424 protein-coding genes, 6 tRNA genes, 1 other RNA gene, 3 pseudogenes and 1 riboswitch (1 of these 435 only partly in view) are annotated in these 452,073 nt (G+C 63.9%); of the genes and pseudogenes, 209 read left to right on the plus strand and 225 right to left on the minus strand.

Annotated features, from left to right (window positions below):
* Window positions 1-352, minus strand: partial view of a serine hydrolase domain-containing protein gene (locus tag ACVWWQ_RS02900; RefSeq protein WP_166669741.1) — the 5' portion only. 686 nt of this gene lie to the left of the window's left edge; 352 of the gene's 1,038 nt are visible here — the first part of the coding sequence; it begins with the start codon at window positions 350-352; its stop codon lies off the left edge, out of view.
* A gap of 543 nt (window positions 353-895) precedes the next feature.
* Here ACVWWQ_RS02900 and ACVWWQ_RS02905 point away from each other — a divergent pair.
* On the plus strand, window positions 896-1,684 hold the full coding sequence (locus ACVWWQ_RS02905) for an alpha/beta hydrolase-fold protein (protein ID WP_133950112.1): 789 nt from the start codon (window positions 896-898) through the stop codon (window positions 1,682-1,684).
* Window positions 1,685-1,781: 97 nt separating this feature from the next.
* On the opposite strand, the gene ACVWWQ_RS02910 is transcribed toward ACVWWQ_RS02905, so the two are convergent.
* Complete coding sequence (locus ACVWWQ_RS02910; protein WP_133950110.1) at window positions 1,782-2,000, minus strand: hypothetical protein; 219 nt, start codon at window positions 1,998-2,000, stop codon at window positions 1,782-1,784.
* A gap of 159 nt (window positions 2,001-2,159) precedes the next feature.
* Here ACVWWQ_RS02910 and ACVWWQ_RS02915 point away from each other — a divergent pair, with 159 nt between their 5' ends.
* From ACVWWQ_RS02915 to ACVWWQ_RS02940, 6 genes are all read left to right on the plus strand, one after another.
* Window positions 2,160-2,516: a DUF1428 domain-containing protein gene (locus ACVWWQ_RS02915; RefSeq protein WP_133950936.1), complete on the plus strand. Its 357-nt coding sequence runs from the start codon at window positions 2,160-2,162 to the stop codon at window positions 2,514-2,516.
* 302 nt (window positions 2,517-2,818) lie between these two features.
* Entirely contained in the window at window positions 2,819-3,667 is an 849-nt protein-coding gene (locus ACVWWQ_RS02920) for a sensor domain-containing diguanylate cyclase (protein WP_133950108.1), read from the plus strand.
* Window positions 3,668-3,694: 27 nt separating this feature from the next.
* Complete coding sequence (locus tag ACVWWQ_RS02925; RefSeq protein ID WP_133950106.1) at window positions 3,695-4,225, plus strand: carboxypeptidase-like regulatory domain-containing protein; 531 nt, start codon at window positions 3,695-3,697, stop codon at window positions 4,223-4,225.
* A 326-nt stretch (window positions 4,226-4,551) separates the two neighbouring features.
* Window positions 4,552-5,040: a pyridoxamine 5'-phosphate oxidase family protein gene (locus ACVWWQ_RS02930; protein WP_133950104.1), complete on the plus strand. Its 489-nt coding sequence runs from the start codon at window positions 4,552-4,554 to the stop codon at window positions 5,038-5,040.
* A 111-nt stretch (window positions 5,041-5,151) separates the two neighbouring features.
* Window positions 5,152-5,478: a hypothetical protein gene (locus ACVWWQ_RS02935; RefSeq protein ID WP_133950102.1), complete on the plus strand. Its 327-nt coding sequence runs from the start codon at window positions 5,152-5,154 to the stop codon at window positions 5,476-5,478.
* A gap of 340 nt (window positions 5,479-5,818) precedes the next feature.
* Window positions 5,819-6,298 (plus strand): VOC family protein, encoded by a 480-nt coding sequence (locus ACVWWQ_RS02940; RefSeq protein ID WP_133950100.1) that lies wholly within the window; start codon window positions 5,819-5,821, stop codon window positions 6,296-6,298.
* Between the two features lie 123 nt (window positions 6,299-6,421).
* Here ACVWWQ_RS02940 and ACVWWQ_RS02945 read toward each other — a convergent pair whose 3' ends face one another.
* The 3 genes from ACVWWQ_RS02945 to ACVWWQ_RS02955 all read right to left on the minus strand — a co-directional run bounded on the left by ACVWWQ_RS02945 (window position 6,422) and on the right by ACVWWQ_RS02955 (window position 8,897).
* Window positions 6,422-6,919, minus strand: coding sequence for a type II secretion system protein (locus ACVWWQ_RS02945; protein ID WP_133950098.1), 498 nt, complete (start codon window positions 6,917-6,919; stop codon window positions 6,422-6,424).
* A 219-nt stretch (window positions 6,920-7,138) separates the two neighbouring features.
* Window positions 7,139-8,461 carry a PQQ-dependent sugar dehydrogenase gene (locus ACVWWQ_RS02950; protein ID WP_099651985.1) on the minus strand — a complete coding sequence of 441 codons (1,323 nt, stop codon included), beginning with the start codon at window positions 8,459-8,461 and terminating at the stop codon, window positions 7,139-7,141.
* The gene (locus ACVWWQ_RS02955) at window positions 8,454-8,897 is read right to left on the minus strand and encodes a hypothetical protein (protein WP_133950096.1); all 444 of its coding nucleotides are present in this window, start codon (window positions 8,895-8,897) and stop codon (window positions 8,454-8,456) included. The genes ACVWWQ_RS02950 and ACVWWQ_RS02955 overlap by 8 nt, the downstream gene beginning before the upstream one ends.
* 301 nt (window positions 8,898-9,198) lie before the next feature.
* Here ACVWWQ_RS02955 and ACVWWQ_RS02960 point away from each other — a divergent pair, with 301 nt between their 5' ends.
* Window positions 9,199-9,825, plus strand: coding sequence for a DUF1203 domain-containing protein (locus tag ACVWWQ_RS02960; protein ID WP_133950094.1), 627 nt, complete (start codon window positions 9,199-9,201; stop codon window positions 9,823-9,825).
* On the opposite strand, the gene ACVWWQ_RS02965 is transcribed toward ACVWWQ_RS02960, so the two are convergent.
* Window positions 9,772-11,118: a cation:proton antiporter gene (locus ACVWWQ_RS02965; protein WP_133950092.1), complete on the minus strand. Its 1,347-nt coding sequence runs from the start codon at window positions 11,116-11,118 to the stop codon at window positions 9,772-9,774. The two genes, ACVWWQ_RS02960 and ACVWWQ_RS02965, sit on opposite strands and share 54 nt — an antisense overlap.
* A gap of 279 nt (window positions 11,119-11,397) precedes the next feature.
* On the opposite strand from ACVWWQ_RS02965, the gene ACVWWQ_RS02970 reads away from it, so the two are divergent.
* From ACVWWQ_RS02970 to ACVWWQ_RS02985, 4 genes are all read left to right on the plus strand, one after another.
* Window positions 11,398-13,950 (plus strand): membrane-bound PQQ-dependent dehydrogenase, glucose/quinate/shikimate family, encoded by a 2,553-nt coding sequence (locus tag ACVWWQ_RS02970; RefSeq protein WP_133950090.1) that lies wholly within the window; start codon window positions 11,398-11,400, stop codon window positions 13,948-13,950.
* Between the two features lie 235 nt (window positions 13,951-14,185).
* Window positions 14,186-14,623 (plus strand): HhH-GDP family DNA glycosylase, encoded by a 438-nt coding sequence (locus ACVWWQ_RS02975; RefSeq protein ID WP_133950088.1) that lies wholly within the window; start codon window positions 14,186-14,188, stop codon window positions 14,621-14,623.
* Between the two features lie 415 nt (window positions 14,624-15,038).
* The gene (locus ACVWWQ_RS02980; protein ID WP_133950086.1) at window positions 15,039-15,758 is read left to right on the plus strand and encodes a hypothetical protein; all 720 of its coding nucleotides are present in this window, start codon (window positions 15,039-15,041) and stop codon (window positions 15,756-15,758) included.
* 232 nt (window positions 15,759-15,990) lie between these two features.
* The gene (locus ACVWWQ_RS02985) at window positions 15,991-17,220 is read left to right on the plus strand and encodes a heparan-alpha-glucosaminide N-acetyltransferase domain-containing protein (protein WP_133950084.1); all 1,230 of its coding nucleotides are present in this window, start codon (window positions 15,991-15,993) and stop codon (window positions 17,218-17,220) included.
* Between the two features lie 260 nt (window positions 17,221-17,480).
* Here the strand turns inward: ACVWWQ_RS02985 and ACVWWQ_RS02990 are convergent, their stop codons facing one another.
* The 3 genes from ACVWWQ_RS02990 to ACVWWQ_RS03000 form a co-directional block, all read right to left on the minus strand.
* Window positions 17,481-18,068 (minus strand): YceI family protein, encoded by a 588-nt coding sequence (locus ACVWWQ_RS02990; RefSeq protein WP_457383293.1) that lies wholly within the window; start codon window positions 18,066-18,068, stop codon window positions 17,481-17,483.
* 296 nt (window positions 18,069-18,364) lie between these two features.
* Window positions 18,365-18,682, minus strand: a complete 318-nt coding sequence (locus tag ACVWWQ_RS02995) for a hypothetical protein (protein WP_133950082.1) — start codon at window positions 18,680-18,682, stop codon at window positions 18,365-18,367.
* Between the two features lie 116 nt (window positions 18,683-18,798).
* Window positions 18,799-19,698, minus strand: a complete 900-nt coding sequence (locus ACVWWQ_RS03000) for a c-type cytochrome (protein WP_133950080.1) — start codon at window positions 19,696-19,698, stop codon at window positions 18,799-18,801.
* 278 nt (window positions 19,699-19,976) lie between these two features.
* On the opposite strand from ACVWWQ_RS03000, the gene ACVWWQ_RS03005 reads away from it, so the two are divergent.
* Window positions 19,977-20,321, plus strand: coding sequence for a YciI family protein (locus tag ACVWWQ_RS03005; protein WP_133950078.1), 345 nt, complete (start codon window positions 19,977-19,979; stop codon window positions 20,319-20,321).
* A 238-nt stretch (window positions 20,322-20,559) separates the two neighbouring features.
* Here ACVWWQ_RS03005 and ACVWWQ_RS03010 read toward each other — a convergent pair whose 3' ends face one another.
* The 3 genes from ACVWWQ_RS03010 to hutU form a co-directional block, all read right to left on the minus strand.
* Window positions 20,560-21,537, minus strand: a complete 978-nt coding sequence (locus ACVWWQ_RS03010) for an SOS response-associated peptidase family protein (RefSeq protein WP_133950076.1) — start codon at window positions 21,535-21,537, stop codon at window positions 20,560-20,562.
* A gap of 559 nt (window positions 21,538-22,096) precedes the next feature.
* Window positions 22,097-23,779 carry a hypothetical protein gene (locus tag ACVWWQ_RS03015; protein ID WP_133950074.1) on the minus strand — a complete coding sequence of 561 codons (1,683 nt, stop codon included), beginning with the start codon at window positions 23,777-23,779 and terminating at the stop codon, window positions 22,097-22,099.
* Window positions 23,780-23,973: 194 nt separating this feature from the next.
* A complete protein-coding gene (gene hutU, locus ACVWWQ_RS03020) occupies window positions 23,974-25,644 on the minus strand; it encodes a urocanate hydratase (RefSeq protein WP_133950072.1) in 1,671 nt (556 codons plus the stop codon).
* 466 nt (window positions 25,645-26,110) lie between these two features.
* Between hutU and ACVWWQ_RS03025 the strand changes: the two genes are divergently transcribed.
* The 3 genes from ACVWWQ_RS03025 (at window position 26,111) to ACVWWQ_RS03035 (ending at window position 28,617) form a co-directional block, all read left to right on the plus strand.
* Entirely contained in the window at window positions 26,111-26,488 is a 378-nt protein-coding gene (locus ACVWWQ_RS03025; RefSeq protein ID WP_133950070.1) for a response regulator, read from the plus strand.
* Between the two features lie 96 nt (window positions 26,489-26,584).
* Window positions 26,585-28,090: a DNA-3-methyladenine glycosylase 2 gene (locus ACVWWQ_RS03030; RefSeq protein WP_133950068.1), complete on the plus strand. Its 1,506-nt coding sequence runs from the start codon at window positions 26,585-26,587 to the stop codon at window positions 28,088-28,090.
* Window positions 28,087-28,617, plus strand: coding sequence for a methylated-DNA--[protein]-cysteine S-methyltransferase (locus ACVWWQ_RS03035; protein WP_133950066.1), 531 nt, complete (start codon window positions 28,087-28,089; stop codon window positions 28,615-28,617). Before ACVWWQ_RS03030 ends, ACVWWQ_RS03035 begins: the two co-directional genes overlap by 4 nt.
* Before the next feature lie 35 nt (window positions 28,618-28,652).
* Here the strand turns inward: ACVWWQ_RS03035 and ACVWWQ_RS03040 are convergent, their stop codons facing one another.
* Window positions 28,653-29,060: a hypothetical protein gene (locus tag ACVWWQ_RS03040; RefSeq protein WP_133950064.1), complete on the minus strand. Its 408-nt coding sequence runs from the start codon at window positions 29,058-29,060 to the stop codon at window positions 28,653-28,655.
* Between the two features lie 52 nt (window positions 29,061-29,112).
* Between ACVWWQ_RS03040 and ACVWWQ_RS03045 the strand changes: the two genes are divergently transcribed.
* The gene (locus tag ACVWWQ_RS03045) at window positions 29,113-30,396 is read left to right on the plus strand and encodes an alkaline phosphatase family protein (protein ID WP_133950062.1); all 1,284 of its coding nucleotides are present in this window, start codon (window positions 29,113-29,115) and stop codon (window positions 30,394-30,396) included.
* 132 nt (window positions 30,397-30,528) lie between these two features.
* Here the strand turns inward: ACVWWQ_RS03045 and ACVWWQ_RS03050 are convergent, their stop codons facing one another.
* From ACVWWQ_RS03050 to ACVWWQ_RS03070, 5 genes are all read right to left on the minus strand, one after another.
* Window positions 30,529-31,815 (minus strand): MFS transporter, encoded by a 1,287-nt coding sequence (locus ACVWWQ_RS03050; protein WP_457383294.1) that lies wholly within the window; start codon window positions 31,813-31,815, stop codon window positions 30,529-30,531.
* 155 nt (window positions 31,816-31,970) lie between these two features.
* Entirely contained in the window at window positions 31,971-34,994 is a 3,024-nt protein-coding gene (locus tag ACVWWQ_RS03055; RefSeq protein WP_133950060.1) for a glycoside hydrolase domain-containing protein, read from the minus strand.
* Window positions 34,995-35,093: 99 nt separating this feature from the next.
* Window positions 35,094-36,080, minus strand: coding sequence for a DMT family transporter (locus ACVWWQ_RS03060; RefSeq protein WP_133950058.1), 987 nt, complete (start codon window positions 36,078-36,080; stop codon window positions 35,094-35,096).
* A 159-nt stretch (window positions 36,081-36,239) separates the two neighbouring features.
* On the minus strand, window positions 36,240-36,428 hold the full coding sequence (locus ACVWWQ_RS03065) for a hypothetical protein (protein WP_133950056.1): 189 nt from the start codon (window positions 36,426-36,428) through the stop codon (window positions 36,240-36,242).
* A 99-nt stretch (window positions 36,429-36,527) separates the two neighbouring features.
* On the minus strand, window positions 36,528-37,898 hold the full coding sequence (locus tag ACVWWQ_RS03070; protein ID WP_133950054.1) for a formimidoylglutamate deiminase: 1,371 nt from the start codon (window positions 37,896-37,898) through the stop codon (window positions 36,528-36,530).
* An 89-nt stretch (window positions 37,899-37,987) separates the two neighbouring features.
* On the opposite strand from ACVWWQ_RS03070, the gene ACVWWQ_RS03075 reads away from it, so the two are divergent.
* Genes ACVWWQ_RS03075 through hutI form a run of 3 tightly spaced genes read left to right on the plus strand, consistent with a single transcriptional unit; the run spans window position 37,988 to window position 42,333 of the window.
* Window positions 37,988-39,547 (plus strand): bifunctional GNAT family N-acetyltransferase/carbon-nitrogen hydrolase family protein, encoded by a 1,560-nt coding sequence (locus ACVWWQ_RS03075; protein ID WP_133950052.1) that lies wholly within the window; start codon window positions 37,988-37,990, stop codon window positions 39,545-39,547.
* Between the two features lie 40 nt (window positions 39,548-39,587).
* Window positions 39,588-41,081 carry a chloride channel protein gene (locus tag ACVWWQ_RS03080; RefSeq protein WP_133950051.1) on the plus strand — a complete coding sequence of 498 codons (1,494 nt, stop codon included), beginning with the start codon at window positions 39,588-39,590 and terminating at the stop codon, window positions 41,079-41,081.
* A 22-nt stretch (window positions 41,082-41,103) separates the two neighbouring features.
* Window positions 41,104-42,333, plus strand: a complete 1,230-nt coding sequence (gene hutI, locus ACVWWQ_RS03085; protein WP_133950049.1) for an imidazolonepropionase — start codon at window positions 41,104-41,106, stop codon at window positions 42,331-42,333.
* On the opposite strand, the gene lpxK is transcribed toward hutI, so the two are convergent.
* The 14 genes from lpxK to ACVWWQ_RS03155 all read right to left on the minus strand — a co-directional run bounded on the left by lpxK (window position 42,319) and on the right by ACVWWQ_RS03155 (window position 55,302).
* Window positions 42,319-43,305, minus strand: coding sequence for a tetraacyldisaccharide 4'-kinase (gene lpxK / locus ACVWWQ_RS03090; RefSeq protein ID WP_133950047.1), 987 nt, complete (start codon window positions 43,303-43,305; stop codon window positions 42,319-42,321). The genes hutI and lpxK overlap by 15 nt on opposite strands.
* Before the next feature lie 9 nt (window positions 43,306-43,314).
* Entirely contained in the window at window positions 43,315-45,099 is a 1,785-nt protein-coding gene (gene msbA / locus ACVWWQ_RS03095; protein ID WP_133950045.1) for a lipid A export permease/ATP-binding protein MsbA, read from the minus strand.
* Complete coding sequence (locus ACVWWQ_RS03100) at window positions 45,096-45,527, minus strand: ExbD/TolR family protein (protein WP_099651959.1); 432 nt, start codon at window positions 45,525-45,527, stop codon at window positions 45,096-45,098. The genes msbA and ACVWWQ_RS03100 overlap by 4 nt, the downstream gene beginning before the upstream one ends.
* 9 nt (window positions 45,528-45,536) lie before the next feature.
* Window positions 45,537-46,220, minus strand: a complete 684-nt coding sequence (locus tag ACVWWQ_RS03105; protein ID WP_133950043.1) for a MotA/TolQ/ExbB proton channel family protein — start codon at window positions 46,218-46,220, stop codon at window positions 45,537-45,539.
* Window positions 46,221-46,318: 98 nt separating this feature from the next.
* The gene (locus ACVWWQ_RS03110; protein WP_133950041.1) at window positions 46,319-48,631 is read right to left on the minus strand and encodes a DNA internalization-related competence protein ComEC/Rec2; all 2,313 of its coding nucleotides are present in this window, start codon (window positions 48,629-48,631) and stop codon (window positions 46,319-46,321) included.
* A gap of 126 nt (window positions 48,632-48,757) precedes the next feature.
* Complete coding sequence (lolD, locus tag ACVWWQ_RS03115; RefSeq protein WP_457383295.1) at window positions 48,758-49,471, minus strand: lipoprotein-releasing ABC transporter ATP-binding protein LolD; 714 nt, start codon at window positions 49,469-49,471, stop codon at window positions 48,758-48,760.
* Window positions 49,464-50,705, minus strand: coding sequence for a lipoprotein-releasing ABC transporter permease subunit (locus tag ACVWWQ_RS03120; RefSeq protein WP_133950039.1), 1,242 nt, complete (start codon window positions 50,703-50,705; stop codon window positions 49,464-49,466). Before ACVWWQ_RS03120 ends, lolD begins: the two co-directional genes overlap by 8 nt.
* Window positions 50,706-50,801: 96 nt before the next feature.
* Window positions 50,802-51,239 carry a protein YgfX gene (locus ACVWWQ_RS03125; protein ID WP_133950037.1) on the minus strand — a complete coding sequence of 146 codons (438 nt, stop codon included), beginning with the start codon at window positions 51,237-51,239 and terminating at the stop codon, window positions 50,802-50,804.
* Entirely contained in the window at window positions 51,211-51,459 is a 249-nt protein-coding gene (locus ACVWWQ_RS03130) for an FAD assembly factor SdhE (RefSeq protein WP_133950035.1), read from the minus strand. Before ACVWWQ_RS03130 ends, ACVWWQ_RS03125 begins: the two co-directional genes overlap by 29 nt.
* A gap of 101 nt (window positions 51,460-51,560) precedes the next feature.
* Window positions 51,561-52,343 carry a succinate dehydrogenase iron-sulfur subunit gene (locus ACVWWQ_RS03135; RefSeq protein WP_099651952.1) on the minus strand — a complete coding sequence of 261 codons (783 nt, stop codon included), beginning with the start codon at window positions 52,341-52,343 and terminating at the stop codon, window positions 51,561-51,563.
* Window positions 52,344-52,440: 97 nt separating this feature from the next.
* A complete protein-coding gene (gene sdhA / locus ACVWWQ_RS03140) occupies window positions 52,441-54,228 on the minus strand; it encodes a succinate dehydrogenase flavoprotein subunit (RefSeq protein WP_133950033.1) in 1,788 nt (595 codons plus the stop codon).
* Between the two features lie 23 nt (window positions 54,229-54,251).
* Window positions 54,252-54,656 (minus strand): succinate dehydrogenase, hydrophobic membrane anchor protein, encoded by a 405-nt coding sequence (gene sdhD / locus ACVWWQ_RS03145; protein ID WP_133950031.1) that lies wholly within the window; start codon window positions 54,654-54,656, stop codon window positions 54,252-54,254.
* Window positions 54,653-55,048: a succinate dehydrogenase, cytochrome b556 subunit gene (sdhC, locus tag ACVWWQ_RS03150; RefSeq protein ID WP_099651949.1), complete on the minus strand. Its 396-nt coding sequence runs from the start codon at window positions 55,046-55,048 to the stop codon at window positions 54,653-54,655. Before sdhC ends, sdhD begins: the two co-directional genes overlap by 4 nt.
* 86 nt (window positions 55,049-55,134) lie before the next feature.
* Window positions 55,135-55,302, minus strand: coding sequence for a DUF1674 domain-containing protein (locus ACVWWQ_RS03155; RefSeq protein ID WP_099651948.1), 168 nt, complete (start codon window positions 55,300-55,302; stop codon window positions 55,135-55,137).
* 274 nt (window positions 55,303-55,576) lie between these two features.
* Between ACVWWQ_RS03155 and ygfZ the strand changes: the two genes are divergently transcribed.
* Together ygfZ and ACVWWQ_RS03165 are read left to right on the plus strand one after the other, a co-directional pair.
* A complete protein-coding gene (ygfZ, locus tag ACVWWQ_RS03160; protein ID WP_457383296.1) occupies window positions 55,577-56,251 on the plus strand; it encodes a CAF17-like 4Fe-4S cluster assembly/insertion protein YgfZ in 675 nt (224 codons plus the stop codon).
* 472 nt (window positions 56,252-56,723) lie between these two features.
* Window positions 56,724-57,158: a cell wall hydrolase gene (locus tag ACVWWQ_RS03165; protein WP_457383297.1), complete on the plus strand. Its 435-nt coding sequence runs from the start codon at window positions 56,724-56,726 to the stop codon at window positions 57,156-57,158.
* A 96-nt stretch (window positions 57,159-57,254) separates the two neighbouring features.
* Here the strand turns inward: ACVWWQ_RS03165 and ACVWWQ_RS03170 are convergent, their stop codons facing one another.
* Window positions 57,255-57,749 (minus strand): glycine zipper 2TM domain-containing protein, encoded by a 495-nt coding sequence (locus tag ACVWWQ_RS03170; RefSeq protein WP_133950029.1) that lies wholly within the window; start codon window positions 57,747-57,749, stop codon window positions 57,255-57,257.
* 33 nt (window positions 57,750-57,782) lie between these two features.
* Window positions 57,783-58,373, minus strand: a complete 591-nt coding sequence (locus ACVWWQ_RS03175; RefSeq protein WP_133950924.1) for a glycine zipper 2TM domain-containing protein — start codon at window positions 58,371-58,373, stop codon at window positions 57,783-57,785.
* A 167-nt stretch (window positions 58,374-58,540) separates the two neighbouring features.
* On the opposite strand from ACVWWQ_RS03175, the gene ACVWWQ_RS03180 reads away from it, so the two are divergent.
* The 23 genes from ACVWWQ_RS03180 (at window position 58,541) to ACVWWQ_RS03290 (ending at window position 77,128) form a co-directional block, all read left to right on the plus strand.
* Window positions 58,541-59,311: a TatD family hydrolase gene (locus ACVWWQ_RS03180; RefSeq protein ID WP_133950027.1), complete on the plus strand. Its 771-nt coding sequence runs from the start codon at window positions 58,541-58,543 to the stop codon at window positions 59,309-59,311.
* Window positions 59,312-59,390: 79 nt separating this feature from the next.
* Window positions 59,391-59,915, plus strand: a complete 525-nt coding sequence (locus tag ACVWWQ_RS03185) for a MarR family transcriptional regulator (protein ID WP_133950025.1) — start codon at window positions 59,391-59,393, stop codon at window positions 59,913-59,915.
* A gap of 11 nt (window positions 59,916-59,926) precedes the next feature.
* Window positions 59,927-61,405: an efflux transporter outer membrane subunit gene (locus ACVWWQ_RS03190; protein WP_133950023.1), complete on the plus strand. Its 1,479-nt coding sequence runs from the start codon at window positions 59,927-59,929 to the stop codon at window positions 61,403-61,405.
* On the plus strand, window positions 61,392-62,591 hold the full coding sequence (locus ACVWWQ_RS03195) for an HlyD family secretion protein (protein WP_099651941.1): 1,200 nt from the start codon (window positions 61,392-61,394) through the stop codon (window positions 62,589-62,591). Before ACVWWQ_RS03190 ends, ACVWWQ_RS03195 begins: the two co-directional genes overlap by 14 nt.
* Window positions 62,592-62,605: 14 nt before the next feature.
* Window positions 62,606-64,159, plus strand: coding sequence for a DHA2 family efflux MFS transporter permease subunit (locus ACVWWQ_RS03200; protein ID WP_099651940.1), 1,554 nt, complete (start codon window positions 62,606-62,608; stop codon window positions 64,157-64,159).
* Between the two features lie 88 nt (window positions 64,160-64,247).
* Window positions 64,248-64,745 carry a polyhydroxyalkanoate synthesis repressor PhaR gene (gene phaR, locus ACVWWQ_RS03205; protein WP_099651939.1) on the plus strand — a complete coding sequence of 166 codons (498 nt, stop codon included), beginning with the start codon at window positions 64,248-64,250 and terminating at the stop codon, window positions 64,743-64,745.
* A 127-nt stretch (window positions 64,746-64,872) separates the two neighbouring features.
* On the plus strand, window positions 64,873-65,634 hold the full coding sequence (gene phbB, locus ACVWWQ_RS03210; protein ID WP_133950021.1) for an acetoacetyl-CoA reductase: 762 nt from the start codon (window positions 64,873-64,875) through the stop codon (window positions 65,632-65,634).
* 76 nt (window positions 65,635-65,710) lie between these two features.
* The gene (locus tag ACVWWQ_RS03215) at window positions 65,711-67,117 is read left to right on the plus strand and encodes an FAD-dependent oxidoreductase (RefSeq protein WP_133950019.1); all 1,407 of its coding nucleotides are present in this window, start codon (window positions 65,711-65,713) and stop codon (window positions 67,115-67,117) included.
* Window positions 67,110-67,517: a DUF3293 domain-containing protein gene (locus ACVWWQ_RS03220; RefSeq protein ID WP_133950016.1), complete on the plus strand. Its 408-nt coding sequence runs from the start codon at window positions 67,110-67,112 to the stop codon at window positions 67,515-67,517. The genes ACVWWQ_RS03215 and ACVWWQ_RS03220 overlap by 8 nt, the downstream gene beginning before the upstream one ends.
* A gap of 61 nt (window positions 67,518-67,578) precedes the next feature.
* Window positions 67,579-68,214 (plus strand): cytochrome c biogenesis heme-transporting ATPase CcmA, encoded by a 636-nt coding sequence (gene ccmA, locus ACVWWQ_RS03225; protein WP_099651935.1) that lies wholly within the window; start codon window positions 67,579-67,581, stop codon window positions 68,212-68,214.
* Entirely contained in the window at window positions 68,207-68,899 is a 693-nt protein-coding gene (gene ccmB, locus ACVWWQ_RS03230; protein ID WP_133950014.1) for a heme exporter protein CcmB, read from the plus strand. Before ccmA ends, ccmB begins: the two co-directional genes overlap by 8 nt.
* Window positions 68,900-68,908: 9 nt before the next feature.
* Entirely contained in the window at window positions 68,909-69,667 is a 759-nt protein-coding gene (locus ACVWWQ_RS03235; RefSeq protein WP_133950012.1) for a heme ABC transporter permease, read from the plus strand.
* Between the two features lie 5 nt (window positions 69,668-69,672).
* Window positions 69,673-69,870 carry a heme exporter protein CcmD gene (gene ccmD / locus ACVWWQ_RS03240; protein ID WP_199107255.1) on the plus strand — a complete coding sequence of 66 codons (198 nt, stop codon included), beginning with the start codon at window positions 69,673-69,675 and terminating at the stop codon, window positions 69,868-69,870.
* 24 nt (window positions 69,871-69,894) lie between these two features.
* Entirely contained in the window at window positions 69,895-70,365 is a 471-nt protein-coding gene (ccmE, locus tag ACVWWQ_RS03245; RefSeq protein WP_199107190.1) for a cytochrome c maturation protein CcmE, read from the plus strand.
* The gene (locus ACVWWQ_RS03250; RefSeq protein WP_133950010.1) at window positions 70,362-72,347 is read left to right on the plus strand and encodes a heme lyase CcmF/NrfE family subunit; all 1,986 of its coding nucleotides are present in this window, start codon (window positions 70,362-70,364) and stop codon (window positions 72,345-72,347) included. Before ccmE ends, ACVWWQ_RS03250 begins: the two co-directional genes overlap by 4 nt.
* Window positions 72,344-72,886, plus strand: a complete 543-nt coding sequence (locus ACVWWQ_RS03255) for a DsbE family thiol:disulfide interchange protein (RefSeq protein WP_099651929.1) — start codon at window positions 72,344-72,346, stop codon at window positions 72,884-72,886. Before ACVWWQ_RS03250 ends, ACVWWQ_RS03255 begins: the two co-directional genes overlap by 4 nt.
* Window positions 72,886-73,332: a cytochrome c-type biogenesis protein gene (locus tag ACVWWQ_RS03260; RefSeq protein ID WP_457383298.1), complete on the plus strand. Its 447-nt coding sequence runs from the start codon at window positions 72,886-72,888 to the stop codon at window positions 73,330-73,332. Before ACVWWQ_RS03255 ends, ACVWWQ_RS03260 begins: the two co-directional genes overlap by 1 nt.
* A complete protein-coding gene (locus ACVWWQ_RS03265; protein ID WP_133950008.1) occupies window positions 73,329-74,378 on the plus strand; it encodes a c-type cytochrome biogenesis protein CcmI/CycH in 1,050 nt (349 codons plus the stop codon). Before ACVWWQ_RS03260 ends, ACVWWQ_RS03265 begins: the two co-directional genes overlap by 4 nt.
* A gap of 2 nt (window positions 74,379-74,380) precedes the next feature.
* Complete coding sequence (gene metX / locus ACVWWQ_RS03270; protein WP_133950006.1) at window positions 74,381-75,511, plus strand: homoserine O-acetyltransferase MetX; 1,131 nt, start codon at window positions 74,381-74,383, stop codon at window positions 75,509-75,511.
* A 42-nt stretch (window positions 75,512-75,553) separates the two neighbouring features.
* A complete protein-coding gene (locus ACVWWQ_RS03275; protein ID WP_133950004.1) occupies window positions 75,554-76,135 on the plus strand; it encodes a cysteine dioxygenase in 582 nt (193 codons plus the stop codon).
* A gap of 27 nt (window positions 76,136-76,162) precedes the next feature.
* A tRNA-Leu gene (locus ACVWWQ_RS03280) sits at window positions 76,163-76,248 on the plus strand.
* Between the two features lie 221 nt (window positions 76,249-76,469).
* The gene (locus tag ACVWWQ_RS03285; protein WP_133950002.1) at window positions 76,470-76,901 is read left to right on the plus strand and encodes a hypothetical protein; all 432 of its coding nucleotides are present in this window, start codon (window positions 76,470-76,472) and stop codon (window positions 76,899-76,901) included.
* Window positions 76,902-76,903: 2 nt separating this feature from the next.
* The gene (locus ACVWWQ_RS03290) at window positions 76,904-77,128 is read left to right on the plus strand and encodes a helix-turn-helix domain-containing protein (RefSeq protein ID WP_099651924.1); all 225 of its coding nucleotides are present in this window, start codon (window positions 76,904-76,906) and stop codon (window positions 77,126-77,128) included.
* 88 nt (window positions 77,129-77,216) lie between these two features.
* Here the strand turns inward: ACVWWQ_RS03290 and gyrA are convergent, their stop codons facing one another.
* The 42 genes from gyrA to ACVWWQ_RS03500 form a co-directional block, all read right to left on the minus strand.
* Window positions 77,217-79,844, minus strand: a complete 2,628-nt coding sequence (gene gyrA / locus ACVWWQ_RS03295; RefSeq protein WP_099651923.1) for a DNA gyrase subunit A — start codon at window positions 79,842-79,844, stop codon at window positions 77,217-77,219.
* Between the two features lie 310 nt (window positions 79,845-80,154).
* Complete coding sequence (gene mtnA, locus ACVWWQ_RS03300) at window positions 80,155-81,168, minus strand: S-methyl-5-thioribose-1-phosphate isomerase (RefSeq protein ID WP_133950000.1); 1,014 nt, start codon at window positions 81,166-81,168, stop codon at window positions 80,155-80,157.
* Window positions 81,169-81,424: 256 nt separating this feature from the next.
* Entirely contained in the window at window positions 81,425-81,616 is a 192-nt protein-coding gene (locus ACVWWQ_RS03305; protein WP_099651921.1) for a PspC domain-containing protein, read from the minus strand.
* Window positions 81,617-81,632: 16 nt separating this feature from the next.
* Window positions 81,633-82,700: a class III poly(R)-hydroxyalkanoic acid synthase subunit PhaC gene (locus ACVWWQ_RS03310; RefSeq protein WP_133949998.1), complete on the minus strand. Its 1,068-nt coding sequence runs from the start codon at window positions 82,698-82,700 to the stop codon at window positions 81,633-81,635.
* A gap of 13 nt (window positions 82,701-82,713) precedes the next feature.
* The gene (locus ACVWWQ_RS03315) at window positions 82,714-83,826 is read right to left on the minus strand and encodes a poly(R)-hydroxyalkanoic acid synthase subunit PhaE (RefSeq protein ID WP_457383299.1); all 1,113 of its coding nucleotides are present in this window, start codon (window positions 83,824-83,826) and stop codon (window positions 82,714-82,716) included.
* Between the two features lie 103 nt (window positions 83,827-83,929).
* The gene (gene pnp, locus ACVWWQ_RS03320) at window positions 83,930-86,044 is read right to left on the minus strand and encodes a polyribonucleotide nucleotidyltransferase (protein ID WP_133949996.1); all 2,115 of its coding nucleotides are present in this window, start codon (window positions 86,042-86,044) and stop codon (window positions 83,930-83,932) included.
* 84 nt (window positions 86,045-86,128) lie between these two features.
* Window positions 86,129-86,398 (minus strand): 30S ribosomal protein S15, encoded by a 270-nt coding sequence (gene rpsO / locus ACVWWQ_RS03325; RefSeq protein WP_007513234.1) that lies wholly within the window; start codon window positions 86,396-86,398, stop codon window positions 86,129-86,131.
* 167 nt (window positions 86,399-86,565) lie between these two features.
* Window positions 86,566-87,492, minus strand: a complete 927-nt coding sequence (gene truB, locus ACVWWQ_RS03330; protein ID WP_133949994.1) for a tRNA pseudouridine(55) synthase TruB — start codon at window positions 87,490-87,492, stop codon at window positions 86,566-86,568.
* A 26-nt stretch (window positions 87,493-87,518) separates the two neighbouring features.
* Window positions 87,519-87,902 carry a 30S ribosome-binding factor RbfA gene (gene rbfA, locus ACVWWQ_RS03335; protein WP_099651917.1) on the minus strand — a complete coding sequence of 128 codons (384 nt, stop codon included), beginning with the start codon at window positions 87,900-87,902 and terminating at the stop codon, window positions 87,519-87,521.
* Between the two features lie 80 nt (window positions 87,903-87,982).
* Entirely contained in the window at window positions 87,983-90,820 is a 2,838-nt protein-coding gene (gene infB / locus ACVWWQ_RS03340) for a translation initiation factor IF-2 (RefSeq protein ID WP_133949992.1), read from the minus strand.
* 132 nt (window positions 90,821-90,952) lie between these two features.
* A complete protein-coding gene (gene nusA / locus ACVWWQ_RS03345; protein WP_099651915.1) occupies window positions 90,953-92,458 on the minus strand; it encodes a transcription termination factor NusA in 1,506 nt (501 codons plus the stop codon).
* Window positions 92,459-92,559: 101 nt separating this feature from the next.
* Complete coding sequence (locus ACVWWQ_RS03350; RefSeq protein WP_133949990.1) at window positions 92,560-93,099, minus strand: ribosome maturation factor RimP; 540 nt, start codon at window positions 93,097-93,099, stop codon at window positions 92,560-92,562.
* Window positions 93,100-93,295: 196 nt separating this feature from the next.
* Window positions 93,296-93,372 (minus strand) — tRNA-Met (locus ACVWWQ_RS03355).
* Window positions 93,373-93,449: 77 nt separating this feature from the next.
* Entirely contained in the window at window positions 93,450-94,904 is a 1,455-nt protein-coding gene (gene nuoN, locus ACVWWQ_RS03360; RefSeq protein ID WP_133949988.1) for an NADH-quinone oxidoreductase subunit NuoN, read from the minus strand.
* A gap of 12 nt (window positions 94,905-94,916) precedes the next feature.
* Window positions 94,917-96,425, minus strand: coding sequence for an NADH-quinone oxidoreductase subunit M (locus ACVWWQ_RS03365; protein WP_099651912.1), 1,509 nt, complete (start codon window positions 96,423-96,425; stop codon window positions 94,917-94,919).
* A gap of 13 nt (window positions 96,426-96,438) precedes the next feature.
* On the minus strand, window positions 96,439-98,481 hold the full coding sequence (gene nuoL, locus ACVWWQ_RS03370; protein WP_133949986.1) for an NADH-quinone oxidoreductase subunit L: 2,043 nt from the start codon (window positions 98,479-98,481) through the stop codon (window positions 96,439-96,441).
* Window positions 98,482-98,485: 4 nt separating this feature from the next.
* A complete protein-coding gene (gene nuoK, locus ACVWWQ_RS03375) occupies window positions 98,486-98,791 on the minus strand; it encodes an NADH-quinone oxidoreductase subunit NuoK (RefSeq protein WP_007805214.1) in 306 nt (101 codons plus the stop codon).
* On the minus strand, window positions 98,788-99,432 hold the full coding sequence (locus ACVWWQ_RS03380) for an NADH-quinone oxidoreductase subunit J (RefSeq protein ID WP_099651910.1): 645 nt from the start codon (window positions 99,430-99,432) through the stop codon (window positions 98,788-98,790). Before ACVWWQ_RS03380 ends, nuoK begins: the two co-directional genes overlap by 4 nt.
* Before the next feature lie 9 nt (window positions 99,433-99,441).
* Window positions 99,442-99,933, minus strand: a complete 492-nt coding sequence (gene nuoI, locus ACVWWQ_RS03385) for an NADH-quinone oxidoreductase subunit NuoI (protein WP_099651909.1) — start codon at window positions 99,931-99,933, stop codon at window positions 99,442-99,444.
* Between the two features lie 7 nt (window positions 99,934-99,940).
* Window positions 99,941-100,969: an NADH-quinone oxidoreductase subunit NuoH gene (nuoH, locus tag ACVWWQ_RS03390; protein WP_099651908.1), complete on the minus strand. Its 1,029-nt coding sequence runs from the start codon at window positions 100,967-100,969 to the stop codon at window positions 99,941-99,943.
* 4 nt (window positions 100,970-100,973) lie between these two features.
* The gene (gene nuoG / locus ACVWWQ_RS03395; RefSeq protein WP_133949984.1) at window positions 100,974-103,298 is read right to left on the minus strand and encodes an NADH-quinone oxidoreductase subunit NuoG; all 2,325 of its coding nucleotides are present in this window, start codon (window positions 103,296-103,298) and stop codon (window positions 100,974-100,976) included.
* Entirely contained in the window at window positions 103,295-104,620 is a 1,326-nt protein-coding gene (nuoF, locus tag ACVWWQ_RS03400) for an NADH-quinone oxidoreductase subunit NuoF (protein ID WP_133949981.1), read from the minus strand. Before nuoF ends, nuoG begins: the two co-directional genes overlap by 4 nt.
* Window positions 104,620-105,189 carry an NADH-quinone oxidoreductase subunit NuoE gene (nuoE, locus tag ACVWWQ_RS03405; RefSeq protein WP_133949979.1) on the minus strand — a complete coding sequence of 190 codons (570 nt, stop codon included), beginning with the start codon at window positions 105,187-105,189 and terminating at the stop codon, window positions 104,620-104,622. The genes nuoF and nuoE overlap by 1 nt, the downstream gene beginning before the upstream one ends.
* Before the next feature lie 21 nt (window positions 105,190-105,210).
* Window positions 105,211-106,464, minus strand: a complete 1,254-nt coding sequence (locus ACVWWQ_RS03410; RefSeq protein WP_099651904.1) for an NADH-quinone oxidoreductase subunit D — start codon at window positions 106,462-106,464, stop codon at window positions 105,211-105,213.
* Window positions 106,465-106,466: 2 nt separating this feature from the next.
* The gene (locus ACVWWQ_RS03415; protein WP_133949977.1) at window positions 106,467-107,201 is read right to left on the minus strand and encodes an NADH-quinone oxidoreductase subunit C; all 735 of its coding nucleotides are present in this window, start codon (window positions 107,199-107,201) and stop codon (window positions 106,467-106,469) included.
* A 10-nt stretch (window positions 107,202-107,211) separates the two neighbouring features.
* Window positions 107,212-107,769: a NuoB/complex I 20 kDa subunit family protein gene (locus tag ACVWWQ_RS03420; RefSeq protein WP_007805204.1), complete on the minus strand. Its 558-nt coding sequence runs from the start codon at window positions 107,767-107,769 to the stop codon at window positions 107,212-107,214.
* Window positions 107,760-108,116, minus strand: a complete 357-nt coding sequence (locus tag ACVWWQ_RS03425) for an NADH-quinone oxidoreductase subunit A (RefSeq protein WP_007805203.1) — start codon at window positions 108,114-108,116, stop codon at window positions 107,760-107,762. Before ACVWWQ_RS03425 ends, ACVWWQ_RS03420 begins: the two co-directional genes overlap by 10 nt.
* A 283-nt stretch (window positions 108,117-108,399) precedes the next feature.
* Window positions 108,400-108,753 (minus strand): PilZ domain-containing protein, encoded by a 354-nt coding sequence (locus ACVWWQ_RS03430; RefSeq protein ID WP_007805201.1) that lies wholly within the window; start codon window positions 108,751-108,753, stop codon window positions 108,400-108,402.
* A 116-nt stretch (window positions 108,754-108,869) separates the two neighbouring features.
* Window positions 108,870-111,743: an EAL domain-containing protein gene (locus tag ACVWWQ_RS03435; RefSeq protein WP_133949975.1), complete on the minus strand. Its 2,874-nt coding sequence runs from the start codon at window positions 111,741-111,743 to the stop codon at window positions 108,870-108,872.
* 144 nt (window positions 111,744-111,887) lie between these two features.
* Entirely contained in the window at window positions 111,888-112,895 is a 1,008-nt protein-coding gene (locus ACVWWQ_RS03440) for a PIG-L family deacetylase (RefSeq protein WP_099651900.1), read from the minus strand.
* Window positions 112,892-113,827, minus strand: a complete 936-nt coding sequence (gene holB / locus ACVWWQ_RS03445) for a DNA polymerase III subunit delta' (RefSeq protein ID WP_133949973.1) — start codon at window positions 113,825-113,827, stop codon at window positions 112,892-112,894. Before holB ends, ACVWWQ_RS03440 begins: the two co-directional genes overlap by 4 nt.
* Window positions 113,824-114,462 (minus strand): dTMP kinase, encoded by a 639-nt coding sequence (gene tmk / locus ACVWWQ_RS03450; RefSeq protein ID WP_133949971.1) that lies wholly within the window; start codon window positions 114,460-114,462, stop codon window positions 113,824-113,826. Before tmk ends, holB begins: the two co-directional genes overlap by 4 nt.
* Window positions 114,459-115,493 (minus strand): endolytic transglycosylase MltG, encoded by a 1,035-nt coding sequence (gene mltG / locus ACVWWQ_RS03455; protein ID WP_133949969.1) that lies wholly within the window; start codon window positions 115,491-115,493, stop codon window positions 114,459-114,461. The genes tmk and mltG overlap by 4 nt, the downstream gene beginning before the upstream one ends.
* A complete protein-coding gene (gene pabC, locus ACVWWQ_RS03460; RefSeq protein ID WP_133949967.1) occupies window positions 115,490-116,317 on the minus strand; it encodes an aminodeoxychorismate lyase in 828 nt (275 codons plus the stop codon). The genes mltG and pabC overlap by 4 nt, the downstream gene beginning before the upstream one ends.
* Entirely contained in the window at window positions 116,317-117,663 is a 1,347-nt protein-coding gene (locus ACVWWQ_RS03465; RefSeq protein ID WP_133949965.1) for an aminodeoxychorismate synthase component I, read from the minus strand. The genes pabC and ACVWWQ_RS03465 overlap by 1 nt, the downstream gene beginning before the upstream one ends.
* A 9-nt stretch (window positions 117,664-117,672) precedes the next feature.
* Entirely contained in the window at window positions 117,673-118,911 is a 1,239-nt protein-coding gene (gene fabF / locus ACVWWQ_RS03470; protein WP_133949963.1) for a beta-ketoacyl-ACP synthase II, read from the minus strand.
* A 254-nt stretch (window positions 118,912-119,165) separates the two neighbouring features.
* Entirely contained in the window at window positions 119,166-119,405 is a 240-nt protein-coding gene (acpP, locus tag ACVWWQ_RS03475; RefSeq protein ID WP_007805185.1) for an acyl carrier protein, read from the minus strand.
* Between the two features lie 196 nt (window positions 119,406-119,601).
* Entirely contained in the window at window positions 119,602-120,345 is a 744-nt protein-coding gene (fabG, locus tag ACVWWQ_RS03480; RefSeq protein ID WP_133949961.1) for a 3-oxoacyl-ACP reductase FabG, read from the minus strand.
* A gap of 38 nt (window positions 120,346-120,383) precedes the next feature.
* Window positions 120,384-121,331, minus strand: coding sequence for an ACP S-malonyltransferase (gene fabD, locus ACVWWQ_RS03485; protein ID WP_133949959.1), 948 nt, complete (start codon window positions 121,329-121,331; stop codon window positions 120,384-120,386).
* A gap of 143 nt (window positions 121,332-121,474) precedes the next feature.
* On the minus strand, window positions 121,475-122,449 hold the full coding sequence (locus ACVWWQ_RS03490) for a beta-ketoacyl-ACP synthase III (protein ID WP_099651892.1): 975 nt from the start codon (window positions 122,447-122,449) through the stop codon (window positions 121,475-121,477).
* A 159-nt stretch (window positions 122,450-122,608) separates the two neighbouring features.
* Window positions 122,609-122,803 (minus strand): 50S ribosomal protein L32, encoded by a 195-nt coding sequence (gene rpmF / locus ACVWWQ_RS03495; RefSeq protein WP_007081784.1) that lies wholly within the window; start codon window positions 122,801-122,803, stop codon window positions 122,609-122,611.
* A 69-nt stretch (window positions 122,804-122,872) separates the two neighbouring features.
* Window positions 122,873-123,346, minus strand: a complete 474-nt coding sequence (locus tag ACVWWQ_RS03500) for a YceD family protein (protein WP_133950920.1) — start codon at window positions 123,344-123,346, stop codon at window positions 122,873-122,875.
* A gap of 182 nt (window positions 123,347-123,528) precedes the next feature.
* Here ACVWWQ_RS03500 and ACVWWQ_RS03505 point away from each other — a divergent pair, with 182 nt between their 5' ends.
* The 6 genes from ACVWWQ_RS03505 to ACVWWQ_RS03530 all read left to right on the plus strand — a co-directional run bounded on the left by ACVWWQ_RS03505 (window position 123,529) and on the right by ACVWWQ_RS03530 (window position 129,138).
* Entirely contained in the window at window positions 123,529-123,984 is a 456-nt protein-coding gene (locus ACVWWQ_RS03505) for a hypothetical protein (RefSeq protein ID WP_099651891.1), read from the plus strand.
* Window positions 123,981-124,577, plus strand: a complete 597-nt coding sequence (locus ACVWWQ_RS03510) for a Maf family nucleotide pyrophosphatase (RefSeq protein ID WP_099651890.1) — start codon at window positions 123,981-123,983, stop codon at window positions 124,575-124,577. Before ACVWWQ_RS03505 ends, ACVWWQ_RS03510 begins: the two co-directional genes overlap by 4 nt.
* A gap of 69 nt (window positions 124,578-124,646) precedes the next feature.
* A complete protein-coding gene (locus ACVWWQ_RS03515; protein WP_133949957.1) occupies window positions 124,647-125,588 on the plus strand; it encodes an AAA family ATPase in 942 nt (313 codons plus the stop codon).
* Window positions 125,588-126,541 (plus strand): DUF58 domain-containing protein, encoded by a 954-nt coding sequence (locus ACVWWQ_RS03520; protein ID WP_133949955.1) that lies wholly within the window; start codon window positions 125,588-125,590, stop codon window positions 126,539-126,541. The genes ACVWWQ_RS03515 and ACVWWQ_RS03520 overlap by 1 nt, the downstream gene beginning before the upstream one ends.
* The gene (locus ACVWWQ_RS03525) at window positions 126,538-128,499 is read left to right on the plus strand and encodes a DUF3488 and transglutaminase-like domain-containing protein (protein WP_133949953.1); all 1,962 of its coding nucleotides are present in this window, start codon (window positions 126,538-126,540) and stop codon (window positions 128,497-128,499) included. Before ACVWWQ_RS03520 ends, ACVWWQ_RS03525 begins: the two co-directional genes overlap by 4 nt.
* A gap of 48 nt (window positions 128,500-128,547) precedes the next feature.
* On the plus strand, window positions 128,548-129,138 hold the full coding sequence (locus tag ACVWWQ_RS03530) for a Slp family lipoprotein (protein WP_099651886.1): 591 nt from the start codon (window positions 128,548-128,550) through the stop codon (window positions 129,136-129,138).
* A 69-nt stretch (window positions 129,139-129,207) separates the two neighbouring features.
* Here the strand turns inward: ACVWWQ_RS03530 and ACVWWQ_RS03535 are convergent, their stop codons facing one another.
* The 8 genes from ACVWWQ_RS03535 to ACVWWQ_RS03570 form a co-directional block, all read right to left on the minus strand.
* Window positions 129,208-129,552, minus strand: a complete 345-nt coding sequence (locus ACVWWQ_RS03535; protein ID WP_133949951.1) for a histidine triad nucleotide-binding protein — start codon at window positions 129,550-129,552, stop codon at window positions 129,208-129,210.
* A gap of 24 nt (window positions 129,553-129,576) precedes the next feature.
* Window positions 129,577-130,176 (minus strand): recombination mediator RecR, encoded by a 600-nt coding sequence (gene recR / locus ACVWWQ_RS03540; protein WP_133949949.1) that lies wholly within the window; start codon window positions 130,174-130,176, stop codon window positions 129,577-129,579.
* Between the two features lie 48 nt (window positions 130,177-130,224).
* Window positions 130,225-130,548: a YbaB/EbfC family nucleoid-associated protein gene (locus ACVWWQ_RS03545; protein WP_099651883.1), complete on the minus strand. Its 324-nt coding sequence runs from the start codon at window positions 130,546-130,548 to the stop codon at window positions 130,225-130,227.
* Window positions 130,548-132,242: a DNA polymerase III subunit gamma/tau gene (gene dnaX, locus ACVWWQ_RS03550; RefSeq protein ID WP_133949947.1), complete on the minus strand. Its 1,695-nt coding sequence runs from the start codon at window positions 132,240-132,242 to the stop codon at window positions 130,548-130,550. The genes ACVWWQ_RS03545 and dnaX overlap by 1 nt, the downstream gene beginning before the upstream one ends.
* 83 nt (window positions 132,243-132,325) lie before the next feature.
* An RNA gene (gene ffs, locus ACVWWQ_RS03555) (signal recognition particle sRNA small type) lies at window positions 132,326-132,422 on the minus strand.
* A gap of 80 nt (window positions 132,423-132,502) precedes the next feature.
* Window positions 132,503-132,592, minus strand: a tRNA-Ser gene (locus ACVWWQ_RS03560).
* Window positions 132,593-132,874: 282 nt separating this feature from the next.
* Window positions 132,875-133,633 (minus strand): MBL fold metallo-hydrolase, encoded by a 759-nt coding sequence (locus tag ACVWWQ_RS03565; RefSeq protein ID WP_099651881.1) that lies wholly within the window; start codon window positions 133,631-133,633, stop codon window positions 132,875-132,877.
* Window positions 133,630-134,361: a 3-deoxy-D-manno-octulosonic acid kinase gene (locus ACVWWQ_RS03570; RefSeq protein ID WP_099651880.1), complete on the minus strand. Its 732-nt coding sequence runs from the start codon at window positions 134,359-134,361 to the stop codon at window positions 133,630-133,632. The genes ACVWWQ_RS03565 and ACVWWQ_RS03570 overlap by 4 nt, the downstream gene beginning before the upstream one ends.
* 34 nt (window positions 134,362-134,395) lie before the next feature.
* Between ACVWWQ_RS03570 and ACVWWQ_RS03575 the strand changes: the two genes are divergently transcribed.
* Complete coding sequence (locus tag ACVWWQ_RS03575) at window positions 134,396-135,448, plus strand: glycosyltransferase family 9 protein (RefSeq protein ID WP_133949945.1); 1,053 nt, start codon at window positions 134,396-134,398, stop codon at window positions 135,446-135,448.
* A gap of 79 nt (window positions 135,449-135,527) precedes the next feature.
* On the opposite strand, the gene ACVWWQ_RS03580 is transcribed toward ACVWWQ_RS03575, so the two are convergent.
* The 3 genes from ACVWWQ_RS03580 to hisS form a co-directional block, all read right to left on the minus strand.
* Window positions 135,528-135,926, minus strand: coding sequence for a DUF6165 family protein (locus tag ACVWWQ_RS03580; protein WP_099651878.1), 399 nt, complete (start codon window positions 135,924-135,926; stop codon window positions 135,528-135,530).
* Between the two features lie 26 nt (window positions 135,927-135,952).
* Complete coding sequence (locus ACVWWQ_RS03585) at window positions 135,953-137,851, minus strand: HAL/PAL/TAL family ammonia-lyase (protein ID WP_457383300.1); 1,899 nt, start codon at window positions 137,849-137,851, stop codon at window positions 135,953-135,955.
* Between the two features lie 85 nt (window positions 137,852-137,936).
* The gene (hisS, locus tag ACVWWQ_RS03590; RefSeq protein WP_133949941.1) at window positions 137,937-139,325 is read right to left on the minus strand and encodes a histidine--tRNA ligase; all 1,389 of its coding nucleotides are present in this window, start codon (window positions 139,323-139,325) and stop codon (window positions 137,937-137,939) included.
* A 167-nt stretch (window positions 139,326-139,492) separates the two neighbouring features.
* On the opposite strand from hisS, the gene ACVWWQ_RS03595 reads away from it, so the two are divergent.
* The 8 genes from ACVWWQ_RS03595 (at window position 139,493) to ACVWWQ_RS03630 (ending at window position 155,880) form a co-directional block, all read left to right on the plus strand.
* Window positions 139,493-139,569, plus strand: a tRNA-Pro gene (locus tag ACVWWQ_RS03595).
* A 687-nt stretch (window positions 139,570-140,256) separates the two neighbouring features.
* The gene (locus tag ACVWWQ_RS03600; RefSeq protein WP_133949939.1) at window positions 140,257-143,445 is read left to right on the plus strand and encodes a TonB-dependent receptor; all 3,189 of its coding nucleotides are present in this window, start codon (window positions 140,257-140,259) and stop codon (window positions 143,443-143,445) included.
* An 83-nt stretch (window positions 143,446-143,528) separates the two neighbouring features.
* Complete coding sequence (locus ACVWWQ_RS03605; protein WP_133949937.1) at window positions 143,529-145,928, plus strand: GH92 family glycosyl hydrolase; 2,400 nt, start codon at window positions 143,529-143,531, stop codon at window positions 145,926-145,928.
* Between the two features lie 160 nt (window positions 145,929-146,088).
* Entirely contained in the window at window positions 146,089-146,976 is an 888-nt protein-coding gene (locus ACVWWQ_RS03610) for an endonuclease/exonuclease/phosphatase family protein (protein WP_133949935.1), read from the plus strand.
* Between the two features lie 63 nt (window positions 146,977-147,039).
* On the plus strand, window positions 147,040-148,908 hold the full coding sequence (locus ACVWWQ_RS03615; RefSeq protein WP_133949933.1) for a sugar-binding domain-containing protein: 1,869 nt from the start codon (window positions 147,040-147,042) through the stop codon (window positions 148,906-148,908).
* A 6-nt stretch (window positions 148,909-148,914) separates the two neighbouring features.
* Window positions 148,915-151,677, plus strand: a complete 2,763-nt coding sequence (locus tag ACVWWQ_RS03620) for a glycosyl hydrolase 2 galactose-binding domain-containing protein (protein WP_133949931.1) — start codon at window positions 148,915-148,917, stop codon at window positions 151,675-151,677.
* Between the two features lie 248 nt (window positions 151,678-151,925).
* Window positions 151,926-153,383, plus strand: a complete 1,458-nt coding sequence (locus ACVWWQ_RS03625; RefSeq protein WP_133949929.1) for a glycoside hydrolase family 125 protein — start codon at window positions 151,926-151,928, stop codon at window positions 153,381-153,383.
* 40 nt (window positions 153,384-153,423) lie between these two features.
* A complete protein-coding gene (locus tag ACVWWQ_RS03630; RefSeq protein ID WP_133949927.1) occupies window positions 153,424-155,880 on the plus strand; it encodes a GH92 family glycosyl hydrolase in 2,457 nt (818 codons plus the stop codon).
* Between the two features lie 2 nt (window positions 155,881-155,882).
* Here the strand turns inward: ACVWWQ_RS03630 and ACVWWQ_RS03635 are convergent, their stop codons facing one another.
* From ACVWWQ_RS03635 to ACVWWQ_RS03670, 8 genes are all read right to left on the minus strand, one after another.
* A complete protein-coding gene (locus ACVWWQ_RS03635; RefSeq protein ID WP_133949925.1) occupies window positions 155,883-156,722 on the minus strand; it encodes a ferritin-like domain-containing protein in 840 nt (279 codons plus the stop codon).
* Window positions 156,723-156,814: 92 nt separating this feature from the next.
* Window positions 156,815-158,290, minus strand: a complete 1,476-nt coding sequence (purF, locus tag ACVWWQ_RS03640; protein WP_133949923.1) for an amidophosphoribosyltransferase — start codon at window positions 158,288-158,290, stop codon at window positions 156,815-156,817.
* Window positions 158,291-158,317: 27 nt separating this feature from the next.
* Entirely contained in the window at window positions 158,318-158,947 is a 630-nt protein-coding gene (locus ACVWWQ_RS03645; RefSeq protein ID WP_133949921.1) for a CvpA family protein, read from the minus strand.
* Window positions 158,948-158,983: 36 nt separating this feature from the next.
* Window positions 158,984-160,009 (minus strand): SPOR domain-containing protein, encoded by a 1,026-nt coding sequence (locus ACVWWQ_RS03650; RefSeq protein ID WP_133949919.1) that lies wholly within the window; start codon window positions 160,007-160,009, stop codon window positions 158,984-158,986.
* An 88-nt stretch (window positions 160,010-160,097) separates the two neighbouring features.
* Window positions 160,098-161,387 (minus strand): bifunctional tetrahydrofolate synthase/dihydrofolate synthase, encoded by a 1,290-nt coding sequence (gene folC, locus ACVWWQ_RS03655; RefSeq protein WP_133949917.1) that lies wholly within the window; start codon window positions 161,385-161,387, stop codon window positions 160,098-160,100.
* 77 nt (window positions 161,388-161,464) lie between these two features.
* Window positions 161,465-161,629 (minus strand): hypothetical protein, encoded by a 165-nt coding sequence (locus ACVWWQ_RS03660; RefSeq protein WP_166669740.1) that lies wholly within the window; start codon window positions 161,627-161,629, stop codon window positions 161,465-161,467.
* Window positions 161,630-161,725: 96 nt separating this feature from the next.
* Window positions 161,726-164,278, minus strand: coding sequence for a heavy metal translocating P-type ATPase (locus tag ACVWWQ_RS03665; RefSeq protein WP_133949915.1), 2,553 nt, complete (start codon window positions 164,276-164,278; stop codon window positions 161,726-161,728).
* Window positions 164,275-164,700 (minus strand): heavy metal-responsive transcriptional regulator, encoded by a 426-nt coding sequence (locus tag ACVWWQ_RS03670; protein ID WP_133949913.1) that lies wholly within the window; start codon window positions 164,698-164,700, stop codon window positions 164,275-164,277. Before ACVWWQ_RS03670 ends, ACVWWQ_RS03665 begins: the two co-directional genes overlap by 4 nt.
* A gap of 198 nt (window positions 164,701-164,898) precedes the next feature.
* Between ACVWWQ_RS03670 and ACVWWQ_RS03675 the strand changes: the two genes are divergently transcribed.
* Window positions 164,899-165,351, plus strand: coding sequence for a PA2169 family four-helix-bundle protein (locus tag ACVWWQ_RS03675; protein ID WP_099651862.1), 453 nt, complete (start codon window positions 164,899-164,901; stop codon window positions 165,349-165,351).
* Window positions 165,352-165,550: 199 nt separating this feature from the next.
* On the plus strand, window positions 165,551-166,816 hold the full coding sequence (locus tag ACVWWQ_RS03680) for a phospholipase D-like domain-containing protein (protein ID WP_133949907.1): 1,266 nt from the start codon (window positions 165,551-165,553) through the stop codon (window positions 166,814-166,816).
* Window positions 166,817-166,932: 116 nt separating this feature from the next.
* On the opposite strand, the gene ACVWWQ_RS03685 is transcribed toward ACVWWQ_RS03680, so the two are convergent.
* The gene (locus tag ACVWWQ_RS03685) at window positions 166,933-168,774 is read right to left on the minus strand and encodes an ABC transporter ATP-binding protein (RefSeq protein WP_166669765.1); all 1,842 of its coding nucleotides are present in this window, start codon (window positions 168,772-168,774) and stop codon (window positions 166,933-166,935) included.
* A gap of 170 nt (window positions 168,775-168,944) precedes the next feature.
* On the opposite strand from ACVWWQ_RS03685, the gene ACVWWQ_RS03690 reads away from it, so the two are divergent.
* Both ACVWWQ_RS03690 and ACVWWQ_RS03695 read left to right on the plus strand, forming a co-directional pair.
* Window positions 168,945-171,356 carry a DUF3772 domain-containing protein gene (locus tag ACVWWQ_RS03690; protein WP_133949903.1) on the plus strand — a complete coding sequence of 804 codons (2,412 nt, stop codon included), beginning with the start codon at window positions 168,945-168,947 and terminating at the stop codon, window positions 171,354-171,356.
* 73 nt (window positions 171,357-171,429) lie between these two features.
* A complete protein-coding gene (locus ACVWWQ_RS03695; protein WP_133949901.1) occupies window positions 171,430-171,864 on the plus strand; it encodes a VOC family protein in 435 nt (144 codons plus the stop codon).
* Between the two features lie 52 nt (window positions 171,865-171,916).
* Here the strand turns inward: ACVWWQ_RS03695 and ACVWWQ_RS03700 are convergent, their stop codons facing one another.
* The 3 genes from ACVWWQ_RS03700 to ACVWWQ_RS03710 all read right to left on the minus strand — a co-directional run bounded on the left by ACVWWQ_RS03700 (window position 171,917) and on the right by ACVWWQ_RS03710 (window position 176,018).
* The gene (locus ACVWWQ_RS03700) at window positions 171,917-172,429 is read right to left on the minus strand and encodes a DUF3761 domain-containing protein (RefSeq protein ID WP_133949899.1); all 513 of its coding nucleotides are present in this window, start codon (window positions 172,427-172,429) and stop codon (window positions 171,917-171,919) included.
* A 226-nt stretch (window positions 172,430-172,655) separates the two neighbouring features.
* Entirely contained in the window at window positions 172,656-174,218 is a 1,563-nt protein-coding gene (locus ACVWWQ_RS03705) for an alpha/beta hydrolase (protein WP_457383334.1), read from the minus strand.
* Between the two features lie 123 nt (window positions 174,219-174,341).
* A complete protein-coding gene (locus tag ACVWWQ_RS03710; RefSeq protein ID WP_133949895.1) occupies window positions 174,342-176,018 on the minus strand; it encodes a serine hydrolase in 1,677 nt (558 codons plus the stop codon).
* Between the two features lie 153 nt (window positions 176,019-176,171).
* Between ACVWWQ_RS03710 and ACVWWQ_RS03715 the strand changes: the two genes are divergently transcribed.
* Window positions 176,172-176,963 carry a phosphatase PAP2 family protein gene (locus ACVWWQ_RS03715; RefSeq protein ID WP_133949893.1) on the plus strand — a complete coding sequence of 264 codons (792 nt, stop codon included), beginning with the start codon at window positions 176,172-176,174 and terminating at the stop codon, window positions 176,961-176,963.
* The gene (locus ACVWWQ_RS03720) at window positions 176,960-177,787 is read left to right on the plus strand and encodes a DUF72 domain-containing protein (protein WP_133949891.1); all 828 of its coding nucleotides are present in this window, start codon (window positions 176,960-176,962) and stop codon (window positions 177,785-177,787) included. Before ACVWWQ_RS03715 ends, ACVWWQ_RS03720 begins: the two co-directional genes overlap by 4 nt.
* A gap of 153 nt (window positions 177,788-177,940) precedes the next feature.
* Here the strand turns inward: ACVWWQ_RS03720 and ACVWWQ_RS03725 are convergent, their stop codons facing one another.
* Window positions 177,941-179,494, minus strand: coding sequence for a POT-type proton-dependent oligopeptide transporter (locus ACVWWQ_RS03725; RefSeq protein ID WP_133949889.1), 1,554 nt, complete (start codon window positions 179,492-179,494; stop codon window positions 177,941-177,943).
* A 160-nt stretch (window positions 179,495-179,654) separates the two neighbouring features.
* Between ACVWWQ_RS03725 and ACVWWQ_RS03730 the strand changes: the two genes are divergently transcribed.
* From ACVWWQ_RS03730 to ACVWWQ_RS03740, 3 genes are read left to right on the plus strand one after another with little or no spacing between them, the layout of a single operon-like run.
* Window positions 179,655-180,080: a ribonuclease domain-containing protein gene (locus ACVWWQ_RS03730; protein ID WP_133949887.1), complete on the plus strand. Its 426-nt coding sequence runs from the start codon at window positions 179,655-179,657 to the stop codon at window positions 180,078-180,080.
* Window positions 180,077-180,520 (plus strand): barstar family protein, encoded by a 444-nt coding sequence (locus ACVWWQ_RS03735; protein WP_133949885.1) that lies wholly within the window; start codon window positions 180,077-180,079, stop codon window positions 180,518-180,520. Before ACVWWQ_RS03730 ends, ACVWWQ_RS03735 begins: the two co-directional genes overlap by 4 nt.
* A gap of 31 nt (window positions 180,521-180,551) precedes the next feature.
* Window positions 180,552-180,815 (plus strand): RNA-binding S4 domain-containing protein, encoded by a 264-nt coding sequence (locus ACVWWQ_RS03740; protein ID WP_133949883.1) that lies wholly within the window; start codon window positions 180,552-180,554, stop codon window positions 180,813-180,815.
* Window position 180,816: 1 nt separating this feature from the next.
* Here the strand turns inward: ACVWWQ_RS03740 and ACVWWQ_RS03745 are convergent, their stop codons facing one another.
* Window positions 180,817-181,635, minus strand: a complete 819-nt coding sequence (locus ACVWWQ_RS03745) for an arylamine N-acetyltransferase family protein (protein ID WP_133949881.1) — start codon at window positions 181,633-181,635, stop codon at window positions 180,817-180,819.
* 183 nt (window positions 181,636-181,818) lie between these two features.
* On the opposite strand from ACVWWQ_RS03745, the gene msrA reads away from it, so the two are divergent.
* The 5 genes from msrA to ACVWWQ_RS03770 all read left to right on the plus strand — a co-directional run bounded on the left by msrA (window position 181,819) and on the right by ACVWWQ_RS03770 (window position 187,818).
* Window positions 181,819-182,505, plus strand: a complete 687-nt coding sequence (gene msrA, locus ACVWWQ_RS03750; protein WP_133949879.1) for a peptide-methionine (S)-S-oxide reductase MsrA — start codon at window positions 181,819-181,821, stop codon at window positions 182,503-182,505.
* A 151-nt stretch (window positions 182,506-182,656) separates the two neighbouring features.
* Window positions 182,657-184,501, plus strand: a complete 1,845-nt coding sequence (locus ACVWWQ_RS03755) for an ABC transporter ATP-binding protein (protein WP_457383301.1) — start codon at window positions 182,657-182,659, stop codon at window positions 184,499-184,501.
* A 75-nt stretch (window positions 184,502-184,576) separates the two neighbouring features.
* On the plus strand, window positions 184,577-186,469 hold the full coding sequence (parE, locus tag ACVWWQ_RS03760) for a DNA topoisomerase IV subunit B (RefSeq protein ID WP_099651847.1): 1,893 nt from the start codon (window positions 184,577-184,579) through the stop codon (window positions 186,467-186,469).
* Window positions 186,470-186,596: 127 nt separating this feature from the next.
* Window positions 186,597-187,190 (plus strand): fasciclin domain-containing protein, encoded by a 594-nt coding sequence (locus ACVWWQ_RS03765; protein WP_133949877.1) that lies wholly within the window; start codon window positions 186,597-186,599, stop codon window positions 187,188-187,190.
* Between the two features lie 106 nt (window positions 187,191-187,296).
* Window positions 187,297-187,818, plus strand: coding sequence for a 3-hydroxyanthranilate 3,4-dioxygenase (locus tag ACVWWQ_RS03770; RefSeq protein WP_099651845.1), 522 nt, complete (start codon window positions 187,297-187,299; stop codon window positions 187,816-187,818).
* A gap of 58 nt (window positions 187,819-187,876) precedes the next feature.
* Here ACVWWQ_RS03770 and ACVWWQ_RS03775 read toward each other — a convergent pair whose 3' ends face one another.
* Window positions 187,877-188,425, minus strand: a complete 549-nt coding sequence (locus ACVWWQ_RS03775; RefSeq protein WP_133949875.1) for an NUDIX hydrolase — start codon at window positions 188,423-188,425, stop codon at window positions 187,877-187,879.
* Window positions 188,426-188,601: 176 nt separating this feature from the next.
* Between ACVWWQ_RS03775 and ACVWWQ_RS03780 the strand changes: the two genes are divergently transcribed.
* Together ACVWWQ_RS03780 and ACVWWQ_RS03785 are read left to right on the plus strand one after the other, a co-directional pair.
* Window positions 188,602-190,131 carry an amino acid permease gene (locus tag ACVWWQ_RS03780; RefSeq protein WP_099651843.1) on the plus strand — a complete coding sequence of 510 codons (1,530 nt, stop codon included), beginning with the start codon at window positions 188,602-188,604 and terminating at the stop codon, window positions 190,129-190,131.
* 89 nt (window positions 190,132-190,220) lie between these two features.
* Window positions 190,221-191,681, plus strand: a complete 1,461-nt coding sequence (locus ACVWWQ_RS03785) for an amino acid permease (protein WP_133949873.1) — start codon at window positions 190,221-190,223, stop codon at window positions 191,679-191,681.
* A 400-nt stretch (window positions 191,682-192,081) separates the two neighbouring features.
* Here the strand turns inward: ACVWWQ_RS03785 and ACVWWQ_RS03790 are convergent, their stop codons facing one another.
* Window positions 192,082-192,414: a high-potential iron-sulfur protein gene (locus ACVWWQ_RS03790; RefSeq protein WP_099651841.1), complete on the minus strand. Its 333-nt coding sequence runs from the start codon at window positions 192,412-192,414 to the stop codon at window positions 192,082-192,084.
* 164 nt (window positions 192,415-192,578) lie between these two features.
* On the opposite strand from ACVWWQ_RS03790, the gene ACVWWQ_RS03795 reads away from it, so the two are divergent.
* Genes ACVWWQ_RS03795 through ACVWWQ_RS03810 form a run of 4 tightly spaced genes read left to right on the plus strand, consistent with a single transcriptional unit; the run spans window position 192,579 to window position 195,564 of the window.
* Window positions 192,579-193,229, plus strand: coding sequence for a methylthioribulose 1-phosphate dehydratase (locus ACVWWQ_RS03795; RefSeq protein ID WP_133949871.1), 651 nt, complete (start codon window positions 192,579-192,581; stop codon window positions 193,227-193,229).
* Window positions 193,226-193,777, plus strand: coding sequence for a 1,2-dihydroxy-3-keto-5-methylthiopentene dioxygenase (locus ACVWWQ_RS03800; RefSeq protein ID WP_133949869.1), 552 nt, complete (start codon window positions 193,226-193,228; stop codon window positions 193,775-193,777). Before ACVWWQ_RS03795 ends, ACVWWQ_RS03800 begins: the two co-directional genes overlap by 4 nt.
* 59 nt (window positions 193,778-193,836) lie before the next feature.
* Complete coding sequence (mtnC, locus tag ACVWWQ_RS03805) at window positions 193,837-194,523, plus strand: acireductone synthase (RefSeq protein ID WP_133949867.1); 687 nt, start codon at window positions 193,837-193,839, stop codon at window positions 194,521-194,523.
* Between the two features lie 18 nt (window positions 194,524-194,541).
* The gene (locus ACVWWQ_RS03810; protein WP_133949865.1) at window positions 194,542-195,564 is read left to right on the plus strand and encodes a C13 family peptidase; all 1,023 of its coding nucleotides are present in this window, start codon (window positions 194,542-194,544) and stop codon (window positions 195,562-195,564) included.
* A 12-nt stretch (window positions 195,565-195,576) separates the two neighbouring features.
* Here ACVWWQ_RS03810 and ACVWWQ_RS03815 read toward each other — a convergent pair whose 3' ends face one another.
* Both ACVWWQ_RS03815 and ACVWWQ_RS03820 read right to left on the minus strand, forming a co-directional pair.
* Window positions 195,577-195,984 carry a DUF6326 family protein gene (locus ACVWWQ_RS03815; protein WP_133949863.1) on the minus strand — a complete coding sequence of 136 codons (408 nt, stop codon included), beginning with the start codon at window positions 195,982-195,984 and terminating at the stop codon, window positions 195,577-195,579.
* Window positions 195,981-196,703: a DUF4386 domain-containing protein gene (locus ACVWWQ_RS03820; protein WP_133949861.1), complete on the minus strand. Its 723-nt coding sequence runs from the start codon at window positions 196,701-196,703 to the stop codon at window positions 195,981-195,983. Before ACVWWQ_RS03820 ends, ACVWWQ_RS03815 begins: the two co-directional genes overlap by 4 nt.
* Before the next feature lie 250 nt (window positions 196,704-196,953).
* Between ACVWWQ_RS03820 and ACVWWQ_RS03825 the strand changes: the two genes are divergently transcribed.
* The gene (locus tag ACVWWQ_RS03825; RefSeq protein WP_166669739.1) at window positions 196,954-197,751 is read left to right on the plus strand and encodes an MliC family protein; all 798 of its coding nucleotides are present in this window, start codon (window positions 196,954-196,956) and stop codon (window positions 197,749-197,751) included.
* A gap of 114 nt (window positions 197,752-197,865) precedes the next feature.
* Here ACVWWQ_RS03825 and ACVWWQ_RS03830 read toward each other — a convergent pair whose 3' ends face one another.
* Window positions 197,866-198,285: an Lrp/AsnC family transcriptional regulator gene (locus ACVWWQ_RS03830; RefSeq protein WP_133949858.1), complete on the minus strand. Its 420-nt coding sequence runs from the start codon at window positions 198,283-198,285 to the stop codon at window positions 197,866-197,868.
* 136 nt (window positions 198,286-198,421) lie between these two features.
* On the opposite strand from ACVWWQ_RS03830, the gene ACVWWQ_RS03835 reads away from it, so the two are divergent.
* A complete protein-coding gene (locus ACVWWQ_RS03835; RefSeq protein ID WP_133949856.1) occupies window positions 198,422-199,477 on the plus strand; it encodes an ornithine cyclodeaminase in 1,056 nt (351 codons plus the stop codon).
* 88 nt (window positions 199,478-199,565) lie between these two features.
* Here the strand turns inward: ACVWWQ_RS03835 and ACVWWQ_RS03840 are convergent, their stop codons facing one another.
* The 5 genes from ACVWWQ_RS03840 to ACVWWQ_RS03860 form a co-directional block, all read right to left on the minus strand.
* Window positions 199,566-201,104 (minus strand): glycoside hydrolase family 30 beta sandwich domain-containing protein, encoded by a 1,539-nt coding sequence (locus ACVWWQ_RS03840; RefSeq protein ID WP_133949855.1) that lies wholly within the window; start codon window positions 201,102-201,104, stop codon window positions 199,566-199,568.
* Window positions 201,105-201,161: 57 nt separating this feature from the next.
* Window positions 201,162-203,708, minus strand: a complete 2,547-nt coding sequence (locus ACVWWQ_RS03845; protein WP_133949853.1) for a glycoside hydrolase family 3 N-terminal domain-containing protein — start codon at window positions 203,706-203,708, stop codon at window positions 201,162-201,164.
* A 119-nt stretch (window positions 203,709-203,827) separates the two neighbouring features.
* The gene (locus ACVWWQ_RS03850) at window positions 203,828-206,788 is read right to left on the minus strand and encodes a TonB-dependent receptor (RefSeq protein ID WP_133949851.1); all 2,961 of its coding nucleotides are present in this window, start codon (window positions 206,786-206,788) and stop codon (window positions 203,828-203,830) included.
* Window positions 206,789-207,000: 212 nt separating this feature from the next.
* Window positions 207,001-207,840, minus strand: coding sequence for an endonuclease/exonuclease/phosphatase family protein (locus tag ACVWWQ_RS03855; protein ID WP_133949849.1), 840 nt, complete (start codon window positions 207,838-207,840; stop codon window positions 207,001-207,003).
* A 45-nt stretch (window positions 207,841-207,885) separates the two neighbouring features.
* Window positions 207,886-208,098, minus strand: coding sequence for a hypothetical protein (locus tag ACVWWQ_RS03860; protein ID WP_133949847.1), 213 nt, complete (start codon window positions 208,096-208,098; stop codon window positions 207,886-207,888).
* Window positions 208,099-208,499: 401 nt separating this feature from the next.
* Between ACVWWQ_RS03860 and ACVWWQ_RS03865 the strand changes: the two genes are divergently transcribed.
* The 6 genes from ACVWWQ_RS03865 (at window position 208,500) to ACVWWQ_RS03890 (ending at window position 214,464) form a co-directional block, all read left to right on the plus strand.
* The gene (locus tag ACVWWQ_RS03865) at window positions 208,500-209,042 is read left to right on the plus strand and encodes a cytochrome b (protein ID WP_133949845.1); all 543 of its coding nucleotides are present in this window, start codon (window positions 208,500-208,502) and stop codon (window positions 209,040-209,042) included.
* A 98-nt stretch (window positions 209,043-209,140) separates the two neighbouring features.
* On the plus strand, window positions 209,141-209,797 hold the full coding sequence (locus ACVWWQ_RS03870) for a VIT1/CCC1 transporter family protein (protein ID WP_208321621.1): 657 nt from the start codon (window positions 209,141-209,143) through the stop codon (window positions 209,795-209,797).
* Between the two features lie 354 nt (window positions 209,798-210,151).
* The gene (locus tag ACVWWQ_RS03875; protein WP_133949841.1) at window positions 210,152-211,051 is read left to right on the plus strand and encodes a hypothetical protein; all 900 of its coding nucleotides are present in this window, start codon (window positions 210,152-210,154) and stop codon (window positions 211,049-211,051) included.
* Window positions 211,052-211,342: 291 nt separating this feature from the next.
* Entirely contained in the window at window positions 211,343-212,497 is a 1,155-nt protein-coding gene (locus tag ACVWWQ_RS03880; protein WP_133949839.1) for an alpha/beta fold hydrolase, read from the plus strand.
* A 187-nt stretch (window positions 212,498-212,684) separates the two neighbouring features.
* Window positions 212,685-213,440, plus strand: a complete 756-nt coding sequence (locus ACVWWQ_RS03885; protein WP_133949837.1) for a M90 family metallopeptidase — start codon at window positions 212,685-212,687, stop codon at window positions 213,438-213,440.
* Between the two features lie 313 nt (window positions 213,441-213,753).
* Window positions 213,754-214,464 carry a TIGR04325 family methyltransferase gene (locus ACVWWQ_RS03890; protein WP_166669738.1) on the plus strand — a complete coding sequence of 237 codons (711 nt, stop codon included), beginning with the start codon at window positions 213,754-213,756 and terminating at the stop codon, window positions 214,462-214,464.
* Window positions 214,465-214,637: 173 nt separating this feature from the next.
* On the opposite strand, the gene ACVWWQ_RS03895 is transcribed toward ACVWWQ_RS03890, so the two are convergent.
* On the minus strand, window positions 214,638-217,166 hold the full coding sequence (locus ACVWWQ_RS03895) for a TonB-dependent receptor (protein ID WP_208321608.1): 2,529 nt from the start codon (window positions 217,164-217,166) through the stop codon (window positions 214,638-214,640).
* Window positions 217,167-217,819: 653 nt separating this feature from the next.
* On the opposite strand from ACVWWQ_RS03895, the gene ACVWWQ_RS03900 reads away from it, so the two are divergent.
* The 5 genes from ACVWWQ_RS03900 (at window position 217,820) to ACVWWQ_RS03920 (ending at window position 222,957) form a co-directional block, all read left to right on the plus strand.
* A complete protein-coding gene (locus ACVWWQ_RS03900; RefSeq protein WP_133949833.1) occupies window positions 217,820-218,557 on the plus strand; it encodes a SpoIIAA family protein in 738 nt (245 codons plus the stop codon).
* Window positions 218,558-218,767: 210 nt separating this feature from the next.
* Window positions 218,768-219,550, plus strand: a complete 783-nt coding sequence (locus ACVWWQ_RS03905) for a hypothetical protein (protein WP_457383302.1) — start codon at window positions 218,768-218,770, stop codon at window positions 219,548-219,550.
* A 144-nt stretch (window positions 219,551-219,694) separates the two neighbouring features.
* The gene (locus ACVWWQ_RS03910) at window positions 219,695-220,090 is read left to right on the plus strand and encodes a YciI family protein (RefSeq protein ID WP_133949831.1); all 396 of its coding nucleotides are present in this window, start codon (window positions 219,695-219,697) and stop codon (window positions 220,088-220,090) included.
* Window positions 220,078-220,659 carry a dihydrofolate reductase family protein gene (locus ACVWWQ_RS03915; protein WP_133949829.1) on the plus strand — a complete coding sequence of 194 codons (582 nt, stop codon included), beginning with the start codon at window positions 220,078-220,080 and terminating at the stop codon, window positions 220,657-220,659. The genes ACVWWQ_RS03910 and ACVWWQ_RS03915 overlap by 13 nt, the downstream gene beginning before the upstream one ends.
* A 369-nt stretch (window positions 220,660-221,028) precedes the next feature.
* A complete protein-coding gene (locus ACVWWQ_RS03920; RefSeq protein WP_208321607.1) occupies window positions 221,029-222,957 on the plus strand; it encodes a DUF3300 domain-containing protein in 1,929 nt (642 codons plus the stop codon).
* Between the two features lie 56 nt (window positions 222,958-223,013).
* Here ACVWWQ_RS03920 and ACVWWQ_RS03925 read toward each other — a convergent pair whose 3' ends face one another.
* Window positions 223,014-223,319: a hypothetical protein gene (locus ACVWWQ_RS03925; RefSeq protein WP_133949827.1), complete on the minus strand. Its 306-nt coding sequence runs from the start codon at window positions 223,317-223,319 to the stop codon at window positions 223,014-223,016.
* Between the two features lie 6 nt (window positions 223,320-223,325).
* Here ACVWWQ_RS03925 and ACVWWQ_RS03930 point away from each other — a divergent pair, with 6 nt between their 5' ends.
* Window positions 223,326-224,018, plus strand: coding sequence for a hypothetical protein (locus tag ACVWWQ_RS03930; protein WP_133949825.1), 693 nt, complete (start codon window positions 223,326-223,328; stop codon window positions 224,016-224,018).
* A gap of 185 nt (window positions 224,019-224,203) precedes the next feature.
* Here ACVWWQ_RS03930 and ACVWWQ_RS03935 read toward each other — a convergent pair whose 3' ends face one another.
* Together ACVWWQ_RS03935 and ACVWWQ_RS03940 are read right to left on the minus strand one after the other, a co-directional pair.
* Entirely contained in the window at window positions 224,204-224,566 is a 363-nt protein-coding gene (locus ACVWWQ_RS03935) for a DUF6164 family protein (RefSeq protein WP_133949823.1), read from the minus strand.
* Window positions 224,567-224,650: 84 nt separating this feature from the next.
* Window positions 224,651-224,875: a hypothetical protein gene (locus ACVWWQ_RS03940; RefSeq protein ID WP_133949821.1), complete on the minus strand. Its 225-nt coding sequence runs from the start codon at window positions 224,873-224,875 to the stop codon at window positions 224,651-224,653.
* A gap of 751 nt (window positions 224,876-225,626) precedes the next feature.
* Between ACVWWQ_RS03940 and ACVWWQ_RS03945 the strand changes: the two genes are divergently transcribed.
* From ACVWWQ_RS03945 to ACVWWQ_RS03955, 3 genes are all read left to right on the plus strand, one after another.
* Entirely contained in the window at window positions 225,627-226,442 is an 816-nt protein-coding gene (locus ACVWWQ_RS03945) for an aminoglycoside phosphotransferase family protein (RefSeq protein WP_166669737.1), read from the plus strand.
* Window positions 226,443-226,714: 272 nt separating this feature from the next.
* Window positions 226,715-227,548 carry a plasmid replication/partition related protein gene (locus tag ACVWWQ_RS03950; protein WP_133949817.1) on the plus strand — a complete coding sequence of 278 codons (834 nt, stop codon included), beginning with the start codon at window positions 226,715-226,717 and terminating at the stop codon, window positions 227,546-227,548.
* A 308-nt stretch (window positions 227,549-227,856) separates the two neighbouring features.
* On the plus strand, window positions 227,857-228,735 hold the full coding sequence (locus ACVWWQ_RS03955; RefSeq protein ID WP_457383303.1) for a hypothetical protein: 879 nt from the start codon (window positions 227,857-227,859) through the stop codon (window positions 228,733-228,735).
* A 101-nt stretch (window positions 228,736-228,836) separates the two neighbouring features.
* Here ACVWWQ_RS03955 and ACVWWQ_RS03960 read toward each other — a convergent pair whose 3' ends face one another.
* Entirely contained in the window at window positions 228,837-229,037 is a 201-nt protein-coding gene (locus ACVWWQ_RS03960) for a hypothetical protein (protein ID WP_133949815.1), read from the minus strand.
* Here ACVWWQ_RS03960 and ACVWWQ_RS03965 point away from each other — a divergent pair.
* Window positions 229,036-229,527 (plus strand): hypothetical protein, encoded by a 492-nt coding sequence (locus tag ACVWWQ_RS03965; protein WP_133949813.1) that lies wholly within the window; start codon window positions 229,036-229,038, stop codon window positions 229,525-229,527. The two genes, ACVWWQ_RS03960 and ACVWWQ_RS03965, sit on opposite strands and share 2 nt — an antisense overlap.
* Before the next feature lie 370 nt (window positions 229,528-229,897).
* Here the strand turns inward: ACVWWQ_RS03965 and ACVWWQ_RS03970 are convergent, their stop codons facing one another.
* The 3 genes from ACVWWQ_RS03970 to ACVWWQ_RS03980 all read right to left on the minus strand — a co-directional run bounded on the left by ACVWWQ_RS03970 (window position 229,898) and on the right by ACVWWQ_RS03980 (window position 232,160).
* Complete coding sequence (locus tag ACVWWQ_RS03970; RefSeq protein WP_133949811.1) at window positions 229,898-230,656, minus strand: oxidoreductase; 759 nt, start codon at window positions 230,654-230,656, stop codon at window positions 229,898-229,900.
* Between the two features lie 91 nt (window positions 230,657-230,747).
* Window positions 230,748-231,350 (minus strand): NADPH-dependent F420 reductase, encoded by a 603-nt coding sequence (locus tag ACVWWQ_RS03975; protein WP_133949809.1) that lies wholly within the window; start codon window positions 231,348-231,350, stop codon window positions 230,748-230,750.
* A 75-nt stretch (window positions 231,351-231,425) separates the two neighbouring features.
* On the minus strand, window positions 231,426-232,160 hold the full coding sequence (locus ACVWWQ_RS03980) for an SDR family oxidoreductase (RefSeq protein ID WP_133949807.1): 735 nt from the start codon (window positions 232,158-232,160) through the stop codon (window positions 231,426-231,428).
* A gap of 107 nt (window positions 232,161-232,267) precedes the next feature.
* Between ACVWWQ_RS03980 and ACVWWQ_RS03985 the strand changes: the two genes are divergently transcribed.
* Entirely contained in the window at window positions 232,268-233,209 is a 942-nt protein-coding gene (locus ACVWWQ_RS03985) for a LysR family transcriptional regulator (protein WP_133949805.1), read from the plus strand.
* Between the two features lie 359 nt (window positions 233,210-233,568).
* Here the strand turns inward: ACVWWQ_RS03985 and ACVWWQ_RS03990 are convergent, their stop codons facing one another.
* The gene (locus ACVWWQ_RS03990; protein ID WP_133949801.1) at window positions 233,569-234,093 is read right to left on the minus strand and encodes an SRPBCC family protein; all 525 of its coding nucleotides are present in this window, start codon (window positions 234,091-234,093) and stop codon (window positions 233,569-233,571) included.
* A 25-nt stretch (window positions 234,094-234,118) separates the two neighbouring features.
* Entirely contained in the window at window positions 234,119-234,988 is an 870-nt protein-coding gene (locus ACVWWQ_RS03995; protein ID WP_133949799.1) for an NmrA/HSCARG family protein, read from the minus strand.
* A gap of 103 nt (window positions 234,989-235,091) precedes the next feature.
* Here ACVWWQ_RS03995 and ACVWWQ_RS04000 point away from each other — a divergent pair, with 103 nt between their 5' ends.
* Window positions 235,092-235,991: a LysR family transcriptional regulator gene (locus tag ACVWWQ_RS04000; protein ID WP_133950909.1), complete on the plus strand. Its 900-nt coding sequence runs from the start codon at window positions 235,092-235,094 to the stop codon at window positions 235,989-235,991.
* 213 nt (window positions 235,992-236,204) lie between these two features.
* Here the strand turns inward: ACVWWQ_RS04000 and ACVWWQ_RS04005 are convergent, their stop codons facing one another.
* On the minus strand, window positions 236,205-237,827 hold the full coding sequence (locus tag ACVWWQ_RS04005; RefSeq protein WP_133949797.1) for a PAS domain-containing protein: 1,623 nt from the start codon (window positions 237,825-237,827) through the stop codon (window positions 236,205-236,207).
* Between the two features lie 410 nt (window positions 237,828-238,237).
* Between ACVWWQ_RS04005 and ACVWWQ_RS04010 the strand changes: the two genes are divergently transcribed.
* The 8 genes from ACVWWQ_RS04010 to ACVWWQ_RS04045 all read left to right on the plus strand — a co-directional run bounded on the left by ACVWWQ_RS04010 (window position 238,238) and on the right by ACVWWQ_RS04045 (window position 245,349).
* Entirely contained in the window at window positions 238,238-238,693 is a 456-nt protein-coding gene (locus tag ACVWWQ_RS04010; RefSeq protein WP_099651798.1) for a MarR family winged helix-turn-helix transcriptional regulator, read from the plus strand.
* A gap of 57 nt (window positions 238,694-238,750) precedes the next feature.
* Window positions 238,751-239,374, plus strand: a complete 624-nt coding sequence (locus ACVWWQ_RS04015) for a glutathione S-transferase family protein (protein ID WP_133949795.1) — start codon at window positions 238,751-238,753, stop codon at window positions 239,372-239,374.
* A gap of 66 nt (window positions 239,375-239,440) precedes the next feature.
* Entirely contained in the window at window positions 239,441-239,875 is a 435-nt protein-coding gene (locus tag ACVWWQ_RS04020; protein WP_133949793.1) for a VOC family protein, read from the plus strand.
* On the plus strand, window positions 239,872-240,576 hold the full coding sequence (locus tag ACVWWQ_RS04025) for a DUF899 domain-containing protein (RefSeq protein ID WP_133949791.1): 705 nt from the start codon (window positions 239,872-239,874) through the stop codon (window positions 240,574-240,576). Before ACVWWQ_RS04020 ends, ACVWWQ_RS04025 begins: the two co-directional genes overlap by 4 nt.
* 22 nt (window positions 240,577-240,598) lie before the next feature.
* Window positions 240,599-240,832 (plus strand): ArsR/SmtB family transcription factor, encoded by a 234-nt coding sequence (locus tag ACVWWQ_RS04030; protein ID WP_457383304.1) that lies wholly within the window; start codon window positions 240,599-240,601, stop codon window positions 240,830-240,832.
* 54 nt (window positions 240,833-240,886) lie between these two features.
* The gene (locus tag ACVWWQ_RS04035) at window positions 240,887-241,396 is read left to right on the plus strand and encodes an SRPBCC family protein (RefSeq protein WP_133949790.1); all 510 of its coding nucleotides are present in this window, start codon (window positions 240,887-240,889) and stop codon (window positions 241,394-241,396) included.
* A 512-nt stretch (window positions 241,397-241,908) separates the two neighbouring features.
* Entirely contained in the window at window positions 241,909-242,205 is a 297-nt protein-coding gene (locus ACVWWQ_RS04040) for a hypothetical protein (RefSeq protein WP_133949789.1), read from the plus strand.
* A 180-nt stretch (window positions 242,206-242,385) separates the two neighbouring features.
* The gene (locus ACVWWQ_RS04045; protein WP_133949788.1) at window positions 242,386-245,349 is read left to right on the plus strand and encodes an EAL domain-containing protein; all 2,964 of its coding nucleotides are present in this window, start codon (window positions 242,386-242,388) and stop codon (window positions 245,347-245,349) included.
* A 65-nt stretch (window positions 245,350-245,414) separates the two neighbouring features.
* On the opposite strand, the pseudogene ACVWWQ_RS04050 reads toward ACVWWQ_RS04045, so the two are convergent.
* Window positions 245,415-245,648 (minus strand): annotated as a pseudogene (locus tag ACVWWQ_RS04050) (HigA family addiction module antitoxin); the annotation flags it as partial.
* Between the two features lie 114 nt (window positions 245,649-245,762).
* Here ACVWWQ_RS04050 and ACVWWQ_RS04055 point away from each other — a divergent pair.
* On the plus strand, window positions 245,763-246,479 hold the full coding sequence (locus tag ACVWWQ_RS04055; RefSeq protein WP_133949784.1) for a transposase: 717 nt from the start codon (window positions 245,763-245,765) through the stop codon (window positions 246,477-246,479).
* Between the two features lie 8 nt (window positions 246,480-246,487).
* Here the strand turns inward: ACVWWQ_RS04055 and ACVWWQ_RS04060 are convergent.
* A pseudogene (locus ACVWWQ_RS04060) lies at window positions 246,488-247,050 on the minus strand (transposase); the annotation flags it as partial.
* A 136-nt stretch (window positions 247,051-247,186) separates the two neighbouring features.
* Between ACVWWQ_RS04060 and ACVWWQ_RS04065 the strand changes: the two are divergent.
* Both ACVWWQ_RS04065 and ACVWWQ_RS04070 read left to right on the plus strand, forming a co-directional pair.
* Complete coding sequence (locus tag ACVWWQ_RS04065; protein WP_133949782.1) at window positions 247,187-247,882, plus strand: transposase; 696 nt, start codon at window positions 247,187-247,189, stop codon at window positions 247,880-247,882.
* Window positions 247,791-248,489, plus strand: coding sequence for a transposase (locus tag ACVWWQ_RS04070; protein ID WP_457383305.1), 699 nt, complete (start codon window positions 247,791-247,793; stop codon window positions 248,487-248,489). The genes ACVWWQ_RS04065 and ACVWWQ_RS04070 overlap by 92 nt, the downstream gene beginning before the upstream one ends.
* A 110-nt stretch (window positions 248,490-248,599) precedes the next feature.
* Here the strand turns inward: ACVWWQ_RS04070 and ACVWWQ_RS04075 are convergent, their stop codons facing one another.
* The 6 genes from ACVWWQ_RS04075 to ACVWWQ_RS04100 form a co-directional block, all read right to left on the minus strand.
* On the minus strand, window positions 248,600-249,412 hold the full coding sequence (locus ACVWWQ_RS04075; RefSeq protein WP_457383306.1) for a hypothetical protein: 813 nt from the start codon (window positions 249,410-249,412) through the stop codon (window positions 248,600-248,602).
* Window positions 249,372-249,872, minus strand: coding sequence for a hypothetical protein (locus ACVWWQ_RS04080; RefSeq protein ID WP_133949778.1), 501 nt, complete (start codon window positions 249,870-249,872; stop codon window positions 249,372-249,374). The genes ACVWWQ_RS04075 and ACVWWQ_RS04080 overlap by 41 nt, the downstream gene beginning before the upstream one ends.
* A gap of 202 nt (window positions 249,873-250,074) precedes the next feature.
* The gene (locus tag ACVWWQ_RS04085) at window positions 250,075-251,004 is read right to left on the minus strand and encodes an RES family NAD+ phosphorylase (protein ID WP_166669736.1); all 930 of its coding nucleotides are present in this window, start codon (window positions 251,002-251,004) and stop codon (window positions 250,075-250,077) included.
* A gap of 91 nt (window positions 251,005-251,095) precedes the next feature.
* Window positions 251,096-252,022, minus strand: a complete 927-nt coding sequence (locus ACVWWQ_RS04090; protein ID WP_133949774.1) for a sce7725 family protein — start codon at window positions 252,020-252,022, stop codon at window positions 251,096-251,098.
* Entirely contained in the window at window positions 252,019-252,792 is a 774-nt protein-coding gene (locus ACVWWQ_RS04095) for a sce7726 family protein (protein ID WP_133949773.1), read from the minus strand. The genes ACVWWQ_RS04090 and ACVWWQ_RS04095 overlap by 4 nt, the downstream gene beginning before the upstream one ends.
* 155 nt (window positions 252,793-252,947) lie before the next feature.
* A complete protein-coding gene (locus ACVWWQ_RS04100; RefSeq protein WP_133949771.1) occupies window positions 252,948-256,487 on the minus strand; it encodes a methylmalonyl-CoA mutase family protein in 3,540 nt (1,179 codons plus the stop codon).
* Between the two features lie 326 nt (window positions 256,488-256,813).
* Between ACVWWQ_RS04100 and ACVWWQ_RS04105 the strand changes: the two genes are divergently transcribed.
* The 6 genes from ACVWWQ_RS04105 to ACVWWQ_RS04130 all read left to right on the plus strand — a co-directional run bounded on the left by ACVWWQ_RS04105 (window position 256,814) and on the right by ACVWWQ_RS04130 (window position 263,437).
* Complete coding sequence (locus ACVWWQ_RS04105) at window positions 256,814-257,653, plus strand: energy transducer TonB (RefSeq protein WP_133949769.1); 840 nt, start codon at window positions 256,814-256,816, stop codon at window positions 257,651-257,653.
* Window positions 257,654-257,815: 162 nt separating this feature from the next.
* Complete coding sequence (locus ACVWWQ_RS04110) at window positions 257,816-258,613, plus strand: M48 family metallopeptidase (RefSeq protein ID WP_133949767.1); 798 nt, start codon at window positions 257,816-257,818, stop codon at window positions 258,611-258,613.
* 116 nt (window positions 258,614-258,729) lie between these two features.
* Entirely contained in the window at window positions 258,730-259,065 is a 336-nt protein-coding gene (locus ACVWWQ_RS04115) for a YXWGXW repeat-containing protein (protein WP_099651782.1), read from the plus strand.
* Window positions 259,066-259,279: 214 nt separating this feature from the next.
* On the plus strand, window positions 259,280-260,383 hold the full coding sequence (locus ACVWWQ_RS04120) for a Glu/Leu/Phe/Val dehydrogenase dimerization domain-containing protein (protein ID WP_099651781.1): 1,104 nt from the start codon (window positions 259,280-259,282) through the stop codon (window positions 260,381-260,383).
* 126 nt (window positions 260,384-260,509) lie between these two features.
* Window positions 260,510-262,066, plus strand: a complete 1,557-nt coding sequence (locus ACVWWQ_RS04125) for a phospholipase D family protein (RefSeq protein WP_133949765.1) — start codon at window positions 260,510-260,512, stop codon at window positions 262,064-262,066.
* A 213-nt stretch (window positions 262,067-262,279) separates the two neighbouring features.
* Entirely contained in the window at window positions 262,280-263,437 is a 1,158-nt protein-coding gene (locus ACVWWQ_RS04130) for an isovaleryl-CoA dehydrogenase (protein WP_099652459.1), read from the plus strand.
* A gap of 66 nt (window positions 263,438-263,503) precedes the next feature.
* On the opposite strand, the gene ACVWWQ_RS04135 is transcribed toward ACVWWQ_RS04130, so the two are convergent.
* The 5 genes from ACVWWQ_RS04135 to ACVWWQ_RS04155 form a co-directional block, all read right to left on the minus strand.
* Window positions 263,504-265,495, minus strand: a complete 1,992-nt coding sequence (locus ACVWWQ_RS04135) for an enterotoxin (RefSeq protein WP_457383307.1) — start codon at window positions 265,493-265,495, stop codon at window positions 263,504-263,506.
* A 235-nt stretch (window positions 265,496-265,730) separates the two neighbouring features.
* Window positions 265,731-268,784: a TonB-dependent receptor gene (locus ACVWWQ_RS04140; protein ID WP_457383308.1), complete on the minus strand. Its 3,054-nt coding sequence runs from the start codon at window positions 268,782-268,784 to the stop codon at window positions 265,731-265,733.
* Window positions 268,785-268,970: 186 nt separating this feature from the next.
* A complete protein-coding gene (locus ACVWWQ_RS04145) occupies window positions 268,971-269,900 on the minus strand; it encodes a 1-phosphofructokinase (protein WP_133949763.1) in 930 nt (309 codons plus the stop codon).
* Window positions 269,897-270,820 (minus strand): carbohydrate kinase family protein, encoded by a 924-nt coding sequence (locus tag ACVWWQ_RS04150; RefSeq protein ID WP_133949761.1) that lies wholly within the window; start codon window positions 270,818-270,820, stop codon window positions 269,897-269,899. Before ACVWWQ_RS04150 ends, ACVWWQ_RS04145 begins: the two co-directional genes overlap by 4 nt.
* Window positions 270,817-272,004 (minus strand): SIS domain-containing protein, encoded by a 1,188-nt coding sequence (locus ACVWWQ_RS04155; protein WP_457383309.1) that lies wholly within the window; start codon window positions 272,002-272,004, stop codon window positions 270,817-270,819. Before ACVWWQ_RS04155 ends, ACVWWQ_RS04150 begins: the two co-directional genes overlap by 4 nt.
* Before the next feature lie 57 nt (window positions 272,005-272,061).
* Between ACVWWQ_RS04155 and ACVWWQ_RS04160 the strand changes: the two genes are divergently transcribed.
* The 3 genes from ACVWWQ_RS04160 (at window position 272,062) to agaR (ending at window position 275,039) form a co-directional block, all read left to right on the plus strand.
* Window positions 272,062-272,979, plus strand: a complete 918-nt coding sequence (locus ACVWWQ_RS04160) for a beta/alpha barrel domain-containing protein (RefSeq protein WP_133949759.1) — start codon at window positions 272,062-272,064, stop codon at window positions 272,977-272,979.
* Window positions 272,980-273,088: 109 nt separating this feature from the next.
* The gene (locus tag ACVWWQ_RS04165) at window positions 273,089-274,249 is read left to right on the plus strand and encodes an amidohydrolase family protein (RefSeq protein ID WP_457383310.1); all 1,161 of its coding nucleotides are present in this window, start codon (window positions 273,089-273,091) and stop codon (window positions 274,247-274,249) included.
* On the plus strand, window positions 274,242-275,039 hold the full coding sequence (agaR, locus tag ACVWWQ_RS04170) for a transcriptional repressor AgaR (RefSeq protein WP_099651779.1): 798 nt from the start codon (window positions 274,242-274,244) through the stop codon (window positions 275,037-275,039). The genes ACVWWQ_RS04165 and agaR overlap by 8 nt, the downstream gene beginning before the upstream one ends.
* A gap of 19 nt (window positions 275,040-275,058) precedes the next feature.
* On the opposite strand, the gene ACVWWQ_RS04175 is transcribed toward agaR, so the two are convergent.
* Window positions 275,059-277,893, minus strand: coding sequence for a S8 family serine peptidase (locus ACVWWQ_RS04175; RefSeq protein WP_133949756.1), 2,835 nt, complete (start codon window positions 277,891-277,893; stop codon window positions 275,059-275,061).
* A 228-nt stretch (window positions 277,894-278,121) separates the two neighbouring features.
* Between ACVWWQ_RS04175 and ACVWWQ_RS04180 the strand changes: the two genes are divergently transcribed.
* The 5 genes from ACVWWQ_RS04180 (at window position 278,122) to ACVWWQ_RS04200 (ending at window position 284,796) form a co-directional block, all read left to right on the plus strand.
* Window positions 278,122-279,306, plus strand: a complete 1,185-nt coding sequence (locus tag ACVWWQ_RS04180) for an acetyl-CoA C-acyltransferase (RefSeq protein WP_133949754.1) — start codon at window positions 278,122-278,124, stop codon at window positions 279,304-279,306.
* 161 nt (window positions 279,307-279,467) lie between these two features.
* A complete protein-coding gene (locus ACVWWQ_RS04185; protein WP_099651777.1) occupies window positions 279,468-279,893 on the plus strand; it encodes a hypothetical protein in 426 nt (141 codons plus the stop codon).
* Window positions 279,894-280,049: 156 nt separating this feature from the next.
* A complete protein-coding gene (locus tag ACVWWQ_RS04190; protein WP_133949752.1) occupies window positions 280,050-281,657 on the plus strand; it encodes a carboxyl transferase domain-containing protein in 1,608 nt (535 codons plus the stop codon).
* A gap of 41 nt (window positions 281,658-281,698) precedes the next feature.
* Window positions 281,699-283,387: a molecular chaperone HscC gene (locus ACVWWQ_RS04195; RefSeq protein ID WP_133949750.1), complete on the plus strand. Its 1,689-nt coding sequence runs from the start codon at window positions 281,699-281,701 to the stop codon at window positions 283,385-283,387.
* Window positions 283,387-284,796: a J domain-containing protein gene (locus ACVWWQ_RS04200; protein ID WP_133949748.1), complete on the plus strand. Its 1,410-nt coding sequence runs from the start codon at window positions 283,387-283,389 to the stop codon at window positions 284,794-284,796. The genes ACVWWQ_RS04195 and ACVWWQ_RS04200 overlap by 1 nt, the downstream gene beginning before the upstream one ends.
* Window positions 284,797-284,815: 19 nt before the next feature.
* On the opposite strand, the gene ACVWWQ_RS04205 is transcribed toward ACVWWQ_RS04200, so the two are convergent.
* The 6 genes from ACVWWQ_RS04205 to ACVWWQ_RS04230 form a co-directional block, all read right to left on the minus strand.
* On the minus strand, window positions 284,816-285,655 hold the full coding sequence (locus ACVWWQ_RS04205; protein WP_133949746.1) for an FTR1 family protein: 840 nt from the start codon (window positions 285,653-285,655) through the stop codon (window positions 284,816-284,818).
* Between the two features lie 4 nt (window positions 285,656-285,659).
* A complete protein-coding gene (locus ACVWWQ_RS04210) occupies window positions 285,660-285,986 on the minus strand; it encodes a cupredoxin domain-containing protein (RefSeq protein WP_133949744.1) in 327 nt (108 codons plus the stop codon).
* 216 nt (window positions 285,987-286,202) lie between these two features.
* Window positions 286,203-287,282 (minus strand): Obg family GTPase CgtA, encoded by a 1,080-nt coding sequence (gene cgtA / locus ACVWWQ_RS04215; protein WP_133949742.1) that lies wholly within the window; start codon window positions 287,280-287,282, stop codon window positions 286,203-286,205.
* 168 nt (window positions 287,283-287,450) lie between these two features.
* The gene (gene rpmA / locus ACVWWQ_RS04220; protein ID WP_133949740.1) at window positions 287,451-287,708 is read right to left on the minus strand and encodes a 50S ribosomal protein L27; all 258 of its coding nucleotides are present in this window, start codon (window positions 287,706-287,708) and stop codon (window positions 287,451-287,453) included.
* 19 nt (window positions 287,709-287,727) lie between these two features.
* Complete coding sequence (gene rplU, locus ACVWWQ_RS04225) at window positions 287,728-288,042, minus strand: 50S ribosomal protein L21 (RefSeq protein ID WP_099651769.1); 315 nt, start codon at window positions 288,040-288,042, stop codon at window positions 287,728-287,730.
* Between the two features lie 160 nt (window positions 288,043-288,202).
* Complete coding sequence (locus ACVWWQ_RS04230) at window positions 288,203-288,715, minus strand: DUF2059 domain-containing protein (RefSeq protein WP_099651768.1); 513 nt, start codon at window positions 288,713-288,715, stop codon at window positions 288,203-288,205.
* 140 nt (window positions 288,716-288,855) lie between these two features.
* Between ACVWWQ_RS04230 and uvrA the strand changes: the two genes are divergently transcribed.
* From uvrA to ACVWWQ_RS04280, 10 genes are all read left to right on the plus strand, one after another.
* Window positions 288,856-291,798 carry an excinuclease ABC subunit UvrA gene (gene uvrA / locus ACVWWQ_RS04235; protein WP_133949738.1) on the plus strand — a complete coding sequence of 981 codons (2,943 nt, stop codon included), beginning with the start codon at window positions 288,856-288,858 and terminating at the stop codon, window positions 291,796-291,798.
* Complete coding sequence (locus tag ACVWWQ_RS04240) at window positions 291,795-292,286, plus strand: acyl-CoA thioesterase (RefSeq protein WP_133949736.1); 492 nt, start codon at window positions 291,795-291,797, stop codon at window positions 292,284-292,286. Before uvrA ends, ACVWWQ_RS04240 begins: the two co-directional genes overlap by 4 nt.
* Before the next feature lie 81 nt (window positions 292,287-292,367).
* Window positions 292,368-293,834, plus strand: a complete 1,467-nt coding sequence (locus ACVWWQ_RS04245; RefSeq protein ID WP_133949733.1) for a DUF4139 domain-containing protein — start codon at window positions 292,368-292,370, stop codon at window positions 293,832-293,834.
* Between the two features lie 19 nt (window positions 293,835-293,853).
* A complete protein-coding gene (locus ACVWWQ_RS04250; RefSeq protein WP_133949731.1) occupies window positions 293,854-294,612 on the plus strand; it encodes an enoyl-CoA hydratase/isomerase family protein in 759 nt (252 codons plus the stop codon).
* 243 nt (window positions 294,613-294,855) lie between these two features.
* Complete coding sequence (locus ACVWWQ_RS04255; RefSeq protein WP_133949729.1) at window positions 294,856-297,951, plus strand: type I restriction endonuclease; 3,096 nt, start codon at window positions 294,856-294,858, stop codon at window positions 297,949-297,951.
* A 73-nt stretch (window positions 297,952-298,024) separates the two neighbouring features.
* Window positions 298,025-298,294: a YlcI/YnfO family protein gene (locus tag ACVWWQ_RS04260; protein WP_133949727.1), complete on the plus strand. Its 270-nt coding sequence runs from the start codon at window positions 298,025-298,027 to the stop codon at window positions 298,292-298,294.
* Complete coding sequence (locus tag ACVWWQ_RS04265) at window positions 298,291-298,590, plus strand: type II toxin-antitoxin system RelE/ParE family toxin (protein ID WP_008213279.1); 300 nt, start codon at window positions 298,291-298,293, stop codon at window positions 298,588-298,590. The genes ACVWWQ_RS04260 and ACVWWQ_RS04265 overlap by 4 nt, the downstream gene beginning before the upstream one ends.
* 41 nt (window positions 298,591-298,631) lie before the next feature.
* Window positions 298,632-300,269, plus strand: a complete 1,638-nt coding sequence (locus ACVWWQ_RS04270) for an HsdM family class I SAM-dependent methyltransferase (RefSeq protein ID WP_457383311.1) — start codon at window positions 298,632-298,634, stop codon at window positions 300,267-300,269.
* Window positions 300,270-300,273: 4 nt separating this feature from the next.
* The gene (locus ACVWWQ_RS04275; RefSeq protein ID WP_133949723.1) at window positions 300,274-301,545 is read left to right on the plus strand and encodes a restriction endonuclease subunit S; all 1,272 of its coding nucleotides are present in this window, start codon (window positions 300,274-300,276) and stop codon (window positions 301,543-301,545) included.
* Window positions 301,542-302,114, plus strand: coding sequence for a DUF6933 domain-containing protein (locus tag ACVWWQ_RS04280; protein WP_133949721.1), 573 nt, complete (start codon window positions 301,542-301,544; stop codon window positions 302,112-302,114). Before ACVWWQ_RS04275 ends, ACVWWQ_RS04280 begins: the two co-directional genes overlap by 4 nt.
* 15 nt (window positions 302,115-302,129) lie before the next feature.
* On the opposite strand, the gene ACVWWQ_RS04285 is transcribed toward ACVWWQ_RS04280, so the two are convergent.
* The 3 genes and pseudogenes from ACVWWQ_RS04285 to ACVWWQ_RS04295 all read right to left on the minus strand — a co-directional run bounded on the left by ACVWWQ_RS04285 (window position 302,130) and on the right by ACVWWQ_RS04295 (window position 304,532).
* Window positions 302,130-302,984, minus strand: a complete 855-nt coding sequence (locus ACVWWQ_RS04285) for a sulfurtransferase (RefSeq protein WP_133949719.1) — start codon at window positions 302,982-302,984, stop codon at window positions 302,130-302,132.
* Window positions 302,981-303,786, minus strand: a pseudogene (locus tag ACVWWQ_RS04290) (NUDIX hydrolase). The gene ACVWWQ_RS04285 and the pseudogene ACVWWQ_RS04290 overlap by 4 nt, the downstream one beginning before the upstream one ends.
* Before the next feature lie 26 nt (window positions 303,787-303,812).
* Window positions 303,813-304,532 (minus strand): FKBP-type peptidyl-prolyl cis-trans isomerase, encoded by a 720-nt coding sequence (locus ACVWWQ_RS04295; protein ID WP_133949715.1) that lies wholly within the window; start codon window positions 304,530-304,532, stop codon window positions 303,813-303,815.
* 165 nt (window positions 304,533-304,697) lie between these two features.
* Between ACVWWQ_RS04295 and ACVWWQ_RS04300 the strand changes: the two genes are divergently transcribed.
* The gene (locus ACVWWQ_RS04300; RefSeq protein ID WP_133949713.1) at window positions 304,698-305,480 is read left to right on the plus strand and encodes an enoyl-CoA hydratase-related protein; all 783 of its coding nucleotides are present in this window, start codon (window positions 304,698-304,700) and stop codon (window positions 305,478-305,480) included.
* Between the two features lie 3 nt (window positions 305,481-305,483).
* Here ACVWWQ_RS04300 and ACVWWQ_RS04305 read toward each other — a convergent pair whose 3' ends face one another.
* The 6 genes from ACVWWQ_RS04305 to ACVWWQ_RS04330 form a co-directional block, all read right to left on the minus strand.
* Window positions 305,484-306,410: a DUF1684 domain-containing protein gene (locus tag ACVWWQ_RS04305; RefSeq protein ID WP_133949711.1), complete on the minus strand. Its 927-nt coding sequence runs from the start codon at window positions 306,408-306,410 to the stop codon at window positions 305,484-305,486.
* Window positions 306,394-307,302: a DUF1684 domain-containing protein gene (locus ACVWWQ_RS04310; protein ID WP_133949709.1), complete on the minus strand. Its 909-nt coding sequence runs from the start codon at window positions 307,300-307,302 to the stop codon at window positions 306,394-306,396. Before ACVWWQ_RS04310 ends, ACVWWQ_RS04305 begins: the two co-directional genes overlap by 17 nt.
* 34 nt (window positions 307,303-307,336) lie before the next feature.
* Entirely contained in the window at window positions 307,337-309,154 is a 1,818-nt protein-coding gene (gene mutL, locus ACVWWQ_RS04315) for a DNA mismatch repair endonuclease MutL (RefSeq protein ID WP_133949707.1), read from the minus strand.
* A gap of 43 nt (window positions 309,155-309,197) precedes the next feature.
* A complete protein-coding gene (locus tag ACVWWQ_RS04320) occupies window positions 309,198-310,700 on the minus strand; it encodes an N-acetylmuramoyl-L-alanine amidase (protein ID WP_133949704.1) in 1,503 nt (500 codons plus the stop codon).
* 169 nt (window positions 310,701-310,869) lie between these two features.
* Window positions 310,870-311,352, minus strand: coding sequence for a tRNA (adenosine(37)-N6)-threonylcarbamoyltransferase complex ATPase subunit type 1 TsaE (gene tsaE, locus ACVWWQ_RS04325; protein WP_133949702.1), 483 nt, complete (start codon window positions 311,350-311,352; stop codon window positions 310,870-310,872).
* The gene (locus ACVWWQ_RS04330) at window positions 311,339-312,838 is read right to left on the minus strand and encodes an NAD(P)H-hydrate dehydratase (RefSeq protein WP_133949700.1); all 1,500 of its coding nucleotides are present in this window, start codon (window positions 312,836-312,838) and stop codon (window positions 311,339-311,341) included. The genes tsaE and ACVWWQ_RS04330 overlap by 14 nt, the downstream gene beginning before the upstream one ends.
* 15 nt (window positions 312,839-312,853) lie before the next feature.
* Between ACVWWQ_RS04330 and queG the strand changes: the two genes are divergently transcribed.
* On the plus strand, window positions 312,854-313,951 hold the full coding sequence (gene queG / locus ACVWWQ_RS04335) for a tRNA epoxyqueuosine(34) reductase QueG (protein WP_133949698.1): 1,098 nt from the start codon (window positions 312,854-312,856) through the stop codon (window positions 313,949-313,951).
* A gap of 3 nt (window positions 313,952-313,954) precedes the next feature.
* On the opposite strand, the gene panD is transcribed toward queG, so the two are convergent.
* From panD to pcnB, 5 genes are all read right to left on the minus strand, one after another.
* Window positions 313,955-314,347: an aspartate 1-decarboxylase gene (gene panD / locus ACVWWQ_RS04340; RefSeq protein ID WP_099652455.1), complete on the minus strand. Its 393-nt coding sequence runs from the start codon at window positions 314,345-314,347 to the stop codon at window positions 313,955-313,957.
* Window positions 314,348-314,450: 103 nt separating this feature from the next.
* On the minus strand, window positions 314,451-315,296 hold the full coding sequence (panC, locus tag ACVWWQ_RS04345; RefSeq protein WP_133949696.1) for a pantoate--beta-alanine ligase: 846 nt from the start codon (window positions 315,294-315,296) through the stop codon (window positions 314,451-314,453).
* A gap of 34 nt (window positions 315,297-315,330) precedes the next feature.
* The gene (gene panB, locus ACVWWQ_RS04350) at window positions 315,331-316,161 is read right to left on the minus strand and encodes a 3-methyl-2-oxobutanoate hydroxymethyltransferase (RefSeq protein ID WP_133949694.1); all 831 of its coding nucleotides are present in this window, start codon (window positions 316,159-316,161) and stop codon (window positions 315,331-315,333) included.
* Between the two features lie 55 nt (window positions 316,162-316,216).
* Entirely contained in the window at window positions 316,217-316,696 is a 480-nt protein-coding gene (gene folK / locus ACVWWQ_RS04355; protein ID WP_133949692.1) for a 2-amino-4-hydroxy-6-hydroxymethyldihydropteridine diphosphokinase, read from the minus strand.
* Window positions 316,693-318,045 (minus strand): polynucleotide adenylyltransferase PcnB, encoded by a 1,353-nt coding sequence (gene pcnB, locus ACVWWQ_RS04360; protein WP_133949690.1) that lies wholly within the window; start codon window positions 318,043-318,045, stop codon window positions 316,693-316,695. Before pcnB ends, folK begins: the two co-directional genes overlap by 4 nt.
* Before the next feature lie 192 nt (window positions 318,046-318,237).
* Here pcnB and ACVWWQ_RS04365 point away from each other — a divergent pair.
* Together ACVWWQ_RS04365 and fdxA are read left to right on the plus strand one after the other, a co-directional pair.
* A tRNA-Glu gene (locus ACVWWQ_RS04365) sits at window positions 318,238-318,313 on the plus strand.
* A 145-nt stretch (window positions 318,314-318,458) separates the two neighbouring features.
* On the plus strand, window positions 318,459-318,782 hold the full coding sequence (gene fdxA / locus ACVWWQ_RS04370) for a ferredoxin FdxA (protein ID WP_099651743.1): 324 nt from the start codon (window positions 318,459-318,461) through the stop codon (window positions 318,780-318,782).
* Window positions 318,783-318,852: 70 nt separating this feature from the next.
* Here fdxA and ACVWWQ_RS04375 read toward each other — a convergent pair whose 3' ends face one another.
* Complete coding sequence (locus ACVWWQ_RS04375; protein WP_133949688.1) at window positions 318,853-319,443, minus strand: hypothetical protein; 591 nt, start codon at window positions 319,441-319,443, stop codon at window positions 318,853-318,855.
* 34 nt (window positions 319,444-319,477) lie between these two features.
* Window positions 319,478-320,374 (minus strand): 4-hydroxy-tetrahydrodipicolinate synthase, encoded by an 897-nt coding sequence (gene dapA, locus ACVWWQ_RS04380; RefSeq protein ID WP_133949686.1) that lies wholly within the window; start codon window positions 320,372-320,374, stop codon window positions 319,478-319,480.
* Between the two features lie 126 nt (window positions 320,375-320,500).
* Here dapA and ACVWWQ_RS04385 point away from each other — a divergent pair, with 126 nt between their 5' ends.
* The 6 genes from ACVWWQ_RS04385 to ACVWWQ_RS04410 all read left to right on the plus strand — a co-directional run bounded on the left by ACVWWQ_RS04385 (window position 320,501) and on the right by ACVWWQ_RS04410 (window position 325,922).
* A complete protein-coding gene (locus ACVWWQ_RS04385) occupies window positions 320,501-321,064 on the plus strand; it encodes a glycine cleavage system protein R (RefSeq protein WP_208321605.1) in 564 nt (187 codons plus the stop codon).
* 250 nt (window positions 321,065-321,314) lie between these two features.
* Window positions 321,315-321,776: a peroxiredoxin family protein gene (locus ACVWWQ_RS04390; RefSeq protein ID WP_133949684.1), complete on the plus strand. Its 462-nt coding sequence runs from the start codon at window positions 321,315-321,317 to the stop codon at window positions 321,774-321,776.
* 55 nt (window positions 321,777-321,831) lie between these two features.
* On the plus strand, window positions 321,832-323,214 hold the full coding sequence (locus ACVWWQ_RS04395; RefSeq protein WP_133949682.1) for a PhoH family protein: 1,383 nt from the start codon (window positions 321,832-321,834) through the stop codon (window positions 323,212-323,214).
* Window positions 323,215-323,513: 299 nt separating this feature from the next.
* Window positions 323,514-324,467 carry an aspartyl/asparaginyl beta-hydroxylase domain-containing protein gene (locus ACVWWQ_RS04400; protein ID WP_133949680.1) on the plus strand — a complete coding sequence of 318 codons (954 nt, stop codon included), beginning with the start codon at window positions 323,514-323,516 and terminating at the stop codon, window positions 324,465-324,467.
* Window positions 324,468-324,526: 59 nt separating this feature from the next.
* Window positions 324,527-325,429 (plus strand): sigma-70 family RNA polymerase sigma factor, encoded by a 903-nt coding sequence (locus tag ACVWWQ_RS04405; RefSeq protein ID WP_133949678.1) that lies wholly within the window; start codon window positions 324,527-324,529, stop codon window positions 325,427-325,429.
* A gap of 34 nt (window positions 325,430-325,463) precedes the next feature.
* On the plus strand, window positions 325,464-325,922 hold the full coding sequence (locus ACVWWQ_RS04410; protein WP_133949676.1) for a carboxymuconolactone decarboxylase family protein: 459 nt from the start codon (window positions 325,464-325,466) through the stop codon (window positions 325,920-325,922).
* A 66-nt stretch (window positions 325,923-325,988) separates the two neighbouring features.
* On the opposite strand, the gene ACVWWQ_RS04415 is transcribed toward ACVWWQ_RS04410, so the two are convergent.
* The 3 genes from ACVWWQ_RS04415 to grxC all read right to left on the minus strand — a co-directional run bounded on the left by ACVWWQ_RS04415 (window position 325,989) and on the right by grxC (window position 327,808).
* Complete coding sequence (locus ACVWWQ_RS04415) at window positions 325,989-327,002, minus strand: isocitrate dehydrogenase (RefSeq protein ID WP_133949674.1); 1,014 nt, start codon at window positions 327,000-327,002, stop codon at window positions 325,989-325,991.
* Window positions 327,003-327,167: 165 nt separating this feature from the next.
* Window positions 327,168-327,548: a carboxymuconolactone decarboxylase family protein gene (locus tag ACVWWQ_RS04420; RefSeq protein ID WP_133949672.1), complete on the minus strand. Its 381-nt coding sequence runs from the start codon at window positions 327,546-327,548 to the stop codon at window positions 327,168-327,170.
* Complete coding sequence (gene grxC / locus ACVWWQ_RS04425) at window positions 327,545-327,808, minus strand: glutaredoxin 3 (protein WP_099651732.1); 264 nt, start codon at window positions 327,806-327,808, stop codon at window positions 327,545-327,547. Before grxC ends, ACVWWQ_RS04420 begins: the two co-directional genes overlap by 4 nt.
* 122 nt (window positions 327,809-327,930) lie before the next feature.
* Here grxC and ACVWWQ_RS04430 point away from each other — a divergent pair, with 122 nt between their 5' ends.
* From ACVWWQ_RS04430 to ACVWWQ_RS04460, 7 genes are all read left to right on the plus strand, one after another.
* Complete coding sequence (locus tag ACVWWQ_RS04430; protein ID WP_133949670.1) at window positions 327,931-329,550, plus strand: M48 family metalloprotease; 1,620 nt, start codon at window positions 327,931-327,933, stop codon at window positions 329,548-329,550.
* Window positions 329,551-329,622: 72 nt separating this feature from the next.
* The gene (gene phoB / locus ACVWWQ_RS04435; protein WP_133949668.1) at window positions 329,623-330,312 is read left to right on the plus strand and encodes a phosphate regulon transcriptional regulator PhoB; all 690 of its coding nucleotides are present in this window, start codon (window positions 329,623-329,625) and stop codon (window positions 330,310-330,312) included.
* A gap of 74 nt (window positions 330,313-330,386) precedes the next feature.
* Entirely contained in the window at window positions 330,387-331,649 is a 1,263-nt protein-coding gene (gene phoR, locus ACVWWQ_RS04440; RefSeq protein ID WP_133949666.1) for a phosphate regulon sensor histidine kinase PhoR, read from the plus strand.
* A gap of 53 nt (window positions 331,650-331,702) precedes the next feature.
* Window positions 331,703-333,796, plus strand: coding sequence for a polyphosphate kinase 1 (ppk1, locus tag ACVWWQ_RS04445; protein ID WP_133949664.1), 2,094 nt, complete (start codon window positions 331,703-331,705; stop codon window positions 333,794-333,796).
* A gap of 81 nt (window positions 333,797-333,877) precedes the next feature.
* The gene (locus tag ACVWWQ_RS04450; RefSeq protein ID WP_133949662.1) at window positions 333,878-335,395 is read left to right on the plus strand and encodes a Ppx/GppA phosphatase family protein; all 1,518 of its coding nucleotides are present in this window, start codon (window positions 333,878-333,880) and stop codon (window positions 335,393-335,395) included.
* 64 nt (window positions 335,396-335,459) lie between these two features.
* A complete protein-coding gene (locus tag ACVWWQ_RS04455; protein ID WP_133949660.1) occupies window positions 335,460-336,176 on the plus strand; it encodes a peptidylprolyl isomerase in 717 nt (238 codons plus the stop codon).
* A gap of 9 nt (window positions 336,177-336,185) precedes the next feature.
* A complete protein-coding gene (locus ACVWWQ_RS04460; protein ID WP_133949658.1) occupies window positions 336,186-336,917 on the plus strand; it encodes a UDP-2,3-diacylglucosamine diphosphatase in 732 nt (243 codons plus the stop codon).
* A 526-nt stretch (window positions 336,918-337,443) separates the two neighbouring features.
* On the opposite strand, the gene ACVWWQ_RS04465 is transcribed toward ACVWWQ_RS04460, so the two are convergent.
* The 6 genes from ACVWWQ_RS04465 to ACVWWQ_RS04490 all read right to left on the minus strand — a co-directional run bounded on the left by ACVWWQ_RS04465 (window position 337,444) and on the right by ACVWWQ_RS04490 (window position 343,239).
* Window positions 337,444-337,536 (minus strand) — tRNA-Ser (locus tag ACVWWQ_RS04465).
* Window positions 337,537-337,614: 78 nt separating this feature from the next.
* Window positions 337,615-337,818, minus strand: coding sequence for a carbon storage regulator CsrA (csrA, locus tag ACVWWQ_RS04470; RefSeq protein WP_099651726.1), 204 nt, complete (start codon window positions 337,816-337,818; stop codon window positions 337,615-337,617).
* 272 nt (window positions 337,819-338,090) lie between these two features.
* Window positions 338,091-340,718: an alanine--tRNA ligase gene (alaS, locus tag ACVWWQ_RS04475; RefSeq protein WP_133949656.1), complete on the minus strand. Its 2,628-nt coding sequence runs from the start codon at window positions 340,716-340,718 to the stop codon at window positions 338,091-338,093.
* Window positions 340,719-340,802: 84 nt separating this feature from the next.
* A complete protein-coding gene (locus ACVWWQ_RS04480; protein ID WP_208321604.1) occupies window positions 340,803-341,306 on the minus strand; it encodes a regulatory protein RecX in 504 nt (167 codons plus the stop codon).
* A 248-nt stretch (window positions 341,307-341,554) separates the two neighbouring features.
* Window positions 341,555-342,592: a recombinase RecA gene (gene recA / locus ACVWWQ_RS04485; RefSeq protein WP_099651723.1), complete on the minus strand. Its 1,038-nt coding sequence runs from the start codon at window positions 342,590-342,592 to the stop codon at window positions 341,555-341,557.
* A gap of 137 nt (window positions 342,593-342,729) precedes the next feature.
* Complete coding sequence (locus ACVWWQ_RS04490) at window positions 342,730-343,239, minus strand: CinA family protein (RefSeq protein ID WP_099651722.1); 510 nt, start codon at window positions 343,237-343,239, stop codon at window positions 342,730-342,732.
* Between the two features lie 89 nt (window positions 343,240-343,328).
* Here ACVWWQ_RS04490 and mutS point away from each other — a divergent pair, with 89 nt between their 5' ends.
* The gene (gene mutS, locus ACVWWQ_RS04495) at window positions 343,329-345,950 is read left to right on the plus strand and encodes a DNA mismatch repair protein MutS (RefSeq protein WP_133949651.1); all 2,622 of its coding nucleotides are present in this window, start codon (window positions 343,329-343,331) and stop codon (window positions 345,948-345,950) included.
* A 163-nt stretch (window positions 345,951-346,113) separates the two neighbouring features.
* On the opposite strand, the gene ACVWWQ_RS04500 is transcribed toward mutS, so the two are convergent.
* Window positions 346,114-347,298 carry an aminotransferase class I/II-fold pyridoxal phosphate-dependent enzyme gene (locus tag ACVWWQ_RS04500; RefSeq protein WP_133949649.1) on the minus strand — a complete coding sequence of 395 codons (1,185 nt, stop codon included), beginning with the start codon at window positions 347,296-347,298 and terminating at the stop codon, window positions 346,114-346,116.
* A gap of 94 nt (window positions 347,299-347,392) precedes the next feature.
* Here ACVWWQ_RS04500 and ACVWWQ_RS04505 point away from each other — a divergent pair, with 94 nt between their 5' ends.
* Window positions 347,393-347,869: an Lrp/AsnC family transcriptional regulator gene (locus ACVWWQ_RS04505; protein ID WP_133949647.1), complete on the plus strand. Its 477-nt coding sequence runs from the start codon at window positions 347,393-347,395 to the stop codon at window positions 347,867-347,869.
* Between the two features lie 21 nt (window positions 347,870-347,890).
* Here the strand turns inward: ACVWWQ_RS04505 and ACVWWQ_RS04510 are convergent, their stop codons facing one another.
* The 4 genes from ACVWWQ_RS04510 to ACVWWQ_RS04525 form a co-directional block, all read right to left on the minus strand.
* Window positions 347,891-348,520 carry a response regulator gene (locus ACVWWQ_RS04510; RefSeq protein WP_099651718.1) on the minus strand — a complete coding sequence of 210 codons (630 nt, stop codon included), beginning with the start codon at window positions 348,518-348,520 and terminating at the stop codon, window positions 347,891-347,893.
* A gap of 229 nt (window positions 348,521-348,749) precedes the next feature.
* A complete protein-coding gene (locus tag ACVWWQ_RS04515; RefSeq protein ID WP_133949645.1) occupies window positions 348,750-349,148 on the minus strand; it encodes an RNA-binding S4 domain-containing protein in 399 nt (132 codons plus the stop codon).
* Window positions 349,149-349,177: 29 nt separating this feature from the next.
* Window positions 349,178-349,768: a response regulator gene (locus ACVWWQ_RS04520; RefSeq protein WP_099651716.1), complete on the minus strand. Its 591-nt coding sequence runs from the start codon at window positions 349,766-349,768 to the stop codon at window positions 349,178-349,180.
* Between the two features lie 67 nt (window positions 349,769-349,835).
* Window positions 349,836-350,729 (minus strand): AEC family transporter, encoded by an 894-nt coding sequence (locus ACVWWQ_RS04525; RefSeq protein ID WP_133950900.1) that lies wholly within the window; start codon window positions 350,727-350,729, stop codon window positions 349,836-349,838.
* Between the two features lie 352 nt (window positions 350,730-351,081).
* Here ACVWWQ_RS04525 and ACVWWQ_RS04530 point away from each other — a divergent pair, with 352 nt between their 5' ends.
* From ACVWWQ_RS04530 to ACVWWQ_RS04545, 4 genes are all read left to right on the plus strand, one after another.
* Window positions 351,082-352,218 (plus strand): phosphotransferase, encoded by a 1,137-nt coding sequence (locus ACVWWQ_RS04530; protein ID WP_133949643.1) that lies wholly within the window; start codon window positions 351,082-351,084, stop codon window positions 352,216-352,218.
* Window positions 352,219-352,250: 32 nt separating this feature from the next.
* Window positions 352,251-352,346: riboswitch (TPP riboswitch) on the plus strand.
* 56 nt (window positions 352,347-352,402) lie between these two features.
* Entirely contained in the window at window positions 352,403-354,586 is a 2,184-nt protein-coding gene (locus ACVWWQ_RS04535) for a TonB-dependent siderophore receptor (RefSeq protein ID WP_133949641.1), read from the plus strand.
* Window position 354,587: 1 nt separating this feature from the next.
* A complete protein-coding gene (pnuC, locus tag ACVWWQ_RS04540) occupies window positions 354,588-355,181 on the plus strand; it encodes a nicotinamide riboside transporter PnuC (protein ID WP_133949639.1) in 594 nt (197 codons plus the stop codon).
* A 105-nt stretch (window positions 355,182-355,286) separates the two neighbouring features.
* Window positions 355,287-355,934, plus strand: a complete 648-nt coding sequence (locus tag ACVWWQ_RS04545; protein ID WP_208321603.1) for a DUF4124 domain-containing protein — start codon at window positions 355,287-355,289, stop codon at window positions 355,932-355,934.
* A 60-nt stretch (window positions 355,935-355,994) separates the two neighbouring features.
* Here ACVWWQ_RS04545 and ACVWWQ_RS04550 read toward each other — a convergent pair whose 3' ends face one another.
* Together ACVWWQ_RS04550 and ACVWWQ_RS04555 are read right to left on the minus strand one after the other, a co-directional pair.
* The gene (locus tag ACVWWQ_RS04550) at window positions 355,995-356,687 is read right to left on the minus strand and encodes a histidine phosphatase family protein (protein ID WP_133949637.1); all 693 of its coding nucleotides are present in this window, start codon (window positions 356,685-356,687) and stop codon (window positions 355,995-355,997) included.
* A 68-nt stretch (window positions 356,688-356,755) separates the two neighbouring features.
* The gene (locus tag ACVWWQ_RS04555; RefSeq protein WP_133949635.1) at window positions 356,756-357,388 is read right to left on the minus strand and encodes a DUF3471 domain-containing protein; all 633 of its coding nucleotides are present in this window, start codon (window positions 357,386-357,388) and stop codon (window positions 356,756-356,758) included.
* A gap of 310 nt (window positions 357,389-357,698) precedes the next feature.
* On the opposite strand from ACVWWQ_RS04555, the gene ACVWWQ_RS04560 reads away from it, so the two are divergent.
* From ACVWWQ_RS04560 to ACVWWQ_RS04575, 4 genes are all read left to right on the plus strand, one after another.
* Window positions 357,699-358,625, plus strand: a complete 927-nt coding sequence (locus ACVWWQ_RS04560; protein ID WP_133949633.1) for an alpha/beta hydrolase — start codon at window positions 357,699-357,701, stop codon at window positions 358,623-358,625.
* 206 nt (window positions 358,626-358,831) lie between these two features.
* Window positions 358,832-359,386 (plus strand): hypothetical protein, encoded by a 555-nt coding sequence (locus tag ACVWWQ_RS04565; RefSeq protein WP_133949631.1) that lies wholly within the window; start codon window positions 358,832-358,834, stop codon window positions 359,384-359,386.
* A 195-nt stretch (window positions 359,387-359,581) separates the two neighbouring features.
* Window positions 359,582-361,039 carry a serine hydrolase domain-containing protein gene (locus tag ACVWWQ_RS04570; RefSeq protein WP_457383312.1) on the plus strand — a complete coding sequence of 486 codons (1,458 nt, stop codon included), beginning with the start codon at window positions 359,582-359,584 and terminating at the stop codon, window positions 361,037-361,039.
* A gap of 72 nt (window positions 361,040-361,111) precedes the next feature.
* The gene (locus tag ACVWWQ_RS04575) at window positions 361,112-361,423 is read left to right on the plus strand and encodes a hypothetical protein (RefSeq protein ID WP_133949629.1); all 312 of its coding nucleotides are present in this window, start codon (window positions 361,112-361,114) and stop codon (window positions 361,421-361,423) included.
* A gap of 12 nt (window positions 361,424-361,435) precedes the next feature.
* On the opposite strand, the gene ACVWWQ_RS04580 is transcribed toward ACVWWQ_RS04575, so the two are convergent.
* Complete coding sequence (locus ACVWWQ_RS04580) at window positions 361,436-362,308, minus strand: aldo/keto reductase family oxidoreductase (RefSeq protein WP_133949627.1); 873 nt, start codon at window positions 362,306-362,308, stop codon at window positions 361,436-361,438.
* A gap of 108 nt (window positions 362,309-362,416) precedes the next feature.
* On the opposite strand from ACVWWQ_RS04580, the gene ACVWWQ_RS04585 reads away from it, so the two are divergent.
* Complete coding sequence (locus ACVWWQ_RS04585) at window positions 362,417-363,313, plus strand: LysR family transcriptional regulator (RefSeq protein ID WP_133949625.1); 897 nt, start codon at window positions 362,417-362,419, stop codon at window positions 363,311-363,313.
* A gap of 94 nt (window positions 363,314-363,407) precedes the next feature.
* Here the strand turns inward: ACVWWQ_RS04585 and ACVWWQ_RS04590 are convergent, their stop codons facing one another.
* From ACVWWQ_RS04590 to htpX, 6 genes are all read right to left on the minus strand, one after another.
* The gene (locus ACVWWQ_RS04590) at window positions 363,408-366,545 is read right to left on the minus strand and encodes a DEAD/DEAH box helicase (protein ID WP_133949622.1); all 3,138 of its coding nucleotides are present in this window, start codon (window positions 366,543-366,545) and stop codon (window positions 363,408-363,410) included.
* 48 nt (window positions 366,546-366,593) lie between these two features.
* Complete coding sequence (locus tag ACVWWQ_RS04595) at window positions 366,594-366,962, minus strand: hypothetical protein (RefSeq protein ID WP_133949620.1); 369 nt, start codon at window positions 366,960-366,962, stop codon at window positions 366,594-366,596.
* A 565-nt stretch (window positions 366,963-367,527) separates the two neighbouring features.
* The gene (locus ACVWWQ_RS04600; RefSeq protein WP_099652449.1) at window positions 367,528-369,171 is read right to left on the minus strand and encodes a Na+/H+ antiporter; all 1,644 of its coding nucleotides are present in this window, start codon (window positions 369,169-369,171) and stop codon (window positions 367,528-367,530) included.
* A gap of 329 nt (window positions 369,172-369,500) precedes the next feature.
* Window positions 369,501-369,695, minus strand: coding sequence for a hypothetical protein (locus ACVWWQ_RS04605; RefSeq protein ID WP_133949617.1), 195 nt, complete (start codon window positions 369,693-369,695; stop codon window positions 369,501-369,503).
* A 168-nt stretch (window positions 369,696-369,863) separates the two neighbouring features.
* Window positions 369,864-371,732 (minus strand): molecular chaperone HtpG, encoded by a 1,869-nt coding sequence (gene htpG / locus ACVWWQ_RS04610; protein WP_133949615.1) that lies wholly within the window; start codon window positions 371,730-371,732, stop codon window positions 369,864-369,866.
* A gap of 76 nt (window positions 371,733-371,808) precedes the next feature.
* Window positions 371,809-372,711, minus strand: a complete 903-nt coding sequence (gene htpX, locus ACVWWQ_RS04615) for a protease HtpX (RefSeq protein WP_133949613.1) — start codon at window positions 372,709-372,711, stop codon at window positions 371,809-371,811.
* A 107-nt stretch (window positions 372,712-372,818) separates the two neighbouring features.
* Between htpX and gluQRS the strand changes: the two genes are divergently transcribed.
* Both gluQRS and phbB (ACVWWQ_RS04625) read left to right on the plus strand, forming a co-directional pair.
* Window positions 372,819-373,685 carry a tRNA glutamyl-Q(34) synthetase GluQRS gene (gene gluQRS / locus ACVWWQ_RS04620; protein ID WP_133950894.1) on the plus strand — a complete coding sequence of 289 codons (867 nt, stop codon included), beginning with the start codon at window positions 372,819-372,821 and terminating at the stop codon, window positions 373,683-373,685.
* Window positions 373,686-373,797: 112 nt separating this feature from the next.
* On the plus strand, window positions 373,798-374,538 hold the full coding sequence (gene phbB / locus ACVWWQ_RS04625) for a beta-ketoacyl-ACP reductase (RefSeq protein ID WP_099651693.1): 741 nt from the start codon (window positions 373,798-373,800) through the stop codon (window positions 374,536-374,538).
* A gap of 79 nt (window positions 374,539-374,617) precedes the next feature.
* Here phbB (ACVWWQ_RS04625) and ACVWWQ_RS04630 read toward each other — a convergent pair whose 3' ends face one another.
* On the minus strand, window positions 374,618-375,403 hold the full coding sequence (locus tag ACVWWQ_RS04630) for a tRNA threonylcarbamoyladenosine dehydratase (RefSeq protein ID WP_133949611.1): 786 nt from the start codon (window positions 375,401-375,403) through the stop codon (window positions 374,618-374,620).
* Window positions 375,404-375,550: 147 nt separating this feature from the next.
* Here ACVWWQ_RS04630 and ACVWWQ_RS04635 point away from each other — a divergent pair, with 147 nt between their 5' ends.
* Window positions 375,551-375,940 carry a cytochrome c gene (locus tag ACVWWQ_RS04635; protein ID WP_099652448.1) on the plus strand — a complete coding sequence of 130 codons (390 nt, stop codon included), beginning with the start codon at window positions 375,551-375,553 and terminating at the stop codon, window positions 375,938-375,940.
* Between the two features lie 9 nt (window positions 375,941-375,949).
* On the opposite strand, the gene ACVWWQ_RS04640 is transcribed toward ACVWWQ_RS04635, so the two are convergent.
* From ACVWWQ_RS04640 to ACVWWQ_RS04660, 5 genes are all read right to left on the minus strand, one after another.
* On the minus strand, window positions 375,950-376,252 hold the full coding sequence (locus tag ACVWWQ_RS04640; protein WP_133949609.1) for a DUF962 domain-containing protein: 303 nt from the start codon (window positions 376,250-376,252) through the stop codon (window positions 375,950-375,952).
* Window positions 376,253-376,454: 202 nt separating this feature from the next.
* On the minus strand, window positions 376,455-377,330 hold the full coding sequence (locus ACVWWQ_RS04645; protein ID WP_133949607.1) for a pirin family protein: 876 nt from the start codon (window positions 377,328-377,330) through the stop codon (window positions 376,455-376,457).
* 10 nt (window positions 377,331-377,340) lie between these two features.
* Window positions 377,341-378,411: an NADH:flavin oxidoreductase/NADH oxidase gene (locus ACVWWQ_RS04650; protein WP_133949605.1), complete on the minus strand. Its 1,071-nt coding sequence runs from the start codon at window positions 378,409-378,411 to the stop codon at window positions 377,341-377,343.
* A 60-nt stretch (window positions 378,412-378,471) separates the two neighbouring features.
* Window positions 378,472-379,374, minus strand: a complete 903-nt coding sequence (locus ACVWWQ_RS04655) for an alpha/beta fold hydrolase (protein ID WP_133949603.1) — start codon at window positions 379,372-379,374, stop codon at window positions 378,472-378,474.
* 84 nt (window positions 379,375-379,458) lie between these two features.
* Entirely contained in the window at window positions 379,459-379,668 is a 210-nt protein-coding gene (locus ACVWWQ_RS04660; protein WP_099651687.1) for a cold-shock protein, read from the minus strand.
* Between the two features lie 684 nt (window positions 379,669-380,352).
* On the opposite strand from ACVWWQ_RS04660, the gene ACVWWQ_RS04665 reads away from it, so the two are divergent.
* On the plus strand, window positions 380,353-380,808 hold the full coding sequence (locus tag ACVWWQ_RS04665; RefSeq protein WP_133949601.1) for a hypothetical protein: 456 nt from the start codon (window positions 380,353-380,355) through the stop codon (window positions 380,806-380,808).
* Between the two features lie 41 nt (window positions 380,809-380,849).
* Here the strand turns inward: ACVWWQ_RS04665 and ACVWWQ_RS04670 are convergent, their stop codons facing one another.
* Entirely contained in the window at window positions 380,850-382,082 is a 1,233-nt protein-coding gene (locus ACVWWQ_RS04670) for a DNA glycosylase AlkZ-like family protein (protein WP_133949599.1), read from the minus strand.
* 198 nt (window positions 382,083-382,280) lie between these two features.
* Here ACVWWQ_RS04670 and ACVWWQ_RS04675 point away from each other — a divergent pair, with 198 nt between their 5' ends.
* Window positions 382,281-382,628, plus strand: coding sequence for a hypothetical protein (locus ACVWWQ_RS04675; RefSeq protein WP_133949597.1), 348 nt, complete (start codon window positions 382,281-382,283; stop codon window positions 382,626-382,628).
* Window positions 382,629-382,748: 120 nt separating this feature from the next.
* Entirely contained in the window at window positions 382,749-383,843 is a 1,095-nt protein-coding gene (locus ACVWWQ_RS04680) for a phospholipase A (protein WP_133949595.1), read from the plus strand.
* Between the two features lie 77 nt (window positions 383,844-383,920).
* Here the strand turns inward: ACVWWQ_RS04680 and ACVWWQ_RS04685 are convergent, their stop codons facing one another.
* A complete protein-coding gene (locus tag ACVWWQ_RS04685) occupies window positions 383,921-384,403 on the minus strand; it encodes an FKBP-type peptidyl-prolyl cis-trans isomerase (RefSeq protein ID WP_133949593.1) in 483 nt (160 codons plus the stop codon).
* 115 nt (window positions 384,404-384,518) lie between these two features.
* On the opposite strand from ACVWWQ_RS04685, the gene dacB reads away from it, so the two are divergent.
* Window positions 384,519-386,051 (plus strand): D-alanyl-D-alanine carboxypeptidase/D-alanyl-D-alanine endopeptidase, encoded by a 1,533-nt coding sequence (dacB, locus tag ACVWWQ_RS04690; protein WP_133949591.1) that lies wholly within the window; start codon window positions 384,519-384,521, stop codon window positions 386,049-386,051.
* 42 nt (window positions 386,052-386,093) lie between these two features.
* On the opposite strand, the gene ACVWWQ_RS04695 is transcribed toward dacB, so the two are convergent.
* Both ACVWWQ_RS04695 and pncB read right to left on the minus strand, forming a co-directional pair.
* The gene (locus ACVWWQ_RS04695) at window positions 386,094-386,579 is read right to left on the minus strand and encodes a glutathione peroxidase (protein ID WP_133949589.1); all 486 of its coding nucleotides are present in this window, start codon (window positions 386,577-386,579) and stop codon (window positions 386,094-386,096) included.
* A gap of 230 nt (window positions 386,580-386,809) precedes the next feature.
* Window positions 386,810-387,994, minus strand: coding sequence for a nicotinate phosphoribosyltransferase (pncB, locus tag ACVWWQ_RS04700; protein ID WP_133949587.1), 1,185 nt, complete (start codon window positions 387,992-387,994; stop codon window positions 386,810-386,812).
* 348 nt (window positions 387,995-388,342) lie between these two features.
* Here pncB and ACVWWQ_RS04705 point away from each other — a divergent pair, with 348 nt between their 5' ends.
* Window positions 388,343-389,149: a c-type cytochrome gene (locus ACVWWQ_RS04705; RefSeq protein ID WP_133949585.1), complete on the plus strand. Its 807-nt coding sequence runs from the start codon at window positions 388,343-388,345 to the stop codon at window positions 389,147-389,149.
* A 15-nt stretch (window positions 389,150-389,164) separates the two neighbouring features.
* Here ACVWWQ_RS04705 and ACVWWQ_RS04710 read toward each other — a convergent pair whose 3' ends face one another.
* From ACVWWQ_RS04710 to ACVWWQ_RS04730, 5 genes are all read right to left on the minus strand, one after another.
* A complete protein-coding gene (locus tag ACVWWQ_RS04710; protein WP_133949583.1) occupies window positions 389,165-389,548 on the minus strand; it encodes a nuclear transport factor 2 family protein in 384 nt (127 codons plus the stop codon).
* Window positions 389,549-389,573: 25 nt separating this feature from the next.
* Entirely contained in the window at window positions 389,574-390,659 is a 1,086-nt protein-coding gene (locus tag ACVWWQ_RS04715) for an aminopeptidase (protein ID WP_457383313.1), read from the minus strand.
* Window positions 390,660-390,681: 22 nt separating this feature from the next.
* Window positions 390,682-391,167, minus strand: coding sequence for a hypothetical protein (locus tag ACVWWQ_RS04720; protein ID WP_133949581.1), 486 nt, complete (start codon window positions 391,165-391,167; stop codon window positions 390,682-390,684).
* 157 nt (window positions 391,168-391,324) lie between these two features.
* Window positions 391,325-392,197, minus strand: coding sequence for a histone H1-like repetitive region-containing protein (locus tag ACVWWQ_RS04725; RefSeq protein WP_133949579.1), 873 nt, complete (start codon window positions 392,195-392,197; stop codon window positions 391,325-391,327).
* A gap of 88 nt (window positions 392,198-392,285) precedes the next feature.
* On the minus strand, window positions 392,286-392,897 hold the full coding sequence (locus tag ACVWWQ_RS04730; RefSeq protein WP_133949577.1) for a rhomboid family intramembrane serine protease: 612 nt from the start codon (window positions 392,895-392,897) through the stop codon (window positions 392,286-392,288).
* A gap of 238 nt (window positions 392,898-393,135) precedes the next feature.
* Between ACVWWQ_RS04730 and ACVWWQ_RS04735 the strand changes: the two genes are divergently transcribed.
* Window positions 393,136-394,014 carry a PhzF family phenazine biosynthesis protein gene (locus tag ACVWWQ_RS04735; protein ID WP_133949575.1) on the plus strand — a complete coding sequence of 293 codons (879 nt, stop codon included), beginning with the start codon at window positions 393,136-393,138 and terminating at the stop codon, window positions 394,012-394,014.
* A 40-nt stretch (window positions 394,015-394,054) separates the two neighbouring features.
* Here ACVWWQ_RS04735 and ACVWWQ_RS04740 read toward each other — a convergent pair whose 3' ends face one another.
* Together ACVWWQ_RS04740 and ACVWWQ_RS04745 are read right to left on the minus strand one after the other, a co-directional pair.
* Window positions 394,055-394,939 (minus strand): NAD(P)-dependent oxidoreductase, encoded by an 885-nt coding sequence (locus ACVWWQ_RS04740; protein ID WP_133949573.1) that lies wholly within the window; start codon window positions 394,937-394,939, stop codon window positions 394,055-394,057.
* A gap of 140 nt (window positions 394,940-395,079) precedes the next feature.
* On the minus strand, window positions 395,080-396,258 hold the full coding sequence (locus ACVWWQ_RS04745; protein WP_133949571.1) for a BaiN/RdsA family NAD(P)/FAD-dependent oxidoreductase: 1,179 nt from the start codon (window positions 396,256-396,258) through the stop codon (window positions 395,080-395,082).
* 86 nt (window positions 396,259-396,344) lie between these two features.
* Here ACVWWQ_RS04745 and ACVWWQ_RS04750 point away from each other — a divergent pair, with 86 nt between their 5' ends.
* Window positions 396,345-396,827: a YajQ family cyclic di-GMP-binding protein gene (locus ACVWWQ_RS04750; protein WP_133949569.1), complete on the plus strand. Its 483-nt coding sequence runs from the start codon at window positions 396,345-396,347 to the stop codon at window positions 396,825-396,827.
* 81 nt (window positions 396,828-396,908) lie between these two features.
* On the opposite strand, the gene ACVWWQ_RS04755 is transcribed toward ACVWWQ_RS04750, so the two are convergent.
* Both ACVWWQ_RS04755 and ACVWWQ_RS04760 read right to left on the minus strand, forming a co-directional pair.
* Window positions 396,909-397,562: an NrsF family protein gene (locus ACVWWQ_RS04755; RefSeq protein ID WP_099651671.1), complete on the minus strand. Its 654-nt coding sequence runs from the start codon at window positions 397,560-397,562 to the stop codon at window positions 396,909-396,911.
* A 4-nt stretch (window positions 397,563-397,566) separates the two neighbouring features.
* Complete coding sequence (locus ACVWWQ_RS04760) at window positions 397,567-398,091, minus strand: sigma-70 family RNA polymerase sigma factor (protein WP_099651670.1); 525 nt, start codon at window positions 398,089-398,091, stop codon at window positions 397,567-397,569.
* A gap of 269 nt (window positions 398,092-398,360) precedes the next feature.
* Between ACVWWQ_RS04760 and ACVWWQ_RS04765 the strand changes: the two genes are divergently transcribed.
* The 5 genes from ACVWWQ_RS04765 (at window position 398,361) to ACVWWQ_RS04785 (ending at window position 403,006) form a co-directional block, all read left to right on the plus strand.
* Entirely contained in the window at window positions 398,361-400,082 is a 1,722-nt protein-coding gene (locus ACVWWQ_RS04765) for a cytochrome c biogenesis protein DipZ (RefSeq protein WP_133949567.1), read from the plus strand.
* 28 nt (window positions 400,083-400,110) lie between these two features.
* Window positions 400,111-400,713, plus strand: a complete 603-nt coding sequence (msrB, locus tag ACVWWQ_RS04770) for a peptide-methionine (R)-S-oxide reductase MsrB (protein ID WP_166669735.1) — start codon at window positions 400,111-400,113, stop codon at window positions 400,711-400,713.
* A 103-nt stretch (window positions 400,714-400,816) separates the two neighbouring features.
* Entirely contained in the window at window positions 400,817-401,629 is an 813-nt protein-coding gene (locus ACVWWQ_RS04775) for an SH3 domain-containing protein (protein WP_166669734.1), read from the plus strand.
* A gap of 212 nt (window positions 401,630-401,841) precedes the next feature.
* Window positions 401,842-401,982 (plus strand): hypothetical protein, encoded by a 141-nt coding sequence (locus ACVWWQ_RS04780; RefSeq protein WP_166669733.1) that lies wholly within the window; start codon window positions 401,842-401,844, stop codon window positions 401,980-401,982.
* A gap of 70 nt (window positions 401,983-402,052) precedes the next feature.
* Window positions 402,053-403,006, plus strand: coding sequence for a hypothetical protein (locus tag ACVWWQ_RS04785; protein ID WP_133949563.1), 954 nt, complete (start codon window positions 402,053-402,055; stop codon window positions 403,004-403,006).
* 7 nt (window positions 403,007-403,013) lie between these two features.
* On the opposite strand, the gene ACVWWQ_RS04790 is transcribed toward ACVWWQ_RS04785, so the two are convergent.
* The gene (locus tag ACVWWQ_RS04790; RefSeq protein ID WP_133950888.1) at window positions 403,014-403,433 is read right to left on the minus strand and encodes a hypothetical protein; all 420 of its coding nucleotides are present in this window, start codon (window positions 403,431-403,433) and stop codon (window positions 403,014-403,016) included.
* A 132-nt stretch (window positions 403,434-403,565) separates the two neighbouring features.
* On the opposite strand from ACVWWQ_RS04790, the gene trxC reads away from it, so the two are divergent.
* Together trxC and ACVWWQ_RS04800 are read left to right on the plus strand one after the other, a co-directional pair.
* Window positions 403,566-404,009 carry a thioredoxin TrxC gene (gene trxC / locus ACVWWQ_RS04795; protein ID WP_133949561.1) on the plus strand — a complete coding sequence of 148 codons (444 nt, stop codon included), beginning with the start codon at window positions 403,566-403,568 and terminating at the stop codon, window positions 404,007-404,009.
* A 130-nt stretch (window positions 404,010-404,139) separates the two neighbouring features.
* Window positions 404,140-405,645 (plus strand): S10 family serine carboxypeptidase-like protein, encoded by a 1,506-nt coding sequence (locus ACVWWQ_RS04800; protein ID WP_133949559.1) that lies wholly within the window; start codon window positions 404,140-404,142, stop codon window positions 405,643-405,645.
* A 39-nt stretch (window positions 405,646-405,684) separates the two neighbouring features.
* Here ACVWWQ_RS04800 and egtD read toward each other — a convergent pair whose 3' ends face one another.
* Both egtD and egtB read right to left on the minus strand, forming a co-directional pair.
* A complete protein-coding gene (gene egtD / locus ACVWWQ_RS04805) occupies window positions 405,685-406,674 on the minus strand; it encodes an L-histidine N(alpha)-methyltransferase (protein ID WP_133949557.1) in 990 nt (329 codons plus the stop codon).
* Complete coding sequence (gene egtB, locus ACVWWQ_RS04810; RefSeq protein ID WP_133949555.1) at window positions 406,671-407,918, minus strand: ergothioneine biosynthesis protein EgtB; 1,248 nt, start codon at window positions 407,916-407,918, stop codon at window positions 406,671-406,673. The genes egtD and egtB overlap by 4 nt, the downstream gene beginning before the upstream one ends.
* 254 nt (window positions 407,919-408,172) lie before the next feature.
* Between egtB and ACVWWQ_RS04815 the strand changes: the two genes are divergently transcribed.
* Entirely contained in the window at window positions 408,173-408,625 is a 453-nt protein-coding gene (locus tag ACVWWQ_RS04815) for a DUF6491 family protein (RefSeq protein WP_133949553.1), read from the plus strand.
* 76 nt (window positions 408,626-408,701) lie between these two features.
* Here ACVWWQ_RS04815 and ACVWWQ_RS04820 read toward each other — a convergent pair whose 3' ends face one another.
* From ACVWWQ_RS04820 to ACVWWQ_RS04830, 3 genes are all read right to left on the minus strand, one after another.
* Window positions 408,702-409,145: a hypothetical protein gene (locus ACVWWQ_RS04820; protein ID WP_133949551.1), complete on the minus strand. Its 444-nt coding sequence runs from the start codon at window positions 409,143-409,145 to the stop codon at window positions 408,702-408,704.
* Between the two features lie 62 nt (window positions 409,146-409,207).
* A complete protein-coding gene (gene rlmKL / locus ACVWWQ_RS04825; protein ID WP_133949549.1) occupies window positions 409,208-411,409 on the minus strand; it encodes a bifunctional 23S rRNA (guanine(2069)-N(7))-methyltransferase RlmK/23S rRNA (guanine(2445)-N(2))-methyltransferase RlmL in 2,202 nt (733 codons plus the stop codon).
* On the minus strand, window positions 411,406-411,930 hold the full coding sequence (locus ACVWWQ_RS04830; RefSeq protein WP_133949547.1) for an alpha/beta family hydrolase: 525 nt from the start codon (window positions 411,928-411,930) through the stop codon (window positions 411,406-411,408). Before ACVWWQ_RS04830 ends, rlmKL begins: the two co-directional genes overlap by 4 nt.
* A 91-nt stretch (window positions 411,931-412,021) precedes the next feature.
* Between ACVWWQ_RS04830 and ACVWWQ_RS04835 the strand changes: the two genes are divergently transcribed.
* From ACVWWQ_RS04835 to ACVWWQ_RS04850, 4 genes are read left to right on the plus strand one after another with little or no spacing between them, the layout of a single operon-like run.
* The gene (locus ACVWWQ_RS04835) at window positions 412,022-412,582 is read left to right on the plus strand and encodes an N-acetylmuramoyl-L-alanine amidase (protein ID WP_133949545.1); all 561 of its coding nucleotides are present in this window, start codon (window positions 412,022-412,024) and stop codon (window positions 412,580-412,582) included.
* A 53-nt stretch (window positions 412,583-412,635) separates the two neighbouring features.
* On the plus strand, window positions 412,636-413,502 hold the full coding sequence (locus tag ACVWWQ_RS04840) for an acyl-CoA thioesterase (protein WP_099651658.1): 867 nt from the start codon (window positions 412,636-412,638) through the stop codon (window positions 413,500-413,502).
* Window positions 413,503-413,520: 18 nt separating this feature from the next.
* A complete protein-coding gene (locus tag ACVWWQ_RS04845; RefSeq protein ID WP_133949543.1) occupies window positions 413,521-413,913 on the plus strand; it encodes a hypothetical protein in 393 nt (130 codons plus the stop codon).
* 44 nt (window positions 413,914-413,957) lie between these two features.
* Complete coding sequence (locus ACVWWQ_RS04850) at window positions 413,958-414,665, plus strand: arginyltransferase (protein ID WP_099651656.1); 708 nt, start codon at window positions 413,958-413,960, stop codon at window positions 414,663-414,665.
* Between the two features lie 32 nt (window positions 414,666-414,697).
* Here the strand turns inward: ACVWWQ_RS04850 and ACVWWQ_RS04855 are convergent, their stop codons facing one another.
* From ACVWWQ_RS04855 to purT, 3 genes are all read right to left on the minus strand, one after another.
* On the minus strand, window positions 414,698-415,372 hold the full coding sequence (locus ACVWWQ_RS04855) for a methyltransferase domain-containing protein (RefSeq protein WP_166669732.1): 675 nt from the start codon (window positions 415,370-415,372) through the stop codon (window positions 414,698-414,700).
* The gene (locus ACVWWQ_RS04860; protein ID WP_133949539.1) at window positions 415,369-416,886 is read right to left on the minus strand and encodes an FMN-binding glutamate synthase family protein; all 1,518 of its coding nucleotides are present in this window, start codon (window positions 416,884-416,886) and stop codon (window positions 415,369-415,371) included. Before ACVWWQ_RS04860 ends, ACVWWQ_RS04855 begins: the two co-directional genes overlap by 4 nt.
* Window positions 416,887-416,993: 107 nt before the next feature.
* Window positions 416,994-418,175 carry a formate-dependent phosphoribosylglycinamide formyltransferase gene (gene purT / locus ACVWWQ_RS04865; RefSeq protein ID WP_133949537.1) on the minus strand — a complete coding sequence of 394 codons (1,182 nt, stop codon included), beginning with the start codon at window positions 418,173-418,175 and terminating at the stop codon, window positions 416,994-416,996.
* 140 nt (window positions 418,176-418,315) lie between these two features.
* On the opposite strand from purT, the gene ACVWWQ_RS04870 reads away from it, so the two are divergent.
* The 4 genes from ACVWWQ_RS04870 to ACVWWQ_RS04885 are packed head-to-tail and all read left to right on the plus strand — an operon-like array spanning window position 418,316 to window position 420,577.
* Window positions 418,316-419,191 carry an SPFH domain-containing protein gene (locus tag ACVWWQ_RS04870; RefSeq protein WP_099651652.1) on the plus strand — a complete coding sequence of 292 codons (876 nt, stop codon included), beginning with the start codon at window positions 418,316-418,318 and terminating at the stop codon, window positions 419,189-419,191.
* 9 nt (window positions 419,192-419,200) lie between these two features.
* Window positions 419,201-419,392 (plus strand): Arc family DNA binding domain-containing protein, encoded by a 192-nt coding sequence (locus tag ACVWWQ_RS04875; RefSeq protein WP_133949535.1) that lies wholly within the window; start codon window positions 419,201-419,203, stop codon window positions 419,390-419,392.
* 21 nt (window positions 419,393-419,413) lie between these two features.
* A complete protein-coding gene (locus ACVWWQ_RS04880) occupies window positions 419,414-419,791 on the plus strand; it encodes a DUF3887 domain-containing protein (protein ID WP_099651650.1) in 378 nt (125 codons plus the stop codon).
* A gap of 3 nt (window positions 419,792-419,794) precedes the next feature.
* Window positions 419,795-420,577: a CPBP family glutamic-type intramembrane protease gene (locus ACVWWQ_RS04885; RefSeq protein WP_133949533.1), complete on the plus strand. Its 783-nt coding sequence runs from the start codon at window positions 419,795-419,797 to the stop codon at window positions 420,575-420,577.
* On the opposite strand, the gene ACVWWQ_RS04890 is transcribed toward ACVWWQ_RS04885, so the two are convergent.
* The gene (locus tag ACVWWQ_RS04890) at window positions 420,574-420,828 is read right to left on the minus strand and encodes a hypothetical protein (protein WP_457383314.1); all 255 of its coding nucleotides are present in this window, start codon (window positions 420,826-420,828) and stop codon (window positions 420,574-420,576) included. The genes ACVWWQ_RS04885 and ACVWWQ_RS04890 overlap by 4 nt on opposite strands.
* 211 nt (window positions 420,829-421,039) lie before the next feature.
* Entirely contained in the window at window positions 421,040-421,417 is a 378-nt protein-coding gene (locus ACVWWQ_RS04895) for a DUF423 domain-containing protein (RefSeq protein WP_133949531.1), read from the minus strand.
* An 83-nt stretch (window positions 421,418-421,500) separates the two neighbouring features.
* On the opposite strand from ACVWWQ_RS04895, the gene ACVWWQ_RS04900 reads away from it, so the two are divergent.
* Window positions 421,501-422,115: an SCO family protein gene (locus ACVWWQ_RS04900; protein ID WP_099651647.1), complete on the plus strand. Its 615-nt coding sequence runs from the start codon at window positions 421,501-421,503 to the stop codon at window positions 422,113-422,115.
* Complete coding sequence (locus ACVWWQ_RS04905; RefSeq protein ID WP_133949529.1) at window positions 422,112-422,615, plus strand: copper chaperone PCu(A)C; 504 nt, start codon at window positions 422,112-422,114, stop codon at window positions 422,613-422,615. Before ACVWWQ_RS04900 ends, ACVWWQ_RS04905 begins: the two co-directional genes overlap by 4 nt.
* A gap of 75 nt (window positions 422,616-422,690) precedes the next feature.
* On the opposite strand, the gene ACVWWQ_RS04910 is transcribed toward ACVWWQ_RS04905, so the two are convergent.
* From ACVWWQ_RS04910 to ACVWWQ_RS04940, 7 genes are all read right to left on the minus strand, one after another.
* Window positions 422,691-423,572 (minus strand): cytochrome c oxidase assembly protein, encoded by an 882-nt coding sequence (locus tag ACVWWQ_RS04910; protein WP_133949527.1) that lies wholly within the window; start codon window positions 423,570-423,572, stop codon window positions 422,691-422,693.
* Window positions 423,573-423,684: 112 nt separating this feature from the next.
* Window positions 423,685-425,601 carry a Gldg family protein gene (locus tag ACVWWQ_RS04915; RefSeq protein ID WP_133949525.1) on the minus strand — a complete coding sequence of 639 codons (1,917 nt, stop codon included), beginning with the start codon at window positions 425,599-425,601 and terminating at the stop codon, window positions 423,685-423,687.
* Between the two features lie 4 nt (window positions 425,602-425,605).
* Complete coding sequence (locus ACVWWQ_RS04920; RefSeq protein WP_099651643.1) at window positions 425,606-426,340, minus strand: ABC transporter permease subunit; 735 nt, start codon at window positions 426,338-426,340, stop codon at window positions 425,606-425,608.
* Entirely contained in the window at window positions 426,337-427,278 is a 942-nt protein-coding gene (locus ACVWWQ_RS04925; RefSeq protein ID WP_099651642.1) for an ABC transporter ATP-binding protein, read from the minus strand. Before ACVWWQ_RS04925 ends, ACVWWQ_RS04920 begins: the two co-directional genes overlap by 4 nt.
* A gap of 165 nt (window positions 427,279-427,443) precedes the next feature.
* Window positions 427,444-428,814, minus strand: a complete 1,371-nt coding sequence (locus ACVWWQ_RS04930) for a polyketide cyclase (RefSeq protein WP_099651641.1) — start codon at window positions 428,812-428,814, stop codon at window positions 427,444-427,446.
* A gap of 244 nt (window positions 428,815-429,058) precedes the next feature.
* Entirely contained in the window at window positions 429,059-429,700 is a 642-nt protein-coding gene (locus ACVWWQ_RS04935) for a response regulator (RefSeq protein ID WP_007806385.1), read from the minus strand.
* A 107-nt stretch (window positions 429,701-429,807) separates the two neighbouring features.
* On the minus strand, window positions 429,808-431,034 hold the full coding sequence (locus ACVWWQ_RS04940) for a sensor histidine kinase (protein WP_133949523.1): 1,227 nt from the start codon (window positions 431,032-431,034) through the stop codon (window positions 429,808-429,810).
* A 196-nt stretch (window positions 431,035-431,230) separates the two neighbouring features.
* Between ACVWWQ_RS04940 and ACVWWQ_RS04945 the strand changes: the two genes are divergently transcribed.
* From ACVWWQ_RS04945 to ACVWWQ_RS04965, 5 genes are all read left to right on the plus strand, one after another.
* Entirely contained in the window at window positions 431,231-431,851 is a 621-nt protein-coding gene (locus ACVWWQ_RS04945) for a GNAT family N-acetyltransferase (protein ID WP_133949521.1), read from the plus strand.
* Window positions 431,848-432,618 (plus strand): septum site-determining protein MinC, encoded by a 771-nt coding sequence (gene minC, locus ACVWWQ_RS04950; protein ID WP_133949519.1) that lies wholly within the window; start codon window positions 431,848-431,850, stop codon window positions 432,616-432,618. The genes ACVWWQ_RS04945 and minC overlap by 4 nt, the downstream gene beginning before the upstream one ends.
* A 37-nt stretch (window positions 432,619-432,655) precedes the next feature.
* Window positions 432,656-433,471, plus strand: coding sequence for a septum site-determining protein MinD (gene minD / locus ACVWWQ_RS04955; RefSeq protein WP_133949517.1), 816 nt, complete (start codon window positions 432,656-432,658; stop codon window positions 433,469-433,471).
* A gap of 5 nt (window positions 433,472-433,476) precedes the next feature.
* Window positions 433,477-433,761, plus strand: coding sequence for a cell division topological specificity factor MinE (gene minE, locus ACVWWQ_RS04960; protein ID WP_099651636.1), 285 nt, complete (start codon window positions 433,477-433,479; stop codon window positions 433,759-433,761).
* Between the two features lie 83 nt (window positions 433,762-433,844).
* Window positions 433,845-434,339 (plus strand): hypothetical protein, encoded by a 495-nt coding sequence (locus ACVWWQ_RS04965; RefSeq protein ID WP_099651635.1) that lies wholly within the window; start codon window positions 433,845-433,847, stop codon window positions 434,337-434,339.
* A 42-nt stretch (window positions 434,340-434,381) separates the two neighbouring features.
* Here ACVWWQ_RS04965 and chaB read toward each other — a convergent pair whose 3' ends face one another.
* Window positions 434,382-434,609 carry a putative cation transport regulator ChaB gene (chaB, locus tag ACVWWQ_RS04970; RefSeq protein ID WP_133949515.1) on the minus strand — a complete coding sequence of 76 codons (228 nt, stop codon included), beginning with the start codon at window positions 434,607-434,609 and terminating at the stop codon, window positions 434,382-434,384.
* A 98-nt stretch (window positions 434,610-434,707) separates the two neighbouring features.
* Window positions 434,708-435,550, minus strand: a complete 843-nt coding sequence (locus tag ACVWWQ_RS04975) for an isocitrate lyase/PEP mutase family protein (protein WP_133949513.1) — start codon at window positions 435,548-435,550, stop codon at window positions 434,708-434,710.
* A 149-nt stretch (window positions 435,551-435,699) separates the two neighbouring features.
* On the opposite strand from ACVWWQ_RS04975, the gene ACVWWQ_RS04980 reads away from it, so the two are divergent.
* Window positions 435,700-436,833 (plus strand): T6SS phospholipase effector Tle1-like catalytic domain-containing protein, encoded by a 1,134-nt coding sequence (locus ACVWWQ_RS04980; protein WP_133949511.1) that lies wholly within the window; start codon window positions 435,700-435,702, stop codon window positions 436,831-436,833.
* 14 nt (window positions 436,834-436,847) lie between these two features.
* Here the strand turns inward: ACVWWQ_RS04980 and ACVWWQ_RS04985 are convergent, their stop codons facing one another.
* A complete protein-coding gene (locus tag ACVWWQ_RS04985; RefSeq protein ID WP_133949509.1) occupies window positions 436,848-438,110 on the minus strand; it encodes a multidrug effflux MFS transporter in 1,263 nt (420 codons plus the stop codon).
* 249 nt (window positions 438,111-438,359) lie between these two features.
* Between ACVWWQ_RS04985 and crcB the strand changes: the two genes are divergently transcribed.
* From crcB to ACVWWQ_RS05035, 10 genes are all read left to right on the plus strand, one after another.
* Window positions 438,360-438,746 carry a fluoride efflux transporter CrcB gene (crcB, locus tag ACVWWQ_RS04990; RefSeq protein WP_099651630.1) on the plus strand — a complete coding sequence of 129 codons (387 nt, stop codon included), beginning with the start codon at window positions 438,360-438,362 and terminating at the stop codon, window positions 438,744-438,746.
* 13 nt (window positions 438,747-438,759) lie between these two features.
* Window positions 438,760-439,098, plus strand: a complete 339-nt coding sequence (locus tag ACVWWQ_RS04995) for a DUF190 domain-containing protein (RefSeq protein ID WP_133949507.1) — start codon at window positions 438,760-438,762, stop codon at window positions 439,096-439,098.
* 31 nt (window positions 439,099-439,129) lie between these two features.
* Window positions 439,130-440,248, plus strand: a complete 1,119-nt coding sequence (gene cfa / locus ACVWWQ_RS05000) for a cyclopropane fatty acyl phospholipid synthase (RefSeq protein ID WP_099651629.1) — start codon at window positions 439,130-439,132, stop codon at window positions 440,246-440,248.
* Window positions 440,245-440,388 carry a hypothetical protein gene (locus ACVWWQ_RS05005; protein ID WP_166669731.1) on the plus strand — a complete coding sequence of 48 codons (144 nt, stop codon included), beginning with the start codon at window positions 440,245-440,247 and terminating at the stop codon, window positions 440,386-440,388. Before cfa ends, ACVWWQ_RS05005 begins: the two co-directional genes overlap by 4 nt.
* 11 nt (window positions 440,389-440,399) lie before the next feature.
* A complete protein-coding gene (locus tag ACVWWQ_RS05010) occupies window positions 440,400-440,948 on the plus strand; it encodes a YdeI/OmpD-associated family protein (protein WP_133949505.1) in 549 nt (182 codons plus the stop codon).
* Window positions 440,949-441,023: 75 nt separating this feature from the next.
* The gene (locus tag ACVWWQ_RS05015; protein ID WP_133949503.1) at window positions 441,024-441,890 is read left to right on the plus strand and encodes a TraB/GumN family protein; all 867 of its coding nucleotides are present in this window, start codon (window positions 441,024-441,026) and stop codon (window positions 441,888-441,890) included.
* 160 nt (window positions 441,891-442,050) lie between these two features.
* Window positions 442,051-444,291, plus strand: coding sequence for a DNA topoisomerase IV subunit A (gene parC, locus ACVWWQ_RS05020; protein WP_133949501.1), 2,241 nt, complete (start codon window positions 442,051-442,053; stop codon window positions 444,289-444,291).
* Window positions 444,292-444,557: 266 nt separating this feature from the next.
* A complete protein-coding gene (locus tag ACVWWQ_RS05025; protein ID WP_133949499.1) occupies window positions 444,558-444,995 on the plus strand; it encodes a hypothetical protein in 438 nt (145 codons plus the stop codon).
* Window positions 444,996-445,035: 40 nt separating this feature from the next.
* Complete coding sequence (locus ACVWWQ_RS05030; protein ID WP_133949497.1) at window positions 445,036-445,326, plus strand: biotin--protein ligase; 291 nt, start codon at window positions 445,036-445,038, stop codon at window positions 445,324-445,326.
* On the plus strand, window positions 445,323-446,099 hold the full coding sequence (locus ACVWWQ_RS05035; protein WP_133949495.1) for a lipoate--protein ligase family protein: 777 nt from the start codon (window positions 445,323-445,325) through the stop codon (window positions 446,097-446,099). The genes ACVWWQ_RS05030 and ACVWWQ_RS05035 overlap by 4 nt, the downstream gene beginning before the upstream one ends.
* Window positions 446,100-446,164: 65 nt before the next feature.
* Here the strand turns inward: ACVWWQ_RS05035 and ACVWWQ_RS05040 are convergent, their stop codons facing one another.
* Both ACVWWQ_RS05040 and ACVWWQ_RS05045 read right to left on the minus strand, forming a co-directional pair.
* On the minus strand, window positions 446,165-446,566 hold the full coding sequence (locus ACVWWQ_RS05040) for an NUDIX hydrolase (protein WP_133950887.1): 402 nt from the start codon (window positions 446,564-446,566) through the stop codon (window positions 446,165-446,167).
* Complete coding sequence (locus tag ACVWWQ_RS05045) at window positions 446,563-447,048, minus strand: 8-oxo-dGTP diphosphatase (RefSeq protein WP_133949493.1); 486 nt, start codon at window positions 447,046-447,048, stop codon at window positions 446,563-446,565. The genes ACVWWQ_RS05040 and ACVWWQ_RS05045 overlap by 4 nt, the downstream gene beginning before the upstream one ends.
* Before the next feature lie 171 nt (window positions 447,049-447,219).
* Between ACVWWQ_RS05045 and ACVWWQ_RS05050 the strand changes: the two genes are divergently transcribed.
* Both ACVWWQ_RS05050 and ACVWWQ_RS05055 read left to right on the plus strand, forming a co-directional pair.
* Window positions 447,220-447,966 carry a phosphodiester glycosidase family protein gene (locus ACVWWQ_RS05050; protein WP_457383335.1) on the plus strand — a complete coding sequence of 249 codons (747 nt, stop codon included), beginning with the start codon at window positions 447,220-447,222 and terminating at the stop codon, window positions 447,964-447,966.
* Window positions 447,963-450,431 carry a penicillin acylase family protein gene (locus ACVWWQ_RS05055; RefSeq protein ID WP_133949490.1) on the plus strand — a complete coding sequence of 823 codons (2,469 nt, stop codon included), beginning with the start codon at window positions 447,963-447,965 and terminating at the stop codon, window positions 450,429-450,431. Before ACVWWQ_RS05050 ends, ACVWWQ_RS05055 begins: the two co-directional genes overlap by 4 nt.
* Here ACVWWQ_RS05055 and ACVWWQ_RS05060 read toward each other — a convergent pair.
* Both ACVWWQ_RS05060 and ACVWWQ_RS05065 read right to left on the minus strand, forming a co-directional pair.
* Window positions 450,403-451,467 (minus strand): hypothetical protein, encoded by a 1,065-nt coding sequence (locus ACVWWQ_RS05060; protein WP_133949488.1) that lies wholly within the window; start codon window positions 451,465-451,467, stop codon window positions 450,403-450,405. The two genes, ACVWWQ_RS05055 and ACVWWQ_RS05060, sit on opposite strands and share 29 nt — an antisense overlap.
* The gene (locus ACVWWQ_RS05065; RefSeq protein WP_133949486.1) at window positions 451,464-452,063 is read right to left on the minus strand and encodes a cupredoxin domain-containing protein; all 600 of its coding nucleotides are present in this window, start codon (window positions 452,061-452,063) and stop codon (window positions 451,464-451,466) included. The genes ACVWWQ_RS05060 and ACVWWQ_RS05065 overlap by 4 nt, the downstream gene beginning before the upstream one ends.
* Window positions 452,064-452,073 lie beyond the last annotated feature (10 nt).

Consider the following 452,073-nt stretch of genomic DNA (forward strand, 5'->3'; position numbering starts at 1 on the left):
TGTCGTGCCGCGGGTCCGCGGGATCCTGCCAGGCTGCGACGGGCGCACGCAGCGCCATGTCCAGCCGTCCTTGCCGCACCAGGATACCGAGCAGCGCATTCACCACCGACTTGCTCATCGAGTAGCCCAGTTGCGGCGTCTGCGGACCAAAGCCGTCGGCATAGCGTTCGGCGATGACCGTGCCCCCATGCATCACCACAATGGCGTGCACGTGACGACGCGGGCCGCTGGCCGGCTCGGCAAACGCGCGTGCCAGCGCGGCGCTGATGGCCCGGTTCGGGCTAACCAGCCGGGGAGCTTCCGCCACCAATGGCGCCGATGCCGCAGCATGCGCCGCCTGCAGGGTGGCCACGTCGGGCGTGGTGGTGGGCAGTGCGCAACCGTAGTCCGGATACCAGGACGCCTCGGTGACAAAGCGGCCGCGCCAGCTGGCGGTGCTTTCCGCCGAGCAGTGTCGACTGTGTAATGCAGGTGCGGGAGCAGGATATGCATCCCGCGCAGCGGCGCGATGTTTTCGGCAAACGCCTGCGCAGGCGTCTGGCCTGAAACGAACACGTAAGCGCAAAGGGTCTGTGCCACATTTGCCGTGGCTACCCGCAAGGCACGATCCGGCCGCTTCCGCGCGACCAGCACGACAACCAGCAGCACGAGCAGCAGCGCCGCCGCCAGCACGACGCGGGCGGTCTTCTTGATGAGTGTCGACATGGACCTCCCTTGTGCGCGCACCATCCCGGACGGCGCCAGCCCCATGAAGTGCGCAGGCGCCTGATCACGATTGTGGCATCACCACAGGCACCTTCGGGCACCTGGCACGAGCATTGCGAACGCATTCCATTGCGAACACAGTGGGCACATCATCAGCCTTGTCCACCAGCATTCACCGAGCAGGTGCCGCATGCCGACCTTTCGACGAGCCCTCGTTCCGATGCTGCTTGCCAGCCTGTTGTCGCTGGTCGGCTGTGCCGCTGGCGGCGATGTCACCAAGCCGATACCCACCACGTTCATTGCCGCGCCGCAGTCCGCCCATCGATTGGTGGTGATGCTGCCCGGACGGGGCGACAGCCTGCAGTCGCTGACCAGCACCGGCATTGCCGGGATCATCCAGCAAAGCTGGCCCGATGCTGACGTGATTCTCACAGGGTTGACCATGCCGTTCTACCGGCAAGGCCGCGTGGCCCAAAGGCTGCACGACGAAGTGATCGCGCCCGCCCGGCGACCGGCGTATCGGCAGGTGTGGCTGGCCGGCATATCGCTGGGGGGCATGGGCGTGCTGTTGTATGACCGGGAGTACCCCGACCAGATCGACGGCTTGCTGCTTCTCTCGCCGTATCTCGGCGAAAAGGCCATTCACCAGCAGATCCGCGAAGCCGGCAGCCTCGCCGCCTGGCAAGCAGGGCCGGCCCAGCCGATCGGACCGGACACGTTCCAGCATGAGTTGTGGCGTTCCCTGCAGGGTTGGTCGCAACGTCCGCAGCGCTCACAATCGACCTGGCTTGCCTATGGCAGCGACGAACCATTCCGCCAGCCGATCGAACTGATGACACCGCTGCTGCCCGCCAGCCACGTCATCATGTTGCCGGGCAAACACAACTGGACCCTGTGGAAGCCGGCGATGCATGCGTTGCTGGAGCGCGCGGGATCACAAAGCCCGCTTGATGCCGTGCGCCGGGGCTCGGGCAAGTAGGTGGCGACGCTGGCCGCCGGCACTCACCGCGACGGGAATGGTGATGACCCGCCACGGCGACCCGCAGCTGGCTCAGGCAACTCACGCGACGCGGGGGCTACTCCCACGGGACCGACTGCACCAACAGCTCGCGCAGCTGCGACTCATCCATCTCGGCCAGTTGCTGCTCCGCCAGCCGCACGTTTTCGGCGGCCATGGTGGTCTTGAATACCCGCCCGTCACCGGCGTGCGAAAAGACCAGCAGCATGCTGCCGTAGGAAGCATCCAGTACCGCGGCTTGCCACGGCCCACCTTGGGGATCGTCGAAACTGCGCATGAAGTCGTCTGCCGGAAAAGCGGTCAGTCCATTATATCGGCGCGCTGAAACAGCGGTGGTGAGACAACTTGTGCGGATCGACGTCGATCACCACGCCGCCCGTTCGTCGATCAAGTGAAGGCGGCCGTGTCGGCCCGCCATTCCCGCAGAGAGGCCGCCATGTCGTATGTCGATGGTTTCGTGATCGCCGTCCCCCAGGCCAACCGTGCCCGGTTCATTGAACATGCCCAAACCCTCGACGGCATTTTCCTGGAATGTGGTGCCACCCAAGTGACGGAATGCTGGGGCGAGGATGTGCCCGAGGGCAAGCTCACCGACTTTCGCCGCGCCGTGCAGGCGCACGCCGATGAGGCCGTGGTGTTCTCCTGGGTGACATGGCCCGACAAGGTCACGCGCGATGCCGGGATGGAGAAGTTCATGAACGACCCACGCCTGGACAAAGCCGGCGCCATGCCTTTTGACGGCAAGCGCATGATCTTCGGCGGCTTCGTACCCGTGGTCAGCCTGCCCGCCTGATCATCTGCCCGAACGCACTGCGTCGGCGAACATCGCGTCGGGGACACACCGACATCTGGCCATCGCCGGCGCACCCTGGGATCGCTGCTGCCGCATCCGGATACGGCAGCAGACCGCGCGGCCGGGCGCCACATCTGAGCGTCGACCTCGCTGCACCGAGCTTCCAGCACAGGCACTCAGCCCGTATCGGAGGTCGTCCTTCACCCGCGGGCGGAGTGATTCTGATAGCTTTCCTCAGGACAGCTCGTGTGATGACAGCCTTTCTGCGCACTACGGCTCGATCAGGAACCACCGCAGAAAAGATGATCCCGACCTTACCGCCCCTTGCCGACGTGCTTGACCTGATGCCCGATGCCGTGTGCATGGTCGATGTCGAAGGTCACCTCCTTTTCGTCAACGCGAGCTTCCAGCGCATCTTTGGTTATGCCGCGGAGGAAGTGATCGGCAGGCGCATATTCGAGCTGGTTCATCCCGACGATCGCGAAGCCACGGCAGCCCAGGCCGAACAGGTGATGGCCGGCGAACTGCAACGTCACTTCCGCAATCGCTACGTGCACAAGAACGGCCAGACGCTGGACATTCAATGGTCGGCGCGCTGGCTACCCGAGCATCGTGTACGCATCGGCGTGGGCCGCGAGGTGACCGAGTTGCGCCGTCTCGAACGCGAACTGGAGCACCGCGCCAACCACGACTCGCTGACCGGGCTGGCCAACCGCGAATGCCTTCGCCGGGAACTGCAAGCCACCATCCATCATGCCCGGCAAGCCGGCCATGGCGTGGCTTTGCTTTATCTGGATCTGGACGGGTTCAAGGTGGTCAACGACCAGGGCGGCCATGATGCCGGTGACCGTCTGTTGCGCGAGGTTGCCCAACGCCTGAAGCAAGGCGTTCGCGAGAATGACCTGGTCGCCCGGGTCGGTGGCGACGAGTTTGTCGTGCTTTTGCCCGGCTGCCGGGATGTCAGAGCCGCCCAGGCACTGGCCGACACCCTGCGCGCCCGCATCACCCCGCCCTTCAAGCTCGAGGATGGCGTGATCCGGCTTGATGCCAGCATCGGCATCGCCTGTTTTCCGGACGACGGCGCCAATGCGGAAGCCCTGTTGGCGCAGGCCGATCGGGCGATGTACGCGGTCAAGCGCCAGCGCTCGTGACCGCCAGCGACGGCCTCGCAACCCGACATGGGCGGAGACCGCCGAAAGATTCGATCGCTGCCGGAATCCGGCGGTAAAAGCACGCCCGCGCCGGGTTACCATCAGTGCCGGTCCGATGGCCCAGTCGGCTTTCACGGCGTGGCTTGGGTGGCCGATAACCACACGAAAGGGGAGCTCTACGTGAAAAGTTGGAAGCATTTGGAAACCAGCGGGCGCAAGGCCCTGTTCGGCGGGCTGTTTGTTGCCGCAACATCGTTGTTCCTCTTTGCCGCCGTCCCGCCGAACACGGCCAACGCACAGTCGACGTCCGGGCGAATCTTTGGCCAGGCGCCTGCTGGTGAGACCGTGATCGCGCAGAGCTCGACCGGCTTGCGGCGGCATGTGACAGTGAAGGACAGCGGACATTACGTCATCACGTCGTTGCCGCCTGGCACGTATGCCGTGACGCTGGAAAAGGACGGAACCACGGTCGACACCCGCAAGAACATTCCGCTGGGCGCCAGCCGGGGAAGCGAGGTCGATTTTGCCTGCCCGCAGGATAAATGCGACGCCTCCTGAACAATCGTGCAGCAGCGCTGGGGCAGACAACGGAACCACGTCGTTGCCAGGCAATCCGGCTCTTGTGAAGCCCGCGTCTCCTATCACTGGTGACGGTGGAACTCGATGCAGATGGACGTCATGATCGTCTGTCTGCATTGAGTCGACACCACGGCCGCAGTGGCGGGACATCCGCGCCAATGCGATGCGCCTTCGGCGTCCGCACGGCTCCTGCAAATTCCGTGGGGTGCAAGGCCGTCACCCGAAAGCCCACTGCACGGATTTCACGCACCTTCCGCTACAAGCGGGTCTCCTTCGCCTGTTGGCGATCATTGACGGGAGACCTGATGAATACCGACACCGATCGAAAACTCCAGGAAAAACTGTGGAAGGCGCTTTCCTCCGATCGCACCGTGATGCTCGGCCTCGACGGAGTGGAAGATGGTCATTCGCGTCCCATGACCGCGATGATCGAGAACGAAAGCGGACCAGTCTGGTTTTTCACCGGCACACCGAATGCCGTGGTCGACAATCTCGCCAAGAGCCATCGGGCGATTGCCGCATTCAGTTCCAAGGGCCATGATTTATTCGCAAGCATCCATGGCAACCTCGTGGTGGATCAGGACCGGGCAGTGATCGACCGCCTCTGGAACCCGTTCATCGCCGCCTGGTTTGACGGCAAGGATGATCCAAAGCTGGTCTTGTTGCGTTTCGATGTGGAACACGCCGAAGTGTGGCTCAACGAATCCAACCTGTTGGCAGGCGTAAAGATGCTTTTCGGCGCTGATCCTAAAAAGGATTACAAGGACAAGGCAGGCGATGTCGACCTTCGTTGACTCATGTCCTGAGGTGTGTGGCGACCGAATGACTGTGGTCTCCTTGGGACATGATGCGGCGGGCACCATCACTGGTGCTCGCACCTGTTCATTTGACGTACGGAGGTGCGCGTGAAACCGACTCTTTTCGTCTTTGTTCTTGCCTCGATTCTCGGCCTTGCAGCCTGCCATGCCAGCCGCGACGCTCCCACCCCCAGCGCTTCCGGAGATCCACGGGCCGCGGGCGCGGACAAGAAAATCGAGAAGTCACGCAACGCCATGCTGGAGAAAGGCATGGACGTCAAGAACGAGCACTGGACGGCTAACCCTGCTTCGGCAGCATCGACCGCGGCGACATCCTCAACAATGACGCCAGCTATCGAACCGGCCCCTGCGGCGTCAGGCTCGTCAAGTGCTGTCCCCGCGCCTGCGGGAGCCGCGGGGACGAAAAAACCTTGAGGACGCTCCCAAAATCGGTGGCCAGTGGCCGAACAGCCGCTTGAGCTGACCCCGAACGCTGCGCGCTTCAGCTACCGCCGCCCCGCCCGCTGCCGATTCACGAGTGGCTGATATGCATTCCACGAGCGGCATCTGTGTGGGGAGCGTGCTTCAAGCAACCGATGCCGCAGTCTTTGCATGGAACTTGCGCTTCAGAGAAGCCGCGCGAGAACCATAACCTGCCCTTGCTCCAGCTCTTGTCTGGCGGATGACATCTGTCCCCGGGCGACGTCGATCTGCAGGTTCTTCGATCGTCGACAAAAAGATGGAGATACTCGCCTTCCCGAACCAGGAGCACGCCATGTCCAGCAAGAACACGATTTGTCTTTGGTATGACGGCACCGCCCTGGACGCCGCGACGTTCTATGCCGAAACGTTTCCGGACAGCGCCGTTACCGCCACCCACCGTGCGCCGGGGGACTACCCCGCAGGCAAGCAGGGCAATGTGCTGACGGTCGAGTTCACCGTGATGGGTATTCCGTGCCTGGGCTTGAACGGCGGACCCGCGTTCTCGCACAGCGAGGCGTTCTCGTTCCAGGTGGCGACCGACGATCAGGCCGAAGCCGACCGTCTGTGGCACGCCATCATCCGCAACGGCGGTCAAGCGGGCGAGTGCGGATGGTGCAAGGACAAGTGGGGCTTGTCGTGGCAGATCACCCCGCGCGCCCTGATCGCAGCAATCACCGATTCTGATCCCGCCGCCGCCAAACGCGCATTCGACGCGATGATGGGGATGACCAGGATCGACATCGCCGCGATCGAGGCGGCCCGGCGCGGCTGATCAGACGAGTTCCGGGCCTTCTCCGCGGACTTCGCCTGCGACGCAGCCGCCTCGATCAAGCACACCTTCGACAGCCGACTGACCGTCTTCAATGACAGGCGGATGTCCCGCCTCGCCCCTTTGTCAGCGTGTGCTGGGTTCCGCCGGCGCCAGGACGGTCGAGGCCGGCGCCGATGTCGGGCTCAACCGGGCTTCGGCGCACTCACGTGGTGCCGCCGATTGGGTGCCGACCACCATGGTGCAGCTCCAGTTGATCGGCCGGGTGGCATCTTTGCCGGTTTCTTCCGGCAGGAAGACCAGGACCGGGTCGGGCTGGAGGCCCGTATTTCGCGTGGTCAGCGTGATCTTGCCGCCCTCACCCAGTTCCAGCTTGCTCACATAGTCGTTGGGTGCACCGGCGTTGTACGCGAGATCGCTCTTGCTGACATGGGCCAGTCCGCCATGTGTTGTCGCCGCTTCCATGACAACCAGCTTGGGCGCATCGACGGCCTTCATGGCTTCCTCGATGTGGTCGCGGGCGACGCGGTCGTGCCAGGCGGGAATGGCAAAGGCAGCCACTACCGCCAGAATCGCCAAAACCACCAGGATCGTGATCAGGGAAATGCCTCGGTTCAATTGCATGGAGTTGCTCCCTTGAATGTCATGTTGGCTGGCGTCGCAACGCTCCCACCGAAGACTGCTGGGAAAGGCGTGTGCGCGCCATGAAGGCCAAGTGCCGCAAACGCCGCCTGTTTAAACAACGGCCCGTTGAACAGCGCTTGCGAACCACGGCAGTGTGCACTGTATACGAGTGCGAGGCCCGGCCAGCACCCCGCCCCTCGAGCCCTCTTGGTCGCGCGCTTACCGGCTGCCCGCCGAGGTCACCCGCCAGACGGAGTTGCCCACGTCATCGGCGACAATCAGCGCGCCCTCCCTGTCTTGCACCAGCCCGACCGGCGCTCCGTAAAGGTGCTTCTGATCGTCCGAATGGAACCCGGTAACCACCGGCTCGGGCGCGCCCACCGGCTTGCCCTGCTGGAACGCGACAAACACGACCTGATAGCCGCTCAGCGGTGATCGATCCCAACTGCCGTGTTCGCTGATGAAGGCACCGTTGTGATACTTCGCCGGCAAGGCATTGTCGCTGGTCATCAGCAAACCCAGCGGCGCCACATGGGAGCCCAGCGAGTAGTCCGGCTTGATCGCCCGCGCGACCAGGTCCGGGCGCTGCGGCTGCACCCGGGTGTCCACATGTTGTCCGTAGTAGCTGTACGGCCAGCCATAGAAACCACCGTCCTGCACCGAGGTCAGGTAGTCCGGCACCAAATCGGGGCCGATCTCGTCACGTTCGTTCGCCACCACCCACAGCTTGCCGGTGGTTGGTTCCCACTGCAGCCCGGTGGGATTGCGCAGGCCCGACGCGTAGATGCGACTGCCGCGGGTGGCGACGTCCACTTCCAGCACATCCGCCCGGCGGTATTCCACCGCGAGGCCGTTCTCGGTGATGTTGCTGTTGGAGCCCACGCCGACATACAGCTTCGTGCCATCGGGGCTGGCCAGCAGCGGCTTGGTCCAGTGATGGTTGATGGTGTCGGGCAGATCCGCGAACTCGACGCCCGGCGCCGTGATCTGCGTTTCGCCGTTGACGTAGGGGAATTTCAGGATGCGATCGGTATCGGCCACGTAGAGTGAATCACCGATCAGTTGCACGCCGAACGGGGAGTTCAGGTTCTGGATGAAGACATGCTTCTCCCATTCCCCACCCTTGCCGGCATTCCTGCGCAGCAGCGTGATGCGATTGCCGCCCTTCGCACTCTTGCCCGAACGGGCGGTAACCATGCTGGCCACCAGTTGCTTGGGCGTGGTCACCGGCTCGGCATGCGGGCTGTTGGCCTCCACCACCAGCACGTCGTCGTTCGGCAGCACGTAGAGCTGGCGCGGATGCTTGAGGCCGCTGGCGATCCTTTCGATCTGCAGGCCGGCGGCCACCTTGGGTGTCTGGCCCTCCTTCCAGTCGGCCTTTTCGGGCACCTGCATCGGTGGCTTGAGGAAACGCTGAGGCGCCGGGAGCGACGGGTCAGCGCCGGCCTGCTGCGCGGGCGTCAACGAAGCCTTCTGGTTGCAGCCACTCAACCCAGCCAGCAAAGCCATTGCCAGCACGCCATGGACGATGAGCTTACTCATGGACATAACTCCCGGTGGCGCGTGGCCGAGTGGCCATGAGGATGTGCGCGATTGACAGCAGGATGACCGTGCATAGCGACAACCACACACTGGTCGGCACCACCTCATAGGCATCGCGCGTATGCACGAAGGCATTGAAAATCGCCACGATGATGGCCACCAGGTTGAGCCAGAAATCGAGCCGGTCCGCACCCGTGGCGAATCGTCGTGAGGTGATCCAGACCTGCACCAGATTGATCAGGCGCGGGATCACTGCAAACAGCAGCCCCAGCGTAATCAACCAGTCCGCACCTTTGCCCCACAGCACCACCGCCGTGTTGGCATAGGTAATGTCGAAGATCAGCGCAGCGACGAAGAAGCCGAAAGGTATCGGGTTGAGCAAGCCATAGATGGCGTTGGCCACCACGGAGCGATGCGGTGCAATGACGGTACTCATCAGTGATGGTCTCCGTGGGGAATCAAGACGGTGGGCAACCGGCCCATCGACCGGTATTTCGACAAGACGTGGCTGGTCAGGCTTGTTGCCTAAGCTGGAGGATGTGATGTCTAGGCGGTGTCACGACAGACGGGGCTAGGCTCAATGGGGAACCGCCGCGGAAAGAACGCCGGAGCCGCGGCAATGGCCGGGTCGGGCCGCGCCGGCATGCCGCACCGTCTGCCGAATGACGCGTCCGAATCCGGCGCGTACCCGACGCGGGCTCGCGCTACCGTCTGGGCTCCACGATCCGGAGCAAGACATGCAGGCATTTCGACTGTCAGGTATTGACCACCACCCGTTCGAAGCGCTGTTTCTGCTGTCGGACGACCAACTGGTCCAACACGGCGCGATGCGCCGCATCGCCAATGAGGCCAACGCGTTTCCCTGCCGCGTCAGCCTGGAGGATGCACGCGTGGGCGAGGAACTGTTGCTGCTCCCCTATCGTCACCAGGACGTCGCGTCACCCTACCGCGCTTCGGGCCCCATCTTCATTCGGCGCGGCGCCACGCGACGGGTGCTTGCCGTGAATGAGGTACCTTCGTACGTCACGCGGCGCCTGATCTCGCTTCGTGCCTACGACCAGACCGACATGATGATCGGCGCGTCCGTTTGCGAAGGCCACGCGACTGCCGTCGAGCTGCAGCAATGTTTCGACAACCCCGCGGTGGCCTACGTCCACCTCCACAACGCAAGGCAGGGATGCTTCTCGTGCATCGCCGAGCGAGCCGACACCAGCGCAGCCCGCTCCTCCTTGTCCAGCCAGACCTTCGCCGCGTCGCCAGGCGCCGGACACGGCAGCGAAGGTCGAAGCCTGCGATGTCCGGACGGCCCTTCATTCAGTGGAAGTCGAAGAAGTGCGCTTGTTCAAAGCATTGCGACGCCATGACATGAGCGATGGCGTGGTCATGCCGTGCACGAGAATGCTCATGGCCACCACGGTGATCACCAGGCCCGCGGCTCGATCGGTCTGCACGGCCGTCAAGCCGTGGGTGGCTGCGTAAGCCAGATAGTTGAGACTGCCGATGCCACGGATTCCGAGCCAGCCGATCAGCAGCCGCCGCGGGATCGGGGTGGGCGAGCCGATCATGCTCAGACCTACGGCGACGGGCCGCACGATCACGAACAATATCAACGCAAGCAGCAAACCTGCGGGTTGCCAATAGGTCGCGAAAGCCGCGCCCAGAAGGATCACCAGCGCGCCGGCAATCAACTGCTCAAGCGTGTCGCCGAACGACAGCGCGTCCGATACCACCATGCCCACGGACGCCGCGGGATCGTCGGCAGTCTCGCGCTCATTCGGATTGACCAGCTCTTCCGCAGGGGGATGCGGTCGTGTCCGGCCCTCGACCTGCGGATGCGGATGATGGCCGACAACGAAAAGCTCGACGTGCCGCAGGCCGAGCCCCGCGGCGAATGCTGCGAGAAACCCCGAGGCCGACAGTGCCATGGCCCCCGCGTACGACAGCGCAACAATGGCCAGCGCCAGGAAATCGTTTGGTGCGCGGCTCTGCGTCCTCGCCCGCAGACTGACACCTACCCATCCGAGCACCCAGCCCAGCGCGAATCCGATGCACAGACCGCCAAGCAGTGACCACACAAAGTCCTCGCTGAACCACGCCAGGACCGCGGGTCCCGACAGCGGTTCCTCCATGGCCGCCAGCGCCAGCAGTACCAGCGGCAATGCGGTGCCGTCGTTGAGGCCGGCCTCGCCGGAGAGCGCGACTCGCAGGCGGTCGTGATCGCTGGCATCGGTCACCGCGACCATGCTGGCCAGCACCGGGTCCGTGGGCGCGACGATCGCGCCGACCAGGAAGGCCAGTGGCCAGGGCAGTGCGAATGCTCCGTGCAAGATCAACCCGGTGACTGCCACCGTGATGGCCATCGCGGGAACAGCCAGGCGCCATGCGGTGCGCCATACCGGATCGTTGAAGCGCGCCCGCAACTTCAGTCCCCCAAGGAACAAAGAAGCGACCAGCGCCATTTCGGTTATCCGGGCCATCCAGACCGCATGCCCGGCGAGATCGACATGGAGAAAATTGAATACCCACGGACCGGCGACAACGCCGCCGGCCAGGTACAGGCTGAACGCGGACAACGGCAACCGGCGGATCCATCCCGAAGTCAGGGACACCAGCAGCAGCAAGCCGCCAACCGACGCGATCCAAACAAGGTTGTCCATCGAATCATCCATTCGCCGTTTGCCGACGACGAAGTTGAGTTGGTCAAAGCCGCGGCAAGCCCAGTGGCATATGCAGACGTCTCTCGAGACGGATGATGTAACAGAGTGGTGTCAAGGAAATGGTGTAGGCGACGAATGAGCCTCCACTCAGGGAGGAGCCATTCCCGGCCGTTCGCGCCATGCCCGGGACCTCGCCGGTTCGAGCGTCGCGCAAATTTCACGCGGCATGCGCAGAGCGAGTTTCACCCTTTCGAGCTCACCTGCGGAGGATTTCAGCACATGCACGAGCGTACCCACCGCGTTCATTGGCGCCCTGTCATTACAGGTGGCTTCACCGGCTTGCTCGGATTGGGCATGTTGCTCGGCGGCGTCGGGCTGATCTTCCTCGGAGGTTCCTGGTACTACGCGCTGGCCGGCCTCGGCTTGCTGGTGTCGGCGATACAGTTGATCCGGGGCCGGCGCTCCGGTGCGTGGTGGTACTTCGCCGTGCTGATCGCAACCATCATCTGGACGCTGTGGGAGAGCGGCCTGGATTACTGGGGATGGGTGCCACGAGACGGGCTGCTCGTCGTGCTGGGTATCGCCGTGGCCGCCTGCATGCCGGTGCTTTTTCCCGTCACGCCCCGGCGCGGCTGGCTTGGCATCGGGGCGGTGCTGTGCCTGGCCTTCGTCACGGCCGCCGGACTGGCCTTCGTCCCCCACAACGTGACAGGGCCCGACAAGGCAGTCGCAGCCGCACTGGCCGGCGTTCCTTCCCCGGCCACTGAAGCGGCAGACCCGACGGCCCAGGCGGCCAACGATCCCGCGCCATCGGACTGGGCCGCTTACGGACGCAGCCAGGCTGGCACGCGCTATTCGCCACTGAGCCAGATCACGCCCGACAATGTCGGCCAGTTGAAAAAGGCATGGCAGTTCCACACGGGTGATTTGCCGAAGAAACTCTGGGGCGCGGAAACGACACCACTGAAGATAGGCGATCGCATCTACCTGTGCTCCGCCCGCAACGTGCTGATGGCGTTGAACGCACGCACGGGTGAACAGCTTTGGCGCTACGACCCGAAAGTGGACGACAAAGCCATTCCCTACACGGCGGCTTGTCGCGGCGTGGCCTTCTACGATACGTCCAGGCCCGCGCCTGCAAACGCCGACGCGCTGGCCGGAACGTCCTCACCCGTCGCAGCCACACCGACCTCGGCAAGCAGCACGCCAACCGCCGTCACACCCGGCGATGCCTTCAGCCATGTCGCGGCGGCACCGGGCCCGGCCGGTGCCTGCACGCGACGCATTGTCGAAGGCACGCTGGACGCGCGCCTGATCGCGGTCGACGCCGACACCGGCAAACCGTGTGCGGATTTCGGTCACAACGGCCAGGTCGACATCACGCAAGGCATGGGCGAGGTTCCGCCCGGATACGTATCGATCAACTCCGTTCCGGTGATCATCCGCGGCGTGATTGTCACCGGCCATCAGGTACTGGACGGACAGCGCCGCTGGGCTCCGTCAGGCGTGATCCTTGGCTACGACGTGATCAGCGGCAAGCTTCGCTGGGCCTGGGACATGGTGCATCCGGATCGCCAGGGCCTGCCGCCCGCCGGCGAGACGTTCGCACGCGGCACGCCGGACATGTGGACCAATGGCAGCGGTGACGAGAAGCTCGGATTGGTATACGTGCCGCTGGGTGCACCCGCCGGTCAATATCTCAGCCAGAGTCGACGTCCCGCCGAGAACACCTACTCCGATTCACTGGTGGCGCTGGACGTGAGAACCGGCAAACCGGCCTGGCATTTCCAGTCGCAAACCCGTGGTGTGTGGGATTACGACCTTGGCTCCCAACCGAGCCTCGTGGACTTCCCGACCGATCACGGCAGCGTTCCTGCCCTGATCCTGCCCACCAAACAGGGCGATCTGTATGTGCTGGATCGACGCACGGGCAAACCGCTGACGGGCATCGAACAACGCGCGGTGCCGGGCGGCGGCGTCGAGCCTTCGCAGCGGTCCCCCACGCAGCCCTTCTCCACTTATCACACGCTGCGCAAGCCCAACCTCACCGCCAGCAACATGTGGGGACTCACACCGCTTGATCAGCTCGCCTGCCGCATCCAGTTCCGCCAGGCCAGCTACGGCGGCGTCTACACGCCACCCAGCGCGAAGCGTCCGTGGATCGAATACCCCGGCTACAACGGTGGCCCCGACTGGGGCAGCGTGGCGGTTGATACGCAACGAGGCATCATTGTTTCCAACTACAACGACATCCCCAATTACGACCGGATGGTGCCCCGCTCCGTCGCACAAGCCAAAGGATGGAAGCCGCGCGATCAGGGTGACTCCGACAACAAGGCTGGCCAGGAAACCACCGGCTTTCCGCAACTGGACACACCGTGGGCGTATACCATCAACGCCGGTTGGCGATTGCCGTTCACGCAGATGCCGTGCAAGGAACCACCGTACGGCGGCATTCGCGCCATCAGCCTCGAATCCGGCAAGACCTTGTGGGACCGCCCGCTTGGAACGGCCCGCCGCAATGGCCCGTTCGGTCTGAGCTCGCATATGCCGATCAACATCGGAACGCCGAACAATGGCGGTTCGGTGGTCACTGCCGGGGGCCTGATCTTCATCGCCGCGGCGACGGATGATCTGATTCGCGCGATCGACCTGAAAACGGGCAAGACCCTCTGGCACGCTGCCCTGCCCGCCGGCGGTCAGGCGACGCCCATCGTGTATTCCGTCGATGGCCACCAGTACGTGCTGATCGTGGCCGCAGGCCATCATTTCATGGAGACACCCGAAGGCGACTCGGTCATTGCCTATGCGCTGCCCGATGCGAAGCAATGAGGTTCTGCAGGCGCCCGCAGCATCCCTGCAGCGGGCGGGTTGAGGTTGTGGCGGGAGCCTGCGGCCAACCCTGAAACCCGACTCGGCAACGTGGCGTTCGGGTCGCGTTCCGGAATATCGACCTCGAGGAAACGCCAATGCGCTCGTCTCGTGCGGTTTCGACGCCAAGGTTTGAACGCGCCATCGCGGGATCACTGTTGCAGCTCGGAGCTGCCCACGCTGCAGGAGCCTCGTCATGACCGGCTATCTTTCCGCCGCCGATCTGGGTGTCAAAGTGACCCGAAGTGACGAGTCCAGCCTGTTCCAATGGCTGGTCGCCAGTTTCCTGTTCGGCAAACGTATCAAGCAGGCGATCGCCGCCGCGACATGGCGTGCGCTGGTGCAAACCCACGGCCGCGACACCCCGCGAAAGATCGTCCATTGCACCCATCGCGAACTGGTGAAGATCCTCGGCGAAGGAGGCTATGCGCGCTACGACGAATCCACCGCAACGCGCCTGCACCTGCTGTGCCGCACCCTGCTCGATGAGTACGAAGGAAGCGTCACCGGCATGGTCCACGCATCAGAAAATCGAACCGACTTCGAACGGCGACTGCTCCAGCTGAAAGGCGTGGGCCCGGTCACGCTGCGTATTTTCATGCGCGAAGCGGCCCCGGCGTTGTATCCATCCTGAGTGTCGCAAATCAGCGCGGCGTCACTGCAATCCACAGGCGTAGAGGACCCGCCCGTGTTCGCCGGGCTTGTCGAAAAGTTGCGTAAGCGACAGCGATCAATCGACAAACAGCCGCAACCGATGCAGTCATCGAGGGCGTCGCGCAACTTCACGAGCTGTGCCAAGCGCTCGTCAGATCGGCCCGCCAGCCGGCAGACCAAAACCGGGGTCAGAGTCGGCTTTCTGAATCGGCTTTCTACAGTAAGGCCTCAAGAAAGCGGACTCTGACCCCTGTTTTGCTCTGTCGTTCCCGTTCCTTTGACCAGCCTGGCGACACGTCAGAAACTACCCCTCGCACATGGGCCTTTCGCATGTTTCGCGCATGCGGCCTGTGCAACCACGAAAGGTCATTCCCGCCAGCATCGAGGAGCCTCCCATGAAACCCATCGGTCAACGTTTCCTGATGATCTACGCCGGCGTGCTCACGACGGTATTCGCAGTCACGGTGCTGAGCGGCTTTGTGCAGACACCCAGGAAGCTCTCGCTCGACCAGTTGGATGTCCAGCGCATCAACGTGCGCGAGCCCGACGGCACGCTGCGACTGGTGATCTCCGATGCTGCCAGCGCGCCGGGCATCTACATCAAGGGCAAGGAATATCCCCATCCCAATCGCAAGGTTGCCGGCATGACCTTCTACAACGATGAGGGCAGCGAGAATGGCGGGTTGATCTTCGGCGGCGAAAAGGACAAGGACGGTACCAAGGAATCCCATGGACACCTGTCCTTCGACGCCTACGAACAGGACCAGACCATGGCGTTGGATTCCCATCAGGAAAAGGACGGCCGCTACACCAAACTGCAGTTCAACGACTACCCCGACTATTCGATCCTCGAGGAAATCCAGCTCATGACCTCCATCAAGGATCTGCCGATGGATCAGCAGAAGGCCCGGCTGAAAGCGTTCTTCGACAAGCACGGCGGCCCGACGCGGCGCATGCTGCTCGGCCGCAACACCGATGGCAGCGTGCAACTGGCGATGAACGACTTGCAAGGCCGTCCGCGCATCGTGATGAAGGTCGCCCGGGACGGTTCGCCATCACTGCAGATGATGGATGGCAATGGCAAGGTGACCAGCGAGCTGGTGGCCGGGCACTGAATCAACGGAAAATGCCGGCACGCCCCAATCCGGTCCCGTTTTTGCGGGGCCAAAGGTGTCCGCCCCAAACCGGACCATCTCTCCCCGTTCTGGACTTCCTCTCTTCTATCCCGGAAAACGGCAAAAGCGGCAGGGGTCAGGGGCAATCTGAGAGAAGTCGAAGTGGCAGCCGACAAGAACAGTACCTGACATACCTGACACCTTTTCTGACACGAGCAAGGAACGGCCTGGCATGACTGCGAACAATGCATCGATCCTGCTTTCCCAGTCGCGGCCAACGACCGGGGCCGGCTCCTCCGGCCGAGCCCGCATCGAGTCGGTCGATCTGCTGCGCGGGATCATCATCGTCATCATGGCGCTGGACCATGTGCACGATTTCTTCGGTGCGCTCGACGCCAACCCGACCAACCTGGCCACTACCACCGCAGGGCTGTTCCTTACCCGCTGGATCACCCATTTTTGCGCGCCGGTGTTCTTCCTGCTCACCGGGACCGGCGCCCGGCTCGCTCTGCAACGGCTGTCACGAAGCGAACTGTCCCGATTCCTGCTCACGCGCGGCGTGTGGCTGTTGTTCCTCGAAGTGGTCGTCATGCGTTTCGCGCTGCAGTTCAACCTCGACTACCAGGTGACCATCATCACCGTGCTGTGGGCGCTGGGCTGGTCGATGATCGTGCTGGCCGCACTGATCCACCTGCCTGACTGGGCGATCGCCGCGTTCGGCATCGTTCTGGTAGCCGGCCACAACCTGCTGGATGGCGTACCGGCGAGCACCTTCGGCAGCCTCGCGCCGTTGTGGTCGGTGCTGCATGCGCCCGGCTTCCTCATCAACACGCCGCAGCACGTCGTCTTCATCGCCTACCCGTTGATCCCCTGGCTGGGCGTGACCGCGCTGGGCTACACGCTGGGGCAAGCCTGGCGCTGGAGTGAAGCACGCCGCCGTCCATTGCTGCTGCTACTCGGCCTCGGGCTCAGCGTGGCCTTCGTGCTGCTGCGGTTGCTGAACGTGTATGGCGATCCGGTCGCGTGGTCGGTGCAGAAATCACCGCTTTGGACGCTGCTGTCGTTCCTCAACACCAACAAGTACCCACCGTCGCTGTTGTTCCTGTTGATGACGCTCGGGCCGGCGTTGCTGTTGTTGCGCGTGTTCGACAGCGGTGTGCCACGCTGGCTGAAGCCCGCACTGGTCATCGGCAAGGTGCCGCTGTTCTTCTATATCCTGCATTTCTACCTGATCCACCTGCTGGCGGTGGCGGCCTGCTACATCCGCTTCGGCAGCGTGGGCGGCATGTTCCAGTCGCCGGATCTGAGCCATTTCCCGTTCACCGCGCCGCCGGGATGGGCCGCGAGTCTCCCGGTCATCTACCTCTTGTGGGCGTTAGTGGTGCTCGCGCTGTATCCGCTATGCCGCTGGTATGCCGGCGTGAAACGGCGACGGAAGGACTGGTGGCTCAGCTATCTGTGACCTCCCCGCCCCACCACCGTTGACGCGTATCGGCAACCAAGTCGGCAGACGGATTAGCCAAAGCGACTTGCCTGCGCCCCTGACTGACACGTCTCAGGAAGTGCGAGTACTTCACGGGTTCTCGAACAGAACGTGGTCAGGTCCAGTTGCCAGCCCAGCTCACAAAAATTCAAACGACTGCAAGTGAACCCGAGATGGCCCGGGTTTGCCCTTTCCGAACGCCTTTCCACGGCTGACTTTCTCCGTCCCGGTTCCCACTGTCATTTGTCCTGGACGGCTTCCACCTGAATGCGGAGGGTGACCTTCATGTCCATCCCGAACGATTTGCCACCATCAAGTCCGAAGTCGTCTCGCTCGAACGTTCCGAGCGCATCGGCGCCGCAACGCAGTCGCGGCTTGAGCATGAAATCAGGGACACATTTGAACCTGTCGATGGTGAGTGTCAGCGGCCTGGTCACCCCGCGCATCGTCAACATGCCGACGGCTTTGGTCGGCGCGCCGTCCACAAAGTCCGTGAGCTTGCCGCGATAGCGCGCGGTCGGATACTTCTCCACGAAAAACGTGCCGCACTCGGTCTGGCACATCGGTGCGGTGGCCCCGAGCATCACTTTGTTCAACGCCGGATTGCCGAAGTCGATGCTGGCGATGTCCACGGTCACATCCAGCGTGCCGGTCTTGCCAACCGTATCAAGCGTGGCCGTGCCCGTGCTGCGATCAAACTTGCCGCGCCAGATCGACAGACCCATGTGATCCGCTTCAAAGCTGGGGTAAGTGTGGTCCGGATCGAGGGTGTAATGCACCGGCGTGGACGCGGCGGCGACCGTGGTGGCAGTCAGCAGCAACAGCATGGTGAACATGAGACGGCGCATCGTGGTTTCTCCGTGACGTTGACGTGGTTGAGCGAATCTCGGCGTTCCGGGTTGCGACGAACCGCAACGCCGTCGATCGACATATCGTTGCAAGACGGTTCGCGCATGCAAAGACTCCCATATCGCCTCGCCCTGTTCCGGCATCGACCTCAGAGTCGACTTGTTCAGACGACGGCGGGTGAAAGTCCACTCCTGGCCCGGTTTTCGCTGCCTTGTTTGCCCTACCGCACCCGGTTCGACGCCGACTTTCCGAAACCGGGGTCAGAGTCGACTTTCTACAGTGAGGCCTCAAGAAAGTGCACTCTGACCCCTGTCTTGTTGTTCAGGGCGCGCGTGAATTTGTTCCGGATGTTGGACGGGAATTTTCGATACACGTCCCACAATTCACTGGACACCTGCTCAAGGGCGTTCTCGACCAGCTGGGTGTTGCACAGGAACGTGGCGACCGTCGCGTACCCTGTGAGGTATTGATCAAGTGCCTGGAAGGTGACGGGTTTGGCGCCTTCCCCGGTAACCCGCTCGGTGTAGACGAACTTGTTGCTTTTCAGACTTTGCTCGGCCTGATCGACCGCGGTGAATATCGTGTTCGGCATCGTTCGGACTCCTGTCGGTGAAATTTGGCTCCCTGCTTCAAACAGTCGCCATGGTCGGGAAATGCTGTTCTTGCTTTCCGTTGTCCCCGAATCGCGGCGATCGACTCTGCGGGGGCTCAGCGCTGATCCGCCGGCATGGGCGGCACGCTGCGCAGATAGGCCCAGAGCGCATCGAGTTCCGTGTCGCTGGACAGACCGATGGTCTTCCACGGCATGAAAGGATCCAGCGCCCTGCCGTCGGGCCTCTGCCCTTCGCGCAGCGCGCGATAGAAATCGGCCTTGCTCCACTTGCCCAATCCGGTACCCGGGTCGGGCGTGAGGTTGGCCGCCTTGGGCGTTTGTGGCGGCATGCCAGGGATGCGGCCACCCGACAGACGCGCACCATGACAACCGATGCAGTTGTGCGCCAGATAGGCGCCGTAGGCGGCGTTGGCCATCGGGACGATCGATGTCTGGTGCACGGCATGTTGATCGATGCGGCTGGCGGCCGTCAAAGGCAGTTGCCCGAATGCCATCAGCACGCGCCCCAATGGCGCCACATAACTGGGTGGGGTCGCTCGATCCACGGGCGGAACCTGCCGCAACCACGCGATCAGGTCGGCAGTATCGGAGTCGGTCAGCGCTGCCATTTCATCCGAAGGCATCAACAGCAAGGCGCGGCCATCAGGGCGAAGCCCATGGCGGATCGCGTGCTCCCAGTCGTTGACGCTCAACGATGCACCCACGCCGCCCTTGCCGCGCGTGAGGTTCGGAGCGGCCAGCTGCCCGATCGGCGAATTGGCGACCACGACGCGCCCGCCCATGTCGGCGGCGTGGCAATCCGTGCAGCCGCGCGTCACCCCCAGATGATGCCCCCGCTGGATCGCCGTCGCGTCGTTCGGCACCACCAGCGGAGATTCATTGACCTGCCAGGCACGCTGCAACAAGGAGGCGCTGCGCACCCAGGCGAAGACGCCAAGCCCCACCAGCAGCACGACCATCACACTTGAAGTGCGCAGCAACCAACGCTTAATCATTTCACCCCCCGTGAAGAGCTAATGTCGCGATTGATCCCCGCGCGGCAGTATCCGCCTCGCCGCAAGCCGACTCAAGATGAGCTGTGCCTGCACGGATGAGAAGAACGTTCACGGCGGCAGGCAACTGGGGAGCCCGGGGAGCCACTGGCAGACCACCGGGCTCCCGCGCCTATGGGGTCGGCAAAATCCCTTCGCACCCTGCTCAAATGTCGAATCGCCAGGCCCCCGTTCGTCGCAAGCGGAATGGCAGCCGTTCGGCTGCGCACCCGGAGGATGACATGAGCAAGTACCTGATCTACTTCAATCAGGCGTGGGTTGGCGATCACACCGAGGCCTGGTTCGCTGGCCGTGGGCCGTTGGCCCGCGCGGTCGTGGACGAAATGAGAGCGGCCGGTGTCTACGTGTTTGGCGGCGGCCTGGAAGAAGACCCCGAGCACGCCTTCAGCGCAGACCCCACCAGCGGCACGCTGGCCTTCGTCGACGGACCGTATGTCCGCAACCCGCAGTTTCTGGGCGGATTTGCCGTGATCGACGTGGCCGACGCGCAGGCGGCAAGACTATGGGCCGGCAAGATGGCCGAAGCCTGCGGCTGGCCCCAGGAAGTCCGCAGGTTCAAGTCGTAGCAGGTTCGTGCGGGAGCCCAGGCCGCAAGGCCCAGGCCGCAAGAACGAGAAAAGCGCTACCTGCTTCATTCGGCAACAAACGTGCTACCGAACGGGCTGGGCATCACGGCGTCGATCGGTGCTGCACAGTGTGGGGTGACGTCCGAGCCAACGCTCTAAGCGGCGGCAACCGCGAAAGTGCGTTCCGGTTCTGCTCCCCGCAGCATGAGGGTGATCCGCTGGATTCCGCGTGCCTCCATCACTCGACCAACGCATGCTCGTAGTGCGGCCTCACCCGGCGATCGAGGATCGCGAACTGGGTTGGCAGGTCATCGGGATCCGGGCTGAGCCACGTTTCGATGTCCGCCTGGTGAATCGGCACCGGGCATCGATCATGGCCGGCCTGGGCGACCTCCAGCGGTGGATCGTCGGTGATGGCGGCAAAGGTGTAGAAGCCCGGGTCGTCGCCGGAAGCTTCGACGTAGGTCCACAGACAAGCGACGTACAGCGCTTCGCCCGTCGACGGCGTGAACAGAATCTCGACGCTCTGCTCGCGCTCCCCCGGCACCAGCGGTCGCTGTTGCAGGTCGTGCAGGAACACTCTCTCGTAGAATCGATCCACGACCATGATGCCGTGGTGGTAGCCGAACACCTTGCGCCAGACGGTCGACAGCTTGTCGCGTCGCGCGTTGTACGTTCCGGGCTTATCGACCTCGTCCGCTTCGCTCCACCCGGGCAACCGGCAGCGGTAGCGCATCGGCACCACAACGCGCTCTCCAGTCGCCGGGTCGCGAATCATCACCGGGGCAAAATGGCCGGGCCAGATGCGATCAATGCCATCCGCCGGGGCCGGCGATGCCAGGTCATCGAGCTTCCTTTTGCCGGCCTCGATCTTGTTGGTGGCGACGCGGCGATCGTTCTCGGCCTTCTTGGTCGGCCTGGCCGAAGCGAGCTTCGCGTTCGCCTCCAGCAGACGGGACTCCTGAAAACCGATCTCCAAAGCGATCACCTCTGCCGCCTCGACCTCCGCCGCTCGCGCCAGTGCGACCATGGCGGCATCCAGCGAACCGTCCGTGTCGTCCGCCATCGCGCGACGCATCGCCTTCGGCACCACTTTCACCCAGTTGCCCTTCTGCTTCGTCCAGCCAGCGAGCTTGGTGAACTCCTTGATGTCCAAAGCACCGCCCAGGCGCGTGTACTTGCGGAAGTCAGCCAGGATTTGCGCGCTGTAGCACATGGGGTTCCGCCGCTGGTGGGACGCTCAGGATAGTGGAGGAACGCCGATCAGGAAGCTTCAGGCCGAAGCGGGCTTGACTGTCCCTGACATCTGCTTTCGCTTTAGGGTCAGAGCCGACTTTCTACAGCAGCGCTTCAAGAAAATGCACTCTGACCCCTGTTTTGACCCCTGTTTTGGCCGAAAATGAACCTGACCCCTTATTCATTATCGCGTCGATGCTGCCGGGCTATGGCATCGAGCGACGCAGCCCGACGATTGCGATTGCGGGTCTGATTCGCACGACGACCATATCTGTCTGTTGGGTAGGATTGATGCTGGCTTAGAGGAAGGCTTCATCGTTGCGGACTCGCCGAGGGTCTATCTGCAACAGGGGGTAATCCGAGAGTCCGATGCTGCGGTCATTCGTGAGTTCTCGGAAACTCACGACTCCGGGAGTTAACGTCGGGAGCGACGGAAAGTCCCTCGCTCCGAGGCCGATAATCTAAACAAAGGGTCAGTTTCATTTAGCGCGCCTTTGAGTTAAATGAACCTGACCCCATATTTCGTTTTTAATGCATCTCTACACATCGGTGGTAGGAGTGACATCTCCAAAACCATTAAGCGGATCATCCGAGTGCATCCGGGTCTCTAAAAGATCCAGACCTATTGAGAAGGAATCAAACAAATCACTAATCGTAACGGCCCCACCGCGAGTCACTTCGGATGCAACGTGCACGGCTTGGAGCGAATTAATCACATAATCGTACAGATGGGTAATTAGTTGCGGCCTCACATTACCATAATATCCGGTGTGTGTAATCTTATTCCTCAGAACATAAATTCTGCGCAACTGACGCTCAACATCTGTCGCTGAGTCGCGAAACCTTTTATTAATTCTAGATTTCGACTTGAAAATATCGTGGATCTGCAAAATTTTGAACTTAAGATGCTCTTTATCTTGAATTGAAAAGAACAAATCTTTAGAGAGCGATTCCGAGTTAAATAGCACAAACAAATCACTCAACGTGGCGCGTTCAGAGAAAATACCATCCGAAAGTGAATGCAAGACCCTTGCCGATTCAGGTACTTCAATAGAATTGTCGACGAGAATTTTTCGAAGGTATTGCATGCGTCGCGTCAAAGAAAACGCAGCGTAAGTTCGCGGAATATATCGCAAAATGTTATCAATGATTGATCCCTGGCCAAATGAATATAACGACTCCAAGGCAATCCACATGTTGAGGAGCTTTTCTTCAGTAAACTCAGACTCTCTAGACAATCGGATATGGCGAAAACATCGCCTAAGTTGGCCCTTTCCATTAATATCCAGCGACCCTTCAAGTTTTTGGAAATTAATTCTTTGGGAGCCAAAATACGAACCGCCCTCTGAAGTCAGGAACTTCTGGAGCAAGCCAATATTGATGGGCTTAATGTCAAATCCCGTTGGCCCGTTCCAGCCAACCGCCGCGAATGCGGAAATTTTGCAAATTGCATCCCTCTCGAATGTCAGCGCGTAATCCAGAGATGACTCAATTAGTTCTTTGGCTTTCCAAGCCGCACTAACATGATCGGTACTAGTAATGGAAGTTTTTACGAAAATATTGGGTGACGTATTCCTTTCCAATTTATCCCGAACCGCAGCAAATCTCTCATCGATAACCTCTGCAGCTTGAAGCTGCCCACCTCTTAGATACTGAGACACCACCTCTGGTGAATGCACTTCAATTGCATATACGACCTCGTAATTGATTTTGCCGGCGCGCAATTTTCCAATAACATGATCATACTGCTCAATGAAGTTGCGCTTCCCATAATTATTATGGCGAGTAAACATCTCAGCTCTGTTGAAGAGATGGGTTGGGGAGTAATCCCTGTTCAAAAGATCCGTTATAAAATTTCCGGTTAATAAGTCGATTTTTAAGAGATTTGTTTCTATCTTTCCCAGATCTACACTGCCGGTCACCGCTTTTTTCAGCGCGCCGTCCAAATTTTCCGAGTATTTATCAGCCTTACCGCGACAGTGTTTAACGTAAAGCGCCATCTGAGCGATTGTTTGTCGTCCAAAGTCACCGCCTTTTATCTTCTTGTAGAGCGACTTTCTGATTGACTCATAGGACTTTATTAGGTCAAGCGCAAGATCATCTTTAGCGATACAATCCTCAAGCTCATCTAGAGTTGCGATCAAATAGCTTTTGACACGATCATCATCTCCAACATCTTCCAATTGCGATGAGATCTCCGCAAAAATACTGAAGACGCTCATTAATCTTGCTTGCGCAAAGTGCGGACTGTATAAGGAAAGTTTCTCTCTATAACATTCGACGAAGAAACGTGCCCTATAGTCGTGAGTGGGCAATGATTCCCACAGAGAATCTCGCAAATATTTGGTCACGCCAACTCCCCTTAAACCTTGTGCAAAAAGAAGGCAGTTCAATTACCTGCCATCGTTTTTTATGCTCAAACCATCGGCAACTTCAACCCCTGCTCTTTGGCGCACTCGATAGCCTCCTCATACCCCGCATCCGCATGCCGCATCACCCCAGTACCCGGATCGTTCCACAACACCCGCGCAATCCGCTTGTCCGCCTCCGCCGTGCCATCGCACACGATCACCACGCCGGAATGCTGCGAATACCCCATCCCCACCCCGCCGCCATGATGCAGCGACACCCACGTCGCGCCACCGGCCACGTTGAGCATCGCGTTGAGCAACGGCCAGTCGGACACCGCATCGCTGCCATCCTTCATTGCCTCGGTCTCCCGATTCGGTGACGCCACCGACCCCGAATCCAGGTGATCCCGCCCAATCACCACCGGCGCCTTCAACTCCCCATTCCGCACCATCTCGTTGAACGCCAGCCCCAGCTTGTCGCGCAACCCCAGCCCCACCCAGCAGATCCGCGCCGGCAACCCCTGGAAGCTGATGCGCTCTTTGGCCATGTCCAGCCAGTTGTGCAGGTGCTCGTCGTCGGGGATCAGTTCCTTCACTTTCTGGTCGGTCTTGTAGATGTCTTCCGGATCACCCGACAGCGCCACCCAGCGAAACGGTCCGATGCCACGACAGAACAGCGGTCGCACATAGGCGGGCACGAAGCCGGGGAACGCGAATGCGTTTTCGCAGCCGACGTCCTGCGCCATCTGGCGGATGTTGTTGCCGTAGTCGAAGGTGGGGATGCCTTGCGCGTTGAACGCGAGCATCGCTTCGACGTGGGTGCGCATGGAGTGCTTGGCGGCGTCGCGGGTGCCTTCGGGATCGCTCTGGCGACGCTCGAACCACTGCTCCACCGTCCAGCCCTGCGGCAGGTAGCCGTTGACCGGATCGTGTGCGCTGGTCTGGTCGGTGACGGCGTCGGGGCGCACACCGCGCTTGACCAGTTCGGGCAGGATGTCGGCGGCGTTGCCGAGCAGCGCGATGGATTTCGCCTCGCCTGCTTCGGTGTACTTCTTGATGCGGGCCAGCGCGTCGTCGAGATCCGTGGCCTGCTCGTCGACGTAGCGGGTCTTCAGGCGGAAGTCGATGCGGCTCTGCTGGCATTCGATGTTGAGGCTGCACATGCCGGCCAGCGAGGCGGCCAGCGGCTGCGCCGCGCCCATGCCGCCGAGGCCGGCGGTGAGCAGCCACTTGCCTTTGAGGTTGCCGCCGTAGTGCTGGCGGCCCATCTCGACGAAGGTTTCGTAGGTGCCTTGGATGATGCCCTGCGAGCCAATGTAGATCCACGAGCCGGCGGTCATCTGGCCGTACATCATCAGGCCCTTCTTATCGAGCTCGTTGAAGTGCTCCCAGGTGGCCCAATGCGGCACCAGGTTGGAATTGGCGATCAGCACGCGCGGCGCGTCGGCATGGGTGCGGAACACGCCGACCGGCTTGCCGGACTGCACCAGCAGGGTTTCGTCATCTTCAAGCGAGCGCAGCGCAAGCAGGATCGCGTCGAAGCATTCCCAGTTGCGCGCGGCGCGCCCGATGCCGCCGTACACCACCAGCTCGGCGGGGTTTTCCGCCACTTCCGGATCGAGATTGTTCTGCAGCATGCGGAACGGCGCCTCGCTGAGCCAGCTCTTGCAGCTGAGCTCGGTGCCGCGTGGCGCGCGGATGGTGCGGGTGGTGTCGATGCGGGTGGGTGCGGTCATGGGCGGAAGAACTCGGCGGAATGAATTTCCTGAGTATAGACCGAGCCCCGATGGCGGCTGGAGGGCATTTTGTCGGCCACATTCCGGTGTGTTCTGCGGAAGCGTCCCTGCCAGACTTCCCAACGCATAGGGCCACGCGCGCTGCCGGAAAACCGTTTTCATTCAGCAACTGATGACACCCCTGGAATTGCTCACCACGCGCCGGGCCCCCGTCACTCGGGTCGCTTCCCGCACCTGCAGGCAACGTTGCTCGCTTCGAGAACGGCTCGGTTGATGTCGGATTGCAATTCCCATCGGCCCCGTATCGCATGCATGCCTGCCGAGACTGGCCTTCCGCACCGTTGTCGGCAGGCATCTTTGCGAGCTGCGCCGCGGCCGGAATGTCGCCTGAGACTTCGTTTTCTCCTCACCGGGAATGCACGCCTGACGACCCATCCTTAGCCATCCCTTGCCAAGTCCAATGCCCATGACACATGCGCACAACCAGACCATTTTGTTGGCTGAAGACGACGGCAATGCCCGCGAGATCACAGCCATGGTGCTCGAAGCCGAGGGTTACCGCGTGCTGACCAGCAGCAACGGCAGCGCAGCGCTGGATATCCTGTTGCACGACGTCTCCATCGACCTGCTGCTGAGCGACATCAACATGCCTGGCGGCATCGACGGGATCGAGTTGGCTCAGCGCGCCCGGAAGCACCGGCCGATGCCGATCATGCTGATCTCCGGCAATCCGCGTGCCAGCTTCGAGCATTTCCCCGACGACGTGACGTTCCTGCCGAAGCCCTACGACCGTCGCGGTCTGTTGGGGGCGGTCAACGGTGCGTTGCACACTACCGCGATGTGATGATGCTCGCACCGCGTTGAGGCAGGGCATTCGTCATTTTGCATTGATGTCCGAAAACGGCGAGTGATGGCGGGGCGACGGTGCTAGCCTGCATCCATGAGCCACCCGTCTTCCCTGCCCGCCCCTGCTGTCTGCGAACAAGCACGACGCAGCCGTGACGCCCGTTTCGACGGACTGTTCTTCACCGCCGTCAGCAGCACGGGCATCTACTGTCGCCCGGTTTGCCCGGCACCTGCGGCGAAGCGGGAGAACGTGCGCTATTTCGCGAACGCGGCGGCGGCCGAAGTGGCGGGCTACAGGCCGTGCCTGCGCTGCCGGCCCGAATTGGCACCCGGCAGTGACGAATGGCAGCGAGGCAACCGGGTGGTTGCCGGTGCCCTGAAACTGATCGAGGCTGGTGCGTTGGCGGAGCAGTCGCTGGATGAACTGGCGGCACGCCTCGGCGTCGGCGCGCGACAGTTGCGTCGGCTGTTTGTCGAACACATCGGCGCACCACCGATCAGCGTGCACACCACGCGCCGTCTGTTGTTCGCCAAACAACTGCTGACGGAAACGGCGCTGCCGGTGACGGAAGTGGCGCTGGCATCCGGCTTCCGCAGCTTGCGCCGGTTCAACGCGGCATTTGCCCAGGCGAACCGGATCGAGCCGCGCGAACTGCGCCGTCATCCGCGCGCCGCAGCTGGCGCACCGCTGGTGTTGCGGCTGGGCTATCGACCACCGTACGCGTTTGATGCGCTGCTGGCATTTCTGCGCACGCGCGCGCTGCCTGGCGTCGAACAGGTCGACGAACTCGGCTATGCGCGGGTATTCGGCCTGGCCAGCGCGCCAGGCTGGCTGCGCGTCAGTGCCTGGCCGGACGACGGGCATGCGCTGCAACTGGAACTGCTTTGCCCGCAGCCGACGCAGATCCTCGGCGTGGTGACCACGCTGCGCCGGATGTTCGACCTCGATGCGAACCCGCAGATGATCACCGACACGTTCAGCAGCGATCCGGTGCTCGGACCGCTGCGCCAGCACGAACCCGGCCTGCGCCTGCCCGGCGGCTGGGACGGTTTCGAGATCGCGGTGCGTGCCGTGCTCGGTCAGCAGATCAGCGTGGCGGCGGCGCGCACGCTGGCTGGCCGCATCGTGCAACGCTGGGGCGAACCGGTGGCCGGCTTGCCCGCGGGACTGGAGCGCCTGTTCCCCACGCCAGCCGCGCTTGCCGATGCCGACCTGCGAGCGATCGGCCTGACCACCTCACGCGCCGCTACCGTGCGCGGCATGGCGCGGGCCCTGCTGGATGGGCGTGTGGATTTTCGCACCGAACAGTCGCTGGATGAATTTGTCGCGCGTTGGGTCGCGCTGCCCGGTATCGGCGAATGGACCGCGCACTACATGGGCATGCGGGCGCTTGGCCATCCCGATGCGTTTCCCGCGGCCGATCTGATCCTGCGTCGCGCCGCCAACCCGGACGGCGATGCGTTGACCACCAGCGAACTGAGCCGCGTGGCCGAAGCGTGGCGACCCTGGCGCGCCTACGCGGTGATGCACTTGTGGCGCAGCAGTGCCAGCGTCACCCCCACGCCGCGTACCTCACTCAAACGGAAGCCCCGTCCATGAACCAGCCTCAAGCCAACGTCATTCAATACAGCCACATCCCCAGTCCGGTAGGCACGCTGCGCCTGATTGCGGACAACCACGGCCTGCGCGAAATATGGTTCGAGCGCGAGGACCACCCTGAGCTGATGCCGCCCGACTGGATTCCCGCTGACGACACGCGGCTGCCCGCACCGCTGGCGGCCACGCGGCAGCAATTGCAGGAATACTTTGCCGGCGACCGCCAGCACTTTGACCTTCCGTTGCATCCGGTGGGCACGCCGTTCCAACTGGGTGTGTGGCAACAACTGCGGCTGATCCCCTACGGCAGCACCATCAGCTACGGCGAACTGGCGCGTCGCGTCGGCAATACTGCCGCCTCGCGCGCGGTAGGTTCCGCGAACGGACGCAATCCCTTGCCGATCGTGGTGCCCTGTCATCGCGTGATCGGCAGCAACGGAAGTCTCACCGGTTTCAGCGGCGGCTTGCCGATCAAGCAGAAGCTGCTGGCACTGGAACAGTGCCATGCAGGCGGCGATCTGTTTGTCTGATTCCGGATTGACCGGATCAACGGGGATGAAAAAGATCAGCCGCCGCTTTGCGCGGATTGCGGCAGTTCCTTCGGAACCACGCGCGGCAAACTGGACGCATCGCGCTCACGATTGAGCAGGTCCTGCTGCGCTGCCCGGTCACGCTCGCGCTGTGCCTGCTGGGCCTTGTCGAGTTGGTCGATCGTCCGTGGATCGGTGGCCGAGGGCCGCTTCGCGGTGTCCGACACAGACTGATGCAATTGCTGCTGCAGCTGGCTCTGCTGCAGATCGGCTTGCGCTTTCTGCTGCTGCGCGGCCTGCTGGAACTGCACGCTGGGCGACACCGGGCGAATCACCGGCTGCGTGCCGGACTGCCATGCGCACGCGACCCCGACTGGCGCAAGCGCCAAGCTCAACCACAGGTATTTCATCGGAGTGTGTCGAATAAGACGTGTCTTGGTCATGAGGGTGCGCGATCATGGGCGGCTGGTTTCCATGAATCGTAAGGTTGTTTGTATGAAAATCCTGTTTCGCGCGCTGATTTGCTCACTGGCAGCATTCAGCTTCGGTTGTGCCACGCAACGCCCCGTGCCACCCGCGGCCACGACAGTCCAGGCCGGCAAGCCCACCCCGCTGCTGCTGATCTCGATCGACGGTTACCGTCATGACTACCTGGAGCGCGGCCTCAGTCCCACCCTCGCCAAGCTGGCCAGCGAGGGCGTACGGGCGACGTCGATGCAGCCCTCGTTCCCGTCACTGACCTTTCCCAACCACTACACGCTGGTCACCGGCCGCACCCCCGACCACCATGGTGTGGTCAACAACACGATGCTTGATCCGCAATTGGGCAAGTTTTCGTTGAGCAGCCGCAAGGCGGTCAGCGATGGCCGCTGGTGGGCCGAAGGCACCCCGATCTGGGAAACCGCCGACCAGCACGGGCTGCGCACCGCCACGATGTTCTGGCCCGGTTCGGAAGCCGACATCCACGGTCATCATCCGGATTACTGGCAGGCCTACGACGGCAAGGTGACCCCCGCGCAGCGGGTGGACCAGGTGCTGGCATGGCTGGACCTTCCGGCTGCCGAGCGGCCCAGCTTCCTTACCTTGTATTTCGACGCGGTGGATCACGCGGGGCATCTCCACGGCCCGGACACGCCGCAGGTGAACGATGCTCTGCGTGAAACCGACACGGCGTTGACCCGGCTTGTCGACGGACTGAAGCGGCGTGGTGTGTTCGACAAGATCAACCTGATCGTGGTGTCCGATCACGGCATGGCCGGCGTACCGGAAGCGAACAGCGTGATGATCGATAAGCTGATCCCGCTGGACCAGGTACAGACCGCGAGCCTGGGCATCCTGGCCGGTTTCAACCCGAAGTCGGACAGCAGCGCGGATCGCGCCGAGTTCAGCAAGGTCGAGCAGACGCTGGAGCAGCCCCAGGCGCACATGCAGTGCTGGGACAAGACCCGCGTGCCGGCGCGACTGGCCTACGGAAAGAACCCGCGCGTGCCGCAATTGCTGTGTCTGGCAAACGTGCACTGGCGCATCACCACCAGCGAGTACGCCGCCAAGCGCAAGGGTCGGATGAGCCTGGGTGACCACGGCTTCGACAATGCATCGCCGCTGATGCAGGCGATCTTCGTGGCGCATGGCCCGGCGTTCCGCGTAGGTGCCAAGGTGCCCGCATTTCCGAACGTGGACGTCTATCCACTCATGACCCACCTGCTCGGCCTGCCGCCCGTCGCGAACGACGGTGACTATAACGCGGTGAAAGACATGCTGAAGCCGGCGGCACGTTGAGATCGGGGGAACGGGGAACGGAGGCGCGGGGGATTCAGGACGGCGTACGGTATCGCGGCCCTTCGTGGCGAGTCGGGAGGAAACACGACTTCCACGAACCTGAAAGCCCGGCGATCCTCCCCGTTCCCCGCACTACGGCATCGCTCCCTTGCTCATCGGCGTCGGCGGTGTCGCCACGTTGACCAGCGGAGCCAGGCGGAACAGCCACAGCGAGATCAGCAGCCCGGCCAGCACCAGCGCGCCGACGAACAGCGCGACGCCAGTCCAGCCATGGGATGCATAGAACAGCCCGCCGCTGGCGCCGGCGATGCTGGAGCCCATGTAGTAGCAAAACAGGTAGACCGAGGCCGCCTGTGCCTTCGCCGCGCCAGCACGCCGCCCCACCCAGCTGCTGACGATGGAATGGCCGCCGAAGAAGCCGAACGTGATCGCCACGATGCCGCCCATCACCAACCACAGCGGCTGCATCATCGTCAGTGCCACGCCGACCAGCATCAGCGCCAGGGCCGTCCACAACACCTTGCGTCGACCCAGCTTGCCGGCCAGGTGCCCCATCCATGCCGAACTGAACGTGCCGATCAGGTAGATCCCGAAGATCAGTCCGACCACGGTCTGGCTCAGGTTGTACGGCGGCGCCAGCAGGCGATAGCCGAGATAGTTGTAGACGGTGACGAACGCACCGAGCAGCAGGAAACCCTCGACGAACAGCCACGGCAGGCCGCGGTCATGGAAGATGCCGCCGAAGCGCCCGAGGAAGCTGCGCCAGCGCAGCGGTTGCATCACGAAATGGCGCGATGCCGGCAACGCCCGCCAGAAGATCAATGCGGCCAGCACGCCAATCACACCGACTGTGGCCACCCCGATGCGCCAGCCGAAAAAATCGGCCAGCACGCCGGAAATCAGCCGCCCGCCCATGCCACCCACCGCGCTGCCACTGATGTACAAACCCATGCCAAGGCCGATCGATTCGGGATGCATTTCCTCGCTGACGTAGGTCATCGCCACGGCTGGCAAGCCACTGAGGGTCAAGCCCAACAGGCTGCGCACCACCAGCAGGGCGGTCCAGCTCGGCATCACCGCCGTCACCAGCACCAGCACCGCCGACGCCAGCAGCGAAGCCACCATGATCGACTTGCGCCCCCACGCGTCGGACAAGCCGCCGGCGAACAACATCGCCACCGCCAGCACGCCGGTAGTCAATGACAGCGACATCGCCGCGCCCGCCTCGCTTACGCCATAGTGCCGACTGAACTCCGGCATCAGCGGTTGCACGCAGTACAGCAGGCCGAACGTGGCAAAGCCCGCGGCGAACAGGGCGAGATTGGTTTGTCGAAACGCCGGGGTGCCATGGTGGATGTAGGTATTCGAGGCACCGTTCACCGACCCGGTGGCGTCGGTGGATTCCAGAGTTTGTTGCATGGAATTTGCCAGCTTCGAATGTTTCGTTGGCGCCAAGGATAGGCCTCTCGGCGTCCGGCGTCATTGGTGCGGAAGCCGCCGGCAGCCGGACGGGAAGTCGCGGACCGCTGCACGATGGCTGCAGCGGTCCGCGGAATGTCGACCCGGTGTTCGCCCTACTCCAGGATCAGCAACCAGCCCTTGCCGGGCTCGATCGGAATCGCTTCGTCCGGCGTGAACTCCGCTGCCGGCTGGAAACCGGCGACGGCCGGTGCCTTCAGCATCACCTTGCCGGGCCGCAGGCCGAGTGCCTTCCAGTCGATGCGCAGCTTCACCGTGGTGCTCCGCGGTGCCCATGAGGCCAGCGCGATCAGGGTCTTGCCGTGGCGCACGTAACTGGTCGCCAGCACGTCGTCGCGGCCGGTCTTCACCGGCGCATCGTGTACCCACCAGCCGACCATGTCCGCCTGCTCGATGCCGAAACCGTCCCACAGTTTCCACAGCGGACGCGGATCACTGCCCTTGGACCACCCCAGCCGGCTGGTCATGCCGAACAGCATGCCGCGCCACGGATTGCCGTCGTTCTGCAGCATCTCGCCCATCAGTCCGTACGGAATGCCGGAGATCTCGGTGAGCCAGTAACTGGGCGAGGTTTTCTCGTAATCGAACTCCTCGCCGAACCACAGCCGGTCGATATACGGGAACAGCTCCATGTAAAGCAGTGCACTGTTGATATGGCCGTCGCTCGGGTTGAACTGGCTGGCCGAGTGCAGGTCGATCAGCGGATGCGGTCGACGCGACTGCAGCACTTTGCGCACGCGCTTCATGGTGGTGCGGTCGTAGGCGACGTCGTCGAGATAGAGGCCGTCGATGCCCACGTTGCGGGCGAGCCAGTCCAGCCCCTCGATGTAGTAGTTGTTCCAGCGGCTCTGGCCGGAATCGATCACCGCGGCATCGCGGTTTTCCGGCACATGCCAGGCGGCGATGTAGTCGCCATCGAGGTGCTCCTGCAGCCACGAGAAGCCACCGCCCTTGCCGGCGCTGATGATCTCGTGTCCGAGCGACTCGAGCATCGGCAGCTCCGGCGCGCGGTCGGACAGTTCGCGAATGGTGTCGTAGATCTTCACTTGCATGCCGCGCTGGTGCGCCGCGTCCACATAGGCGCGCATGGCGGGCACGGCGAGGAACGGATAATTGATCCACGGGTTGATCGGCGTGGCGTGATGGATGTTGACCACGTTCGCGCCATCGGCCTTGATCGTGTCCAGGTCGGCATACTTGTGGAAGTAGCGTTCGGCGAAATGCTCGGCCGGCTTGATCGTCTTGAACGGCGTGACGCGCATGACCACGTCGTAGCGCAACACCTGCCCCGCCGCCATCGTGCGCGGGCCGCTGAAGGCGTTGACCAGATAACGCGCGCCGTCACGCTTGAACGTGATGCCACCCTGCCCGGCGTTGTCCCACGAGGTGGGCATGCGCAGGGGCTGCTGATGATAGAAGTTGGTGTTGAGCGGACGCACGTAGTTTTCATCACGCAGATGGAATTCCAGGCCCGCATTCACCGCGCCGATCCAGGCGCCGTCCTGGTTGTTCTCGACATGCCACCTCCAGCTGAAATCCGCCGGTGCGTGATCACCCGTGCGGCCAAGGCCCAACTCGTACTGCGCGGTGTCGTCGCGCAGCGGGATCTCCAGGCGGATGTCCTTCAGCGCGACCGCCCGGGTGGCTTTCAGGGCAATCGCATAGGTGAGCGTGCCATCCGCTTCGAGACTGGCCGTGACGTCGCTCTGCAACGGGCCGACCTGCCCGGCGACGCGCCAATGCACCTTGGCCGGGCCATCAATCTGCACGCTGGGTGCGGTGCTCGTACTCAAAGCGTGGCTGCCGTTCGCATCCTGCACCAGCAACTGCATCGGCGCGGCGAGCAGGTTGCGCGGCTGCTTTGCGAAACCGGTCATCCGCTCGTTGAAACGGCTGCTCATCTGGCGCGGCAGGCCATTCGCATCCAGGGTGATCTGCCGACCGAGAATGCCGAGTTGCGTGCCGTTCACGGTGATCGCGGTGAACGGCTTCACCAGCGCATCGTTCTGTGCCAGCGTCGAATTGAGCCAGCGCAGGCGCGTGAGTTTTGCCGGGTCGTCGTCGCCATGCGCCACGGCCTTGGCCGCGCCCACTGTAATCGCCAATGGCACGGTCTGAGGCGGCACGCCCTCGGCGCTGATCGTCAGCATGCCGCGATACACGCCCGGTTTCGCCTGGGCGGGAATATCCAGCCCCATCCACAGTGGCTGCACGCGGCCCCTGGCCACGTCCAAAGTGGCAGTGAACGGCTGGCCGGTGTAGCCGATGCCGCCCAGATTGAAACAGGTCAGCGCGCCAGCCGGCAGGATCGCGCCGTCCGGGCCATGCAGATCCGCAAACGCCACCTGCACGTGTTCGACTGCGACACGCGGGGCCCACAGCCCGACCTGGAAACCCAGATATGCGCCGCGCAGCGCGGTGTCCGCCAACTCGCCGCCCGGGCCGCGCTGCACCCAGCGCTGCGGCAGCTGATCGAACATCCGTACCGGGTGGGCCCGCGTTTCGGGAAACAGCCAAAGCCGCCGGGTTGCGTGCGCGGCGAGCATTTGCTGCACATCCGCCGGCGTGGCGACCCGCTCCATCGCCGTGTACGCGTCGAAATCGCTGACGCCCTCGTAGCGAAGCACGCTGGCCGCGGGCAGCTTGCGCCAGTGCGCGGCATCGTGGCCGATCTTGCCGGCCCAGCCGGCCACGGCGGTGTCCTTCGGTACGGCGTAAGTCACTGTCGGGTAATTGCTGTGGCCAGTGCTGAGGTATGGCTGGTAGTACACCGCATAGATGCCGGCCTGGCGCGCCTCGAAGACCAGCTCGCCACTGGCCTGGTCGATCGCCCCGCGCAAAACGTTCGCCACCACCTTGCCGTCCGGCGCGGTGACGATCACCGCGACCTGTTGCGGATGAAGATCGCGACGGCGCCACGGGATGACGACATGCACGGCTTCGGCCGGTGTGGCCACTTGCACCAGATAACGATGATTGCCGTAGGTGGACGCGTCCCAGCGCAACGGACTGCCACCGTCAAAAGTCTGCGGCTGTGCCTGCAGTACGGTGCTGGCACCCAGCAGTGCACAGGCCAGCAGGCCGGGCGCCCACAGGCTCGGGAATCGTCGTTTGCTCATGGCTGGTGGAAACTCTTGCGGTCTTGATCGAAATCAATATGTAACTTGATTGAACGCAATTCGCAAGCAAAGGAATGAAATAGAAATGAATTGAAGAATTCAGGCGCTGCGGTCGCCCTTCAAGACGCGTACCGCGCGTTGATGTCCTGCCGCACCGCGACCGGTCACCCAGCCGAACAGCGCGATGCCGACGATGATCGCCAGCGCGCCGAGCGCCTCGTAACCGCGCGGCCATGCCTCGCCGAGGAACAACACGCCGAGCAAACTGGCAAACAGCAGCTCGGCGGCCTGCATCGCCTCCACCGCAGCCAGCGCGGTGGGTTCGCTGCGCACCATGTCGGTGGCGCGGAAGAACAGGATGGTCGCAATCGTGCCCGAAGACAGCGCCACCCCGCCGGCAAACAAGGCCTCACGCAACGTCGGCGGCCCCAACGTGCACCAGGCGACCGCGGCAAACACCAGCCACAACGGCCAACTGCACAAGGTCATGCCGAACACCCGTTGCACCGCATTGATCCGGATACCGCCGTGCTCCAGATGCAACAGCAGCTTGCGATTGCCCAGCGGATAGGCAAACGCCGCCAGCACCACCGCACCCATGGCCAGCCAGTCGCCCGAACTCAGCCGGCCGTGCGCGTGCCCCCATTGCAAGGCGAATACGCCGGTCACGATCAAGCCACCCAGCGCCAGCGTGCGCCAGGCCAGCCGGCGCCGCTCATCCCGATAAATCCATGGCGCCAGCAGCGGTCCGGCCAGCACGGTGGTCTGGAAGCTGCCGGCGATCAGCCATGACGGCCCGCTGTTCGCCGCCCAGGTCAGCGGCACGCCGAACAGCACGAAGCCCACGCTGCTCCACAACAGCCACGGCCGCGCATGCCGACGCAACTCGGCGGGCAATTCCCCCAGACCGCCCTGGAACGGCAGCACGGTGGCAAGCAGGGGCAAGGTAAACAGATAGCGCAGGATCACCGCCCACGCCCAATGACCGCCGCCAGCCACCAGGCTTCGGTTGAGGACATAGGTAAACGTGAAGAACAGCGCCGAGGCCAGCGCCAGTCCCACCGCGAGCAGAGCGTTCGAACGCATGGGGGCGAATCGGCCAAAGAATGAAGTGTGGCAAATCGCGCCCGGCTTGCGTAGGCCTTGCAGCCACGCACTAGGCCGCGTTGTGCACGTGGTCGGGCTCGTCGGCGGGCGCGGGTTGCAAGGCCATGCGCCCGCTTGGGTTCAAGCGGGTTTGTCCGGCTAGCGCCAGTAACCACCCACCCAGACGCGACGCGGCCCCCAGTAGCCGGGAATCCAGACTCGCGCGGGAGCCGGCGCCACCACCCTGGCGCGGGCAACGTGGCGCGGTGCGACAACGATGCAGCCGCCCAGCGAGATGCTGCCAGCCAGCAGCACCCCGGCGGCAAGACAGGAGGTGATTCGATGCATGGGACACTCCGTTCGTGGCAAGTGTCCTCAAAAACGCCACGCTGCCAGCGGCGATGACGCCGCCGCGTGCGTCCTGATGGCAGCCATTCAGGTTTCCGCTCAGCGCGCGGCCAGTGCGTCCACCGCAGCGCGATAGCGGGCAGCGATGCCTTTCTCGTCGCGATGCCTGAAATCGCGCACTTGCCAACGGCCGCCGACCATCACGTCGCGCACCAGCGGCGTGTTGCCGGAGAACAGGAAGCTGTCGATCAGTGATCGCGTGTCGCGCGCGGCCAACAACGGCGAGTGGTCGTCCAGCACGAGCAGATCGGCGCGTGCATCGGCGCGCAATTCGCCGATGGGCATGTCGCTGGCCAGGCTGCCGCCGGACAGTGCGGCACGCCACAAGGTTTCGCCCACGCTGCCGCCTTGCTGCCGTGCCGCGATGTTGCGATGACGACTGAGCAGACGCTGGCCGTACTCGAGCCAGCGCAGTTCTTCCACCGGCGAAATCGAGATATGCGAATCCGAGCCGATGCCCAGCCGGCCGCCGGCGTCGAGAAATGCGGCCAGCGGAAACAGCCCGTCACCCAGATTGGCCTCGGTGGTGGGACACAGGCCGGCCACCGCGCCACTGCGCGCCAGCTGAGCGGCTTCCGCCTCGGTCAGATGGGTGGCATGCACCAGACACCAACGATGGTCGACTTGCGCATGGTCGAACAACCACTCCACCGGACGGGCGCCGCGAGTGGCCAGGCAATCCTGCACTTCGCCGATCTGCTCGGCAATGTGGATGTGAATCGGTCCGCGCTGCGCCAGCGGACTGGCCAGTACCTCGCGCATGGCCGGTTCGGGTACGGCCCGCAGCGAGTGCAACGCGATGCCCACGCGCACATCGTCGCTTTCATGCGCACGCAGCACGTCAAGCAGGCGCAGATAGCTCTCCACCGAATGACCGAAGCGGCGCTGCCGGGCGGTGAGCGCGCGGCCATCGAAACCACCGCTCATGTAAAGCACGGGTAGCAGGGTCAGGCCGATGCCAGCCTCGCGCGCTGCCTCGATCAGCGCCAGCGACATCGCTTCCGGCTGCGCGTATGGCGTGCCGTCGGGCTGATGGTGCAGATAATGAAACTCGCAGACCTGGGTGTAGCCGGCCTTGAGCATCTCGACGTATAGCTGGGTCGCGATTGCCTGCAACTGCTCCGGCGTGATCGCGGCAGCGAACGTGTACATCGTTTCGCGCCAGCTCCAGAAGCTGTCGTCCGCCTTGCTGCGACGCTCGGCCAACCCCGCCATGGCGCGCTGGAACGCATGGGAATGCAGGTTGGGCATGCCCGGCAATACCCAGTTTCCGATCGACTCGGAAGGTTCGTTCGAGCTGGCCAGCAGCGTACCGGCAGCGGACAAGCCGAAGCCGGCCTCGGCGCGCCAACCGTCGCCAAGCCAAAGCTGGCTGGCCTTGAATGCCGATGGACTCTGCCACTCACTCATCACGCTCGCTCCGCATCGAATGACCCAGTGTACCCGGCACCCCGTGGGGTCTTCACCCGAGCGCAAAGTGGACTGTGCATAATCATTCCATGACCAAGAAAATCAGCGAAAACACCCCGAAACTTTTGCTGCGCCAGGCGCGGCTGAACGACGTGCCGCAGCTCGCCGAGCTGACTGGACGCGTGTACACCCCCGAATGGGGGCATTCCCAGGAAATGCTGCGCTCCCAGCAGACGCACTTTCCGGAAGGCCAGTTCGTGGTCGAGTACGAAGGTCGGATCGTCGGCTATTGCGCCACCTTCCGCATCGACGAGGAAACCGCGCTGGCACCGCACACCTGGTCGCAGATCACCGGCGGCGGCATGGGTTCGCGCCACAAGCCCGACGGCAGCTGGCTGTACGGCATGGAAGTGGTGGTGCACCCGGACTACCGCGGCATGCGCATCGGCCAGCGGCTGTACCAGGCACGAAAGCGCCTGTGCACCGATCTGAAGCTGCGCGGCATCGTGTTCGGCGGACGCATTCCCGGGCTGGCCAAGAACCTCCAGCGCTATGGCAGCCCGGAGGCTTACGTGCAGGCCGTGGTGGATGGCAAGCGCCGCGATCTCACCCTGAGCTTTCAGCTGAACAATGACTTCGAGGTGCTCGGCCTGCTGCGCGGATACGTGCCGTCGGACCATGATTCGCTGGGCTACGCGGTGCACCTGGCGTGGCGAAATCCGCGCCTGCACGACCAGCCGGACATGCCACCGATCTCGTCGCCCCGGCACCTGCCGGACTCGGTGCGCGTGGCTTCGGTGCAATATCAGCAGCGCAAGATCAAGTCCTTCGAGGAGTTCGCCACCCAGGTCGAATACTTCACCGACATCGCCGCCGACTACAACGCGGACTTTGTCACCTTCCCCGAACTGATCACGTTGCAGCTGCTGTCGATCGAGAACACCGAGCTGTCGCCGTTCGAGTCGATCCGCAAGCTGAGCCAGTACACGCCGCAGGTGAAGGAGCTCTTCAGCCGCCTGGCGGTGCACTACAACATCAACATCATTGCCGGCACCCACCCGACCGAGCAGGCCAACGGCGACATCCACAATGTCTGCTACGTGTGCCTGCGCGACGGCTCGCTGCACGAGCGCGAAAAGCTGCATCCCACGCCCAGCGAACGCAACGTGTGGAACATCACCGGCGGCGAAAGTGCGGCGACCATCCTCACCGACTGCGGCCCGATCGGGGTGATGATCTGCTACGACTCGGAATTCCCCGAGGTGGCCCGCCATCTCACCGACCAGGGGGCGCTGATCCTGTTCGTGCCGTTCTGCACCGATGTGCGCGAAGGCTACCTGCGCGTGCGTTACTGCTCGCAGGCGCGAGCGATCGAAAACCAGTGCTACGTCGTGTTGTCCGGCAACGTGGGCAACCTGCCCGGCGTCAACAATTTCGACATCCAGTATGGCCAGAGCTGCATCCTCACGCCCAGCGACTTCGGCTTCGCCCGCGACGGCATCGCGGCCGACTCCACGCCGAACATCGAAACCGTGCTGTTTGCCGACCTGCGGCTGGAAGGCCTGGCCAAGGCGCGCAATGCCGGCGCGGTGACCAATCTGAAGGATCGCCGCTTCGATCTGTACGAAACCCGGTGGCGGCCACGTTGAAAACGCCGGATGAAGAGGACGGTCTGCGATAATCAGCGCCATGTCCGAACCCCAGCAGCCTCCATCAAAGTCGTCCAATCCGCGCTTGCAGGCGCTGCTGGGGCATGAATTCTTCGCGCCACATCAGTGGAAGCGCCGGCTGGTTCTGTGGTTCGGCGCGGTGCTGGTGGCGCTTGCGGCGATCCTGTTCGCCAAGGCCAGCGTATGGTCGTACGACTTGTTCAAGGACATTCTAGGCTACGGCATCTGGATTCCGCTGATCCTGACGCCAATCGTGTTCGCCCTGCTCGCCTGGGTCACCGAAGGCAAATTCCGCGCTACGCGCGGCAGCGGCATCCCGCAGGTGATCGGCACCTTGCACATCGAGGACGAAGGATTTCGGACGCGCATGCTGGCGTTGCCGATCGCCGCCGGCAAGATGCTGCTGACCTTGATCGCGCTGGCCGTCGGTGCCTCGATCGGCCGCGAAGGTCCGACCGTGCATGTGGGCGCGGGGCTGTTTCACTGGCTTGGCCGGCGCTTCGGGTTCACTGACCCGAAAGCCGCCTCGCGATTCATCCTGGCCGGCGGCGCCGCCGGCATCGCGGCAGCGTTCAACACGCCACTGGCCGGTGTGGTGTTCGCGATCGAGGAACTGGCCGGCACCTTCGAGCACCGTTTCAGCGGCTTGCTGCTGACCGCCGTCATCATCGGCGGTGTCGTTTCGCTCGGCATCATGGGCAATTACTCGTATTTCGGCGAGGTCGAGGCGAGCCTGCCGCTCGGCCACGCCTGGCTGGCGGTGCTGTTGACCGGCGTGATCTGCGGCCTGTTGGGCGGATTGTTCGCGCGCCTCATCCTGCTCAGCAAAACGGGGCCATTGGCCCAGGTGGGTCGCCTGCGCGCACGCTGGCCGGTGATTTTTGCCGGCGGCTGCGGCCTGGCGCTCGCCGTGATTGGCGTATGCACGCACAACACCGTTTACGGCACCGGCTACGACCAGGCGCGGGCCATCGTGCAGGGCGCGGCAACCATGCCGGACCAGGGGTTCGGCATCGCCAAGCTGCTGGCGAACGTGGTGTCGTACTGGGCCGGCATCCCCGGTGGCATCTTCTCGCCGGCGCTGGCCGTCGGTGCCGGTCTGGGCCAGAACATCGCCCACTTCCTGCCGGATACACCAGTAGCTGCCGTAGTGTTGCTGGGCATGAGCGCCTACCTCGCCGGCGTCACGGGCGCACCGCTGACCTCCGCGGTGATCGCCATGGAACTGACCGACAACCAGGACATGGTGATCCCGATCATGGCGGCCTGCCTGCTCGCCCGTGCCGCGGCGTCGCTGTTCTGCCCTACGCCGGTGTATCGCGATTTCGCCGAACGCATGGTGCAGGACTTTGAACGCCAGCAAGCCAGCCAGCACCCCAGTCAGGATGTGGTGTACGAGTTGAATGAAGATGCGCTCGACGAGTCGGCGGAAACCATTCCCCCGGCAGTCCGCACCACCGCGTTCGAAGAACCGTCTGCACCGGCTGACCCGTCGCCTCCATCGCAGCCCTGAAATTCGCCGGAAGAGTGCCGTCATGAGTCACCCCCACTGGGACACCTTGCTGATCAACGCGACGCTCGCGACATTCGCGGGTAATGCGCCGTACGGCTTGATTGAACACGCCGCGCTCGCGATGCAGAACGGTCGCATCGCCTGGCTTGGACGCATGAACGACCTGCCCGGTGAGCCCACCTTGCTGGCCGAGACGGTGCATTCGCTCGATGGTGCGCTGGTGACGCCCGGCTTGATCGATTGCCACACCCATCTGGTGTTCGGTGGCGATCGCGCCCACGAATTCGACCTGCGCCTGAATGGTGTCAGTTACGAGGAGATTGCCCGCGCCGGCGGCGGCATCGCGTCCAGCGTCAAGGCGACTCGGGCTGCCAGCGAAGAGCAACTGCTCGCCCAGTCACTCCCCCGCGCCCGTGCGCTGCGGGCCGACGGCGTGACCACGATGGAGATCAAGTCCGGCTACGGGCTCGAACTGGACAGCGAACGACGCATGCTGCGCGTTGCTCGCAGGATCGGCCGCGAACTGGGCATCAACGTACGCACCACCTTTCTCGGCTTGCACGCGTTGCCACCGGAATACCGGGAGCGACGCGACGAGTATGTGGCCCTGGTTTGTGACGACATGCTCCCGGCGCTGGCGGCCGAAGGCCTGGTGGATGCTGTCGACGCGTTCTGCGAGGGTATCGGTTTCAGCCGCGAGGAAACCCGCCGGGTGTTCGAGCGCGCAAGGCAACTCGGCCTGCCGGCAAAGCTGCACGCCGAGCAACTGTCCGATCTGGACGGGGCCGCACTGGTGGCGGAATACGGTGGACTGTCCGCGGATCATCTGGAGTACCTCAGCGACGCTGGCGTGCGTGCGATGGCCGCCGCCGGCACGGTCGCCGTGCTGCTGCCCGGCGCGTTCTATGCCCTGCGCGAAACGAAGCTGCCGCCGCTGACAGCACTGCGTGATCATCGCGTACCGATTGCCATTGCCACCGATTGCAACCCGGGTACGTCGCCCTTGCTGTCGCTGCGCATGGCCGCCGGCATGGCTTGCACCTTGTTCCGCATGACCCCGGAAGAAGCGCTACGCGGCGTCACCGTGAACGCGGCGCGCGCGCTCGGACTGCATGACCGAGGCACGCTTGCGCCAGGTCAGCGCGCCGACTTGGCGGTGTGGCATGCGAAGCAGCCGGCGGAACTTTGTTACTGGATCAGTGGACAGCTGCTGCGCGAACTGTGGATAGCCGGCGAATCAATGCCGGTGTAGCGCTGCCTCGACCCGTGCGGTAAGCGTGTCAAAGAACGCTGCCGGCAACTGACCGCGTACCGGCACACGGAACCAGCCCGGCCGGGCAAATCCGGTGCATTTGACGGCGTCCTTGTCGGTCATCAGTACCGGCAAAGCGTCAGCGAATGCCAGGTCCTCCGGAAGGAAAGCGTGGTGATCGGCAAACGGGTGCTCAAGCACCTCGATTCCCGCCTCGCGCAAGCTGTCGAAGAATCGCCGCGGATGGCCGATCGCCGCCACGGCATGGACGCGCTGACCACGAAATGCCGCCAGCGGCTGGCGATGTCCGTCCCGCAAGCCGACCACCTCGCCACCGTGCAGCTGCATCGGATACTCACCGGGCTCGACGGTACCGCCATTGCACACGCGCAAGTCAACGCGCTGCAGCCGCTCGATCGGTTCGCGCAATGGGCCGGCGGGCAGCAAACGTCGATTGCCGAAACGACGCACGCCATCGATCACGCAGATTTCCACATCGCGCGCCAGTCGATAGTGCTGCAGCCCGTCGTCGGCGATCACGACATTGCAGCCGGCATCAAGCAACAGCCGGGCCGCGGCGGGTCGATCCCGCCCCACCGCGACCGGCACGCCGCCGGCATGGATCAGGCAGGGCTCGTCGCCCACCCGGGCCGGATCGGGCGCATCACCAAGCAGGATCGGCTCGCGCTGCGTGCCGCCATAGCCGCGGCTGACCACACCCGGGCGAAGTCCCCGCTCACGCAGTGCCTCGACCACAGCCATCGTCAGCGGCGTCTTGCCCGTCCCGCCGACCGTCAGGTTGCCGATCACCACGACGGGCGCGGGCAGTCGCACGCTGCGCAACATACCGCGTCGAAACAGTAATGCCCGCAGCCGCATGGCAGCCCCGTACAAACCAGCCAGCGGGGCCGCCCACCACGGTGCGCGACCGTTGCCGTACCAGGCTGATTCGAGCGTATCGATCAGCGCCATGCCCGCTCCTCAGTCGCCAGCCTGTTCGACCGCATGGTCGTGGAACTGCATGCGATGCAGCGCCGCGTATTGGCCGTTGAGCTCGATCAGCTCGGCATGCTTGCCACGCTCGATGATGCGTCCCTGATCCATCACCGCGATCTGGTCCGCGCCTTCGACGGTGGACAGACGATGGGCGATCACCAGGGTGGTGCGATCGCGCATCAGCCGCTGCAGAGCCTGCTGGATCAGCTGCTCCGATTCGGTATCGAGCGCGCTGGTGGCTTCGTCCAGCACCAGGATCGGCGCGTTCTTGAGAATGGCGCGGGCAATCGCGATGCGCTGGCGCTGGCCGCCGGAAAGCGTGTTGCCACTCTGCCCGATGCGGGTGTGGATGCCCTGCGGCAGGCGCGCGATGAATTCCATCGCATTGGCTGCTTCCGCGGCGGCGACAATGTCGGCCTCGCTGGCACCGGCCAGTTCGCCATAGGCGATGTTGTTGGCCACGGTATCGTCGAACAACACCACGCTCTGGCCGACCCAGGCGATCTGCCGACGCAACGAGGCCAGTGTGTATTCCTCGTAGTTCGCACCATCAAGCACGATGCGCCCGCTGCTGGGTTCGTAGAACCTCGGCAGCAGACTGACCAGGCTGCTCTTGCCACTACCGGAACGGCCGACCAGGGCCGTTACCGTGCCTGGTGCACACACCAGGTCGACCCCACGCAGCGCCTCGTCATCGCTGCCTGGATAGGTGAGGCGCACGCCATCGAAATGCAGGTCGCCGCGGGTGCGTGCCAACTCGCGCTTGCCCTGGTCCACTTCCGGCGGCAGGTCGATGACTTTGAACAGGTCTTCGGCGGCCGACACGCCGCGCTGGATGTTTGCCTGCACCTGGGTCAGACGCTTCAGTGACGGCATCATCGCGCCCATCGCGGTCAGTACCGCAATGAACACACCCGAGCTGATCTGGTCGATCACGCCCGGCCGGGTGCCCAGAAACACCAGTGCCGCCAGCGCAAAGGCGGCGACGGTCTGGATCGCGGTGCTGGACAACGCGCTGGTCGCGGCGATCTTCAGGTTCAATCGGCGCGCGCTGTGGGTCACTGCGTCGAAGCGCCCGGCCTCATGTTGCTGGCCACCGTAGATGCGCACTTCCCGATGCGCGCCTACTGATTCCTCCACCGTACCGGTCACTGAGCCCATCATGCCCTGGATGCGCCGGCTGATCAGGCGATAGCGCTTGCTGACCACGGTAGCGATCAGCACGATCGGCGGAATCATGACCAACAAGGTCAACGTGAGATAAGCGCTGTTGTGCAGCATCACGTAGAACATGCCGATCACGGTGACGCCCTCGGTCACCGCCACTTTCACCGCGTCGGTCGAGGCCGAAGCCACTTGTTCGCTGGTATAGGTGATTCGCGAAATCTGCTGGCCCGACGGTTCGCGGCCGAAGAAGGTCGCCGGCAGGCGCAGGTACGACGCGAACACGTCGTGCTGGATCGACTGCACGATGTTGCGCCCGATGTAGGCAATGCCATAGTTGCTGACGAACGTACCGATGCCACGCAGGCCGAAGATCGCGATGATCCAGATCGGCATCCAGAAGATCAGATACGGGTCCTGGTGGAGAAACAGATCGTCAAACATCGGTCGCAGCAAATTGGTGAACACGGCCAAGCCGCCACCGTCCACTGCCATGCCGACCAGGGCCACCAGGCCCACCGCCCAATAGCGCCGCGTGTAGCCAAGCAGTCGACCATAGACGCGCCGGCTTTCAGCGTCCCACAAGCTGACCTTGCCCTTGCTCACCGCGCTGCGGCCGGCTTGGTCGGCGTGGTCGCGATCGACAGCCGGGTAAAGCCGAGCTGGCCCAGCGCATCCATCGCGGTGACCACGTTCTGGTTCGGCGTCATCGCGTCGGCGCGGATCGTCACCGGCCGGTCGCGGTCGTTGCCGGCATTGCGCGCAATGGTCTGCTTCAGCGCCTCAATGCCTTCGCCCATCACTTCATCGCTGCCCACGAAGAAACGTCCATCGTGGTCGATCATGATCGTCAGCGCCTGGGTGTTCAGGTCGCGATCCTGCGTGCTCGCCTGCGGCAAGGTGACCTGCAGGCGGGAATGCTGGATGAAGGTGCTGGTGAGCACGAAGAACATCAGCAGGGTCAGCAACACGTCGATCAACGGAATCACGTTGATCTCGAAGTCGTCACCCCGGCGGTCGTTACTGATACGCATCGGTAGGGCTCAGCCCACGCCGGGCGCGGTCGGCGCCGGCGCGCGGCGCGGTCGTGCGGGCACGCTGGCCGCGCTGGCCGCGCTGGCGGCGTTGGCGGCGTTGGCCGGCGTGAGCGTCAGCTCGTCGAGCAAGGCGGTCGCCTGCTTTTCCATGTCCACGCAATAACCGGCCACGCGTGAACGGAAGTAACGGTGCAACACGTACGCCGGAATGGCCACGGTGAGGCCCGAGGCCGTGCAGATCAATGCCTCGCCGATGCCACCAGCCATCTTGGCCGGGTCGCCAATGCCGCCGGCCATCACTTCCATGAACATGCGGATCAGGCCGATCACGGTGCCAAACAGACCCAGCAGCGGCCCGATCAGCGCGATCGTGCCCAGCGTATTGAGGTAACGCTCCATCCGGTGCACGACATGTCGCCCGGTGTCCTCGATGCGCTCCTTGATGATCTCGCGCGGCTGCCGGCGCACGGCCAGCGCTGCGGCCAGCAGTTCGCCCAGCGGCGAGCCGCTGGCCAGCGTGTCGAGATGCTTCGGGTCGAGCTGCCCCGCGCGCGCCCACTGGCGCACTTCCTCACCCAGGCCGGGCGGCAGCACGGATTTGCGGCGCAGCGTCCAGCAACGTTCCAGCACGATCGCCAGAGCGACCGCCGAGCAGATCAGGATGGGCACCATCGCCCAACCGCCAGCCATCAGAATTTCCAGCACTTTTCGACCCCAATATGCGACCTGACAGGAAGCGCGCATGATAGCAGTCTGACCCGGTCGTACTGCGGCAAGCGTGGCATTCCTCACTCGCGCCAGTAACGCGAGTGTTGCAGACGCCAGCCCGGCTGGCGGCGTGGCGCGGCGTTCTCCGGAAAATCCAGCGCCATGGCACCTTCCACCGCCGTGTTGAGCAACGGCACGTTGGCGGCGGCGTATCGCGCGACAATCTCCGGCTTCGGATGACCGAAACGGTTGTGCCAACCCGCCGAAACGATAGCGATGGAAGGCCTTGTGGCAGCAATGAAGTCGGCGCTGGATGAGGTCTTGCTGCCGTGATGCGGCACCAGCAGCACTGTTGGCGGACCGCTGCCCAGCGCTGCTGCCACCCGCGGCTCCACCGCGGAACTGATGTCACCGGTCAGCAGCAGCCGGCCGGACCTGCCCTCCACCAGCAGCACACAGGAGCTGTCGTTGTCGCGGCCGCCTCCGTCCCGGGTCGGACTCAACACGCGAAAATGCACACCGTTCCAGGTCCATGCCTGACCGACCGCACATTGCTGCATCGGCACGCGCATGCGCGTCGGCTCGCCCGCGTAGCGAGTGGCTTGCGGGAACGCCTCCGCAACCGTCTGGGCACCGCCGGCGTGGTCATTGTCGCCATGACTGATCATCAGCATATCCAGTCTGGTAATGCCAAGTGCATGCATTGAGGGCAATACGGCCGCCTCGCCCAGGTCGAACCCCGACGGATAACGGGCACCCGCGTCGTAGACCAGCACGTGATCGCGCGTACGCAGCAAAACCGACAGACCCTGCCCGACATCCAGCGCCCACATCTGGAACGCGCCTTCCGCCGGCGACGACAACGGTGGCCGCAGCAACGGCAGGAACAACAACAGACCCAACCAGCGCAATGGCACGCCACGGGGCATGAACAACCACAGCGCGCCCAGCACCGCCAGCAGCAAGGCGTACGGCTGCACCGCCGGCAGGTACCAGTGCGCGCCCGGCCAGGTCGCCATTTGTTCCAGCAGCCACCACTGCGCATGCGCGATTCGCGCAGCCAGCCACAACACCGGTGCGGCCAGCGGCGGGCACAGTGCCAACATCAGCATGCCGAACAATGCACCCGGCACGATCACGAAACTGACCAGAGGCACCGCGACCAGATTCGACAGTGCACCAACCAGCGAGGCCTGGCCAAAGAACCACATGGTCAGCGGCAGCAAGGCCACCGTCATCACCAACTGGCCCGCCGACAGTTCGTGCAGAAACGCTCGCAGGCCACGTCCTCGCGCTTGCAGGCACAGCATCAAAAAGCCCACGCCGACGAAGGACAACCAGAAGCCGGCCGCCAGTACCGCCAGCGGATCAACCAGCAGGATGGCGATCATTGCCAGCGCCAGGGACTGCGCACCACTGCTGCCTCGCCGGCTGCACCGAGCCAATGCCACCACCGCAATCATCAGCAAGGTGCGCACCGTCGGCAGGCCGAAGCCGGCCAATGCGCTGTAGATTCCCGCCACCAGCAGAGCCGCCGCAGCCTGCGCTTGCGGGCGCGGCACATGCAGGCCCAGGCCCGGCCAGAGCGCATAGAGCAAGAGCGCCAGCCAGATGCCGAACACCGCAGCCACGCCGACATGGAAACCGGAGATCGCGATCAAGTGCGATACGCCATTGGCGCGTGCCACCGCCCAGTCCTGCTGCCGCAAGCCGCGCGTATCGCCCACCGCGAAGGCCTGCAGCAACGTGGCATCGTGGTGGTCATCGACCCGCTCGGCGATGCCGCGCGCGACTGCATCGCGAACCACATTGATACACCAGCGCCGGCCTACTTGTGGGCCGTCCAGCAACTTGTTGTCCGGATCATCGCGCACGTAACCGGTCGCCACGATGCGTCGCTCCAGGGCGGAACGCTCGCTGTCGGCAGCTCCGGGATCCATCAATCCACGCGGCCGCTTCAGGCGCAGGGTGAGCCGCCAGCGCGAACACGGCCGCAGCGGCGGCGCATCGTCATACCAGGACACGGTAACCCGGCCACGCAACGCGACCGGCTGGCCATCCAGCGTGGTGCGCTCGACGCGCAAGGTGAAACGGCTGGCATCGGGATGGGCCAGTGGCAGGTCCGCTATCGTGCCGGTCACCGCAAGGTCGACGCCCTCGAGCGCCCGAGGCAGGCGCGCCTCCATCGCCATGCCGCCATGCCAGGCGGCCCATGTCATGCCGAACAGCAGGCAGGCCAGCCAGCGCCAGCGCGGACAACGCCAGGCCAGCACGATCAACATTGGCAGCGAAAGCGCCAACCACCCGCGCGACGGAAGTTGCGGCAGCCATTGCACCACCAGCACGCCAAGCAACAAGGCCAGCGCCGCGCTGATCGCCGTGAGTCGCCCCATGCCCCGCCCCGTTCCTTCCTGGAAGGATTCGAGCCTAGCGCGGAGAGCTCGGCGGCGAAGATGAAAAACGTGTAGGCGCGCGCCGGAAAAGACTGCCCCAACGCGCGCCCTGCAGCAAGGGCAGGCTCAACCGCGCGGAGCTTCCTGCAGGCTGCCGTTGTGCAACACGAGGGTGCGGTCCATCTTCGCGGCGAGGCGCGGGTCGTGGGTGACCAGCACGAAACTGGTGCCGATCTCGCGGTTGAGCTCCAGCATCAGCTCGTAGACTTGCGCCGCATTGGCCTCGTCCAGGTTGCCGGTGGGCTCATCGCCCAGCACGCAGGCAGGCTTCGTGACCAGCGCACGCGCTACCGCGCACCGCTGGCGCTCGCCGCCGGACAGTTCGGACGGCTTGTGGTGCGCGCGCCCGCCCAAGCCAACGCGATCGAGCAGCACCGCTGCCTCACGCTCGGCCTGCGCGATCGCCGTGCCCCGGATCAGCAGCGGCATGCACACGTTTTCCAGCGCCGTGAATTCCGGTAGCAAATGATGGAACTGGTAGATGAAACCGAGCGAGCGATTGCGCACGCGGCCGCGTTCGGCGTCGGACAGTGTCGACAGCACCCGGCCATCGACCTCCACCTCGCCGGCGGTCAGCGTGTCCAGCCCGCCGATGATGTGCAGCAGCGTGCTCTTGCCCGAGCCCGAGGCACCCACGATCGCCATGGTCTGGCCGCGCTTCAGGGTGAAGCTGACGTCGCCGAGCACGTCGGTACGCAAGCCGCCTTCGGCATAAATCTTGGCTACGCCAGTGGCGCGCAGCACGTTTTCGCTCTTGTCGTTCATGACGGTCTTATTCATAACGCAGCGCCTGTGCCGGCTGCGTGCGCGAAGCGCGCCACGCGGGGTAAAGGGTAGCCAGCAGCGAAAAGGCGAACGTCAACAAGGCCGTCCAGCCCACGTCATGCCAGTCCAGCCGGCTTGGCACTTCGCTGATGTAGTAGACGTCCGGCGACAGGAACGTCACATGGAAAGTATGTTCGATCCACTTGATGATGCCGGGCAGCTTCCACGACAGCAGTGAGCCGAAGCCGACGCCGAAAGCGATACCGACGAAGCCCACCAGCACGCCCTGCACCATGAACATGCCCATGATGCTGCGCGGCGTCGCGCCGAGCGTGCGCAGGATGGCGATGTCGGCCTGCTTGTCGGTGACCAGCATCATCAGCATCGAAACCAGGTTGATCACCGCCACCAGGATGATCAGCGACAGGATGATGAACATCACCATCTTTTCCATCGACAGCGCGGCGAACAGATTTGCGTTGGTGTCCATCCAGGTTTGCACACGGTACACCTGGCCCAACTGGTCGGCCAGTTCGCGCGCGACCGGACGCGCGTTGAAGAGATCGTCGAGCTTCAGGCGGATGCCGGTCGGGCCGCTCAGGTCGTTGAGCTTCTCGGCATCGCCCATGTTGACCAGCGCCAGGCCTGAGTCGAATTGCTCCATGCCCAGCGCGAACGTACCGACCACATGGAAACTGCGCATGCGCGGCACGCTGCCCATCGGCGTGGCGCGCAACTGCTGCACTGCCATGGTGACGCGATCACCGACCCCGACGCCCAGGGTCATCGCCAGCTCGCGTCCCAGCACGATGTTCCAGCTTCCCGGCGTCAGCTCACTGAGCTTGCCTTCGAGCATGTGCTTGCCGATATCGACCACTTTCGATTCCTGCGCCGGATCAATGCCGCGCACCACTGCGCCGCTGGAGCGCCGCGCCAGGAGCATGGCCTCGCTTTCGACATAGGGTGCCGCGCCGAGTACATGCGGGTTGGCTTCCGCGACCTTCAGCGCGCGAGGCAGGTCCTGCACGCTTTCGCCAATGCCGGAGACGGTGGCATGCGACACCGCACCCAGAATGCGCGAACGCATCTGATAGTCGAATCCGTTCATCACCGACATCACCGTGATCAGCGCGATCACGCTGACCGCGATGCACACGATTGATACGGTGGAGATGAACGAGATGAACTGGTTGCGCCGCTTGGCGCGGGTGTAACGCAGGCCGATGAAAAGTTCTAACGGTCGGAACATGGGCGGGTCGCTTGTGGGATCGCTGGGCAGGCCGCCCGGTCGTTCATTATCAGGTATTCGATCAGACCCTGCTGACCGCCGGAAGTTGCCGCACTGTCAGAGTCGCGGCACTGCCTCGCCCGGCTGGATCGTGGCCAGCCGCATGCGCAGGCGGCGGCGAATGTCCGCATCGCTGTTGTCCGGACCCAGCACCAGTACCTGGACGCCCTGCTCGTCGGTGCACAGCCGCAGCAGGATGAAACCGCCGAGCACCCGAAACGAGCCCAGCGTCGCGGGAACATCTTCGTGATTGCGCAGCCGCAAGGTCCAGGCCTGGTCCGCGCTCCACCCAGCCGCCGCGACGGCTCCGGCGGCCAGACGGCGCAGCGCCATCGATGTCGCCGACAGCACCAACGCGCCCAGCAACACTTTCGACCACCACGGGATCATGCTCGACAGAGTCGCCAGCAAGGCCAGCGCGGCAAGCAGGATCAGCGCGCCGCGCAGGAACGGCGATGGCCGGTATTCAAAGCCGATGGCGGGCGCGGATGTCATCGATGATCACCTGCCAGTCCGCCCGCCCAGGCCGCGCGTGGCCCATCACCCAGTCCCACAGGTCCGGGTCCTGCACATCGAGCAGTTCATCGAAAGCCTGTTGCTGCGCTTCGTTGGCATCGGCAAAACGTTCGTCCAGCCAGCCGCCGAACAGGGCGTCGAGCTCGCGGGTGCCGCGGCGGGTGCGCCAGCGCAGACGCTTGAGACGGGATTCATCCATCATTGACTCGACCGTAGCCTTGACCGTGAAAGTGTAACTTGTGCGCCTAAACGCGACAGGCCGCACATGGCGGCCTGTCGCGGCAAAACGATGTCGGCGCATCAGGCCGAACGCCGCTCCACCATCAGCTTCTTGATCTCCGCGATCGCCTTGGCCGGATTCAGACCCTTCGGGCAGGTGCGCGTGCAGTTCATGATGGTGTGGCAGCGATACAGTTTGAACGGGTCTTCCAGATCGTCCAGGCGTTCGCCGGTGGCTTCGTCACGGCTGTCGACGATCCAGCGATAGGCCTGCAGCAGGATCGCCGGGCCGAGATATTTGTCACCATTCCACCAGTAGCTCGGGCAACTGGTGGAGCAGCAAGCGCACAGAATGCACTCGTACAGGCCGTCGAGCTTCTTGCGCTCTTCCGGCGATTGCAGCCGCTCGCGATCCGGAGCTGTGCTTTGCGTGCGGATCCACGGCTTGATCGACGCGAATTGCGCGTAGAAGTGCGTCAGGTCGGGAATCAGATCCTTCACCACCGGCATGTGCGGCAGCGGGTAGATCTTCACGTCGCCCGTGGCAACGCTGTCGACCGCGCAGATGCAGGCCAGCGTATTGGTGCCGTCGATGTTCATCGCGCAGGAACCGCAGATGCCCTCGCGACAGGAGCGACGCAACGTCAGCGTGGGATCGATCTCGTTCTTGATCTTCAGCAGTGCGTCCAGAACCATCGGCCCGCACGACGCCATGTCGACCTCGTAGGTGTCGATGCGCGGATTCTGCCCGTCATCGGGTGACCAGCGATAGATGCGGAAGGTACGGGGCTTCTTCGCATCCTTGGCCGGATAGTGCTTGCCCGGCTGGATCTTGGAATTCTTGGGGAGCGAAAACTCTGCCATGTGCTGAACCCTTCGACTTTCTGCACGGGGGCTTGCGCCCCGACCGTGCAACTTGATGATGTCCATGCCGCGATGCGACCGAAGCCGCCTCGCGGAATCAGTAAACGCGCTTCGCCGGCGGTACGGCCTTGACCTCGTCGGTCATCGGATTCATGTGCACGGGACGGTAATCGAAGCGCGGCTTGCCCGCCTCGTCGACCCACGCCAGGGTGTGCTTCATCCAGTTGACGTCGTCGCGCTCGGGGAAATCCTCGCGTGCATGGCCACCTCGGCTTTCCTGGCGCTGCTCGGCGCCGTACATGGTGGCAACCGCCTGATCCAGCAGGTTGGCCAGCTCCAGCGTCTCGATCAGGTCGGAGTTCCACACCAGCGAACGGTCGCTGACGCGCACATCCTTGAACGAGTCACGCACGGCGGAGATCTTCTCGCAGCCTTCCTTCAAGGTCTTGCCGGTGCGGAACACCGCCGCATCGCTCTGCATGGTGCGCTGCATTTCCAGTCGGATCTGCGCGGTCGGCTTGCTGCCGTTGGCGTTGCGCAGACCATCGAAGCGCGCCAGCGCCTTGTCCAGCACATTGGCCGGCAGGTCCCTGTGCGGCGTCTCCGGCTTGATCAGCTCGGCGCAGCGATGCGCCACGGCGCGACCGAAGACCACCAGATCGAGCAGCGAGTTGGAGCCCAGACGATTGGCGCCATGCACGGACACGCAAGCTGCCTCGCCGATCGCGAACAGCCCCGGTACCACCGCATCGACGTCATCACCACGCTTCTGCACAACTTCGCCGTGGTAGTTGGTGGGAATGCCGCCCATGTTGTAGTGCACGGTCGGAATGACCGGGATCGGCTGCTTGGTCACGTCCACGCCAGCGAAGATGCGCGCCGACTCGGCGATGCCCGGCAGACGCTCGTGAATCACGTCCGGACCCAGGTGCATCAGGTTGATGAAGATGTGGTCCTTATGCTCGCCGACGCCGCGACCTTCGCGGATCTCCAGCGTCATCGCGCGGCTGACCACGTCACGCGAGGCGAGGTCCTTCGCGCTGGGCGCATAGCGCTCCATGAAGCGCTCGCCCTCGGAGTTGGTGAGATAACCACCTTCGCCGCGCACGCCTTCGGTGATCAGGCAGCCGGCACCGTAGATGCCGGTGGGATGGAACTGCACGAACTCCATGTCCTGCAACGCCAGGCCGGCGCGCAACACCATGCCGCCGCCGTCGCCGGTGCACGTATGCGCCGAAGTGGCGCTGAAATAGGCGCGACCGTAGCCACCAGTGGCCATCACCACCGCGTGACCGCGGAAGAAATGCAGGGTGCCCTCGTTCATGTCCAGGGCGAGCACGCCGCGGCAGTTGCCCTCGGCGTCGAAGATCAGGTCGATCGCGAAATATTCGATGAAGAACGTGGCGTCATGCGCCAGCGCCTGCTGGTAGAGCGTGTGCAGGATCGCGTGACCCGTACGGTCGGCCGCGGCGCAGGTACGCTGCGCGGTGCCCTTGCCGTAATGCGTGGTCATGCCGCCGAACGGACGCTGATAGATCTTGCCTTCCTCGGTGCGCGAGAACGGCACGCCGTAATGTTCCAGCTCGATGATCGAAGGGATCGCCTCGCGGCACATGTACTCGATCGCGTCCTGGTCACCGAGCCAGTCGGAACCCTTTACGGTGTCGTAGAAATGGAAGCGCCAGTCATCCTCGCCCATGTTGCCGAGCGCGGCTGAGATGCCGCCCTGCGCAGCCACGGTATGCGAACGCGTCGGGAAGACCTTGGTGATGCACGCGGCCTTGAGGCCCTTTTCGGCCAGACCGAAGGTGGCCCGCAGCCCGGCACCGCCAGCGCCGACCACGATCACGTCATACAGGTGTTGCTGAATCTTGTAGCTTTCCATGAACTCTGGCCTCGCGTCTTGTCTTATGGGGTCAGCGCAATGCGCAACACGGTCAGTACACCAGCCAGAGCGCCCAGCACCGCGAGGAACTTGATCGCCACCATCAGGATGACTTCCTTCCAGCGGGTATGCACGTAATCCTCGATGACCACCTGCAGGCCAAGCACGGCATGCCAGAACATGGTGACCACGAAGGCGATCAGCAGCAGCGCGTTCCACGGTTTGGCCACGGTGGCGCGAGCGGTGGCGTAGTCCGCATGCAGCAGACACAGCACGGTGACCACAAACCAGATGCCGAGCAGCACCAGTGCGGCGGCGGTGACGCGCTGTGTCCACCAGTGCTCGACGCCAGACTGCGCCGAGCCAAGGCCGCGGGCGATCTTCAACGGGTTGCGTCGATCCTTCACGACGACATTCTTGGCGCTCATGCCGCACCTCCGGCCGTCAATACATAAGCCCACACGATCACCGTCAGCACCAGGCTGCCGATGATCGACAGCCAGCTGGAACGCACGAACTGGGGAATCGAGTAGCCCACGCCGGCGTCCTGCACCAGATGCCGGATGCCGTTGCACAGATGATAGAAAAGCGCCCAGCTCCAACCCAGCATCAGAATCATGCCGATCGGGCTGCCGATGATGCTCTTGAAATGGTTGAAGCTCTCCTCACCCGTGGCCAGATGCATCAGGCCACAAACCACCACCAGGGTGCCCACCGCCAGCGCGATGCCGGTGGCACGGTGGGTGATGGAGGTCATCATCTGCACCTGTCTCTTGTAGATGCCCAGGTGGGGTGAGAGCGGTCGTTGCGTGTCTGCCATGGCGGCTATCCTGTGTGGAATCGCTGATGTCCATGCCGCCTCTGCCCTGACCCTTGCACGACGGCGACGAGCGCCGGCGCGAACGTTCAGAAGTCGATGCAGCGTCCATTCTTTTCCCAGTCACCGTAACGCGTGGGATCGGGGGCCGCTCGTTCCGACGAATCCTTTTCCGATGGCGTAGCCGCAGGCACGTCAGAGGCCTCCGTCGGAACGGATGCAGGATGGGTTTCGGCGTGAGAAGTGGTATTGGACATGGTTTTGGTAAGCCGATAAAGGTTAATACTTGCGGCAGTGCAGTACAACCATGCGAGCCCGCGTGGAGCGGGTGCATCCTTGATCCATGTACTTGTGTCCCGACACCTTCACCCCCATTCATGCTGCCTCATGACGATATCACTTCCCGCCGAAACCCTGCTGATCGAAGGCCCTGATGCCTCGGCCTTTGCACACGCACAATTCAGCAGCGCGGCCTCCTCGCTTGCGGTTCGCCAATGGCAATTCAGTGCATGGCTGGATCCCAAGGGACGCGTGCTGGCGCTGTTCCATCTTGCGCGACTCGCGGAGGACCGTTATCTGCTGCTGCTGCGTGGCGGCAGCGCCGCATCGATCGTCGAGGCGCTGCGTCGCTTCGTGTTTCGCTCAAAAGTACGGATCAACGCCCTTCCCCCGCGCGGCCTGGCTACCGGGCCCGCGCTTCCATTCGGAGCAGTGACGACAGAGGTGCCTGATGCCAGGGACGACGACACGCTGCTACTGGGCTGCGAATCGCACAGCCTGCTTGTCACGCGCGGGTCCGTTGACGACGCGTGGCGCACGCCAGAACTGTGCAATGGCTGGCCATGGCTGGCGGACGCGTGCCTCGGCGAATTCTTGCCGCCTGCCTTGTCTCTGCAACGCCTGCAGGCAGTGGTTGTCGACAAGGGTTGCTATCCCGGTCAGGAAATCGTCGCACGCATGCATTTCCGCAACGGACACAAGCGACATTTGCATCGCGTCACATTGTCGCAACCCGCCCAAGCTGGCGACGCACTGCGCACCCATGATGAAGAGGCTGGTTGCGTGCTCGACGTGCTCATCACGAACGCGTCCGTCGAAGCTCTGGTCATATTGCGTGATGATGTGGCGACAGCCGCAAAGGAAGGTTCCATGGTGTTGTTCAACGACAACATCGCCCTGAGCATCATCTCGTCCTGGCCCGCTTGAAACATCAGTCCATCCCTTCACGATTTTCAGAATGGTACGTGTCGACCAAATGTGAGCGTCGGCTAAACTTGAACCCCCCGGCACTTGCCAGCGGCCCGTTCGGCCACTAGGCTCCGCCGATCGAATATCGCGGCGCCCGGAACACGAGGGTGTCGATTTACGCGACGAACCGGATGAATTCCGAATCGGCGCGACCCGGCAGCCATACCGCCGGATGAAACAACGCCTCGCAACCAACGAGTGCGCCCAGTCGCAGGCAATACGGCCAAGAACGCCGCGCAAGGCCCGACCAGAACCAAATCCCCCGAACGACCTGACGGTCGCTCGACCGCCACAATCCCGTGGCAAAGCGCCATGTCCACAAGTTTCGGCCATGACGACAGATCCAGGTGGAACGGCCTGCCCGCCCGTCCACCGCAACGGCACATGAAGCTGCTTCTGCTTCCTGTGTACAGCACGCTGGAGGCAGAACATGAAACTTTCCATGCTGTTGTGGCTGACTACCTTGATGCCGCAACCCGTCGCCGACCAGGCTTGCCTGGCCACCACGGTGTATCTCGAAGCACGCAGTGAACCCGTCAACGGCCAGCTTGCCGTGGCGGAAGTGGCCTTGCGTCGCCGCGATCGCGGACGCTGGGGCGAAACCGTCTGCAAGGTCGTGACGTCCCCTCACCAGTTCGCCACCACCACCACGCCCGGATCGTTCGAGATCACCAACCTCGAAGCTTTCAGCAAGGCATGGAAGGTGGCGGGTACGTCGCTTCACAATTGGCAATTGCCGGTTGCGCAACGTCGCATGCTGGTACCTCGCGCAGATCATTTCGCAACAACCGCCATCTCGCCCACCTGGTCGCACAACCGACCCAGCGTCACGATCGGCGAACACTCGTTCTACGCCGTGAACTGAGCGCAGAAACGTCAACAACAACAAGATAGCAAAAAAGGCCCTCTTTCGAGGGCCTTTTCATTTGGACGTCCGGACGTCCATTCAAAACATGACCGATCAGCGAGCGTAGACGTGATCGCCTCGGACTTCGACATAGTCGCCATTGCGCACACCAGGATTTTCCCGCTGCGTCACAGTGGCGTACTGTCCGTTGTCCAGCCGAACGACGATGCGGAAAGCCACATCACTGCCTCCATTGCGCTTGCCGACCTGGTTACCCACCACGCCACCAGCGACGGCACCTGCCACCGTGGCAGCCTTGCGGCCATCACCCTTGCCCACCTGATTGCCAAGCACGCCGCCGGCAACAGCGCCGATGATGGCACCCAGGGTGCCACCATTGCCGCTACTGCCGTCGGTGTAGACCTGCTGCACTTCCTGCACCACGCCACAAGACTGGCAACGAGCATTGCTGCCGTAATTGCCCTGCTGCGACTGATAGCCACCGTTGTATCCGCCGTTGTTGCCATACGGTCCCGTGGCGCAACCGGCCAAGGCGAGGCCGCTGGTAAGTGCCGCGGCCAATGCAAGTTTGCTGGTCAGTGCATTCATTGAGTCAGTTCCTTTTTCGGGGGATAGGGGATTTCAGCGAGCGTCGGATACAGCGGTGACGCCTTCCTGAACCTGCACGCGATCGCCAGGGTCGTGATCCATGCGCACGGTACGAGTGACGCCGTTGTATTCATAACGCACGTCGTAACCCACGATTTTCGTGCTGCTGTTGTTGACGGTTTCGCACTTGCGCTCGACCGTTGAAGTCACTTGACCATGCTGCCTGCTGGCCTGGATGCGGTTGCCGGCATAGCCACCACCGACGGCACCCGCCACCGTCGCAAGAGTCTTGCCTTTGCCACCGCCAACCTGATTGCCTACCAGACCGCCGACCACCGCACCAATGGCGGTGCCGGCAATGCGATGCTCATCCTTCGGCGGCGCAGTGTGAGTGACGGTCTCGTCGTGACAGACCTGCTTGGGATTGTTCACGCTGGAACGAACCGGGTTGACGCTGACCACCCTTGCGTACTTCACGCCGGCGTCCGTGTTGGCGGCCGCGGCGCCCGCGTCAGCGGCGACATTCGAAACGCCCGCGTCAGCGTTGCGGTTGCATGCGGAAACGCCTGTCGCCAATACCGCAGCAATGGCTATATTGAGAACATTGATCGTCAACCTTTTCATAACAACCTCTCCTCTGTTTTGTTTCGATGACTGTGCCAGCGGGTGTATACGCAATAACATGCGCGTTCATTGAACCTTGCTTCAACTGAATCGCAGTTAGCTCACTCCCGATGCATTATCTTCACGTCGACTTCGCAGATCTCTCGGCTACGACACGAAAATCAACCATGCCCAAAGTCGCCGACAGCCACGTACATCTCAATGACCCCGCCTTCGATGTCGATCGTGACCAAGTCATTGCCCTTGCCCTGGCAGCCGGCGTGGATACCATGGTCGTGCCATCGGTCGATGCCGCCAGCTGGCCCATCATTGACTTGTTGTGCAAACGCCATTCGGCCTTGCATCCGGCATGGGGGCTCCATCCGGTTTTCCTGAGCCATCATGAGCCTGCGAATGTGCAGGCACTGTCTTCATTGCTGATCAGCCAAAGACCGGTGGCGATCGGGGAGATCGGACTCGACTTCCACCGAGATGACCTGGACGCCGAGGTGCAACGCCAATACTTTGCACGCCAACTGGAGCTGGCCCGTGAACATGACCTGCCGGTGATCGTGCATGCTCGCAAGGCGCTGGAGGAAGTGATTCACACCCTGCGCCGCCACGCCGGATTGCGCGGCGTCGTACACAGCTTTTCCGGTAGCGAACAGCAGGCCCGCCAGCTTTGGGAAATGGGCTTCCATCTCGGCATCGGGGGACCGGTGACCTACGAGCGAGCACAGCGGCTGCGTCGCATCGTGGCGGGCATGCCGCTGGAATTCCTGCTGCTGGAAAGCGACGCGCCCGACCAGCCCGACTCAGCCCACCGCGGCGAACGCAACGAACCCGTTCGAGTGCTGCTGGACATCCTGCCGTGTGTGGCTTCGCTGCGCGGCGAGTCCATCGAACATGTCGCCCGCGAAACACGAGGCAACACCCGCAGGCTGTTTGCCATCACCTGATTCTGAGCGGCATGAAAGACTTGCGCCCGTCCGCAGCCTGCTGATATTTTACTTCACTGGTGAAATATGAGTCAGTGAAATGGCGCCGCTGAAGCAGTGCATCCTGATGATGGACGAAGGCATCGAACGGGTAAGCGGAATCATTCCGCAGATGCCCGCAGTCGAGGCGCGCCTGTGCCGCTTGATGCTGATGCTGGGCAGGGACATCGAGGAAGAGCTCGAGTCGGAATTGAAGCCCAACAAGCTGAATCACAGCGAATTCCTCACGCTGATGATTCTTTACAGCCGCCCCGACGGCACCTCGACTCCCGGCGAACTCTGCGAATACACCAATCAGGGCGCGACCAACATGACTCGCATCGGCAACGCGCTGGTCAAACGCGGACTGATCGTTCGTGCCGCCAACGCGAGCGATCGCCGCCAGGTGTTGATACGCATCACGCCCAGCGGGCGACGCATGGTGCAGAAAATGCTGCCGCCGATGTTCCCGCGCCTCACCAGCTTGTTTGCCGGCTTCAGCAACACTGACAAACGCCATCTCGACCGTCTGTTGCGCAAACTGGCAGGCAATCTCGACCAGTTGAACGAAAGCCGCCCGTCATGAAGGAAACCCTGATGAAGCATGCCCCGCGCTGCCGTCACGCCGTGCTTGCCGCCGCGATCGTGTTGATACTCGCCGGCTGTGCACGCGCACCGGCCAAGATGGATGCACCAACGCTGCGCGATGAGGCGCCACTGGCCGGACTCCAAACACCCGTCCGCGCCGGCTGGCCCAGCAGCGACTGGTGGCGCCAGTACGACGATCCGCAGCTGAACAATCTGATCGATCGCGCGATGCAGAAGTCGCCCGATCTCGCCTTGGCACAAAGTCGCGTGCAGAACGCCGAGCAGTCAGCCCGGTTGGCGGCGGCCCAACTCGGCTTGTCCGTGAACGGCAGCGCGCAGGTTGCACGTACGCGGATGAGTGACCACGGCTTGATCCCCAGCAAGTTTCTGGGCTTCAGCTGGTACAACCAGGCCGACCTCGGGGTCCAACTGGAATACGACTTCGACTGGTGGGGCAAGAAGCGGGCCACCATGGAGGCGGCACTGGATCAGGCCCGCGCTGCCCAGGCGCAGCGCAGCGCAGCGGCATTGGCCATCCAGTACGCCATCGCCGACACCTACTTCGGCTGGCAGGCGGACCAGGCGCGTTTGCAACTGGCTGATCGTCTGCTAGCCACCCAGCAGCAATTCACGAAGATCGCCGAGCTGCGGGTGCGCCAGGGCGTGGACTTGCCCGACGACGCACAAAAGGCACGTGCGCAACTTGCCGGAGTTCGCGAGATGCGGGTGGCGCTGGATGGCTCGGCCAAGATCCGTCGAGTCGCGCTGGCTTCCCTGCTGGGCGTCGCGCCCGCCGATCTGCCCGAACTGCAGGTACGGCCGCTACCTGCCGTCGCTGGCGGCGTTCCGGAGAACGCCGGCCTCGACCTGATCGCCCGCCGACCCGACATCGCTGCCAGCCGCTGGCAGGTCGAAGCGGCGCTGAAGCAGACCGACGCGGCACGCGCCGAATTCTTTCCCGACCTGAGCATCAAGGCTCTGGCCGGGCTGTCCAGCATCGACATGGGCAAGTTGCTTACCGCCGGCAGCCGCACATTCGCGCTGACACCGGCACTGCACCTGCCGATCTTCAATGGCGGCGCGCTCCAGGCCAATTACGGCGTAAGCAAGGCTCAGCTTGACGCGGCGGTGGCGCAGTACAACAGCACCGTGCTCACTGCGGCGCGCGAGGTGGCGACTCAATCACTTGGCGCCGAACAAATCGCCGCTCGCCAGCGTGAACAACAACGCCAGCTTGATGCCGACCAGATATTGCTGGCCAACGCGAAGGCGCGCGCTCGCCAGGGCGTTCGGGACCTGCGTGAAAGCCTGGGTGCACAAGCCACGCTGTTGCAGCAGGCCGACGCCGCAGCCCAATTGCAAGCCCAGGCAGTCAGCTCGGACCTTGCCTTGATCAAGGCCCTCGGCGGCGGCTATCGCACTGCCGATGAAACCATCCCTTCCACTTCTTCTCACCCTTCCGGAGCTGCCGACCATGAGCGCCACTGAATCCGAAACCTCGGTCGACACCAACGACAGCGGCATGGCCGCGAAGAATCCGGCAAAGCGTCGCCGTGCGCTGCTGATCGTCGGCGCCGTCTTCGTGCTCGCCGGCCTGGCCTGGTTCCTCCTGTGGCTGTTTGTCTTTTCCACGCGTGAGAAGACCGACAACGCCTACGTGGGTGGCAATCAGGTGGCGATCTCCGCGCAGGTTCCGGGTACCGTGGTGGCGATCCTCGCTGACGACACGCAGCGAGTCGAGGCAGGTCAGGTGCTGGTGAAGCTCGACGGTACCGATGGCGAGACACGACTGGAGCAAGCCCGCAGCGCTTTGGCGCAAGCCGTGCGCGGCGTCAGTCAACAGACCAGCTCGGCCACCGGCGCTGACGCCCAGGTGACGGCGGCCCGACTCGACCTCAAGAAGGCCCAGGCCGACCTGAAGCGCCGTGTGCCGCTGATCGCCGCCCAGGCGGAGTCACCGGAGATCGTGCAGCACCTGCGCGATGGCGTGCAGCAGGCCCAGGCGGCGGTGGATGCCGCCGAGGCCCAGGCCGCTGCCGCCCACGCAGCGATCGAAGGCACCGATGTGGCACAGAATCCGTCGGTGCTGCAGGCCCGCGCGAATTTCCGGGCGGCCTGGGTAGCCGCCCAGCGCAATGCCATCTATGCGCCGGTTTCCGGATATGTGGCGCAGCGCAGCGTGCAGCTTGGCAACAGCGTGGGCGCTGGCCAGCAGCTGATGACCGTGGTGCCCCTGCACGACCTGTGGGTGGATGCGAACTTCAAGGAAAGCCAGTTGCGGCATATCCGCATCGGCCAGCCAGTGAAGGTGGTCTCGGATGTGTATGGCGATGATGCCGAGTTCCACGGCAAGGTGATCGGTCTGGGCGCCGGCACGGGCAGCGCGTTCTCGCTGCTGCCGGCACAGAACGCCACCGGCAACTGGATCAAGGTGGTCCAGCGCGTGCCGGTGCGCATTTCGCTGGACAACAAGGAACTGGACAAGCACCCGCTGCGGATCGGGCTTTCCACCGAAGCCACCGTCGACATCACCGATGACAAGGGCAATGTGCTGGCCACCGCGCCGACCACCCAGCCGGTGGCACAGACCGATGTGTACGAGCAGATGGCCAGCAAGGCGGATGCGGAAGCCGAGCAGATCATCAACGCCAACCTGCCCCGCACGGCTCACTGAGCCGGGTCCCGCCGATGTCCGCCACCCCGAATGACGCCACGCCACTGAAGCCGCTGCAAGGCGGCGCGCTGGTCCTGCTGACCATCGCGGTCGCCTTCAGCACCTTCATGGAAGTGCTGGACATGACCATCGTCAATGTGTCGGTGCCGCACATTGCCGGCAGTCTCGGCGTCAGCCCCAGCGAAGGCACCTGGACGATCAGCTCCTACGCGCTGGCCAGCGCAATCATGCAACCGCTGACAGGCTGGCTGGCACGCCGCTTCGGCGAGGTGCGCACCTTCATCGCGTCGGTCGGGCTGTTCGTGTTGTTCTCGATGTTGTGCGGTCTGGCCACCAGCATGCCGATGCTGGTGATCTGTCGATTGCTGCAGGGCGCCGGCTCGGGCCCGATGGTGGCGTTGTCGCTGGCACTGCTGCTGTCCAGCTATCCGAAGGCGAAGCAAGGCATTGCGCTGGCGCTGTGGGCGATGACCGTGGTGGTGGCACCGATCTTCGGTCCGATCCTCGGCGGCTGGCTGACCGACAACCTGTCCTGGCCGTGGATCTTCTACATCAACGTGCCGGTGGGGTTGCTGGCGGCAATCATCACCTGGGCGCTGCTGCGCAAACGGGAAACGAAGACCTTCAAGGCGCCGATCGACCTCATCGGCCTGACCCTGCTGGTGGTCGGCGTGGGCGCGCTGCAGTTCATGCTGGACAACGGCAACGACAACGACTGGTTCTCCTCGCCGATGATCCTGACGCTGGGACTGATCGCGCTGATCTGTCTGACCTTCCTGATCGTGTGGGAGCTGCACGCCAAGCATCCGGTGGTCGACCTGTCGCTGTTCAAGCGACGAAACTTCACCGTGGCGGTGGTGGCCTTGTCGCTGGGCATGATGGCGTTCTTCGGCATCAACGTGGTATTTCCGCTGTGGCTGCAGATCACGCTGGGCTATACCGCCACCTGGGCCGGGCTGGCCAGCGCGCCGGTGGGTGTTCTGGCGTTCCTGATGGCACCCATCATCGGCGCCAACATCCAGCGTCTGGAACTGCGCGCAGTGGTGACGTTTGCCTTCATCGTGTTCGCGGTCACGTCATTCTGGTTTGCCGGTTTTGACAGCCAGGCTTCGTTCGGCACGCTGGTGCTGCCGCGCTTCGTGATGGGCATCGGCATTGCCTGCTTCTTCATTCCGCTCAACCAGATGTACCTGTCGGGGCTGCCCGCGGATCAGGTGGCGAGCGCCTCGGGCCTGGCCAACTTCTGCCGGACGCTGGGCTCGAGCATCTCCACCGCGGCCACGGTGACCTTGTGGCAGCACCGCGGCGATTACCATCACGCGGTACTGACCGAGCACATCACTCCGGCAACGCCGGCAGCCACCAGCTTTCTGCAACGACTGCAGCATGGCGGCTTTTCGCCAACGCAGAGTCTGGGCATGGTCGACAACCTGATCACGCGCGAAGCGTTGACCCTTGCAGTCAACGATGTGTACCTCGTCTGCGCGGTGATGTTCCTCGCGTTGATTCCGCTGTTGTGGTTTGCCAGGCCACCCTTTGGCAATGCAGGGGGTGCCGTCGGGCACTGAGTCATCGGAAATGCTGCAGTCTTGCGCTGCAGCATGGGCGCGGTCCGGCGACTGGTGCGGCGCAATATCTTCTGCTAGCTTGTGTCGCATGGCACAAACCAAGCGCACCATCAAGAAGTACCCGAACCGTCGTCTCTATGACACGGAAATCTCCAGTTACATCACGCTGGAGGAAGTCCGTCAGCTGGTGCTCGACAACGAGAATTTCGAAGTCCGCGACGCCAAGAGCGGCGAGGACCTGACCCGCTCGGTCCTGCTGCAGATCATCTCCGAGCACGAGGACAAGGGGCAGCCGATGCTGTCACCCCAGTTGCTCAGCCAGATCATCCGCTTCTATGGTGATTCGCTGCAGGGCTTCATGGGTCCTTACCTGGAGCGCAGCCTGCAGGTGTTTCTTGATCAGCAGACCCAGTTTCGCAGCCAGCTCAACAGCCTGATGGGGCAAACCCCCTGGAACACGCTGAACGACCTGACCGAGCGCAACATGGCGGCCTTCCAGGCGATGCAGCGTGGCCTGATCGACACCGCGGCCCAAGTGATCCCCACGCCGGCTGCCGGTACCCGCAGCGGCAAGAAGTCCGGCTGATTCCCACCCGGCCAACGGCGCGCATCGACGCGCCGTTTGTTTGTTCACTGCTGCTTTCCCTGATCAGCTCGCTGCAATACAGCACGTGTTGCCATGCCGCATGATCATGCCCATGGATTGATAACCGATGAGCCAGCCCGCCCTTCCCCAACGCGTTGCACTGGTCACCGGCGGCATCGGCGGCCTGGGCACGGAAATCTGCCGTCAACTGGCCCAGGCCGGTCGTCGGGTGGTCGCGCTGGATCTGGCCTCGCGCAGTGAGCGCGTGGCCGCATTCCATGCTGAAGTGTCCGACTTCAACGGCGACATCACCTTCGAGCCGGCCGACGTCAGCGACTTCGACCGGTGCCAGCAACTCGTCTCGCGCCTGGAACAGCAGCACGGCAACGTGGACATCGTAGTCAACGCCGCCGGCATCACCCGCGATGCCAGCCTGCGCAAGATGACCCCGCAGCAATGGCACGAGTTGATGCATGTGAACCTCGACGGCGTGTTCAACCTGTGTCGAAACGTGGTCGAAGGCATGACGGCACGCGGTTTTGGCCGCATCGTGAACATCAGCTCGGTCAACGGCCAGACCGGCCAGTTCGGGCAGACCAACTACTCCGCCGCCAAGGCCGGCGTGCACGGCTTCAGCATGGCGCTGGCACGCGAGACGGCGCGCAAGGGCGTCACCGTCAACACCGTGTCGCCCGGCTATTGCGACACGCCGATGGTGGCAGCGGTGTCCGAGGACATCCGGGCGCAGATCATTGCCGGCATTCCGGTCGGCCGGCTCGGCTCGCCGGCCGACATCGCCCGCGCGGTGGCCTTCCTCAGCGCTGATGACGCCGGCTACATCACCGGCGCCAACCTGCCGGTCAACGGCGGCTATTTCATGAGCTTCTGAGCCCCTGCACCTCCGCGAGATTGCAGTCGCGGGCCGCTTCGGGAACAGTGGGCAGACTCCCTCCACGGATCGCAGCATGGCGCAGCAACAATCCATCACCCTCATCGGCGGCGGTCTGGTCGGCGCGCTGCTGGCCCAGCAACTGGCGAATCGCGGCTTTGCCGTCGACGTGTACGAGAAGCGACCCGATCCGCGGCTGGCCGGATTCCTTGGTGGCCGATCGATCAACCTTGCGCTGGCCGAACGCGGCCTGCAGGCTTTGCGCATGGCCGGACTGGCCGACGACGTGTTGCAACGGGCGGTGATGATGCGCGGCCGCATGGTGCACGATCGCGACGGCCACAGCGGCCTGCAACGCTACGGCGTGGATGACAGCGAGGTGATCTGGTCGGTCTCCCGCGGCGCCCTGAACATGCTGCTGCTGGATGCGGCCGAGGCGGCCGGGGCGACCTTCCATTTCGGGCAGGCGCTGGTCAGCGCCGATTTCGATCGGCGTCGCACCCGGCTGGCCGATGCCGACGGCGTCGAACGCGAAATCGACGTGGGCCTGCTGATCGGCGCTGACGGCGCCGGCTCCGCCCTGCGCGCCGCCATGAACACGCATGCACTACTGGGCGAGCGGATCGAGTCGCTGGGCCATGGCTACAAGGAGCTGGAGATTCCTCCGGCAGGCGAGCTGCCACAGGCGGTGCTGCAACTCAGCGGTGGTCGCGATCAGTACGCACTGGAGCCCCACGCGCTGCATATCTGGCCGCGCGGCGGCTATATGTGCATCGCGCTGCCGAATACCGAAGGCAGTTTCACCGTGACCTTGTTCCTGCCCGGCCAGGGTCCCGCACCCAGCTTCGCCACCTTGCCCGACGCGGACGCCGCGGCGACGCTCTTCAGCCGGCAATTCCCCGGACTGCTGTCGCTGATTCCGCGCTTTGCGGAGGACTTCGAACAGAATCCGGTCGGTACCTTGTCGACGCTGTATCTGGAGCGCTGGCACCTCGATGGCCGGGCTCTGCTGCTGGGCGACGCCGCCCACGCCATCGTGCCGTTCCACGGCCAGGGGATGAACTGCGGCTTCGAGGACACCGTGGTGCTGGCGAACCTGCTGGCCGAGGCGCCCGGCGACAGTGCCGAGGTGTTCGCCAAGTTCCAGCGCGTACGCCAGCCGGACGCCGACGCGATCGCACAGATGGCCCTGGAAAATTACGTCGAGATGCGCGATTCGGTGGCCGACCCGCACTACCTGGCCAAGCGCGAACTCGGCGCGCTGCTGGCCGCCCGCATTCCCACGCATTACATGGCGCGCTACCGCATGGTCACCTTCACCCATGTGCCGTATGCCTACGCGCTTGAACGGGGCCGCGCGCAGGATCGTCTGCTGGAACAACTGTTGCGCGAAAACCCCAGCGTGAGCGCGATCGACATGGACGCCGCCGCACAACTCTTCGTCGCCTCGCTGGATCCGTTGCCGGCGCTGCGTCATGGATGAGGCCCTGCTCGAAGCGTTCCGCTCGACCGCCTACCACGTGTGCATCGACACGGTGAGCTGGACGACGATACGCGTCGACCTGCCCCTGCCCGCCCCGCTGGCCGACGTGGTCGGCCCACGGCCGTGGGCCTTCATCACTGCCTGGAACCCCCAGGCCCGGCGCCGCGCGCCCGCGGAGAACCTCGCCGCCCAACATGACCTGCTGGCCGCACTGAAAGCCCTGCCCGGCACCATCGTGATGCCGGCGATCGGCGTGGGCAGCAGCGGCTGGAGCGAGCCCAGCCTGTTCGTCATCGGCCTGGACATCGCCGCGCTGGACCCGCTGGCCAAAGCCCACGGGCAATTGGCGTACGTGCAGGGCGAAGCCGCCGGAGCCGCGCTGCTGCGCAGGCTGGATTGAGGGCTTCAGCGGCAGTGCGCCGCATGGACAAGCACCCACGCCATTGCGGACAATCGCGGGGATGACTGCCGCCAGTACCGCCGTGCCCCTGCTTGAAGCCCGGGCCTTGAGTTTCCATCGCCAGGACGAGCCGGTGTTCGCGCCGCTGGATTTCCAGTTGCACGCGGGCGAACTGGCGCTGGTCGAGGGCGACAACGGCAGCGGCAAGACGACGTTGCTGCGCATGCTGGCCGGCCTGCTCCATCGGGACGCCGGCGAGCTGTTCTGGCGCGGCGAACCCCTGCAGCGCGACCACTGCGCCGGCGACATCCTGTTCCTCGGTCATCAGCTCGGCCTGAAGGCGGACCTGAGCCCGCGCGAGAACTTGCGCATTGCCGCAGGCCTGCATGGCGCGCGCGAAGGCTTGGGTGTGGCTTCCGTACTCGCGGACATCGGCCTGCGCGGCTATGAGGACGAGCCGGTGCGTCGCCTTTCGGCAGGCCAGAAGAAGCGCGCCGCACTGGCCCGCCTGGTGTTGTTGCCGGCCACGCTGTGGCTGCTCGATGAACCCTACGCAAACCTCGACCGGATCGGCATCGCCTTGGTGAACGAACTGCTTGAGCGGCATACCGATGTCGGCGGCGCAGCGATGGTCACCAGCCACGGCACGGTCAGCTTCCACGGCGGCGAGCCGCGACGGATTCGCATGCATGGATAAGCCCTTGCCCGGCCTTGCCACGGCTTGCGCGGCGATGCTGCGGCGCGACCTCACGCTCGCCTGGCGCCGGCGCGGCGACATCGCCATGCCGGTGCTTTACGCACTGATCGTCACCATGCTGTTCCCGTTCGCGCTGGGGCCGGAGGACACCCTGCTCCAGCGGATCGCCGGCGGCGTGGTGCTGGTCACCGTGCTGCTGGCCATGCTGCTGGCGCTGGATGCGATGTTCTCCAGCGACATCGAGGATGGCTCGCTGGAACAACTGGTGCTGGCGCCGCAGCCGCTGGCGCTGATGCTGGGCATGAAAATTCTTGCGCACTGGATCACCACTGCGCTGCCGCTGATCGTGATCGCGCCGCTGATGGCCGCGATGCTGCACTTGCCGGGCGCAGTGATTCCGGTGTTGTTGCTGGCGCTGCTGCTGGCCACGCCGCTGCTCAGTCTGCTCGGTGCGGTACTGGTCGCGCTGACGGCCGGCACCCGGCGCTCTGGTATGCTGCTTGCCTTGATGTTGCTGCCTTTGTGCGTGCCAGCAGTGATCTTCGCGGCCGGCGCGGTAGCAGCAGCCCAACAGGGTTTGCCGTGGCTCGCGCCGATCAGCTGGCTGGCCGCATCCTTGGTGCTTGCCTTGGTACTGGCACCACTGGCCTGCGCGGCCGCCCTTCGTATTGCCCTGGACGCATGACGGTTCACCATGTCTAACTGGATCCCGCTCTGGTTGCACCGGCTGAGTTCGCCGCCAACCTTCTACCGCTTCGCGGGAACGCTGCAGCCGTGGGCCATGACGCTTGCGCTGCTGCTCGGTGCCATTGCGCTGTACGGCGGCCTGGTGCTGGCGCCGGCCGACTATCAGCAGGGCGATGCCTACCGGATCATCTTCATCCATGTGCCCAGCGCCTGGATGAGCATGTTCATCTACGCCGTGATGGGTGTGGCCGGCTTCATCGCGCTGGTCTGGCGGATCAAGCTGGCCGAAGTGGTGGCGATGGAATCGGCGCCGATCGGCGCGGCCTTCACCTTCATCACCCTGGTCACCGGTTCGTTGTGGGGCAAGCCGATGTGGGGCACCTGGTGGACGTGGGATGCGCGACTCACCTCCGAACTGGTGCTGCTGTTCCTGTTCCTGGGCGTGATCGGCCTGTACCACGCGTTCGAGGATCGCCGCCAGGGCGCACGCGCCGCGGCTTTCCTGGCCATCATCGGCATCATCAACGTGCCGATCGTGCATTTCTCGGTGAACTGGTGGAACACCTTGCACCAGGGCAGCACGGTGAACGTGTTCGGCAAGTCGACCATGTCCTGGGACATGCTGTGGCCGTTGCTGACGATGACCCTGGCCACCAAGTTCTATTACGCCGCCAGCCTGTTCCGGCGCGTGCGCACCGACCTGCTTGATCTCGAAGGCGGCAAGGATTGGGTGCGCAAGATCGCCGAAGACGAGGCCGACCGATGAGCGGCTTGCAAGCATTCCTCGCGATGGGCGGTTACGCCGCCTATGTCTGGCCGGCCTTCGCGCTGTTCTTTCTCGTGCTGATCGCCGACACCATTTCGCCGATCCTGCGTCGTCGTCGCGTGCTTCGTGAACTTCGCGCCCGCCTGACACGTCAGAGTGCACGTCGGGAACGCCACCCCATTCCACCTCCACCATCCCCCTGACCGGGGCGGTCGATCACCATGCCCATGAATCCAACCCGCAAGCGCCGACTCACCATCGTGCTGTCGATCCTCGCCGCGACCGCCGTCGCCGCCGTACTGGTGGTGCTGGCGTTGCAGAACAACATGAACTACCTGCTCACGCCGAGCCAGGTCCAGTCCGGCGAGGCGGCCGGCTACAAGACCTTCCGCCTCGGCGGCATGGTCAAGTCCGGCTCGATCCAGCGCTCCAGCGACTCGCTCAAGGTCACCTTCACCGTGGTCGATGCCGGCGGCGCCATGCCGGTGGAATACACGGGCATCCTGCCCGACCTGTTTCGCGACAACCAGTCGGTGATCGCCACCGGCCACATGGACAACGCCCGTTTCGTGGCCACCGAAGTGCTGGCCAAGCATGACGAAACCTACATGCCGAAAGAGCTGAAGGACGCGATGGCCAAGGCGCACGAAGGCAAGCAAGTCGAAGAAGGCGCCGCTGCGCAGGACAAAATGCCATGACCCCCGAACTCGGCCAACTCGCGTTGATTCTCGCCCTGCTGCTGGCGCTGGCGCAGAGCGTTCTGCCGCTGATCGGCGCCTGGCGTGGCAACCGGGCGCTGATGGCGGTGGCGCGTCCGGCGGCCGCCGGTCAGGCAGTTTTCGTCGCCATGGCGTTCGGCATCCTGGCATGGGCGTTCCTGCGCTTCGATTTCTCGGTGCAATACGTGGCCGACAATTCGAACCTGGCGCTGCCGTGGTACTACCGCATCGCCGCCGTGTGGGGCGCGCATGAAGGGTCGCTGCTGCTGTGGATCCTGATCCTCAACGTGTGGACGATCGCGCTGGTCGCGCTGAGCCAGAAGTTGCCCGAAGTGTTCGCTTCCCGCGTGATCGCGGTGATGGGTCTGATCGCGGTGGGCTTCCTCGCCTTCATCCTCTTCACCTCCGACCCGTTCGGCCGTCTGTTGCCCATGCCCGGCGACGGCGCGGATCTCAATCCGGTGCTGCAGGATCCGGGGATGACCTTCCATCCACCGATGCTGTACATGGGCTACGTCGGCTTCTCGGTGGCGTTCGCGTTCTCTATCGCCGCGCTGCTCGGCGGTGAACTGGAACAGGCCTGGGTGCGCTGGGCGCGACCGTGGACCAACATGGCCTGGGCCTTCCTGACCTGCGGAATCGTGGCCGGCAGCTGGTGGGCGTATGCCGAACTGGGCTGGGGCGGCTGGTGGTTCTGGGACCCGGTGGAGAACGCGAGTTTCATGCCGTGGCTGGTCGGTGCTGCGCTGATTCATGCGCAGGCGGTGACCGAGAAGCGCGGCTCGCTGCGTGCGTGGACCATCCTGCTGTCGATCTTCGCCTTTTCGCTGTCCCTGCTCGGTACCTTCCTGGTGCGCTCGGGCGTGCTCACCTCGGTGCACGCGTTTGCTTCCGATCCGCGCCGCGGCGTGTTCATCCTGATCTTCCTGACCATCGTGGTTGGCGGCTCGCTGCTGTTGTATGCGCTACGGGCGCCGAAGGTGCTCGGCGGCAAGGCGTTCAACGTGGTGTCGCGCGAGACAGTGCTGCTGATCGGCAACCTGATGTTCGCGGTGGCTGCCGCGATGGTGCTGCTCGGCACGCTGTTTCCGCTGATCGGCGACGCGTTGAACCTGGGCCGGATCTCGGTCGGGCCGCCCTACTTCGGATTCCTGTTCCCGCTGCTGATGGCGCCGGTGGTGGTGCTGCTGCCGTTCGGTCCGTTCCTGCGCTGGGGCAAGGGTGACGGCCCCGTGCTCAAGAGCCTGCTGCTGCGCGTATTCACCGCCGCACTGGCCTGCGCCATCATCGCAGCCTTCCTGGTCGACGGGAACCTGAAGGCGATCGTCGGCGTCGCCGCCGGCGTGTGGGTGGTGGTCGGCGTGCTGCTGTATGCGTACAAGCGCTGGCGGGAAATGCCACGCGGCCGGCGCTACCCGGGCGAACTGGCCGGCATGCTGCTGGCGCATCTGGGCGTGGGCATCTTCGTGATCGGCGTGCTGCTGTCCGAGTCGCTCAGCGTGTCACGCGATGTACGCATGGCACCCGGCGAGAGTCAGCACATCGGCAGCTACGATTTCCGTTTCGAAGGCGTGCACCACACCACCGGACCCAACTGGACCGCCGACCAGGGTGTGGTCACGGTGACCCGCGGCGACAAGCCGATTGCCGTGATGCATCCGCAGAAGCGCACTTACCCACGTGGCCAGGTGCAGACCGAATCGGCCGTCAACGCCGGCGTCACCCGTGACCTGTATGTCGCACTGGGTGAACCCATGGATGCCAACAACCTCGAGGGCGCATGGGCATTGCGCCTGTACTACAAGCCATTTATCCGCTGGATCTGGGGCGGTGGTCTGCTGATGATGCTTGGCGGCATTGTTTGCGCGACGGACAAGCGCTTTCGTCTCAAGCGTGCAGTGAAGGCCGAGGATGGCATCGACGCCGGCGCCATGTTGCAGGTCCGGGAAAACCACGCATGAACCGCCTGCTTCCCTTCATCGGCTTCATGCTGCTGGTCGGCCTGTTCGGCTTCGGCATCTGGTGGAACACGCAGCACGATCCGAACGCGATCCCCACGCCGCTGCTGAACAAGCCGGCGCCCGAGTTCAACCTGCCCAAGCTGTATCAACCCGAGCAAAAGGTCAGCAAGGCCGACCTGCTGGGCAAGCCCTACCTGCTCAACGTATTCGCCAGCTGGTGCATTGAATGCGGCGTGGAGCACCCGGTACTGAGCGCCGAAGCGCCGACCCTGGGCGTGACCCTGGTCGGCTACAACTACAAGGATGCACCCGCCGACGCCAGGAACTGGCTGGGCCGACATGGCAATCCCTATGCCTTGCTGATCGCGGACGAGTCGGGCAACACCGCGATCGACTTTGGCGTGTACGGCGCGCCGGAAAGCTTCCTGATCGATGCCAGGGGCGTGATCCGCTACAAGCACATCGGCCCGATCACGCCGGACGTGGTGACGAAGGAACTGAAGCCGGCCATCGCGGCAATGCTGAAGGAGACCCCGTAATGCGTCGGTTGCTGCGGATGTTTTTCGTCGTTTCTCTGCTGCTGGGCGGCGTCGCCCATGCGCAGGCGATCGAGCCGATGCCGTTCAAGAATCATGCGCAGGAACTGCGTTTCCAGCACCTCACCCATCAGCTGCGCTGCCCGATGTGCCAGAACGAGACCCTGGCCGACTCGAATGCACCGATCGCACGCGACTTGCGCAACCAGATCTTCCGCATGATGCAGGCCGGCAAGAGTGATGACGAGATCAAGCAATACCTGGTCGCGCGCTACTCCGATTTCGTGCTGTACGACCCACCGCTGACCTCGAGCACCTGGCTGCTCTGGTTTGGCCCGCTGCTGATTCTGCTCGGCGGTGCCGGCGTGGTGCTGGCGGTCATTCGCCAACGCAGCCGCGCAGCCCGTACCGTGGTTGAAACACCTACCGATTCCGGGGACGACTGGTGAAGATCGTTTTTCTTGTAATCGCTGCTGCGATGGTTGCAGTGGCGCTGGCCTTGTTGTTGCTGCCGCTGCTGCGCCAAGGGCGCGAAGCAGGCCGTTCGCGCAGCGTGTTTGTGGTTGCCCTGCTGATTGCCCTTGTGTTGCCGTTGGGCACCGGTGCGCTCTACATGTTGGTGGGCACGCCGGCCGCGTTGAACGAGGCCAGCAAGCAGGCTGCGCCGTCGCTGACCATGGAGCAGGCGCTTACGGAACTGCGCGCGCACCTGCAGCAGCAGCCGGACGACCTGCAGGGCTGGATGCTGCTGGCCCAGACCAGCAGCATGCTGCACCAACCGGCGGATGCGCGCGACGCATTCGACCATGCGTTGAAGCTGTCGCCGAACAGTGCCGAAGCGATGATCGGCTGGGCCGAGAACGACTCGATGACCCGCGCCGACCATCGCATCGACGGCCGCGCACGCGAGTTGTTGCAGCGTGCAGTGAAATTGCAACCGGACAGCCAGCGCGGCCTGTGGCTGCTCGGCATCAGCGATTTCCAGAACGGCGACTATCGCGACGCCGCCGCCACCTGGCGCTTGTTGCAACCACAGCTGGAGCCCGGATCATCCGTGGCCCAGTCCGTGGCCGAGCAGATCGCCGTGGCGGATGCCCGGGCCGGCGGTGCGCCCGCCAGTGCCGCGAGCACGTCCGGCATCACTTCGCGGGGCGCTTCGCTGCAGGTGCAGGTGGCATTGGCGCCGGCGCTGAAAGCCAAGGTCGCTGCGGGCGACGTATTGTTCGTTTACGCCCGTTCGGCGGACGGCCCACCGATGCCGTTGGCGGTGGCGAAACTTGATCCTGCCAGGCTGCCTGCCAGCGTCACGCTGAACGACGCCATGGCGATGACACCCGCGTTCAAGCTGTCCTCGGTCAAGCAGGTTTTCGTCGGCGCACGGATCAGCCACAGTGGTCAGCCGGTCGCCCAGCCTGGCGACCTCGAAGGCGACGCCGGCGTGGTTGCGGTGGACACCAAGACACCGATCAAGATCAGCATCGACAAGGTGCATTGACGATGGGCGACGCGCGCCGCTATCTCGCCCTGCCCTCACCGTTCGCGATGAAGCGCGGCGGCGAACTCGAGGGCGCGCATGTCGCTTACGAAACCTGGGGAACACTGAACGCCGCGCGCAACAACGCCGTGCTGGTGCTCACCGGCCTGTCGCCCAGCGCGCACATGACCTCGTGCGACGAAGACCCGACGCCGGGCTGGTGGCAGGACATGGCCGGCGCCGGCAAGGCGATTGATACCGCTCGCTGGTTCGTGATCTGCGTGAATTCGCTGGGCAGTGACAAGGGTTCGACCTGTCCGGCCTCGATCGACCCATCCACCGCTGAACCCTACCGCCTGGCCTTTCCGGAACTGGCACTGGAAGACGTCGCGAACGCGGCCCACGCCGTCGTCGACAGCCTCGGCATCGAGCAGCTTGCCTGCCTGATCGGCTGTTCAATGGGTGGCATGAGCGCCTTGGCCTACATGCTGCTGCACCCGGGCAGCGTGCGCGCGCACATCAGCGTGGATACCGCACCGCAGGCGCAACCGTTCGCGATCGCGATCCGTTCGCTGCAACGCGAGGCCATCCGGCTCGACCCGCAGTTCCGCGACGGCCACTACGACATTCATGCCGCGGTAGGCGGCAGCTACCCCGACCTGGGCATGAGCATCGCGCGCAAGCTCGGCGTGATTACCTACCGCTCGGCCATGGAATGGAACGGGCGCTTCGCACGCATCCGCCTGGATCCCGAACAGCGCGAGGACGAACCGTTCGGCCGCGAGTTCCAGGTGGAGTCCTATCTGGAAGGCCACGCCCAGCGTTTCGTGCGCAACTTCGACCCGAACTGCTATTTGTACCTGTCCCGCGCCAGCGACTGGTTCGACATCGCCGAGTACGGCCACGGCAGCGTGCACGAAGGTCTTCAGCGCATCTGCATCGAGCAGGCGATGGTGATTGGTGTCAGCACCGACATCCTGTTCCCGCTGCAGCAGCAGGAGCAGATCGCCGAGGGCCTGCAGGCCGCTGGTGCCCGCGTCGAATTCGTGGCGCTGGATTCTCCGCAAGGCCACGACGCCTTCCTGGTCGATATCGAGAATTACAGCCGTGCCATCGGCGGTTTCCTGAACCGGCTTTCGGTCTCGCCCCCTTGACGCTGGTAAGCTAGTGAGCTTCCTGCACCACCCGAGACCGCCATGCTTACCCTGGATTTCCCCGGCAGCCGCACCCTGATCGACGCGATCGACGCCGCCGTGGCCAAGCCGACTACCCACCAACTCACCGACAGCCTGCGCAACAGCCTGTGCAAGATGATCCGCGACAAGTCGGTGATCCTGCCCGAATGCGTGTTCGAGGCAAATGCCGAGCATTACGCCCGCCGTGAGTTGTATCGAAGCGAGGAACACGGCTACTGCGTGGTCGCCATGACCTGGGGACCTGGCCAGGGCACGCCGATCCACGACCATGACGGCATGTGGTGTGTCGAAGGGGTATGGAGCGGTGCGCTGGAAATCGTGCAGTACGAGTTGCTGGAACACGACGAATCGCGCTACTGCTTCCAGCCGGTCGGCTCGATCCAGGCCGGTGCCGGTTCGGCCGGCAGCCTGATCCCGCCGCACGAGTACCACAGCATCCGCAACCCCAACGACAACGCCGTGACCGTGAGCCTGCACATTTATTCCGGTCCGATGGTCCGCTGCGCGGTGTTCCAGCCGCTGCCCGAGGATCGTTGGTACGATCGCGACGTTCGGCAATTGGGGCTCGACCGCGTCCACTGAACCCGGCATAATTGCGCGCTGACACATGCCGGTGTGGCGGAATGGTAGACGCGGCGGACTCAAAATCCGCTTGTGGTGACACAGTGGAGGTTCGAGTCCTCTCACCGGTACCAATAAAGGGTTTCAGGCCGCCTGGCCGAGATCCATGAAACATCAAAGCCCGCATGAAGCGGGCTTTTTTGTGTCTGCGACGTTTCGGGCAAGTGACGATGACGCCACTGGTGCCATCAGCTCGGAACAACGAGCGTCCCGCAAGGCTGCCGCTCTCCTAGTAACTAGGTAACCTATAGGTTCCATTCTCGCCCACCGTCACGACCCATAGCCGGGCGCAACCATGCAAGAGATATCTGAGCGGAAAGACCGTTTGGCGAAGAACGAGAGGCGCGGGATCTGGCTGGCTCTGGCGATCGTGCTCGCCCTGGCGTCGACCCTGCTGATGGGCGGCGAGGCTCGGCAAGCAGTACTGCGAATGCTCCCCGTCGGCTTGGTACTCGTCATCGCAGGGCTGGTGCAGCAACGCACGCGGGCAACACGGCTTGCGCTCCGCCATGACCGTCAGGCGCTGGCTCGTGATGAGTGGCGACAGATGGGGATGGGCCGCGCCAGTCGGTGGACACTCGCCTTGTTACTGGGAACGCTGGCGGTATTTTGCCTGCTGAGCACCCTCTTCGATTTCAATATATCCGGCCAGGTGGTGGCAGTGCTTGCGGTTGCACTGGGCGCCACGGTCTTCCTTGCCTTGTTTCTGCTGTTCGACCGGGATTGACGATGCCGGAAGAACGACTGGCCAATCGGCTCAAGGTTCTGCGTGCCGCGAAAGCCCTGACCCAGGGCGCACTGGCCGAACTGATCGGGACCACGCGCAAGTCAGTCAATGCGATCGAAATGGAACGGATGGTTCCGTCCACCCTGCTGGCGCTCAAACTGGCCCGTGCGCTGGATGCACCGCTCGAACACCTGTTCCAGTTGGCGGAGTCAGGCACCGGGGATTGAAAATCCCCGATGTCTGACGAAGCCGCTGGCGTCCACAAAAAAAGAGCCCCGGCATGCCGGGGCTCTTTTCTCTCACAGGGCCGCGAACTTACTCGTCGGCTGCCGTCTCGTCGGTTGCTGCGGGTTCGACCTCGGTACCAGCGCCATCGGATGGACCGGCGGACTCAACCGGCACCGCATCCTCGCCGTTGTCGTCTTCCGCATCCAGACGCATCACGCTGACCAGGGTCTCGTCCGCAGGCAGCTTGATCAGGGTGACACCCTGGGTATTGCGGCTGAGCTGGGAAACTTCGGCCACGCGGGTACGTACCAAGGTGCCCTGATCCGAAATCAGCATCAGTTCGTGCGCCTCGGTGACCTGCACCGCGCCCACCAGCGGACCGTTGCGTTCGGAGCACTGGATACCGATGACGCCCTGCGTGCCACGGCCCTTCTTGGTGAACTCGACCAACTCCGTGCGCTTGCCATAACCACGCGCGGTGGCGGTGAGGATGTCACCCTCGGCGGCGACAATCAGCGACACCACCTCGGCACCACCGATCAGCTTCATGCCGCGCACGCCCGCGGCGGTGCGACCCATCGAGCGCACGGTGTTCTCGTCGAAGCGATTGACCTTGCCGTTCGAGGCGAACAGTAGGACGTCGCTGTTGCCATCAGTCAGCTCGACATTGACCAGCGCATCGTCGTCATGCAGCTTGATCGCCAGCTTGCCCTTCTGCAGCTGGAAGGCGAATTCGGTCAACGGCGTTTTCTTGACCGTGCCGTGCTTGGTCGCGAAGAACACGAAGCGGTCTTCGGCATAGTCGCGAATCGGCAACACCGCCTGCACTTTCTCGCCCTCGCCCAGCGGCAGCAGGTTGATGATCGGCTTGCCGCGCGCGCCGGGGCCGGATTCGGGGATCTGGTAGACCTTCTGCCAATACACCCGACCGGTACTGGTGAAAGCCAGCAATGTGTCATGCGTATTGACCACCCACAGCTGCTCGACGAAATCCTCGTCCTTCAGTGCCGAGGCCGACCGGCCCTTGCCACCACGCTTCTGCGCGCGATACGTGCTGGCCGGCTGGCGCTTGATGTACCCGGTGTGCGACAGCGTGACCACCACGTCCTCCGGCGTGATCAGGTCGAGCACGTTGAGATCTTCCTGCGAATGCTGGATCTCGGTGCGACGTGCATCGCCAAACTCGGCCTTGATCGCCTGCAGCTCCTCGCGAATCACTTCGAGCAGACGCGCCGGGTTCTCGAGGATCTCGATCAGGGCACGGATGGCCTCCAGGATCATCCGGTATTCGTCGGAAAGTTTCTCCTGCTCCAGACCGGTCAGGCGATGCAGCCGCATCGCCAGAATTTCCTGGGCCTGGACTTCGGACAACTGATAGCCGTCGGCCTTGAGGCCTTCGCGCGGATCCATGTCCTCGGGGCGCGAGGCATCGGCGCCCGCGGCGGAAAGCAAGGCGCCCACCATGCCGGGCTGCCACTTGCGCGCCAGCATCCGTTCGCGCGCCTCGGCCGGCGAGGACGAGGTCTTGATCAACTCGATCATCTCGTCGATGTTGGCCAATGCAACGGTGAGGCCTTCAAGGATGTGCGCGCGCGCCCGTGCCTTGCGCAGTTCAAAGATGGTGCGGCGGGTGACCACCTCGCGACGATGGCGGATGAATGCCTCGAGGATGTCCTTGAGGTTCAGCAGCTTCGGCTGGCCATCGAGCAGGGCCACCATGTTGATGCCGAAGGTGACCTGCATCTGGGTCTGCTGGAACAGGTTGTTCAGCACCACGTCGCCCATCGCATCCTTGCGGATCTCGATGACGATGCGCATGCCGTCCTTGTCGGACTCGTCGCGCAGTTCGCTGATGCCTTCGAGCTTCTTTTCCTTGACCAGCTCGGCGATCTTCTCGATCAGCCGCGCCTTGTTCACCTGATACGGCAACTCATGGACGAGGATCGTCTCGCGGCCATTGGCCTCGGTCTCGATTTCGGCCTTGGCGCGAACCAGGATGCGGCCGCGGCCGGTGCGGTAGGCCTCGATGATGCCGGACGAACCGTTGATGATGCCGTAGGTCGGGAAGTCCGGGCCCGGGATGTACTGCATCAACTCGTCGATGCCCAACGAGGGCTCGTCGATCAACGCCATCGTCGCGGCAATGACCTCATTGAGGTTGTGCGGCGGAATGTTGGTGGCCATGCCGACCGCAATGCCGGCCGAGCCGTTCACCAGCAGGGTCGGCACGCGCGAGGGCAGCACCAGCGGTTCGCGCTCGCTCTCGTCGTAGTTGAACCCGAAGTCGACGGTATCCTTGTCGATATCCGCGAGCAGCTCGTGGGTGAGCCGCGACATGCGCACCTCGGTGTAACGCATGGCCGCGGCGTTGTCGCCGTCCACCGAACCGAAGTTGCCTTGACCGTCAACCAGCATGTAGCGCAGCGAGAACGGCTGGGCCATGCGCACGATCGCGTCATAGACCGATTGATCGCCATGCGGATGGTATTTACCGATCACGTCACCAACCACGCGGGCCGACTTCTTGTACGGCTTGTTCCAGACGTTGCCCAGCTCGTTCATCGCGAACAACACGCGGCGATGCACGGGTTTCAGACCATCGCGCACATCCGGAAGCGCACGCCCCACGATCACGCTCATGGCGTAATCGAGGTAGCTCTGGCGCATCTCGTCTTCGATGTTGACGCGAATGATTTCTTTGGCGAGTTCTGCCATGAATCGGCTTCCTTGATGACAAAAAAAGGACGCTGGCGCCGCGCCTCCAGCGCATGCGCAAGTGACCCGAAATCAACCCATCGATTATAGCACGAGAGGCTCCAAAACGACAGGATTTAACTCTTTATAATCAATAACTTGAAGCGACGCCGACGCCTCCGGACAAAGCCCCTCGGGAACTGCTCAGAAATTGATCAGCCGAGCGCACGCCGAAACGTCCGGCGACACGGCGCGGGAGCGGGGTTTCCTGTTCCGGATTTCCAGGACCGAGCGCCGGCAGAGCGGTTCACGGACGCACGCGTCAACGCCGCTAGCCGCCGAATATCGCCTGCATGGAGATGCTGTTCGGTCGTTCGATCACACCACGCTCGGTAACGATCGCGTCGATGAGTTCCGCCGGCGCCACGTCAAACACCGGGTTCCACGCCTGGGCGCCCTCAATCACCGTGCGCCTGCCCGCCGTGCTCAACAGCTCGGCTGCATCGCGCAACTCGATCTCGATTTCCTCGCCGGTACCGGTGGCCATGTCGACCGTCGAGTACGGCGCCACCACCATGAACTTCACGCCGTGGTACTTCGCGGCGATCGCCAGCTGATAGGTGCCGATCTTGTTGGCGGTGTCGCCATTGGCGGCGATGCGGTCGGCGCCGACGATGACCCATTGCACTGCGCCGGACTTCATCAGGTGCGCTGCCGCGGAATCAGCGATCAGCTGGGCCGGGATGCCGTCACGCACCAGCTCCCACATGGTCAGTCGCGCACCTTGCTGCCATGGACGCGTTTCACCGGCATAGACTCTGGAAATCCGCTCCGCAGCGACGCCAGCACGGATCACGCCAAGCGCGGTGCCATAGCCGGCGGTGGCCAGTGAGCCGGTGTTGCAATGGGTCAGTACGCCGGAGCCCGGTGCAATCAACGAGGCACCCAGTTCGCCCATGTGGCGATTGGCGGCCAGGTCCTCATCCTGAATCGCCTGTGCTTCCTGCAAAAGCCGGTCGGCGTCAGCACCCGCGTTGATCCGCTTTTTCATGCGGTCCAGCGCCCACATCAGGTTCACGGCGGTGGGTCGTGCGGCGCGCAAGGTGGCCAGCACGGATTCCAGCGGCTCACCCTGTTGCGCAGCCATCGCGACACCCCATGCGGCCGCGATGCCGATCGCCGGAGCGCCCCGCACAGCGAGATCGCGGATGGCTGCCGTGACCTGCGCCGCGTCACGACAATCCATCCAGACCTCCTCGGCCGGCAGTCGTCGCTGGTCCAGCAGACGAAGATGGTCATCGTGCCATTGCACGGCACGGATGCGGTCGTAGCGGTCGTAATCCATCGCTTGGTTCTACTCGGCAAACAAAAAGTCGGGGGCGTGGTGGCGTGACGGGACGGTTCGGATGGAACCGGCTCTGGGTTGATGAAGGGCCATCGTGCCCTTCATCAATCCGCCAAGTCCGGTGCGTGCCCGGACTCGGCTTCGACGCATCTGCCACCTCTGTGGTGATGATGCGCGGGCGATCCGGCCTCGGCTTGCCACAGCTGAATGCGTTCAACCGGCCCATCAGGCGGGCCGGATCGGGGCGACCGCTGAGTCATGACGCCTCGGGCATCACCAGCCACATGATCAAGTACAGCAGGATACCGGATCCCCCCATCAGGGTAAGCACGACCCAGCCGGCTCTCACCAGGGTGGGATCCCAGCCAAAGTATTCCGCAATGCCGCCACATACCCCCGCCAGCTTGCGGTCATGGTTAGATCTTTGGAGGCGCTTTCCCGTCGTCATCGTCTCTCCTGAATCGTCAGCTGCGTGCGCGGAGCCACTGGTGGATGGCCGGCGGCACTTCGCGTTGCGCGCGACCGGACACGTAGATGCCGATATGTCCGCCCTTGAATGCGAGCTGGGTGTAATCGGTCGTACCCACGTATTTGCCCAACGCACGCGAAGCGTCCGGCGGCACCAGATGATCCTGCTCGGCAAAGATGTTCAGAACCGGCTGGGTGATCATGCCCAGGTCCACGCTCTGGCCGCCGATCTCGAGCGTGCCCTTGACCAGCTTGTTGCCCTGGTAGAAGTCCTTGATGAACTGACGGAATGCTTCGCCAGCCTGATCGGGCGAATCGAAAATCCAGCGCTCCATGCGCAGAAAGTTCTCCAGCTCGCTCGGATTGTCGAGGATGTCGACCATGCCGATGTATTTCTGCTGGTTCAACCGCACCGGCTTCAGCGTGAGGTACACATAATTCATCAGCGCGGCGGGGATATTGCCCATGGTGTCGACGAACAGATCGACGTCCATGTTGCGGCACCAGCTCGACAGCATGTTGTCCGGCGTGTGGAAATCCACCGGCGTGACCATGGTGATCAGGTTCTTCACCTTGTCCGGATGCAGCGCGGTATAGCACAGCGAGAACGCCCCGCCCTGGCAGATGCCGAGCAGGTTGATCGCATCCAGCTCGTGGCGCCGGCGCACCGCATCGACACAGCGATCGAGATAGCCGTTGATGTAGTCGTCCAGGGTCAGCCAGCGGTCGGCGCCGTCGGGATAGCCCCAATCGATCAGGTAGACATCCTCGCCCTGCTCCAGCAGGTTGCGCACCATCGAGCGGTCGGCCTGCAGATCGGTCATCCACACCGTGTTGACCAGTGCGTAGACGATCAGCAACGGTGTCTTCGAGTTGGTCTTGCCGTGGCCGGTGAAGTGCCAGACCTTCAGCTTGTCCTCGCTGTAGACCAGTTCACGCGGGGTATTGGCGTATTCCGGTTCGCGCATGCCGCGCAGGTTGGCCATGCCCGCGGCCAGCTTGCGCTGGAAAGTGGCGATGTCGCCCAGGGCCTTGGTCGGGTCGATGCGCAAGGGTGTGTACATGGCTTATGTCTCCTTACTTGCGCTTGCGCGAACTGGGGCGGGTCTTGGATGCGGCAGCAGGCTTGGCCTTTTCGACCGCCTTTGTGCGCGCCGCCTTCGTCGGGGCTTTCGAAACGGACTTCTTTACTGCCGAAGTCGCACGCCTGGCCGGAGCAGCCTTCTTCGCTGCGGGTGCTGCCTTGGAGCTGCCGGCAACCTGACGCTTCAGCGCGGACAGCTCGCGGCGCAGCGCCATGATCTCGTCCGCATGATCGTCGCTGGCTGGCGCCTTGGCAGCACGGAATTCGCGACGCAGGGCCTGCAGTCGTTCGCCGAGACTCGACACCTCGCTGCGCGTGGGCACACCCAGTTGCTGACAGAACTGCTCGGTCTGCTGCTGCTGCATCTGACGCACTTGCATCTGCGTGTTGACCATCTCGCCATAAACTTCGCGAAATTCGTCGGTCAGCGCGATCTCGGCGTAAGCCTCTTCGGCGGCATCCACCCACAAATCGTAGAGCGCCTTCAGCGAATCAATCTGGCGTCCCGGCTCGGCACGCTCCGCCAGCTTGTCCTGCAGTCGCTGCATCGCCTGCGCGTTGGAGCGCTGGATCAATGCCTGATAGCGCGCGGAAGCCTGCAACGAGGCCAACATGGCGGCAGCCATGGCCTGTTGCTTCATCTGTTGCTCGCGATCCTGACCAAACGCCGGCGTCGGCCCCTGTGCGCCTGGCAGATCGCCAAAGCCGCCTTGCTGCGCTGCCTGCATCCAGGATTGCCATTGCCGCGCAAAACCCTCGGCACCGGCACTGTCGATGCCGCCGAAGGCTTGCGCAAACGGCTGGTTGGAGCCCGCGAAAAGTTGCTGCAATTGCTGACGCCAGTCGACCGGCTGGGCACCGGCACCGCTGGCTGCGGCACCCTGCATCCAGTCGAAATATCCCTTCAGACCCGCCAATGTGCGCTCCAGCGTGTCGTTGCCGGAAGCTGGCGTTGGCGCCGTGAAAAACGGATGGGCTGCAGGCTGGGACGGTTGCTGTTGCTGCTGCAACTGACGTGTCCACGCCTCCCAGGATTGCTGCGCCAGGGTCTGATAATCCCTGATGAAATCATTCGCCGGGTCGGCCATCGGTGCGTCCTCATGCATGGTCCCTGCATCCTAGCAAAAACGTGTTGCACAAAATCATCGACGCCAGAATGCACAAGGCCCGGCATGAGCCGGGCCTTGTGAAATCGCTTGACGGAGAAGCTCAGGCGGTCGGACCACCCGCGCGCTCTTCCTCGGTCACGGCCTTCATCGACAGGCGGATGCGACCCTGCTTGTCCACTTCGAGCACTTTGACCTTGACGATGTCGCCTTCCTTCAGCTTGTCGGAAACCTTCTCGACGCGCTCGTCGGAGATCTGCGACACGTGCACCAGACCATCCTTGCCCGGCATGATCGTCACGAAGGCACCGAAGTCCATCAGCTTGGCGACCTTGCCCTCGTAGATGCGGCCCGGCTCGACGTCCGAGGTGATCTGCTCGATGCGCTTCTTCGCCGCTTCACCCGCCTCGCGATTGACCGAGCCGACGATGATGGTGCCGTCGTCGCTGATGTCGATCGTGGTGCCGGTTTCTTCGGTGATCGAGCGGATCGTGGCGCCGCCCTTGCCGATCACTTCGCGGATCTTGTCCGGGTGGATCTTGATGGTGATCAGGCGCGGAGCAAACTCGCTCATTTCCGTACGAGCGGTGGTGAGCGCCTTGCTCATCTCGCCGAGGATATGCAGGCGACCCTGCTTGGCCTGGGCCAGCGCGACCTTCATGATCTCTTCGGTGATGCCATCGATCTTGATGTCCATCTGCAGCGCGGAGATGCCTTCGGCGCTACCGGCCACCTTGAAGTCCATGTCGCCGAGGTGATCTTCATCACCCAGGATGTCGGACAGCACCACGAAGTCGCTGCCTTCCTTGACCAGACCCATGGCGATACCGGCCACCGGCGCCTTCAGCGGCACGCCGGCATCCATCATCGCCAGCGAGGAACCGCACACCGAGGCCATCGACGAGGAGCCGTTGGACTCGGTGATTTCCGAGACCACGCGCACCACGTACGGGAATTCCTCGATCGACGGCTTGACCGCCTGCACGCCGCGCTTGGCGAGACGGCCGTGGCCGATCTCGCGACGCTTCGGCGCGCCGAAGCGACCCGCCTCACCCACCGAGAACGGGGGGAAGTTGTAATGGAACAGGAACGGATCCTTCGACTCGCCACCGGGCGCGTCGATGATCTGTGCGTCGCGCGTGGTGCCCAGCGTGATCACGACCAGCGCCTGGGTTTCGCCGCGGGTGAACAGCGCCGAGCCGTGGGTACGCGGCAGCACGCCGACACGGGCGGTGATCGCGCGCACGTCGTCGAGCTGACGACCGTCGATGCGAACCTTGGTCTTCAGCACGCTGTCGCGCATGGTGTGGTATTCGAGTTCCTCGAACTCCTTGGCCATCGCGCCGGTGGACCAGCCATTCTCTTCGGCCTGCGCCTTGAGACCGGCCAGCACGTCGGACTTGATCGCGGAGATCGCGTCGCGACGCTCCAGCTTGTCACGTACCTGGAACGCGGCAGTCAGCTGATCGCCGACCGCGCCCTTGACGGCGGCGACCAGCGACTCATTGCGTGCCGGTGCCTTCCAGTCCCACGACGGCTTGCCGGCTTCGGTGGCCAGCTCGGCGATCGCGCGGATGGCGGTCTGCATCTGCTGGTGACCGAACATCACCGCGCCGAGCATCACGTCCTCGGACAGCAGCTTCGCTTCGGATTCGACCATCAGCACGGCGCCGGCGGTACCGGCGACGACCAGATCCAGCTCGGAGGTCTTCAGCTCGGTGGCCGACGGATTCAGCAGGTATTTTCCATTGGCGTAACCGACCCGGGCGGCGCCGATCGGACCCTTGAACGGGATGCCGGCCAGACTCAGCGCGGCGGACGCGCCCAGCAACGCGACGATGTCGCCGTCGACTTCCGGGTTCAGCGAGACGACCTGGGCGATGACCTGCACTTCATTCTTGAAGTCTTCCGGGAACAGCGGACGCACCGGACGATCGATCAGACGCGAGGTCAGCGTCTCTTTCTCGGTCGGGCGACCTTCACGCTTGAAGAAGCCACCGGGGATGCGACCGGCGGAGTAGAACTTCTCCACGTAGTCGACGGTGAGCGGGAAGAAATCCTGGCCTTCCTTCTGCTTGGTCGCAGCGACCGCAGTGACCAGCACCACGGTGCCGCCCATGCTGGCCATGACCGCACCGGATGCCTGGCGGGCAATTTCGCCCGTCTCCAGCGTGACTTCGTGATTACCGTACTGGAATGACTTGGTTACTTTTGCCACGTGATTGATTCCTGATCTGATTGAGAAGTGCGCCCAGCGACGGGCGCTTCTTGATCTTTGCGTTCACGAAGGAACGCAGGCGAATCAGCGGCGCAGGCCGAGACGCTCGATCAGGGTCTGATAGCGCGCGAGATCGCGATCTTTCAGGTAGCTGAGAAGACGCTTGCGCTGATTGACCAGCTTCAGCAGGCCACGGCGGGAATGGTGATCCTGCTTGTGCTCCTTGAAGTGGCCGGTGAGATGGTCGATGCGGGCGGACAGGAGCGCCACCTGGACTTCGGTCGAACCGGTATCGTTCGGCACGCGGCCGAAGTCAGCAATGATCTTGCCGGTCTGTTCTGCGGTAAGGGACATGGAGTACGTTTCCTTGATAAGGCGATGCGAAGCTTGCGCTTGCATCATCGGCGATGACGCAAGCGCAAGCTTCGCCTAGTTGAATGAAAGCGTTGAAATAACTTGTCTATTCTACTGACCGGAGACCTGTTACAACAAGTGCGCGAGGCCTGTTCAGCGCAAATCAGTCAACCGGGTGGCAGATTGAACCCGCGAATGACACGGGCGCGCCCCTCCTCATCCGGCTCCAGCAAGGCCAGCAGTGCGCCATCGCAGGCATAAGCCGCGCAGCGCCCCGATTCCTGCAAGCCCGGCAAAATGATCTGCTGGCCGCGTGAGATGGCCATGCTTTGCGCTTCGTCCAGCTGCAGGACCGGAAGATCCGACAGACCGGCGGATACCGGCTGCAACCACGACAGCAGAGCCTCGTCGCCCTGCGCCGCCGCGCTTTCGAGCTGGGCGATGGTCACCATCCGGGGCTCGCGAAACGGCTCGACCCAGATCCTGCGCAGCGCGGTCAGGTGTGCGCCACAGCCAAGATCCTCACCAAGGTCCACCGCCAGCGAGCGGATATAGGTACCCGAGCCGCATTCCACGAGCAGACGCAAGGTGTCGCCCTCACGAGACAGCAGTTCGAAACGATGCACGTCCACCTCGCGGGCCGGCACGTCCACCATTTCCCCGCGACGCGCCTTCACATAAAGCCGTTCGCCATCCTGCTTCAGCGCCGAATACATCGGCGGCACCTGCAAGATGTGACCCCGCAATTTGTTCAGGGCCGCGTCGATCGTGGCTTCGTCCAGTCGCGGCACCGGTCGCTGCCCGGTGATCTCGCCTTCGCTGTCGGCCGTGTCGGTGGTGATGCCCAGTCGGCACTCGGCAAGATACGCCTTGCGCGCGCCCAGCAGACTGCCAGCCAGCTTGGTGGCCTCGCCAAAACACAGGGGCAACAAACCGGTCGCCAACGGATCGAGCGCCCCGGTATGACCACCCTTGGACGCACGCAGCAAACGACGAACCGACTGCAATGCCTGGTTCGAGCTCAGGCCCAGTGGCTTGTCGAGCAAGACGATGCCGTGCAGATCACGGAACTGGATGCGGGACTGGCGACTCATCGATTCAGCAAGGATCCGGACAACGGTCAGTCCTGCGAATCGGTGTCCGACGCAGGGAGGGTGCGTGCCTGCTCGCGCAGCAACGACTCGATCCGCTCGCCCTTGTCGACGGAATCGTCGTACTTGAACTTCAGTTCCGGCACCCGGCGCATGCGCATGCCGCTGTGTGCCAGCGAATGACGAATTTCGTGGCCCATCTCGTTCAACGCCTTGACTGCAGGCAGTCCCTGCTCAGGCATCAAGGCGGTGACCCATACCGTGGCCCAGTCCAGGTCGCGCGTGATCTCCACATCCGAGACACTGACCGACGGCAAGCCATGGTCACGCACGGCGGCGTGCACCAGCAAGCCGAGTTCACGACGCAATTCGGCGCCGATGCGGTCAGTACGTTTGAAATCGCGGGAGGGCATGAGACGGGGAACCGGTTGAAGATGGGGAACGGGGAACGGGGAAGCCTCGCAGCTTTGTTCCCCGTTCCCGACTTGCGCTGTTACAGCGTGCGTGCCACTTCGGTGCGTTCGAAGCACTCGATCTGGTCGCCCTTTTTGACGTCGTTGTACTGCTTCACGGCGATACCGCATTCCATGCCGTTACGCACCTCCTCGACCAGTTCCTTGAAGCGGCGCAGCGATTCCAGCTCACCTTCGAAGATCACCACGTTGTCGCGCAACACGCGGATCGGCTTGCTGCGCTTGACCGTACCTTCGGTGACCATGCAACCGGCCACGGCACCAAACTTCGAACTGCGGAAGACATCGCGCACTTCGGCCAGGCCGATGATGTCCTCGCGGACTTCCATGCCCAGCAGACCGGTGGCCGCCTGGGTCACCTGATCGATCACGTCATAGATGATCGAGAAATAGCGCACGTCGAGGCCGCTGGTCTCGATGACCTTGCGCGCAGACGCGTCAGCGCGGACGTTGAAGCCGATGACGAGCGCCTTCGATGCCGCCGCCAGTGTGGCGTCGGACTCGGTGATGCCACCGACACCGGAGGCGACCACGTTGACGCGAACCCGGTCGTTGCCGATCTGGGTCAGCGACTCACGCAACGCTTCAACAGAGCCCTGCACGTCGCCCTTGACCAGGATGTTGAGGGTCTGCTGCTCCACGCCCTGACCCATCTTCGCGATGATGTCTTCAAGCCGGTTGCTCTTGCTGACCATACGGGTTTCGCGACGCTTGAGCTCACGCTCCTGTGCCACTTCGCGGGCCAGACGCTCGTCTTCGACGCAGACAAAGTCATCGCCGGTTTCCGGCACGCCGGACAGACCAAGCACCTGCACCGGGATCGACGGGCCGGCTTCCTGCACCTGCTTGCCGGTTTCATCGATCAGTGCGCGCATGCGGCCGTATTCAATGCCGCACACCACGAAGTCGCCCTTCTTCAGCGTACCCTGCTGCACCAGTACGGTAGCCACCGGGCCACGACCGCGATCCAGGCTGGATTCGATCACCACGCCGGAGGCACGGCCATCGGCCACTGCCCTCAACTCCATCACTTCGGCCTGGATCGAGATCGCATCAAGCAGATCCTCGACGCCCATGCCGGTCTTGGCTGATACCGGCACGAACTGCACGTCGCCGCCCCAGTCTTCCGGCACCACTTCCTGCGCGACCAGACCCTGCTTGACGTTGTCCGGATTGGCACCGTCCTTGTCCATCTTGTTGACCGCCACGATGATCGGCACCTTGGCGGCACGTGCATGCTTGACCGCCTCGATGGTCTGCGGCTTCACGCCATCGTCGGCAGCCACCACCAGAATCACGATGTCGGTCGACTGCGCGCCACGGGCGCGCATCGAGGTAAACGCGGCATGGCCGGGAGTGTCCAGGAACGTGATCACGCCCTTGGACGTTTCCACGTGGTACGCGCCGATATGCTGGGTGATGCCGCCGGCTTCGCCGGAGGCGACCTTGGCGCGGCGGATGTAGTCGAGCAACGAAGTCTTGCCGTGATCAACATGGCCCATGATCGTGACCACCGGCGGACGGGTGACCTTGTCCCCTTCCAGCTCGATGTTTTGGGTATGCGCCGCCAGCGTTTCCTCGGCGTTGTTCTGATTGTCCGCCACCGGCGTATGACCGAGCTCCTCGACCACCAGCACGGCGGTGTCGTGATCGATCGTCTGGTTGATGGTGGCCATGACGCCCATCTTGAACAGGGCCTTGACCACCTCCGAACCCTTGACCGCCATCTTCTGTGCAAGCTCGGCGACGACATTGGTATCGCCCACTACCACTTCACGCACCACCGGCGCGGTCGGGCGGGAGAAACCGTGCGGACCGCTCGGCGCAGCAGAACTGCCACGCATGGAGTCACGCGAGTTGCCACGGCCGGGCTTGCCGCGCTTGCCACTGGAGGACGAACGACGGGCGCGATCGGCTTCGCTCAGATGCATCTGGCCACCGGCAAAGCGTTTTCCGGCCTCTCGATTTTCCTTGTTGCCCGGCGATTCGGCGCGTTCGCGCGAATGCTTGGGCTTGCCGCGAGCATCGGTACCCGTCGCTGCGGCGGCCGTGGTCGTCGTGGCGGCGGCTGCCGCTGCCGGACGGACGGGCGCTGCTGGAGCAGCAGGGGGCGCGACCGGCTTGACCAGCTTCTCGCGTTTGCGCGGCTCATGGATGCGCGGCAGGATCATGCCCAGCTCGCGCTGATCGATGCGCTGCACCGTGGAGGCGTCATCTGCTGCCGCAGTCGGAGCCGGAGTCGGGACTTCGGCTGCCTGCTCGGGCTCCGGAGTCGCCACCTCGGCCTTCTCGGGCGCAGCCGACGGCGCTACCGCGGTCGCGGCAGCTTCGGCTTCGCGCCGCTTCTGTTCCTGCTCTGCCTTGTGCTGTTCGTCCAGCGCGTGCTGCCGTGCCTCTGCCTGACGGCGCTCCTCGGCCTCGCTGCGCTCCCGATCTTCCTGCTCGCGCTGCTGCTGCGATTCCTGCAGCTTTCGCACGGCGTCTTCGCGCTCGGGCTCGGCGCTGGCCTCTTCGGCAATCACGCTGCGCTTGACGTAGGTGCGCTTGGCACGCACCTCGACGTTGACGGTCTTGGCCGAGGCCGCCGCACCGCGCCCACCCGGCGTGGCAACCTTCAGTTCGCCGACCGTACGTCGCCTCAGAGTGATCTGGCGAGGCGCACTGTCATCGACCTCGGCCGCAGCCTCGCTCTTGCCATGCGTGCGGCGCAGGAAGCCAAGCAGCTTCACCTTCTCGGTGCTGCTGATGACCTGTTCCTGGTCGGAAAATTTCATGCCCGCCTCGCCAAGCTGCGTCAGCAACTTGTCGACCGGCATGCCCAGAACCTGGGCCAATTGTTTGATCGTGACGTCCGACATCGTGTTCTTTGCTCCGCCGTTCCCGCGCTTATCATCTGTGCGGCATTATCACTACCGCCACCTCCATCCGTGGTGAAAGGCTTGCTGGGAAGCCTTTCGCGACACACCCATCCCGGGTGTTGCCGTCCGCGGTTAGCCGCCTTTCTCCAGTTGCGCGATCATCGGCGCTCGTGCAGCCATGATCAGCGCCGCAGCGCGCTCCTCGTCCATGCCTTCGATATCGATCAGGTCATCCACCGCCAGATCGGCCAGGTCGTCGACCGTTGTCACTTCGCGCGATGCCAGCGCGTAAGCGGTGGCCTCATCCATGCCTTCGAGCGCCAGCAGCTCGTCGGAAGGCTGATGTTCGTCCACGCCCTCTTCCACCGCCAGTGCCTCGGTCAGCAGCGCGTCGCGGGCGCGGGCACGCAGTTCCTCGACGATGTCTTCGTCGAAACCCTCCACGGCCAGCAGTTCGGCGCTGGGCACGTAGGCGATCTCTTCGATGCTGGAGAAACCTTCCTGCACCAGAATGACCGCGATCTCCTGATCCACTTCGAGCTTGTCCATGAACAACTGGCGCGCGGCCTCCTGCTCGGACTCGCTCTTGGCGGTGACCTGATCCTGGGTCATCACATTCAGCTGCCAACCGGTCAGCTTGCTGGCCAAGCGCACGTTTTGGCCGCCACGGCCAATAGCCTGGGACAGCTTGTCTTCGGCTACCGCGATGTCCATCGAGTGCTTTTCCTCATCCATGATGATGGACTGCACTTCGGCCGGCGCCATCGCATTGATGACGAATTGCGCCTGGTTCTCGTGCCACAGGATGATATCGACACGTTCGCCGTTCAGATCGTTCGACACCGCCTGCACACGCGAACCACGCATGCCGATGCATGCACCGATCGGATCGGTGCGGCTGTCGTGGGCCAGCACGGCGATCTTGGCGCGGTCACCCGGATCACGGGCGCAGCCCTTGATCTCGACCAGACCCTGGCCGACTTCCGGCACTTCCAGCTTGAACAGCTCGATCATGAATTCGGGCGCAGCGCGCGACACAAACAGCTGCGGGCCGCGTGCTTCGGATTTCACTTCATAGAGATAACCGCGCACGCGGTCGCCGACGCGGGCCGACTCGCGCGGAATCGTCTTGTCGCGCGGAATGAAGGCTTCAGCATTGCTGCCCAGATCGAGGTAGATATTGCCGCGCTCGACGCGCTTGACGATACCGGTGACGAGCTCGCCCACACGATCGGCGAACGCATCGACCACCTGCTGGCGCTCGGCTTCGCGCACGCGCTGCACGATCACCTGTTTGGCGGCCTGCGCTGCGATACGGCCGAACTCGGCGTTCTCGACCTGCTGTTCGATGTATTCACCGACCTCGGCATCCGCACGTTCGTCCAGCGCATCCATCAGGCGCAGCTGGTACGAGGGATCTTCCATCTCGCCGTCATCGGCAATGATCTCCCAGCGACGGAAAGTCTCGTACTCGCCGGTGTCGTGATTGATCGAGACACGAACGTCGGGCTCCTCGTCGGGATAGCGCTTCTTCGCGGCCGAAGCCAGCGCGGCCTCCATCGCCTCGAAAATCACTTCTTCCGGCACGCCCTTTTCATTGGCGACCGCGTCGACGACCAGCAAAAGTTCTTTGCTCATTGCTGCAACTCCGTGGGTATCCGGTCCGGATACCGATGGTTAAATTGTTGTGTTCATCATCCCGGAACACAAAACCTGGAACGCGGCCACGGATGGCCGCATCAAATGACTTTCTTGCCCGGAGCCTTGCCGCCGGGCTTGGGCTGCGGCGCATAACCCAGCGCCACCCAGTCCGGCACAACCCGCGCACTTTCCACCAGCGAATGATCGAACTCGAAGGCTTTTCCTTCGGCTTCCAGAACGATGTGCTCGCCATTCACCGAAACCAGCTTGCCACGCAGGCGACGGCGTCCTTCGAGCGGCGATTTCAGCAACACTTTCACTTCCTGCCCATCGACCCGCGCAAATTGTTCGGCAGTGAACAGGGGGCGATCAAGACCAGGCGAAGAAACCTCCAGCACGTAATTGCCCGGAATCGGGTCTTCCACGTCCAGCAGGGCGGACAATTCGCGACTGGCTGTCTCGCAATCCTCGATGCCCACCTCGCGACGCTCGCCGTCACCGGCATCCTTGTTCAACAAGTCCAGGTAAACGCGAAGGGTACTCTGCCCGTGCGAAGGATTGAATTCCACCCCAAGGCATTCCAGACCCAGATCGGTCAGTACCTCGGTGAAGCGCTGTGCCAGTGCCTGTGTATCCATGATCGTCTTCCCGACTCACTCCGTCAGAACGGCAGAAACAAAAAATGGGCTCCAACGGCCCATTTCCTTATCACGCCGATGTTCCTCCTCGTGCAGCTCTTTCCGGTGCGCTTGGCTGCCAAGGCCGCCAGGCACGACGCATCCGTGCGCCCAACAAAAAAGCCTCCGAGGAGGCTTTCTTGCAACAAGAAAGATCTGGTAGCGGGGGCAGGATTCGAACCTGCGACCTTCGGGTTATGAGCCCGACGAGCTGCCAGACTGCTCCACCCCGCATCAGAGTCCAGAGAGTTTACCGAGGTGGCCGGATTCTTGCAAGCCTCAATCCACCCCAATTCCCTTCAATCCACGATTCAAAGACCGAACGCGCGGCGACACCAGCCCAGCAACGGTCCCCAATACAAGCCCAGAGCCAGCAGCGACAGTGCATTGATCGACAACACCACGCGCAGCGGCTTGTCGGCCTGCGCCTGCAACTGGCTGCCTTCAGCCGGCTTGTCGAAGTACATCACCTTCACCACGTGCAGGTAGTAGTACAGACCGATGATCGCAAACACGACACCGACGATCGCAAGCCACAGCATGTCGGCGTGGATGGCCGCTTCCAGCACCAGCACCTTGGCCCAGAAACCGAACAGCGGCGGCACGCCGGCCAGCGAGAACATCGCCAGCAGCATCAGGAAAGCCATCCACGGTGATTTCTGGTTGAGGCCCTTCAGGTCGGCGATTTCCTCGCACTCGAACCCTGCCCGGCTCATCGCCAGCATCACGCCAAACGCCGCCACACCCATCAGTGCGTAGCAGATCGCGTAGAACATCGCTGCCGCATAGCCTTCCGGTCCGGCGGCCGCGAGGCCGAGCAGCAGATAGCCCATGTGCGAAATGGTCGAATACGCCAGCATGCGCTTGAGGTTGGTCTGCACGATCGCGACCAGGTTGCCGATCGCCAGCGAAAGCACTGCCAGCACGGCCAGCATCAGTTGCCATTGATGCGCCAGATCGCCCATGCCTCCGTCGAGCAGGCGCCAGGCCATGCCGAATGCAGCCAGCTTTGAACCCGAGGCGATGAAGGTGGTCACCGGCGTGGGCGCACCCTGATAGACGTCCGGGATCCACATGTGGAAAGGTGCCGCACCCAGTTTGAAACCGATGCCGACGATCATGAAGATCAGGCCGAACAGCAGCAACGTCGGTGCCGTGGTGTAGCTCATGACATCGTGCAATTGCGCCAACTCCAGGGTCGGAGTGCCGCCCATGCCGGAAGCGCCGTAGACCATCGACATGCCATACAGCAGCATGCCCGAGGCCAGCGCACCCAGCACGAAGTACTTGATCGCCGCCTCCGGCGGCAGCTTCGCATCGCGATTCAGAGCCACCAGCGCATAGGAAGACAGCGACAACAGTTCCAGCCCCAGATACACCGTCACCAGGTTGCCGGCCGAAACCAGCAGCATGATGCCGATCACCGCGAAGATCATCAGGGTGTAGAACTCGCCGCCGAGCAGCTTGCGATCGATCAGGTACGGACGCGCATAGACAAAGACCATTGCAGTCGTGCCCAGCACGAACACCTTGAGGATCTCGGCCACGTCGTCGCGCAGGAACATGCCGCCGAATGCGCTTACCGCCTGCGGCGGTTGACCGGCGATCACCAGATAGATCGCCACCAGCAGAACCGCGATCGAAATCCAGTGCAGCAGCGGACGCTGCTCGGGCTTCATGAAAGCGTCCAGCAACAACAGCAGGCACACCGCTGCCACCAGGTAGAACTCCGGCAACAGGATCAGGATGTCATTCAGTGTTGGCATGTCTTGTCCCGATCAAATCTTGTGAATGGCGAGCTGTTGCACCAAATGCGCCACCGAACCGTCCATCAAATGGACCAGTGGCTGCGGCCAGATACCCAGCGCCAGCACGGCGGCGGCAAAGGCCGCCAGTACGAAGGTCTCACGACCGTTGATTTCCTTCATCTCGGCCACGTGCGGATTGGTGATGTCACCCCACAGCACGCGCTTGACCAGCCACAGCGTGTAGGCCGCGCCGATGATCAGAGTGAACGCGGCGAACAGCGCAATCCACGGATTTGCTGCGAAACTGGCCAGGATCACCATGAATTCGCCGACGAAACCGCTGGTACCCGGCAGGCCGCAGTTGGCCATCGCGAACAGCACGTAGAAGAACCCGAACCACGGCATCACGTTGATGACGCCGCCGTAATCCTTGATTGCACGGGTATGCAGACGGTCATACATGACGCCGATGCAGGTGAACATCGCGCCGGAGACGAAGCCGTGCGAAATCATCTGGATCATCGCACCCTGCATGCCGAGCTGGGCCATGTCGGTATTGCCCTGCTCGCGCACCAGCGCAAATGCGATGAAGATGCCCAGCGTGACGAAGCCCATGTGGGCCACCGACGAATACGCCACCAGCTTCTTCATGTCCTCCTGCACCAGCGCGACGTAGCCGATGTAGACGACCGCAACCAGACTCAGTGCGATGATGATCCACGCGAAGTGCGCACCGGCATCCGGCACGATCGGCAGGATGAAGCGCAGCATGCCGTAGGTACCGACCTTCAGCATCACCGCCGCCAGCACCACTGAACCACCGGTTGGCGCCTCCACGTGCGCGTCCGGCAGCCAGGTGTGCACCGGCACCATCGGCACCTTGATCGCGAAGGCGATCAGGAACGCGAAAAAGATCCAGGTCTGCTCTTTCATCGTCAGCGGCAATGCCGCCAGCGTGGCCAGGTCGAACGTGTGCGCCTTCTGGTACAGGTACAACAGCGCGATCAGCATGAAGACCGAGCCGAAGAACGTGTAGATGAAGAACTTCAGCGTCGCATACACGCGGCGCGGCCCACCCCAGATGCCGATCAGGATGAACATCGGGATCAGGATCGCCTCGAACAGCGCGTAGAACAGCAGCGCGTCGGTGGCGCAGAACACGCCGATCAGCAGGCCTTCCAGCATCAGCATCGCGGCCATGTACTGGTGCGGCTTGTCCTGGATGACTTCCCAGGCACCGGCAATCACCAGAATGCCGACGAAGGTGGTCATCACGATCAGGGCCACCGAGATGCCGTCAACCGCCAACCCGTAATGGACGCCCCATGAGGCAATCCACAGATGGCTTTCCACCAATTGCATGGTGCTGCCAGCGGGGTCGTACTGCACCAGCAGGAACAGGCTGACCACGAAAGTCAGCACCGCGACCAGCAGCGACAGCCAGCGCGCCAGGTTGGGACGGGCCGTGCCGGCAAGCAGCACCGGGATCGCACCGAGAACAGGAAGCCAGATCAGCAGGCTGAGCAAATGATTGAACATGGATCTGTTTCCCTTATTGCCCGACCGGCATGGAACCGAGGAACCAATACCCGCCAAGCAGCAGGATCAGGCCGAGAATCATCGCGAAAGCGTAGTGATAGAGGTAACCCGACTGCAGCCGGCGCGCGGTCGCGGCAACGCGATGCACCAGGCTCACCGAGCCATTGACCATCGCGCCATCGATCACCGCGGTCTCGCTAGCCTTCCAGAACAGGCGACCGAGCATCACGCCGCCACGGGCAAACACCGCAAAATACAGATTGTCGACCCAGTACTTCCGGTCAAGCACCGTCCACAGAGGCTTCAGCGCGGACTTGATGCGGCCGGCCAGCGCCGGGTTGAACAGGTAGATGTAGGTGCAAGTGACAAAGGCTATCAGCACCAGCAGGAACGGAAGCTGGGTGAATCCGTGCAGCGCCATCGCGGTCGCGCCGTGGAATTCCTGGCCCAGTTCGGCCAGCACGTTGTTCGCCTCATCCACGTGAATCGCGCTGCCGAACCAGTTGCCGAACAGCATCGGACCGACCGTGAAGAAGCCCACCAGCAGCGACGGAATGGCCAGCAGCACCAGCGGCAGGGTCACCACCCACGGCGACTCCTTTGGCGCATGCGCCAGGACGCCCGGCTCGTGGTGACCGTGATCGTCATGCCCGTCATGGCCATGACCATGCTGCTCGACCACGGTGAAACGCTCCTTGCCGTGGAAGGTCAGGTACATCTGGCGGAACGTGTACAGACCCGTCACCAGCGCGCCGGCCATCACGCAGAAGTAGGCGTAATGCGCACCCCAGCGATGCGACTCGCCGACGGCTTCGATGATCGCGTCCTTCGAGTAGAAGCCCGAGGTGAACGGGATCGCCACCAGCGCCAGCGAACCGATCCACATGGTGATCCAGGTGATCGGCATGTACTTGCGCAGGCCGCCCATGTAGCGCATGTCCTGCTCGTGGTGCATCGCGATGATCACCGAGCCCGCGCCGAGGAACAGCAGCGCCTTGAAGAACGCATGCGTCATAAGGTGGAACACCGCACCCGAATACATCGACACGCCCAGCGCCACCGTCATGTAACCCAGCTGCGACAGGGTGGAGTAAGCAATCACCCGCTTGATGTCATTTTGGACGATGCCAATCAAACCGGTGAACAGCGCCGTGGTCGCGCCGATTACCAGCACGAAGCTCAGCGCGGTCGACGACAACTCGAACAGCGGCGACATGCGCGCCACCATGAAGATGCCGGCGGTGACCATGGTCGCCGCGTGGATCAGGGCGGAGATCGGGGTCGGGCCTTCCATCGAGTCGGGCAGCCACACGTGCAACGGCACCTGCGCCGACTTGCCCATCGCGCCGATGAACAGGCAGATGCAGATCACCGTGGCCGCGTCCCACTGCGTGTGCGCCGTGATCTGCAAGGTCTTGCCGACCAGGCCGGGTGCCGCGTTGAACGCGGTGGCGTAGTCCAGCGTGCCCAGGAAGTACAACACTGCCGCAATGCCGAGCAGGAAACCGAAGTCGCCCACGCGGTTGACCAGGAACGCCTTCAGGTTCGCGAAGATCGCGGTCGGCCGCTTGTACCAGAAGCCGATCAGCAGGTACGACACCAGACCCACGGCTTCCCAGCCAAAGAACAGCTGCATGAAGTTGTTGCTCATGACCAGCATGAACATCGAGAAGGTGAACAGCGAGATGTAGCTGAAGAAACGGGTATAGCCCGGGTCATCGCGCATGTAGCCGATGGTGTACACATGCACCAGCAGCGACACGAAACTCACCACCACCAGCATCATCGCGGTGAGACGATCGACCATGAACCCGACGCTGGCGTTGAACGGACCGATCTGGAACCAGGTATAGAGGTTCTGGTTGTATTCCGCGGCGCCTCCCAAGGTCAGTTGGTAAAGCACGTAGAACGACAGCGCACAGGAAATAAGCAGGCCGAGAATGGTCACGCTGTGCGAGCCGGCACGCCCGATTAACTTGGCGAAGAACCCGGCAAGCAGGCAACCGACCAGCGGCGCCAGCGCGATCGTCAGCAGGATGGATGTCGAAAGCTGCATCGGTTCAACCCTTCATGCTGTCGATGTCGGCGATATTGATCGTGCTGCGCGTACGGAACAGCAGCACCAGGATCGCCAGGCCGATGGCAGCTTCAGCCGCGGCCACGGTGAGAATGAAGAACACGAACACCTGCCCCGACACGTCGCCGAGGAAGCGTGAGAACGCCACGAAGTTCATGTTCACGGCCAGCAGCATCAACTCGATCGACATCAACAGCACGATCACGTTCTTGCGGTTGATGAACAGGCCGGCGACGGCGATGCAGAACAGCACCGCGCCAAGCACGATGTAGTGCGCTAGCGTGATCATGGCTGCGACTCCTGGGATTCGGTCGATTCGTCGGGACGGACAGCCGCCATCTTCACGATGCGCACGCGGCGGGTCGGATCCGCCTTGACCTGCTGGCTGGCCGACTCGTAACGGGCGTCACGGCGCTCGCGCAAAGTCAGTGCCACCGCGGCGACGATACCCACGGTAAGGATGAGCGCCGCAATTTCGAACGGCAGCAGGAACCGCGTATACAGTGCGCGACCCAGCCACGCGGTATTGGACACGCCGGCGGCCGTCGCCGGATCTGCACCCATCAAATGCGACTGCAGCGCACGCACACCGATCAGACCAAGCATTTCGGCCAGCATCACCACCGCCACGAACAAGCCGATCGGCAGGAACTTGACGAAGCCCTCGCGCATCTTTTCCTGGTCGATGTCGAGCATCATCACCACGAACAGGAACAGCACCATGACCGCGCCGACGTAGACCACGATCAGTGCCAGTGCAAGGAACTCAGCCTCGAGCAGCAGCCACAGACAGGCGGCGCTGAAGAACGTGAGCACCAGTGCCAGCACCGCGTGCACCGAGTTCTTCAGGGTGATCACCGACAAGGCTGCCGCCACGGTGACAAAACTGAAGGCATAAAAACAAATGAGTTGGAGCAGTTGGGGATTCATCGATAGGCCTCAGCGGTACGCCGCATCTTGCGCGCGGTCGGCAGCGATCTGCTGTTCAAAGCGGTCGCCGATGGCCAGCAGCTTCTGCTTGTCCACCACGTTCTCGCCACGGTTCTCGAAGTGATACTCGTGGATCGAGGTCTCGACGATGGAGTCCACCGGGCAGCTCTCCTCGCAGAAGCCGCAGAAGATGCACTTGAACAGGTCGATGTCGTAGCGGGTGGTGCGACGCTGGCCGTCGCTTTCACGGGGCGCGGAATCGATGGTGATTGCCAATGCCGGGCACACTGCCTCGCACAGCTTGCACGCGATGCAGCGCTCCTCGCCGTTCGCGTAGCGACGCAGCGCGTGCAATCCACGGAAGCGGTTGGATTTGGGGATGTGCTCCATCGGGTAGCGCATCGTGTACTTCGGCTTGAACATGTAACGCATGGTCAAACCCATGCCCTGGAACAGCTCTACCAGCAGCAGGCTCTTGAAATAGTGGGTAATGCGATTCATTGGATGCTCAGGCCCCCGCGCCGATGCTGACCAGGCCGTAGTACTTCATCAGGCCCGCCACGAAAACCCACGCAATGGCGATGGGGATGAACACCTTCCAGCCCAGCCGCATGATCTGGTCATAGCGATAGCGCGGAAAGGTGGCGCGGAACCACAGGAACATGAAGGAGAACAGGAAGGCCTTGATCAGCAGCCAGGGGAAGCCACCAAGACCGATGAAACCCCACGATGTCGGGAACGGCGACAACCAGCCGCCCATGAACAGGATGGCGGCGAGGAAGCTGACCAGGATCATGCTGGCGTATTCAGCCAGGAAGAACAGCGCGAACGCCGACCCGGAATATTCCACGTGGAAGCCGGCGACGATTTCCGATTCACCCTCGGCGACGTCGAACGGCGCACGGTTGGTTTCGGCCACGCCGGAGATGAAATAGATCACGAACACCGGCAGCAGCGGCAACCAGAACCAGTCGAAAATACCCTTGCTGCCGGCCTGTGCGTTGACGATGTCGGTGAGGTTGAGCGAGCCGGCGAGCACCAGCACGCAAACCAGACACAAGCCCATGGCCAGTTCGTAGGAGATCACCTGCGCCGCCGAACGCATCGCGCCGAGCAGCGCGTAGCGCGAGTTCGACGCCCAGCCGGCGATGATGATGCCGTACACGCCCATCGACGTCATTGCCAGCAGATACAACACGCCGGCGTTGGCATTGGACAACACCATCGAGCTGCTGAACGGGACGACCGCCCACACCGCCAGCGCAGGAACCAGCGCGATCATCGGTGCCAGGTAGTACAGGAAGCGGTTCGCCTTGGTCGGCAGAATCACCTCCTTGATCAGCAGCTTCACCACGTCGGCAAAGGCCTGCAGCAAGCCCCATGGGCCCACTTTGTTCGGCCCCATGCGCGAGTGCATCCAGCCGAGGACCTTGCGCTCCCAGTAGACGAACATCGCCACCGCAATGACCAGCGGCAACACGATCGCCAGGATATACAGGACCGGCACGACGAGCTGATGGATGAGTTGATCAAGCATCTGCTTAAGCCTTGCTCAGGGTGATGGACGCGCCATACGGCGGCAGCGTGGCAGTGAGATCATGCGCGGCCTCGATCCAGACCGCGCCATCGGGCACGGAAGCATCAATCACCGCGGACAGCGTCGTCGCGGCGACACGCACCGGACTACCGGCGGCCAGCCCTTGGCGCGCCGCCTCTTCCGCGTTCAGGCGTACAGCCGGCGCACGATTGAGCGGATGCGCGTTGAGCGCCGTGGCACGACGCAACACGGCGTCCGTTCGGTAGATCGGCCAGGTAGCGAGGCGGCGGAGACCGCTACTGGGGGTGCGCTCTGCCAACCCGCTGCGATCGGATACCGCCCGGGCGCTGATGCCGTCACGCAAGCCGGCCAGATCGTCGAATTCAAAACCGGCCAGCTGCAGTGCGCCGCCCAGCGCGCGCAACACCTTCCAGCCCGGCCGGGCTTGACCCGGGGCCTTGGCACCAGCGACCACGCCCTGGGCCAACCCGTCGACGTTGACCAGGGTGGCCTCGGTTTCCGGCAACAAGGCGATCGGCAGAATGACATCTGCCACCTCGCGCAGCGCGGGACCGGCGTAGGCGCTGAACGCCACCACCTGCTCCGCTGCACCGAGCGCCTTCAAGGCGGCGGCACCGTCGGCAAAATCATGCGGCGGCTCGACGCCGTACAACACGTAGCTCTTGCGTGGCTGGGCCAGCATGGCCTGCGCATCGAGACCGCCGTTGCCCGGCGTCACGCCAAGTTGCGCCAGGCCAATGGCATTCGCGCCGACCGGCAACTCGTCGTAGCCGGCACCGGTGGCTTCGGCAATGAAACGGGCAATCGCACGCAACCAGGAGGCTTGCGGATGAGTTACCGCGGCCTCGCCGAGGATCACCACCGCATGGCCGGACTTCAGCGCCGCGATCGTGTCGTTGTCACCGTCATTGGCCTGCACCGCGCCGATCGCATCGGCCAGCGCTGTGGGCGCCGAGGCACCCGCGACAACTGCCGCCTTGGCCAGTGCAAGCAACGCGTCAACCAACGCCAACGGGGCAACGATCGCCTCACTGGCCAGTTTGTAATTGAAGTCGAAATGCACCGGATTGACCGCGTAGACCTTGGCGCCCTTCTTGGTCGCCTGGTGCACGCGATGATTCAGCAAAGGCATTTCGTGGCGCAGGTCGGAACCGACCAGCAAGGCCGCGCGGATCTGCCCGACTTCGGCAACCGGCAAGCCAAACGGGCGGGCCACCGCGTTGTCGGAAAAATCGAGCTGGCGCAGGCGATGGTCGACGTGGGCACTGCCCAGCCCACGGGCCAGGCGCATCAGCAGATCACCCTCCTCGTTCGAGGTGGCCGGATGCAGCAGAATGCCCAGCTCGCTGCCCGGCGCCTTCTTCAAGGCTTCGCCGGCAAACTGCAAGGCTTCTTCCCAACCCACCACCTGCCACTGGCCGTTGCGCTTGATCTCGGGCGCCGCGATGCGGTCTTGCGCGTACATGCCTTGATGGCTGTAACGGTCGCGATCGGACAACCAGCACTCGTTGACGGACTCGTTGTCGCGCGGCACGGTACGCAACACTTCACCACGGCGCGTGTGCAGCCAGAGGTTGGAACCGAGTGCATCGTGGTAGCCGATGGACGGCTTGGCGACCAGTTCCCAGGCGCGCGCCTTGAACTGGAATGGCTTGTTGGTCAGTGCGCCCACCGGGCAGACATCGATGATGTTGCCGGACAACTCGGTTTCCACCGTCTTGCCGATATACGTTCCAATCTGCAGGTTCTCACCGCGATTCATGCCGCCCAGTTCATGGGTACCGGCGATCTCGCTGGTGAAGCGCACACAACGGGTGCACTGGATGCAACGGGTCATCTCGGTGGCAACCAGCGGTCCGATGTTCTCGTCGGCCACGGTGCGCTTGCGCTCGGTGTAGCGTGACACGCTGCGACCATAACCCAGCGCCACGTCCTGCAGCTCGCACTCGCCGCCCTGGTCGCAGATCGGACAATCCAGCGGGTGGTTGATCAGCAGGAATTCCATCACGTCTTTCTGGAATTTCAGCGCCTTGTCCGAGCGCGTCATCACCTTCATGCCTTCGGCCACGGGCGTGGCGCAAGCCGGCTGCGGCTTGGGCATGAGCTTGCCGCCCATCTCCACATCGACCAGGCACATGCGGCAGTTTGCGGCAATCGGCAGCTTGCGGTGGTAGCAGAAACGCGGGATCGACACGCCGATCGCATCGGCGGCCTCGATGATCATCGCGCCCTTGCGGATCTGCGTCGGCTTGCCGTCGACCTCGATGTTGATCAGATCCGGCGCGGCGCCGGTCGGCTGCGCACTCATGCAGCAACTCCAGAGTTGGCTTGTGCAAGCCTGTCCTCGACCATCGAGCGACCGTGCTGCACGAAGTATTCGAATTCATTCCAGAAGCGGGCCAGGAAACCCTGCACCGGCCACGCGGCGGCTTCGCCAAACGCGCAGATGGTGTGGCCTTCGATCTGACCGGCGATCGCCTTGAGGCGATGCAGGTCTTCCTCGGTGCCCCGCCCCTCGACGATGCGGGTCAACACGCGGTGCATCCAGCCGGTGCCTTCACGGCACGGCGTGCACTGGCCGCAGGATTCCGCCATGTAGAAGCGCGAGATGCGGTGGCAGACCTTGACCATGCAAGTGGTCTCGTCCATCACGATGACGGCGCCCGAACCCAGGCCCGAACCCGCCTTCTGCAGGCAGTCGTAATCCATCGTGCTTTCCAGCATCACGTCAGCCGGCAACACCTTCATCGACGAACCGCCCGGGATCACCGCCTTGAGCTTGTGCCCGTTACGCACGCCACCGGCCATCTCCAGCAGTTCGGAGAACGGTGTGCCGAGACGGATTTCGAAGTTGCCCGGATTGTTCACGTGACCGGAGACCGAGAAGATCTTCGGGCCGCCATTGTTCGGCTTGCCGATATTGAGGAACCAGTCTGCGCCGTTGCGCAGGATCGCCGGCACCGAGGCGTAGGTCTCGGTGTTGTTGATCGTGGTCGGCTTGCCGTAGAGGCCGAAACCAGCCGGGAACGGCGGCTTGAAGCGCGGCTGCCCCTTCTTGCCTTCCAGCGATTCCATCAGCGCGGTTTCCTCACCGCAGATGTAGGCACCTGCGCCGAGCGCGTTGTAGATGTCGACGTCGATCCCGCTGCCCTGCACGTTCTTGCCGAGCAGGCCGGCCGCGTAGGCTTCCTTCAGCGCCTCTTCGATGTGCTCGTAGGGCTCGTGATGGAACTCGCCACGCAGATAGTTGTAAGCCACGGTGGAACCCGTGCAGTAACACGCGATGGCCAGGCCCTCGAGCACCGCATGCGGGTTGTAGCGCAGGATGTCACGATCCTTTGCCGTGCCGGGCTCGGATTCATCCGAGTTGCACAGGATGTACTTCTGCATGTCGCCCTTCGGCATGAAGGACCACTTCAGGCCGGTCGGGAAACCCGCGCCGCCACGGCCGCGCAGGCTGCTCTTCTTGATTTCGTCGATCAGCGACGCCGGGTCCGGCTTCTCGGCGAGGATCTTGCGCCATGCCTTGTAACCATCGACCTTCTCGTAGCTTTCCATCGCCCACGGCTTGTCGAAATGCAGCGTGGTGTAGACGACCTGGTGGTCCTGGGGTGCGGGTCCGACGGCCATCAGTGCTTCTCCTCGGCGTCGTGGCCGTGCGCGGGGCCATCCATGCTCAAGCCGTCGAGGATCGCGTCGATCTTCTCGGTGGTCAGGCGCTCATGGTAATGACCGTTCACCGTCATCGCCGGTGCGTACACGCACGCCGCGATGCATTCTTCTTCCAGCTTCAGGTACACGCGACCATCGGGCGTGCTTTCGCCAGCCTTGATGCCGAGCTTCGCCTCACAATGGCGCAACAGCTCTTCCGCGCCGTTGAGCCAGCACGAGATATTGGTGCAGATCGCCACGTTGTTGCGGCCGACCGGCCTCGTCTCCAGCATCGAGTAGAAGCTGGCCACCTCGTACGCCCAGATCGACGGCAGATCGAGATACTTCGCGACCGCGGTGATCAGTTCGTCGGTGAGAAACCCGTTGTTCTGTTCCTGCGCGCCAAACAGCGCCTGGATCAGCGCCGACCGCTTGCGGTCTGGCGGGAACTTCGCCGCCCAGGCATCAATGTGATGGCGGGTGTGCTCGGTAAGCAGGGCGAGAGGGTCAACGTTTCTGACCTGCTCGAAATGTCCGGTGGCTTTCATGGGTTTCTCCGTCGTGCCGGCTCAGCGATCCACTTCGCCGAACACGAGGTCATAGGTACCGATCATGGCGACCACGTCGGCGAGCATGTGGCCGCGCACGATGGTGTCCATGGATGACAGATGGGCGAAGCCCGGTGCGCGCAGATGCACGCGAAACGGCTTGTTGGCGCCGTCGGAAACCAGGTAGCAGCCGAATTCGCCCTTCGGCGCCTCGACCGCGCAATAGGTTTCTCCGGCCGGTACGCAATAGCCTTCGGTGAAGAGTTTGAAGTGATGGATCATGGCTTCCATGTCCTCCTTCATCTCGACCCGCGAGGGCGGCGCGACCTTGAAATTCTTGACCATCACCGGACCGGGGTTGGCCTTCAGCCATTTCACGCACTGCTGGATGATCCGGTTCGACTGGCGCATTTCTTCCACGCGCACCAGGTAGCGGTCATAGCAGTCGCCGTTGACGCCGACCGGAATGTCGAAATCCATCTCCGCGTACTTTGCGTAGGGCTGCTTCTTGCGCAGATCCCACTCGACGCCGGAGCCGCGCAGCATCGCGCCGGTCATGCCCCACTGCTGGGCCAGTTCCGGGCTGATTACGCCGATGCCGACGGTGCGCTGCTTCCAGATGCGATTGGTGGTGAGCAGTTCCTCGTACTCGTCCACCTTGGTCGGGAAGTCCGCGGTGAACGCCTCGAGGTAGTCGAGCATCGAACCTTCGCGCCAGCTGTTGATACGCTTCAGGTCGGCACCTTTGTGCCAGGGCGACTCGCGGTACTTCGACATCTGCTCCGGCAGATCGCGATAGACGCCGCCCGGACGGTAGTACGTGGCATGCATGCGCGCACCCGACACCGCCTCGTAGACGTCCATCAATTCTTCGCGTTCGCGGAACGCGTACAGGATCACCGCCATCGCGCCGAGGTCGAGCGCGTTCGAGCCGATCCACATCAGGTGGTTCAGGATGCGGGTGATCTCGTCGAACATGGTACGGATGTACTGCGCACGCTCCGGCGCCTCGATCCCCAGCAGGGTCTCGATCGAGCGCACATACGCATGCTCGTTGCACATCATCGACACGTAGTCGAGCCGATCCATGTAACCGATCGACTGGTTGAACGGCTTGGACTCAGCCAGCTTCTCGGTACCACGATGCAGCAGGCCCACGTGCGGATCGGCGCGGACGATGGTCTCGCCGTCCATCTCCATGATCAGGCGCAGCACGCCATGGGCGGCCGGATGCTGCGGGCCGAAGTTCATCGTGTAGTTGCGGATCTCTTGCATGCTCAGTTCTCCCGCCAGTGATCGGCGGCTTCGGCCTTGGCCTGCACCAGGTCGGCATCGTCACGAATGGTGCGCGGAACCAGCACACGCGGCTCGATCGACACCGGCTCATAGATCACCCGCTTCTGCTGCGGGTCGTAGCGCACTTCGACGTTGCCGATGAGCGGGAAGTCCTTGCGGAACGGATGACCGACGAAACCGTAATCGGTGAGGATGCGGCGCAGGTCCGGGTGTCCGTCGAAAATGATGCCGAACAGATCGAAGGCCTCGCGCTCGAACCAGTTCACGCCCGGCCACACCAGAGTCAGCGAAGGCACCATCGGCAAGGAATCGTCCGCGCAGAATACGCGCAGGCACAGGCGACGGTTGTGTTCAATCGAGAGCAGCTGGATCACGGCGGCAAAGCGGCGCGGCTGGTTCTCGCCGTCGCCGCGAGGGCGATCGGCCCAGTTGAACCGACCCATGGCCTCGCCTTCCACACCGCGCGAGAAACCCGTGCCGGAAACGGTCTCGGTATCCCATTCGGTCTGGCCGTAACCGAGATAATCGATGCCGCACAGGTCGATCAATTCGCTGAAGCGAAACGCGGGCTCGTCGCGCAGCGCAGTGGCCACGGCGATCAGGTCGGCGGCAGCCAGCTCGGCAACGGTCTCGTTGCGATTCTTGCTGATGGTCAGCGTGTCACCGAACCGCGCAGAGAGCTGCCCGGCCAGCGAGGTCTTTGGAGTATCAGTCATGACTGCGCCTTCAGGAACGCGCGATGGTGCTGGTGCGGCGGATCTTCTTCTGCAACTGCAGAATGCCGTGGATCAGCGCTTCGGCCGTGGGCGGGCAGCCCGGCACGTAGATGTCCACGGGCACAATGCGATCGCAACCGCGCACCACGGAATAGGAATAATGGTAGTAACCGCCACCGTTGGCGCAACTGCCCATCGAGATCACCCACTTCGGCTCGGGCATCTGGTCGTAGACCTTGCGCAGCGCCGGCGCCATCTTGTTGACCAGGGTGCCGGCCACGATCATCACGTCGGACTGGCGCGGACTGGGACGGAAGATCACGCCGTAGCGATCCAGGTCCAGGCGCGACATGCCGGCGTGCATCATCTCGACCGCGCAGCAGGCCAGACCGAAGGTCATCGGCCACATTGAGCCGGTGCGCGCCCAGTTCATCAGCGCATCGATGCTGGTGGTGGCGAAGCCACGCTGCACCACCGGATTGTCGCCGGCGGGCAGCAGGATGTCGTCGACCAGGTTCAACGGCTCCGGGTTGTGCATCACCCGGCTGACGGAATCCATCACTCCCATTCGAGTGCTCCCTTCTTCCACACGTAGGCGAAACCGATGACCAGCAACAGCAGGAACAGGCCCATCTCGATCAGCGCGATCACGCCGAGCTGCTGGAAGACCACCGCCCACGGAAACAGGAAGGCGATTTCCAGATCGAAGATGATGAACAGGATGGCAAGCAGGTAGTAGCGCACGTCGAAGCGCATGCGGGCGTCCTCGAACGCCTCGAAGCCGCACTCATACGGCGCCAGCTTCTCCGCCTCGGGACGACGCGGGCCTGCCAGCAGGCCAATGGCCAGCAGCACCACGCCAAGGCCGGCAGCAACGCCGATGAACAACAGGACAGGCCAGTATTCGGCAAGCACGATGCAACTTACCTCCGCGCCCTGGGCGCATCAGTGACCGTGGGATGTGATCGAACAACTCACGGTCCGGGGATTTCGACTCGGCCGGCCGTCAAGACCGCAGGCTATCCAGCCTCGTCCGCAGCGATTTGCCAGGGACGTCCGACGTTCCGCGAAAGGGGTTCGCGAATCCCGCCATTGTATCAGTGCGAAGGGGTACAACAAGCCTTGACGACCAATCGCCCGCCAATTAGCTGCACGAAACAGGCGTGTCGCGAACAAAACAGGCCGTGATGAGCGTGCATCACATCGTGTGCGTGGGTCGCTCCGAGTTGAGCGTGCCGGCCAGGATGTTCTCGATCCGGCTTCGGGCGGCCTCCGCATCGCCGGATTCGTTGAAATGAATGCCGATGCCGGCGGTGCGGTTGCCCTGGGCGCCGACCGGGCTGACCCACACCACCTTGCCGACCACCGAGATGCGTTCCGTCTCTTCGGCCAGGGTCACCAGCAGAACCACCTCGTCGCCCAGCGAATAGGATTGCGCCGTGGCGGCAAACAGGCCACCGTGCTTGAGGAACGGCATGTACGCGTTGTACAGCGATGCCGCGTCCTTGATTTTCAACGAGATGATGCCCTGGCGGGCGCCCATGGGTTTCATGCTTGGCTCCTGCCGGGCGCGCGAAACACCCGGTCGATGAGACGAATCTTAGAGGCTGTCCGCCATGCGTACCACCGCCGATCCATCGGCTGGCGCACACCTGGCGCATAAAGATGTCATTCCGGACCACCCTGCTGTTGCGCCAGCAGCGATTGCCGCTCGTTGACCAGACTGTCCCACGACGCCGGTGGAATCCAGCCGGCAACCCAGGCCGGTACGCGCTCAGCGCTCATCGGACGCGAGATCGAAAAGCCCTGCAATTGATGGCACCCCAACGAGGCAAGCAGATCACCCTGGTCGGAAGTTTCCACGCCTTCGGCAATCACGACCTTGGCGAGCATCCGCGCCGTGGTGATAACCCCTGCCGCGATCGCCACATTGCGCTCTTCGCTGAGAATGTCACGCACGAAACTCTGGTCCAGCTTGATGTGTTCGATATCGAGCTTCTGGATATGGCTCAACGACGCACTGCCGGTACCGAAATCGTCCAGACCGACACGAATGCCGCGACGACGGCATTCCTCGATCACGTCCTTGGCCCGCGCATGATCCATGCTGGGTCCGGTTTCGGTCACTTCAATGCCGAAACCGACGTTTGCCACGTCGGGGTAACTCTCGAGCACCGCATCGATATCGTTGAAAAAAGCCGGATGCAGCAGGTGGCGGGTACTGATATTGACTGACACCGGAATCGACACGCCGGCGCGCATCCACGACTGGCAGCAGCGCAGCGCCTCCCCCAGTACGTAGCGGCCGATCGGTCGGGCCAGTTGCGGATCATCCAGCACGTGCATGAAGTTGCTTGGTTCGACCAGTTGGTCGGTATCACTCAGACGCAGCAGGGCCTCCATGCCCGCCACGCCATGCAGACCGGGCAAACCGTCGATGTAGACAATCGGCTGGAACAGCAATTGCAGCCTGCCCTGCTGCAACGCCTGCGCAAACCGATCGCGCATGGCTTGCAGCCGAACCTGCTCCAGCTCCATGGCCGGCTGATACAGCAAGCCACGGTCCTTGCCTTCGTCCTTGGCCTGGTACATCGCCAGATCGGCGTGTCGCACCAGGCCTTCTGCATCCGACTCATCCAGCGGAAAAAGCGTCCAGCCAATGCTGGCGGACAGGTGCAGTTGCTCGCCCATCAGGTTGAACGGCGCACGCAGCGCCTGAAGGATGCAGCGACTGATCGCGTCGAGCTGCTCGCGACTGTCCAGGCCGGATATGACCAGGGCGAACTCGTCCCCGCCAAATCGCGCCAGCACGTCGGCTTCGCGCAACATGTCCACGATCCGCGCGGAGGCCTCCGCCAATACATGGTCGCCACCACCATGACCAATCGTGTCATTCACACTCTTGAAACGATCAAGATCGAGCACGCCCACCGCCAGCAATGTGCCCTGGGCCCTGGCGCTGCTGCGCGCCTGCTCCAGCAATTCAAACAGCAGCCGGCGATTCGGCAGGCCGGTGACCACGTCGTAGAATGCCAGCCGCTCCACCCGGGCTTCGTGCAGCTTCTGTTGCGTGACGTCGCGGTGGTGCCAAAGGCGGCCGCTGGGAACACCGCCGATGCTTACCGGCGTGAAGTCCCTGAGAAAAGTGCGCCCGTCACTCATGGCCACTTCCTCGCCCTTGACCGGCAGCTGCTCCTGCAGAATCTCGCGGATGCGTTGCTCGCCTGCGACCGGATCGTCATGCGCCGAACGCAATCTCGTATAAAGCCAATCGGCATGCCGGCCTTCCAGCGCTGCCGGGGATTCGCTCAATCCGAACAGACTGCAGAATGCCTCATTGGCAAATTCCACCCGGTCTTCCTCGGAAACCAGCACGATGCCGGCATGCTGGTTGGAAAGCACGGTGCGGAAATACTGCAGGTTGAATCGCAGTTCCTGCTCAGCGGCAAGCCGGGCCGCGTGCGCACGCTGCATCTGGATACCCAACCCCAGCTCCACTGCCATTTCCGTGAACGCCTGGATTTCGATCTCGCCAAATGCGTCGTCCCTATCGGACCCGATCAACAGGCAACCGGCGAGCGTCCCGCCGACGTGCAGCGGCAAGGCCAGCAGACATCGCACACCCGCGCCGTCGCGCCAGACCGGATGACCGGGATTGTTGTGCGCAGGCAAATGGGTCGATTGCGGCAGGCCGGCAGCCAGCGCCTTGACGACCAGGGAGGCAGCGGGCTCGTCATGGCATGGGTCCAGCTGAAGATCCAGCAGGGCCGGATCATCCAGCCCTTGCTGGGCCTGCTGCCGCAACCGCCCCGGGTTCCCCGCCTCCAGCAACCCGACCCCGGCAGCGCGATAGCCACCCACCGCACGAACCACCTGACAGGCACCATGCAACAGCGACAATTCGCTTTCGCTATGGGTGACCAGCTTGATCATCTCGCTGAGCAGGCGCAGCGAGCGGCGCTGCCGGGCTTCGTCCTGCACCGACAACAGCAGCCGCCGGCGCTGATCGTGCGCCTCGAGCCCAAAACCGATACTGATCGCCGCCTGCTGCAGAAGCTCGATCATTCGCGTCGTAAAGAAGTCGGCGTGTACCGCGCGTATCGTCAACGCCGCACATACCTCACCAAACTTCAGCACCGGCACCGCGAGCGCCGCTTGCACTCCGTGCCGAACATAAGCCTCCCGGAACATCCGCAACGCATCGCTACGGCGGATATCGGCCTCCAGTTGCGGCTCGCCACGCCAGAAAGAAGGTTGTGCCGCCGAAAACGGAATCCGGTCAGGATAGATATCGGCCATCTCGGCACTCACGTCCGCCGGTGCAATCCGTCGCAGGCACTGGTCACTGCGATCCAAGTCACCCACCATCACCAGAAGCGCACCGATCCGGCGCTGCAATACCTCGATCACCGCCTCATACAAGACAGCAGGCTCCAGCGATCGCACCAGTAGCTGCCCGATCTCGGACAGCGCAGCGTGAAAACTCTCGCCTGACACAGCCTCGACTGCCTCATGGTTGGAGTTTTGCCCCGATAGCTGCATTCGGATATCCGCCAGATGGACAGCTGCGGTGAAGTCTGCCTTGTCAGGCAGTGGCTGGATTCACTGGAATTGCCGTCACCATCAAAACTGGATGGCACGACGTGATGACAGACCAAGCCCCGTCATCTTCCCCCTTCCGTCACGCTAGCCCGGTCCCTCAGTCAGCGCAAGAGCCGGTAACAGCGACGTGTCGGCGATGGCCAGCTCGCACCATCCCCAGTGGTCGAAAATCCACGGCGTGGGCAAAATCAGCGCCAGCCGGACGAAAACGGGGCCGCAACTCGGCTGGTTGGACGGCAGCAATTGCCAGGCGCCCGTTGGATCGCGCCGCAGCGGAGCTTCGCCCCATCGCCAGCTGGTGACGCCCGCGGGACTGACCACACTGATGCGCAACCACGGAAGCAGGCAGGCGGCGGGCCGCCAAGGCAGGGCAGCCAGCGCCTTTGCCGGCCACGCACAAATCTCTGGTCGTCCCGCCAGATGCCGCATGCGCTTGCCGCTCAACGCCATCTGGCTGCGATGCTCATCAAGTGCGGCAAGCTTGCAAGCCAGTTGCGCCGTGCTGCCAACCACCTCAAAACCGCGACCATCACCATCATGGCCGTGTACCAGATAGGTCAGCAACGGCAACGGCTCGTCCATCCCGGCGATGGCCAGACGCACCAGCACATGCGCCGCACCATGATCGGGATGATCGTCCGACAGCGCCGGCGCCACGACCAGGCTGGGACTGAACTGGCCGATCGCGGCGGCCAGCGTCGATACCGACTCGTGAGCTTTCCGCAGCAGCCGATCGGTCACCGCCATGTCCGGCCACCCCAGCGATTGCAGGCTCGAGTCCCGCAGACCCAACCGCTGCAATGCCTGCAACATTTCGCCATGACGGCGCGCGCCCCAGCGCTTGCGGGCGCTGGCACCAATGAAAATCCGCCGTTCCAGCCAGCGTTGCGGCCAGGGATTGTTGTCGCCGCCGGTGAGCAGCAGGACGCGTACCTCGCCACCGGCTTCGAGTACCCGCTGGATCAGCAGACCCGTGGCGATGGTTTCATCATCCGGATGGGGCGCCACCACCAACAATCGGGTCTGCGCGGAAAACTCCGGCAGCCCCTGCATCACGACCGCCGTCCGTGAAAAGTCGCGGGGCTGGGTCATCGCCACTGCGAGAGCAGCTCCAGCAGCAGCAGATCAGCGCGTAACGGTCCGCGCAATGCCTCGCGGGTGCGATTGACCGCGGAGTACCACTGCCCGAGTGCCTCGACATCCATCGCGCTCGCCAGTGGGCCGGCAGCCGAGGTCGAACGTGCCCGGACCTCATCCGCGGTGGCTTGCGCGGCGAACCACAATCGTTGCGTCGGCTCGCTATCCAGCCAGCGCTTGACCACCTCGGTCGGTTGACCCCGCCCCGCAGCGAGCGCCGCCAGGTCCTTGCGCACTTCGTGACGGCGTTCCAGCGCGCCCTCGCGGGCCCATGCCTGCGCCAGACCGGGATTGCCAGCGGCGGCGGCGAGCGCCTCCGCCGGATGGCGCACACCTTCAGCTTGCAGCCAGGCCAACGCGTCGGCTTCGGCGGGCAGCTGGAACTCGACCCGCTGACAGCGGCTGCGAATGGTCTGCGGCAGGCGCCAGGGCGCGTCGGCCAGCAGAATCAGCATGGTCTGCGCGGCCGGTTCCTCCAGCGTCTTCAGCAGCGCGTTCGCCGCGGCCGGGTTCATCGCATCGGCCGGATCGATGGTCGCTACCTGCCAGCCACCAAACTGGCTGTTCATCGCCAGCCGCGCCGACAATTCCCGAATCTGGTCGACCACGATCTCGCTGCGCTGGACCCCATCCTTGCGCAGGCCGAAGGTCAGCGAAACGACGTCCGGATGGGATCCGGCCGCTATCAGCAGGCAACTGCGGCAATGGCGGCAAGGCTCTCCCCCTGCCGGAGCGCTGCATAACAGACCCTGCACGAACTGTTGGGCGAACGCGCGCTTGTCCAGCCCGGCAGCGCCGCACAACAGCAAGGCATGCGCCAGCGCGCCACGCTGGCGACTCGCCTGAAGGCGGTCCCAGTGGGCGACTTGCCAAGGCAGGATGCTCATGCCTGCGCCTCATCCAGCAGGTTCTGCACCGCGAGGGTGGCCGCCTGCAGCACCTGCGCAGGCGACTGACTGGCGTCCAGCACGCGGAACCGCCGCGGTTCGGCCTCCGCACGCTCTCGATAAGTGGCACGCACCCGCTCGAAAAACGCATCCGCCTCGGCCTCTATCCGGTCGGCCTCACCCCGACCCGCGGCACGCGCGCGACCCGTGGCCACCGGCAGGTCGAGCAGCAAGGTCAGCTCGGGGGTCAAGCCTTTGCAGGCCCAGCGCTCGAGCTCGGCGATGCGCTCTGTCGGCTGTCCACGTCCGCCCCCCTGATAGGCATGACTGGCATCGGCGTACCGATCACACAACACCCAGTGACCGGCAGCCAGCGCGGGCTCGATGACCTCGCGCACCAGTTGCGCGCGCGATGCGAACATCAGCAAGAGCTCGGTTTCCGCGGCCATGCCGCGCTGGGCCGGGTCAAGCACGATGGCCCGGACCGCCTCACCAACCCCCGTTCCGCCCGGCTCCCGGGTCTGCACCAGCGAAATGCCTTGTCCTTCGATGCACGCGCGCAAGCCGGCCAGCAAGGTGCTCTTGCCCGCTCCCTCGCCACCTTCGAGGCTGATGAATTTTCCGCGCGCAGTCATCGGCAACGTTTCCGCTGATAGCAATCGACATTGCGATTGTGTTCCTCCAGCGTACGCGCGAAGACATGACCGCCATCGCCGCGCGCCACGAAATAAAGCACGTCGCCAGCGGCCGGATGCAGCGCGGCCACCAGCGCCGGCTTGCCCGGCAACGCGATCGGTGTCGGCGGCAAGCCGGCCCGGGTATAGGTATTGAATGGCGTGTCGGTGGTCAGGTCGCTCTTGCGGATGTTGCCGGCGTAGTTCGCGCCCATCCCGTAGATCACGCTGGGATCGGTCTGCAGCAGCATGTGGTCCTGCAGACGCCGCACGAACACCCCGGCGATCTGTGCCCGCTCATCGGCGCGCCCGGTTTCCTTCTCCACGATCGAGGCCAGGATCAGGGCGTCGTAAGGCGTGGCCAACGGCAGGTCCGGAGCGCGAGCCGCCCACAACTCGGCCAGCGTCTTGACCATGGCCGCATGCGCGCGGCGCAGGATGTCCAGCTCACTGTCGCCTTTCACATAGGCGTAGGTCTCGGGCAGGAAGCGTCCTTCCGGTGCCTCGCCGCCCGCCCCGATTTTTTGCATCAGGGCGGCGTTGTCCAGGTTCGTGCTGTCGTGTTGCAGCTTCTCGGCCTTCGCCAGCGCCTGGCGCAGTTCGGCGAAGGTCCAGCCATCGACGATGGTGAAATTGCGTTGCAACACCCTGCCCGCCGCCATGTTGGCCAGCAGCTGGCGTGGCGTGATCCCGGGTTCGAGGGCATATTCGCCGGCATGCAGTTTGCCGGCCACTTGCATCTGCGTCGCCAGCGCACGCCAGTAGATCGGATTGGCCGTGCTCAGCCGGTGCTGTCGCAGTTCGGCAACGATGCTCCGGAAACTGCTGCCGCGACTGATGTCGATGCTGTCGCCACTGGCTGCCACATTCAGCGGCGTCGAGCTGAATCGGGTGTACGCATTCCCGAAATAGAACACGGTGCCGGCTGCCACCAGAAACAGGAGCAACAGCAGCGTGGGCCATGCGCGTCCGCGCACCAGTTTGTCACTCATCCAGCCTGCTCCATCGTAAAACCCAGATTCCGCCAATGCTGCTGCAATGCCCGCGTGGTTGCACCGGGCACATAATGGCGCCTCTCCAGCGCACGCACTGGCACGATGCCGCGTACGCTCGAGCTGAGAAACAGTTCACTGGCCGCATGCAGCGTCGCCATGGTCATGTCACTCGGCCGGGCATCGGGGTAACGAGCCAGCACCTCGGCCCGCGCCACCCCGGCAACACCACAGCGTTCCAGCGACGGCGTCAGCAATTTGCCGTCGACCATCGCAAACAGATTGGCCATGGTCGCCGAAATCACCCGCTCGTGGCTATCTAGCAGCACGCCCTCGGCGATCGCCGGATCATCCCACTCGGCCCGGGCCAGGACCTGTTCCAGCCGGTTCAGATGCTTGAGGCCCGCCAGCAGCGGCTGCTCCGCCAGGCGGATATCGCAAACGCGCAATTGCAGGCCCGGTCCGTACGCTTGTTCGTCCACTTGCGGCGGCACAAAGGCCGCCACGATGCGGGTGGGACTCGGCTTCGCCGGCAACGCGTATCCCCGCTCACCCTGGCCGCGACTGAGGGTGAGGCGTACCACGGACTGCGCCATGCCCTCACTGACCTGCAGCGCCTCATGCCAAAGTTGCTGCACATCGGGCACGGGAATTCGCAAACGGGCACAGCCCTCGGCCAGTCGCTGCATGTGGCGCGACCACAGCGGCGCGATCGTTCCGACCAGGCGAATGCTTTCAAACAGGCCATCGCCGTAAGCCATGCCACGGTCCAGCACGGAAACCTGTCCCGTCGACACGCCGTTGACCAGGACACGGGACGACATCATTCCGGCACGCCCAGTGCACGCAACAGGCCCCGCGCCTTGGCGCGGGTTTCGTCCAGTTCGCCCGCCGCCACCGAATCGACCACGATGCCTGCGCCCGCGCGCAGACTCACTTCGTTGCCCACTTGGGTCAGCGTGCGAATCAGGATGTTCAAGTCGAGCTCACCGTTGCGATCGAGATAGCCCAGTGCGCCGGTATAGGCGCCGCGTGGCGCGTCTTCCAGCGCCGAAATGATTTCCATGCAGCGCACCTTCGGACAGCCGGTGATCGTCCCCCCGGGAAAGGTGGCGGCGATCACTTCGCCCGGAGTCACGTCGGCGCGCAGGCGTCCGCGTACATTGGACACGATGTGGTGAACGTGGGCGTAACTCTCCACCACCATCAGCTCGTCGACCTCGACCGTTCCCGGCACGCAAACCCGGCCAAGGTCATTGCGTTCCAGGTCGATCAACATCACGTGCTCGGCACGCTCCTTCGGATGCGCGGTCAACTCGCGGATCCGGGCCAGCTCGTCGTCGCCCGGCAAGCGCGGGCGCGTGCCGGCAATCGGTCGGGTCTGCGCCACGCCGCCGCGCACCTCGACCAGCCGTTCCGGCGATGAGCTGACCACCGCCCAGGCCGGCTGTTGCAGCAGACCGGCGAACGGCGCGGGGTTGGCGCGACGCAAGACCGCATACAGCGACGCCGGTGCGGGGGGCTGCACATAGCGTGCGCGCCACGCACGCGACAGGTTCACCTGGAAGATGTCGCCGGCGTAAAGATGTTCATGGATTCGCTCCACGCCGTCGAGAAACCGCTGCGGCTCGTCCTCATCCCAATCGGACAGTTCGGCCAGTGGAGCGACCGACGACATCACGGTAAGGTCGGACTCAAGCTGATCCAGAAGATCCCCGCATCCCGACTCGGCCACCAGGATGGTGCGACTTTGCGCATGATCGACGATCACCGCTGCAGGGCAACGTATGGCCAACGCCACCGGCAACTCCGCGGACGAACGCAGGCGCAGGCCTGGCTCGATCTCGCCCGCCAGCTCATACGCCAGAAACAGTACCCAGCCACCATGAAACGGCAACCCGTCGTCGGAGGCCGGCAGGCGCCCGGCCCGCCACGCCGCGTCAAGTTCATCGAGAAACTTACCCTGACGAACCCGGCCCTCGCCGTCGCGCAGGCCGCCATCGGCATGAAGGCTCCACTGATCTTCGGGAAAGGCGAACAGGATGTCGTAACGCGATTGTGCGGTGCCATGCACCACGCTTTCCAGCAGGCACGGATAGCGCCCGGGAAATGAAGCGGCCGGCGCGAGCAGATCACGCCGGCCGTGCAGGATACGACGATGGCAGGTCACGCCTGGCGATCAGACGCGACGGAAAGCCAGCGTACCGTTGGTGCCGCCAAAGCCGAAGGAGTTGGAAATGGCCACATCGAACTTCGCCTCGCGCGCGGTGTTCGGCACAAAATCCAGGTCGCAACCTTCGCCTGGATTTTCGAGGTTGATCGTCGGCGGGAGCACCTGGTCGCGCAGCGCAAGCACGGTGAAGATCGCCTCGACGCCGCCCGCCGCACCCAGCAGGTGGCCGGTGGTCGACTTGGTCGAACTCATCGCCAGCTTGTGGGCGTGATCGCCGAAGACCTTCTTCGCAGCCATCACTTCGCCCAGATCACCCAGCGGCGTGGAAGTGCCATGTGCGTTGACGTACTGCACATCGGCGGGGTTGAGTCCGGCGTCATTCAATGCCGTCTGCATGCAGCGCGCGGCACCTTCACCGCCCTCGCTCGGCGCCGTCATGTGGAATGCGTCGCCGCTCATGCCGAAACCGACCAGCTCGGCATAGATCCGCGCACCACGTGCCTTGGCGTGCTCGTACTCTTCCAGCATCAATACCCCGGAGCCGTCGGACAGCACGAAGCCATCGCGGTCCTTGTCCCATGGCCGGCTGGCCTTGGTCGGCTCGTCGTTGCGGGTGGACATCGCCTTGGCCGAACAGAAACCGGCCATCGCGGTACCGGTAGTGGCGAACTCGGCGCCACCGGCGATCATCGCGTCGGCATCGCCGTACTGGATCATTCGCGCGGCGAGGCCGATGTTGTGAGTGCCCGTGGTACAGGCCGTCACGCAGGCGATGTTCGGTCCTTTCAGGCCGAACATGATCGACAGCTGGCCCGACACCATGTTGATGATCGAACTGGGCACGTAGAACGGCGAGACGCGACGCGGCCCCTTCGCGGCAAGCTCCAGCGCCGTCGCCTCGATGGTGTACAAACCGCCGATGCCGGCACCGACCGCCACACCGATGCGCGGCGCATTGGCTTCGGTCACTTCCAGACCGGAGTCGCGCAGCGCCTGGGTGCCCGCCGCCACGCCATAGTGGATGAACGGATCCATCTTCTTGACGTCTTTCGCCGGCATCCAGTCGGCCGGATCGAAATCCGCGACCTGGCCCGCAATGCGCGTGGAATAAGCGGAGGTGTCGAAATGAGTGACCGGACCGATGCCGCTGACGCCCTGGACGACGCGATCCCAGGCACTGGCGATATCGTTGCCGACCGGCGAGATGATGCCCATGCCGGTCACTACCACACGTCGCTTGCTCATGCTGATTTCCTTACGTGATTGCGTGGATCTGCCACTGCCGGCAGTCCGCCTGCGCAGGTGATGCCATGTAACCCGTCCTGGCCCGGCGCTTACCCTGGACACCGGTATTTCCCGGCGACCATACGGGGTCGGACGTTACAAAATCCAGAAACGAAAACTGCGCCAAGATGGCGCAGCTTTCGGTGCCGACACGTGAACGAACCGGCCCGCGCGGGGCGAGCCCATCCGCTCAACGGCGGTCAATTCCCTGCCGATCAATCCTTGGAGTGGGCCTTGATGTAGTCGACGGCCTGCTGCACGGTGGTGATCTTCTCGGCGTCTTCGTCGGGAATCTCGGTCTCGAATTCTTCCTCGAGGGCCATAACCAGTTCCACCGTGTCCAGCGAATCTGCGCCCAGGTCGTCAACGAACGAAGCGTTCGCCGTGACTTCATCTTCCTTCACGCCCAACTGCTCGATGACGATTTTCTTGACGCGCTCTTCGATGGTGCTCATGTTGCCCATACCTCTCAAGGAGTAAATGATTTGTCTGTGCCGGCTCTATGCCTGCAAAAGGCCGGCGCATTGTAGTGGCTAAACCGCAAGGCTGCCACGATGAGCCGGCGGCCCGGGGTTCAAACCCCGCTGACCGGCACGAAAGTGCAATTGTCGCCTAAAACGAGCCCGCTGGCGACAACTGTGTCCACACACGTTACGCCATGTACATGCCACCGTTGACGTGCAGTGTTTCTCCGGTGATGTAGGCGGCCGCCGGCGAGGCCAGAAAGCCGACCGCATTGGCGATGTCCTTCGCCTCACCCAGACAGCCCAGCGCGATCTGTCCCAGCATCGCCTGCCTGGCGTCTTCGGGCAGCGCACGGGTCATGTCGGTATCAATGAAACCGGGCGCCACCACGTTGACCGTGATGCCGCGGCTGCCGATCTCGCGCGCCAGGGACTTCGAGAACGCGATGATGCCCGCCTTGGCGGCCGCGTAATTGGATTGCCCCGGATTGCCGGTAAGGCCAATCACCGAGGCAATGGAGATGATGCGACCCTTCTTCGCCTTCATCATGCCGCGCATCACGGCTTTGGACGTGCGGTAGACCGAGGTCAGGTTGGTGTCGATGATCGCCTGCCAGTCATCTTCCTTCATGCGCAGCAGCAGCTGGTCACGGGTGATGCCGGCGTTGTTGACCAGGATCGACACCGCGCCGAACTCTTTCGCGATCGCATCGACCAGGCCATCGACCGCAGCGCTGTCCGTGACGTTCAGTACCCGGCCGTGCCCACCGAGGGACGCCATGCGTTCGCCGATGGCGGAGGCACCGCCTTCACTGGTGGCGGTACCGATGACGGTGGCGCCCATCGCGGCGAGCTCGTCGGCGATCGCCGCACCGATGCCGCGGCTGGCACCGGTGACCAGTGCGATTTCACCCTGCAGGGGTTTGCTCATCTGAATCGTTCCTTCGGAAGTCGGTTGATGATGTGTCGTCATGCCCATTCGGCAAGCGCGGTATCCAGATCCGCCGGCGCGCCGATGGCGCGCGCCTCGAGGCCCTTGTCGATGCGCTTGATCAGACCGGTCAATACCTTGCCGGGACCGCACTCGGCGACGCGCATGGCGCCACCGGCGACCAGCGCCTGCACGCATTCGGTCCAGCGCACAGGCATGTAAAGCTGGCGCTGCAGCGCGCCGTGGATCTCCTCGACACTGGCGTAGCTGCACGCCTCTGCGTTCTGGATCACCGGCACCGCGGGGAGCTTCCAGTCGATCGTCGCCATGCGCTCGCCCAGCTTGTCGGCTGCCCCGCGCATCAAGGCGCAGTGTGAGGGCACCGACACTGCCAGCTTGATCGCCTTCTTCACGCCCAGCTCGGCAAGCCGGGCAAGCACGCGATCCACCGCCTCGGCATTGCCGGCAATCACCAGCTGGCCGGGCGAGTTGAAGTTCGCCGGCGCCACGACCTGGCCCTGCGCCATCTCTTCGCACACGCCGGCGATCTGTGCATCGTCGCCACCAAGGATCGCTGCCATCGCGCCAACCCCGGCCGGCACCGCCGCCTGCATCAGGCGACCGCGCTCGGCAACCAGCGCCGCCGCGTCGTGCAGCGAGAGCGCGCCGGCACACACCAGGGCGCTGTACTCGCCGAGGCTGTGGCCAGACAGACGGGCCGGCTGCGCGCCACCCAGTTTCTGCCAGACCCGCCACACCGCCACGCTGGCCGCGAGCAGCGCCGGCTGGGTATTTTCGGTGCGGTTGAGTTGATCCTCGGGACCCTGGGCAACCAGATTCCACAAATCCAGAGCGGCACCCTGAGAGGCCTCGTCAAACGTGGCCCTGACTTCGCTGTGCGCGGCCGCCAGCTCGGCCAGCATGCCGACAGATTGCGAACCCTGTCCGGGAAAGACGAAAGCGAGCGAGGAAGCAACTGAACTCATGGAAGGGCGAATCCCGTCGACGAAAGCGAACATGGTGCCATGCATCGACCGCCATACGCAGCTGTATTCAGTGATTCGCGCCTTCAAAAAGCGCGATGCCGCCCGAAGGCGGCATCGCAGCACGCGTCGCGCGCCTCATTCCATCAGTAACGCAGCAGCGCGGAGGCCCAGGTGAAGCCGCCGCCAAAAGCTTCCAGCAACAGATTCTGGCCGCGCTGCACCTTGCCGGAGCTGACCGCGTAATCGAGCGCCAGCGGCACTGAACCCGACGACGTGTTCGCATGCTTGTCGACCGTCACGATGACGCGCTCCATCGACATGTTTAGGCGCTTGGCCGTTGCCTCGATGATGCGCAGATTGGCCTGATGCGGAATCAGCCAGTCGATCTGCGATTCATCCATGCCGGCGGCGGCGAGCGTTTCCTCGACCAGCGAATCCAGCGTCTTCACCGCGACCTTGAACACCTCGCGCCCGGCCATGCGAATGCGCACGCCGTGGTTGGGCTCGTCCTTGAAACCGACGGAGACGCCAACCGGGTTGTACAGCAGCTCCTTGTGCCCACCATCGGCATGCAGACAGGTGGCGTAGATGCCCGGCTCACTCGACGCTTCAAGCACCACCGCACCCGCGCCATCGCCGAACAATACGCATGTCTCGCGCTCGGTCCAGTCCACCATGCGGGTCAGTGTTTCCGCGCCGATCACCAACACCTTTTTCGACTGCCCGCTCTTGATGAACTTGTCGGCGATGCCCAACGCGTAAACAAAACCCGAGCACGCCGCATTGACGTCGAACGCAGCACACCCGTTGGCGCCGAGGCGATGCTGCACCAGGCAAGCGGTGGACGGAAAGATGATGTCGGGCGTGGTGGTGCCCAGGATGATCAGATCCAGTTCGGACGCCTTGACGCCCGCAGCCTCGAGTGCCCGCTGTGCAGCGCGAAATGCCAGATCGCCGGTGGTCTCGCCATCGGCGGCAATGTGGCGCTGCTGGATGCCGGTGCGGCTGCGGATCCACTCGTCACTCGTTTCGACGATCTTTTCCAGATCGGCGTTGGTTACCACTCGCTCCGGCAGTGCGCTGCCGGTGGCAATGATGCGGGAGTAAATCTGGGCCATTCAAACCGTCCATCAAGGTAAACAAGGGATTGAACGCCCTGGACGGCGCCAGTGCAACCGCCCACCACGACATTCACGTGTCCAACAACGCAAAACGGCGCGTCGCCGCGCCGTTTTCGTGATCTCGCCCGGACATCCCTGGGGATGCCCCGGTGACGATCAATCCTCGACCGACACCGCACCCTTGGTCTCGATCACTTTCTTGCCACGGTAGTAACCGTCTTTCGTGACGTGATGGCGCAGATGGACCTCACCGCTGGTCGGATCGGTCGACAGCTGCACGGTCTTCAACGAGTCGTGCGAACGGCGCATGCCGCGGGTGGACGGGGTACGGCGGCTCTTGGCAACTGCCATGGTAGTTCTCCAACTGAAACTAGATGATCTGTGGCTTGATGACCCGCGCCGGATGACTCGGGTCGGCGTTTACTTCTTCAGTTCGCGCAACACCGCGAACGGATTTTCTCGCTGCCCTTCACCGGACGCTTCCGGTTCCTGGCTGATCACTTCGTCGGGCAGCCTGCTATCCGGGTTGATCGGGATCAGCGGCAGCGCCAACAGCAATTCGTCTTCTATCACATCCACCGGCTTCAACCGGCCATCCTCGGCCACCAGCAGCGGTTCGCAATCAGGCGGCAAACCCGCCTCCTCGCGCTCCTCCCTGATCAGGCCGAGCCGCGTATCCACCGTCACCGGCAGTTCGAACGGCTCCAGCGTACGCTGGCAAGTCACGCTCAAGGTTCCGTTGACGCGAACATCGACGTAGCTGATACCCAACTGGTCGCGTCCGAAATCCAGCTCGAAATGCACCGATCCCTCGGTACCGGCCAACGCCTCGCACAGGCGTGACATGGACGCTACGGGAAGCGTTCCCTCGAACGAACGCCGCGCCGAAACCATGCGCCAAGCGTCCACGGACTCTGGCAGTGTCACGGACATAATCGCGGAATGTTAGGTTCCGGGCCGCCTCAAGTCAACTGGCGAAACTCCGAAGCGTCATAAAAGCATTCGGCGAGCGCGTATTTTGCCTGATTTGCCCCTGATGCGGCAGACTGAATCTCTTTGACCGCTGAGTCACCGCCTTGAATTCCTATATCACGCTGGCCCTTGCCACCCTCTTGGTGCTGCTGATTGTCCTTGGCGCAGCCGCGCTGCTGCTGAGACGACGCCAGAACCAACGCGGCAGCAGCCTGACGGCTCTGCTCGACCTGGCGGACCGCCTCGAGGCCGACCTGAAGACCTGCCGGGCCGGCCTGCAACAAGCCCATGCAGTGATGTCGCTGAATCCTGACCTGCCTGCCGCCAGCGAACAGGAAGCGCAACATGCCGTGGACGCCGGCCTGCGCGCCCTGCTGCAGCAGCGCTTGTGGATCCGCGACCGATCACCGCAAGCGAGCCAGCAGGAACTGGACGAGGCAGCCGCCTCCATGCGCGACACGCGCAGCCGCCTGCAACCGTTGCTGAAAGCGCTCGACCAGGCACAGACCGATCTTGACAGCGCCATGCGTGAGCACATCCGGCGCGAGTCCGATACATGACGGGTCCGACGCCAGCTCCCCGCATCGTGCTGGGTTCCACCTCACGCTATCGCGCCGATCTGCTGCGTCGATTGGTTCCGGCCTTCGACCAGGCTGCGCCAGGAACCGATGAGGCCGCACTGGAAGGCGAGGCGCCAGCGGCGCGTGCCCTGCGCCTGGCTGTCGCCAAGGCCGAGGCCGTTGCCCGGAATTATCCGGACGCCCTGGTGATCGGCTCCGACCAGGTCGCAGCACTCGGCGAGCGGGTTCTGGACAAACCCGGTGACGCGCAACGCGCCCGCGATCAGCTGACCGCCAGTTCCGGCCGCAGCGTCGACTTCCATACCGCGCTGTGCGTCATCGACACCCGCCATCAACGGCAATACACCCATGTCGACTTGACCCGGGTGCACTTCCGTTCACTGCAACCGGACGAGATCGCGCGTTATGTGGAACATGAACAACCGCTGGACTGTGCCGGCAGTTTCAAATGCGAAGGGCTGGGCATCAGCCTGTTCGAAACCATCGAAAACAGTGATCCGAGCGCCTTGATCGGATTGCCGCTGATCGCGCTGGCGCGCCTGTTGCGCGAGGCCGGCATCGCGGTGCCCTGACACCCTGCCGGAACCGTCCCGCGGGACGGCTACACTGGAATCCGTCCAGTCTGCGAAGAATCCCGAACGATGTCCGTCATCAGCCAGCCTCACGAGCCCACCCTGCAGCAGCGACTGGATGCCGCCATGGCACAGGTCAATCTGGTGCTGCTGGGCAAGCCACGCCAGGTGAAACTTGCCTTTGCCTGCCTGATCGCTGGCGGCCATCTGCTGCTTGAGGATGTTCCCGGGGTAGGCAAGACCACCCTGGCGCATGCCCTGGCCGCCACGTTCGCGCTGGAATTCCAGCGCGTGCAGTTCACCAGCGACCTGCTGCCTTCGGACATCATCGGCGTCAGCGTCTACGAGCGCGAAACCGCGCAGTTCCGCTTTCATCCGGGCCCGATCTTCACCGGCCTGCTGTTGGCCGACGAGATCAACCGCGCCAGTCCGAAAACGCAAAGCGCCCTGCTTGAGGCCATGGCCGAGGGACAGGTCACCGTCGATGGCCAGACCCACAGGCTGGCGCAGCCCTTCTTCGTGGTCGCCACGCAGAACCCGCTGGATCTCAATGGCACTTTCCCACTGCCCGACTCCCAGCTCGACCGCTTCATGCTGCGCTTGACGCTGGACTACCCCGACGCGGCGGCGGAGCGCGCCCTGCTCGGCGGAGCCGACCGGCGCCACGTGCTTGCACAGCTCGCTCCGAAACTGGATGCCGTCGCCCTGCTGGACCTGCATCGCCAATCGCAGTCGATCACCGCCAGCGGCGCGCTGCTCGACTACCTGCAGGCCTTGCTGAGCGCAAGCCGCCGGCATGCCGACATTCGCGTGGGCCTGTCGCCCCGGGCCGGCCTTGCCCTGCTGGGTGCCGCGCGCGCATGGGCGTTGCTCCATCACCGTAACCACGTGCTGCCGGAGGACATCCAGGCATTGTTCGTTCCACTGGCTGCGCACCGTCTGTTGCCGGCCCGTGGCACCAATGGCGACACGCTGGCTCGCCAATTGCTGGCCGAGGTGGCGGTCGATTGATGCGCAGCCTGCTGCACCACTTGCAGCGTCGGGCGGAGGCACGGCTACCTGCATTGACCCGCCATCGCCGTCCGGAAAGCCTGCCGATCGAACTGCACCGGCGCCGCATCTATATCGTGCCCACCGGTTTCGGCGCGGGCTTCTCCGTGCTCCTGCTGGTGATGCTGACGGGCGCCCTGAACTACAGCAACAATGCCGCCCTGCTGCTGACCTGCCTGCTCGGCGCAGCCAGCGCCGCAAGCATGCTGGTGGCGTTTCGCAATCTTGACGGACTGCGCCTCGGTCATATTCGCGCCGGTCACGCGGTTGCCGGCGAACCGCTCACTCTCACGCTGGCATTCGACTCCACCCGGCCACGCCAGGCCCTGCGCCTGGATCTTGCCGATGACACGACCGCGTTCGCGCTCGATGGCCGGGCCGCGACCCTCGTGCAACTCTCGCTGCCCACCGAAAAGCGCGGCTGGCTTGCGCTGCCGCGCATGCGGATATGGAGCAGTTGGTCCCTGGGCATGTTCCGCGCATGGAGCTGGCTGCGGCCGGAGCAGGCCGTGCTGGTCTGGCCACGCGCGGAAGCTGCCGGCCCGCCACCCCGCGCGCCGGCGGGGGATGCCCGTCAGGTGCGCCTGTACCACGGCGACGAATTGGTCACGCTGCGCGATTACCGCGTCGGCGATCCGCGGCGTCACATCGCGTGGAAGGCAAGTGCCCGTCACGAAAACCTGCTGGTCAAGGATTTCGAGCAGCCGCAAAGCCGGCCCCAATGGCAACTCGACTGGCGCCAGTTGGGTGGCATGGAAAACGAGGCGCGCATCGCCCGCCTTGCTCGCTGGCTGCACGAGGCCGAGGCGCAACGCTGCAACTACAGCCTGTGGCTGCCCGGCGACGACATCACCGGCAGTAGCGGCCCGCTGCACTACGCACGCTGCATGAACGCACTGGCCCGGTTGCCATGAGTCGCGCACGCGTCGCCTCCGCAGGACCGATCAGTGCCCGCGCATTCGATCTGCTGAGCCTGACCCTGGCGCTGGTGCTCGGCCTCCACGCGGCGCACATGCCATGGTGGCTCGTCGTGATCCTTGGAATGGTGCTTGGATGGCGCTGGTGGCAACGGCGACAGCGACCCGGCCGCGTGCCACGCTGGCTGAAGCTGCCGATGCTGGCCCTGCTCACGCTGGCCGTGGTGCTGCAATACGGCAACATTTTCGGTCGCGAACCGGGTACCGCGCTTGCCGTCGGCCTGCTCATTCTGAAACTGCTGGAAACCGAAACCGTCCGCGATGTCCGCGTCGGCATCAGTTTTGCCTGCTTTGCACTGATGGCGGCGTTGCTGTTCGACCAGGGCATGGTGGTCACCTTCATCGTCGCACTCGGCCTGTTGCCGGCGCTGGCCACCTTGCAGGCACTCGAGCCGGCGCAGACAACCGACAGCCTGCCTCGCTCACTGTTGCCCGGCCTGAAGTTGACCGCTGCGGCGCTTCCGCTGGCGTTGCTGGCCTTCCTGCTGGTGCCGCGCCTTGACTCGCCGCTGTGGGGCGCGCCGACGCCCAACGAGGCCATTACCGGTCTGGCTGACAGCATGTCGCCGGGCAAGTTTGCCGAGCTGCTGCTGGACGACAGCCCGGCGATGCGGGTCAGCTTTGACGGCGCCCCACCCGCTAGCGGCCAGCGCTACTTCCGTGGGTATGTCATGAGCGACTACGACGGATTTGCCTGGAAGTTTCGCGATCTCGTGGCGGGGACGCCGTCAACGCTGGAGGTGGCGGGGTCCGCCCGCTATCACGTCAGTCTCCTGCCAACCCACCAGCATGTGCTGCCGACTCTTGATGTACCGATCGCCGCGCCGATGGGTGCCCAACTGCGCGCCAATCGGGTGGTGATTTCGGACAAGCCCGTCAACGACGCGATCAGCTACAGCCTGAGTTCGGCCACCCGTTACCGGCTCGAACCGGATCTCGGCAACCACCGGCGCCGATGGCTGCAGTTGCCTGCCGGCTTCAACCCGCAAGCGCTCGCGCTAGGCCGGGAATGGCGCCAGAGTCACGGCAACGACGACGGTGCCATCGTGCGTGCTGCGCTCTCCCTGTTTCACGACGGTGGCTTTCGTTACACGCTGGCGCCTGCCCCGCTGGGTCGCAATGCGATGGACGACTTCCTGTTCGATACCCGCGAGGGCTTCTGCGAACACTATTCCTCGGCATTCACCGTACTGATGCGGGCCGCCGGCATACCTGCCAGGGTAGTCACCGGCTACCAGGGCGGCTACTGGAACAAGCTGGGCAATTACCTGCTGGTGCGCAATTCCGATGCCCATGCGTGGAGCGAAGTGTGGCTGTACGGGCGCGGCTGGGTGCGTGTCGATCCCACCGCCGCCGTGCGCCCTGAGCGAGTGTCCCAGGGCGCCGCTGCCGCAGCAGGAGATCAACTGGCGTGGTACCGCACCGACTGGATGCAGGGACTTCGCAACCACTGGGATATTGTCAACCGCTGGTGGGACAAGGGCGTTATAGGTTTCGATGCCTTGCGTCAGCGCAGCCTGCTGACCCCGTTCGGCATTCGCGACGTGGACACGGCGATGCTTGGCTGGCTGCTCGCCATCAGCGGCACGCTGTTCATCGCGATAGGCTTGGGCTGGGCATTGAGGCAGCGGCAAGCGCGCGATCCACTGCGCGATGCGCTGCGTGAACTCGAGCGCAAGCTGGCGCGCAAGGGCATCGTGCGCCGCATTGGCGAAGGGCCGCAGCACTACTTGCGCCGCGCCGCCCGCACACTGCCGGCGCAACGCGACGAGATTGCGGCGCTGATGAGGAGTTATCTTGAGTTGCGTTATGCCCATATGGAACCGCCAACTGAACCACTACGCAGCTTCGTTCGCTCGGTGCAGGATTTCCGCATCGTCCGCGTGGTCAAATAACCGTCGAATCAACGGCACCGACCGTTGCCCATGTATGGAGAGATCCCCATGTCCCTGTACCGCCCACTGACCCTCGCCACAGCCATCGCCTTGCTGGCTGGCTGCGCGACGATTCCCAAACCGCTGGAAGGCACCTATACCGACGTGTCCACCGCGAGCGCGCAACAGGGCGGCGCTGGCGGCACCCACGTTCGCTGGGGTGGCGAGATCATCAAGACCGAGCCGGGCCCCCAGCAGACCTGCTTCTATCTGATGTCCCGCCCGCTCGACAGCCAGGCACGCCCGAAGGCGGGCAACAACGGCGAAAACCTGGGACGGTTCGTCGCATGCCGCAACGGCTTCTATGACCCGGAAGTGTTTGTACGTGGCCGCGAGGTGACCATCACCGGCACCCTGCACGGCACGATTTCGCAGAAGGTTGGCGATTACGACTATGCGTACCCGCGTGTGGAAGCCGATGTCGTCTACCTGTGGCCGAAACGGCCGGTGATCACGAATTATCCGCCGGGCTTTTACGACCCGTTCTGGGGACCGGGCTTCGGTCCGTACTGGGGTGGCTACCCATACGGTGGTTACGGCGGCTATTACCGCCCTCGGGTGATCGTGGTGCGTCCGCCGCCCCCGCCGCCGAAGAAGTAATCTCGGCTCATGAAAAACGCCGGCCTCGGGCCGGCGTTTTTCATCGCGTGAACACGCCTTTGGCGGCACTCAACCCGGAGGCCAATGGAGGCGCCGCCCGGCCAGCAGGTGGACATGCAGATGGAACACGGTCTGACCACCGTCTTCATTGCAGTTGATCACGGCGCGATAGCCCTGTTCGGCAAAGCCCTCCGCCCTGGCATAGCTGGCCGCGGCCAGCAAGAGCTTGCCAAGCAATTCCGCATCCGTGGCCAGCGCGTCGTTGAGCGTGGCGATCGGCTTCTTCGGAATGAACAGCACATGCACGGCGGCCTGTGGGTTGAGGTCGCGAAACGCCAGCACATCCTCGTCCTCGTAGACGATGTCGGCGGGAATTTCACGCCGGATGATCTTGCTGAAAATCGTGTCGCTCATGTCGGATCCCCTTGGGTCAAGACGTCAGTCCAGCAATTGCCGACCGCCGAACGCATGAGCCAGCGTGCTGCGATCAACGTATTCCAGTTCACCACCCAGCGGCACGCCATGCGCCAGCCGTGTGGGCCGCACGCCGCCCGCACGTGCCAGCTGGGCCAGGTAATGCGCGGTGGCTTCGCCTTCGACCGTGGGATTGGTGGCAATGATCAACTCCTCGATCTCGCCCTCGCTCAGGCGTTGGCTCAGCTGAGGCAGACCCAACTCCTCGGGTCCCAGACCATCGAGAGGCGACAGCCGCCCCATCAGCACGAAGTACTGACCACGATATCCGGTGGCCTGCTCGATCGCCGCCAGGTCCGTCGGTGACTCCACCACGCAAAGCACCTGATGATCACGGCTCGAACTGGCGCACAGCACGCACAGCGGATCCTCGCTGAAGTTGCGGCAGCGTTCGCAATGGCCGATGCGCTGCATCGCCTGTTCCAGCACGGCGGCAAGCTTCAAACCGCGATCACGCTCGCGCTCCAGCAGGTGGAACGCCATGCGCTGCGCACTTTTGCCGCCCACGCCGGGCAGGCAGCGGAGTGCTTCAATCAGTTCGGCAAGTAGTGGTGAGCCGCTCATGCTTGTCTCGATAGCGTGCGGGAACCCGTTGGCGGGCTCCCGCGTGTGTCAAAACGGCATCTTGAAGCCGGCCGGAAGGTTCATGCCGGAGGTAACGCCACCGAGTTTGTCCTTGCTGAGCTCAGCCACCTTGTTCACCGCGTCGTTGATCGCTGCGGCCACCAGATCCTCGGCCATTTCGGGATCGTCGGCGAAGGTTTGCCGGTCGATCTGCACACGACGCACTTCGTGCGCACCCGTCATCACCACGCTCACCAGACCGCCACCGGCACTGCCGGTGACTTCCAGCCTGGCGATCTCTTCCTGGGCGCGCTTCATGTCTTCCTGCATGCGCTGCGCCTGCTGCATCAGCTGACCGATCTGTCCTCTCATCACGTTGCTCCGGATTCGTTGTCAAAGGGCTTTATGGATTGCGGTACCACGCGCGCGCCAAAATCACGCTTCAGCGTCTGCACCAACGGGTCGTCCTCGATGGCCTGCTCGGCAGCCGCCTGCGCATTGCTGCGCGCCTGCGCGGCCCGAGCGGCCGGCGTTTGTGTCGCGGCTGCCTGATTCTGGCTGACAAAACGCAGACGAATGCGCTCATCCATCGCCTTGCTGATGCGCTCTTCCATCTGGCTGACCATCGGCTCGACCGCCATACCCATGTGCGCCGGCTGCAGGGCCAGCACGAGAGTCTGGCCATCGCGCTCACGCAACACCGCATTTTGTGCAAGTACGCCAAAGGGTCCACGCAAACCGGCGCGCTCGATCAGCGCATCCCAATCTGGCAGTCCGTTGGCATCGCTTGCCACCGGCGCAACCGGGGCAGCCGCAGCGGGCGGCGCGGGCGTAGGCGTGGCTGTCGAACGTGGGGCGGGAGCATCGGCCACGCGCGGCGGCGCGGCCGCCGGGCGGGTCGGCGCACTTGCGGAAGGACGTGCTGCGGGCGGCTGGCTGCCTGCCGGTGCCCGCTCGACGCGAGGCGCCGACGCATCGTCACCGGGCCGAAACGCCAGCATGCGCAGCAAGGCCATTTCGAAGCCCGTGCGCGCATCCGGCGCCAAAGCGATATCGCGGCGACCCGAGGTTGCAATCTGGTAGTACAGCTGCACGTCTTCCGGTGTGATCCGCCCGGCCAGCGACGACAAGGAGTTGTCATCCTCGCTTTCCTCGTCGGGGCGATATCCGGGAATCAGCTGGATCAACTGCAAGCGATGCAGCACGCTGGCGATGTCGTCCAGCACGCCGCCGAAATCCGGTGAATACGAAGCAATCTGTCGACACTCGACCAGCAGCCGCTCGCCATCGCCGGCTGCCAGCGCATCCAGTACACCAAGCACCTGGCCACGCGCCACGCTGCCCAGCATGGTGCGCACGTCATCTGCATGCAGCGCACCGCCGCCGTAGGCGATCGCCTGGTCCAGCAGTGACAACCCGTCGCGCAGCGAGCCGTCAGCAGCCCTCGCCAGTTCACCGATCGCGCTGTCTTCGTAGGCAATGTTTTCGGCACCAAGAATGTGCCGCATCTGGCCGGAGATCTGCTCCGGAAGCAACCGCTTCAGGTTGAACTTCAGGCACCGCGACAACACCGTCACCGGCAACTTTTGCGGGTCGGTGGTGGCGAGCAGGAATTTCACGTGCGGCGGTGGTTCTTCGAGGGTCTTCAGCAACGCGTTGAACGCGTTCTTCGACAGCATGTGCACCTCGTCGACCAGGTAGACCTTGAAGCGTCCCCGTGACGGTGCGTACTGCGCGTTCTCGATCACCTCGCGCACGTCGTCCACGCCGGTATTGCTGGCCGCGTCGATTTCCAGCAGATCGACGAAGCGCCCTTCATCCACCGCGACGCATACCGAACACTCGCCGCAAGGGTCGGCCGACTGGCCGCGCTCGCAGTTCAGCGACTTGGCGAAGATGCGGGCGATGGTGGTCTTGCCGACGCCGCGGGTGCCGGTGAAGAGGTAGGCGTGGTGCATGCGACCGGTATCAAGCGCATTGGTCAGCGCGCGAACCACATGCTCCTGCCCGACCAGCTCGGCGAACTTGCGCGGCCGCCATTTGCGGGCGAGTACTTGATAGGACATGGCTACCAACGTGGGGGCAAAGACCGATTGTGCCAAGTCGGGGCGGCCAAGTCAGTAACGCGGCACGTCCGAAATGGCGGCGGCCCCGCCAGCCACACCCCGGCACCCGAATCATTCGCTACCGTTGCTTCCTTCCGGACCTGGCGGAGTTTGCGAACTATCGTCGCGGGGGGACCGACGGGGCCACCATGGACGTCAAGCGATCACGCTTGCTGATTTGCTTCTGCGCCAGCTTCCGGCTGTCGCACTTGTCAGGAAACTGGCGGAGAGAGCGGGATTCGAACCCGCGATAGGTTTTACCCTATACACACTTTCCAGGCGTGCTCCTTCAACCACTCGGACACCTCTCCGCATATGCCATCCCGCCGCTTTCACGGCGGAATTGTTCGGCTCATCCTGAGCCTCACCTCTCACTGGGGTTCGGGGCTAGCCTGCGGCTGTCCCATTTCGTTCCAGACGAAACGGTTGAACCGGCGACAGGTTTACCCTGCACACAACTCCGGACCACCCCGAATCAACCACCCGGACACCTCTCCGCATGGCTGAAAACGCCTCTGCCGGGAATGACGCCACCCGACAAAGAAGCGGAAGGATAGCTGCAGGCCCGGATACAGGCAAGCGACGACGTCAATTCAGCCGGCATCGTCGCGGGGTGCCGAAGGTAGGGCGAGCGCCACGCGCTCACCGGTGCGGGCCACGCGGTAGCCACGTGCCGTCAGGGCTGCGCCATCGGCAGCGCTGCCGTAATGGTAGAGAACCATTTTCCGGCGCAGCGCTTCGGGATATTCCCGCTCGATGTCGTCGATGCCCGTATGCGAGGGATTGCCGACAAGGCTGCAGTCGTGGGCAATCAGGGCCGGACTCTCGGCATGGCGAACCAGCACCTCGGGGATCGGACGGGTGTCGCCGGTGTAGGCGAAGCTGCCGTCGAGCGCGAGACCATAGGAAGTTCCCGGCACGTGATGGCGGGTCGCGAACACGTCAAACCACAGTCCGTCCAGCCAGAAGCCACGCGTGCATGGAACCAGTCGAAACGCTTCCCAGAAGTTCACCCCACCCTCGGCCAGGGCGCCGGGATAGTCCGCCACCCGTGCCTGCAACCACGACATCAGGCCGGCATGAACGAACACGCGCGTGGTGCCACGCAGGCGCTCGTCGAACCAAAGCTTGATGAACAGGCGCTCCAGTCCGGCAACGTGATCCATGTGCGTATGGGTGATGAATATCGCCGATGGCAACGCGTCATACGCGGCCATGTAGCGATCCAGCGTGTCCGGACCGCAATCGATCAGCAGAAAGGGAAGGCCGTCGCGCTCGATCACTGCCGACGACGAACCCAGTTCCACCGCATGCGCCGCGCCGACGCCGAGAAAATTCAAATGCCAGTTCATGGATTGAGCGTACGCCGATAGCGATCCAGCAGGGGTTGCCAGACATCCTTTTCGAACACCGCTTCACCGCGATCCGCCGCACCAAGCTTCACCAGGGAACGCCGCAGACGCTGCAGGTTGGCCTGCTGCCAGGCTTCGGCTGGAGTCCGCATGCGTCCGCGATCGAAATCGATCAGATACAGCTGCGCCGATGTCACCAGGATATTGTGGGCATTGAGGTCGGCGTGCCACACGCCGGCTTGATGGAATCGCGCCACCAGTGCGCCAACCTTCCCGGCCAGTCCACCATCCAGTTGACCGGCGGCAAGGCACTCGGCCAGGGTCTGCGCACCGCCAATCCGGCGCGTGATCAGATCAGCGCGATATAGCAGGCCCCGTCGGCGATAGCGCGCCGCGACCGCCTCGGGCCCGGGCAAGCCCATGCGGGCAATCTCGGCGAGCAGACGAAATTCCTCGAACGGCCGGGTGCGTCGAGCGCCCATCCATACATAACGGTCGCCCATCAGCGCCGCGACCAGGCCGCCGCGCCGGTAATGACGCAATACGCATTCACCCGTCGACGTGGAAACGATCGCCACACCACCGCGACCTCCCGGCTGCGTCCGCAGTGCACCCTGCCCACGCCAATGATCGGGATCAAACCACTCGTGTCCGACTTGTGGTGACAGCGCCGCGTCGAACAAAATCGCGCCGGTGGCGTCGTTGTAGGTTCTTTCCTGCATCATCATGCCCGGTGACCGTACTCGATTCTAACCCAGGCCCATGACCCCGAACCCGACGACCACCTCGATCTGCCTGTTGCGCACCTCCGCCATCGGCGACGTCACCCATGTGGTGCCGCTGCTGCGCACCTTGCAGCGAACGGTGCCGGATGCCGCGATCACCTGGATCGTCGGCAAACTCGAACGCAAGCTGGTCGGTGATTTGGCGGGGGTGGATTTCGTCACGTTCGACAAATCTGCGGGCTGGTCCGGCATGCGCTCAGTCCACGCCGCGTTGCGCGGACGGCGGTTCGATGCGCTGCTGCAGATGCAGGTGGCCATGCGCTCCAACCTGCTGAGCCTGGGCATCAAGGCCGAGCGCCGCATCGGCTACGACCGTGCGCGCTCAAAAGACCTGCACGGACTGGTGATCAACGAACGCATCCCGGCGCGCCGCGGCGAACACGTACTGGATGCCATCGGCAGTTTCTGCGAACCCCTGGGAATGAAACAGACCGAGGTGCGTTGGGACATCCCGATTCCCGAGGAGGCCCACGCATGGGCCGCCGAACAATTGCCCGACGGTAACCCCATCCTGCTGGTCAGCCCCAGCTCCAGTCATGCGCTGCGCAACTGGCGGCCAGAGCGCTATGCCGCGGTGATGGACCACGCCGCCGCGCGCGGCTGGCGCGTGGTGCTGATCGGCGGTCCTTCGGCTGGCGAACGGGCGATGGCCGATGCCGTGCTGGCCGCCTGCCGGCGCACGCCGCTGGACCTGACCGGCAAGGACACCCTGAAGAAATTGCTGGCGATGTGCAGCCGGGCCCAGCTGCTGCTGACGCCCGACTCAGGCCCGATGCACATGGCCAACGCGGTAGGCACCAGGGTGCTGGGGCTGCATGCGGCGAGCAATCCCGATCGCTCCGGCCCCTACTCCGACCGCCGCTGGTGCGTGAACAAGTACGACGAGGCGTCGCGCAAATACCTTGGAAAACCCGCCAGCGACATTCCCTGGGGCAGCAAGATCGAGCAGCCGGGCGTGATGGACCTGATCGGCGTGGATGATGTGATCGAGCGGTTCGAGGCTGCTGCCCTGGACCTCAGGCTCTTGTAGGAGCCCGCTGGCGGGCGATGCTCTTGTCCTGGTCTCGCAAAAAGAGCATCGCCCGCTGGCGGGCTCCTACGGACAGCTGTCACACGGCGCGGTAATCCTGGTACGACTTTTCCTCGACCAACTGCGAACCCAGCTTGAGGTTGATCTCGCGCTTGAACGCGGCGCGTTCGTCGTTGCGGAAATAGACCGCGCGCGCCAGCTCGATGAACTCCTGATCGAACGCCTGCGCGCGCTCCTTCAGCCGGATCTTGTCCTCGATGTCCCACAGCAGTTCGTTGACCGCGAGCAGGCGGCCGCGCTCGTCGGAAATATCCGTCTGCGAAGCGGTGTCGTTGGCCCAAGTCGCGCTGAGCAGGTCCAGCTCGTTGCGCACATTGGCCAGCTTGGCGTCGTCGGTGATCCGCCGCGACTTGATTTCGAGGATGGTGATCTTGTCGATCAGTTCACCGTAGGACACCGGGGTCTGGATCAGGCTCATGGAATGCACTCTCTTGGAAGATTGAGTCAATGGGCGGCGCGGAACGCGCCCTGCTGCACGAGTGCACACACGGCACGCACATCACCGTCCATCGCGCGATCCCTGTGCATGAAGCCGATGTGCTCACGCACCACCGCATGCGCATTGCGCACGCTGACGCCGGCATGAAAGTCCCCGGCACCGGCCAATGCTGCGGCGAGTTGCTGCACTTCGGCCACGAATTGCTCGTAATGCGGCTGGCCTTCACGCGGCGCGTTGGCAACCTTCGCGGCCAGCGCCTGCCAGCCTCCGCGCGTGGCGAGGCGGCGTGCCGCGTTGAGCATTTCCTGGCGGTAGTCCAGTGCCTGCGCCGCGGTGTACAGCTCCAGCGCCAGCACGTGGCTGAGGTCGTCCATCATCTCCAGCACGTGGCGCGCCTCGTTCGCACCCATCGACACGTGGTCTTCGGCATTCGCGCTGGTCGGCACCGAATACACGCTGGCCGGATGCGCACGCGTGGCCAGGTCATTGACCAAGGCAGCGGCGGTGTACTGCACGATCATGAAGCCGGAATCGGTGCCGTCCTCGTTGCCGGTGAGGAAGGCCGGCAGCCCGTCGTTGGTGGCCGGGTCGACCAGCTTGTTGAGGCGGCGCTCGGAGATCGACGCCAGCACCGGGATCGCCGCCTTGACGTAACTCATTGCCAGAGCCAGCGGCATGCCGTGGAAGTGGCCGGCGGAGATCACCTGCTCCTCGATGAACTGCGCGTCCTGGTTGTCCGGAAAGATCAGCGGGTTGTCGGTGACCGAGTTCAACTCGATGTCGAACACGCGGCAGGCCTGCGCCCACGCGTCACGCACCGCGCCATGCACTTGCGGCATGCAACGCAGGCTGTAGGCATCCTGCGGCTGGTGCTTCTTGCCGCCCTTGAACGGCAGGAATCGTTGGTAGAACGCCTCGCGGCCATGGCGCTGGTTCGCCGGTACCCAGTCCCAGCCGATGTCAAAGCTGAGCGCCTGGTCGTCCGGTTCGCTCCACGCCTCGGCCGTCCAGGATTTGAAACGCGGCACCAGGTGGTACGGAATATCGAGCAGGGTGGATCCGGCCAGCCGTTCGCGCACGCGCTCGGCCACTTCCACCTGTCCGGGATGTGGTCGCAGGGCGTGCACTTCGGCGCGCAACGCGCCGCTGCGCCCGGCGAATGCGTCCAGCGTCATCGCCGCCGCCAGATCGGCGGTGTCCAGCAGATGCTCCAGCGTATCCAGCGCCAGCGTACCCGTCGCCAGCATCTGCGCGGTGCCATTGTTCAGCGCCAGGCCTTCCTTGAACGACAGCCGGATCGGGCTCAGCCCGGCGCGCTTCAGCGCTTCGGCACCGCTCATCCGTTCGCCGCGATAAAACGCCTCACCCCCACCGAGCAACACGATGGCCAGATGCGACAACGGCGCCAGGTCGCCGCTGGCGCCCACCGAGCCCTTCTCCGGCACCACCGGCACCACGCCGGCATTGAGCATCGCCGCCAACGCTTCCAGCGTGCTGACGCGAATGCCGGAGTGCCCGCGCATCAGGGTGTTGATGCGGATCACCAGCATCGCGCGCACCACGTCCTCGCCAAACGGTTTGCCCACGCATACCGCGTGGGTGATGATCAGGTTGTGCTGCAGTTCCTCCATCAACGTGCCTTCCGGCGCGTTGGCGGGATGGCTTCCCGGCAGCTCGTCGCGCACGCGATGCGCGCCGAGCAGCTTGTCGGCATTGCTGCCGAAGCCGGTGGTCACGCCATACGTGGGTTCACCGCAACTGACCTTCTCCGCCAGGAAATCCGCGGCGCGCTGCACCCGCCTGAGCTGGGTCTGATCCAGCGCCACCGGCGCCGCATGGCGGGCCACGGACACCAGTTGCGCCCGGGTCAGGCTGCTGCCGTCGAGAAGAATGGGTTCGCTCACCAAGGTTGCTCCAGAGATGTTCCAGCATCGGCCACCGGCGGCGTCCTTGCGGCAGGGCCGGTGGATAACAAAGCGTCGATGGCGCTCAACCCATCGCGGCGGCCTGTTCCAGCTCCACCCGCAAGGTCTTGATCAATTCGCCACGCGCCACCTCGAACTGGTCCTCGCGGCGCAAGTCTTTCACCGTCACCACATTCTTGGCGATCTCATCCTCGCCCAGCACGATCACGAAGCGGATACCGGCGCGGTCGGCGTACTTGAACTGCTTGCCCAGCTTGCCGCCTTCCAGCACCACCTCGGTAGCGATCCCGGCACCGCGCAACTCGCTGGCCAAGGCCAGATACGCCGGCAGTTGCGCTTCGTCCATCTGGGTCACCAGCACGTCAACCGTGCTCTTGGCGGTATCGATCAGGCCGGCATCGCGCAACTGCCAGTACAACCGGGTCAGCCCGATGGAAATGCCCACGCCGGGCAGGTGCGATTTGGTGTACTGGCCGGCGAGGTTCTCGTAGCGGCCGCCGGAACAGATCGAGCCGATCTGCGGATGGTCATTCAAGGTGGTCTCGTAGACCGTGCCGGTGTAGTAGTCCAGCCCGCGCGCGATCGACAGGTTCAGCGCGTACGCGGTTTCCGGTACGCCAAACGCATGAATCAGGTTGAGCACCTCTTTCAGCTCGGCGCGCCCCTGCTCCATCGCCTCCGGGCCGGGCCCCAACGCATCGAGCTTGTCCAGCGCATCCTGCAACGAGCTTGAGCGCACCTGCACGAAGGCGAGGATCTTCGCCGTCACGTCGGCACTGAGACCAAAGGTGTCGCCGGTGAGCGTGTCGCGCACGTAGTCGGCGCCGCGCTTGTCGAGCTTGTCCACTTCGCGCAGCACCAGCATCTGCTGTTCGGCATCGACCACGCCCAGGCTCTCGAAATAGCCGCGCATCAGCTTGCGATTGTTGAGGTGGATGGTGAACGGGCCGATGGCCAATTCACGAAACACACTGTGGATCACGGCCGGAATCTCGGCGTCGTAACGCACCGACAGCGCGTCCTTGCCGATCACGTCGATGTCGCACTGGTAGAACTCGCGGAAGCGTCCGCGCTGGGCGCGCTCGCCCCGATAGACCTTCTGCATCTGGTAGCGGCGGAACGGAAAGCTCAATCCGCGCTCGTGCTCGGCCACGTAACGCGCCAGCGGCACCGTGAGGTCAAAGCGCAGCGCCAGCTCGGGCATGCCTTCATCGACCTTGCCGGCCGCGTTCAACGCACCGGTGGATTGCACGAAATAAACCTGGCGCTCGGTCTCGCCACCGCTCTTGGTCAGCAGCACGTCGGAGTATTCGATCACCGGCGTCTCGATGGCCAGGAAGCCAAAACGCTCGTAATTGCGACGGATCACGTCGAGCATGCGCTGGAACGCGATCTGGTCGAGCGGCAACAGCTCGAGCACGCCGGGCATGGTGCGGGCCGGGGTAAGCGCCATGGAATCCTCTACTGACGATGGGGGGCATTCCATCGCGCGGCAGGCCGCACGACGGCAGCCGTCAAGATTAACAGAACGCCTGCCAGCTTCCCCAGCCATCCGATCGATCGTCTGACGCAAACCTGTTGCCAAGCTGTCGATCGACGATTAAGATACGCGGCTTCCCACGGGGTGTAGCTCAGCCTGGTAGAGCGCTACGTTCGGGACGTAGAAGTCGCAGGTTCGAATCCTGTCACCCCGACCAAGAAAAGTAACGACTTAGGCCACTCTCACCGAGTGGCCTTTTTCGTTTGTTCTGCAACCGCCCTGCACAAGCCTGCGGACATCGGAATCGCCCCGAATTGCGTGGAGGCTGTTTGCCAGGCCATCGTCGTGACGGCGCGACTGGCGAGTTGCCGTTAGTCATTTGCTTCAGCCTGCGCCGAAGGGATATGGCCGACGGATTCGGGCAGCCTGTGGTGAATCAGGCCGTCCAGTCCACCGTGGCAAGTTCCATGGTCTCCCTGAATTTTCCGTGGGCTGGGCAGCGGATCACTTCGGCTTTTTCCAGCAGACCTCGTTGAGTCTCTCTGCGGGCGTTCGGCACGGAACTGCCGGCTGGCCCCGATCCAGTGGAAAGCCCCCTCAAATCCCGGGGTGACTCGGGTCGCCAACAGCGCACGGTGCGTCGACACACGCATATCGGCCCTGCATCCGGTTATTTCCGGATGCACGTTTGCCACGTGATTATTTTTTGCGCCGCAGCGTGACATATCTCGGCTTCGGCGTTACTAATTCGCCACAGGGGGTTTAGATCGATCTAAACCAAATAATGCATCAGGTCGTGCCGTGGTTTCCGAAGGATGGATCCCGGCGTCAGGACTCGTTGGATACCGAAAATTTAGATCGATTCGGTTCTCAAGAACGCACACCATGATGGGGAGCACGGGATATGAGTTACCTGCCACACGTCTTTGCCCGCAAGCCGCTGTATGCCGCACTCGCCATGGCGACCATGTCGCTTGGAGCTTCTCTTGGGGTACCCGGCGTTGCCCTTGCGGCGCCGGCTGTCCCGCAAACTGCCTCCGCGACCAACTCGCCGCCGCCAGAACAAGCCTCCGACAGCGCGCAGGCGAAGCAGGTCGACAAAGACAAGAAGAAGGATGGACACCCCGCCAGGACCACCGAACTGCAGGCGGTTCAGGTCACCAGCTATCGCCAGTCGATCGACCAGAACGTGCAGGACAAGCGCGACGCCAATTCCATCGTCGAGGTCATCAACGCGCAGAACATCGCGCAGTTTCCGGCCAAGAACATCGCCGACGCGCTGGCACACGTGCCGGGCGTGGTCATCAGCCGCGAATCCGGCGAGGGCAAGACGGTCAGCATCCGCGGCCTCTCCCCCGAGCTGACGCTGACCGAGTTGAACGGCAACTACGTGGCCTCGGCCGATACCTCGGCCGGCCTGACGCGATCGTTCAACTACACGCTGATGCCCGCCAACATGTTCTCGGACATCAAGCTCTACAAGAGTCTGGAAGCACGCCTCGACGAAGGCGGCATCGGCGGCAACGTGGACCTGCGCACGCGTCGCCCGCTGGAAATGAAAGCGAATGACGGCTTCATTTCCCTCAACGGGGCCGGCTCGGACAACAGCAGCAGGATCACGCCGCAGGTGTCGGCGTTGTGGTCGTGGAAGAACAAGGACGACACCTTCGGTTTCCTGCTTGGCGGCTCGTACCAGAAACGCCGCGACGTCAGTTACACGGCCAATGCCTCGAGCTGGCACTGGTGGGACAACAACTGTACCGACAGCGCCACCTGCACCTCACCGGCAACCGACGTGCATGGCAACCCCTACAGTGCCGACGTGGCGCCCAATATCGCGCTGTGGTCCGGCGGCGGCGTGGTCGATCAGGCCGGCAAACAATATTCGGGCTACTGGATGCCCCAGCAGTTTTCCACCAGCCGCAATCAGCTGGATCTGAAAACCAAGGGCCTCCAGGCGACCATGCAGTTCAAGCCGACCGATCATCTGTTGTTGACCGGCAACTATTTCCGCTTCCAGCGCCAGCAGACACAGATCACCAATACCCTGGAAGTGCCCGAGTGGGGCCTGCCCAGCAACAACAATTTCGCCGATCAGCAGGGCCGACTGCTCGCCCCCAACGGCCTCACCTTCGACCCGTCGGGCACCGTGGTCACCGGTGCCAACTATGTGCTTCCGCCTGCTGGCCAGGGTTGCAACTCGACCGTTAATCCCAGCACCGGCGCGACACGTCAGGCGGTCGACGTGTGCTCAACCGAAATCCCGTGGTTGAACGGCAACTACTCTGTGGAAAAGGCCACCTCGCAGACCCTCAATATCGAGGGTGAATGGGATAACGGTGGCAACCTCAGCGGCGCGTTCAACGTCGGCCGCACCTGGGCGACCGGCGGTCCCTCCATCGAACTGGGCATGGCGGCCAAGCCGCGCAACTTCGTCAATGGCCAGTGGGTGGACGGCAGCAACGGGGCCGCATGGACGCTGAACGGCAGGCCGACCATCACGGCCTCGCCGGATGTGCTGCAGAACATGCTCGCCGGCGCGGGACAGGTGGACCTGGGCTCCACCGGCTCCAACATGGTCAACACCAGCAACTCGCAGAATTTCGCCCAAGCGGATTTCACCTGGGCATTCGATTCCGGCTGGATGCAGTCGCTGCAGTTCGGTGTGAAGTACCGCGACAACCATGCCCAGCAGCAGAACAACGAGCTGCGCTGGTACTGCAAGGGCACCACATCGAAATTCCAGACCTGCGACCCGTACGCCGGGCAGCTGCCGGCCGGCTTCCTGCAGGCCAACCCGCTCGACGGCAGCAACCATGCCTACAGCGACAACACCTTCCCGGCGATCAATTTCCCGGCCTACTACAACTATCTCAACTCGACCTACGACCGGGTGCTTTTCCAGCACCCCGAGGACAAGTCCTCGGTCCGGGAGAAAATCGCCGCGGCCTATGTGCAGGCGAATTTCGACACCGGCACGCTGCGCGGCAACGTGGGCCTGCGCTTTGTCAGCACCCAGCAGAACCTCACGGTCGCCGACCAGATCACCACCAACAACGCGGTGTATTACCACGATGGCAGCGGCAACATCCTGATCTGCCCGGCCTCCGGCAAGAACCTGGCCGGCGGCGCCTGTGCGCCGGGTGACTTCCAGTACCGGCCGAACGAAGAGGCCGTGGTGCAGACGTACTCCAACGCGTCCACTTCCAAGCGGTACAACAAGCTGCTGCCCAGCTTCAATATCGCGTGGAACCTGTCGGACAGTTTCGTGTTGCGCGCCGCCGGCTCGCAGGCGCTGGCCCGGGCCAACTACACCGATCTGGCCCAGCTTGGCAGCCTGACCTACAACAGCCAGGACTATTACAACGACCGCAAGCAGTTCGGCGCGCCCCTGCCCGGCTGGTACGGCAGCGGTGCCAACGCCGACCTGAAACCGTTCACCGCCACCCAGTTCGACCTGGCGGGCGAGTGGTATTACGGGCCCCATTCGGTGCTGGGTGTCGACCTGTTCCAGAAGAAAGTGAAGAACTTCGTGGTGCCGGTCACCGTCAACAACATCACGGTGAACGTCGGCGGCACGGAGGAGAACTTCCTGCAGTACAGCACCAATGCCAACGGCCGCTCGGGCACGTCCAAGGGTGTGGAGCTTTACGCACAGCACACCTGGAACTCGGGCTTCGGTTACATCGCCAACTACACGCTCAACAAGACCAACGAGACCCCGGTCTCGCTGGGTGACACACAGGTCGGCAAGTCGGAGCTGATCGGCAGCGCCAAATACGCGGCCAACGTATCGCTGTTCTACGAAAAGAATGGCCTGCTGCTTCGCGCCAGCGACAACTGGACCGGCCGCACCATGCTGGGCTTGTCGTCGGGCCTTCCCGTCTACGCACAGCCGTATCACCAGATCGATCTGAACGGTGACTACGAGTTCAACAAGCACTTCATGGTGACCGCATCGATCATCAACCTCACCAAGTCCACCCCGCATTCGTACCTGGGTGCGGACACACGGGCACGGTTGAACTCGCTGGAGTACTCCGGTCGCCAGTACTACCTCGGCATCACCTACAAATTCGGTGACGGCGGTTGAGCAAGCACTGACGGGGCCGGGCAAAACGCCCGGTCCCGTCACCGCCCGTGGATACACCCCCCGCTCCGCTGCAGGAAGATGTCATGACGTCCCCGTTCGCACGGCGTCCCCGCCGTGCCTTTTTTATCCTCGACCGGCGCCTCGCTCTCGGTGCGGCGCTGTCGATTCTCGCAACCGGATTCATCGGCACGAGCCTTGCGAAAGATTCCCAACCCACGGGTGCCGCGACCTCGGCGGTCGATGCAGCCAACCCGCTCGTCGGCACCGCGCCGCTGGATCAGCGGGCACTGATCGGCAACGCACCACCGCCAGGCGAACCGCTGTATTCGGGCATGACTTCACCAGGCGCAAGCCTGCCGCAAAGCTCCACTGAAGCGGCGCCGGTAAACATCAATGCCGACCTGAGCTTTGCCACCGGCGTGCCGGTGTCCTACGTCTACGACCGCCCGACCCTGTTCGGATTTACCGGCGGTGGCTCGACCTACGGGGCACGCGGCGCCCCGATGATCATGCCCGTGGTAGGCAACTGGAGCGTGCCGCCGGACTACACGCCGTCGTATTACGACAAGGCCAGCGAGAAGGCATCGCCCGGCTACTACGCGGTCGATCTTGCCGCTTTCCACACCCGTGTCGAGCTGACCGCGACGCAGTGGACCAGCCTGATGCGGTTTACCTTTCCCGCCAGCCACCGCTCGAACGTGGTGGTGAATCTGCGTCGTCCCGGTGGCGACGTGGAGGTGGTCGGTGACCGCACCGTTCGCGGCGTCGCCACCGACGGCAGCCGCAACGACGATGCCGACGGCCCCTTCTTCATCGCCGAGTTCTCGCGTCCGTTCGCCCGCTTCGGCACCTTCCACGCGAACCTCAGCGACAAGGGCGAAGGCCTCGGGGGCGAGGACGTGCAGGCCGAACGCCGCACGGTCTCCGGCAGCTATGCCGGTGCCTACGTCACCTTCGATACGCACGCTGGCGAGCAGGTGCTGGTCAGAGTGGCCCACGGCCACAGTGCAGCGGAAGCGGAACAGCGCCTGCATGCCGCCGACAAGAATTTCGACCAGGTGCATGCCAAGGCGCGCACGGCGTGGGCCCAGTTGTTCGACCGCGTCGACGTGAGCGGCGGCACGCCGAAGCAGCGTGCACTGTTCTACTCCACGCTCTATCACGCCTTCGCCAGCCCACGCCTGATCGCGCGCAAGGGCGAGCATTACACCGACGCGGAGGGTCACGTCCAACTCGCCGACTATGACCACTACGGCCCGGTGCCGTTCTGGGATACCGGCCGCAACCAGATCACCCTGCTGATGTTGCTGGAACCGAAGGTGGTGCAGGACATCATGCGTTCGGAGCTGGACCGGGCGCACGAGCGCGGCTACATGAACACCTCGTTCCACGGCGACCACGCGGTGTTTCTCTACGACGGCGCGTGGCAGCGCGGCATCAAGTTCGACTATGCCGCCGCGTATGAATCGCTGCGCAAGAACGCGATGGATCCGAAGGGGCCGCGCGGCTACCTGGCCGAGTACATCAAGAACGGCTGGATCGCCGACATCGTGCCGCCAGGCAACCCCAGCCCGCCCTACGCCGGCGGCAAGGCAGGCGTCGCCACCACGCTCGAGTACGCCTGGGACGATCATGCCCTCGCCGACATCGCGCGCCGGCTCGGCAAGAGCGACGACGCGGCGATGTTCGAACGCCGCGCCGCAAACTACCGCCACGTGTTCGATCCGTCGGTCGGCTTCATGCGCGGCAAGACCGCGGACGCTCAGTGGATCTCGCCGTTCGACCCGGCCGAGCCGTACTACAACTTCATGATGAAGGAAGCTTCGGGCTGGTCGACGCTGTGGCTGGTACCGCATGACGTAAAGGGCCTGATGACGCTGCTCGGCGGGCGCGACAAGTTCAACGCCAAACTCGACACCTTCTTTTCCACGCCCTACCAACCCAAGGGCATCTGCCGCGACTGCACCGGCGTGATCGGCCAGTACGTGCAAGGCAACCAGCCGGACCAGCAGGCGGCCTATCTCTACGCCTGGAGCGGGCAGCCGTGGAAGACGCAGGCGCTGACCCGCCGCATCCTCGCCGATTTGTACGGCAGCGACGCCACCGGTTACGGCTACCCCGGCATGGACGACCAGGGCTCCACCTCGTCGTGGTACGTGCTCAGCGCGATGGGTTTCTATCCGGTCGATCCGGCCAGCCCGGACTACATCATCGGCAGCCCGATCTTCGACAAGGTGCGCCTGCGCCTGGGCAACGGCAAGATCTTCGAGATCGTCGCGCGCAACAACTCGACCGCGAACAAATACATCCAGTCCGCGACGCTCAACGGCAAGTCGTGGACCAAGCCCTGGTTCAGCCATGCCGACATCGCCAACGGCGCCACGCTGATGCTCACGATGGGGCCAAAACCAAACACGGCCTGGGGCGCAGACCCGACTGCTGCGCCGCCTTCGATGTCAGACCATGACCAGGATTCCCGGTGACTGCTCGATGGATCGGGAGCATGCGAGGGACACCCCTGATCATGGGATGGAGACGACCCGCGTCCACCGTGGGGGTGAGGCGGCGCGGCGAAACATCGGCGTGGTGTTGACACCCGGCAAGACATCCGATCATCCCTCCACTTCCCCAAGGAGTTGCACCATGCACCTGCTGGCACGCCTACTTCTGATTTCAGGGCTCGCGCTCGTCGCCGGCACGGTCAACGCCGCCTCGCCGCCCAGCGCCAGCGCACATGACCTTCGCGTCATGACCTTCAACGTGCGTTACAGCGAGGCAAACGACGGTATCAATGCGTGGCCGCATCGGCGCGACCTGATGGTGCAGGTCATCCGCAAGGAACACCCCGATATCCTGGGGACGCAGGAGTTGCTCTTGCCACAGGCCGACTACCTGCAACAGCACCTGCTCGACTACACCTGGTTCGGCATGGGCCGCAATGGCAACGAGACCAACGAGAACGACAACGAGCACATGGGCGTCTTCTACGACAAGGCGCGCCTGAAGATACTCAAGTCCGGCAACTTCTGGTTCTCCGATACGCCGGACAAGCCAGGCAGCATGAGTTTCGGCCAACCGCTGCCGCGCATGGTCACCTGGGCGGCATTCCAGGATCGTCGCAGTGGCAGGCAGTTCTACTACTACGACACCCACTTTCCTTATCAGGATGGCAAAGAAGCCGAAGCGATCCGTGAGCGCTGTGCCACGGAAATCCTGCGGCGTCTGGCCCGGCTGCCCGCGTCGGTGCCGTTCATCCTCACCGGCGATTTCAACACCCGTCCTGAAAGCATGACGCATGCCGCCCTGACCAAGGTCCTGCACGACGCACGCATGTCGGCTCCGCGGCAGGAGGGTCCGGCGTCCACCTTTCACGGGTTCACCGGCCATGCGACCGACCGCATCGACTGGATCCTTTACCGCGGCATGACGGCCGACAGCGTTCGCACGATCACGATGCACGAGGGCAAGGTCTATCCGTCCGATCATTTCCCCGTGGTCGCCGATTTGAGTTGGGAGAGGACGCAGCCCTGACCACCCGGCAGCGAACCGCTGGCGGGAAAAGGCATCGGACCCACCTGTTTTGAGGAATACCGAATGACGTGCAACACCAAGCTGCCGCGCACCATCGTCTGGATGGCCATGACCATGGCGTTGGGAATGGGGCCGATGGCAATGGCCACCGCGACCAAGGCCGATGTCTGGGACGGCAAGGTCGCGCCCTTGGCCACGCCGTGGACGGCCGAGGTATCGCCCGACAATGCCTTGCCCGAATACCCGCGCCCGCAACTGGCTCGCCCGTCGCTGGAACATCCGCAGTGGATGAGCCTGAACGGCTTGTGGCAGTACACGGCCACCGATGGAGCATCCATCCCACTGTTCGGCCAGAAACTGAAAGGGCAGGTGCTGGTGCCCTACCCGATCGAATCGGTGCTTTCGGGCGTGCAGAAGCATGCCGATTTCATGATCTACCGCCGGCTGGTGGACGTTCCCGCGACCTTCACCGCCCATGGCCAGCACGTGCGGTTGAACTTCGGCGCGGTGGCGCAGGATGCCACGGTGTACGTCAACGGCAAGAAAGTGGCGAGTCATTTGGGCGGCTATACGTCGTTCAGCGCGGACATCACGCCGGCGCTTCGCCCGCATGGCGCGCAGGAAATCATCGTTGCCGTACACGCGCCGGTGGATGGCGCCAACGTGATGGTCGGCAAGCAACGACTGAAGCCCGAGGGCATCTTCTACACCGCCGCGTCCGGCATCTGGCAGTCGGTGTGGCTGGAACCCGTACCGGCCACCAGCCTGGCGCAACTGAGCTTCACGCCGACGCCCAGTCTCGATGCCTTCACCGTGACGTCGACAGTGCACGGCAGCGCCGCCCACGCCATGTTGCATGTCACCGCCTATGCCGGCGCCAAGTCCGTCGGCGACGCCGAGGGGCCAGCCGACAAACCCCTGCATCTGGCCATTGCGAATCCGCGTCCATGGAGTCCGCAGGATCCGTTCCTGTACACCTTCAAGGCCACCCTCACGCAAGGTGATCAACATGACGCGGTAACCAGCTATGCGGGCCTGCGCACGATCGGCATCAGGAAAGCGGGCGGGCTCAACCGTATCGTGCTGAACGGCAAGACGACCTTCCTGCTGGCCACACTGGACCAGGGCTACTGGCCCGACGGCGTCTACACCGCCCCCACCGACGCGGCGCTGAAGTTCGACATTCAGAAGACGAAGGACCTCGGCTTCAACACCATCCGCAAGCACATCAAGGTGGAACCGGCGCGCTGGTACTACTGGGCCGACCGCATCGGCCTGATGGTCTGGCAGGACATGCCGGCGCTGCCGACCGGGAGCAACGACAAGCTCAACGGTGCCGACAAGGCTCGATTCCGCGCCGACGTCACGGCCATCGTCGAGCAACTGAAGGGCGACACCTCGATCATCGGCTGGATCCCGTTCAACGAGGGCTGGGGCCAGTGGAGCATTCCAGCCGCCGCCGAGCTGGCGACGCAGATCAAGCAACTCGACCCCTCACGCCTGGTCGATGCGCGCAGCGGCGCCAACTGCTGCGACACCAAGGGCGATCCGCATGCCGGAGACATCATCGACGTGCACGACTATCAGGGCCCCGGCCTGCCCCATCCGGATGCCACGCGCGCCTCGATGGATGGCGAGCACGGCGGCCTGACGCTGGGCGTTCCCGGGCACGTATGGCCCAACACACCGATCAACCCGTACGGCGACGTGAAAGACAAGGCCGCGCTCAACGCCGGCTACGTCGCCAACACCGCTGTACTGCGCGACAAGGGCCCGGCCATTGGCGTGTCCGGCAGCGTCTACACCCAGATCACCGATGTCGAGGGCGAGCACAACGGGCTGTACACCTACGACCGCAAGGTCGAAAAAGTGGACGAAGCCCGAGTGCGCGCGATCAACGAGGCAACAATACGCGCCGGAGGGCAACCCTGAGGCTCCATGAACCCGACATCGAAGCACTTCTTCGCGGCGCATGATCGCCCGTCGGCCCGGGCACAACGAATCCGCGCCTGGGCGCGGGTGCTGCTCGTGGGCACATGTCTGATCGGCACTACGTGTGCTTCGGCCACTGAATCGCGCACACTGGATCAAGGCTGGCAGGTACGTCTTGCGGCGAATGCCACCGCGTCTCGGAAGAAACACCCGGAAGCCACACGCTGGATCGCGGCGACGGTGCCCGGCAGCGTCCAGCTGGATCTGCTGCATGCCGGATTGATCCCCGACCCGTATCGGCGCGACAACGAAGCGAGCCTGCAATGGATCGGCCTGGCTGACTGGGACTACCGCCTCACGTTCAAGGTGGATGCGGCCACGCTGGCGAGCGATCACGTCGATCTCGTGTTCAACGGCCTGGATACGTTCGCCGAAGTACGCCTCAACGGGAAGAAGCTGCTCGTCACGGACAACATGTTTCGGCGCCGGCGGATTCCGGCGAAGAACACGCTGCATGTCGGCGACAACACACTCACCGTCTCACTGCACTCGCCAATCACCAAGCTGCAGCCGTGGCTGCTGAAACAGCCGTACGCGTTGCCTGGCGAGTTCGATTCGGCGTTTGGCGACGAACCGACGGGAAAACAGACGTCCAATTACGTGCGCAAGGCGAACTATCAATACGGCTGGGACTGGGGTCCCCGCTTCATCACCGAGGGCATCTGGCAACCCGTGGCGCTGGAGAGCTGGGACACGCTTCGCCTCACCGACCTGCATATCGCCCAGCAACACGTCGATGCGGACAGCGCAAGGCTGCTGGCGCAGTTGGCGGTCTCGGCCGACCATGCCGGCAAGGCCACACTGCGGTTACGCTGGCGCGCGCCGGACGGTCGCCGCGGTGAAACTTCCGCCGATGTCGCGCTGCAGTCAGGCGAGAATGCGTTGTCGGTACCGCTGACCATCGAGCACCCGCAACGCTGGTGGCCGGTCGGTTACGGCAAGCCCGACCTCTACACGTTCCATGCCGACGTGCTGCTGGGCGGCCGGGTGCTGGCCAAAGCCGACCGCGAGACCGGCCTGCGCAGCGTCGAACTGCGTCGCGAAAAGGACCGCTGGGGCCGCAGCTTCGCGTTCGTGGTGAACGACGTGCCGATCTTCGCCAAGGGCGCCAACCTGATTCCGTTCGACAGCTTCCCATCGCGTGTCACCGACGCACAGATGCGCCAGGTGCTCGGCTCCGCCCGCGACGCCAACATGAACATGCTGCGCGTGTGGGGCGGCGGCACCTACCTGCCCGACGCCTTCTACGCGATGGCCGACCGGATGGGTTTGATGGTCTGGCAGGACTTCATGTTCGGCGGCGCGATCCCGCCCTACGACGCTGCCTTCCGCGACAACGTGAAACAGGAGGCGATCGAACAGGTGACGCGCCTGCGCGACCATCCGTCGATCGTGCTCTGGTGCGGCAACAACGAGGTGCAGACCGGCTGGGAGTCGTGGCCGGATCGGGCTGCCTTCCGCAAGCAGGCCGGCGCGGTCGAGACGGCGAAAGTGGAACAGGGCATGCGCGAGCTGTTCGACCACACCTTGCGCGAGGTGGTGCAGCGCGAACAGCCTGACGTGCCGTACTGGGCCACCACGCCCGGCACCGACATGCAGGGACCGGCCAACATTCCCGACGATGGCGACATGCATTACTGGGACGTGTGGTCGGGCGAGGCCAAGCCGGCCGAGGCCTACCTAGACGTCACGCCGCGCTTCCAGTCCGAGTACGGATTGCAGTCGATGCCGGTGATGCAGACGATCCGCGCGTTCGCCGACCCGGGCGACCTGTCGGTAGATTCGAAAGTGATGCGCGCGCATCAGAAATACGACAAGGGCAACGGCAACGATCGCCTGCTCAAGTACATCCGTCGCGGCTATGGCGAGCCGAAGGACTTCGCCAGCTTTGTCTACCTGAGCCAGCTGATGCAGGCCGACGGCATCGAGCTGGCGGTGGATCACCTGCGCAGCCAGCGTCCGCGCACGATGGGTTCGCTGTACTGGCAGCTCAACGACGTATGGCCCGGCGCCTCGTGGTCGAGCATCGACTGGTACGGCCGCTGGAAGGCGCTGCAGTTTCACGCGCGGCGCTTCTATGCGCCGGTGCGGGTGGCACCGATCCGCCAGCATGGGAGCACCGCGGTATATCTGATTTCCGACCGCACCCAGCCCATCGACGCACAACTGCGCGTTCGGGTGATGTCGATGGACGGCATCGTTCGCTACGACCACACCAGTGCGACGACGTTGGTCCCGCTGGCCAGCACCCGCGTGATGGATGTGGCGGATGCCGCGCTGCTGCACGGTGGCAACCCCGCTGACACCATCGCCGTGTTCGAACTGCTGCATGACGGCCAGCCGCTGTCGCGACACTTGCTGTACTTCGCACTCCCGCCCGAACTGCACCTGCCGGATCCCGAGCTCAGCGGGCGCCTGGCCACCCACGGTGACGGTTACCGACTGACGATCGAGGCGAAACGGTTTGCGCGAGGTGTCTGGATCGACTTCGGCGACCTCGATGCCACGCTCTCGGACAACGCCTTCGACCTGCTGCCGGGCCAGTCGATGACGCTGGACGTGCACAGCGATGCGTCCATCGATGCGCTGCGTACCGCCCTGCACCTTCACTCGCTCGTCAACGCCATTTCGAGTCCCGCCGACCGGGGTCAGGCAGACCCTCGGCCGGATCAGGCTGCTTCGTCACGGATCGCCGCCGGGCGAAAGTGATCTTTGATGCATCGCAGCATGTGCCGGACTGCGCAAGATTTAGATCGATTCAAATTTAACGCTGAAAAATGCCGCGGCGCAACGACACGCACCATGGAAATGCTTTAGCTTCAACGTATTGACCCAGTCGAGGCGAAGGCAAACATGCAAGCCTGCGCCTCGAAATGCCGCACTGCACGGAAACCCCGTCAACCGCTCTTCCGCCACCACCGCCCCAGATTCCCCCCGACGCCACACGAGAGCCGCCGATGCCGATCCAGACCAGCCGACGCGACCTGCTGAAGATGTTTGCCGTTGCCTCGGGCAGCGCGATGTTCGGTGCGCTGCCCGCGATGTCACGCGCCGTACCCGCCTCTTCCGGACGATTCACCAGCCGACGCCCGCCACTCGCCCAGCGCAAGTTCACGAGCGCCGCGGTGGAAGCGCAGATCATCCGCACCAAGGCGGCCATCGGTGACCCCGAGCTCGCATGGCTGTTCGAGAATTGCTACCCGAACACGCTCGACACCACGGTCAACATCGGCACGCTCGACGGCAAGCCGGATACCTTCATCGTCACCGGCGACATCGACGCGATGTGGATGCGCGATTCCTCCGCGCAAGTGTGGCCGTATCTGCCGCTGGCGCCGAAGGATCCGGCACTGCAGAAACTGTTCGTCGGCCTGATCCACCGCCATGCGCGCTGCATCGCCATCGATCCCTACGCCAACGCTTTCATGCCTGATCCCACGGCACGCACGAATCTGGACTGGTCGCAAAGCGATATCACCGACATGCGTCCCGGCGTGGCAGAGCGCAAATGGGAAATCGATTCGCTGTGCTATCCGATCCGCCTCGCGCATGGCTACTGGAAGACCACCGGCGACACCACGCCGTTCGACAACGACTGGCGCGCCGCCATGCACACGGTGCTGACGACCTTCCGCGTGCAGCAGCGCAAGGACGGTCCCGGCCCGTACCATTTTCAGCGCAACTCGCCCCGTGCCAGCGAGAATCCGCCGCTGGACGGCTACGGCAATCCCGCCAAGCCGGTCGGGATGATCTTCTCGATGTTCCGTCCGTCCGACGATGCCTGCCTGTATCCGCTGTTCGTGCCGGCGAACTTCTTCGCGGTGACCTCCCTGCGCCAGCTGGCCGAGATGTCGCAGGCGATCCATCACGACAAGGCGTTCGCCGATGACTGCCGCGCGCTGGCCGATGAAGTGGAGGCTGCGCTGAAAAAATATGCCGTGATGCACGACGACCATGGCAAGGATATCTGGGCCTACGAGGTCGACGGGTTCGGCAATCAGCTGTTCATGGACGATGCCAACGCACCGAGCCTGTCGAGCATGGCGTATCTGGGCGCGATGCCGATGGACGATCCGACCTACCGCCGCACCCGCGCGCTGGCATGGAGCCCTCGCAATCCGTATTTCTTCAGCGGCAGCGCCGCCGAAGGCATCGGCGGACCGCACGAGGGCTTGCGCATGATCTGGCCGATGTCGCTCACCATGCGTGCACTCACCACGCACGATGCCGGCGAGATCCGCCAAAGCCTGCACTGGTTGAAAACCACCCACGCCGGCACCGGTTTCATGCATGAAGCCTTCGATCAGGACGACCCGAAGAAATTCACACGCGCGTGGTTCGCCTGGGCCAACACGCTGTTCGGCGAACTGATCGTCGAGCTGTCCCAGCGTCAACCCGAACTTCTGCGTGCCTGAGCCGACCACTTCACCGTTTTACTGAAAGGAACTTTTCCGCATGGTTTCCCGCCGACGTTTTCTCCAGGGTTCTGCCACCGCACTGGCCCTGCTCGGTACACGCTTTGCTGCACCCTCCGCGTTTGCCAGCGGACTGGCCGGCACCGGCAAGACGGGCGCCAACGGCATGGCCGGCAGCGCCGGACTCACTCGCTACGTCGATGTGTTCATCGGCACCGGCGGCCACGGCCACACCTTCCCCGGCGCCACGCTGCCCTTCGGCATGGTCCAGCTCAGCCCCGACACCAACGACAGTGGCTGGGATGCCAGCTCCGGTTACCACATCGGTGACGGCTCGATCATGGGTTTCTCGCACACGCATCTCAGCGGCACCGGCGCCGCCGACCTGCTCGACGTGCTGGTGATGCCGGCGCAGGGCGCCGTGCAGCTGCAGCCCGGCACGCGCGGCCGGCCCGATATCAACTACACCTCCCAGTACGACATGAAACATCCGGCGGGTACGCCGAAGCAGCTGCCGGTGGGTGCGGTGATCACGCCCGGTCCGGGTTACCGCTCGCGCTTCGATCGCAGCACCGAAAGCGCGCGGCCCGGGTATTACCGTGTCACCCTGAAAGACCACGACATCCTCGCCGAACTCACCGCCACCGAGCGCACCGGCCTGCACCGCTACACCTTCAACAAGAAAGGCGACGGGCATCTGGTGATCGATTTCGCCCACGGCTTCCACGACTCGCTGGAGCAGCCGTGCAAGGTCTCGGACGCCAGCCTGAAACTGATCGGCAACGACACCCTGGTCGGCTCGCGTCGCGTGCATCAATGGGCCAATGGCCGGCACATCCATTTCGCGATGAAGCTGTCACGGCCGATCGCCAAGGGCGTGCTGTACAGCGACGACCACGCGCTGCCGACCGGCACCTCCGATGCGAAAGGCAACAAGCTCAAGGCCGCGTTGCACATCAAGGATGCATCCAGCGCACCGCTGCTGGTCAAGGTAGGCATCTCCGGCGTGGACATCGAGGGCGCGCTGCGCAATCTCGATCAGGAAATGCCCGGCTGGGATTTCGACCAGGTCAGCGAAGCGGCCAACGACGCCTGGAACAAGGAACTGGCACGCATCGCCATCGATGCGCCGTCCGATGACATGCGCCGGATTTTCTACACCTCGCTTTATCACACGATGATGGCGCCTACGCTTTTCAGTGACGTCGATGGTCGCTACCGCGGCATGGATCTGGCCGTCCATCAGCTGCCGAGCGGCGCGCACAACTACAGCACCTATTCGCTGTGGGATACCTATCGCGCACTGCATCCGCTGTTCACCCTGTACCAGCCCGAGCGCGTGCCGGATCTGGTCAACGGCCTGATCCGCATGGCCGCGGAAAGTCCCGAAGGCCCGCCGGTATGGCCGCTGCAGGGCGTGGAAACCGGCTGCATGATCGGCTACCACTCCGCCTCGGTGATCGCCGAAGCGCAGGCCAAGGGTTTCAAGGGCATCGACAGCGACAAGGCCTGGCCGCTGTATCGCAAGCGCGCGATGGACGACGATTACCGCGGCCTGCCCTACTACCGCACGCTCGGCTACATCCCCAGCGACAAGGAAGGCGAAGCGGTCAGCAAGACCCTGGAATACTGCTACGACGACTGGGCCGTGGCGCACATGGCCGATGTCGCCGGCGCCACCGCCGATGCAAAAGCCCTGCGCGCACGCTCGCGCAACTATCGCCACGTGTTCGACAAGAGCGTGACGTTCGTGCGTCCGCGTGACAGCCAGGGCAAGTGGCTGGAACATCCGTTCGATCCCGCTGCCATCGGCCACTCGGACCAGTGGCGCGATTTCACCGAATCCAACGCGTGGCAGGCGACATTCCTCAACCAGCACGATCTGTACGAATACATGCAGTTGTTCGGTGGCGAGGCGGGGTTCGAAAAGAAGCTCGATGGTCTGTTCAGCGCGCACCCCGGTCTGCCCGGCAACGCGCCGCCGGATATCGCCGGCCTGGTCGGCCAGTACGCTCACGGCAACGAACCAAGCCATCACATCGCCTACCTCTACGCCTACACCGGCAACCACCACAAGACCCAGGCGCGCGTACGCTCGCTGCTGGACACCATGTACCGCGCCGAGCCCGACGGTCTGGCCGGCAACGAGGACTGCGGCCAGATGAGCGCGTGGTACGTGATGGGCGCGATGGGGCTGTATGCGGTGGATCCGGTCAGCACCAACTACGTGTTCGGCAGCCCGCTTCTGAATCGCGCCGAGATCGCCTTGGGCAACCAGCGCAAGCTGGTGGTGAAGACCGTCGACAACGGGCCGAAGACGCCCTACATCCAGTCAGTCACCTTCAACGGCAAGCCGTGGACGCGCAGCTGGATAAGCCATGCCGATCTGGTCGCCGGTGGGGAGCTGGTTTTCCACATGGGCGCCACGCCCAACCTGAAGTTCGGCAGCGCCCGCGAGGACAGGCCACCGTCGTTCGGCAGTTCGATGCCCGCCTGAGCTCAGCCGGCAGCCTGCCCCTTGCGGGCGGGCTGTCCTTCCACCGCCAGCGCCGCCAGTCGATCCAGTTCTTCTTCCACGAATCCCGCCTCGCGTCGTGCCGGCAGGTTAAACGGACCACGCAGGCTGACGCCCATGTAGTCGCGCAGAAAGCCGAAAAAGCTGTCGATCGGATCGATGCCGTCGCGTTCGCAACAATGCCGATACCAGCGCGTGCCGGCGGCAACATGGGCCACCTCTTCGCGCAGGATCACTTCGAGAATGGCGACCGTCGCCTCGTCACCGAGGTGGCGGAGCCGATCGATCATGCCGGGCGTGACATCCAGCCCGCGCGCTTCCAGCACCCGCGGCACCAGCGCCATGCGCGCGGTGTCGTGATGAGCCGTCTTTTCCGCCATCGCCCACAAGCCGTCGTGGGCATCGAAGTCGCCGTAGGCATGACCCAACTCGGTCAGCCGTCCGGCCAGCAGTTCGAAATGACGGGCTTCGTCATGGGCGCAACTGGCCCAGTCCCGATAGTAGTCATCGGGCTTGCCGCGATAGCGGTACACCGCGTCCCAGGCCAGGTTGATCGCATTGAACTCGATATGCGCCACCGCGTGTACCAGCGCCGCGCGCCCTTCCGGGCTGCCCAGCCCGCGTTGTGGTACCTGCCGCGCATTGACCAGCAGCGGCCGCGCGGGCCGACCGGGTGCACCGATCGGCGATGGCGCTGGTGACGACGGATCGGGATGCAACTCCCCGGCAAGAAACGCCTGCCAGGTCGCATGCGTCAGGCGCAGCTTTTCTGCCGGATCCGTGGCATCGAGACAGCGCTTGGCGGCGGCGTGGAGATCGGTCATAACGTGCTTCCTGCAGGAGCGCACCCTGTGCGCGATGCCTTTCGTTACGTGACGAAGGGCTCGCGCACAGGGTGCGCTCCTGCATTTCTGTCTCAGACCACGCGGCGTGACGCCTTGGCGTCATCCGAGCGCAGCATCTGGATCTGCTTCAGATACTGCTGATCGAGGCCGGTGACGTATTCGCCGGAGAAGCAGGAGGTATCGAACTGGGCAAGATCCTCGTTGCCGTCCTGCACGGCCCAGATCAGGTCCTGCAGGTCCTGGTAGACCAGCCAGTCCGCACCCAGCACCGTCTCCACTTCCTTTTCGGTATGACCGGAGGCGACCAGCTCCGAGCTGGACGGCATGTCGATGCCATAGACGTTGGGATAGCGTACCGGCGGTGCCGCCGAAGCAAAGTAGACGTTCTTCGCGCCGGCCTCGCGCGCCATCTGGATGATCTGCTTCGAGGTGGTGCCACGCACGATCGAGTCGTCCACCAGCAACACGTTCTTGTTGCGAAACTCCAGACCCACCGGATTGAGCTTGCGGCGCACGGATTTCACCCGCTCGCCCTGCCCCGGCATGATGAAGGTGCGGCCGATGTAGCGATTCTTGACGAAGCCTTCGCGGAACGGCACGCCCAGTGCGCTGGCCAGCGCACTGGCAGCGGTGCGGGCCGTGTCGGGGATCGGAATCACCGCGTCGATGTCATGGTCCGGTCGCAGACGCAGGATCTTCTCGGCCAGCTTTTCGCCCATCCGCAGCCGCGCCTTGTACACCGACACATCCTCGATCATCGAATCCGGCCGGGCCAGGTAGACGTATTCAAAGATGCACGGGGTATGCACGCTGCGTTCGGCGCAATGGCGGCTGTGCAACTGGCCGTCGTCGGTGATGATCACCGCCTCGCCTGGCGCGATATCGCGCACCAGCTTGAAGCCGAGCACGTCGAACGCCACCGACTCGGACGCCACCGCGTATTCATGCCCTTCGGCGGTCACTCGCTCGCCCAGCACCAGCGGGCGGATGCCGTTGGGGTCGCGGAAGACGACCAGGCCATAGCCGAGCACCAGCGCCACGCAGGCGTAACCGCCGCGGGCACGGGCATGCACACCCGCCACGGCCTTGAAGATGTGATCGGGGGTCAGCGCCATCCGATCCTGGATCTGCAACTCGTGCGCCAGCACGTTCAGCAGCACTTCGGAATCGGAATCGGTATTGATGTGGCGACGATCGCCCTCGAACATCTCGCGGCGCAACTGCTCGGTATTGACCAGGTTGCCGTTGTGCGCAAACGCGATTCCGTACGGCGAATTGACATACAGCGGCTGCGCTTCGGCCGAACCTTCCGAACCGGCCGTGGGGTAACGGCAATGACCGATGCCGATGCGCCCGCGCAAGCCGCTCATCGAACTCTGGTTGAAGACGTCGCGAACCAGGCCATTGCCTTTGTGCAGGCGCAGCTTGGAGCCATCCACGGTAGCGATGCCGGCGGCGTCCTGGCCGCGATGCTGCAGTACCGTCAGTCCGTCATAAAGCGCCGACGCCACTTCCGTGGTACCGACAATGCCGATGATTCCGCACATGTTTGTTGCCTGCTTCTGGAGGTGTGTTCAGAATTTCCGGGGCGGCGCAGCGGAACCCGCTGCTGCCGGCAACGCCGGAGGAATGGTGGTGGATGCCGGCGCGGGTGTCGGGCCTGATATGGAGGCAGGAAGCCCCGTCGGCAAGCCGGACAATCGGTCGAGCACCGCCGGCGGATGAAGATGGTCGCGCACGCTGGGTGGTACCTGCTGGCCCAGCCACGCCGCCACGTGCTGGAACTGCGGCAGCAACACGGACTGCTGCCACCACCGGTCACGCGTGAAAGCCGTGAAGCCCACCAGGAACACGATCAGCGTCACCAGCAGCACGCCACGCACGAAACCGAAAATCATGCCCAGCAGGCGGTCGGTACCCGACAGCCCGGTGCCCTCGACCAGTTTGCTGATCACGAAGCGCAGCAAGGCGCCCAGAATCAGCACGGCGACGAAGCACAAACCGTAGCCCACGATGATCCGGGCCGACGGCAGTTCGATCAGATGATCGAAATGCTGTGCCACCGCCGGACCGAAGGTCCAGGCGACCCAGAATGCGGCGACCCATATCACCAGCGCCAGCACTTCGGAAATCAGCCCGCGCCACAGTCCCACCAGCACGGACAGGGCCAGCACGCCGAGGATGATGTAGTCAGTCCAGTTCATGGATGCGTTCAGGCTCGGGCGCGGTCGCTGTCGAACTCAGGGAACCGGGACGACGTTGCCGTCGAGACCCAGCTTCGCCTTGATCTGGTCGTGCACGCGTTGCGCGTCGCTGCGCTGCGTCTGCGGCCCGGCGCGCACACGCCACAACTGCTTGCCGCCGGCCTGCACCGAATCCACGAAGCCGTCAAAACCGTTGGCGCGAAGCTTGTCGCGCAACGCATTCGCATCCGCCTGGCTGCTCACGGCCGCCAGCTGGACGGCCCAGCCACCGGCCTTGCCTGCGCTGCGGGCTGCCGGCGCCGTCGCCGCTGGCGCGCTTTCGTGACTGGCGTCCTGCTCCAGGCGCGCGGGCACGCCCGGAATGGCCTGGGTGATCTTCAGACGCGCCGCCTCGGCCGCGGTGCGGGTCTCGAACGGACCCGCAGTGACCAGGGTGCGCGGCTTGCCGGCCTGGCTGATTGCCTGGGCATGAACCGGATAACCCAGCGCGCGCACACGGCGTTCCAGGTTTGCCGCGCCGGCGGCGCTGGCGTAGGCGCTGAGGTTCAGCGTGTAATTGCCGCGAGCGGCGACCTCAGTCGAGGTCGGCTGGGGTGGAGCAGCGACCGGCCTGGGCGGCTCGGCTTTCGCCACCGGCTTGGTCGCGACCGGCGCGGTGGCCGTCTTGCTGGTGACCTCCGGCTTGGTTTGCTGCGGAATCACCGGCTGGCTCGGCGACGCGCCCGAGCCGGTGGTCACCGTGGTGGGCTGCGGCGGCTGGCCGGCCTTGGGGTCGGTTTCCACGTCGCGCGGCCGGTTGGAACCGATGTTCACCGTGGCAAGCTTCTCGCCCGAGCCCGGCGTCACCGTGTCCGTCGGCGCGCTGGCCGCGCTCGATGCAGCGGCGGCATCCGGCGTCAGGCTCATGGTGCGGGTCTGCAGGTCACGATCCGGCGCCGGCGGAATGGCCAGGTTGACGGCTTGGTCGCCACCCGGGGCGGGCGGAGTACTGGAAAAGAACATCGGCACGAACAGAACCGCCAAGGCAATCAGGACGGCGGCTCCCAGCAGGCGTGTTTTCAAGTTATCGCTCCAGGACGGCAAAGGCAGTGCACACCGCGCCGATTATACCTGCCATGGGCAGGCGCCATTCGTCGCGGCGTGCAGCCGGCTACGCAGCGTGTTCAGCAAGCACGGCGCTGGCCACGAAAAAGGAACCGAACGCCAGGATGCGCCCGCCGGATGCAACACTGCCGCGGGCAGCCCGCAGAGCAGCCGTCACATTGGCGTGTGCCGTCCAGGAAGCCGCTGGAAGCGTCTGCCGAAGGATGCCGGCCAGCACCTCCACGCTCATCCCCCGCGGGGTGTCCCGATCCAGTCCGGCCAGGTGCCAATGGTCGACACGCTCACCGAGCGCGGCGATCACGCCTGCCGCATCCTTGTCGGCCAGCGCGCCGTACACCGCATGCACCCGTGTCGGCGGCTGCGCGTCCAGCCACTCGGCCAGCGCGCGCGCCGCTTGCGGGTTATGGCCGACATCCACCACCACCGGCGTGTCACCCCCGATCATCTGCAACCGCGCCGGCGCGCGCACTTCGTGCAGACCCGCACTGATCGCGGCAAAGAACGCGCTGGGCGTGAGCCCGCCGTCATCCAGCGCATGCAGGGCGGCAATCGCCGCGGCCGCATTGGCATATTGCACCGGGGCCGACAACGCCGGAGCGGGCAGTTCCATCGCACTGCCATCGCGATGCCGCCAGCGCCAGCCATCCGCATGGCGCTCCACACTGAAATCGACGCCGGCCCGCTCGACCCGCGCAGCGCAGGCGTCCAGGGCGGCCAGCAGCCCCGCCGGCGGATCCGACTCGCCCACGATGGCCGGCCGTCCGGCCCGCGCAATGCCCGCCTTTTCGCGACCGATGCTGTCGCGGTCCGGGCCAAGCCAGTCCATGTGGTCAAGATCGACGGTGGTGATGATCGCCACGTCCGCGTCGATGATGTTGACCGCGTCCAGGCGTCCGCCCAGTCCCACTTCCAGCACGGCCACGTCGATGTCGGCGCGCGCAAAAAGATCCAGTGCCGCCAGCGTGCCGAACTCGAAATAGGTCAGCGGAACGGCCTCGCCGAAGGCCGTTCCGCGCGCCGTCTCGATGCGCTCGAACGATGCGACCAGTGCCGCATCATCGACATTCGCCCCGTCGATCCGCACCCGTTCGTTGTACGCCAGCAGGTGCGGCGAAGTGAACGCGCCCACGCGGGTGCCGGCGGCGCGCAACATGGCCTCCAGCAAGGCCACGGTGGAGCCCTTGCCGTTGGTGCCGGCCACCGTGATCACCTGCCGCGCCGGGGGCGGCGCGCCCATCCGGCGCCAAACTTCGCGCACCCGATCGAGGCCCAGCTCGATGCTGTGGATGTTGATGCGTTCCTGGTACGCCAGCCATTCGGCGAGAGTGCGGCTCATGCGGGGACTTTGTGCTGGGAGTTCGAACGACGCCTGCGCAACGCGCGGACGGCAAGCACGAAGTCTAAGGCATCGGCTCAGCTGAACGGATGAATGCCGCTGTAGTGCAGCGCCATGTACATCGCGAACGCGCTCCACAGGGTTTTCTTCAAGGCTTTGCCGACAAACAGCGCGGCCAGCAGGCCCAGTAGAAGCGGCAGGTATTTGTCGAGGGTGCTGCGGGTATCCGGACTGACATTCATGGTGATTCTCCTGCCCCGTGATGGGTGCAGGAGAATGATCGTCGACCAGCGCCGTCGCTGGCAGAAGCTGTCGTCAACCTTCGCCGATGACAAACGTCACAACGCCGCCTTGCGCAGTCGCAGCGCGTTGGTCACCACGGACACCGAACTCAGGCTCATCGCCAGTGCGGCAATCATCGGCGACAGCACGATGCCGAACCACGGATACAGCACGCCAGCGGCCAGCGGCACGCCGACCGCGTTGTAGACGAAGGCGAAAAACAGGTTCTGGTGGATGTTGCGCACGGTGGCTTGGGACAGTTTGCGTGCACGCAGGATCGCGCCCAGTTCACCCTTGACCAGGGTCACCTGCGCGCTTTCCATCGCCACGTCGGTGCCGCCACCCATCGCGATGCCGATATCGGCAGCGGCCAGCGCGGGGGCGTCGTTGATGCCGTCGCCGGCCATCGCCACACGACGACCCTCGGTGCGCAGTGCATTCACGACCGCGGCCTTGTCCGCCGGCGACACGTCGGCGTGCACCTGGTCGATGCCCAGCGTGCGCGCCACCGTTTGCGCGGTGGTGGCGTTGTCGCCGGTCAGCATCACGATGCGCAGGCCGGCAGCATGAAGCGCCTTGATGGCCGCCGGGGTGTCCGGCTTGATCTGGTCGGCTACCGCCAGCAGGGCCGCGAGCACGCCGTCGACGGCGAGGAACATCAGCGTGGCACCCTGCCCGCGCAACTGTTCGGCGCGGGCTTTGGCGTCATCGCCCATGGCCACCTGCAGCTCGTTCATCAGCTTCGCATTGCCCAGCGCAACTGCACGGCCGTCCACGCTCGCGCTGACGCCGCGCCCGGTCAGCGAACGGAAGTCGGCTGCCGCGGGCGTTGCCACGCCTTCAGCGTCAGCCGCCGTGACGATCGCCCGGGCCAGCGGGTGTTCGCTCGGCCGTTCCAGCGCGGCGGCCAAGGCCAACAGCTGTTCGCGCGACTGGCTGCCCAAGATCACCAGCTCGGTCAGCGCCGGCTTGCCCATGGTCAGCGTGCCGGTCTTGTCCACTACCAGGGTGTCGATGTCACGCAGTCCTTCAATCGCGCTGGCGTCCTTGAACAGCACGCCGTGCTGCGCACCGCGGCCGCTGGCGACCATGATCGATATCGGCGTGGCCAGACCCAGTGCACACGGACAGGCGATGATCAGTACCGACACCGCCGCAATCAGCGCATGCGCAAGTCGCGGCTCGGGCCCAACCAGGGCCCATGCCGCGAATGCCAGCAACGCGAATGCCACCACGCCAGGCACGAACCACACCGCGACCTTGTCGGCCACGCGCTGCAACGGTGCCTTGCTGCGCTGCGCCTTCGCCACCAGCGCCACGATCTGCGCCAGCATCGTCTCGCCACCAACCTTCTGCGCGCGCATGGTCAGTGCACCATCCTGATTCACTGTGCCGCCGGTGAGCGTATCGTCTTTCGCCTTGGTCGCAGGCATCGGCTCGCCGGTCAGCATCGATTCGTCGACATGGCTCTCGCCGTCCAGCACCACGCCATCGACCGGCACTTTTTCGCCCGGCCGGACGCGCAGCGTGTCGCCCGCATGCACGTCGTCCAGCGGCACGTCGCTCTCGCTGCCGTCGGCGGCAATCCGCCGCGCGGTTTTCGGGGCCAGGCCGAGCAGCGCCTTCAACGCCGCCCCGGTACGCCGACGCGCACGCAGTTCCAGGAAGTCGCCCAGCGTGACCAGGGTGACGATCACCGCTGCCGATTCGAAATACACCGCGACGCGACCATGCATGTCGCGAAAACCGGCCGGGAAGATCTCGGGCAACAGGAACGCCACCGCGCTGTAGACCCATGCCACGCCGGTGCCCAACGCAATCAACGTGTACATGTTCGGATGCCATGGCTTCAGCGAGCGCCAGCCACGGACGAAGAACGGCGCCCCGCCCCACAGCACCACCACGCTGGCCAGCACCGCCTCGATCCATCCGGCGATGCCAGCCCATGGCGCGGGAAGATGCCAGCCGAACAGATGCGGGCCCATCGCCAGCACGAACACCGGCAAGGTCAACGCCAGCAACGTCCAGAAACGCCGCGTCATGCTCGCCAGTTCGCCGCCGTCGTCCTCGTCAGCGGTGGGCATCATCGGCTCCAGTGCCATGCCGCACTTCGGGCAATTGCCGGGGCCGACCTGCTGCACTTCCGGATGCATCGGACAGGTATGGATCGCACCAGGCGCCGCCGGGGCTGGTGCTGCGCGAGCCACCAGATACGCCGCCGGATCGGCCACGAATTTCTCGTGGCAACGCCCGGAGCAGAAGTGGTACATGCGGCCAGCGTGTTCGGCTTGGTATTTGGCCGTACGCGGATCCACCGTCATGCCACAGACCGGATCCTTCTCTGCAGGCGCGTGGTCGTGGTGCATGTGATCGTGCGTCGCCGGCTTGCCGGCGCAACAGCCACCTGCAGCGGCGCGCTCGCCCGCGTCCAGATACGTCGCGGGCGAAGCGTCGAACTTTGTCTTGCAGCCGGCGCAGCAGAAGTGGAACGTTTGTCCTTCGTGCACGGACTGATGCTTGGATGTTGCCGGGTCCACCGACATGCCGCAGACCGGATCGGTCGCCGTGGCGGGCTTGTCTTGATTGGGGGTGCATGCGTGCGTGTTCATGCCGTCACCTCCCCGTCGCTCAGCGCACGCAGGATCGGGCAGTCCTCCGGCTTGCCATGGCCCGGGCACGACTCGACCAGTTGCGCCAGCCCGTCACGCACGCGCTGCAAATCGACGATGCGCTGTTCAATCGCGGCAAGCCGCTTTTGTGCGCGCTGCTTCACGGCCTTCACCCCACGCTGGCGATCGGTCGACAAGGTCAGCAACTCGCGAATTTCTTCCAGCGTGAAGCCGAGGTCCTTGGCGCGGCGAATGAAGCGCAGCTGCGACACCGTGCCCTCGCCGTAACTGCGATAGCCGGAGGCGCGCCGTTGCGGCTCGGGCAATAGCCCTTCGCGCTCGTAGTAACGGATCGTGTCGATCGCCACGCCGACGCGCTTGGCGACGGCACCGATGGTCAGGGAGAGCGTTGGTGTATTCATGGCTGCAGTCTAGAGCCTTGATCAAGGTCAAGAGTCAAGCGCCGCCGATACCACGGCAAAACATGAACGCCCGCCACGGCATTGAACAAGCTCGTGCCGTCTTCATCACCTGCACTCCCCTTTACTTGATCACGGCGATTCCCCTGCCAACCCCGGCTTCATCGGAATTCCCATCGGAATCAGCAAGGAGAGATATCCATGAACAACGACCATGACATCAAGACCCTCAACAGCCTGATCGAAACCACCCTGGACAGTGCGGACGGTTATGCCGAAGCAGCCAAGGATGCGAAGACCGAACCGCTGATTTCGCTGTTCCGCTCGCGCTCCGGTGAACGTCGTACCGCGGCGGCCACCTTGCAGAACTGCGTGCGTTCGCTGGGCGGCAAGCCCGAAGACGACGGCACGGTGCTGGCCTCGGCCCATCGCATGTTCGTGAACCTGCGCACCAGCCTCACCTCGGCCGACAACAAGGCGGTGGTGGATGAGGTCGAGCGCGGCGAGGATCACATCAAGTCGAAGTTCGAAAGCGCCATGAAGGATGACAAGGTCTCGCCGAACACCATGAGCGTCATCGCGGACGTGTATACGTCTGTCCGCAGCGGTCATGATCAGATGCGTGACATCAAGCAGGCGTTCCACGCAAGCTGAGCCCCTTCGTCTGTCTGACCTGTCAAGGCTGGCGCTTCCGGGCGCCGGCCTTTTCACTGGAGCTCCGCGCGGGCGCTGGATACCTGAATCAGGTAGCGGGGTCGGGACGAAACGAACGCGACACGCCATTCACCCGGTCGTGACCGCCAACACGCATGATGGCGACTGAGAACCCCCTGGGCACAAGGCCAACCGCGTGATGTGGACCGTGATACTCGCCACCATCGTGATCACGGCATTCATCGTCGTGGTGATGATGAATTTCCATCGCCCGGAGAAATCCGTGCGCCACGCGATCAAGCACTGCCACCCGATCGATGACCCGCAGTTCATCCACCAGATGGACGCGATGCTCGGGCCCGCCCTGCTTGGCGGCAATACCATCACGGCCTTGCAGAACGGTGACGAGATTTTCCCCGCCATGCTGCAGGCGATTCGCGGCGCGCGGAAAAGCATCACCTTCGAAACCTACATCTATTGGTCCGGCGAGATCGGTCAACAGTTCGCCGACGCGCTGAAGGAGCGTTGTCAGGCGGGCGTGGCGGTCCACGTGATGCTGGACTGGGCCGGCAGCGCAAAGATGGAAGATCGCCTGATCGACGAGCTCACCGACGCCGGCGTCGAGGTGGAGCGTTACCACCCGCTGCGCTGGTACAGCATCGCGCGTTTGAACAATCGCACCCATCGCAAGCTGCTGGTGGTGGATGGCCGCATCGGCTTCACCGGCGGCGTCGGCATTGCCGACCAGTGGGGCGGCCACGCCCAGGATCCGGACCATTGGCGCGACCTCCACTTCCGTGTGGAAGGACCGGTAGTGGCGCAATTGCAGGCCGGTTTCATGGACAACTGGATCAAGACCACCGGCCGCGTGCTGCACAGCGACGCCTATTACCCCGCGCTGGAGAAGACGGGCAGCCAGGGCATGCACCTGTTCGTCAGTTCGCCGGCCGGCGGCAGCGCCAGCATGCGCCTGATGTACCTGCTTGCCATCGCCGCCAGCACCCGCTCGATCGACCTGCAGGCGGCCTACTTCATCCCCGATCGCCTGGTCGTCGATGCCCTGGTGGCCGCGCGCGATCGCGGGGTCCGGATTCGGCTGCTCGTGCCGGGTCGCTACATCGATTCAGCCCTGGTGCGCATCGCCAGCCGCCGTCGCTGGGGCCGGCTGCTGCGCGCCGGCGTGGAGATCCACGAATATCAGCCGACGATGATGCACAACAAGATGCTGATCCTCGACGGCGAGCTCGTCTCGGTCGGCTCCACCAACTTCGACATGCGCTCGTTCGACTTGAACGACGAAGCCAGCCTCAACATCTATTCCCGCGAGTTCGGCCAGCAAATGACGGCCGTCATGAACGCCGACCTGCAACACGCCAAGCCGTACACGCTGGCGAAGTGGCATCAACGCCCGTGGCGGCAGAAGCTCGGCGAACTGCTGGTGCGGCCGGTGGAGTCGCAGTTGTAGACGGCCTCCTCAACCTGCCTGCCACACCGTCGCGGCAGGAGCCCGCTCGCGGGCGATGCTCCTGCCTCGATGTCTGTCCGCGAGTCCCGATTCAAGACGCGCCCGCGAGCGGGCTGCTACGACAGTGCATCCTCCGCAGCCACGAAGCCGCCGGTCTGGCGTTGCCACAACCGCGCGTACAACCCGCCATGGGCGATCAGCTCGGCATGCGTGCCGGACTCGACGATCACACCCTTGTCCAGCACCACCAGCCGGTCCATCCGCGCAATGGTGGACAGTCGATGGGCGATGGCGATGACCGTCTTGCCCTGCATCAGGATGTCGAGGCTGTCCTGGATCGCCGCTTCCGCTTCGGAGTCAAGCGCCGAGGTGGCTTCGTCGAGTACAAGGATCGGCGCGTCCTTCAGCAGCACGCGGGCGATCGCGATGCGCTGGCGCTGACCGCCGGACAGCTTCACGCCGCGCTCGCCGACCAGCGCGTCGTAGCCGCGACGTCCTTCGCCGTCGCTGAGTGCGGGAATGAACTCGTCGGCACGCGCCTTGCGCACGGCGTCGGCGATTTGCGCCTCGCTGGCGTCAGGCCGGCCATACATCAGGTTGTCCCGGATCGAGCGGTGCAGCAGCGAGGTGTCCTGGGTCACCACGCCAATCTGCGAGCGCAGGCTTTCCTGGTCGACATTGGCGATATTCTGGCCGTCGATCAGGATGCGGCCGGATTCGAGGTCGTACAGCCGCAGCAGCACGTTGACCAGGGTGGATTTGCCGGCGCCGGACGGGCCGACCACGCCGATCTTCTCGCCCGCACGCACCACCAGATCGAGTCCCGCGATCACGCCGCCCTGCTTGCCGTAATGGAAGTGGATGGATTCGAAATGCACCGCACCGTTGGTCACTTCCAGCGGCATCGCGCCGTCGCGATCCTGTACCGTGCGCGGCTGCGAAATCGTGGTGATGCCGTCCTGCACGGTGCCGACATCCTCGAAGATCCCGTTGACCACCCACATGATCCAGCCGGACATGTTGTTGATGCGGATCACCAGCCCGGTCGACAGCGCGATCGCACCCACGGTCACCCGGCCTTCGCTCCACAGCCACAGTGCCAGTGCCGAGGTGCCGACGATCAGGAAACCGTTGAGCGTGGTGATGCTGGCGTCCATCGCGGTGGTGACGCGGGTCATCCGGCGCAACTTGTCGGTCTGCTCCTGCATCGCCTCGGCAACGTAGGCTTCTTCGCGCCGGGTGTGCGCAAACAGCTTCAGCGTGAGCACGTTGCTGTAGCCGTCGACGATGCGGCCCATCAGTTTCGAGCGTGCCTCCGACGCCTTCCACGAGCGCTGCTTGATCCGCGGAATGAAAAACCAGAGCAACCCAACGTACAGGAACACCCACGCAAACAACGGCAGCGCCAGCCACACGTCTGCCTGCGCGAACAGCACGATCGCGCTGCCGGTGTAGATCGCGACGTACCAGATCGCGTCGACGATCTGCACCGCCGACGCACGCAGCGCGCCACCGGTCTGCATGATGCGGTTGGCGATGCGCCCGGCGAAGTCGTTCTGGAAAAAGCCCAGGCTCTGGCGAATCACATAGCGATGGTTCTGCCAGCGGATGCGGTTGGTCAGGCTGGGCACGATGGCCTGGTTCACCAGCAGGTCGTGCAGGCTCATGAACAGCGGCCGCAGGATCAGGGCCACCAAGCCCATCCACAACAGTTCGCGGCCGTGCTGCCGGAAAAAGTCCGCCGCCGGCGCCCCCTTGGTCATGTCCACGATGCTGCCGATGAAGCCGAACAGCGAAACCTCGACGATGGCCACGATGAAGCCGACCACGATCGTCACCGCGAATACCGGCCACACCTGGCGCAGGTAGAACGCGTAGAAACGCCACACCGAGCTGGGCGGCATGCCGTCGGACGGTTCCTTGAACGCGTCGATGAGGGACTCGAACCAGCGGAAGATCATGGAAAGCTCGGTGCGGGTGTCAGCGTATTGTGCGGGAACTCGGGTTCGAGCTCATCTGTGGCGTAACGATGGCGGCCGCGACGCCAATCTGAACGCCAGCCTCCGAAACGGGCGCCATGATGATCGCCACGATTGACCGCCTGCCAACGCCCTCCGATCATGCGCGGATGCCCAGACTGCCTTGCCTGCTGCTATTCCTCCTGCTGTTGTTCGGCGGCGTCACCCTGCACGCCCAGGACAATAGCCTGCCGGCCACGCCCGCGGCATCGCCGGCGCAGACGCTGGACCAGCTCGGCAGCCAGCTCGATGCGGTCAAGGCCGCGCTGAAGGACAGCAAGTCCAACCCGCCACTGGCTGACCTGCGCGGCACCGCGCTGGCCGTGCAGGACCAGGCACGCCAACTCACCGCCAGTCTTGCGCCGCAAATGACGGCCTTGCAGGCGCAACTTGCCGTGCTCGGCCCCACACCCGTCAAAGGCGCGCCGGCCGAAGCCCCGGAGGTGGTCGCCCAACGGCGCAAGCTGGACAAGGCCCAGGCCGACCTGGACGCGCAGATCAAGCAATCGCAACTGCTCAACCAGAACGCGATGCAGCTGGCCGCGCAGATCACCGGCTTGCGCAACGACCAGTTCCAGGCGCAACTGGCGTCGCGCACGCCGACACCGTTCAGCCGTGCGTTCTGGGCCGATCCGGCGAGAACCCTGCCGGATGATCTGGTGCGGCTGAAACGCCTGGGTACGCGTTTTGCCGACGACGTCAGCCAGGCATGGCAACCACCGAACCGGCAGCCGCTGCTGTGGTGCCTTGCCGCTGCCGTGGTGCTGCTCGCCGGTGGGCGCTGGGCGCTGGAGCGCTTGCTGCTGATGCTGGCGGCGCGTCACGTGCCGGACGGTCATTTGCGGCGCAGCGCGATGGCCAGCGCCGTGGCGCTGACCGCGGTGCTGACGACCGGACTGGCGGCGCAACTGGTCTATCTGGGGCTGAACTGGAACGACATTCTCGACGATGACATCAAGGATCTGGCCACGGCGATCGTGCGCCTGGTTTGCCTGGCGGCCTTCATCACCGGCCTGGGTCGCGCCCTGCTGTCCGCACGGCGGCCTTCCTGGCGCCTGCCTGCGCTGTCGGACCTGACCGCTCGCAGCCTGCGCCCATTCCCCTGGCTGGTTGCCGCTGCCGCACTGCTGGCCGGCATGATCGAACGCATCACCCGCACGATCGGCACCAGCCTGCCCGCCACCGTAGCCACGCGAGGGCTGTTCGCGCTGCTCATCAGCGGGTTGATCGGTGCCGCGCTGTGGCGCCTGCACCGCAGCCGGCGTGCACTGGGCGAAGGTGACGCGGACCACACTGGCCCGGCACACCGACCGGTGTGGGTCAGCCTGCTGATCGTCGCGGCGACGCTGTGCGTGGTGACCAGCTGGCTGGGCGTGGCTACCGGATTCATCGCGCTGGCGTTCTTTCTCGCCGGGCAGACCTTGTGGATCGGGCTGATCGTCGCGACCACCTACCTGCTGATTCATCTGCTGACCGACCTGATCGATACGCTGCTGTCTCCGCGTGGCGCCCACGGTCAACGCCTGCAGGCCGCCTTCAGCCTGCCGGAACACAAGCTGGAACAGGCCAGTGTGCTGCTCGCCGGCATTGTGCGCGTGGTGCTGATCGTGCTGGCTCTGGCGACGGTGCTGACCCCGTTCGGCGCCGGCCCGTCCGACCTGCTGGCCAGCGCCCAGCAGACACTGGGCAGCCGGAAACTGGGTGAACTGGCGATCAACCCGACCAGCATCATCACCGCCGCGCTGGTCCTGCTGGTCGGCATGCTCGCGCTGCGCGCACTCAAGCGCTGGCTGCGCGAGCAACTGCTGCCGAAGTCCGCCATGGATCGCGGCATGCAGGAATCCATCACCACCCTGCTCGGTTACGTCGGCGGTCTGCTGGTGGTGGTGCTGACCCTGGCGGCGTTGCAGGTCGATCTGAAAAGCATCACCTGGATCGTCAGCGCGTTGTCGGTGGGTATCGGTTTCGGCCTGCAGGCGATCGTGCAGAACTTCATCTCCGGGCTGATCCTGCTGGTCGAACGGCCGGTGAAGGTCGGCGACTGGGTCAGTCTGAGCAGCGATGTCGAGGGTGACATCCGCCGCATCAACGTGCGCGCCACCGAAATCCAGATGGGCGACCGCTCCACCGTGATCGTGCCGAACTCGCAGCTGATCACCCAGAACGTACGCAACGTCACCCTGGCCAACGCCCAGGGCCGGGTGCAGATCAAGTTGCCCATGCCGCTGAACAGCGATGCCGGCAAGGTGCGCGAATTGGTGCTCGACGTGCTGCGTGCCCACGATGCCACGCTGGATGCGCCCGCGCCGTTCGTGCAACTGGAAAGCGTGATTACCGGTGCGATGACCTTCAACTGCATCGCCTACGTCAGCAGTCCGCGAGTGGTCAGCGGAGTCAGAAGCGACCTGTTGTTCGAAATCCTGGCGCGCCTGCGCAGTGCCAACATGCCGATGACCACCCCGCAGAGCATGCTGGTGCGCACGCTGCCGCCCCTCTCCGAAGGTGACGATCACACCGGTTAGATGCAGAGCGCAGCGACATGACGCGGCCCGGGTGCGCCAGCCTGTGCACGCCTTCCGTCGATGGAGCCCCATCATGAACGCAAGCAACCCTCATGGCAGCAGCATCGTCCCCTGTCTGCGCTACCACGATGCCCATGCCGCGATCGACTGGCTGTGCAAGGCATTCGGTTTCAGCAGGCACGTGGTCTACCAGAACGAGCAAGGCGGCGTGGAGCATGCCCAGCTGAGCTACGGCCACGGCATGATCATGCTCGGCGAGGTGCGCGACAACGCGTTCGGCCGGCATATCGCGCAGCCCGATGAAATTGGCGGGCGCGAGACGCAATGCGCCTGCGTGACCGTGGTCGACTGCAAGGCGCACTACCTGCAGGCAAAGTCCGCCGGCGCCGTGATCGTGGACGACTACGCCGAGAAGGAATACGGCGGCGGTGGCTACAGCTGCCACGACCCGGAGGGTCATCTGTGGTACTTCGGCAGCTACGATCCGTGGCAGACCGAGCCGGCCTGACAGCAAGAGGCCGCCTTGCGCCGGCCCCTGCGTTGATCGCACGAAAGGACGATTACGCCGAACAGGACTTGCCATGTTCGGGATGGTCACCCTTGGCCTTGGCGGCCGCCTCACTCATGTATTCGCCGTGCTTGGTCTTGCCGTACCACTTGTCGGTCGGGCAGTGATAGACCTTGCTGCTGGAGTTGACCCAGACCATGCCCGGGCCACCGCCCGGTGCGGCGTTTGCAGCCGGTGCGGGCATGGCGTGGTTCATTTTCATGGACGTGTTCTTCATCGGAGTGGCAGCCGGCGTCGGGGCTGCCATGGGTGCTGCAGCGACAGCCGGTGCGGCCGGTGCAACAGCGGGGGCTGCCGGGGCCGTCTTGGCGGCCGGTGCGCTGGCGTACCAAGCCTGGACACCCTTGTGTCCTCGGCAGGCACCGCGCTTGCTGGCGGCCTGGGAATAACTGCCATCCTTGCACTGCCCGGTCGACCCGGCCGGTGCGGATGCCTGTTGTGCATACACGGCCGGACCGGCCAGCAAACAGGCGAATGCGACGGCAAACATACTTGACGATTTCATTTCGAATCCCTCTCACGTGAAGTCGCGATGACACACCCAAGCAGCCGAGAGCGGCGGCGCCTGCACCGAGACTATGGCGGAAAAATGGCGGCGCAAAACCCGTTCTTGCGGGGGCCGTTTAGCGGGCAGACGGCCGATTCGAATGAACTTGCGAAACGGCTTTCGTCATCGGTCCTCTGCCCGCCGCGGCAACATCCACGCAAGCGGGGCCGAAGGCACTTCCGCCCTACGGTGCGGCAGCCGGCTTCAGCTTCGACGCTGGCCGCGCGATGGCATACATCTCCCAGCTGATCTGTTTGAGCAAGGCACTGCGATCGTTGCCTTGGGCATACAAGTCGAAATGGGTTTTCCCGGGCAGGAAGCGGATGTCCGATGTTGCGCCCAGACCGTCCAGCACGGCCTTGAGCTTGTGCGCGGCGCCGTCCAGATAGAACGTATCGGCGGTACCCACGATCAGGTGGATCTTGCCATCCAGGTCAGGCTTCAGGCTCGGCCAATTCGCCTGCACCCGATGGGCGATGTCGTAATGGTCATGCCAGTACGCCACTACGGCAGGATCCACCGCGCCGGTATCGCGATCGAACATCGGCATCGGCCGGCCGTCCGCACCGCGCGGCGAGAACACCCAGTCAAACGACGCCATCTGCCCGCCGTATTCGCCCAATACCCGTTCCAGCTTGGCGAACGCCTCGAAGCTGGCCAGCACCTTGCCCTTGTCACGCACCAGCGGATACGCCGAGCCATCCGGCCGCCGATAGACATTCGCATTTGGCGCGTACAGATCCACCCCGGTGAAGTCGTGGAAATCGCTCGAATCAGGCGAGGTCGACCAGGTGCCGCCGAAGATGGCCGGGTAACGCGTCTGCAACCACAGCGTGGCCCAGCCGCCGGAGGAGTGCCCGTTGAGGAAGCGACCGTTCGACTTGGCGTCCATCCGATAGCCTGCTTCCAGATGCGGGATCAGCTCGGTGGTGAGCGCGTGGCCCCACGGGCCGTTGTTCACCGAGTCGGCGAATTCGTGGGTGCCGGTGGCGCTGGATTCGTCCAGGAACACCCAGATCATCGGCGGCATCTGGCCGCTGCTCATGTTCTGCCACACGCTCGCGATGCTGCCGGTGAAGCGATCCACGTTGCCGCCGAAACCGTGCGTGCTGTAGACCACCGGATAGCGCGTTGCCGCCTTCGCGTCGTAACCGGGTGGCAACACCACCCAGCCGCGCATGTGGATCGGCCGACCCCAGAACGCGCTGAGCGACGGGCTGACGAAATCGATCGACCGGCTGTGGCTGCGCGCGGCGGGAAGCGCGTTGCGCACGACCTCAGGCGTTTTCGGCGACAGCGTCCACGCCGCCCGCGCTGGCAGCACACGAGTCAGCTGCAGGGTCGGCGTACGGCTGGCCGGAAGATGCATGCGCACCACGTCGCTGACCAGATCGCCCGCGCCGCGCCCGCTGTAGTTGTAGTTGTGATCGACATCCAGCACCGCCTGGACCAGGTAGTCACCCGGCGGCAATCGCGACCAACCTGCGGGGAAAGCCAGTGCATCCGTGTCGATGTCCACGCCCTGCCCCGGCGACAACCGGCTCGACTCACGCGCCGCTACCGAAGCCTGCGTGGCGCCGAACGGGCTGGCATCGACTTCCTCGACCTTGCCGTTCTCAGCTTCGGCCATCGCTGCCTTGGCCTCCACGGCAAACAGCAGCAGCCGGCCCGAGGCAGGCTGGGTCAATGTTTCACCCAACTCGACATGGAACTGGCTGTGCGCCACCGGCGCCTCGGTGCGCGCCATCGCCACGCTGGCGAACAGGCCACAACCCAACACGATCGCTGCAACAGCACGCACGTCACGCATGTCGATGTTCCCCAGGTCAGTCAACGAAGGCCGGGGCGTGCATGCCCCGGCCGTGGATCATTACTCGTCGGCGCCGGTCTTTTCAGCGACCGGCACCAGGCGCAGATCCTGGAAGTCGAAGCTGAAATCGGTCAGCGGCGACATCGGCTGCATGCGCATCTCGGTGATATGGCCGTCCACATCCAGGTTGAAGTTGACGAACGCGTCGGCGTTCAACGCGCGGTCGTCCCAGCGCACCACGAAGGTGTCGTGCTGCCATGGCGTCATCGTGCCGACCAGCTGCGCGGTCTTGGAGAAGCGCAGGCGCAGCTTGCCGTTCTGATTGCTGATGATGACGTCGCCGTACCACGGGTCGCGATAGGTGCCGGCGTACTTCGCCAGTGCCAGCGAGGGCTTGCTGCCCTTGTCGCGCGCCGCCTCATGCTTGGCCACGCTCTCATCAGCCCTGGCCTCGGACTTCTTCACGGCCTTGTCGTAGGCAGCAACCCAGTCGGTCTTCTTGTCCGGATTCAGGTAAGCATCCAGCACGCGGTAGGTCACCGCGTTGAACGCGGCACCGGACTCGGCATTGGTCAGCACCACCACGCCCAGGTTCTGTCCCGGCACCATGGTCACGCGTGACACCATGCCCGGCCAGCCACCGGTATGCCAGACCAGTTTCTGGCCGCGATAGTCGGACAGGAACCAGCTCTCGCCGTAACCGGAGAAGTTCGGCACCAGCGGCGCCAGCTCCGGAATCGACGGCTTGCCGATCTTGATCGGCGTCAGCATGCTCCACATTTCCTGGTGACCCTTTTCGGAGAACAGGCGCTGCGGCTTGCCATCGCTGCCCGTGGTCGGCAGCACGCCGCCAGCCAGCTGCACGTTCATCCACTTGGCCATGTCGTGCACGCTGGAATAGATGCCGCCAGCGCCCGGATCATTCAGCCACGCCATCGGCGGCACCGGCTTGAGATCCTTGAAATCCAGCTTGGCGTGGCCCATCGCCACATCCATGCCCGGCTTGAGCCCGGTCATGTCGATCAACGACTGGTCCATGCCGACCGGCTTGAACAGGTGCTCGCGCACGTAGTCGGCATAGCTCTGGCCGGAAGCCTCCTCGATCACCAGCGTGGCCACCGCGAACAGGATGTTGTCGTAGGCGTAGCCACTGCGAAAGCCGTTCTTGATCGGCACGTTGGCCAGGCGCTGCACCACCTGCTTGGTGCTGTACGACGTCGGCGGCCAGTACAGCAAGTCACCGGCGCCCAGGCTCAGGCCGCTGCGATGCGCCAGCAGGTCGCGGATGCGCATCTCGTTGGTCACGTAAGCATCGGACATGCGGAACCACGGCAGGTGATCGATCACCCGGTCGTCCATCTTCAGCTTGCCCTCGCCGGCCAGTTGCTGCAGCGCGGCGGCGGTGAAGGCTTTGGTGTTGGAGGCAATCGCGAACAGCGTGTTCGCATCGACCTTTTCCGGCTTGCCGATCTCGCGCAGGCCAAAGCCCTGCTCCATCACCACATGGCCGTCCTTGACGATCGCCACCGCGATGCCCGGCACGTCGAAGGTCTTGCGGGCGCTGTCGACATAGGCGCCAAAGTCCTGCAGCTGCTGCGGCAGCATCGGTCTCGCGGAGTCGCCCGTGGATACCGGCGGCGGCGACGTGGCAACGGCCGTCTGGGCGGAGGCGGCCGAGGCGGAAACGAGCAGCGCGCAGCAAAGCGCCAGACGCAGGGAAAGGGGTCGCTGGGACATCGAGGGCTCCACGGGTGGTGATCGCCCAACTATCGCGGCAAACCCGGCGCAAGGCCAGCGCTGGAAGTCATGCCCGGCCCGGCCCGGGTCGACGTCGCGCCCGACAGCGCCGATGATGGCGTTCTCGAAGACCATCCCGGTGGAAGCAGCACAATGGAACCAATGGCGGAATGGGTCGCGGCCCACACGCTGTGGCTGTGGGCGCTGCTGCTGTTGCTAGCCCTGCTGGCCGGCGACCAGGCCTGGCAATACAACGTTCGCTGGAATCAACGTGCCACCAATCGCGGCGAACCAGCCGTGCTCTTGCGTTGGCCAGTGGGGCTGGTCCTCAGCGTGGCCCTGGTGCTGCTGTTTGCCACCATCGCCGTTGACGTTACCGCGCGCCCGCCGGGCAAGCTGCCGACCTTCGACACCGATCTGGCCGAACAACTGCGCGCGCAATTGCCAACGTCGGTGCTGCGCGTGCTCGCGCTGGTGACCCATCTGGGTGACGTGCTCTGGATAGCGCCCGTGTCCGTCGTGGTGGCCGTCGCTCTGCTGCTGCGCAAGCATGGTCGACTGGCCGCCGCATGGAGCGTCGCCCTGTTCGGCATCCTGCCGATCAACGGCAGCCTCAAGGCGCTGTTCCATCGTGCTCGCCCGCTGCACGATCATGGCTTCACCATCGAGCCGGGCTGGAGTTTCCCCAGCGGCCACGCGTTCGGCGCCATGGTGTTCTACGGCATGCTCGCCTATGTGCTGCTGCGGCTGTCGCGGCGTTTTCATCGGGCCATCATTGCCGCCGCCGTAGCGTTGATCGGCGTGGTCGGCATCAGCCGCATCATGCTGCAGGTGCACTACTTCAGCGACGTGTTCGCCGGTTTCAGCGCGGGTGCGACGTGGCTGGTCCTGTGCATCACCGCTGCGGAATACCTGCGCCAATCCATGTCGGAGTCGTCACCGTGAATGATCTCTTTTCTGCCCGGCCTCACGACGGTCCGGCCATCCGCGTCGGCATCGGCGGCTGGACCTATGCACCGTGGCGCAACAACTTCTATCCACCGAAGCTGGTGCAGCGGCGCGAACTGGAATACGCCAGCCGCCAGCTGCGGGCCATCGAGATCAACGGCACCTATTACGGTGCGCAGAAGCCGGCGACCTACGCGAAGTGGGCAGCGGAAACACCCGCAGGATTCGTGTTTTCGCTGAAGGCGCCACGCTACGTCGTCGAAACCCGGCGACTGGCCGATGCCGACAAGGGCGCCAGTGGATTCATTCATGGCGGCCTGGCCGAAATGGGCGGCCGGCTGGGCCCGATCCTGTGGCAGCTGGCACCGTCCCGACCGTTCGATGCGGACGATCTCGGCGCCTTTCTCGACGCGCTGCCGCGTGAGTTGAACGGCCTGCCGCTGCGCCATGTGCTGGAGGTACGGCATCCCAGCTTCCTTGACGAAGCCTACGTGGCGCTGGCGCGCAGCCATCGCGTACCCACCGTGTTCACCGACTCGCCAGACTATCCGTCCCTGGCCGACCTCACCGGCGACTTCAGCTACGCCCGACTCATGTGCAGCGCCGACAAGATCGTGACCGGCTACGCCACGGCCGAGCTGGATCGCTGGGCTGGATACGCCCGCGACTGGGCCGCCGGCAAGGACGTGGCCGCCCTGCCGCACGTTGCCACGACGCAGGCGAAAACGGCCCCGCGCGACGTCTTCGTGTTCTTCATCAGCGCCGCCAAACACCGTAATCCCGCCGCCGCGATGGCGCTGCAAGCACGCATCGATGCGTAGGGCGGGCACTGCCCGCCGCTGTTGCCGGTAGGTGGAAAAGCCGGCGGACAGTGTCCGCCCTACCTCGGAATTGCAGGAGCGCACGCTGCGCGCGATGCCTTTCGTGACGTGACGAAAAGCATCGCGCACAGGGTGCGCTCCTACAGGCAGTCCTCAAGCCGATCGGTAGTAATCCACCTCGCGATAGCGCCGCGCATACAGACCGAACGCCAATGCAGCCAGCAGGGCGAACGCAGCGAAGAAGAACATCTGGAATGCGTTGACGCTCAGCCCGCTGCTGGCGATCGAGCCGGTCACCGTCTCGTTGCGCACCGCCGCGTTGGCCAGCAGCACCCACAGGTTGCCGACCGTGGTGGTGAGGTTCCAGAAACTCATCACCACACCCTTCATCGAGGTCGGCGCCTGGCTGTAGGCGAACTCCAGTCCGGTCGCCGAGACCAGTACCTCGCCGAAGGTCAGCAACGCATACGGCAAGACCTGCCAAACGATCGACAACGGATCGCCGCCATCGATCACCACCTGCAGGCCGCCGACCACGATCCACGCCAACCCGCTGAAGGCGATGCCGGCGGTCATCCGGCGCAGCGCGGTCGGCTCGTAACCGAGCCTGCGCAACAGCGGGTACAGCACCAGGTTGTTGAACGGAATCAAGACCATCACCAGCAAGGGGTTCAGCGCCTGCATCTGTGCCGGCTGGAACCACGACGGCATGGTCATCTCGGAGCCCTGCACCACCCACGTCGAAGCCTTTTGGTCAAACAGCGAAAAGAACGGCGTGGTCAACGCGAAGATCACCAGCACGCGCAGCACATTGCGCGCGCCATCGACGGCATGATCCGGATGCACGCCGCGTGCGCGATCCATCTGTATCCACGCGCCGCCACCGACGCCACCGATCAGCAGCACCAGCGCGATACAGGCGCAGATCACGAAACCCAGCGATGGCATCAGCGCAAATTGGGCCACGGCCACCGCCACTCCCGCCGACGCCAGCCACAAACCGGGTCGCGCCTGGCCCGGTCGACAAGTCAGCAAGGCCGTGCGGATCACCCGCGAAAAGGCATGCTGGTCGGGCGGCCCCGGCGGCACCATCACGTATTGCTTGCGCCCGAGCCAGAACACCACCGTGGCGATGAACATCAGGCCGCCAGGGATGCCGAACGCCACCGCCGCGCCAAAGTGATGAAGGAACAACGGCATCAGCAGCGAGGCGAAGAACGAGCCGAAGTTGATGATCCAGTAGAACGCGTCGAACACCATCTTCGCCAGATGCTTGTTCGACTGGTTGAACTGGTCGCCCACGAACGACGCCACCAGCGGCTTGATGCCACCGGCGCCCAGCGCGATCAGACCCAACCCGGCGAAGAAGCCCAGGCGGTTGTTCTCGAAGATCGCCAGGCAGGCATGGCCGGCGCAGTAGATCAGGCTCATCCACAGCACGGTGTTGTACTTGCCGAAGAAGCGGTCGCTGAGCCACCCGCCGAGCAACGGGAAGAAATACACCCCGATCACGAAGGTATGGAAAATATCCTTCGCCGCCAGGATGCGCTGGCCCTCGGGCAGATACAGCAGCAGCGTGGTGATCAGGAATGGGGTGAGGATGTTGCGCATCCCGTAATACGAGAAGCGCTCGCAGCCTTCGTTGCCGATGATGTAGGCGATCTGCCGCGGCAGACGGCCACCGGCATGGTCGGTGGTGGTGCTCATCCGTACTCCAGAATTCGGGTGGGCAGCGTGGTGCCGTCGCCACAGGAAGCCCGAGTGTGCGTAATTTCTTGCGATCGGGAAAGCCGGACGCCTTCCGCCGCGCCCGGTGGCACGCCTGCCCCTGTTAAGCTCGCGGCGCATCCAACCCCTGCGAACCGCCATGCGCCAACTCAAGCCGCTGATCCTGCTGGCAATCGTCATTCTCGCGGTGACGATGTGGAACCGTCATGCCGGTCCTCCGGCCATGCCGACTCCATCGGCCACCCATCCGGGCAGTGACGTCGCGCGCCCCGCGCCATCGACGGACGGCAGTACCACGCCGCTGCCGGCGCAAGCGCGCGAGATGATCCAGCGGATTGACCGCGGCGGTCCGTTCGAACACAGCCAGGACGGCGCGGTGTTCGGCAACTACGAAGGTCTGCTGCCGAAGCAGCCGCGCGGCTATTACCACGAGTACACGGTGGAAACCCCCGGCGCCCGCAACCGCGGTGCCCGCCGCATCATCACGGGCGGCACGCCGCCGGTGGTCTGGTACTACACCGACGACCACTACCGCAGTTTCCGTCGCTTCGAGGCAGGCCAATGAGCACGCGTCGCTTCGATCTCGACCTGACCCGGCCCAGCCAGAGTGGCGTGTACTTCGTCGGCGTCGACGACCTCGACCGGCTGGCCCGCAACGCCCGCCGGGATGAGTTGTGCGTGTGTCGTACCGATCTGGCCGGCTGTCGCGACAAGGACGAATTGCTGCGTCGCCTCGCCTTTTCACTGAAGTTGCCCGCCAGCTTCGGCTACAACTGGGACGCGCTGGCCGATTGCCTTCGCGACCTCGGCTGGATGCCGGCGTGGGGACATGTGCTGCTGTTCGAGCATGCCGACGAACTGCGCGAGGCAGTCAGTGCCGACTACGACATCCTGCTCGGCATCCTCGATGATGCCGCCACCTACGGCGAAGAACAGGAACGACCCTGGTTCGCGTTCCTGTCGCTACCCGACAGCGCCTTCGAACAAGCTCACCCAGCCGCCTGAAGGCGGCTCGTCCATTCCCCACTGGAACACCATGCAAACCATCGAATTTGAACTGGAAGGCGACTACGTCGAGCTGAACATGCTGCTGAAGTTGGTCGGCCTGTGCGACAGCGGCGGTGCCGGCAAGGCAATCGTCGCCACCGGCGCGGTAGCCGTGGATGGCAAGATCGAACTGCGCAAGACGTGCAAGATCCACGCAGGCCAGGTCGCCACGATCGACGACGTGGAAATCCACGTACTCGCTGACCCGGAAGGCCTGGATGACGGTCGTCCGCAGGCCGGCCGGCCAGGCTGAATCAGCCCTGCGGCAGGCTTTCCAGCCGCCGGTCGAACTCCACACCGGCGGGAAGCCGCAACAGGAACTCGCGTTCCATCACCTCACGCAGCTCCGCCACGTCACGCAGGCGCCGGCGCTCGGGCTCCTGCCCCAGCCGGCGCACGGTGAAGTCGGCATCGAACAGTCCCAGCCGCCGATCGGCGGTGGTGCGGCCAAGCATGAGATGGTTCACGAAGCGCGAGGCGGGGTGCGTCGACACGTAGTGGTTGGCCACCACGTAGTCGATCATCGGCACCGGCCGCAGGTCGAAACGGTACAAGCTGCGCCACTCCCCGTGAGTCAGTGACTGCACACGCCACTCGGCATCGTTTCGCAGCAGGCGAAACGGTTCGTGGCCGGTCGCCTGCTCGATATCGGGTTGCAGCCGCAGCGCACCAGTGAGCACGTGGCCACCGAAGCCGACGTCGGTCAGCCAGCTCTCGCCCGCCAGTTTGACCTGCAGCAGCATGTGGGTCTGCGGGGTTTCCACATCTTCCGGATGCCCCCACAGCACTCGCGCGATCAGGCCGGTGACGTCGAAACCGATCTCGCGCAGCACCGCCTCGAACAGCAGATTCTGCTCGAAGCAGTAGCCGCCGCGCCCGTCATGCACCAGCTTGCGCTGCAGATCCACCAACTCCAGCGACACCGGCCAGCCCATCAGCGGGTTGAGGTTTGCAAAGGGGATCGTGGCCACGTGTGCGGTAGCCAGACCGCGCAGGGTTGCCAGATCGGGCGCGACGGGCCCATCCCAGCCAACACGGCGCAGATACGCGCCCAGGTCGATTGCGTCAGGCATGCCCCTCTCCGGTGGTTTCCCGCCCATGGTAGCCAGCGCGCCGGCTGTCTGCAGGTAACCGCGCCAGGCTCGTCAGCGAATGACTGATTGAACGCACGAGTCGGCACGCATCCGCCGTCCGCGATTTCACGTACCTGTTCATGCATGCGGCACTCCTGCATGCCATCGCCAGCGAGGTTTCCGATGTTCCGCTACCGCTCGTTCCGTCTCATTCCACTGGCCGGCGCCGTGCTGATTGCTGGCCTCGCCGCCTGCCAACCGGTGGCGGTCGCCAGTGAAGTCGCGCGACTGCCTGCGCCAACCGTCGATGCGACAGCCCCTGTCGGGCACAACGAGGTAGCCGTGCTCGCCGGCGGCTGCTTCTGGGGCATCGAGGCGGTGTTTGAGCACGTCAAGGGCGTGCACAAGGTCACCGCCGGCTACTCCGGCGGCGCCGCCAACACCGCCAATTACGACGACGTCAGCGATGGCAACACCGGCCACGCCGAGTCGGTGAAGGTGGAGTTCGATCCGGCCCAGGTCAGCTACGGCAAATTGCTGCAGCTGTTCTTCTCGGTCGCGCTCAATCCCACCGAGCTGAACCGGCAAGGCCCGGACAGCGGCACCCAATATCGCTCGGTGGTGTTCTACGGCGATGATGCGCAGAAGAAAATTGCCTCTGACTACATCGCCCAGCTGACCACCGCCAAAGCCTTCGGCGCGCCGATCGTCACCCAGGTGGTGCCGCTGAAGACGTTCTACCCCGCCGAGGCTTACCACCAGCACTACTACGATCTGCATCCGAACAACCCGTACATCGTGTTCAACGATGCACCCAAGGTGGCCCGCCTGCAGAAGCTGTTTCCGGAGATCTATCAGGATTCCTTGTAGGAGCGCACCCTGTGCGCGATGCTTTCCTCTACGTGGCGAAAACGCATCGCGCACAGGGTGCGCTCCTACACCCCTCGGGTTGCCTGGGGCGGCACGGCCCCCATCTCGGAAGCTTCGCGCCCTGTCACGCGCCTTCCGATATCCTCCCCACGTGCCGCCTCATGCAGCCCCTCCCGCTCCACCGAAAGAACTCACCCGCAGCTTCCTGGGGGTGTTCCGCTACAGCGGACGTGCTCTGGAACTGGTCTGGAGCACCAGCCGCGCGCTGACCATCGCGCTGGCCCTGCTCACCCTGGTTGCCGGTCTGCTGCCGGCCGGCATCGCCTATGTGGGCGCGCATATCGTGGATTCGGTAGTCGGCGCCAGCAAGCTCTGGGCAGCGCATGGGACGGCACCACTGCGCACCGTATTCGAATGGGTGGTGCTGGAAGGCGTGCTGGTGGCCGCCATGGCCGGCGCTCAACGCGGCCTGTCGCTGTGCCAGTCGTTGCTGCGCGCGCAGCTGGGTCAGCGCGTCAACGTGATGATCCTGGAAAAGGCGCTGACGCTCGAGCTGGCACACTTCGAGGATTCGGAGTTCTACGACAAGCTGACCCGTGCCCGGCGCGAGGCGTCGAGCCGACCGCTGTCGCTGGTCACCCGCACATTCGGGCTGGGTCAGAACGCGATCTCGCTGATCAGCTACGGCAGCCTGCTGTTCCAGTTCTCGCCGTGGGCGGTGGCGGTGTTGTTGCTGGCCGGCCTGCCTTCGTTCTTCGCCGAAACCAAATTTTCCGGCGATGCGTTCCGGCTGTTCCGCTGGCGCTCGCCGGAAACGCGCATGCAGCTGTACCTTGAAACCGTGCTGGCGCGCGAGGACCACGCCAAGGAAGTGAAGCTGTTCGGCCTCGGCCCGTTGCTGCTGCAACGCTATCGCGACATCTTCCACACGCTGTACCGCGCCGATCGCGAGCTGGCCGTACGCCGCGACAGCTGGGGTTTCGGCCTGGGCCTGCTGGGCACGCTGGCGCTGTATGGCGCCTACGCATGGATTTCCGCCAGCACCGTGATGGCGCGCATCACCCTGGGCCAGATGACGATGTACCTGGCGCTGTTCCGGCAGGGCCAGTCGGCGGTATCGGCGATGCTGTCGGCGATCGGTGGCATGTACGAGGACAACCTCTATCTGTCCACGCTGTACGAGTATCTGGAAACGCCGGTGCCCGCGGTCAGCGGTACTGCGCAGCGCGGCGCCCGACCCGAAGACGGCATCCGCTTCGAGCAGGTCAGCTTCACCTACCCCGGCGCCAGCGAGCCGGCGCTGCGCGACATCGATCTGCACATCCGCCCCGGCGAGTCGCTGGCCCTGGTCGGCCAGAACGGCTCGGGCAAGACCACCCTGATCAAGCTGCTCACGCGCCTGTACACCCCCGACAGCGGCCGCATCCTGCTCGACGGCACCGATCTGCGCGAGTGGGACGAGGCTGTGCTGCTGCAACGCATCGGCGTGATCTTCCAGGATTTCGCCCGCTACCAGATGCGCGTGGGCGAGAACGTCGGCGCCGGCGACGTGACCCATTTCGACGATGAGGCCCGCTGGCGCGAAGCCAGCGACAAGGGCATGGCCAGCGACTTCATCGACAGCCTGCCGGCCGGCTTCGATACCCAGCTGGGCAAGTGGTTCAACGACGGCCGCGAGCTGTCCGGCGGGCAATGGCAGAAAATCGCCCTGGCCCGCGCCTTCATGCGCTCACGCGCCGACATCCTGGTGCTGGACGAACCCACTGCCGCGATGGACGCGCAGGCCGAAGCCACCATCTTCGAACACTTCCGCGAACTCTCAGGCGGACGCATCGCGATCCTGATCTCGCACCGCTTCTCCACCGTGCGCATGGCCGACCAGATCATCGTGATCCAGGACGGCCGCATCATCGAGCGCGGCAATCACGAACAACTGATGGCGGAAGACGGCCACTACGCCCATTTGTTCTCGTTGCAGGCGCAGGGTTACCGCTGATCCAGCGCGGCCGGCTTGACCCTGCAGGCCAACGCACCCCATGCTTTGCCGTCTTTTCTCCATCGAAACACACGCATGAGCAGTCGCTACAACGCCGCCGATATCGAAGTCCTGTCTGGCCTGGATCCCGTCAAACGGCGCCCCGGCATGTATACCGACACCTCCCGCCCGAACCACTTGGTGCAGGAAGTGGTGGACAACTCGGTGGACGAGGCGCTGGCGGGTCACGCGAAGACGATCGAGGTCGTGTTGCATGACGACGGCTCCGTGTCGGTGAGCGACGACGGCCGCGGCATGCCGGTGGACATTCATCCCGAAGAAGGCGTGTCGGGCGTCGAGCTGATCATGACCCGGCTGCACGCGGGCGGCAAATTCAGCGGCAAGAATTACAGCTTCTCCGGCGGCCTGCACGGCGTCGGCGTGTCCGTGGTCAACGCGCTGTCCGATCGCGTCGAGGTGAACATCCGCCGTGACGGCTCGGAATACGCGATGGCGTTCGAACACGGCGACATGGTCAGCCCGCTGGAAGTGATCGGCACGGTTGGCAAGAAGCGCACCGGTACCACCCTGCACTTCTGGCCCGAGGCCAAATACTTCGACTCGCCGAAAATTTCGCTGGGCAAGCTCAAGCATCTGCTGCGCGCCAAGGCGGTGCTGTGCGCCGGCCTCAACATGAAACTCACCGACGAGGCCAGCGGCGAAATCATCGAGTGGCATTACGAGGATGGCTTGCGCGATTACCTGCGCAGCGAACTCGAAGGCAACGAAGCACTGCCGAATGACTTGTTCGTGCACCAGATGGCACGCAACGCCGAGGGCATGGAAGTCGCCCTGGCCTGGCTGCCCGAAGGCGACCTGGTGCAGGAAAGCTACGTCAACCTGATTCCCACCGCGCAGGGCGGTACTCACGTCAATGGCCTGCGCACCGGCCTGACCACCGCCATCCGCGAGTTCTGCGACATCCGCAACCTGCTGCCGCGCGGCGTGAAGCTGGCGCCGGAGGACGTGTGGGAGCGGATCGCCTTCGTGTTGTCGGCACGACTGGAGGATCCGCAATTCGCCGGCCAGACCAAGGAACGGCTGTCCTCGCGCCAAGCGGCGGGCATGATCGAAAACGTCGTCCATGACGCTTTCAGTTTGTGGCTGAATCAGAACGTGAGCACCGGCGAACGCATCGCCCAGCTGGCGATCGAGCGCGCCAGTGCACGGCTGAAAGCGGCCAAGCAGATCGTGCGCAAAAAGATCACCCAGGGCCCGCAGTTGCCCGGCAAGCTGGCTGACTGCACCGCCACCGACCTCACCCGCACGGAGCTATTCCTGGTCGAGGGCGATTCCGCCGGCGGCAGTGCCAAGCAGGCACGTGACAAGGAGTTCCAGGCGATCCTGCCGTTGCGCGGCAAGATCCTCAACACCTGGGAAGTGGAGTCCACCTCGGTGTTGGCTTCCGAGGAAGTACACAACCTCGCGGTCGCGATCGGCTGCGACCCGGGCAAGGACGACCTGTCCGGGCTGCGCTACGGCAAGGTGATCATCCTCGCCGATGCGGACTCCGACGGCCTGCACATCGCCACCCTGCTGGCCGCATTGTTCCTGAAGCATTTCCGCAAGCTGGTCAGCGAAGGCCATGTGTTCGTGGCGATGCCGCCGTTGTTCCGTGTCGACGTCGGCAAGCAGGTGTTCTACTGCCTCGACGAAGGCGAGAAGGAAGCGATGCTGCAACGGATCGTGCGCGAGAAGATGAAGGGCGCGGTCAGCACCACCCGCTTCAAGGGTCTGGGCGAGATGAACCCGCCGCAGTTGCGCGAATCCACCATCCATCCGGATACGCGCCGCCTGGTGCAGCTGACCATCGGCGACGAGAACGATGGCACCAGCAAGTTGATGGACATGCTGCTGGCCAAGAAGCGCGCGAGTGATCGCAAGGCCTGGCTGGAAGAGAAAGGCGACCTCGCCACGCTCGAAGTCTGATCACCCGGCGTCTTCGCCTGGAGTTCACTTCGCTGAACTCCAGGCATCGGCGATGCATCCGTTACTGCACACCGCGCGTATCTCCAGTTGCTTCCAATCCGCGAAGCGGAAACCCTGGAGAACATTCATGAAGACCCATTCCCGCCTGCGCACCCTGGCCGTCGGCCTCTCCTTGGCGCTGGCCAGCGCGGCCGTGGTGCCGATGGCGATGGCCGGCCAGATGGACTCGATGAGCATGCAGAAGACCGTCATGGTCGGCGGCGCCGCGATGTATCCGTCGAAGAACATCGTCGAAAACGCGATGAACTCGAAGGATCACACCACCCTGGTCGCCGCAGTGAAGGCTGCCGGCCTGGTTGAAACGCTGGAAGGCCCCGGCCCGTTCACCGTGTTCGCGCCCACCAACGAGGCGTTCGCCGCCCTGCCCGCCGGCACCGTGGACAACTTGCTGAAGCCGGAAAACAAGGCCACGCTGACCAAGATCCTCACCTACCACGTGGTGCCGGGCAAATACACCGCGCACGACCTCGCCAAGCTGGCCAAGGCGCATGGCGGCAAGGCCATGCTGAAAACGGTCGAGGGTGACTCCATCACTGTCGCCGGCAATCACGGCAAGTGGACCGTCACCGATGCCAAGGGCAACGTCGCCAACATCACCATTGCCGATGTCACCCAGTCCAACGGCGAGATCTTCGTGATCGACAAGGTGCTGATGCCGTAACACCGCAAGCGCCACCGTGACCCCAAGCCGCCCGGCCATCCCGGGCGGCTTTTTTTGTGGCGATGGCGGCGCTATGGTTCCACTTGGTTTCCCGCGAGCATTCCGCATGGCCCTGCTGCCGCCCCTCGATCTTCAGCGCTGGATCGACGAACACCGCCACCTGCTGAAACCGCCGGTGGGCAACAAGTGCATCGTCGACGGCGACTTCATCATCATGATTGTCGGTGGACCGAACGCGCGCACTGACTATCACTACGACGAAGGTCCCGAGTTCTTCTACCAGCTTGAAGGGGAGATCACGCTGAAAGTGCAGGACGAGGGGGTGGCCCGCGACATACCGCTGCGTGCCGGGGAAATTTTCTACCTACCCCCGCGCGTGCCTCACTCACCCAACCGTGCGGCCGGCTCGATCGGCCTGGTGATCGAGCGTCGCCGCATGGCAGGTGAGAAGGACGGCCTGATGTGGTTCTGCGAGCAGTGCAACCACAAGCTCTACGAGGAGTACTTCACCCTCGACAGCATCGAAAGCGATTTTCCGCCGGTGTTCGAACGGTTCTACCGCTCCAGCGAGGCACGCACCTGCGACGCCTGCGGCCACCTCCATCCCGCACCGGAAAAATACCTGTAGGAGCGCACCCTGTGCGATTGGCCCTTCGCCGAAGAGCCTTCGCGCACAGGGTGCGCTCCTACACCCGCCTCAGCCATTTCCGGGCCATCCGTCGCAGCGACATGTCGAGAGATTCATCGTTCGCCACCTCGCCAACCTCGCGCCATGCCAGCGCATGCGACTCGGCATTGACGACATACGACTCGTCCTCTCCGGCACGCACCACGTAGCGCACGTCGTAATGCCAATGCTCCGGCTCGTTCATGCGCGCGGGAATGCGATGTCGATCCAGATCGAACACGCCTCCTTCCACGCGCAGGCCGGCCAAACCGGTTTCCTCCCCGGCCTCGCGCAAGGCGACGCGCGCGAGATCAGAGTCGCCATCGGCATGGCCGCCGGGCTGAAGCCAACGATCCAGCTTGCGGTGATGCATCAGCAGCACGCGCATGCCATCGGCACTGGCGAGCCATGCCGAACCCGTGAAGTGTCCGGCCAGGTTGCCGCGCTCGAATCCATTCGCATGCGCATGTAAAAAGTTCTCGAATTGCGCAACAACGTCGGACTCCCCGTGCCATTGGTCACGGTAGCGTTGAAGTGCGTCGAACATGATGATGGTGGGCTGCTGCATGACGTCTCGCGGTGAGGCATGGGACTGCCTGAAAAGTGGTCACGGCATGTTTCGCCGCAACATGAATGAAGCTTGTACAACCTTTGCTGCATGGGCTATGTTGGCCCGCCATTGCCCACCTGTTCCAGCCATCCGCCGCAGAGCGGACGCGGGCAAAATCACCTGAGGGGAAGTTGATGATAAAAGGTCTATTTGCCACTCACGCGATCGAGGCGATGCCTCACGTCGACGCTGGCGAACCTGTTGAAGGCGGCGCCGAGGGCGAAGTCACCCTGAAGCGCGTGTTGACCGCACGGCATCTGGTGATGCTCGGCATCGGTGCAGTGATCGGTGCCGGCATTTTTGCGATCACGGGTACTGCCGCTGCGCAGTTCGCCGGCCCCGCATTGATCCTCAGCTTTCTCATTGCCGCCGTCGCTTGCGGACTGGCCGGCATGTGCTACGCCGAATTCGCGGCGATGCTGCCCGTCTCCGGCAGTGCGTACTCCTATTCCTATGCCACCCTCGGTGAAGTGGTGGCCTGGTTTGTCGGCTGGGCGCTGGTGCTCGAGTATCTGTTCGCCGCGTCGACCGTGGCAGTGGCGTGGTCGGGCTACTTCGGCGAAATGCTGCGCATGCTCAGCTCCATGACAGGAGTGAATTTCACCCTGCCGGCGGCACTTTCCTCGGCTCCGCTGACCTTCGCCGAAGGTGGTCACCACCTGATCTTCACCGGCGCACTGATCAACCTGCCCGCGATCCTGATCGTCGGCGCGATCAGCTGGCTGTGCTACATGGGCATTACCCAGTCGGCGACGGTCAACGCCATCATCGTGGCGATCAAGGTGATCGTGATCCTGCTGTTCCTGGTGGTGATGTTCAATTACATCAACACCGATCTGTGGCATCCGTTCATTCCTGCCAATGAAGGCGGCTCGAAGTTCGGCTGGAGCGGCATCTATCGCGGCGCCACGCTGGTGTTCTTTGCCTACATCGGCTTCGACGCGGTCTCCACCGCTGCCGGCGAAGCAAAGAATCCGCAACGCGACATGCCGATCGGCATCCTCGGCTCGTTGTTGATCTGCACCGTGCTGTACATCGCCATGGCTGCGGTGATGACTGGCACGACGCCGTTCCGTCTGCTCAACACTCCCGAGCCGGTCGCTACCGCGATCAACTATGTGCTCGGCACCGTCACCGCAGGCAGCGCCTCCAGCTATCTGCTGGGCTCGCTCAAGATCCTGGTGGTGTTCGCCGCGCTGGCGGGCCTGAGCTCGGTTGTGCTGGTGATGCTGATGGGTCAGCCGCGCATCTTCTACTCGATGTCCCGCGATGGGCTGCTGCCGCCCGCACTCGGTCGCCTGCACCCGAAACATCGCACGCCCTATGTCGGCACCATCCTGGTGGGTGTGATCGCTTGCTGCCTTGCCGGCCTGTTCCCGGTGGATGTGCTGGGCGACCTGGTTTCGATGGGCACTCTGCTGGCCTTTGCCACGGTGTGCATTGGCGTGCTGGTGCTGCGTCGCACGCGTCCGGAATTGCCGCGCGCGTTTCGGGTGCCACTGGTCTGGCTGGTCTCTCCGCTCGGCGCGATCGCCTGTCTGTTCCTGTTCTGGCAGGCATTCGTGGTGCGCTGGCCGCTGTTGGTCACCTGGATCGTGATCGGCTTCCTGATCTACGGTTTCTACGGTTACCGCCACAGCAAATTGCGCCAAGGCACCAGGTAATACCCGACGGCCGGCGCCAACAACGCCGGCCGCCGCATTTATACAGCGCGACAAACCGCGCTTGATGCCCGCTTTCAAAGATGAATCCCATGCTCAATCAGTTGTTAGCCCGCAAGACCGACTTCAGCAACGACGATCACGGGCACGGTCCGGGCTTGCGCCGCACGCTGGGGCCTTGGGGTATCACCGCGCTGGGTATCGGTGCCGTCATCGGCACCGGCATCTTCGTGGTCACCGGTACGGCAGCAGCCGAACACGCCGGTCCCGCGGTATTGATCTCCTTCATCATCGCCGCGATCTGCAGCGGCTTCGCCGCACTGTGTTATGCCGAATTCGCCACCTTGATCCCGATCTCGGGCAGTTCCTACTCGTATGCCTATGCCTCGCTCGGCGAGTTGGCGGCGTGGTTCATTGGCTGGAACATGGTTGCCGAATACGGCATCTCGGCCTCGGCCGTCGCCGCCAGCTGGACCGGCTATTTCACCAGCCTGCTCGACCACATGGGCCTGCACCTGCCTGTCGCCCTCACCGAGGCCCCGCTGGCCTTTACCGATGGCCATCTCGTCACCACCGGACATCTGTTCAACCTGCCTGCCGTCGCCATCGTTCTGGCATTGACCTGGCTCTGCTATATCGGCATCCGCGAATCGTCGGGGCTGAATGCGCTGATGGTGCTGGTCAAGGTGGGGCTGATCATCGTCGTCGTGGTGGCGGGCTATCGCTACGTGAACCCGGAGAACTGGCATCCGTTCATCCCCGAGCCGCAGGGCGACGGCAAGTACGGCTGGTCCGGCATCATGCGCGGCGCGGCGATGGTGTTCTTCGCATACATCGGCTTCGAGGCCACGTCGACCGCCGCGCAGGAATGCAAGAACCCGCAACGCGACCTGCCGTTCGGCATTCTGGTCTCGCTGGTGATCTGTACCGTGCTTTATCTGGCCATGGCCGCGGTGCTGACCGGATTGGTGCCGTATTCGATGCTGGACACCTCCGAGCCCGTGGTCACCGCAGTGGCGGCCATCCCGCAACTGGGCTGGCTGCGACTGGTCGTGGAGATCGGCGCGATGATCGGCCTGTCCTCGGTGATCCTGGTGATGATCATCGCGCAGCCGCGCATCTTCATGATCATGGCGCGTGACGGCATGCTGCCGAAGGTGTTCGCCAAGGTGCATCCGCGGTATCGGACGCCGCACATCAATACGTTGATCACCGGTGCCATGATCGCCCTGCTGGCTGCCGTGTTCCCGCTTGATCTGCTGGCCAACCTGACCTCGATGGGCACCTTGATCGCCTTCTCGGCGGTCTGTGCCGGCGTGCTGATCCTGCGCCACACCTTGCCGGATCTGCCGCGCACGTTCCGCGTTCCGTGGGTGTGGTTTACCTGCCTTGCCGGTGTGGGCTGCTGCTTCGCCCTGCTTTTCAGCCTCGACTGGTTCAACTGGGCGATCCTGGGCATCTGGACCCTGCTGGGCTTCGCGATCTACTTCTTCTACAGCCGTCGACACAGCGTTTTGCGACTGGCGATGGCTGCTGCCGACCCCGAGAAGTAAGTTCGTCGATTTTCTTCAATGATCCTGCAAATACACCCATCTTCCGCAAAACGTCGGCCGCGGAGAAACTCTTCCCGGCAGACCGACATTTCATCCCGTTTCTCGGAAATGACTCAATAACTCATTGTTTTCAATAAGCTTAACGAGAACTTTTCAAGAGAAATCGGGTGCCTGGTCGCCCATTCGTCAAACTCGGGAGTATCATCCCCAGTCCGCGGGTTGATCACTTGGCAGTGGGCCCCGGATCGCGGCTCGGCTTGTCAGGTGGGTAGCTCCTCAGCCTGATGTGTCCGAGCCGCACTTTTGTCCGTACGTCGGCAAAAGCTGCCTGGCGTGACGAAGACACATGAAAAGGCCGGCGAGAGCCGGCCTTTTCAGTGCTCCACCAAAGAGTACGAACTCAGGCTTTCTTCGGCGTGTGCGACACGCACCATCCCTTCGCGTTGACCGACTTGCCCGGAAACAACTGGCACGGCCCGCGGCCGGTCGGACCGCCACTGTAGAACTGGCAGTTGGTGCAGTCGTCGCCGGCCTTGTGCTTCGCATTGGTCGACTTGGTGGCATCCTCGACATACGCGAGCGCCTTCGCCGTCGGATCAGCTTCGGTCACCGGCGGCAGGTCGGCCGCACGGGCAAAGCGCGGCAAGCCTCCAACCACCACGGCCGCCGCGGCGGTACCTGCAGCAACCTTGAGGAACCGGCGACGCGATTCGATATCTTGTTCTTTCGACATGGGCATGCCTCCGTCGTAACTATCCGGCGCACCCTGCCCCGGACTCAGGCCGATCTTACGCGTACCGGACGAACCTTTCCTGACTTGCGAGAATGGCTCTCATTACAGACAGCTCAACGATTTTCGCGTGATACAATCGATTTCCATTTGGACGTCCAAACCCCATGTCCCAAGCCCTTCCCGACACGATACCCGCCAGCCTTTTCGACCAATGCGCCGACACCATCGTCGAGGCTGCGCGTGAGTTGTCGGAACTCGGCTGGACGCCCGCGACGAGCAGCAATTTCTCCATGCGCATGGATGATGCGCACGCCGCCATCACCGTATCGGGCAAGCACAAGGGCCGGCTGGGTCGCGACGACATCATGCTGATCGATCTGGACGGTCGTGCCGTGGGCACCGACGCGCGGCCCAGTGCCGAAACTGCGTTGCACACACAAATCTACCGCCGCTGGCCGGACATGCAGGCGGTGCTGCACACCCATTCGCGCACGCAGAGCGTGGCCTCGCGGCTTTATGCTGACGACGGCGTGATCCGGCTCCAAGGCTGGGAACTGCAGAAGGCGATCACCGGCTACCACACCCACGAGAGCGTGCTGGAGATTCCGGTATTTCCGAACACCCAGCACATGCCCGAACTGGTGGCACGGGTGGACGCCTGGCTGGATGGCGGCAAGCCGCTGCACGCTTATCTGATCGACGGCCACGGCATCTACACCTGGGGTCGCGACATGCCCGAGACCCAGCGTCATCTTGAAGCGCTGGAGTTTCTGCTTGCCTGCGAACTCGACCTGAAACAGCTGAGGGCATCATGAGCCGACTGCGCATCTTCGACGAACTTCGTCCGCAATCGCCGCTGGCCGTACTGGATCAGCACCCCGCGATCGCCACCGAATTGGCCAGGGTCGGCGTGCGTTTCGAGCAATGGGAGGCCAGCCAGCCGATCGCCCCGGGCGCCAGCCAGGACGAGGTCATCGCGGCCTATCGGGGCGATATCGATCGCCTGATGGGCGAGGCCGGCTACCAGGCCGTCGACGTGATCAGCCTCACGCCCGATCACCCCGATCGCGCCACGCTGCGTCAGAAATTTCTCAGCGAACACACCCACAGCGAAGACGAAGTGCGCTTCTTCGTCGCCGGCTCCGGCCAGTTCACCCTGCACGTGGACGGCAAGATCTACGATGTACTGTGCGAAAAGGGCGACCTGATCGGCGTACCCGATGGCACCCGGCACTGGTTCGACATGAGCGAATCGCCGTACTTCGTGGCGATCCGGCTGTTCACCAACAAGGATGGCTGGGTCGCCAATTTCACCGGCGACGAGATCGCCTCGCGCTTCCCGCGGATGGATCCCGCTGCCTAGTGGCCGATCGCGGCTGACCTTCACGAATCACGAATCACGAATCACGAATCCCGAATCCCATGACCGAAATCCGCGCCATCGTCACCGACATCGAAGGCACCACCAGCTCGATCGACTTCGTCCGCGACGTGCTGTTTCCGTATGCCCGCACGCGTCTGCCCGCGTTCGTCGAAACACATGGGGAGCAGGCCGAGGTGCAACACTGGCTGCATGAAGCGGCGCGCGAAGCCGGCCTGATCGAGGCCAGTCGCCAGGACGTCATCGAGCTGCTGCTGGGCTGGATCGACCAGGATCGCAAGTCCACCGCGCTGAAGGCGCTGCAGGGGATGATCTGGAAAGAGGGTTACGAGGCGGGCGACTACCGTGCCCACCTGTATCCGGAAGTGGCCGGGCGACTGCGGCAATGGCGGGCGGATGGATTGCGCCTGTACGTGTACTCGTCCGGCTCGGTGCCGGCGCAGAAGCTGTTCTTCCGTCACAGCGAGGCCGGCGATCTGAGTCCGCTGTTTGCCGGCTACTTCGATACCGAAACCGGGCCGAAGCGGGAGGCCGACTCCTACCGACGCATGGCCGAGGCCATCGGCGAACAGCCGCAGCACCTGCTGTTCCTGTCCGACATCGTGGAAGAACTCGACGCGGCAAGGTCGGCGGGTTTTCTTACCGGCTGGCTGGTACGCGAGCCGCAGGCGTTGCCCCTATCACCGGCCCATCCGGTCTATCGCGATTTCGACGCGATCGCCGCATAGAACGGCGCGAATCCCGCCATGCGCACCTTGCTGACCATCCTGCTCGCCTTCGCCGCCGGCGTGCTGCTGGCCACATGGTGGCCAGGTCGCCCTTCGGTACTACTGCAGGCCAGCCACCCTGCTCCCGCTTCGGCGTCCTCTGTCATCCTGCCGCAGGACGTGGCGGATTCCGCGTTCCAGGCCGACGACGGCGTGCGCTGGCCCGACCAGGCACCCACGCCGGAGCAGGTGCTGTACGCGCAGCCGAGGATGATGCGACAGGCACTGGCCGAGCTCGGTCCGCGCGTACCGGGCAAACCGAACCTGTACGTACTGAGTTTTGCCGGTGACGGTAGTGAGGACGTGTTCCGCAACGAGGCGGAATACGCAGGGCAGCTTTTCAGGCAGCGCTTCGGCGCCAGCACCCATAGCCTGGTGCTGGAAAACAACCTCGCCACGCTGACCACGCATCCACTGGCCAGCTGGAGCAACCTGGAGGCCGCGCTTGCCGGGATCGGCCGCGTCATGCAACCGGACCAGGACATCCTGCTGCTCTACGTCAGCAGCCATGGCAGCGAAGATCATGAATTGCTGGTCGACATGGACCCGCTGCCTCTGGACCAGATCGGTGCCACCGACCTGGCCGGCATCCTCGCCCTGCATCCGTTCAAGTGGAAAGTGGTGGTGGTCAACGCCTGCTACTCGGGCGGCTTCGTGCCGCCTCTGCGTGGCCCCGGCACGCTGGTGCTCACCGCCGCGCGGGCGGATCGCAGTTCATTCGGCTGCGGCAGCGACTCGGACCTCACCTACTTCGGCAAGGCCTGGCTGGTCGATGCAATGAACCACACCGACAACTTCGTGGATGCGTTCACGCAGGCCGGCAGCGACATTGCCACCTGGGAAAAGCAGGACAAGCTCACCCCGTCCGAACCGCAGATCGATATCGGCAGCGGCATCCGCAATCAGCTGGCGTTGTGGCGCAAGGGCATCACGCCCGGACCGGCGGTGCCGTTCAAACCCGCTGCCCCGGCCGCACCCGGCACGGCGCCGACATCCCGATAACCAGGGTGCGCTTCAGCCCCTGGGCCAGCGCCAGGCGTAGACCACGATCAGCAGCGACAACGCCACCTCGATCACGCCCAGCATGAGGTAAAACCACCACGCACCCGGCATGGTCAGCAGCATGATCACGGTATAGAACACGCCCAGCACGATGTTCAGCCAGCGACAGAACCGCGGCGACAGCACCAGTGACAGGAACACCATCACTCCCGGCACCGCCAGCAACAACGCGGTGGCCACCAGCGAGGCCTCGCTCACCGGACCGATCGGCCCCGCACCGTCCAGCATGCCCTGCAACTGGCCCGGCACATACAAGCCGAAGTAGTCGCCGTAGATGTAGCAGAACATCAGCGCCGCCCACAGCGCCGACAGCTTGAAGCGCACATGCACCTTGATGTCGTGCAGGACGTCGGTCTTCATGCCATGCGCTCCGGTGAAAGTTGATCTGCAACCGGCGAAACACCCGGCCTGCCACGCACGCCCATGATCAGCAGCCACAGACAGCTCGCCACCTCACCCAGGGCTGCCGGCAGGTGTACATAGTCGGAGAATGCCGTCTGTGCATAGCCGGGCAGCAGCAGCTCAGCGCCGACGTCGACCAGATAGCCCGCACCGCCCAGTATCAGCAATACGCCGAGAATACGCGGCAGCATGCCGCTCCGGATCACCAGCCAGCCGAACGGAAACAGCCACAACCCCCAGAACACGCTGGCCACGAAAATGTCATGGCTCCACGCCTTCAGCGAAAGCCGTGCCAGGGCGTGCGCGGTGTCCAGCGGCAAACCACCGGCATCGGTCAGAAACAACAAGGCATCCAGTCGATGTGCCACCCCGACCAGTGCGATGGGCACCGCAGTCACCGCGAACGCCACCATGTCGATCGACGCGCCGCGATGCACGGTTACGAACAACCGAAACAGCAACAGCGGTAGCAGCAGGAACGCGACCTGCTCGACGATGAAGGACGCGATGCCGGCTCGGAACAGGTACTCGTGCATCACGATGTTGTCCAACAGCGCTTGCGGGTCTCCCGGAGCGGCGATTTTCCCGGGCACGTAGCCCAGACTGAAAAAGCCGCTCACGACCACCACCAGGTAAACCACTCCTGCCCACCGCGCGGTGCTGCTCTGGTTGGTCATGCAACGCCCCTGCGATCCATCACCTCGCCCTGGCGGGCATGAGCAGCCAGTGTCGATGCAAAGGAATTGGCTCAATGAGTGCCGGAAGTAACGCGCACTCCAAGCCCTCGTGGCGCATGTGTTGCAGGTCGTCCACATGAGGCGTGCTAGCGTGTTTGCCGGTTCTTTCGGGAGTTGACACATGCGCAACACATCAGCGAATTCACCGACCACGCCAACACGTCACCGTGAACCGATCAGCAGGAACGCCGTGCGCAGGATCAGTCTGTGTTCGATTCCGGCCACCTGTATGTTGCTGGCGTTGTCGGCATGCTCGTCGCCGCCAGCGGCACATCCCTCTGCCCGGAAAACCGACATCTGCCATGCCTCGCAACTGTCGCTGCGCCTTGACGGCAAAGATGGTGAGTTCAACGGCATGTCCCACTCCGGCACGATGCTGATAGTGCGCAACAACGGCGCCACGTCCTGCACGATTCCAGCCCTGCCGGTGCCCCGCTTCGTTGATGCGAACGGTCAATCGCTGGAGATCGTCGCGCACGCAGCGATACCTGCTGTGCCGGAGTTGCCACCGCTTGTGCTGGCGCCGGGCGCCAGCGTGGAAAGCGAAATGCGCTGGATATCCGGCAATGTCTACGACGGCGGTCATTGCGAATCACCGGCGCAGATTGCCTTGCCCCTCGCCACCGAGAAAATTTCCTCTGCGTTCACCGGCCATCTTTGCGGCGCCGCTGGCAGTGCATCCACGTATACGCTCAAGCCATTCCGGCCCATGCCGCCACCCGTGGCCACCGCGCCCGCAGAGACCGTCATTTATACCTGTGATGACGGCCGCAGCATAGAAGTCGCCTACCCCCATCCCGATACCGCGCTGCTGACACTGGATGGACGGACACTGCAACTGAAAATCGCCAGGTCTGCCGATGGCGCGCGCTACGCCGATGAACATTGGCAATGGTGGACCAAGGGCATGCACGAGGCACGGCTGGCACCGCTGAAGCAGGGGGAGACAATCGCATCCGCGCCTGGCGTCTCCTGCCAGGCGCGCTGATCAACAGGCCTGTCTGGCTCGCCAATATGTCGCGCTGTCGCTCGTTCGCCGCGGTTGCCACGGTTGCCACGCGACATCTTCCGGAACGCGCGGGCTGACATCCGCCCTTGCGCGTCAGCCCCGAAACGTCTTCAGGTGCACGCTGGTTTCCGTGGCGGTGATGCCGGGAACGCCGCGGATGCGTTCGAGCACGCTGGACAGTTCCGTCAGCGAGGCCACCTGCAGCCCGGCGAGCAGATCCCAGCGACCATTGGTGTCGTGCAGTTCCGCCACGCCGGGCTCGCCCAGCAGTGCGCGGATCACCGCATGCTGGTTTCCTTCGACGGCGATGCACGCCCATGCACGGATATCGTCCGGTGCACTGTCCGGGCGCAGCCGCACGGTATAGCCGGTGATCACGCCATCGTGTTCGAGTCGGCCCAGGCGGTTGCTGACGGTGCCGCGCGATACGTCCAGATGTTTGGCCAGGTCGGCGACCGAAGCGCGGGCATCGTGGCGCAGCTTGGCGATCAGGCGATGGTCGAGGTCATCCATGGGTCAATCCGTCAATCAGTGCTGTCGAAATGACAGCAATCTGGTGATATGCACTCAATAGTGCCATATCGATCTGACACCTGCTTCGGGAGAATAAGGTCATGGCGGCCACGGCCGCGGATTTCAGGAGACATCGATGACCCGGACCACCTTGCTCACCACCACCGATATCGCTCGCATTGTCGCCACCCACGGCCTGCCCGCCGTGTTGTCGCGGATGGTGGAGTATCTCGAAGCCGACTACCGTCGCTGGCAGGCGTTCGAAAAAACCCCGCGTCTGGCGTCCCATTCGCCGGTCGGCGTGATCGAACTGATGCCGATCTGCGACGACCGCGAATACAGCTTCAAATACGTCAACGGTCACCCCGGCAACCCGGCCAAGGGCCTGTCCACCGTAGTCGCCTTCGGCGTGCTCGCCGACGTGCCCACCGGCTACCCGGCGGTGATCAGCGAGCTGACCCTGACCACGGCCATCCGCACCGCGGGCACCTCGGTGATGGCCGCGCGACTGCTGGCGCGCACCGACTCGAAAGTGATGGCCTTGATCGGCAACGGCGCGCAGAGCGAATTCCAGGCCAACGCCTTCCATCACCTGATGGGCATCGAACAGGTGCGGCTGTTCGACGTCGACCCGGCTGCCACCGACAAGCTCATCGCCAATCTGGCCTTGTCGGCGCCGAAGCTGCAGGTCGTGCGCTGCACCGATGCCGCCGATGCCGTCAAGGGCGCGGACATCGTCACCACGGTCACCGCCGACAAGACCAATGCCACCATCATCAGCGCCGACATGATCGCGCCCGGCGTGCATTTCAATGCCGTGGGCGGTGACTGTCCCGGCAAGACCGAGCTCGCCGCCGGCGTGCTTGAACGCGCCAGCGTATTCGTCGAATTCGAGCCGCAAAGCCGGATCGAAGGCGAGCTGCAGCAGATGCCGGCCGAATTCCAGGTATGCGAACTGTGGCGGGTACTGGCCGGCGAAGTGGCCGGTCGGCGCAACGCGACGGAAGTCACCCTGTTCGACTCGGTCGGCTTCGCGCTGGAAGACTACGCGTCGCTGCGGATGATGCGCGACTACGCCCGCGAAATGGGCATGGGCCGCGACGCCGGCCTGATCCCCGACATGGCTGACCCGAAAAACCTGTTCGGCTACATGATCGACAAGGCCGCAAAGCCCGACAGCAAGGCGGCCTGAATCAGCGCCCGAGCAGGTCGGACCCGCGCCGCCGTGCTCGGGGCGCGGTTTGCGCGAGCATCCCTCGAAACAGGTATCACCGTTGCGGCTAGTGGATGGCGCCGGCCCCTGCGGCCGGCACACTCGGGGCTTCGGCTGGCCACACAAACGTCGCCACGCTGCTCGCCGGCAAGTCGAACTCGAATCGCAGGGAACCTTGCCTGACCGACAACCGGCTGGCCTGTGCATTGCCATTGACCGCCACCAGCACTACCGATCCATGGTCCGGATTCTGGAAGGCCACTTCATGGACACCGGTATTCGTATTGACCGACTTCACGCGCACGGCCCCGGGCAGCACGAAGCGGCTGAAATGGGCGAACGCGTAGTACTCGTCATTGCGGCTGATTGCGCCGGTGCTGGAATCGATCGTCACCACGCCCTTGCACTGATCACAGCCACCGGCATGCGGCCCATGGTCCTCGTCCAGCGCCAGGTTCCAGTAGATGACGCCGCGGGCCCAGTTCTTGATGGACATCATCACGATATTGCGCGCGAACAACAGCAGCTCACCTTTCCGGGCCGACGGCCAGTCGCCGCCCGAGCATTCCGTGAGATAGGCGTCCTTGTGTGGAAACGTGCGATGGACCCTGGTCTGCACACTCGGATCGCCGCTATAGCAATGCCAGGCAATGCCGGCGATATACCGTCGCGCCTCAGGGTCGGCCAGTACGCTCAAGGGTTGATCCGGCGCATCCCAGTTGTGATCCCAACCAAGAATGACCGTCTGTGGCTTGCGTCCCGCCAGCGCCGGGCCCAGGTACTTCCCGATGATCCGGGCGCGCGCATCGGCAGGCAGCGCCATGCCCGGATAAGTCAGCGGCTCGAACGCCGGCTCGTTCTGCACCGTCAGCGCAAAGATCGGAATGCCGTAACCCCGAAATGCATCGACGAAACGCACCAGATAATCCGCGTAGGTGACTTCGTAGGATTCCAGCAAGGCCCCGCTGATCACGTTGGCGCTGGTTTTCATCCACGCCGGTGCACTCCACGGCGAAGCAATGATGAGCAAGCCGGGTTTGATGGCCAGAATATCGTGCAACACCGGAATGACGTTGCGCTGATCCACCACCACATTGAGGTGCTCCAAACCGGGATCGACCTGGCCGGCAGGCATGTCGTCCAGGGTGTAGTGCTGCAATGAAAAATCCGACGCGCCGATGGTGATGCGCAGCATGTTGAAGTTGAGCCCCGGCGGAGGACCAAACAACTCCTGCAGCAAGGCAGTACGTTGCGATGCGCTGAGCCGATTCTGGATCAGCCATGCGGATGAATCGGTCAGCGCCGCGCCAAAACCGCTCATGGTCTGGTATTGCCGGGCGAGATCGATGGTCACATCGGCCGGATTTCCTTCGGCATCGTGTTCGTCGGCGAAGGTGTCGGGCTGCCGGGCAAGCTGCAGGCTTCGATCGGCCGTACTCAGCCACACGCGAACGGGCACACCGGCTGGCTGCGCGGGCGCCGTCACCGGAGCCGGGTTGCCGGACGGTTTCCGGCGTGCACCGTACAAAGCCAGCAATGCCAACAAAGTCAGCAGAACAAACGACAGGACTGCCACCCAGCGGCCAGCCCCCTTGGCTTCATCCATGGTTGGCAAACTTGCCGCGACCCGGCGAGGCCCTGCGCCTGCGCACTGCCTGCACAGTCATCGCGTCACAATTCCCGGGCATGTCGCATCGGCATCGTTGCCGGCGTTCGCGACAATCTTCACCTTGGTAAAGGCCGCTGAAAACGGCTGTGAAGCGAACACCCCGAACGGTACGTCGATCTTTGACAGATCGGCGCCGGGCTTGACGAAGCATGCCAGCGGAATCGACACCAGATCCCGCTTTCCCGTCCCGTAGCCGGCAAAGAGCTGGCTGACGTCCAGGTTTCGTGTGCATTGGTCGCCGCAACCCATGTAGATCAACACCGGACTGCTGGCCGGTGTATCGATCACCATGTCGAATTGCAGGGCGGCATGCGTCGCCACCAGCGGCATCAAATCGGCAGGCTGCGGACTCCGTGCGAAAAATCGGCCCGGCCCGTGCCAGGTGACGGACTTGGCATCCTGCTGCGTGTCGACCTGCACCGTGCGCAGGCTGAATAGCGGATGGGCGGTCGGCCACTCGATGACGCTGTTCAAATCCGCTCCCACTGCCTGCACGTCGCTGCCGTCATTTCCCGCGCCCAGGTACAGTGCGAATGGAGATTGTGCAAGCGTGTGGAATATCGGCAGCGTCGATGCATTGGCGCAAGTCCTGTCCTCGGCATGCGTCGGCAGCACGGGCAATTCGTGCCGGCTGGCATCGTGCAGACCGTAGCCACGCTTGAACAGCCAGTTCGCCGTCTTGTCGCCACCCTTGCCCGCGTACGGGCACGGCACACCCGGCCACGGCATGGACAGCGTGCCGGTGAAATCGAATGCCGGCTTGTCGGCGTCGTTGGCAAACAACACGTCGGCAATGCCCTCGCCTTCGCTGCCGGGCAGCCACGCCGCAACGAATGCGTCGGACTGGTTGAGCAGGTCGTTGACGAAAAGCGGACGGCCGGACAGAAAGACCGCCACCACCGGCTTGCCGCTCGCCGCTGCCGCTTTCAACACCGCCAGGTCTTCGGGATGACGATCGCTGTGACGCAATGTGGCTGACGGGATGATGTCGCCCATGGTTTCGGCGTAAGGGGTCTCGCCGATCACGGCAATGATGGCATCAAAGGCGTTCAGGTCCGTCCCGTCCGCGGTCGCCCGGTAGGTGACCTGTGCCGCTCCGTCCACTTCGCGGATGCCGGCAAGCACGCTGGTCGCATGCGGGAAATCCGCGTTGCTGTTGTCGGTGCCCTGCCACGTCAGCGACCAGCCGCCCACCTGATTGGCGATGGTGTCGGCGCTCTTGCCGACCACCAGCACCTTGCTGCCGCGCTTGAGCGGAAGCACGTGATGATTGTTCTTCAGCAACACCAGCGATTCGCGCACCGCGCGACGCGCCAGCACGCGATCCTGCAGGCGCTCGGGGTCGCCTGCGCCGACGCGCTGCGACGGGCGCTTGCCGAACGCGCCCATCGCCAACTTCGCGCGCACGATGCGGTGCACTGCATCGTCGATCCGCGACATCGGGATTTCACCGTCCTGCACCTGCCGCATGGTGTTCGCGATGAAGGCGCGCCATTCGTCGGGCACCATCACCATGTCGATGCCGGCATTGATCGCCTGCGGACAACTGGCGTTGCTGCAGCCGGGCAACTGTCCGATCGCGTTCCAGTCGGACACGATGAAACCGGGGAAGCCCATCTTCTCCTTCAGGGCGCCGGTCAGCAGCGCGCGGGCGCCGCTCATCTTGCCGTAGTTGACTCCGTCGACCGCGTCGTCCCAGCTGTTGTAGGAAGCCATCACGCTGAGCACGCCCGCTTCCAGCGCGCCGTAGTAGCCGGCGCCGTGCACGTTGATCATGTCCAGCCGACTCACCTTCGCGTCGCCCTGGTCGATGCCGTTCGCGGTCGCGCCGTCGCCGATGAAATGCTTGGCCGTGGCCATGACGTTGGCGTCGCCGAAATCGCCTTGCAACCCACTGACGTACGCGCGCGCGTAGTCGCGCACCAGCGCGCCGTCATTGGAAAAACTTTCGTAAGTGCGCCCCCAACGGACGTTCTGTGCCACCGCCAAGGTAGGAGCAAACGCCCAGTCGACACCCGTGGCACGCACGGCACGCGCAGTGGCCGCGCCAATTTGCTGGATCAGCGCCGGATCATGCGCCGCACCCAGGCCGATATTGTGAGGAAACAGCGTGGCGCCAAACACGTTGCTGTGACCGTGCACCGCATCGGTCCCCCAGATGATCGGAACCTTCGATTCGCCGCTCGTGGAGGCGTCGTAGTAGCTGTCCGCCAGGGCAAGCCAGTCCGCCACGCTGGCGTGCTTGTTGCCGTGCGGCCATGACCCGCCACCGTTGAGTACCGAACCGATATGGAACTGCCGGACTTCATCAGGGGTGATCGACTTGATCTCCGCCTGCGTCATCTGGCCAATTTTCTGCGCAAGACTCATGTGCGCGACGATGTCCCGCGCTCGCGCATCCAGACGTGAGTCAGGTGCCGTGCGGGAGATGATGCGTGGCCAGTCGGTGTAACGAGTGGCCCCGTGCGACGGCGTGTTTACGGTAAGCGAAGCCTCGGCCCCGGACACCTTGCTTGCCGCCACGCCAGGGCTCGCAGCCATCACCCACATGCCGGCACATGCCAGAGTCACCCACCTGCTACCTGTCATCGGAACTCTCATTTCTGATCATCAAACTGGCGCGCACGGCGCGAACGCCGTGCGCTCGTACCCGATTCAGCCTACAACTTGTAGTTGATGCCGAACAGAATGGTCCGCCCCCAGGTGTCGTATTCCAGTGGCCGGGTCAGCGGCACGTTATTGGCCAAGGTGGAGACCTGTACCGTCGAGTCAGATGAGTTGGTGAGATTGTTGACCTGCAGCAGGAGCGACAAGCCATCCAGATTGCCCCCCGTGAAGGCGTAGCCCAGCTGCAAATCCGTCTGCCGATTGGCCAGGATCTTGGTGTAACCCAGCTGATCAAACAGCGCGACGGCCTCACCGGTGAACGATGAACGATAGCGCTCGGCCACGCGGATGGAGAAACCGTGGCGCTCATAGAACAACGCCAGATTCGCCACCTTGCGCGACAGGCCGGGCAAGGTTTTCGGGCCGCCGGGAACAGACGAAATCGAACTGAGCGGAATGGAGCTGTTGGTCAACGAGAAGTTGGCCTGGGCACCAAACCCTTCCAGCGCCGGGGTGAGCAGGCCGCCTTCCAGTGCGCCGGACAGTTCCAGGCCATCCATCTTGCCGCCCGTGCCATTCTCCGGCGTGGTGAACGAACCCTTGTTGCTGGTCGGTACCAGCGTGGGCGTGTCGTTGGTGTAGTTGGAGAAATCGTAGTCGAGCACGGTCTGGTTGTAGATGTAGTTCAGCAGGTTCTTGTGGAACACCGCCGCCGCCACATAGCTGGCCTTGCCGAAATACTTCTCCCAAGACAGGTCGGTACCGACCGCCACGTAAGGCCGCAACTGCGGATTGCCGCCACTGCCCGACCACAGCACCTGGCCGGCGCCGGGGCCATTGGTGATCTGCGAGACACCAGCGGAAGTGGCCACCTTCTCGTCGTCGATCCGCCCGCGCGCCATGGTCTTGGCCAGACCGAAGCGCAGGTATTGCCGATCACCCAGCTCGGCCACCAGATTCAGACTGGGCAACACGTTGTTGTACGACGCACCATCCTTGATGCTTCCGACCAGGGTATCGCCATTGGTTTGCAGCGCCTGCGACGACTGGTTGGTATGCACGAACTGCACGCCGACATTGCCGCGCAGCGGGATGTCCCCCACGTGCGTGTCGATGTTGAACTTGACGTACGCCAGCGGCACCTTTTCCTCGACGGAATAGTTCCGGCTCCAATCGCCCTGCCCATTCTTCGGCACCAGGTAGAACTGGTTGCCGTACAGCGCGCCCAGCACGTTGTAGTTGACGATGCCGGGAATGCCGCCATAGCCAAGCGAGGTCGGGCCATACAGCAGCGACGGATCGATCGGAGCGCTGAGGCGACTCTGATAAGTGTCCGAAGAGGACCCATTGCCGTTGAGGTATGCGAAGAAGACGTCGGCATGCTTGGTCTTGGTTCGGTCCGAATAGGCCACTCCAAAATCCACATTGCTGAAGATCCACCCGACCGGGCGGCTGGCCTGCAGGCGCAAGGCATGGATCGTGTCGTCCTGACGATCGAACTCTTCGCGGCCGTCGTAGCCGTACCCGGGCGGGTTGCTCCAGGGACTTCCCGGATCGGTGAACACCACCGTGCCGGGATCGGCCAGATCCACTCCGGGCCTGAAGTTCGGATAGCCGAAGCCGCTCGGCGTGTTGAACGCGACGTTGGTGAAGGCGCCATCCGCCAGCCCGCTGAACAGGTAGGCGTCATGCAGTTTCACGCGTGCGCTGGATGAAGACAGGTCCGCCATCAAGGTCCAGTCACCCAGGTACAGCTTGTTGTTCCAGCCGATGGAGTAGAGCTTGTCGTGCTCTTTGGTGTATTCGTTCTGCAGGATCGGCGCGACACCAAGAATCGTGCCGGCAGTGACGATCGGCAATGGCTGCCCCGGCGAGGTCTGCACGTTGTCGTAGGCCACATGGTCGTATGGACTGCTCGACCACTGCGCGCCATTGGTGTACTTGCGCTTGCTGAAGGTGGAGTAATACATGTCCAGCTTCGAATAGTAGACGTCGTTCGGTGCCCACTCGAGCACGGTCATCAGGCCGTTGCGCTTCTGGTTCTGCGACTGCGCACGCAGTTGCATGCCTTCCTGCGAGATCACGTTGTCCGGCATGCCTGGCGTGTGCGGACCGCCCCAGTTCTGGTCGATGCCGGCGCTGCCGTTGTCCGCACTCCACCACCAGGCCTGGTACTGCTTCTCCTGGATCGGCTGGTCGACCATGGAAAAGCCCACCGCGACACCCAGCGTGTGGTTGAGGAACTGGTCGACATACGAAAAGCTGGCACGATGCCCGTTGGCCCCGGTATCGGTGCCCGGATTCAGTGAGCCGTTGCTGTTGTGCGCGCCGCGCGCGTTGAAGACGAAGGTTCGCCGGGACAAATCCAGCGGATTGATCGTGTGCAAGTCCACCGTGCCGGACAGGCCTTGCCCGACGAGGCTGGCATCGGGCGTCTTGTAAATGGTCACGCCGTTGATCAGCTCGGCCGGGTACTGGTCGTATTCGACGCCCCGGTTCTCTCCAACGGTCGCCTGCTCACGCCCATCGAGTGTGGTTCCGGCAAAATCCGGTGACAGGCCGCGAATGGAGATGGCATTGGCCTGACCATCGGCGCGCTGTGTCGCCAGGCCGGACACGCGCGAAAGGCTGTCTGCAATGCTGACGTCCGGCAGCTTGCCAATGTCCTCGGCGGAGATCGCCTCGACGATGTTGTTGGAGTCTTCCTTGGTTTTCATCGAACTGGCAATGCTGCTGGCGATGCCGTTTACCACCACACCACTCAGATCCGTGACCGATTCCCCGGAATTCTTCTTGGCGGCGCGCGTCTTGTCCGCAGCCGTGCTTTTGGTGGTGTCTTGTGGTGCCACCGGAGGAGTCACGGACGCCGGCTGCTGCTGGCGTGCCGCTTCCTGGGCGGAGGCAGATCCCATACCCGCGATGGCGAACAAGCCCAGCGCACAAGCTGCGGCCAGCGGACGCAGGGGGAAACAGACCGGCGCGATCGCGCCACGCAACGCAAAACGATGGTTCATGTGAAGCTCCCTGGTGTCCCTGATTTGAAGTTCTCTTGGCGCGCGGAACTGATCTTGCGCCCGACCTGCATGAAGAAAATGCAACGGGCTCCCTCCGGCGACGGCAGAGCTTACTCCGTTCGATCGGCAGTCAGAGCACCCTCAATCACGCAAGAAATTGCGAGTCGAGAGCGCCACGACGGGCGCTTCAGGAAACCTTGTTGCAGGTAGCCTCAGCGACCCAGCACGGCGATCACCGGGAAGTGGTCGGAGGGGTAACGCGCGCCCTCGTGCGTGGTGATCGTCTGGACGGCCATCGTCTTGAAACCCCGGCTCAGAATCCAGTCAATGCGCTGATCCGGATTGCCGGTGAAGTTGTGGAACGTCTTCGCCGGACCGGAGCGCGAAGGCGACCCCACCCAGGCATCCTGCAGCGTGCGGGTCAGTTGCGCATGAACCGGCGAGTCGGGTCCGCAGTTGAAGTCGCCTGCCAGGATCACCCGCGATCCAGCCGGCAACTGCCCGATCCGCTGCAGGATTTCGTCCGCGCTGAGCTTGCGGGCGCGGACATTCTCGGGAAGGTAGGGAAAGTGCGTGTTGAAGTAGTCGAACTCACCACCGCCATCGCGCTGGCGAAACCGTGCCCAGGTCACCATGCGCGGATACGGTTGACCCCAGGTCTTGCTGCCGGGAACGGCTGGCGTGTCGGACAGCCAGAAGTCGCCCGAACGCACCACCGTCAGGCGGTCGGTACGATAGAACACGCCCATGTGTTCGCCCTTGGTGCCGCCCTCGCGGCCCTGACCGAACCATGCATAACCGGGAAGGTGCGCCGCCATGTACTGGCCCTGCTCCTCGGTCAACTCCTGGGTTCCAAGCACATCCGGGTGCTGCGCCTTGATCACCTGCACCATCAAGTCGCGCCGGTTCACCCACGCATTCAGACCGGTATCCACCGGCACCCGAACATTGAACGTCATGATTCGAAGCGGTGTCTCTGCGGCCCGCACACGCCCCCCCATTCCCAGCATCAACACGCAGGCAAACACGGGAAGCCATTGGCGCAGGTTCATCACATTCCTCCAGGCGGTCGCGACATCACGCGTTCGAGTCTAGCTTTATTGCTGGTCGCGGTGACCCGACGACTCGCCCCGGCCAAACAGTTCCAGCAGATAAAAACCGTCCATGCCGACCCGGCCCTGATCAGGCACGGCCTCGGCATCCTTGTTCGGATACGCGCGCAGAAGCAGTGCAAAGCAGGCCGTGCCACGCACGCCCACGAGCGTGACCGCCTCACCAGATGAACAGCATGCGCCCGCGATCAACGACAAGCACCTGCCGCTGAGTCGCCGCGCGCGCAAGGCGGTCGGGGGAGGATGGCGCTGGGCTGATTGTTGTTGCAGGCACATCGCGGCAGCTTGTCGGACTCATCCCACTCCTTACGCCGGGCACCATGATGCACTCAGGCAAACAGCGGCAAGTCACGTTCACGCGCCGTCCACGGGGAAAGCCACCAGTGAGTGGCATCCGGTGATCGAGCTGCACTGCCGCGTGCGCCAGGGCAGCCACAACCGGGACCGCCGCCGAACTTGTCGTCGATGCAGGACGAGAAGCATTTCGTCCTTCGTCTGCCAAGGCGCACACAATATCCGGCGTGACCGCCCGGCAACGGACAGATCACCCGTCGCGCCCTCGATTCCTTTGCTGGCAATTCCCATGCAGGAGCTGATTCATGGCACCGATCGAACCCTCGACACGCTATACGGCCTCTGCCCGCTGGATGCACTGGACAATATTCGCGCTGGTCCTGCTCGCTTATATCTGCATCAACCTGTTCGGGCAGTTTCCCAAAGGGAGTGCCACCCGGGGCAACGTGCTGGCGGCGCATTACACCGCCGGACTGGCCGTCTTGCTGTTGATCTTGCCGCGACTGCTGCTGCGCCTGCGCAATGGCCGCCCACCAATTGCACCCCCGCCGCCACGCTGGATCGAGCTGATGGGCAGCATCACCCACGTCGCGCTGTACCTGTTTCTGCTGATCCAGCCGATCCTCGGCATCATCACGCTGCAAATCGGCGGCAAGCCGGTCACCCTGTTCGGCATGACCTTGCTGCCCTCGTTCGTCAGCATGCCCGATCGGGTGCTGTCGCATCAGTTCGAGGACATCCACAGCACCCTCGGCACGATCTTCTACTACGTGATCGGGCTGCACATCCTGGCCGCGTTCTGGCATCACTTCGGTCGGCGCGACAACACGCTGAAGCGGATGCTCTGAGCGCCGACCACACCGCCCGCGCGCCACTTTGATGTTCTGACTCCTGCAGGGACTTCCACGTGCATCGCCGCCACCACGAAAGACATCGCACGGGCCGCATGGGCTGGTTGCGCGCGGCCGTGCTGGGCGCCAACGACGGCATCGTCTCCACCGCCAGCCTGGTGCTGGGCGTGGCTGCCGCCCATGCCGCTGGGCAGAACATCCTGATCGCCGGCATCGCCGGGCTGGTGGCGGGCTCCATGTCGATGGCCGCTGGCGAGTATGTGTCAGTGCATTCGCAGGCCGACAGCGAACGTGCCGAGCTGGAACGCGAACACCATGAACTGCAGACCGATCAGGAGGCCGAACACCACGAACTGGCTGCGATCTACGTGGGTCGTGGACTGGAACCGGCGCTGGCCCGGCAGGTAGCCGAGCAACTGATGGCGCATGACGCGCTGGATGCCCACGCGCGCGACGAACTCGGCATCACCGAAGCGTTCAAGGCCCGACCGCTGCAGGCCGCCGGCGCGTCGGCACTGAGTTTCGCCGTGGGTTCCGCCCTGCCGCTGCTGGTGGTCGCACTGGCCCCCGTCGCTCTGCTGTTGCCGTTGGTGTTCGCCACCTCACTGGTGTTTCTGGCACTGCTCGGTGCGCTGGCGGCACGAGCCGGTGGTGCGAACATCGGCACCGGCGCGATGCGCATCACGTTCTGGGGTGCACTGGCGATGGCTGTCACTGCCGGCATCGGCACGCTGTTCGGCGTCAGTGGCTGACTCGCAATATCTGGCGGGACGCGTTCCGATCCAGCTTCAGATAGTGCCTGCCACGCCCGCTCCGCGATCGAACAAAAGTCGCACTGACTGCTGACTTCCTTGCCGTTCCCGCATCGACGCCTCGGCCAGAGCTGGTTGAGCCTTGGAGTGACCGCGACTTTGAGGCAGGCGGAATCGAAAGAAATTTCGGCGAAAGCTGGCCACACTCGGCGGCGCATCCTGTCCAAGCACGATCAGAGCTGGATTCCCTGCTTCTGTGTCTGCTTCCGACTTTTTCCGCGCCACGCCGCAAGCGCTTCCCGCTATGCTCGCACGGCACGGCGCGGGGGCGCCGGTATTCAGGGAAGCAATCGCATGACGACACGATCCAGGGGACCCTTGGCCGGCTTTGGCTGGCTCAAGCGCGGCATCAGCGTGGCGTTTCGCCATCCAAAATCATTGTTCGGAGGATCGGCCATTCTGGCGCTGGCGTGCTTTTTGCCATCACTGATTTCCCTGCCGTTGCAACTCAACGCGTTGCGCACGGGAACACCGCTGAGTCCAGCCACCTCGATCTGGATCATGGCGATCTCGATGCTGTTCGGGCTGCTGCTGATACCGCTCTATGCAGGCTATCTGCAGATGATTGATGCGGCCGAGCGCGAGCTGCCGAGCCGCGCCCGCGACATCTTCAAACCTTATCGGCAAGGTGAAGCGTTGCGACTGATCGGCTTTGGACTGGCCGTGCTCGTGATCTATGTCGCGCTGATCGGAATCATCATCCTGGCCACCGGCAGCGGCATCGCCAGCTGGTACATGCAGGCACTGGCCGCGCAAGCCAACCATCAGCCGCCACCAGGCCTGCCCAGCGGGTTCGGAGTGGTGATGGCACTGTGCATGGTGTTCGGCCTTTTCATGATGGGCTTCTACGCGATCAGTTTCGGCCAGGTCGCCCTCGGTCGTCGCAGCGTTCCTGGCGCCATCGGCGACGGCGTGAAAGGTGCGCTGAAGAACCTGCTCCCGCTGATCGTGTTCGCGGTGAGCCTGATCCTGGTGTGGATTGCCGTGGCCATAGGTTTTGCGATCGTGGCCATCGCGCTCTCGCTGCTGGGCAAGCTCATCGGCGCATGGGTGGTACTCGTGCTGCTCGTTCCTCTTTACATCGCCTTGCTGCTGGTGATGTTCGCGGTCATGTTCGGAGTGATGTACTACCTGTGGCGCGATGTGTGTGACGACGACACCGTACCCGGCATGGCTCCGGCGATCGCCGCCTGATCCGCGCCACCGGTTCGATGACGAAGGCGGCCGTGGCCGCCTTCGTCATGCCCACCCCGGGCATCCCGGCCGAGTTGGCACGCATGCAGGCGCCCCTTCCCTGCTTGCCGATCGCAGCTCACCTGACCGGAAAGACCAGCCACGCGTTTCCCCACCTGATGCCGTTGGTCCTGGCGTGGCCTTCTTCCGCCATCCGGCCAACCCTCGCGACGCCACGGAACAACCTTTTGTTGCGTTGTTGCTCAGCATCGTTGACAGTCAGCCGACCCACCAAAGCAAGGAGATGCTTCGATGATCCGGCAATCCCGTCGCGCGTTGGTAACGGTAGCGGCAGTCTTCCTGAGTCTCGGAATGGGTTCGGCAAATGCACGCCAAGCCCCCGCCGTACGCAACCCGACATCCCCTCCGTTGGTGGCTACCGGCGTCCTGCAAGGTGCACCCTACCGGGTCGACATTCCGGCGAAATGGAACGGCGATCTGGTGCTGTTGCTGCACGGCTTCGAACCGATTGGCCTGCCGCGACCCACGCCAAAGCCGATCGGCGATGAAGCACCGCTGTTCCTCGCGAGCGGCTATGCGGTCGCGCAGAGCAGCTATGCCTCGCAGGGCTGGGCGGTGGATGACGCATTGCGCGACAACGAACGCTTGCGCGAGTGGTTCGAAAAGAAGCATGGCAAGCCCGGGCGCACTTATCTTGTCGGCTTCTCCATGGGCGGCTACGTGGTGCTGAGCAGCCTGGAACGCGATGGCGCGCATTACGATGGTGCGCTTTCCCTGTGCGGCGCCAACCTGCCGGGCAAGCAGGTGTTCGATGACCTGCTGACCTCGCTTGTGGCGTTCGACTACTTCTTTCCCCACACGGCCGAGCTGCCGCCGGGTGGTCTCGCCGATCCCGTGGCGCCAGCGCTGGGCCAAATGGAAGTGATGCATGCCGTCGATGCCGCGCTGAAAACGAACGAAGACGCCGCACGGCTCCTTGCAAGGCATGCACAGGTATCGCGCGAGCAACTGGCGGGTGCCATCGGCGTGCACTACCTGGTCCTGCACCAGATGCAGGTTCGCGCCAAGGGCATGCCGGTCGACAACCGCGCGACGACGTACGTCGGCTTCGGTGACGACACGGCATTCAATCGCGGCGCGCACCGCTACACAGGCGACCCGCAGGCGATGCATTACCTCGCCGAAGCTACCTCGCTTAGCGGCAAGATCCGCAAGCCGCTGGTTCTGCAGTACAACCATCATGATCCACTGATCATCGCGCGCTATCAGTCGGTGTATCCGGCCATGGTGCGGGCTGCGCATGGACTGCCACCGACCGTGCTGTCGTCAACCGGCGAAGGTCATTGCGGCTTTTCGCCGGAGCAGATCATGCAGGCCTTCCAGACGTTGACCGCAGCCACGGGGTCGGACCTGCATTCGCCCACGGCCGCCAAGCCACGTCGGTGACTGCGTGCCAGGCAGCCTGCCGACTCGACTGCGCAATCGCGAACGGGTGCGAAATCGAAGGCGCTCACCTGACGATGGTTCGATTGCCTTCGCGCCCTGATGCGACCAACGGCTGGCACCGTGTCTCTTGAGAAAGCCCCCTTCGGCCCAGATGCTGTTGACACTACGACCTATCCAGCATGTGGCCATGTTCGACAAAATCAGACACTGGCGTGATCGGCGCATCGTCGCCCGGCACCCACTCGACGAGTCACTCTGGCGGAACGCCCTGCGACGCTGCACCGCGGCGCGCCGACTGGGCGCTTCGGATCAGGCCACGCTGCGCGTGCTGGCCACCCTGTTCCTGGAGAGCAAGTCGCTGGAGCCGACCAAGGGTCTGCAGCTTGAGGACGCCGACCGGGTCCTGATCGCGGCGCATGCCTGCGTACCCATCCTGAAACTGGGCATGGATTGGTACGACGGTTGGCACAGCATCATCGTGTACCCGGACGCGTTCATTCCACGCCGCCCGCAAACGGACGCGGCGGGTGTGGTTCACCAGACCAACACGATGATGGCCGGTGAGGCCTGGGGACGTGGACCGGTGATCCTGTCGTTGGCGGACGTGCTGAACATCGACAACAAGCCCGGACACAACGTGGTCATCCACGAAATGGCGCACAAGCTGGACATGCTCAATGGCGATGCCAATGGCTTTCCGCCACTGCACCGGCGGATGGATCGCCGCGTGTGGTCGCGCGTTTTCTCGAGCGCATGGGATCGCCTGAAGGACGAGCAGCGCAACGGCGGCGAGCTGCCGATCGACCCGTATGCGCTCGAAAGTCCGGCCGAATTCTTCGCGGTGGCCAGCGAACAATTCTTCGAGGGCCCGGCAACCCTGCGCGAACACCTTCCGGACGTCTATCGACAGCTCGAACAATTTTATCGGCAGCACCTCTTCTGAGAAGCCCTGGACGATCGGACCGGGTTCGCACGAATTTAACTCCCCGTCTCCCGACTTGCTGCATATTCCGCTCATTGGTTGCTTGAACGACTCTTGAGCCGGCCGGCAGCACCCTGACTTGTCGCGACATTCATCTCGCAGGCGCGGCTGCCGACTGATCGTTGCACGAAGCAACACCCGACGAAGGGAGACAGTCGCCATGGGAATGCAACCCACGATTCGAACTGTAGGGGAACGTGCCGCCGAACTGCCGTGGATCCGACGATGGCGCGACGCCCGCTATGCCCGCCAGTTCTTCGCGGATACCTCCTTGATGAGGGATCTGTACCGCGGCGTGTACGACAGTTTTGCCGAGGCATTGGCCAGTGTGCCGTCCGCGCGCTCGGCCAGTTACGACAACGCGGATTCGGCCGATTTGTATCGAGAGCGCACCCGTCGCGTTTTCATCAACGACTACCCGATCATGCTGTGGATGTCCAAACTGTTCGAGACCGGAAGCGCCTCGGTGTTTGACCTGGGCGGCCATATCGGTCTCGCCTACTATGCCTATCAGCGCTATCTGGAGTATCCGGAGGCCATCCGCTGGTGCGTGCTCGACGTGCCGGCGGTCAATACCGCTGGCGAGGTCTGGGCCAGGGAGCACGATGGGCGCCAGCGGCTCACCTTCACGGAAAACCCCGATAGCGCCAACGGCGTCGACATCCTCTTCGCCGCCGGGTCACTCCAGTATCTCGAGTACACGCTGGCCGACCTGCTCGGCAATCTGCAACATCTGCCCAGGTACCTGCTGCTGAACTCGGTGCCGATCCATACCTCCGCCTCTTATTTCACGGTTCAGAACATCGGCACGGCATGCTGTCCCTACCGCATTACCGCCGAACGGGAGTTTGTCGACGGCCTGAAGGCACTGGGCTATGTCATGCAGGATCGCTGGGAGAACCCGCTTCGCAGCTGCACGATCCCATCCCGACCCGACCGCTCGCTCGACCGCTATTTCGGTTTCTATTTCAGTCGCGAAACATGACCTGAGCCAGGCACGTTGCGGCGAGACCAGAGCCGGGACGGATCGGCTCAAGCCATCCAGATATTCGGCGTGATTGTCCGGCTTGCGCTTGCCCCGGCCACATCGTGCGGCCGAGGCAAGCAAGTCGATATCCAACCCGGCGATCCCTGACGCCGCGTGACGACTCAAGCCCTTCAGATCTGGATGTTCAGGCGGGCGTAGTAGTAACCGCCGTTGATGCCGAACGGCAGCGTCTCCCAGCCATATTTGAAGCCCATCTGGGGAAACGGATAGCCGGTCTTCTCGTCCCAGCGATCCGGGTAGGTGTTGAACACGTTGTTCGCACCCACTGTCAGCTGCACTGCGGGGGAGAATCGGTAGCCTACCGATATGTCAGTCAGTGCCTTGCCACTCCACGTCATGACCTGCCCCGGCGTGTAGCCGTCGCCGCTGACGGGACCATAGTAGTTTTCGCGCAGCGTCCAGTCCCACGCGCCGGTGCGGTATACGCCCTGCAAGGTACCGCGAACGCGCGGCTTGCCATGCTCCACCAACCTGACCTGCGTATCGTCGAACAGGGCCGAGGGCGGCAAGATGGCGGACTGCGACTTGCGCTTGGTGACGGTGGTCTCGTTGTAGTTGAGCGCCGCGGTAAGATCCAGCCGGCTGGTGGCGAGCGTGTAACCCTTCGTCACCACCACATCCGCGCCCTTCGTGCTGGTATTGACCGCGTTGGTGAAGAAGATCACCTGGCCCACGCCAAACGGCTGCAGAATCGCGGCGATCGGACAGTTCGCATTCCCCGCGGAGCACGGCAAGCCATCGGTACCCGTGGTCTCCGGCACGATGTTGCTGGAGAAGATGATGCGATCATCGATATCGATCTTGAACACGTCGACCGTCGCCGTGAACTCGTGCCCCGGGTTGTACACCAACCCCAGCGTTCCGCTCCGGGAAGTTTCCGGCTTCAGCGGCTGAATGCCGAATGCGCGGGTCACGTCGCTGTTGGCACGTGCGGTAAGCGTATCGACCAACACGCCACTCGGGCTCAGGTTCGTCGAGCGCTGGGCATAGAACTCCTGTTGCACGCCCGGTGCGCGAAAACCCGTGGCAATCGTTCCGCGCACGGCAAACGTGTCGGTCGCATCGAACCGCGCCGAGAGCTTGCCGGTCGTGGTATTGCCGGAGTCCGAATACTTCTCGAAACGCGCGGCGGCGCCGACGAACAGACGCCCGGTAATCTGTGAATCCGCTTCACCATAGAACGCCAGATTGTGACGCCCACCGTGGATCGCCAGGTTCGGCGACCAGCCCGGAAAGCCCTGCATGCCGGGCTGTGCGATGTCCCCCAGCGGTCCGTATATCGGGATATTGCGATCGTCGGCGCGACCATAGGTGTAGGACACCGGATCGCCGGCGCTGATGATGTAGCTGTCCTTGCGCCATTCCAGCCCAGTAGCCACGTTCAACACGTCATCGCCGACGCCCCATGGAATCGGGCCGTGAACATCCAGATTGAAGCTGGTCTCGTTGAGTGCGAGCGCGCCGGTATCCGCATGGGTCGGCGAGTCACCATAAATGCCGCCCCCGGTCCGGGGCTCATACCACCAGCTGACGTTGGCTGAGTTCGACTCGTTGAAACGAATCTGGTTGCGCCCGCGGCTTGCCGACAGGTCGCCCTGCCAGTTGCCACCCAGAGGCATGCGGTAGCCCACGACCAGCGAGGCATCCTTGATCGTCGTGGCGATGGTTGGCAGGAACCCGTCCGGATACAGCTCCGGGATCGTGCGGTTGTCCGGCGAGCCTCGGAAGAAGCCGGATGAACGGGTATGGCGCCTGGACACACCGCCAAACCAGTAAAGCTCGCCGGCGCCCGCAGGAAGCCCGCCATTGAGCCAGAAGTAGGCATTTGTCACGTTCGCGTCGCCCAGCTTCAGAACCACGCGCGGAGGATCCAGCAGCGTGTTCGGACCGGCACGATTGGTGCCACCGCGCTTGCCGTATTCCGCCGTGAGGTTCAGGTAGCCGCCGTCCTTGCCCAAGGCCACGCCGGTATTGACGCTGCCATGCCGCACCAGGCCGTCGCCGGCATAGGTTTTCCCGCCATCCAGCGAAACGTACGTTTCACCGACCTGTTTCTTCAACACGATGTTGATCACGCCCGCGATGGCATCGGAGCCATACTGTGCGGCCGCACCATCGCGCAGCACCTCGATGCGCTCGACGGCGGCGATCGGAATGGCGTTGATGTCGGTACCGGATGATCCCCGGCCAATATCCTGCTGCACGTTCACCAATGCCTGCTGATGGCGACGTTTGCCGTTGACCAGCACCAGCACCTGATCCGGATCCAGCCCGCGCAACGTCGCCGGACGGACGGCGTCTTCGCCGTCACTGACAAAGGTCTGCGAAAAATTGAAGCTGGGCTCCAGCAACTGCAGCGCCTGCCCGACTTCCGTGACACCGGAATTGCGCAGCTGCTCGCCACTGAGCACGTCCACCGGCGCCACCGATTCGGCCGCCGTCCGCGCCTTGGCGCGCGAGCCAATCACCTGCACATCGCCCAGCGTCGTGATGTTCTCCTTGCTGGCTTGCCCTGCCTTGGCTGGCGATTGCTGCGCACACAACGGCAGGCTCAGCCCGAGTGCGAACAAGACCGTGCCCACGCGAACGGCAGGCACGCCCATACGCCGATACAGACCGGCATGATTTGAAAACGACATGGATTTCTCCCTTGCCCTGTGGGCATGAACACGACAGACGATCAACCGAAATAACGGTCTTCCCTTCACTGCTCCCCGCACGCACGCGCCGATCGATTCCCGACACACGCTGGATGTGCGCCCGACGCTCCCGTCGACACCTGCGCCGGGTCGAACCGTGCTCCCCGAACCCGTCTTCGCAGGAAGGCGATCCCGTTGAGACAGGTCACGCACGAGTGCGTCGACTTTGTGGGTTGATCACGAGTTTACGGCGGGTGCTGAGGGCCAGAACGGGATCAGGTTCACTTTCCGTGCGAGATCCACGGGGAAAGCAGGCTTCGGCAGACCGGGATTCAGGTTCCGTTGGCCAACAGCCACCCAAACCGCATGTTGCAAATCGCCGCCCCGGGCAGGCCGTGGGCGCCTGACTCGCGAAGTTGCGGTGTCATGCCTTTGCGCCTTTACCAGCTACGCGCCACACGAACAGCAGGGCGACAGTTCCGGGCAAGTTCCACTCTGGCCCGATCGGAGTGACCCTGCTGACGCTCGTCATCCCCCGCCCTGAAACAGCCGCTGCGGGATGTGCACGCCGAGTTGGCCCGGATTTGACGCAGTACACTGCTCGTTCAACAGTTCGCGGCATCCAGTCCAGCGCATAACGGAGGGACATCAGCATGTTGACCATGATCGAAGGGCTTCCGGACCACGTGATCGGTATCAGAATCAACGACAAGTTGCGCGCGGAGGATTACGAGAAACAGCTCATCCCGCTGGTCAACGAGAAACTGGAAACGCATCCGAAGCTCGACTTGCTGTGCTGCATCGATGGCGAATGGAAAGGCATGGAGGCTGGCGCGGTGTGGCAGGACTTGCGGCTGGGCCTTGGCAAGATCGGCCATTGGGCGCGCATGGCGATCGTCAGCGACATCCCGTGGCTGGAGAACGCCATCAAGCTGTTCCGACTGTTTTCGCCCGGTGAATTGCGGCATTTCGACAGCGGTGACTTCGCCGCTGCCCGGGACTGGGTCTGCGAACACGACCGCGCGCGCATCGGCGTGACCCTGGATGGCGACGGCATCCTGGTGCTGGAACCGGACGCAGACAAGGCGCTCAGCGAAGACGATTTCGAAGCGGTCGGCAAGACGATCGGCGACTACCTCGCCGACCATGACCAGCTTCGCGGCATCCTGATTCACAGCCGGCGCTTCCCCGGCTGGCAGAGCATCGGCGCGCTGTTCGCTCACCTGAAGTTCGTCAACCGCGTGCACGACAAGATCCGCAAGATCGCCTTGGTCACCAACAGCCCCATGGGCACGTTCGCCGACCACGTGCTTGATCCGTTGATGCTGGCCAAGGTCCGCAAATTCGACTACGACGAACGCGACCAGGCGATGCGCTGGCTGCAGGACTGAGCGCCATCCGGCTCCAGTCTTCAAGCCAGGAGGAAGACTCTCGAAAAGTCACTTCACACCCGCTCCCGGGAGACACATGTTCACCCCCTTCATTGGGAGTAGATTCGGCTCGCTGGGGCCCGTATCAGGGGAGCGTCTGGCATTTTCGGGGGAAACATCAGCGTTTCGGGCAGATCTCAGCCTTGGTACTCACCAGTTGGGAGACAGTCAATGAAAAAGCTATTGATAGGCGGGATCGTGCTGGCGGCATTGCTGCTGCCATGTCAGCTCATGGCCCAAAGCGCGTTCGACGGCACCTGGAAGATCGACGTGAGCAAGGTGCACGAATCGGGCAAGCCCACGATAATCACCCTGAAAGGCGGTGAGTTCACGTGCAATTGCACGCCACCCATTCACGTCAAGGCCGATGGCATGGATCACCCTGTCACCGGGCATCCCCGAATGGACACCTTCGCCGTCAGCGAGGACAACGATCACACCATCACCGAAACCGCCAAGAAGGACGGCGCCGTGGTGCAGAAGATGACCACCACCGTGGCGCCCGATGGCAAGACGGCCACGTTTGAATCGGTGAATACGCGGCCTGATGGCTCATCCACCGTCAAGGGAACGCTGACGCGTATCGGCAAGGCACCGGCAGGATCCAATGCCGCGGCAGGTACGTGGCAGAACTCTAGCTTCCAGAGTGCCTCCGACGACATGCTGATGATGACCTACAAGGTGGACGGCAAGACGGTGAGCATGAGCAACCCGCGAGGTGAGTCCTACCAGGCCACGCTTGGCGGAAAGCCAGCTGTCTTCAAGGGTGACCCCGGCACCGACATGGTCGCAGTGAAGATGGTTGGCAAGGCACTGCAGGAAACCCAGATGCACGGTGGCAAAGTCACCTCGGTCTCCACGTTGACGGTGTCGCCTGATGGCCAGACCCTCACGATGGTCGAGACCCAGAAGCCCGGTAACCGCAAGCTCACTCTCGTGGCAATGAAGCAATAACGCAGCGGAGCTTTCCAGCAAACGGATGTGTTGAAAGCCCGACCTCGTGTCGGGCTTTTTTGAACGAGGCTCTGAATGGCTGTCGAAATCCGCCCAGGCTGTTCGTCGGGTAGTGAACGGACCTCAGATGCCTGGAGAAGAGACATGCCGCACTATCTGGTCGCGATCCACCACCCCGACAACTACGACCCGTCACTTGAAGACGAAGCCATGATCGGCGACATCCATCGGCTCAATGAAGAGATGGAAGCTGCCGGCGTGAGGTTATTCGCCGGCGGCCTGCAAGCGGTGCGCCACGCGAAATCACTGCGCAAGCAGGCGGGCGCGGAGCCGTTCATCACCGATGGTCCCTACCTCGAAACCAAGGAGCACATTGGCGGCTTCTGGATACTCGACGCCACCGACATGGACGAGGCCTTGGCGTGGGGACGCAAAGCCGTCGCCGCCTGCCGCGCGCCGGTCGAAGTGCGCGAGTTTCTCGCCATGCCTGCAGCATCGACGCATCAACCCACGATCAGGAAAGTCCAATGCGAAAACTGAAAATCATGGAACACATCTCGCTGGATGGCGTGATCCAGCACTCCGTCGACGACGACAACTTCCCCTGCAGCGACTGGACCGCGCCCTATCGAACGGCCGCCGGCCGGGAAGCCGTGAGCGCCGCGTACGGCGAAAGCTTCGACTTGCTGCTCGGCCGCCGCACCTACGATATCTGGTCGAACTCCTGGCCCAAGGCACCAGGCAGCCCGATCGCGGACGGACTGAATGCGGCCACCAAACATGTGGTCACCCATCGGCCGGAAAGCCTTGCATGGGGTCCGTTCGAGGGCGTTGGCCCGGACCTTGTCCAGGACGTTCGCCGAATCAAGGCACAGGACGGCCCCGACCTTGTCCTCGCCGGCAGCTCCACGCTGACATCGCCGCTGCTCGCCCATGGTCTTGCCGATGAAGTCCTGCTGATCGTGTATCCGGTGCTGTTGGGCACGGGCAAACGTTTTTTTGCCGAAGGAACGCCGCCACGCTCTTTCGAACTCGTCCGTACGCAAACCTTCCCATCCGGCATCATCTTCACGACTTACAAGGTCGCCGGGCCGTTGAAGACCGGATAGTTCGACTGCTCCCGGAAAGCGACAGCGGGAACCATGGCGAGCTGGCTCCCTCTCTGCCAGCTTCAGGCGAAGCGGCCACACCTTCACCGGCAGCCTCTTCGACATCGCCACCCCGCAAGGCCGCGCACTCCCCGGGAGCGGCCTTCGCCCTCCGCTCAGGACGAACCGGCACCAAGGTAACGCCACTCGAACCGAAGGCCGCCTGGCGCCGCTTTGAGCAAAGGCGGGCCTGGAGCATCTGCATGGCGAATTGCTTTATTTGCGTTATTTAGCGGCCGTTACGAAGACGCACCTGAACCTCTGCGCATAATCAGCCGCGCCTTCCGTTTGACGCAGACTGCCGCAGTAACCATCCATCGGGAGAATCAGGTGAGCACCAGACGTTTGCTTGGCGTTGCGTTGCATGCGGCGCTGTTTACCGGCGCAGCGGCACTGTTTGGCTGCAACCAGCAGCCGGCGGCGGTCAGCACATCGGCACCGGCGGGTTCGGCAACCGCGGCGGCCATCGCGCTGCCATCCCCGATGGCGCAGCAGGCGACCTCATACGTCCCGCCCACCGCCGACCAGCTCTATCAATTGGTGGCGCCGATCGCGCTGTTCCCGGACAAGCTGGTGGCACAGGTGCTGGCGGGTTCGACCTACCCCGAGCAGGTCTCCGCCGCCGACAGTTTTCTGGAACAGAACCAGTCGCTGCAAGGCAGCGCGCTGCAGGATGCGGTCAATCCACAACCGTGGGATCCGAGCATCAAGGGCCTGACGGTGTTCCCCAAAGTGCTTGACCAGATGGCGCAAAACATCCCGTGGACCACGGCGCTCGGCAACGCCTATGCCAACGACCCCACTGACGTGTTGAACGCAATCCAGGTGATGCGCCAGCGCGCATCCAGCCATGGCAGCCTGCGCAACTCGGCAAAGCTGCGGGTGGTCAACCAGCCTGCCGCGGCGGTTGATGCCAGCTATGCCGCCGCACCTGACCAGGCGTACGAGCAAGACACGTACAACGGACCCGACGTGGTGCCGCCGCCACAGCAGACCATCGAGATCCTTCCTGCCGACCCCAATACCGTCTACGTGCCCGAATACGATCCCGAAACCGTCTACGGCGACGACATGCAGGCTTATCCAAGCTACCGCTACGACCGATCGGGCTACAGCACCGGCGACATGGTCGCCACCGGCGCCATCGCGTTCGGCGCCGGCATCGTGATCGCGTCGCTGTTCGAGCATCAACATCGCGATCAGCCGAACTACGGCTGGAACAGTTGGGGCATGCAATGGCATGGCGACGATCGCGATCGCGGCTACCGCGGGAATCAAGACAATGCCGGTCGCTGGCAGCGACCGGCGGTGGTGCACAACAACACGGTCTACGTATCGCGATCCACCACCATCAACAACCGCTACGTCACCAACAACATCAACAACAGCGTCATCAACTCGAACAATCGCAGCAACAATTCGAACAACCGAAGCAACAACGGCAATACCTGGAATCGCCCCTATCCGGCGCCACAAGCGGCTGGCGGCAACCCGGCGCTGCGGGGCGTTCCCATGATGCCGGTCGCGGGCGCAAGCCACCGCCTGCCCACCGTGACGCACGCCAACCTCCCTTCCGCGCAAGCGATGCGACGACCGGACTTCACCGGCGCGCTGACCAAGGGCGCGCCGGCCCGCTTCGCCCATCCGCAGCAGGCGCAAGCCCGCCCATCGGTGGCCGCACCGATACCGGGTCGCTCACCGGAAAGCCTGCGGCAGACCCGGGTCGACAGACCGGCAATATCCGCCGCCAGCGCCGGGACCCGCGTTCCGGCCAACCTGCCGCGTGCTCCGCTGGCCCAGCCCAGCCACGCCGAGCGCGTAGGATCGGTGCCCGTGCGGAACCGGCACATCGGCACGGCGGCAACCATGCGGAGCCAAGCCGCGGCGAACGTTCAGACACCAGAGCCACGGCCGTTCCAGCGCAACACGCCGCCAGTGCCGCACCCGACCGCCATGCCCCGACCGCAGGCAACCGTGGCCCATCGCGACGTTCCCCGCCCGTCAGCTCCACCGCAACAAGCACCGCGCCCGGCACCGGAGAACCGGGCCGCCCTTGCCACGCACGCGGCTGCGCCACAGCCATACCAAGCCCCGCGCCAGCAGATGCAAAGCGTGCGGATGGCCGCAAGGCCGCAACCACCGCAAATCCACGCGGTTGCCCGGACACAGATGCCGCCGCGGCAGGCTGCCGCGCAGCATCAGGGCGCGCCGCCATCGAAGGGCAACAAGCATCCGAAGAAGGACGACAATAACCACTGAGTCCATGTCGTCGAGCCAAAAAGAGAAAGGGCCGGCGCGGCCCTTTTTCGTTGCAGCTACCGGCGGAACCCCACATTGTTGATCGAGTCATGGCCGGTCGCCGGCAGGCCGGCGTGAAGGTCGATTTTCAGCCATGACGGCGACGCCACCCGCGTCAACCTTGTGCCAGTCAGTTGTGGATCGCCGATGCCGACAGGTTCCACCCGGTCCGCGACAAATGCCAGCAACGAATGCCGCCTCGCCCGAAGACTGGCCGTGATCGGCATGCCAGGATCGAGGTAGTTGATCGAACGCCATTCAACGTTCTGCGTCCCTCTTTCGCCCAGAGCAACCGCTGGTGACAGATGTAAGAACACCGGCATGACGGCATGCAGCAGGCGTCCATCGCGAAAAGCGACATCATGCCGGCAAGCCACGGTCTCTTCCGTGCATGTTCCGGAACACCCATGATTGTTTCCAGTCCACTCTCGAACAACGCCGCACCGATCACGCCGAGCGCCCTGCGCAGCCGTGGCGCAGCCATCCTCGCCTTCGCCGGCTTTGGTGCCTGGTGGGCAGGTTCGGCACTGCGGGACGCGCCCCTGCCGTTGGTCGAAGCCGGCTATCTTCTGGTCGCCGCGATCACGCTCGCGCTGTTGTTCGCGGCCATCTGCCTGCTTCGCTCCAGCCAAGGTCTGAAGCAGGCCGCCGAGACGTCCAGCTTGCCGCGGCGACGCACCGCAGGCATCTTCATTGCGGTCCTCGTCGCGGAGGTCATTGCGATCAATTTCGCTGCGCTGCTGTTGGCCAGCCACCACCTGAGGTCCGGTCTGTTGCCATTGATCGCCATCATCGTCGGGCTGCATTTTTACCCACTGGCTCGGCTGTTTCGTACGCCGTATTACGACATCACCGCCACCGTGATGACGCTGGCCGGAGTCGTCGGCCTGGCTGCCCTGCTCGCGGGATGCCCCACTCCTTCAACCCTCGCCGCAGTGGCTGCCGTCTGTGCCTTCACACTATGGGCCACCGCCTTCGCGGCGTGGCAACGCAGTCGAGAGGCCATCGGTCGGGCCCGCTGAGCAGGAGTCATCGTGCTGCTGAAAAATGCACTCTGCCGCCTGCTCTCCCTTGCGCCTCCACGCGTCCGCGGCAGTGACCGATTATTCCACCAGCAGACGCGAGCGCCCGGCAGCAGGCTGTGCGGACAGTCGGAGGTGAACCTGCCTTTCGCTCACCCTCCAACCGGCTTCCCCGGCTTGCGGCTCTACCGCAACAGGAAGAACGGAAGCGTCACCAGAGCCAGTGCGAAGAGGATGCCCAACAGGCTCATCACGACGCGCGCCGGATCGGCACGAAGCAAGGAGATGAACGTGTCGGCAGTGCCGGCTCGCTTGGCAGCGGCGTATTCGGCGCGGACCCGGGTTGCGCGCTGTTGCTGGTAGTCATCCATCGCGCGTCTGGCATCCGCGAAGGCCGCATCCTCCGTGATCCAGATTCCCCCTGCCGAAACACCCCAGATGCTGGGTCGGGTCTCATAGAACGCGATCTGCTGCGCGTCGAGCATGGCGCGCACATCGTCGGCCTCATCTTCGGGAACGTTACGCAGGTTCATGAGCAGCTTGGACATGACGCCATGATAGCCGCCCCGAGCCCCTCCAACCGCGTCGGTATCAGCAGACAATCCCGTGAACCTGACCCGGTGCTTTGGCGATCAAAGCTCGGGTACGTCGCCCCACTGAAACAGCACGCGCGGCGTGCCGTAGTCGCCGCTTTCTTCGTCCACGTCCATGCTGTAAGCGACGATGCCGGCGTGCTTGTCAGCCAGCAATCCTGCCCTGCGCGCGGCCTCGTCAGCCGTTTTGAACTGCAGGACCTGGCCCGGCTTCAGGCCATTCTTCACCCGGTCGAAGGGCTGCACCACGTGGATCGTTTCCATCTTTGCTCCTGGATTCAGGCAAGTATGACGGGTTGGCATATCAGCGCGACAAAGATGGCTGCAGCCGGCCTGAAAGCCGGCCTGAACCCCTCTCGATCCATCGTCCTGCGTCGCGGCCCACCGACCGCATCGCGCTGCTCGGGCCAAGGGTCTGTTCGTGGTGCTGATACCGGTGCAACGTGGATTAAGGCACCGCTGATCAAGTATCGCCGCCGTCATGATGACTGGAAGGCCTGCAGGTGGTGTTGCGTGGCGCCGGCAAGACTGGCTGTGTTGCCAAGCCGCGCGGCATCGCATGCGGGCCTTCCAGTCATCACCTCATCATTTAAAATTCAACAGGTTGAGGCCCATCCTCTCTGTTCGCATACCTTCGGTCCGTCGCCTCGACAGACGGCCAGTCTGCCATCGCCGACGGCCCTGTGGTCTGCAAACAGAGAGGGTGGGTGACGGTGGTGATACTTGATCAGCGTTGCCTTAAACAGCCAGATGCAGTGGGTGGATCAGGCGCTCTACCAAGCGAAGGAGTCGGGCGGCCACGTGGTGGCTTGGTGACGGCAGGGGCGAGGAGCGTTTGAACCTCTCCGCGGGCGTGAGGAAAGTCGCCACCTCAGGGGCGTAGATCATCGTCTGGATTCGTTCGCGCCGTGAGCAGCCGGCAGTCAGCCATGGACCTCGTGCGGATCCGTGGATTGCGGAAGCTCCACGTCAGGCGCAGGCTCCGAGCATGGCCAGAGCAACTCTCGACGAAGAGATGACCGTGGTTTCCACGATGTGCATCGACCTCGGGCTGGGCGAGGTCACGCTTGCGGCTCTCAAGGCGGCACATCACACCACGTTCCTGGTTTCGCCGCTGAAGATCGTGGCGCGGGTTCAATCGTCCGAGCCCATCGGCGCGGCTCGCAAAACGGCGACCCGGGAAGTTGTCCTCGCACGCCATCTTGCCGGCCGAAGCGCGCCCGCGCTGGCACCGCTGGAAGAAATGGCGGGCCCGCATGTCAGCGCGCCTTGCGTCGTGACATTCTGGCCGTACGTGGAGCACGCACGCGCGGCTGAAGAAGCGGATGCCGCCATGGCCGCCATCTCACTCGATGCCGTCCATCGTGCGTTGCTGGATTACCGCGGCAATCTTCCGGTGTACACCGGGGCTCTCGACCATTGCTGGTCGGTGCTGACCGATGACGCCGCGTGTGCGGGGCTCGGCAGCCAGGATCGAGAGCTGCTGAAGTCGCAATACAGCCGCCTTCGCCGCAAAGTCGAAGAAACGGCCAGGCATGGGGTACCACTGCACGGTGACCCGCACCTCGGCAATCTCCTCTTCGGCGAACACGGACCACTCTGGCTGGATTTCGAGGATGCATGTCTTGGTCCCCGCGAATACGATATCGCCTGCCTGCCGGTCGCCGCGTGGCCGCACTTCGGCGATGCCGATCAGGCGCTGGTCCGGACGTATGCCGACCTGCGCAGCATCTGCATCGCCGTCTGGTGTTGGGATGACCCGGGTCGCAGCGACGGTGCTCGCGACGCAGCTCGGCGCGAACTGGACCGCGTCCGCGGGTTCGCCGTCTGATCAAGGCGACCTTGCCCGACACCGATGGCATGAACGGCACTTGCCTGACGCCGTTCGTCCCTGGCGTGGGCCGAAGGCCACAATCGACGCACCAGGGAGCGACTTGCTCGACGGCCCGTGCCTCGACTCCGCCCGCAGTGCGGGCTGCGTTCGGCACGGCAGTGGAAAGCTCCATGGCGTCCACGCCAGTGCCGCTGCGCTGACCGCTTTTGTCAGCGCTGACGCCGATCCTTACAATGCGTCCCCGCTTTGCATGGTTGGATACGCGCTGCATGGATATCGACATCAACGAAGAGCTGAAGGCCTATATCGAACCGATGACGCCGGAGGAGTACGAGGCGCTGGAGCGAAGCATCCTCGCCGAAGGCTGCCGCGATGCGCTGGTGCTGTGGGGCAACATCCTCATCGACGGCCATCACCGGTACACCATCTGCCAGAAGCACGACCTGCCGTTTCAGACCGTACAGCACCCGAACTTCCGCTCGATGGACGACGTGCACCTGTGGATGATCGACCAGCACCTGGGCCGGCGCAGCCTGTCCGTGTTCCAGCGCGGCGTGCTGGCGCTGCGCAAGCGGGACATTCTCACCGAGCGACGTGCGCAGGTACGCGCCATACCGGCAAGCAAGCTGCCGCCCTTGCCCGCCATCCCGCACGGGGAAGATCCCGCTGATGACGCCGCCATGTCGACCTCCTCGCCGGTGCCCGACAAAGTGCAGGAGCAACCACCCACGCGCCAGGCCATGGCCAAGTCCGCACGCCTGAGCAACGCGCAGGTCGGCATGATCGAGAAAATTCGCAAGCAGGCCATGCCCGAAGTGGTGGAAGCGGTGAAGTCAGGTGTGCTTTCGATCAACGCCGCAGCCGCCGTCGCCAGCCTGCCGGCCGACGAACAACGCGCGGCGGCGAGTGGTGGCGACAAGGAATTGAAACAGGCGGCGAAGCGCGTGCGCGAATCCCGCAGCAAGCCCAGGGAACTATCGACGGACGAGCCTGCCGACACCGCCAATCCGCAAAGCGAGCTCCTGCAGCTGCGCCAGCGCGTGGCCGAGCTCACAGCCGAAGTGGCGTCGCTGCGCAGCCAGCTGGCCGCGTTGCAGGGGTGATCGGCGGCGGAACGGAGCCCTCTCGACCGGCCTCTCTGGGCGGTTGAGGGAACCCTGCGTGAAATAACCTGTCTACCGCGGTCGGCCGGAACGCGCGCTGATGGTTTGCGCGATTTGCGCGTGGGTCCAACTGGCGTGAATGAGGCCGTGTGATCGAACATTCCGGGCAGATCCGAGATCACCAACAGGGAGACCGTGCGCGCGGTCTGGCGCCGTTCGACAGCGAAACACGCGAGAGCCTGCGCCGCAGGGCCTGGCACCAGCCTGCGCTGACGCGCCCGGGGATGACACTCGCGCTGGTTTTGGTGATGGCGCTCCACGCCCTCTTTGCGCTGGCGCTCTGGTACGAAATGAAACCCGAGCCGACGTATGAGGCAGTGGCGCATATCGATCTTGCCCAGGCTTTGACCGTCCGCCTGATTGATCAGGCCATGACGCTGCCGGCACCCACACGGCCCGACCCGCCGCCTCCCATGATGCCTCGCGTTCGTCCGGTGACCCACGAGAGGGCGCGCCGTGACGCAATGGTCATGCAGGATCACCAGCCGGCACCGGCCCCGTCGGCGTCCGTGGCCACGCCATCTGCCCTCAGTTTGTTCGCCAAAGATGGCTCGGTGCGACTCACGCCCGCGACGGCGACCGCCAGCACTCCGGTCAAACCGGTCAAGCCCGCCGACGACCGTCAGATCATGCAGCACGACAGCAATCGGATGCAGTACAAGGCCACCCGCTTCGAAAAATATTTCCCGCCACCGAACGAGACTGCCGGTGGTGCGGCCGGTCGCCATATAGGCAACGTGATCAAGGCGATCGCCAAAAGCGTCTGCGACCCCAAGAAGAAAAGCACGGCTTCCAACTTGCTGTGCGGCGTACCTCCCCCGCCGGCTTCGCCGAAGGATCGCGACGAGCGACTCAACCTGCCACCGCCCCCGCTGGCCGGCGATCCGCATCCAGCCAGGTCGCTGCCACTGTCGACCTGCATCGCGGATTACAAGGCAGACAAGCCATTGCCCTACGGTTGCCCGATCGACACGCCTGACCTGGCCTTCAAGGCCGAGGTGCGGGAATGCATCGATCTGTTCCGGGCGGGCAAGCGCCTCAAGACCTGGTGCCCGCTTGATACGCCCGAGCGCGCCGCCGCGGAAACGTCGGCGCCTGCCGCTTCTTCAAGTGCAGGTTCGCACTGAACTGACCGTCAGGCCCATCTCGACGTCGTCCGCGCATCTTCAGCCCAAACACATCCGCGCGTGATCTGCCTCAAGCACGATTCAAGCAAACGCGCGTACCGTCACATGACACAGGCGGCATACCCCATGATGATCAGCTGGACGAACACCATCAAGGTGAAAATCAAGGTTGGCACCGAAGTGGACGTGCCTTGCCAGTCAAACTCCACACCAACACCAGGTTGCATGAAGTGGGCGAGTCCCATGGAGGGCAAGCGCTGAAGACCGCCCGCCCGCACTGGTCCCACAACGGGAGATGACATGAAACATTCCTTCCTCGCTCTTGCAGCAACGCTCCTCAGCTCCTGCGCCTTGACTTCGCGTGAATCGGCGGCCCCATCCGAGGCGATATACGGTTGGCTTGCAGGAAACTGCCTTGCACTGTCCCGAAGTAACCTGCGCACGCCGCGCGATTTCACCCTCGTGGATTTATCGCATGATTCGAAGCGCATACACGGCGAAGTTTTGCGCGTGGCGACTGACACGGATAACTGCCCCGCATTGTTGTCCGATCGGCAGGAAGTGAACAAGGCAAGCGGAAACTCGTTCTACGTCGTGAAGCTCGACGCTCCTTCCGACCTCGGCATTGGCATCATCGGCAAGGTTGCGGTCGAGCCACTTTCATTTGGCCAGTGCATGACAAGTGAAGGGGTACGCTTCACCGTGATGCGCGGTAGCCAGCAAGTATGGACGGGTTACTACTACCTTGGTTATGACAGCGAAGCGACTTGCCCGAATCCTGACGCTGACTGAAGCAGGCACGCACTCGGAGATGGAAAAACAACAACCACACACGGCGTGGCGAAGGCTACCTCCGCATACTGCCGGAACGTGACCGGTTCATCGCCCAACCAGCGCGGGAGGTTGGCGCCAACAAGACGCATTGACCGTCGGCAATACCGGGAAGACACACCCGCGCCGATCGCCGGGCAATGGCCAGGCGACCACGACTCAATAGCAACGCATCGTCCAGCGTGGCAACGACCGCCTGCCCTGCCTTCGCGATGACGCCACGGCAAGGTCAGCCCGTTCGACAGGGAAAGGCACGTGTTGCCCTGCCATCGTCATCGATCTCAACTCTGCCCGTGCCCGCCGCTGAAACCGGGCTGAAAGCGCACCTTCCTCACCGCGCCGTCATGCCGCCATCGGCCGGATAATTCGCGCCGGTCAGGAACTTGCCGCGGTCGGACACCAGCAGTGCGACCAGCTCGGCGATGTCCTCGGTGGCACCGATGCGACCCAGCGGAATATTCCGCAGCCAATCCTCCGCGGAGAATCCCGGCGTCGCCTTGGCAAACTCCTCGGAACCCGGCGTCGCGATGACGCCGGGCGAGACCACGTTCACCCGGATGCCGCTTGGCGCCAGTTCCATCGCCAGCGTGCGCGAGTAGTAATTGAGCGCCGCCTTGGCCGCGCCGTAGTGCGCAAAGGGGCCGAACGGCATCGTCGCTGCGGCCGAAGAGAGGTTCACGACGGCGGCAGCCTTCGACGCCCGCAGCGCCGGGAGCACGGTATTCGTCAGGCGGATCGCGGCGAACAGGTTGAGCGCCATGCTGTCGTGCCACGCCTGGTCGGGAATCGTCCACGACCCGGCCAGAAACGCGCCCGAACCGCCCGCATTGTTCACCAGAATGTCGAGACCGCCGAGCGCGGCGAGCGCCTTCGTCGCGATCGCCTTCACGCCTTCGCTCGTGCTGGCGTCGCCGGCGACGAACGTTGCCTCCTTGGGCATGTCGTCGTTGGGTGTACGCGCCGCGATGACGACCTTGGCGCCGGCATCGAGCAGGCGCTGCGCGATGGTCGCGCCAATGCCACGCGTGCCTCCGGTGACCAGGGCACGGCGGCCGATGAGTTCTTTCGAGAGATCGAGTTTGTTGGACATCAGAGGTTTCCTCGCCGATGGGTTGATGTTTTCGAAGCCGCGATTCAGGCGACCGGGCGATCACGGTCAGGCCGTGATCGCCTCGCGTTGCTCACGGAGATTTCTTGAACAGATCCTGGAAGATCAAAGGCCCCCAGCTCTTGCCGCGCGCCTGCACCAGCGCGCCACCTTCCCCGAGCTTGCCGAGATGGACGGGCGCGAAACCGAGTTGTTCGGCGAGTGCCGCCACCGTCTCCGCCGCGCCTGCGTCGTCGCTCGACAGGAACACCACCCGCCGACCGCCCTTGACGTGCGGATCTTCGGCAAGCACGCCGGCGGCGAGGTGATTGAAGCCCTTCACGAGCCTGGCGCCGGGGAAGGCCTTGGCCACGAAGGCCGAGGACGGCAGGCCGGCAAGCTCGTCGACGGGGTCGGCAAACGTGTTCATCGCATCGATGATCGTCTTGCCCTTCCAGTTCGACAGCGCGTTGGCGACATCCGGGTGCGCCTCGAAACGGACGGCTAAAAACACGATGTCCGCCTTGACCGCGTCCGCCAGCTTTTTGGAAATGATCGTGGGGCCGATTGCGGCCGCGGCAGAGGCAAAGCTGGCCGGGTCACGGGTGGTGGCCACGGACACTTCGATGCCGTTGCGGGCAAACGCCCTGGCCAGGGCCTGACCTATCTTGCCGAAACCGATAATTGCGTAGTTCATGATTTTTCCTTGAGTTGGTACCACGCCCCGGCGACGCTCCGAACAACCGAATGGAATGCCACAGGGCCAGGCGAGTCAGATTTGCGCCAGGCCGCCGTCGACGGCGAGCTCGCTGGCGGTCATGAAGCTGCTGTCCGACGAGGCGAGAAAGGCGGCCGCCGCGCCGATCTCCGCCGGTTCGGCCATGCGTTGCAGCGGGTTCATCGCGGCGAAGGCCTTCATGCCCTCCTCGCCCACCGCTGCCTTGGCCAGTTCGGTCGCCGTCGGCCCGGGCGACAGCACGTTCACCCGGATGCCGGTGCCCTTCAGGTCTTCCGCCCAGCTCCGCGCGAGGTTGCGCACGGCCGCCTTGCTGGCGCTGTAGATGCTGAATGCCGGGGCGCCGGTGGTGCCGGCGCTCGACCCTGTCAGGATGATGGAACCGCCCTGGCCCATCAGCGGCAGCGCCTTCTGCACCGTCAAGATCGTCCCCTTCACATTGGTTTCGAAGGTTTCGTCAATCTGCTCGACGGTGATCTGGCCGAGCGGAAGCAGGCCTCCCGTCCCGGCATTGGCGAAGACGATGTCGAGTGTTCCGCGCTCGGCCTTCACCGCCGCGTAGAGTCGGTCCAGGTCGGCCAGGTCGGAGACCGAGCCCTGTACCGCACGGGCGTTGGACCCGAGCTCGGCCACCGCGGTATCGAGCGCCTCTTGTCGGCGGCCGAAGATGAAGACGAAAGCGCCCTCCTCGATGAAGCGCCTGGCGGCAGCACGGCCGATGCCGGTGGCACCACCGGTGATCACGGCGGTCTTTCCGTTGAGTCTGTTCATGTGATGCGTCCTTGGTTCTGCGTAGAAGTTGAAACCAAGATGGACCCGTTGACACATCAAGACAATTGACGAAATATCGCTTAATACCATCTATTTTTTGGATGCCAATGCTCGACAACGTCACCATCAACCAGCTGCGTTCGTTCGTTGCCGTATGCGATCAGGGAAGCTTTTCGGGTGCGGCGCGGAAACTCGGGCGCGCGCAGTCGGCCATCAGCCACGCGATCAAGGCACTGGAAAGCGCCTTTGATGTGGAACTGTTCGATCGCAACACACGGAAGGCACAACTCACCGCGGCGGGGCGCAGCCTGTTGCCGGACGCGCGGGCAGTGATCTCACGCACGGAGGAAATGAAGACCCGCGCGGGATCGATCGCCCAAGCCGGAGCGCCCCAGCTTTCGGTGGCGATCGATGTCTACTTCCCCCGCGCCCACCTGATCGACGGTTTGCGGACTTTGCAGGCTGAGTTCCCCACCGCAGCGATCAACCTGCGCATCACGACCATGCAAGGCGGCGAGCGACTGGTGCTCGAAAAGGTGTGTGCGCTGGCGGTCACGGTCGAGAACGTGCCCGCGGTGAACCCGGATGCCATCGAACGCCACTGGCTCTGCGAGACGCAAATGGTGACGCTGTGCGCGCCTTCCCATCCGCTGGCGTCGAACTCGAAACCGATCCCGGCGGACGAATTTGGCCGGCATGTCCAGATCGTCGTCACGGACAACCAGCCGCAAGCGGAAAAGACCCAGCAGGGTGTTGCCGGCAAGCGTCTGTGGCTGGTCAACGATCTCGGCGCCAAGCGTGATCTTCTCAAGGCCGGACTGGGCTGGGGACACCTGCCACGACACCTCGTCGGCGCGGACCTGGCCAGTGGAGAGCTGGTCGAACTGGAGCGTCGCGCCTGGCACCTCGGTCCGCTCACGTTCGTGATCTCGCAACGTCGGGGCCATGACCTGTCCCCATGCGAGTCGCGGCTGGTCGAGCTGCTTGGCAACCCTCACTGCTTTCCGAAGGAAGCCGTGCGTCGAACCAACAGGCCAGGACGCAAATGAAGTCTGAAGGCCTCGAATCAGCATCAACCCGCACTGCCAGATGTTCATGGGCGGAAGAAGATCAGGTTGAGATGCGCACAGCACTACCCCGGAGCCGGCGTCAGAGTGCATTTTCCGACGAAACGTCGTGGAGCGGCGCGACAGATCACTAACGATTTCGCGGAAAAACTGGCGTTCTGCCGGCACCGAAGCTGCCACGCCCCGCCAGCCACGACTCGACTTCGCCAACATCCCTCAGCACGTCGTCCAGCTCGGCAATGATCGTCAGCCGCGCTCCAAAAGCAGACATCAGAACGTGCACTCTCATTCCTGCTTTGGCAGCAGGCGCGCGGGACACCATTCAGCCCGTCACGTCCGCGCTATTTGAGGTCATTCTGGTTCGGCGCGTTCGACGACGAGGCATGCGGCAGGCGAGGTTTGCCCGCCGCCGCCAACTCGCGAATATGTTTGAGCGTCGACAACAACGCTGCCTTGTAGCCCTTGTCACTGTCGAAAAGCGCCTGCTCGGCCTGTTCCTCGACGCCGCCGGGCTGCTTGCCGCGAAGTCCGAGGTAGCAGTAGAAGCGCAGCTGCAACTCGCCGTCGGAGTCTTCAAACAATTCGTTGACGATCGCTCCTTCGCGCGGACCGGTCGCCTGAAAGAAGGTGACCTTGCGCTCGGGTTCGACGGTGATGATCTCGCGCAGATCACCGCCGGCAATCGTGGCTTCGCGCACCAAGTGCGTGGCCGTTTCTTCCGTGACTTCGCAGCGCGTGCACAGACCTGCGGGGAGAAACTGGCGCGCATCGCGCGCCTTGAGTTCCAGCCCGGCCCACGCTTGCGCTCGGGTCAGCTTCGCTTCGCCTTCCGGGTTCACCGGAACCGTGGCGGTGGAATAAATCATGGTGATTCTCCCTGGTTCTTGATCATCAGGCGGCAGCGACGATGCCGGAGACGAGTTCGCGATAGGTGTCCAGCGGCCTGCCCAGAAGCGCAGTCAGCCGCGCCACGTCGCCTTGCTCGGGAACCATGCCGTCGCTGAGAAAGCGCTCGGTCATCAGCCGCATGTCAAACGCCATCCACGCCGGCATGAACTGGCGCAGGTTCTGTTCGAAGGCGGCGGTGTCGTCACCGCCGTAGGCGATCGTGCGACCCAGCGCCTCGGACCAGATAGCCGCCACGTCATCGCCGGTCAGCGTGTCCGGGCCGACGACATTGAGCGTGGTCGAGGGCAAAAGCGCGTCGGACTGCTCGCGACGCAGAAGCTCCAGCGCAGCGATCTCGGCAAGGTCGCGGGTGTCCACCATGGCCAGCCCCTTGTTGCCGACCGGCATCGGATAGACACCGTGGCCGAGGACGACATCCTTGATGGTGAGTTCGTTACTCATGAAATACGCAGGGCGCAGAATCGTGGCGCTGAATCCCATCGCTTCGATCATTCGTTCGACGCCGAACTTGCCCGCGAAGTGCGGCACGTTGACGTAGACATCGCTGTGAATGACCGAGAGATAGACGACCCGTTTGATCCCGGCCTCGCGGGCCACGTTGAGCGCGACAAGCGCCTGGGTGAACTCATCCGGCACGACGCCGTTGAGCAGGAAAAGCGTCGATACGCCATCAAACGCGCTGCGCAGCGAATCGACATCGAGGAAGTCGCCCTGCACCGTGGTGACGCCTGCCGGCAGATCCGCCTTGGCGGGATCGCGCACCAGGGCGCGCACGTCGGCGCCGCGTCTGGCGAGTTGATCGATGACCTGGCGGCCGATGTTTCCGGTAGAGCCTGTAACGAGAATAGTCATGGTGTTTCTCCTGTGCGTTGAAGGGACAGGAGAACTATCCGCGGCTCACAAGTGGGCCGATAGACCTTATATTGGTACCCAATGTCTCACTGGTGAAACCATGATGGATTTCCTCGCGCTGTCCGACTTCAACCTGGTGGCCCGCCATGGCGGGTTTGGACCAGCCGTGCGCGCCAGCGGTCGCCCCAAGGCGACACTTTCGCGCCGAGTCGCCCAGCTGGAAGCCTCGCTCGGGTTGCGCCTGTTCGAGCGAGGCGCGCGTTCCTTGAAACTCACCGAGGAAGGTCGCGCGCTTTATGAGCGAACGAGCGCGCTGATGAGCGAAATCGATGAGGTGGTCGCCAACATCGCGTCGCGAGGCGATCAACCCCGCGGCCGGTTGCGCATCAGCGCTCCCTTGCTGATATCGCAGACCGCCATGGGGAAAATTGCGGCGGGGTTCGCGCTGAAACACCCCGAGGTGCGACTGGAGGTCACGACGGAAGACCGCGCCGTCAACCTGGTGGAGGAAGGGTATGACCTGGTCATCCGGGTCAACCCGGATGCCGACGAGAACCTGATAGGACGCATCTTTCTGCACGACCGGTTGGTGGTCGTCGCCAGGCAGGATCTGGCACGGCCCGAAGCAGGCCAGTCCGCGCCCGCGGTGGTGCGCGGCGTTGGCGCGCAACCGACAAGCTGGGAGGTGATGACAGCCACTGGAAAATCACGCATCTCCATCCAGCCGATACTTCGATTGTCATCGCTGGTGATGGTCCGGGACGCCGTGCGGGCCGGCGTCGGAGCGGCGCAGCTGCCCATCTCCCTGGTCAGCCATGATCTGGCGGCAGGCACGCTGCAGCACTGGGGCGACGTGCAGGGCACCGACATTGCGTTGTGGGTGCTTTACCCATCACGGCGACTGTTGAGCGCGCGCGTATCCGCCTTCGTGGACTATCTGAAAGAGGCCTTCCCTACCGGCTCACCCGACGAACTTGCCGCTTACCTTGAGCCGAATGCCTGAACGGCTTGAACCCGCCATCGAGCATGAGCGGTGTACGCCACCCACTTCAAACCAGCTCAAACTCGTTGAACGGAATCCGTGACGCTTGCGCAAGTCACGAGCCTCTTTCCGATAGCGCCCGGTGACACGCCGTGCACCCACCGAAAGGCCCAGGCAAACGCCGCATCACTCCCTTGGTGACCGTGTCGTCATGCGGGCACCCGATGACGCTTTTTACGAGTGAACGCACACGCCCAGCGAATCGCTCTTGGCCTGATACATGGCGACGTCTGCGGCACGCAAATACTCATCGGTTGTCGCGAAACCGGCCTGGCTGCTGACCACGCCAATGCTTGCTCCGCTGGTCACGCTGTTCATGCCGATCTGATAGGGGGCCGCCAGCGCCCCCGCAATCTGTCGGGCCCGGTCAGTGGCACCGGCCTGATCGACCGACTCGAGCAGCACGATGAACTCGTCGCCACTCATGCGGGCGACCAGATCAACAGCCCGTACACAGGACTCCAGCCGGCGAGCCACCTGCTGCAACAACTGGTCGCCCGCATGATGTCCCAGCGTGTCATTGACGGCCTTGAACTGATCCAGGTCCAGCAGCAGCACGGCGAACATCGTGGAGTGGTGTCGTGTCAGCGCGTCATCACCTTTCGAAGCCGCGTCTTGCTGCAGCGCGATGGCGTGCTCAAGGCGAGCGCGGAACAACGGCCGCCCGGGCAGGTTGGTCAAGGCGTCGTAAGAACTGCCGCGTTCCGCCAGATCGCTCAGTGATCCGGCCATCCGCACGGCCATGCCGTCTTCGAACTGGGCGACCCCGCGCCAATTGACCCACACCAATCGGCCCGATCCGAGACGAGCGCGAAAATCCACTGAAAAGTTCGGGCGGTGGCCGGACAGGTGCCGGCGGTACGCGGTCTGCACGCGCTCATGGTCATCCGGGTCCATGAGCTGCTGGAGAAAGTGCCAGCCGCCCTCATGCAGGTTGCCGGTGTCGCTCAGCCCGACAATCTCATGGAAGCGCTGGGACACATGCAGGACGTCCGTTTTCAGGTTCCAATCCCAGATACCGTCATTGGATCCGCGAGTGGCCAGCGAATAACGGTCGTCGGATTGCACCAGCTCGAGCTCGGTGCTTTTCTGCCGGGTCACGTCGATCATCAGGCCGATCATGCGATTCGGCCGCCCCTTGTCGACAACCACGCGACACAGGTCGCGCACCCATACGACCTTGCCGGACTTGGCCATCAGCCGGTAATTCATCTCGTACGCATAACTGTGCGTCGCGTTGTACGCGGCATCGTCAATGACCAGCGCCGCCGGCAAGTCATCGGGATGCACATGCAGCCGCCAGAAACGCGGGTCGGAGCGCCACTCTTCCACCGTGTAGCCGAAAAGCCGCTCGACCTGCGGACTCAGGAACGTGTTGCCCACGCCGAGCTCGGCTTCCCAGACGACACCGTCGATGGTTTCCAGCAGCCGCAGGAAGCGTTGACGGACCTCCATCAAGACCTGTTCGGTGATCTCGGTGATCTCGATCAGGACGCCCTGCCGACTGATCACCCGATTCGCTGCGTCGGACTCCGGCTGAAGCTGCAAACGCATCCAGCGATAGTCCGAGTTTGCCAGGCGCAGCCGGAACACCGGCATGCCTGATCGCAAGGTGCCGATGTCGTCGGGATGCACAAAATCAAGCAGGGACTGGCCCAGCGCCCCATCCACCGAATGGCCCGTGAGCTTGTGCCAGGCGGGATTCAAATAGGTGATGATCCACGACGCGTCCGTTTGCACCACCGCCTCGGGCAGCAGCTGCAGCAGTTGTCCGGACAGCGTGGAATGGGCAGGCATGTGTCGGCTATGTTCACCGAAGCGCCAGCATCCAGTCCAGCCCTTGAGTGTGCGAGCTGGGCCAGATGATGAGCCCATCGGCCGCGATGGCGGCGGTTTCGGGAACAGGCGGCAGAATCGGTTTTCCAGGGACCTCGCACCATCAACGTGCACCCTTCCCCCTGTTTTTGGATCGGGGCGAAGCAGCCGTGACGGCGAAAACAGCCGAAGAAGACGTGGCCAATCAAGCCCATCCTCACACACCACCGCCTCGGACGCGCCTCGCCGAATGGCTGGGCGCGACTAGCGCGGCGGGTGCCTCCATTCCGCCGCGGTATCAGGACGGGACCATCGTGGTGGCAATTCAGGCAACCGCAGCCTCGGAAAGCGGTACTTGACTGTCCATTTATGTGCATATACACCTATACGCCATGACGCCCGACGCCGCCCTCTTTGCCACCACCCGTTGCCTGTGCCTCGCGGCGCGACGCGCGGCCCGCACCATCACGCGCGAGTTCGACCAGGCATTGCGGCCACATGGCCTGCGCGCCACCCAGTTCACTTTGCTGTCGGCGCTGCATCTGGCCGGATCGAAGGCCATCGGCGAACTGGCCGAGCTTCTCTCCGCTGACCGCACCACCCTGACCCGCAACCTTGCCCTCGCCGAACAGAACGGCTGGGTGACATTGCGCACTGATCCCGCCGATGCGCGTTCGCGCGTGGCCACGATCACCCGCAAGGGGAATCGCACGCTCGTTGCAGCCATGCCCAGTTGGAGCGCCACCCAGCAACGGCTGCTCAAGGACATCGGCGAACCCGCCGCGGCAAGCCTGCATCGCCTTGCCGGCGGGCCATGCGTGATGCCACTGCCCCCGCAGGGCGAGTGATGCCCGCACCCGTATCAGAAAACCACCGCCGTTTCACGGCATTCGAGGAGACGCCCCATGAAACTTTACTGGTTCGATGTCACTTCCCCGCGCAAAGTCTGCGCGGTCGCGAAATATCTGCAGTCGCCAATCGAGTACGCGTATGTCGATCTTGGCCGCGGCGAGCACAAGACGCCGACATACCTGGCACTCAACCCCAACGGCAAGGTGCCGACGCTCGTCGACGGCACGCGCGTGCTGTGGGAGGCCGACGCGATCATGTGCCATCTGGCCGCGCGCGCGGACTCGGACCTGTGGCCGCAGGATGATCGCCAGATCGAGGCCTTGCGCTGGCTGAGCTGGGCGGGCCAGGAATTCAATCCGGTGGTCAGCCAGCTCTACGTCGAATACATCATCAAGCCGCGCTTCAATCTTGGTGAGCCCGATGCCGGGGCGGTGACGCGCGCGCAGGACGGGTTCCGCCGGCTTGCCGCGATCCTCGAAAGCCATCTGCAAGGTCGTCGCTGGCTGGTCGGCAAAGCGCTCACGGTGGCCGACTTCGCGCTCGCCATCACCCTGCCCTATGCCGAACCCGCGCACATCCCGCTCACCGAATTCCCCGCCGTCCAACGCTGGCACGAAACGCTGTGCGAAATCGACGCATGGCGCGAACCGTTTCCCGAAATCACCGTCGCCGCCTGAGCCGGGGCGATCGATTTCCGTCACGCCGTCGTTCAGTCCACTTCCGTCCCGCAAGAGGAAACTCGCATGAACCTGGTCAGCTACCTTTTCTTCAAGGACAACGCCGCAGAGGCGTTCGATTTCTATGCCCGCGCCCTCGGCGGCAAGGTCACGATGAAGGTGACCATGGGCGAAATGCCCGGCAACGAAACACTGCCGGCAGAAGCCCGCGATCTTGTCGCCCATGTGCGACTGGAAGTCGGCGACGCCGTGTTGATGGGCTCCGACTGGTGCGGACCGACCGCCGAGCCGTACCCCGGCATCCATGGCAACGCGGTGTCGCTGACCGTCGAGCAACCGGCTGAAGCCGAGCGCGCATTCAAGGCGCTCAGCGAAGGTGGACAGGTGACGATGCCGATCGCCGAAACATCGTGGGCCTTGCGTTTCGGCATGCTCACCGATCGCTTCGGTGCCAAGTGGATGGTCAACTGCAACCGCCCTGTGGGAGGGGACAACCCATGAACGCTCCCACCATCACCACGCGCGCAAAATGGCTGGAAGCCCGCAAGGCGTTGTTCGAGAAAGAACGCGCCATGACCCACCAGCTCGAGGCATTGCATGCCGAGCGACGCCGCCTGCCCTGGGTGCAGCTCGACAAGCGCTACACGTTCCAAAGCCCCGAGGGCACCGTCGAACTCAGCGACCTGTTTGGACAGCAAAGCCAGCTCGCGATCTACCACTTCATGCTTGCCCCCGACTCGCACCATCTTTGTCCGGGGTGTTCATTGCTGATGGATCACGTCGATGCCGCGCGCCGGCATTTCGAGCATGCCGACCTCGCCTTCGCGGCCGTGTCGCGCGCGCCGGTGGAACGCATCGAAGAGGTTCGGCGACGCATGGGCTGGACCTTCCCCTGGGTATCCTCCGGAGAAAGCGCCTTCAACTACGACTTCGGCGTCTCGTTCACCGAAGCCGATCGCGCAGCGGGCCGCGCAAGTTACAACTACGGCCTTACCGGCATCACCAAGAGTCCGGACATGTTCGGCGTCAGCATCTTCGCCAGGGACGATGCCGGTGAGATCTTCCACACCTACTCGACGTACCACCGCGGCGTGGAACTTCTGGTCGGCGCGTTCAACTGGCTGGATCTCGTTCCGAAGGGCCGCAACGAGGACGCCGGCACCATGAGTTGGGTGCGCCTGCATGACGAATACGCAGACTGACTGCATCGCCCTGGCGCGGGAAGTGAGCCAGCCAGCGATCTCCAAGCACCTGAAAGTGCTGGAGCGCGCCGGCCTCATCTCGATGGACGTCGATGCACAACGACGCCCACGCAAACTGGAACCGAAGCGATTGCAAGAGGCCGTGGATTGGATCGAACGTTACCGCGAAATTTTTGAACAGAACTACCAGCGTCTCGATGCGTTGCTCGATGAACTCCAGGCCAAACCGTCCAGGCGCAAACAGGCAAAAAAATAGCGACAACATGCCGCCCTTCATCCTCATGGCGGTGCGCAACCACGATGAACCACCATGGAGAAGACCATGCCCAAACCCGCAGAAGTGACACTCCCCAGTGATCGTGAAGTCCGCGTCACACGTAGCTTCAACGCGCCCCGCCAACTGGTGTGGGATGCGCATACCCGCCCCGAACTCGTGCGGAAATGGCAGGGTTACGACGGCTGGGACATGCCGGTGTGCGACATGGATGTCCGCGTCGGCGGCAAATACCGATGGCAGTGGAAAAACCGCGAAGACGGCAACGGATTCGGCTTCCTCGGTACGTTCACCGAAGTCGACGCCCCATCCAGGCTGGCCCACGAACAATACTTCGACCCGGGCGACATGGACTTCGCCATGCCAACGGGCGATCCATGCATCGTGTCACTTGAACTCAGTGAGCAGGACGGCGTCACCACGCTCGTCTGCAATCTGACGTTTGCGTCGAAGCAGGCGCGTGAAGATGCAGTCTCCACCGGCATGACCGACGGCATGGAGCACAGCTACACCCGCCTCGACGAGATGCTCAAAACTGCGCAATGAAGTAGAAGACGGTGCCCGGCAGAGAGGTAAGCACATGAAGCCCGAGGTGGCAGTAGCAAGTCTGAAATAGCACCCGCGGAATTCAACTTCATCTGCAACGGTTTCGCGCGCTCGGCGACGAACGCTTCCAGCACATGGAAACCACTCGGGGACGCTCAGGGCGGGCCGCGCGAGGGAAAGATCCCATTAGCCACGTCCCCTTATCTTTCTTGTCACCATGAAGGCGGTGGCTCACCGAAACCGGAGACCACCGAAACCGGGAGCACAGTCTGAGGTTTTCCCACCAACCCCCTTCCCTTAGTCAATCAACACCTTGCGAATAATGTCTCTGAGATGCTCCAGGTTTGACGGACGCCTTTCTTTCCAACACGCACCAGCCCGTCACAGCTGACTGGACCCTACCCAACATCGTGACCAGAGACTAGTATTCTCGGCAGCCCGGTCGCGGGATGCCGGAGCGACGAGGGGACGCGCGGAAGGTTACTTTCGGCAAAGGGACTCAGGGGGAAAATATGCATCGTTTGATCGCTGCCGTCTTCACGACGGCCATGGCGCTGTGCGCCAGTGCGGCATGGGCAGACGGGACTTTCATCGCGGCACCCAATCGCACCGATATGGTCATCGACACGGCGCGGCAGATGATCTACATCGCCAACGGCACCCAGGTGCTTCGCTACGACCTGAGTTGCGACTGCCAGACGACGCCAATCACCCTTGGTGGCGCGATCAAGGGCATGAACCTGTCACCCGAAAAAACAGGGGTCAGAGTGCACTTTAATTGCACGAGGCCCGTGGAAAGTCGACTCTGACCCCTGTTTTCGCTGGTGGAAAGTCGACTCTGCCCCCTGTTTTCTGACCCCCTGTTTTCCGACCCCTGTTTCCCAAGCCAGCTTTTTCCCCCGTTCTTGTCAAGAATTCCGAGCTTGGCCGATAACTGGTTAAAGGCTGCAGGCGTGCTTTGACGCTTCAGCAATGACGGGGAGCGGGTAATGGTGTCAGTCGTGCGTTTTCCTGTCTCGGCCGAGGCGATCACACGCGAACGGCGTATCGGCCAGCTGGTGAAGCGCTTGGGCGGGGCGCCCGACATGGGTGCCTTTGCACGTATTGCAGCCGAGTTCCTCGAAGGTGAGGGCTTGGCCAACGTGCTGGTCGGCTGGCGGATTGCATCGCTCGTTGCGGAGGTTCATGACGAGTCGATCATCCGCGAAGTTGACCAGGAGCTGGCCCGACGTGCGCGAGAAGGAACTGGCTGGTCGGCGGACGAGGAACGGCAGCGGATCGCGTGCGTCATCTATTCTGACCCGGGCCGTTCCGAGTTCAACGTTGTTTGCGATGGAAGCGACGACTCGCGGCCACGCATTGGGGAGCTGGCGGAACTGCTTGGACCGCTGGCCGAGACCATGTTCGAAAAATGCCACGTCGCCGATTCGGAGCGGCAGCGCACCCATTCGGAGCAACTGCAGTCGGCACTGTTCGCGATCGCGGACATGGCCAGTTCGGAGATGGACCTGGGTGACATGCTGCATGAACTGCACGCCATCGTCGGGCGTTTCATGTATGCCGAGAACTTCTACATTGCGCTCTACGACGAGCAACAAGACTCGCTTCGCTTCATCTATCTCAAGGACACGACCGATCCCATCGTGCGGGACGCGAACGAGTTCATCCCGATGTCGGTGATGAAGGGTGGACTCACCTGGCACCTCGTCCGTGATGGCAAGCCATTGATGGGAACGCTGGACGAAATCGATGCCCAGCTTGGGCGGCCGGCGCGCGATATTGGAATGGACTGCTTTGACTGGCTGGGAGTCCCTGCCATCGTTGGCGATGTGGTGCGTGGCGTGCTGGTGGTGCAGAGCTACGTGGAGCGGCCTCGCTACACGCCCGGCGACCAGGCACTGCTCACGTACGTGGGTAGCCACATCGTCACCGCCGTGGACCGGAAGCTGGCCAAGGAAGAGTTGGAACGCCGCGTGGCTCAGCGCACCGAGGAACTCGAGCACAGCGTACGGGTCCAGAAGGCGCTGTTCCGCATCGCTGAGCTTTCGCATACAGCAAGGAATCTTGACGCGTTCTACGGCGCGGTGCACCAGGTCGTCGGTGAGTTCTTCGATGCCCGGAACTTCTATATCGCCATGCTTTCGCAAGACGGCAAGATGCTTGAGTTCCCGTACTTCGTGGACCAGTTCGACACCAAGCCGACCAGCCGGCCCCTCGGGATCGGGATCACCGAATACGGCATGCGCTACGGAAAGCCCCTCAAGCTGGATATGCGCAATCCGGACGACATTGCACTGGTTGAGGAACTCGACAGGCGTAGCGAGCTTCGGGGAACCAGTGATAATTGCGTCGCCTGGCTCGGCGTGCCGCTGGTGCTGGGCGAGCGCGTCGTCGGGCTGCTGGCGGTCCAGAGCTACAGTGAAGGCGTCAACTTCACCGAGCGCGATCGCGAGATCCTGACTTTCATCTCCTACCAGATCGTCAATGGACTGGAACGCCAGCGCGCCGCGTCCGCGCTACTGGATGCCTACGGCGACCTCGAGCGCCGCGTTGAAGAACGGACGGCCGAATTGTCCGAGCAGATCGAAGAGCGCGAGCGCATCGAACAGCGCCTCAAACACCAGGTCATGCATGATTCCCTCACCGGCCTTCCAAACCGGGCCTACCTGCGCGACCGGCTGATGCGGGCGATGGGGCAGCGGGAACGCGAGCCGGGCTGCGATTTTGCCGTGCTTTTCGTCGACCTGGACCGGTTCAAGGTCATCAACGACAGTGTCGGCCATCTTGTCGGCGATGAGCTGCTGCAAGAAGTTGCACGTCGCCTCTCGGACTGCGTGCGTAGCGGGAGCGACATGGTCGCACGTCTTGGCGGAGACGAGTTCGCCGTCTACATGGAGGTCGACGGCACCGATGGCTCCGTGCATATGGCGCAACGGATCCTCGCTTCGCTGAGCGAACCCGTGCGCATCGGGGGCAAGGAACTGTTCACCGGCGCCAGCGTCGGCATAGCAATGTACGCATCGCACTACACATCGCCCGAGGACATCCTGCGCGACGCCGACATCGCCATGTACCGTGCCAAGTCGGGCGGGCGCCATCGCTTCGAGTTGTTCAACTCGCTGTTGCACGAGCAGGCACTGTCTCTGTTGGAAATAGAGAGCGACTTGCGTCGAGGCATGACCCGGCAGGAGTTCATTCCCCACTTCCAACCCATCGTCCGGCTGGGCGACGCCAGCATTGTTGGCTACGAAGCCCTGATGCGGTGGAATCACCCGGCCAAGGGCATCCTCGCGCCTGGCACCTTCCTCCATGTTGCAGAAGCGAGCGGGATGATGGAGGCGCTGGACTGGCAGATCTTCGAGCGGGCCATGCGGGCGATCCCGCAGCTTCTGGGCCGCGGCCAATACGTCAACCTCAACTTCTCCCCACGCCATTTCCGCTCCCCCGAAATCGACGTCCGCTTCCTCGATCTGATTGCGACCTGCGGGATCAGCCCGCGCCAGGTACGTATCGAGGTGACCGAAGGCGCGCTACTGGAGAATCCTGAGCAGATCACCGCCGTATTCCGGCGACTGCACAACAGCGGAGTGGAGATTGCACTGGACGATTTCGGAACCGGTTACTCATCTTTGAGCTACCTGCACCGATTCAGCATGCATACGCTCAAAATCGACCGCTCGTTCGTCAGCGACCTGCGCGCCAACGAGGAACGGAGCACGACCGCGGTGGTGCGTGCAATCATGGCGTTGTCGAAATCCCAGCGGATGGAAGTCGTTGCTGAGGGCATCGAAACGTCGGAACAGCGCGAAGCATTGGTGACACTTGGTTGCGAGCTGGGGCAGGGGTTCTACTTCGGCCGGCCGCAATCATTGGCGGCCATATTGGTGTCGCGTGAGGCAGGGCTAAAAGCGAAACAGGGGTCAGAGTGCACTTCAATTGCACGAGGTCCGTAGAAAGTCGACTCTGTCGCCTGTTTCCGAGCGCCTGTCAAAAACGGGGGTGAACCCGATGAACGTATCTACGCGGCGATCCGTTCGATCTGCTCGACAGCCTTCCCCAAGGCGCGATGGGCTTCTTCCAGATCGAAATCAGCCTGCAGACCAAGCCAGAATCGTTCGCTGGTCCCCAATGCAACGGCCAGGCGCACGGCGGTATCCGCCGTTACACCGCGCTTGCCGAGCACGATTTCGTTGATGCGGCGTGGCGGCACGCCAGCCGCGCGCGCCAAGGCGTTCTGACTGATGCCCATCGGCGTCTGCCGAAACCGGGGTCAGAGTGCACTTTCCGACGAAATGCCGTGGTATGCCCCGGCAGCTCGCGACCGATTGCGCTGGAACACTGGCGATCTGCCCGCACGGAAGCCGCCATGCCCCGCCAACCACGACTCGACCTCGCTCATATCCCTCAGCACGTTGTCCAGCGTGGCAATGATCGCCAGCCGTGCTTCTTTACCGACGTGGATCGCGTGCGTTACCTGCAAGACTTGCGCGAAATCTCGCTGCGCGAAGGCTGCTACGTCCATGCGTATGTGCTGATGACCAATCACGTGCATCTGTTGATGACGCCCGCCGCCAGCGGACAGATCGCGCGGGTGATGCAATCTCTGGGGCGGCGCTACGTGCGTTACGTCAACGATCGCTACCGGCGCACCGGCACGTTATGGGAAGGCCGCTACAAGTCATCACTGGTAGATCGGGAAACCTACCTGCTGCACTGCTACCGCTATATCGAGTTGAACCCGGTCCGTGCGCGCATGACTGCCGACCCGCTGGACTACCCGTGGTCAAGCCACGCACACAATGCGTTCGGCCACGACGACCCGCTGATCCATCCGCACCCGACCTATCTGGCGTTGGGCAGAACAGACCAAGAGCGACATCGCGCGTACCGCGCCATCGCCATGGAAAACCTGTCCCAAGATCATCTCGACGCCATCCGCACCCACCTTCATCGCCAACACGCCCTGGGTTCCGATCACTTCCGCACCGCTGTCGAAGCGCAACTCTCGCGCCGTGCGGGACCGGCCAAGATCGGGCGGCCGCGGAAAACGCTCCAGAAGCGAACATCAGAAAGTGCACTCTGACCCCTGTTTTGGAAACTGCGCCCGTCGCTGAGCTGGTCGTGCATGAAGTCCATCGACCACACCTGATTGATGGTGCCGGGCACGGCAAGCGGCTCGGGCCGCTCGCGCACGATGCGCTTCCTGGGCTTGATGCGCAGATTCAATTCCAGCTCCCGATAGATGCGGTAGACCCGCTTGTGGTTCCAGCCGAACCCTTTGACGTTACGCAGGTGCAGGAAACACAGACCGAAACCCCAATCGCGATAGGCCGTGGTCAGGCGGACCAGCCAATCTGCGATGCGCGCGTTCTCCGCGCTCGCCTTGGCCTGGTAGCGGTAGCCGGTCTCGCTCAAGACGAACGTCTGGCAGGCGTGCCGGATACTCGTGCGCCCGCTTTCCACTGCTCATCGGGCCATCCCCCGGCGTTGAGATGGCCTCACCATTTTTTTGCCATGGCCTCCTTCAGCAGCTCGGCGCTGAGCTGCGCATCGGCGTACATCTTCTTCAGGCGTCGGTTCTCGTCCTGCAGCTCCTTGAGCTGGGACATCAGCGACGCATCCATGCCGCCGAACTTGCTGCGCCACTTGCGAAAAAAAGGGACGTGGCCAATTAGAAAAAAAGGGACGTGGCCAATTAAGCCCCTGCCTGCCGACGACGGGCGTACCCGCCTACAGATCTATTCTGTCGCCTACAGCACAGTGACAGCCTGTACTCCCCCAGCGACTACCATGCCACGACTGCCGCGTCTCGAACTGTCAGGTGTCCCGCTGCATGTCACGCAGCGCGGTATCAACAAGGGCGCGATCTTCCTCGATGCGGACGATCACTATCACTTCAGACGCCTGCTCCGCAGAGCATTCCGCGATCATGGTATTGCCCTGCATGCGTTCGTCCTGATGGACAACCACTTCCACCTGCTGGTGACGCCCGATACGGTTGGGACACTGTCTCGCGCCATGGGCTGGGTCGGCCAGTCCTACGTGCAGGCATTCAACCTCAGGCACCGGCGTTGCGGCGCACTTTGGCAAGGACGCTTCAAGTCCTGCCTGGTGCAAAGTGAACGCTACCTGCTGACCGTCATGCGCTACATCGAGCTCAACCCGGTACGCGCAGCCATGGTCCAAGCGCCGCATGACTACCGCTGGTCGAGCGTCCACACGCATCTGGCCAAGGCCCGCGACCCACTTGTCACACCCCACCCGCGCTACCTCGCCATGGGAAGCGACCCAATCGAACGCGCCCACGCCTATCAACAATGGCTGGATGCGGGCATCGCACCCGATGACCTGCAGCACTTGCGCGCGTACGCCAGCCAGGAACGCGCCCTTGGCGATGACCGCTTCCAGCGCATGGTGGAAACCACCCTCGGACGCACCGCCGCGATTCGCCCGCGTGGACGGCCGCCGCGCGCTATCGCCCAGTGACAGCCCAAGCAGGAACTTAATTAGCCACGTCCCCTTTAATTCCCGCGATCATGGTATTGACCTGCATGCGTTCGTCCTGATGGACAACCACTTCCACCTGCTGGTCACGCCAAATACGGTTGGGACATTGTCACGCGCCATGGGCTGGGTCGGCCAGTCCTACGTGCAGGCATTCAATCTCAGGCACCGGCGTTGCGGCGCACTTTGGCAAGGACGCTTCAAGTCCTGCCTGGTGCAAAGTGAACGCTACCTGCTGACGGTCATGCGCTACATCGAGCTCAACCCGGTACGCGCGGCCATGGTCCAGGCGCCGCATGACTACCGCTGGTCGAGCGTCCACACGCATCTGGCCAGGGCCCGCGACCCACTTGTCACACCCCACCCGCTCTACCTCGCCATGGGAAGCGACCCAATCGAACGCGCCCACGCCTATCAACAATGGCTGGATGCGGGCATCGCACCCGATGACCTGCAGCACTTGCGCGCGTACGCCAGCCAGGAACGCGCCCTCGGCGACGGCCGCTTCCAGCGCATGGTGGAAACCACCCTCGGACGCCCCGCCGCGATTCGCCCGCGTGGAAGGCCGCCGCGCGCTATCGCCCAGTGACAGCCCAAGCAGGAATTTAATTAGCCACGTCCCCTTTAATTCTTTAATTCCCAGAACCTGACCCCTTTTTCAGCCACGTCCCCTTTATTCCCTTTATTCCTGAGGTTTACTTAGCTCCAAGTGAGGCGGTTATCTGCCCCTTTTAGATCCCAAGTTCCTTCGTGCAGGCCACAGACGATGTTCATCCCATAACACTTCTGCATCGCCCTAATCATTTTTAAGTACAAAGGTTTGGCCGTGCCACCTACGAACAAAGTCGGAGCCATGTGCCCAGATCCCTTAGTTAGAACGGCGTGACCACCCGACGGATACCACGCATGAGCAGCCACAAGCATCCCGATGAAGGAAACAAGAAGCTCAGGGAATGGATTTGTTGACTTACATTCGTGCGCAGCAACAACATCTACACTGGACACCTTAAAAAAGGAGCGTTTTCCCCCAGCAAAATCTAATCTCTTTTGGGCCCCAACACTCGCGTTTTTGGTGAGAACCAATAAATCAGGAGTAAAGCAAATTTCCGGATCCACATGCGATTCGATACGAACCTGCTGCCGAAGCTCAAATTCACCGTCCAAACCTTTTAAAGCTACGTGAGAAAAATTATCAGGGTTTCCTGACGGCGTGGTGAGATAGCGATAATTTCCATCAATTAGATTTTCCGGTTTGATTTTATAGCCTTGAATCTCGTAATACTGAAGCAACGCGTGAAAGCATCCAATCTCGAAGGAAGCAGATAACTGCCTATCAGTAGAATGAATAAGCACCTTGTATCTCGATGCAAATGCTTTCGACAACGACTCAGCCTGTTTAACCCAGGCGGCAGTTGTCGCATCAACAGCTGAACCTTTGGTTTTCAGCTTCGGCTTCAACTTAATCAACGGCCTACTTTTCGCCGCCTTGGTCTGGCTCTTCACGCCGCTCATAGATGACCCCCTCCCGCTCGCGCTCCGATCTCGTGACCCAGTAGACAAGATCACCTGCTGTATTCTTCGTCATCCAGTCAGCTTTTATCTTCAACGATTCCAAGAGCGAATTGTAGGCACCAACCATCTGGCTAACTTCATAAGCTCTTGAGTTGTCAAACAAATCCGCCCCGTGAAAGATTGGAATTGTCGCGCCGAGGCCAGCAGTCGATCGCGCGGACGCACGAAGGGGGCCAATAGCTAGTTGATAAAAGCTATTCAGAAGGAACAACACCTCTAGTTTCTGGCCTGTCCAGCCCTTGCCACTCAAATAAGTGAAATCGTCTGCGCGGTTTACTTGTAGATACTTAAACTCCCGCATCATCGCGTCAAACCTTTGGCGCACCGATCTCCTGACTGCTGGATCCAGCACGGCCACCAGTTTTGGAAGTGGTACTGCCGTATCTTCCTGCCTGGCCATCACTACTCCCTTGAGTACCCATTTTTGACTAAAACTTAAGCCATGCTAGATCCAAAGTAAAATGCTGGCCGAGCCAACACGTAAAAAAAGGGGGCAATTTCATTTGCTACTTCAAAAAGCAGGATCAAATGGAGCTGAAAGCCTTTTCTATCGCACCGCACTGATACCCTTTTTCAGCTACGCAGAAGCATTTGTAGGAACCTCACCCCATTTCCCTTCTTATCTCAAGCTGCTCCGATTCAACTTTTACGTCAATGATCCTATGGACCGATACGTCACCGTAAGGCTCGCATGTCGACACATCAAAGAACGCGAAGTTGCGTCCTTCTGCTAAGGAGCTTTTGTAGACTACTCCATCGTAACCTGACACCTTGATCAACTCGCACAAATATTGGCTAGCCAGATAGTCTCGCGTAGCACGATAGGGCTGAGTTGGAACACTGAGCTCTTCCCCAAGCGCTTCCAGAAATGACATTGAGGCGCGCACATCCGTAATAGAGGATGACGCGACCCTGAAGGGTGATATGGTCAAACGCGGATGAGTCAGATCAATCAACCTTAGCCCGCCGCCTGGAGATACTCTAAAGGCAGCCAAAGAGACAAGAGCGCTCTTAGGCGGTTTAACCTCAGAGATGGCAGTATCTAAATGATCAGCGAGGTAAAGGTAGCGAATACCTATTGGATTTGCTCTACCATCGGAAGCCAGTTCGGCCGGTGGAGCTCCCATCTGGTCGATTTTGAATGGGTTGACATCCCTCATCAGTCGCGCACGAAAGAACTGTGCGGGAACATCCTCAAGCACCAAGTTTTCCATCAGAGAACGAAATAGCTCTCTATCCGGTGCGTTTTTTGGAAAGAACCTGTTCTCCTCTTGTAACTCCTTGCGCAAGTTGCTCCAAATTTCGCTCGATGGCGCCGATGCGCTTTCGCGCGCGGCGTATGTGGCCCCAGCAATTCCACCCAGAACTGCCTCCAATATGCGTCGCGGGTTCGCGCGCGAAGCAAACAATCCCCAGTCCTCGGCCCACAGATCCCATAGCGGGCGGCCGTCCACTTTAACCGTATATCCGTCGAGTACTTGCTCGAAGTATGGGGCAAGGCGAGACGAATCGATGACCGGGACATCGTCCATGCCACAAAATTCGCAAACTCCCTCTCGCTCAGCGTTTACGCTGATGAACCCGCAAAGAAAATCGTCATCAAAGCAATTTGGGCAGCACATGCTATGCCCCCATGATCTCGAGATGATGCTGCATGCTTAGTTTCTTTACGTACCCAAGGCCTGGGAAGTGACCATGTTGATGCAATCTCTGAAATTCTTTGATCGCGGAAGTCTGCGGAATCTTCGATCCCGCCCGCTCACAGTAGTCAACCAGCTTGGTCAACGCTTCTCTAAATTTCCCCGCGGGGTCTGTAGGGGTGTCATTGGTGTCCGACTTGAAATGTCTGACGTAAATGACGCCGTCGTCTTCAACATCGGCATAGGTGATGTGGATAGCAACCGCATATGCCGCCCCGCCTCCCTCCGAGTAGTCGCTCCCTACGATGAGGTAGTCACCGAAGCCGGTTGCGCCTTGTTCGCGATAAGTAACCGGCAATTCGGAGAAAATCTCCACATCTGGATAGTCGGCATTTTTTGTCTTATTGAATCCGTCTTCGAGCAATACCTTCTCGTTTGATAGAAAAGCGCCGCGATAGCGCGGACTGCACTTCTCCCCGAAGAGATGGGTGCGATTCGTCCCATCCTCGTCCCCCACCGCCTCGACTACATCTTTGGCAGCCATCGTGCCGTGATGCAATATCGCCGACCCTGGAGAGACTCGTAACCACTCGCGAACTCTTAATAGATCATCAAACTCTTGAACCTGGAGAACCCATCCGCCAAGAGCGTAGCCTTCTATGGCCTCGCTTATTTCCCTCACGAAATCCGCAGGCAACTCAGGGGCATGGTGGCCAACTGAAGGATTAGCAACGATAAGAAATCTAGCCTCCTCCTTCTTAAGTGCCTCAATTGTCCGGAGCAACCCATTTGCCGCCTCTTTGACAGGCTCGATGACTGGCGTGAATCCTTGCCTCGAGACAAAACCACTATTCTCTCTAAGGCAAATTAACTCATATTGCTTGCCACGGAAAAAGGGATAGTAATTCACGCCCGCTCCTTGTGATTGAGTTTACCTGCAAGGTTACCCAGTATGATGTCCACATCTCCGTCACTGCAACGGGATGCGACTGCCGCAGCTCGAATATATAGCGGCAGCTTCATCAACGCGGTGACCGACAACGGCCGGGGCCGGTCCATCAATCTAGCAAGCGTCGCCTCGTGAACTACCTCAGGGTCAAGGTGCGCCGCAAATTTCATCGCCTCTCTAAATACAAGCGTATTCGGGATATCGGCTTCGGAGAAGCCGAACTCGCGCACCACATTCAAATACTCGTTGCGGCGAAGACACTGAAGTATTGATTCGGCTCGCAAATTAGCAGTGTCCCGAGAGGCCTCCCGCAAAATCTCAAACGTACGTCGACTTGACATGTACGCAATACCGACCGAGTCCGCAACTTGACTCTCCAGCCTTGCCGCCTGCCTTTCACTAGTAAGAAGCCAGACATGGGAAAAACGTTGCTGGTAGTCGGCAATCTGACTAGGCAACCGGCGAAAGTGATCAAGCTCTGTTTTTATTTCGTAGGCGTGCATAGAGTCGCGGACAATCAATGCATCTAGCTTTGACTTTCCTGCGCGAAACTCAAAAAAGACTCGAGACCGCCTGCTTCCGTGGCTACTCAATACGCTTCGCTGAAGCACCGCGTTCTTGTAGAAATATTCAGCAGGTTGATTTCGTGACAGATGCGCGAATGCAGCTTCGTACACATCGGCAATGCAGGGATTTTGCGGACCCGCGCTCTTCAAGAGCAGCTCTCTCAAGAGATCTCTCGTTCTTCGTCCCACTGGCGATCGGGCCAGGTCCTTAGCGGCAGAAGGGGTGAATATTTTCCAAAGGTCTTTAGACGAGGCGTCTTCCACCCACGAGTGATCCGCCATTTAGCGAGTGTCCAATTCCGTATTTTTAAAGGAATATCCTACATGTTTCGACGATATTCGCCACCCACCTCATACAACGCATGACTAATCTGCCCCAACGAGTTGTACTTAACCGCCTCAATCAACTGCTCAAACACATTCCGCCTCTCCCGCGCCGTCGTTTGTAGCACCTTGAGACTGTCGGACGCGAGCGCATTCCGAGCCTCCCCATAACTCCGCACATTAGCAATCTGCGCCCCCTTCTCCTCCTCCGTCGACCGAATCAACTCGATCTCCGTCGCGATCTCCCCGCCATGATCCTTCGGCAAGAACGTATTCACGCCAATCAACGGCAACGACCCATCATGCTTCTTGTGCTCGTAATACATCGACTCTTCCTGAATCTTCCCACGCTGGTACATCGTGTCCATCGCCCCAAGCACCCCGCCCCGCTCGCTGATCGCCTCGAACTCCTTGTACACGGCTTCTTCCACCAGATCAGTCAACGTGTCGACCACGTAACTCCCCTGCCACGGGTTCTCGTTGAAGTTCAGCCCCAGCTCCTTGTTGATGATCATCTGGATCGCCACCGCGCGGCGCACGCTTTCCTCGGTGGGCGTGGTGATCGCCTCGTCGTAGGCGTTGGTGTGCAGCGAGTTGCAGTTGTCGAACAGCGCGTACATCGCCTGCAGGGTGGTGCGGATGTCGTTGAACTGGATCTCCTGCGCGTGCAGCGAGCGGCCTGAAGTCTGGATGTGGTACTTCATCATTTGGCTGCGGGCGCTGGCGCCGTAGCGCTCGCGCATGGCGCGGGCCCAGATGCGGCGGGCGACGCGGCCAATGACGGTGTATTCCGGGTCCATGCCGTTGGAGAAGAAGAACGACAGGTTGGGCGCGAAGTCGTCCACGCTCATGCCGCGGGCGAGGTAGTACTCGACGATGGTGAAGCCGTTGCTGAGGGTGAAGGCGAGCTGGCTGATCGGGTTGGCCCCGGCTTCGGCGATGTGATATCCGCTGATGCTGACCGAGTAGAAGTTGCGCACCTTGTGGTCGACGAAGTACTGCTGGATGTCGCCCATCATGCGCAGCGCGAATTCGGTGGAGAAGATGCAGGTGTTCTGCGCCTGGTCCTCCTTGAAGATGTCGGCCTGCACGGTGCCGCGGACTTTGGTCAGGGTGTCGGTCTTGATGCGGGCGTAGGTTTCCGCATCGACCAGGTTGTCGCCACAGACGCCGAGCAGGCCCAGGCCCAGGCCTTCGTTGCCCTTGGGCAGCTCGCCCAGGTACTGCGGACGCTGGCGGCCTTCGTAGAGCTTATCGATCTTCTTTTGCGCGGCGGCCCAGCGGGCGTCGTCTTCGCGCAGGTACTTCTCCACGTTCTGGTCGATGGCGGTGTTCATGAACATCGCCAGGATCATCGGCGCGGGGCCGTTGATGGTCATCGACACCGAGGTGCTGGGCGCGCTGAGGTCGAAGCCGGAGTACAGCTTCTTCATGTCGTCCAGGGTGGCGATGTTGACGCCGGAGTTGCCGATCTTGCCGTAGATGTCCGGACGCGGGGCCGGGTCTTCACCGTACAGGGTGACCGAGTCGAACGCGGTGGACAGGCGCGTGGCGGCGCCGCCCTGGCTGAGGTAATGGAAGCGGCGGTTGGTGCGCTCGGGCGTGCCTTCGCCGGCAAACATGCGGGTGGGGTCTTCGCCGCTGCGGCGGTACGGGTACACGCCCCCGGTGTAGGGGTAGTGACCGGGCAGGTTTTCCTTGCCGAGGAAGGTGAGCAGGTCGCCCCAGTCCTTGGTCTTCGGCGGCGCGACCTTGGGGACTTTCTGGTGGCTGAGGGATTCGCGGTAGTTGTCGACGCGGATGACCTTGTCGCGCACCTTGTATTCGTTGAATTCGGCGGTGACCGATTCGAACAGCGCGGGCCAGTGGCGCAGCTGCTCGATGGCTTCGTGGCTGAGTTCCTTCAGCGCGGCGTTGTAGCGCTGGCGCAAGGTGGTCAGCGAACGGTCGCCTTCGGCGTGCAGGGCGTCGCTGGCGTACATGTCCAGTGGCTGCGGCAGCGCCTCGTCACCCAGTTCCTTGAGCGACTCGTAGTAATGCTGCGCCTTGCTGGCGAACTCGGCCTGGGTCTCGATGCCCTGGTTGATGGCGCGGCCCTGCTCGGCGATTTCGGCGAGGTAGCGCACGCGCGCGCCGGGGATGAGCACGGTGGCGCGGGGGGATTTGAGGGTGGTGTCGAGGTGGGGTTGCCAGTTGCAGCCTGGGGAGGAAAGCAAAAAGGGGTCAGAGTCATTTTTCGACTCCGTACCGCCATGGCTTGCTGCGTTCTCGCCCGAAATATGACTCTGACCCCTTTTTACTTTCTCGCGCATCAGCCGGCACAGGTTGGTGAACATCCAGGTGACGCCCGGATCGTTGAACTGGCTGGCGATGGTGGGATAGACCGGCACGTCGTCGTCCTTGACGTTGAACGCGGTGCGGTTGCGCTTCCACTGCTTGCGGATGTCGCGCAGCGCGTCTTCGGCGCCGCGCTTGTCGAACTTGTTCAGCACGATGAGCTCGGCGAAGTCGATCATGTCGATCTTCTCCAGCTGGCTGGCGGCGCCGTAGTCGCTGGTCATCACGTAGGCGGGGAAATCGACCAGGTCGACGATTTCCGAATCGCTCTGGCCGATGCCGGCGGTTTCGACGATGACCAGGTCGTAGGGCTGGCTTTTCAGGAAGTCGATGCAGTCGTGCAGCACGATGCTGGTGGCGGCGTGCTGGCGGCGGGTGGCCATGGAGCGCATGTAGACGCGATGGCTGCGCAGCGAATTCATGCGGATGCGGTCGCCCAGCAGCGCGCCACCGGAGCGGCGACGGGTGGGGTCGACCGCCAGCACGGCGATGCGCATTTCGGGGAACGCGTGCAGGAAGCGCAGCAGCAGTTCGTCCACCACGGAGGACTTGCCGGCGCCGCCGGTGCCGGTGAGGCCGAGCACGGGCGTTTGCTTGCCGGCGAGTTTCCACTCCTTGCGCAGGCGCTCCAGCTCGCCGTCGGCGAAGCGGCTTTCCTCGATGGTGGAAAGCATGTGGCCGATGGAGATTTCGTCGTTGATGTCGACGTGGCTGGCGGCGGTTTCCACGCGCTTGGCCACCGCGACGCGGGTGCGCTCCATCACGTCCTCGATCATCTCGACCAGGCCCAGCTTCATGCCGTCGTTGGGATGGTAGATGCGCTCGACGCCGTAGGCCTGCAGCTCGCGGATTTCCTCCGGGGTGATGGTGCCGCCACCACCGGCGAACACGCGGATGTGCGCGGCACCGCGCTCCTTCAACATGTCGACCATGTACTTGAGGTATTCGACATGACCGCCCTGGTAGGACGACAGCGCGATGGCGTCGGCGTCTTCCTGCAGCGCCGCGCGCACCACGTCTTCCACCGAGCGGTTGTGGCCGAGGTGGATCACCTCCGCGCCCTGCGCCTGGATGATCCGGCGCATGATGTTGATGGCGGCATCGTGGCCATCGAACAGGCTGGCGGCGGTGACGAAGCGCAGCGGCGTGGTTTCGGCCTGCGGGGCGCTGGCGGGGACGTGCTTGGCGGGGGAACTCATGGCAACTCCGGACATCGAGGCTTGAACCCGTCGATTCTAGTGGGAATCGACAGCAAGGGCTTGCTGCGGCGCGCTTGCCGCACGGCCCGTACCCCACGCCCCGTGGCCGCTGCGATGGGCGGAACCGCCTTCCACGGCTGACGGTTTGCCGACATACTGGATCCCGGCCAGGGGACAAATCACGCACGGGAATGGACGGCTGCCGGGTCCGGCATGACGCTGTCGAACGCGGCAAGGCTGACGCGGGATGGCTGGAAGCGGACTGGAGTGCCCCATGCCAGCCACGCTCGACATATCGACTTCAACGCAACTTCAAGGACAGCCGCATGAAGAAGGTTCTATTTGCCGCACTCCTCGCCACAGTGGCGATGACTGCCCAGGCCAGCGCCCGCGAGGACGTGGAATCCTCCGCCGTCGTCAAGGGAACCATCGTGCTGGCCAGGGACGGCACGGTGCAGACTGTGCTGGTGGATGACGAAGCCCGTTACGGAAAACCCATCGCGGACGTGGTGCGCAAGACCGCGTTGCGGTGGCGCTTTCACCCGGTCGTGCGCGATGGCAAGCCGGTGGTTGCCAAGTCCGGCATGCAGGTCCGCGTGGTGCTCAAGCAGACAACCGATGGCAACTACAGCGTGCGCGTCAGGGGCGCCACGTTCGGTGACGGCAGCGAAAACTCCACCGACACGCTGCATATTGCCGAAAGCAACAAGAAGATTCAGCCGGAATATCCCATGTCAGCGGTCCGCGCTCGCGTACAGGGAACGGTGTACCTGGCCGTGCGGGTCGATCACGACGGCCATGTGACCGACGCCGTGGCCGAGCAGGTCAACCTCGACAACCTGGGGCCGACGGGCGTGCTACGACGGTACCGCGAGATCTTGGCCGATGCGGCGCTCAAGGCCGCCCGCAAATGGAGCTACGTGACGCCCACGACCGGCGAGCTGGCCAGGCAGGACAGTTGGACCGCGCACGTTCCGGTGAGCTTCTACCTGATGGAAAGCGGGGAACGCACCAGACCCGTCTGGCAAACTTACGTACCCGGACCGTATACGGCGGCTCCCTGGGTTGATCGGCCGGACACCGGCGGGGCCGATGCGCTCGCCGACGGCACCGTGCAGACCGAGGGAGCCGGCCCCACCCTGCTCGCCCCACTCACCCACGGCTGACACGCCGACGGCTGCGTGCCGGATCCCGGCGCGCATGACGGATCGACAGGCGGGCGTGGAGTCGCAGGAACGCGCGGGTGGTCGTTACTCGACGTTGCGTTGATTCCGATCGTGATTTCCTGCGGTTATGCTCGAACCATGACCATCGAAAGGGGATCACCCATGAAGCACCGCTACCTGCTGGTATCACTGGCTGCCACGTTGCTGGCCGGCTGTGTCACCTCGCCCACCGGCCGCTCGCAGTTGATGATGGTGTCGGACAGCCAGATGAGCCAGATGGGGCTGACTGCGTTCAACGACATGCGCAAACAGGGCAAGTTCGTCGATGCGCCGCGCGAGCGGGCCTATGCCACCTGCGTGGCGAATGCGCTGATCGCGGTGCTGCCGCCGCCGTGGAATACCCAGCAATGGGAAGTGCAGATCATCGGCGACGACACCGCCAACGCGTTCGCCCTGCCCGGCGGGCGCATCGGCGTGAACAAGGGCATGTTCAAGCTGGCCAGCAACCAGGACCAGCTGGCGGTGGTGCTGGGCCATGAGTTGTCGCACGTGGTGGCGCGCCATGGTGCCGAGCGCGTGTCGGACAACATGGCGACCCAGGCAGCGGTGGCGGCCGGCACGATCTATGCCGGCACCCGCGGCACCGATGCCGGCTACGCCGCGGCGGCGCTGGGCATTGGGGCCCAGGTCGGCATCCTGCTGCCGTTCTCGCGCACCCAGGAAAGCGAGGCCGATACGCTGGGCCAGCGCTACATGGCGCAGGCCGGCTTCGATCCGCGCGCGGCGGTGACGCTGTGGCAGAAGATGGGGGCGCAAGGCGGCAGCAAGCCACCGGCGTTCCTTTCGACGCATCCGTCCTCCGGCAACCGGGCGCAGGCGCTGAACCAGCAGGCGGCGCAGCTGTTGCCGGTGTACCAGCAGGCACGCGCCAGCGGCCATGCGCCGAACTGCCGGCTGTAGTCCAGCGCGGCTTGAGTGGTCGCTGAACGGGCGGGAAAAGTGGCGTCAACTGCAGGTGTCGAACCTCGTTTTTCTGATGGCCGGCCGACGAATCGGCCCAGCCTGAGGAGAACGCAATGACTCGTACCCCGCTCAAGTTCGCTTTGCTGGCCGCACTGGGCCTGACCTTCGTCGGCGTGACATATGCGCCACCGGCAGCCGCGCGCACGCGCGTGGCGGTCGGCGTGACGGTCGGAGTCGCACCGCCGGCCGTGCGCTACGAACGGGTGCCGCCCCCGCGTCGCGGATATGTTTGGGCACCGGGATACTGGCGCTGGAGCCCCAGAGCGCAGCGCCATGTGTGGGTCACCGGCACGTGGGTGGCCGTGCGCCCGGGTTACCACTACCGACCCGCACACTGGGTTCGTCACGGCCGCGACTGGCGCTTCCGGGCCGGAGGCTGGGGTCGCTGACGCGCGCCCGGAGGGCCCATACGCGGCCGGTTTGATGCGCTGCATCACTGCCCGCCGGGGCGAAGTACTAAACTTGTCGCTTTGATCCATCGCCCCGGCTCCGGTCGGGGCGATGAGTTTCAGGCGTTTCCACACCCCCGGCGGGGTCCCACACGCTCCCCGCCACTTTCTGTAGATGCCCACCGGCACCGTAAATCATGGAGTCACCGTTCCAATGATCTTTGAAACCATCGAAAAGACCGGTCACGAAGAAGTCGTCTTCTGCCACAACAAGGACGCCGGCCTCAAGGCCATCATCGCGATCCACAACACGGTGCTGGGCCCTGCGCTCGGCGGTCTGCGCATGTGGCCGTACAAGACCGAGCAGGAAGCGGTCAACGACGTGCTGCGCCTGTCGCGCGGCATGACGTTCAAGAACGCGGTGGCCGGCCTGAACCTGGGCGGCGGCAAGGCCGTGATCATCGGCGATCCGAGCAAGGACAAGTCCGAGGCGCTATTCCGCGCGTTCGGCCGCTTCGTCAACTCGTTGAACGGCCGCTACATCACCGCCGAGGACGTCGGCATCGACGTCAACGACATGGAATACGTGTTCCGCGAAACCGAATACGTGACCGGCGTGCACCAGGTGCATGGCGGTTCGGGCGACCCGTCGCCGTTCACTGCCTACGGCACGCTGCAGGGCCTGATGGCGTCGCTGCAGGCCAAGCACGGCAATGAAGACGTGGGCAAGTACAGCTACGCCGTGCAGGGCTGCGGCCATGTCGGCGGCGAGTACATCAAGCTGCTGCGCGAACAGGGCGCCAAGGTGTTCGTCACCGACATCAACAAGGAAGCGGTGCAGCGCTGCGTCGACGAGCTGGGCTGCGAAGCGGTCGGCCTGGACGAGATCTACGACGTGGACGCCGACGTGTACAGCCCGTGCGCGCTGGGCGGCACCGTCAACGAGCAGACCATCGACCGGATCAAGGCCAAGATCATCTGCGGCCCGGCCAACAACCAGCTGGCCACCGACGAGATCGGCGACGAACTGCAGAAGCGCGGCGTGCTGTATGCGCCCGATTACGCGGTGAACGCGGGCGGCGTGATGAACGTGTCGCTGGAAATCGACGGCTACAACCGCGAGCGTGCGATGCGCATGATGCGCACGATCTACTACAACCTGGGTCGCATCTTCGAGATCAGCAAGAACGAAGGCATCCCGACCTACAAGGCGGCCGACCGTCTGGCCGAAGAGCGCATCAACGCGATCGGCAAGATCAAGCTGGCGCACATGGGCAATGGCGGCACCCGCTTCCAGGGCCGCATGCGCGGTCAGTAAGCACCTCGCCAAAGACATGCCGGCTTTCCGGCATGTCGTGTTTCTGCAAAGGCCTGCCGCCCACCGCGGCAGGCCTTTGCACATGTACGAAAGCCCACGAATAATCGGAGGCCGGAGGTGCCACGGATGCGCAGGATCATGATCGGTCTGGGTTGGCTTGCAATGGCGCTGGTGCTGCTGGTGGCCAGCGGCCTGCTGCTGGCCGACCACCTGACCCCGCAAGCCACCGGTGCGCCCGGCACGACACTGCCCTTGCAGCCGGCGCAGACCGCGATCGACCGCGAGCTGGCCCCTTGGCTGGCCAGTCATCCGGGCCAGACGGCGGCCACCCTGTTGCACGACGGGCTGGATGCGTTCGCCGTGCGCGCGGCTTCCGCCCGCCTGGCCGGGCGCAGCCTGGATCTGCAGTACTACATGTGGCACGACGACCTGGTCGGTCACCTGCTGGCGCGCGAGGTGTATGCCGCGGCCGAACGCGGCGTGCGTGTGCGCATTCTGCTGGACGACATCAACACCAAGGGGCTGGACCCGGCCCTGCTGGCGATGAACGCGCACCCGAACGTCGAGGTGCGCCTGTACAACCCGTTCCGCAATCGCACGGGTCTGTGGCGGTTGCTGGAAATGGTGCAGCGCTTCTTCAGCGTCAACCATCGCATGCACAACAAGTCGTGGATCGTCGACGGCCGGCTGGCGGTGGTCGGCGGCCGCAACATCGGCAACGAGTATTTCGATGCCGACAGCCATGTGAACTTCCGCGACCTGGACATGCTGCTGCTGGGTCCGGCGGTGGCCGACGCCAGCACGATTTTCGACGCGTTCTGGAACTCCAGCGCCGCCATACCGATCGAGGCACTGAACCGGCAGGCAGCAGCGACTCCCGCCGCGCTGATGGCGCAGCTCACCGAGGAGGCCGGCCGGCCCGATGCGCGGACGTACCTGCAACGCATTGCCGCCTCGCCCTCGGCGCAGCGGATGGTCAACCATGAGCTGGCGGTGCACTGGAGTGACCAGATCGTGGTGGCTTCCGATCCACCGCTGAAGTTCCGTTCCAGCGATCGCACGCAGTGGCTGCAGCAACGACTTACCGCCCATCTGACCGGCGCGCACCGTGAAGTGCTGCTGATCTCGCCCTACTTCGTCCCCGGCAAAAGCGGCAGCGCCACCCTGACGCGACTGGCGCGCGACGGCGCGCGGGTGGGCGTGGTGACCAATTCGCTGGCGGCCAACGACGTGCCGGCGGTGCACAGCGGTTACGAACGCTACCGCCAGCGCCTGCTCGACGGCGGCGTGCATTTGTTCGAGATCCGCCGCAACGGCCCCAAACCCGCGCAGAGCCTGTTCGGCAGCAGCGGCGCCAGCCTGCACACCAAAGCGTTTGTCATCGACGGCGAGCGTGGTTTCGTCGGCTCGTTCAACATCGACCCGCGCTCGGCCAACCTCAACACCGAAATGGGCGTGCTGTTTGCCGATGCCGCGCTGGCAGACGACCTGCGCCAGGAATACCTGCGACTGGCCTCACCGGCGCTGAGCTACCAGTTGCAGCGCGGCCCGGATGGCGCGTTGCAATGGCTGGACGGCAGCACCCAGCCGCCAAGCGTGCTCAACCACGAACCGGATGCGGGCTGGTGGCTGCGCGCCACCACCCGCGTGATGAGCTGGCTGCCGATCGAGTCGCAGCTGTAGCGCACGATTGGGCGGCACGTCGACGCCGAGCGGCGGACGGTGCCCGCCCTACATGGGGCCCGCGACGCCGTAGGGCGGACACTGTCCGCCGGCTTTCACCTTGCATCGATGCGAGACGGCGGGCATTGCCCGCCCTGCAGCCGACCGTGCATGGCCGGCGTTCGCGGGCTGCGTGCGCTAAAATCGCCGCTCTGCACACCCATGGAGTTCGTGATGCGACCGTTTCCGCTTGGAGAAGACATCGACCTGCTGCGCGAATCCGTGCATGCGTTTGCGGAAAAGGAGATCGCCCCCCGCGCCGACAAGATCGACCGCGACAACCTGTTCCCGGCCGACCTGTGGCGCAAGTTCGGCGAGATGGGCCTGCTTGGCGTGACCGTGGCCGAGGAGTACGGCGGCAGCGGCCTGGGTTTCCTGGCGCACATGGTGGCGATGGAGGAAATCTCGCGCGCGTCGGGTTCGGTCGGGCTTTCGTATGGCGCGCACTCCAACCTGTGCGTCAACAACATCTACCACAACGGCAACGAGGCGCAGAAGCAGAAGTACCTGCCGAAGTTGTGCAGTGGTGAATTCGTCGGCGCGCTCGCGATGAGCGAGCCGGGCGCCGGTTCCGACGTGGTCGGCTCGATGAGCTGCAAGGCCGAGCTGCGCGGCGACGTGTGGGTGGCCAACGGCAACAAGATGTGGATCACCAACGGGCCGGATGCCGACGTGTTGCTGGTCTACATGCGCACCGCGCCGCGCACCGCCGGCAGCCGTTGCATGACCGCCTTCATCGTCGAGAAAGGCATGAAGGGTTTCAGCACCGCGCAGAAGCTGGACAAGCTGGGCATGCGCGGCTCGAACACCTGCGAGCTGGTGTTCGAGGACTGCGAGATCCCGGCGGAAAACATCGTCGGCGAAGTCAACGAAGGCGTGCGCGTGCTGATGAACGGCCTGGACACCGAGCGACTGGTGCTGTCCGGCGGACCGATCGGCCTGATGCAGGCGGCCATGGACATCACCATGCCCTACGTGCGCGAGCGCAAGCAGTTCAACGCACCAATCGGCACGTTCGAAATCATGCAGGCGAAGGTCGCGGACATGTACACCGCACTGCAGAGCTCGCGCGGCTTTGCCTACATGGTGGCGCAGCAGTTCGACAACGGCGTGAAGTCGCGCATCGATCCGGCGGCCTGCCTGTTGAACGCCTCGACCAATGCGGTCAAGGTGGCGCTGGAGGCCATCCAGTCGCTCGGCGGCAACGGCTACATCAACGAGTTCCCCGCCGGCCGCTTGCTGCGCGATGCGAAGCTCTACGAGATCGGCGCCGGCACCAACGAGATCCGCCGCATGCTGATCGGCCGCGAGCTGTTCCACGGCAAGGCGTAAGCCTGTACCGAACGCAGCCGGACGCCGGTCCCCGAAAACACTCCGGGGACCGGCGTCCAGCCTGGCTCAGGAACCCTGCAACGGGGTCAGATCCAGGGTCAGCACCTCGAACGGCGCCAGCGTGATCGTGCCCGGCTTGTCGGCATCCAGCGTCAGCGCAGGTTTGGCCGCGTCACTTTTCCACGGACTGTGCGCACTGAAGCGACGACTGGCGTCGGCCGGAAGTTCCAGCTGACGTTGCAGGTCCACCACTGCCAGCTGCGTGCGATCACTGGGGTTGCGCAAGGTGATGATCGACCTGGCGGGCGACCATGACGCCCAGCCGTAGACGTCGAGCCGGTCCGGGGCCCCGCCGATCCAGTGCGTGTCCCGCAAGACGCCGGCGTTGGCGCGCGACCATCTGGCCGACTCGGCCAGCACGTCCCAGTTGTCCTCGCTCAGCAGCGACGGCGTGATGTAAAGCTCCTGCAACTCGGTGCCGGTGGCGAAGTACGAATGCACCTCGTTGGTGAAATCATGGCCCGGATCCGTGTTGAGCTTGCGGTTCTCCTTCGCGTAGATGATGCCGTGGAGCATCAGCGAGTTGATCGGGAACAGCGGCCCCTTGAGCACGATGTTGCGGTAGGTCTGCGCATCGCGGTAAGTGATCCATTGTTCGCGCGTGCTGCCGACGCCGGTCTCGCTGTCGTCCCAGCCGTCGCGCCAGATGGTGTCGGCGTAATGCAGCCAGAACGGCGACGCCCAGGTGCCGGTGGTGAGGTTGATGAAGGTGTTCGGCTTGGCCGTGCGGATGTCGTCGATCAGCTGGATCGCCGCGGCGAAGTCACTGTCGAAGCGGCTGCCCGGGAACACCTTGTCGGCGTTGCCGGTGCCGTCGAACTTGAACTGGTTGATGCCATCCTTGTTGACCAGCTCCATCACCGCATCATGGAAGCGCTGATAGTACTTCGGGCCGGACAGCGCAAGGCCGCCGTCGATGATTTCGTAACCGGCCTTGGCACCGCGCTCGGCGCGCTCCTTCGCGGGCGGACCGTAGCCACCCCACGGCGACAACCACATGCCGGGTGCCGCACCATACTTCGCCGCCGCCTTGCGCAAGGGTGCGAAGCCGTGCGGGAAATCCTTGCTGAAGTGCCAGCTGCCGCTGCGGTCATCCCAGCCGTCGTCGAACAGGAACGAATCCAGTTTCACGCCGCGCTTCACATGCAGTTCGTTGCCGATGGTGTTGATCCGGTCCAGTGCCTGCGCCTCGGTATACGGCGTGAAGTAGCCGATGTCGTACCACGAGTTGTAGTGCAGGAATGGTCGGTACGGATGCGCGCGCTCGCGCTCGACATAGCTGGCGAAATCACGCCGCAGTTGTTCGTCGCGCACGACGCCGACCACCGCCGAATAGTTGATCGTGCGACCTTTCTCCAGCGGCAACTCGCGATCCAGCGTCAGCTTGACGTCGCTGCCACGCACCGTGCTGTCGGACTGCGGATGCTCGAAGCCGAGATAGACGTCGCCGGCCACCACCGGCGAACCCTTGACCTCGCCGCTGACTTCCGCGCCGCTCGCCTTCGTTTCCAGCAGCGAGACCTTGGCGATCTTCTCGTCCTGCTTCAGCGCGGTGATCGACACCAGTTCACGCAGATAAGGCGAGCCGTCACGCTGCACCAGTTGCCAATCGACCCGGAACCGGCCATCGGCATCGCCAAAGCTGGCCTGCACCGACTTGCCGGGCAGCCGCTCGACCAGACGCGATGCATCGGCGTGCACCGACAAGGTGGTCTCGCGCACCGCCGCCAGCAGCTGCATGTCGGCGGCGGTCAGGGTCTTGCCGTCCTGCACGACCAGCGCAAACGGCGCCAGCACTTTCAGCGAACGCTGATGGGCATGGTCGACGATGGTCATGCCGGTGAGGTGCTGCTGATCGATCGACCAGTTTGCCTCGATCGCCGCGTTGCCGAAATGAGCGGCCCCCTGCTGATCGGCGAATGTCGGCGCACCGGGATGCGCGATCACCGCGTTGTCGTCGGCATGTGCCGCGCCGATTCCCAGCAAGGCGACCAGCACGCAGCTGGCCAGCCGGGTCGGGAATGTTCGATGGTGACGCGGCGCAACCGCAGAGGAAACGCTTGCATGTAGGGAGTGGGAACCAGGCATATGTCTTGAACCTCTCGGAAAATTTGGGCTGCGCGCCGCATGGGCTTGTTGGTGGGCGAGCACTCGAAACAGAACGTCATTCGGGTATGTGCAGCAGGTTGGTGACTCGGAGTGCCGCGTCGCGCTGACGCGACACCCCGGCCGATCACCGGAAGGTGTAGCGAGCGATCAACATCGTCGTTCGTGGCACCTGCCAGCTGGACGCGCCATAGCTCGGGTTGAGGATCGGCGAACCGTCGGACTGGAAGCTGCCGGTGTCGTACTGCTGGTTCGCGTCAATGCGGCCCTGGCGATTGGTCACGTTCTGCACCTGCAGATCCAGGCTCAGGTGGTTGGACTGGTTGATCTGCCAGTCGTAACCCACGCCGAGATTCAGCTGCCAGAACAGCGGCGTGCGACCGGCCGAACCCAGCGGAGCGGCCACGTTGTTGCAGTAGTGGCTGGCCGCACCGTATTGCTCGGCCGGGTTGTTGATATCCGGATACGTTCCCAGGCAATTCTGCGGCGTGCCGGTGGAGAGATCGAAGGTACTGCCGATACGAAAGCCGGTGTGGAAGTAGTAAATGCCGTTGAGCTTGAGGCTGTGACGCACGTCGCCCGCCAGATCGCCGGAGCTGTTCTCCATCAGGCCGGGGAAATCCCACAGGATCTGCTCGGAAGGTCCGCCGTTGGTGCGCGTACCGAGATTGAGCAGGCCGTCGTAGTTGCCGTACAGATGGGCCCAGGTGTAACTGAGGTCGAGGAAGTACGGCTCTTCGTTGCTTTGCGCATGGGTCAGCTCCAACGTGAGGTGGGCGTATTTGCGCGTGGGCGCAGGCCCGAACACGTTGCCCGGCACGGTCAACGGCTCCAGCTTGCCGTCGCCGTTGAGGTCACGCATGAACACCTGTGCGGTACCCGGATTGATCATCGGACAGCCGCTGGAATCCTCGTAACCGGGATAGCCGTTGGCCTGCGCGAAATCGGTGATGCCCTGGGTGTAGCAGGTGTCCTCGATGGCCCGCTTGAGCGAGGCGTAACCCAGCTCGGCCATCGACGACCAGCTGTTGCCCAGCGTCTTCTGCACGTACACCTGGAACTCGTACTGATACGGCGCCTTGATGTTGGAGGCGGCCACGTTGGCCGCGCTGGGCGCCAGACCGTTGATCAGCGTTTCCTGCGGGCCGATCTGACCCAGGCCGGTGGGTGCCTGGGTGGTCGGATCCACGCCGGTGTAGGTGTAATAGCGATACCACATGGTGACCGCACCGGCAGCGCCGTTGTTGACGCTGGACGGAATCGGGATGGTGTACTTGCCGGCGTTGGCGCCGACCTTCATCGTGCTGTCGCCGTACACATCCCACGACACGCCGAAGCGCGGGGACAGCAGCGGCAGCCGCAGGAAATTCTGGCCGGTGTTGTCCTTGTTGATGAAGGTGTCGTCGCGCAGACCGGCGTAGATCATCCAGCGATCGGATGCCTGCCAGTGGTCATCGATGTAGAACGCCTTGTTGACCGTATAGAACGGGCCGCCGGTGCTGACGTAATACTGCGCCACGTAGCGCCCGTCCGCCGGCGCCGATGAACCATTCGGCAGCACGCTGCCGGGCTGGTTGTAATACGTCCAGTCGCCACCTTCGGAGGTGGTGCTGACGTTGTTGATGAAGTGCTTGTAGTGCTCGGCGCCGATGGTGAGCTTGTGGTCACCCAGGTTCCAGGTGAAGTCACCCTTGAAGCCGCGACGCCAGTAGGTGAAGGGGTACAGCTGGTTGCTGGTAGTGGTCAGGCCGATGTTGCGGCGCACGTTGGTGACCGGATCGACTTCGACCACGTACGGCAAGCCGGTACCGGAGGTCGAGGTGGGGCTCAACGACGACTGGCTGAGATAGCCGCCCATCAGGCGCAGGCTCATGTCGTCATTGATCTGCCAATGGTAGTTGCCGATCAGGAACTGGTTTTTCACCTGGCTTGAGGTCCAGCCGTAATACCCACCCTGCGAGGACGGATCGTAATCGCGGGTCAGCAGATACTGGTTGCTGAAGCTGTTCTTCCAGTCGCGGTTGCCGACCACGTTGAGCGACTGGTCGGCGTTGATGTTCCAGGTCAGATTGAGCAGGCCGTTCTTGTCGCGGTTGGCGGAGTCGGTATGCCGCGTCTGCGAGTTGCTGACGCTGGTGTTGTCCGGCGAGTTCCCCAGCATCGCGAAGAAGAACAGCTTGTCCTTCACCAGCGCACCGGACGCCCACAAATACTGGTTGGCGACGTTCGCGCTGTGGGTGTTGGAGGAACTGAAATGGTAATAGTCGCCGGCCTTCGTGTACGAGTCGTTCTGGCGCGGGTTGAACCATGACGTGCCCGGCGTGAAGTACAGCGAGTAGCCGGCCTTGAACTGGTTGGTGCCCTGGCGGACGGTGGAGGCAATCGTCCCGCCGGTGGTGCTGGTCCAACTCACGCCGGCATTGGCGCTGAGCACCTGGGTCGAGCTGATGGCTTCGGCCGGGAGGTAGGTGGCACCCAGACCGTTGTAGTCGTAGGTACTGTCGAATTCGTTGTAGTAGTAACGATTTTCGGCCGGACTGGCACCGCCCATCTGGATCAGACCGGTGGTCTGGTTGTCGTACCTCACCCTGGAGCTCAGCAGCGCCACGCTTTCCGGGCCACGCCCGGTCGGCAGCTGGTTGACCACGCTCATGCTGTAGTTGTTGGAGAACTCCGGCGTGCTCACGTCGATCGGTATCACGTCGGCGTTGACGCCTTGCCCGATCACCCGGATCGCGCCGAGGTTGGTGGCGTTTGCCGTGGCGGCAGCCTCGGCGCCGGAGAGCGCCGGTACCACGGTCTGCATGTTGGCATTCACGATGACGGTGCTGCTGCCAACGGCGGTGCCATCCTGCGACACGGTGACGATGTACTTGCCGGGATTGAGGCCGCTGATGTTGTAGCGCCCATCGTTCTCGGGATGCACTTCGCGGTGGTAACCCGTGGCCGGATTGACGACCTCCAGCGTGACATGACTGCCACCCGGCTCCTTGCCATAGAGCCCGCCGGTAATCGATTGCGCCTGCGCGACAGTCGCGCCCAGGGCAACTGTCAAGCCCATCGCAAGCAGGCTTCGTCGAAACAGGCGAGTCTTGCTGCCGGTGTCTTCGTGCGTGCTCGTATTCAGTGAATTGATGTTCCTGCGCCCCACCGTGAAACCGTCGTTCTTTCCAGCACGCATTGGTTGCCCCTCACATCGTTCGTTGTCTTCCCGCGCAGAAATGGCTTCTCCCCTCTTCTGCGGGTAGTTGTGATGACCCGTGGAAACGCCTCCTGCCCACGAACTTGTTTGCACCTTGTGCAGAATTTTTGACAAAAGCCTCCCTGCCGGACCGACCAGCGGTCCGGTTTGACTCCCTGCTTTCAATCACGCCAGACGGTGCACCCGAACTTCAGCGAGCAACGCCTCAACCGCCCGTCGTTCGACGAAGCCGGTTTCCTGACCTTGTGCATTGGCCGAACCGCAGGCCACACCCAGACGCAAGGTCTCCTCCAGATTCATGTTCCGCGCCATGCCCACTGTCATACCGGCCAGCAAGCAGTCGCCCGATCCCACCGTGTTGCGTACCTCGGCCAGTTCGATCGAGGCATGCCAGATGCCGCTCGCAACGGCCGCCACCGCGCCCAGCGCACCCATCGTCACCACCGGCATCGCGACGCCCTGCCGGTGCAGCCCGCGTACCGCTTCGACGGCAGCGTCGAGATCGACGATCGGACGGCCGAGCAATTCGCTGATCTCGTCGCGATTGGGTTTGACCAGGAAAGGCCGAACCTGCGCGGCGTGCTGCAACAACTCACCGCCGGCGTCGACCAGGCAGCGTTTGCCGGCCTCGCGCACATAGGTCGCGAGCTCGGCGTAGGTGGTTGACGGAAAACCACGCGGCAGGCTGCCGGACAGCACGATCAGATCGCTGTCGTCGACGCCGCGACGAAACGCGCGTAGCAGGGCTTCCTGTTGCGCACTGTCCAGCAATGGACCCTGGCCAAGAACCTCGGTGATCTGGCCGTTCGCATCCTGCAACGCGATGCAGGTGCGCAGGTTGTCGGTGACCTCGATGCCGTGGAACAACACGCCACGTTCGCACATCAGTCGGCCGATCATGTTGCGATGCGCTGGATCGACCAGGCCGATCAACTGCACGCGCTCGCCCAGCGCCGCGATGGTCTGCGCCACGTGCAAGCCCTTGCCGCCGGGGTAGGCCTGTTCGTCGAGTGCCCGACTGACTTCGCCAGGACGCAGCGCATCGATCCGGATGAGCCGGTCGATCGCGGTGTTGAAGCCGATGACGGTGATCACGGCGCGGTCCCCAGCAGGACTTCCACTTCCAGCGCACTGGCCTGCCCGGCCGTGCCGCCGGTGCGTCGCGTGGACAGGCTGCCGCAGGCACTGCCCCAGCGCATGCAGTCATGCAGGGTGTAGCCGCGCAACCATGCATGCAGGAAGCCGGCGTCGAATGAATCGCCAGCGCCGGTACTGTCGACCGGGCCGACCGCAAACGCGGGCACGTCGAGCAGCTTCCCCCGCTCCAGGCTGGCGCAGCCAAGCTGCCCGCGTTTCACCACGGTGCGGGTGCGTCCGTTGTGCAGGGCATGCAGGCCATCAAGTACCTGCTCGCGGCCGGTGATGGCGGCCAGCTCGAGTTCGTTGGGCAGGAACAGGTCGACTTCTTCCAGTGTGCCAAGCAGATCGGACGACCACGTCTGTTCTGGATCGAAGCCGGGATCGAGCGAGGTGCTGAGACCGGCGGCATGGGCCCGCGCGAACAGCTGGCGGCAATCCGGCCGCAGTGCGCGCTGCAGGTAGTACGAGGACACATGCAGGTGATCGGCACCGGCCAGCAACGCGTCGTCCACCTCATCGGCACGCAGCGTGGCGATCGCGCCGGGAAAGGTCACCAAGGCGCGATCCTGCGGCGTCGACAGGGAAACGGTGACGCCGGTGCGCAAGGACGAATCCGGCTGCACCCCAGCCACGTCGATGCCGGCGGCATCCAGCGCCTGCAGGCAGTAAGCACCCCAGTCGTCAGCACCGAGCTTGCCGCGAAAGGCCACCGGATTGCCCAGCCGGGCCAGTCCCATCGCGCAGATCATCGAGGAGCTGCCCGGCGTCATGCAGAAGTCGTCGGCAAGCACTTCGCGGCCGGGTGCGGGCAAGGCACGGCAGTGTTTGAAGACCAGATCGACGTTGATTTCGCCGACGACCAGTACGCGCTTCATGCCTCCCCCGAGTGCATCGGGAAGTTCTCCACCACCCGCGTGAGCACACCCTGCGAAGGCGCATCGGGTCGGCCACCCAGCGCCAGGCAGCGAAAGAACGCGAGCAACTGCCCGACCGCCACGTCCGCCAGTAGCGGCAAGGCATTGTCCTCTGCACCCAGCCCGGTCAGTTCGACGACCACATCGTGCGGACCGGCCACGTCGGCCTGAATGTTTTCACCCACCAGCACCCGGGCCATGCCCAGTTGCTTGCGCGAGAGTTCGCGCAGCAGATCGAGTTCATACGCGCGCACCGCCGGGTCCGGCGAAAGGAAGCCGACGACCAGACTTTTCTCGTCCAGGCTGGACATCGGGCCGTGGCGCAAACCGAGATAGGTTTCCGCCACGGTGACCACCGCGCCACCGGTCATCTCCAGCATCTTCAAGGCCGATTCGTGGGCGGCGCCGAGCGCACCACCGCTGCCGAGGTAGACCACGTTGCTGAAGTCGCTGCAGGCAAGTGTTGCCAACGCATCGGCCTGCGTATCGAACACACGCTGGACAGAATCGGCCACCCGCTCCACCGCGGCGGCGGGATGGTCGTCGCCCTGCCGCACAAGGCCGAGGCCGGCCAGCAACAAGTTGGTGAAGCTGCTGGTCATGACCAGGCTGCGGTCGTTGGTGCGCTCGTCCAGCACCAGCACGCTGACGCGTGAATCATCGCGATAGCGGGTCACGAGTTTGCCGTTGACGTTGCAGGTGATGACCAGATGGCGATAGTCAGGCGCATCCACCAGCAGCCGATCCACGACGGCACAGCTTTCCGGGCTGTCACCGGATCGCGCCAGCGAGATCAGCAAGCCGTCACCGGGCGGCAGCACGCTGCGCCAATGGGTGAGCAAGCTGCCTGCGGCGATCGCATGCGCCGGGATGCCCAGGCCGATCTGCAGGCTGGGCGCCAGGCATTCGCCGATATACATCGAGCTGCCCGAGCCGGACAGTACGATGTGGCCCGGCCGCGGAAGCAGCGCGGCCTGCAACGCCGACTGGCCGGACAGCGTGGCCGTGCCCAGCCAGGTCGCCGGCTGTTGCAGGATCTCGCGCAAGGTGTCGGCGTAGCCGCGTTCCTGCTGCTCGGTCGGCGGCGCCGCACGCAGCGCCTCCAGGGAGATCAACTCTTTCGTTTTCTTGTTTAATTTTGCCATTTTGCCAAATGCAATCGAATATGAAAGTATGCACCTACCGAAACGAGAGTATTCGAAATGAAACAAAACTTACAAGAGGTTTCGAACACCGGCAGCCAACTTTCCCGGCTGACCCTGTCCCATGGCAAGCGCACCCGCTTGTGGCGGCTGTTGTACGGCCACGGCCCGCGCAACGGCAGCCTGCTGGTGCTGCCGCTGGACCAGGGTCTGGAACATGGCCCCACCGACTTCTTCCCGCACCCGCCGGCGGTCGATCCAAGCTACCAGTTCGAGCTCGCCGCGGCGGGCGGCTTTTCCGCCATCGCGCTGGGCATCGGTCTGGCCGAGAAGTACATGGGCGAGTATTGCGGCAAGGTGCCGCTGATCCTCAAGCTCAACGGCAAGACCAATATCGCCAGCGACGCCGAGGCCACCTCGCCGCTGTTCGCGTCGGTCGAGGACGCGGTACGACTCGGCGCCGATGCGGTCGGTTACACCATGTACGTGGGTTCGCCACGCCAGCACGACGAGATTCGCCAGTTCGAAAAGGTGCGCCAGGATTGCGAACGCTTCGGCATGCCGCTGGTGATGTGGGCCTATCCGCGCGGCAGCGCCGTGAATGCCAAGGGCGGCACCAACACGTTGTACGCGCAGGACTACGCGGCTCGCGTTGCCCTGGAAATGGGCGCCGACATCGTCAAGTTGCACGAGCCCAATGACAGCGTGGCGAATGTGCCGGCGCCGTATGATCAACTGCATGAGGACGCCGGTGCGCGTTGCGAACGGGTGGTCCGTTCGGCGGGCCGCACGATGGTGCTGTTCTCCGGCGGCGAGAAGAACGACGACGACAACGCCGTGCTGCGCAAGGTCGAGTTCTACATGCAATCCGGCGCCAACGGCGTCATGTTCGGACGCAACATGTGGCTTCGCCCGTTCGACCAGGCAGTGTCACTGGTTCGCTCGGTCCACGACATCATGGCGAAATATCCGCGCTGAACAGCGCACTGGGGTACACCGTTCGATGAGCCAGGATTCCTCCAATTCCACCCGGCGCCCGTTGCAGGCAGGCTGCCTTTGCTGTGCGCCGCCAAGTGGGACCGGTACGGTGCGGATCGAAAGCAGCAAGAATCCGCTGCAGACCCAGCCGGACACGGGCAAGAGCGAATTGCGACTGAAAGACTTTCAGCCGCGCAGCATGCTGCAGGTACCACGGACGCATGTCGAACGACCACGCTTTCCGGTGATCGATGTGCATGCGCACCTGACCTGGTCCAGCAACGTGCGCAACGGCATCTCGGTCGGTGAGGAGGTCACTCTTTTCGCCCGGCCCGAGGACCTGCTGCCGGTGATGGATCGCAAGGGTATCCGCACCCTGGTGAATCTCACCGGCGGCGTCGGTGCCGGCCTGGAAAAGAGCATCCGCAGCTTCGACCAGGCCGCGCCGGGGCGCTTCCTCACGCTGACCGAGCCATCGTACGAAGTCTTCCCCGAGCCGAACTACGCACAGTTGCAGGGCGACGCGATCGCGCATGCCAAACGTGTCGGCGCGCGTGGCCTGAAACTGCTGAAAACGCTGGGCCTGTATCTGCGCGAGCGGATCGACGAGGGACCGCTGGTCGCGGTGGATGACCGCCGTTTCGATCCGATGTGGGAGGCGTGTGCCGCGTACGACCTGCCGGTGTTCCTGCACGTGTCCGATCCGGAGGCGTTCTTCCTGCCCACCGATGCGAGCAACGAGCGCTACGAGGAACTGAGCAACCATCCGGACTGGTCGTTCTACGGTCCGGAATTCCCGAGCAACGCGGAACTGATCGCTGCACGCGACCGCATGATCGCGCGCCATCCGAAGACCACGTTCGCGCTGCTGCACGTGGGCAACAACGCGGAGAATCTGGCGGCCGTCGCCGCGTGCCTGGACCGCTTCCCGAACACCGTGATCGACATCAGCGCACGCATCGGCGAGCTCGGTCGCCAGCCACGCATCGCGCAGCGCTTCTTCGATCGATATCAGGACCGCATCCTGTTCGGCACCGATGCGGTGCCATCCCCCTACGGCGACGACGTCCCGCAACAGCTGTTCGGTGACGAGCTCTACGAGATCTACTATCGCTTTCTGGAAACCGAAGACGAATACTTCGATTACGCGCCGGCGCCCACGCCGCCACAGGGCCGCTGGTCGATCTACGGACTGGGCTTGTCGGACGAAGTGCTGCGCAAGGTTTACCATGACAACGCCGCCCGACTTCTGAATATCGCCCATGAGTGAAACGCCGATCGCCTCCCGTCGCCTGCTGGTGGAAGAACGCCGCCGCCTGATCGTTGAACTGGTCGAACAGCAGGGCCGCGCCACCGTGGAGGAATTGGCCACCCGTTTCGGCACGTCCACGGTCACGATTCGCGCCGACCTGGATGCATTGGCGCGCCAGTCGGCGATCGCCCGCTCGCACGGCGGTGCGTTGCCGGTGGCGCCGGCCGCCAACGATACCCCGCTCAATATCAAGGAAACCCGCTGGCACGCGCAGAAGCTGCGCATCGGCCAGGCCGCGGCGAAGATGATCCGGGACGGCGAGACGATCATCCTGGACTCCGGCTCGACCACAGTGGAGATCGCCCGGCAGATCCGCCACATGAAGTTCGAATCGCTGACCGTGATCACCAATGCATTGAATATCGCGCTGGAGTTGTCCGGGCTGCCGCAGATCCGCGTGATGATGCTGGGCGGCCTGCTGCGACAGACCTCCTACTCGCTGGTCGGCCCGGATGCCGAGCAGGCACTGGCGAAGCTCTCCGCGGACCGGCTGTTTCTCGGCGTCGACGGACTCGATCCGGAAGTCGGCGTGACGACTCCGGATCCACTGGAGGCGGCACTGAACGCGCTGATGATCCGCGTCTCGCGTCAGACCATCGCCGTGCTCGATGCCAGCAAACTGGGCCAGCGCAGCCTGTCGGTGATCACGCCGATCAAGAATCTGGACATGGTGATCAGCGACAGCAGCGCCCCGACCGACACGGTCGAAGCGCTGCGCGCAGCGGGCGTGCAGGTCGAACTGGTCTGACCTCCCGGTTCAGCGACGCTCAGAAGTCCAGACGGAAATTCGCCGTCGCCATCTTCGCCTGCTGCCGCTGCCCCAGATACTGGTCGTAGCCAAGTTGCAGGCTGGCCCGGGGCGTCATGCGCCAGTCCAGCGTGGTCCCGAAAACACCGCCGTAACGCGACAAGCCGATGCCACCGACCGGTGCGAACTGGTTGATCCCGCTGAAGCTGGCGTCGAATACCTCGCCGCGCAGACCGAACGACTGCTGCCACAGCATGTGCGCCTGCACGCTCAGCTCGCCTCCCCTCGCCAGCTTCCAGTCATGCGTGGCCCGCAAGCCCGCGCCGGCCTGCCAGCGCGCGGTGTTTTGCGCCGCGGATTTCAGGCCGAAGCCATCGGCGCCCAACTCGTTGAAACCATCGCGCCGGACCTGGGCGTATTGCAGATTCATGTACGGGGTGATCTGCGTGCCACCCAGGGCCAGGCGATAGCCGCTTTCGCCATAGGCCACGCCGTAACGTCCATTGCCATCGCTGGCCACGCCGGCGAACTGGTCGCCCAGTTGCAGTTGGCGGCGCATGGTTTCGCGATAGCTGCCGACCCCGAAGCGACCCATCGTGTACCACGGACCGCGGATCACGCCGCCGTACAGCATCGCTTCCAGCGCATGGCTGTAGCCCTGGTCCGCACTCTCGGCTAGTCGCCCCAGGCCCTGGCTCTGGCTCAGCGCATAGCCGACGACGCCGTTGTGGTCGACGCGATAGTCCTGTCCGACCAGCGCGCCGTTGAGGTCGTAGCCGACATGGTCGTAGCCGCTGCGCGACATGCCGCCGTGATAGCCGAGATTCTGCGTCCAGCCACCTACCGTCGGCGCATCCAGCAGGCTGTCGAAGCGGTCGGACAAGGCACGGGTGCCCGCGTCAATCGCTTCGAACGTCATCGCGGCGCTGGCTGCATGCAGCTGGCCGGAGAGGCTGGTCAGCGAATGCTGCATCACCTGGGTGGAAACGGCGTGTTGCAGGCTCGCCGCGCCGTCGATGAAACCGGCGCCGGCGGGGCTGCCGCCGGGCGTGCCCTGCAACTGGGTATTGATCTGTTCGAACGCGCTCTGCGTGCGCAGCGCGGCGCCGTAGCTGGCTGCCGTGTAGGCAAGCCCCTTGATCTGGCTCAGGTTGACCTGCTGTACGTCCAGCCAGGCGCTGTTGGCGTCGTAGTTCAATGAAGCGGTGAGCACCACGCTTGGCGCCGTATTCAGCGCCGAAAATGTGCCGGTGAGGCCGCCGTACGCCGACAGCACGACGGTATGCGAGTTGAGCGTGTAGTCGGTGTTGGCGCCGTACACGTAGAGGTCTCCACCCGACAACGTCGCCGTGCCGTTGACGTCAAGATGCGACCCCAGCGATACCGCCATGCGCCCGTTGCCCTGCTGCACGTAGTTGCCGCTCACGGTGACGCCGCCCTGGCTGACCACCATCACGCCGGCGTTGGTCACGTTGTTGAAGATCGAAAAGCCCGTGGGATTCTGTGGCGTGTCGGCGGACATCAGGGTGCCTTGCGCCCCGATGTCGACCGGGCTGCGCAGGTTGGCCACGGCCAGCGTGCCGCCCTGCACCTGGGTCAGGCCGGTATAGCTGGCGCCGACGTAGAGATTGAGTCGGCCTGGGCCCTGTTTGATCAAGCCGCCCGCGCCGGAGATCGCATTGCCCCAGCTGGAGGTGCCGCTGAAGTTGACGGTGACGTCACCCCAATCAAATTTGGCTGGCCCGTTGACTGCCTTGAACACATCCAGCATGCCGTACCCGAACGTGGCATCGGGGCCGGGCGTGCCAAGGTCGTCTGCCGTGCCAAGCAGAGTCTGCCGCACCAGATCGTTGGTGAAATACGGATACGCCTGCCACACCAGCGCAGCGGCACCGGAGACCTCGGGCGCAGCGAACGAGGTGCCGCTGACCACCCAGTAGGTCGGCTTGGTGCCGGCCACCGCGTCCTTGTCGGTGACGATCACGTCGCCGGGCGCGGCGAGGCAATAATTCATGGCCTTGCCGCAGGCATTTGAATAGCTGGCCAGCTGGGTCGGGTGATTGCTGTCGACGGCCACCGCGACCAGCCAGCCGGCTTCCAGTTGCGGCGCCAGGCTGGGCAAGGCGGCAATGTCGCTGGGATCGCTTCTTGAGTCGTTGCCGGCGGCAAACACCACCAGCCCGCCATGCTGCACCACGAAGGGCTGGTAGGCCTGGGCAAAGGCCTGGTTGATGCCGGCGTTGCCGGTATCCCAGTAGATCCCGCCCCAGGAGTTGTTCATCACCTGCACGCCGGCATTGATTAGGGCGGGGTTCAGCGTCTGGGCGAAGAACTGCGCGTCGGCGGCGGTGACCGCGTTGCCCTTGCCCGAACCGTCATCCTTCGGCGTGGTGTCGCTGATGATCCGGGCAGACACCAGGCTGGCGCCGGGAGCGATGCCACCGGGGAACTGATCGAAAGCCTGGCCCGCCGCAATCTGCGACACCCACGTCCCGTGGCCGACCACGTCGTCGATGGCGGTGTTGTTGGTTCCTGGATCAACATAGATCAGCTCCTGCTTCACCCGCCCGGCCAGCGCCGGATGGTTGCGCATGATGCCGCTGTCAACCACGCCGATGGTCACGCCGGCGCCGGTGAAGCCCAGGCTGTGGGCACCATAGGTTTTGGTGAGTGCCAGCTGCGCATCCAGCGGCGGCTGGTTGTTCGGCGTGGTCGGCGGCGGCGGTGCGGTGGGCGCCGCCGGTGGCGGGGTCGGCTTGACGTTGCCGCCACCACCGCACGCACTCAGGCCCAGGACCATCGCCACCAGCAGCGCCAGTTCACGGTGCCGGAATATTGAATCGGATCTGTTCATCACGCCCCCGCCTGCACGCTTCGATCTGACCACTACCGGCACACCAGAAGCTGCCCGGCAAAGTCCCCGCCCGCATCTTGGCACAACGAAATTCCAATGAAACACCACGCAAGTCCTTGCGCAGCAAGGGTTCGCCTCGGTTTGCCGAGTTTCGCGGCGGACTGCGATAATCAGCAAGTTTTCATTCAGGCGTTCGCGCCCCACCTGATCTTGCAAGCGGAGTTATCCATGTCGGATGTCAGCGTCGTCATCGTCGGTTCAAAGCGCACAGCGATCGGCTCGTTCCTGGGCCAGTTCACCGGCGTCCCCACCACCAAGCTGGGCTCGGTCGCGATTCGCGCGGCGCTGGACCAGTCCGGCGTGGCCCCGGCCGATGTCAGCGAAGTGATCATGGGCTGCGTGCTGCCCGCCAACCTCGGCCAGGCACCCGCGCGCCAGGCCGCGCTGGGCGCAGACCTGCCGGTCGGCACCGGCTGCACCACCATCAACAAGGTCTGCGGATCGGGCATGAAGGCGATCATGCTGGGCACCGATCTGATCAAGGCCGGCTCGGCCACCGTGGTGGTGGCTGGCGGCATGGAGTCGATGACCAACGCGCCGCACATGGTCAACGCACGCATCGGCATCCGTTATGGCGATGGCCAACTGGTGGATCACATGGCCTGGGACGGCCTGACCAACCCCTATGACGGAAAGGCGATGGGGGTGTTTGGCGAGCTGTGCGCCGACAAGTACCACTTCACCCGCGAAGAGCAGGACGCCTTCGCGATCGAGTCGGTCAACCGCGCCAAGGCCGCGCAGCAGAACGGCGCCTTCGCCGGCGAGATCGTGCCGGTGACGGTAAGCGGTCGCAAGGGTGACGTCGTGGTCGATACCGACGAACAACCCGGCCGCTCCGACGTGGCCAAAATCCCCACACTGAAGCCCGCCTTCCGCAAGGAAAACGGCACCATTACCGCCGCCAGCTCCTCCAGCATTTCCGACGGCGCGGCTGCGCTGGTGCTGCTTTCCGCCGACGACGCCAACAAGCGCGGTTTGAAGCCGCTGGCCCGCATCGTGGCTCATGCCACCCATTCGCAGGAACCGCAGTGGTTCACCACCGCGCCGGTGGCGGCGATCCAGAAGGTGCTGGACAAGGCCGGCTGGAAAGTCGAGGAAGTCGACCTGTGGGAAATAAACGAAGCCTTTGCCGTGGTCGCCATGACACCCATGAGAGAGCTGGGCATCGCCCACGAAAAGCTCAACGTCAACGGTGGTGCCTGCGCGCTGGGCCACCCGATCGGTGCCAGCGGCGCCCGCCTGGTGGTCACTTTGTTGAACGCCCTGAAGGAGCGAGGACTGAAGCGCGGCGTGGCTTCCCTTTGCATTGGCGGCGGCGAGGCCACGGCCATTGCGGTCGAGTGCCTGGACTGATTCAACGACCGTCGTGCGACGATCGCGCGATATTCACATGACGGTCGGTTAAATCTGTTTTTAATGCGCACTGAAGGGCAGCCATAAACATCTGGCGCAATGTTCCGGAAAGCGTTATTAATACACGGCCAAACGGCATTCCACGGCAAAGGAGATCCACCATGAAGTTTACGCGTACCCTACTCGCCGCCGCGCTCGTCGCGACGTTGGCGGCATGCAGCAACGGCGCGCAGGATTCCGCGCAGGACGCCCAGAAGTCGGCTGATACCGCACAGCAAGCTGCCGACAAGGCGCAGCAGGCTGCCGCGGCAGCTCCGACCCAGGCGACTGAGCAGGCTGCAACCCAGGCCAACTCCGCTGCTGACGCAGCAGGTCAGGCTGCAGATCAGGCGGCCCAGGCTGCTGCTGCCGCTTCCGCCGCTGCTCCGGCCAACACCGACGCTTCCAAGGACGCCATGTCGCAGGCGAAGGACGCCGCTGGCAACGCTGCTGACGCCGCCGACAAGGCTGCCTCCGCTGCGAAGGACGCTGCTGGCAACGCGAAGGATGCAGCTGACAAGGCCAAGGATGCGATGAAGGGTCACTAATCCCTTCCCGCTTCTGCAAAACAAGAAACGGTCGCCTCGTGCGACCGTTTTTTTTGCCTTCTCCCCGCGCCGCCGGGTTTGTTTTGGCCGTAACGCGGCGGCCCGCTATCATCAGCGAATTAACCCGGACGGGAATCAAATCGTGAGTTTTCATTCATGAGCGTCATTGCATCGCAGATCGATCCACGTTCGCCCGAGTTCAAGGCCAGCAGCGAGCAGTTGCGCGCCGTGGTCGACGACCTGCAGCGCGAGCTGACTCGCAGTGCCGAAGGCGGTGGTGCCAAGGCGCGGGAAAAGCACGTGACTCGGGGAAAATTGCTGCCGCGTGAGCGCATCCGCGCCCTGCTCGATCCGGGTTCGCCGTTTCTGGAACTGTCGCCACTGGCCGCCCACGGCATGTATGACAACGCCGCGCCTGCCGCTGGCCTGATCACCGGGATCGGCCGGGTCAACGGCACCGAAGTGGTGGTGGTGGCCAACGATGCCACGGTCAAGGGCGGCACTTATTTCCCGATGACCGTGAAGAAGCATCTGCGTGCGCAGGAAGTGGCGTTGGAAAACCGCCTGCCCTGCGTCTACCTGGTCGACTCCGGCGGCGCCTTCCTGCCGCTGCAGGACGAGGTCTTCCCGGACAAGGAACACTTCGGCCGGATCTTCTACAACCAGGCGCGGATGTCCGCGCTGAACATCCCGCAGATCGCCGTGGTGATGGGCTCATGCACCGCCGGTGGCGCCTATGTGCCGGCAATGAGCGATGAGACCATCATCGTGCGCGAACAAGGCACGATCTTCCTCGGCGGCCCACCACTGGTGAAAGCCGCCACCGGCGAGGTGGTCGATGCCGAAACCCTCGGTGGTGCCGACGTGCACACGGCGATCTCCGGTGTCGCCGACCACTTTGCCGAGAACGATGCGCATGCGCTGTCGATCGCGCGCGACATCGTCGGTCACCTCAACCGCACCAAGCAGATGCCGCTGGCCTTGCGCACGCCGGTCGAGCCGAAATACCCGGCCGAGGAACTGTACGGAGTGATCCCGGCCGACACCCGCCGCCCGTTCGACATCCGCGAAGTGATCGCCCGCATCGTCGACGGCTCGGAGTTCCACGAGTTCAAGGCGCGCTACGGCAAGACCCTGGTCTGCGGCTTCGCGCATATCCATGGCTATCCGGTAGGCATCGTCGCCAACAACGGCATCCTGTTCGCCGAAAGCGCGCTCAAGGGCGCGCATTTCATCGAACTGTGCAACCAGCGCAACGTGCCACTGGTGTTCCTGCAGAACATCACCGGCTTCATGGTCGGCAAGAAATACGAACAGGCCGGCATTGCCAAGGACGGCGCCAAGATGGTCACCGCAGTGGCCTGTTCGCACGTACCCAAGTTCACCGTGGTGATCGGCGGCAGCTTCGGCGCCGGCAACTACGCCATGTGCGGCCGCGCCTATGGCGCCCGCTTCCTGTGGATGTGGCCGAACGCCCGCATCTCGGTGATGGGCGGTGAACAGGCCGCCTCAGTGCTGGCAACCGTGAAACGCGACGGCATCGAGGCCAAGGGCGGCCAATGGTCGGCGGACGAGGAAGAGGCCTTCAAGGCACCATTGCGCGAACAGTACGAACGCCAGGGCCACCCCTATTACGCCAGCGCGCGACTGTGGGATGACGGCATCATCGATCCCGCCGACACCCGCCGCGTGCTGGGTCTGGCGATTTCAGCCTCGATGAATGCGCCGATCGAACCACAACGGTACGGCGTGTTCCGCATGTAAGCTTTCTTCCACGCAAGGCGACTTCACAGGGGAAGTCACGGATGATTGTCGGTATTGATTTGGGCACCACCCATTCGTTGATCGGCTGCTACGACGATGGGGGGCCCAGGTTGTTTCCCAACGTGCTGGGAGGGTTCCTCACGCCATCCGTGGTGAGCGTCGACGAGACCGGCCAAGTGTTGATCGGCCAGACCGCCCGCGACCGCTTGGTCAGCCATCCCGATGCCAGCGTCGCCGGTTTCAAGCGCTGGATGGGCACCTCGCGCGAAACGCGCCTGGGCGCGCACAGCTTCCGCCCGGAGGAACTGTCGGCGCTGATCCTGCGCTCATTGATTGGCGACGCTGAAACGGCACTGGGAGAAACCGTTCGCGAGGCGGTGATCAGCGTACCGGCCTACTTCTCCGACGCGCAGCGCAAGGCCACCCGCGCCGCTGGCGAGCTGGCAGGTATCCGCGTTGAACGGCTGATCAACGAACCGACCGCTGCCGCGCTGGCCTACGGCCTGCGCGAAAGGCCCGATGGGGCACGCTTCCTGGTGCTCGATCTTGGTGGTGGCACGTTTGATGTTTCGGTGCTGGAAATGTTTGCCGGCGTGGTCGAAGTCCATGCCAGCGCCGGCGACAACTTCCTGGGCGGCGAGGACTTCCTCGACCTGCTCGAACACGCCTGCCGCACGGATCTCGGCCTCGACCCGGTGTCGCTGGCAGCCAGCCAGCGAGCGCAGCTTCGTCGACGGCTGGAAGCGGCCAAGTGTGCGCTGGGTAGCCAAGGCCATGCAGGGATCGAGATGATGCTCGGCACGCGTCAATTGGCGTGGCAGATCGATGAGGCGCGCTTCCATCGGCTGGCCGAACCACTGGTGCAGCGCATGCGCGCGCCCCTGGAACGCGCCATGCGAGACGCGCGGCTGCAGCCGCAGGATCTGGACGAGATCGTTCTGGTGGGCGGTGCCAGCCGCATGCCACTGGTGGCGAAGACGGTGTCGAGAATGTTCGGCCGCCTGCCGCTGCGTCACGTGAACCCGGACCAGGCCATCGCGCAGGGTGCCTGCGTGGCAGCAGGGATGAAGTCGCGCGACCAACGTCTGGAAGAAGTCATTCTCACTGATGTCTGCCCGTATTCGCTGGGCACCGAAATAGCCCGGCGCGATGATCAGGGTCGCGCGATTGCCGGCTTCTTTGAACCGATCATCCAGCGCAACAGCACAGTGCCGATCAGTCGCGAACAGACTTTCTTGCCGATCAACGCACGCCAGCAACAACTGCAACTGGACGTCTATCAGGGGGAAAGCCCGCTGGTGGAAAAGAACATCAAGCTGGGCGAATTGACGGTGGACATCAACCCTGCCCTGTCGATCGAGCAAAACGCCGTGACCATGCGTTTCACCTACGACATCAACGGCGTACTGCAGGTCGAGGCGCGCGTGCACGCTGACGACCGTCGCTACGAATTGGTGCTGGAACAGAACCCGGGCCTGCTTGACGCCGAGCAGATCCGCGAGCGCCTGGCAGCCCTTGCCGACATCAAGATCCACCCGCGCGGCAAGCAGGAGAATCTTGCCATGCTGGCGCGCGCGGAGCGCCTGTATGAGGAATGTCTGACTGCCCGCGACCAGTTGCAGGGATGGATCGCACGCTTCCGTGCGGTGCTGGAAAGCCAGGATGAAGCAGTGATCCGCACCCATCGCCTGGAACTTGGCCGCGCACTGGATACGCTGGAGTCGGACTGATGTCACCGTTCGAGCTGCTCGGACTGACTCCCGAGGCCGATGAGCGCTCGATCAGGCAGGCCTATGCACAGCGCCTGCGGGTAACCCGCCCCGACGATGATCCCGAAGGGTTTCAAAGTCTGCACGCCGCGTACCAGATGGCACTGGAACATCGCCGCGGCGTCGCTGCCGATGCCTCGCCTTCGCCGCCCGATTCGGCTCACGAACGCGTCCCCCTCTCGCGCGTTTCCACGCTGCCGCCCATTGCACCCGCGCCTGCCATGTATCAAACCAGAGACGTGTCACCTGCACCGCCATGCTTCGATGTCGACGCGTTCTGTGTCGAAGCGTTCGAACTGGCGGCCACTGGGGACACTACCGCACTGACCACATGGCTGGGCAGCGAACAGGCGTTGTGGTCGCTGCAGTTGAAAAGCCGGACCGGGCGCCGCCTTGTTGAAACGCTGTACCAGCAGGTACCGCCGATGCCGTCCGCGTGCTGCGACGTGCTGCTGGGCTTCTTCGACATGGATCATGCGCTGGCCGGGCACGACCCGCTGGTGCTGCTGCAAGTGAAGCGACGCATGCACCTGGCTTGGCAGTTGCAGGATGCCGACGAGGCCGGCCTGCGCTCGAGGCTGGAACTCCGCACCGCCCTGGAATGCTCGCGGACGCACTGGATTCTTGCGCAGTTGCAGCGACCATTTCGTTGGTTACCCGTGCTGTGGCTGGGCCTGCATATCGACAATCCACGCCGCATCGCCGAATTCGTGCAGAGCGTCAGCGAACGCCACCCGGAAGACCTGCCACCCAGCATCAACCGTACCCAGCTGGGATTCTGGCTGGCCGCCGCCGACTCGCAGCACGTCACGCGACCGCGATGGATTCTGGGGGGCGTCCGCAGTGCGGTCATCCTGTTGCTGGCTGCGTTGCTTGCCCCACTGATCAGCCTCAAGGCGACCGGCGGTTTCGCTTCCAGTCTCATGCTCACCGTGATCGGCATCCTGATGGTGCCCAGCGCCTTGTGGGCAGCGTGGCTGGCCTGGTCAATGCTGGTCATCTGGTATGTCAGGCCAGAGCCGGACACCTTGCAGCGATCAGGACGCCTGTATGTCGTGCCGGCCATGTTTATTGTCGGCGTGGCCTTGGGCGCATGCGGGCAGGAAGCACTCGGCCTCACCGTTGTCATTCCAGCCTTGTGGCTGGCAGTGCGCCGGTATTGGTACCAACACACGAGCCGGTACGCGTTGTTTCGATCGGGCTATGCGCGACTGATGCTTCTGCTGGCCGTGCCCGTGCTGCACGGCGTGCTCAACGCCGGACTGGGACGCGACAGTGTGTCGTTCGGCGACATCGTCGCGGCGGTGGCGATGGTGGCTTGGGCGGCCGACTTGCGCAAACAACGGCACTCCTTGCGCAGCGGGGAATGACCCCGAATCGACCGCCCGGTCAGCAAACTTGAGGGGCCACAGCGGCGGCGCTGTGCCGCATGGTTTGGCGCCGCTGGGTAAACCGCGCACCTGCCCACAACGCGAACAAGGTCATTCCGTAGAACACCAACTGCATGCCCGCTGGCTGGGCATCGTAGCCCACCAGGATATGGACGGTTTGGCCCAGTACCGAGCCGTTGCCGAGCAGCCACGAGCTGTCCCACAGCTGGTGGCCCCACGCCGGCAAAAGATTGGCCTGGATCAGGTAGCGTGCCGCGGTGGAAGCGAGCCCGGCGGCCAGCAGGACCAGCATGGCGTTGGTAGCGCCGAAGAAATGCCGTACCGGAATGCGCAACAGGCCGGCATACAGGCCGAACCCCACGGTGGCACCGCACAGTATGCCGATGCTCAATCCTGCCCACAGATGATCCGCACCACCGGCGCGCATGCCGTAGAGGAACAGCACCACCTCGGAGCCTTCACGCAGCACGGCCAGCGCCACCACCAGCAAAAGCAGGCTCAACGAGCTGGCGCCGCTGTGCACGGCACTGCCCAAGGCCTGCATCTGCCGACTCAGCTCGCGCCCATGGCTGGACATCCAAAGCACATGCCAGCCGATCATCAGCACCGCCGCAAGAAGGATGCCGGCATTGAACACCTCCTGGCCCACGCCGCTGAAGGCGTTCGCCACCAGGTTGGCCGACAGAGCCACCGTCACCGCGCCCAGCACCCCCAACGCAATACCGCCCCCCACGTACCAGCCGCGGCGCAGCACACCGCGCGTGGCCGCCGCGACCACGGTGACGATCAGCGCCGCTTCCAGCACTTCCCTGAATACCAGCAAGGCTATGGCCCACATCGCGCTACTCCACTACCAGCGTGCCTTGGGCGGTCGGCTGATGAAAATCGCCAAAGAACCGGTAACGTCCCGGCTTGAACGGTCCGATGAAAATACTGATGCGGCTGTTCGGCATCACGATCTTTTCAGCGGGAAAGTCATCGCTCTCGAATTCCTCGGGCGACGGGTCGGTATTGATCAGCTCCAGCTTGATCCGTGTATTGGCCGGAATGTGCAATTCACTGGGCTGATAACGGTGGTCTTTCAGGGTGAGCGTGACGCTGGATACGTCGGCGGCGTGGGCTAGCAGCGGCAACAGGAGTGCGAACAGCAAGGGCAACAGACGTTTCATGGCGGGATTCTGCCTGGAAAATATGTGATTGATAATCATTCTCGCACCAAGGCGTTAAAAAAGCCCTCGTGGGGCGTGCCTGGCGACGGCTGAGGTCATGGCGTCATCGCCGCGAGCAGCGATGACATTCTGGCAGCGAAACGTCGTCCGGCCCTTGATCTGGATCAGGACCGGCAGTGGAAACGTGAGTCGGGGCCGAAGCCCCGACAGCATTCATCAATCCTGCGGTGCTTCCCCGCGCAAGCGCACGTCGTGCGGCAGCATGTCGGTGCGCTCCCTGCTTTCCTCGCGCTGCGACTCGAAGAAACGCTGCACCTGCTGACACACCGGCATGGTGTTTTCGCGCGTCGCCGCGGAGACCAGGAACCACGGCTGGGTCCAGCCCAGTTCCGCGACAACCTGCTCCGCAGCCGCCTGACGCTCGTCCTCGGCCAGCAGGTCGGCCTTGTTCAGCACCAGCCAGCGCGGACGCTCGAGCAGTTCGGGGTTGAACTTCTCCAGCTCCTGCTCGATCGCCCGCACCTGCCCGGCCACGTCGGAGCCGTCGATCGGCGCGATGTCGACGATATGCAGCAGCAGGCTGGTGCGCGACACATGACGCAGAAACTGGATGCCCAGGCCGGCACCTTCGGAGGCACCTTCGATCAATCCGGGAATATCAGCGATCACGAAACTCTGGTCGGTGCCCAGGCTGACCACGCCAAGGTTCGGGTGCAGCGTGGTGAACGGGTAGTCCGCCACGCGCGGGGTCGCGGCCGACACGGCGCGGATGAAAGTCGACTTGCCTGCATTCGGAAAACCGAGCAGGCCGACGTCCGCCAGCAGGCGCAGCTCCAGCTTCAGCTCGCGCACGTCGCCTGGCGTACCCGGCGTGGCCTTGCGCGGCGCGCGGTTCACCGAGGTCTTGAAATGGATGTTGCCCAGACCGCCCTTGCCGCCTTGCGCCACCAGCATGCGCTGGCCGTGGCTGGTGAGGTCGCCGATCACCTCGTCGGTGTCGATGTTGGTGATCATGGTGCCGACCGGCACGCGGATCGTGGTGTCTTCGCCACCCTTGCCGTACATCTGGCTGCCCATGCCGTTCTCGCCGCGCTTGGCCTTGAAGCTGCGCTGGTGGCGGAAGTCGATCAGCGTGTTCAGCCCTTCGTCGGCCACCAGCCAGATCGAACCGCCAAACCCACCGTCGCCGCCATCGGGGCCGCCGAACGGGATGAACTTTTCGCGGCGAAAGCTGATGCAGCCATTGCCGCCGTCACCGGCCATAACCTTGATGTTTGCTTCGTCGACGAATTTCATGGGGGATCCGGGGAACGGGGAACGGGAAACAGCAAAAGCAAAAACAGCGACAACCAGGGAGCAATAGTCACAGGGTACCGGGAAGCACACGTTCCCTGTTCCCCGTTCCCCGCTTGAAAAACAAAAACCCCGCCGAAGCGGGGCCTTCGTTATCGCGTCGCGAACGGCTTACGCCTGGACGACGTCGATGAAACGGCGGTTCTTGTCGCCACGGATGGCGAACTTGACGGTGCCGTCGATCAGCGCGAACAACGTGTGGTCACGACCCAGACCCACGCCCACACCCGGATGGAACTGGGTGCCGCGCTGACGCACGATGATGTTGCCGGCTTCGATGGCTTGGCCGCCATAGATCTTGACGCCGAGGTATTTCGGGTTCGAATCGCGACCGTTGCGGCTGGAACCTACGCCTTTTTTATGTGCCATGACTCAATGCTCCAGTTGCTCAGGCGTTGATGCCCGTGATCTCGATTTCAGTGAAATGCTGACGGTGACCCTGCTGACGCTTGTAATGCTTGCGGCGGCGGAATTTGATGATGCGGATCTTGTCGGCACGGCCGTGCTTGCGAACGGTGGCGCTGACGGTGGCGCCTTCGATGATCGGCGCGCCGACCACGATCGACTCACCGGTACCGACCAGCAACACCTGGTCGAAGCTGATGCTGGCGCCTTCTTCGGCGGTCAACAGCTCCACGCGCAGGACGTCGCCCTGCATGACACGGTACTGCTTGCCACCGGTCTTGATGACTGCGTAACTCATGGGAATGCCCTTCTGTCGTTATTCTCTTGGGTATCGCCATGACCATTTCGGGTCTGGCGAACCGCGGATTATAGTGAGGTGGCCCCGCGCTGGTCAATTACTGACCACGACAATCGCTGAACCGGGGCAGGTCAGACCGAATAGCCCATCCCGGAGCCTGTCAGCGGCCGGATTTCGGCACCTTGACCGATGGGGTGGCGGCAGGACTGGCCGGGCAGCGGCCGTCGGCGTCCAGCGTACCTTTTTCCTGCAGCTGCTTGATCATGGCCTGTCCGCGCTCGCGCCCCCAGGCCTGCCCAGCCTTCATGCCTTCGGCCATGGTCACCGGCATTTGCGTGATGACCTTCTGGCCCAGCGGCGAGCGGTAGAACTTCAGCAATCCGGTGACATCCTCGGCGGTGAAGTGGCGCTGGTAGATCGGCACCATCTGGGCCAGCAACTGCTGGCTGCCGCTGGCATCGATGAAGCCCTGCCAGTAGCTCGCCGGGACGCACGGCACGGCCTGCCCCATCACGCCAGCCATCTGGGTGTTCATCTGACCGAACATCCGATCCATGTGCATCAACTGGAACAACTCGCGCACCTGCTTCTCGCTGGGCTGCGCGGCAGCAGCCTGTCCGGCGGCGCCCAGCGCCAGCACGACTGCAGCGGCAATGCCTGTCCACTTCTGCATGAGATGTCTCCGTTCGACTCGGACGGTCATTTAGCCACAGCCAGCGTGATGAGTGAAAGCAGGCCGCGCCATCGGCCATTTCGCACTGAACCATCAGAACTCCTTGGTATAGTAATCAATCCCCCCCATATACGCGGTCCATGGACACTATTCGAATCCGCGGCGCTCGCACGCACAATCTCAAGAACATCGACCTCGACCTGCCTCGCGACAAGTTGATCGTGATCACCGGCCTGTCAGGCTCGGGCAAGTCGTCACTGGCGTTCGACACCATCTATGCCGAGGGGCAGCGGCGCTACGTGGAATCACTTTCCGCGTATGCGCGGCAGTTCCTGTCGATCATGGAGAAGCCCGACGTCGACCACATCGAAGGTCTGTCGCCGGCGATCTCGATCGAGCAGAAATCCACCTCGCACAACCCGCGCTCCACGGTCGGCACGATCACCGAGGTCTACGATTACCTGCGCCTGCTGTACGCCCGCGTCGGCACGCCGCGCTGTCCCGACCACGGCATCCCGCTGGAAGCGCAGACGGTAAGCCAGATGGTCGATGCCACCCTGGCGCTGGACGCCGAGACGCGCTTCATGTTGCTGGCGCCGGTGATCCGTGAGCGCAAGGGCGAGCACGTACAGGTGTTCGAGCAGATGCGCGCACAAGGTTTCGTGCGGGCCCGGGTCGATGGCACGGTTTACGACCTCGACGCGGTGCCGCCGCTGACCCTGCGCCAGAAACACACGATTGAAGTGGTGATCGACCGCTTCCGCCCGCGCGACGACATCAAGCAGCGCCTGGCCGAATCGTTCGAGACCGCACTGCGGCTGGGCGACGGCCTGGTGATCCTGGCCAACATGGATGCACCCGACGCGACCGAACAGCTGCTGTCGTCACGCTACTCCTGCCCGGTTTGCGATTACTCGCTGCCCGAACTGGAGCCGCGGCTGTTCTCGTTCAACTCGCCGGTGGGTGCATGCCCGTCCTGCGACGGCCTGGGCGTGACCCAGGTGTTCGATCCCGCGCGCGTGGTCGGCCATCCCGAACTGTCACTGGCCAGTGGCGCGGTGCGCGGCTGGGACCGGCGCAACGCCCACTACTTCCAGTTGATCCTGTCGCTGGCGGCGCACTACGGCTTTGCCGTGGACACGCCATGGCAGCAGCTGCCCGCAGACGTCCAGAAAGCCGTGCTGTACGGCAGCGGCAAGGACAAGATCGCATTCAAGTACATCACCGAACGCGGCGGCAAGGTCACCCGCGAACATGCGTTCGAGGGGATCCTGCCGAACCTCGACCGGCGCTACAAGGAAACCGAATCCTCCGCCGTGCGCGAGGAACTGGCCAAGTACATCAGCGACCAGCCCTGTCCGGCCTGCGAAGGCCAGCGGCTGAATCGCTCGGCTCGCAACGTGTTCGTCGCCGACCACGCGCTGCCGTCGCTGACCCATCGCTCGATCGACGATGCGCTGGCGTTTTTCGCCGACCTCAAGCTGACTGGCTGGCGCGGCGAGATCGCGGTGAAGATCGTCAAGGAAATCCACGAGCGGCTGACCTTCCTCAACGACGTGGGCCTCAACTACCTCACGCTGGATCGCCAGGCCGATTCGTTGTCCGGTGGCGAAGCACAACGCATCCGCTTGGCCAGCCAGATCGGCGCGGGGCTGGTCGGCGTGATGTACGTGCTGGACGAACCCTCGATCGGCCTGCACCAGCGCGACAACGAGCGCCTGCTCGGCACGCTGACCCGGCTGCGCGACCTTGGCAACACGGTGATCGTGGTCGAGCATGACGAAGACGCGATTCGCATGGCTGACCACGTGCTCGACATCGGCCCTGGCGCCGGTGTGCACGGTGGCGAAATCGTGGCGCAGGGCAGCGTGCAGGACATGCTGGATTCACCGCGCTCGGTTACCGGCCAGTTCCTGTCCGGCGCGCGCGCAATCGAGGTGCCGAAGGAACGCCGCCAACCGATCGATGACGACTCGTGGCTGCATTTGAAGGGCGCCAGCGGCAACAACCTGAAGAACGTCGACCTGGCGATTCCGGCCGGCCTGTTCACTTGCGTCACCGGCGTGTCCGGTTCGGGCAAATCCACCCTGGTCAACGACACCCTGTTCCGTCTTGCTGCGGCCGAACTCAACGGCGCCGGCGGCCAGGCAGCACCGCACAAGTCGGTGCAGGGCATGGACCTGTTCGACAAGGTGGTCGATATCGACCAGTCACCGATCGGTCGTACGCCTCGCTCCAATCCGGCCACGTATACCGGCTTGTTCACGCCGTTGCGCGACATGTTCTCGCAGGTGCCGGAGGCGCGGGCGCGCGGCTATACGCCGGGCCGCTTCAGCTTCAACGTGCGCGGCGGTCGCTGCGAGGCCTGCGAAGGCGACGGCATGATCAAGGTGGAGATGCACTTCCTGCCTGACGTCTACGTGCCTTGCGACGTCTGCCACGGCAAGCGCTACAACCGCGAAACGCTGGAAATCCTGTACAAGGGCCACACGATCGCCGACGTGCTCGACATGACCGTCGAAGACGCCTTGAAGCTGTTCGAACACGTGCCCACCATCGCGCGCAAGCTCGACACCCTGCGCGCGGTGGGCCTGGATTACATCAAGCTCGGTCAGAGCGCGACCACGCTGTCCGGTGGCGAAGCGCAGCGCGTGAAGCTGTCCAAGGAGCTGTCCAAGCGCGACACCGGCCGCACCCTGTACATCCTCGACGAGCCCACCACCGGCCTGCACTTCCACGACATCGAGCAGCTGCTCGACGTGCTGCACCAGCTGGTCGACCAGGGCAATACGGTGGTGGTGATCGAGCACAATCTGGACGTGATCAAGACCGCCGACTGGGTGGTCGATCTCGGCCCCGAAGGCGGCGCCGGTGGCGGACGCATCTTGGTCGCCGGCACGCCGGAAACCGTGGCGTCGACGCCCGCGTCGCACACCGGTCACTTCCTCGCGCCGCACCTGAAACCGGGCAAACCCAAAAAGCCGGGCGCGGCCAAGCGCGTCAAGGCGGCCACCAAACACATCGCATCGGCCGACAAATACAAACCGATGCGCGGAAGCGGAAAGAAGAAGAAACCTGCATGAGTCCACGAAAATCCAGCACCGCGGCGGCTGAAGCAGCCGTCGTGACGCCTGCCAGCGCACCAGCCAACGCCGTGGCAGACCCGCCGCTATTCGTCGCCGCCCTCAGAGTGCGCTGGCGCGATCTCGACGCGTTCAACCACGTCAACAACTCCAACTTCCTCACTTACCTGGAAGAAGCGCGACTGCAGTGGCTGCAGCATGTCCGTGACTGGTTCGACGAGGCCTCCATGCCGGTGCTGGCCGCGAGCGAGCTGCAATACCGCCGTCCGATTCCATGGCCGGCGTCGCTGCACGTCGAATTGCGCTGCACGCGACTGGGCAACAGCTCGATGACGATCGCCCATCGCATCGTCGACGCCGACAAGCCGGACTGCCTGTACAGCGATGGCCACGTGGTGATGGTGTGGATGAACCCCGCCACCGGCAAACCGGTACCGCTGCCGGCAAGCATTCGCGAAGTCGCCGGGGCTGCCGACCCGACGCCTTGACCACCGTGCGTTGATCGCATCGACGTCGCCTTTCACCCCCCACCGCTATCATCACTTCTCACCCCAGGATGGAGTTTGCCCGTGAAGACAACGCCCCAGACGACAGCGCACCGACACGCCTTGGCAGTTGCCTGCATCACCGCCCTGCTCGGCACCGCGACAGTTCATGCTGCCGATGCCAGCTCGCTGACCGTTTACCGCAGCGACAGTGCCCCGCTGTACGCCAGCAATGACAGCGGCAGCGTGAATGACGGCTATGCGGTGGTCCGCGAACAGCGCTCGCTGAAGCTGGCCAGCGGCACCCACGACGTGGTGATCGGCGACCTGCCCAACGCACTGGACGCCGAGGCCCTGGCGCTGGGCTTTCCCGACGGCAACGCGAAGGTCATGTCGCAGCGTCTGTTGCTGGCGCAGGGCTCCAATGCGGCGCTGACCGGGCTGGTCGGCCGCGCGATCACCGTATTGGGCAGCAACGGCGAAACCCTGGCCAGCGGCACCCTGTTGCGCGCTGGCGACGGGCTGCTGGTGCGCAGTCCGTCGGGCACGACGCTGGTGCGCAACTACGCCGCCGTGCGCAGCCCGGACGGCGACTTCCCGCTCGGCTCCAGCCTGAGCCTGCGGGTGGATGCCGCACGTGCCGGGAACGCACGTGCCGTGCTCAGCTACCCCACCTCCGGCCTCGGCTGGCGCGCGGCCTACGTGGCCACGCTGCAACCCGGCGCAGGCTGCCGCATGCAGTTCGAGTCGCGCGCCAGCATCGCCAACCGTAGCGGACGCGATTGGCACGATGCGCAGATCACCCTGATCGCGGGCGAACCGAACATGGCCAAACCTTCGGCACCGCAGCCGATGATGGCGATGGCGCGCGGCTACAGCGCCAAGGCCGACATGCCGCAACAGGACAGTATCGGCGACTACCGCAGCTACACCCTGCCCGGCGCCGTCGACCTGCCCGACGGCAGCGTCAGCCAGGTGCCGTTGTATGCCAGCCGCACCCTGGATTGCACGCAAACCGCGCTGTACGAGAACGGCAGCAGCTACCAGCCGCAGCAGCCGAACACGAACCGTGATTTCAACCAGGGCGGCGGCAACACGGTCGTCAGCACGCTGAAGCTGAAAGCGTTCGACAGCCTGCCGGCAGGCTATCTGCGCGTACTCACCGCCGACCGCAACGGCACGCCGCAATTCATCGGCGAAGGCCGCATCGACGATACGCCCAAAGGCAGCGACGCCACGATTACCCTGGGCACCGCGTTCGACCTGCGCGCCGAACGCGAACGCACCAGCTTCAGCATCGACAAGGCGGCCCGCACGATGGACGAAGCCTTCCGCATCAACCTCAGCAATGCCGGGGACAGTGCCCGCGTCGTCACCGTGCGCGAGCACCCTTCCCGCTGGCGCCAGTGGACACTGGTCTCGTCCAGCAGCAAACCCAGCCAGCAGAATCCGGACACGCTGGAGTTCCGCGTCGAGGTACCGGCCAACGGCAAGGTCGTGCTCGACTACGCGGTGCGCTACAGCTGGACCGCCGACGACCAACCGCAATAATCATTGACCGGAGTCCACCATGCTCAACCTGATCAATCACGACCATGCGATCCGCGAGATCCAGCTGGCGCGGCCACCGGTCAACGCACTCAACCTGGAGCTCGTGCGTGCGCTGCGCAGCGCCGTCGACGCTGCCGTGCGTGACGGCTCGCGCGGCATCGTGCTGTCCGGCGCACAGGGCCTGTTCTCGGCCGGCGTCGACGTGCCCGCCCTGCTCGCGTGCGATCGCGTCGGCGTAAGGGAGTACTGGGGCGAATTCTTCGCGCTGTGCGCCACGCTCGCCCGCGCGCCGATCCCGCTGGTCGCCGCGATCACCGGACACAGCCCCGCCGGCGGCGCCGTGCTGGCGCTGTTCTGCGACTACCGGGTGATGGCCTCCGGCCCGTTCCGGATCGGCCTGAACGAAGTGCAGGTGGGCCTGATCGTGCCGGAGTCGATCCAGCTGGCCCTGCGTCGCGTGGTCGGCACCTACCGCGCCGAGCGGTTGCTGGTGGCCGGCGCGATGCTCGAATCGGACCAAGCGCTGGCCTGCGGGTTCGTCGACGAGCTGACCGGTATCGACCAGGTCACCACCCGCGCCCTCCACTGGCTCGGCGAACTGCTGGCGCTTCCGTCGCATGCGATGTTGACCACCCGCCAGCTGGCCCGTGCGGACCTTGCCGACGCCTATGCCGATCTCGACGCGTTGCCACTGGACGCATTCGTCGACGCGTTCTTCCACCCGGAAACACAGACCGTGCTGCAGGCGCTGGTAGCCAAGCTGAAAGCAAAGAAATAAACGCCAGGTAGAAGCCAGACTGTGTGCGAAAGCTCTTCTCCGAGGAGCCTCGCGCACAGAGTACGCCCCTGCAAACCACGGCCAAAACTCCTCCATCGTCCAGCTTGCGGCCCCCCTGCCATTCAACGCACACTCCCATGGCAATCTTTGCCAGTTGCTCTGCGTCGAGCACAAAGATCGCATCGACGTGGGCCGGGTGCTGCACACGAAGCGTGACATTCCGGCTTGGATGGGGAGCGCCGAATGACAACATTCAACGAAGATTCGCGGGTCAAGATTCCGGCTCTGCTGCACCTCACGCGACTGGGCTATGACTATCTTTCGCTGAAGCACGCGCACCGGGATACGCGCAGCAACCTCTTCCCTGAGATCTTCGAACCGGCATTACTGCGCATCAATCCTGACTTGCGTCAGGAAGATGTACCTGCCCTGCTCGACCAGATCCGCCTTGAACTTCAACACGAAGACCTCGGCAAGGCCTTCCACAAGCGCCTGAGTGCCCGTTCGGGCGTGCGCCTGATCGACTTTGATAACCTTGACAACAACAGCTGGCACGCCGTCACCGAACTTCCCTTCGAAAACGGCGAGGACAACTTCCGCCCCGACATCACCCTGCTGGTCAACGGCCTGCCGCTGGCGATCATCGAGGCGAAGAAGCGCATGAATCCCGGCGGCGTGCTCGAAGAGCGCCGGCGCATGGATCGCCGCCACGCCAACCGCAAGTTCCGCCACTTCTTCAACCTGATCCAGCTGCAGGTGTTCTCCAACAACATGGAGTACGACGAGGCGGCCATCGATCCCGTGCAGGGCGCGTTCTACGCCGCATCCACCTACGGCGAGGCGCACTTCAACTATTTCCGCGAAGAGCGTCAGGCCGAGCTTGTCGGCTTCGTCGCGCCGCTGTCCGAAGCCACCGAAGACGCCATCCTCACCGACACCAATCTGGTCAGCATCAAGGGCACGCCGGAGTTCGAGCGCAACAAGGCCGCCGACACCCCGACCCACCGACTGCTCACCTCGCTGTTCAGTCGCCAGCGGCTTGCCTTCATCCTGCAATACGCCTTCGCCTGGCTGGACGAGGAAGCAGGCATCCAGAAGCACGTGATGCGCTACCCGCAACTGTTTGCCACGCTGGCCATCGCCGAGCGACTCGCAGCCGGCACGCGCAAGGGCATCATCTGGCACACCCAGGGCAGCGGCAAGACCGCGCTGGCGTATTACAACGTGCGCTTTCTCACCGACTGGTTTCAGCAGCGCGGACAAGTACCGCGGTTCTATTTCATCGTCGACCGGCTGGACCTGCTCAAGCAGGCGCGCGACGAATTCCGCCTGCGCGGCCTCACCGTGCACGTGATTGACAGCCGCGACGCCTTCGCCCGCGACATCAAACAGAGCGGAGCCGCCCGCAATGACCGTGGCGCGGCCGAGATCACCGTGGTCAACATCCAGAAGTTCAAGGACGACCCGGACGTCGTCGCCGCGCAGGACTACAACCTCGCCGTGCAGCGCGTGTATTTCCTCGACGAGGTGCACCGCAGCTACAACCCGAAAGGCAGCTTCCTTGCCAACCTGGAACAGTCCGATCGCAGCGCGATCAAGATCGGCCTCACCGGCACGCCGCTGATCGGCGAGCAGTTGCAGTCCAAGGCGCTGTTCGGCGACTACATCCACAAGTACTACTACAACGCCTCCATCGCCGACGGCTACACCCTGCGCCTGATCCGCGAGGAAATTGCCACCCGCTACAGGATGCAGCTGCAGCAGGCACTGGCGGCGATCGAGGTGCAACAGGGCGGCATCGAGCGCAAGACGCTGTACGCCCACAAGCACTTCGTCGGCGCCATGCTCGACTACATCCTGCGCGACTTCGTGCAGTCCCGTATCACCTTCGGCGACGACAGCATCGGCGGCATGGTGATCTGCGACAGCGCCGAGCAGGCGCGCGAGCTGCACCGCCAGTTCCAGCAGCTCATGCAGCAGGAAGCGCGGCCCATCGTGGCCGAGCCGGCCAACGACGCCGCCTACCGGCAGGATCGCGTGGCCGAGGATGCCGCCCATTACGCCAGGCAGCCGCTCAGCGCCGCGCTGATCCTGCACGACGAGGGCGACAAGCAGTCGCGCGAAGACCAGGTCAAGGCCTACAAGAAGGGCAGGATCGACCTGCTATTCGTCTACAACATGCTGCTCACCGGCTTCGACGCGCCGCGGCTCAAGAAGCTCTACTTCGGCCGCGTCATCAAGAACCACAACCTGCTGCAGGCGCTCACCCGGGTCAACCGCCGCTACGGCAAGTTCCGCTACGGCTACGTGGTGGACTTCGCTGACATCCAGGCCGAATTCGACAAGGCCAACCGCGACTACTACGACGAGCTCACCTCCGAACTGGGCGACGAGATCGAGCACTACAGCCAGCTGTTCATGAGCGAGGCCGAGATCCGCGCCAGCGTCGAGGCCATCCGCGAGGCGCTGTTCGCCTTTTCGCTGGATGACGCCGAGCTGTTCTCGCAGCAGGTCGGCCAGATCCATGACCGCCAGCAGCTGCTCGCCATCGTCAGGGCGCTCACCCAGGCACGCGAGCTGTACAACCTGATCCGCCTCGGCGACCACGAGCAACTCGCCGGCCTGCTCGATTTCCGCAAGCTGCGCCTGCTGCACATCGAAGCGCAGAACGCGCTGGCCGCGCTCAACCTCAAGCACCAGCTGGAACACGCCGACGACACCTCCGGCCTGCTCAACCAGGCGCTGGAAGACGTGATCTTCAAGTTCGAGAAAATCGGCGAGGCCGAACTGAAGCTGGCCGACGAACTGAAGGACATCCTGCGCCGCACCCGCGAAACCCTGGCTTCCACCCAGGACCCGCAAGACCCGGCCTGGATCAGCCTCAAGGACGAACTGGAGCGCCTGTTCAAGGCCAAGAAACTCAGCGAAGTGAGCCAGCAGGAAATGCAGGCGAACATCACCGCGCTGCGCGCCATCGAACAGCACGCCCGCACACTCAACCAGGCCAACGCCAACCTCGCCGCCCGCTACGGCGGCGACACCAAGCTGATGCGTGTGCACAAGCGCCTGCTGGGCTCGTACCGCCTCGGCGACAACCAGACCCGCCTGCACGCTGCGCTGGTCGGCATCAAACGCGACATGGACGGCGCCGTGCTGGGCAACCGCGCACTGCTGGGCAACCCGGCGTTCTTCGAGCGCAGCGTGATGCCCATCGTGATGCGCCACTTCCAGGACAAGCCGCCCGAGCCGGATGCCGACACCCGCCGCCTGATCCAGCGGCTGCTGGTGGGCGAATACCTGGGTGAATCCCAGGGGCGCCTGCCGTTCGACCGGGGATGAACCCCCGTTGCTGGCGGCCCGGCGCTGACCGTGCTAGCGTTGTATCGCAAATGCTATGCAAGAGGATGCCGCCATGAAAACCGCCACCTTGCCGCCCCTGCGTGTCGCTCCCGAGCTGCGCCAAGCGGCCGAATCCGTACTGCGCGAGGGCGAGACCTTGTCCAGTTTCATGGAACAGTCCCTGCGCGACGAGGTGAATCGCCGCCACATGCAAGCCGAGTTCATCGCCCGCGGTCTGGCGGCGCGGGAAGACGCCAAGCGCACCGGCGTGTACTTCACGGTCAATGAATCGCTCGCGGGCCTGGACGCCATTCTCGCCAGGCACAAACCCGACGCCCGGTGAGTTTCCGGGTCCGGATCAGCCAGGCCGCGCAGCACGATCTCGAACGCCTGCTGGATTTCCTCGCACCCGTGGACTACCCCGCGGCCCTGCGCGCACGCGCGGCGATCGAGCGCGGCTACGCGTTTCTGGCGGACATGCCGTTTTCCTGCCGCAAGGTGGACGACGCCAACCCCTTCCTGCGCGAGCTGGTCATCCCTTTCGGCCACGCCGGCTACGTCGCCTTGTTCGACATCGAAGACGAGCACACCCTCACCATCCTCGCCGTGCGCCACCAGCGCGAAGACGACTACCACTGATGGGCAGCAACCGACCCCATCCCACCCCCACACAGACCGCCATGAACCCCAGCTACCAGCAACAAACCCGCGACCTGATCGACGGCCTCAAGGCCGTGTGCGCCAGCAACGGCCTCGGCAACGACGGCAACGAATACAAGATCATCGTGCAGACCTTTCTGTACAAGCTGCTGTGCGACAAGTTCGCCTACGAGATGAAGCGCGCTTGCCCGGCGCTGGCCGGCGTGGATGACTGGATCGTCGGTTGGCAGGCACTGCCCGAAGAGGCGCAGCAAGACCTGCAAGACATGCTGCCTGCGGAAACACCGCGCCTTGCCGTCGACCAGCTGATCCCCAGCCTGTTCAACCGCCAGAGCGAACCCGGCTTCGCCAAATTGTGGGACGACACCCTGATCGCCATCGCCGTGGCCAACAATGAGATCTTCGCGGTGCAGACCGACGACGGCGAGAAGGTGCCGCTGTTCGACCGCTTGAGCGAATACGTCACCGGCAGCGCCGACAAGCGCGACGGCTTCGTGCGCGCGCTGTTCAACAAGCTGGTGGGGGTGAGTTTCGAGCGACTGTTCGAGCAGAAGTACGACTTCTACGCCGCCCTGTTCGAATACCTGATCAAGGACTACAACAAGGACAACGGCGGCAAATACGCCGAGTACTACACCCCGCACGCGGTGGCCACCATCATGGCCGACATCCTGGTGCCGCAAGACCAGCGCGGCACGGTGAAAAACGTCACCTGCTACGACCCCGCCTCGGGCTCGGGCACCTTGTTGATGGCGCTCGCCCATGCCATCGGCGAAGACCATTGCAGCATCTGGTCGCAGGACATCTCGCAGAAATCCTCCAGCCTGCTGCGCCTGAACCTGGTGCTCAACAAGCTGGTGCACTCCATCCCGCACATCACCCAGGGCAACACCATCCTGCATCCGGTGCACAAGGAGGGAAAAGCGCTGCGTCGTTTCGACTACATCGTCTCCAATCCGCCGTTCAAGATGGATTTCAGCGACTTCCGCGACGACCTGGAATCGGACGCCAACGCCAGCCGCTTCTTCGCCGGCATTCCCAAGGTAGCGGCCAAGGCCAAGGACAAGATGGCGATCTACCTCTTGTTCATCCAGCACATCATCGCCAGCCTCAAACCCGGCGGCAAAGCCGCCGTGGTCGTGCCCACCGGCTTCATCACCGCCAGCAGCGGCATCGAGCTGCGCATCCGCCAGAAGCTGGTGGACGAGCAGATGATCGCCGGCGTGGTCTCCATGCCCAGCAACATCTTCGCCACCACCGGCACCAACGTGTCGATCCTGTTCCTGGACACCACCAACCGTGACGGCGTGGTGCTGATCGACGCCTCCGCGCTGGGCGAGAAGGTCAAGGAGGGCAAGAACCAGAAGACTCTGCTGAGTGGCGCCGAGGAACAGCGCATCGTGGACACCTTCAACGCCCGCGAAGCGGTGGAGGATTTCTCGGTGGTGGTCGATCACGCGGCGATCGCGGCGAAGAATTATTCGTTGAGTGCGGGGCAGTATTTTGAAGTAAAGATTGAATATGTCGATCTGACTTCGCAAGAGTTTGAGAACTCTTTGCGTAGCTTCGATAGACGCCTCCGCGATCTCTTCACCGAGTCGCACGGGTTAGAACAACAAATCGTCGGCAAGCTGGAGGCTTTAACCTTTGAACGTTGATTGGTTGAAGACGTCGTTGGGGAAGCTTCGGGAGCAGGGGTTTGCCACGATTCAAACAGGTCCGTTCGGAACGGTGCTGAAGGCCGCTGAGTATTCGGACGTGGGCGTTCCCGTTGTTTCCGTAGGCGAGATTCGATGTGGTTACATCGAAGTTCTGGAGCGAACCCCAAGGGTTCCCGAAGACGTTCAGCGACGGCTGCCGCAATTCTTGCTTGAAGAAGGCGACATCGTATTTGGCCGTAAGGGCGGCATAGACCGAAATGCGCTTATTGGTCTCAAGGAGTCGGGCTGGTTTCTTGGATCCGATGGAATTCGGCTACGACTGTCGGGCGCCGTAGACAGCATGTTTGTTAGCTACCAGTTCAGATCACCGGCCATTGGCAAATGGTTGCTGAGCAACAGTTCCGGCTCAATCATGCCTTCCCTTAATGAAGGCGTGCTAGGCAGATTGCCGTTGTGGCTACCTGAGTTCGATGAACAGAAAAAAATCGCCGCCGTCCTCTCCGGCCTCGACGCCAAGATCGACCTCAACCACCGCATCAACGCCGAGCTGGAGGCGCTGGCGAAGACGATCTACGACTACTGGTTCGTGCAGTTCGACTTCCCCGACGCCCACGGTCGCCCCTACAAGTCCAGCGGCGGCGCGATGGTCTGGAACGACACCCTCAAGCGCGAGATTCCGGCGGGATGGGAGGCGGGATCGCTGGATGATCTCGGCCAGATCGTCGGCGGCAGTACGCCATCGACTGCGAACCCGGAACACTTTGGCAAGGGGATGATCCCGTGGATCACGCCCAAGGATCTGTCGAACAACAAGAGCAACAAATTCATCGCCCGTGGCGAGACGGATGTGTCCGAGGCGGGTAAACGCAGCGCCTCGCTGACGCTGTATCCGGCGGGGACGGTGCTGATGAGTTCGCGCGCACCCGTCGGCTATCTGGCCATCGCGCTCAACCCGGTGACCACGAACCAAGGCTTCAAATCGTTCGTTCCAACGAAAGGCTACGGCACCTCGTTCGTCTACTACGCCGTCAAAAGATCGCTGCCCACGATCATCCAGTACGCATCCGGCTCAACCTTCGTGGAAATCTCCGGCGGCGTCCTGAAGTCCGTGCATGCGGTTCTTCCCGACAAATCGGTGACCAACACCTTCTGCAAGCAGATCGAACCTATCGTCAAAAGACAACAACAGGCCGAAGTGGAAAACATCGAACTCACCCAAGTCCGCGACTGGCTCCTCCCCCTGCTGATGAACGGCCAGGTGCGCGTGGCATGACCGTGCTGCGCTGCACCGCCAAGCTGCTCAAGCGCCTGAAGCAGCCGGCCAAGCCACCCGAACCCGCGCCCGAGGCGAACCCGCTGGGCGAGTGGTATGCGGACATCGAGGTCTGGCGCCGGCAGCCGTTCGTGGTGCTGCTCAATGCCGCCACCGGCGCGCTGCTGGTGCTGCCGGGCAACGCGGCGAACCTGCGCGTGCTGCACGAGCGCGCGCTGCTGCAGTTCGCCACCCTCGCCGAGCACCATGGCCTGCACGGCCCGGGCGTGGATGCAGAGCTGCACGGCTTCGACGCCGGCTTCGCCTTCGCTGCCACCCGCGATCGCAGCCTGGTTTCCTCGCTCAACCAGCGCAAGTTCGAGCTGTGGATGACGCTGGAACACAGCGACCACTCCCTCCCGGAAGCCGCGGCGCGCGACTGGAATGGCCTGTTCAAGCACCCCGCGCTGGGCCGCAACACGCGCCACAACATGAAATACCACCGCCCGCTCGACCTGCTGCGCCAGCATCTGCTGCCGTCTGCGCAAATTCTTCCCTTTGACCGCACGAACTCATCCGCATCGGAATAACGCGGACCGCTGTGCTCAGGCGTCGCCGGTGGCCACCGGCCGCGCCGGGTCGCTGACCCAGCCGCTCCACGACGGCGCGTACAAGCGCGAGTCATGCAAACCGGCGTACTCCATCGCCAGCAGGTTGTGGCAGGCGGTGACGCCGGAGCCGCAGCTGTGGATCACGGTTGCCGGTGCGGCACCATGCAGTGCCGTGGTGAACTCCTCGCGCAGTTGCGCCGCCGGCTTGAAGCGGCCAGTGCTGTCGAGGTTGTCGGCGAACGGCCGATTCAGCGCACCGGGCACATGGCCGCCGACGCGATCCAGCGGCTCGACGTCGCCGCGATAGCGTGGCGCCGCCCGGGCATCCAGCAATTGGCCAGCTGCGCCGTCGGCGACGGCAGCATGGTCGAGCAACACCTGGCTGGCGTTGTAATGCAGGGATACCTTGCTGGCCGGCCGCGGCGCGGTCGCACCGGACTCGATCGGCAGACCCGCGGCCAGCCATGCCGCGTAGCCGCCATTCAGCACCGCACCCGGCACGCCAGCCAAGCGCAGCAACCACCACAGCCGGGCCGCCGCCAGTGCACCGCCAGCAGTGTCGTAACTCACTACCTGCATGCCGGGTTGCCAGCCCCAGCGCGACAGCATCGTGTTGAAGGCGGTTTCCAGCGGCAGCGGATGACGCCCCAATCCCTCGGCTTGACGCGACAGATCCGACAGGTCGTGATCGAGGCTGGCGTAGACGGCTCCAGGGACGTGGCCCTCCCGATAATCGCGCGCGCCCTTCTCCGCATCACCCAGTTCGAAGCGGCAGTCGACAATCAATACCGCTTCCGGGGAAAGCGCCGCCAGTTCGACGGCATCGATCAAGGTGGTTTTCAGCGTCATGTGCGGCCCATCCTCTCCAGCAGGTTGTAAAGCATGGCGGCGGTCGCGCCCCAGATGCGATGACCGCCATGGACGAACTCCACCATCGGCCGTTGCTGGCCGCGGAACTCCATGGTGTAGCGCCGCAGGTTGGCCGGTTCCAGCAGGAACGACAGCGGCACCTCGAACACTTCGGAAACTTCGTCGGGTGACGGATACAGGCGCGCACTGATGTCGATCCTGGCCACCACCGGCGTGATGCAGAAGCCGCTGATCGTCTCGAAGCGATCCAGATAGCCGAGCGGTGTCACCAGCCTGCGGTCCAGGCCGATCTCCTCCTCGCTTTCGCGCAAGGCGGTGGTCAGCGCATCACCGTCGGCAGGGTCGCTACCGCCACCGGGAAAGGCGACCTGCCCGGCGTGTGCCTGCAGGCTGTCGTTGCGCACGGTAAGCACCAGCCGCGGTTGCACGCCTTCGCGAAATCCCACCAGCACGGCCGCCGGGCGGCGCTTGCTGGTGCCCAGCAATTGCGACATGTCGGCATGGTTCCAGCCCGGCCCGGTCGGTGGCGCCGAAAGCGGCAGCAACGCATCGACCAGACCGTCGATCCGGTCGTCGATCATGGTTGCCGGCGCAACGGCAGTATCTGCTGCATCACGTGCAAGCGCTCGGCGTTACTCATCATGCGCCAGCGCCCGATCTCCTCGCCGCTACGCTGGCAGCCGACGCAATAGCCACGATCATCCAGCCGGCAGGTGCCGATGCAGGGCGTCAGCGGGGTCTCGGCGGAGGCGTCTTGAGCGAGGGCGGGATCATTCGACATGACCCCGGATATTAGCACCGCGCGGCTTACGGCCGGGCCGGATCGGGCTTGATCGCAAGCAGTTCGATCTCGAACACCAGCGCCTCGTTCGGACCGATGCGCGGCAAGGCGCCGGCTTCGCCATAAGCCAGCTGCGGCGGAATCACCACCTTCCAGCGATCGCCCGTATGCATCCGCGGAATCACGTCCTGCCAACCGCGAATCACCTTGTCGACGGAGAAGCTGACCGGCGCTCCGTGCGCCCAGGTGCTGTCGAACTCGGTGCCGTCGATCAGCATGCCGCGGTAATTCACCGTGACCAGGCTGGTCACGCTGGGACTGACTTTGCCATCGCCCTTGCTCAACACCCGGTACTGGATTCCCGAGGGCAATTGCACCACGCCCGGCTGCTGCCGGTTGCTGGACAGAAAGGCGGCGCTCTTGCGCGCGTTGGCGGCAGCGATGCGCTTGAACTCGCTCAACGCATCGGCGTGCAGCTGCTGGTCGAGACGCTGCAATTGCTGGTGCATGTCCTGCATCGATACGGTCGGACGTCGCTTGACGTAGGCATCCTCGATCGCCTTCACCAGCACGGGAATCTCCACGTCCGGCTTGCCGCCGGCGAACTGGCTGCCGATCTGATAGCCGATCGCATACGACAGCTTGGCCTTGTCCGGTTTGGCGACGGCCGTCCCGCTGCTCTGCGCGTGGGCTGCGCCGCCCCATACCAGCAATGCGCCCAGCAACCCGCCACACACATGTGTCATGCCTTTTTCCACCGGGCCTTCCTGTCGCTTGCGATCGATCCTGAGAGGTCATCCTAAGCGGTTCGCCGGTTTCTTGCAGCGGCGGCACCCGTGGCTTGAGAACCCCCGCGGCGGCAAAGGTTCCCGCTGCTACCATCGTGCTTTTGCATCCATCGGGAGTCGTTCATGGCCTATCGCAACCTGGAAGTCAGCAACCGCGGCGCGGTGCGCACGATCGTGGTCAACCGTCCCGACAAGCTCAATGCACTGAATCGCGACACCCTCAATGAACTGACCATCGCCTTCGCGCAGGCCGCGCAGGACGACGCGGTGCGCGCGGTCGTGTTGACCGGTGCCGGCGAGAAGGCTTTCGTCGCCGGCGCCGACATTGCCGAGATGAACGGCTACACCCCGACCCAGGCGCAAGGCTTCTCGCGCACCGGCCAACGCCTGATGACGTCGATCGAACGTCTCGGCAAGCCCGTGATCGCACGCATCCAGGGGTTCGCGCTCGGTGGCGGCATGGAACTGGCGATGGCCTGCCACCTGCGCGTGGCCAGCGAGAAGGCGAAATTCGGCCAGCCGGAAATCAACCTCGGCCTGATCCCCGGCTTTGGTGGCACCCAACGCCTCTTGCGACTGGCCGGCCGCGGCGCCGCCCTGGAAATGTGCCTGACCGGCGCGGTGATCAACGCACAGCGCGCCTATGAGCTGGGTATCATTACCCGGGTAGTGACGCCGGAAACGCTGGACGAGGCGGTGAACGCGCTGGCCGATCAGCTGGCTGCCGCCGCTCCGCTGGCCGCGGCCGGAATCCTCGACGCCGTGCTGCAAGGTGGAGAAACCGGCATCGACCAGGGGCTGGAATTCGAGACACAAGGTTTCGCCCTGGCGTTCTCCACCGAGGACATGCGCGAGGGCACCACGGCGTTCCTGGAGAAGCGCAAGGCCGAGTTCAAGGGACGCTGATCGCTACCGCCCGTGATTCATCTCGGGCAGGTCGTGTCCGCGGAACTTCTTTTCGCCGGCGGTGACCGACAGCTTCAGTCGATTCTCCGGCGGCGCCAGCGGGCACACCACGTGCGGCGTGATCGCGCACGGCGGGTTTTCGGCCAGATTGAAATCCAGCAATACCTTGCCGTTCTTCGGCGCCTCGGCGTACAGGAAGCGGGCGCCGCCGTAGGTCAGCTTCCCCGCCGTGCGATCGGTGAACACGAAGAACAATTTGCCGTCCTCGTCGATCGGCAACAGCTCGTACGTGTGGCCATCGCGCCGGAACACCGCCTTGCCGGCGATCGGCGTCTCGCTTTCGGTACCGGTGACATAGGCCATCTTCAAGCTGTGCGGCGGATGGAAGGGCACCCAGTCGGCCTCGATCCGCCATGACGGATCAATCGGGAAATAGTCGAAGCCCGGAAAATGCGTGCGCAGCGGCGCCGCATTGTTCTTCACGCGCAGGCCGCGTTGTGCGCCGTTCTCGATCACGTACAGGTAGCTGCTGCCGAAGCCGACCCGGCTGGGCTTCTGCCTGCCGTCGTCGCCCTGGGTACGCAACACACTCGCACTCGACGCCGGATGCCCGTCAATGGTGATACCTGCCACCTCAGCAAGGTGCAGGGTGACTTGTCCGTCAGCGGCCAGCTCCAGCGTACCCAGGTGCGCGGGAGCACCCGGGATCTCGAAGCGGTTGTCGGCGGCCGTGCCCACGCTGTTGCTCCCCGGCTGCAGCCAGCCCGAGGCCGTCAGCGTCAAATAGCCGTCCGCCCGCCGGAGCTGCTCGACGCGCCGGGCACGTGCCTGCTCCACGGTGGCGGTGTAGCCGGCCGTGGCCGCATGGAGCGGAAATGCGGTCAGCAGACCCAGCGCGACTCGCGCGCCCCACTCAGTGATGCGAGCCACGATAGTTCTTCTCGCCGGCCGTCACGCGCAGGTCCAGCCGGTTCTCCGGCGGCGCCAGCGGACAGGTGGCAAAGCCGGTGAAGGCGCACGGCGGGTTGTAGGCCTTGTTGAAATCCAGCACGACCTTGCCGTCCTTCGGCGGATCGATGTACAGGAAACGCGCCGCGCCGTAGGTTTCCTTGCCGCTGGTGCGGTCGGCGAACACGATGAAATACTGCGTGTCACCCGGCTCCTCGATGATCGGCAGCAGCTCGAAGTGCTTGCCGTCGCGGGTGAATTCCAGCTTGCCCGGTACCGGCGACTTGTCGATGGTGCCGATCACCGAAGCCATCTCCAGCGTCTCGCCCGGCTGCGCCGGCACCCAGGTCGCCTCGATCCGCCAAGACGGGTCGATCGGGAAGGAGTCGATGCCGAGGAAATGCTTGCGCGTAGGTGCCTCGCTGTCCTTCACCCGCAGACCCTTGCGGCCATCACGATCGATCACATAGAAGCTCGCAGTGCCGAAAGCCACCTTGGTCGGCGACGCATCCTTGGCGGCATGCACATCGTCCACCAGCACCGCCTCGTTCACCGATTTGCCATCGACTGTGGCATGGCTGTTCTGATCCAGCGCGATCCGCATGTCGCCATCCGCGGCCAGCGTCACCACGCCGAGATGCGCCGGACCCGCGGTCAGCACGATGTCGTTGTCCGACGCACTGCCAACGCGGTTCGCGCCTTCCTTCAGCCACTCCAGCCCGATCAGACTGAGCCAGCCATCGGCCGCGGTGAGTCGCTCGACCCGACCGGCATGCCACTGCTCGATGTCATGTTTGTAATTGTCGATGTCGGCGGCTTGCACGGTAGCAACTCCCAGAATGGCGGCAGCAATCAAAAAACTCGTACGTATCATCAACGATCTCCGGCAGAACATTTCCGCACGCGCCTCAACGACCGCGCATGAACAATTTGTCGAGTTCGGCCAGGCTCAGCTGGATCCAGGTCGGACGCCCATGATTGCATTGTCCGGAGCGTTCGGTTGCCTCCATTTCACGCAACAGCGCATTCATCTCGGGGATCGTCAGGCGCCGACCGGCGCGCACCGAACCATGACAGGCCATGGTCGAAAGCAGTTCGTTCTCGAACTCCTGCAGCCGCCGGGAGCTGCCGTGCTGGGCCAGCTCGGACAACACGTCGCGGCTGAGCTGGGCCACGTCGGCCCCTTCCAGCAACGCGGGAATGCGCCGCACCACGATCGTCGCCGGGCCGCTGCGTGACAGTTCCAGCCCCCATTCCGCCAATGCTTCGGCATGCTCCTCGGCGGCGGCAGCTTCCTTTGCGCTGACTGCGAGGCTCAACGGCACCAGCAACATCTGCGAACGCAGGTTGCTGCCGACGCGGCCGGACTTCAGCTTCTCGTAGGTGATCCGCTCGTGCGCTGCATGCATGTCCACCAACACCATGCCGTGCGCATTCTCGGCCAGCACGAAAATGCTCTTCAGCTGCGCGATGGCGAAACCCAGTGGCGGCGCCTCGCCTTCGACCGATTCCGGCAACAGCGTCGGCGCCGCCGGCGCGAAAGACGCCGCCCCCAGCAGCGCCGCATAGTCGGCCAGCGGCTCTTCCCGGGTGCCCAGGCCGAGCCGACTCTGGCTGGATGCGCTGGGCCATGCGGCGGCATACGAAGCCGCCGGGGCCCCTGCATATGCCTGGGTCGACGTCGACAGCGGCATCGACTCCGCCGCAGGCAGCGTGCCCAGCCCGGCACGCGTCTGCGCCAGGGCTTCGTGCAGGGTGCGAAACAGGAAATCGTGCACCAGACGCTGCTCGCGAAAGCGCACTTCGTGTTTGGCCGGATGCACGTTCACGTCGACACCGACCGGATCGAGTTCCAGATACAACACGAACACCGCGTGCCGACCGTGAAACAGCACGTCGGCATAGGCCTGGCGTACCGCATGCGCCACGATGCGATCACGCACCAGCCGGCCATTGACGTAGAAATACTGCGAATCCGCTTGCGCACGCGACGCGGTCGGCAGGCCGACCCAACCCGAAAGATGCAGGCCGGCCGCGGCGTGATCAATGCGCAGGCTCTGCGCGGGGAATTCGTCGCCGAGGACTTCAGCCACGCGTTGCAGCTGCGATTGCTGATCGCGCGCAGCCTTCCAGATGCGCACCGGCTTGCCGTTGTGGCTGAGCCGGAACTCAACCGAGCCGCGGACCAGCGCCAGTGACTTCAGCAGATCGTCGATATGCGCGAATTCGGTGCGCTCGGCGCGCATGAATTTCCGTCGCGCCGGCACGTTGTAGAACAGGTCGCGCACTTCGACGCTGGTACCGGGCGGATGCTGCGCCGGGCGCGCCGCCTGCAGCTTGCCGCCGTCGACCTCGATGCGGAACGCGGTGGCCTGGTCGCGCGCGCGCGACGTCAACGCGAAGCGCGACACTGACGATACCGAGGCCAGCGCCTCGCCGCGGAAGCCCATGCTGGCGACATGTTCCAGATCGTCAAAGCTGCCGATCTTGCTGGTCGCATGCGAGGCCACCGCCAGCGGCAGCTCGTCGACGTGGATGCCAACGCCGTCATCGCGTACGCGGATCAATCGCGCGCCGCCCGCCTCGATATCCACTTCGATGCGGGTGGCGCCGGCATCGAGACTGTTCTCGACCAATTCCTTGACCACCGACGACGGGCGTTCGATGACCTCGCCAGCGGCGATCTGGTTGATAAGTTCGGGGGGAAGCAGGCGAATGACCGTCATCCGCCAACTTTAACAGCGAACGCTGCCGACGCTGACGCGAAAATCAGCCCGCGGGAATGGTCAGCGTGGTACCGGCATGCACCGTGTTGCTGTTCATCTGGTTCGCGTTCTTCAACGCGCCGACGCTGACGCCGTACTGGCGCGCGATGCTGCTGAGGCTTTCACCACGACCGACCTTGTGCACGTCATGCGCGGACGAGGTCGCCGGGGTTGTCGACTTGCCCGCACTCGAACCACGGGAAGCGAGCTGCACGCCATTGCGGCGAGCGGCTTGGGCCGCGAACCATGTTCCCGGCGGCGGAGTCGATTCAAAATAATTCTTCACGCCGCCCATCACGGCTTCGGCGAGCTGCTTCTGATGAGCGGGATCGCGCAGCTTGCGTTCTTCGGTGGGATTGCTGATGAACGCCGTCTCGACCAGGATCGACGGCACGTCAGGCGAGCGCAGCACCACGAAGTTCGCGCGCTCGACATAACCGCGATGGGTCGGCCCCAGTCCTGCCAGCGCCTTGAGCACGTTGCCCGCGACCACGTCGCTGGCCTGCATCGCCCAACCCTGCTGCAGGTCGAGCAGCACCTTGGCCAGGCTGTCGTCCTTGTCGTCCAGCGACGTGCCGCCGATCAGGTCGGCGCGATTCTCGCGATCGGCCAGCCAGCGCGCGGCCTCACTGGTCTTGCCGCGCGGCGACAACACCCACACCGACGAACCCTTGGCGTCACCGCTGGTGAAGGCATCGGCGTGAATCGAGACGAACAGATCGGCATTGTTTTCGCGTGCGATCTTGTAGCGCTGCGTCAGCGGAATGAAGAAATCGCTGTCGCGGGTGAGCACCGCCTTCATGCCCGGCTGGCGGTTGATTTCTGCCGCCAGTTCGCGTGCCACAGCCAGCGTCACGTTTTTCTCCAGCGTGCCGCCGGGCCCGTGCGAGCCGGGGTCCTTGCCGCCGTGGCCGGCGTCGATGGCCACGACTACCTGACGCTGGCCATTGAGCATGGCCGCGGCCTGCTCGGCCGCCACGCGGCGACTGTGCGTGGGATTGTTGTAGGTCGCGCTGACAGTGGGCGTCGCGGCGGCGGGTACCGCTGCGGGCACGACCGTCGACTTCGCGGCTGGCGCGCTGGCTGCGGCCACGCTGCCGGCAGCGCTGGCGCTACCCGGGTAGAAGTCCATCACCAACCGATAGTTGCCATCCTTGGTTGGCTTCAACAGAAAGCTTTTCAGCTGACTCGCCGGATCGACCTTGGCGGTGAGCTGCATGCCGTCACCGAGTCGGGAATGGCTCATCCCGTGAAACAGACCTTGCGCCGACGGATCAGAAAAATCACCGCTCGGGGTGCTGCCAGGCAACTCGACCAGCACCTGTCCGTTCTTCTGGGTGATTTTGTACTGCAGCGGGCCGGACGCATCCAGCACCACCCGGGTGTACTCCGGGCCCGCCCATACGCGGGCGTTCTTCAACTGCGCCGCGCTGACCGCGCCCACAGGCAGGGTCGCCGCGATCGCGACGGCACACCAGCCGATCCGGTTGTTCAGGTAAGCCCTCATGCTCCGCATTGAAACGCAGCCGCGAGCGTATTGCAAGGGCTTTTCCTTTGAATATCCATAACCTGCAGACTATTCGTCAGGTGACCTCAAGTTATCGGGCGCAACTCGCGCTTTCCACACGAGTCCTTCCCTGAATGGCTCGCCTGGTGCGTTTTCCCAACAGAAATAATTACTTGGCGATCCTGCGCAGCAGTCGTTCGCCTCGCTGGCTGAGTGCACGCAGCGATGCGTGGCGCCCGCTGCCCTTGTAGGCGAGGTTCAATTCCACATCGGCGGCCGGCAGCGCGCCCACGCCGCGCTCGGGCCATTCGACCAGCACGACGGCAGCCGGATCAGCCAACGCATCCAGACCCAGCCACTCCAGCTCACCCGGGTCGGCGATCCGGTACAAGTCCAGATGCCAGGCCGGACGATCCCGCGCCGCGTAACCTTCGACCAGGCTGTAGGTAGGGCTTTTGACCCGCTCGCCCACACCCAGGGTGGTCAGCAAGGCCCGGGCAAAGCTGGTTTTTCCGGCGCCGAGCGGGCCATGCAGGTAGATGACCAGGCCGTCGTCCAGCGACTTGGCCACCCGGGCACCCAGTCCGGCCGTGGCGGCTTCGTCGGGAAGCGCCCAGTCCCATGCCGCATCCGCAGACTCAATCGTGCTCACGTTCGTCACCCGCCATGCCATTGCCCAGTGCCCGCAGCGGAGCCAGCAGGTCACTGGCCAGCAAGCCACGCTCGCCCTGTCGCGCTGCGCAGTCGCCGGCCCGTGCGTGCAGACCCACGCCCATGCAGGCGGCCTGCCAGGCACTGCAACCCTGCGCCAGCAATGCGGCCACGATGCCGGTAAGCAAATCACCCATGCCACCAGTAGCCATGCCGGGATTGCCCCACGGACAGACGTCCAGACGCCCATCCGGATCCGCGATCAGGGTACCGGCCCCTTTGAGTACCACAACCGCATGGTAACGCCGCGCCAGTTCGCGCACCGCTGCAAATCGATCCTGCTCTACCGCTGCGGTGGGCACGCCGAGCAACCGCCCGGCCTCGCCCGGATGGGGCGTCAACACCGTCGACGTCGTGAATTGCCGGGGCTCGCGCGCCAGCAGGTTCAGCCCGTCCGCATCGAGTACCAGCGGCTTGTTCGCATCCAGCGCGGTCAGCCACAGGGCATGCCCCCAGGCAGCTTGTCCCAGCCCCGGACCCAGCGCCAGCACGCTGGCGTGTTCAAGTTGTGCGTCCAGCGCCTGCGGTCCGTCGACACCGTGCGCCATCAGTTCCGGTCGAGCGGCGTTCAGCGCAAACACATGGGCCGCACGGGTGGCCACACTGACCAGGCCGGCGCCGGCACGCAGCGCCGACTCACCGGCCAGATGCACCGCCCCGGTCATGCCGTGGTCGCCGCCGATCACCAGAACGTGACCATAGTTGCCCTTGTTGGCGTAGCGGTGGCGGGGCGGCATCGAGTCGGCGAGCAGCAGATGCGCATCGGGTGATGCAGCGGCACAGGCGCGGTCCGGCACGCCCAGAGTAGCCAGCTCGAGCTTGCCGACCTGATCGGCGGCACGGCCGGTATGCAGGCCGCGCTTGCCGGCAAGGAAGGTCACCGTGACATCGGCGCGGATCACCGCACCGGCGCAAGTGCCGGTATCGACATCCAGACCACTGGGCACGTCGAGCGCCAACACCGGACGATTGCTGCGGTTGATCGCATCGATCAGGTGCGCCGGCATGGCCTCGGGAGCGCGATTGAGCCCGATACCGTAGAGCGCATCCACATGCAGTTCGGCCTCGGGCAAGACAGCGTCGGCATTCCACGGCAGCACCTGCCCGCCAGCGGACACCCATGCCGAGCGTGCCGTGGCCGCATCGCCATGCGAGGCGGCGGTCAGCGTCACCAGCTCCACCTGCAGCCCGGCTTCGCGCGCCAGCACGCCGAGCAGGAAGCCGTCACCGCCGTTGTTGCCGGGCCCGCAATGAATGGCTATGCGCCGCACTTGCGGCCAATGGCGCTGGAGGCTGCCGAGTGCCGCGCTGGCAGCGCGGCGCATCAACTCGAGCCCGGAAATACCCAGCAACGACAGTGCCGCCTGCTCGATCGCACGCAACTGTTCGACGGTGTGCAGGTTGCGGCTGTGGGAATGGGCAGGCATGCGCGAATTATAGGCATGCGGCGCACCTACAATAGGCAGATGTTCCGCACCGACAGCCCCTCCGCACCCGATTACACCGTCCTCGCCCGCGATATCAAGCGCTGGGCGCGCGAACTGGGTTTTGCCGACACCGGCATCAGTGGCACCCAGCTGGGTGACGACGAACAGCACTTGCTGAGCTGGCTGGATCACGGCCATCACGGCGAAATGGAGTACATGGCGCGCCACGGCACCAAGCGCACCCGGCCGGCGGAACTGGAGCCCGGTACGCAGCGCGTGATTTCGGTACGCATGGACTACATACCGCCCGGCACGGCGAACGCCTGGGCGGTGCTGAATGACGCGGAGGCCGGCTATGTCTCGCGCTACGCGCTGGGTCGCGATTACCACAAGCTGATGCGCAGCCGTTTGCAAAAGCTGGCCGAGCGGATTCAGGGCGTGGTCGGCGACTTCGGCTATCGCGCCTATGTCGACTCTGCGCCGGTGCTGGAGAAAGCGCTGGCACGCAACGCGGGCATGGGCTGGATCGGCAAGCACACCGTGTTGATCAACCGGAATGCGGGCTCGTATTTCTTTCTCGGCGAGTTGTACACCGACCTGCCCTTGCCGGTGGATGAACCCGCCAGCGCGCACTGCGGCACCTGTGCGCGTTGCATCGAGATCTGCCCGACCCAGGCGATCCTCGGCCCGTATCGACTGGATGCCAAACGCTGCATTTCCTACCTGACCATCGAACTCAAGGGCAGCATCCCGGAAGATCTGCGCGCGCCGATGGGCAACCGCATCTTCGGCTGCGATGACTGCCAGCTGGTGTGTCCGTGGAACAAGTTCGCACAGACCACCACGGAGCCGGACTTCGCGCCCCGACACAGCCTGGATGGCGCAAAACTGGTCGAACTGTTCGCCTGGAGCGAGGATGAATTCCTCAAGCGCACCGAAGGCATGGCCATTCGCCGCACGGGCTATGAAGGCTGGTTGCGCAATATCGCGGTGGCGCTGGGCAACGCACCGGGCTCAACCGCCGTGATCGAGGCACTCCAGGCTCGCGCCGACCACCCTTCGGAGATCGTGCGCGAACACGTGGCATGGGCGCTGGCGAAGCAGCGCCACTGACGCTCAGGCGTCGGCCATCTGCTTCGGGATGGAGCGGTTGGTGTGACTGATGTGGTTGCCCGGACCGGCAGCAACGTAGACGCAGGTCGGCTGGTAGTCCTCCAGCTCGGCCTCGGCCAGCTGCACGAACGCAGCGATGATGATGATGTCGCCGGTTTGCGCACTGCGGGCCGCACTGCCGTTGACCGAGATGATCCCGGAACCTTCCTCGGCGCGCAGCGCATAGGTCACGAAACGCTGGCCGCTGTTGACGTTCCAGGCGTGGATCTGCTCGTACTCGCGGATGCCGGAGGCGTCCAGCAGCAGTCCGTCGATCGCGATCGAGCCTTCGTAGTGCAACTCGGCGTGGGTCACCGTGGCGCGGTGAATCTTGGCCTTGAGCATGTTCAGGTGCATGGGAATCTTTGTTTCCAGCAGGATCAGCCTGCAAAGTCGGTCATTATCGAACTGCGGACGCTGCATCGCAACATCAGCACCGTGACCGCGATATGCGGACGCCTCAGTCGAACAGCAAGTTGTCGATCAGCCGGGTCTTGCCCAGTCGTGCCGCCACCAGCGCAATCAGCCCGGTCGTCTCGCCATCGACGGGCTCGGCCAGGTCCTCGGCGCGCCGTATGGCCACGTAGTCAGGGATGAAGCCTGCGCGCGCCAAGCGCGCCGTCGCGGTCTGTTCGACGGCCTGCCACGGATGCCCCTGCGCCACCATTACCCGCATCTTCTGCAGGGTGTCCTGGATCAACGGCGCACGCGCCCGCTCCTCGACGCTCAGATACTGATTGCGCGAACTGAGTGCCAAGCCATCGTCGGCGCGCAGGATCGGCGCCGCCATCACTTTCACCGGCAGGCCCAGGTCGCGGACCATTCGCTCGACGACCTTCAGTTGCTGGAAATCCTTCTGGCCGAACACCGCCACATCCGGCTGCACCAGGTTGAACAGCTTGCACACCACCGTGGCCATGCCGTCGAAATGACCCGGCCGGTGAGCGCCTTCCAGCGTGTCGGTGATCCTGGGTACCCGCACGCTGACACTCTGCTCCGGACCGAACGGATAGATCGTGGCGACTTCCGGTGCAAACAGCAGGTCGCAGTCACTTTCCGCCAATGCAGCCTGATCCTGCACCAGACTGCGCGGATAGCGGTCGTAGTCCTCGTTCGGGCCAAACTGGGTCGGGTTGACGAACACGCTGGCAATGACTCGCTCGGTGCGGGCGCGCGCCAGCTTGATCAGCGACTGGTGGCCGGCATGCAGGTTGCCCATGGTTGGCACGAAACCCACCGTCTGGCCTTGCGTGCGCCAGCCGCGGATGGCAGCGCGCAATGCCGGGATGTCTTGTACGGTCTGCATGGGGCTCGACTCGTCAGCTCGGTGGAAATCGGGGTCAGTTGAAACAATGCTCGGGGGCAGGAAACACGCCGCTGCGTACGTCCTCGGCGTAGGCGGTGATGGCGGCCGCCACCGAGTCATGCCCGGCCAGGAAATCCTTGCTGAACTTCGGCCGTTTGCCCGGGGTGATGCCGAGCATGTCGTGAAGCACCAGCACCTGGCCATCGCAATGCGGGCCGGCGCCAATGCCGATCACCGGGATCGACACTGCCTCGGTCACGCGTCGACCGAGCTCCACCGGCACGCCTTCCATCACCAGCAGACTCGCACCAGCTTCCTGCACCGCTCGCGCCTCGTCGAGCACACGATCGGCCGCAGCCTGCTCACGCCCCTGGATGCGAAAGCCACCGAATTTGTGCACCGATTGCGGGGTCAGCCCCAAGTGCGCGCAAACAGGAATCGCCCGCGCGCACAGCGCAGCGATCGCTTCCAGCACATGCGGTGCCGCACCCTCGATCTTGACCATCGCCGCGCCCGCCTCGCCCACCAGCCGCGCGCCTGCCTCAAGAGCATGGGCAACGTCCCTATCCGCCATGAACGGCAGGTCCGCCACCAGCATCGTGGCGGACAGCCCGCGTGCCACGGCACTCGTGTGATAGACGATCTGGTCAAGCGTCACCGGCAGCGTGCTGCGATGCCCCTGTATCACCATGCCCAGCGAATCGCCCACCAACGCAATATCCACGCCGGCCGACTCCAGCTGCCAGGCAAAACTCGCGTCGTAGGCAGTGAGCATCACGATGCGCCGTCCCTCGGCCTTCATCGCAAGCAAGCCTGGCACGGTCACCGGCTTGCGGTCGGGGACACTGGCGTTCTGCACGTACACGGCAATTCCTGAAAGATGCTTGGCCGCCGATTATCCGGCGTGCCATGTGGATGGCTCAAGCCACGCGTTCACAGCCCGCCACATCAAGCCGGGCCAGCTGGCTTGACACGGTATCCTGCCCGGACAGGCGCAGCGTGGGCGCAATGTCGCACAAGGGCAACATCACGAAGGCGCGTTCGGTCATGCGCGGGTGCGGCAGGGTCAGCCGGGAGTCATCCAGAACGACCCCGTCGACGTGCAGCAGGTCCAGATCCAGCGTGCGCGGTCCGTTGGGCTCCGCGCGCACCCGGCCGGCCCGCAGTTCGATGGCCAGCAACTCGTCCAGCAAATGATGCGGCGACAGGTCGGTATCCAGCTCCACTACCGCGTTGACGAACGACGGTTGTTCCAGCACGCCCCACGGTGGCGTGCGATACAACGGTGAGCGCTGCAGCACCCGGGTAGTCGGCAATTGGGCCAGCGCTTCCATCGCGTCGAGCACACGTTGCCGCGGATCGCCGAGATTGCTGCCCAGCGCCACGTAGGCCAGGGTCATGCGGAGCCCGATTTATTGCCCGGTTTGCGCCGACGCCGACGGGGACGCGGCGGCTTGGCCGCGACCGGTGCCGGAACGTGGTCATTGCCGCCACCGCCGGCCGGCAATGCCGATGCCAGCACATCCTGCGGCAATTGCTGCGCATGTGCCCACCACTGCCCGAGCTCGCGCATGGCCGGTGATTCGTCAGCCCGCAACAGCAGGAAGTCGAACGCGGCGCGGAAGCGCGGATGGGTCATCAGGCGGAATACGCGCTTGCGCTGGATCTGTTCGAAACGCGGCTGCAGCGACCAGATTTCTTCCATGGTGAAAGTGAACCGGCGCGGGATCGCCACCCGCTGGCACTGTTCGCCGACCACTCGGGCCGCCGCCTGCGCCCACGCCTCGTTGCTCTCCACGCCACGCCCCATCAACTGATGCGCCACGTCGCGCACCTCGCCCCACAACAACACGGCGAACAGGAAGGCCGGGGTCACCGACTTGCCTTCGGCGATGCGGCTGTCGGTGTTGGCAAGGCCGTTCTCGACCAGCGAACGCAGTGCGTCATCGCCGCGGCGAAGTGCGCGGGCAGTGGCCGGAAACAGGAACTTGAGCAAGCCGCAATGTTCCAGCATGCGGAAGCTCTTGAGGCCATTGCCGGAGAGGAACATCTTCAGCGATTCATCGAACAGGCGCGCCGGCGCGGCATCCGCCAGCAGCGGCCCCAGGCTTTCGAACGGAGCCATCGCGGGAGCGTCGATCTTCATGTCCAGCTTTGCCGCCAGCCGGGCCGCGCGCAACATGCGCACCGGGTCCTCGTGGTAGCGAACGTCCGGATCGCCGATCAGGCGCAACATCCGGTCTTGCAGATCCTGCATGCCGCCGACGTAATCGCGCACCGAGAAATCGCTGATGTCGTAATACATCGCGTTGACACGGAAGTCGCGACGGATCGCGTCCTCCTCGATCGTGCCCCAGATGTTGTCGCGCACGATGCGACCATCGACAATGTGACGATCGCCCTCGCCGCCCTCCTCGCCGGTGCCACGGAACGTGGCGACCTCGATGATTTCCGGACCGAACACCACGTGGGCCAGCCGGAAGCGGCGACCGATCAGGCGGCAGTTGCGGAACAGCTTCTTCACTTCGTCCGGCGTGGCATCGGTGGCCACGTCAAAGTCTTTTGGCTGCAACCCCAGCAGCAGGTCGCGCACCGCACCGCCGACCAGGTAGGCGGTGTGCCCGGCCTCGTTGAGTCGGTAAAGCACGCGCAACGCCGCCTTGCTGATGTTCTTGCGCGAAATGATGTGCTGGTCGCGCGGAATGATCCGCAGCGTCGGCGTGGCGTCGGTCCTTGATTGGAGATTCAAGCGGTCGGAATCCTTGCGGGGCGAAGTTGCCCGTCGGTGGCAATATATCGCGGCGCGCGGCGCCGCGGACCGTCCCGCGTGGCGCCGGACACGTGCAATCGGCGAGCACCGTTTCAGGCAACGCAAGCAGATGCACGGCAAGCATTGCCGAGCGAAACAATTCCGCTATACTAGCGCGCCTCGCTGTATAACGCTCCCTTCGTCTAGTGGCCTAGGACACTGCCCTCTCAAGGCGGGAACACGAGTTCGAGTCTCGTAGGGAGCACCATTTACTTGCGCAGTCCTCCATGATTGCCTTTGTGAGGAAGGGTCTCGAACGCCGAGGCGCGGGATCACTGGCTGGATCAGAAGCGGCCGTCCACCGTCGCACTCTTCACAAGAGCCCCCACCTTCCACCTTGCTGAACGGCCCCTATGACCTTCGTCGTCATCGACAACTGCATCAAGTGCAAATACACCGATTGTGTCGAGGTTTGCCCGGTCGATGCGTTTCATGAAGGCCCGAATTTCCTGGTGATCGATCCGGACGAGTGCATCGATTGCACGTTGTGCGAGCCGGAGTGCCCGATCAACGCGATCTATCCGGAAGACGACGTGCCCGCCGGCCAGGAAGCCCTGGTGGCGCTGAATGCCGAACTGGCCAAAGACTGGCCGGTGATCACCGAACGCAAGGACGCCCCGGCCGACGCCAAGGACTGGGAAGGCAAGCCCGGCAAGCTGGACTTGCTGCAACGCTGATCACGCAACGATGGTCCCCGACACGAAAACGCCGCCCCGAGGGCGGCGTTTTTCATTCGCCAAACCGGGCTCAGCCGCCCAGGCGTGACTTCAGGGTATCGACCACCTTGCTCACTGCTGCCGGATTTCCGGTGGCACGCACTTCACTGCCGCTGACACCGCTGGCGTTGATGCTGACCTGCACCTGGTGCGATCCGGCACCGGGCACCTGCAGCGAACCGCTCTTGTCGCGTCCGAACATGCGGCCGAAGAAGCCCTTCTTGCTCTGCTGGGCAATGGCGTCGGAGACATTCAGCGTATAGCTGTGCGCGGCGTCGTCATGAGCCACCACCGTGCCGAGACTGCCACCTTCCAGTGCCTGGCCGACACGGCGATAAGTGTTGTCCGCATTGTCCGCGAGCACGAAACCATCGCTGATCTGGCCGTTCGCCGAGCCCACCCGGGCCGTGGCACCGCTGGTGGTGGCCTGGTTGGCACCCGGGGGCGGAATCACCAGGGCCTCGGTAGTGGAGGGCCGGTCAAGCGTCGGCGGAATTTCCAGCGGGGCCTCCTGCAGCGCGGTGTCCCAAGCTTTGTGCGAACGGAATGCACCGCAGCCGGAGAGCAGCAGGCCGCTGAGAGCCACGGCCGGCAAGGCCACGAGGAGCGAAGTTTTCTTCATGTAATCGGATTCCGTAAGGTAAGTCAGGCAACCGTCAGCCGGCCGCAGTCGTCAAGGATGCCAGACTGGACAGCGCTTGGTGCAATCGGGCGCGATCCGGACCGTCGTTCAGTTCCACCAGCGGCAACCTCGGCAGGGCGAGTCCCAGCCCCAGCACAGGCAACCCCGCCTTCACCGCGATCGGGTTCGGCGCGCAGTTGAGCGCCTCGATCAACGGCTCCAGCGCGGCATGACAGCGTGCCGCGCCCGCCTGGTCTCCACCGGTGGCCGCATCGCACAAGGCACGAAACGCCTGGGGCACCAGATTGGCTACCACCGAGATGGTGCCTGCAGCGCCAGCGAGCATCGCCTGCCCCGCCGTACCGTCGTCGCCGGACAGATAGACGAAATCCGGGCGCACAAGTTCCGCCAGCGCTGAAATGCGCTCCCGATCGCCACGCGCCTCCTTGATCCCGATGATGGCCGGGTGGTCACGCAGGACCGCGACCGTTTCCGGCAGAATGTCGCATCCGGTACGGACCGATACGTTGTAGAGCAGCACGGGCAGCCCGCCGTGTTCGGCCACTTCCAGAAAGTGGAGACGCATCCCTTCCTGGGTGGGCCGCACGTAGTAAGGGGCAACCACCAGCGCGGCATCGGCACCCAGCGCCGCGGCGCGTCGGGTCAATGCCACGGTCTTGGCCGTGCCCGCCTCGCCGGTACCGGCAATCACCGGCACCCTTCGGCTCACCCGCTCGACGGCGAACGCCAGCAGCCGATCGAATTCGTCGTGCTCCAGCATGTGCGCTTCGCCCGTGGAACCAGCCACCACCAGCGCCTGCGTGCCACCCGCGAGCTGGTAATCGAGCAGACGACCGAAGGCCGCCAGATCGAGGGCCCCGTCCGCCGAAAAAGGGGTGGCCAGCGCACAAATGCTTCCACGAATGTTCAAGACTCGATTCCACTGCAAGGCAAGCCACGCATGTTACTTGCCGCCTCGCGAGCCGGGCAAGTAAGCTCAGAGGGAGTAGTCTCACCGTTCCGCACCACGCGGTTGACGTTACGCAGGCAGGCCTCCTTGAAATCTTCCTCCGGCTCCGCACGCTCGGGCAACGACAACCAGTTGCTGATCCACGCGCTTACCACCTCGACCCGTTCGCCCCTGCTCGCGCTGGCCAAGCGCATCGCCGACGCGGGCTGCAACCTGTCTGAATCGCGGGTGGTCACGATTGGCACGGAAACCTCCCTGATGCTGCAGGCCAGCGGTGCCTGGGACGCCTTGGCCAAACTGGAAACGGCCCTGGCCAAACTGACACGCGACGAGAGCCTGCGCCTGGTGCATTACCGCACTGGCCCCCGGGAGAACAGCTCACACCTGCTGCCTTATCTTGTCGAGGTCGTGGCGGCCGACCGCCCGGGCATCGTGGCGCGCATCATGGATTTCTTCAGCCAGCACGGGATCAGCGTGGAGCAACTCAATTCGACTCGTTATCTGGCCATGCAGACCGGCGCGGAGATGTTCCAGGCGCAGATCACCATCGGTATCCCGGCGGAGATCCATATTGCCGCGTTGCGCGACGACTTCCTGGAACTGTGCGACGGCATGAATCTCGACGCGATCATGGATCCAGTGAAATTCTGAGGCCGCGACATCCGCCGAGCATCGCGCGATCACACTGCCCTGACAAGGACTGTTCGTCGGCAAGCCACCCGCGCTAGTCTGTGGGCGTGAGTTCGCCAGAGGACCGTTGCATTGCAACCAGCTTGTCGATTCATCCCGTTCCTTCCTGGCACGACAGATCGCGTCGCCGTGGTCGAGTCCACGACCTTCGCAACATCCCCCTTCACTACCCTCAAACGTCACGACATTGCCATGTCGTGCAGGAGCGCTCATGCCCGAGATCGGCAAAAAACTGCCCGCACTGAAAGGCCTCACCGGAGATGGCAGCGAATTGAAGCTGGCCGACCTCAAGGGCCAATGGGTGGTCGTGTATTTCTACCCGAAGGATTCAACACCCGGCTGCACCACCGAAGCGAAGGATTTTCGTGATCTTTACCTGACTTTCCGCAAGCGCAACGCACAAATTGTCGGCGTGTCGCGCGACTCGCAAAAATCACACGCCAACTTTGCCACGAAACAGGAGCTGCCATTCCCGCTGGTTTCCGATCCGGATGAAATCTGGTGCCGCGCGTTCGACGTGATTCACGAAAAAATGCTCTACGGGAAACGTTTCATGGGCATCGTGCGCAGTACCTTCCTGATCAATCCCGACGGCAAGCTGGCAGCCGAATGGCGAGGCGTGAAAGTTCCCGGCCACGCGCGGGCCGTGCTCGAAGCCCTTCCCGCTGCCTGACCGGAAACAACCGCTTCAATACGCACCTTCCACCCACCAGTGAGGACACTTCCGCATGACCGGAAGCAAGCGCATCTACGCTCTCGATACCAACGTCCTGCTGCACGATCCGACGTCGCTGTTCCGTTTCGAGGAACACGACGTGTTCATCCCGATGACTGTGCTGGAGGAACTGGACGAAAAGAAGAAAGGCGCCTCGGAGGTTTCGCGCAATGGACGCCAGGTCAGCCGTTTCCTCAACGAACTGGTTGAACTGGGCAAGCAGCATGATCTGGCCGAAGGTCTGGAACTGAGCAATCCGCAGGGCATCAAGCTCAAGCGTGGCGGATCGGTGGGACGCCTGTACTTCCAGCACCGCACCAGCAGCAATGGCCACGGCAAGGCCGACAATCAGATCCTCGCAGCGGTGATCGAGCTGCGCGACCAGAACCCCGGTCGCGATGTCATTCTGGTCACCAAGGACATCAACCTCCGGATCAAGGCCAGCATCAACGGCATCGTCGCCGAGGATTACGAGAACGATCGCGCGCTGGACGATTTCTCGCTGCTCTATACCGGTTCTGCCGAGCTGACCGAGGACTTCTGGAACCTGCATCCGGAAGTGCGCTCGTGGACCGAGCGCGGACGCACGTTCTACGAGGTGAACCGACGCGAGGAAGACGACTGGCATCCGAATCAGTGCCTGTATCTGCCGGGCGAGAACGCGGTCGAACTGCGCGTGATGCATCTGGACGAGGCCAGTGCCACGCTGGTCCTGCTGGATGACCATTCCCACGCGAATCATCACGTCTGGGGCATTGGTGCGCGCAATCGCGAGCAGAATTTCGCGCTCAATGCACTGATGGATCCGGACATCGACTTTGTCACCCTGCTCGGCAATGCCGGCACCGGCAAGACCCTGCTGGCGCTGGCCGCCGGACTGGCCCAGGTGATGGACCAGCAACGCTACCGCGAGATCATCATGACCCGCGCCACGGTCTCGGTGGGCGAAGACATCGGCTTCCTGCCCGGCACCGAGGAAGAGAAAATGACGCCGTGGATGGGGGCACTCACCGACAACCTCGAAGTGCTCACCAATCCCGAAGATGGCGGCAGCTGGGGTCGCCAGGCCACCAACGACCTGCTCGCCTCGCGCATCAAGATCCGCTCGCTCAACTTCATGCGCGGCCGAACCTTCCTCAGCCGATACCTGATCATCGACGAAGCGCAAAACCTCACCCCCAAGCAGATGAAAACCCTGGTCACCCGCGCCGGCCCGGGCACCAAGATCGTCTGCCTCGGCAACGTCGAGCAGATCGACACGCCCTACCTCACCGAAACCACCTCCGGCCTCACCTACGCCGTGGATCGCTTCAAGGACTGGGATCACTCCGCACACATCACCCTGCGTCGCGGCGAGCGATCCCGGCTCGCCGACTTCGCGGCCGAGTCGTTGTAGGCCGGGGATTCGGAATTCGGAAAGCGCGAGACGCCTACCGCCGCCCCTTCGAGCGAGGGGCGGCGCTCGGCTTCGCCCATGGGAGCTGAGCGGCGCCGAAGACGCTTTTCTGAAGCCGATCCGCCGCTTCTCCGTTTACGCTGAAACCGCGCCGCAAGCGAAGTTGAAGCACCGTTGCCGGCCAAGCCGGGCGCATGCCGCCCGGGAAGAGCGGACAAGGTCATGGGGCGGCGAAGTCGCCGCCGGCAAACGAGTAGAATGACTTTCCTGACTGCTCTGCCACGGCTGCCTCCACCGTCATGATCTTCACCGCCCGCCTCGTTCTGCTCGCCGTGTTCGTCTTCTTCGCGCTGTGCGTGCTGCTGGTGCACCTGCGCGGACGCGTGCGGCTGCGCTTCGATCGCCAACTGGTCGATCATTCGGCGATCTTCGCGCCGTACAACCTGCTGATGTATGCCTTCTCGGCCGTGCCGGCGCGGCCCATCCTCGACCGCCGCGGATTCCCGCAACTGGATCTGCTGCAGGCGAACTGGCAGACCATCCGTGACGAGGCGATGCAGCTGTTCGACGACGGCCATATCCGCGCCGCCGCGAAGAACGACGACGCCAGCTTCAACAGCTTCTTCAAGCAAGGCTGGAAGCGCTTCTACCTGAAGTGGTACGGCGAGCCGCTGGCCTCGGCCGAGGCGCTGTGCCCGAAAACGGTCGAGCTGCTCAACGCCATCCCCGGCATCAAGGCGGCGATGTTCGCCACGCTGGCGCCGAACAGCAAACTCAATCCGCATCGCGATCCGTTCGCCGGCTCGCTGCGCTACCACCTGGGCCTGATCACGCCGAACTCGCGCGACTGCCGCATCTTCGTCGACGGCGAGGAACATGCCTGGGGCGACGGCAAGGACGTGGTATTCGACGAAACCTTCGTGCACTGGGTGGAAAACAAGACCGACCAGACCCGGGTGATCCTGTTTGCCGACGTCGAACGCCCGTTGCGTACACGCTGGATGAGCGCGATCAACCATCGCGTGGGCGCGTTCATGGGCAAGATCACCGCTTCGCCCAACAGCGACGGCGGCTCGGAAAAGACCGGCTTCGTGAATCGCCTGTACGCGATGAGTCAGCGCAAGGGCGCCTCGCACCGCTGGAAGGCCGAGTTCAAGCGCCGCCACCGGACGCTGTACAAAACCGGCAAGTATGTGGGCATCGCGCTGCTGGTCTGGCTGATTTTCCTGGCACCGTGGCCGCTGTTTCGCTGACTTGTCACATCCGGTGACCGCCGTGCGTCCTTGATCAGGACGCCTCAACGGAGAACACCATGGATCCGCAGACCGCCTTGTTCCAGCAGCACCGTTCGCGCCTTTTCGGACTGGCCTACCGCATGCTCGGCACGCCCGGTGATGCGGAAGACGTGCTGCATGACGCCTGGCTGCGCTGGCATGCGCAGGACACCACGACGCTGGACGACGCGGAAGCCTGGCTGGTGACGGTCACCACCCGGCTCGCGCTGGATCGGCTGCGCCGCGTCAAAACCGAGCGCGCACACTATCCCGGCCCCTGGCTACCCGAGCCGTTGCTGGCTGAGGCCGATGAACCCGGGTCTCAGGTGGAGCGAGCGGAAAGCCTCACGCTCAGCTTCCTGTTGCTGATGGAGCGGCTCAGCGCCGAGGAACGCGCGGCCTTCCTGTTGCGCGAAGTGTTCGACTACAGCCACGCCGAAACGGCAGCTATGCTCGGCATCGGCGAGGACGCCTGTCGCCAGCGCGTGCATCGTGCGAAACAACGCCTGCGCGAGGCGCGGCCACGCCACGGTGCGCCCGATGCCCGCCGGCAATACCGCTTGCTGGAGCGTTTCGCCGAAGCCTTGCGACAACCGGATCTGGACAACCTGCGGGCGTTGTTCGCCGAAGACGCCGTGCACATCTCCGACGGCGGCGGTCTGGTCACGGCCACCCTGCATCCACTGCATGGTGCCGAACGGCTGGCCCGGCTGTATCTGCAGATCGCGCGGCATCAGCAAGCCGATGGCGTGCGCCACGAAATTCATCACCTCAACGGCGCACCGGCGCTGCTCAGCTGGCAGGGCGACAGCCTGATATCAGCCAGCTGGATCGATGAGGACGGCGCGGGGATCAGCACGATCCACGCCCTGCGCCATCCCGGAAAGCTGGCCCGGCTGGCCGCTGTCACGAAATCCACGAGCTCTGCGTCCTTGCATTGAACGGCCCATCCGGGCTCACCCCAAGGAGTTCTCCATGTCATCCCGTCAATCCTCTGCCCCCGCCTCGGACGCCATCAAGCCGCTGTTCGCGCTGGGCAAGTATCTGCAAACCACCAGCCTTGAGCGGCCGCTGATCGAACTGGTGCTGATGCGCGCGTCCCAGCTCAACGGCTGCGCCTACTGCATGGACATGCACAGCAAGGACGCCCGCGCCGCCGGCGAAACCGAGCAGCGCCTGTACGTGCTGCCGGCATGGCGCGAGGCGCCGTTCTACAGCGATCGCGAACGCGCCGCGCTGGCCTGGTGCGAGGCGGTCACCCGGCTCGACCCGATCCATGGCGTAACTGACGAGGTCTTCGAGCAGGCGCGCGCCCAGTTCAGCGAAAAGGAGCTGGGTGATCTCAACATGGCAGTGATCCTGATCAACGCGTGGAACCGCATCGCGATCCCGTTCCAGAGCGTGCCGGGCACGTATCAGCCCGCGAAACACTGACTGGCGGCGCCAAGAAAAAAGCCGCGGCTGACTGCCGCGGCTTTTTGCATTTTCAAGGCCGGATGTTCAGCCCTTGATACGCTTCACCAGCGCATCGGCGAAGCTGCTGGTGCTGCCCTTGCCACCGATATCCGGCGTGACGCTGTCGCGGTCGTCGGTCATGGTGGCGCGGATCGCCTGGCGCAGCTGGTCGCCCTTGGCCACCATGTCCAGGTAGTCGAGCATGTCGGCCGCTGCCAGCAGCAGCGCGCACGGGTTGGCGATGCCGCGGCCTGCGATGTCCGGCGCCGAGCCATGCACGGCCTCGAAGATCGCCGCGTGCTCGCCGATGTTGTCGCCCGGCGCCAGGCCGAGGCCACCGACCAGACCCGCGCACAGGTCGGACAGGATGTCGCCGAACAGGTTGGTGGTGACGATCACGTCGAACTGCTCGGGCTTCATCACCAGCTGCATGCAGGTGTTGTCCACGATCATCTCGTTGAACTCGATCTGCGGATATTCCTTGGCGATCTCGCGCGCCACGTTGAGGAACAGGCCCGAGCTGGTCTTCAGGATGTTCGCCTTGTGCACGGCGGTGACCTTCTTGCGGCCCTTCTTCACCGCCAGTTCGAACGCATAGCGCACGATCCGGCTGCTGCCCTTGCGCGTATTGCGGGCCACCGACTCGGCGATCTCGCCATCTTCGGACAGCGTCTGACCCTCGGAGCGATAGGCGCCTTCGGTATTCTCGCGCACGGTGATGATGTCGATGTTTTCGTACCGCGACTTGGTGCCGGGGAAGCTCACCGCCGGGCGCACGTTCGCGTACAGGTCGAAGTGACGGCGCAGGGTGACATTGACCGAGGTGAAGCCGCCGCCGATGGGCGTGGTCAACGGTCCCTTCAGGGCCACCTTGTGCTCGGCGATCTTGTCCAGCGTGGCCTGCGGCAGCAGGTCGCCGTGCTTGTCCAGCGCGACCATGCCGGCGTCGACGAAATCGTAGGTCAGGCCACAGTCCAGCGCGTCGAGCACGCGCAGGGTGGCAGTCATGATCTCCGGGCCGATGCCATCGCCGGGGATCACGGCAATCGTCTTGCTCATGGGGAAACTCCTTGAAACGGGCTATCGAGCAGACGGCGCATCGAGGGGGAAGCGCCGTCTGAAACCGTTCAATTATCGCCCATGTGGCCTCACGCGAACAGGGCTGCACCGCGCAAGGCGTTGAAAATACTCGCACGCAGCGTTGCGAAAAGCCGCATCCACGGCTTACGCGTGATCGACGCAGGCTCCGCTTTCGTCGGCGTCGCCGGATTCAAGCTGATCGAGCAGGTCCACTGCCCGACGCAAGTGCGGAATCACGATCGAGCCACCGACGACCAGCCCGACGCTGAACACCTCGAAGAACTCATCGCGCTGTACACCGGCCTGCTTGCACTGCGCCACGTGATAACTGATGCAGTCATCGCAACGCAGCACCATGGATGCCACCAGGCCCAGCATCTCCTTGGTCTTGACGTCCAGCGCGCCGGCCTTGTAGGTCTGCGTATCAAGCGCAAAGAAGCGGCGAACGACCTGATTGTCCTCACCCAGGATGCGCTCGTTCATGCGCTGGCGAAACGCGCTGAATTCGGCAAGCTTGTCGCTCATGCGCCCTGCTCCAGCATTTGCGCCAGCTTGCCGCTGCGGTCGGCGGCCACCAGTTCGTCATAGCCACCCACGAACTGATCGTTGATGAAGATCTGCGGCACCGTGCGGTGCCCGCCGCTGCGCGCCAGCATAGCCGCGCGCTGCACCGGATCGGTGTCCACGCGTACCTCGGTCCACTCCAGCCCCTTCGACTTCAGCAGGTTCTTGGCCGACACGCAGTAGGGACACACGGCCGTCGAATAGAGTTCGATCTTGGACATTGAACGCTCCGCAACAAGGAATAGGATCCCCATCAGATGGGGGTGCGCGCCGCCACCTCAACCAGACGGCATGATGAACCGACGCAGGTCGGCATGGTCACAATGCTATTGTCGCCGAACCTATGACCATGGCACCACGCCCCCCGCTCCGACTGCTCACCACCTTGCTCTGCGCCGCGCTGGCGAGCACCGTCAGTGCCCAGCAGGACGTGCGCCTGCCCGATCTGGGCAGTTCCGCCAATGCCCTGATTTCGCCCAGCGAAGCCCAGGACTACGGCGCGTCCATGCTGCGCCAGATGCGCGCGTTGAACATGGTGGTCGACGATCCGCTGCTGGATGACTACATCAACGACCTCGGCTACCGGCTGGTGGCGAGCAGTGACAAGCCCAAGGACCATTTCTCGTTCTTCATCGTCAAGGACCCGGAAATCAATGCGTTCGCCGCACCCGGCGGCTACATCGCCGTGAACTCCGGCCTGATGACGATCACCCGCGACGAAAGCGAGCTGGCCGGCGTGATCGCCCACGAGATCGGCCACATCACCCAGAACCACTTGCAGCGTGCCTTCGAGGATTCGAAGAAGGACGCCCCCCTGATGGCGCTGGTGCTGCTAGGTGCGATCGCGGCAGGCGCCAGCGGTCACAGCGGGGACGCGCCCATCGCGGTACTTGCCGGCGGCCAGGGCCTGCTCGCGCAGAAGTCGATCAATTTCACCCGCAAGGACGAGATCGAAGCCGACCGGGTCGGCATCCAGACCCTATCCAAGGCCGGCTTCGACCCCAACGCCATGGCCGGCTTCTTCCAGCGCATGCAGGATGTATTGAGTGCCGGCGCCGGCGGCGAAGACGTGCCCGCATTGTTGCAGACGCACCCGGTGACCACGGCCCGCATCAGCGATGCCAAGGCCCGCGCCGGTGCGCTGATTGCCGCGCAAAAACAGCGCGCGAGCACCAGCGTGCTGGACCGCCAGCAATGGGAGAAAAGCACCGCACCGATTGCCTTCGTGAAGGATCCGACGACCCTGCTGGCGCCGAGTCGCCCCGACAAGCTGAATAACTATGCACTGATGCGGGAGCGCGTCCGCGTGCTGGCGGGCGACGCCACCCGCATGGCCACGTATTACGCCTCCAGCCTGCATGCACAACACGGCTTCGACACGCCGGCAAATCACTATGGCTTCGCCCTGGCGCTGACCCGCAGTGGCCGCGGCACGCTGGCCATCGATCAATTGCAGCCGCTGTTGAAAAGCCATCCGGAAAACCTTGTTCTGAAACTGGCCCTGGCCGATGCGCGCCTGCAAGCCGGGCAACGCGCACAGGCGCTTGCGATCTACGCCGAACTCAACACCGGGTCGCCGCGCAATCGCGCGGTCGCGCTGGCCTATGCAGACGCACTGACCGCTGGCGGTGACAAGGATCAGGCCCGCCTCGCCGCCAACATGCTGCGGCCGTTGCTGGACAACGCCAGCGAACCGGAGATCTACAGCACCTACGCGCGCGCCAGTGACAAGGCCGGTGACAGCGTGCGCGCCGGCGAAGCGTTCGCGGATGCCAGCTATTACTCGGGACGACCCTATGATGCGATGGAACAGCTCAAGCGCCTGCTCAAGCGGGAAGACCTGGACTACTACGCACGCGTGCGGATCCAGGCGCGCATCGCCGAACTGACCCCGCTGGTCATGGAATTGAACAAACGGCGGATCAAAACCGAGGACCGTCCGGACGGTGGCTCACGGCAATAAGGTGGCCACTGTCATCCACGCGTAACATTGATCCGCTGCAATACTTTCGTCATCCGCTACGGCAGACCACGCGTGCACAAACGCATTCTCATTGTTGAAGACGAAACTTCCATTCGCGAGATGATTGCCTTTGCATTGCGCAAGGCCGGCATGGAGGCGATGCAGGCCGCCGATGCCCGTGAAGCGCAACTGGCACTCTCCGAGCAGGTGCCGGACCTGATCCTCCTGGACTGGATGCTGCCTGGCATGAGCGGGCTGGAACTGGCCCGCCGTTTGCGCAAGGAGGAGCTCAGTCGCGAGATTCCGATCATCATGCTGACTGCGCGCGGCGAGGAAATGGATCGCGTCAATGGCCTGGAGGCGGGGGTCGATGACTATGTCGTGAAGCCGTTCTCCGCCCGCGAGCTGATCGCCCGGATCAAGGCCGTGCTGCGACGCAGCCAGGGTGACGACGGCTCCGGCGTGATCGAGCTGGGCGGACTGCGCATCGACGGTGCCGCCCACCGCGTGTTCGCCGGTGACGAAGCGGTCGCGATCGGCCCCACCGAATATCGCCTGCTGTATTTCTTCATGACCCACGCCGAGCGGGTCTACTCGCGCGCCCAGCTGCTTGACCACGTATGGGGTGGCAGCGTGTATGTGGAAGAGCGCACCGTCGACGTGCATATCCGACGACTGCGCAAGACGCTTGAACCGTGGAAGCTGGACGAGTTGGTGCAGACCGTGCGCGGCACCGGCTACCGTTTCTCCGTAAGCATCTGACGCGTGCCGCCTCGCTTGCGTCCATCAGCTCTTTTGTCGATGCTGACCAGCACCCTGTCCCTGCCGGATTGCGGATGAGCCTGCGACGCACCCTCGACTGGAAACTGCCCGCGATGCTGGCCGCCGCGTTGGGCGCAGGCGCCGTGCTGGGCTGGCTGGCTGAAGGTGTCGTCTGGACCGGGCTGTCCCTGGTCGCGATCATCGAAGTCGTCTTCCTGCTGACCCGAGTCCGTCATGAACCGAGGGCCATGATGACCGCATCCGCCGCCCCCGGCATGATCCGAAATGACCGATTCATGACACGTGCGCACCTGCTCGCCGCGAACCTGCGCGATCTCCGTCGGGTCGCGGATCGACTCCCCGATGCGGTGGTACTGCTTGACCGCCAGCAGCAGATCCGCTGGTTCAACCAGGCCGCAGCAAGCTTGCTGGGACTGGACCGGGCCCGCGACCGCGGTGTTTCCCTGTCAAAACGACTGGCCGGCTCGGAGTTGGCCCATTGGCTGGATCAGGGTGCGCACGGCCAACTGGACGACGTCCCGGCGCCCGGAGGCGCGGACAACCAGCTCAACGTCACGTTGCTGCCATTCGGTGAACGCGAGCAATTGTTGCTGGCGCATGACATCACCCACATGAAGCGGCTGGAACAGGTTCGCCGGGACTTCGTTTCCAATGTTTCCCACGAATTGCGCACGCCCCTGACCGTGATCCATGGCTATCTCGAATTGCTCGACCCCGAGGATGTTCCCGAACTGGGTTCCGTACTTGGCGAGATGCGGGTGCAGTCCAAGCGGATGGGCCAGATCGTCGAGGACCTGCTGACGCTGTCGCGGCTGGAGACCCAGCACGAGGTGAACGAAGAACGGGTACCCATGGCGGCCCTGCTGGCCACCGTGCGCAAGGAGGCCGAGGCACTCAGTCAGGGGCGCCACCTGATCAGCCTCGAATCCACCGCCAACGCCGACCTGTTCGGTTCGCCGAAGGATCTGCACAGCGCGCTGTCGAACCTCGTCAGCAACGCCGTACGCTATACCCCCACGGGCGGCAGCATCACGATCCGCTGGCAGCGCGAGCCGTCCGGCGCGGTGTACTCGGTCAGTGACACTGGCTTCGGCATCCCGGCCAACCACCTGGCCCGACTCACCGAGCGTTTCTACCGCATATCGTCCAGCCGCTCGCGCGACAGCGGTGGCACCGGGCTCGGCCTGTCGATCGTCAAGCATGTCCTGAACCTGCATCAGGCGCAGTTGCAGATCCGCAGCGAGGCAGGCGCAGGTTCGGTCTTTTCCTGTCATTTCGTCGACGCGCGATTGCTGGATCCCGACACCAACGATTGACGCCGCCGCAGGCGCGCCATGTATTTGCCGTGCGCCTTGGGCCAGAATGAGCCATGTCCACGCCACCCATTTGTCCCTCGCCCGACACGGATCTCGCTGCGCCGGAGTTGTACCTCAGCCGCGAACTCGCTGCGCTGGAATTCAACTTCCGCGTGCTGGCGATGGCACGCGATGCCAGCGTGCCGCTGCTGGAGCGACTGCGCTACCTGAGCATCGTCGCCAGCAACCTCGACGAGTTCTTCGAGGTGCGCGTGGCCATGCTGAAACACCATCACGCCTACGGCTCGGCTGCCCCGGGTCCGGATGGCGTGGGCTCCGGCGAGCTGCTGGCAAGTATCCGCAGCCGCGTGCTTGATCTGGTCGCCGAACAGTACGCCGCCTGGCAGGAACAGATCGGCCCGCAACTGGACGCCGAGCAGATCCACATCCTCACCCGCAAGCGCTGGAACCCGCGCCAGCGTCGCTGGCTGCAGGGTTATTTCGAGCACGAGGTGTTGCCCGTGCTGTCGCCGCTGGGGCTGGATCCGGCGCATCCCTTTCCACGCATCCTCAACAAGACGCTGAATATCGCGGTGGTGCTGAAGGGACGCGATGCGTTCGGCCACGAAGGTCACATGGCGCTGGTTCGTGCACCGCGCTCGCTGCCGCGAATCATCCGCGTGCCAGCCGAAGTCAGTGGCCCGGGCGAGCATTTCGTGTTCCTTGCCGAACTGCTGCAGGCGTTCGTCGACCTGATGTTCCCCGGCCTCAAGGTGGTCGGTTCGTATCAGTTCCGGGTGACCCGCAACAGCGAGCTGATCGTCGAGGAAGCCGAGGTGGAGAACCTCGCACTCGCGCTCAGCGAGGAGCTGGTCGGTCGCGGCTACGCGCGGCCGGTGCGGCTGGAGATCGCCAACGACTGCCCGAAATCGATCACCCAGATGCTGGTGCAGAATTTTCAGCTGGAGGAAACCGACGTCTACCGCTGCGACGGGCCGGTCAACATCATCCGCGCCGGGCTGATCTACGACTGGCTGGACCGCCCGGAACTGAAGTTCCCGCGTTTCAATCCGCAGCTTCCGCCAACGCTGGAAAGCAGTCGCAACAAGTTCGACCTGATCAGCCAGCACGACGTGCTGCTGCACCATCCGTACCAGAGTTTCTCCGCGGTGATCGACCTGCTGCGCCAGGCCACCGCCGACCCGCAGGTGCTGGCCATCAAGCAGACCCTGTATCGCGCCGGCGAAGACACCCCGCTGGTCGACCTGCTGGTCGAGGCGGCACGCCACGGCAAGGACGTCACCGTGGTGATCGAGCTGCGCGCCCGCTTCGACGAAGCGGCCAACATCCGCCTGGCCACGCGCCTGCAGGAAGCGGGCGTGCAAGTGGTCTACGGCGTGGTCGGCTACAAGACCCACGCCAAGATGATGCTGATCGTGCGCCGCGAAGGTCAGGCGTTGCGCCGCTACGTGCACCTGTCCACGGGCAACTACCATCAGGCCAACAGTCGGATGTATACCGACATCGGGCTGATGACGGCCAACCCCGAGATCGGCGAGGACATGCACAAGGTTTTCCAGCAGCTGTCCGGACTGGGCCCGATCATCGACCTGAAGCGGCTGCTGCACTCGCCATTCACCCTGTACGCCAAGGTGCTCGAAAAGATCGAACGGGAAACCGCGCATGCGGCGGCGGGACGTCCGGCCCGCATCGTGGCCAAGCTCAACGCACTGAATGAGGCGAAGGTGATCTCGGCTCTTTATCGTGCCTCGCAGGCCGGCGTGGAGATCGACCTGATCGTGCGCGGCGCCTGTACCTTGCGTCCCGGCCTGCCCGGCATCTCCGAGCACATCCGCGTGCGGTCGATCGTGGGACGCTTCCTCGAGCACAGCCGGGTGTACTGGTTCGCCAATGACGGGGACGCCGAAATCTATTGCGCCAGCGCCGACTGGATGGAGCGCAACCTGATGCGACGGATCGAAGTGGCGTTCCCCATCCTCGATCCGGACCTGGCTGCCCGCGTGTTCGAGGAAACCCTGGCCAACGGCCTGGCCGACAACACCCAGGCCTGGCTGCTTGGCAGCGACGGACGCTACGTTCGCGCCACGCCCGGCGACCATCCGCCCTACAGCGCCCAGCAGGGCCTGCTTGAGCGCTACTGCAAATGAGTCGATCACGATGAATCTTCGATGCAAGCATTTCACGGACGCGTGCGAGAATCGCTTTTTTGCCATCGCGGGAACTCCGGAGTGAGCCCAGCCGAACAGACACCGATTCAAGACGGCGAACTGATCGCCGCGATCGACATGGGGTCGAACAGCTTCCACATGGTGGTGGCCCGTATGGAGCATGGCGAGCCACGCGTGATCGACCGCCTGCGCGACACCGTGCGGATGGCTGCCGGCCTGCGCTCGGATGGCAGCCTCGATGCCGAGCGACGCGCGCGCGCGATGGCCTGCCTGGCACGATTCGGCCAGCGTATCGCGGGACTGCCGTCAATGCGCGTGAGGGCCGTGGCGACCAACACGGTACGGCGCCTGGCGTCGCCACAGACCTTCCTGACCGCGGCGGAAGCTGCCCTCGGCCATCCCATCGAAGTAGTGTCCGGCCGCGAGGAAGGGCGCCTTATCTTTCTCGGCGCCGCCCATGACTTGCCGGTTTCGCGCGAACCGCGACTGATCATCGACGTCGGCGGCGGCAGTACCGAGTTCATCATCGGGCGCGGCCTGGCGCCGTTGCACACCGAAAGCGTGCAGGCAGGCTGCATCGCCTCGACACTGCGCTTTTTTCCGGGCGGCAAGATCAACCGCAAGCGCTGGCAGCGTGCCGTCAGCGAAATCGGCGTACTGCTGCAACAATTCGCCGAGGACTATCGCGAGTCCGGCTGGCAGGACGCTTACGGATCCTCCGGCACCGCCAAGTCCATCGGCTCGGTGGTGCAGGCGATGAAATTCTGCGACGACGGCATCACCGTCGCCTCGCTGGCCTCGTTGCGCGACGCACTGATCGAGCAAGGCCAGATCGGCACGTTGAAATTGCCGGGACTCGTCGAGGATCGCGCACCGGTACTCGCCGGCGGCGTGGTGATCATGGAGGCGGCCTTCGCCGCACTCGGCATCGAGCGGCTGCGGGTGTGCGAAAGCTCGATGCGCGAAGGCCTGTTGTGGGACCTTCTCGGCCGCGCCGGCGGCAGCGACCCGCGTACCGCCAGCATCGATGCGTTGGCCAGCCGCTACGGCGTGGATCGCGCCCAGGCGCGGCGCGTCGAATCGACCGCGCTGATGCTGTTCGATCAGGTCGCACGCCAATGGAAACTCGACGCGGAAGCCCGTGAATGGCTTTCGTGGGCGGCGCGGGTCCACGAGATCGGCCTGGCCATTGCGCACAGTCAGCACCACCACCACGGCGCCTACATCCTGCGTCACGCCGACCTGGCCGGCTTTTCGCGCCAGGAGCAACAACTGCTGGCCGCGGTGGTCGACATGCATCGGCGCAAACCCGACAAATCAGTGGTTTCCGCCCTGCCGCAGCGCTACCGCATGCTGGCCCGCTACACCACGGCCCTGCTGCGACTGGCTGTGTTGTTCCGACGCGCGCGTCGGGCCGAGTCCCTGCCGCAGATGCGGCTGCTCGCCAACAGTCGCTCACTGCGCCTGGGTCTGCCGCAGACATGGTTCGAGCAACATCCACTCAGCGCAGCCGACCTGCAGCAGGAGCAGGCTCCGATGAGTGAGCTCGGGCTGCGACTGGAAGTCTCTGGCAACTGATCCAGACCCACGCCGCCAGATCGCCGCGTATGATGTCCCGAAGCCCCAACCAACTTCTATGTCCATGTTGAAATCCCTGCTCGCCATCTTGCTTCTTTTCCTGCCTGTGACGCTGATCGCCCAGACCGGCAAAGCGGCACCACCCGCAGCCCCGACGCCAGCGCCCCAAGTGGTTCTGAACACCTCGCAGGGTGACATCACGCTGGAGCTGTATCCGGACAAGGCGCCGAAAAGCGTGGCGAACTTCCTGCAGTACGTTCGCGACGGCTTCTACGACGGTACGCTGCTGCATCGAGCCATTCCCGGCTACCTGGTCCAGGGCGGTCTGTACACCCGTGACCTGCAGCCCAAGCGCACGCGTTCCGCCATTCCCAGTGAGGCCGACAACGGCCTGTCAAACCTGCGCGGCACCATCGCGGTGGCACGCGGCGCGGATCCGAACTCCGGCACGGCGCAGTTCTTCTTCAACCTGGTCGACAACCGTCGACTGGATTTCGCCGGCAACCAGAGCGGGTTGACCTGGGGTTACACGGTCTTCGGCAAAGTCATCAAGGGCATGGACGTGGTCGACAAGGTCGCCGCCCTGCCGACCCGCGCACTGGGACCGTTTGCCGGCGATGTACCCAACCCACTGGTTCTGATTGAAAGTGCGCATGTGGTCGGCGAGCAGGCGCCAGCGGCCGCCGGCAGTTCCGCCGAACCCGCCAAGGCGGCCTCGGCCACTACGCCAGCGACGACCAAACCCGCCAAGAAGGCTGGCAAGCGCGCAAGCAAGGGTTGAGGCCGGCCCATGACCACCCTGTTCATCGCCGACCTTCATCTGGACGCAAGCCGGCCGCAGATCACCGGACTTTTCGAGAAATATCTGGCGAGTGACGAGGTGCGTCACGCCAGGGCCTTGTACGTTCTTGGCGATCTGGTCGAGGCATGGATCGGCGACGACGACGACGCCGAACTGCCGGCGCGCATCGCTGCGGCCACACGCGCCGTGCGTGACGCGGGCGTCCCGGTGTACTTCATGGTCGGCAACCGCGACTTCCTGCTTGGCCAGAGCTTCGCCGAACGCGCGGGCATGACCCTGCTCGACGATGGCGTAGTGCACGACATCCAGGGGCGTCCCACGCTGTTGATGCACGGCGACGTGCTGTGCACTGACGATGTCGCTTATCAAGCTGTGCGCCGACAAGTGCGCACGCCCGAATGGCGCGCACAGATACTTTCGATGCCACTGGAAGCCCGCCGCGCCTTCGCCGCCAAGGCACGTCAGGACAGCAAGGCCCATACCGGCAGCACCATGGAAAGCATCATGGACGTCAACGCTGAAGCCGTGGCAGACGCGATGCGCCACGCCGGGGTGACACGACTGATCCATGGACATACGCACCGACCGGCGGTGCATGCACTGGAGCTGGAAGGCCAACCTGCCGAAAGGATCGTGCTGGGTGACTGGTACGAGCACGGGTCAGTGCTGCGTGTGGATGATCAGGGCCAGCTGGAACTTTGCGGGCTGGCGGTGGGCTGAGATCGCCCCGCTCCCGCATTCATCAAAACTCGACTGCCGCCCCCACCGGGTCGCCGTGGAGTGGATGCGAGGTGCCGTTCTCCCTCTCCTGAGCCGCGGTCCCTATTGACCTCATGATCCGCAGAGCGCCACTTCGCGTCCGACTTCCCATTGGGATACGAGGTTTCGATCAGATGCCTGGTCCGCGTTGACGCCATGTTCGGGAAGCTTGAATCTGCGAGAGATTGCTCGGCCTTTCTGGAAGTCCATCCCTTCCGCGCGGCGCGCTCCAGGTCAGTTCCGACCTTTCCTCTGCCGGATTCGCAAAACGTGCCTTGCGGGGACTCGGCTCCAGTCAGCAGCGCGGTGGCGTGGAGTGAGGGATTGTGAATCCCATCCATGGGATTCACCCCTGCGCGCTGCGCGCTCCGGGGCCAGCCTGCGGCTGTCCAAATTCGTTCCAGACGAATTTGTCGAACCGTGAGTTCGTCCACCACCTCTCTCCGCCAGATACGCAAAACGCCCCATTCGGGGCGCTTTGCGTATCTGGCGGAGAGAGAGGGATTCGAACCCTCGATCAGGTGTTTAGCCCGATACTCCCTTAGCAGGGGAGCCCCTTCGGCCACTCGGGCATCTCTCCGGGGTTTTGTTCCGCATTGCTGCAGAGCCGGCAAGGATACTGATCTGTGCTGTCGAGGTAAAGACTTGATTCACTCGATCAGTGATCGGCAGGCTCGTCGGAGGCATGGTCGGGCTCGTTTTCGCCCTTGATGCGCTGATAAATCTCTTCGCGGTGAACAGCGACATTCTTGGGTGCATTGATACCGATGCGCACCTGATTGCCTTTCACACCAAGGACGGTGACGGTCACCTCGTCACCGATCATCAGGGTCTCACCGACCCTGCGGGTCAGAATCAACATGATTTTCCTACTCCATAAAAGCTGTTGGTCACAGGCCTGCAGATTGACGCTGCCTCACCCCTGAGCGCGCGTCTTTCCGCAGTTCGACGAATGATCCGTCGAAGGCCCTACCGCCTTCCCGGCTCACAGCCAAAACACTCCTGAGCGTCCTGACTGGCGGCGTCATCATCGTTGATGGCACCGACACCCGAACGATAGTAACTGAGCGTCATTCCCCTGTGCAATGAGCGTGGATCGTGACAAATGGCACGTTCAGGTTGCGCCATCGTCGGCTAACGCGACGCCACCCAATCCGGCAACGACGCCAGAATGGCAGGCAGTTCCGCCGCATCCGTTCCGCCACCCTGGGCCATGTCCGGCCGACCACCACCCTTGCCGTCGATCTGGCGGGCGACGTGTGCCACGACGTCGCCGGCTTTCACGCGGGCCAGCGCCTTGCCGTGGACACCGGCGATCAGCGAGACGCGGCCATCGGACGCACCCGCCAGCAGGATCACGCAGTCGCCGAGTTGTTGCTTGAGCTGATCCACGCTGTCACGCAACGACTTGGCATCGAGACCTTCCAGACGAGCGGCGACCACCTTGATGCCATCGACGTCGGTGGCGGCGCCGGCCAGATCGGCCGTGGCGGAACCGGCCGCCTTGCTGCGCAGCGATTCCAGCTCACGCTCAAGCTTCTTCTGACGATCGAACAACTGGCGCAACTTCTCCACCGCATCATCGCCACTGCTGGAGAGCAGTTGCGAAAACTCGGCCAGACGACGCTCCTCGTCAGCCACATGGTCCAGCGCGCCGGCGCCCGTCACCGCCTCGATGCGCCGCACACCGGAAGCCACGCCGGCTTCGCTGATGATCTTGAACAGGCCGATGTCACCGGTGCGACCCACGTGCGTTCCGCCACACAACTCGGTGGAAAAATCGCCCATCTTCAGAACGCGGACTTCGTCGCCGTACTTCTCGCCAAACAGCGCCATCGCACCGAACTCGATCGCCGCGTCGTAACCCATGCTGCGGATTTCAGCTGCCGCATTGCGGCGCACCTCGGCATTCACCATCGACTCGACACGGGCCAGCTCATCGTGGCTCAACGGCTTGTGGTGCGCAAAGTCGAAACGCAGACGCTCGGGCGCCACCAGCGAGCCCTTCTGCGTGACATGGGTGCCCAGCACCTTGCGCAGCGCGGCGTGCAGCAGGTGGGTGGCGGAATGATTGAGCACGATCGCCTGGCGCCGTGCAGCGTCGACTTCCGCATCCACCACGTCCCCGCCATGCAGCGGCTGCGTGCCGCGCCAGCGGCCGGCATGCCCGAAAAACACTCCGCCCATCTTCAACGTGTCGCTGACTTCGAAGCGACCGGACGCGGCGGACAAGGTGCCGGTGTCGCCCACCTGGCCGCCAGACTCGGCATAAAACGGCGTGCGATCGAGGATCAGCAGACCTTCCTCGCCATCGGCCAGCTGCTCCACTTGCTTGCCGGCGCGCACGATGCCGAGCACCTTGCTGCCATTGCCATGCAGTGCGTCGTAGCCCAGGAAGGCCGTGGGCGGGAGCTGACTGGCCAGCTCGGCCGGCATCTGGCCCTTGGCCTCGAACTTGCCGGCGGCGCGGGCGCGATCGCGCTGCTCGTTCATGGCCTGCTCGAAGCCGGCCATGTCCACTTCCAGGCCACGCTCGCGCGCAATATCGGCGGTCAGGTCGACCGGAAAGCCATAGGTGTCGTACAGGCGGAACGCGTCCACGCCAGGGATGACCTTGCCCGCCTTCCCTGCCACGTCGTCGAACAGACGCATGCCATGCTCCAGCGTTTCGCCGAAGCGCTGTTCCTCGGTGCGCAATGCATCTTCGACGAAGGACTGCTTCGCGGCCAGCTCCGGGTACGCCACGCCCATTTCCTCGACCAGCGGTTGCACCATCTTCCAGAAGAAGTCACCACGCACGCCGAGCATCCAGCCATGGCGCAAGGCGCGGCGGATGATCCGGCGCAACACGTAACCGCGGCCTTCATTGGAGGGCAGCACGCCGTCGACGATGAGGAAGGAGCAGGCACGAATGTGGTCGGCAATCACGCGCAACGACTTGTTGCCCAGATCGGCCGTGCCGGTCAGTTCGCCGGCCACGCGGATCAGGTGGGCGAACAAGTCGATCTCGTAATTCGAATGCACGTGCTGCAGGATCGCGGCAAGTCGCTCCAGGCCCATGCCGGTATCCACGCACGGTGCGGGCAGCGGGCTCAGCGTGCCGTCGGGCGCGCGGTCGAACTGCATGAACACCAGGTTCCAGATCTCGATGTAGCGGTCGCCGTCCTCGTCCGGCGAACCCGGTGGACCGCCGGCGATGTCCGCGCCGTGGTCAAAGAAGATCTCGGTGCAAGGGCCGCACGGGCCGGTGTCGGCCATCTGCCAGAAATTATCCGAGGCAAACGGCGCGCCCTTGTTGTCGCCAATCCGCACGATGCGCTCGGCCGGCACGCCGACCTGCTTGTTCCAGATGTCGAAGGCTTCGTCATCGGTGTGATAGACGGTGACCCACAATTTGTCCGCCGGCAGCTTGAACACGCCGGTCAGCAACTCCCACGCGTAGGTGATGGCGTCGCGCTTGAAGTAATCGCCGAACGACCAGTTGCCCAGCATCTCGAAGAACGTGTGGTGACGCGCGGTGTAGCCCACGGCGTCCAGATCGTTGTGCTTGCCGCCGGCGCGCAGGCAGCGCTGCACGTCCGCCGCACGCACGTAACCGGGCTTTTCGCTGCCGAGGAACACGTTCTTGAACTGCACCATGCCGGAGTTGGTGAACAGCAGGGTCGGGTCGCTGGAGGGCACCAGCGAGCTGGACGGCACGATGGTGTGGTCCTTGGAGCGGAAATAGTCGAGGAAGGCAGAGCGGATTTCTGAAGTTTTCATGCGGATCGCGATGGCTGGCGGCAACGAATCACGCCGCGATCGAGCCAATCGCCCCGTCGGTCCGTGACCGGCAGGCCATGGATCTCAGGAAATATCGTCGGCGTCGTCCACGTCGGCGTGGGTGACACTCCGTACTGTGGCGGCCGCAAAGCCGCGACGCAAGAGGAACTGCGCCCGACGGGCCCGTTCGGCGCGGTCTGAAGTGCCTGCACCACCGTAACGACGACGCAGCTGCGCCGCCGCGGATGCGTCCCAGTCGACTTCCGCCTGCTCCATCAATTCGCGGATCCGCGCATCGGTCAGTCCATGGCTTTTCAGCTCCACTCGCAGTCGCATCGGGCCGTAACCCTGGGCGATCCGGCTGCGCAACAGCACTTCGCCGAAGCGGTCATCGTCCTGATAATGCTGCTCGCCGAGACGATCGATGGCAGCGCTGGTCTCCTCGCCTTCATAGCCTCCCTGGCGCAACTTGGTCTTCAACTCCTTGCGCGAATGCTCGCGGCGGGCCAGCAGACCCAGCGCCTTGTCATAGGCCGTGCGTTTCGGCTTGGCCGGATCATTCGGACCGGGGCGCTTCTTCATGGCCATGTCAACGGCTCCCTGGCAGGAACGGACTTGCTCAAACATGCGCCACCGGATCGAGTCCGGTGCAAGCCCGGAGCATCGATCCGAAGGTTCGAAGTCGAAAAGCGGCCCCTCGACTCCGCTGCGTCACGCCCGACACGAGCGACCGGACCGTTGTGCCTTGTTGTACCGGAATACAGCACCGAACCGAAACGCACATGGCCCGGACTAGCCGGGCCATGTGCGTGCAACCAGGCGACCACGGTCAAGAATCAGGCTTCCTCGACCACCTCTTCGGCGGTCGCCGCGGCGGGCCTGCCGACCGGCACCAGCAGGCGCAGGCGCAGTTCCTTGTCGATCTCGTTGGCCATGTCCGGATGCTCGCGCAGATATTGGCGCACGTTTTCCTTGCCCTGGCCGATGCGGTCGCCCTTGTAGCTATACCAGGCGCCGGACTTGTCGATCAGGTTCTCGGCCACGCCCAGCTCGATGATCTCGCCTTCGCGCGAGGTGCCTTCGCCGTACAGGATCTCGAACTCGCACTTGCGGAACGGCGGCGCCACCTTGTTCTTGACCACCTTGACGCGGGTTTCCGAGCCGATGATCTCCTCGCCCTTCTTCACCGCGCCGATGCGGCGGATGTCCAGTCGCACCGAGGCGTAGAACTTCAGCGCGTTGCCGCCGGTGGTGGTTTCCGGGCTGCCGAACATCACGCCGATCTTCATGCGGATCTGGTTGATGAAGATCACCAGGGTGCCGGACTTCTTGATGTTGGCGGTGAGCTTGCGCAGCGCCTGACTCATCAGGCGAGCATGCAGGCCGACGTGGGAGTCGCCCATTTCACCTTCGATTTCCGCCTTCGGGGTCAGCGCGGCGACCGAGTCGACCACCACCATGTCCACTGCACCGGAGCGCACCAGCATGTCGGCGATTTCCAGCGCCTGCTCACCGGTATCGGGCTGCGACACCAGCAGGTCGTCGACCTTGACGCCCAGCTTTTCGGCGTAGGACGGGTCGAGCGCATGCTCGGCGTCGATGAAGGCCGCGGTGCCGCCCATGCGCTGGCAGCTGGCGATCGCCTGCAGGGTCATGGTGGTCTTGCCGGACGATTCCGGGCCGTAGATCTCGACCACGCGACCGCGCGGCAGGCCACCGACACCCAGCGCGATATCCAGACCGAGCGAACCGGTGGAGACCACTTCGATGGCTTCGTTGACACGGTCGCCCATGCGCATGATCGCGCCTTTGCCAAACTGCTTTTCAATCTGGCCGAGGGCGGAAGTGAGCGCCTTGCGCTTGTTGTCATCCATCGTCTTGTAATCCGGTTGGGCTGTGAATGGGGAGCATGATGCCCGGATCGAATCTCACGGGCTGCGATCACGCGGGATCGCCGATTGCCGAGCCAGTATCCCACACCGGTCAAGCCGGTCTGGCGGCAGATGGCGCCTTATTCCGTCAGCGCTTTGCGCAGGCCGATGAGCGCCGCCGCCACCGTCTGCCGGCGCACGGCCTCGCGATCGCCCGGAAACTGGAACAGTTTCGCGTGACCGTAGCCACCGCGCCGCTTCCAGCTGATCCAGACCGTGCCGACCGGCTTGTCCGGGGTGCCACCGGAGGGTCCGGCGATCCCGGTCACCGCCACCGCCACGCCGGCACCAAAGCGCGCCAGTGCGCCGGATACCATCTCCAGGGCAGTTTCTTCGCTGACCGCTCCGGCCTGTTCCAGCGTGCGCGGATTGACACCCAGCAAGGCCTCCTTCGCCTCGTAGCTGTAGGTCACCACGCCGGCATCGAACCAGGCCGAGCTGCCCGGCAGATCGGTCAGCGTCTTGGCGATCCAGCCACCGCTGCACGATTCGGCCGTCACCAGCATCAACCGGCAACGCTGCACCTCGCTGGCCACCTCGCTGGCCAACTCGAACAACTCGGCATCGGTAGGAACAGACGACAACTCCATGCGAGACTCCCGGACTTGAATGCACTTTGCGCCACGCGCAGAGGCACCGTTCTACCCGTTCCGCGCGACCACGCCAAGACTTGCATTGCATGAACCAAGACGATCTCACCAAACACACCCCGTTCATGCGCCAGTACCTTTCCGCCAAGGCGGAGCATCCGGACGTTCTGTTGTTCTTCCGCATGGGCGATTTCTACGAGCTGTTTTTCGATGACGCCCGCAAGGCGGCGCGACTGCTCGACATCACGCTGACCCAGCGCGGGCAGTCGGGCGGCGCACCGATCCCGATGGCCGGCGTGCCGTACCACGCGGCGGAGAATTATCTGGCCAGGCTGGTGCGGCTGGGTGAGTCGGTGGCGATCTGCGAGCAGATCGGCGATCCGGCGCTGACCAAGGGCATCGTCGAGCGCAAGGTGGTGCGCATCATCACGCCCGGCACGGTGACCGACGCCGCATTGCTGGAAGACCGCCGCGATAACCTGCTGCTGGCGATTGCCGCCGGCGCGCAGGGTGCCCATGGCTTGGCCTGGGTCGACCTGTCCAGTGGCCGCTTCCTGCTCAGCGAAGTGCCCAGTGCCGAAGCGCTGGCGGCCGAACTGGCGCGCTTGCAACCGGCGGAAACCCTGGTCGGCGAGGACGTGGCCTGGCCGAAACTGGTCAGCGCCCTGCCCGGCCTGCGCAAGCGCCCGCCGTGGCATTTCGATGCGGACGCGGCCAAGCGCGAACTCAACCGCTTCTTCGGCACCCGTGACCTCGGCGGTTTCGGGGTGGACGGCATGCCGCTGGCCGTTGCTGCCGCCGGCTGCCTGCTCGGCTATGTCGAGGAAACCCAGAAGAGCGCGCTGCCGCATCTGACCGGCATGGCGGTGGAAAGCGCCAGCGAGACGATTGCACTGGACGCCGCCACCCGCCGCAATCTGGAACTGGATACCCATCCCAGCGGCCGCACCGAACACAGCCTGCTTGGCGTGCTCGACGAGACAGTGACGCCGATGGGCGCGCGCCTGCTGCGTCGCTGGCTGACCCGGCCGTTGCGTTCGCGCGAGCGGTTGCGCCAGCGTCACCAGGCGATCGGCATGCTGATCGACAGCCGCCGGCACGAGGGCCTGCGCGAACAGCTGCGCGGCATCGGCGACCTCGAACGCATCCTCGCCCGTGTGGCGTTGCGTTCGGCGCGACCGCGTGACCTGTCTACCCTGCGCGACGGCCTCGCCGCGGCGGAGGGTATTGGGGCGATCATCCTTGATCGCGAAAATCAGGAAGCGGCCATCCCTGGCCGCACTTTTCAACAAGAGCCTTCTTCGTTGCTGCGTGCGCTGGTGCAGCGCATCGGCGACCACGCCGACAGCGCCGCCCTGCTCGTCCGTGCCGTGGTTGAACATCCGCCGGTGCTGCAGCGCGACGGGGGAGTCATCGCCGATGGCTACGATGCGGAACTGGACGAACTGCGCCGCCTGTCCATGCATGCCGACCAGTACCTGGTCGAACTGGAGGAGCGCGAGAAAGCCGCCAGCGGTATCAACACGCTCAAGGTCGGCTACAACCGCGTGCACGGCTATTACATCGAGATCAGCAAGGCACAGGCGGACAAGGCGCCCACGCATTACACGCGACGGCAGACCACCAAGAATGCCGAGCGCTACATCACCGAAGAGCTGAAGGGCTTCGAGGACAAGGTGCTGTCGGCGAAGGAACGCTCGCTGATGCGCGAGCGCGCGCTGTACGAGACGCTGCTTGACACGCTCACCGAAAAGCTCGAACCGTTGAAAGCCGCGGCCAGCGCCATGGCCGAACTCGACGTGCTGGCGACGCTTGCCGAGCGCGCCGAGGCGCTGGACTGGAGCGCACCGGAGCTCACCGACGAACCCGGCATCGCGATCGAGCGCGGCCGTCATCCGGTGGTGGAAAAAGTCCGCGACGAGCCGTTCGAACCCAACGACCTGAAGCTGGACGACAGCCGTCGCATGCTGGTGATCACGGGCCCGAACATGGGCGGCAAATCCACCTACATGCGGCAGAACGCGCTGATCGTGCTGCTCGCCCATGTCGGCAGCTACGTGCCGGCCAGTCGCGCAGTGATCGGCCCGATCGACCGCATCTTCACCCGTATCGGCGCGGGCGACGACCTCTCGCGCGGCCAGTCGACCTTCATGGTGGAAATGAGCGAGACGGCCAACATCCTGCACAACGCCACCGCCGACAGTCTGGTGTTGATGGACGAAGTCGGTCGCGGCACCAGCACCTACGACGGGCTGTCACTGGCGCGTGCCGCAGCGGTGCATCTTGCGCGCCATTGCCGCGCCTACACGCTGTTCGCCACCCATTACTTCGAATTGACCGAACTGGCCAGCGAGTTCCCCACCATTGCCAATGTGCACCTGGACGCGGTCGAGTACGGCGAGCAACTGGTGTTCATGCATGCGGTCAAAGACGGCCCCGCCAACCGTAGCTTCGGCCTGCAGGTGGCTGCGCTGGCGGGACTGCCGAAGTCGGTGATCGCCGACGCCCGGCGCACCTTGGCCGAACTGGAGCGCGGCATGCATCAGCACACCAATGCACCCGCGCGCGCCACCGAAGCCTCGCCGCAACTGGGCCTGTTTGCAGCGGCGCAACCTTCGGCCGCCGAGCGCGCGCTGGAAGATCTGGACCCGGATGCACTGAGCCCGCGCGAAGCGCTCGAGGCGTTGTATCGACTCAAGTCACTGGGCTGATTTCCGGTCGCTGATGGCGCGGATTGCGCGCATGAAAAAAGGTCGGCGTCGCACGACGCCGACCTTTCCAGGCCCTCCCTGGCCAATCGTCGATGATCAGGACCGACGACACCTCTCCCCAAACTTCATCGCCCCGACCTCCCCGGCCAGAGCGGCATCTTTCTCAGGCCGCTTCGCTGAGCCGCGCTGCATCCAGCGCCTGGCTCAGGTCGTCCCACAGATCCTCGACATGCTCGATGCCGACCGACAACCGCAACAGTCCGGGCGTGATGCCGTGCTGCGCCTGGGTGGCGGCATCCACGACCCGATGAGTCAGTCCGGCCGGATGCTGGATCAGCGTATCGACCGAGCCCAGGCTTACCGCCGGCGTGGCCAGCTTCACCGCCGCCATCACCACGCTCGCCGCGGCATGGCCACCATGCATCTCGAACGCCATCAGGCTGCCCGGGCCGTGCATCTGCGTATCCACCAGATGCGCATTCGCCACCGTGCCGAGGCCGGGGTAGCAGACTTTCGCCACCGCCGGATGTGCCGCCAGCCGCTTGGCCAGCTGTCGCGCGTTGTCCTGCGCCTTCAACACACGCAATGACAGCGTCTGCAAACCGCGATGCAACAGGTACGCACCCAGCGGATGAAGCAGGCCGCCGGTGGCGGCGCGCACCTGGCGCAGCGCGGAAGCCCATTCGGCGTTGCAGGCGACCACGCCGGCAATCACGTCGCCATGACCGCCAAGAAATTTGGTCGCGCTGTGCAACACCAGGGTGGCGCCCAGCGAGGCCGGCTGCTGCAACACGGGCGTGGCAAAGGTGGAATCGACCAGCACCGGCACCGTGCCGGCTGCCTTCACCACTGCGGCAATGTCGACCAGATCCAGAGTCGGGTTGGCCGGCGTTTCGATGATCACCAGCGCGGTATCCGCATTGATCGCCGCGGCCACGTCCTGCGGCGTCACCCAGCGCGTGGTGATGCCGAGCAGGCCGGAATTCAGCAGGTGATCGTTGGTGCCGTACAAAGGGCGCACCGCCAGCACATGCTTGCCGCGCTGGCCCGCAGCGAGCAGGCAGGCCGACATCGCCGCCATGCCGGAGCCGAACGCGACCGCGTCGGTGGTGCCTTCCAGCTGTGCCAGCGCATTCTCGAAGCGTGCCACGGTGGGGTTGTGCAGGCGCGCGTAGATCGGGTTGGCCGCCGTCGCCGCACCACCGACCAGCGCGTCGAAACTTTCCGTTCCCTCGGCCAGGTCGCGCACCGGATACGTGGTCGACAGGTCCAGTGGCGGCGCGTGGACGCCCAGTTCGCTGAAATCTTCCCGACCGGCATGCACACCAAGCGTTTCGAGACGTGACATCAGCGCAACCCCATTCGATAGATTGCACTGATACTAGAATCATCCGTTATCCTGAAAACTCTCCACCGAATTATATTTCGAGAAAGCCCTTTTCATGCGCCTGGATCGAATCGACTTCGCGATATTGCGCGAGCTGCGGAAGAACGCTCGGCTACCCAACAAAACCCTCTCCGAACGCGTGGGCGTGGCGCCTTCGACGGCGCTGGAAAGGGTCCGCCGCCTGCGCGAGAGCGGAGCGATCAGCGGCTACCACGCGGAGATCGCCCCGGCAGCCGTGGGTATCGGCTTGCAGGCGATGATCAGCGTGCGACTGGCGCGCCATTCGCGTGACGACCTGGATGCGTTTCACGCCTATCTGCTGACTCTGCGCGAGGTATTGGCGTTCTATCACGTGGCCGGGGCCAACGATTACCTGCTGCACGTGGCGGTCGCCGACAGCAACCACTTGCGCGATTTCGCGCTGGATGCATTCACCACCCGGCCCGAAGTGGCGCACATCGAGACCAGTCTGATCTTCACCTTCCGCCGCAATCCGGACGTGCCGATCTACCGCGAGGCGGAAGAAGACTGACGGATCGCCGGGAAAGGACGGTCAGCCGACGCCGCGGGCCACGTTCAAGATGATCGGCTGCGGGGTGGCTGAAACAGCCAACGGGGAAGTCACATCCGCATCGGGCATCGCGATATCCGGGATATCGGCCAGATCTTCGCCGGACCATTCCACCGATGGCCCCGCCACAAGCTCGCCGTCCAAGGCCGGAACACGTGGCGGCAGACGCCCCGAATCCACCAACTGGCCGATTCGCAAATAGACCTCGTCGCGATCGAACGGCTTTTTCATGAAATCATCGGCGCCGAAACGCTGCACGTAGAATTGTTCGGTGGCCTGCGGATTGCCGCTGATCATCACGATCGGGATATCCCGGGTCAGCGGATCGTGGCGAAGCGTGCGCAACACCGCAAAGCCGTTCATGCCGGGCATCACGATGTCCAGAAAGATCAACGCCGGTTGCTCGCTGCGCGCCAATTCGATCGCCGCGCTGCCATCACCGGCCTTCATCACCGCATAACCGTCCTGGCGCAGCATCTTGCCCAGCACGGCGCAAATCGTGGGCGAATCATCCACCACCAGCACGCGCGCACCGAGCGGTGCCTGTGACTGCCGATGCTGGCCGGTCGGATGGGTGCCCAGCAGACGCTTGAAGAAGCCGATGCCATTCATCTGTGCATGTCCTTGCCGTGCAAGCTCGCGAACTGTCCGGTCTGGCGAAAGCGCCAACCCGTCGGATTTCAAGGAATATTCCCCCATCCACGCACTTTATTCTGCGATGCACTGCTCAGAGCCTGCGGCAATCACGCTCCTGCCGGCGTATTCCATCGCAAGCCAGCACGCGCTCACATGAATCCGGCCATCCGTAACGAGGTCGAAAGGCAGGTCGCTTCACCGCCTTTCAACGATCGTGCTTGAGTCGGCGCAGATCACGACGCGCCTGTTTGTCCGGACGTTTTTGTGGACCGCTGGCACCGACCAGTCGATGCAACTCACGGGCTGCTTCGCGCGCCAGGCGGCTGGGCTCGGTCTCGCGGTACAGAGTCTGCGCCACACTTGCCGGGCCACGACGCTCGGACAACGCAAGTACCTCGACTTCGAGCCGCTCCTCGCCGCGACTGATCTTCAGGCGGTCGCCCGCGCGTATCGTTCTTGCCGGTTTGCAACCGGCGTCATTGACGTCGATGTGGCCGCCGTCAATGGCCTGCTTGGCAAGGCTGCGGGTCTTGAAGAAACGCGCCACCCACAACCAGACGTCGACGCGCGTCGTGCGGGATCCTTCCGGAATGGACTTGCTCATGACGTCCATTGTCGCGCCACGACCCACATTCAGTCCGGCGTGGTGACCGGCGCAATCATGTCGTGCGGGTCGGGCATCGCGATATCGGGAATCGCGGCCTGCTCGGCCTCGCTGTGCGCGGACTCGCCCACCATCGCTTCTGCCGCAGCACGCTCACGCACGACCAGACGTCCACTGTGGGTCAGGTGCTCGATCCGCGCAAACACCTCGCCCCGACCGAACGGCTTCTTCATGAAATCGTCGGCCCCGAAGCGCTGCACATAGAACTGTTCGGTGGCCTGCAGGTTGCCGCTGATCATCACGATCGGGATGTTCCGCGTCAGCGGGTCGTGCCGCAGCGCACGCAACACGGCAAAACCGCTCATGCCCGGCATCACGATGTCGAGGAAAATCAGGTCCGGACTCTCGCGACGGGCGATGGTCAGCGCCTCCTCGCCATCCGCTGCCTTGAGCACCAAATGGCCATTCTGCGTCAGCATCTTGCCGATCACCGCGCGAATGGTGGCCGAATCATCCACCACCAGAATGCAGGCGCCTCTGGGCTCGCCACTGCGTGGCACCGCACGACGTTCGCCATGGTCGTTGCCGAACCATCGCTTGATCAGTTGAAAACCTGCCATGCCCCGAGCTCCCCTGCCCTCATTGGCCCTAGTTTCGGCGGACTCCATGCCGGACGCAAGGAATGGCTCAGCCGGGCAGCAAGGCATTGCCCAGCGGAATGGTCAGCAGCGAAATCACGATGCCGGCGCCCAGCACGGTATTGGCAAGCGTCGGCTCCAGCCCATACTCGTCAGCGAGGATCGTCGCCGACACCATCGGTGCCATCGCCGCCTGCAGCACGCCCACCGTCAACACCAGGCCGTCGACTCCTGCCGCCGCTCCCAGCGCCCAGCACAGCAGCGGCGCCAGCAACAGTTTCCAGCCCAACCCCCAGCTCGCCGCGCCCAGCTGTCGCTGACCCGGATGAAACTTGAACTGCAGGCCGACCGAAAACAGTGCCAGCGGCGTGAGCGTGGCGCCGATCGGGGCGAATACACCCTCCAGCAGCGGCGGCCATCCGCCGAACAGTCCGGCCACGATCCCGACCAGCAGCGCAATGGTCGGCGGAAAAGTGAAGATGCGCCGAGCCACCAGACCCAGCTCGGGCTTGCGGCCGGAATACAGCGAAGCCACCACGATGCCACCGATCGCCAGCACCGGAAAACAGCCCAACTGGTCGGCCACCACCGCCAGCGCCAGACCCTGTTTGCCGTGCAGGGCCTGCATCAGCGGATAACCCATGAACGACGTATTGCCCAGCCCGCAGACCAGAATCAGTGCGCCGGTACGTTGCCGCGACCAGCCCAGTCGTGGGCCCAGCAGACCAAACAGCAGCCATGCTCCGCCAAAAGTCAGCCACATCACGGCGACCAGAAACCAGAGTTGCGAATCGAAACTGACCTTGGGAATCAGCTCCAGCACCAGCGCGGAGAGCGCCACATTCAGCACCCACCAATTGATCCCGTGCACCATCCCCGCCGGTGGCTTCGCGTAACGCGCCACCAGGGAGCCGAGAATCAGGCAGACGAACAACAGCAGCATCGCACTCATGGGCTGGCGGCAAGCTCCGGAACAGTCGCTCATTATAGGTTCGTTGAAGCTCGCCACCCCGTGTGCGCCTGTCGCCAGCGACGACCGACCGGAGCGTGACTGCGATGGCTGACCGGCGCCAGAGCTGACAGCAGCGCCGCATCAACAGTCGGCACCGATCTCCTTGTCCAGCACGTGAGCATGCCGGACGACGCACGGCCGTCGATCGACGTCGGGAAAAGCCTTCGGGGTGACGGCACGTTCGGCGCGTCTTTGCCCGCGTAGTCGCTGCCTTCGCGCCACCGAGAACCGCCGAATGGACTTTCAAGGGATAATCCCGCGCTTGACCGTCGGTGGATGTCACATGAACGATTTGCCCCACCTCGCCCATGGGCTGGCCGGCGACGAAACGCCACCGGACTGGCCCGCGCTGACCGGCAACGAAGTGCGCCACCTGCTTGACCGCTACCGGGCACTCGGGCCGGTGCGCGATATCCAGTGGCACAGCCCGCGCCCGTTGTCGGCCGCGTGTCTGGTGCACGTCGGAGCCGGCACCGTCTTCGTCAAACGCCACCACCGCAGCGTTCGCAGCACGGCCACCCTGGCCGAAGAGCACCGCTTCATCGCCCACCTGCGCGGCAACGGCGTGCCGATTCCCGCCGTACTGCATGACGCGCAGGACCAAACCGCCGTGGCGGTCGGCGACTGGGTTTACGAAGTGCACGAACGCGCCGTTGGCGTCGACCTGTATCGCGACACGATTTCATGGCAGCCGCTGCCCAATCGTGATCACGCCCGCAGCGCGGGAAACATGCTTGCCGTGCTCCACGATGCCGCGCAAGGCTACGACGCGCCGCAGCGCGACACGCACATCCTGGTCGCGCGCAGCGAGTTGATCCGCGCCAGCGACCCGGTCGCCGCGTTGCGCGCGGAACTCCCTGCACGACCAGGGCTGGCTGACTACCTACGCCACCGTGACTGGCCAACCGAACTCGCCGAGCTGATCTCGCCCTGGCATGCCGCCGCCCAGCGACCACTGCAGGCGCAACCGGAGCTGTGGACACACGGCGACTGGCATGTGTCCAACCTGTGCTGGCGGGTGGATGCCGCGCATCCGCAGATCACCGACGTGCTCGACTTTGGTCTAGCGGCGCGCAACTTCGCCCTGTTCGACCTCGCCACCGCGATCGAGCGCAACGCCATCGCATGGCTCGAACTTGGAAAAAACAAAGACATCGGCCATCCCGACATCGCCTGCGCACTGATGGACGGCTATCATCGGCAGCGGCCGTTGAGCGCAGAGGACCGGGACCTGCTGGCCAACCTGCTGCCGCTGGTCCACGTGGATTTCGCGCTGTCCGAAGTCGAGTACTACCACGCCATCACGCAGTCCACGGCCAATGCCGACGTGGCCTGCGAAACCTTCCTGCGCGGCCATGCCGCATGGTTTCGGACGTCCCACGGGCAGGCTCTGCTCCGGGCCATCCGCGACGGCGCCTGAGCAAGCCGCGCCGATCCGTGGTTCAATACGCGTTCTTGAAGCGGGGGTGCCCGGCGTAGCCGGGCTGAGAGAGTCCCTTGGAACCTGACCCGGTTAATACCGGCGTAGGGAGCTTGCAGATCCGGTGCGTCCTCGCGACGAACCGGGTCGCCGTCGCTTCGTCTGCACCCTATTGACGACGACGATGACGATGCCCTTTCCCCGCACTCCCCTGATCCTCGCCCTGCTGGCGATCATGGCGCCGGTTCGCGCTGCCGACACCACCAGCGAACCGCAGGCCACCCGCCTGTCGCCGGTGCACGTGAACGCGAACAGCCACAAGGGCTACAACGCCGACAACTCGCAGCTGGACACTTTCGGCAGCTTCGGCAACGCGCCGTTGCAGGACACGCCCGCTGCGATCACCGTGATCACCCGCGACCAGATCGACGACCGCCAGCCGCGCACGCTAAGCGAACTGGCGCGCAGCGATGCCGCCCTGGGCGACAGCTATGCACCGGTCGGCTATTACCAGGACGTCGCCATTCGCGGTTACGCGCTGGACCTGGCCACCGGCTACAAGCTCAACGAGATGAGTCTGGTCGGCGAGCAACCCATTGCGCTGGAAGACAAGCAGCGGGTGGAAATCCTCAAGGGATTGGGCGGCCTTGAAGCCGGCGTGGTCGCCCCGGGTGGACTGGTCAACTACGTCAGCAAGCGCCCGGCCGATGTGCGCAGCGCCACCGTCGGCACCGACTCGCACGGCTCGCGCTATCTGGCTCTGGACGTCGGCGGCTGGCTCAGCCCGGCTTTCGGCGTGCGCGTGAACGCAGCGCACGAGGACATGAACTCCTACGTCCAGCATGCCGACGGCCGCCGCAGCTTCGTCTCGCTGGCCGCCGACTGGAAGATCAACCCGGACGCGACCCTGCAACTAGACAGCAACTACCAGACCAGCGGACAGCGCTCGGCCTCCGGCTACCAGTTGCTCGGCGGCAGCACGATTCCGGCGCACCCCAGCCGCACCCGCCTGCTCGGCTTCGAGCCGTGGCAGCAGCCGGTCGGCATCGATGCCAGCAACAGCACGCTGCGTTTCAATTACCACCTCAGTGACACATGGACGGCCCAGCTCTCGGCCAGCCACAGCCGCGCGGTGATCGATGACAATGTCGCTTTCGCCTACGGCTGCTTCTATTCCGCCGACTGCGCCAGCGGCGCCACACCCGGCTGGTTCTTCGCCCCGAACGGCGACTACGACATCTACGATTACCGCAGCCCCGACGACACCCGCGTCAACGACGAGGCCCGCGCAGTACTGAAGGGAACGTTCGAGACCGGCTCGATCAGCCATGAAGTCAGCCTGGGCACCAGCGCATTCCGCCGCACCATCGATCGTCGCCCCTATGTCTACGACTACGTCGGCACCGGCAATATCAATCAGGTGGACCCACCCTACTTCGCCCCGTCGCCGAATCAGCCCGGCAGCTCGGTACGCCGGCTGACCAGTTGGCAGCACTCGGTGTTCGCGCTGGATCGGCTGCATCTGGGTGATCAGTGGCAGGTGCTGGCCGGTGGTCGTTTCGTGCGCCTGCACGAACGTGCCTACGACTCCAGTGGCGTACCCGAACGTGACACGCGGATCAGCAAGATGCTGCCGCAAGCGGCGGTGCTGTGGCAGCCCACCACGCGGCTGATCACCTACCTCAGCTACAGCGAAAGCCTGTCGCTGGGCAATGAGGCGCCTTACTGGACGTCGAATGGCGGCACCACGCTTGCCCCCTTGCTGGCGCGCCAGACCGAAGCCGGCGTGAAGTACGCCTGGAGCGATGCGCTGAGCCTGACCGCGGCGCTGTACAACATCCGCCAGCCCTATCAGTTTGCCCGGCCCGATCAAAGCGCCGAAGGCTTCACCTTCGTGCAGCGTGGCAACGAAGTGCACAGCGGGCTGGAGCTCAACGCTGCCGGACAAGTCACCGATCGCCTGCGCCTCACCGCCAGCATCAACCTGATCCGCGCGCGTGCCGACGGCACCGGTTCCCCGAGCTACGAAGGCCACCAGGTCGTCAACGTGCCGCGCCTGCGCAGCGCCGTGTATCTCGACTATCAGCTGCCGTTCGCCCCCCAGCTCGGCCTGCTCGGCGGCTGGCGCTACGCCAGCTCCAACGTGGCCACGCCGAACGGTTTGACGCGGGTGCCGGCGTACAACGTGTTCGATGCCGGCTTGCGCTATGCCAGCCAGTGGAATGGTCACGCGATGACCTGGCGGCTCAGCGTCGACAACGTGTTCAATCATTTCTACTGGCGTGACACCGGCAGCTCCGGCGGCGACAGCTATCTGTTCCCGGGTGCGCCGCGGCTGGCGCGCCTGTCACTGACGTTCGCGTTCTGACATGACCTGGGTCGAACTCCTCGCGGCCATTGTCAGCGCCCTTGGCGTCTGGCTCACCACCCGACGCCAGCCTTGGTGCTGGCCCATCGGGTTGGTGTCGGTGCTGATCTATGCGTGGGTGTTTGTCGACGCCAAGCTGTATTCCGATGCCTTGCTGCAACTGGCGTTCGCCGGCTTCATCGGCTACGGCTGGTACCGCTGGCTGCAGCATCTGGGTACCGATGGCAAGGTGCAGGTGGCACCCTTGCCGCGCCGACAGGCGCTGCTGCACCTGGCCATCGGCAGTGTCGGCGCCATCGCGCTCGGTGCGTTCATGCACCATCTGACCGACGCCGCGCTGCCGTGGCTGGACGCGGCACTCACCGCTTTCAGCCTGGTGGCGCAATGGTGGCAGGCGCGCCGGCATGTGGCGGCCTGGTGGCTGTGGATTGCGGTGGACGTGATCTACGTGGGCGAATACGTCTACAAGCATCTGCTGATTACATCGGTGCTGTATGCCGGCTTCGTCGTTCTTGCCGTCATCGGCTTGCGCGCATGGCGGGAGGCTGGCCGGACGATCGAGACCACGCCCCCGTCGCCAATGCCGATCCGTTAGCGCCACTTTCGGACGGGGCCTGCTGTCGTCCGACGTTCAGCACCCCCTAACCGGTACGATGGCAACATCGTTGCCCATGCAAGGTCACGCAGGATGGGTGCCACCATGAAAGTCCGACCGAACCGAATCCACTTGTCATGCATGGCGATCCTGCTGCTGGGCGCGGCAGGAGCCGCCGGCGCCCAGAACATCTACAAGTGCACCCAGGGCGGCCAAGTCAGCTACACCGACCACCCTTGCCCGAAAGGCAGCGGCGAACTGCTGCATCAGGCTGACGACAGCGAGATCATCGATCGCTACCTGCGCCTTGGCCAGGACACGCTGGCGAAGAACTACGCCACCTCGCATCATCTGGAAGGGCTCTACCGGCAGCGCATCGAAGCCCGCCAGCAGGCGCAGGACGAGAAAGAGCAACGGCAGGCCGATGAGGCCTACGCCGCACAGCAGCAAGCCGAGCGGCAACAGCAGCAGGCACTGGTCGACGAGGCGGCCGAGCGCAATCGTCTGCAGGGCGAGAACGACGCCTTGCGCCAGCAGAACGATGCTTATCAGGATCAACTGCAACAGCAGCAGGCGTACAACCCGCCGCCGGCCTACTGGGCGCCGTATCCGAACCGTCGTCCCGGTCATGGTCACCACGAGGATGACCATGGTCACCACGGGGATGGCGATGGCGATCATCACCGTCCGCCACCGAAGGAACCGGTGTTTCATCCGTGCAAACAGCTGGCCGGTGGACGTACGCAATGCTGAGCCGACCGGTTCGAGGCAGCTGACTCCCGGTCACGGTGTCCTGAAGCACCGCCAGTACGATCAGGGCAACGCGGGAACCGCCAGGCTGCGCTCCGGATCGCCGGTGGCGCCGGTGCGCAGGTTCGGCGGAATATGCCCGACGTCACCCATCGAGATGACCTTGAAGCGACCATCCGCTTCCACCAGGATTCGGGTGATGCTGGCATTGCCCACCGACATCTCCAGCCAGGCTCTGCTGTCCACGCCAAGTGCGCGCACGACCATGTTGCGGATCACGTTGCCGTGGCAAACCATCAATGCGGTTTGCGCCGACCCGATCGCCGGTTTGAAGTAACGGGCAAACAACCGGTCGAACTGTTTCTTGCAGGCGGCCAGGTCGGCCGGCTTCTCATCCGCGGTGACCTCGGTGCGCCGCGTCGGCGGCGTGCATTCGGCAAGATCGTCCACCACCTCGAAATGGCGTCCGGGAAAGTCTTCGCCGATGATCGCCGCGGTGTCGCGCGCACGCTGCACCGGGCTCACCAGCAAGGCATCGAACCGTGTCGGCAGGCCGGACAGCCGCGCGCCGGCCAGGCGGGCCTGGGCCACGCCGATCGGCGCCAGGTGCGGACCCAGTTTCTTGTCAGCCGTCGCGTCGGGCAGGTAATAGCCGTGGCGTACCAGCACGATGGTGCGCGTCGCCGGCGCCTCTGCCGCATGCAAAGGCACCGCCGGCAACAGGCAGAAAAGCGTCAACAGAAGACGGGGAAGCATGGCGTGTCTCGGCGCGATGGGTCACCGGAGTATCCAACGGGAACGCCGCGTGCACCAAGTCCAGGACGTTACTTGTCAGCAGGCACCGGCACAAAGCGAAGATCCTGGTAATCCCAGCTGAAATCCGCGATCGGCGAGATCGCCTTCATCGTCATCTGCTCGACGCGGCCATCGGGCTTGAGCGCGAAGGTGACGTAGGCGTCCTCCACCTCCGGCATCGCCCAGCGCGTGCGGAACGTGTCGTACTGCACGTGCTCCAACGTGCCGTGCAGGCCGGGCGAGCGGTCGAAGCTGATGCTCAAGCCGGCCTTGCCACCGTGCACGATGGTGGCCGTGCCGTACCACGGGTCGCGATAGATGCCGGCGTACCCGGACAAGGGCAGCGACGGACCACCGGCGGAATGCGTATCGCCGCGATGCGCCCGGAGTGCCGTCGTGGCCGCGGCATGAATGTCATCGAACATCTGCCGGTAGCCGCCGATCCAGTCGGGCGACGGCAGCCCCAGCAAGGTATCCAGCAGGTGTTCGCGCATCGCGAGCAGGGTGCCGGCGTCCTCGGCGTTGAGCATCACGGCAAACGCCGCGTGCCGCTCCGGAATGATCACCACCACCGAGTAGCCGCCGAGCACGCCACCGAGATGGGTGATGATCTTGTGGCCGCGGTAGTCCTGAAACGAGCAGAATGGCGATCGCCAAAGCACACGCCTCGTCTACCGAAGGGAGAAAGCCCGCACCTTGCACGTCAGACGGCGTCACCGTCATCGGCGCAGAGTCGGCCGGAGTGGTGTGCGCCGCCACCTTTCACAGAGCGACCCGTTTTGCCGCGGCCACGCCGTGTCTCCGACCAGCCAGCGCTGCCCGCGCTCGAACCGAGGCAGAACCTGTCGCCATCCTGCTCCCGCACAGTTGCAGCTGCATTGAAGCAACGGCACTACCCGCTGCCGCCACCGAAGGCATACGCTGCGGCGGCGGTTCACCCACATCGATTCCATCAGGCAGAGGGAAGCACGCATGAACCACCGCTCGCTGCACCAATTTCTGGCCGCTTGCCTTGCCATCGGCCTGGCAGGCATTCCGCTGCAGGCTCCGGCGCAAGCCGCCCCGAAACCCGTGACCGATGCGCTCGTGTCGGCCGCGCCGGGCAACGATCGCGCGTCGATGCAGACCATGCAGATTCCCAGCCATGGCTCGCTGATGAACGCGCTGGTCTACGTCGCTGCCGGCGCCGGACCGCACCCGGTGGTGATCCTGCTGCACGGCTTTCCCGGCAACGAGCGCAATCTTGATCTGGCGCAGGACATCCGCCGCGCCGGCTGGGACGTGCTGTATTTCAACTATCGCGGCTCCTGGGGCACGCCCGGCAAGTTCTCATTCGCCCACGGCATCGAAGACACCGCCGCCGCGATCGCCTATCTGCGCCAACCCGAGGTGGCCAAAACGCTGCGCCTCGATCCGCAACGCATCGTGCTGATCGGCCACAGCATGGGCGGCTTCATGACCGTCGAGGCCGCTGCCGCCGACCCCGCCATCAAGGCGTTCGCCACTCTCTCGGCGGCGGACATGGCGGGACACATGCAACAACTCGTGCGCAAGGATGGCCAGGCGCAAGCCATCAAGGACATGGCCAGCGGCCTGGGCAACGAAGGCATGGCACCGCTGAGTGGCTGCACACCCGACGGGCTGGCGCGCGAACTGGCCGCCCATGCGTCCCACTGGAGTTTCCCGTCCAGCGTCAGCACACTGAAGGATCGCACCGCCCTCATCATCACTTCCGATGACGGACTCGCGCCCGCCAACCAGACCTTCGCCGCCGACTTGCGCCAGGCCGGCGATACCCGTGTCACCACCGTCCATCTGCCCACCGATCACGCCTATTCCGATCAGCGCCTCGAACTGTCCCGGACCGTGCTGGCGTGGCTGGCCGCGTTGCCGAAGTAAGCGCGAAGCGAGGAGACCATCAGGCCGCTGCGACGGCGAATCACGGGGTGGTAACGGCCTCATCTGCCAAGATGGGGACGCGGCCAGGCGGGCGTCGTCGCCGGCTCGGGACGCGGCCCCAACGCCCATGTCCGCATGGCCGCGCACGGTGCAGATTCGCTCCAACAGAACCGAATCAATGCACCACATGATTCACGGAGAGCATCATGAAATCCATTCAACGATCCGCGGTTTTCGGTGCACTCATTGCCTGTTCGGGCGCGGCGCTGGCGTCGTCCGGCTCGCTCAACGAGTTCCGGCCGAAGGTCCTGCCGGTACTGGTGCAGGTGAACTCCCACGGCAAGGTGACTGACATGTCGCCAGCCATGGAGCTTTCCCCTCCGCTTCGCCGATTGCTGCGGGCCAACCTGGACGAGATGATCAGCGCGCCAGCCACCGACAAGCACGGCCGCCCGATATCCAGCCAGTTCATCATGAATCTTGCCCTGCAGGCCTCACCGCTCGACAACGGCAACTTTGATGCGCACTTTGACTACCTGTCGACGGCACCGGTACCGGCAGGCTCGTGGTACTGGGTGCATATTGACGGCCACCGACTCGCCCTTGCCCGCCAGGGTTCCACCTACCGGACGCAACGCAGCCCTCCCCCGGTACGCGATCTTCGCCGTTTCCCCAACCCCAAATATCGGCGGGCCTCGATGCCAACCGTAAAAAACGTCGCACCCAGTGCACCACCCGCACCGCCCCCACGCCGGCCTTGATCAAGCTGACTCGCCAACAAGACCCGCCCACTGGCGGGTCTTTCGTATCTGCCCGCCGCAAGCCGCCTTTCCCGGCCGGCGCTTAACCGTTGTGTTGCCGCAGCCATACCGGGACGCAGGCGACATGGCGATGGAACACGGATGCCCGCGCTTCAGCCAGAATGTCCAGCCTGCCATTTGTCTGCCGAGAGCCCCATGCATCTGCCACGTCGGCTGTTCACCACCCTGCTTGCCTGCGCCCCGATGCTGGCCGCCGCACAGACGCCTGATCTCCAGCCGACGCAGCTCGCCGCGATCAACCGCTACGTCGCCGCCGAGATGGCACGCGAACACATCCCCGGCGCCGAGGTCGGTATCTACCGCAACGGCCACGCGATACTGGTAAAGGGCTATGGCCTGGCCAATGTCGAATGGAATGCACCCGTCACGCCCACCACGCTGATGCAGTCCGGCTCGGTCGGCAAGCAGTTCGCCGCCACCGCGGTGATGATGCTGGTGGAACAGGGCAAGCTCAAGCTCGACGACAGCATCAGCCAATACTTCACCGATGCGCCGGCAAGCTGGAAGCCGATCAAGGTGAAGAACCTGCTGTCGCACACCTCCGGCCTGGCGGAATACGAAGACCCCGCGCGCATGCAGCCCGGCGGCATGTTCGACGTGCGTCAGGACTTCACCGAAGACCAGCTGGTGAAGCGGATCGAAACGCTGCCGATCGAATTCAAGCCGGGCGACGACTGGGCGTATCGCAATACCAACTACGCCCTGCTCGGCGTGCTGATCCACAAGGTCAGCGGGAAGAACTACCGCGACTACATGCACGACCACATCTTCGCCCCGCTCGGCATGGTGTCCACCCGCGGCATCTCCGACCGCGACATCATCCCCGGCCGCGCGGCCGGTTACGAGCTGGTCGGCGGACAACTGAAGAACCAGACTTGGGTATCACCCAGCCTCAACTCCACCGCGGACGGCACGCTCTACTTCAACGTCGTCGATCTGGAGAAATGGGATCGCGCGCTTTACGGCATCAGCTTGCTCAGTCGCAAGTCACTGGACACTATGTGGACACCGTTCGTGCTCAACGATGGCCAACCCAACGCCAGCCACTACGGCTTCGGCTGGGTCGACGACAGCGCGAACGGCCACCGGATGATCCAGCATTCCGGTTCATGGCAAGGCTTCACCTGCACCATCAACCGCTACGTCGACGACAAGCTCACCGTGGTGGTGCTGACCAACCTCGACGCCGGTCATGCCAGCCCCGTCTACATGGCGCACGTCATCGCCGGACTGGTGGAGCCGGCACTGATGCCCAAGCCGAATGCCGCCATCATGGACAACAGGCCCGAAATCGCCACGCACGCGCGCAACGTGCTGAAAGCCATGCTGGCCGGCAAGAACATCGCCAGCGAATTCAGCGCCGACGCCGGCTACAACTTCGATCCGAACGACGCCGTCGACATGCGCAGCCAGCTCCCCGCGACATGGGCAGCCACCCCGCTGCAGCTGATCAAGCGCACCGAACACGCAGGCGCCGTGCGCTCGGTCTACCGGGTGGGTCCGCAAGGCGACACGCGGATCATGCTGGTAGAGCTGGATGCCAAGGGCAAGCTGCTGAACCTGGCGGTGCGGGCCGACCCCGACAACCGCTAGCGTGCGCGGTCGGCTTCGTCCGCCAGCCTGTCGCGCAGAAAGCGCGCGTTGCCAACCCGAGCCAGGAAACTCATGAGCAAGTACGGAATCGCCTTCTGCCTCGTCTGGCTGCTCGTCATGCTTGCCTGCTTTGGAATGGGCATCACCGCCGGTGGCGATTCCAAGGGGCAATTCGTATTCGCCCAGCTCCCGATTGCGCTACAAGGCAGCCTTGCCGTCAGCCTTGGCCTCGGTCCGACCCTGGAAAAGCTCTCATGGCCGGCGGCTTACTTCTTCCTGAGCGCGCCCACATTCCTCTTTCTTTACGGGCTGGGCTGGCTGATCACGGTGGCACGGCGAGCTCTCCAGCCCAGACGCAGCCGAGACGGCTCGCCAACGGCCTGATGTTTGCCCGGATCAGGACGATGGCGTCATGCCATCCAGCTCGCCGATCACATCGGCAGCCAGGCGAAGATCCGCTGCCGCCAGATTCTCGCGCAGATGCCCGATCGACGAGGTGCCGGGAATCAACAGCATGTTCGGCGCGCGGTGCAGCAGCCAAGCCAGCGCCACCTGCATCGGCGTCACGGCCAATCGCGCCGCCACATCGGACAAGGTCTGCGATTGCAGTGGCGTAAACCCGCCGAGCGGAAAGAACGGCACGTAGGCGATGCCTTGCTTGCCGAGTGCGTTGATCAAGCCGTCGTCATCGCGATGCACCAGGTTGTAGTGGTTCTGCACGCATACCACTGGCGCGATCCGCTGCGCTTCGGCGATCTGGTTGGCGGTAACGTTGCTCACGCCCAGATGGCGGATCAATCCCCGCTGCTGCAGCTCGGCGAGCGCGCTGAACTGCGATTCGATGGAGCCCTCGGCTGGCTCGTGCACGGCGCCCATGAGGCGCAGGTTGACCACGTCCAGCACATCCACGCCGAGGTGGCGCAGATTGTCATGCACCGCCCGCTGGAGCTCCGCCGGGCTCTGCGCGGCGTTCCATGACGCATCCTCGCCACGCACCGCACCGACCTTGGTCACGATCACCAGACCATCGGCATATGGATGCAGCGCCTCGCGGATGATCTTGTTGGTGACGTGCGGACCGTAGAAGTCGCTGGTGTCGATGTGATTGACGCCCGCCTCGCGCGCCGCGCGCAACACCACCAGCGCGGCAGCATGATCCTTTGGCGGACCAAACACGCCCGTGCCGGCAAGCTGCATGGCGCCATAACCCATGCGATTGACGAGGCGGTCGCCGAGGAGAAACGTACCGGCGTGTTCAAGCTGACTCATGATGATGCTCCGTGGCGCTGGCGATGATCGGGATCCATCGACTATAGGCGCACGCCTCCTGCCTGATAATCCGCCACAATCCGCACGGGCCGTACGGAGATGCGAACAGTGGCAGCAGACACCCAGGACCTCATCGCCTTCCTCGCCGTGATCCAGGCCGGCGGCTTCCGCGAAGCGGCGCGCACCGGCCATGGCTCCGCGTCGCAGTTGAGCGAGGCGGTGAAGCGGCTGGAGACACGACTGGGCGTGCGCCTGCTCCATCGCACCACCCGCAGCGTCTCGGCCACCGAGGCGGGCCAACGCCTCGCCGAACGCCTGATCCCGGCGATGGCCGAAGTGCAGGCCTCGCTCGATGTGGTCAACCACTACCGCGACCACCCCGCCGGCACACTGCGGCTCAACGTGCCGGCCAACGTGGCGCGCACCGTGCTGCCACCGATCATCACGCCCTTCCTCAAACGCTACCCCGAGATCCGGCTGGAAGTGACCGTCGAAGACAGCTTCGTCGACCTGCTCGCCGCCGGCTGCGACGCCGGCATCCGCTACGACGAGCGCCTCGCGCAAGACATGATCGCCATACCCATCGGCCCGCGCACCCAACGACTGGTCACCGCCGCCTCACCCGCCTACCTGCAAGCCCACGGCCACCCCGAACACCCCCGCGACCTGCTGCACCACGCCTGCCTGCGCGGCCAATTTTCCGGCGGCGCCGTGCCCGCCTGGGAGTTCGAGCGCAACGGCGAAATCGCCCGCGTCGACCCGCCAAGCCGCCTGCAAGTTCGCCAGGGCGCCGCCCTCGACCTCGCCGTGCAAGCCGCCATCGACGGCCTCGGCATCATCCTGCTGTTCGAAGATTGGCTACGCCCGCATTTCGACAGCGGTGCGTTGTTGCCCGTGCTCGAACCGTGGTGGCAAAGCTTCAGCGGGCCGTTTCTGTATTACTCCGGTAGGCGGCATCTGCCCTCGCCGCTGCGGGCGTTTGTGGACTTCGTTCGCGCTGTTTGACAGCGCATCACTTCACTCAAACTCGAGAACGATAAGCTACACATGAGCGGCGTTGGGAAAGGAATCCATGATCAGGCGAACGGACGCAATGGAACTACGCGCCTCGCAGCATGCTGAACTCCCGAAACCACTTTGCAGGTAACGGTTGTTCGAGGTGCCAGACGACGTTCATCGGGCGGTCTCCCTCGATACTTTCCAGCCCTACCGGACCACACGCAAGATAGGGCTCGCCCTTACGTGTACGAACGAACAACTGAAAGTGCCATCCATTAGCAGAACTTTCCATGTAACGACGCCCGCTCGCATTGTCTGGTCCCGCGCTGTTCTGCGTTTGCCAATGAAAGCGTGTAGGACTGATAGCGTAGTCACGGTAGGCTATTCGACCGTGGTAACCGGCGCTTTTGTCCAGAGTGACAAAGAGCAGTTCCGTTTTCCGAGCACGTAACGCAAGGCTTCCCGACTGAAACGGAGTTCGCTGAGTTGCCGTGAGCCATCCAACCGCAGTAAGAATCTCGCGAATGTGGTACCCAGCATGCAGGCACAGAGGTGTGTATTCCAAGCCCGGCAATGCCTTGAAAGATACGTTTTCCCGACTCTCCAATACATCAGCCAGCTCTGCCATCTCGGCGCCAATAGCTGGATTCTGGGATATGCGCTGCATGAAGGCGGCCGGCCCTCCGACTTGTGCATGAGTTCCATCGACCTGATAGGCAAGCATCTGCAACTCCGGCGCAGCGTCCTCGATCAGTTTCGCATCTACTCCGCCGGACACCCCCACCGCACGCAAAACGTCAAGCCGGCGTGGATCATCGGCGTGGCACAAGTCACCGATCCTTCGACTGAAATACGCTTCCTCCGGACCGGGCTCGGCAACCATCAGCCCCGCGTCACGCTTCAGCTCGGTCCATCCGCTACGCGCTCCCCGACGATAGATGTCCTCCAGCTCCAGCGACTGCTCACGCAGAAAATCGGCAAGAACGATGTTTCCAGTACCTCGTAGTGCCGCGTAGGTCTGCAACTCCACACGTAGCCGCCGCCAGTTGTTTGCCACCATGGCCTTCAACCCGCGCAACACCTGCTCGCGCGTTTGTCGTTGCAATTGAATGTGGCAGCCGGGCGGCAATTGACTAAATCCGTGTTCCACCGCTTCCAGTACGCCTTGACGGCTAAGCCCGGTCAGCACGGATAGCAACCGATCAAAGCGGAAGTCCATGCGGTGCTGACCCACGAAGTCCAGGATCAGGCAGCTCTCTTTGCCGGGCGAGAGGCGCAAACCACGACCGATCTGTTGCTGGAACAACAGCCCACTCTGGGTTGGCCGTAACAGAAGCAACGTATCGACCAACGGCAAATCAACGCCTTCGTTGTACAGATCAACAGTCACCAACGCACACAACTCGCCACGAGCCAAACGCTGCGGAGCAAGCCGACGCTCTTCATCGGGCGTCTCGCCTACGACGCATGCTGCCGCCAAACCCGCAGCATTGAACCAGTCGGTCATGAACTTCGCGTGGGCTACGGAAACGCAGAACACCAACGCCTTTGAGCGTCTTGGATCGGCAACCAATCGCTGCCACTCATTCACCACCAATCGCGCGCGCACATCATTTCCAGTGACCAGATTGTCAACAGCCAATCGTTCACCGGGTCGATCCCATGGCACGTCAGAAAAATCGGTAGCGTCGTCGCATGCGTAGTACTCGAATGGAGCCAGCAGTTGCTGATCCAGCGCATGCCATAAACGAAGCTCAACCGCAGGACTCCCGTCCGGTCGTGCGTCGAAATAGTTGGCGATCGACTTCCCATCGCTTCGCTCAGGAGTCGCAGTCAGGCCCAACAGCACTCGCGGTTGAATGGCGGTGACGAATGCATCGAAGCGGTTGGCGGCCAAGCGGTGACATTCGTCAACGATGACCGTATGCCAATAGCCAGCGCCCATTTCCTGAATAACCTGCCGACTGGTCAAGCTGTCGATGGTGGCAAACACGTGGTCAAAATGTTCCGGCCGACTACCACCCGTCAGCAGCTCTCCGAATTCCGGATCACGTAATACCGCTCGCCACGTATGCAACGCCTGTCGCAATATCTCTTCCCGATGCGCTACGAATAGCAGACGCGGTTGCCCACCCTCGATGGCACAGGTAAGGCGATAGTGGAATGCGGCAACCATCGTCTTGCCCGTTCCGGTAGCTGCGACCACCAAATTTCGATTGCGTCCGTGCTCACGCTCGTTGATGAGTTGTTCGAGCATCTCCTGCTGATAGTTCTTGGGTTGCAGGTCGAAGAACGTAGGCGCACCCACGTTCGGTACACCCGATTCGCGGGCGAGCGCAGAGGCAAGCGCCGTTCGGTGCTCGCTATTGTCGGAATCGTAGGACTGAAACTCGTTGTCGTCCCACAGAGTTTCGAAGTGCGCCTGCGCCCGTGAAAAAACGGCGTACTGGGAACGCTCGGTGAGCTTGACCGTCCATTCCAGGCCGCCAGTCATCGCCGCGCCTGATAAGTTGGCGCTACCGATATACGCCGAGCCAAAGCCGCTGGCGCGATGAAACATCCATGCCTTGGCATGCAAACGAGTCCGTCTGCCGTCGAGTGAAATTTTTATCTCGCACCCAGGAAGACGCGCCAACTCGTCAATCGCACGTAGCTCGGTGGCACCTGTATAGGTGGTGGTAAGGACACGGATACGCGTACCAGTCCTTTCGTGCGCATCCAGCGCGGTAACCTGACGCAACACATCCGCAATCTTCCGCACGCCAGATACGGTGATAAAGCTGACCAGGATGTCGACCCGATCGGCAGAGGTGAGCTCGCTGCGTATCTCTTGCAACAGCGACGGCGTGCCCTTGGCCGCCGTAAAAAGCCAGGGCATTCCCAAGCCAACTTGCGGCGCGGCCGGGAAGTGTCGGTGTTGGTTCACCGCTTTCAGCAGCCGCACGGGGGGAGAAACCAGGTCGATACCCTGCGCCAACTCGTCCCCATTGCGCTCAACGAGCGCTCGCTGGCGCAAAGTCAAAAGCATTGCATTGACCAACTCAAGCTGACGAAGCAACTTGTCGCTGCCTTCTCCACCCATGTCGTCGAGTACATCAGCGAGCTGACGCGCAACCGCATCAGCAAGCACGCCAACCCCGCCCCCAGTCAGTGCCTCCACCAAGGATTGCTCTGGTAGCAATCGCCCCAGCAAGCGCTCTGTCACCAGCAAATCGTACAAACCATCCTGCAACACCATGCTCAGCCCCCTGAACCATTGTTTCTTACATTACCGTGCGTCAAGCACTCAGCTGCAATGCGGTGACAGCCTGCAATCCCAATATCGTACGGCACGGAATCGACTCACGAAGCTGCTGAGATCACCCCATACAGGCAATAACGTGACCTCTTCATCCGTGGCCTGCCGCATACCGAGAAATTCGTGAAAGGCCACGTCATCAACCGTAGGACCTCCGCTGAGCGCATACAACTCAGAGTAGAGCACAGGAACATCGATTTGCTCGGCCACAAAATATTCCCAGCATTCACACGCGGTACGTATTGCCCGTTCTACTTCAGCATCATGCATTCCGCTCAAAAGTAGCCTGCCGGGCTTACTAATGTTGTCGGAATCACCATATTGATAGACGAAAACGCAATATTGATCGTCAGCCATTGCCCATACCCTCCGTCTGCTTGCCCCGTGGTTTTCGTGACTTAAGCATCCGACGCTTCACGCTCAGATACTGAGAAATTCCACTGAACGAATGAGGAACTGAGCAACGAGAGCACGGGGATAATGAACCAGATCGCGCAGAGGGCGCATCGAGTACAGACGAACATGGCCGCCGCTCTACGGGGGCTCTGTGCGGCGGTGAGTCGGAGTCGACAGGCCGCGTAGCGGGAGTCGACAAGGATGTCGACTCCTTTTCGCCCGGACAGGAGTCCGGTCGAAAAGCCCGGCCCCGGCTTACGGACTTGTTGGGCAGCAGCCCAACAAGCGCCAAGTGGGGTGGCCTCTCTTTGGGCCACGTTTCTCTGGCCACGCAGAGAAAGGTGGCTCGGCTGCCGCAGGCAGACGAAAGCCCTTGGCTGTGATGATGCTTGGACGCAGTAGCGCAAATGCGATGACCAGCTTCGCTATTGAAAAGCGATTCCGGCCTTCGCCGGAATGACGACTGGGGTGGCACCCTCCACCCCATCAGCTTCCAGACAGAAGTCCAACGAACATCCGCCCCACCCTACCGATACCGCGCCTCAATCAAATCCAATTCCCTCACCAGCTTCCGCGACGTCTCATCCGAAATCTGGAAGTGCCGCGCCAAACTGAAAATCTCCCCACGCTCCGCCTGCAACGCCGCCAACCGCAACGCCCGTTCCGCCTGATCCGCCTTGCGCAACTGCCCCGCCTCGCGATCGGAGATGGCCTCGCCACTCAAGCGGCGTTGATAGCTTCCGGTCAGCCGCGCGGCAGCTTGCGTGTAGATCGCGACATCGGCGGCGCCGGCATGTTCGACCAGCTCATGCTGGGTCTTCTCGATGGCGGCGATGGCCTTGGTGGCGGCGGCGTGGCGCGCGTGATCTTCTTCGCGCTGGGTCGCCGGCTCCGCCGGCAACTGCAGGCCGTTCAGCAGCGGCGGCAGCGCGATGCTCGCCAGCAACAAGGTCATCAGGATGACTGAGGCGGCCAGGAAAACGACCAGCTCGCGCGCGGGGAACAGCGTCTGGTCCGGCATCAGCAGTGGCAGGGTCAGCACACCCGCCAGGGTGATGGCGCCGCGCACGCCGGCCAATGTGGTCGCCACGATCAGCCGCCAGTGCGGCCGCTTGTCCACCGACTCGCCATGACGGCGCGCCCAGAACCGCGGCAGCCATAGCGACACCCACACCCAACTGAAGCGCAGCACGATCAAGGTCAGATTGATCGCCAGCGCATAGACCAGCAGCCACCACGGATTGAGATGACCGCTCTGCTCCACCGAGGCGATGGCTGCCTTGAGAATGCCCGGCAGTTGTTCACCCAGCAGCACGAACACGATGCCGTTCAATGCCAGCTGCACGGTGTTCCACACGGCGGCACGCTGCACCCGCGTGGTGGCCAGCGCGCGGCCACTGAGTTCCACGTAGCTCATCGTGATACCCGCCGCCACCGCGGCCAGGATGCCGGAGGCATGCGCGCGCTCGGCCAGCAGGTAGGCGCCGAACGGAATCAGCAGGCTGATCAGGATCGGCGTACCGCTTTCTTCGCCGAATTTTCGCGACAGCCAGCGCTGCACGAAGCTGACCGCTCCGGTGACCAGCACGCCGATGCTCACGCCCGCCAGAGCCAGCCACACAAAGGTCAGTGAAGCCGAGGCCAGCGAGAACGCGCCAGTGACTGCGGCGGCCACGGCAAACTGGAAGCAGACAAGGCCGGTGGCGTCGTTGAGCAGCGACTCGCCTTCCAGGATATGCATCAGGCGCTTGGGAATCGAAACGCGAGCGGCGATCGAAGACACCGCCACCGGATCGGTCGGCGACACCACCGCCGCCAACGCAAAGGCAACCGCCAGCGGCATCGCCGGAATCATCCAGTGGATGAGGAAGCCGGCACCGAGCACGGTGAATACCACCAGCCCCAACGCCAATTCGAGGATCTGCCCGCGGTCGCGCAGCAAGCCATCCTTGGGAATGCGCCAGCCATCGAGAAACAGCAGCGGCGGCAGGAACAGCAGGAAGAACGTCTTCGGCTCCAGCGTCACACCGTGGTTGAGCAGGCCGGCGATGATGGCACCCAACCCGATCTGCACCAGCGGCAGCGGCAACGCGAGCGGCAACACGCGCACGAGGTAACCGCTGGCCACCACCGCCAGCAACATTGCCAGTACCAGTTCAATCGAATTCACGTGGAATCCCCGAGATAAGCCGATGTGCATCCGCCACGAATCACCGGAGCCATGTCCAGAGCAAGCATGCCGATCCCGCACAACACAGGGTAACGGTTTCGAGGGTGGCCGGGTCGGAGCCCCATGACATTTACTCAGCTCCCGTTCGTCATGAGCTTGCGGTGGACCACCGAAGACAGGACAGGCGATGGGCTGGCCACGTCCGCGTTGCGTCGACTGCGCCCGCTGCGCGCAGCGTGATCAGTTGGGGATCGAAAGGCTCCGGACAAATGCCGTACGCGTCAGCACCGATTGCGGTGACAACTCTTGCTCCTGAATCCCCGTCGCCGCTAAATCCTCGCTGCCGGATACAACCAGCGAGCGTGGGTCAGCGTCAGCAATTCCGGCACGCCGGAGCTTTCGTTCCATAGCGCGGCGCACTGTTTGCAGCGCATCAAAAAGCTGGGAGCCTCGGGATTGGCAGCCAGACGCTCGAAACGGTCGTAGGGCGCGTGGTAGCCGGATTGGCAATCGGTACAGAGCATGCAGATCGAAGTTGAAGAGGCGTCGGTCACGAACCCGCCGACGGGGCGAACGAGGTAAGGCGTCGCAGTTTACGCCGCCAACTCGGTCCGCGCCTTCGCAAGAGCGAGAGGCACAAGAAGAAAGCCCGCCGGATGGCGGGCTTTCCTGTCAGCAAAACGCGAAACGTCTTACCCCAGCAGGACCCGATTCATCCGCTGCACAAACGCGGCCGGATCGGGCAACTGCGCACCGGCTGAAATCTCCGCCTGCTCCAGCAGCAGCGTGGCGAGGTCCTTGGCCTTGGCTTCATCGGCTTCGGTCTCGACCCGCTTGACCAGTGCATGCGCGGGATTGATCTCCAGCGTCGGCTTGGAGTCCGGCATGTCTTGCCCGGCTTCGCGCAGCAGACGGGCCAGATGCGGCGCCATCTCGTAATCGCTCAAGGCGAGGCAGGACGGCGAGTCGGTCAGGCGTGCCGATACCTTCACTTCGCCCACGCGATCGCCCAGCAGCTCCTTCAGCTTCTTCAGCAGCGGCTCGGCTTCCTTGGTCGCCTCTTCCTGCTTCTTCTTGTCGGCCTCGTCCAGCGGCACGTCGCCCTTGGCGACGCTCTTGAGCTTCTTGCCTTCGTACTCGCTCAGGCTGCCGATCATCCATTCGTCGATGCGGTCGGACATCAGCAGCACTTCGATGCCCTTGGCCTTGAACGCTTCCAGCTGCGGGCTGCCGAACGCGGCGGCGTAGCTGTCGGCGGTGATGTACCAGATCGCATCCTGGCCGACGGCCATGCGGCCGATGTAGTCGTCCAGCGAGGTGGTCTGGTGGGTGCCGTCACCCTTGGTGGAGGCGAAGCGCAGCAGCTTGGCGATGCGCTCGCGGTTGTTGGCGTCTTCGCTGATGCCTTCCTTGAGCGTGTTGCCGAAGGCCTTGTAAAAGGTGGCGAATTTCTCGGGTTCGTCGCGGGCAAGCTTCTCGATCAGGTCGACCACGCGCTTGACGCAGGCGGCCTTGATCCGATCGAGCTGGCGGTTGTGCTGCAGGATCTCGCGGCTGACGTTGAGCGGCAGGTCGTCGGCATCGACCACGCCGCGCACGAAGCGCAGGTAGTTCGGCAACAGCTCTTCGGCGGCGTCCATGATGAAGACGCGCTTGATGTACAGCTTCAGCCCCTTGCGCTCGTCGCGGCCACCCATCATCAGATCGAACGGCGGCTGCGACGGCAGGTACAGCAAGGTGGTGAAGCTCTGGCTGCCTTCGACGCGGTTGTGCGTCCACGCCAGTGCGTCGTTGAAGTCGTGACCGAGCGACTTGTAGAAGCTCTGGTAGTCCTCGTCGGAAATCTCCGACTTGGGCTTGGTCCACAGCGCCGAGGCGGCGTTGATGGTTTCGAATTCGTCGCTCGGCTTGCCATCTTTCTCGATCGGCATGCGGATCGGGAAGGCGACGTGATCGGAGTACTTGGTGATCAGCGAGCGCAGCTGCCAGCGCTTGAGGAACTCGTCCTCGTCGGCCTTCAGGTGCAGGATCACCGAGGTGCCGCGCTGCGGCTGGTCGACCTGCTCCAGCGAGTATTCGCCCTTGCCGTCGCTTTCCCACTTCACGCCCTCGCCTTCCGGCGCGTCGGCGCGGCGGGTGATCACGGTGACCTTGTCGGCCACGACGAAGGCGGAATAGAAGCCCACGCCGAACTGGCCGATCAGACGCGCGTCGGCCTGCTGCTCGCCGGACATCGCTTCGAGGAAGCGCTTGGTGCCGGAGCTGGCGATGGTGCCGATGTTCGCCACCACTTCATCGCGGGTCATGCCGATGCCGTTGTCGTGCACGGTGACGGTGCGCGCGTCCGGATCCCAGCTGACGTCGATGTGCAACTCGCTGTCGCCGGCCGACAACGCCGGGTTGGCGATCGACTCGAAGCGCAGCTTGTCGCAGGCGTCGGAGGCGTTGGAAATCAACTCGCGCAGGAAGATTTCCTTGTGCGAGTACAGCGAATGCGTGACCAGATGCAGGACCTGGGCGACTTCGGCTTCGAATTTGCGGGTTTCGGCAGGTGCGTTCATGCGTGGATTTTCCGTTGTTGCGTGGGACGTGAAATGACGGCCGTCGCAGCATGCTGCGACGACACGAACCTCTAGATTAGCGCTGCACGGTGGCGTTTTGCAGCGCGGCGATGCGTTCATCCAGCGGCGGATGGCTCATGAACAGGCGCTTGAAACCTTCGGCCAGCGGACCGGAGATGCCGAACGCGGCAATGGTGTTGGGCAGCGTGCTTTCGCCATGATTGCCCTTGAGCCGCTGCAACGCGGAGATCATCGCGCCGCGACCGGCGAACTGGGCGCCGGCGGCATCGGCGCGGAACTCGCGCCAGCGCGAAAACGCGGCCACGATCATCGAGGCGAACAGGCCGAAGATCACCTGCAACACCATCACCACCACGAAGTAGCCGATGCCGCCGCCACCGCGATTGTCGTCGCGACCGCCCGACATCCAGCTGTCCACCGCGCGACCGACGATGCGGGCGGCGAGGATCACCAGCGTGTTCAGCACGCCCTGGATCAGGGTCAGCGTGACCATGTCACCGTTCGCCACATGGCCGATCTCGTGGCCGAGCACGGCCGTGACCTGGTCGCGGTCCATCTGCTGCAGCAGGCCGGAGCTGACTGCCACCAGCGAGCTGTTCTTCGTCATGCCGGTGGCGAAGGCGTTCATTTCCGGCGCGTCGTAAATCGCCACCTCGGGCATGCCGATGCCGGCGTTCTGCGCGTGGCGGCGCACGGTGTCGACCAGCCAGCGCTCGGTTTCATTCTGCGGCTGGGTGATCACCTTGGCCCCGGTGGACCACTTGGCGATCATCTTGGACATGGCCAGCGAGATGAACGCGCCGCCCATGCCGAACACGGCGGCGAACGCCAGCAGGCCGCCCATGCCGCCATAACCGCGGCTGGCGGCCATCTGGTCGATGCCGAACAGATGGCAAACGATGCTCAGCAGCAGCAGGACGGCAAGGTTGGTGCCGATGAATAACGCAATGCGACGCATGGCTGTCTCTCGTGATGGCAGTCATGAAAGGGACTGGGAACTGCATGGGAATTCGGGGCGACAGCGGGTGCTTTCAAGGGTGCGGCGTGGGCATTTACCATGGGCCGATGAGCTATCGCGGCCGCTTCGCCCCCTCGCCCACCGGACATCTGCATTTCGGCTCGCTGGTTGCCGCGGTCGGCAGCTGGCTGTGCGCGCGGCATGCCGGCGGCCAGTGGCTGGTACGGGTCGAGGACATCGACCCGCCGCGTGAGGTCGCCGGTTCGGCGGCCAGCATGCTGGCCGCCCTGCCGGCCTTCGGGCTGGTGGCGGATGCGCCGCCGCTGTTCCAGTCGCAGCGACTGGGCGCGTATGCCGCCGCACTCGACCAACTGCGTGTGGCCGGGCGGGTGTTTCCGTGCTGGTGCAGCCGCAGCGAACTGGCCCGCGGCGACGGCATCCATCGCGACGGCCACTGTGTGGCCACGCCGCAAGCTGGCCAACCACCCGCGTGGCGGTTGCGCGCGCCGGACATCGAGCTGCGCTTCGAGGATGCGTTGCAAGGCCCGCAACAGCAGCGCCTGCGCGACGAGGTGGGCGACTTCGTGCTGCGCCGGGCCGACGGCCTGTACAGCTATCAGCTGGCCTGCGTGGTGGACGACGCGTTTCAGGAGATCAGCGAAGTGGTACGCGGCCTGGATCTGCTCGACTCCACCGCACGGCAGATCTGGCTGCAGCGCTGTCTTGGACTGCCCACACCGGCGTATCGACACCTGCCGCTGGTGCTGGGCGAGGACGGGCGCAAGCTGTCGAAGTCCGAACAGGCCTTCGCGGTCGACCCGGCGAACCCGTTGCCAGCATTGCGCCGCGCCCTTGCCTTCCTGCGGGTGCCGCTACCCGAAGCCGCGGGCAGCGCCGTCGAGCTGCTGGAAAAGGCGCGGGCACATTTCGATCCGGCCCATTTGCCGCATTGCAGCGATCACTCTGTCGCCTGAACGGCTATAACTAGGGGACGCGTCAAAGTCGGCAGCGGTGCAGTTGAAACATGCGCCGGACAGGCTTCCACGCGAACGTCTTTTGCCCCACCCGAACAGGAGATTCAAGGACATGACTCAGCGCACGGCATTGGTTACAGGTGGCACCGGCGGCATCGGCAGCGCGATCGTTCGCCACCTGGCCAAGCAGGGACATCGGGTAGCCAGCAATTATCGTGATCCGGACAAGGCCGAGGCCTGGCGCAAGGCGATGGCCGCCGAAGGCATCGAGGTATGCCTGGTGCAAGGCGACGTCACCGACCCGGAGGCATGCGCGGCGATGGTGCGGGCGATCGAGGAGAAGTGCGGCCCGGTCGAGATCCTGGTCAACAACGCCGGCATCACCCGCGACACGACCTTCCACAAGATGAATTACCAGCAGTGGACGGATGTGATCAACACCAACTTGAACGCTTGCTTCAATGTCACCCGCGCGGTGATCGACGGCATGCGGGCGCGCAAGTGGGGTCGCATCGTGCAGATCAGCTCGATCAACGGGCAGAAGGGCCAGTACGGCCAGGCCAACTACGCCGCGGCCAAGGCCGGCATGCACGGCTTCACGATTTCGCTGGCGCAGGAGAACGCGAAGTTCGGCATCACCGTGAACACCGTCTCGCCCGGTTACGTCGCCACCGACATGGTGATGGCCGTGCCGGAGGAAGTGCGCGCGAAGATCGAGGCGCAGATCCCGCTCGGCCGTCTCGGCCGGCCGGACGAAATCGCCCACGCCGTGGCCTTTCTCACCGGCGAGGAAACCTGCTGGATGACCGGCGCCAACCTGGCGATCAACGGTGGGCAGTACATGGGTTGGTAGTGAAGCGCGCGTAGGAGCGCACCCTGTGCGCGATGCTTTTGGATTCATCAGGCAAAGGCATCGCGCACAGGGTGCGCTCCTACCGCTCCAGCAGTTTCTCCAGCACTTTCCCTACCGCCGCGAAGGCGAAGGCACCAGTGATGTGCGTGGCGGCGCCCAGCCCGCCGCCGCAGGCCAGGTTCATCGAATCGCCGCCCGGCGGGCGCGTGCCGCAGACGGTGCCATCGGGCTGCGGGTATTGCACGTTCTGCAGCGAATAGACGGCTGACACGCCGAAGTAGCGGCTGGCGTTGCGCGGGAAGTTGAAGTCGGCGCGGAGCTTCTTGCGGATCAGGCTGAACATCGCGTCGTGTTCGGTACGCGACAGGTCGCGCACGCGAATCTGGGTGGGATCGGTGCGCCCGCCGGCCGAGCCCACGCTGATGATCGGCAGCTTGCGCCGACGGCACCAGGCGATGGTTTCCAGCTTCACCCGGAACGCATCGCAGGCGTCCAGCACCACGTCGTAGCCGCGGTCGAGCAGCTCATCGAGCGTGGAGGTGGTGAGGAAGCGTTCGATCGCCTCCAGCCGGATGGTCGGGTTGATCGCATGCGCACGCGCGGCCATCACGCCTACCTTGGTCTTGCCGTACTCGCCATCCAGCGCGTGCAACTGGCGGTTGGTGTTGGATACGCAGACTTCATCGGCGTCGATCAGGGTGAGCCGGCCCACGCCACTGCGCGCCAGCGCCTCCACTGCCCACGAGCCGACGCCGCCAATGCCGATCACGCAGACATGCGCCTGTGCCAGGCGCGCCACGCTGCCCTTGCCGTAAAGACGTTCGACGCCCGCGAAGCGCTCGGCCTGGAAATTCGCCTCGCTCATCGCGTGCCACCGGGGGCTGGGGTCGTTTTTGGATGAATCACGGGCAAGCCTCGTTGATGGCAATCGGTCATTTTATCGCGCCCGGCTGACCGAGGTATGCCGGCGCAAGGTATCCTGCAAGCTGTTTTCATTTCCGGAACCGTAACGATGCGCGTAGCCCTGATGATCCTGCTTGGCCTGGTGATTGGCGTGATCGGCACTGTCAACGTGATGAATACGCTGAGCGCCCGCAACCCGATGCCGAAGGCGGTGATGGAAACCATGGGTTACCACATGGGCGAGCTGAAGAACGCGATCAAGGCGAAGCAGTGCGACCCGGCCAAGATCCAGCACCACCTGGCCCGCCTTGAATCCACCGCCAGCGACATCACGCCGGTGTTCGGCGTGGACGAAAAGACATTCACCGACGATGCGACCCAGCTGCAGACTCGCCTGCATCAGGCCGTGCAGGCGGCACCGGCCAATTGCGAAGCGCTGATGGCCGCGATCAAGCCGGTCGGCGAAACCTGCAAGAGCTGTCACCAGCAATATCGCTGAGTCCGGCGCTCAGAAGCGGATCTTGCCGTGCAGCATCTGGCTGTACATCACCCAGTCGCCGGCCAGGCTGTAAAGCGGATGCTTGAACGTGGCCGGGCGGTTTTTCTCGAACATGTAATGCCCGACCCAGGCGAAGCCGTAGCCGAACAGCGGCGCCAGCCACAGCCACCGAAGCTGGCCACTGGCGATGGCCAGCACGATCACCGCGATCACCAGGGTGCTGCCGATGAAATGCAGTCGGCGGCAGCGGCGATTGCTGTGCTCTTGCAGATAGAACGGATAGAACTCGGCGAAGCTGGCGTAGCTGGACATGGGGACGCTCCGCGCGTGGATAAGCCGATTCTGCCGCATCTTCGGTAGGGCGGGCACTGCCCGCCGGCTCTTCCATCCACCGAAGAGAGGGCGGCGGGCAGTGCCCGCCCTACAAAGGCGAGTACGACTCAATGTAGGAGCGCACCCTGTGCGCGATGCTTTTCTGCCACGTGACGAAGAGCATCGCGCACAGGGTGCGCTCCTACTTGGGCAGCGGGATGAACTCCTGATCGTCGCCGGGCACGACGGGGAAACGTCCTTCGCGCCAGTCGGCCTTGGCCTGTTCGATGCGTTCGCGGCTGCTGGCCACGAAGTTCCACCGCAGGTGACGTTCGCCATCCAGCGGCGCGCCGCCGAACAGGATCACCCTGCTCGCTTCGCTGGCGTGCAGGGTCGGCGGCTCGTCGCCGGCCTGCACCGCCATCTGGTGCTGGCCGATGTCCAGATCACCCCACCGAACCGCACCGTCGATCACATGCACGCCGCGCTCGGCATGTTCGCCCGGCAGCGCCAGCTCGGCACCCGCCTGCAGACTCACTTCCAGCAGGAACATCGGCGCGAACACCTTGACCGGCGACTGTTTGCCGTAGGCACTCCCGGCGATCAACACGCCCTCGACCCCGGGCAGACTGACGCGCGGCAAGGCCTCGCGATCGTGATGGTGGAATTCCGGTGCGACCTCGGCGTCGGCCTGCGGCAACGCCACCCATATCTGGATGCCGTGCAGCAGCTGGCCGCCCTCGCGAACGTCGGGCGGAGTGCGCTCCGAATGCGTGATGCCGCGTCCCGAAGTCATCCAGTTGACCGCGCCGGGACGGATGTCGGCCAGGCTGCCCAGGCTGTCGCGATGGCGAATCACGCCGTCGAACAGCCAGGTCACCGTGGCCAGCCCGATATGCGGGTGCGGGCGGACGTCCATGCCTTTTCCTGCGGGAAAGCTCACCGGCCCCATGTGGTCGAAGAACACGAACGGACCGACGTGGCGCGCCTGCAGCACCGGCAACATGCGACGCACCACAAAGCCATCGCCGAGGTCGTGCTCCCTGGCATTGGCGATCAACTGGGGACGGTTTTCCATCGTGCTCTCCCTACCAGGCCCGCTGATATTGCGCCGGCGCGTCTATTTTCACACCCAGCGCTTCCGCCGCACGGCGGGGGAAGTACGGATCGCGCAGGCTTTCGCGGGCGATCGCCACCAGGTCCGCCTCGCCATTGGCGATGATGTCGTCAGCCTGCTCAGGCTCGGTGATCAGACCCACCGCCGCGGTGGCGATGTCCGCTTCGCGGCGGATCTGCGCGGCGAACGGCACCTGGTAACCCGGCCGCAGTGGAATTTTCACGTGCGGCAGCAAGCCGCCGCTGGACACGTCGATCAGATCCACGCCCAGCGCCTTCAGCTGGCGCGCCAGCTCGACGCTCTGTTCGACATCCCAGCCACGGGGGCCGTCCTCAGGCGCCCAATCGGTCGCCGAAATGCGCACCCAGAGGGGCAGCTCGGCCGGCCATACCTCGCGCACCGCGGCAACCACTTCGCGGGTCAGTCGGGTGCGGTTGTCGAAACTGCCGCCGTAGCGATCCTCGCGCTGGTTGCTCAACGGCGACAGGAACTGGTGCAGCAGATAGCCATGCGCAGCATGCACTTCGATCAGTTCGAAGCCGGCCTCCAGCGCGCGTTGCGCCGCGGCGCGAAAATCGGCGATCACCGCCTGGATGCCGGCCTCGTCCAGCGCCTGCGGCACATTCCAGCCCGCATCGAAGGGCAGCGCGGATGGTGCGACCACGGTCCAGTCACCTTGCCCGGCAGGCACCGGGCCATGCCCGTCCCATGGACGGAGCGTGCTGGCCTTGCGCCCGGCGTGGGCAAGCTGCACGCCGGCGATCGCGCCGTGCTCGCTGATGAAGCGGGTGATCGGCTGCCACGCCTGCATTTGCGCGTGATTCCACAGGCCGGCGTCCTGCGGCGAGATGCGACCCTCCGCGGAGATCGCCGCGGCCTCGCTGATGACTACCGCCGCACCGCCGACGGCGCGACTGCCCAGATGCACCAGGTGCCAGTCATTGGGAACACCCTCGGTGGCGGAGTATTCGCACATGGGCGACACCACCAGACGGTTGCGCAAGGTCAGGCTGCGTTGCTTGAACGGATCGAATAGGTTCATCGGTGATTCCATCGCATGGGAAACAGCGACATTCGGGCGACGAGCCAGGTAATCAAGCCGTCACGGGGTCGGATCGGTGAACGGCGTGTCTTCCGCGGCAAGCCATTCGCTCATGCGCGCGGCAAGCGGCGCCGGCTTTTTCATCCAGCTGAAATGGTCGGCCGGCACGCCTGCCAGATCGTCGCGGCTGATCACCTCAATCTGCCTGATCCCGGCTCCCAGCTTGCCCAACAGCCACTCCAGCGAAGCCTGCGGACCCAGCCAGTCCTCCTTCAGGCGCAGCGCCAGCACCGGCAACTGCACGGCGGCGAGCTGCGCCTCGAAGTCCTGCGGCATGCCCTTCGCGGCATATCGACCGCTGCGGCCGCTGCGCGCCCAGTCGTCGATGACCCCGCGCGCCTCATTGCCGCCAAAGCCGATCCGGCGCCCCGGCAGGTGTCCCACCCATCGGGCCAGTACCGGCGCCACGACATACGCCAGTCCGATCAACCAGCCGTACCGAAACCGCCGCCAATACGGCGAGCCGCTGGCCACCAGCAACAGACCGGCAAACGCCCGGGGATGCAGGCTCGCGTAGAGCATCGCCACCTGCCCACCGAGACTGTGACCGCCCAACCACCGGCGCGCCTGCGGCCAGCGCTGGTCCAACTGCGCCATGCCCGCGGGCAGGTCATCAAGCAGCAATTGCCGATAGCTCCAGTTGCAGTGCCGGCTGGCGCGCCGGTTGCTGGAGCCGATGCCGCGCCACTCATGCAGAACCACCGCCACGCCGGTAGCGGCCAACGCTCGCGCCAGTGGCAGGTAATGCCTGGCGGGAATGCCCATCGCCGGAAGCCAGTACAGCAACCGTTGCCAGTCGCCCCGGGGCAATACCGCCAGCAACTCGAAACGGGCGCCATCGGCAGCAGTCACCGGAATGACCCATTCGTTCGCCGCATTATCGTCAACAGGAAAATCGGTCATTCGCACAGGCTACCCAATCACCGCGCCGACCACAAAAAAGGGCCGGCTTGCGCCGGCCCCTTCAAGCAAACTCGTTCTCCGCGATCAAACCGGGGTAACGTCTTCGGCCTGCAAGCCCTTCTGTCCGTCCACGACATTGAAGCTGACCTTCTGGCCTTCCTGCAGGCTTTTGAAACCCGAGCCGGTGATGGCGCGGAAATGCACGAATACGTCAGGGCCATTCTCACGGCTGATAAAGCCGAAACCCTTGGCGTCATTGAACCACTTCACGGTACCTACTTCACGATCCGACATGACTCACTCCGATCCTAAACGCTGAGACAAACCGACCCCAACGGGTCGACGGTTTTACTGAGCATGCACGGTCCGGTGCAACAGTCGGATTGAAAAAATCCCTACCGGGCACTCTTGTCGCCAAGCAGACGCAGTGATCCAAGCATAACGGATTTTTGTCGTCGCGTGATTTGTCAAGCGCCCTCGCGGGGATTGTTTTGTGGGGACAAATCCGGACACTTCCGGGCCGGTTTTGCCCCTCCCGTGGCACCGGTCTGGCCGACCCGGTTTCTCTGACCAGGTGGCCTGGCCTTGGGCAAACCCGGGAATCACCCGCAGCGAGTTGCGGGCGGTCTTGATAATCGCCCGGGCGGGAAAGCGACCGGGTCAAAGTCGCCTGCGCTTGAGCCGAAGCCACCGGGGTCGGCAAACCCATACGCGCCATTTGTTTCGCGGTCGAAGTGGTCGTGGTGACCGTCGAAGGGGAACACGACAGAAAATCCCGCCACCGGAGGTCGTGGCAGGCCGGTGCCCTTCATCGCCTCGCCGGAAAGCGAGCCCGGCTGGAGACTTTGCAAAATCCGCCTACCCACGCGAATTCAGGTTTTGTTGACTGATCACGCGCTCTAGTGTGCAGGCCCGACCGGGTTCGACGTCATACTGCGACGGGCGAACCTGTTACCGAAGAAACCAAGGAGATCGAAGATGTCCACTTTGTCCCGCTCGATCCTGACCGGCGTGCTTGGCGGTCTGTTGCTGGCTGGCTGCACTCAGCACGCAACCACCAAGGCCAGCACACCCGTGCGGACGACCAGCACGACGTCCTCCTCGCCACCCAGCACACCGCCTCGCCATCACGTCGTTCGCACCACCGACACCACCACCCCCGCAAGCGAGTCGACCGGAAGCACCGGTATCGCCGCCTGCGACGACTACTTGTCCAGCTACCTTGCCTGCCATCGCGCCGCACAAATCTATCCGGCGGACCAACTGCAATCACGCTACGAAGCCATGCGCAGCAGCCTGCTGCGGGATGCGAAGGATCCGGACATCCGCCCGCAACTGAGGGCCCGCTGCAACTCGCTGGCCACGCAATTGCGTCAGGTGCTGGATGGAAAGTCGTGCGCGTCAACTCCGGCACCGGCCACCAGCACGCCCTGACACCGCACGATCGCCGGCGACGTTGAACCGGAAGCCCGCCGCTAGCCGCCTCGCCACTCGGCGCGCAGCAGTCGGGCCAGCGCCACCGGTCGGGTGGTGCCGAGCCTGACCTGCCCGGTTCCGTGCCACTCGGCCGTGGCCTGGATGGCCTTGGCGACCGCGTGAACCAGCGCCGGCTCGGGTCGAACCTCCGGTTCCAGATACATGGCCTTGATCTCGAATATTCCGCTGTCACGATGCGCCTTGGCATCGAGTCGGCCGATCAACCGCCCGCGATGCAGGATCGGCAGCACGAAATAGCCGTAGCGACGCTTCGCCGCCGGCGTGTAGCACTCGATGGTGTACTCGAAGTCGAACATCGCCAGTGCCCGCTGGCGATCCCAGACCAGCGGATCGAACGGCGACAGCAAGGTGGTGAGGGTGGGCCGCAACCTTCCGGCCATGGCCTTCTCCAGCAGCTCGGCATGGTCACCATGGATGTAGCCCGGACTGTCCCAACCCTCGACGGGCACGGCCAGCAGCTCGCCACTGGCCAGCAACGGCGCCAGCTCGCGGTCGGTGACCCTCGGCTTCAGGCGGAAATAATCGGCGATCCATGCCGCCGGTGTCACCCCGAGAGCGCGCACCGCTTCCACGATGAAATGCTGGCGACGCTGAGCCGCGTTGAAGCTCAGGTCGGCATCGAGCGGCGGCTGCAATCCGGCCAGCACCCTCTCGGTCAGGTCATATACCCGCTGAAACTTCTCGCGCCGCACCACCATCAGCTCACCGAGCGCGAAACAGGCCTCCAGCCAGCGCTTCTCGGGTTTCCATTCCCACCAACCGGACTGACTGGCACCGTCGCGACGCGCAAAATCCGCGGCGCGCATCGGGCCCTCTTCGCGGATACGTGCGAGCAAGGCGTTCATTTCGTCGCGGTGCTCACCATGCATGCGCACGGCATGTCGATGTGCCCAATGGTGGCTGCGATGGTCCTGGTCACCGCGATGCCAGGCAAGGTCGGCGGCAATGACGAAACAGGCTTCGTGCGCCCAGCACTCCGCCAGCCGCCCTTGTTCCAGCGCCTCGTCCAGCCAGGTTTCGGGGTAATGGCCCAGACGGGAATGCAGGACCAGATAAGGACTGCGCGCCACCACGTGGATCGTGTCGATCTGCAGCAAGCGCATCCGCTCGATCGCGGCGACCACATCCGCACGCACCGCGCGCCGTTTTGGTCGCTGCAGCAGCCCCTGCGCGGACAACTGCATGAGGCGCGCTTGCGAGAGCTTCAGCATGGGCTGATTTGCTGAAGCGTTGCCCAACGAGGGTACTTCTTCACGGCTTCACGACTGAAACCTTGAGGCGGCATTTACAAATTCCCTGCTAGCGTGGAGGCGGTTGCATCGAAGCGGGTGGCGGCCAGCATCTTCAATTACCCGCGCACTTTTAGCTGATCATTCTGGCGTTGATCATTCTGGCATGGAGTTCTGATGATGAAATATCGCAAACCACTGTTGACTGCCCTCGCCGCATCGGCCTTGATGCTCGCCGGCCAGGCCATGGCCCAAGACACCACCGGCACTGCTCCTGCACCCGCTGACCAGACCACGGCCACCATGAACACCCCCAGCGGCGAGCTCACGGTGCACTCCAGCATGCCACCGGCCCCTCCGGCCGGACCGGCACCTTCGTTCGAACAGTTGTCCGGCGGTACGAAGTACATCACCGAAGCCCAGGCGGCAGCCTATCCGCTGCTGGCGAACGACTTCCTCTACGCCGATCACAACCGTGACGGTCGCGTCAGCAAGGAGGAATACAAGCGCTGGACAGCCAACAAATAACGCGTTTTTCAGGGTGCCGGCCTGCTGTCGGTCGGCACCTGCTGGCGAGGGCAGGGCCATCATCTGCAGTCCACGCCGACTCCGCTAGACTGGCCTGCCCTGCCCAGGAAACTGTTGCACATGAAGCCATTGATGGCGGCCGCGGCCGTGACTTTCTGCGGATTCTGCGTCAGCGCGCCGCTGCGTGCCCAGAACCCCGACCCCACCGACATCCGGGGCTGCACCGCCATCGAAAGCGACGCGCAGCGCCTCGCCTGCTATGACCATGCCACCGGCCGGGTAAACCTGCCCGTGGCGCAGAAAAGACCGAATACGGGCGCTGACGCGCCCAACGTCTTCAGTCGTGACGGCAAACGTGCCACGGCCCAGGTGCCGGGCAACAGCGAGGTGGACCAGCCCCTGTCCCTGCTGGACAGCCGCTGGGAGCTTTCACCGGAAAGCAAACTGGGCACGTTCAACATTCGGGGCTACAAGCCGGTCTATGTCATGCCGGTCTTCCTCACCAGCAACCAGAACAACATGCCCACCAGCCCCAACCCGGACAACCGGGTTGCCGGCAAGGGTGAGCAGTTGCAGAACGCCGAGACCAAATTCCAGCTCAGCCTGAAGGCGAAGGTATGGCAGGGAGTGTTCGGCGACGCCGGCGATCTGTGGGTTGGCTATACCCAGTCATCGCGTTGGCAGGTCTACAACGCCAAGCTCTCGCGCCCGTTCCGCGAGACCGATTACGAGCCTGAGGCGATGCTGGTCTTTGGTACGCACTACAACGTGTTTGGCTGGGAAGGACGGCTGCTCGGCATCGGCGTGAACCATCAGTCGAACGGGCGTGGTGATCCGCAGTCGCGGAGCTGGAACCGGGTGATTGCCAATGTGGGCTTCGAGCGTGACGGCTGGACGGTCATGCTGCGCCCGTCGTGGCGCATTCCGGAACCACGCGCCGACGACGACAACCCCGATATCGCCGATTACATGGGCCGCGGTGAAGTCCAGATCGTGCATGAATGGCATGGTCAGGAGTTCGGCATGATGTTGCGTCACTCCCTGCGTGGCGGCAGCAAGAGCCATGGCGCGGCACGATTCAGCTGGAGCTTCCCGGTGGCCGGCAACTTCCGCGGCTACATGGAAGTGTTCAAGGGCTATGGCGAAAGTCTGATCGACTACAACCACAACGCCACCTACCTCGGCGTGGGCATCTCCCTGCTCGACTGGTACTGATGGTTGCCTGAAACAAAAGGCCCGGCATGTGCCGGGCCTTTTGCATTGTCCGGAATCAATCCGGACGTCACGGACACTCAGTGCTGATGACCACCGGCGCCGTGCACGTGGCCATGCTCCAGCTCTTCAGCGGTGGCATCGCGCACGTCGGCCACTTCGATGGCGAAATGCAGGGTCTTGCCCGCGAGCGGATGGTTCGCATCGACGAAGACGATGCCGTTCTCGACCTTGCTCACCGTGACATTGATCTGGCCTTCCGGACCATTGCCCTGGAACTGCATGCCGGGCTGGATGTCTTCGACACCCTGGAACGCCTCGCGCGGAACCTGCTGCATCAGTTCGGGCTGATGCACGCCATAGCCCTCTTCGGGAGCCACGTCGACGTTGAATTTGTCGCCCACCGCACGGCCTTCCATCTGCTTTTCCAGACCCGGAACAATCTGTCCCTTGCCGTGCAGATAGGTCAGCGGATCGCGACCTGTGGAGCTGTCGATGACCTGACCTTCGTCGTCGGTCAGTGTGTAATGAAAGGCGGCTACGGAGTTGGGGGCAATCTGCATGGGCTTCTCGCGATTGGGTTCTTGTTCGCCGGCGCAACGCCGACACGAACCGAACAGTTTAGCAGACCCGCCAAAGCACCCTGCACAGCGGGTCGGGATTGGCCATACTGGAACCATGAATCCATGCTCTTTCAGCCACGCACGGTCGACTGTCGCCGGTCTGCTGCTTTGCATCGGGCTGCTTTTCTTTCCCTCGACACGCGCCCTTGCGGCCACGCCTGCCGAGGGCGCGTCGAACCGTGCCGAACTCGCCGCCCGGATCGATTCGCAGATCACCCAGCCCCGGTTCGCCGCGGCTCAATGGGGCGTTGCGGTGATCTCCCTGGACAGCGGCCATACCGTCTATGCGCATGAGGCGGACCGCCTGCTGCAGCCGGCGTCCACCACCAAGCTCTTTACCGCCGCGCTGGCGTTGGCCGTGCTCGGGCCGCAGTACCGCCTCCCTACCCGCCTGTTCGCCAGCGCCTCGCTCGTGCGTGGCCGCCTGAACGGGCCATTGATCCTGTACGGCATGGGCGATCCGACCCTGGGCAGCTCCAGCAGCCCGGACTGGGCTGAACAACTGGCCAGCCAGGCTGCGGCACGCGGACTCAAATTCGTGCAGGGCGACCTGATCGCCGACGACACCTATTTCGCCAGCCCCACGTTTGGCAACGGTTGGGAGGCCGGTGATCTGCAAAGCTGGTTTGCCGTGCCCTCATCCGCATTGAGCGTGCAGGAGAACATCGCCACGATCACCGTAACCCCGGGCATCACGGGCAAACCCGCCGGGATCTCGGTGAGCCCGGTCGAAGCCGCACCCGCGATCGACAACCGGATGCTGACCGGCGCCGCGCGCAGCCGTGACGACATCAACCTCTATCGTGCACCAGGCACGCGGACGCTCTACGCGTTCGGCCACCTTGCCGCCCGTTCGCCCGCGAAGCACTTCAAGCTGGCCATGGTTGACCCGGCATGGGTCGCTGGCACCCAGCTGCGGCAGGCACTGAAGCGCCACGACATTCACGTCACCGGCAAGCTGCGCACGATCCATTGGCCGCAACCCGAGACGGCGACGCTTGATCAATCCGGACTGCTGGGCGAAGTACTTTCACCACCGCTGCAGGAGATCGTCGCGCGCGGGCTGAAGCGTTCGCAAAATCTGTACATGCAGAACTTGCTGCTGGCCGTGGGCGCAGCACAGTCCACCGACGCCCCGGGCTTTTCCAGCAGCGAGAACCGCGCCCTCCATGCACTGCGCCAGCTACTGACTGAGGTCGGCATCCCGCCGGCGAGCTACTTGATCGAAGAAGGCGCGGGTCTGTCACGGCGCGACCTGGTCACGCCGAATGCGATGGCCCGTCTGCTGGGTTATCTTGCCGCGCAGCCTTTCGCCTCGACCGTGCGTGCGGGTTTGCCGGTCGCGGGGGTGGATGGCACCTTGATCCATCGAATGCGCGGCACGGCGGCGGCAAACAACCTGCAAGCCAAGACCGGCAGCATGAGCCAGGTGCATTGCCTCGCCGGCTATGTGACCACCGCGGCCGGCGAACGGTTGGCGTTCGCCATCATGCTGAACAACTATCAGCGGCCCGGCAATGCACCCTCGGCCAGCAGCGACGTGGATGCCATCGCCGTGCAGCTGGCGAACTACCGCGGTCGCGACTGAATCGCGGGCGTCACCCGACGCCTGTGCGCTGGTTGCAAGCGGTCAGCCGCCGAGCCGTGCGCGCGTGTCCTTGCCGATCTTCTCCGGTGTATCCGTGGATGCGTAGCGCTTGACCACCTGGCCGTCGGCATCGACGAGGAACTTGGTGAAATTCCACTTGATGGATTCACTGCCAAGAATGCCCTTGCCTTCGCTTTTCAGCCATTTGTAGAGTGGGTCGGCATGGTCGCCGTTGACCTCGACCTTGGCGAACATCGGGAAGGTCACGTCGTACTGGGTGCTGCAGAAGTTCATGATCTCGGCTTCGCTGCCAGGCTCCTGATGTCCGAACTGGTCACAGGGAAAGCCGAGCACCACGAGACCCTGGTCGCGCTGGTCCTGCCACAACGTCTCCAGGCCCTTGTACTGGGGAGTGAAGCCGCATTTGGACGCAACATTGACGATCAACAGGGTCTTGCCTCGCCACTCGGCCAGCGAGCGTGGCTGGCCGTCGATATTCTTCACCGTGAAATCATAGATGCTGGTCATGCTCATGCTCCGGAGGAAAGGCTGAATCAGCCAGACTACGCCATCCGGAGAATCCCTGCCCGGCGGCGATATCGACCTGCCGGTCCAGACGCATTCCGCAGACCCCGCCGTGGCCGTATGGACGGCCATTTCCGTGAGCCGGCCCGCGTTTCCGGCATGTCATGCGGCGCGCGGCTGCATGATCGCCAACGGCCCGTGTCGGCTGCTGCGCCACACATGACGGGCAACACTCAACCCTGCTCGGGCGGAATGTCGAACACCTGCCGCAGATAGGCCACGTAGGCTGGGTCCTCGCACATGTTCTTGCCAGGGGAGTCGCTCAGCTTGGCCACGGGCTGACCGTCACACCGGACCATCTTGATCACGATATTGAGCGGTGTCGGACCCACGTCGTTGGTCAGATTGGTGCCCACGCCGAAGGCGAGCTGGCAGCGCCCGCGAAAGTGCGCGTACAACTGCATCACCTTGGGAATATCCAGCCCGTCACTGAACACCAGGACCTTGCTGCGGGGATCGACCCGATTCGCGCAGTAATGCGCGAGCACCTTTTCGCCCCAGACAAACGGATCGCCGGAGTCGTGGCGGGTACCGTCGAAAAGCTTGCAGAAATACATGTCGAAATCGCGCAGGAAGGCGTCCAGGCCATATACGTCGGACAAGGCAATGCCGAGGTCGCCGCGATATTCCCTGGCCCAGGCTTCCAGCGCCGCCACCTGCGAGTCGCGCAGGCGCGGCCCCAGCGCCTGGTGCGCCTGGAGGTATTCATGCGCCAACGTTCCCAGGGGAACGAGGTTGAGCTTGCGTGCCAGCCAGACATTGCTGGTACCCGCCAACTGATCACCCAGACCGTCGCGCAGCGTGGTGACCACTTCCTCTTGCCACGCCCGCGAATAGCGCCGCCGCGTGCCGTAATCGGCAATCTTGCAGCCCGCGTAATCCGGCGTATCCCGCAGCAGCGCGATTTTCGCCAGCAGGCGCCGACGCCCCTCAGCCAGGTTCAACCCGGCACTGGTGTGGCGGAAATACACTTCGTTGACGATGGCCAACATGGGCACTTCAAACAGAATGGTGTGCAGCCAGGGGCCAAGAATCCGGATCTCGATCTCGCCGTTGCCCGCCTCCGCCGGGGCGATGTCGACGTACTTCTCGTTGAGCTGGAACAGACCGAGAAAGTCGACGAAGTCACTCTTGATGAAACGCCAGCCGCGCAGGTAATCCAGTTCGTCGGGCGCAAAGCGCAGCTGGCACATGGCGCGCAGTTCGGCCCGGATCTCGTCGATGAACGGCACCAGATCGATGCCCGGCGTGCGGCACTTGAAGCGGTACTCCACCTGGGCAGCGGGATACTGGTGCAACACCACCTGCATCATGGAAAACTTGTACAGGTCGGTGTCGAGCAGCGAATCGATGATCATCAGTAGCCCAAGTGCGGTCGGGAAGGTCCATTATCCACGCCATCACCGTGGTGACATGGCTGCGCCCATTCCAGGCAAAAAAAAACTCCATCAGCCAGGGGAGGACTGATGGAGTTTGTCAGGCGGCATCCAGGGGAGGAAATGCCGGCCCCTCAGTGACGCGGTCAATTGCGGCACTTTCTGTCGCCCTCACGGCGATACACAGGCTTAGTGTGGTTGCAGGGATGTGAGTTCAATGTGCATGGTCGGCCCCATTCAGCTGGCCGACAGTCTCAGGGCATCAGATGAGGCCCTGTCCTGGTTCGGCGCCGGTGTTCTACGATCGGCAACCTGCCCCTGGAGTGCCTCATGAAGCTGATATTTGCCGGCCTGCTGGCCTTGTGCCTGGCGTTGCCGTCTGCGGCGGCGGAATTGAAGATCGACCTGGGTCACGGCGAAATCGCTTGGCAAACCAGGGCGTTGCTCGATCGCAGTGACGTGCGCACGATCAGCATTCCGGACGACGTCGCCTTTCGGCGCCCGATGCACTATCGCGCGATTCCGTTGCTCTCGCTGCTCCACGGGCTGGAGCCCGGTGATCATCTGCAGTTCGTCGCCAGTGACGGATTTGCCGCCGAGCTTCCGGCCCGCTTGCTGATGAACGCCAAGGGCAGCACGGCGTGGCTGGCGATCGAGGATCCGGCGCAACCATGGCCGGCCCTGCCGAAACACGGCCATGCCGGCCCCTTCTATATCGTGTGGACGCAACCGCAGAAGGCGCACGTCGGCTCCGAACAATGGCCTTACCAGCTGGCCAGCATCCGTCGGCTGGCCGACGTGGCCAAGCGCTTTCCCGGCCTGCGACCGAGCCCCTCGCTGCCAGCTGGCAGCGAGGTCCAGCGGGGCTTTGCGGTGTTTCAACACACCTGCCTGGCTTGCCACACGCTCAACGGTCAGAGCGACGCGAAGTTCGGCCCGGACCTGAACCTTCCGTACAATCCCACCGAGTACCTGCGCGCCGACCTGTTGCGCGCGTACATTCGGAACCCGCAGTCGCTGCGGCGCTGGCCACAGGCGAAGATGCCCGGCTTCGACCGCAAGGCGATGTCCGATGCCGAACTGGACGCCGTGCTGGCGTACCTGCGGCACATGGCCAGACGCAAGCTGACACCCTGACCGCTCGCGCCGTGCTCAGCTGCGATCGACAATCCGACTGATCAACCCGTCGGCGAAGTCAAACTCCGATTCACCCTGCAACTCAAGCCGGGTGCCGGCGCGCGGGCCGTCAGGCACGTCCGTCGCAAACACGCCGCGCCAGGCAATGGTCACCACCACCGCGGTCACGCCGAATGTCCATGCGGTGATGGTCTGCTCGCGTTCGGCAAACAGGCGCGCTCCCTGCTCGGCCAGCTGGCGAAACTCGTCCGCGCCATGCGTGCTCGCGTTCACCTGTCCAGCGGACACGTTCTCGAACACCACGTCCGGCGTCAGCAGCGCCAGCATGCCGTCCACATCAAAAGCGTTATAGGCCGCAACGTACCGTTCGATCAGCGACCGCCTGTCAGCATGGTTCATCCCGTACCTCCTCACGTGGGGCAGGTCAGTCTGCGTTGGAACAGGCTTTGTCGCAAAGGTGGCGCAATGCCTCGTCACGCCGTTTCTTCGGCTCCCGGGCCAGGTCGCGAACATGGGCATAGAAGGCTGGCCAGCTGCGTTCCGACTGGACGAACAATGCGGCGAAGGCGGGTGTCCATTGCTCGTACAGGCCGAAGGGAAGCAGGCGTGCGTTGTTGATCGGCGCGGCGACCCAGGCGTCATGGCGATGGTCGGACGGCCAATGACGGTCACGCCATTGCTTGTAACGAACCCGGAACGCGGCGATCTCGTGCTGCTTGGCGGCCTCCATCACCGGCTCACCGCCAGCGCGTGCATACACGGCTGCCAGCCGTGCACGAAGGTCCAGCACCAACCGGGTGAATTCATCACCCATGGCGCGGGACTGCTGGGCTGGTGCCGGCAATCCGCGCGAACGACGCCACTCGCGCAGACCTTGTTCCTGCACGAAGCTGGCAAACGATTCATTGAATGCCGTATCGCCTTTGACGTAGATCAGTTGGTGCGCCAGCTCATGGAAGATCGTGCCATCCAGCTCGTCGTCATCCCAGCGCAGCATGCTCGACAGGATCGGGTCCGAAAACCGGCCCAGGGTCGAATAGGCCGGTACGCCACCCACCCAGACGTCATCGCCCCGCGCATGCCAACGGGCAGCATCCGCTTTCGCCGCCGCCTGGCTGAACCAGCCCCGGTAAGCCACGCAGCCGGCGATCGGGAAGCACTGGGGTATCGCCTGCGTCGAGTAGCGCGGCGTGACGAACACGTTCCACACCACGAAGGGACGATCCAGCGCCACGTAGCTGGTATAGCTGCGGTTATCCGGCAAGGCCAAATGACGACTGGCGAACGCCCGTGCCTGGCGTGCGAGACGCAGCCGTTCGGCCAGGCGCGCATCGGTGGCCGGATCCGCGATGACCGTGTCCAGCGCACGCCGATGAACCACCAACGCACCTTGTCCATGCGCAGCTTGCGCGTAATAGCGCAAGCTGCCGCACCCCGACGACAAAAGGCTCACCGCGATCATCGCGATGAGCCCTCCATACCAACGCAGCGAACAGCTGGCTACGCTCATCCCTGATCACTACCCCAAAGCTTCAATGCTGATCATTGCCATGCTTGTGGCGACCACGATCGCCGCCACGACCGGTGCCTGCATGTCCGTGCGAGCCCTGTCCGGAACCATGTGAGCCCTGATTGCCGCCACCGTGCGAGCCCCAGCCATTGTTGCCACGGCCATCTCCCTGGCGACGCCCCTGCCAGTGCCCGGCATGATTGTCGTAATCACGATGACCGCGATAGTCATCGCGGCGGTAACGCGAACCGCCGTACCAACCACTGCTGATGCCCACGCTCACTCCGGGCGCATAACAGCATCCGTAGTAACCGCCGCCACCGTAATAGCCGTTGCCGTAATAGCCACCGTAGGCCGGCGTCACGTAGGTGGCGCCGCCACCGTCACCGTAATAGGCATCGCCGCCATAACCCGAGCCGCGCACATAACTGTAGCCGGGATCGTAGTAGCAGCCCGATAGCGCTGCGGCGGCGGAAATCAGGATGAGACTGCACAAAAGACGTTTCATGGGGCCGTCCCCAGCAAGTGGAATGACAGACCCAGACTGACGCCCCGCCCTTGAATGGCCGCTAAAGTGCGCCCCAACTCATGGCTGGCGGTTCAACCGCCGGCCATGTTCGTCATCGATGCCGATCTTCCGGGCCCATCGCAAAGCAACCAGGAACTCAGCTGCGGCCGCGCTTGCCCTGATCGCCGCGCTGCGGCGCGAGCACACGCCCGTCGGAACCCTCACCACCCAATTCCGCAGCCACCGGCGGGTGCAGGTCGTTATGTGCGGACGGCTGAGCCGGTTCCGCATCCGGCCAGCTGGGGCCTTGGCGTACCCGCTCATTTTTTGCCTCGAGCAATGCCTGAATCCTGGCCACCGCGTCCTCCTGACTGATGTGGTGGATGGGCTCTTCCTTCGGGCGCCTGGGCGTGCCGGCTTTCCTTGCGGCGCCATCGACGCGCCTGACCGTCGTGACATCGGCCGGCTTGGTTGTCGGCTTCCTGGCTACCGGTTTTGAGGTTGCCGCCTTTTTGGCAACGGGTGTCTTGGCCACTACCTTCTTGGCTACCGTCTTCCTGGCAACGGTCTTCTTGGCGACCGGGCGTTTGACTGTCGCTTTCTTTGCGACAGGTGCCTTCGCCACCGGCTTCCTGGCCACGGAATTCTTCGCCACGGCTTTTTTGGCGACCGACTTCCTGACCGTCGTTTTCTTGGCGACAGTCTTTTTTGCCACTGCTCTGGCAGCTGCCGGCTTGCGGGCCGCCACCTTCTTCGTCGCGGATTTCTTCGTTACCGCAACGGCCGATTTTTTCGCCACCGATTTCTTGGCGACCGCCTTCTTCGCGACAACTTTCCCGGCAGCCTTTTTTACGGCTGTCGTCTTGCGAACCGGGGCTTTCCTTGTCGCGACCTTGCTGGCAGCCGCCTTGCGCGGCGCTGCTTTCTTGCTGGCGGTTTTCGTTGCGGCGGTCTTGCCGGCGGCAGGTTTGCGGGAAACCGACTTTTTTGCCGCGGACTTCTTCGCAACCGACTTCTTGGTCGTAGCCATGCGTTCGTTCTCCTGCGGGAATCGAGGTAGTGGTGTTACCAGTATGCACGCCTCGGACGCAGCCGGCATTTCGCAGTGCGCAAACCGTTCATCCTCGGAAGCTGGGATGCATCAGTGCGTTGAGAAAATGCCCCAACACGCGTGGCTCCACCAGCAAGGTAAACAGGACTCCGTAAGCGGCGCCCCACAGATGCGCGCTGTGATTGACGTTACCCGAGCCACGGCGATCCATGTAGATCGAATAACCGGTGTAGAGCACCGCATAGACGATCGCCGGCATGGGGATCACCAGCACGATGATGCGTGACCAGGGCGCCAGCAATACATACGAAAACAACACCGCGGAAACCGCGCCGGAAGCGCCGAGGCTTCGGTAGGCGGAATTGGTCCGGTTCTTCAGGTAGGTCGGCAGGATCGAGACCACCAGTCCGCCGATATAGAACAGCGCAAAGCCCAGCGTACCCAACTGCAAGGTGAAGAAGCTCTCCATCGCGCGACCAAAAAAGAACAGCGTGATCATGTTGAACAACAGGTGCCCGACATCCGCATGCACCACACCGTAGGTGACCAGCCGGTGGTATTCGCGCTGACGGGTGATCGCTGGCGGCCACAGGATCAGGTCGTTCATCAGGCGAACGTTGTTGAATGCCATGAACGAAACGATGCAGGTGATGGCAATGATGATCAGGGTAATCAGCATGAACGGGTCCGGGTCAGGCAACAAAGGCGCCCATCTTGGGACCAGCGCATGACCTTGTCGACATGATGCCGCCGCGTGTTTGCCCTGCCGTCAGGCTGTGCTGCGGCGAGGTTTCCGGGCTTGTGCCTCGCCCTCACGCCCGCTTCCGCGATGGTCACTGCCGCTGGCCACTCTCGCCAGCTATCATTCGGCGCCTTGTGCGGCGTCTGGCGCCGGATGACCTGAACTGATGGATCCCATGACCGCACTCCGCTATCTGCATCTGGACGTCTTCGCCGCTACCGCCGGCGGCGGCAACCACCTGGGCGTGGTGATCGGCGCAGCGAGCTGGAGCACCGAGGCGATGCAACGCTTCGCCCGCTGGACCGCGCTGGTCGAAACGACCTTCCTGCTGCCGCCAACCGATCCGAAAGCCAGCTATCGCGTGCGCATCTTCACGCCGCACAAGGAAATTCCCTTTGCCGGCCATCCCAGCATCGGCAGCGCGCATGCAGCGATGGTGTGCGGACTGGCGGAACCGCGCGATGAGGTGCTCTGGCAGGAATGTGGTGCGGGCGTGTTGCCGATCCGCGTTTCGGGTGATGGCGAGGGCCGCGAATTGCTGCTGAAGTCGCCTGGCGAGCGCGTGCTCTCGACCGGCCTGGCGGCGCATCCCCTGCTGGCCGACACGCTGACAGGCATCCGCTGCGGGATCCTGCCGCCAGCGCTGGTCGACGGTGGACGACGCTGGTGGCTGGCGGAGGTCGCCGATGAAGCCAGCCTGCGCGCCTGGCAACCGGACCATCAGGCCATTCTGGCGCTGGCCAGCGCGAGCGACAGCATGGGCTTGTGTGCGTTCGCCCGCGCCAACGGTGCCGAACGACAACTGGTGGTACGCGCCTTTCCCGCTGGCGTGGGCATCATCGAGGACCCGGCGTCGGGAGCCGCAAACGGACTGCTTGCTGCCTACATCGCACACGCCGAGCCGCACGGCCCGCTCGCCCGCGGCTACGAGGTCAGTCAGGGCCGCGAGATCGGCCACGATGCCCGCCTGATAGTCCGCATCGATGCCGATGCCATTTGGGTAGGCGGCCACAGCCGCACCGTGGTCGACGGCACGTTGCACTGGAGTCCGTGACTGCGGGCATCACGACAAGCCGACCCACCCGCTCGCTGGATCAGTCCCGCTCGTCGAGATGGGCGCGACGCGCCGCCACCAGCGCCAGCGCGGACCAGTCCAGCTCCGCATCGCCGGCCGCCAGGGCTTCCAGCATGGCATCGCGCAACACCCCGGCGAACGGCAGCGGTACCCGCGCCGCCTCGCCGGCGGCCTGGGCCAGCCCGACGTCCTTGAATCCCAGCGGCAGCGCAAAGCCCGCGGGTTTGTAGCGCCCCTCGGCAATCAGCTTGCCGTATCCCTGATAGGCGGGCGCCGCGAACAGGGTCTGGGTCATCACATCGAGAAAGTCTGCCGCGCTGACTCCGTAAGCACGCGTGAGCGCGGTCGCCTCGGCCATGCTTTCGATGGCACTGGCCAGCATGAAATTGCCGGCGATCTTCGCCACGTTGGCGCGCTCCGGCGCATCGCCCATCGGCCACACCTTGCTGCCCATGGCCTGCAGCAATGGTTGCACCCGTTCGATCGCCGAGGACTTGCCCGCGGCCAGAATGTTGAGCTTCGCTGCGGCGGCCATGTCCGGGCGACCGAACACCGGCGCCGCCACGTAGTCCAACCCGCGCTCGGCGTGGGCCTGTGCCAGCTCCCGGGCCAGCGCCACCGAGATGGTGGCATGGTTCACATGCACCATGCCGCGATCCATCGCATCGATCAGGCCCTGATCGAAAAACACCTCCCGTACGGCCTGGTCGTTGGCAAGCATGCTGCACAAAACCTCGCCCTGCGCAGCACGGTCGGGCGTGCTCGCCACTTTCGCGCCCAATGACGCCAGCGGCGCGCAAGCCGCCTCGGAACGGTTCCACACGGTGACGCTGTGGCCCGCCACCACAAGGTTGCTGGCCATCGCGCTGCCCATGGCGCCGAGACCGATGAACCCGATTTTCATGACTTTTCCTCAGTTTGATCCGGCGCGCAGTGAAACACGCACGGCGTTCACGAACCGCGAAACACCCCGCGTCGGAAAACCGCTTGTCGCCAGCCGGGCAACACGTCCAGACCGCGTTGCCGGCACCACGGGTCGGACTTCTAGACCACCGCGCCCGCCGCCTGCCCCGATGCCCATGCCCACTGGAAATTGTAGCCACCGAGCCACCCGGTCACGTCGACCACTTCGCCAATGAAGTACAGGCCGGGCACCATTTTTGATTGCATCGTGCTGGACGACAGGCCGTCGGTGTCGACGCCACCCAGCGTGACTTCGGCAGTGCGGTAGCCTTCGGTGCCGCTGGCGGTGATCGGCCAGGCGTTGAGTTGCGCGCCGATCTGTTCCAGCTCGGCCTCGCGGTACTGGCGCATCGGGCGACTTTCGAACCATTGCTCGCACAAGCGCTGCGCCAGCCGCTTCGGCAGTACCTCACCGAGTACGGTTTTCAATTCCGCCAGCGGTCGCGCCGTGCGCTGTTCAACCAACCACGCGCTGGCATCCTGATCCGGCAGCAGATCAATGCGAAGATCATCTGCGGGCTTCCAGTACGAGGAAATCTGCAGAATCGCCGGACCGCTGATGCCACGATGGGTGAACAACAAGCCGGCACGAAATCCCTGCTTGCCGACGCGCGCTTCCACCAGCGGCAGCGCCACGCCTGAAAGATCCTGATAGTGCTCCTGATGTTTGCCGCTCAGGGTCAGCGGCACCAGTCCGGCGTGCGTCGGCAGTACGTCGTGACCGAACTGTCGCGCCAACTCGTAGCCAAAACCACTGGCGCCCATGCTCGGAATCGACAAACCGCCGCTGGCGACCACCAGCGACTCGGCATGCACCTCGCCACGCGCGGTCTGCACGTTGAAACCTTCCGCCGTCTTGCGCACGCGCTGCACGCCGCAACTGGATTCCACCAAGACGCCGGCCGTGGCGCACTCGTCCAGCAACATGCGCACGATCTGCTTGGAGGAGTCGTCGCAGAACAGCTGGCCCAGCTCCTTCTCGTGATAGGCGATGCGGTGCTTCTCGACCAGCGCGATGAAATCCCACGGCGTGTAACGCGCCAGCGCCGACTTGGCGAAATGCGGATTGGCCGACAGGTAGTTGGCCGGCGTGACGCCCATGTTGGTGAAATTGCAGCGCCCGCCACCGGACATCAGGATCTTCTTGCCGACCTTGTTGGCGTGATCGACCACCAGCACGCGCCGACCGCGCTGACCGGCGGCGATGGCGCACATCAGGCCAGCCGCTCCGGCGCCAATGATCAATACGTCCACTTTCACGAATACGGCTTCCCGCGTGTTGCTGATCGCGCATTATCGCCCAGCGGCATCGCTTACACTGGCCTGCCCCTCCATCGAGCACGCCCATGCCTTCCTTTGACGTGATTTCCGAAGTCGACAAGCACGAATTGACCAACGCGATCGACCAGGCCAACCGCGAACTGACCACCCGCTTCGACTTCAAGGGCGTGGACGCTAGCTACGTGCTGGACGACTCGGTGATCACCCAGAGCGCACCCAGCGACTTCCAGCTGCAGCAGATGCTGGACATCCTGCGTGGCCGCCTGGCCGCCCGAAAAATCGACGCCCGCGCGCTGGACATTGGCGAGCCCGAAGTGAACCTGGGCGGCGCGCGGCAAAAAATCACCGTGAAGCAAGGCATCGAACAGCCGGTGGCGAAGAAGCTGGTCGCGGCGCTGAAGGCCGCCAAGCTCAAGGTCGAGGCCCAGATCAACGGCGACAAGTTGCGCGTCACCGGCAAGAAGCGCGACGACCTGCAGGAAGCGATGGCGTTGCTGCGCAAAGCCGACGTGGAACTGCCGCTGCAGTTCGACAACTTCCGCGATTGAACACTGCGTTGTTGTAGGAGCGCACCCTGTGCGCGATGCTTTCCGTCACGCGACGAAGAGCATCGCGCACAGGGTGCGCTCCTACGCCTTGGACAGCAGCCGTCCACCCATCGCGGCGTTGACCGCCACCACGAATGCCACCGCCGCCGCATGAGTCAGCAGGTCGGTGGCGGCTGAATCGTAGGCGTGGCAGATTTCCAGCAGGCTGGCCGAGGCCGCGGCGCTGGCCAGCCCGATCAATACCGCGGTCAGCACCGGTCGCAATGGACAGGCCCGGCGCAGCAGGATCACCAGCAGCGCCGAGAGCGGCACCGAGAAGCTGACGATGAACAGCAGGCAGTCGGCCGACTGATGCACACCGGCCACTTCGGTCCCCGGCGCGATCCAGGTGCGCAGGCAGCCGAGACCACTGGCTCCCACCCACAACGCGGCCGCGGGCAGCGGGAGCCACGCCCATGCCCGACTGCGCCCCGGCACGCCCAGCGCAAACGCCGCCCACGCGGCGCAGATCGCGGTAGCCACCGCGCCGATGCCAGCCCAGGCCAGGTCCGGCGTGGACTCCCAGCGCAGCAGCATCGGGGCGGCGCCGTAATGCATCAGCAGCACCACCGCGATCGCCGCCACCGCCAGCAACCAACCGGCCGTGCGCAGCCAGGGCGGCAACAGACGCCGCACCGGCACCAGCTCGGTGCCAAGCAGGTCGATCAGCGCCTCATGCGGTCGCAATTCGGACATGGCCTCAGGGTTCTCCGTGGAAACGTTCGCGCAAGGCCTTCAGGGCGCGATGCAGGTTGACTTTCAATGCACCAGGATTGCGCCCGGTCAGTTCCGCCGCCTCGCTGAGCGAGCGTTCGCGCAGACCCAGTTGCTCGACCGCCTGCCGCTGGCCCGGCGGCAGCTCGGCGATCGCCTCGCGCAGGCGCTGCGCGCGCTCATCGCTTTCGCTGGCGGAGCTGGCGTCACCCTCTTCGGCATGGCTGTCGAAGGCATGTTCGTCGTGCACCTCGCGACTGTCGCGGCGACCACGGCTGCGCAAGGCATCGATCGCGCGACGATTGGCAATCGCGGTCAGCCACGCATCGTAGGAGCGCGCCGGATCATAGGTATGGCGCACCCGGTGCACGGTGATCAGGGTCTCCTGCACCACGTCATCCAGATGATCCTGCGCCACACCCTGACGGCGCGCGGCAGCGCGGATCAACGGCACGGAATCGGCCAGCAGCTTCTCGTACGCACGCCGATCGCCAGCCTGCGCAGCGGCCATCCACTCAGCCCGACGCTGGGCCGGGGAATCGGTGTCATCTGTACGGGTGAAGTCGACTGGCACGATCCGACTGGGACTCGTTCGCAAACAAAGTCCGCTATCTAGGCTCATCAGGCCGTTGGCAGTCAAGGCTTGCGACATGCATGTTCCATCGTGGGACCCTTGCCAGCTATTCGCCGCATCCATCGCCGGAGTTACCTCGTAACTGTGAGGTAACCGCCGATGACCCGACGGCGAAAGACCAGACAACCCCCCACGGATGCCTACCCATGCTCGTGTTGATCCTCGCCTATCTCGGCGGCGTACTGACCATCCTCAGCCCCTGCATCCTGCCGGTGCTGCCGTTCGTGTTCGCCCGCGCGGACAAGCCGTTCATGCGCAATGGTTTCCCGATGCTGCTGGGCATGGCGATCACCTTCGCGGCCGTGGCGACGCTGGCCGCGCTGGGTGGTGGCTGGGCCGTGCACGCGAACCAGTACGGCCGGATCATCGCGCTGGTGGTGCTGGCCTTCCTCGGCCTGACCCTGCTGTCGACCCACCTGGCTGAATGGTTCAGCCGGCCGTTCGTGGCGCTCGGCAACCGCCTGTCGCAGCGTTCGGCGAGTGACGGCGACTCGATCTGGGGCGCGGCTGGTCTCGGTGTCGCCACCGGCTTGCTGTGGGCACCGTGCGCAGGGCCGATCCTCGGCCTGCTGTTGACCGGCGCGGCGCTGAACGGCGCCAGCGTGCAGACCACCTTGCTGCTGCTCACCTATGCTTCCGGCGCAGCCACTTCGCTGGGCCTGGCGCTGCTGATCGGCGGCAAGGTATTCGGTGTGATGAAGCGCTCGCTCGGCGCCGGTGAATGGGTGCGTCGTGCGCTCGGCGTGCTGGTGCTGTGCGGGGTCGCGGCGATCGCGCTGGGCCTGGATACCGGCCTGCTGACCCGCGTTTCGCTGGCCAGCACTGGCGGCATCGAACAGAAGCTGATCAACGCGGTACGCCCGGCCCCGGCGCCACAGCCCGTGCTGAAAGCGGGCGAGCCGCTGCCGGTGGAGGGTCAGATGCCGTCGCTGGCCGGCGCCACGCAGTGGCTCAACAGTCCACCACTGACCACCGAATCGCTGCGCGGCAAGGTGGTAATGGTCGATTTCTGGACCTACTCCTGCATCAACTGCATCCGGACCCTGCCCTACGTGCGCGGCTGGTACGACAAGTACAAGGACCACGGTCTGGTCATCATCGGCGTGCATGCGCCGGAATTCGCGTTCGAGAAGAATCCCGACAACGTCATCAAGGCGGTGAAGGATCTTGGCGTGGACTACCCGGTCGCGCTGGATAACGACTACGCGATATGGAAGGGCTTCAATAACGAATACTGGCCCGCGCACTACTTCATCGATGCCCGGGGCCAGATTCGCAGCCACCACTTCGGTGAGGGCAACTATCACGAAAGCGAGGACGTGATCCGCCAGTTGCTGACCGAAGCCGGCCAGAAAAACCTCCCGACCGGATACGTCAGGGACGACCATCGCGGCGTCGAGGCGGCCGCATCGAACGACCCGACCCGCTCGCCGGAAACCTATGTCGGCTATGCCCGCGCACAGAACTTCGTCGGTGGCCGGGTGACCCATGACGATGCTCACGACTATCAGGCACCCGGCACGCTGGCGGCGAACCAGTGGTCGCTGGACGGACGCTGGACGGTACGCGGCGAGAATGCGCAACTGAACACGGCCGGCGGCGCCATCGTCTACCGCTTTCGCGGTCGCGACCTGCACCTGGTGCTGGGTCCGGCCAGCAACGGCAAGCCGATCCGCTTCCGCGTGACCATCGACGGCAAGCCGCCCGGCACCGACCACGGCATGGACACCGATGCCGATGGCAACGGCACGATCGACAGCCAGCGTCTGTATCAGTTGGTGCGTCAGGCCAACGGCAGCGGCGAGCGGTTGTTCAAAATCACCTTCCTCGACCCGGGCGTGCAGGCATTCGCCTTCACGTTCGGCTGATCCTCAACCCACCGTTCCGGAGGCTGCCATGTCACGTCTTGAAGAAACCCTCTCGATGGATCGCCGCCGCTTCCTGCGCGCCTCGCTCGCCGGCGGTGCCGTGCTGCTGGTCGGCGGCGGACTGCTCGCCTCACGCGTGCGCGCCGCGGCCGGCACGCCGGTGGGCCAGCCAGGCCAGGTGCTGGTGGATATCTTTGATGACCACGGGCGCGATCTCGGTCCACGCGAAATACCGCGGTTGGTGTTGAGCGACGCACAGTGGCAGCAGCGGTTGCCGCCAGCGTCCTACGACATCATGCGCCGCGACGGTACCGAGCGAGCGTTCAGCGGCGAGCACGAGCGTCCCGCGGCAGCCGGCCTGTTTCGCTGCAGGGCGTGCGGCACGGCGCTGTACGACGCCGCCACCGAATTCGATTCCGGCACCGGCTGGCCCAGCTTCTGGCAGCCGATCGCCGCGCGCAACGTGACCGAGCATAGCGATCACCTGTTCGGCATGACGCGCACCGCGATCAGCTGCAAGGGCTGCGACAGCCATCTCGGCCACGTCTTCACCGACGGGCCTGCACCGACGGGTTTGCGCTACTGCATGAACTCCGTGGCGTTGCGATTTGTTGCGCGAACGACAAGTTGAGTCGAAGGCGATGTACGGGACATAACCACCTCACGCCGCCGTGACGCCATTCTTCGGACGCGAGCCCATACTGCGATCAACAGCCTTCGCTGGAGATCGCCGCATGAAACCTCTGATCCGGATTGCTCTTGCATCATTGACACTCGCATCGGCTTCGCTGGCGTTTCCCGCGCAGGCTCATGCGGCGGAGGGCTACGTCACCGGCAACGTCAACCTGCGCGCCGGGCCCGATGTCAGTTATCCGCTGATCGACCAGATCCCGGCCGGATCCGAAGTCGATGTCCAGGGTTGCACCGAAGGCTGGGAGTGGTGCGACGTGATCGCCTTTGGCAACCGTGGCTGGGTGGCCGGCAATTACGTCGAATATGTCTACCAGGACCAGCCCGTGCTGCTGCCGTCGTATGGCGCCCGGATCGGCATCCCGATCGTCACTTTCGTCATCGGCAACTACTGGGACAATTACTACCGGAACCGTCCGTTCTATCGTGAGCGCGACCAGTGGTATCGTCGCCCCATCGTGCGACGTCCACCGCCGCCGCCGATCCGTCACCCCTATCGCCCGCCGGCGTACGGTGCGCCGGGACATGGGCGTCCAACAGTCAATCGTCCGCGCCCGCCGGCCTCGACCCGGCCGATGCAGCCTCGCCCCTGGCAGTCTGAACAGCACCAAGGCAACCGACCTGCACCGCATGGTGCGTCCCGACCGATGCATCCGCCGATGTCGCAGCACACCGACCAGGTCACGGCTCGGCCGGCGCCATCAAATCGTTCGACACCGTTTGTACGTCCTGCTCCGCAAAACCGGCCACCGGCAAATCAGCCCGCACGAAACGCGGGCCATGCGACACCTGCGCGATCAGACCATGGCAAGTCGAAGTCGTCGGATCATCGTAAGGACGATCATCAAGGCCACTGAACAGTTTCACGACCACTTGTCTGGCCCCTGAAAGCGGGCGGAAGGCTGCCACCTTCCGCCCGTTTTCGCTTGCGCACGGCACGCCCGTGAATTGCCGGGCCCGCGCCGTGCGACCTGCTTCGTCACGCGGCTACCACGCCTTCCGTAGCAACTTCGGCCTGTCCGCAGGCGAACTTGTCGTCCGCGTCACCGGCACGAATACGGAGGTCACAATGCGAACCGTGATGGAAACCTATCGTCGGCAGATGGATCGACAGAAACAGAAAGGCGGGATTGGCTGGGTGCTGCTGTGGTTGCTCGGCATTCCGATTCCGGTGCTGATCGTGCTGTTCCTGCTACGCGGTTGCACATGAGGAACGCTGTACCAGCCGCCGTTGAATGGCGGCAGATTCCGTACCACACCAGTCACAGGAGCACAGTCTCATGACGCAGATAGAAGTGGAACGCAGCACGGTCGTCGACGTCACCCAGCCATCGCTGCGATGGGGCGCCATCATTGCAGGCTGGCTGGTCGCGGTCGGGGTGGCCTTCCTGATGTACGTGGCCGGCCTGGCGATGGGTTTCTCCGCGTTCGATCCCGATGACGCACAGACCGTCGCCAAGGGTATCGGAGCAGCCACGAGTGCATGGCTGGTGCTGACCTGGGTGGTCTCGCTGTTCATCGGTGGCATGTTTGCCAGCTGGTTCGACAGCCGGGACGACCAGACGACCGGCGTGATGCACGGCGTGACTGTGTGGGGCCTCTCCATTGCCGCCTCCGGTGTGATGCTGGCCCTGGGCATGGGCGGCGCCATCGGCAGCGGCGCCAGCCTGGCTGCTGCGGGTGGCGGAATGCATCGGCACAGCGCGAGCTGGGGCGGCGGCTCTGCGCACAGTGCGAACTCCATGGGTGATGATGCGATCGTGCGTCTGCAGGCCCAGCTGTCACAGAAGATCCGCGCTGCAGGCAACACTGCCGCAGCCAATGCTCCCGCGCCGGCGATGCCAACCGGTGACATGCCGACTCAGGGCATGATGCCGATGCAGGCTCCCCCGGCCCGGCGGCTTGACCCGCGCACGGCAGGCGCCGTCACCGCCGCGCTGCTGACCAATCATCCGGACACGGCCAAGGCGTTGCTGGCCGCTCATACGGATATGTCGCAGGCTGATATCGACTCCACGGTGCAGGGTCTGTCCCCGGAAGTCAGCGCCGCGCAGGCGCAGATCAAGGCCACCGCCGACAAGGCGGCCCACTACGCCGCGATGGCGATGTGGGTGCTGTTCCTGAGCATCCTGTTGTCGCTGCTGGCGGCAGCGTTGGGCGGCTGGCTGGGCGCGTCCCATGTGCATCGGGTCTATCACCTGCGTCGTTACACCCGCAGCGTTCCCGTGCGTTGAAATCCGCTCACGCGCTCCATGGCCACCAGCCCCGGCCATGGAGCGCGTAACGGTCAGCCGCCGCCTCGAACGGATTGCGCGCACTGATTCCGCCGCACAGCAGGTAGAGCGGCAGGAACAGCGGACCCAGCACCATGTATTGATAGACATGCGCCCGCTCATGATCGGCCAGCGAGATCAACGGCTCCGCGCCGCGACCGGCTCGATGGGCGTAGGTGTGGCACCGCGCATCCAGCGTCCGCCCCGTATGCACGATGACGTTGCCCAGGGTCAGTGCACCGCCTGCGCCCCATGGCCAGTTTCGTATCACGATCGCGCGCTCGTGCCGCTGCCAACGCATGCGGGCGCCGAACGGCACGCCGAGACAGCCGATCAAAAGTCCCAGTGCGCTGTTCGGCAGCGTCCAGCTCACACCCAACGCCAGCATGGCCAGCCGTCGCCATGGCGGACGCGAGGGAGGTGACGCTCGGAACAGATCGATCTGACTTGGATTCACGAAGGCCAGCCGCCATTTGATCGGCATGGGCGCACACCGCCTGCCCGGACTTCGGAGTTTGCCATGTCTGCACCACTTTCCATCCCCTGCCCGCATTGCGGCGCACTGAATCGCGTACCGGCTGAGCGCATCAGCGAGCACCCGAACTGCGGGCGCTGCAAACAGGCGATGTTCGAGAGTCGTCCGGCGGAACTGACCAGCACCAATTTCGATGCCGTTACGGGCCGCGGCGACCTGCCGGTGCTGGTGGACTTCTGGGCACCATGGTGCGGACCCTGCGTCGGCTTCGCGCCGGTCTTCGTGCAGGCTGCCGGCAAGTTCGAACCGAATCTGCGCCTGGCCAAGCTGGACACCGAGGCGCAGCCGCAGGTGGCGTCGCGCTTCAACATCCGCAGCATTCCCACCCTGATCATGTTCAGGCAGGGCCGCGAAATCGGCCGGCAATCCGGCGCACTCAACGCGGCGCAATTGCAGCGGTTCATCGAAAGCGCCCTGGCGTCCGGTTGAGCGGCGGCGTGACAACGTGACTTTCTGACGCGCGCGCAAGCCATTGGCACGACGACACCCATGCCTTCCTGCACAGTCCGGCGGCGGCATGGGCGGTTAGTCTTGAGGCTTTCGTCCGTCAGGAAGCGCCGTGCGCAAACCTCTCCAATCCGCCTTGCTGGCAGCCTTCGTGCTGGTCGGCCTTACCGTGGCGCCGGCATTCGCCGCCGACAGCCACAAGTCGCCCACCCCCGATGCTGCTGACAGCAGCGGTTTCCAGTTGCCGCCATTCCCGGCCGATGCGCATGTTTCGCAGACCACCCGGGTCGACGGCAAATCGCTGAAGTACACCGTCACCGTCGGCTCGCTGCCGGTGCGCGACGAGAAGGGCAAGACCACCGGCGAGGTGGTATTCACCGCCTACACCATGGCCGGCAAGGATCGGCCGGTGACGTTCGCGCTGAATGGCGGCCCGGGAGCCTCCTCGGTCTACCTCAACCTGGGTGCGATCGGCCCGAAGAAAGTGAACTTCGGTGCCGAAGGCGATTCGCCGTCCGAGACGCCGACCCTGCACGACAACCCCGGCACCTGGCTGGGCTTCACCGACCTCGTCTTCATCGATCCGATCGGCACCGGCTACAGCCGTGCGCTGGTCGACGACAAGGAGGCGACCAAGCAGTTCTACAGCACCGACGTGGACATCAAGTACCTGTCGCGCATCATGTACGACTGGCTGGTCAAGAACGGCCGCATGGATTCGCGCAAGTACTACGTCGGCGAAAGCTATGGCGGCTTCCGCGGCCCGCGCATCACCGAGTACATGCAGACCCAGCTGGGCGTGGCGATGAGCGGCGTGACCTTGATCTCGCCGTATCTGGACCCGGGTGCGTGGAGCGACGACACCGTCTCGCCGTTGCCGTGGATGACCACCCTGCCTTCGATCGCCGCGGCGCATCTGGAACGCGAGGGCAAGCTCAGTGCGCAGACGATGGCACCGGTCATTGCCTATACGCGCGGCGAATACGCCACCACGCTGATGAAAGGTCGCTCCGATCCGGCTGCCACCGAGGCGATGATCCAGAAAGTCACCGAACTGACCGGGCTGGATCCGCTGTTCGTGAAGCGTTCCGGTGGTCGTCTGGAAACCCAGGCCTACCTGCGCGAGGTCTATCGCGCCGAAGGCAAGTTGGGCAGCCGCTACGACTCCAACGTCACCGCATGGGATCCCTTCCCGTACGCACCGCGCCAGCAGACCGGCGACCCGATCCTCAACGGCATCATCGCGCCGACCACCAGCGCGATGGTCCATTTCGTGACGCAGACCGTGGGCTGGAAAGTCGATGGCCGCTACAACGCACTCAGCTATGACGTAAATCGGCTGTGGCACGAAGATGACGACGCACAGGAAGGCTCGGTCAAGCAGCTGCGCCAGGCCGTGGCCAACGACTCCAGCCTGCGTGTGCTGATCGCACACGGCTGGGATGATCTGTCCTGCCCGTTCATGGTTTCCGTCCTGGCCGTCGACCAGATGCCGGCGATGGGCGATCCGGCTCGCGTGCAGGTGAAGGAGTACCCCGGTGGCCACATGTTCTATGCACGGCCGGACAGCCAGGCCGAACTCACCGCTGACGTGAAGAATCTCTACGGCGTGAAGTGACGACAACCACGGGCCGGCATCACGCCGGCCCGTGGCCGATCAGCGCGCCACGGCGCTGGCTCGGACCAGGTATTGCACGCTGAACATCTGCTGCGGATCCGTCCAGGCACGCATCACGGCCAAACCCGCCTTGTCCGCCAGCGCCGCAAAGTCTTCCAGCGAATACTTGCAGCTGTATTCAACCTGGACCACTTCGTCGGGGCGAAAGCCGACCTTGGCATTGCCGATCTTCACCGCTTGCTCGCGGCTGCTGACGATATGGGTCTCGATACGGCCAGCCATCGGGTTGTAGCGCGCATGGTGACGGAACGCCGACAGATCGAAATCGCTGCCGATTTCGCGATTCAAGCGAGCCAGCATGTTCAGCGTGAACTCCGCCGTGACCCCGGCGCGATCGTTGTAGGCCGCCTCCATCCGGGGCACGTCTTTTTTCAGATCCACGCCAATCAGGATGCCCCCGGCATCACCCATCTCGTTGCGCATCTTGCGCAGCAGATTCACCGCATCGCGGGCTTCGAAGTTGCCGATGGTGGAACCGGGGAAATAGAGCACGGTCCGGCGCGGCGCACGCGGTGGAATCGGCAGCCGCAAAGGCTTGCTGAAGTCGGCGCACAGCGGCTGCAGCGGCAGCTGCGGAAACTCCTCAGCCAGGCGCTGCATGCTTTCTCCCAGCGGCGTCGGGGAAATCTCCACCGGCACATAGGACACCGGTCGATCCATCTCGCCCAGCAGCATGCGGGTTTTCAATCCGCTGCCACTGCCGTATTCGACCAGTCTCACCTCGCTGCCCAGACTGTCGGCAATGCTGGCCGCGTGCGTCTTCATCAGGGCGACCTCGCAGCGGGTCAGGTAGTACTCGGGCTGTTCGCAAATCTGCTCGAACAGCGCCGAGCCACGCTCGTCGTAGAACAGCCACGAGGGCAGCCGCTTCGGCTTCAGACCCAGACCATGCCGCGCTATCGCCAGCAGGTCATTCAAGGGAGGGCGACGATCATCGTCGTCGGAACTGCAAGGTTGTACGCTGCTCATCGATCCTGTCCCAGTCGCAGCCCGGAAAATTGCCAGCGGGCCTGAGGTGGAAAAAAATTGCGGTAGGTGGCGCGCAGGTGGTCGCGCGGGGTAACGCACGAGCCGCCCCTGAGCACCCACTGTCCATTCATGAATTTGCCGTTGTATTCGCCCAGCGAACCGGGCAAGGGGCGAAAGCCCGGATAGCTGATGTAGGGTGATGAGGTCCATTCCCAGACGTCACCGAACATCTGCAGCAAACCATCGCCAGCGACGGCCGCCTGCGGTTGGCAACGATCCTGATCCTGCAGATTGCCGGCCACCGGCAAGGCTTGGGCCGCAGACTCCCACTCGGCCTCCGTCGGCAATCGGGCGCCGGCCCAGCGTGCAAATGCCTCGGCCTCGAAGTAATTGAGATGGCAAACCGGTTCGTGCGGGTCGATATCACGCGGGCCCGCCATGCTGAACTCGCTGGCCAGATCGTCCTGCCAGTAGATCGGATGTTGCCAGCCCTCGCGTTGCACCGTGGCCCAGCCTTCGGATAGCCATAACCCCGGTTCGCGATAGCCGCCTTCACGCACGAAAGCCAGATACTCACCATTGGTCACCAGTCGATTGGCCAGTGCATGCGGTTGCAACAGCGTGCGATGACGCGGCGTTTCGTTGTCAAACGCAAAACCTTCGCCGCGATGCCCGATTTCCACAATGTCCCGGGCACCCTCGATGAAACGCACTGGCACGGTCGCCGCGCCGGTGCTCACCGGCAGCGGTGCGCGGTAGGCGGGCCGCAACGGATTGCACCAGAAGGCATGCTTGATATCGGTAAGCAGCAGCTCCTGATGCTGCTGCTCGTGATGCAGGCCCAGCCCGACCAGCGACGCCAGCTCGGGATCGTCCTGGCAAGCCAGCAGATTCGACACGTTCCCGTCGATGCGCTTTCGATACTCGCGGATCTCGTCCAGCGAGGGGCGCGACAGCAGCCCGCGCTGGGGACGCGCATGCATCGGACCGACCGATTGGTAATAGGAATTGAAAAGATAGTTCCAGGCCGGATCGCGTGGTCGATACGACGGATCGCGGCCGAGCACGAATTGCTCGAAGAACCAGGTGGTATGCGCCAGATGCCATTTGCCGGGGCTGGCATCGGGCATCGATTGCAGCTGCATATCCTCGGCACTCAAGTGGGCACAAAGATCCAGGGTGCGCGCCCGCACCTTTCGGAACCGTGCGCACAGACCCCCGGCGGCCAGCGACTGCGGAGCCATCTAATGGATCTCCTTCGAGGCCATGTGGCTGGCGAAGGAAAGGGAGGCGCGGTCGATTGCACAAGAAGTGAGCTGCATAATCCCCAGCATGCCGCGTCAACCGTTCACTTCTTGTGACATGTCGGGCCTGCCGTTCACTTCCTGTGACAAGATGATCAAAAACGCTTGGCCATTCCCCATGCCGAAGCATGCCGGCATGCAGCTGCCGTGACTGAATCACGGTTCGCGTCCTCTGAAAAAGCGAGGCAAGGCCCATGAAGCTGATCCTACCCCTGCTGTTGCTGGCGTTCACCACCGTCCCCGGAGTCAGCCGGGCCGGAGAACCAGGCAAGGTCGTCACCCACGCGCCGCTTCCGGCCGGTGAATGCATCGACACCACGCAAATCAATGAATGGCATATCGTGGATGCGCGCACCGCCATCGTTCGCACGGGGCCCAGGCGCTATCTGGTGACACTGCGCAACGACTGCCCGCGGCTGGGCATGCCACCGCCGGGGCTGATCTTTCGCGCCAACCCTTCCAATGAGGTAAACAACCGAGGACGGATCTGCGGCGAAAACGGTGAAACCGTGCGTTCCCGCTATCAGCCGCCGTGTGCCATCGATTCGGTGAGCCGGATCGACAAGCGCCAGTTCGACCAGCTCAGTGCGAAGGCCTGGCGACACGGCAATGGCGCCGAGCAGCCAACGGTCATGCCCGCGCAGTGAAACGCCGCTGTCTTCAGACGAAAAAGGGCCCGGATTGACCGGGCCCTTTGTTCAGGCGTCTTCGTCGCTCATGCGATCAGTCGCCGTCGCCATCGTATCCGTCGTCACGGATGTAGCGCGTCTGCGGGGAGTCGTCGTAAACCACCGTACGGGTTTCCACCACGCGACGGGTCACCACTGGCTCATCACGATAGATCACGGTGCGCGGCTCGCGATAAACCGGCTGACCGTAATACACCGGCGCAGGACGCAGGGCGCTGTCGACCAAGCCGATGACCGCACCCGTGACAATGGCGCCGGCGATCCAGCGGCCGCCATTCCAGTGACCGCCACCACGACTGTAACCGCCATGACCGTAATAGCCGCGGCCCTGGTAACTGCCGTGATAGCCGCCGCCGTGATAGCCACCGCCGTAGTAGCCATGGCCCCGCGCTGACGCACTCAGTGGCATCGCCACCGCCGCTGCCACGGCCAGACCGATGAGTGACCACTTGCCCGCACCACTGAAACGTCGATTCATGAGAGTTCTCCGTTGTACGGGTCGAATGCTGGTCGAATTCGGCTTAATGTGAACTGAAGGGTTTACTTTTTGATGCGCGCGGTATCCCAGGGGTTGATGCCCGGATCCGGCTTGCGTCGACGCAGCAGCCAGCAGCCATGGATATCGGTGCGACGCGCGAAGTCGAACGGAATGCTGGGAGCGCTCCAGTCCTCGATCTCGAAATGCTGTTCCAGCGCCGTGCGATCCAGCTTGAAGCGACGGAAGTTGTTGGAAAACACGATGACGCCGTCGCGGGTGAGTCGCTCGTTGCACGCCTCCAGCAGTTTCACGTGATCGCGCTGCACGTCGAAATCTTCGGCGCGCTTGGAGTTGGAGAACGTCGGCGGGTCAACGAAGATCAGGCCGTAGTGGCCACGATCGCGCTGCAGGAATTCCAGCGCGTCGAATTGCATCAGCCGATGGCTGGAGCCGCTGAAACCGTTCAGCGCCAGATTGCGCGAGGCCCATTCCAGATAGGTGGCCGACAGGTCGACACTGGTGGTTTCCAGCGCGCCGCCGGCCGCCGCATGCACGCTGGCAGTGGCGGTGTAGGCAAACAGGTTGAGGAAGCACTTGCCATCGGCCAGTTCGCCCACCTTCGCGCGGACCAGCCGGTGATCGAGGAACAGCCCGGTATCGAGATAGTCGGTGAGGTTGACCAGCAGCTTCAGGCCTTCCTCCTCCACTTCGATGAACTCGTTGCGTTGGTCAAGCTGGCCGTATTTTGAACCGCCCTCGCCGCGCTCGCGGGTCTTCAGCGCGATGCGTTCGCGCGGCACGCCGAGCACTTCGCCTGCCACCCGGGCGATCTCGCGCATGCGCAGGCGCGCCACGTCCGCGGGCACGTCGGCCGGCGCGCGGTATTCCTGGATATGCAGGTGATCATCGCCATGGGTATCGCCATAGACGTCGATGGCGGCGGCGTATTCGGGCAGGTCCTGATCGTAGGCGCGCCAGCAATGAATGCCCTCGCGAGTCAGCCGCTTGCGCAAATGCTTGACGTTCTTTTCCAGCCGGTTCTTCAGCATCTGCGCGCCGGCGGACAGCGGCTTGGGCTCGCGTGGCGCTTCGTCACGCGGCTTCAGGTCGAACGTCAGCAGCACGGTTTCCAGCGCACCGTTGTACAGCGCGTAGCGCTTCTCCGCGTGCAGTTGCATGGCACGACCAAGCTCGACATCCCCGGCCAGCACCGCAGCGCGCCAGCCGCTGAAGCGCGCACGCAAGGCGTCGCCCACGGCGCGATACAGCTTCGGCATCTCGGCCCGGTCGCCAAGGCGTTCGCCGTACGGCGGGTTGGTGATGACCAGTCCGTAATCGATACCCGGCGGCGGTGCCGCGTGGGTCACGTCCTGCTTGTCCAGGGTGAAGAAGCCGGCCACGCCCGCTTCCTGCGCGTTGCGTTTGGCCGTCTGCACCATGCGTGAATCGGCATCGCTGCCGAAGAACACGCTGCGCAGTGCGCGCAGGCCGTTCTCGGCGCGCAACGTGGCCTCGTCCAGCAGGCCGCGCCAGAGCGCGATGTCATGCTGCTGCCAGCCGAGAAAGCCGAAATATTCGCGGCGCAAACCGGGCGCCACGTCCGCCGCCATCAGCGCGCCTTCGATCAGCAGCGTGCCGGAGCCGCACATGGGGTCGAGCAGCGCGCCACCGGCGGCATACACCTCGGGCCAACGGCCACGCAGCAGCATGGCTGCCGCGAGATTCTCCTTCAGTGGCGCCTCGCCTTGCTCCTCACGCCAGCCGCGCCGGTGCAGTGGCGAACCGGCCAGATCCAGTGACACGGTGGCGCGATCACGGCGCAGGCGCAGATTGATGCGGATATCCGGCTCGTCCGTGTCGATACCGGGACGCGACCCGTCGCGCTGGCGGAACTGGTCGACCACCGCGTCCTTGGTGCGCAGCCCGATGAACTGGCTGTGATTGAGCTTGCTCATCGCGGTGCCCGCGTCCACCGCGAAGGTGGCGTGGGCGGCCAGATGCGTGCTCCAGTCGATATCCTGCACGCCGCGATACAGGGCGTCGTCGTCGGCAGCGTCGAACTCGGCCAGCGGCAACAGGATGCGACTGGCCAGACGCGACCACAGGCAGGCCTTGTATGCGGTTTCCAGGGTGCCGGAAAAATGGACGCCAGCCAGCGCCTCGCGCACGTCGGCAGCACCGATCGCCACCAGTTCATCGCGCAGCAGGTATTCCATGCCTTTCGGGCAGGTGGCAAAGAACGAACGCGAAGCGGGCGTGCTCATGCCGCGGCCTGCTGGTCGAGCAACAGGCGGAACTGCGCGCTGATCATGTCCATGCTCGATCCCAGTCGATGGTCGTCGTCCAGCACCAGCAACGGCAGATGCCGCCGCGCGGCGAAGGCATGCACGCCGGCGACCGGACATACGTCGTCGCGCCAGCCGTGCACCAGGACGGTGGGTACGTGAGCGCGCAGGTCGAATTTCCGTGCATAACCGGGAATCTCGCTGGGCGTGGCCAGCAACAGCAGTCCGGCCACCGGCACTTCCAGCGAAACCAGCCCGGAAACAAACGCGCCCATGCTGGAGCCAACCAGCAGTGGCGGTTCGTCCAGCGCTTCGATGGTGGCGCGCAGGCGGGCAATCCGCGGCGCCACCGAATCGGCGTAGCCGCGGCCGTCGTCGCTGCGATAGTCCGGCCGTTGCGTCTGCCAACCCAGCGCTTCGGCCTGCGCGGCCAGCAGGCTGACCTTGGTCGCGTCGGGGCTGGAGTCGGAGCCGTGCGAAAGAATGATCTGGCCGCGCATGGCGGTCTCCATCGAAAGTGCTGAAAGCAAGGCACGCATGGTAACAGGCGGCGTTTCCACCGCGGCCGCGGCACATGCGAAACTGCCTCACATGAGCCTGACCATTCATGACCAGCCACTGCCCTATGTCGACCTGTTGCCCGAGCGCCCTGCCGAGGCGGTCGAGCTGGTGGTGATCCACTGCACCGAACTGCCGGACCTGGCCATGGCTCGGGAGTACGGCGAGCGGGTGCTGCATCCCAGCGGCACCGGCAACAGCGGGCACTACTACGTTGACCGCGACGGTGCGGTCTACCGCTACGTCCCAGGCACCCGCGTGGCGCATCACGTGCGCGGCCACAACCCGAACTCGATCGGCATCGAGCTGGTGAATCTTGGCCGCTATCCGCACTGGTGGGATTCCCGTCACCAGCAAATGAGCGAGCCGTACGCCGAGGCCCAGATCGCCGCGCTCCGTGCCCTGCTGGCCGAGCTCCGGCGTGGCTTTCCGAACCTGCGCCGGATCGCCGGTCATGAGCAGCTGGACACCGCATGGATGGCAGCCAGCGACGACGCCTCGCTGGAAATCCATCGCAAGCTTGACCCCGGCCAGCTCTTTCCCTGGGCCGCCGTGCTCGAGGGCAGCGGCCTGGAGCACGTCCCCACGCCATAGGGCGTCGTGAGGACCGCTATAATGGATGGCTTCGTCCTGTCGAGCCTGCTTCCATGTCACCCAACCACGTCACCGAACTGGTCGAGCTGCTGCAGCTTGAGCGACTGGAAGACAATCTGTTCCGCGGCGAGAGTCGCGATATCGGCACCCGCTTCGTGTTTGGTGGCCAGGTGCTGGGTCAGGCGTTGTCCGCGGCACAGCAGACGGTGGATCCGGCTCGCGAAGCACATTCATTGCACGCCTACTTTCTGCGTGCCGGCGACATCCGCGCGCCGATCGTCTACAGCGTCGAGCGCACCCGTGACGGCGGCACCTTCTCTTCGCGCCGGGTGGTGGCGATCCAGCACGGCCAGCCGATCCTGAATGGCTCGATCTCGTTCCAGATCCCGGAAACCGGCGTGGAACACCAGACCAGCATGCCCGAGGTTCCGGCGCCGGAAGACATCGCGCCGCAACCGCCCCTGCCACCCGACGAGCTGGCACGATTGCCGGTGAAACTGCAGCGCTGGCTGGGCATCGATGGGCCGTTCGAATTCCGCCAGGTGTGGCCGCGGGACGAATTGCATCCGGTCAAGCGTCCGCCGATCCAGCACATCTGGTTTCGGCTGACCTCGCCGATCGAGGATTCCGCGGTGCTGCACCGTGCGCTGCTGGCGTACGCCTCGGACTTCCACCTGATCGGCACAGCCACCTTGCCGCACGGCATTTCCTACATGACCCACAACGTGCAGATGGCCAGTCTCGACCACGCACTGTGGTTCCATCGCCCGTTCCGCGTGGACGAATGGTTGCTGTACACCTTCGACAGCCCCACGGCCCAGGGTGGTCGCGGGCTCGCACGCGGGCAGATTTTCAGTCGGGACGGCCGACTGGTTGCCTCAACCGCGCAGGAAGGACTGATCCGCGTGCGGGGCGACTGATCGCGTAAACTCCTGCCCATGCGCCAGATCTATACCTCCCCCCGCGAGCAAAACATCGACACCGTGGTGGCCCTGATGGCCGAACATGGCATCGAGGCCACCGTGTCCAACCGCTCCAATTACAACCGATCGACCTGGAAGCGCTTCAGCTATACGCAGCGTCAGGATGATCGTGGCAGCTGGCCGCAGGTATGGATCACGCGCGCCGACGACTACACCCGCGCCCGCTCCCTGCTGCGCGACATCGGAATCGAGCCGGTGGTGCGCTACGGCGAGGAGCTGGCCGCCGCGCGCAACCCCACCGCGGCCGACCGACGCGGCCACACGGTTGCCCGCGTGCGTCGCATCGTGTTGCTGGTGGTTCTGGGTGTGGTGGCAATGGCGATGCTGCGCTATCTGCACGTGTTTTGAGCCCTTCACGCAGAACGCATCTGATCGCAGCTTAGAATCGGCTCATGCGCCGATCCGACCCCGTCCGACTGTTCCAGACGCTGCCCCATGGCTGCGGCTACTACGCCGATCGCACGGCGCAAAATCTTGTGCTCGATCCGGCAGCACCCAACCTGGACCAGCTGTATGGACCCGCGCTCGAACGCGGCTTCCGTCGGGCCGGCGGTCATCTGTACTACCCGAACTGCGCCGGCTGCCGAGCCTGCACCCCGTGTCGCGTGGATGTGACGAATTTCCAGCCGGACCGCAGCCAGCGCCGCTGCCTTGCGCGCAACACCGACATCGTCATCACCGAATGCATTCCCGGTTACAACCGCGAACGCCATGCGCTTTATGAGCGCTATCTGCACGGCCGCCATGCGGGCGGCGGCATGGATGACGCCGAGGCCAGCGACTTTCGGCGCTTCCTGACCGCACCGTGGAGCCCCACCCTGTTCATGGAGCTGCGCGCAGGCACGCGCTTGCTCGCGGTGGCCGTTACCGACGTCTGCCTAAACGGCGTATCCGCCGTCTACACCTTCTACGACCCTGACGAGAGCGCTCGCGGCCTGGGCTCCTTCGCGATCCTGCAGCAGGTGGCGCTGGCGCGGCGCCGGCGCATCCCGTGGCTGTACCTGGGGTTCTGGATCGACGGCCACCCGAAGATGGATTACAAGCGGCGCTTCAAGCCGCTGCAGATCCGCACCGAGAACGGTTGGGTGGCAGCGCCATAGGTGGCAACGAGCGATCCGCTCATCGCAACCCTTCAAGGATGCACCACTGGTTTGACCACCTCCAATTCCCACAGGAAGTAGATCTTCTTTTTGCCGCGACCTGGCTCAGGTTTGCCGCGCAACCTGCGCGACAAGCTCCGCAGCTGACGCGAAAGATTCTTCAGCACGCGATGTCCGGATCGACTGGATCGGTTTTCGGGTGACCCCGCGATCGCACTGTAAACATCGTGGATGTGCACCCATTCCGCGCGCACCACTTCGAACTGGCCTTGAAAACCGTACATGCGGCCGGGCGGCTGTTCGCCACAGAAATATTTGTGGGTTTTGTCGGTGATGATATTGACATGGGTAGGATCAACGAAGGCTTCGGGATTCGGAAACGCCGGCGTCACCGCGTAAAACCGTCCGCCAGGCACCAACACACGCCAGATTTCCTGCATCAACCGCACGAACGGAAACAGCGTGTCGCGACCATCGGCCGTAGCGAGCACGCGCGGTATGTGCTCGATGAAATCGTAGGCGGAGATCGATGCAAAGCTGTCATCCGCAAAAGGGATCGGTTCCAGCATCAGATTCGCGACGCGGTGCTCGAAATTGGCCGCGCTCGGCGGCGGGCGAATATCGACGCCGTACAGCTCGCCGCGGCCGTAGGGATTACGCGGAAACTTGCCGCAACCTAGATCGAGATGGCAATCCGATGCGTTCATGGGCATCGCACCTCGGGCACTGCCGGATACGGAAACAACTTCTCCAGCGGGATCGACAAACCGTCGTCGCCGACCACGCGGCAATGCGTGCGATTGAGTTGGCGCGGTTCGCTGACGCCGCAGCTGTGCGCAATGATGCCGACCTCGTGCATCACGTTCTTCGCATAATGGAACACCCGCTCGGTCTTGTCGGTCACCACCAGGCCGCGCTGCAGCTTCGGGTTCTGCGTGGTGATGCCGGTGGGACAGGTATTGCGATTGCACTGCAGCGACTGGATGCAGCCCAGCGCCAGCATGAAACCGCGGGCGGAGTTGACGAAGTCCGCACCGATCGACAACGCCCACGCCACGTCATAAGCGGTGATGCACTTGCCTGAGCAGACCACCTTGATGCGCTCGCGCAGGCCCTTGACGATCAGCATGTCGATCAGCGCGGGCAGGGCCTCGTGCAAGGGCAGTCCCACGCCTTCCATCAGCGTCTGCGGGGCCGCGCCGGTACCGCCCTCGGAACCATCGACGATGATGAAATCCGGCGCGCTTTCGATGCCGCGCCGATGCACTTCCTCACACAGTTCGCCAATCCATTCCGCGCCACCCAGCACCGCCTTGAAACCTACCGGCTTGCCGGTCAGCTCGCGGATATGGGCGATGCTGTCCATCAATTGCGAGACATTGGCAATGTCGAGGTGACGATTCGGGCTCTGCGAATCCTCACCCACCGGAATGCCGCGAATCGCGGCAATCTCGGCGGTGACCTTGGCGCCCGGCAACAGGCCACCCATGCCCGGCTTGGCGCCCTGGCCCAGCTTGATGCTGACCATCTTCACCTGCTGGTGCGCGCAGATCGCCAGCAGTTTCTCGTCATCGAGCTTGCCGTCGGGCGTGCGCACGCCGTACTTGGCCGTGCCGATCTCGAAGATGATGTCGCAGCCGCCTTCCAGGTGATACGGCGCCAGGCCGCCTTCGCCGGTATCCATCCAGATGCCGGCCTTGGCCGCGCCCATCGACAGCGCACGCACGGCCGGCGCCGACAGCGCGCCGAAACTCATCGCCGAGATGTTGAAGAACGCCGCGTGACTGTAGGGCTGGCGCGCGTAGGGACCGATCGTCACCGGTACCGGCTCGACGTGATCGGTCTCCAACGCCGGGAACGGTGCGTTGACAAAGAACGGCACGCCTTCGGCACGCAGGTCGCGACTGGAACCGAATGCATTGGTGTTGTCCACATTCTTCGCGGCGCGATAAACCCAGGTGCGCTGCGCGCGGTTGAACGGCATTTCCTCGCGGTCGCTGGAGTAGAGGTATTGCCGGAAGAACTCACCCAGATGCAGGAACCAGTAGCGGAAATGCCCGATGACCGGGAAGTTGCGCAATACCGCATTGCCGGTCTGGTTGCGATCGACCACCCAGGTCGCCAGCAACACCATCACCGCCAGGGCCAAAATCAGAAGGCCCAGCGTGGTGACCAACTCGACCAGCACCACCAGCCAGTGCGCGAATCCCTCGGTTTCCATCCTCACCTCTCCTCGATCATGGGTTCGCCAACGACGGCGAGCAACGCGATTCGACACCGTCGATTGATAGACGAAAGCCTATCGCATCAGGTCGACATGCGGCGGGGTTACAACTCGATGCGCAACTGCCCGGCCGCACGCACCGCTTTCGCCACAGCCTCGTCCAGCGTGGCGGCCCGCGCCAGCGTCACCGCCATGCGCCGTCGTCCTTTGACCGCCGGCTTGCCGAACAGGCGCAGTTGCGTATCCGGCTCCGCCAGCGCGGCGGCCACACCGTGATAGCGCGGACCGGCGCCGTCGCCTTCGACCAGTACCGCGCACGAGGCGGACGGACCGTATTGATGGATCACCGGAATCGGCAAACCCAGAATGGCCCGCACGTGCAGCGAAAATTCCGAAAATTCCTGCGAGATCAGCGTCACCAGCCCGGTGTCATGCGGCCGGGGACTGACTTCGGAAAAGATCACCCGATCACCCTTGATGAAGAACTCCACGCCGAAAACACCCCAGCCACCCAGTGCGCCGGTCACGGCGGCGGCCTGGCGCCGGGCTTCGACCAAGGCCGCCTCGCTCATCGGCTGGGGCTGCCATGACTCCCGGTAGTCGCCATCCTCTTGGCGATGACCGATCGGCGCGCAGAAGCTCACGCCATCCACATGCCGCACGGTCAGCAGGGTGATCTCGTAGTCAAAGTCGACAAAACCCTCGACGATCACGCGGCCCTTGCCGGCGCGCCCGCCAGACTGCGCATAGTCCCAGGCATGCTGCAGCTCATCTTCACTGCGCACCACGCTCTGGCCCTTGCCCGAAGAGCTCATCACCGGCTTGATCACGAACGGATAGCCGATGGCCGCTGCTGCGTCGCGATACTGCGATTCGTCGTCGCAAAAACGATAGGGCGACGTCGGCAGGCCCAGTTCCTCGGCCGCAAGCCGGCGGATGCCTTCACGATCCATCGTCAGCCACGCCGCGCGGGCGGTCGGAATCACCCGTTGCCCCGCCTTCTCCAGTTCGATCAGCGTCGGCGTGTGAATCGCCTCGATCTCCGGCACGACCAGGTCCGGCTTTTCCAGCTTGATCACCGCACGCAGGGCGTCGCCGTCCAGCATGTCGATGACATGGCTGCGGTGAGCCACCTGCATCGCCGGCGCATCCGCATAGCGGTCCACCGCAATCACCTCCACCGCGTAGCGTTGCAACTCGATCGCCACCTCCTTGCCCAGTTCCCCGGCACCAAGCAGCAAGACGCGCAGCGCGCGGTCGGAATGAGGGGTGCCGAAGGGCTTCATCGGGTTCTCCGCAGCAGGCAAACCGGCATTGTATGCGGGCCTGAAGCGATGCGAAGCCGCACCAGGCAACGGCCCCACGAGAGGTTCTTGAATTAGATATCATTTTGATATCTAATTTTCCCACCTCAGGGAGATTCGTCATGAATGAACGCACTGGTTTTTCCGTCGCCGGCATTCCCTTCGTCGGGGTATGCCTGCTGCTTGGCGCGATCGGCGCAGGGCTGGTGATTTCCGCCATCCACGGCCATCCGGACGCGCCGCCGCCATCGCAGATTTTCGCCGGCGTGATCCTGCTGGCTGTCGACGCTTTCCTGTTGAAGGGGTTTTTCCAGGTTGCTCCGAATGAAGGCCAGGTGCTGCAGTTGTTCGGCAAATACGCCGGCTCGGTGCGCCACGAAGGGCTGCGCTGGACCAACCCGTTCTACAGCCGCCAGCGCCTGTCGCTGCGCGTGCGCAACTTCGAAAGCGGCAAACTGAAGGTCAACGACAACGACGGCAATCCGATCGAGATCGGCGCCGTGGTGGTGTGGCAGGTGCTGGATACCGCCGAAGCGGTGTTCTGCGTGGACGACTACGAGAATTACGTGCATATCCAGAGCGAGTCAGCCTTGCGGCAGATGGCGCAAAGCTATCCCTACGATGCCCATGACGACGGCAAACCGTCCTTGCGCAGCCACGGCGACGTGATCAATTCGCACTTGCGTGACGAAATCCAGACGCGCCTCGGCAAGGCGGGCGTGGAAGTGGTGGAAGCTCGCATCAGCCATCTCGCCTACGCCCAGGAAATCGCCCAGGCGATGCTGCAGCGCCAGCAGGCCGGCGCGATCATCGCCGCGCGCACCAAGATCGTCGAGGGCGCGGTGAGCATGGTCGAAATGGCTCTGGAACAACTCAGCCAGCGCGGCGTGGTGAACCTGGACGAGGAACGCAAGGCGGCGATGGTCAGCAACCTGCTGGTGGTGCTGTGCGGGGAACGCGGTACGCAGCCGGTACTGAACACCGGCACGCTGTACTGACGCGGCCTGATGGCAGCCGACAAAAAAGCCTATCCACTGCGCATCAGCGCCAGCGTGCTGGACGCCATGCAACGCTGGTCGGACGACGAGTTGCGCAGCGTCAACGCGCAGATCGAGTATGTGCTGCGCGATGCGTTGCGCAAAGCTGGCCGATTGAAACCCGGCAAGCAGGAACCCGTGGCGGATGACGACCACCAGTAATCTCATCGAAGGGAGAAAGTCATGCTGAAGCTTGCTGCATCCATCGCCGTCATTCTTGGCCTCGGCATCGGCTTGGCTCATGCCGCGGAAAGTCCCTGCCAGGCCACCTCCGGCCGCATGCTGGACCATCTCGACCAAGGCGATTACAACGGTGCCACCACGGACTTCAACGACCGGATGAAGGCTGCGCTCAGTGCCGACCGACTGAGCCAGCTGTGGGCGACGACGACACAGAAGTTCGGTGCCCGTGGCGGGCGTGATCCGGCCCGGCTGAGTCAGGTGAAGGGTTACGACGTGGTGACTACCTCGATGCACTTCGGCCCGCACCTGATCGACGCACGCGTGGTCTGCGACCCGGACGGCAAGGTTGCCGGCTTCTTCATCAAGCCTCTGGATTGAGCCATGAACATGCCCTCGCCCGAGCTGCCCAGACACGGGCCACACCTGAAACTGGCACTTCTGCTCGGCGGCGCCGGCGCGCTGGCCACGCTGGCATTGATGCCGTACATGGTCGCCTTGCTGCCGCAGAAGTTCGCCGCGCTGTCGCTCCCGCTTCCAGCGATCGCCGCGATCCAGGCAGTGCAGGTCGGCGTGTTCTGCTGGCTGCTGGCCTGGCTGGGTTTGTATCTGGGTGCACCGTATCGCCTCGACGCGCCATGGCTGCGGGCATGGGTCTATCGACTCCCGCACCCGGCGGCAGCCCCGTCGCGCTGGTGGCTGGTAGCGCTGCTGGGGGTATTGGCAGCACTCGCGGTCACCGGCATCTCATTGCCTGGCCCCCATCCGGTGGCCGCGCACGGCGCCGGTATTGATGCGGCCTGGCGCGGTCTGCTCGCCTCTTTCTATGGCGGCATCGTGGAAGAGGTGGAGACCCGCTTGCTGCTGGTCAGCGCGCTGGTCTGGCTACTGGCGCGTTGCAACCATCGCGTGGCGCGCCCGTGGATGTTCGTGCTGGCGATCATCGTGGCCGCGCTGCTCTTTGGTGCCGGGCACCTGCCGGCCGCCTTCGGCGCCGGCCTGGCCGGGACGCCGCTGTTGATTGCACGGATCGTGCTGCTCAACGCCGTGGTGGCCGTGATCTTCGGTGGCATTTTCTGGAAGTACGGCCTGGAACACGCCATGCTCGCCCACTTCTGTGCCGACCTGGTGCTGCATGTCGCCCTGCCCCTGACGGGTCTGAGCTAGCGCGCTTCCAGTGCCACCTCTCGCAACTCGGGCAATTCGAGCAGACGAACCCGCGGGTGTTGCTCCCCCCGGACGTACAGCCATTTGCCCTGCGCCATGATCGAGCGCACGAAGGGCAAACCATCGGCGGCGCCCAGCCGCTTGAGCGGGCGGCCGTCCAGCGCGTCATAGACCACCAGCTCTCGCGTGGATGGATCGACCACCAGCAACCAGTCGTGCCGTGCATCCTGCCAGTGCACCAGTTCACCCACCGTCCGTTGCGGCTGGTCCGTGCCGGGCGCAGGCCACCCGAACGCCAGACCGATCACTGCTAGCGCAACGAGCGGGAAGGCAAAACGTGGCCATCGTCGCCGAAGCGAATCGGGCCATCCGGTAACAGCCCACGGGGCAGCAAGATCATGGCTGGTGTCCATGCCGGCATGGTCGCGCACCGGCATGACCGCCGGGTGACATCCGCAAGACTCAGACGTTGCGCGTGCGCAGGGTCCATCCAAGCGCCAACCACCCGGTGACGAGTGCCAATCCGCCGAACGGCGTGATCACGCCGCACCAGCGCGGCGCGCCCAGCGCCAGTGCATAAAGACTGCCACTGAACAGGACCATGCCGGCAACAAAAGCCCATTGGGCGATCCTGCCGCTGCGGCCCTGCCCCAGGCCGACCGCCAGGACCAGCGCCAGCGCGTGCCACGCGTGGTAATTCACCGCCGTATGCCAAAGCTCGGTACTGCGAGCATCGAACACACCGCGCAACGCATGGGCACCGAACGCACCCAGCAGTACCGCACTGGCGCCGGCCAAGCCGACCATCAAGGCGGTGCGGGTAGAGACGTTTTGTCGCATGGCGTGCCTGATCCCCGACGCAACGAACCCGACCGCGCGGCCGGTGTCGTATGCTTGAAAAGATGAAGATCAGGAATTCTCGCATGAACCCCTTGCGCCGGCTGTGCGCACCGCTGCTGATGGTGCTGGTGGCTTGCCTGCTGGTGGGCGGTTGCCACCGTGGTGAACCACTGCCGTTTCGCCTGACCAATATCAGCGGGCACATGCCCGATCTCGACTTCAAGTTGACCGACGACAACGGCAAGGCCGTCACCGGCGCGGATTATCGCGGCAAGGTGGTGCTGCTGTACTTCGGCTATACCCACTGCCCTGACGTCTGCCCGCTGACCCTGGCCCAGCTGCACGTGGTGATGCAACGTCTGGGTCCGCTCGCGGACGACGCACGGATCCTGTTCGTCAGCGTCGATCCGGCGCGCGACACGCCCGCGGTCATGCACGCCTACGTCAATGCCTTCGACAAGCGGGCGGTTGGACTGGTCGGTGACGCACGCAGCGTCGAGGCACTGAGCAAACGCTATCGTTCGGCGTTCACCCGCGAACCGGGCGATGCCGACGGCAATTATGAAGTGAGCCACAGCTCGGCCATTTATGTGTTCGATCGGGATGGCCATGCACGCGTGCTGGCCACGCCGTCCGCATCGCGCGACGACCTCGTCCACGATCTGCACCTGCTGTTGGATACGGGAGCCAACGGATGAAATTTTCCAAGCTGTCACTGTTGCTTGCCGGCCTGATGCTGGCCGGCGGCGCCCATGCCGCCGATGCCGACCATATCCACGCCAGCCATGCCTGGATTCGCGTACTTCCCGGCAGTTTGCCGGCTGGCGCCTATGTCACGCTGGAAAATGACAGCGCCCAGCCGATTGCGCTGAGCGGCGCCAGCAGCACCCTCTACGCCGAAGCCATGTTGCATTTGAGCTCGACGGCCGGTGGCGTCAGTCGCATGAGCACGGTCGACTCACTGCAAGTGCCTGCCCACGGCAAGGCCGAACTGGCCCCCGCGGGTTACCACTTGATGCTGATGCAGCCCAGGCAGCCGGTGAAGCCGGGCGACACCGTGACACTGACCCTGAAGTTTGCCGACGGCAGCACGCTGGCCACCGATTTCATTGCACGGCCGGCGAACGCGCTGGACGCTGGCGATGATGCCATGCCGGGCATGGACCACGGATCGATGCCGCACGACCACGGCCACTGAGCCTCCGCCGCGAACCCGCCCGACCCTTTTCATCGTTTGTCGTCGTGCCACGGGCAAGGCGCTGGCGCGCGCGGCTCAGTCCGGCGAAGCGATGTGGATGGCCGCCGCATGCCGCACCGGAGACGGGCGTGGCAGCCTGCGCGGCAGTCGACCATTGCGGGACAGGCGCAACCAGAGCCGCAGTGCCATCAGGCCACCGATCGACTCGACCAGCGCTGACGGCACCCAGATGATCACGCCGCCGATCAACTGCCCGGTGAGCACGTTGAACGTGAATGCCCGCCCGCAAATCTCGAAGATCGGGTAGAGGTCGGTCTTGGAAAACGTGACGATCGCCCCGGCCACGATTTGCGGCGTCATGGTGATCGCCGGCGACAGCACGCGCAGGCCCGCGGTCATCCGGCCGGGTGGGTGCGGACGGTGATCGAGCACCAGCGACCAATACGCAAAGCCGCTGACCAGCATGCTCCAGTTCATGAAGCGATAGATGCGCCAGTCCAGCATCGCCAGCGTCTGCATGGACGGAATCAACCAGACCAGGATGAACGCGATGAACAGCAGCGTCGCGACCGTCGGGTTCCACAGCACGCCAAACACCAGCCGCCAGGGCCAGGAGCGCTGCAACGGCCGCAGCACGCGCACCCGCCACGCCAAAGGCAGGCCGGCACGCAACACGCTGGACGGATACGCCGCGACGATCAGCAGCGGCGCGATGTGGTGCAGCAGCAATTGCTGGAGCCGATGCATGAAGAACTCGTGCTCGGCGTAATAGTCCAGATAAGTGTGCAGCGACAGGTAGATGATCGCCATGCCGGACCAGAACGCCAACTTGCTGCTGAAGCGCACCGGCAGTCGCCGGCAACCGCGCAGGTACAGCACGCTGGTCACCACGAAGCACGTGAGCAGCACCCACGAGAACTCCCACGGCACGATCCATTTCAACAAGGTTGCGCTCACTGCACCGACACTTCTTTCTGCACCGGCAGCCGCCGGCGACCTCCCAGCTTAACGCTGCGGGGGCATGGAGTCAGCCGCGGCCGCACTCCGCCGTTGCGGCAGATTGCCGCTTTCACTGGCGGCGCCGCCCATGGCGCCCCCGGCGCCAGCCGTACAACAGGCCGAACAACACCACCAATCCGGGAATCGCCACGATATTGATGACCTTGAGCCGCAGACCCAGCGCATCGATCTCCGCATTGAGCTGGTGTTGCACGTCGCGCAATTCCTTGTTGATTTCCAGCTGGCGCTGGCGGAACTGCTCGATCTCCCGCCGCTGCTCGGCCGTGGCCGTGCTGCCATGACTGCCCTTGGCCGGCTGCAACTCATCCAGCCGACGCCGGGTGTCAGCCAGTTCCTTTTCCAGCTCCTGTTCTTTCTGCAGGAATTTCTGATCGGCCACGTTGCGCAAGGCCTGCACCCGGGTGAATGGACGCTGCGACGTGGAGCGACCACGGATGGACAGCAACGCGGAAGATCCGCTGAGGTTGTCGACCAGGTTGGTCACCAGATCTCCATTGTTGGCGAAGATCCGCATCATCGTCTGGCCGAGCATGGTTTGCGGCTCGACCCAGAGGCGGTCGCTCAACAGGTCGGTGTCGGCCACCAGGATCACTTCGGCGTTGTCGCCCGAATGCGCGCGATGCCCGGGCATGGCCGCTCGCTCCGGAAACGCGCTGTCGAAACTGCCATGCAGGCGCGCGGCAAGCACGTAATGGGCGTTGTCCGGGGTGTAGTTCTGCAACAACGCCGTCGGCTCATTGCTGGCGTCCAGCACGCGCTGGGTAGGCACCACCTCGGCCTCGGCACTGCTCTGCAGCAGCGGGATCAGCCGCGCATGCGCATCCGGCGCCAGGTCAAAGAAGCCCACGGTGGACACATTGATCCGTTGCAGGCTGGCGGTCACCGCATCATTCCGGTTCAGCTCCTGCGGGCCGAGATCCAGCATCGCCGGGTGATTGAGACTGCTGCCCGCCAGTTCAATCTGCAGTGCGCGAGCCCGGTCGAGCACCACCTTGTGCGGGTCGTACACCACCCCCCACGCCTTGAACAACCGCGGCAGGTCCGACGCATGATCGGGGAAGGTGATGCTGTTCGGTCCGTATGGCGAGGTGTCCAGTTCGGCATCCGGATCGACAAACACCACCAGGTGTCCGCCACCCAGCACATATTGATCGATCGCGTATTGCGCATCCGGCGTCAACTGCTTCGGGTGGATCAGCAGCAGGACCTTGATGTGGTCATCGATTTTCTTCAGCGATGCCGGATCGATCGTCTTCAGATCAAACAGCTGGCCGAGTTGCTGAAACACGCTCCAAGGCTGTTCGCTGAGCACAGGATTGCCTTCCACCGGCAACGAACTGATCAAGCCGACCTGAGGCTTGCTGGTCTGATTCAACTCGTAAACCAGTTTGGCGATGTCGTACTCGAGAAAGGATTCGCGGGAAGGATCGAAGAAGGCGATCGACAGCGTTTTTTCCGGCACGCGGTCATCATTGGTGTCGCTGTCGACGCTGCCGGACATGGCACTGCCGGCCAGGCCGAAGAACACCCGCTCACCATTGCTGCCGCCGTTCGCCGCAGTCAGGCCGCTGCCCTCGGCACTCGCCTCATCGTCGGAATACGGCACCGGGTCGATGATCTGCAGTCGGATATGGCCGTGCGAACGCGCCACCATTTCCTGCAGCATCTCGCGCACCCGCTGCTCGTAGCTGCGCAATTGCGGCAGGTCGCGGGTCGCGTGTTCGGAGAAATACAGGGTCAGTCGCAGTGGCCGCTGCAAGCCGTCGACGATGTGCAGGGTGCCGGGCGTCAGCGTGTAGAGCTGGTCCGTGGTCAGGTCGACGCGCGACGCATGCAGCCAGCGACTGCTGGCCACGATCAGCGGCACGAACACCAGCACCAGCATCACGAGTGCGATATAGAGAATGCCGCGCCGGGTCAGCCGCAAGGGCGTGGAAAGCACTCGTTGGATTCGCGAATCGGCCATGGTGTCAGCGGGTCCGTTTCAGATCGAGCAACAACACGCCGCCAATCAGCCAGCCAAGGGTGCTCAACAGGAAATACAGCAGGTCGCGGATATCCAGCACACCACGCGAAATCGCCTCGAAGTGGCGCAGCATGGACAAATGGGCCACGGCATTGATCAGCTTGCGTGGAAAGGTACCGGAGAAGAAATCCACCACCTGCGGCTGGCCAATCAGGATCAGCAACACGCAGACCAGCGCCGTCAGGATGAAGGCCACCACCTGGCTGCGGGTCAGTGCGGACATGCAGGCGCCGATCGCGACGAAGCTTCCGGCCATCAACCAGCTGCCAAGATAGCCCGCCAGGATGATGCCGTTGTCGGGCGACCCGAGGTAATTGACCGTGATCCACACGGGAAAGGTGAGCGCCAGCGCCAATCCCATGAACAGCCATGCCGCCAGGAATTTCCCGAGCATCGCCTGCCACAGCGTCAGCGGCAGAGTGAGCAGCAGTTCAAGCGTGCCACCCTTGGTCTCTTCGGCCCACATGCGCATGGTGATCGCCGGCACCAGGATCAGATACAGCCAGGGATGCATCACGAAGAACGGCTGCAGGTCGGCCTGGCCGCGTTCGTAAAAGTCACCCGCATAGAACGTGAGAATGCCGGTGAGCACGAGAAAGATCACCAGGAACACGTAGGCGACCGGCGTGACGAAATAGCTGCGCAGTTCGCGTCGCAGCACCGCATTGACCGGGCTCACGCGTGACTCCCGGCAACGCTGACGGCGGTGGTGATCTGCCGAAACACTTCGTCCAGTCGGCCGCGCTCCAGCTGTATCTCGGAGACTTCCAGGCCCTGCTCGCGCAGCAATGTTTCCACCGGCTCCAGAATGCGCTCGCCGGCTTTCGGAAACACGGTGATGCGTCCATCCAGCGGATCGACCTCGATCGAGGCCACCTGGGGCAGACGCCCCAGCATTTCCTGCGACATGCCGCTGCCTGGCGCGCTGAACGATACCGCGCCGTGATAACGCGAGCGTGCTTCCAGCTCCGCCGGCGTGGCGTCAGCCAGCAATTTGCCGCGCGCGATGATCACCACCCGGTTGCACAGCGCGTGGACCTCTTCCAGCAGGTGGGTGGAGATCAGGATGGTTCGGTCGCGTGCCATCACGTCGATCAACTGGCGCACCGCATGTTTCTGATTCGGATCCAGACCGTCGGTGGGTTCGTCCAGCATCAGCACCGGCGGATCATGCAGGATCGCCTGGGCCAGCCCGACCCGTCGACGCAAGCCCTTGGACAAGGTATCGATGCCCAGCTCCAGCACTTCTTCCAGCTGCAACTGCTGCACCACGGCTTCGAAGCGGCGATATCCGGTTTCCGCCTTGAGCCCGCGCATGCGCACGATGAAGTGGAGGAATTCCCGCACGGTCATCTCGCCGTAACTCGGTGCCCCTTCCGGCAGGTAGCCCAACGCCCGCTTCGCCTTCAGCGGCTCCCGACTGACGTCGTGACCGCAGACTCGCGCGCTGCCCGAGGTGGGCACCAGAAATCCGGCAATCATGCGCATCGCGGTGGATTTGCCGGCGCCGTTCGGGCCCAGCAGACCCAGTACCTGACCGGGCTCGACGCGGATGCTCAGCGCGTCCACTGCGGTGAGATGGCCATAGCATCGGGTGAGCTGGTCGGTTTCGATCATGTCCGCTGATGGATTGAGGAAGGTCGTCGCGGCCGGTCGGACGCTGGTCAGGCCATGGCGCGGACTGTGCAATGTACCGCAAGCGAACCGTCACGAGCCAAAAGAAAAAGGCCCCTCCATGACGGAAGGGCCTTTCTGTACGGCGGAAGGTCGCGAGAACGGAGCTTATTTGCCCGCGCTGGCAGCCTCAGCCGGCGCGGCGGCGGTGCTTGCCGGGGCCGGAGCCGAACTGCCCGCAGCTGGCGCCGCGGTGTCGTCCAGGCTCGGCGGCTGCAGACCGGCTTCCTGCTCCGGGGTCTTCTCCGGCGCATTGGTGATCGGCAGATACACGTCGTATTTCGCGTAGGTGGTGATGTTGCCGCCGGCGTCTTTCACTTCCGGAGTGGCAATCTTGTCGTACGGACGGTTGACGACTTCGTCGTACTTGTAACCGTGGGTCTGCGCATAAGCCTTCAGCATTTCGCGGGTCTGCGGCACGCCGGCGAAGGTGCCGTTCCACACACCCTTGAGCGCTGCGCCACCGAATGCCAGGGCGGCACGCACGTTGCCATCCACCACTAGGCGACCGTAGCGATCGCGGCTGCCGGCGGCCAACGCGCTGTCAGCTGCAGCGGCGGCGCTGCTGGCCTCGGCGGGGTCGGCGGAAGTATCCAGCGACGGCGGGGTAGCCGCGGTGAGTTGCTCACTCTGGCCATTCACGGTCAGCGTACTGCTGTCGATCGGGAAGGCCACATCGAAGGTGTAGGTCTGGTCGCCATAGTTGGTGGTGATCAGGATGCGCGAGCCGACGATGTTCACGCCGAGCTTCTTGGCGGTCGCCTGGACCTCGGTGGTCGCCTTGGCCACGGCATCGTCCAGCCCTTCCAGGCCGTCCTTGCGCTGGATCGAGCTGGATACCAGCAGCACCGGAGTGGGCTGGGTCTGCTCGATGTACGGAATGAGCTGGCTGTAGTCGATGTTCGGCACGCCGGCCAGCACGTTCTGCAGATTGTTCAGGCTGAACTGGATGAAGGAGTCCGGGTCGCCATGGATGTAGAGGTTGGCGAAGCGGTTGACCAGATTCCAGCCGTAGGACACGTCATACGACCAGGTCACCTGGGTGAGCTGACCGCGGTTGCCCTGACGCTCCAGATCCAGCGTGAAGTGCTTGTCCAGGCCGCGCCAGTCGTTGTCCAGGTTCCAGACGATGCTGGCACTCTTGGTGTTGCCGTCGATCTGGTCAAACTCGGGCGTGGCGCTGGCGATGGTCAGGCCACCATTGCCCAGTTTGGCGTCGGTCGAGGTCCAGCTGATTTCCGAGCCCGGGCCGTAGGCCTTGCCGGAGAGGCTGAACTTGACGTTGGGATCGAGCGAACGCAGTACCGAGTAGTCCGGCAGGCGACGGTAGTTGTCGAGCACGTCATAGACCTGACGCATGTCCTTGCCAATGACCAGCTGGCGTTCCACATGGCCGCTGCCGGGCATGACCACAGCCGCCAGGACACCGATAACCGCAACGATGACCAGGGCAACAAGAAATTCAAAGACACGCATCATTCCAGAGTTCTCCGAAGCGTCTTTACGCCATACCTAGATAGTGTTGCCCCGGCCTTCCGCACGGGCCCGCCCTTCGGTGGGGGCCGAGGGCCATGGCAGGGGGTCGGCAATTGCCGAAGTTACGGATGTTACTTGCTCAGAGGCTCGAACGCTATCTGCCTGAAAGGTCGTTTTTCAGGGCTGGAAAACCGCCCTCCCGAGTCGCCGAAATCGCCTGTTTGCAAGGTCCCGGCCCGGTCAGGCATCACACAATGCCCATTTCAAGCGCTTTCAGCACCGCCCGGGTCCGGTCGCGCACGCCCAGCTTGGAGAGGATGTTGGAAACGTGGTTCTTCACCGTACCCTCGGCGACCTTGAGCGAATTGGCGATCTCCTTGTTGCTGTAACCGCCGGACAGCAGCCGAAGGATCTCGGTTTCGCGCTCGGTCAGCGGGTCCGGCTGCTCGAGGCTGGTGAAGTTGTTCTGCATCCGGGAGACCCCGGCCATCAGCCGCTGGGTCACCATGGGTGCGACCAGCGAGCCACCCGCGGCGACCGTGCGAACCGCCTCGACCAGCTGCTCCAGCGAAACGTCCTTCAACAGGTAGCCGCGGGCGCCGGCCTTGAGGCCCTGCAGCACAAGTTGGTCGTCGTCGAAGGTGGTAAGGATGATCGTGGGCGGCAGCTCATTGCGGGCGGAGAGCGCCTGCAGCACTTCCAGCCCGCTCATGTTCGGCATGCGCAGGTCCAGCAGCACCACGTCGGGCTTGATCCGCGGAATATCCTGCACGGCCTGCGCACCATCGGCGCACTCGGCCACCACGCGGATATCTTCGGCCAGATCCAGCAGCGAGCGAACGCCCTGGCGAACCAGATTCTGGTCGTCGACGAGACAAACGGAAATCATCGCGGATCCTCGGGAAAACATGGATTGATGACGTGATGCTCGCAGCTGGCACGGCAAGCCGCTGCCAACGCCGACGCACTTTCGCATCCCGGCGCCGACTGCACAGATTACGACACATTGAGCGCAGGTGGCTCAAGCCGGATGGGCGCATGGGCCAACGCAGGGTGTTCGCCCAGTGGCAACCGCACGGTCAGGGCAAAGCCCTGGCCTGCCCCGCTGTCCAGGGTCAGGCTGCCACCGAACTCGATCAGGCGCTCGCGCATGCCCGACAGGCCGTTGCCCGGCGCGACGTTCTCGGCACCGCGGCCATCGTCGCGCGCGTGCAGGCCGATCAGATCTTCCCCGGCATAGGCAAAGTTCAACCACAGATTGCGTGCGCCGGCATGACGTGCGGCATTGGTGATGATTTCCTGCGCGCAGCGCAGCAGCACCTGGGCCAGGCGCGGGTCTTCCACGCTGAAGCGCGGCGGCATCACCACGTGCACCTGCAGGCCAGGCACACCCTCGGCCAGCCCGCGCAGGGCCTGGGTCAGGTCGATCGCGTCGTCCTGACGCAACTCGCTGACCACCTCGCGCACGTCCGCCAACAGCAGTTTTGCCGTGCTTTGCGCCTTGCGCACGTGCGCACCGGCGGCTTCGTTGGTGAGATGGCTGGCCACTTCCAGATTCAGACTCAACGCAGTCAGATGGTGCCCGATCAGGTCATGCAGGTCGCGCGCAATGCGCATGCGCTCGGCGATGCGGCTGGATTCGGCCAGCAAGGCACGAGTAGCGCGCAACTCGGAGTTGAGTCGCCGTTGCACGTCGCGCTGCTCGGCCTGCTGGCTGGCCACCATCGATACAGTGAAGGCAAGTACCGACAGACCCTCGAAAAGAAAGGTCTGCAGAATCGCCAACTGCACGCTGTAGTCCGGAAAACTGCTGAAAACCATCACCAACCCAACATTTTGCAGCAGTATGCATAGCACGCCCACCCAAGTCGGCAGCACCCACGGCAAAACCATGGCGATCACCACCATCAGCATCGCGGACAGACCGCTGTGGCTGTACCAACCGACTGCCATCGCCGTGGCCGTCATCACCGCCAGCCCGGTCAGTTTCAGCAGCAGGTGGCGCCGTGACCCCAGGTTGCCGGTGATCAGCCAGTACATCAGGCCGAACACCAAGTAGCAAAGTGTCCACAGCAACAGCGCGAAGTTGGCGCTGTGCAGCGGGTTCAGAGCGGATACGCGCTCGGCCGCCCAACTGGTAACGAGTGGTGAGCCCATCGACAGGTACGTAAAGAAGCCTGCGTACCGAAGCAGTCGGATATGGTTGAAGTATGGCCAGCGCATCCTCGCATCATTGGCCGCGCGGGCGATTCGCGCAATGCGCGAGAAGTCATGCCCAGCCGGCGGAATCGCGCCGTTTTACGAAGCTTTTACATGTGCCATTGCGAGATGTACCCGCCCCGGGCGCATGTCATAATGGGACCTTGTGCAAGACCGCGGATCGGCCTTGTCCCCCAAATCCACCCTTGCGGAGCAACGAATGGCCCTTGCCATCCGCGACGTGCGCGAGCACGACCTGGATGCCGTACTGGCGCTCAACAACGCTGCCGGTCGCTCCATCCTCGCCCTCGACGCTGCACAGTTGCGCTACTTCCACGAGCACGCCGAGTACTTCCGCGTGGCCGAAATCGATGGCCAGCTTGCCGGTTTCCTGATTGCCCTGCGCGAAGGCGGCAATTACGAAAGTCCGAACTACCGCTGGTTCGCCGAACATTACCCGCAGTTCCTGTACATCGACCGCATCGTGATCGCGAACGCCTACCGTCGCCACGGCCTGGGTCGCATCTTCTATTGCGACGTGCACAGCTATGCCGAAGTGCGCGTGCCACTGCTTACCTGCGAGGTGTTCCTGGAACCGCGCGACGACGTGGTGGTGCTGTTCCATGGCACCTACGGTTTCCAGGAAGTCGGTCAGCAGCGCATGGGCGACCACGGTCCGCAAGTCAGCCTGCTGGCGCGCGACCTGCCCAGCTACGCCTACGTGCGTGACACCTGGCTGGAACGCGGCGGCCTTCCCGATGTGCCGTGGCTGGCCGAGCGTGACCGCCCGGACCCGATTGAACCCCATCCACGGCGACTCGCCGGGGAGCACCGCGCATGAATGCCAGCATGGATGTCGCCGACGCCTGCGACCTGCGTTTCGGCCAGGTCGGCATTGCCTGCGTGCGCGTGCGCCGCGTCGATGCCGCCGCCTTGTGCGACGAGCTGGAGCGCCGCGTGCGCGCCGCGCCCCAAATGTTTGCCCGCGCCGCCGTGGTGCTCGACCTGAGCCACCTGCTTGAGCTGCCCGATGACGGCACCGTCGACGCGTTGCTCGAAGCGGTGCGCAGCGCCGGCATGCTGCCGGTGGGGCTGGCCTACGGCACCGCCGAAACCGAAGCGCTGGCCAAGCGCATGGGCCTGCCACTGATCGCCAAGTTCCGGGCTGCCTACGAGCCGGCCCAGGGCGCGCCCGTCGCCGCCGAGCCGGCTCCCCGCGCCGCGCCGGCCCCGGCCGTGCAACGCGAACCGATCCTGTCGACCCCGGCCGCCGGCAGCGTGCTCGGCGCACAGCAGCATGTCGGCTCCGTGCGCTCGGGCCAACAGGTCTATGCGCGCGAACGCGACCTGATCGTCACCGGCGCCGTCGCCAACGGCGCCGAGGTCATCGCCGATGGCAACATCCACATTTACGGCGGCTTGCGTGGTCGCGCCATGGCCGGCGCGCAGGGCGACGAAAAGGCACGCATCTTCGTTTCCGACTTCCGCGCCGAACTGGTGGCGATCGCCGGGCAATATCGCGTGTTCGAACAGATTCCTGACGACCTCGAGGGCCAGTCCGTGCAATGCTGGCTCGATGGCGAAAAACTGATGATCGCCAAGCTGTGATCACCCACAACAAAAACAAACATGCGGAGATGGGCCCTTGACTGCTGAGATTATCGTTGTCACCTCCGGCAAAGGCGGCGTCGGCAAGACGACGACCAGCGCCTCCCTCGCCACCGGCCTGGCCATGGCCGGCAAGAAAGTCGCCGTGATCGACTTCGACGTCGGCCTGCGCAACCTCGACCTGATCATGGGTTGCGAACGGCGCGTGGTGTACGACTTCGTCAATGTCGTGCACGGCGAAGCCACGCTGAAGCAGTCGCTGATCAAGGACAAGCGCTACGACAACCTCTACGTGCTGGCGGCCAGCCAGACCCGCGACAAGGATGCACTGACCCTGGAAGGCGTCGAGAAAGTGCTCGACGGCCTGTCCGCGGACGGCTTCGATTACGTGGTATGCGACTCGCCGGCCGGCATCGAGAAGGGCGCCCACCTGGCGATGTATTTCGCCGACCACGCGGTGGTGGTGGTCAATCCGGAAGTTTCCTCGGTGCGTGACTCCGACCGTATCCTGGGCCTGCTTGCCAGCAAGACCCGGCGCGCCGAGAAAGGCGAGCCGCCGATCACCCAGCACCTGCTGCTGACCCGCTACAACCCGGCCCGCGTCGCCATTGGTGAAATGCTCAGCGTGAAGGATGTCGAGGAAATTCTCGGTATCCAGGTGGTTGGCGTGATCCCCGAATCGGAGAACGTGCTGACCGCCTCCAACAACGGCATCCCGGTCATCGTGGACGCCAATTCACTGGCCGGCCAGGCTTATGGCGACACCGTCGCCCGCATCCTTGGTGAGGAGCGCCCGCTCCGCTTCATCGACGTGCCCAAGAAGGGCTTTCTCCAGCGCGTGTTCGGAGGTTGATCACGATGGGTATTCTCGATTTCCTGAAGCGCAAGCCGGAACCAACCGCCAATGTGGCGCGCGAACGACTGCGCATCATCGTGGCGCAGGAACGCTCCACCCGCGGCGCCCCGGACTACCTGCCGATGATGCGCAACGAATTGCTCGAAGTGATCAAGAAATACGTCCATGTCGATCTCGATGCGATCAACATCAATTTCGAGCGCGACAGCGGCCATGAAATCCTGGAACTCTCGGTGACCCTGCCCGACGGCAAGCTCCCTGCCAAGAGCGAAGCGCAGACCGGCTGAGCAGTCGCTGCCATCCAGCCGGGTGACGGCACGTCGCCCGGCGCCTCCTTCCCGGCCGGATACTGCGCGCGTCGCGCCCACCCATGCACCCCGACAACCATTCTTCCGCCAGCGACCCGGCCAGCAGCGTGATGCGCGTGGGCCAGATCGGCTTCGAGCTGCCTGCCGCGCTGCTTGCCCGATTCGACCTCCAGCTTCAACGCGTCGCCGATGGCGCACCGATTCCAGGCAGCTTCTGGGGTGATGACGAGGCCGGCATCATCGGCACCACGGTCTATGCGCGTGACGACACCCCGGTGCATTCGTTGTTGCACGAGGCTGGTCATCTGATCGTGCTGCCACCGGAACAACGGGCGCAGGTGCATACCGACGCCACCGATTCGATCGAGGAAGAAGACGCCACCTGCTACCTGCAGATCGTGCTGGCGGACGAACTTCCCGGTGTCGGCCGTGAGCGCCTGATGACCGACATGGACGCCTGGGGTTACTCGTTCCGGCTCGGCTCGACCCGGGCCTGGTTCGAGCAGGACGCCGACAATGCGCGCAGCTTCCTGATCGCGCGCCAGCTACCCCACTGAGTCCGCGCCGGGACATTTCGCAGATACCGTGATCCTGATCGGCTAGCTGGCGTGCCAGTCGCCATCGCTGCCCTTGCTGTATTTCTTCTTCACCGCGGCCCACGCCACCTTGTGCGCCACTTCCTCGCGCGACTCGTCGCCGCGGCGCTCACCCTTGTCGGCGTACTCCTGCCAGGCGCTGTTGAAGGCTTCCCTGTAGATTTCCTGCGCGTGCCTGGGCACGTGGTCACGCACGGAATCGGGCAACTCGCTGACTGTCTGGTACGGCATGGCTGTGCTCCAGGTTCGACACCGGGGCGAGGGTGAGCCTTCCCCCGTCCAGCGCCCGTCAATTCCATGTTCGCAACGCGCGAATGCCTGCCGGGATTTCAATCCGGCACGAACAAGCGCTGGGCATCGGCGTAGCTGAAGTCAGTGATCAGGCCTTCGAAATGGCTACCATCGAGCATCCCGCGCACCGCCTGGTCGACCGCTCCCAGTGCCAGCGTGGCCAGCCGGGTCGCGGTGCTGACGCGGGCCACTCCAAGCCGGGCCAGTTCGACCAGACCGGGCATGCCCGCAGCCGCCGCCACATTGATCGGGGCATCGAGCGCCGCTGCCAGTGTCGCCAGAACAGCCGGGTCTCGCAGACCGATCGGATAGATGCAGTCGGCGCCCGCGGCCAGATACCTTCGGGCCCGTTGCACGGCATCTTCCAGGAAAGTCGCTGGGTCGGCCGGGTCCGCCTGCAGCCAGTGGTCGACGCGAGCGTTGATCACGATCGGCACGCCACTGGCGTCCGCTGCCTCGCGGGCGCCGCGCACCCGCGCCACGGCCTCCTCGACAGGACGCAGCGGCCCGTGGCCGGGCGCGCCATCCTCGATATTGATACCCACTGCACCGGCAGCGATCACCGCCCGCACGGTGCTGGCCACCGCCTGCGGCGTGTCGCCATAACCGGTCTCGATATCCACCGTCACCGGCAGCTGGACCACGCGCGTGATACGCGCGACTGCGGCCACCACCTCCGCCAGCGGCGCGTGTTCGCCGTCGGCGTAGCCCAGTGACCAGGCCATGCCGCCGCTGGTGGTGGCGATCGCGGCGAAGCCGCGTTGGGCGAACAACCGGGCGCTGGCGGCATCCCATGCGTTGGGCAGCAGCAACACGCGTTGGCCGCGAGCGTGCATCGCGCGAAAGGCGCGCGCCCGATCAATCTGTGTCTGCTGTTCCATCGGCGTTGTCCGTGAGATGTCTGGGAGCAACTGCCAAGTTTACGCGCGCGGCGGGTTCTCGCATGCGCCATGGCGGGGCACTGGCCGGGCGGGCTACTGCGGCTTACAGTCGTCCAAGGCAAACCGTTGCCCGCCGCGCTGAGAACGCCATGGCCCACCGCCGGCTGGTGCTGCTGTTCGACGGCACCTGGAACAAGCCTGAGTCCCACACCAACGTGGAGCGGCTGCGCCAGCTGATCGCGCCCGATGACGACGCCGGCCATCCGCAACTGGTCAACTACGTTCCCGGTGTCGGGGTGAAAGGCGGCCTCACCCATCTGCTCGGTGGCGCGTTCGGTTATGGCCTTTCCGGCAACGTGACCGACGGCTACCGCTGGCTGTGCGAGCACTGGCAGCCCGGTGACCAGATCTATCTGTTCGGCTTCAGTCGGGGTGCCTACACCGCACGCAGTCTCGGCGGATTCATCCGCAAATGCGGCCTGCTCCGCTGCGACAACGGCGGCAGCGTGGCAAAGTCCGATGTTGCCGCCGCCTACGATTTCTATCGCGACGCCGACAGCAAGCCGGACGATCCGGTGGCGGTGGAGTTTCGCGCCGACCATTCGATCGAGATCGACATCCACTTCATTGGCGTCTGGGACACCGTGGGCTCGCTCGGCATTCCCGATACCGCCTCGTGGTTTCCCTTTGCCCGGGCGCGCTACCAGTTCCACGACACCGAACTCAGCAAGATCGTCAAATATGCTTATCAGGCGTTGGCACTGGATGAACACCGCGGCGATTTTGCACCGGCGGTATGGACTCGCAACCCGTTTACGGTGAAGCCCGGCGAATCGCTGAGCTCCAAGAAGGTCGAACAAATCGAGATCGAGCAACGTTGGTTCATCGGCTCGCATTCGGACGTCGGTGGCGGCAACGACTGCGATGGCGCCGGCCGCAAGCCCGACCCCCTGCCCGACCTGTCGCTGGCCTGGTTGCAGCGCAAGGCGATCGCTGCCGGCCTGGCCTGCAGCGAGCTGCTGATACCCGCCGCCGATGCGAACACCGGCGTCCCCCGCGACTCCTACAAGGAGTTCATGTACGGCTTCTACAAGGACTTCCAGTCACCGACCGACCGCCAGATCGGCACCGGCGTCAACGAGAAGATTGACGACTCGGTGTGGCAACGCTGGCTCGCCGACGGCAGTTACCGCTCACCGTCACTGGCCCACGCGCTGGCCAGCGGCACGGTGCTGATCTCGGTCGAAGCGGTGGCCCTGGCGGACGGGCCGCCCCTGGCATGACCGTATCCCCGTACTCAACGCGGCTCGACGATCTCCGCCGCCATCACCGCCGCCGCGTCCGCGTCGCTCGGCGACAGTCGTTCACGGCTCACCCCGTGATACCAGGCCCAGGCCAGCGCCCCGATCAGGGTCAGCAAGGATGCCCCCATCGCCAGATGCAACATGCTCAGTGAAAGCAGCGGCGACATCACGCCGGCAACGAATCCGCACAGCAACAGACTGGCGAACGCCTGCACCGAAGAGATGCCGCCCCGATGGTGAGGAAAGCGATCCAGCAACAGCAAGGTGATCGTCGGGAACGCCAGCTGCACGCCGATGCCGTGGAGGATCAGCGGCAGCATCGACCACGGCAGCCGCGGCTGCGGGAACACCCATGCCAGCAGCACGTGCAGTGCGCAAGCCAGCAGCATGGAGGCATAACCCAGGCTCACCGTGCGCTTGGCGCTGCAGCGGTCGGCCATGCGCCCGGACAACCAGGCACCACTGATCAGCCCGATCACCACCGGCACGAACAGCCAGGGGAAACCCTGCGCCGAAAGGTGCAGCAGCTCGCGCACGATACGCGGCGCCGATGAAATATAGAGAAACAAGCCGGCGAAGTTGACCGAGCTGGAAACCAGCAGCGGCCAGAACGAGCGGTCGCGTGCGAACGCCATGTAGCCGGCCAGCAGTGGCCGCGGTGCGAAGCGCGAGCGTCGCTGTGGCGGATGGGTTTCATCCAGCAGGAGCATCAACGACACCGCCAGCAACAGGGTAAAGGCGGCCAGCAACCAGAAGATGCCATGCCAGCCGCCCAGCGGCAGCAACAGCGCACCAACCATCGGCGCGATCACCGGCGCCACGCCGAAAATCATCATCACCTGCGACATCAGCCGCTGCGCCGCCGGCCCTTCCAGGCTGTCGCGAATCACCGCCCGTCCCACCACCAGACCGGCACCGGCACACACGCCCTGCAGGCCACGACAAGTCAGCAGCATGGCAAACGACGTGGACGACGCCGCGCCGATCGAAGCCAGCGCGTACACCAGCAAGCCGGTGACGATCACCGGCTTGCGCCCGATCGCATCGGAAATGGCGCCGTGAAACAGACTCATCACCGCGTAGGTCAGCAGGTACACGCTGATCAGCTGCTGCAGCGCCGTATCGTCCACCTGGAAGCGTGCACCGATCAACGGAAACGCGGGGAACACCGCGTCGATCGAGAAGGGTCCGATCATCGACAGCCCGGCCAGCAGCCACGGCAGGCTGCGTCGCACGGTGTGCTGGGCTGTAGTCATGAAGGCGTGCTGGTCGCGGCGGGCTGCGCATTATAGGGGGCCGCGCTTGACGACAGGGCGGCCGAATCGACTAGGATGCGACGTGGGAGTTGGCATGCCTCCCGTTTCGGCACGTTGCGGCAACCCGGAACAAACCGCTTCTCGCGATCTCCGCGTTGAAGTTGATGATGCCTGCTCCCCGGGTTTCCGGTGGTGCAGGCGTGCCTGCCACCGCGGCAACCGGACACATCACTGTCAGGAGGCGCGCTTGTGGGCTTTACCGGATTCATGGCCATTGGTATCGGCGGCGCCATCGGCTGCTGGCTGCGCTGGGGGCTGGGCGTTCTGCTCAACCCGTTGTTCCCCACCCTGCCGCTGGGCACCCTGGCGGCGAACCTTGCCGGCGGATTGCTGATGGGCTGCGTGATGGGCCTGTTCGACCACTTCCAGACCCTGTCGCCGGCGCTGCGGCTGTTCGTGTTCACCGGCTTCCTCGGCGGGCTCACCACCTTCTCCACCTTCTCGGCCGAGTCGGCCACCCTGCTGCTGCGTCAGCAATACCTGTGGTTCAGCGGTCACGTGGCCGTGCATGTGATCGGCTCCCTGTCGATGACCGTGCTCGGCATAGCCCTCACCCGCAGCCTGCTGCGCCATTGATCGGGGAATGAGCATGAACCAGGACAATCTGCAGCAAGGCGTGCACCTGACGTTCTACTGTCACTCACGTGCCAGGCACGACGGCATGCTGCTGTCCGAATGGCTGCTGGAACAGGCGAAGAAGCGCGGACTCGGTGGCGGTTCGGTGTTCCGCGCGATCTCCGGTTTTGGTCGGCATGGCGTCCTGCACGAAGAACAATTCTTCGAGCTCGCCGACGACCTGCCGGTCAAGATCGAGTTCCTGTTGCGCGATGCGCAAGCCGAGAGCTTGCTGCAACTGGTACGCGACGCTGCCGTCGACGCCACCTGCGCCTGCTGGCCGGCGAGCTTCGAGATACTCCACAAACAGTGACCCGCCCAAACCTTCCGTCGCGAGGCAATCCATGAGCCAGGATGACCTGAAACATCGTGCCAGCCAGCTGCTTGAACATGCCGGCATCCATATCGACGGCAACGCACCGATCGATCTGCGGGTACACGATGATCGACTGTATCCGCGAGTGTTCGCACACGGCTCGCTGGGATTGGGCGAGGCCTACATGGACGGCTGGTGGGATACCGACGACCTGCCCGGCCTGTGCACGCGTCTGCTCACTGCCGGGCTCGACAATGAACTGAAGACGCTGGATACCCTGCTGGCCCATTTCAAGGCGCGCTTCATCAACCTGCAACGCGGCGAGCGGGCATTCGAGATCGGGAAGGTCCACTACGACCTTGGCAACGACCTCTTCCACGCCATGCTGGGCAAGCGGCTGGTGTACTCCTGCGGTTACTGGGCCAAGGCGGACAATCTCGACGACGCCCAGGCCGCCAAGCTCGACCTGGTCTGCCGCAAGCTGCAACTGAAGACCGGCCAGCGCGTACTCGACATCGGCTGCGGCTGGGGCGAGGCGCTGAAATACGCGGCCGAGCGCTACGGCATCGAGGGCGTCGGCATCACGGTGTCACGCGAGCAGGCCGAATACGCTCGAGAACTCTGCAGCGGCCTGCCGATCGAGATCCGCCTGCAGGACTACCACGACATCAACGAGCCATTCGACGCAGTGTTTTCCATCGGCATGTTCGAGCACGTCGGCGGCAAGAACTACCGCTCCTACTTCGAAACCGTGCGGCGCTGCCTGAAAGTCGACGGCCTTTCACTGCTGCACTGCATTGGCAGCAACGGCGCCCCGGCGCAAACGGATCCGTGGATCGAAAAATACATCTTCCCGAACTCGATGATTCCGGCCGCGAGCCAGGTCACCACCGCGCTGGAAGACCTGTTCGTGGTGGAGGACTGGCACAACTTCGGTGCCGATTACGACCGCACCGTCAGCGCCTGGCTGGCCAACGTGGAAGCGGCCTGGCCGCGCCTGCCCGCCAGCTACGATGAACGCTTCCACCGCATGTGGCGCTACTACCTGGCGGTGTCCGCCGCCGTGTTCCGCAGCCGTCGCGACCAGTTGTGGCAGATCACGCTGAGCCCGAACGGTGTACCCGGCGGTTATCGCGTCCCGCGGTGAAGCTGCCCGGGCGGCTGCGGTTTGTCGCCAGCCAGGCTCCGACACATGGTGCCCTCCGGGTCCCGCACCCGGACAGCATCATGAAGCGCCGCACCATCCTGCTGGCCGCCCTCGCGCCGGTCGTCATCGAAATCGAATGAAGCAACGGAAAATGAAAGCATCGAACACGACTACGTTCAGGGCGAAACTGCGTTGTCCTGCCAACCCGGAAGCCGATGGCTCATGGGCGTTTCTCGTGCTGCCAAAGACAGCAAGCGACACCTTGCCGAGGCGTGGCAGAACCTCCGTCGAAGGCACCCTCAACGGCTGTCCGTTTCAAGCCACGCTCGAACCGGATGGCCAGCTGAGTCATTGGCTCAAGGTGAGCCAGGAGTTGCGTGAGACCGCCGCGGTGCATGCTGGCGACACCGTTGAAGTTCAAATCTCGCCCGCCGACCCGGAACCGGAACCGCAGTTGCCCGATGACCTGCGCGAGGCGCTTGCGGCGTCCCCGGCAGCCACGGCTGCCTGGAACGACACCACCACCATCGCGCGCGTGGACTGGATTCACTGGCTGGAGTCCGCCAAGCAGGCCAGTACTCGAAAGAGTCGCGTCGACAGTGCCTGCGACAGGCTTTCTTCGGGCAAGAAGCGTGTCTGCTGTTTTGACTCATCGGGCTTTTACAGCAAGAGCTTCCGCGCACCTCAAGCGGCAGACTGACAACAGGCTGATGCATCCCGAATTGGCACCTTTGGCGCATTGAACTCCCAGGCGCTTGCCGCAACACTCGCTGGCATGAACCATCTGTTTGCGCGTATCTCGCTCTGTCTGCTCCTGCTGCTTCCGGCGGCAGCCTTTGCGCATCCTGCGCTGTGGGTGGTGAAGGACGCCGACACCACGATCTACCTGTTTGGCACGGTGCACCTGATGCCGAAGGATGCCAGCTGGCACTACCCGGCACTGGATCAGGCGCTGACGGACAGCCAGACCCTGTATGTAGAGCTGATCGACGACAACCCGGCCAACATGACGGCGCTGGTGCTGCGCTACGGGATGGATCCAGCGCATCCTTTGAGCGGCCAACTCAGCCCGTCCGAAGCGCATCGGCTGTCTCTCCTGGCCAACAAGGCGAGCGTGCCGGGCGGCATGCCGACGCTGAACATGATGCGTCCATGGCTGGCCGCGCTGACGCTGTCGGTCGCGCCGCTGCTGAAGGCCGGACTTGATCCCGAGCATGGCGTGGACAAACAGCTGAAGACGCAGATGACTGATGCCGGCAAGAACGTGCGGGGGCTGGAAACGGCCGAACAGCAGATCCGCTTTCTCGCCGACCTGCCGCGCCCGTTCGAGCTGGGACTGCTGCGATCGACCATGCGTAAGGCCGACAAGGGCGCGTTCCGCCTGACCGAACTGATCGACGCGTGGAAGGCGGGCGACGTGGACAGCATTGCCCGCCTCGGCAACGACGACCTGCGTCAGCACGAACCGAGGCTTTACCAACGGCTGCTGGTGCAGCGCAACCAGGCCTGGGCCGGCAGGATCGCGGCAATGCTGCAGCAGCCTGGCACCATTTTCATCGCGGTAGGCGCCGCCCATCTGGCCGGCCCGGACAGCGTGCAGGTGCAGTTGCGGAAGCTGGGTATCGAGGCGATGCGCGAGTAACCAAATGCCGCTTACGTAGGAGCGCAGCCTGTGCGCGATGCTTCTGCTCGACGTGCATGAAGAGCTCGCGCACACGCCGCGCTCCTACAAGAACCCCTCGCTTTCTGGCACCATCGACCGGTTATCCGCGCGTTGCGCGCTACTTATCAGACATCACCGCATGAACCTGCAAGCCAATTACGAACAGATCCCGCTGAAGGAATACGCCGAGCGGGCCTATCTCGATTATTCGATGTACGTGGTGCTGGACCGCGCCCTGCCTTTCGTGGGTGACGGGCTGAAACCGGTGCAACGGCGCATCATCTACGCGATGAGCGAGCTGGGTCTCAACGCCACCGCCAAACCGAAGAAATCGGCACGCACCATCGGTGACGTGATCGGCAAATTCCATCCGCATGGCGACAGCTCCAGCTACGAAGCGATGGTGCTGATGGCACAGCCGTTCTCGTATCGCTACCCGCTGGTCGAGGGCCAAGGCAACTTCGGCTCGCCGGACGACCCGAAAAGCTTCGCCGCGATGCGCTACACCGAGTCCAAGCTCAGTCCCATCGCCGAGGCGCTGCTGGGTGAGCTGACCCAGGGCACGGTCGACTGGGTGCCGAACTTCGACGGCACGCTGGAAGAACCCAGCTGGCTGCCGGCGCGGGTGCCGCACGTGCTGTTGAACGGATCGATGGGCATCGCCGTGGGCATGGCCACCGATATTCCGCCGCACAACCTGCGCGAGCTGGCCACCGCCTGCATCCGCCTGCTGGATGAGCCGAACGCCACGGTCGCCGAGCTGTGCGAACACGTGCTGGGCCCGGATTATCCGACCGAGGCGGAGATCATCACGCCGCGTGCCGACCTGCTGGCGATGTACCAGACCGGTGGCGGCTCGGTACGCGCCCGCGCGGTCTACCAGCGCGAGGAAGGCAATATCGTGATCACCGCGCTGCCGCACCAGGTCAGCCCGTCGAAGATCCTCGAGCAGATCGCCGCGCAGATGCGCGCCAAAAAACTGCCGATGATCGAGGACCTGCGCGACGAGTCCGATCACGAGAATCCGATCCGCCTGGTGATCGTGCCGCGCTCGAACCGCGTCGACGCGGACGAAACCATGCAGCACCTGTTCGCCACCACGGACATGGAGAAGAGTTTCCGCGTCAACCTCAACATGATCGGCCTGGATGGTCGGCCGCAGGTGAAGGATCTCAAGCGCATCCTCACCGAATGGCTGGCCTTCCGCACCAGCACGGTGACCAAGCGCCTGGAACACCGTCTGGGCAAGGTCGATCGCCGCCTGCATTTGCTGGAAGGCCTGCATACCGCCTACCTCAACCTCGATGAAGTGATCCGCATCGTGCGCAGCGAGGACGAGCCCAAGCCCGTGCTGATGGCTCGCTTCCGCCTCAGCGAGGAGCAGACCGACTACATCCTCGAGACCCGCCTGCGCCAGCTGGCTCGCCTCGAGGAAATGAAGATCAATGCCGAGCGCGACCAGCTCGAAGAGGAGCGCGCGCGCATCAACGTGTTGCTGAAGTCGCCAGCCAAGCTGAAGACACTGATCAAGGAAGAACTGCGTGCCGACGCGGCCAAGTTCGGCGACGATCGCCGCTCGCCGCTGGTCGAACGCGAAGTGGCGCAGGCGCTGAACGAAAGTGCGCTGGTGGCCAGCGAACCGGTGACCGTGGTGCTGAGCCAGAAGGGCTGGGCCCGTGCTGCCAAGGGTCACGACGTGGACGCCGAAGGCCTGAACTATCGCGAGGGCGACAGCCTGCTCGCCGCGGTCAAGGCCCGCACCACCCAGCAGGTGGCGTTCATCGATTCCACCGGTCGCGCCTACTCCACGCCCGCACACACCCTGCCCTCGGCACGCGGCAACGGCGACCCGCTGACCGGGCGCTTCAGCCCGGCGTCGGGTGCCAGCTTCGACGCGGTGATCGCCGGCGACAACGACAACCGGCTGATCCTGGCCAGCGACTTCGGCTACGGCTTCGTCACCCGCTTCGAGGCATTGACCGGACGCAACAAGGCCGGCAAGCAGATCATTTCGCTCAGCGACAAGGCCAAGGTGCTGGCACCGCAGCTCAGCGCCGACCCGGCGCGCGACCGCATCGTGGTGGTCACCACCGAAGGTCACCTGCTGATGTTCTCGGTGGCCGAACTGCCCGAACTGGAAAAAGGCAAGGGCAACAAGCTGATCGAGATCCCGAAGGCGAAGCTGGTCAGTGGCGACGAGCGCGTGGCCGGCGTGGCCGTGGTCAGCGAGGGCAAGGGCGAAGTCACCCTGTACGCCGGCCAGCGCAAGCTGACGCTGAAGTGGTCGGATCTGGTCGAGTACGGCGGCAACCGCGCCACGCGGGGCAACCTGCTGCCGCGCGGCCTGCGCCGGGTCGAGCGGATCGAAACCACCGGTTGAACAAATGCCGCGGGAGCACACCCGTGCGCAATGCCCTTCGTTACGTGATGAAAAGCATCGCGCACAGGACGTGCTCCTGCAGCCCGGCAGGGCGGGCACTGCCCGCCGCTTTTGGCCGCGACGCACCGCCGAAGAGCCGGCGGGCAATGCCCGCCTTGCGGCTGCAAAGCGGCTCACTGGAACTTGTCGGCATCCGGCCGTTCCAACAGGGATGTGCACGCCTACGCGGATTCGCGCGTTGAACACGTGACTACCCGGAGTTCGCCATGACCATCCAACGCATCCTCCCTGCCCTGTTCGCGGCCTTGCTGTGCACCACTGCCTGGGCGCAGGCGCCGGCCAAACCGCTGAACCTCAAGCTCCCTCCCGGCGACGTTCCCGCCGCCAGCAGCACGGTCGCCAAGCCAGCCTCGGCAAACAGCGCCCCCGGCGTCTACTACGGCGACACCAGCGGACGCATGGGCCGTACGGAGGTGGCCAGTGACAGCTCGTCCTCGTCCGATTGCGACGATTACGCCTACAACCGCGCGCAGGTTCACGGCAGCGTGGGCATGGGCGTCGTTTCCGGCAACCATTTCGGCGGCAGCTACCAGACCGGTACCGTCAATGTGACCAAGGCCTTCGGCAGTTGCGATCACCCTGGCGGGGGCGTCAGCATCTCGATCGGCGCCGGCAATGGCGATTTCCACGGTCGCGGTCGCTGATCGACGTTATAATCCCGCCATGGTGCAGGGGACGCTTTCAATGCACGGTGAGTACAAGATGCCAGGCGGCAAGCTGGTAGTGATCGACCTCGACGTGCGCGACGGTCGGCTTTCCGGCGTGCAGCTCAGTGGCGACTTCTTTCTGGAACCGGACAGCGCGCTCGACACCATCAACCGCGCGCTGGAGGCATGGCCCGCGGATACGGGCGAAGCCGAACTTGCCGAGGCCGTCACCGCCGCGCTGGACAGCGAAGTGATGATGTACGGCATTTCGCCGGAGGCGATCGCGGTGGCTGTGCGCCGCGCCTTGCACGGGGATTCCCAGGCATGATGCGAACCGACTGGCGCGACCATCCATGGCAGCTGATCCACGCCGCACCCCAGTCCCCCGCCCTGCACATGGCACTGGACGACGTGCTGATCCATGAAGTCGGCGCAGGTCATCGTGCACCCACCCTGCGGGTCTGGGAGTGGGCCTCGCCGGCGGTGGTCATCGGCAGATTCCAGTCGCTGCGCAATGAAGTGGACAGCGAGGCGGCGAAGCGCCACGGCATCGAGGTGGTACGTCGCGTTTCCGGCGGCGGCGCGATGTTCATCGAGCCGGGCAACACCATCACTTATTCGATCTATGCGCCGCAAACGCTGATCAAGGGCCTGTCGTTCCAGGAAGCCTATGCCTTCCTCGACGAATGGGTGCTGGAAGCGCTGGCGGAGCTGGGCATCAAGGCGTGGTACCAGCCGCTGAACGACATCACCTCCGCAGGCGGCAAGATTGCCGGCGCCGCCCAGGTGCACCGCGGTGGCGCCGTGTTGCATCACGTCACCATGGCTTACGACATCGACGCGACGAAGATGCTCGACGTGCTGCGCATCGGCCGCGAGAAGCTGTCCGACAAGGGCACCCAGAGCGCCGCCAAGCGGGTCGACCCACTGCGCAGCCAGACCGGCCTGCCGCGCGAGGTGGTGATCGAGCGCATGATCGCCACCTTCCGCCGCCTGCACGGTCTCACTGACGATACCTTGCGCACCAGCGAACTGATCCAGGCTGAAACACTGGCGCACAGCAAGTTCAGCAGCGTGGACTGGTTGGGCGACGTGGCGTAGGGCGGGCACTGCCCGCCGCACTTCAACCCAAAAAATGAGCGGGCGAGGCTCGCCCCGCGCCACGGCTAGTGCAGCAGCGGCAGGATGTGCTCGCGGCTGAGCCGGGCGACCGAAACGTCAGGTGCGGTCGGATCGATCCAGCGTAATTCCGCGATCTCGGCCTGCGCGACGAGCGCGCCGCGAACTGCCACCGTATAGACGGTTGCCTCGACCCGATGGCCGGGCTCGTTCGCGGCCGCTGCGCTGCAATGGCACAACAAGTGGGCGGAATCGAAGATGAGTTCGCAACCCAGTTCCTCGCGCAACTCGCGGGCCAGCGTAGCGAGGTCGTCGGAATCTGCCGGATCGCGCTTGCCGCCGGGCTGCTGAAACACCGCGGCTCCACGTTTGCGCACCAACAGAGTCCGCCCTTCTTCGTCGCGGATCACCGCAGCGACGATACGAATGACCTTTGCCGCTTCACTCAACGGCTGAACGACCACGACTGCAGGCGACCTTCCTTGTACGGCATCACGCCGTGGAACGGGCGCGGGTCGGCATCAAAAACCAGCGGCAGAAAATGGCGGTCGCCTTCCCACATGGGCAAGGTCAAGAGCCGGTCCAGGGGAACCCACTCCAGTGTGCCTTCGGGGTTGGTCATGAACGGCGTGCCGGTGTAACGATCGATCACGAAAACGAAGCCCAGCCAGTCCTCACCCTGTTTGCCGAAGCCGGGCCAGTTCAGCGTACCGCGCAGTTGCATCGACTCGCATTCGATGCCCGCTTCCTCGCGGATCTCGCGCCGCATGCACGCAGCGATATCCTCGCCCGGCTCCATCTTGCCGCCGAGCCCGTTGTACTTGCCCAGATGCTGGTCATCCGGGCGCGCGTTGCGATGGATCATCAGCACCTCGCTGCGATCAGGCGAGAGTACGTAACCCAGGGTGGCCGCTATCGGGGTATAGGGCATGTGCAGGCACCGGCGAAAAACGCCAGTTTAGCGGCAGGCGGCAATCATCGCAGGCCCGCCGGGCTTGCACCGGCGCGACAGGGCGGCGACCATCGACGCATGCCATCTTTTGCCCCGCTCCCCACCCGTTCCCGTTCCGTCGGTCGTTTCCTGCATTGGCTGTTGCCGCTGATGCTGCTGCTCGGCGCTGCCGGGTGCACACCCACCGCGCAAGCGCTGGACAGCGGCGAAATTGCCTTCGAAGGACAGAACTACCGCATCGTGCATGTCGACCTCAAGCGCGAAACTCTTTCGCTGCATTGGCGGGAACCGTCCAGTGGCCAGCCGTTCAGCAGCATCGAATCACTGCGCCAATGGGGCGAGACGCACGGGCAACGGCTGCTGTTTGCCGCCAACGCCGGCATCTATGACCACAAGTTCGCGCCACTCGGGCTGTATGTGGAAGACAGCAAGACGCTGGTGCCGTTGAACCTGGCCCACGGCAATCCGGCCTCGGGCAATTTCTCGCTGCTGCCCAACGGCGTGTTTGCGATCTATGCTGACGGTCACGCCGCCGTGCGCACCAGTGAGGCCTTCAAGGCAGACCGAAAATCGGTGCGCTATGCCACCCAGTCCGGCCCGATGCTGCTGATCGACGGCAAGCTAAACGACCAGTTCCTCGACGATTCGTCCAGCCTGAAATGGCGCAGCGGCGTGTGCGCCAAAAGCCCGACCGACGTGGTGTTTGCCGCCAGCGAAGCGCCGGTGAACTTCCACACGTTTGGACGGCTGTTTCGCGAAAAACTGGGCTGCCGCGATGCCCTGTACCTCGATGGCAGCATTTCGCAGCTGTATGTCGAAGGCCAGGGCTACGCCGGTGCGCCTTCGTTCATGGTCAAGCCCTATGCAGGCATCTTCGCCGTGTTTGCCAAGCCGTGACACTCCGGCGTTACCGCCTGCTCCGTCGTTTGTTGTGGTCGCTGCTGGCGCTGCTGCTGGCGGCATGTCTGATCGGCTGGTGGCTGTTTGCCGGCAGCCGTGCCCGATTGGACGGAACCCGACCCGCCGCTGGTCTGGAGGCCCCCGTCAGCATCACCCGCGATGCACGGGGCACGGTCACGCTCGCCGGCAGGGATCGCACCGACCTCAGCTACGCGCTGGGTTACGTCCACGCGCAAGAGCGTTTTTTCGAGATGGACCTGATGCGCCGGATGAGCGCCGGGGAGTTGTCGGCACTGGTGGGCCCTGCGGCACTCAAGGTCGACCTCAACCACCGTCGCCATCGTCTGCGCGCCGTGGTCGAGACGGCCTATGCCCGGATGCCGCCGCAACAGCGGCACGAACTTGATCGCTACCGCGACGGCGTGAATGCCGGCCTGGCCGATTTGCGCGTGCGGCCGTGGGAGTACCTGCTGCTGGGCAGCCAGCCACAACCCTGGCGTTCGGAAGACAGCGCGCAGGTCATCGCCGCGATGTACCTGGACTTGAACAGCGACGGCCGCAATGAGCGCGAACTGCGCTTTGCGCAGATGCGGTCGGTGCTGCCCGGCCCACTGGTGGATTTCCTGCTGGCACCGGACCCGAACTGGGAAGCGCCATTGAGCGGGCGGCTCTCCCCACCGGCGGTGATTCCCGACGTCGATGTCTTCGACCTGCGTCAGCTCGCCCCGGCCGCCACTTCTTCGACAGCACTCACCGCCACGCTGGCGCCGGCACTGGATGCACCACGCCCGGGCAGCAACAGCTTTGCGATTGCCGGCCGGCTCACCGACACCGGCGCCGCCATGCTGGCCAACGACATGCATCTTGGCCTGCGCGTGCCGAACATCTGGTTCCGCACCCGCCTGCGCTATCCCGATGCCACCGCGCCCAACGGCGAGCGCGACGTCAACGGCGTCAGCCTGCCCGGCACCCCGGCGATCATCGTCGGCTCCAACGGCCAGATCGCCTGGGGCTTCACCAACAGCTACGGCGACTGGCTGGACTGGGTGCGCGTGCAGCGCGATCCGAACGATCCGACACGCTACAAGGTGCCCGATGGCTGGGCCTCGCTCGCGACCCACGACGAACACATCCAGGTCAAGGGCCGGCCCGATACGGTCCTGAAAGTCGAAGACACCCGTTGGGGTCCGCTCATGGGCGTCGACATCGACGGCACACCGCTGGCGCTGGCATGGATCGCCGACCAGCCGCGGGCGTACAACATCGAATTGATGCAACTGGAACGCACACCGAGCGTCAGCAAGGCCCTCGACCTCGCGCCCACGCTGGGCATGCCGCCGCAGAATCTTCTGGTCGCCGACAGCGCCGGCAACATCGGCTGGACGATTGCCGGCAACAGTATCCCGTTGCGCGTTGGCATCGATCCGCTGCTGCCCTCGGACTGGTCCAAACCCGGTAGCGGCTGGCAAGGCTGGGCGTCGCCCGCGCACTATCCGCGCATCGAGAATCCGGCGGACGGACGCTTGTGGACGGCCAACAACCGCACGGTCGACGGCACCGCGCTTGCGCTGCTCGGCAACGGCGGCCATGACCTTGGTGCACGCGCGCAGCAGATTCGCGACGACCTGCGTGGGCGCGCCAGCTTCACCTCCGGCAATCTGCTCGACATCCAGCTGGACGACCGCGCCGTCTTCCTCGCCCGCTGGCAGCGGCTGCTGCAGCAAACCCTGTCCAAAGCCAACGACCCGGCATTGCAGCAATTGCGCGAACTCACCGCGACGTGGCACGGCCATGCTGCCGTCGACAGCGTTGATTACCGCCTCGTACGCGCATTCCGCCAGCAAGTCAGCGAGGCCGCCCTGGCGCCTTTTGCGGCGCGCGTGAAACAGCGCCATCCCGACTTCAGCTGGCCGGGCGAGAACAGTGCCGAGGCCGCCGTGTGGACACTGATTCATGCGCAGCCGCCGCAGTTGCTCGACCCCGCGTATCCCGACTGGCACGCCCTGCTGACCGCCGCCGCGAAGCGTGTGGTGAGCCAGCTTGGATCCCAACCCGGTGGACTGGCCGCACGGCGCTGGGGCGAGATCAACCGCACCGACATCCGGCATCCGCTGTCCGCCGCCCTGCCGCGCTGGCTCGGCCGGCATATCGACATGCCCGACCAGCCGCTGGCCGGTGACAACAACATGCCGCACGTGGCAGCCCCGGGCTTCGGCGCGTCCGAACATCTGGATGTGTCGCCCGGCCACGAGGCCGACGGCATCCTCAACATGCCCGGCGGGCAGAGCGACCACCCGTTGTCGCCCTACTTCGGCGCCGGCCACGCGGATTGGGTGGCCGGCCGGCCGACACCCTTGCTGCCTGACGCAGATCAGCACACGCTGACCTTGCAGCCAGCGTCCGGCCCGGATTCAACGCCGAGCCGCGCCCCGTCTAGCGTGCGCGGCGAAGCAGTGGATTGATGCCATCGCGCAAGCGCCGCACGATGGCGCTGCCGCGAGTGCGAATGGTCAGGTGCTGATCACCGTGACCAGCCAACTCGATCACCGCAAGCATGCGCTGCAGGGGCAGCCAGGTACGCCACCACTGCAGCAGCACCAGCAACATGGCGCACAGCCCGAAGCCGGCCACGCCGATCAGCCAGGGCAGCGCTGCGGGGTCGACCGCAACGCCATCCTGATCCGGACCGATCGCCACCAGCGCCGCGCGCTCGCCCGACGTCTTCAACGGCGTCACCCAGGCGGTCGTGGCGTGCTGGCCATCGGTCAGGTTCACGGCCTGTCCGTTGCTGTCGCTCACCGCCAGCACGTCGGCCAGTTGCGCGGACAACGCCGGCCCGGTCCATCCCAGACCGGTGGACGGCGGCAGCGCGGCGCCGGGTACCGGTGGCATCAGCAGCGCCACGTCGACGTGTGCCATGCGACTGATCGCGATCGCGAACGCGTCATCCACGCGACTGGCGGCAATCAGCACGCCCTGCAAGGCACCACCGCGCAGCAACGGACTGACCGACACCCAATACAGCTGGGCATGATCCACCCACAGGCCCTGTTGCGGCTGGCGCTGACTGATCGTGCCGGTGACCAGAGCGTCGCGCTGGATGCTGGCGTGATCCTTCAGCAGGATGCCCGACGCGGCAACGACGCGGCCTTGCGGATCGAGCACCATGGCGATGTCATAACCGCGCCGACGATCCTTCAGCAAGTCGCTGATCGATGCGCTGTCGATGGCGCCACCCAGTTGCGGGTTGGGAATCAGCGACTGCGCCACGTAGTCGACAAAGGCCGGATCCTGCGCCAGCAGATCGCCACGCAACTGCAATTCGGTGAGTCGGTTCGCCTCGAGTTCGCGTTCCGCCGTGGCCGCCACGTGCAGGCGATCCAGCGACTGGCCATGGGCGATGCGGCGTACTTGCCAGACGACACCGGCCGCCGCCACCAGCACCAGCAGCAGCACGGTACCCATACCCGACAGCAGGGACCGACTGGCCGGTTTCATCGCGTGCCCCCGGCGTTGAGCGCCGTGGTCAGGCGCGGCCGACTCGCAACGATGCGCTGGCTCACTGCACCATTCATCGGCAAACTCAGCTTCTGGCTGGCCGGTTGCGCGCGCGGATTCCAGAAGTGCAATGTGCCAGGGCCCGCCGGCAGGCCGCCCAGGGTGAAGTGGCCATCGGCGCCCACCCTGGCCATGTAGGCGGACGGCACCACCAGAATGTCCAGCTCCATCGAGTGATGGACATTGCAACTGACCAGCACGATGCCGGCACGACTGAACGCATGGTTCGCCTTCTCGCCGGAGCCCTGATAGCCCAGGTCGAAAGCCGCCCCCGGCGTCACCGAGAAGACGTTGTGGCGCACGTCGTCAAGATTGACGAAGGTCACCGTGCTGCCCAGCGGCACGGCCAACGCCTCGGGACTGAAGTCGCGATTGTGGGTATAGACCGTGTAGCGCCCCGGCCGGGCGCGGCTGCCGCCCTTGTCGGGTACGAAGTAGACCAGCGTGTCGGCCTGCTCGCCGACTTCGACCTGCTGCCCGCGCGCTGCCACCAGATCCACGTGCCCATTGAGCTGCAACGTGGCCGGCACAGGCATCGTCGCCGCG

It is taken from the genome of Rhodanobacter sp. TND4EL1, from assembly GCF_054061035.1.

Excerpts from the sequence above, each read along its gene's own strand:
- ACVWWQ_RS03235 (WP_133950012.1), top strand. The coding sequence starts at position 68,909 with ATGTCTAACTGGATCCCGCTCTGGTTGCACCGGCTGAGTTCGCCGCCA.
- ACVWWQ_RS04480 (WP_208321604.1), bottom strand. The coding sequence starts at position 341,306 with ATGGCCATGAAGAAGCGCCCCGGTCCGAATGATCCGGCCAAGCCGAAA.
- purT (WP_133949537.1), bottom strand. The coding sequence starts at position 418,175 with ATGAAGCCCTTCGGCACCCCTCATTCCGACCGCGCGCTGCGCGTCTTG.
- metX (WP_133950006.1), top strand. The coding sequence starts at position 74,381 with ATGGGCGACGCGCGCCGCTATCTCGCCCTGCCCTCACCGTTCGCGATG.
- ACVWWQ_RS04255 (WP_133949729.1), top strand. The coding sequence starts at position 294,856 with ATGACAACATTCAACGAAGATTCGCGGGTCAAGATTCCGGCTCTGCTG.
- ACVWWQ_RS03870 (WP_208321621.1), top strand. The coding sequence starts at position 209,141 with ATGGGCTGGTTGCGCGCGGCCGTGCTGGGCGCCAACGACGGCATCGTC.
- ACVWWQ_RS04195 (WP_133949750.1), top strand. The coding sequence starts at position 281,699 with ATGATTGTCGGTATTGATTTGGGCACCACCCATTCGTTGATCGGCTGC.
- ACVWWQ_RS04665 (WP_133949601.1), top strand. The coding sequence starts at position 380,353 with ATGTCCACTTTGTCCCGCTCGATCCTGACCGGCGTGCTTGGCGGTCTG.
- ACVWWQ_RS04655 (WP_133949603.1), bottom strand. The coding sequence starts at position 379,374 with ATGACCGATTTTCCTGTTGACGATAATGCGGCGAACGAATGGGTCATT.
- ACVWWQ_RS05065 (WP_133949486.1), bottom strand. The coding sequence starts at position 452,063 with ATGCCTGTGCCGGCCACGTTGCAGCTCAATGGGCACGTGGATCTGGTG.
- ACVWWQ_RS03670 (WP_133949913.1), bottom strand. The coding sequence starts at position 164,700 with ATGAATACACCAACGCTCTCCCTGACCATCGGTGCCGTCGCCAAGCGC.
- ACVWWQ_RS03155 (WP_099651948.1), bottom strand. The coding sequence starts at position 55,302 with ATGTCCAATACCACTTCTCACGCCGAAACCCATCCTGCATCCGTTCCG.
- ACVWWQ_RS02960 (WP_133950094.1), top strand. The coding sequence starts at position 9,199 with ATGCAGGCATTTCGACTGTCAGGTATTGACCACCACCCGTTCGAAGCG.
- ACVWWQ_RS04605 (WP_133949617.1), bottom strand. The coding sequence starts at position 369,695 with ATGCTCTGTACCGATTGCCAATCCGGCTACCACGCGCCCTACGACCGT.
- ACVWWQ_RS03190 (WP_133950023.1), top strand. The coding sequence starts at position 59,927 with ATGAAGCATGCCCCGCGCTGCCGTCACGCCGTGCTTGCCGCCGCGATC.
- csrA (WP_099651726.1), bottom strand. The coding sequence starts at position 337,818 with ATGTTGATTCTGACCCGCAGGGTCGGTGAGACCCTGATGATCGGTGAC.
- ACVWWQ_RS04885 (WP_133949533.1), top strand. The coding sequence starts at position 419,795 with ATGAACATGCCCTCGCCCGAGCTGCCCAGACACGGGCCACACCTGAAA.
- ACVWWQ_RS03435 (WP_133949975.1), bottom strand. The coding sequence starts at position 111,743 with ATGCAGCTATCGGGGCAAAACTCCAACCATGAGGCAGTCGAGGCTGTG.
- ACVWWQ_RS02950 (WP_099651985.1), bottom strand. The coding sequence starts at position 8,461 with ATGAGTAAGCTCATCGTCCATGGCGTGCTGGCAATGGCTTTGCTGGCT.
- egtD (WP_133949557.1), bottom strand. The coding sequence starts at position 406,674 with ATGAGCAGCGTACAACCTTGCAGTTCCGACGACGATGATCGTCGCCCT.
- ACVWWQ_RS03900 (WP_133949833.1), top strand. The coding sequence starts at position 217,820 with ATGTTGACCATGATCGAAGGGCTTCCGGACCACGTGATCGGTATCAGA.
- infB (WP_133949992.1), bottom strand. The coding sequence starts at position 90,820 with ATGTCGGACGTCACGATCAAACAATTGGCCCAGGTTCTGGGCATGCCG.
- ACVWWQ_RS03905 (WP_457383302.1), top strand. The coding sequence starts at position 218,768 with ATGAAAAAGCTATTGATAGGCGGGATCGTGCTGGCGGCATTGCTGCTG.
- phoR (WP_133949666.1), top strand. The coding sequence starts at position 330,387 with ATGAGCCTGCGACGCACCCTCGACTGGAAACTGCCCGCGATGCTGGCC.
- ACVWWQ_RS04785 (WP_133949563.1), top strand. The coding sequence starts at position 402,053 with ATGACGCAGATAGAAGTGGAACGCAGCACGGTCGTCGACGTCACCCAG.
- ACVWWQ_RS04945 (WP_133949521.1), top strand. The coding sequence starts at position 431,231 with ATGGCCCTTGCCATCCGCGACGTGCGCGAGCACGACCTGGATGCCGTA.
- ACVWWQ_RS03180 (WP_133950027.1), top strand. The coding sequence starts at position 58,541 with ATGCCCAAAGTCGCCGACAGCCACGTACATCTCAATGACCCCGCCTTC.
- ccmA (WP_099651935.1), top strand. The coding sequence starts at position 67,579 with ATGACTGCCGCCAGTACCGCCGTGCCCCTGCTTGAAGCCCGGGCCTTG.
- ACVWWQ_RS03260 (WP_457383298.1), top strand. The coding sequence starts at position 72,886 with ATGCGTCGGTTGCTGCGGATGTTTTTCGTCGTTTCTCTGCTGCTGGGC.
- ACVWWQ_RS03025 (WP_133950070.1), top strand. The coding sequence starts at position 26,111 with ATGACACATGCGCACAACCAGACCATTTTGTTGGCTGAAGACGACGGC.
- ACVWWQ_RS03835 (WP_133949856.1), top strand. The coding sequence starts at position 198,422 with ATGACCCGGACCACCTTGCTCACCACCACCGATATCGCTCGCATTGTC.
- ACVWWQ_RS03885 (WP_133949837.1), top strand. The coding sequence starts at position 212,685 with ATGTTCGACAAAATCAGACACTGGCGTGATCGGCGCATCGTCGCCCGG.
- ACVWWQ_RS03645 (WP_133949921.1), bottom strand. The coding sequence starts at position 158,947 with ATGAACTGGACTGACTACATCATCCTCGGCGTGCTGGCCCTGTCCGTG.
- cgtA (WP_133949742.1), bottom strand. The coding sequence starts at position 287,282 with ATGAAATTCGTCGACGAAGCAAACATCAAGGTTATGGCCGGTGACGGC.
- ACVWWQ_RS03350 (WP_133949990.1), bottom strand. The coding sequence starts at position 93,099 with ATGGATACACAGGCACTGGCACAGCGCTTCACCGAGGTACTGACCGAT.
- ACVWWQ_RS03915 (WP_133949829.1), top strand. The coding sequence starts at position 220,078 with ATGCGAAAACTGAAAATCATGGAACACATCTCGCTGGATGGCGTGATC.
- nuoF (WP_133949981.1), bottom strand. The coding sequence starts at position 104,620 with ATGGCCGTCGGACCCGCACCCCAGGACCACCAGGTCGTCTACACCACG.
- ACVWWQ_RS03665 (WP_133949915.1), bottom strand. The coding sequence starts at position 164,278 with ATGAACACGCACGCATGCACCCCCAATCAAGACAAGCCCGCCACGGCG.
- ACVWWQ_RS04765 (WP_133949567.1), top strand. The coding sequence starts at position 398,361 with ATGCTCGTGTTGATCCTCGCCTATCTCGGCGGCGTACTGACCATCCTC.
- ACVWWQ_RS04705 (WP_133949585.1), top strand. The coding sequence starts at position 388,343 with ATGAAGCTGATATTTGCCGGCCTGCTGGCCTTGTGCCTGGCGTTGCCG.
- ACVWWQ_RS03080 (WP_133950051.1), top strand. The coding sequence starts at position 39,588 with ATGTCCGAACCCCAGCAGCCTCCATCAAAGTCGTCCAATCCGCGCTTG.
- ACVWWQ_RS03725 (WP_133949889.1), bottom strand. The coding sequence starts at position 179,494 with ATGAGCACCACCACCGACCATGCCGGTGGCCGTCTGCCGCGGCAGATC.
- ACVWWQ_RS03195 (WP_099651941.1), top strand. The coding sequence starts at position 61,392 with ATGAGCGCCACTGAATCCGAAACCTCGGTCGACACCAACGACAGCGGC.
- ACVWWQ_RS02925 (WP_133950106.1), top strand. The coding sequence starts at position 3,695 with ATGGGCGGAGACCGCCGAAAGATTCGATCGCTGCCGGAATCCGGCGGT.
- holB (WP_133949973.1), bottom strand. The coding sequence starts at position 113,827 with ATGAGCATCCTGCCTTGGCAAGTCGCCCACTGGGACCGCCTTCAGGCG.
- ACVWWQ_RS03940 (WP_133949821.1), bottom strand. The coding sequence starts at position 224,875 with ATGGAAACGATCCACGTGGTGCAGCCCTTCGACCGGGTGAAGAATGGC.
- ACVWWQ_RS02920 (WP_133950108.1), top strand. The coding sequence starts at position 2,819 with ATGATCCCGACCTTACCGCCCCTTGCCGACGTGCTTGACCTGATGCCC.
- ACVWWQ_RS04835 (WP_133949545.1), top strand. The coding sequence starts at position 412,022 with ATGAGCCTGACCATTCATGACCAGCCACTGCCCTATGTCGACCTGTTG.
- htpG (WP_133949615.1), bottom strand. The coding sequence starts at position 371,732 with ATGAACGCACCTGCCGAAACCCGCAAATTCGAAGCCGAAGTCGCCCAG.
- ACVWWQ_RS04180 (WP_133949754.1), top strand. The coding sequence starts at position 278,122 with ATGTCGGATGTCAGCGTCGTCATCGTCGGTTCAAAGCGCACAGCGATC.
- mutL (WP_133949707.1), bottom strand. The coding sequence starts at position 309,154 with ATGACGGTCATTCGCCTGCTTCCCCCCGAACTTATCAACCAGATCGCC.
- ACVWWQ_RS02915 (WP_133950936.1), top strand. The coding sequence starts at position 2,160 with ATGTCGTATGTCGATGGTTTCGTGATCGCCGTCCCCCAGGCCAACCGT.
- ACVWWQ_RS03985 (WP_133949805.1), top strand. The coding sequence starts at position 232,268 with ATGCTCGACAACGTCACCATCAACCAGCTGCGTTCGTTCGTTGCCGTA.
- ACVWWQ_RS03625 (WP_133949929.1), top strand. The coding sequence starts at position 151,926 with ATGCCGATCCAGACCAGCCGACGCGACCTGCTGAAGATGTTTGCCGTT.
- ACVWWQ_RS03500 (WP_133950920.1), bottom strand. The coding sequence starts at position 123,346 with ATGGTTTCGGCGCGGCGTTCGTTCGAGGGAACGCTTCCCGTAGCGTCC.
- ACVWWQ_RS04940 (WP_133949523.1), bottom strand. The coding sequence starts at position 431,034 with ATGCGCTGGCCATACTTCAACCATATCCGACTGCTTCGGTACGCAGGC.
- ACVWWQ_RS03715 (WP_133949893.1), top strand. The coding sequence starts at position 176,172 with ATGGAACCAATGGCGGAATGGGTCGCGGCCCACACGCTGTGGCTGTGG.
- ccmB (WP_133950014.1), top strand. The coding sequence starts at position 68,207 with ATGGATAAGCCCTTGCCCGGCCTTGCCACGGCTTGCGCGGCGATGCTG.
- ACVWWQ_RS03185 (WP_133950025.1), top strand. The coding sequence starts at position 59,391 with ATGGCGCCGCTGAAGCAGTGCATCCTGATGATGGACGAAGGCATCGAA.
- ACVWWQ_RS03875 (WP_133949841.1), top strand. The coding sequence starts at position 210,152 with ATGACGACACGATCCAGGGGACCCTTGGCCGGCTTTGGCTGGCTCAAG.
- ACVWWQ_RS04560 (WP_133949633.1), top strand. The coding sequence starts at position 357,699 with ATGAACCACCGCTCGCTGCACCAATTTCTGGCCGCTTGCCTTGCCATC.
- ACVWWQ_RS03490 (WP_099651892.1), bottom strand. The coding sequence starts at position 122,449 with ATGGCCCAGATTTACTCCCGCATCATTGCCACCGGCAGCGCACTGCCG.
- ACVWWQ_RS04650 (WP_133949605.1), bottom strand. The coding sequence starts at position 378,411 with ATGAACCTATTCGATCCGTTCAAGCAACGCAGCCTGACCTTGCGCAAC.
- ACVWWQ_RS04330 (WP_133949700.1), bottom strand. The coding sequence starts at position 312,838 with ATGCCTGCCCATTCCCACAGCCGCAACCTGCACACCGTCGAACAGTTG.
- ACVWWQ_RS04190 (WP_133949752.1), top strand. The coding sequence starts at position 280,050 with ATGAGCGTCATTGCATCGCAGATCGATCCACGTTCGCCCGAGTTCAAG.
- ACVWWQ_RS04055 (WP_133949784.1), top strand. The coding sequence starts at position 245,763 with ATGCCCCGCCAACCACGACTCGACCTCGCTCATATCCCTCAGCACGTT.
- ACVWWQ_RS03850 (WP_133949851.1), bottom strand. The coding sequence starts at position 206,788 with ATGAACCATCGTTTTGCGTTGCGTGGCGCGATCGCGCCGGTCTGTTTC.
- folC (WP_133949917.1), bottom strand. The coding sequence starts at position 161,387 with ATGAGCCGCACTCTCGCCGAATGGCTGGCGTACCAGGAACGCATCAAC.
- ACVWWQ_RS04635 (WP_099652448.1), top strand. The coding sequence starts at position 375,551 with ATGCGCGTAGCCCTGATGATCCTGCTTGGCCTGGTGATTGGCGTGATC.
- ACVWWQ_RS04740 (WP_133949573.1), bottom strand. The coding sequence starts at position 394,939 with ATGAAAATCGGGTTCATCGGTCTCGGCGCCATGGGCAGCGCGATGGCC.
- ACVWWQ_RS04685 (WP_133949593.1), bottom strand. The coding sequence starts at position 384,403 with ATGCAGATTGCCCCCAACTCCGTAGCCGCCTTTCATTACACACTGACC.
- ACVWWQ_RS04875 (WP_133949535.1), top strand. The coding sequence starts at position 419,201 with ATGGCAGCCGACAAAAAAGCCTATCCACTGCGCATCAGCGCCAGCGTG.
- rpsO (WP_007513234.1), bottom strand. The coding sequence starts at position 86,398 with ATGTCCCTTACCGCAGAACAGACCGGCAAGATCATTGCTGACTTCGGC.
- ACVWWQ_RS03135 (WP_099651952.1), bottom strand. The coding sequence starts at position 52,343 with ATGGCAGAGTTTTCGCTCCCCAAGAATTCCAAGATCCAGCCGGGCAAG.
- ACVWWQ_RS03815 (WP_133949863.1), bottom strand. The coding sequence starts at position 195,984 with ATGAAGACCGACGTCCTGCACGACATCAAGGTGCATGTGCGCTTCAAG.
- ACVWWQ_RS04075 (WP_457383306.1), bottom strand. The coding sequence starts at position 249,412 with ATGAGCGGCGTGAAGAGCCAGACCAAGGCGGCGAAAAGTAGGCCGTTG.
- ACVWWQ_RS04965 (WP_099651635.1), top strand. The coding sequence starts at position 433,845 with ATGCACCCCGACAACCATTCTTCCGCCAGCGACCCGGCCAGCAGCGTG.
- ACVWWQ_RS03660 (WP_166669740.1), bottom strand. The coding sequence starts at position 161,629 with ATGAATGTCAGTCCGGATACCCGCAGCACCCTCGACAAATACCTGCCG.
- ACVWWQ_RS04935 (WP_007806385.1), bottom strand. The coding sequence starts at position 429,700 with ATGATTTCCGTTTGTCTCGTCGACGACCAGAATCTGGTTCGCCAGGGC.
- ACVWWQ_RS03075 (WP_133950052.1), top strand. The coding sequence starts at position 37,988 with ATGACCAAGAAAATCAGCGAAAACACCCCGAAACTTTTGCTGCGCCAG.
- ACVWWQ_RS04500 (WP_133949649.1), bottom strand. The coding sequence starts at position 347,298 with ATGTCACGTCTCGAAACGCTTGGTGTGCATGCCGGTCGGGAAGATTTC.
- ACVWWQ_RS04545 (WP_208321603.1), top strand. The coding sequence starts at position 355,287 with ATGAAAGTCCGACCGAACCGAATCCACTTGTCATGCATGGCGATCCTG.
- ACVWWQ_RS04010 (WP_099651798.1), top strand. The coding sequence starts at position 238,238 with ATGACGCCCGACGCCGCCCTCTTTGCCACCACCCGTTGCCTGTGCCTC.
- ACVWWQ_RS04820 (WP_133949551.1), bottom strand. The coding sequence starts at position 409,145 with ATGAATCGACGTTTCAGTGGTGCGGGCAAGTGGTCACTCATCGGTCTG.
- ACVWWQ_RS03610 (WP_133949935.1), top strand. The coding sequence starts at position 146,089 with ATGCACCTGCTGGCACGCCTACTTCTGATTTCAGGGCTCGCGCTCGTC.
- ACVWWQ_RS03960 (WP_133949815.1), bottom strand. The coding sequence starts at position 229,037 with ATGTCATCTCCCGTTGTGGGACCAGTGCGGGCGGGCGGTCTTCAGCGC.
- ACVWWQ_RS04155 (WP_457383309.1), bottom strand. The coding sequence starts at position 272,004 with ATGGCAAAATTAAACAAGAAAACGAAAGAGTTGATCTCCCTGGAGGCG.
- ACVWWQ_RS03980 (WP_133949807.1), bottom strand. The coding sequence starts at position 232,160 with ATGAACAGACTCAACGGAAAGACCGCCGTGATCACCGGTGGTGCCACC.
- ACVWWQ_RS04460 (WP_133949658.1), top strand. The coding sequence starts at position 336,186 with ATGACCACCCTGTTCATCGCCGACCTTCATCTGGACGCAAGCCGGCCG.
- htpX (WP_133949613.1), bottom strand. The coding sequence starts at position 372,711 with ATGCGTCGCATTGCGTTATTCATCGGCACCAACCTTGCCGTCCTGCTG.
- purF (WP_133949923.1), bottom strand. The coding sequence starts at position 158,290 with ATGTGCGGAATCATCGGCATTGTCGGTACCACGGAAGTGGCGTCGGCG.
- recA (WP_099651723.1), bottom strand. The coding sequence starts at position 342,592 with ATGGATGACAACAAGCGCAAGGCGCTCACTTCCGCCCTCGGCCAGATT.
- ACVWWQ_RS04525 (WP_133950900.1), bottom strand. The coding sequence starts at position 350,729 with ATGCTGCTGTTGTTCGTCTGCCTGATTCTCGGCTCCCTGGTGGCGCGT.
- ACVWWQ_RS03830 (WP_133949858.1), bottom strand. The coding sequence starts at position 198,285 with ATGGATGACCTCGACCATCGCCTGATCGCCAAGCTGCGCCACGATGCC.
- ACVWWQ_RS04535 (WP_133949641.1), top strand. The coding sequence starts at position 352,403 with ATGACGATGCCCTTTCCCCGCACTCCCCTGATCCTCGCCCTGCTGGCG.
- ACVWWQ_RS03105 (WP_133950043.1), bottom strand. The coding sequence starts at position 46,220 with ATGGCTGGCGGTTGGGCGATGGTGCCCATCCTGATCTGCTCGGCGGTC.
- ACVWWQ_RS03880 (WP_133949839.1), top strand. The coding sequence starts at position 211,343 with ATGATCCGGCAATCCCGTCGCGCGTTGGTAACGGTAGCGGCAGTCTTC.
- panD (WP_099652455.1), bottom strand. The coding sequence starts at position 314,347 with ATGCACCTGAACATGCTCAAGGCCAAGATTCACCGCGCCACGGTGACC.
- ACVWWQ_RS04720 (WP_133949581.1), bottom strand. The coding sequence starts at position 391,167 with ATGAAACGTCTTTTGTGCAGTCTCATCCTGATTTCCGCCGCCGCAGCG.
- lpxK (WP_133950047.1), bottom strand. The coding sequence starts at position 43,305 with ATGGCGCTGATCGATACGCTCGAATCAGCCTGGTACGGCAACGGTCGC.
- ACVWWQ_RS04895 (WP_133949531.1), bottom strand. The coding sequence starts at position 421,417 with ATGCGACAAAACGTCTCTACCCGCACCGCCTTGATGGTCGGCTTGGCC.
- ACVWWQ_RS02985 (WP_133950084.1), top strand. The coding sequence starts at position 15,991 with ATGACTGCGAACAATGCATCGATCCTGCTTTCCCAGTCGCGGCCAACG.
- ACVWWQ_RS04310 (WP_133949709.1), bottom strand. The coding sequence starts at position 307,302 with ATGATACGTACGAGTTTTTTGATTGCTGCCGCCATTCTGGGAGTTGCT.
- ACVWWQ_RS04590 (WP_133949622.1), bottom strand. The coding sequence starts at position 366,545 with ATGGTGTTGCAGGATGGTTTGTACGATTTGCTGGTGACAGAGCGCTTG.
- ACVWWQ_RS04675 (WP_133949597.1), top strand. The coding sequence starts at position 382,281 with ATGAAATATCGCAAACCACTGTTGACTGCCCTCGCCGCATCGGCCTTG.
- queG (WP_133949698.1), top strand. The coding sequence starts at position 312,854 with ATGCGGCGCACCTACAATAGGCAGATGTTCCGCACCGACAGCCCCTCC.
- ACVWWQ_RS04985 (WP_133949509.1), bottom strand. The coding sequence starts at position 438,110 with ATGACTACAGCCCAGCACACCGTGCGACGCAGCCTGCCGTGGCTGCTG.
- ACVWWQ_RS04530 (WP_133949643.1), top strand. The coding sequence starts at position 351,082 with ATGAACGATTTGCCCCACCTCGCCCATGGGCTGGCCGGCGACGAAACG.
- ACVWWQ_RS03005 (WP_133950078.1), top strand. The coding sequence starts at position 19,977 with ATGAGCAAGTACCTGATCTACTTCAATCAGGCGTGGGTTGGCGATCAC.
- minC (WP_133949519.1), top strand. The coding sequence starts at position 431,848 with ATGAATGCCAGCATGGATGTCGCCGACGCCTGCGACCTGCGTTTCGGC.
- ACVWWQ_RS03705 (WP_457383334.1), bottom strand. The coding sequence starts at position 174,218 with ATGGCGCGCACCGAGGCGCCGGTGGCGCACAGCCAGTTCCATGTCGAG.
- agaR (WP_099651779.1), top strand. The coding sequence starts at position 274,242 with ATGAGTGAAACGCCGATCGCCTCCCGTCGCCTGCTGGTGGAAGAACGC.
- ACVWWQ_RS05010 (WP_133949505.1), top strand. The coding sequence starts at position 440,400 with ATGAAAGCATCGAACACGACTACGTTCAGGGCGAAACTGCGTTGTCCT.
- ACVWWQ_RS03315 (WP_457383299.1), bottom strand. The coding sequence starts at position 83,826 with ATGCATGAGGACGCACCGATGGCCGACCCGGCGAATGATTTCATCAGG.
- pabC (WP_133949967.1), bottom strand. The coding sequence starts at position 116,317 with ATGTCGTCCCGTGTCCTGGTCAACGGCGTGTCGACGGGACAGGTTTCC.
- ACVWWQ_RS04755 (WP_099651671.1), bottom strand. The coding sequence starts at position 397,562 with ATGTCCGAATTGCGACCGCATGAGGCGCTGATCGACCTGCTTGGCACC.
- ACVWWQ_RS04995 (WP_133949507.1), top strand. The coding sequence starts at position 438,760 with ATGAACCAGGACAATCTGCAGCAAGGCGTGCACCTGACGTTCTACTGT.
- ACVWWQ_RS03310 (WP_133949998.1), bottom strand. The coding sequence starts at position 82,700 with ATGTACACACCCTTGCGCATCGACCCGACCAAGGCCCTGGGCGACATC.
- ACVWWQ_RS04750 (WP_133949569.1), top strand. The coding sequence starts at position 396,345 with ATGCCTTCCTTTGACGTGATTTCCGAAGTCGACAAGCACGAATTGACC.
- ACVWWQ_RS04630 (WP_133949611.1), bottom strand. The coding sequence starts at position 375,403 with ATGAGCGAGGCGAATTTCCAGGCCGAGCGCTTCGCGGGCGTCGAACGT.
- minE (WP_099651636.1), top strand. The coding sequence starts at position 433,477 with ATGGGTATTCTCGATTTCCTGAAGCGCAAGCCGGAACCAACCGCCAAT.
- ACVWWQ_RS04240 (WP_133949736.1), top strand. The coding sequence starts at position 291,795 with ATGAGTCCACGAAAATCCAGCACCGCGGCGGCTGAAGCAGCCGTCGTG.
- ACVWWQ_RS03170 (WP_133950029.1), bottom strand. The coding sequence starts at position 57,749 with ATGAATGCACTGACCAGCAAACTTGCATTGGCCGCGGCACTTACCAGC.
- folK (WP_133949692.1), bottom strand. The coding sequence starts at position 316,696 with ATGACCCTGGCCTACGTGGCGCTGGGCAGCAATCTCGGCGATCCGCGG.
- ACVWWQ_RS03975 (WP_133949809.1), bottom strand. The coding sequence starts at position 231,350 with ATGAACTACGCAATTATCGGTTTCGGCAAGATAGGTCAGGCCCTGGCC.
- ACVWWQ_RS03710 (WP_133949895.1), bottom strand. The coding sequence starts at position 176,018 with ATGTCCCAGCGACCCCTTTCCCTGCGTCTGGCGCTTTGCTGCGCGCTG.
- ACVWWQ_RS04065 (WP_133949782.1), top strand. The coding sequence starts at position 247,187 with ATGCCACGACTGCCGCGTCTCGAACTGTCAGGTGTCCCGCTGCATGTC.
- ACVWWQ_RS04790 (WP_133950888.1), bottom strand. The coding sequence starts at position 403,433 with ATGCTGGCGTTGGGTGTGAGCTGGACGCTGCCGAACAGCGCACTGGGA.
- ACVWWQ_RS04815 (WP_133949553.1), top strand. The coding sequence starts at position 408,173 with ATGAAGCTGATCCTACCCCTGCTGTTGCTGGCGTTCACCACCGTCCCC.
- ACVWWQ_RS04175 (WP_133949756.1), bottom strand. The coding sequence starts at position 277,893 with ATGAACAGATCCGATTCAATATTCCGGCACCGTGAACTGGCGCTGCTG.
- ACVWWQ_RS03790 (WP_099651841.1), bottom strand. The coding sequence starts at position 192,414 with ATGTCGAAAGAACAAGATATCGAATCGCGTCGCCGGTTCCTCAAGGTT.
- gluQRS (WP_133950894.1), top strand. The coding sequence starts at position 372,819 with ATGAGCTATCGCGGCCGCTTCGCCCCCTCGCCCACCGGACATCTGCAT.
- ACVWWQ_RS03055 (WP_133950060.1), bottom strand. The coding sequence starts at position 34,994 with ATGAGCAAACGACGATTCCCGAGCCTGTGGGCGCCCGGCCTGCTGGCC.
- ACVWWQ_RS04230 (WP_099651768.1), bottom strand. The coding sequence starts at position 288,715 with ATGCAGAAGTGGACAGGCATTGCCGCTGCAGTCGTGCTGGCGCTGGGC.
- ccmE (WP_199107190.1), top strand. The coding sequence starts at position 69,895 with ATGAATCCAACCCGCAAGCGCCGACTCACCATCGTGCTGTCGATCCTC.
- nuoL (WP_133949986.1), bottom strand. The coding sequence starts at position 98,481 with ATGCAGCTTTCGACATCCATCCTGCTGACGATCGCGCTGGCGCCGCTG.
- ACVWWQ_RS05050 (WP_457383335.1), top strand. The coding sequence starts at position 447,220 with ATGCTGCTGCTCGGCGCTGCCGGGTGCACACCCACCGCGCAAGCGCTG.
- ACVWWQ_RS03365 (WP_099651912.1), bottom strand. The coding sequence starts at position 96,425 with ATGTTCAATCATTTGCTCAGCCTGCTGATCTGGCTTCCTGTTCTCGGT.
- ACVWWQ_RS04915 (WP_133949525.1), bottom strand. The coding sequence starts at position 425,601 with ATGGCCGATTCGCGAATCCAACGAGTGCTTTCCACGCCCTTGCGGCTG.
- ACVWWQ_RS04775 (WP_166669734.1), top strand. The coding sequence starts at position 400,817 with ATGAAACCTCTGATCCGGATTGCTCTTGCATCATTGACACTCGCATCG.
- mutS (WP_133949651.1), top strand. The coding sequence starts at position 343,329 with ATGAACCAAGACGATCTCACCAAACACACCCCGTTCATGCGCCAGTAC.
- ACVWWQ_RS04300 (WP_133949713.1), top strand. The coding sequence starts at position 304,698 with ATGGCCTATCGCAACCTGGAAGTCAGCAACCGCGGCGCGGTGCGCACG.
- ACVWWQ_RS04505 (WP_133949647.1), top strand. The coding sequence starts at position 347,393 with ATGCGCCTGGATCGAATCGACTTCGCGATATTGCGCGAGCTGCGGAAG.
- ACVWWQ_RS02995 (WP_133950082.1), bottom strand. The coding sequence starts at position 18,682 with ATGCCGAACACGATATTCACCGCGGTCGATCAGGCCGAGCAAAGTCTG.
- ACVWWQ_RS03895 (WP_208321608.1), bottom strand. The coding sequence starts at position 217,166 with ATGTCGTTTTCAAATCATGCCGGTCTGTATCGGCGTATGGGCGTGCCT.
- rplU (WP_099651769.1), bottom strand. The coding sequence starts at position 288,042 with ATGAGTTACGCAGTCATCAAGACCGGTGGCAAGCAGTACCGTGTCATG.
- ACVWWQ_RS03580 (WP_099651878.1), bottom strand. The coding sequence starts at position 135,926 with ATGAGCCTGATCCAGACCCCGGTGTCCTACGGTGAACTGATCGACAAG.
- ACVWWQ_RS04695 (WP_133949589.1), bottom strand. The coding sequence starts at position 386,579 with ATGACCAGCATCTATGATTTCACGGTGAAGAATATCGACGGCCAGCCA.
- ACVWWQ_RS04120 (WP_099651781.1), top strand. The coding sequence starts at position 259,280 with ATGATCTTTGAAACCATCGAAAAGACCGGTCACGAAGAAGTCGTCTTC.
- ACVWWQ_RS04400 (WP_133949680.1), top strand. The coding sequence starts at position 323,514 with ATGATCTTCACCGCCCGCCTCGTTCTGCTCGCCGTGTTCGTCTTCTTC.
- ACVWWQ_RS03605 (WP_133949937.1), top strand. The coding sequence starts at position 143,529 with ATGACGTCCCCGTTCGCACGGCGTCCCCGCCGTGCCTTTTTTATCCTC.
- ACVWWQ_RS04905 (WP_133949529.1), top strand. The coding sequence starts at position 422,112 with ATGAAATTTTCCAAGCTGTCACTGTTGCTTGCCGGCCTGATGCTGGCC.
- ACVWWQ_RS04410 (WP_133949676.1), top strand. The coding sequence starts at position 325,464 with ATGTCATCCCGTCAATCCTCTGCCCCCGCCTCGGACGCCATCAAGCCG.
- ACVWWQ_RS04645 (WP_133949607.1), bottom strand. The coding sequence starts at position 377,330 with ATGGAAAACCGTCCCCAGTTGATCGCCAATGCCAGGGAGCACGACCTC.
- ACVWWQ_RS04200 (WP_133949748.1), top strand. The coding sequence starts at position 283,387 with ATGTCACCGTTCGAGCTGCTCGGACTGACTCCCGAGGCCGATGAGCGC.
- ACVWWQ_RS03535 (WP_133949951.1), bottom strand. The coding sequence starts at position 129,552 with ATGAGCGACACGATTTTCAGCAAGATCATCCGGCGTGAAATTCCCGCC.
- ACVWWQ_RS02965 (WP_133950092.1), bottom strand. The coding sequence starts at position 11,118 with ATGGACAACCTTGTTTGGATCGCGTCGGTTGGCGGCTTGCTGCTGCTG.
- ACVWWQ_RS03990 (WP_133949801.1), bottom strand. The coding sequence starts at position 234,093 with ATGATTTATTCCACCGCCACGGTTCCGGTGAACCCGGAAGGCGAAGCG.
- ACVWWQ_RS02905 (WP_133950112.1), top strand. The coding sequence starts at position 896 with ATGCCGACCTTTCGACGAGCCCTCGTTCCGATGCTGCTTGCCAGCCTG.
- ACVWWQ_RS04880 (WP_099651650.1), top strand. The coding sequence starts at position 419,414 with ATGCTGAAGCTTGCTGCATCCATCGCCGTCATTCTTGGCCTCGGCATC.
- ACVWWQ_RS04455 (WP_133949660.1), top strand. The coding sequence starts at position 335,460 with ATGTTGAAATCCCTGCTCGCCATCTTGCTTCTTTTCCTGCCTGTGACG.
- ACVWWQ_RS03430 (WP_007805201.1), bottom strand. The coding sequence starts at position 108,753 with ATGAAACCCATGGGCGCCCGCCAGGGCATCATCTCGTTGAAAATCAAG.
- sdhD (WP_133950031.1), bottom strand. The coding sequence starts at position 54,656 with ATGAGCGCCAAGAATGTCGTCGTGAAGGATCGACGCAACCCGTTGAAG.
- ACVWWQ_RS04780 (WP_166669733.1), top strand. The coding sequence starts at position 401,842 with ATGCGAACCGTGATGGAAACCTATCGTCGGCAGATGGATCGACAGAAA.
- ACVWWQ_RS03175 (WP_133950924.1), bottom strand. The coding sequence starts at position 58,373 with ATGAAAAGGTTGACGATCAATGTTCTCAATATAGCCATTGCTGCGGTA.
- ACVWWQ_RS04760 (WP_099651670.1), bottom strand. The coding sequence starts at position 398,091 with ATGGCCGCTGCGCAGGCTGGCGATCGGCGTGCGTACGAGAAGCTGCTG.
- ACVWWQ_RS03930 (WP_133949825.1), top strand. The coding sequence starts at position 223,326 with ATGCAGCAGGCGTCCATCGCGAAAAGCGACATCATGCCGGCAAGCCAC.
- ACVWWQ_RS04110 (WP_133949767.1), top strand. The coding sequence starts at position 257,816 with ATGAAGCACCGCTACCTGCTGGTATCACTGGCTGCCACGTTGCTGGCC.
- ACVWWQ_RS04510 (WP_099651718.1), bottom strand. The coding sequence starts at position 348,520 with ATGAATGGCATCGGCTTCTTCAAGCGTCTGCTGGGCACCCATCCGACC.
- ACVWWQ_RS03030 (WP_133950068.1), top strand. The coding sequence starts at position 26,585 with ATGAGCCACCCGTCTTCCCTGCCCGCCCCTGCTGTCTGCGAACAAGCA.
- ACVWWQ_RS04045 (WP_133949788.1), top strand. The coding sequence starts at position 242,386 with ATGGTGTCAGTCGTGCGTTTTCCTGTCTCGGCCGAGGCGATCACACGC.
- ACVWWQ_RS03740 (WP_133949883.1), top strand. The coding sequence starts at position 180,552 with ATGCAAACCATCGAATTTGAACTGGAAGGCGACTACGTCGAGCTGAAC.
- ACVWWQ_RS03305 (WP_099651921.1), bottom strand. The coding sequence starts at position 81,616 with ATGACGACGGGAAAGCGCCTCCAAAGATCTAACCATGACCGCAAGCTG.
- ACVWWQ_RS03250 (WP_133950010.1), top strand. The coding sequence starts at position 70,362 with ATGACCCCCGAACTCGGCCAACTCGCGTTGATTCTCGCCCTGCTGCTG.
- ACVWWQ_RS03765 (WP_133949877.1), top strand. The coding sequence starts at position 186,597 with ATGAAGACCCATTCCCGCCTGCGCACCCTGGCCGTCGGCCTCTCCTTG.
- uvrA (WP_133949738.1), top strand. The coding sequence starts at position 288,856 with ATGGACACTATTCGAATCCGCGGCGCTCGCACGCACAATCTCAAGAAC.
- ACVWWQ_RS03955 (WP_457383303.1), top strand. The coding sequence starts at position 227,857 with ATGGCGCTCCACGCCCTCTTTGCGCTGGCGCTCTGGTACGAAATGAAA.
- rpmF (WP_007081784.1), bottom strand. The coding sequence starts at position 122,803 with ATGGCAGTTGCCAAGAGCCGCCGTACCCCGTCCACCCGCGGCATGCGC.
- ACVWWQ_RS03775 (WP_133949875.1), bottom strand. The coding sequence starts at position 188,425 with ATGCAGCAGCCCACCATCATCATGTTCGACGCACTTCAACGCTACCGT.
- ACVWWQ_RS03000 (WP_133950080.1), bottom strand. The coding sequence starts at position 19,698 with ATGATTAAGCGTTGGTTGCTGCGCACTTCAAGTGTGATGGTCGTGCTG.
- ACVWWQ_RS03100 (WP_099651959.1), bottom strand. The coding sequence starts at position 45,527 with ATGCGTATCAGTAACGACCGCCGGGGTGACGACTTCGAGATCAACGTG.
- ACVWWQ_RS05025 (WP_133949499.1), top strand. The coding sequence starts at position 444,558 with ATGACCATCCAACGCATCCTCCCTGCCCTGTTCGCGGCCTTGCTGTGC.
- ACVWWQ_RS03780 (WP_099651843.1), top strand. The coding sequence starts at position 188,602 with ATGATAAAAGGTCTATTTGCCACTCACGCGATCGAGGCGATGCCTCAC.
- ACVWWQ_RS03510 (WP_099651890.1), top strand. The coding sequence starts at position 123,981 with ATGACGGGTCCGACGCCAGCTCCCCGCATCGTGCTGGGTTCCACCTCA.
- egtB (WP_133949555.1), bottom strand. The coding sequence starts at position 407,918 with ATGGCTCCGCAGTCGCTGGCCGCCGGGGGTCTGTGCGCACGGTTCCGA.
- ACVWWQ_RS03890 (WP_166669738.1), top strand. The coding sequence starts at position 213,754 with ATGAGGGATCTGTACCGCGGCGTGTACGACAGTTTTGCCGAGGCATTG.
- ACVWWQ_RS03600 (WP_133949939.1), top strand. The coding sequence starts at position 140,257 with ATGAGTTACCTGCCACACGTCTTTGCCCGCAAGCCGCTGTATGCCGCA.
- ACVWWQ_RS03970 (WP_133949811.1), bottom strand. The coding sequence starts at position 230,656 with ATGTCCAACAAACTCGATCTCTCGAAAGAACTCATCGGCCGCCGTGCC.
- ACVWWQ_RS03380 (WP_099651910.1), bottom strand. The coding sequence starts at position 99,432 with ATGAATCCCCAACTGCTCCAACTCATTTGTTTTTATGCCTTCAGTTTT.
- ACVWWQ_RS03415 (WP_133949977.1), bottom strand. The coding sequence starts at position 107,201 with ATGACTGATACTCCAAAGACCTCGCTGGCCGGGCAGCTCTCTGCGCGG.
- ACVWWQ_RS03275 (WP_133950004.1), top strand. The coding sequence starts at position 75,554 with ATGCTTACCCTGGATTTCCCCGGCAGCCGCACCCTGATCGACGCGATC.
- ACVWWQ_RS04280 (WP_133949721.1), top strand. The coding sequence starts at position 301,542 with ATGACCGTGCTGCGCTGCACCGCCAAGCTGCTCAAGCGCCTGAAGCAG.
- ACVWWQ_RS04660 (WP_099651687.1), bottom strand. The coding sequence starts at position 379,668 with ATGTCGGATCGTGAAGTAGGTACCGTGAAGTGGTTCAATGACGCCAAG.
- ACVWWQ_RS04550 (WP_133949637.1), bottom strand. The coding sequence starts at position 356,687 with ATGCTTCCCCGTCTTCTGTTGACGCTTTTCTGCCTGTTGCCGGCGGTG.
- phaR (WP_099651939.1), top strand. The coding sequence starts at position 64,248 with ATGGCACAAACCAAGCGCACCATCAAGAAGTACCCGAACCGTCGTCTC.
- hutU (WP_133950072.1), bottom strand. The coding sequence starts at position 25,644 with ATGACCGCACCCACCCGCATCGACACCACCCGCACCATCCGCGCGCCA.
- ACVWWQ_RS03935 (WP_133949823.1), bottom strand. The coding sequence starts at position 224,566 with ATGTCCAAGCTGCTCATGAACCTGCGTAACGTTCCCGAAGATGAGGCC.
- phbB (WP_133950021.1), top strand. The coding sequence starts at position 64,873 with ATGAGCCAGCCCGCCCTTCCCCAACGCGTTGCACTGGTCACCGGCGGC.
- ACVWWQ_RS04975 (WP_133949513.1), bottom strand. The coding sequence starts at position 435,550 with ATGGAACAGCAGACACAGATTGATCGGGCGCGCGCCTTTCGCGCGATG.
- ACVWWQ_RS04375 (WP_133949688.1), bottom strand. The coding sequence starts at position 319,443 with ATGAAGAAAACTTCGCTCCTCGTGGCCTTGCCGGCCGTGGCTCTCAGC.
- ACVWWQ_RS04000 (WP_133950909.1), top strand. The coding sequence starts at position 235,092 with ATGGATTTCCTCGCGCTGTCCGACTTCAACCTGGTGGCCCGCCATGGC.
- ACVWWQ_RS03200 (WP_099651940.1), top strand. The coding sequence starts at position 62,606 with ATGTCCGCCACCCCGAATGACGCCACGCCACTGAAGCCGCTGCAAGGC.
- ACVWWQ_RS05015 (WP_133949503.1), top strand. The coding sequence starts at position 441,024 with ATGAACCATCTGTTTGCGCGTATCTCGCTCTGTCTGCTCCTGCTGCTT.
- ACVWWQ_RS03855 (WP_133949849.1), bottom strand. The coding sequence starts at position 207,840 with ATGAACCTGCGCCAATGGCTTCCCGTGTTTGCCTGCGTGTTGATGCTG.
- ACVWWQ_RS04270 (WP_457383311.1), top strand. The coding sequence starts at position 298,632 with ATGAACCCCAGCTACCAGCAACAAACCCGCGACCTGATCGACGGCCTC.
- rbfA (WP_099651917.1), bottom strand. The coding sequence starts at position 87,902 with ATGCCCTCCCGCGATTTCAAACGTACTGACCGCATCGGCGCCGAATTG.
- ACVWWQ_RS03110 (WP_133950041.1), bottom strand. The coding sequence starts at position 48,631 with ATGGGGCGACTCACGGCGATCAGCGCGGCGCTGGCCTTGTTGCTTGGC.
- ACVWWQ_RS03420 (WP_007805204.1), bottom strand. The coding sequence starts at position 107,769 with ATGGGAGTGATGGATTCCGTCAGCCGGGTGATGCACAACCCGGAGCCG.
- ACVWWQ_RS03865 (WP_133949845.1), top strand. The coding sequence starts at position 208,500 with ATGGCACCGATCGAACCCTCGACACGCTATACGGCCTCTGCCCGCTGG.
- ACVWWQ_RS03680 (WP_133949907.1), top strand. The coding sequence starts at position 165,551 with ATGTGGACCGTGATACTCGCCACCATCGTGATCACGGCATTCATCGTC.
- ACVWWQ_RS04390 (WP_133949684.1), top strand. The coding sequence starts at position 321,315 with ATGCCCGAGATCGGCAAAAAACTGCCCGCACTGAAAGGCCTCACCGGA.
- ACVWWQ_RS05035 (WP_133949495.1), top strand. The coding sequence starts at position 445,323 with ATGATGCGAACCGACTGGCGCGACCATCCATGGCAGCTGATCCACGCC.
- ACVWWQ_RS04100 (WP_133949771.1), bottom strand. The coding sequence starts at position 256,487 with ATGAGTTCCCCCGCCAAGCACGTCCCCGCCAGCGCCCCGCAGGCCGAA.
- ACVWWQ_RS04490 (WP_099651722.1), bottom strand. The coding sequence starts at position 343,239 with ATGGAGTTGTCGTCTGTTCCTACCGATGCCGAGTTGTTCGAGTTGGCC.
- rpmA (WP_133949740.1), bottom strand. The coding sequence starts at position 287,708 with ATGGCACATAAAAAAGGCGTAGGTTCCAGCCGCAACGGTCGCGATTCG.
- ACVWWQ_RS03035 (WP_133950066.1), top strand. The coding sequence starts at position 28,087 with ATGAACCAGCCTCAAGCCAACGTCATTCAATACAGCCACATCCCCAGT.
- nuoE (WP_133949979.1), bottom strand. The coding sequence starts at position 105,189 with ATGAAAGCCACCGGACATTTCGAGCAGGTCAGAAACGTTGACCCTCTC.
- ACVWWQ_RS04830 (WP_133949547.1), bottom strand. The coding sequence starts at position 411,930 with ATGCGCGGCCAGATCATTCTTTCGCACGGCTCCGACTCCAGCCCCGAC.
- ACVWWQ_RS04925 (WP_099651642.1), bottom strand. The coding sequence starts at position 427,278 with ATGATCGAAACCGACCAGCTCACCCGATGCTATGGCCATCTCACCGCA.
- ACVWWQ_RS02940 (WP_133950100.1), top strand. The coding sequence starts at position 5,819 with ATGTCCAGCAAGAACACGATTTGTCTTTGGTATGACGGCACCGCCCTG.
- ACVWWQ_RS03215 (WP_133950019.1), top strand. The coding sequence starts at position 65,711 with ATGGCGCAGCAACAATCCATCACCCTCATCGGCGGCGGTCTGGTCGGC.
- ACVWWQ_RS04730 (WP_133949577.1), bottom strand. The coding sequence starts at position 392,897 with ATGCTGATTACCCTGATCATCATTGCCATCACCTGCATCGTTTCGTTC.
- ACVWWQ_RS04405 (WP_133949678.1), top strand. The coding sequence starts at position 324,527 with ATGGATCCGCAGACCGCCTTGTTCCAGCAGCACCGTTCGCGCCTTTTC.
- ACVWWQ_RS03615 (WP_133949933.1), top strand. The coding sequence starts at position 147,040 with ATGACGTGCAACACCAAGCTGCCGCGCACCATCGTCTGGATGGCCATG.
- ACVWWQ_RS04595 (WP_133949620.1), bottom strand. The coding sequence starts at position 366,962 with ATGGCTGACGATCAATATTGCGTTTTCGTCTATCAATATGGTGATTCC.
- ACVWWQ_RS04105 (WP_133949769.1), top strand. The coding sequence starts at position 256,814 with ATGAAGAAGGTTCTATTTGCCGCACTCCTCGCCACAGTGGCGATGACT.
- ACVWWQ_RS02930 (WP_133950104.1), top strand. The coding sequence starts at position 4,552 with ATGAATACCGACACCGATCGAAAACTCCAGGAAAAACTGTGGAAGGCG.
- ACVWWQ_RS03840 (WP_133949855.1), bottom strand. The coding sequence starts at position 201,104 with ATGGATGAAGCCAAGGGGGCTGGCCGCTGGGTGGCAGTCCTGTCGTTT.
- ACVWWQ_RS04420 (WP_133949672.1), bottom strand. The coding sequence starts at position 327,548 with ATGAGCGACAAGCTTGCCGAATTCAGCGCGTTTCGCCAGCGCATGAAC.
- ACVWWQ_RS03045 (WP_133950062.1), top strand. The coding sequence starts at position 29,113 with ATGAAAATCCTGTTTCGCGCGCTGATTTGCTCACTGGCAGCATTCAGC.
- ACVWWQ_RS03810 (WP_133949865.1), top strand. The coding sequence starts at position 194,542 with ATGCGCACCTTGCTGACCATCCTGCTCGCCTTCGCCGCCGGCGTGCTG.
- ACVWWQ_RS04725 (WP_133949579.1), bottom strand. The coding sequence starts at position 392,197 with ATGGCTACGACCAAGAAGTCGGTTGCGAAGAAGTCCGCGGCAAAAAAG.
- tmk (WP_133949971.1), bottom strand. The coding sequence starts at position 114,462 with ATGACTGCGCGCGGAAAATTCATCAGCCTCGAAGGTGGCGAGGGAGCG.
- ACVWWQ_RS03290 (WP_099651924.1), top strand. The coding sequence starts at position 76,904 with ATGCCGGAAGAACGACTGGCCAATCGGCTCAAGGTTCTGCGTGCCGCG.
- ACVWWQ_RS02990 (WP_457383293.1), bottom strand. The coding sequence starts at position 18,068 with ATGCTGTTGCTGCTGACTGCCACCACGGTCGCCGCCGCGTCCACGCCG.
- ACVWWQ_RS03620 (WP_133949931.1), top strand. The coding sequence starts at position 148,915 with ATGAACCCGACATCGAAGCACTTCTTCGCGGCGCATGATCGCCCGTCG.
- hutI (WP_133950049.1), top strand. The coding sequence starts at position 41,104 with ATGAGTCACCCCCACTGGGACACCTTGCTGATCAACGCGACGCTCGCG.
- ACVWWQ_RS04640 (WP_133949609.1), bottom strand. The coding sequence starts at position 376,252 with ATGTCCAGCTACGCCAGCTTCGCCGAGTTCTATCCGTTCTATCTGCAA.
- ACVWWQ_RS05045 (WP_133949493.1), bottom strand. The coding sequence starts at position 447,048 with ATGCCCTATACCCCGATAGCGGCCACCCTGGGTTACGTACTCTCGCCT.
- ACVWWQ_RS04395 (WP_133949682.1), top strand. The coding sequence starts at position 321,832 with ATGACCGGAAGCAAGCGCATCTACGCTCTCGATACCAACGTCCTGCTG.
- ACVWWQ_RS03945 (WP_166669737.1), top strand. The coding sequence starts at position 225,627 with ATGACCGTGGTTTCCACGATGTGCATCGACCTCGGGCTGGGCGAGGTC.
- ACVWWQ_RS03570 (WP_099651880.1), bottom strand. The coding sequence starts at position 134,361 with ATGATGATGCAGGAAAGAACCTACAACGACGCCACCGGCGCGATTTTG.
- ACVWWQ_RS03845 (WP_133949853.1), bottom strand. The coding sequence starts at position 203,708 with ATGGCTGCGAGCCCTGGCGTGGCGGCAAGCAAGGTGTCCGGGGCCGAG.
- nuoN (WP_133949988.1), bottom strand. The coding sequence starts at position 94,904 with ATGCCAACACTGAATGACATCCTGATCCTGTTGCCGGAGTTCTACCTG.
- dnaX (WP_133949947.1), bottom strand. The coding sequence starts at position 132,242 with ATGTCCTATCAAGTACTCGCCCGCAAATGGCGGCCGCGCAAGTTCGCC.
- sdhA (WP_133950033.1), bottom strand. The coding sequence starts at position 54,228 with ATGGAAAGCTACAAGATTCAGCAACACCTGTATGACGTGATCGTGGTC.
- ACVWWQ_RS03575 (WP_133949945.1), top strand. The coding sequence starts at position 134,396 with ATGACCCCGAACCCGACGACCACCTCGATCTGCCTGTTGCGCACCTCC.
- ACVWWQ_RS04015 (WP_133949795.1), top strand. The coding sequence starts at position 238,751 with ATGAAACTTTACTGGTTCGATGTCACTTCCCCGCGCAAAGTCTGCGCG.
- nuoI (WP_099651909.1), bottom strand. The coding sequence starts at position 99,933 with ATGAATCGCATTACCCACTATTTCAAGAGCCTGCTGCTGGTAGAGCTG.
- ACVWWQ_RS04185 (WP_099651777.1), top strand. The coding sequence starts at position 279,468 with ATGAAGTTTACGCGTACCCTACTCGCCGCCGCGCTCGTCGCGACGTTG.
- ACVWWQ_RS04430 (WP_133949670.1), top strand. The coding sequence starts at position 327,931 with ATGACCATGGCACCACGCCCCCCGCTCCGACTGCTCACCACCTTGCTC.
- rlmKL (WP_133949549.1), bottom strand. The coding sequence starts at position 411,409 with ATGAGCACGCCCGCTTCGCGTTCGTTCTTTGCCACCTGCCCGAAAGGC.
- ACVWWQ_RS03545 (WP_099651883.1), bottom strand. The coding sequence starts at position 130,548 with ATGAGAGGACAGATCGGTCAGCTGATGCAGCAGGCGCAGCGCATGCAG.
- ACVWWQ_RS03950 (WP_133949817.1), top strand. The coding sequence starts at position 226,715 with ATGGATATCGACATCAACGAAGAGCTGAAGGCCTATATCGAACCGATG.
- ACVWWQ_RS03770 (WP_099651845.1), top strand. The coding sequence starts at position 187,297 with ATGGCCCTGCTGCCGCCCCTCGATCTTCAGCGCTGGATCGACGAACAC.
- ACVWWQ_RS03010 (WP_133950076.1), bottom strand. The coding sequence starts at position 21,537 with ATGTGCTACAGCGCGCAAATCCTGGCTGACTTCCGCAAGTACACGCGC.
- ACVWWQ_RS04580 (WP_133949627.1), bottom strand. The coding sequence starts at position 362,308 with ATGAGTCAGCTTGAACACGCCGGTACGTTTCTCCTCGGCGACCGCCTC.
- ACVWWQ_RS04900 (WP_099651647.1), top strand. The coding sequence starts at position 421,501 with ATGAACCCCTTGCGCCGGCTGTGCGCACCGCTGCTGATGGTGCTGGTG.
- ACVWWQ_RS04160 (WP_133949759.1), top strand. The coding sequence starts at position 272,062 with ATGAAACAAAACTTACAAGAGGTTTCGAACACCGGCAGCCAACTTTCC.
- fabF (WP_133949963.1), bottom strand. The coding sequence starts at position 118,911 with ATGAGCAAGCGACGTGTGGTAGTGACCGGCATGGGCATCATCTCGCCG.
- ACVWWQ_RS03165 (WP_457383297.1), top strand. The coding sequence starts at position 56,724 with ATGAAACTTTCCATGCTGTTGTGGCTGACTACCTTGATGCCGCAACCC.
- mtnA (WP_133950000.1), bottom strand. The coding sequence starts at position 81,168 with ATGGATTACGACCGCTACGACCGCATCCGTGCCGTGCAATGGCACGAT.
- ACVWWQ_RS02975 (WP_133950088.1), top strand. The coding sequence starts at position 14,186 with ATGACCGGCTATCTTTCCGCCGCCGATCTGGGTGTCAAAGTGACCCGA.
- ACVWWQ_RS03515 (WP_133949957.1), top strand. The coding sequence starts at position 124,647 with ATGTCCGTCATCAGCCAGCCTCACGAGCCCACCCTGCAGCAGCGACTG.
- ACVWWQ_RS04285 (WP_133949719.1), bottom strand. The coding sequence starts at position 302,984 with ATGACGCTGAAAACCACCTTGATCGATGCCGTCGAACTGGCGGCGCTT.
- ACVWWQ_RS04840 (WP_099651658.1), top strand. The coding sequence starts at position 412,636 with ATGTCACCCAACCACGTCACCGAACTGGTCGAGCTGCTGCAGCTTGAG.
- ACVWWQ_RS04125 (WP_133949765.1), top strand. The coding sequence starts at position 260,510 with ATGCGCAGGATCATGATCGGTCTGGGTTGGCTTGCAATGGCGCTGGTG.
- pnuC (WP_133949639.1), top strand. The coding sequence starts at position 354,588 with ATGACCTGGGTCGAACTCCTCGCGGCCATTGTCAGCGCCCTTGGCGTC.
- ACVWWQ_RS03255 (WP_099651929.1), top strand. The coding sequence starts at position 72,344 with ATGAACCGCCTGCTTCCCTTCATCGGCTTCATGCTGCTGGTCGGCCTG.
- parC (WP_133949501.1), top strand. The coding sequence starts at position 442,051 with ATGAACCTGCAAGCCAATTACGAACAGATCCCGCTGAAGGAATACGCC.
- ACVWWQ_RS03015 (WP_133950074.1), bottom strand. The coding sequence starts at position 23,779 with ATGAGCGTCTTCAGTATTTTTGCGGAGATCTCATCGCAATTGGAAGAT.
- ACVWWQ_RS03795 (WP_133949871.1), top strand. The coding sequence starts at position 192,579 with ATGTCCCAAGCCCTTCCCGACACGATACCCGCCAGCCTTTTCGACCAA.
- ACVWWQ_RS04860 (WP_133949539.1), bottom strand. The coding sequence starts at position 416,886 with ATGGAAACCGAGGGATTCGCGCACTGGCTGGTGGTGCTGGTCGAGTTG.
- ACVWWQ_RS04320 (WP_133949704.1), bottom strand. The coding sequence starts at position 310,700 with ATGAGGGCTTACCTGAACAACCGGATCGGCTGGTGTGCCGTCGCGATC.
- ACVWWQ_RS03070 (WP_133950054.1), bottom strand. The coding sequence starts at position 37,898 with ATGAGTGAGTGGCAGAGTCCATCGGCATTCAAGGCCAGCCAGCTTTGG.
- ACVWWQ_RS04520 (WP_099651716.1), bottom strand. The coding sequence starts at position 349,768 with ATGGCAGGTTTTCAACTGATCAAGCGATGGTTCGGCAACGACCATGGC.
- msrB (WP_166669735.1), top strand. The coding sequence starts at position 400,111 with ATGTCACGTCTTGAAGAAACCCTCTCGATGGATCGCCGCCGCTTCCTG.
- ACVWWQ_RS04415 (WP_133949674.1), bottom strand. The coding sequence starts at position 327,002 with ATGAGCAAGACGATTGCCGTGATCCCCGGCGATGGCATCGGCCCGGAG.
- ACVWWQ_RS04250 (WP_133949731.1), top strand. The coding sequence starts at position 293,854 with ATGCTCAACCTGATCAATCACGACCATGCGATCCGCGAGATCCAGCTG.
- ACVWWQ_RS04295 (WP_133949715.1), bottom strand. The coding sequence starts at position 304,532 with ATGACACATGTGTGTGGCGGGTTGCTGGGCGCATTGCTGGTATGGGGC.
- ACVWWQ_RS04680 (WP_133949595.1), top strand. The coding sequence starts at position 382,749 with ATGAAGCCATTGATGGCGGCCGCGGCCGTGACTTTCTGCGGATTCTGC.
- ACVWWQ_RS03125 (WP_133950037.1), bottom strand. The coding sequence starts at position 51,239 with ATGACATCCGCGCCCGCCATCGGCTTTGAATACCGGCCATCGCCGTTC.
- ACVWWQ_RS04040 (WP_133949789.1), top strand. The coding sequence starts at position 241,909 with ATGCATCGTTTGATCGCTGCCGTCTTCACGACGGCCATGGCGCTGTGC.
- ACVWWQ_RS04005 (WP_133949797.1), bottom strand. The coding sequence starts at position 237,827 with ATGCCTGCCCATTCCACGCTGTCCGGACAACTGCTGCAGCTGCTGCCC.
- pncB (WP_133949587.1), bottom strand. The coding sequence starts at position 387,994 with ATGATCATCGATTCGCTGCTCGACACCGACCTGTACAAGTTTTCCATG.
- ACVWWQ_RS03530 (WP_099651886.1), top strand. The coding sequence starts at position 128,548 with ATGTCCCTGTACCGCCCACTGACCCTCGCCACAGCCATCGCCTTGCTG.
- ACVWWQ_RS04845 (WP_133949543.1), top strand. The coding sequence starts at position 413,521 with ATGCGCCAGATCTATACCTCCCCCCGCGAGCAAAACATCGACACCGTG.
- ACVWWQ_RS03820 (WP_133949861.1), bottom strand. The coding sequence starts at position 196,703 with ATGACCAACCAGAGCAGCACCGCGCGGTGGGCAGGAGTGGTTTACCTG.
- ACVWWQ_RS05030 (WP_133949497.1), top strand. The coding sequence starts at position 445,036 with ATGCACGGTGAGTACAAGATGCCAGGCGGCAAGCTGGTAGTGATCGAC.
- ACVWWQ_RS03285 (WP_133950002.1), top strand. The coding sequence starts at position 76,470 with ATGCAAGAGATATCTGAGCGGAAAGACCGTTTGGCGAAGAACGAGAGG.
- ACVWWQ_RS04515 (WP_133949645.1), bottom strand. The coding sequence starts at position 349,148 with ATGAGCAAGTCCATTCCGGAAGGATCCCGCACGACGCGCGTCGACGTC.
- ACVWWQ_RS02955 (WP_133950096.1), bottom strand. The coding sequence starts at position 8,897 with ATGAGTACCGTCATTGCACCGCATCGCTCCGTGGTGGCCAACGCCATC.
- ACVWWQ_RS03050 (WP_457383294.1), bottom strand. The coding sequence starts at position 31,815 with ATGCAACAAACTCTGGAATCCACCGACGCCACCGGGTCGGTGAACGGT.
- ACVWWQ_RS03745 (WP_133949881.1), bottom strand. The coding sequence starts at position 181,635 with ATGCCTGACGCAATCGACCTGGGCGCGTATCTGCGCCGTGTTGGCTGG.
- ACVWWQ_RS03065 (WP_133950056.1), bottom strand. The coding sequence starts at position 36,428 with ATGCATCGAATCACCTCCTGTCTTGCCGCCGGGGTGCTGCTGGCTGGC.
- nuoG (WP_133949984.1), bottom strand. The coding sequence starts at position 103,298 with ATGAGTGCGCAGCCGACCGGCGCCGCGCCGGATCTGATCAACATCGAG.
- trxC (WP_133949561.1), top strand. The coding sequence starts at position 403,566 with ATGTCTGCACCACTTTCCATCCCCTGCCCGCATTGCGGCGCACTGAAT.
- ACVWWQ_RS03525 (WP_133949953.1), top strand. The coding sequence starts at position 126,538 with ATGAGTCGCGCACGCGTCGCCTCCGCAGGACCGATCAGTGCCCGCGCA.
- ACVWWQ_RS03130 (WP_133950035.1), bottom strand. The coding sequence starts at position 51,459 with ATGGATGAATCCCGTCTCAAGCGTCTGCGCTGGCGCACCCGCCGCGGC.
- truB (WP_133949994.1), bottom strand. The coding sequence starts at position 87,492 with ATGAGTCGCCAGTCCCGCATCCAGTTCCGTGATCTGCACGGCATCGTC.
- ACVWWQ_RS04715 (WP_457383313.1), bottom strand. The coding sequence starts at position 390,659 with ATGAGCGTAGCCAGCTGTTCGCTGCGTTGGTATGGAGGGCTCATCGCG.
- ACVWWQ_RS04735 (WP_133949575.1), top strand. The coding sequence starts at position 393,136 with ATGACCGCACTCCGCTATCTGCATCTGGACGTCTTCGCCGCTACCGCC.
- ACVWWQ_RS02980 (WP_133950086.1), top strand. The coding sequence starts at position 15,039 with ATGAAACCCATCGGTCAACGTTTCCTGATGATCTACGCCGGCGTGCTC.
- parE (WP_099651847.1), top strand. The coding sequence starts at position 184,577 with ATGAGCAGTCGCTACAACGCCGCCGATATCGAAGTCCTGTCTGGCCTG.
- phbB (WP_099651693.1), top strand. The coding sequence starts at position 373,798 with ATGACTCAGCGCACGGCATTGGTTACAGGTGGCACCGGCGGCATCGGC.
- nuoK (WP_007805214.1), bottom strand. The coding sequence starts at position 98,791 with ATGATCACGCTAGCGCACTACATCGTGCTTGGCGCGGTGCTGTTCTGC.
- ACVWWQ_RS04260 (WP_133949727.1), top strand. The coding sequence starts at position 298,025 with ATGAAAACCGCCACCTTGCCGCCCCTGCGTGTCGCTCCCGAGCTGCGC.
- fabD (WP_133949959.1), bottom strand. The coding sequence starts at position 121,331 with ATGAGTTCAGTTGCTTCCTCGCTCGCTTTCGTCTTTCCCGGACAGGGT.
- ACVWWQ_RS04150 (WP_133949761.1), bottom strand. The coding sequence starts at position 270,820 with ATGAAGCGCGTACTGGTCGTCGGCGAAATCAACGTCGATCTGGTCTTC.
- ACVWWQ_RS03440 (WP_099651900.1), bottom strand. The coding sequence starts at position 112,895 with ATGACCCAGCCCCGCGACTTTTCACGGACGGCGGTCGTGATGCAGGGG.
- ACVWWQ_RS04205 (WP_133949746.1), bottom strand. The coding sequence starts at position 285,655 with ATGTGGGCCATAGCCTTGCTGGTATTCAGGGAAGTGCTGGAAGCGGCG.
- ACVWWQ_RS04140 (WP_457383308.1), bottom strand. The coding sequence starts at position 268,784 with ATGCGTGCTGGAAAGAACGACGGTTTCACGGTGGGGCGCAGGAACATC.
- ACVWWQ_RS04570 (WP_457383312.1), top strand. The coding sequence starts at position 359,582 with ATGCATCTGCCACGTCGGCTGTTCACCACCCTGCTTGCCTGCGCCCCG.
- ACVWWQ_RS02970 (WP_133950090.1), top strand. The coding sequence starts at position 11,398 with ATGCACGAGCGTACCCACCGCGTTCATTGGCGCCCTGTCATTACAGGT.
- ACVWWQ_RS03120 (WP_133950039.1), bottom strand. The coding sequence starts at position 50,705 with ATGTTCCGACCGTTAGAACTTTTCATCGGCCTGCGTTACACCCGCGCC.
- ACVWWQ_RS04930 (WP_099651641.1), bottom strand. The coding sequence starts at position 428,814 with ATGATGCGTGTCTTTGAATTTCTTGTTGCCCTGGTCATCGTTGCGGTT.
- ACVWWQ_RS03730 (WP_133949887.1), top strand. The coding sequence starts at position 179,655 with ATGCGCCAACTCAAGCCGCTGATCCTGCTGGCAATCGTCATTCTCGCG.
- ACVWWQ_RS04670 (WP_133949599.1), bottom strand. The coding sequence starts at position 382,082 with ATGCTGAAGCTCTCGCAAGCGCGCCTCATGCAGTTGTCCGCGCAGGGG.
- ACVWWQ_RS04085 (WP_166669736.1), bottom strand. The coding sequence starts at position 251,004 with ATGGACGATGTCCCGGTCATCGATTCGTCTCGCCTTGCCCCATACTTC.
- ACVWWQ_RS03785 (WP_133949873.1), top strand. The coding sequence starts at position 190,221 with ATGCTCAATCAGTTGTTAGCCCGCAAGACCGACTTCAGCAACGACGAT.
- ACVWWQ_RS04575 (WP_133949629.1), top strand. The coding sequence starts at position 361,112 with ATGAGCAAGTACGGAATCGCCTTCTGCCTCGTCTGGCTGCTCGTCATG.
- ACVWWQ_RS04020 (WP_133949793.1), top strand. The coding sequence starts at position 239,441 with ATGAACCTGGTCAGCTACCTTTTCTTCAAGGACAACGCCGCAGAGGCG.
- ACVWWQ_RS03925 (WP_133949827.1), bottom strand. The coding sequence starts at position 223,319 with ATGCCGGTGTTCTTACATCTGTCACCAGCGGTTGCTCTGGGCGAAAGA.
- chaB (WP_133949515.1), bottom strand. The coding sequence starts at position 434,609 with ATGCCGTACCAGACAGTCAGCGAGTTGCCCGATTCCGTGCGTGACCAC.
- fabG (WP_133949961.1), bottom strand. The coding sequence starts at position 120,345 with ATGAGCAAACCCCTGCAGGGTGAAATCGCACTGGTCACCGGTGCCAGC.
- ACVWWQ_RS03965 (WP_133949813.1), top strand. The coding sequence starts at position 229,036 with ATGAAACATTCCTTCCTCGCTCTTGCAGCAACGCTCCTCAGCTCCTGC.
- mtnC (WP_133949867.1), top strand. The coding sequence starts at position 193,837 with ATGACCGAAATCCGCGCCATCGTCACCGACATCGAAGGCACCACCAGC.
- panC (WP_133949696.1), bottom strand. The coding sequence starts at position 315,296 with ATGCAGACCGTACAAGACATCCCGGCATTGCGCGCTGCCATCCGCGGC.
- ACVWWQ_RS04130 (WP_099652459.1), top strand. The coding sequence starts at position 262,280 with ATGCGACCGTTTCCGCTTGGAGAAGACATCGACCTGCTGCGCGAATCC.
- ACVWWQ_RS04710 (WP_133949583.1), bottom strand. The coding sequence starts at position 389,548 with ATGAACCATGCTGACAGGCGGTCGCTGATCGAACGGTACGTTGCGGCC.
- ACVWWQ_RS05060 (WP_133949488.1), bottom strand. The coding sequence starts at position 451,467 with ATGAAACCGGCCAGTCGGTCCCTGCTGTCGGGTATGGGTACCGTGCTG.
- mltG (WP_133949969.1), bottom strand. The coding sequence starts at position 115,493 with ATGAGTGACAAACTGGTGCGCGGACGCGCATGGCCCACGCTGCTGTTG.
- ACVWWQ_RS04115 (WP_099651782.1), top strand. The coding sequence starts at position 258,730 with ATGACTCGTACCCCGCTCAAGTTCGCTTTGCTGGCCGCACTGGGCCTG.
- ACVWWQ_RS04855 (WP_166669732.1), bottom strand. The coding sequence starts at position 415,372 with ATGAACGCATCGGATTGCCATCTCGATCTAGGTTGCGGCAAGTTTCCG.
- ACVWWQ_RS03690 (WP_133949903.1), top strand. The coding sequence starts at position 168,945 with ATGCCCAGACTGCCTTGCCTGCTGCTATTCCTCCTGCTGTTGTTCGGC.
- ACVWWQ_RS03675 (WP_099651862.1), top strand. The coding sequence starts at position 164,899 with ATGAACAACGACCATGACATCAAGACCCTCAACAGCCTGATCGAAACC.
- sdhC (WP_099651949.1), bottom strand. The coding sequence starts at position 55,048 with ATGGCAGACACGCAACGACCGCTCTCACCCCACCTGGGCATCTACAAG.
- ACVWWQ_RS04565 (WP_133949631.1), top strand. The coding sequence starts at position 358,832 with ATGAAATCCATTCAACGATCCGCGGTTTTCGGTGCACTCATTGCCTGT.
- acpP (WP_007805185.1), bottom strand. The coding sequence starts at position 119,405 with ATGAGCACCATCGAAGAGCGCGTCAAGAAAATCGTCATCGAGCAGTTG.
- ACVWWQ_RS04035 (WP_133949790.1), top strand. The coding sequence starts at position 240,887 with ATGGAGAAGACCATGCCCAAACCCGCAGAAGTGACACTCCCCAGTGAT.
- ACVWWQ_RS03735 (WP_133949885.1), top strand. The coding sequence starts at position 180,077 with ATGAGCACGCGTCGCTTCGATCTCGACCTGACCCGGCCCAGCCAGAGT.
- ACVWWQ_RS03635 (WP_133949925.1), bottom strand. The coding sequence starts at position 156,722 with ATGACCGATCTCCACGCCGCCGCCAAGCGCTGTCTCGATGCCACGGAT.
- fdxA (WP_099651743.1), top strand. The coding sequence starts at position 318,459 with ATGACCTTCGTCGTCATCGACAACTGCATCAAGTGCAAATACACCGAT.
- ACVWWQ_RS04070 (WP_457383305.1), top strand. The coding sequence starts at position 247,791 with ATGACCGCTTCCAGCGCATGGTGGAAACCACCCTCGGACGCACCGCCG.
- ACVWWQ_RS04850 (WP_099651656.1), top strand. The coding sequence starts at position 413,958 with ATGCGCCGATCCGACCCCGTCCGACTGTTCCAGACGCTGCCCCATGGC.
- msrA (WP_133949879.1), top strand. The coding sequence starts at position 181,819 with ATGTTCCGCTACCGCTCGTTCCGTCTCATTCCACTGGCCGGCGCCGTG.
- dacB (WP_133949591.1), top strand. The coding sequence starts at position 384,519 with ATGAATCCATGCTCTTTCAGCCACGCACGGTCGACTGTCGCCGGTCTG.
- ACVWWQ_RS03695 (WP_133949901.1), top strand. The coding sequence starts at position 171,430 with ATGAACGCAAGCAACCCTCATGGCAGCAGCATCGTCCCCTGTCTGCGC.
- ACVWWQ_RS04080 (WP_133949778.1), bottom strand. The coding sequence starts at position 249,872 with ATGGCCAGGCAGGAAGATACGGCAGTACCACTTCCAAAACTGGTGGCC.
- ACVWWQ_RS02945 (WP_133950098.1), bottom strand. The coding sequence starts at position 6,919 with ATGCAATTGAACCGAGGCATTTCCCTGATCACGATCCTGGTGGTTTTG.
- nuoH (WP_099651908.1), bottom strand. The coding sequence starts at position 100,969 with ATGCTTGATCAACTCATCCATCAGCTCGTCGTGCCGGTCCTGTATATC.
- recR (WP_133949949.1), bottom strand. The coding sequence starts at position 130,176 with ATGAGCGGCTCACCACTACTTGCCGAACTGATTGAAGCACTCCGCTGC.
- ACVWWQ_RS03995 (WP_133949799.1), bottom strand. The coding sequence starts at position 234,988 with ATGACTATTCTCGTTACAGGCTCTACCGGAAACATCGGCCGCCAGGTC.
- ACVWWQ_RS04210 (WP_133949744.1), bottom strand. The coding sequence starts at position 285,986 with ATGAAACGTCTGTTGCCCTTGCTGTTCGCACTCCTGTTGCCGCTGCTA.
- ACVWWQ_RS03520 (WP_133949955.1), top strand. The coding sequence starts at position 125,588 with ATGCGCAGCCTGCTGCACCACTTGCAGCGTCGGGCGGAGGCACGGCTA.
- ACVWWQ_RS03565 (WP_099651881.1), bottom strand. The coding sequence starts at position 133,633 with ATGAACTGGCATTTGAATTTTCTCGGCGTCGGCGCGGCGCATGCGGTG.
- ACVWWQ_RS03040 (WP_133950064.1), bottom strand. The coding sequence starts at position 29,060 with ATGACCAAGACACGTCTTATTCGACACACTCCGATGAAATACCTGTGG.
- ACVWWQ_RS04980 (WP_133949511.1), top strand. The coding sequence starts at position 435,700 with ATGGCCCACCGCCGGCTGGTGCTGCTGTTCGACGGCACCTGGAACAAG.
- grxC (WP_099651732.1), bottom strand. The coding sequence starts at position 327,808 with ATGTCCAAGATCGAACTCTATTCGACGGCCGTGTGTCCCTACTGCGTG.
- ACVWWQ_RS03910 (WP_133949831.1), top strand. The coding sequence starts at position 219,695 with ATGCCGCACTATCTGGTCGCGATCCACCACCCCGACAACTACGACCCG.
- gyrA (WP_099651923.1), bottom strand. The coding sequence starts at position 79,844 with ATGGCAGAACTCGCCAAAGAAATCATTCGCGTCAACATCGAAGACGAG.
- ACVWWQ_RS03700 (WP_133949899.1), bottom strand. The coding sequence starts at position 172,429 with ATGAAATCGTCAAGTATGTTTGCCGTCGCATTCGCCTGTTTGCTGGCC.
- ACVWWQ_RS03630 (WP_133949927.1), top strand. The coding sequence starts at position 153,424 with ATGGTTTCCCGCCGACGTTTTCTCCAGGGTTCTGCCACCGCACTGGCC.
- ACVWWQ_RS03220 (WP_133950016.1), top strand. The coding sequence starts at position 67,110 with ATGGATGAGGCCCTGCTCGAAGCGTTCCGCTCGACCGCCTACCACGTG.
- hisS (WP_133949941.1), bottom strand. The coding sequence starts at position 139,325 with ATGGCGCTTACCCCGGCCCGCACCATGCCCGGCGTGCTCGAGCTGTTG.
- ACVWWQ_RS02910 (WP_133950110.1), bottom strand. The coding sequence starts at position 2,000 with ATGCGCAGTTTCGACGATCCCCAAGGTGGGCCGTGGCAAGCCGCGGTA.
- lolD (WP_457383295.1), bottom strand. The coding sequence starts at position 49,471 with ATGAATAAGACCGTCATGAACGACAAGAGCGAAAACGTGCTGCGCGCC.
- ACVWWQ_RS03410 (WP_099651904.1), bottom strand. The coding sequence starts at position 106,464 with ATGCAAGAGATCCGCAACTACACGATGAACTTCGGCCCGCAGCATCCG.
- ACVWWQ_RS03800 (WP_133949869.1), top strand. The coding sequence starts at position 193,226 with ATGAGCCGACTGCGCATCTTCGACGAACTTCGTCCGCAATCGCCGCTG.
- ACVWWQ_RS03060 (WP_133950058.1), bottom strand. The coding sequence starts at position 36,080 with ATGCGTTCGAACGCTCTGCTCGCGGTGGGACTGGCGCTGGCCTCGGCG.
- cfa (WP_099651629.1), top strand. The coding sequence starts at position 439,130 with ATGAGCCAGGATGACCTGAAACATCGTGCCAGCCAGCTGCTTGAACAT.
- alaS (WP_133949656.1), bottom strand. The coding sequence starts at position 340,718 with ATGAAAACTTCAGAAATCCGCTCTGCCTTCCTCGACTATTTCCGCTCC.
- ACVWWQ_RS04870 (WP_099651652.1), top strand. The coding sequence starts at position 418,316 with ATGAATGAACGCACTGGTTTTTCCGTCGCCGGCATTCCCTTCGTCGGG.
- nusA (WP_099651915.1), bottom strand. The coding sequence starts at position 92,458 with ATGAGCAAAGAACTTTTGCTGGTCGTCGACGCGGTCGCCAATGAAAAG.
- ppk1 (WP_133949664.1), top strand. The coding sequence starts at position 331,703 with ATGTCCACGCCACCCATTTGTCCCTCGCCCGACACGGATCTCGCTGCG.
- ACVWWQ_RS04025 (WP_133949791.1), top strand. The coding sequence starts at position 239,872 with ATGAACGCTCCCACCATCACCACGCGCGCAAAATGGCTGGAAGCCCGC.